The sequence below is a fragment of the Methylobacterium sp. B4 genome (assembly GCF_003201865.1).
Lineage (GTDB): Bacteria > Pseudomonadota > Alphaproteobacteria > Rhizobiales > Beijerinckiaceae > Methylobacterium.
Genome location: NZ_QJJJ01000001.1, coordinates 328,667 through 754,620 on the forward strand (window position 1 = coordinate 328,667; position 425,954 = coordinate 754,620).

Here is a 425,954-nt window from a genome sequence, read left to right on the forward strand (position 1 = left end):
GCGCCGCCCTGTCCCGTCCTTTGCGTCGGCAACTTCACCCTCGGCGGCGCCGGCAAGACGCCGGTCGCTCTCGCCCTCGCCGGCCTGCTGCGCGATCTCGGGCACCGGCCCGCCTTCCTCAGCCGCGGCTATGGCGGCCGGCTCCCCGGGCCGCTCGCCGTCGATCCCGCGCGCCACGGCGCGGCGGAGGTCGGTGACGAGCCGCTGCTGCTCGCGGCGCGCGCGACCACGATCGTTTCCCGTGACCGCCCGGCCGGCGCTCGCCTCTGTGCGGCTTCCGGCGCCAGCGTGATCGTCATGGATGACGGGCTGCAGAACCCCAGCCTGACCAAGACCCTCGCGCTCGCCGTGGTCGATGCCGGGGCGGGCGTCGGCAACGGCCTGCCCTTCCCGGCCGGCCCTTTGCGGGCGCCGCTGGCCCGGCAATGGCCGCACGTGGCCGGCCTCGTCCTCGTCGGGGACGGCGCGCCCGGCGCGGCGGTCGCGGAGGCGGCGCGGGCGCGCGGCCTGCCGGTCCACCGCGCCCGCCTCGTGCCCGAGGCCGGCGGGGCCTGGGCCGGGCGCCGGGTCGTCGCCTTCGCCGGCATCGGCCGCCCGCAGAAGTTCTTCGAGACGCTGCGGGGGCTCGGCGCGCAGGTGGTGGCCGAGCGGTCCTTCCCCGATCATCACCCGTTCCGAGAATCGGAACTGGTGGATCTGGCGGCGCTGGCCCGGCGCGAGGGCGCCGGCCTCGTCACCACGGCCAAGGATGCGGTGCGCCTGCCGCCCGGGCGGAGTGCGGAGGTAGAGGTGCTGCGGGTGGTCCTCGCCTTCGCCGACGAAGCGGGCATCCGCGCTCAACTCGCGGCGACGTTCCCGCGGGCCTGACGCTCGGCGTTAACGACAGGGACCGGTCGTGCTCCGATACCAGCGGTAGACGGCTCGGCGGCCGTCGATGCCGGTGTCGCATTGTCGGTAGCCGTGCGAGGTCAGCACGGCGCGTCCTGCCAGCAGGTACGGAATGGGCAGTAGCAGCATCAGCGGGATGCAGGCCAGGGCAAGGCCCATGAGCTGGGTGTCGCCGCGCTGCGTCCCCTTGCGCCGCAACAGCATCGCCGCGAAGGCGGCGAGCCCGATGGCGGCGGCCAGGGCCGCCGGCGCGTGGCTCGACAGTTCGATCCGCTCGGTGCCGGCGTTCAGGCCGGTGATCAGAGCGGCGAGATCGCTGACGCCGATGAAGGCCAAGCCCGCGGCTCCGGCGAGCAGGCCGATCCCGACGAGGTCGGTCGAGGCGGGGCGGCGGACGCGGCGCGCCGTCAACGGCTCGCGCGGGTTTCCTTGAGCCGCTGCATCGCCGCTTCGGGAGAGGCGTAGGCCTCCTGGCGATCCACGTCCCAATAGCGCAGGGCGTCCAGGGCGATAGGCTCGCCGGTCACCGCACAGCGCACGTAGGTGCCGGGCTTGACCACCCGCATGGTGCCGTCGCCGAACTCGACCTTGGCCTCGCCGCCGGTCGATCCCCGATCGTAGCGTCCGAGCATTGCCGTGGCCTCCCGCTGCCGTCCAATCCGTTCCGATCTGCCTTAGAAGCCGCGCGCGGCGCTGTCGACTGCCGGCGCGTCCCGTCCGGTCCCGCCCCTCGACAGGCAGGGGCACCTCGGGCCAAACCGGACCATGCCCAGTCCGCTGCCCCGAGCGCGCCCGTGACCGAACCCGATCTCGATGCCCTGTTCGCGGCAGCCCTCGCCGTGCGCGCCAGCGCCCACGCGCCCTATTCCGGCTTCGCCGTCGGTGCGGCCCTGTGCGACGAGGCGGGGCGGATCCATGCCGGCTGCAACGTGGAGAACGCCGCCTATCCCGTCGGCACCTGTGCCGAGGCGGGCGCCGTCTCCGCGATGATCGCGGGCGGGAGCCGCCGCATCCGGGCGATCCTCGTCCTGGCCGACAGCCCCGATCCGGTCACGCCCTGCGGGGCCTGCCGCCAGCGGATCCGCGAGTTCGGTGCGCCCGACACGCCGATCCTCGCCGCCGGACCCGGCGGCCTTCGCGCCCGCTACACGCTGGAGGCGTTGCTGCCGGCCTCCTTCGGACCGGAGCATCTCGCCCATGGTCGCTGACGACGCTGCGCTCGCCCAGCTGCGGGCCGAGGGCTTCGCCGGGCCTCACGCCTGCGCCCTCGTCACCGGGACCGGCCTGGGTGCCCTGGTGGAAGCGGTCGAGGAACGTCGCAGCCTCGCCTACGGGGAGATTCCCGGTTTTCCCGCCCCGGGCGTCAGCGGGCATGGCGGCCGCCTGCATCGCGGGCGGCTCGCGGGGCGGTCGGTCCTCGTCTTCGAGGGGCGGGCTCACGCCTACGAGCGGGGCGACGCGGCGGCGATGCGCGGGCCGCTCGCCGCCGCGCGGGCGATGGGTGCCGGCCGGCTCCTGCTCACCAACGCGTCCGGCTCGCTGCGTCCCTCCGTCGGTCCGGGCAGCCTCGTGATGCTGAGCGATCACATCAACCTGTCGGGGCTCAACCCGCTGATCGGCGAGGCGAGCGAGGCGCGCTTCGTGCCGTTGACGGACGCCTACGATCCCGCCCTGCGCCGCGCTCTGCGGGCGGCGGCGCAGGAGGCCGGCCTGCCCCTGGCCGAGGGCGTCTACGCCTGGTTCTCCGGGCCGAGCTTCGAGACGCCTGCCGAGGTCCGCATGGCCGGCATCCTCGGCGCCGATCTCGTCGGCATGTCGACCGTGCCCGAGACCATCCTCGCCCGCTTTCTCGGCTTTTCCGTCGCCGCCATCTCGGTGGTGACGAACCTCGCGGCGGGGATCGAGGGCGGCGATCCCCACCATGCCGAGACCAAGGCGGTCGCGGCCCGCGCGGGCACCGACCTCGCCCGACTCGCCGCCGCTTTCGTCGCCCGCCTGCCGGAACCTTGAAGGATCGCGGATGTCCGCACCCTCCGCCCTCCCCCCGCGCGAGGCCGCCCGCGTCGCCCGGCGCGCCTTGAAGCTGCTCGACCTGACGGATCTGGGCGAGAGCGCCACCGAGGCCGGCGCGCTGGCCCTCTGCGAGACCGCACGCGGGAGCGGCGTCGCCGCCGTGTGCGTCTGGCCGCGTTTCGTCCCGGCCTCGGTGCGTGCCCTCGAGGGCAGCGGCGTGCGCGTCGCCACCGTCGTCAACTTCCCATCGGGCGAGGAGGACGCGGCGCAGGTCATCCGCGAAACGCGCGACACCCTGCGCGCGGGCGCCGACGAGATCGATCTCGTCCTGCCCTACCGCGCCCTGCTGCGGGGCGATGCGGACGGAGCCCGGGCGATGGTCTCGGCTGTACGCGAGGCCTGCGGCGGCCGGCTTCTCAAGGTGATCCTGGAGACCGGCATGCTCGGGGAGGCGGATCCCATCGCCCGGGCGAGCCGGCTCGCGCTGGAGGCCGGCGCCGATTTCCTCAAGACCTCCACGGGCAAGACACCCGTTTCCGCCACGCTGCCCGCCGCGGAGATCATGCTCGACGCGATCCGCGCGGGCGGCCGTCCGGCGGGCCTCAAGGTCTCGGGGGGCCTGCGCCGGGTCGAGGACGCCGCCGCCTATCTGGCGCTCGCCGACCGGATCATGGGGCCGGACTGGGCGAGTCCGACAACCTTCCGCATCGGTGCGAGCGCGCTCCATGCCGAACTCGTGCGGGCCCTGGAGGCGGAGGCATGAGGCTCCCCCAGGAGATCATCCGCGACAAGCGCGACGGACGCGCGCTCTCGGAGACCGACATCGCCGGCTTCATCCAAGGGCTGGTGCAGGAACGCGTGACCGAGGGACAGGCGGCGGCCTTTGCCATGGCGGTGTTCTTTCGCGGGCTCAGCCTCGACGAGCGCGTGGCGCTCACACGGGCCATGACCGGTTCCGGCACGGTGCTGGCCTGGGACCTGCCCGGCCCCGTGCTCGACAAGCACTCCACCGGCGGGATCGGCGACACCGTGAGCCTGCCGCTGGCGGCGATGGTGGCGGCCTGCGGCGGCTACGTGCCGATGATCTCCGGGCGCGGGCTCGGCCATACCGGCGGCACACTCGACAAGCTCGCCAGCATCCCCGGCTACGACGTGGCGCCGGGCCTCGACCGTTTCCGCGCGGTGGTCGCCGAGGTCGGCTGCGCCATCATCGGCCAGACCGCCGAACTGGCGCCGGCCGACCGCCGCCTCTACGCGATCCGCGACGTCACCGGGACCGTGGAATCCCTCGATCTCATCACCGCCTCGATCCTCTCCAAGAAGCTCGCGGCGGGGCTGCAGGGTCTCGTCATGGACGTGAAGGTCGGTTCGGGCGCGTTCATGGCGAGCCGCGGGGAGGCGCGGGCGCTGGCCGAGAGCATCGTCACGGTGGCCAACGCGGCCGGCCTGCGCACCCGCGCCCTCGTCACCGACATGGACGCGCCGCTCGCCTCCGCCGCCGGCAACGCGGTCGAGGTGGCCTACGCGCTCGATTACCTCACCGGCCGCACCCGCGAGCCGCACTTCCACGCGGTCACGCTGGCGCTGGCCGCCGAGATGCTGACCATCGGCGGCCTCGCCGCGGATGTCGGGCAAGCGGAGGAGCGGCTGACGGAAGCGCTCGATTCGGGCCGGGCCTGCGAAGTCTTTTCGCGGATGGCGGCGGCTCTGGGCGGCCCCACCGACCTCGCCGACGCACCGGTCAGGTACCTGCCGCGGGCGGCGGTGGTGCGCCCGGTGACGGCCGGAAAGGCGGGTATCGTGGAGCGCGTCGATACACGCGCCGTCGGCCTCGCGGTGATCGGGCTCGGCGGCGGCCGCACCCGGCCGCAGGACGCGATCGATCCGAGCGTCGGCTTCACCGGTCTCGCGCGGCCGGGCGACCGGCTCGCGGCGGGCGATCCGCTCGCCCTCGTCCACGCGGCGGACGAGGCCGCGGCCGGGCGGGCCGAAGCGGCTCTGCGGGCGGCCTACCGGATCGGCACGACCTCACCGGCCGCCCGCGAGGCCGTGATGGAGCGGCTCGGCTGAACGGAAAAGGCCGGCCGTGGCGACAGCCCCGGCCGGCCTTCCGCCCCGCTTACCAGCGATGGCGGTGACCCCAATGACCGCGGTGGTGATGGCGGTGGCCCCAGCCGTGGTGATGGTGGCCCCAGTGGCGGCGGTGATGGCCCCAATGCCCGTGACGATGGTGGCGATGGCCCCAATGGCGGGGATGGTGGCGGTGGCCGAAATGATGGTGCTGCCACTGCACCGTCTCGACGGTCGCCTCCGAGGCGAGCGCTGCGGCGGGGGCCGGCGCGAGCGGCGCGGCGTTGGCGGCATCGGCACCGAACAGGCCGGCGGCCATCAGCGCGAGGCCGGCGAGCGCGGCGCGGGCGCGCCCTGTCATGGATGGCTGGGACATGTGGTGTGACCTCCAATCATCGGCCGTCGGGACCGGCCTTGGAGGTGACGCTAGGCGGCGCCGGGTGAATGGGGACTGAGCGCGATTCGTACAATCGGAAACATGCCGGCGCTATCGGCGCTCAGAGAGCGGCGGCGCCCTGCGGCTCGGGCCGCCGGTAGACCCAGACGCGGGCCGGCGGCAGGTTGAGCCAGACCCGGTTGGAGCGGCTGGCGGTGTAGCTGCCGGCCTCGCACTTGGCCGGGATCGGCGGCACCACCGCGTAGGTGAACTGCACGAAGGGGGCACCCGGACGCATCAGGTCGTGGGCACCCTGAAGCAGCTCGAGCCGCTGTTCCAGGGGTTTGGTGAACAGCGGCAGGCTCGAGATCGTCGCGGCGCTGAGGCTGCCGAGCCGGTCGCCCAGCGTGTCGCGGATGCGGTAGGCATCGCCGCAGATCACGGTGACGCCGGGGAAGCGGCGGCGCAGCAGCGTGCAGAAATCCGGGTTGAACTCGACGAGGACGAGCCGGTCCTGATCGAAGCCGCGGCGGATCAGGGCCTCGGTCACCGGGCCGGTGCCCGGTCCCAGCTCGATCACGGGACCCGCGACGTTCGGGTCGGCATAGGCCGCCATGGTCCGCGCGAGCATCCGGCCCGAGGGTGTGACGGCGCCGGTGACGAGCGGGCGCTCGAACCAGGAGCGCAGAAAGCGCGCCTCGTCCTCCAGAGGATCCTTCCGCTCGCGGATGACGCGTGTCGCGGCGACGGCTCGGGCGCTGGTACGGCGAAGCGGCGGCACGTCCGATGGTCCTCGGGTCATCATGGAGGGGACAGGCTAGACGACGAAAACCCGCATTCAGTCAAGCTGCGCCGCGCGCGTCCGTAACGAACGGCACGCGGCGCGCCGAACCGAGCCGCGGGGAGAACCGGCGTCCCGCGGTTTTGATCCCGCAGCGCGCCGCCCACATGCCGATTGCCGCCGTTGCGTGCCGTTCACGTCCGCGTCGCGCCGCTGACGAAGAAGTCGCGCACCTTGGAGAAGAACCCGGCACTCTCGGGGTGGTTCTCGTCGGAGGCCGACTGGTCGAACTCCTGCAGGAGCTCGCGCTGGCGCTTGGTCAGGTTCTGCGGCGTCTCCACCGAAACCTGGATGTAGAGGTCGCCGACCTCCCGCGAGCGCAGCACCGGCATGCCCTTGCCCTTGATGCGGAATTGCTTGGCGGTCTGGGTTCCGGCCGGGATGCGCACCTGGGTCTGCGAGCCGTCGATCACCGGAACGGTGATCTCGCCCGAGAGCGCCGCCGTCACCATCGAGATCGGCACGCGGCAGAACAGGTCCGCCCCGTCGCGCTGGAAGAAGGGGTGCGGCTTGATCGAGAGGAAGACGTAGAGGTCGCCCGCCGGGCCGCCGCGCAGGCCGCTCTCACCCTCGCCCGCGAGCCGGATGCGCAGGCCGTCGTCGACGCCCGCCGGCACGTTGATCGAGAGCGTGCGCTCGCGGTTGACCCGTCCCGCGCCGGAGCAGGCCGCGCAGGGGTCGTCCACCACCTCGCCGCGGCCATGGCAGCTCGGGCAGGTCCGCTCGATCGCGAAGAAGCCCTGCGCCGCCCGCACCCGGCCGTAGCCGCCGCAGGTCGAGCAGGTGCGCGGCTTCGAGCCGGCCTTGGCGCCGGTGCCGGAACAGACCTCGCAGGCGATGGAGGTCGGGATGCGGATCGTCTCGGTCTTGCCGGAAAAAGCTTCTTCGAGGCTGATCTCGAGGTTGTAGCGCAGGTCCGAGCCGCGCTCGCGGCCCGGGGCGCCGCCGCGCCCGCGCCCGCCGGAGCCGCCGGGCGCAGCCCGTCCGTCCCCGAAGAAGTTCTCAAAGATGTCCGACATGAAGTCGCCGAACTCGTTGCCGAATCCGGGTCCGCCCGCGCCGCCCTGGCTGAAGGCGGCGTGGCCGAAGCGGTCGTAGGCCGCGCGCTTCTGGCCGTCGGAGAGGCACTGATAAGCCTCGTTGACTTCCTTGAACTTGATCTCGGCTTCCTTGTCGCCGGGATTGCGGTCCGGATGATGGACCATGGCGAGCTTGCGGAAGGCGACCTTCAGCTCGCTTTCCGACACGGTCTTCGAGACGCCCAAGACCTCGTAATAGTCCCGCTTCGACATTCCCGGCCTCTGGAGCCTCTCGTTCGCGTCGGCTGCCGGCCCGATCGTCGGTGCCGGTCTCTCGGCCGCGCCGCGATCCGCCTCCCGACTCGAACGGGACGGGCCGGATCGACCACCGCATCCATCGGACGCCCGACAAGGTTGATCCCCGAGCCTTGCCCGAGGATCAAGCCGTCCGCATCGTCCCTTGAACGAAATATGCCGGGAGCGGCGCTGGCGCACCGCTCCCGGCTCTCACGACGACTTACGCGCGCTTCTTGCGCTCGTTCTCGTCCACTTCCTGGAAGTCGGCGTCGATGACGTCGTCCTTCTTCTCGCCCGAGGCCGCGGCACCCTCGGCGCCCGGCGCGCCCTCGGTCTGCGAGGCGGCGTACATCGCCTCGCCGAGCTTCATCGAGGCCTGCATCAAGTCGTTGGTCTTGGCCTTGATGCCCTCGGCGTCGTCGCCCTCCAGCGCCGTGCGCAGCGCGGTGATGGCGGACTCGATGGCACCCTTGTCGGCGGCCGAAACCTTGTCGCCGTACTCCGCGACCGACTTCTCGGTGGCATGGATCAGGCTCTCGCCCTGGTTCTTCACCTCGACCAGTTCGCGGCGCTTCTTGTCCGCCTCGGCATTGGCCTCGGCGTCCTTGACCATCTTCTCAATGTCGGCGTCGGACAGACCGCCCGAGGCCTGGATGCGGATCTGGTGCTCCTTGTTCGTCGCCTTGTCCTTGGCCGTGACGTTCACGATGCCGTTGGCGTCGATGTCGAAGGTCACCTCGATCTGCGGCATGCCGCGGGGTGCCGGCGGGATGCCGACGAGGTCGAACTGGCCCAGCAGCTTGTTGTCCGCCGCCATCTCGCGCTCACCCTGGAAGACCCGGATGGTGACCGCGTTCTGGTTGTCCTCGGCTGTCGAGAAGACCTGAGACTTCTTGGTCGGGATCGTGGTGTTGCGGTCGATGAGACGGGTGAACACGCCGCCCAGCGTCTCGATGCCGAGCGAGAGCGGGGTCACGTCGAGCAGCAGCACGTCCTTGACGTCGCCCTGGAGCACGCCCGCCTGGACCGCGGCGCCGATGGCGACGACCTCGTCCGGGTTGACGCCCTTGTGGGGCTCCTTGCCGAAGAAGGCCTTCACGACCTCCTGCACCTTGGGCATGCGGGTCTGGCCGCCGACGAGCACGACCTCATCGATCTCGGCAGGCGAGACGCCGGCATCCTTGAGCGCCTTGCGGCAGGGCTCGATCGTGCGCTGAACGAGGTCGTCGACCAGCGACTCGAACTTCGCCCGGCTAAGCTTCAGCGCGAGGTGCTTCGGGCCGGAGGCGTCGGCGGTGATGTAGGGCAGGTTGATTTCGGTCTGGGTCGCCGAGGACAGCTCGATCTTCGCCTTCTCGGCGGCCTCCTTGAGGCGCTGGAGGGCGAGCTTGTCCTTGGTCAGGTCGATGCCCTGCTCCTTCTTAAACTCGGCCGTGAGGTACTCGACCACGCGGTTGTCGAAGTCCTCGCCGCCGAGGAAGGTGTCGCCGTTGGTCGACTTCACCTCGAACACGCCGTCGCCGATCTCGAGGATCGACACGTCGAAGGTGCCGCCGCCGAGGTCGTAGACCGCGATGGTGCCGGCCTTCTTCTTGTCGAGGCCGTAGGCGAGCGCGGCCGCCGTCGGCTCGTTGATGATGCGCAGCACTTCGAGGCCGGCGATCTTGCCGGCATCCTTGGTGGCCTGACGCTGGGCGTCGTTGAAGTAGGCGGGCACCGTGATGACGGCCTGCGTCACCGGCTGGCCGAGATGCGACTCGGCGGTCTCCTTCATCTTCTGAAGGGTGAAGGCGGAGATCTGCGAGGGCGAGTAGCGTTTGCCGTCGGCCTCGACCCAGGCGTCGCCGTTGTCGCCCTTGGCGATCTTGTAGGGCACGAGGCCCTTGTCCTTCTGCGTCAGCGGATCGTCGTAGGTCCGGCCGATCAGACGCTTGATCGCGAAGAAGGTGCGTTCCGGATTGGTCACGGCCTGTCGCTTGGCGGGCTGGCCGACGAGGCGCTCCCCGTCGTCGGTGAAGGCGACGATGGACGGGGTGGTGCGGGCGCCTTCCGCATTCTCGATGACCCGCGGCTGCGTGCCTTCCATGACGGCCACGCAGGAATTGGTGGTGCCGAGGTCGATACCGATCACTTTACCCATGGTGGGATCCCTCTGTTGGATTTTTCAAGCAGACCGCCGAGCCCCGAAGCAGCTCGACCCATGGCGGTTGAAACGTCTGGTTTGAGAACGGGATGGTCCGAAGCGCCTGACCCTCGCGGGATGCGCTCCCAAGGCCTCGTCCCGTGTCCCGCCGCATATAAGAAGACGGCTACGCCGCCGCAAGAACGCCGGCCCGAAGGTTCGCGCAGGCCTCCCATCCCCCGGCGGGTTCACACCTTTTCTTGACGCGGCAGCCGCCGGCGGCGCGCGGGCTTGTTGCCAGGCTGCCACGTCCGCGCCACGGGTGACGTGCTACGACGATGACTGACTGCGCGCGACTGCCCGCGCCAGGGGCATCGAACCGGAATGACGAAGGCCTGATGTTTCTGCCCAACCCCGAAGGATCCCGTCAGGGCCGGCCTCGCCCGCCGCGCGCCGCGACGGGCCTGCTCGTCGCGCTCGCCTGCCTGGCGGGGATGTCCATTGCGCCGGCCCGGGCCCAGTCCTTCTTCGAGGAATTGTTCGGCATCGGCCGTGCCGCGCGGCCGCCGCAGCCGCCGCGCAACGTGCCGGTGCAGCCGCCCCAGCCCGTCGAACCCGGGACGCCGATCACGCCCCCGCCGGGCGAAGGGAGCGAGACGCGTTCGAGCGTGCCGGCCCAGCCGCGTCAGCCGGTGGTGCTGCGGGTGCCGGCCGAGGACAACGTCGCGGGACAGACCTTGCTGCTGAACGGGCTGAACGGCTCCCTCAAGATCGAGCGGAACGGCTCGGCCTACACGGCCCTCGTGAGCCTGCCCGGCACCAAGATCTCGCAGCCCACCGAGAGCTGCACGGTGAAGCTCGCCGCGGGCAAGCCGGTCTCGCTCGCCGCCGAGGGGCGTGCGCAGGGCGTCTCCCGCTTCACGGTCGCCAGCGCCGAATGCCCTCTGCGCTTCGAGATCCTCGACGGCAGCGTGCTCGCCACGCCGCTCGGCTCCGGGCCGGCCTGCACCTTCACCGCCGCCGATTGCGAGACGACCCCCTCCGGCCTCTGGGGACCGAACGCCGCCGCGCTGATGCCGCAGGCGGGCGAGTTCGACACCGCCCGCGGCGTCGCCGACAAGGCGGTACGCGACAATTACAAGGTCATGACCCAGCGGGCGCGGGGCGGCGACATCCGCCCGATCGTGCAGGAGCAGGCCGCCTTCTCCTCCGACCGGGAGCAGGCCTGCCGGACCTATGCCCGCGAGGGCGCCCACGGCTACTGCCACCTGCGCTTCACCGAGGCGCGGGCGATCGCCCTCGCCGCGCGGCTCGGCGCCAACACCGCCGCGCCGACGGCGGCCAACGCGCCGCCCCGGCCCCGCCGCAGCCGCGGGGCGGTGGAGGGCATGAACCCCGACGCGACCGGCGCGGAGCCCTTCGCCGATCAATAGGCGGAGGCGGACGACGCGAACCCGTAGGCATCGTCGCACGGGCGGAACCGGGCCTTTCGCGTGGATGTTGGCCGAGGTTCACGCGAAGCGAGCCCGGCCATGCCCGACCAGAAGATCGAAGCCTATACCGACCCGGCCGGCGGATGGGGGTCGGCCCGGTCGCTCGTCGACATCCTGACCCGCGAGGAGATCCCGGCCTCCGGTGCGGCGATGCTGATGAAGCAGAACAAGCCGGGCGGCTTCATGTGCGTGTCCTGCGCATGGTCGAAGCCCGCCAAGCCGGCCACCTTCGAATATTGCGAGAACGGCGCCAAGGCGACCGCCTGGGAGCAGACCCGCAAGCGGATCGGCCCCGATTTCTTCGAGCGCCACTCGGTCACCGAATTGCTGACCTGGCCGGACTACGACCTCGAGGAGAAGGGCCGGCTCACGCACCCGCTGCGCTACGATCCGCAGCGCGACCGCTACCTTCCCGTCGCCTGGGAGGAGGCTTTCGCGGAGATCGGCCGCGAGCTGAAGGCGCTGCGGGAGACCGACCCGACCTCGGCCGTCTTCTACTCCTCGGGCCGGGCCTCTCTTGAGACGAGCTACATGTACGCGCTGTTCGCGCGCATGTACGGCAACAACAACCTGCCCGATTCCTCCAACATGTGCCACGAATCGACCTCGAAGGCGCTGCCGCAATCGATCGGGGTTCCGGTCGGTACGACGGTGCTGGAGGATTTCGAATCGACCGACCTGATCCTGTTCTTCGGGCAGAATGTCGGCTCGAATTCGCCGCGGATGCTCCACCCACTGCAGGACGCCCGCCGCCGCGGCGTGCCCATCATCACCTTCAATCCCCTGCGGGAGCGCGGATTGGAGCGCTTCACCAACCCGCAATCGCCCGTCGAGATGCTGACCCATTCCTCGACGCAGATCTCGACCCAGTACCATCAGGTGAAGGCGGGCGGCGACATCGCGGCGATCGCGGGCATGTGCAAGGCGCTCTTCGCCGCCGACCGGCAGGCGCAAGACGAGGGCCGCCCGCGCATTCTCGACATCGACTTCATCGCCGAGCACACGCACGGCTTCGAGACGTTCGAAAAATTCTGCGACCGGCTCGACTGGCCGGCCCTGGAGACGAAATCCGGTCTCAAGCGGGAGGCCATGGAGGCGGCCGCCGCCGTCTACGCCCGGGCGCGGGCGGTGATCGGCATCTACGGCATGGGGCTGACGCAGCACCGCCGCGGCACCGAGACGGTGCAGATGTTCGTCAATCTGCTGCTCCTGCGCGGCAATATCGGCCGGCCGGGCGCCGGCATCTGCCCCGTGCGCGGCCATTCCAACGTGCAGGGCCAGCGCACGGTCGGCATCGCCGACGAGCCGTCGCTGGTGCCGCTGGACAAGCTCAAGGCGATGTACGGCTTCGAGCCGCCCCGCGAGAAGGGACTGAACACGGTCGAGACCTGCGAAGGCGTCCTCTCCGGCAAGGTGAAGGCTTTCGTCGGTCTCGGGGGCAATTTCGTGCGCGCGGTCCCCGATACGCGGCGGATGGAGGAGGCGTGGCGCGGGCTCCGGCTCACCGTCCAGGTCTCGACCAAGCTCAACCGCTCACACCTCGTGCATGGGGAGATCAGCTACATCCTGCCCTGTCTCGGCCGGATCGAGGTGGACGAGCAGGCGAGCGGGCCGCAGGCCGTGTCGATGGAGGATTCGACCTCCTGCTTCCACGGCTCGCGCGGTGTCGCCCGGCCCGTGAGCGACCATGTGCGCTCCGAGCCCTGGATCGTGGCACAGCTCGCCAAGGCGGCACTCCCGCCCAACCCGAAGGTCGATTGGGACGCCTGGGTCGGCGACTATTCCAAGGTGCGCGACGCGATCGAAGCGACGTACCCGGACAAGTTCAAGGACTTCAACGCACGCCTGTTCGAGCCCGGCGGCCTGCACAAACCGCTGCCCGCCCGCGAGCGCAAGTGGGAGACCGAGACTGGCAAGGCCAACTTCGCCGTCCCCCCGGACGGGCTCGACATGGACCCGGATATGAAGAGCGATCGCCGCGACGTGCTCGACCTGATCACTCTGCGCTCAAACGACCAGTTCAACACCACGATCTACGGCTACCACGACCGTTTCCGCGGCGTGAAGGGTACCCGGCAGGTGCTGTTCATGAACGAGAACGATATCGAGCGGCTGCATCTGGCCGACGGCGAGTCCGTCGATGTCGTGACGGAGGCCGCCGACGAGTTCGCCCGCGAGGTGAAGGGCTTGAGGATCGTCAAGTACGACATCCCCGAAGGCAATTGCGCCGGCTACTACCCGGAGCTGAACGTCCTGATCCCGCTTTGGCACCACGATGCACAGGCCAAAGTCCCGGCCGCGAAGGCGATCCCGGTGCGCATCGCCAAGGCGGCGGAACTGGCGGTCCACGATTGATCGGGATCGGTGATAAGCCTACCCCGCTGTGAGCCGGTGACCGTCTGCGTCAATTTAGAAAGAAGCGCTCGTTCTTCTGGCGCTCACTCCAATGCCCATTGGGCTTGCGGTAGGAGTAGTAGGCAGCAATTTCGAAGCCGGATTGCTGATTGTCGGCCATCTGGTGAACATGGATTTTTTCTTCGAAATCCGGTTTCAGCCTCGGACTAGGTGGCGCCGTGTCGAAGAAGACATCGATCAGAACATGCGTTCCTGTCATGTGATGGAGGTCGTACGGCACGTACTCCGCAGTCGACGCTTCACGGCGGTGCTGCTCGATAATGTTATGGATGATCTTTCTGATCAGTAAGTCGAGCTCATCCGCGCCTTTCCGCGCGGCAAGGACGCCGTTCATAAGATGAAAGTCCGTTTCGGTTCTGATTTCCCAGCCCTGGCCGAAGAGGATGAGGTTGTGGGTCGAAAGTGCGTCGAGCGTTTCCAGCAGCCGCGCCGGTGAGGTGGGACCGATATGGGCGTCGATATACAATCCTCCATGCTTTCGAAGCAGGAGGAGGCGCGCTAGATCCGATTTTGCCGACGGCAAACGAATGGACTGGAAGATCGGGACGAAGTCGGGTGGAAGCAGAGGCAAGATGTCGTCGTCGCCGAAGACAGTGCAATGTCGGTAGGCTCTCTGCCATGCCGGAGCGGCGGGAGGTGTTTCGATGTCCCGGCTTGTCCAGTACAGGATGATCATGGTCTTCTCGATGGACGGGGCTTCATATTGCGGGACTTGCTGACCAGCTTCTTGCATCATTGTCAGTGAGCACAGCAAGATGACATCCTTGGAGGATCGGGGCCGCTGTTTGCGAGACCCGTCACAGGATTTTGCCGCGCGCTGATACGGTCCGGTCAGTCGCTCTAGACTCTTCTCCCATGTCACCGTCCGTGCCAACCACGGGCAAGCTCTGCATCCTATCGGCCCGCGCCTGATGCAATATGCCCCGTAGGCCTCGTGTGAACTGGGAGACTCGACGCGCGCCCGCGCCGGTCCATATTCCGCTCTATGGACAGTTCGGACGGAGCTCACGCGCGACGGCAGGCGATTATCGATCGCCTGCTCGCCGACGCCCTGCGGCCGGCCGGCGGGGTCGTGCTGCCGAGCCACGACGCCCTGCCGGCGGATATCCGCATGACGGTCGACCGCCTGCTCGCCAAGGCGGATGCGGAGCGCCGCCGCTCGCTCACCTACGACGACCTGGAAGAGGCGTTGCCTCCTCGCGACGTGACCGCGGACGATCTTGAGGCGATCTTCTGGGTGCTGGCGGAGTACGGGATCGAGTTGGACGACGGCGAGTAGAATCCGGTCAGCCGGCGGCGCCCAGCAGCAGGCGTGCCGCTGCCGCGCGGGCCTCGTCGGTCACCGTGGCGCCGGCGAGCATCCGGGCGATCTCTTCACGGCGCGCATCCGCCGCCAGTCCGACCACCCGGGTCGTGACCCGCTCGCTCTTCTCCGCGCCCTTGGCCGCCTTGCCGCCCTTCACGCTGTCCTTGGCGATGCGGAAATGGGTCGAGGCGCGGGCGGCGACCTGCGGTGCGTGCGTGACCGCCACCACCTGGACCTGCTCCGAAAGCCGGCCGAGCCGCGCCCCGATGGCGTCGGCCACCGCCCCGCCGAGGCCGGTGTCGATTTCGTCGAAGATCAGGGTGGGGGCCGAGCCCTTGCCGGCCAGCACCACCTTGAGGGCGAGCATGAAGCGGGACAGCTCGCCGCCCGAGGCCACCTTCATCATCGGGCCGGCGCGGGTGCCGGGGTTGGTCTGCGCCCAGAACTCCACCCGCTCGGTGCCGGCGGCGTCGCGCGAGGCTTCGTCCACGGCGATCTGCGTGATGAAGCGCGCGCCTTCGAGCTTGAGCGGGGGAAGCTCGGCCTGGACCGCCGCGTCGAGCGCTTTGGCCGCCTTGCGGCGCCCCTCGCCGAGCCGCTTGGCCGCCTGGGCATAGGCCGTCTCGGACGCGTCCAGCTCCGCCTGAAGGCCGGCCAGGGCCTGCTCGCCGGCATCGAGGGCGGCGACATCCGCGTCGTAGCGGGTGCGCAGGTCGGCGAGGTCGTCGGCCGGGACCGAGTACTTTCGCGAGGCGGCTCGCAGGGCGAACAGGCGTTCCTCGACCCGCTCCAGTTCGCGCGGATCGAACTCCGCGGCGAGCACGGCCGCGTCCAGGGTGGCCCGGGCCTCGTCCAGGGCGACGAGGGCCGCGTCGAGCGCGGCGATGCTCGGATCGACCAGGGCCGGCACCGTGGCGCTGCGCCGCTCCAGCCGGCGCACGGCGGAGGACAGGTGCGGCACCATCGAGCCCGAGCCGCCGACGATGTCGAGGGCTTCGTTCAACTCCCGGGCGACCTTCTCGCCCTGCTGCATCACTGTGCGGCGCTCGGCCAGGATCGCCTCCTCTCCCGCCTGCGGATCCAGGGCGCCCAGTTCCTCCACCGCGTGGCGCAGGAAATCGGCCTCCTTCCGTGCGGCCTCGACCCGCTCACGCTGCTCGGTAAGGGCGGAGCGCGCGGCGCGCACGCGCTTGGCCGCGGCCGCGACCTGGGCAAGCGGGCCCTGGAGGCCGCCGAAGGCGTCGAGGATGGCGCGGTGCGTGGTGGGATCGGCCAGCGCGCGGTCGTCGTGCTGGCCATGGATCTCGACCAGAGCCGTGCCGATCGCCCGCATGGTCTGAACGCCGACCGGCTGATCGTTGACGAAGGCGCGGGTGCGCCCGTCGGCGAATTGCGTGCGGCGCAGGATCAGGTCCCCGTCGGTATCGATCTCCGCAGCGGCGGCGATGACGCGGGCGGGGTGGCCGGCGCCCACATCGAACACGGCGGTGACGCCGCCCTGGGCCTCGCCGTGGCGCACGAGCCCGCCGTCGCCGCGACCGCCCAGCGCAAGGGCGAAGGCGTCGAGCAGGATCGACTTTCCCGCACCGGTCTCACCGGTGAGGACGGTCAGCCCCCCGGAGAAGGTCAACTCGAGCTTGTCGATCAGAACGATGTCGCGGATCGCGAGCTGGACGAGCATGAAGCGGCGCCAGAGCCCCTCGTTGGATTTTCGCATCGCCCGAAGGGCGGCTATCGGCCCTCGGCAGATGATGATGCGCAGTCAGACACCACCTCGCGCGCCGGTTTAGCCGCAAGCTCGAGGGAGTTCATCCGGAAAGTGTGGGCTTGCGGTCAAGGATGGCACAGAGTCGCCGGTATTCGGCCGCGAAGGGGGCATCGAAGGCGCGGACCGCACGATTCTCCGTCCCGTAGCGGTCGCACTCTCGAACTTGAGACAGTGCCCTGTTCGGGTAGCGGTTGATCTGCACGCCTTCGAAGACCACGCGGTCCGCGGTCGTCTCGGAGGTCTCGGAGAAGATCAGTCCGTCCGAAAGAATCCGCCTACCGTGGCGGCAGATGACATCCTGGTGTCGTACGGCAGCGATCCTGTCGGCCCGCACCAACGTCCTGAAATGATAATGATCGTCCGATGCGTAAGGTGCGGAGCGGGTGAAGGCACGGGTCACGAGGGCACAGGACGGATCCTCGCGGCCCGAGACGCCGAAGTGGCGCCGGTTCACGTGCAGACTCGACACTGCGTCGGGCAGCGTTTCGATCAGGCCGGCCATCGTCGAGTGGCCGAGGGGTACGACGAATTCGTCGGGATCGAGATACATCACCCACGACGTTGCGAGATCCGACAGGGCGTGAACGTAGGCCATAATCTGCGCAGATGCGTCGGGCGGCGAGGGCCAGGGGACCCGTCGCAGCCGCAAGTCGCGCCGGACGAGCGCCTTGAACAGCGCGCGCGTGTCGTCGGTGCTCTCGTTGTCGTAGACGACGATTCGGTCGAACCCGATCGCGAGGTGGTGCGCGAGCCACTCGACGAGGTAGGGCCCCTCGTTTCGGACGATCGCGACGAGTGTCACGGCATTGGGATTACCGCGCAAAGCCCTATCGGCAAGCGCCCTGCGCCAGCGCAGAAAGGGCATCATGTCGGGCCCGGCGATGATCGTGATGCCTGCACAGGCTCGCTCCGCACCGTCTCACCTCGGCGAAACGGCAAAGCCCCAGCCGGTTCGAATCGGCTGGGGCGTTATCGTCATGCCGATGTCTCGGCGGAAGATGGCAAGCGTTACTCCGCCGCGGCGGTCCGTCCGATCACGCCGCGGTAGATCTTGCTGAGCCAGGAGCCCTTCTCCTCGCGCGGCTCGAGACCACCGGTCTGCAGGAGCGCGTAGGCGTCCTTGTACCAGGGGCTGTCCGGGAAGTTGTGGCCGAGCACGGCCGCGGCCGTCTGCGCCTCGGCGGTGAGGCCGAGCGCCATGTAGGCCTCGACCAGACGCTCCAGCGCCTCCTCGGCGTGGCGAGTCGTCTGATACTTGCTGACCACGTCGCGGAAGCGGTTGATCGCCGCCGGGAAGGCGCGCTTCTCAAGGTAGAACCGGCCGACCGCCATCTCCTTGCCGGCGAGCTGGTCGCGGGTGATCTGGATCTTGGCCTTGGCGTCGGCGGCGTATTCGGAGGTCGGATACTTCTGCACGAGTTCCTGGAGAGCCACGAGGGCGCGCTCGGAGCGCTCCTGATCGCGGGTCACGTCCGGGATCTGCTTATACTGCGACATCGCCATCAGGTACTGGGCGTAGGCCGCGTCCTTGCTCGCCGGGTGGCGCTGGAGGTAGCGCTTCGAGGCGTTGATCGCGTCGTCGTACTTCGCGCCCTCGTAGTTCGCGTAGGCCGTCATCAGCAGGCCTTTCCGCGACCAATCGGAATAGGTGTACTGCTTGTCGAGCTGGTCGAAGGACTTGGAGGCGGCCTCGTAATCCCGGTCCTCCATCTTCGCCAGGCCCTGGCTGTAGAGCTTGTCGGCCGGCGTGTCCGGGATGGCTTCGGGCTTGTACTTCTCGTTGAACAGGCCCGTCGGGTCGAGGGCGTCGCAGCCGCCGAGCCCCAGGCCCAGGCTGAGGAGCACGGCCACCATCGCGCCACGGGTCGGGAAAGTCAGAGGCATCGCGATCAAATCCCTGTCAGGCCCGACCGCTTCGACGGCGGCGCGGCCTACGCGCAGGTCGTACGGTTGGAGACCGATTCGGGCATGAAGACGGCAGGTGCGAACGAACCGTTCATGCCATCCGCCCGTCGTGCAGTTGAGGGCCCGATGTGGCCTGCCGGTTACAGTTCGGCGGCGAAGGCGGCGATGCCGAGACCGGCGCCGAACTCGGCCCGGGCGGTTTCGCGGCGGGTGCCCTGGCCCTCGACGATGGCGTAGTTCGCACGGTCGGCGAACAGGGCTTCGAGAATGCCGACATTCATGCGGTGGCCGCCGCAATAGGAGCGGTAGGCGCCCTGGATCGGCAGCCCGGCCAGCGCGAGATCGCCGACCGCGTCGAGGAACTTGTGGCGGACGAACTCGTCCGCGTAGCGCAGGCCTTCCGGGTTGACGACCGCGGTCTCGCCGACGGCGACCGTGTTGTCGAGGGAAGCGCCCAGCGCGAAGCCGGCTTTCCAGTAGCGCTCCACGTCCTTCATCATGCCGAAGGTGCGGGCGCCCGCGATCTCGCGGCGATAGGCGGCCGGGGTGAGGTCCATCGCCTTGCGCGAGCGGCCGATCACCGGGGATTCGAAGTCGATCTCCACGTCGAGGCGGAAGCCGCGGTCGATCGGGCGGAGTTCGGCGAAGGCGCGGCCGGCCTCGATGCGGACCGGCTGGAGCACCTTGATCCAGCGGCGCGCGGCGCCGCAGGTGGCGAGGCCGACGCTGTCGATCGCCTGGACGAAGGGACGGGCGCTGCCGTCGAGGATCGGCATTTCGGGGCCGTCGATCTCGACCAGAGCGTTGTCGACGCCGAGCCCGTAGAGGGCCGACATCAGGTGCTCGATGGTGGCGACGGCACCGGTCTCGACATCACCGATGACGGTGCAGAGTTCGGTGGCGGAGACGCAGGCGTAGTGGGCCTTGATCAGCCGGTCGTTGCCGGTCGTGGTGCCCGTTCGGAGGAACGCGATACCGTGGTTGGCTTGAGCGGGGTGGATCGTGATCTCTGCCGGGTTTCCGGAGTGAACTCCGATTCCGGTGAGGGTCACGGACGTTTTGAGCGTTGTTTGTTGGTTCGTCCGCATACCTTAGCCCTCGGCCAGGATCCTGCCCGCGCACCCCCGTCTCGGGGGCACGGTGTGGGGAAGTCCGTCCGCTGCTTGAAGCCTCTGCGAGCGCTGTCGGGTCGAGCGACCGTCCGCGCCTTCTGTCGTTCCGGAAGCGTGTATAGCTGTGGCAATCAGGGCGGCCAAATCACGGATTCTTACGATCTGTTACAGCCACGGTTTCGCCACGATTTCTGAAAAGCAATTTGAATTCAGTACGTTAACAAACAGATAAACCCGGGACCTTGCGGTCCCGGGCCTGTGGCTGAAATACCCCACTGCGTGCCGATAGGGGCTCGGTTGCCCCCATCGATCCACAGGCGATCCGCACTCAGTTCGCCTGACGGCGAAGGAAAGCGGGGATTTCGAGCTGGTCGTCTTCCATCATCCGGGGCGGCAGGGCGCGGCCCTGCGCGTCCAGGTTGCCTTGAGCCGGGCGGTATTGCGGCGCCTGGGGCGCCGGAGCACGCAGGGCCGGCTCGACGCGCGGCGCCGGGGCCGGAGCGGGAGCGCGGGCGGCCGGGGCCGGGGCGGTCTCGGCCTCCTCGCGGCGACCGCCGAAGCCGACGGTGGCCAGGCGGCGCAGCAGGGTCATGCGCTTGGAATCCTGGCTCGGCTCCGGCTGGGACTCCTCGCCGCGGCTCTTGAGGATCTGCGCCTGGGTGTGGGGCGGCAGGTCCGAGATCTGCGGCATGCGCGGCGCGCGGGCGATCTGCGGGCGCGGCGGCACATAGGGGCCGTTCGCTTGGGCGACGGGCTCCGACGCGCTCATCGGAGCCGCCGGCTCGTAGGCGGGCACGGCGGCGCGGGCGGGCGCGTGGGTCAGGACGACATCGTGGTGATGCGCCATCGGGGCGGGCTCGGCGCGCAGGGATTCGGCGCGCAGGGGCTCCGGCGCGGCGGGCTCGGCGAGAAGCGGCCGGGACGCGGGGGCGGATTGCGGCTCGGGCGCCGCGGCGCGGGCTGCGGGCTGATGAACCGGCTGGTGCGTCGAGGCGGGGCTCAGCGCGGCGGAGGCGCGGGCCCGGGCCTCGGAGCGCAGGCGCTCGGCCACCTCGGCGATGCGCTGCTCGGTCTGGGCGATCTCCGGGTTGTTCGGGGAATCGGCCGAGATCAGCGCCGGCTCGATGCCGGTGGCGACCACCGAGACGCGGATGATGCCGTCGAGGCTCTCGTCGAAGGTGGCGCCGAGGATGATGTTGGCATCCGAATCGACCTCTTCGCGAATCCGCGTCGCGGCCTCGTCGAGTTCGTACAGGGTGAGGTCCGAGCCGCCCGTGATCGAGATCAGCAGGCCGCGCGCACCCTTCATCGACACGTCGTCGAGGAGCGGGTTGGCGATGGCGGCTTCCGCGGCGCGGTTGGCGCGGTTCTCGCCGGAGGCCTCGCCCGTGCCCATCATCGCCTTGCCCATGCCGCGCATGATCGCGCGCACGTCGGCGAAGTCGAGGTTGATCAGGCCTTCCTTGACCATCAGGTCGGTGATGCAGGCCACGCCCGAGTAGAGCACCTGGTCGGCCATCGCGAAGGCGTCGGCGAAGGTGGTCTTCTCGTTGGCGACCCGGAACAGGTTCTGGTTCGGGATCACGATCAGGGTGTCGACCGCCGCCTGAAGCTCCTGGATGCCGGCTTCCGCCGTGCGCATCCGGCGCATGCCCTCGAACTGGAAGGGCTTGGTCACGACGCCGACCGTGAGGATGCCCATGTCACGCGCCGCGCGGGCGATGACGGGGGCTGCGCCCGTGCCGGTGCCGCCGCCCATGCCGGCGGTGATGAAGGCCATGTGCGCGCCCGAGAGCTGGTCGCGGATCTCGTCGATCACCTCCTCGGCCGCCGCCGAGCCGACTTCCGGGTGCGAGCCGGCGCCGAGGCCCTGCGTGACGCCGATGCCCATCTGGATGACCCGCTCGGCCTTGGAGGAGGTGAGCGCCTGGGCGTCGGTGTTGGCCACGACGAACTCGCAGCCGAGCAGGCCCGATTCGATCATGTTGTTGACGGCGTTGCCGCCCGCGCCGCCGACACCGAAGACGGTGATGCGGGGCTTGAGTTCCCGGATGTCCGGAGCCTGAAGAGAGATGGCCATGTGGTCGTGCCCTTCGTGACTTTCGATTGCCTGGTTCGACGCCGTGTTCGACGCCTGCCCTGTCTTGCTTGTCCCGCGCTGGCCTCGCTCCGGCGCGGGTCGTCCTTCAGAAGCTTTCCCGGATCCAGCGACCGACCCGGGAGAAGTATCCGTCCGTTCCCGTGCCGGCGAAGGCGCCCTGCCCCCGCGGCTCGAAATGCTCCGCATGTGCGACCTGCGGGTAGACCAGCAGGCCGACGGCGGCTGAGAAGGCGGGGCCCTTGGCCGCCTCGGGCAGGCCGCGGATACCGAGCGGGCGCCCGATCCGGACCTGTCCCTGGAGGATGCGGCGGGCCGTTTCCGGCAGGCCGACGAGCTGACTGGCGCCGCCCGTGAGCACGACTCGGCGCCCGGCCTGGGCACCGAAGCCCGCGTTGCGCAGGCGGTCGCGCACGAGTTCGAGCACCTCCTCGACCCGCGGCTTGACGATGCGCACGAGTTGCGAGCGGGGCACGTGGCCGGGGGCCTCGCCCTCGTCCTCGCCGACGCCGTGCACGGCGATCATGTCCCGCTCGTCGGAGGCCGTGGCGATGGCCGAGCCGTAGAGGGTCTTGAGCCGCTCGGCGACGGAGACGCGGGTGGAGAGGCCCCGCGCGATGTCCATGGTGACGTGGTGCCCGCCGACCGCGATCGCGTCGCAATGGACGAGGTGCCCACCCATGAACACGCCGACGCTGGTGGTGCCCCCGCCCATGTCCACGACGGCGCAACCGAGTTCCGCCTCGTCGTCCACCAGTGCGGAGAGGCCGGCCGCGTAGGGCGTGGCGATCACCGCATCGACGCCGAGATGGCAGTGCTCGACCGCCAGCATCAGGTTGCGCGCGGCGGCCGCTTCCGCGGTGACGACGTGCAGATCGACGCCCAGCGCGCTGCCGATCATACCGGAGGGATCGATCACCGCGCCCTGCCCGTCGAGCGCGTAGCCGATCGGCAGGGCGTGCAGCACGGCCCGGCCGGGACTGACGCCGTGGGCGCTCGCGGTCTCCAGCACGCGCTCCACGTCGGAGCCGGTGACGGTGCCGGAGCGGACGTTCACCCGCGCCTCAAAATGCTGCGAGGCGAGGCGCCCGCCGGAGATGTTGACGATGACCGACTGGACCTCGGCCTTGGCCATCCGCTCGGCGGCGTGGACCGCCTGACGGATCGCGCCCTCGGCCGCCTCCAGATCGACGATGGCGCCGCCCTTCAGACCCAGCGAGCGCTGGTGGCCGATGCCGATGATACGGGCGAGATGGGTGCGCCCGCGCAGGGTCGACATCGCCTCGGCCGGCTGCAACTCGGCGATGAGGCAGACGACCTTGCTGGTTCCGATATCGAGCACCGAGAGCGTCGCGCTCCGGCGGGCGGAGAGCGGCTTCAGGCGCGGCGTGAGGCCGTGATGGGTCTGCATCGGACGCTACCGGAACTCGCGGCGAAGGGCTCGGGACGGCACGGGGAGGCGGGCGGTTCGGGACGGGCTCATGTCGCCGTCCCCTTCTTCGGCTTCTTGCGGCTCTCGGCCCGGGCGGCCGCGGCCTCCTCGGTCAGGCGCACCACGACGCGGTCGGCCATGCGCAGATCGACGGCGATGATGTCCTTCTCCAGGATCCGATTCTCGCGCTCCAGGCGGACGAGCCGGGCCAGAGCCGCGGCGGGTTCGGATTCGGGCAGGCGGATGTCGACGCCGTCGAGCTTGAGCGTCCAGCGCCGGCCGGAGACGTAGGTGCCGGCCCGGATGCGCGCGCCGAGCGGCCCGGCGGCCTCGATCAGGCCGAGATATTCCTGAAGGCGCTCGTTGGCGCCGGCGCCCACCACGAGCGGCAGGTTGACGTAGCGCTCGTCGCGCAGGTCGTCGACGACCTTGCCGTCGGCGGCGATCACCTGAATCTCGCCGTTCTGCTGCCAGAGGGCGGCGGGCTCGCGCTCGACCTGATTGATGACGATCTCGTTGGGGTAGAGCTTGCGCACGGAGACGCTGGCGATCAGCTTCTCGGCGAGCAGACGCTCACGGGTGCGATCCACGTCGAGGAAGGGCACGGAGGAGCGCCAGTCGATGCCGGCGGCCTGCAGCACCTCGCGCTCGTACATCCGCGAGAGACCGGTGATGGTGACGCGCTCGACGCCGAATCCGGCGAGCCGGGCAAGGATGTCGACGGGCCGGCCGTTCTCGGCGACGAAGCCGTCGTAGCGCCCGCTCACGACGAAGCCGGCGAGAGCGATGCCGCCGGCAAGCCCGGCGATCAGCGCCGTGCCCGCGAGCCGCGGCACGCGCGCCTCGATCGGCACCGCCGGCCTGAGGCGGCGTGCCGACGAGAACCGCCTGAGGATCCTCGGGAGCCGAAGGCCCGCGAGGAGTCCGCCGCTGCCGGACGTGCCGGCGGCGTTCAGCGGTTGAGAGAAGCGTCCTCCACCATCCATCGGACGAGTTCACCGAAACTCAGGCCTGCGTGGGCCGCGATCTCCGGCACAAGGCTCGTCTGGGTCATCCCTGGCTGCGTGTTGACCTCCAGGACGACGAGGGCGCCGGTTCCCCCCGGCGTGTCGTCGTAACGAAGGTCGGCACGGCTGACGCCACGGCATCCCAGTGCTTGATGCGCCGTTAACGCCAACTCTTGGACACGCTGGTAAAGATTTAGTTTAAGATCGGCCGGAAGGACGTGGATCGACCCCCCGCCGGCGTACTTCGCATCGAAGTCGTACCACTCTCCCGAGACGGGCTTGATCTCGGTCACCCCGAGCGCCCGGTCGCCCAGCACCGCGCAGGTCAGCTCGCGGCCGGCAACGTAAGTCTCTGCAAGGACTTCCTCCCCGTAGACCCACGCGTCGGAGGCCAGGATCCGGGGCGGTTCCGAGGCCGCGTCGCGCACGATGATGACCCCCATGGAGGAGCCCTCGGCGATCGGCTTCACGACATAGGGAGGGGTTAACGGGTGTGACTTCGCCGCATCATGACGGTTAACGACCCGGCCCTCCGGGACGCTGACTCCGGCCGCGCGCATGACCGTTTTGGCACGCTCCTTGTGCATCGCGAGCGCCGAGGCCAGCACGCCGGAATGGGTGTAGGGGATCTTCAGGATCTCCAAGAGGCCCTGGATCGTGCCGTCCTCGCCGGCCGGGCCGTGGAGCGCGTTGAGCGCCGCGTCGGGCGCCAGCTCAGTCAGCACCGTCGCGATGTCGGGCCCGACATCGACGCGGGTGACGCGGTACCCCTCCCCTTCCAGCGCCCCGGCGCAGGCACTGCCGGAGCGAAGCGAGATTTCCCGCTCGGAAGACCAGCCGCCCATCAGGACGGCGACGTGCTTGGACATCGGCTAGAGCCTTTCAGGGCTGGTTGGGCGCCACGGGCGCACGATGGTGTGGGCGAGACAATCAGGCCTCCTCGCCGAGGAGCCGGCCGCCGCGCAACGCGACGCCCGCCTCGATGGTGACGCCGTGCCGCCGTAACCCGGCGAAGAAGCACGCGAAATCGGGGCGGCGGAAGGTGATGCGGCCGGGGCGATCCGGCGCGGTCGCGTCGAACAGCACCACGGACGGTTCGGAGGCCGCCTCCGCGTAGTCGAGGCAGAGCCAGAGGTCGGAGCCGTGGTTGCTGAGCGCGATCAGGCGATCGATCTCGGGCAGCGCGGCGCGCCAGGACGCCTCCTCGCTGCCGAAATCGATGCCGTCACTGATCGCGCCGAGGCTCTCGAGCCGCTCCAGGCCGGCCAGGTCGAAGCCGGGCAGCACCGTCTGCCAGAGTTCGTCGGCCGCGCGCACCGCTTCGTCACCTTCAAATTCGAGGGGTGCGCCGGGGGAATCCGTGGCGAGGAAGTAGTCTGTCACCCCGCCGTTCCGCCGCCGGTAGAGCGCCCTGAGCGTTTCGGGCAGCCTCACCCCAAGGCGGGCTTCGGCCGCGCCGATCGCGGCCTCGGCCCTTGCCATCCAATCCCCGGCCTGCCTGTCCGCCTCGAAGAAGGAGTCGACGGTCGGGCCGTCGGGATCGATGAGAAGGCGCGGTTCCGGCTGCGGGGTCGAATCTCTCAGGCTGACGAAGCGCTCGGTGAGCCGGGTATGCGCGGCCTCGCAGCGAAGCCGAAGGGCCGCGTAGGCGTCCCGAGAGAGATGGGCACCGGGTTTCGCGTCGTCCCACCCGCAATTGAGCCGGTCGCGCAGGCGCAGGATGTCGCCGCCCGTCCGAGCCCGATCGGCCTCGACGGCGATGTCATCGACGAGCCTGCCGAGATGCTCGGTCAGGGCTGTGGGGTCGGTGGAAGCCATGGGCGATGCGTCCTCCGCTCTCGACGCGGGCCAAGCGTCAGGCGGGCGTGGTCTCGCGGCCGATGCGCTTGATCTCCCAGTGCAGCTCGAAGCCCGAATGGTCGCGCACCCGGCGGCGCACCTCCTCGCCGAGCCCCTCGATGTCGGCCGCGGTGGCGCCGCCGCGGTTGATCAGGAAGTTGCAGTGCATCTCCGAGACCTGAGCCCCGCCCCGGACCAGCCCGCGACAGCCGGCGGCGTCGATGAGCTGCCACGCCTTGCCGCCCTCCGGGTTCTTGAAGGTCGAACCGCCGGTGCGCTCGCGGATCGGCTGGGCGGCCTCGCGGGCCGCGGTCACCCGCTCCATCTCCGCCTCGATCTCCTCGCGGTCACCCGGCCGGCCCTGGAAGGACGCGCCCGTGAAGATCACGTCGTCCGGCGCCGAGGAATGACGATAGCGAAAGCCCATCTCGGCATGGGTGAAGCTGCGGAGTTCGCCCTTGCGGTCGATGCCGCGGGCTTCGATCAGCACGTCGGTGGTTTCGCCGCCGTGCGCCCCGGCATTCATGCGCAGCGCGCCGCCGACGGAGCCGGGGATACCGCGGAAGAAGGCGAGTCCGTCGAGGCTGGCTTCCGCCGCCGCCTTGGCGAGGCGCATATCCGGCACGGCGGTGCCGGACCGGATGGTTTCGCCGTCGATCTCGACCGAGCCGAAGGCCTTGCCGCCGAGCCGGATCGTCACGCCGGGAATGCCGCCGTCACGCACGATCAGGTTCGAGCCGAGCCCGATCACCGTGACGGGCACCGACGGATCGAGCGCGGCGAGGAAGCTCGCCAGATCCTCCTCGTCGGCCGGGCTGAACAGCACCTGGGCGGGACCGCCGACGCGGAACCACGTGAGGTCTGACAGCGACTGGTTTGCGAGCAGACGGCCGCGGAGGCCGGGCGCGGCGGCGCGGATCTTTTCGATCAGATCGGGAAAGGCGGTCATCCAGAGTCTCCCCCTCCCCCCGCACGCGGGGAGAGGGCTTCGGCGACCTCGTCGTCGCCGAAGCGAGGCGGCAGCCGGGGGTGAGGGGGCGGATCCGGAGGAGGCTCGCGCGTCGAGGCCCCCTCACCGTCGCCCTGCGGGCTCGTCGCGCCGGCGACCCAAGTCGGGCTTGCCCGATTTGGGCAACCTAGATCGGAACTCGGGTAAACCCGAGGTCCGAGGTCGTCGCGACCCTCTCCCCGCGAGCGGGGAGAGGGAGGAAGCGCGTCAAGGATTGTGTCTAATACGCCGATGACGTTGTTCGAAACCTCCGCGTTCCAAAAACGGAGAACGCGGTAGCCACGCTCGACCAGCCATGCATCTTTCTCGGCGTCATAGTCGCTGTCCGCATGCTGACTGCCGTCGAGCTCGACGTTCAGCCTCGCCTCACGGCAGCAGAAATCCGCCACATACGGGCCGATGCTCTCCTGCCGGACGAACTTGAACCCGGCGAGACGACGGTCGCGCAGACGAAGCCAGAGACGGCGCTCGGCCTCGGTCTGGTCATGCCGAAGCCGTTTGCGAAACTGCCTCCGCTCGTCGTCCGCGGGGCGCACGCCTCATCCTTGCAACGCCGCCAGCTCTCCCGGCAACGCGTAGGCCCACTGGGTGATGGTGCCGGCGCCGAGGCAGACCACATAGTCGCCGGTCTGCGCGCGGCTGCCGACGAGGCGGGCCAGATCCTCCGGGCGCTCCAGGGCGACGGCGTCGCGGTGGCCGCGGGCCTTCAGGCCGCTGATCAGGGAGTCGCGGTCGATGCCTTCGATCGGTGCCTCGCCCGCTGCGTAGACGGGGGCGACGATCACCGTGTCGGCGTCGTTGAAACAGGTGCAGAAATCCTCGAACAGCGACTGAAGCCGGGTGTAGCGATGGGGCTGCACCACGGCGATCACGTTGCCGTCGGTCGAGGCGCGGGCCGCGCGCAGCACCGCCTGGATCTCCACCGGGTGGTGGCCGTAATCGTCGAAGATCGTCGCGCCGTTCCACTCGCCCGTGCGGGTGAAGCGGCGCTTGACGCCGCCGAAGCCTGCCAGAGCCTTGCGGATCGCGTCCGCCGGAACCCCGAGTTCGTGGGCCACCGCCAGAGCCGCGGTGGCGTTGAGGGCGTTGTGGCGGCCGGGCATCGGCAGGACGAGATCCTCGATCTCCATACGGAAGCCGGGCCGGCGGTCGCGGATCATCACCCGGAAGCGGCTCTGACCGCCCTTCAGGTCGATGTCGATGAGGCGCACGTCGGCCTGCGGGTTCTCGCCGTAGGTGATGATGCGCCGGTCCTCGATATGTCCGACCAGATCCTGGACGATCGGATGATCGATGCACATCACGGCGAACCCGTAGAACGGGATGTTGTCGATGAAGCGCCGGAAGGCGTCCTTGATCGCCTCGAACGAGCCGAAATGGTCGAGATGCTCCGGGTCGATGTTGGTGACGATGGCGACATCGGCCGGCAGCTTGAGGAAGGTGCCGTCGGATTCGTCGGCCTCCACCACCATCCATTCGCCTCCGCCCATGCGGGCATTGGTGCCGTAGGCGTTGATGATGCCGCCATTGATCACCGTGGGGTCGAGGTTGCCGGCATCGAGCAGCGTCGCGACCAGCGAGGTCGTCGTGGTCTTGCCGTGGGTGCCGGCCACCGCGACGCAGGACTTGAAGCGCATCAGCTCGGCCAGCATCTCGGCGCGGCGCACCACCGGCAGGCGGCGCTCGCGGGCCTCGATCAGCTCCGGGTTGTCGCGGCGGATTGCGGTCGAGACCACCACCAGCGCGGCCTCCGCGACGTTCTCCGCCTTGTGCCCGACGAAGGTGCGGATGCCGTTCTCGGCCAAGCGCCGGACGTTGGCGTTGTCGTTCGCGTCCGAGCCCTGCACGGTGTAGCCGAGATTGGCCATCACCTCGGCGATGCCGGACATGCCGATGCCGCCGATGCCGATGAAATGGATGGGGCCGAGCTTTTCGGGCAGCTTCATGTCACGAACCTTTTGAGCCCCGGAGCGCGCGGCATCCGGGACGAGATCAGGCGGCGGCCGCGGTCTCGGCGACGAGCGCGGCGAGGCGGTCGGCCGCGTCGAGGATGCGGGCGGTTTTGGCCGCAGCCGCCGCCTGGGTCAATTTCCGGGGCGCCTCGAACAGATCCACCAACTCGGCGGCGAGCCGATCGGGGGTGAAGGCGCTCTGCGGAATCGAGAGCGCGGCGCCGATCTGCGCCAGCGTCGCGGCGTTGGCCGCCTGATCCTGATCGAGCGCGCCGGGCAGCGGCACGAGGATGGCGGGCCGGCCGATGGCGGCGAGTTCCGAGACCGTCGAGGCGCCCGAGCGCGCCACCACGAGGTGGGCAGCGGCCATGCGGCCGGGCAGATCCTTGAAGAAGGGCGCCGCCTCGATCCCGCCGAGGCCCATGGCGAGGGTGCGGTTCTGCACCGCCGTCAGATCCTCGGGCCGGGCTTGCTGGACGAGGTGGAGCCGGGCGCGCAGATCCGCGGGCAGCTTCTCCAGCGCCGTCGGCACGACCTCGCTCATCACGCGGGCGCCCTGGCTGCCACCGAACACGAGCAGCCGCAGCGGCGCGTCCCCATCCAGTGGAGGATAGGGCGTCTCGGCCACCGCGAGTACGGCCGGGCGGATCGGGTTGCCGGTATGGACGCGGCGCGCGGTGGCCTTCTCGGGCACGCCGCGCACGGACTCGAAGCCGGTGGCGATCACCCGCGCGCCCTTGGCGAGGAAGCCGTTGGCCCGGCCCATCACCGCGTTCTGCTCGTGCAGGATGGTCGGCACCCGCAGCAGCTGCGCGGCCAGCATCGGCGGCACGGTCGGGTAGCCGCCGAAGCCGACGACCGCCGCCGGGTTCAGGCGCCGCACGGCGCGGGCGGCCTGCCCGAAGCCGCGCCCGAGCGTGACCACGGCGCCGGCCCGGCGCAGCACCGAGCGGCCCGAGGGCGTGGCCGAGGCGATGGTGACGATCTCTTCAGCGGGAAAGTCGCCCGCGATGGAATCGACCCGGGCATCGGTCGCGAGCGCCACGCGGATGCCGCGCTCCCGCAAGGCGTAGGCGAGGCTCTGGGCTGGGAAGAGGTGGCCGCCGGTGCCGCCCGCGCAGACCAGCACGAGGGGGGTGAAGACGGTCACTGCATCATTCCCGGGACGGCGGAAGGCAGCGTGCCGGGCGGGCGCTGATTCAGGGCGGTGGTGCGCGGGCGCTTGCGGGTGAGCGCCACGAGGAAGCCCATTCCGAGCGACAGCGAGATCAGCGAGGAGCCGCCGTAGGAGACGAAGGGCAGGGTCATGCCCTTGGCCGGCATGAGCTGCGTGTTCACCGCCATGTTGATGCAGGCCTGGAGGCCGAAGAGCGTCGTCAGTCCGGTGATGGCGAGCCTCGTGAAGGTGTCGTCGGTGCGGCGTGCCAGCTTCAGGCCGCGCATGACGATGTAGGCGAACAGCGCGACGAGACAGAGGCAGACCAGCACGCCGAACTCCTCGCCGGTGACGGAGAAGATGAAGTCGGTATGCGCGTCGGGCAGGTGACGCTTGGCCACACCCTCGCCGGGTCCGGTACCGAACCAGCCGCCGGAATTGAAGGATTCCCGCGACCAGAATTCCTGGAAGCTGTCGCCCGAATCGCGGTCCATGAAGCGGTTGATGCGCTCGCGCACGTGATGGAGGAAGGTGTAGGCGGCGAACACGCCCGTGAGGCCCAGCACCCCGAGGCCCGCCACCCAGAACCAGTGCAGGCCGGCGACGAAGAACAGCGCGCACCACACCATCGTGATCAGCATGGTCTGCCCGAAATCGGGCTGGAGGATCAGCGGCACGATGGTCATCGGCAGGAGCAGGATCGCCAGCAGGCCACCGGGCATGTCGCGACGCTGCGCGCCTTCCGAGAAGGCCCAGGCCGCCACCACGACGAAGGCGGGCTTCACGAATTCCGAGGGCTGGAGACCGAAGGAGCCGATCTGGATCCAGCGGTGCGCGCCCTTAATCTCCGGGCCGAACTTGCCGGCCAGGATGCAGAGCGTCACGCCGACGAGCCAGGTGACGAGAGCGAAGCGCCGGATGTGGCGCACCGACAGGAACGAGACCGCGATGATGAGCAGGATCGTCGGGGCGAGATACATCGCCTGCCGGTTCAGGAAGTAGAAGGTCGGCAGGCCGATGCGCTCGGCCACCGGCGGGCCGCCGCCCATCAGGAAGACGAGGCCGGCCACCATCAGGCAGCCGAGTCCCGCGAGCAGGCCGCGATCGACCGTCCACCACCAATCCGCCAGGGGACTGCGTTCGGCGCGCGACATCATGGCGAGGGCTCGTCTCCAGCCGGCCGGTCCCGCATCAAACACGCGGACGGTCCGCCGTGATGGTGGATCGTAAGGGTTAATGGTGTCTTGCCGCGAGCGCGGTGGTGGGCGCCGAACGCCGGATTTGCCGGTCAGCCATGCACCGGCCATGCACCGCCAAGCGCCGCCAAGCGCCGCGGCGGCTTTGCGCGGCGCTTGCGCCCGTGATACTGGCCCCTGCCAACCCGATCTCGCTGGCCGTACCCTTCCGGCCCGGCGCAACACCCGTCTCCGGAGTTGGTTTCCATGGCCCGTATCAGCGCTGACACGATCATCGAGGGCCTTACCTTCGACGACGTGCTGCTGCGCCCCGCCGCCTCCTCGGTGATGCCCACCGAAGTCGACGTCGCGACCCGCCTCACCCGCACGATCAAGCTCAACCTGCCGATCATCGCCTCGGCCATGGACACCGTGACCGAGGCGCGGATGGCCATCGCCATGGCGCAGAACGGCGGGCTCGGCGTGATCCACCGCAACCTGGAGCCGGCCGAGCAGGCCGAGCAGGTCCGCCTCGTGAAGAAGTACGAGTCGGGCATGGTGCTCAATCCCATCACCATCCACCCCGACGAGACGCTGGCCGACGCCTTCGAGGTGATGAAGAAGAACCGGATCTCCGGTATTCCGGTGGTCGAGCGCGGCCCCAACGGCTCGCGCGGCAAGCTCGTCGGCATCCTGACGAACCGCGACGTGCGCTTCGCCACCAATACCGGCCAGCCCGTGGCCGAACTCATGACCCGCGACCGGCTCATCACCGTGCGCGAGGGGGTGACGCAGGACGAGGCCAAGCGCCTGCTGCACCAGTTCCGCATCGAGAAGCTGCTCGTCGTCGACGACCACTACCGCTGCATCGGCCTGATCACGGTCAAGGACATCGAGAAGCAGGTCGCCTATCCCAACGCGGTCAAGGACGAGCAGGGCCGCCTGCGGGTCGCGGCCGCCACGACGACGGGTGATTCCGGCTTCGAGCGTGCCGAGCGCCTGATCGATGCCGGCTGCGACGTGGTTGTGGTCGATACCGCCCACGGTCATTCCCGCAAGGTGCTCGACAGCGTCGCCCGGGTGAAGCAGCTCTCCAACGCCGTGCAGATCATCGCCGGCAACGTCGCCACCGCCGAGGGCGCCCGGGCGCTCATCGATGCGGGCGCCGACGCGATCAAGGTCGGCATCGGCCCGGGCTCGATCTGCACCACCCGCATCGTCGCGGGCGTCGGCGTGCCCCAGCTCACGGCGCTGATAGAGGCCGTGGAGGCGGCTCAAGGAGCGGACGTGCCGGTGATCGCCGACGGCGGCATCAAGTTCTCGGGCGATCTCGCCAAGGCGATCGCGGCCGGCGCCTCGGTGGCGATGCTGGGCTCGCTGCTGGCCGGCACCGACGAAGCGCCGGGCGAGGTCTTCTTGTATCAAGGGCGTTCGTACAAGAGCTACCGCGGCATGGGCTCTGTGGGCGCCATGGCCCGCGGCTCCGCCGACCGCTACTTCCAAGCGGAAGTCAGCGACACCCACAAGCTCGTGCCGGAGGGCATCGAGGGGCAGGTGCCGTACAAGGGCCCGGTGGCGGCGGTGCTGCACCAGCTCGCGGGCGGCCTGCGCGCGGCGATGGGCTATGTCGGCGCGGCGACCGTGCCGGATTTCCAGGAGCGGGCGCAGTTCGTGCGCATCACCAATGCGGGCCTGCGCGAGAGCCATGTCCACGACGTGACGATCACCCGCGAGAGCCCGAACTATCCGAGCCGCTGATCCGCCGCCCGATATGTCGCCCTGGGCTCGCGCCCGGGGCGATGGTCTCGCCTTGGAAAGGGCTCGCCGACTCCGGCGGGTTCCGCGCTTCCCTCGGGATCGCCTGCGTCCGGCCGCCTCGGCCGGAGCCCGGCTTCAGAGCCAGATCAGGCTCGCCAGCAGCATCAATGCTTCGAGGGCGATCATCACGCAGATCGTGTAGCCGACGACGCGGTCCCGCACGGGAGTGAGGGCCGTCGAAGGGGAGCGAATCATGGTCGGCCTCCGGAACGGGGCGAACCTAGATCCGGGCAGCGACCTGTACTTTGCTATATTTTAAGACGCGCGCGAAAAAAGGCGCGAAAACGGAAAAAATCGAACGCCGCTGCAGCGAAATCGCGGCGAACGGTGCGCAGTCAGCCTTTCCTATGCGAGGCCGATCCGCGGATACTCTGAACGCATCGGCCGAATTCGATGGGGCAGGCTTAGAGGTCTCGCCGTCCCGATCCAAACAGACGCTCCCCGATGACCTCGACGGCGTCAGGGCTTGGTGACCGGCATGTCCGGCGCGGCGTGGGCCTGCCGGTCGATGATGGCGGCGAACTCGTCCGGGCTCAGCTCGATGAAGCGGCGCATCGCCTCCCGGAACTCGGGCTCCTTCTCGGCGGTCGGGCAGGCGAAGCCGCGCGATTGCGTCACCTGCGCCCGGATCGCGGCCTCGAAGGCCGCCATCTCCGGCCGGAGGGCGGCCAGCTTCGCCTCGACGGCGGCGCGCTCGCGATCCGTGGCCGTGACGGGGCAGGCCCGCAGCACGCCCTCGACCGCCAACCCGACGGTGTAGGAGGCCAGCCGCGCCCGCGCCGGCAGGTTCGGTGCGGCGGCAACGGACGGCGGCTCGGCACGAGCCGCCTCGCAGCGCTGCAGCGAGGCGTAGGCGGCGGCGATGTCCGGGATGTCGAAGGCCGCCTCGCCGTCCTCGAAGCGCAGGCTGAGCCTTCGCGCCGCCAGCAGGTCCGGCACGAGCGTGTCCGGCAGGGCCGCGCGCAGGATCTGCCCGTCGCCGGTCCAGGTCGTCCTCGGGCCCGCCGGCCTGCCGTCGAGCAGGAGCGGCGCCGTGAGCCGTTCGCCCGCGGAAAATTCCCAGTTCCGGTCGGCGAGGGCCAGGGCGAGGCCCGCGTGATCGCGCGAGACGATCACGAGGCTGGCGGTGTCGCCCTGTGCATCCTCTGCGGTGCGGGTCATCGAGCAGGAGCCGGCATCCGGTCCGCCGGTTCGGCGCTCGACCGCCCAGCCCTGCACGCTCTCGAAAGGCTCGCGGCGGGGTGCCGCCTCGGCCCCGAGTCCGGCGAGGAGCGCCGTCAGCGTCACCGCCGAGATCGCCGCCAGGACGGGTGAGAGGCGCACGCGACATCTCCGCGACGACGGTCGGTCTCCGCCGCCCGCGGAACTGCGAAGCGACCGGTCGGACGGGTTGAGCTTAGCCTTTCCTTGCCGGCTCAACCAGCGCGCGGAGCGAATCCCTCACAGCGCAATCGGGCACGCGCGCGTCCCGGCGGCGAGCCCGCGTCTCAGAATTTGGGCGCGGCCGGCGCGGCTGCGTTCCGGTCCGCCGACTCCCTTTCCAGGGAGGCGGCCAGCTCTTCCGGGCTCAAGGCGGTAAACTTGCGCAGGATCTCTTGGAAGGCCGACTGCTTCTCCGCGGCGGGGCACGGGGTGCCGCGCCGCTGCAACTCGCTACGCAGGGACGCGTCAAGCGGGGCCATTTCCGGCTGGAGCGCGGCCATCCTGGCATCGACCGACCGGCGCTGCTCGTCCGTGGCGGGGATCGCGCATTCCTTCAGCGCACGCTGCAGCGAGAGGCCGATCACGTAGGCGGCCAGCCGCGGCGTGGAGGGTTCGGTCGAGGGGCCGGCAGGCGCCGGGGCCGGTGCGGCCGCCTGGGGCTCGGCGGCGGGCGTCGCGTCGCAGCGCTTGAGCGCCTCGTAGCCCGCCGCGAAATCCGGAATCCTGAAGCCGGCATCCCCGTTCGCGAAGCGCAGGATCACCGTCCCGGCCGCGAGCAGATCCGGCAGGATGCTCTCGGGCAGGAGCGCGCGCGCCGTCTTCTCGTCGCCGATCCAGGCGATCTTCCCCTTGATCGGTTTCTTGCCGAGGACCAGCGCCGCCTTGATCGCCTCGTCCTTGCCGAAGGCCCAGCCCTGGTAGACCAGCACGAGGGCAAGCGAGTTGCCGTTGCGAGCGAACACGACCGCGTTGGCGGCGTTGCCGTCTTCCTTGTCCTCGTAGGCATGCGTCATCAGGCACGGGTTGCCGCCGGTCTCGCCGACGGTCCGCTCGATTTCCCAGCCCTTCACCACCGCGAAGGGCTGGCGGTCCGCGGCCGCGATCGGGGCCGAGACGAGGCCGGGGAGAAGACCGACGGCCAGAGCGGCCAGGCTCGGAAGAGCGCGCATGAACGAAGTCCGCGAGGGCCCGCGCGTGCCGGCGCGGGGTGCAGGGATCGACCGGAGGGGTCACGCTTAGCCGCTGGCGGTGCCGGATTCCAGGCGGTCGGCGGTCGTGAGCGGCCGGCTGCAACGGATCAGGTGCGGCGCTTCCGGCTTCGCGGTATGGAGGGCCGGACGATAGGGGAACACGATGCGGATACTCGTGGTCGGGGCCGGCGCGACCGGCGGCTATTTCGGAGCGCGGCTGGCGGAAGCCGGGCGGGACGTGACCTTCCTGGTGCGCCCGGCCCGCGCGGAAAAGCTCGCGGCGCAGGGCCTGCGGGTCCGCAGCCCCGTGGGCGATCTGACGATCGACGCGCCGCAGACCGTGACCGCCGACCGCCTCGCCGCGGCCGGTCCGTTCGATCTCGTGCTCCTCTCGTCCAAGGCCTACGACCTCGACGCGGCGATCGCCGACGTGGCACCGGCCGTCGGTGCGGGCACGGCGGTGCTGCCGATCCTCAACGGCATGCGCCACCTCGACATTCTGGACGCGGCCTTCGGCGCGGAACGGGTGCTCGGCGGCAGTTGCGGCATCGTCGCCACGCTGACGAAGGATGGCGAGATCCGCCAGATGACCGACCTGCACACGCTGACCTACGGCGAGCGCGACGGCTCGCGCTCCGAGCGGTTCTCCCGCATCGAGGCGCAGATGGAAGGCGTGCGCTTCCAGGCTCGCGGCAGCGACCGGATCCTGCTCGAGATGTGGGAGAAGTGGGTCTTCCTCGCGACCCTCGCTGGCTCCACTACGCTGATGCGCGCGGCCATCGGCGACATCGTCGCCGCGCCCGGCGGCCGGGCCTTCATCGAGGGGCTGCACGACGAATGCCAGAGTGTGGCGGAAGCCAACGGCAACGGCGCCCGGGAAAAGGTGATGGCCGGCGCCCGCAAGATGCTGACGACGGAAGGGTCGGCGATGACCGCCTCCATGCTGCGGGACATCGAGGGCGGTGCTCGCATCGAGGCCGACCACATCGTCGGCGACCTGATCGCGCGCGGGCAGGCCAAGGGCGTCGAGACGCCGCTGCTCGCCCGCGTGCTGACCCATCTCAAGGCCTACGAGAACCGCCGCGCCCGCGAGGCGGCCTGAGCCGCCACGCGGACCGGCGTCCGGCTCGGAGTGCCCTAGAAAGCGCGCGGTCACCGACCGTTTCGCCGCCGCCTGCGACAGCGCAGGGAGATTTGGTGAGAGACGCTCAGTAGCGGCCGGGCGGCGGCGGGGGCGGGCTACCGTATTCGAGCTGCGTCTTGGCATCGGGCCGGCGGGCCGGCGGCGGAACCGGATCGAGCCCGGGCGCGGCCGGCGCGGTGGAGCAGGCGGCGAGCGTCAGCGCGACGAGGCTCGCACCGATGAGGGGCTTCAGGGACGACATGAGGTCCTCTCTTCCTATGGTCCTTGACGGACGGGGCCATCGTGCCGTTCTGAACGGCGAAAGGGCCGGAAGCTCGGCCGCATCGTGTCGGGCCGCAGGTCCAAGCGTGGCCGCACGGCGGCAGGTTTAACGAAACGTTTCCGGAGCCCATCCTGACCCCCTCCGCCCGCCTCTCCGCCGCCATCGAGATCCTCGACGACATCCTCGCGCGCCGCCGCCCGGCCGCGGACGCGATCAAGGATTGGGGTCTCGCCCACCGCTTCGCCGGCTCCGGCGACCGGGCGGCCATCGCCAGCCTCGTCTATGACGGGCTGCGCCGCCGGGCCTCTTCCGCCTGGATCATGGGCGAGGAGACGGGCCGCGCCATCCTCATCGGCACACTGCGCCTTCAGCGCGGCCTCGCCGAGCCGAGCATCGCCTCTCTGTTCGACGGCGCCCGCTTCGCGCCCCCTCCCCTCACCGAGGCCGAGCGGGCACGCCTCCTGGAGGGCAGCCTCACCGAGGCGCCGCCAGAGGTGGCGGGCGACGCACCGGCCTTCGTGCTGCCCTCGCTCGCCGCCCTGTTCGGCGAAGATCTGCTGCCCGAATTGCGGGTGCTCGCGCGCCGTGCCCCCCTCGACATCCGCGTCAACACGCTCAAGCAGAGTCGCGCGGCGGCGGCCGAGGCGCTGGCGGACCTCTCCCCGGTGGAAACGCCGCTCTCGGCCCTAGGGCTGCGCGTTCCGCTCGGCGAAGATGGGCGCGGCCCGGCGCTCCACGTCGATCCGCTCTTTCTAGAGGGCGGGTTCGAGATTCAGGACGAGGGCTCGCAGATCGCGAGCCTGCTCGCCGGTGCGAAGCCGGGCGAGACCATCGTCGATCTCTGCGCGGGCGGGGGCGGCAAGTCGCTGGCGCTTGCCGCGATGACCGGCAACGCCGCTCGGCTCATCGCCACCGACGCTGATCCGCGCCGGCTCGCGCCGATCCACGAGCGCCTGCGCCGCTCGGGCGCCGCGGTCGAGGTGCGCACGCCCCGCACCGGCAAGGCGCGAGCCGACGTGCTGGCCGATCTCGACGGCAGCGTCGACCGGGTGCTGGTCGACGCGCCCTGCACCGGCACGGGCACCTGGCGGCGTAACCCCGACGCCAAGTGGCGCCTGAGGCCGGGCAGCCTCTCGGGCCGGATCGCCGAGCAGGCCGAGGTGCTCGACCGGGCAGCGCGGCTGCTGCGGCCGGGCGGCACCCTCGTCTACGTGACCTGCTCGCTCCTTCCCGAGGAGAACGACGCGGCGGTGGACGGCCTGCTGAAGCGTGAGCGCGCGATCCGGGCCGTGGCGACCGATCTCGCCGTCGTTCCCGGCCTCGACGAGAAGGTCCGCCGGACGGAGCGCGGCATCCAGATGAGCCCGGCGCTCACCGGCACCGACGGTTTCTATGTCGCGACCATGACACGCAAATCGGGTTGAGGGTGGGATCGGGAGGCCACGTTCCTCGTTGAACCCCGGACCCATGCCCTCGCCCCGGACTGTTTCCCGCGCGGCGTCGCGACGGGAGATGCGATGACGAGGCGGATGTCATGACGCTGCATCGGCGGGCTCTGCTCGCGGGGACGGCGGCGATGCTGAGCGGATCCGAGTCGGCGCACGCGCAGCAGCCGGCGCCCCGGCTTCCGGTGCGCCCGCAGACGGGCGAGACCGTCCAGCCCCTGCCGCAAGCGGCACCGGGCGCCGAGCTCGAGGTCATCGACCTGTGGCCGGAGCTGCCGCCGGGTGGCGGCGGCCCGTTCCGTTCCGAGTACCGCTTCGACGAAACGCTGACTGGGGTCGTGACCGGCGTCGTGCGGCCCTGCCTGCTCGTGATCCGGCCGCAGCGCCCGAACGGGGCCGGCATCGTCATCGCGGCCGGCGGCGGCTACCTGCGCATCGATATCGGCAACGAGGGCCTGCCCGTCGGCCATTGGCTGGCCCGGGCCGGCATCACCGCCTTCGTGCTGATCTACCGTCTGCCGAGCGAGGAGTGGCGCGACGGCCCGGACGCGCCCCGGCAGGACGCGCAGCGGGCCATGCGGCTCGTGCGCTGGCGGGCCGAGGAGTTCGGCCTCGATCCCGACCGGATCGGCGTGCTCGGCTTCTCCGCGGGCGGCCACCTGATGGGCGTGACCGCGACCGATGCCGAGCAGGATCTCTACGACGACCTCGACGACGCGGATGGGCTGAGCGCCCGCCCCTCCTTCGCCGGACTGATCTACCCCATCGTCACCATGCGCGCGCCCTTCGATCGCACCATGACGAGCCGCCGGGTCCTCGTCGGCGACGATCCGCCCGATGCGCGGCGGCGGGCTTACTCTGTGGAGGTCCAGGTCAACGCGCGCACCCCGCCGGTCTTCATGGTCCAGGCCTCCGACGATAGAATTGCGGTAACCGACCATCCGCTCCTGATGTACGCGGCCCTGCGGGCAGCCAAGGTGCCGACGGAGATGCACCTGTTCGAGCGCGGCGGCCACGGCTTCGGCCTCGGCGTGCCCGGCAGCCCGGCAGCGGCTTGGCCCGCCCTGTTCATGGCCTGGATGCGCGGCCACGGCCTGCTGAAGTCGTAGCGACGGGCCGCGGTCGACCCGGCGCGGGCATCCCTTCGAAGCTCAGCCCCGCTTGCCCGACGGGCGTCGCCGGGCCATCGCCGTCAGGAGCAGGGCGACACCGGCCAAGGCAGGCGCGAGGATGGGCGCCATCCTCATCAGCGCAACGTACAGCCCGCCGTAGACGAGATCGGGCTCTTCTCGATCGAGCACGATCTGTTCCGCGAAGGGTCTGTCCTGGCTCTCCGGGCGTTCGATCCACAGGGCCGGTCCGCGCTTGAGCACGAGCAGCGCGGTCGGCTCATCCGCCAGGTAGATCACTCCAGTGAAAAGACGGCTGCCTCCGACCAGGACTGACAAGACGAGCAGCCCGGCGGCAAGCCTGCGCAGCGAATCTCCAGACACTTACCGACATCTCCCTTGCGCCGGGGAGGCAGGCCGTATCGGTCGCAGCCCCGGAGCTTGGTCGGATCGCGCGGTCTCGCACCCGACGCGGCCTCCACTTTGCCAGGGTTCATCCAAATGAAAACGGCCCCCGTCTCCGGGGGCCGCTCGCGTTCTCCGATCGGGCGACCGGGATCAGAAGCAGCGCTTCTCGCGGGTCACGACCGTGCGGCCGTAGGGGCCGCGGCGCTTGGTGATGATGGTCTTGCAGCGCGGGCCGCGGATGACGCGGCGGCTGCGGTACTGCGCTTCCTGGTAGAGGCCGTCCGAGAGCGGGGCGGCGCCCGCCAGGGGAAGAGCCTGAGCCGGCGCGGCGGCGCCGAAGCCTGCGATCGTGACGGCGATTCCGAAGAGGGCAGCTCTCATGGTCGGATAATTCCTGTCCGTTTCGAGGGGCGTGCCGTGTCGCAAGGTAACGGTGAACGTCAGGTTAATGGCAGCGATCTGAGGGCCGCCGCATGTGCCCCCCGACACGCTGCGCGTTGCGCCGCTTCGAGGCCTCGTCTAACCGATACCGGATAAGGCCCGAGGCAGCATGACCATCGACACGTCCCACCACGACAAGATCCTGATCGTCGATTTCGGCTCCCAGGTGACCCAGCTCATCGCCCGCCGGGTGCGCGAGGAGGGGGTCTATTGCGAGATCGTGCCCTTCACCAAGGCCGATGCCGCCTTCGACGAGCACCGGCCCAAGGGCGTGATCCTGTCCGGCGGCCCGGAATCCGTCACCACCGATCTCTCGCCCCGCGCCCCGCAAAAGATCTTCGAGGCGGGCGTGCCGGTCTTCGGCATCTGCTACGGCCAGCAGACCATGGCGGCCCAGCTCGGCGGCGAGGTCGAGGGCGGCCACCATGCCGAGTTCGGCCGGGCCGAGGTCGAGATTCTCTCCGATTCCCCCCTCTTCAGGGGCGTCTGGCACACGGGTGAGAAGTACCCGGTCTGGATGAGCCACGGCGACCGGGTCACCAAGCTGCCGGATGGGTTCAGTACCATCGCGATGTCGCGCAACGCGCCCTTCGCGGCCGTCGCCGATGAGGCGCGAAAATACTATGCCGTGCAGTTCCACCCCGAGGTGCATCACACGCCCCACGGGGCGCTCCTGATCCGCAACTTCGTGCGCGACATCGCCGGCTGCTCCGGCGACTGGACCATGGGTACCTATCGCGAGGAGGCGATCGCCAAGATCCGCGAGCAGGTCGGCAAGGAGCGGGTGATCTGCGGCCTGTCCGGCGGCGTCGATTCCTCGGTCGCGGCGGTGCTGATCCACGAGGCGATCGGCGACCAACTCACCTGCGTCTTCGTCGATCACGGCCTGATGCGCCTCGGCGAGGGCGACGAGGTGGTCCGCCTGTTCCGCGACCACTACAACATCCCCCTCGTCCACGTTCAGGCGCAGGACCTGTTCATCGGCGCCCTCGAAGGCGTCGACGACCCGGAAGTGAAGCGCAAGACGATCGGGCGCCTGTTCATCGACGTGTTCGAGGCCGAGGCGAAGAAGATCGGCGGCGCGGCCTTCCTGGCGCAGGGCACGCTCTACCCGGATGTGATCGAGAGCGTCTCGTTCTCCGGTGGCCCCTCGGTGACCATCAAGAGCCACCACAACGTGGGCGGCCTGCCTGAGCGGATGAATATGCGGCTCGTGGAGCCGCTGCGCGAGCTGTTCAAGGACGAGGTGCGTCTCCTCGGCAAGGAACTCGGCCTGCCCGAGGCCTTCGTCGGCCGACACCCCTTCCCCGGCCCCGGCCTCGCCATTCGCTGTCCCGGTGTCATCACCCGCGAGAAGCTGGAGGCCCTGCGCAAGGCCGATGCGATCTATCTCGACGAGATCCGGCAGGCCGGGCTCTACGACACGATCTGGCAGGCCTTCGCGGTGATCCTGCCGGTGAAGACGGTCGGCGTGATGGGCGACGGGCGCACCTACGACCACGTCTGCGCCCTGCGCGCCGTCACCTCCGTCGACGGCATGACCGCCGACTTCTACCCCTTCGACATGGCCTTCCTCGGCCGCGTCGCCACGCGGATCATCAACGAGGTCAAGGGCATCAACCGGGTGACCTACGACATCACCTCGAAGCCGCCCGGCACGATTGAGTGGGAGTGAGGGACGTCGCTGCCGTGGTTGTCGGCCGTCGAGCCGTCGTGTGCGGCGTCAGACTAGCAGATGCGTCGGGACGCCGAGGACGGGACCAGCTTCGGCGAGGCGTCGATCGAGTGTGGTGACGGTCGCCCCGTGCGCCGACGCGGTCGCGAGGTGCAGGGCGTCCCCGGCGCGAAGACCGAGCGCATGCTGATCGACGAACGTCGCTGCCGTTCGGAAATGGCTGCCTTCGATCGGCAACACGCGCAAGCTCTCGGCGACCAGCCTGTTGAACATCGCGAGTGCTGCTGCGCGCTGACCCAGGTCGATCTGGCTTGTGCGGAGCTTGATCGCGAAGGCGGAGGAGATCTCGGTGAGGGTCCATTCGCTGATCGCAAGGTCCTCGGGATCTTGCTCCCCGAGCCATTGTTGCGCACGGGCCGTCGAGATTTCGTTGGACAGGCTTGCGACGATCAGCGACGTGTCGAGATAAAGCATCAGGAACGATCGCTGTCCCGCATCGAACGGACGAGATCGACGGCACTCTCGTCTTGTGGCGGCATCGTCGCCGTCAGGGTCCGGAGCATGGCCACTTCGATCCGCTTCCGAGGTCCTGCGACGGAGGTCAGACGCGCCACCGGCCGGCCGCGCCGGGTGATGTCGATTGATTCCCCGGCCTCGGCCCGATCGACCAACTCGCTCAAGCGGCCTTCGGCATCCGTCAGATCGACCGTATCCATCGGCAAGCTCCTGATCACGTCAGCGGTCGTATGATGGTTCGCACTCGAGATTTCCAGCAAACGCCGAAACAGGCAATGGCCGAAGCGTGGCATCAGCGGTGAGCCGCGATGCGACCGGATAGGGGTAATCAAACAGCGCCGACGACAGGCCCGATGGCGTGCCCGGCCGATCGGATGGGCGGTGACGCAGGAGAGAGATGGAGCCTTTGCCCACGTCGTCAGAGATCGAAGCGCTCCTGCGCAGCGCGCTGGCCGACCCCGACACCACTTGGAGCCTCGGCAGCTTCGGTGCCCTGGCCGAATTCGTGCGCGATGCCAACGAGCCGTCGCGCGCCTTGCCGGACGAGCGGATCGGGCTGGCCACGGATCGCGGTGCGCTCGCCCTCACGCTTGCTCCGGGCCTCCGGCCGGTCGCCTACGAGACGGGCTTTTCCGGCGGCTACAACCACGCCGTGGCGCTGTGCCTGCCCGAGGCCGATTGCGCCATGGCCGGGCGTACCCAGGTGACCGAACTCGGACCAGACCGGGACGCCGCGCGGGAGGAGGATCGCGCGGCGATCCTGTTCGATCTCGGGCTGGGCCTGCGGGCGGTCGATGCCTGCGTTCGGGTGAGCGATCGGGAGATCCTCGCCTGTCTGCGCGCCGGCACCGGGCGGCCACTCTTCGCGGGCGACAATCCGGTCGGCTTGAACCTCGCGGCGATGAGCCCGCACCGCGTCTTCCGAGCGCGTCTGGGGCGCATCGAAGTCTATACGCCGATCCCCCGTGCCGGTCAGGCGAGACCTGCGGGGCCGCGCACGCTCGTCCTTCCGGCGATTCTGCGTGCCGGCCGCACCCACGCGGCGACGACGCCGATCCCGGCCGGCTTCGTGCCCTGCGCGAGCCTCGACCCGCCGCATCCCGGTAAGGATCGGATGGGCCGCCGGACGGCCTTCGATCCCGCCCGCCACGCGGCCTTCCAGGCCCTGCTCGATCGCTGGGGCGATCCTGGCCTTCTGGCCGTCAAGCGGGGAAGTGTCGGAATGCTGCCGGAGGGCGTCTCGCCCCGGCACGCGCGTTCGGCTCGCCGCGCCGCCGCGTGCCAGGCCCACCTCCTTCACGAAGCCGGCCTTTCGCCTATCAGGGCTCACGAGGCCGTGCCGACTCGAGCGCTCCGCCGAAGCGTTGCCTCGGACGCGCAGCGTGAAACTGGCACCGCGACGGCCCCGGGACGAGCCTAGCTCCTCAGAACGACAGCTTCATCCCCGCCACGAAGGTCCGCGGAGGCCCGGCGAAGATCGAGCCTGTCGTGCCGGCGAGGACGGCGCGCCCGTTTTGTGCGCCGGTGGCGGGGTCGATGGTGTTGGCGAGCGGATTGGCCGAACCGATCGTGGTTGCGTCGAAGACGTTGCGCATCTCGCCGTAGAGGTCGATGCGCCGGGCGTAGCCGTTCGGAAGCAGCGCGGAATAGTGGATGTTGAGGTTCAGGATCGCGAAACCCGGCACCTTCAGGAAGTTCGCGTTGTCGAGGTAGGAGCCGTCCTGCGCCACGACCTCGGCGAAGCCGCCGAGCCCCGCTAGCGGCCCGGCCGGCACGTCGTAGCCGATCCGGGCGAGGAGCTGATGCGCGGGCACGCCGGGAATGCGGTTGCCCGCCCGGTCGAAGCGCGCGGTGAGGCTGCCGGCGCTGATCTGCTCGATGTAGTCGGTGTAGACCTGATTGTCGAAGGTGTAGGCGAGCTTGCCGCGCCAGCCCGGCGCGAAGGTCCAGTCGGCCCCGACCTCGATGCCGCGGTGCTCGGAGGCCGGCGCGTTGAAGCTGTAGCTCAAGAGGCCCGCCCCCGGCGACTGCGTGACCAGCTCGTTGCGGAAGAACTCGTAGAAGCCGGTGAGGCTGAGCTTGAGTCCCTCGAAGGGGATGAAGTCGGTACCGAGATCGAAGCCGAGATTCTCCTGCGTTTTCAGGTCGGCATTGTTGCCGGGAAGCCCGGCCGAGGTGACGAACAGGCTCGAGAAGCCGGGCGTGGAATAGCCCGTCGCGACCCGGCCGCGCAGGGCCCAGTCCGGAGTGGGCCGGTAGACCAGGGCGAGTTCCGGCGCGACGTTGAGGAAGCGGCGGTCGGTCTGTGCCAGCGTCCTGGTCGTGCCCGCGGCCGTGGTCGCGAAGGTGCGGTTGCGCCCCGTGATGCTCGTCTCTTCCGCACTGATTCCGGCGACCGCCGCCCAGTCCGGCGCCAGTTCGAGTTCGAGCCGCGCCCGGCCACCGAGATTGGCTTGCAGCGCGTCCTGCAGCCCGATCAGCGCGCCGAGCCTTGGGCCACCATAGGGGGCGCGGTTGTAGGTGGAGGCCAAGATGTCCACCGCGCTGTAGGCGAGCGCGACGGTGCCGATGGCGGGCAGGCCGAACAGCTCCCCGCGCCGGGTCAGGTCGGTCTGCACGAAGTACGAGGGCAGGCTGCCGCGGCCGGAGGTGGTGTAGAAGGGCTGGTTGTAGTTGCGCTCGTCGAAGCCGACCTGCACGCGCCACGCGGTCTGCGCATCGAAATCGTGCTCCCAGCGGCCCGCGACGATGGTGCGCCGGTCGTTGCGGCGGAAAGCGCCCTCGGCGGCGGTCACCGGCACGCGCGGTCCGAAAGCCCCGTTCGCCAGGAGCCCGAAGGTGGTGCAGCCCGGCGCCGCATCCGCCGCCGTGGCGCAGCCGCGCTGGTAGGGATTGATGCGGAACTGATCGAGCGAGGCGCGGGCCGGGATGTTGGCGGTGATCTCGTTGTTGATCACCTTTAGGGTGAAGCGGTTGTCCGGGCTCGGCGTGTAGCTCGCGAGCAGGTTGATCGTCTGCGTGTCGTAGGAGGCGTGCTCCTGGTAGCCGTTTGCGCGCACGTCGCTGGCGAAGAGGCTGATCTCGAACGGGCCGCTCACCCCGCCGACGGTGAAGTAGTGGCTGAGATAGCCGTAGCTGCCGGCATCGACGCCGACCTCGTAGCCGTCGATCTCCCGGCCGGTGCGGGTGCGGAAGGCGAGCGCGCCGCCGGTGGCGTAGTTGCCGAACAGCGCCGATTGCGGTCCGCGGAACACGTCGATGCGGGCATAGGCCCGCGGATCGACCAGATCGAAGCGGGAGGCCCCGTCGGGCTGGGTGACGGGAAAGCCGTCCTCCAGCACCACCATGTTGCGCGTTACGCCGGTCGAGCGGGCGTTGTTGCCGCGGATCGAAATCACCACGTCGCGACCGCCGTTACCCTGGCGCAGGGTGACGCCGGGGCTGTCGAGCAGCACCGTGCCGATGCTCGTCGCCGGGCGGTTCGCGATCGTGCCCTCCCGCCCGACCGCCGTGACCACCTGCCCGACCGGACGTTCGATGGCGGGAAGAGCGGCGCCGGGCGGGGCGGCGACGCCGAAGCCGGAGGCGCCGGATCCCGTTTTCGGGCGGGCGTCGCCTTCGCCGGTGACGGAGAGCTCTTCGAGGGTGACGGTCTCGCCCGCGGCCGGGACGGCAGCCAGGACCAGCGGGGGCACGGCGAGGAACCACGCGGCGCGGCGCGCACGAGTGTGGTGGGACATGGAACGGCTCGTGAGGCGTGAGATCGGAGCGCGCGGGCCGGCCGGCCCGCGAAGGCGAGGCGTCAGGCGCGCGCGGCGGCCCGCAGGGTCTGGGCGGCGAGATCGAGGCCGAGCAGGGCGAGGATCGCGAGGCCGGTCATCGGAAACAGGGCGCCGAGGCCGAGCATGAGCGCGGTCACGCCCGCGACGATCCGCCGGTCCCGCGGCCAGGGCGGCGTGCCGAGGCCTCCGGCCGGGCGGCGCTTCCACCACATCACGGCGGCGCTCAGACAGAGCAGGATCGTGCCGAGGCAGAAGGCCAGCATCACGAGCTGGTTCGCCCGTCCCCAGTGCTCGCCCTTGTGGATGCCGATGCCGAACTGGATCGCCCGCGCCACCGGGCCGAGATCGGCGAAGCGCAGGTCGAGGATCGGCTGGCCGCTGTAGCGGTCGAGGGAGATCATGCGCTGGCGGGTGACGTCGCGGGGATAGGCAGAGGCGGCGAAAACGCCCGTCTCGCCCACCGGAAGGGCTAGCTCGAAGCCCGTGGGCATGCCCATTTCCCGCAGGGTCGCGACCGCTCGGTCGATGCCGATGGACGGGGCCTTCGCCGAACCGGATCGCGGCAGCGGCGCATCCGCGAGCGCCCAGCCCGCACTTTCCAACCGCTCGCCCATCCGCAGGGTGGAGACGGGCTTGCCGGCCCAGAGCGCGCTCGGTTGCCCGAGACCGGCCCGGTTCGACCACGCGCGCAACTCCTGCCCCCACCAGACCGACCAGGGAAGGCCGGTCAGGGCGAGGAAGAGCAGGCCGGCGCCCGCGAACAGCCCGGTCGCCGCGTGCAGGTCGCGCCACCAGACCCGGCGGCGCGGGGTCTCGCGCAAGGCCATGAGGCGAGTCGTTCGCCCCCGCGGCCACCAGAGATAAGCGCCCGTGACGACGAGGATGATCGCGAGACCGGCGACAATCTCGACGAGGGCGTTCGCCGCCGTGCCGAACAGGGTGAGGCTATGCAGGCGCCGCACGATCCCCATCGGGTCACGCTCGGCGGAGACCCGGTCGAGCACGTCGCCCGTATAGGGGTTCAGGAAGACCAGCGTCCGGCGCGCGCCCTCGGTCAGGGTGACGAGGGCCGAGCCCGTGGGGCCGGCAGGCTCGGTGTAGGAGACCGGATCACCGCCGGGAACCGCCTGCATGGCGTTGAAGACGAGGCGATCCGGCTCGAGGGGAGCCCGCGCCGAGGGCGCCACGACGGCGCGATGGGCCAAGGCGTTCCGCTCGATCTCGCCCTTGAACAGGTAGATCGCCCCGGTGGCCGAGAGCAGGATCAGGAAGGGCAGGCAGATGAGGCCCGCATAGAAGTGCCAGCGCCAGACGGCGCGGTAGACCGCATCGCGCGAGGTGCGCGCGGCGGCCACGGCCGCAGGGCCGGCCGAAATCGAGAGACTCATGCAATGGAGGTCCGCGTCCGAGGGATCGGTTGATCGACTCAGACGGCGGGCGGACCTCGGGGACCGAATCCCTGGTCCGGGGGCGCGCGGGCCTGCACCGCCTCGGCGGTGCGCCAGAGCAAGGGGGTCGCGCGCGGCGGCCGAGCCGCTGGAGTGGAGACCGCGGGGACAGGCGCGTGATGGTCCAGGGCCTGGATCTGGGTGCAGCAGGCGGCGTGCGCGCAGGCGCGGCCGTCCTCGTCGGGCGCATCCGGGACGCCGTGCTCGGCGCAGATCACCCCGCCCACGACACGCGGCGGGGCCGGCGCGAAGGCGGTGAGGAAGGCCTGGAGCACGAGCGCGTAGAGCGCGATCACACCGATGATCGCGCGGCCGTGCACAGTTCGATGCGGGCGCTCGCGCAGCATGGCTTCGGCGCTTACGGGTTGAGGCGGCGCGCGGTCAATGCCCCATCCCGCGCTCGATGCAGTCGCGAGGATCACCCGGCGGCGCCCGCGAGGAAAGATCAGGCCGGCATGCCGGCGGGCTCGAACAGGAAATCGTCGACGGAAGGGATGGTCACGGCCAGGCTCGCGCCGTAGCCGGCCTTCGAGAGGCGCCAGGGCCGCTCGGAACGGGCGCGGATCGCCTCGGAGGGGCGCAGGCGGCGCAGGGATCCGTCCTCACCCATCTCCTCGATCGTCAGGAAGCCATAGACCTGAAGGCGCGAGGCGATCAGCTTGGTCTCGCGGTCGCCCGCCGGGACCCGCAGGCTGCCGGTGGCGTAGACCGCATCCATCAGGCTGCGCTGGTCGGCCCGCGCCCGGCTGCGCGGGGCCGGCACCGGCCCGAATCCGCCGTTGAGGGCACCCTGCCCCGGCACCGACGGCCGGCGGAAGGGGATGACGTTGTCCGTTCCCGGAACGCTACGCATACACAGCACCTTACGTATCGCCAAAAGCTCCCGGACCGGTGCGCTCTCAAGGCGCCGTCCCGGTCGATGCGAAGCTTTCGACGATCCCGATTAATGCCGGCTTAGCCATACCCGGCCGGAGGCGGGAAAAGGCGTCCCGAAACGGGCCGCCCTTCCGTGCGCCGGTCTGGTTCAGGCGAGAGCGACCTTGAACGCCCCTTCGGTCTTGGCGCGGATCTCGTCCTCGGTGACGCCGTCGGCAAGTTCGACCAGCGTCATGCCGCCCTCGCCCTTCTTGTCGATGGTGAAGACGCCGAGATCGGTGATGACCATGTCGACCACGGCGGTGCCGGTCAGGGGCAGGTCGCAGGATTTCAGGAGCTTGGGCGCCTCGGAGCCGTCCTTGCCCTTGGCGACGTGCTCCATCACCACGACGACCTTCTTCACGCCGGCCACGAGGTCCATCGCCCCGCCCATTCCCTTCACCATCTTGCCGGGGATCATCCAGTTGGCGAGGTCGCCGTTCTGCGCGACCTGCATCGCGCCGAGGATCGACAGGTCGATATGCCCGCCCCGGATCATTCCGAAGGAATCGGCCGAGGAGAAGTAGCTCGTGGTCGGCAGCGCGGTGATGGTCTGCTTGCCGGCGTTGATGAGGTCGGGGTCCTCCTCGCCTTCGTAGGGGAAGGGCCCCATGCCGAGCATGCCGTTCTCGGATTGCAGCTGCACCGACATGCCTTCGGGAATGTAGTTCGACACCAGCGTCGGGATGCCGATGCCGAGATTCACGTAGAAGCCGTCCTCCAGCTCCCGGGCGGCGCGCTCCGCCATCTGCTCACGGGTCCAGGCCATTGTCTCTTCCTCGTTTGGCGCATCGTCGGAGCGACGATGCGCCGTCCGCCGCAGGGGCGGCGACGCGCCGTCGCGCTCGCGGCCTCGCGGCCGGCTGTTCGGATCAGATCTGGCCGCCGCCGGCCGCCGCGGCTTCCGGCTGCTTGCGCTGGCGCACGGTACGCTGCTCGATGCGCTTCTCGCGCGCCGGCACGTGGATCATGCGGCCGATGAAGATGCCCGGGGTGTGGATGTGGTCGGCGTCGATCTCGCCCGGCTGCACGAGGTGCTCGACCTGGGCGACCGTGACCTCGGCGGCCGTGGCCATCATCGGATTGAAGTTGCGGGCCGTCTTCCGGTAGACGAGGTTGCCCTCGGTATCGCCCTTCCAGGCGTGGACGATGGCCAGATCCGCGAACAGCCCGCGCTCCATCACGTAACTCTCGCCGTCGAACTCGCGCACTTCCTTGCCCTCGGCGACCTTGGTGCCGACGCCGGTCTTGGTAAAGAAGGCCGGGATGCCCGCGCCGCCCGCGCGGATGCGCTCGGCCAGCGTCCCTTGCGGGTTGAACTCGATCTCCAGCTCGCCGCCGAGATACTGTCGGGCGAACTCCTTGTTCTCGCCGACATAGGACGAGATCATCCTGGCGACTTGGCGGGTATCGAGCAGCTTGCCGAGACCGACGCCGTCGATGCCTGCATTGTTGGAGATGACCGTCAGGCCCTTGACGCCCGAGGCCCGGATGGCATCGATCAGCTCGTCCGGGATGCCGCACAGACCGAAGCCGCCGGCCATGATCGTCATGCCGTCGCGCAGGAGTCCGGCCAGCGCCGCCGTCGGATCCGGATAGACTTTCTTCATCGAAACCGTCCCTCCCTCGTCGTCGTTCGCTCCCGGGCACGGCCGTGACTCGGCGGCGGGTTCACCTGCTCTCGACGATGCCCGGGTGTGCAACGCGGTAGGGCGTTCGTCAAACCGCGGACGCATTTGTGCGCGATGCAAAAGTCCCGCGCCGTTACAGGTGCCGGTCACTCTCGCGGTTCGACGAGGCGGAAGCCGAGGATGGGCCGGTCGTCGGCCGTTCGGTCGCGGGACAGGGAGTTCGCAACCGGCTAAGCATCGGTTCTCGGCGGAACGCCGCCCCGGTCGCCTCGTCCTCACGGAGTGAAATGTCGCTGCGCCGCACCCTTCCCGCCCTCGGCTTCGGGCTGGTCGCTGCCGGACTGGTCGCCGCCTGCCTGCCCTGGTCGGTCGAGGCGCCCGGCGTGTCCCGGTTCGTCAGCCGGGGATTGCAGCAGGGCTGGGGCGTGGCCCTCACCGCCAGGGGGCGCACGGAGATCGTTCTGCTCCCGGTCCCTCGGGTGGTGTTCGAGGATATCCGCCTGAACGAGGGCGACGAGGCCGGCCCAATCCTCGCTGCCGGTGGCAGCCTCTCGCTCCAGCTCGACCTTCCCGCCCTGATCACGGGCCGCGTGGAGGTCGACTCGCTCAGTCTCCACGGCGCCGAGGTGCACCTGCCGCAGCAAGCCGGCGATACGCGCTGGGCCGGCGCGACCGAGCGCCTGATGCACAGCATCGCCGACGAGTCGAACGAGCATCCCCGGCGCATCATCCTGGCCCGCGCGACGGTGACGGGCCGCGACCCCCGCGACGGAGCGCTCCGGAGCGCCCGCGATGTCAACCTGACGCTGTCCTGGCCGGCCTGGAGCGAGAGTCTCGCCCTGGCAGGCTCCCTGCGCTGGAACGACCAGACCGTCCAACTCACCCTCACGGACCTGCGCCCGCACGCGCTCCTGTCCGGTGAAACGAGTCCGTTCGTGGCCTCCCTTGCTTGGCCGTCCGGATCGCTTAGCGCGGAGGGCGGCGGCAGCCTGCGGGAGGGCTTCAAGGCCTCGGGCAGCGGCATCCTTCAGACCCGGTCCCTGCCGGGCACCCTGGCCCTGACTGGCGGCGATCTCGCCCTCTCCCCCTTCGTGCAGGATCTCTCGGTCGAAGGCAGCTTCGAGGCCGCCGCGGGCCAGATCCAGTTCCCGAACGTCACGGTCCGCACCGGCGGCAACATCCTGGAGGGGGCGGGCTCGGCCAGTTTCGGGCCGCGGCGCAACGCGGTGCAGGCGACGCTCGCCGCCGACAACCTCAACCTCTCGCCCCTGCTGGCCGACCTCCTGAGCCTGACCGGCCTGGACGAGGCCCCCGACGCGGCCTGGCGGCGCCGGCCTCTCGATCTGCGCCCGCTGACGGGGGGCGACCTCGATCTGCGGATCTCCGCCGGCAGCGCCCGGATTGGCCCGGTTCAGATGAGCGACCTCGCCTCGAGCGTGCTCGTGCGCGAGGACGGGATCGAGGCCTCACTCGGCCGCGCGACCGTACAGGGCGGCGTGATCAAGGGACGCGCCATCTTCTCCAGCGCCGAGGGAGACCCGACGCTGACCCGCGTGAAGGCGCAGGGCAGCTTCGACCGGCTCGACCTCGGCGCCTTGCTGACCGATCTCGGCCAGGATCGCTGGATGCTCGGTGCGAGCCAGGGCAGCCTCGCGGTGGAGGGGGCAGGCCGCGACACGGAAGGGATGATCCGCGCCCTGACCGGCCGCCTCGCCTTGGCCAGCGCCGACGGCGCGCTCAGCGGGCTCGACCTCGCCGACGTGGTGCAGCGCAGAAGCGCTCCGGCGCCGGGCTCCCTCGCCCGCCGCAACGGCCGCACCTCTTTCGAGAAGGCTGCGATCTCGGTCCTGTTCGCCGACGGCGTCGGCGAAATCGTCGAGGGCGCGCTGACCGCCCGCGGCGTCCGGGCCTCACTCAGCGGTCGGATCGGCCTGATCGACCGCCGGCTCCAGGCCCGGGCCGAGTTGCGGCCGCCGACGCCGGCTTCCGGCGACGGCACGGTGCATCCTGCCACCCTGTTCGAGATCACCGGTCCCTGGACGTCGCTCAGCGTGCGCGGCGGCGCGGACGAGGCCGCGCCGACGAATGCCGGCGACGCGTTCCAGCGCCCGGGCGCCGACCTTCCCCTCGGAATTCGCGCCTACGTCCCCGCCAACACGTCCGAGACGCCCTAGCGGAGGCCGGTCCCGCCTCAGGAATGGCCGCTGGCGGCGCCGGCCGGCTGCGCGTTACCGCCCTTGGCCTTCTCGAAGGCGCGGCGGATCAGGTCGGTCCCGACCTCCATGGCCGCGTCCAACGCCCGCTGCGAGAGGGTGCCCGCCTCCACGCTCTCCCCGGCATAGAGCGGCTGCTCCAGGGCGACCGCGTCGCCGCGGGTCACGCGCAGGCGGGCCACTTCCCGGCCCTGCGCGATCGGTGCCGCGACCGGACCCTGGTAGACGACCTTGGCCGAGACCCTGTCCGAGGCGCCGCGGGGCACCAGCATGCGCACAGGCTTCTTGGCGACGACCGGCACGGAACCCTTCTCGCCGCCGAAGACCGAGATCTCCGCCACCGGCTCGTTGGCCGCGAAAATCTGTCGGGGTTCGAAGGCGCGAAAGCCCCATTCCATCAGCTTGCGCGCTTCCGCGGCCCGGTCCCGGGCGGTCTTGAGGCCCGAGATCACCATGATCAGCCGCTGGTCGTTCTGAACCGCCGAGGCGGTCAGCGCGTAGCCCGACTCTTCGAGATATCCCGTCTTCAGGCCGTCGGCGCCGATGTCGAGGGTCAGGAGCGGGTTGCGGTTCTGCTGCTTGATCTTGTTCCAAGTGAACTCGCGCTCGGAGTAGATCTTGTAGAATTCGGGGTAGGTCTGGACGATGTGCTCGGCGAGCCGGGCCATGTCGCGGGCGGTGACCTTCTGGTCGGGCGCCGCGTAGCCGGTGGCGTTGCGGAAGGTCGAGCGCGTCAGCCCGATCTCCTTAGCCCGCTGGTTCATCATGCCGGCGAAGCCTTCCTCGCTTCCGGCCATGTTCTCCGCAATGGTGATCGCCGCGTCGTTGCCCGACTGCACGATGAGCCCGCGCAGCAAGTCGGAGAGCTTGATGCGGCTGTTCACCTGCGCGAACATCGAGGAGCCGCCGCCCCCCGCCCCGCCGCGGCGCCACGCGTCCTCGGTGACCGTGAACTCGGTGTCGAGGTTGAGCCGCCCCTCCTTGATCGCGCGGAACACGATCTCGGCCGTCATCAGCTTGGCCATGCTAGCAGGCGAGAACAGCTCGTCGGCGGCCTTCTCGAACAGCACCGAGCCGGATTCGGCGTCGATGAGGATCGCGTGGGGGGCCGCCGTCTGGAATGTCTGAGCGCCTGCGGGCGCCGGAGGAAGCGCTGCGGCCAGCGTCATCGCGAGCCCTGCCGCAACCGCGAGGGATGCCGTCCGAAACCTACGCCACTGCATTGTCGCCTCTCCGGGATCCTATCCTGCCCGCCCGCGCCAAGCGTGACCTTAGACTGTATCTAACGCGATTTCGAATGCAGACAATGCCGGTGCGCCGCGGCACGAGCGCGCTGGACGGGGCGCAAATCCCTTGTGGAAAACAGGGGCAAATACCATATCAACTTCATGGACTTCCATGATTTTTTCCAAGCCGAAGCGCCCGTTTCGCGGGGACGGGCAGATGCCCGCCGCGACCCGGCCGAGCGTGCGGGCGGCGTCTGGCGCACCCTGCCGCTCGAGGGAGCGTTCGAGGTCGTCTACGAGGACGCCCGCGGCGCCTGGACCACCCGCACCCTGGACGCGCGTGAGTTGAAGCTCGGCCCCGGCCGCACGCTGCTCGGCGGCACGGACCGCGCCCACGGCCTCTATCGCGGTCTGAGGGTCGACCGCATCCGCCGGCTGACCGAGCCGGCTTCGGGCACGCGCATCGAGACCGGGATTCTCGACTGGCTGCTCGCCCGCGCCGAGGCCCAGCGTCGAGGCCGCATCGGGCGTGGCCCGCGGCGGGCGGCCTGAGCCGACGAAGTTTTCCCCCGGGATGCAATCCCGTGGGGACAATTGGCCTTCCGTCGTCTCGCGGCGCCCGGCAACCTTCGGTATAGCCAGTTCCATGGAACTGATCTCCGAAACGCAGGCCTTGTCCGACGCCTGTTCCCGTCTCTCCGCGCAGCCGTTCGTGACCGTCGATACGGAGTTCATGCGCGAGACGACCTATTATCCGAAACTCTGCCTGATCCAGATGGCAGGGCCGGACGGATTCGCCTGCCTCGTCGATCCGCTCGCCAAGGGGCTCGACCTCAAACCCTTCTTCGACCTGATGGCGCATGAGGGCACCGTGAAGGTGTTTCACTCGGCCCGGCAGGATCTGGAGATCGTCTGGCTGCTGGGCGGCCTGCTGCCCCAGCCCTTCTTCGACACGCAGGTCGCGGCCATGGTCTGCGGCTACGGCGACTCGGTCTCCTACGAGCAGCTCGTCAACGACGTCGCCAAGGCGCGCATCGACAAGTCCTCCCGCTTCACCGATTGGTCGCGCCGCCCTCTCTCCGAGGCACAGCTCGCCTACGCGCTCTCCGACGTCACGCATCTCGTGACGATCTATCAGGTGCTCGCGGCCGAACTCGTGCGCACCGATCGCGGGCTCTGGCTCGACGAGGAGATGGCGGTCCTCACCTCGCCCGAGACCTATCAGGCCGATCCCGCCTTCGCGTGGCGCCGTCTTGCGGGCCGCATGCGCAAGCCCCGGGAGATCGCGGTGCTGATGGAGGTCGCGGGCTGGCGCGAGGCCGAGGCGCAGAGCCGCAACGTGCCCCGCGGCCGCATCCTCAAGGACGAGGCGGTGATCGACATCGCCACCTCGGCCCCGCGCAGCGTCGAGGCGCTCGGACGGCTGCGCACCATCCCCGCCGGCTTCGAGCGTTCGCGCACCGGTTCGGAGATCCTGGCGGCGGTCGAGCGCGGCTTTGCCCGCGACCTGTCGCAGATCGCCGCGCCCGAGCGCAGCCGCTCCCGGGGCGGCGGCAGCGGTGCCCTCGTCGATCTTCTCAAGGTGCTCCTCAAGGCGGTGGCCGAGGCGGAGGGCGTGGCGCCGAAGATCATCGCCACCGTGGACGATCTGGAGGCTTTGGCCGAGGACGACGCGGCGGATGTTCCGGTGCTGCAGGGCTGGCGCCGCAGCCTGTTCGGCGAACGTGCGCTCGCGCTCAAGCACGGTCGCATGGCTCTCTCGGTCGAGCGCGGCCGGGTCGTCGTACGCGACCTCCCCTGAGGCGTCCGGCCCCGGCCGCGAGGCCGCGGCGGAGCCCTCACAGGAGCGAGACAGGTCGAATAAGGGGAAAAGCGGCGCCGTAGGCCGGGAACAAGTGGCAATCTCGTTGCCTTCTCTTCCCGCTCCTGCGTATCCTGACGTCCCATGTTCGAACCGAACCAAGTCCTGAAGGTCGTGAATGGTCGCGGGACCGTGTCCGCGGAAGGGCTCGAGCCTATCAAGATCCGCTACAAGGTGGTGGTCGAGCGCCGCGACGGCGCGGTGATCGCCCATGGCAGCATCACCGGCAGCCACGCCGCCCTTCGTCCGTTCTGGCTGACCCCGGACGCGACGCTTCACCTTCAGGACGGCCGGCAGATCGAGGTCTCGCTGACCGATCTCGTGGACGACACAGCGGAGTTCGAGAGCACGGGACGGGTTGCGCCGCTCTGACGCCCGTCCGACAGGAGGGGGATCTCCTCCGACGATCCCTCCCCTGGAAACGATGGCACGCGCTTCCGCAAACGAAGTGGACGAGGCGCTTTCCTTCCGCCCGCCCTACGATTGGGACCATCTCGAGCGGTTCTTCGCCGACCATGCCAGCCCCGGCGTCGAGAGCGTCGGGCCGGGCCGCTACGCCCGCAGCTTCAGCCTCGACGGGCGGTGCGGCACCCTGTCCGTCCGGCCGGCGTCCGGCGGGTTGCGCGTACGCATCCGCGGCGCCATTGCGTCAGGCAGCCGCGAGGCGATTCTGGCGCGGTTGCGCAGGATGTTCGATCTCGACGCCGATCCGGCCGCGATCGCGGCGGGGCTCGCCCGTGATTCCCTCATCGCCGATCTTGCCGCGCGGCGACCGGGCCTGCGCATGCCGGGGACCTTCGACGGGTTCGAACTCGCGGTGCGGGCGATCCTCGGTCAGCAGGTCTCCGTCACGGCTGCGACGCGTCTCGCCGGCCGTCTCGTCGCGGCCTTCGGCACGCCGCTGACGCCGGCCGAACGGGAGGGCGAGCCGGATCTCACCCACCTCTTCCCGACGCCCGAACAGCTCTTGGAGGCGGAGGTGTCGCGGGTGCTCAACATGCCCCGCGCCCGCGGCCGGGCAGTCCAGGGTCTCGCCGCGGCCATGATGGCCACGCCCGATCTGTTCGCGCCGGCCACGGATCTCGATGCGGCGGTCGCGCGGCTGAAAGCGCTGCCGGGCATCGGCGAGTGGACGGCGCATTACGTCGCCATGCGCGCCCTGGGGCAGAGCGACGCGCTGCCGGCCGGCGATGTCGGCCTGATGCGCGCCCTCGATGACGGTAACGGGCGGCCGAATCGAGTCCAGCTTCTCGCCCGGTCGGCAGCATGGCGCCCCTGGCGAGCCTATGCCGCCATCCATCTCTGGGCCGAGGATGCGGCGCGAAGGTCGGGCTGAGGACCGGCCTCGGGCGGCGTCGTCCGCAGGCATGGCCCCGCGCGGAACCCGCCGAGGCCAAAGGAAACGCTTCCTGCCGTTAACGCCTCGTTTACCATGATCGACCACCGTCGGCCCGAGGGGAGAGAGCGATGAACCGACGAGTCGGCCGTAGTTTCGATGTCCTGAGCGAGGCGCAGCTCGTGGCCGGGCGCACCTCCGCTCGCCGGGTCGCCCCGGACGCCCTCGCCCCGGCCCCGAGCCCGCGGCCCATCACCCAGCTCCTCGACACGATCCAGCACGTCGCCGAGGCCGCGACCGGGGAGCGCAGCTTCCTGCACGTGGGCCGCGCCGCCGCGCGCAAGGGCTGATCCGCAAGGGCCGATCCGGGAGAGACGGGGCGGAAGGCGGTCAGGCGGAGGGGGCGCCCTCGCCCAGTTCGATCAGCACGATCTCCGGCGGAACCCCAAGCCGCACGCCCACCCGGCTGACGCCGAGGCCGCCGGACACGATGAGGTGGCGCCCCTCCTCGATGATGTGGCCGTAGGCGAAGCGCTGGCCGTAGCGGGAATGCAGGACCGGTGAGTAGCCCAGCAGACGGATCTGTCCGCCGTGGGTGTGGCCGGAGAGCGTGAGCGACACGCGTCGCGGCACCTCGACGAAGATGTCGGGCTCGTGCGCCATCAGCAGCACCGGCGCGTCGTCGCTCACCTGCGCCAAAGTCGCCGGAATGTCGGCCAGGCTGCGGCGGCTGCCGATCGGCAGGAACGGCTCCTGATCCGCGAGCCCTGCCAGCCAGAAGGGCCGGCCCCCGTGGACGAGTCGGACCGCATCGTTTTCCAAAACGGGAATGCCCCGGGCCTCCAGGAGACGGCGCACCTCGACCGGCCCCCTCCCCGCCCGCATCGCCGCGTGGTCGTCCCACCAATCGTGATTGCCGAGTACGGCGTAGGTGCCCAGCGGCGCGCGAAGCTCCGCCGCGAGGCGGGCGAAGTCGGGCAGCGGCACGGGCCGCCACGTGACCTTGCGGCCGGCCGGGTAGTCTCCGAGCAGGAGGATCAGATCGGGCGCGAGCGCATTGGCCGCAGCCACGATCTCCGCCACCCGGTCGAGCGGCATGTAGGGCTCACCGACATGGATGTCGGCGATCACCGCGACTCGCAGGCGCAGGCCGGGTGTCCAGCCGGGCGGCGTCAGGGCGTAGCGGGTCAGCGCGAGCCGGAACCGGGGCTCGACGACGAAGGCGTAGCCCCCTCCGACGCTGAGCGTGGTGGCGCCGAGGCCGCCCAGAACCTGCCTGCGGGTGGGGAGGATGACCATGGCCGCCAGAGCCTACGCCGCGACCGCTGCGTCAAGCCTCGTCGGTTCGACATCCCATCCCGCCGGAACGCGCTCAGTCGACCGGCTGGTCCTCGTGGACGAAGCGGGTGGCATTCCGGGCCTGCGCCTTGGCCCGCGCCGCCTTCAGGGAAACGGTGTTGACGTGGACGGCGGCGGCCAGGGCCGGCAGGGCGACGGGACGGAAATTCTCGCGATCCCCGGCCACGGTCACACGGGCGGCGCTGCCCGATTCTGCCGCGAAGGTCGAGGTTCGGCTGGGGGCGTACATGGATCCTGTCCTGTTTGCGCTTCGGAACGGTTCGATCCGGTCGCGGCGCCCGGGTTCGTACACCGAGTACACCGGGACCGCCGATCGGCCCGACATGGGCGGCGAGATCGAGAAGATGCCGCGCTTCCCTTGATCGTTCGGTTCACATGAACGGAAGCTTAAGGCGGGCTTGAAGCCTGCATTTCATGCACGCTCTGAAACCAAGCAGGCTACGGCATCAGTTTTTGCACTGCGCGATAGTGCATTGCAGTGCACCGTATCTTGTAACGCGCCTGCCCGATTTACGCCCGAATTGCCGTAACTGCGCTCCCGCCGGTTCAGGGGGGCGGCGCGAGCGCCACGCCCTCCCGCGTGATCCATCCGGCGGTCGCGTCGAGGGCGCGGGTCAGGCGCTCGAACAGGGTGTCGATCTCGTCCGGCTGGATCACGAGCGGAGGGCAGACGGCGATGCGGTCGCCGGCCAGAAAGCGGACGATCAATCCCTCGGCCTGCGCGAAGGCGACGCACCGCGCCGCAACGCCCGCCTTCGGATCGAATTGCCGCTTGCTGGCCTTGTCGGCCACGATCTCGATCCCGCCGATCAGCCCCATGCCCCGCGCCTCGCCGACCAGGGGATGGTCGGCGAGACGGGCGAGCGCCGCCTGGAAATGCGGTGCCCGCTCCGCGGCGCACTCGACGATGCGGTCGCGCCGGTAGATGTGCAGCGCACGGTTGGCGACGGCGCACGCGACCGGGTGACCGGAATAGGTGGTGCCGTGGCCGAAGCCGCCGAGCTTGGCACTCTCGTCGAGCATGGCCCGGTAGAGCGGCTCGTCGATGCTGATGCCGCCGAGCGGCAGGTAGCCGGAGGTCAGCGCCTTGGCGAAGGAGAGGGTATGGGGGCGCATGCCCAGAGACTGCCCGCCGAACCATGTTCCGAGCCGGCCGAAGCCGCAGATCACCTCGTCGGCGATCAGGCGCACGTCGTAGCGGTCGAGGACGGCCTGGATCGCGGGGAAGTAGCCGGCCGGCGGCACGATCGCGCCGCCCGCGCCCATCACCGGCTCCGCGAAGAAGGCGGCCACCGTGTCGGGATCCTCGGCGAGGATCTGCGCCTCAAGCTCCGCGGCGAGGCGCTGCGAGTAGGCCTCCTCGCTCTCGCCGGGCTCGGCCCCCCGGTAATGGTGTGGGCAGGCCGCGTGCAGGAAGCCGGCGATCGGCAGGTCCCAGTCGGTGTGGTTCGCGGGCAGGCCCGTCAGCGATGCGGTCGCGACCGTGACCCCGTGATAACCCTTCCGGCGGCCGATGATCTTCTTCTTGCGCGGGCGCCCGAGGGCGTTGTTCATGTACCAGACAAGCTTCACCTGCGCGTCGTTCGCCTCCGAGCCCGACGAAGTGAAGAAGATCTTCGAGGTCGGGACCGGCATCAGCTCCTTGAGTGTCTCGGCCAGTTCGATCGCCGGATCGTGGCTTCGCCCCGAGAACAGGTGCGCGAAGGGCAGCCGGCCCATCTGCTCGGCCGCCGCCTCGACCAGTTCCTCGTTGCCGTAGCCGAGCGCCGTGCACCAGAGTCCGGCCATCCCTTCGAGGTAGGGGCGCCCGTCCGTGTCGTAGACCCAGACGCCGTGACCGCGTTCCAGCACGAGCGGGCCCGTGTCCCGGAAGGTGGCGAGGTTGGTGTAGGGGTGGATCAGGGTCTCGACGTCGCGGGCGGCGATGTTCGACAACATGATGCGGGGCAGCCGGAGATGTGGCCGACGGGACGCGCCGGCAGCGCCGCCACACTAACGGCCGCAATCGCCGTCAGGAAGGCGTCGTCCCGACGCTCTCGATAGACGTGCCGCCACCCGCGATGCTCGATCCCGCCTCCATCGTCGCCATGCCCGCCGAGGGCCGCAGCTGCGGACCCTGCACACTCTGCTGCAAGGTCTACGAAGTGCCGGCGGTGGAAAGCCCGGCCGGGCGCTGGTGCCGGCATGTCCGCTCCGGCGGCGGCTGCGGCATCCATGCCGAGCGGCCCGACCATTGCCGGGCCTTTCATTGTCTCTGGATGACGGAGAGCTGGATCGGGCCCGAATGGCGACCGGATCGGGCGAAGATGGTGCTGAGCCTCGATCCCGTCACGCGCTTCCTGAACGTGCAGGTCGATCCGGGTCAGGCGGGGGCCTGGAAGCGCGCGCCTTATCACGACCAGTTGCGGCGCTGGGCCGCCGCCTCGTTACCGCTGCGGCGCTACGTGCTCGTCCACGTCAACACGATGACGACCGTGGTGCTGCCCGACCGGGACGTGCCGCTGGGCACCTTCGGCCCCGGCGACCGCCTTGTCACCCGAGAGCGGATAACGCCAGCAGGCCCGACGGCGGATGTCGAGAAGGTGAGCCGTCCGGCTTAGCGATCCGGGGCGTACGGCCCGGCTTCAGGTCATGCAGCGGCCGGGGACCATGCGGCGGGCCTCCGGGCCGGCCAGCGAGCTGATCGGCGTCTCGCAGCCTTCGCGGGTCAGGCGCCGCGGCTTGACCGGCAGCTCCTCCTGCGCCGAGCGGCTCGGCGCCGTCTCCGTGCGGGCCGCCGGACGGGGAGCGGCCGCGACGTGGATCGGGCTGATGGCGGTGGAGTAGGGGCGCATGCCCGGCAGCGGCGAGGCGGGCGCCTCGTAGGCGACGCGGGCGCCGGTGGGGGGCGAGGCCGCCATCGCGTCGGCCTCCTGCCGGACGACCGGCAGCAGAAGCACGGTGAGGATCGCAGCGGGGCCAGTCACACCGAGGATGAAGCCGGGCCGAAGCATCTTCGCGATCTCCGATGGGAGCTTGACAGGTTGTCGTCACAACGCTGCTTTTCGATCTCCGGTTCCTTCACTGTCCCGCTTCGGATCAAACCAGTATTCTGACCTCGATCGAAGATAATTTTTGCGCGCTGCGGTAGGATGATAAGCCGCGCCAAGCGTGGCAAAAAAGCCTCTGTGGATCGAAAAGGATTGCGCCGGGTCGATTGTCCGGAACTGTTTCAGGGCTGCATCGTTGTTCGAGCACCCGGCCACCTGGTCCTCCCCGCATTCCCCTTGTGCATCGGCCGGAACCTTTCGACGGGTCGGACAATGGTCCGGCCCGTTTTTTCTTGCGCGCCGTCTCGAATGGGCCGCCCGTGGCGGCGCCGGGGAAATTGCAGCGCCAAAGAAAAAGGCGCCGGCCTCAACGGCCGGCGCCCTCGGTTGGAAACCGCGAAGGTCGAATAGATCAGGCGCTGCGCGCCTCGCGGCGACGGGCGCTCTGCTGGAAGAACAGCGCTTGGCTGATCACCGCCGACACGTTGGCAGGTTGGAACGGCTTGGCGATGAGGAAGGCCGGCTCCGGCCGCTCGCCCGTGAGGAAGCGCTCCGGGTAAGCGGTGATGAAGATCACCGGCACCTCGAAGGTCTTCAGGAGGTCGTTGACCGCGTCGAGGCCGGACGAGCCATCGGCGAGCTGGATGTCGGCCAGGATCAGACCCGGACGCTTGCCATCGGAGGCGATCTTGACCGCCTCGCTGCGGGTGCGGGCCACGCCGATGACGTTGTGGCCGAGACCCTCTACCAGGGCCTCGAGGTCCATGGCGATCAGCGGCTCGTCCTCGATGATCAAGATCTCGGTCGCCATGTCGGCGGCCAGTTCGCGGCCCGCCTCGTCGACGAGGTCGCGCACCTTGGCCACGTCCACGTCGAGGATGACGCCGGCATCCTCTTCCGAGAAGCCTTCGAGGCAGGAAAGCAGGAAGGCTTGGCGCGGCAGCGGCGTGATCTGTCCCAGCCGAACCTCGGCGGGAAGATCGTGCTGAACCTGATCGCTATGGCCGTTGACCGAGAGAGAATTCCAGATGCGCGTGAAGACGCGGAAGAGGTCGGCCTTGACGTTGGTGCTGCGGCCGAGGGTCTCGGGCTCGTTGACCAGCGTCTCCAGCGTCGCGGCCACGTAGGCATCGCCGGCGACCTGGCTTCCCGTGAGCGCCCGCGCGTAGCGGCGCAGGTACGGCAGATGCTGCACGACCAATTGTGCTGTGGACATGAGTTCCCCTGAGCCTCTTCGCTCTTCGTTGTCGCTGCGCCCCTAACGCGGCGGCTCGACGTCCGTTCCTGGCACCTGCGGAACCGAAACCGCATGCCGGCGTTGCTGCTGCAGCCATGACTCATGTCAAGCTGCAAGACAATCGCAGCAGGTATGGCGCCAAGGGGATCTTGAAAGCATGAACGAGGACGAGCCGGCCGGCATGTCTCCTTCCGGAGACCGGCCCACTCGGGCGCGTGGCGAAAGCGGGTTGAACGACCAGAGCCAGAGGCGCATCGGCAACCATTTGCGCGCGCTCTACGATTCCGTCGTGCAGCAACCGATCCCGGACCGCTTCCGCGACCTTATCGCCCGTCTCGACGATGGGCCTACGCCGGACGATCCCGCGGAAGCCTGAGAACAAGTTCCGTGTGATGCAGGCTGAGCCGCTCCCGCGATACGGGGGCGGCTCCATTTGTATGACACACGAAGCTCCGGTCTTCAGGAGACTTCCCCCGGCGCACCGGCCGAGGGAAGTAGCGTAATCGGGACGTGCAGGCCCGCTACAGGGTCGGCGAACGACCGCGCATCAGGCCGATGACGGCGGAGATCGCGAACAGGACGATCGCGATGAAGAAGACGAGTTTGGCGGCCTCCATGGCCGTGCCGGCGATGCCGCCGAAGCCCAGCAGGGCCGCGACAAGGGCAACCACCAGGAACGTAACAGCCCAACCGAGCATTTCGAAGTTCCTTCCAAAGACTGGCGCGGCCCGTGCCGCAGCCTCTTGGGTTCAATAACGCTAAGTTTTCGGCCGAAGTTCCTTTTCGGTTCCGACTTGTCCAGCGCTTTGCTGGGCCGCCCGGTGCGCGTTTTCGCCCGGGGCGGGACCGGTCTGGAACCGACTGGCAAAACCGACCGTTCGTCACCATCTCATCTTCAACGCTCAGACTGAGATCGCGAAGGAGGCGTTCGGCGTGCCTGCACAGAGAAAGCCCGCAGCCCTCGGTACCGCCCTGGTGAAAGCCGTTCTCGCCGCCACGGAGCGGCTCGCTTCGGCGCTGTCGCCGCAGCCGGTGCTGCAACCCATCCCCGTTCGCGTGAAGACGGCTCGCCGCCGCTGAGCGGCGAAACTCGAAATTCCCATATTGGTTGAGGCCGAGCGCCGTCCGCGAGGACGGCGCTTTTTTCGTGGTGTCCTCCGTTCTCCACAGCCGTTTTAATGGCAGGCTCGATCAGCCGTTCGTCCGACGATTCGGAATGCGCCGGCTTCAGAACGACTTGCGCCGACGAGCCTCGAGCCCGCCGCCAGGCGACGGCGCGTGCATCGGTCTCTGCGTGGTTTTCACGAAGTTGCCGTGCCCGTGTGCCGCCGCCTAGCTCCGCGCCGTGTAAGACATCCGGCCCGCGCCGGATCGACGGAGCGGCGGAGATGACGTTCGGCAAACGTGCGCCCGGAACTTGGCGGGCGACCAGTATTGCGCCCAGGCGGCGGACACCGACGCTTCGGCGCATGGCGGGTATCCTTCCTGCTCGTACTCTTCGGCTTCGGCTGCACTGCCTCCGCGACGATGGTCCGCGCCTCCGAGGGAGACGTACTGACCAAGCTGTTCGGGTCGCTGTTCGGTGCCCCGCAGCCGGCACCCGCCCCGGTCGTTCGGCCGGAGCAGCCTGCCTATCCCCGGCGCTACGCCTCCCTGCCCGATCCTCGGCGCTCCGCCGAGTCCCGGCTCGTGCAGCGCACGCCCCGCATCGAGGCGCGCCGCGAGGCCGCCGGCCGCAAGAGTGCGGCGTCGTACGCCGTCTCCACGGCTTCGTTCGCGGCCGGCACCCGGACCGTCTGCGTGCGGCTATGCGACGGATACGTCTTTCCCATCGGCCGCCTGCGCGCGCGGGCCGACCTTCCAGTCCATGCTGCGGCCTGCGCGGCCGCCTGTCCGAACGCGCCGAGCGAGCTTTACACCCTGGCGCCCGGCCGGTCCGAGATGCAGGAGGCGGTCGGCCTCGGCGGCCAGCCCTATCGCCGCCTCGTGCGGGCCAACCTGTTCCGTCGCGAGCGCGTCGAAGGCTGCTCCTGCCAGCCCGCCGGGCAGGCCGGTCCCCTCATGGATCTCGGCCGGGATCGGACCCTGCGCGCGGGCGACGTGATCGCCTCGCAGGACGGCGCCGACTTGGTGACGAACCTCTCCCGCGGTGGCCCGGTGCTGGCCGATTACCGCACGGCGCCGTCCGGCCGGCATCTTCGCGAGGCCATCGAGGCGCGCGTCGGCGCCCTTCGCCGGGACGCTGCGGCGTCGGCTTACCGCCGCAGCCTGCAGGTCGCAGAGACCCGCACCCGGCGGGTCCGTGTGGCGGAAGCGCAGGTCGCGCGCCTGCGGCTGGACATCGGCACCGACCCTGCGCCCGCGGGCTTCGCCGAGGTGATGCCGCGAGCCGGCACCGGTTTCGCGCCATTGCGGATGGTCGCGCCCTCACCCTTCGGCCACTGAGCCATCGCGTTCCGGGAGTTGGCGAAACCGCCGCGCTGTCGTAGGCGGGCAAAACCGCCCCCTGCTTGAAGCGGAACAGCATGAGCGAACTCTCCGCGGGCACCCCGAACGCCGCCACCGGCCTTGAGAGCGCCCTGCCCCCGGCCGGGCGCATGGAGGCCGTGAGCCCGCTCGTGCGGCGGCGGATCTGCCCCAACGGCGGTCCCTTCACTGCGAGCGGAACCTGCAGCTACGTGGTTGGGCACGGCCGGGTCGCCGTGATCGATCCGGGGCCGGCGGATGCCGAGCATGTCGAGGCGCTTCTGGCCGCACTCGGAAGCGAGCGGGTCGAGGCCATCGTCGTGACCCACACCCACCGCGACCATTCTCCCGGAGCCCGCCTGCTCCAGGCGCGCACGGGCGCGCCGATCGTCGGTTGCGGCCCGCACCGGGCGGCCCGCAGCCTCGCCGAAAACGAGCTGCCGGTCCTCGACGCGAGCGCCGACCGCGAGCACCGGCCCGACCGGGAACTGGCCGACGGCGAGAGCCTGACGGGCGAGGGCTGGACCCTGACCGCGCTGGCTACCCCGGGCCACACCATGAACCACCTCGCCTTCGCTCTGCCCGAAGAGAACGTGCTGTTCTCCGGCGATCACGTGATGGCGTGGTCGACCTCCATCGTCGCCCCGCCGGACGGTTCGATGCGGGCCTACATGGCTTCCCTGGAGCGGCTGCGGCAGCGCGGCGAGACACTGTACTGGCCGGGTCATGGCGGCCCCGTGCGCGATCCGCGCCGCTTCGTGCGAGGACTCGCGGCCCATCGCCGCCAGCGCGAGGCGGCGATCCGCGCCCGGCTCGAAGCGGGCGACCGCGACATCGCTGCGATCGTCGGCGCGGTCTACCAGGGGCTCGCGCCGCATCTGCTCGGCGCGGCGGCGCTCTCGGTCTTCGCCCATCTGGAGGATCTGGTGGAGCGCGGGTTGGCCACCACGGACGGTCCGCCCCTGCTCGACGGCCACTTCCGCCCGGTGTGAGACGATCTCCGGCTGATTCTTTCGGCCTCCGTCCGTCGGTGCGAGGCGAAGCCGTGGCAATTCAGGGCGCCGCACGATCCAGGCAGGCCACGCCGCCGGATCGCCTCGCCGACGCGCGCGATGACGAAGGCGGGCCAAACCCGACGCGCTCGATCGGACACTTCGTGAGGCGCTACTTCAGCGCGATGGCGAGGTTGGCAACCTCGTCGAGGTAGGAGCGGATGCGATCCGCATTGTCGCCGAAGTCCCGGTCGCCGATGCGCGAGGCGGACCGCACGTCGATGCGCGCGCCGTCCGCCCGCGGATGGACTCGCACGGTGATGTCCGCCGGAAGGTTCAGGATGCGGGTATGGGCCACCGCTTCGATGCGGCCGTTCCCGATCCGCCCCCCGGGACGGATCGCTTCCACGATCTGCCACTTGCGATTCACCGCAGCCTTGCGCGCCAGTTCGAATGCTTCGTCGGCGCCGACGTCGAGGGTGAGCGGGGCGATCTGTGGATAGGCTGCCCGCTGCGCCTCCCGCGTCGCCGGGCCCGGATCGGGCGGGTAGCGGCCCTCGCGGGCGGCGAAGGCAAGGCGAGAGCGCGAGAAGGCCGGCGGGCGCTCGATATCCGTGGTCACGTCGGTCAGCGCCGGCAGGCGCACGCCCTTAAGGGCGGCGTAGGCCGGGTAGGCCAGGACGAGGCTCGCCACGAACAGGCCGCCCAGGGCGGCACCGAGACCGCCCGCCCCCTCGCGCCAGACCCGCACCATCGCGAAGACCGCAAAGCCCACGGCGAACAGGGAGAGCGCGATGCCGCTGCCGAGCACGGCCAGAGCGGGCGCGGCCTCGGCGGAGGGACTGCGCACGATCAGGACGGCCATGCCGGTGACGATCAGGGAGAACAGGGCGAGCGTCCGGGCATAGCGCCCGGCCCGCGTCATCGGTTCGTCGAGAAGCTGACGGCGCATGGCCTCGGGAAGGAAATGAAAAGCTGGACGGTCAGTCTACAGGCTGAAGCACCCCCGCGCCACTCGCGGCTCGGGCCGCGGGGGCCCGGCGCCCGGATGATGCGCTTGCACGCAGCGAAAGCGAGGGCATGCCGTCCGCTTCCAGCTCTGCTACAAGCCGGACGAAGATGTCCGAGCGTCCCGATCCGAGCACCGAGCCTGCCGATGCCCTGCGGGTATGGTTCCGATTCATCCGCCTCAACCGGCGCGTCATCGCCGCCGTGGCCGCGGAACTGCGCGAACTCGGTCTTTCGATCCCTCAGTTTGACGTGCTCTCCACCTTGAGCGAGTGGGAAGGCCTCACCCAGCAGGATCTCGCTGCCCGGCTCTACGTGACCAAGGGCAACGTCTCAGGGTTGATCGATCGACTGGTAGAGGCGGGCCTCGTGGAACGCCGCGCGATTCCGGGTGATCGCCGCTCGCACGCTCTGCATCTCACGCCAGCGGGCGCAGATCTCGCCGCACGCGGGATCGCCGCGCAGGCCACCTACGTCTCGCGCACTCTCGGACGCCTCGAAGCGCCGGACCTCCAGGTTTTGGAGGATCTCGTCCTCAAATGGCGTGAGCTGGCGCGAGTGGACGCGGCTTCCTGAGCGTGAGCCCAGCCCCGGCGCGGCACAAAGCCCCGGGCGCGGAGGAAGAAGGATAGTTCCGCCTTGCGAGAACCGGGGCGGTCGGGCGCCTGGAATGCGCCCGGTCCCGCCTCGGTCGCATTACGCTTCGCCGGTGCGCCCGGTCGATTGCCCGCCCTTGCGGCCGGCCGATGAAGCGAGTTCGCGGTCCTGGGAGAAGGAGCGCTTGTCCGCGGGAACGGAGCGGCCGCCCTTGCTGGCGATTTCACGCTGCCGTTCGATATTCATCGACGCGAAACCTCGCTTCGAAGTCGAATTACCAGATGCCATGCGCGCCTCCTCAGGCTTAGTTTGTACACACTCCTCAACCTTCAGCGCACTCGATTGTTCCTTGGCCGTATCAACCGGGAGAGGCGGGAAACTCCTGTTCGCACCATGCGTTAGCTGCGCTCAGGCCAAGATTTTACGCGAAGTTGTGAACAGGCCCCGACGGGGCGGCCACATCCGAGAGGAGCCGGATATGACCAATCGCCATATGGTAAAGGCGGCCGCCCTGGCCAAGTCCGAAGCCGGGCCCGTCGGCCTGCCCGAACCCAACCCGACGCCGCTGCCGCCGATGCCGGCGCCCGAAGACAGCCGGACGCCGGCCACGCGCGAGGAGCCGATCGACTCGCCGCATCCCCACCCCACCACCAAGCACCCGCCGCGGCCGGGTGAGATCGGGCTCAGCACGGGCCGCGAGGGGTAAGGGACGGCATTATGGTGCCGGAGTTCGCGCCGGTCGGCGGGCTGGAACGCCCGCCGCTTTGACAGGGCCGGCCGGCGCGTCTACCGGCGGGCTTTGTCCGCCCGCCGTCCCGGACGGCGCTTCGGAGTGAACCCATGACCCTCGATACCGAGGTGATGTCCCTGCGGCAGGTGCCCCTGTTCCGCGAGGTGGAGCCGTCGCGGCTCAAGCTGCTCGCCTTCACCAGCGAGCGGGTGCATTTCGAGGCGGGGCAGGACTTCTTCGTTCGCGGCGAGGCGGCGGATGCGGCCTATCTCATCCTCGAAGGGTCGGCCGCTGTCTCGATCGATGGGCCCTTCGGCCCCGTCCGCCTCGCGCTGCTGGGCGCCAACGCCCTCGTCGGTGAGATGGGTATCCTTGCCGACCAGCCGCGCTCGGCCACCGTTACCGCCGACGCGCCGACCACCGCGCTGCGGATCGACCGCGACGTCTTCCTCGAACTGCTTGCCCAGTTTCCGCAGATCGGCATCGCCGTGATGCGCGACCTCGCGCTGCGCCTCGAACAGACCAACCAGCGGCTGGCGGAGCGCGTCGGCAACGCCTGACCCGGTGAACCCGGTCGGATCAGCGGTACTTCCAGCCCCACTCGCCGTAGATGGGATAGCCCCGCCGCCACGCCTCGTAGCGCGCGCCCGGATCGTTGCGGCGATAGCCGTTGCGATAGGCGTAGGGGCTCGGCTCGACGTAGCCGGGGTTCTGCAATTGCTGGCGCAGATAGCCGTCGCCCTCGCCCGACGAGCCGCCGGTGCCGAAGGCCGAGGCCGGCGCGGCCGCAAGGGTCAGCGCGGCGGCCAGGACCGCGCCGCCGAGTATCCTGGGTGTCATGGTCTGTCTCCGTCGATGCATGACGGATCAACCCGCCGGGCCCGAGGCCGGTTGCGGCGGGTCGGCGAGGCCGGGATCCCTACGGCGTCGGGTAGGTGATGAATTCCATGAGCGAGCCGTCCGGGTCGCGGAAATAGACGCTGATCCCCGGGCCGGCCGCGCCGTTGCGCTCGATGGGCCCGAGTTCGACCGGAACGCCGTGGGCGGTCAGATGCGCCACCGCGTCCTCGATCGGGCCGGACCAGCGGAAGCAGAGGTCGCTTCCGCCCGGCATCACCGGCTCTCGGGCCCGCGGGGTGCCGATCTGGCCGGGTCCATGGACGTTGAGTTGCACGCCCCCGAAACGGAACACCACGCCCCGGCCGAACGGGATCACCTCCGCGCGCAGCACGTCCCGGTAGAAGGCGGTCGAACGCTCCCAGTCGGACACGTGGATGACGCAGTGATCGAGATGGATGGCCGGGGCGAGCGTCGCCGTCGCCGTGCCGCCCTGCTCTACGAGTTCGGTCTCGGTCTCGGGCATCCGGTCTCTCCTCCGCAATCGCAGCGTGGGCTGAGATATGGCGGTGAACGCGAGGGTCGAGCCGGCATCGCGGCGACGTTCCTGGGCGATTGCGGCCTCGAAGTCACACCGTATCCCCGCCGGGCCGGGTAGTGATGGCGCATGACGTGCCACTCGAACCCGATCCCGGGAGCGCCGACAGGAGCCGCCATGGCCGCCCGCCACACCATCCGCAGGGCGACGCTCGTCGCGCTCTGCCTCGTGCCGCTCGCCGCCTGCAAATCCTCCAAGCCCGGGCCCCTCGCGGGAGGCGAGGACGATGCGGCTTGGTACATCGGAACGATGCCGGACAAGCCGTTCGACGTGCCGCTCGTCGATCGCTCGCGCATCGATCCGAAGTACCGCCGCCAGGAAGTCGCCTATGCCGGCCCCGAGGCGCCGGGCACCATCGTCGTCGATATCGACAAGCGCCAGCTCGCCCTCGTGCAGGAGGGTGGCACCGCGCTGCAATACGGCGTCGGCGTCGGCAAGGCCGGCTTCTCGTGGAAGGGCGATGCCCGCATCGGCCGCAAGGGCGTCTGGCCCGACTGGAGCCCGACCACGACGATGGTCTCGCTCAATCCCGGTATCGAGCGATCGCGCAAGGGCGGCATCGACAACCCGCTCGGCGCCCGCGCGCTCTACCTCTACCAGGGCAACCGCGACACGATGTTCCGCATCCACGGCACCAACGAGCCCTGGAGCATCGGCGAGCAGATGTCGTCGGGCTGCGTGCGCATGCTCAACGAGGACATCGTCGATCTCTACGAGCGTGTCCCGACGGGAGCGCGGGTGATCGTGAAGCGCAGCGGGAAGTACCGCGCCTGAGACCGACCGCGGGCGCGCAAGGGCCAGTGCGGGGAACCCACCGGCCCTCGCCGCCGTTCGTCACTTGGCGGTCAAGCTTGGCCGCTGACATGTGCGTGACCGAACTCGTCAGATGACCATCACCGTTTCGAACCTGCAGCCGATCATCGCGATCCTCGCCGGGATCCTGATCCTGATCGCGCCGCGGCTGCTGAACTACATCGTCGCGGTGTACCTCATCGTCGTCGGATTGATCGGTCTCGGCGTGCTGCGCCACCTGACGTAGGGCCGAGCCCGCGCCGGCCGAGACAGTTTTGCACCCCGGCCATCCCCGTTCGCTGGATGCATGCCAAGCTCTGACAGAGCGCCCGCTTCGTCACTCCTCGCGGTGGAGCGATCCGAAGCTTATCCTTGCACTGCGACATGAGATGCGCCACGCCCGCGGGAACGGCGCTTTACGGTCGCCACATCCGTCCAGCGGAGAGCCTGATGACGAAATGGGTCTATTCCTTCGGTGACGGCAAGGCCGAGGGCGAGGCGTCGATGCGCAACCTGCTCGGCGGCAAGGGCGCGAACCTCGCCGAGATGTCCAATCTCGGTCTGCCGGTCCCCCCCGGCTTCACGATCACGACGGAAGTCTGCACCTATTACTACCAGAACGGCGAGACCTTCCCGGCGGAACTCGCCGACGAGGTGAAGGCGGCCCTTGAGAAGGTCGGCGCGCTGACCGGCCGCCGCTTCGGCGATGCCGACAAGCCGCTGCTCGTCTCGGTCCGTTCGGGCGCCCGCGCCTCCATGCCGGGCATGATGGACACGGTCCTCAACCTCGGTCTCAACGATTCCACGGTCGAGGCCCTGGCCAAGGACGCGGACGACGAGCGCTTCGCCTACGATTCCTACCGCCGGTTCATCACGATGTACTCGAACGTCGTGCTCGGCGTGGAGCACCACGCCTTCGAAGAGGCTTTGGAGCACTACAAGGAAGAGAAGAGCCTCACCCTCGACACCGAGCTGAAGGCCGACGACTGGAAGCACCTGATCGGCGTCTACAAGAAGATCGTTCGCGACGAGCACGGTTCGGACTTCCCGCAGAAGTCTGAGGACCAGCTCTGGGGCGCGATCGGCGCGGTGTTCGATTCCTGGATGATTCCGCGGGCCAAGAAGTACCGCGAGCTGAACCAGATCCCCGAGAGCTGGGGTACGGCCGTCAACGTCCAGGCCATGGTGTTCGGCAACATGGGCGACACCTCGGCCACGGGCGTGGCCTTCACCCGCAATCCCTCCACGGGCGAGAGCGCGCTCTACGGCGAGTTCCTCATCAACGCCCAGGGCGAGGACGTGGTGGCGGGCATCCGCACCCCGCAGGACATCACCGAGAAGGCCCGCATCGAGGCCAAGTCCGACAAGCCGTCGATGGAAAAGGCGATGCCCGAGAGCTTCGCCGAGCTGACGCGGATCTACGGGATCCTCGAAAAACACTACCGCGATATGCAGGATATGGAGTTCACCATCGAGCGGGGTAAGCTCTGGATGCTCCAGACCCGCAACGGCAAGCGCACTGCGAAGGCGGCCCTGCGCATCGCCGTCGAACTGGCGGGCGAGGGCCTGATCTCGAAGGAAGAGGCGATCAAGCGCATCGAGCCGGGCGCGCTCGATCAGCTCCTGCACCCGACCATCGACCCCGATGCCGAGCGCAAGGTCATCGCCACCGGCCTGCCTGCCTCGCCGGGCGCCGCCGTCGGCGAGATCGTGTTCAACTCGGAAGCCGCGGAAGCCGCCAAGAAGGCCGAGCGCCGCTGCATCCTCGTGCGCATCGAGACCTCGCCCGAAGACATCCACGGCATGCACGCCGCGGAAGGCATCCTCACCACCCGTGGCGGCATGACCAGCCACGCGGCGGTGGTCGCCCGCGGCATGGGCAAGCCCTGCGTCTCCGGCGTCGGCTCGATCCGCATCGACTACAAGGCGCAGACGCTGACCGTCGGCGGCGTGACCCTGAAGGCGGGCGACGTCATCACCATCGACGGCTCGACCGGTCAGGTGATCCAGGGCGAGGTCAAGATGCTCCAGCCGGAGCTGTCGGGCGACTTCGCTGCCCTGATGGAGTGGGCGGATGCGGTCCGCACGATGAAGGTGCGCACCAACGCCGACACCCCGGCCGACGCCCGCGCCGCCCGCAAGTTCGGCGCGGAAGGCATCGGCCTGTGCCGCACCGAGCACATGTTCTTCGAGGGCGACCGGATCGTGGCCGTGCGCGAGATGATCCTCGCCGACGACACGGAAGGCCGCCGCGCCGCGCTCGCCAAGATCCTCCCCTACCAGCGCCAGGACTTCGTGGAGCTGTTCACGATCATGTCGGGTCTGCCCGTCACGATCCGCCTGCTCGACCCGCCGCTGCACGAGTTCCTGCCGCACACGGACGAGGAGATCCAGGAGGTCCAGTCCGCCACCGGTATTCCGGAGGACAAGATCCGCAACCGCATCCGCGAACTGTCCGAGCACAACCCGATGCTCGGCTTCCGCGGCTGCCGCCTCGCCATCGCTTTCCCCGAGATCGCCGAGATGCAGGCCCGCGCGATCTTCGAGGCCGCGGTGCAGGCCGCCAAGGATACCGGCGCCCCGGTGACCTCGGAGGTGATGGTGCCGCTGGTCTTCACGCGGATGGAGTTCGACATCGTCAAGGCCCGCATCGACGCGATGGCCAAGGCGGTTGCGGAGGAGACGGGCGAGACGCTGGACTATCAGGTCGGCACCATGATCGAGCTGCCGCGCGCGGCGCTCAAGGCCGGCGAAATCGCCGAGACGGCGGAGTTCTTCTCCTTCGGCACCAACGATCTCACCCAGACCGCGCTCGGCATCTCCCGCGACGACGCCGCGACCTTCCTCGGGCCCTATACCCAGAAGGGCATCCTCTCGGTCGATCCGTTCGTGTCGATCGATCAGGAGGGCGTGGGCGAACTGGTGAAGATCGGTGTCGAGCGCGGCCGCGCGACCCGCGCCGGGCTCAAGCTCGGCATCTGCGGCGAGCATGGCGGTGATCCGGCCTCGATCGGCTTCTGCCAGGAAGTCGGCCTCGACTACGTCTCCTGCTCGCCCTTCCGCGTGCCGATCGCCCGCCTCGCCGCGGCCCAGGCGGCCCTCGGCAAGGACGCCTGAGGCGGCACGATATGACCCCGCGCGGACCGGCACTACCGGTCCGCGCCGGCTCGCCCCGCTTCGGGGGCGACAAGCGTTGCAATAATTTTGCGGATCACGGGATGAACCCGTGTTGCGGCGGCACGTTACCTGCTAGCGGACAACCGATGCGCGGGCAGCGCCGATCGGCCGGTCCGGCCAGGGCTCCCGCGGGACGTGCAGACATGTCGAATCCCGACTCGCCTTCCGCTTTTCTCGATCATCGCACCATCGTTCCCGGCCATCGCGCGATGCAGGCCGCCTATCTCTGGATCCTCGCCAGCCTCGTGACGGCTCTTGGGATCACGGGACTGGTCTACCTCGTGTCCGAGCGCAGCGAGCGCGAGGCGGGCCGGATGATCATCACGGCGCAGAACGGCACCGGCTACGTCGCCGTCGTCGTCGGCGGATTGGCCCAGCGCCACGGACGCCCGGCCCCTTAACCGTCCGGCAACCACGTTCGCGATTAAACTCGCCTCCGTCAGGCACGTTCGTCCCGCCATGTTCTAGGCTGGGCCGTCCGGCCGCTCGTGAGCGTGGAGTAACGGCGTTGCGTGCGAGACGCGTTCGAGGGCTGGGACTCGGTCCGCGCTGGATCGTCTCGGCGGTGGTGCCGTGGATGCTGGCCAGCGGCCTGCTGGTCTCCTTCACCGCGACGGCGGGCACCGACGCGAGCCTGCGCTTCGGCCGGCTCGCGCCGCACGACGTTGCCGTAACCGGCTCGCTCGCCGCCTCCACCGCCTGGAACCCGGACGTGATCGATGCGGGTTTCGTCGCGGTACCGGGCTCGAACCACGGGGCCGAGCCGGGCGAGGACGGACTTCCCTCCCTGCCGGATTCCGACGGCGCCACGCCCTCGACGCCCCGCGCCGTGGCCCTCTCCTCGGTGACGCCCGCTCCCGCCGACGCCACTCCGATCGAAGTCGCCGCGGCGAGCCTCGTGCTTCCCGGCTTCTCCGCGCGGCTCGACCGCGGCCCCTCGCCTCTCGACCCGCCGGCCTCCGCACCGGAGGCGGCCCATCGCTACGCCGACCTGATCGAGCCCGATGCGATGGACCGCGAGCAGCGCTGCCTCGCCGAGGCCGTCTACTTCGAGGCCCGCAGCGAGCCGGAAGATGGTCAGGCCGCCGTCGCCCAGGTCGTGCTGAACCGCGTCAAGAGCGGGCTCTACCCGTCGAGCGTCTGCGGCGTGGTCTATCAGAACCGCCATCGCTTCATGGGCTGCCAGTTCTCCTTCGCCTGCGAGGGCAAGTCGCTGCGCATCACCGACGGGGATTCCTGGCGCAGCGCGACCCGCGTCGCCAGCGCCGTGATCCAGGGGAAGACCTATCTCAGCGAGGTCGGCGGCGCGACGCACTACCATGCCGATTACGTGAAGCCCGGCTGGTCGCGCCGGCTCAAGCGCAAGGACATGATCGGCCGGCACATCTTCTATCAGCTCAAGCCGAACCAGACCTGAGTGACGCTAAGCAAAAGATCGTCCGAGAGTGCTGCCGGCACCGTCGTGCAGCTGGTTCGCTTCTCCTGACGGCTCGCGATGACGGAAGCGCGGAGCCTGCCGCCCCTTCACCGTCCTTGCTTGAGGTAGTTCGACCCGCCGATCACCAGAAGCTTGTCATCGTCGCGGTCCGGCGCGAACAGGCTGAGCGAATCCGCCCCGCCCGCATCGTCTGTGAGCATGATCCGGTAGCCCGAAACTGCGTAGCGCCCACTCTGCACCGGCCGGCGGCTGTGGCCCGCGACCGTGCTGCCGCCGTCGACCGCGCCGCCGGTCGAGGAAAAGCCCGTGCTGCCCTCCCGGGTGAAGCGTCCGTCCGAGGTGAGCGTCAGCGTGCGCGCCCCGCCGACCGAGCCCGTCGGGCCGCTCGATCCGAAGGTGTGGCTCCAAGTACCGGAGAAGCGGTGACCCTCGGCGAAGGGCGGTTTCCGGGCGTAGCTCTTGTCGCCGATCGTCACCCCGTCCTTCGCGCGGGCGAACGCCTCGCTGGAGCGTGTCGCGAGGCCGAACTTGCCCTCGATGTCGACCCGGTCGATGCGGTTTGCCGAAAGCCACCCGCCCTTCATCCCATAGGTGCCGCAGGTCTCCACTTCTTTTCGGCAATGGGCGGCGATGTCGCCGTCGCGGGGCAGTTCGGTGGTGTAGAGGCCGCCCTTGTCGAACAGCAGCGTCGCTTGATCGGCGATGAAATCCATCCCGCCGAAGGCGTTCGGCATCAGCCGGGTCTCGGTGCGCGAAAAGAGCCCTTCCATGCCACCGTCGCCCGCCTTCGGCTCCAGGATGAAGCCGCGATCCTCTTTCGTCGGGCGATAGGAGCGCACCAGCGCCTCGAAGGCTTCCCGCAGTGGCTTCTCGGCCTCGCGTTCGAGCTGGAGCGTGAGGAGCATGAGGTAGTGCTCGCTCGCCCCGGCCGCGATCCCGACCTGCCACGCGTTCATGCGCAGTCCCTCGCTCGAGCGGCAGCAGCGCTGCTCGATCCGGATGCGGTGTCCGTCGAGGGTCTCGCCGGACCGCGCGGTCAGCGGCTTGCCCTCGGTCGGGATCTGCTTGAAGCCGCGGACGAACTGCGCGAAGGCCGCGTCGAAGGCGCCGGAGGCGGGCTTGGGCTTGGCGACCAGCAGGATCGCCATGCCCTTGCGTCCGCGCGGGGTCGTCGGCTCGTAGACGCGCTGGAACAGCAGGCCGTCGCTCGCGTCCCGCCGGGTCCAATCCTCGAACAACACGGGCAGGTCGAAGCGGGCGCTGCCGATCCCCGTCTCGGCGGCCGGGGTCGGCCCTCCCGCCGCGATGAGAAGGACCAGCGCCGCAGAGGCCCGCACGGCGTCCGGGCGCGACCGTCCGCGCCTCACGTCACGACGCTCGGCTCCGCGCGGCCGGTGAGCCGTTCGATGTCGGCCAGTTCGCGGGCCACGGCGACCACGGGTGCCAGAACCTCAGCCACCGGCAGTTCCAGCCTGTCCCGCGCCGCCTCGTAGCGCTCGATGTAGACCCGAAGGGTCGCTCCGGCGGTGCCGGTGCCGGAGAGGCGGTAGACGATGCGCGCATCCTCCGTGAAGGTGATGCGCACGCCCTGCGCCTCCGTCACCGAGCCGTCCACGGGATCGACGTAGCGGAAATCGTCCGCCGCCTCGACGGTGAGGCCGCCGATCTTCGTGCCCGGCAGCGCGCCGATCCTGGCACGCAGGCCCTCCATCAGCCGGTTGGCGGCGCCGGCATCGATCTCCTCGTAGTCGTGGCGGGTGTAGTAGTCGCGCCCGAACTCGGCCCAGTGCGCCCGCACCAGCTCCTGGGCCGGCTTGCCGGTCGCGGCCAGGATGTTGAGCCAGAGCAGCACCGCCCAGAGCCCGTCCTTCTCGCGCACGTGGTTCGAGCCGGTGCCGGCGCTCTCCTCGCCGCACAGGGTGATGCGGCCGGCATCCAGCAGGTTTCCGAAGAACTTCCAGCCGGTGGGCGTCTCGAACGCTTCGATGCCGAGCGAGGCGGCGACGCGGTCGACCGCCCGGCTCGTCGGCATGGAGCGCGCGACGCCCGCAAGGCCACCGGCATAGCCCGGCGCCCGGTGAGCGTGGGCGGCGAGGATCGCGAGGCTGTCGCTCGGCGTGACGAACAGGTTCGGCGCCACGATCATGTTGCGGTCGCCGTCGCCGTCGGAGGCCGCGCCGAAATCCGGCGCGTCGGGCCCGTGCATCAGCTCGAACAGCTCGTGGGCGTGAACCGGGTTCGGATCCGGGTGGTGGCCGCCGAAATCGGGCTTGGGCTCGCCGTTGACGACGGTGCCGGGCGCCGCGCCCAGGGCGCCCTCCAGAATCGCCTTGGCGTAGGGGCCCGTCACCGCCGAGAGCGCGTCGAAGCGCATGCGGAAGCCCGAAGCGAACATCTCGGAGAGCGCGTCGAAGTCGAACAGCGTGCGCATCAGCTCGGCGTAGTCGGCGACCGGGTCGATCACCTCTACCGTCATGCCATCGATCTCCGAGGTGCCGACGCGGTCGAGGTCGAGGTCGGGCGCGTCGGAGATACGGTAGTCGCCGATGGCCTTCGTGCGCTCGAAGATGGCCGCCGTGACGCTTTCGGGTGCCGGCCCGCCGTTGCTGCCGTTGTATTTGATGCCGAAATCGCCCTCCGGCCCGCCGGGATTGTGGCTCGCCGAGAGGACGATGCCGCCGACCGCGCCGTGCTTGCGGATCACGCAGGAGGCGGCCGGCGTCGAGAGCAGGCCGTCGCGCCCTACCAGCACCCGTCCGAAGCCGTTGGCCGCAGCGATCTTGAGGGCGATCTGCACCACCTCGCGATTGTAGAAGCGTCCGTCCCCGCCGATCACGAGGGTCGCACCCTTGCGGTCCGGGATGCAGTCGATGATCGCCTGCACGAAGTTCTGGACGTAGTGGGGCTGCCGGAAGACGGGCACCTTCTTGCGCAGGCCCGACGTGCCGGGCTTCTGGTCCGGATAGGGACTCGTGGGGACCCGCTTCGACACCATGGTTCGCTCGATTCTTCCCAGAGAGTTGCCTTCGCACGTCGTAATGCGGCGAGGCTCCGCCGAGTAGTGCGGCAGCGCGGAAATTCGCGTCGTCCCGCTCACGCCCCGGGACCGGAGCGGATGGTCACGACGGCGGGATTTTCCTTGAGGCGGCGGGCGATGTCGTCGACGCTCGCCTGCGAGAGGCGCACGAAGGCGATGGTGACGACTTCGAGGCCTTCCCCCTCGCCCGGGCGCACCACGAACTGTCGGATGCGCGAGCTTCGCTCGCCGGTCACCTCCTGCAGGGTGTCGATCGACAGGCTGCCCGCCTTCACGGTCAGGTGGAGTTCCCGCGTCCGCATCCGATCGCGCCAGCGCTCCTCGATCGGCTTCACGCCCGCGAGGATGCCCACCACGAGTATCGTCGCGGCGATTCCCGGGACGTAGAGGCCGCCGCCGACCGCGAGTCCGATCGCCGCCACGGCCCACAGGCTCGCGGCCGTGGTCAGGCCCTTCACCACCTCGCCCCGCAGAAGGATCGTGCCCGCGCCCAGGAAGCCGATGCCGGACACGACCTGCGCCGCCACGCGAGAGGGATCGAGGGTGACGTTCTTCTGTCCCAGCACGTCGGCGAAGCCGTAGGCCGAGACGAGCATGGCGAGGCAGGCGCCGACGCAGACCAGCATGTGCGTGCGCAGCCCCGCCGCCCAGAGCAGCCGCTCCCGCTCGAAGCCGATCACGCTGCCCATGATGCCGGCCAGCACCAGCCGCGCGACCATTTCTGCGTTGCCCAGCATCGCTCCTCCTCCCGCAGGACTCGAGACGCCGAAGATTGCGCCCGCAGGAGCACCGGGCGCAACGGTCGGGTCGGTCGCCTTGACCTCGCACGCCGCGCGGGTCCAATGCGCCGCCTTCGTCCGATAAGCCGCTCATGGGCCGTCGATGCCGCCGCTTCTCGCCCTGCCCTTCCCGGCCATCGATCCGGTCGCGGTCTCGATCGGACCCGTCGAGATCAAGTGGTACGCGCTCTCCTACATCGCCGGGCTTCTCGGTGGCTGGTTCTACGCGCGCCGGCTGGTCGCCGCCGATTCCCTCTGGGGCGTGGTGAAGCGCCCGACCCAGACGGATGTCGACGACCTGATCGTCTGGGTGGCGCTCGGCGTCGTGCTCGGCGGACGGATCGGCTACGTGCTGTTCTACAATCTGCCGCTCTATCTCGATCAGCCGCTGGAGATCCTGGCGATCCGCAACGGTGGCATGTCGTTCCACGGCGGCTTCCTCGGCGCAATCCTGGCGATCCTGCTGTTTGCCAGGGCGCGGGGCCTCAACGGCTACACGATGCTGGATCTGGCGGCCGTGGTAGTGCCGATCGGCCTGTTCTTCGGCCGCATCGCCAACTTCGTGAACGGCGAATTGTGGGGCCGGCCCGCCCCGGACTTCGCTTACGCCGTCGTCTTCCCCACCGGGGGCGACGTGCCGCGCTATCCAAGCCAGCTGTTCGAGGCGGTCACCGAGGGGCTGCTGCTCTTCGTCGTCATGGCCTGGGCCGTGCGCCGCTTCGGCTTCCGCAAGCCGGGCCTGCTCGGCGGCATCTTCGTGCTGGGCTACGCGCTGGCGCGCACCTTCTGCGAGTTCTTCCGCGAGCCGGACCGGCAGCTCGGCTTTCTGTTCGGGCAGGACGTCAACGCGCTCGGCGGCGGCGTGACCATGGGCATGCTGCTCTGCGTGCCGATGGCGCTGGTCGGACTGCTCTACATCGTGCTCGCCGCCCGCGGCGTGACGCGGCCCCGATCGAACGGGCCCGAGATCCGCCCGGAAGCCGGGCAGATCTGACGGTGGAGGCCGAGCCCACGCCGCTTCTCGCACTGCTCGTGCGGGAGATCCGGGCGGGCGGGCCGATCGGCCTCGACCGCTACATGGCGCTCTGCCTCGGCCATCCGCGCCACGGCTACTACGCCACCCGCGATCCCCTCGGCCGGTCCGGCGACTTCGTCACCGCGCCGGAGATCAGCCAGATGTTCGGCGAGCTGCTCGGCGCCTGGGCCGCCACGATTTTCCCCGTCCTGTCCGCCGCCGCGCCGGATGTGCGGCCCTGCCTCGTGGAACTCGGCCCCGGCCGGGGGACGCTGATGGCCGACGCGCTCCGGGCGCTGCGCGCGGCCGGCGCCGTCTTCGACCTGCATCTCGTCGAGACGAGTCCGGTCCTGCGCGGGATCCAGGCCGAGCGGCTGTCCGGGGCCGCGCCGACCTTCCACGATTCGGTCGCAAGTCTGCCCGACGCGCCGCTCCTCGTCCTGGCCAACGAGTTCTTCGACGCCCTGCCGGCCCGCCAGTTCGTGCGCACGGGGCGCGGCTGGTGCGAGCGCCGGGTCGGACTCGCGCCCGAGGGCGAGAGCCTCATTTTCGGCCTCGATCCGGAGCCTGATCCCCGGATCGAGGCGGAGGCGCCCGAGGGCGCGGTGCTGACCCTGCCGAGCCAAGCGCTCGCAGTGACCCGCGACCTCTGCCGACGCATCGTCGCCCGGGGCGGCGCCCTGCTCGCCATCGATTACGGCCACGACCGGCCGGGCTACGGCGATACCTTCCAGGCGCTGGCGGGCCACCGTTTCGCCGATCCCCTCGCGCGCCCCGGCGAGGCCGATCTGACGGTCCACGTCGATTTCGCGGCGCTCGCCCGCGCTGCCGCGGCCGAGGGCGCGGCCCTGCACGGCCCGGTCACGCAGCGCGAGTTCCTTCTGGCGCTCGGTCTCGACCAGCGCGCCGAGCGGCTGAAGACCCGGGCGACGCCGGACCAGGCCGCGGCGATCGAGGCCGCGCGGGCCCGCCTGATCGACCCGGATCCGCGCGGTATGGGCGCCCTGTTCAAGGTACTCGGCGCGAGCCACACCGCCCTGGGGCCGTTGCCGGCCTTCCCGCCTCCCCCGTGAGAGCCCGTACAGCATGTTCATCGAAGCGCCCGAGCTCAGCTCGCACTCCTATGTCCGGCACGCCTTCTTCACCCGTCAGGGCGGCGTCTCGGAGGGGCTCTACGCCTCGCTGAACGGAGGGATCGGGTCGCGGGACGAGCCGGCCAGAATCGCCGAGAATCGGGCGCGGATGTGTGCGCAGTTCGCGCTGCCCGAGGGCAACCTCGTCAGTCTCTACCAAGTGCATTCGGCGGAGGTCGTGACCGTCGAGGCACCGTTCCCGCTGGATGAGCGCCCGAAGGCGGATGCGATGGTCACGCGCGTGCCCGGCCTCGCGCTCGGCATCGCCACGGCCGATTGCGGCCCGATCCTCTTCGCGGACCCGGAGAACCGCGTCGTCGGCGCGGCGCATGCGGGCTGGAAGGGAGCGCTCGGCGGCGTGGTCGAGGCGACGGTCGCTGCCATGGAGCGCCTCGGCGCCGGGCGCGAGAACATCGTCGCCGTTCTGGGGCCGACGATCTCTCAGGCCTCCTACGAGGTCGGCGAGGAGTTCGTGGAGCGCTTCCGCTCCGAGGTGCCGGAGGCCGAACGCTTCTTCGCCCCCGGACGGCCCGGCCACGCGCAGTTCGATCTGCCGGCCTTCATCCTGGGCCGCCTGGAGCAGGCCGGCGTCGGCGAGTCCGCCTCGCTCGGCCTGTGCACCTATGCCGATCCCGACCGGTTCTACAGCTTCCGCCGCACGACCCACCGCAACGAGCCCGACTACGGTCGTCTCATCTCGGCGATCGCTCTGACGCCCTGAGTTGTTGTGCGGCGCGGCGAGGCATGGTGCGTTGCATCATTACCACAAGCGCCCCGACGGTGCCTGCAGCTAGGCTTTTGTGCGCTGGAACACTCGAAAGCCCGGCCGTCCCGTCGTATCCCTCCGTCGTCGCGGAACGCCGTGGTTGCACCCTGCGACAATCTGTCCGGAAGCGTCGCCAAAAAAAGCTTGGCCGTAAGTGAACCTTGGCCGTTCGGCGACGTTTCTTGGTTGGAACGACGGTAGACCAAAGACCACTGCCACAAAGGGGCCGCCTTCTGGACGGTCGGCGTGGTCAAGCCGCAACAGCATCTTCCGGGATGCTGGCATAGATACGGGGCACCGTGCCGCTGCGCTTCCGAGTGAAGCCTCGGCACAGTCAAAGAGGACCAGAGTGATGAAATCCTTCCTTCGCGCCGGCACGGCCATCGCCGGCATCGCCTTCGCCGGTTCGGCGCTCGCTGCCGACCTGCCGCGCCGCGCGGCTCCCCCGCCGATCTTCACGCCGGTGCCGGTCTTCACTTGGACGGGCTTCTACGCCGGTATCAACGCTGGTTACGGCTTCGGCACCGGTGACAACAACAACGCCCCGACCGTTCTCGGCGTGAACGGCGCCTCCGGCCTCGTTGCCCCGGGCACGACCGCTGTCGTCGCCTTCGGCAACCGTCGCAACGACGAAGGCTTCGTCGGTGGTGGTCAGATCGGCTACAACTACCAGTTCACCCCGGGCTCTGGTGTCGTGATCGGTATCGAAGCCGACGCCCAGTACGTCGATTTCGGCCGTGACCGGAACCGCTTCGCCCTCGCTGGCGGCCCGCTCCTCGCCGGCACCCAGGTGTTCAACCCGAACGGCCTGTCGGGCCTCGACTTCTTCGGCACCGTCCGCGGCCGTCTCGGCTACGCCTTCGACCGCACCCTCGTGTACGGCACCGGCGGCTTCGCCTACGGCTCCGGCGGCGGTCGTGAGTTCGGCACCGGCGTGTCGAGCGACGACTTCCAGACCGGCTGGGCCGCGGGTGGCGGTATCGAGTACGCTCTCCCGACCGACTCCTTCCTGAACTTCTTCAAGTCCTCGGCCGTGACGCTGAAGGTCGAAGGTCTCTACGTGAACCTCGACCGCGGCAACGGCGGCCGTGGCGCCTTCGGTTCCACCCCCGCCGGTGGTCTGGTCTTCACGAACAGCCCGGGCGTGGTGCTGGCTTCGGGCAACGTCGCCCGTCAGCGCGAGACCGAGTTCGCCGTCGTCCGCGCCGGCCTGAACTACAAGTTCGGCTCGTACTAAGACCCCAACGCTCTCCGGCGGCTCGCAAGCGAGCCGCCGGACTGCATGAGAAGCCCGGCTCGATGCCGGGCTTTTTTCGTTTCGTGACTGCATTCGGCTACTGCGGTCATGTGCGCGAACGCGCATGCGGCGGCGGCCGTGGGCCGACAATCGTCGCTCCGCCCCCTGACAAAAGCTCGACCGGTCCCCATCTCGTAGCCGCCGCGCGGTGACGATGCCGTCGGCGCCTGAGGGAGACGGCTCCATGAACAGCGAAGAACGCGACATCATCAACGGCATCTTCCAGCGGCTCGAACAAGCATCCGGCCAGCAACGCGACGCCGATGCCGAGCGCTTCATCGCCGAGAAGCTGCGCAGCCAGCCCTACGCGCCCTACGCGATGGCGCAGCTCATCTACGTTCAGGAAGAGGCGATCAAGAGCCTCAACCAGCAGCTCGAGCAGACCCGGCAGCAGGCCCAGGCCCAGCCCTCCGGCGGCGGTGGCGGCTTCCTTTCGAGCATCTTCGGCGGCGGTCAGCGCTCCGAGCCGCAGCGTCAGGGCGGCCAGTGGGGCCAGCAGCAGCCCGGATACGGCCAGCAGCCCGGTTACGGCGGTCCGCAGCAGGGCGGATACGGCCAGCAGCCCGGCTATGGCGGCCCGCAGCAGGGCAGTCCCTGGGGTGGACAGGCGCAGCAGCCGGCCCGCGGCGGCGGCTTCCTCGCGACCGCGCTGCCGATGGCGGCGGGCGCGGCGGGCGGCATGCTGCTCGGCAGTGCCCTCTCCAACGCCTTCGCCGGCGGACATTCGCAGCTCGGCAGCGCATCGGCCGCGGGCCTGGCCGGCCCGGCCGGCGGTGAGCAGGATCTCGGCTCGGCGCTCGGCGGAGGCGACGGCGGCTTCCAGGACGCGGCCTTCGGCGGCGGCGATACCGGCGGTGATTTCGGCGGCGACCTGGGTGACGGCGGCGACGACGACTGGGCCTGATCGCTGGCAGGAACGGGCCGCTCCCGGTCGCAAGCATCGGAGCGGCCCCGCCCCTCGCGTGCGGATGGACGAAAAAGCCCGTCGCCGGTCTCCCGGCGGCGGGTTTCTCGTTTGAGGGCCTTGTCGTTTGAGGGAGCTTGTCGTTTGAGGGGGCTTGGATCTCAGATCACGTCGACGCGGGTGCCGACCGGCGTGCGCTCGTAGAGGTCGATCACGTCCTCATTCATCATGCGGATGCAGCCGGAGGAGACGTTCTGCCCGATCGTATGCGGCTCGTTGGTGCCGTGGATGCGGTAGAGCGAGGTGCCGAGATACATCGCCCGGGCGCCCAGCGGGTTCTCGGGCCCGCCCACCATATGCCGCGGCAGGTCGGGGCGCCGCCGCAGCATCTCGGCCGGCGGCGTCCAGTCCGGCCATTCCCGCTTGGCGGTGATCGTCTTCGCCCCGGTCCAGACGAAGCCCGGCCGGCCGACGCCGATGCCGTAGCGGATCGCCTGACCGCCCGGCTGGATCAGGTAGAGATACTTCGCGCCCGTATCGATCACGATCTGGCCCGGCCGCCCCGGGCCGTCATAGCCGATAACCTGCCGCGCGTAGCGGGGATCGACGGCCCGGGCGATGGCGCCCTCCTCCAGCGGTGCGCGGTTCGGCAGGGCCGCGAACCGGGTCCGCGGCTCGACGGCGACGGGTGCCCGAGCGGGCCCGAGACTGCCGTAGCCGTCCACGCCCGAGGCGCGGGGCTGGCCGGCGGCGCTGCCCGTCATCAGATATTCGATGAAGCCGCCGCCGTAGCGGCCCGGCTCCGCCTGCGCCGCCGCCACCTGGCTCGACATCGCGATCGCGATCGCCGCCGTTGCGCACCGTTTCACACGCATCCCTCGCTCCCGCCCTTGCTCGCGTGACGGGAATGGTCGCGGGATCGCGCCTGCGGACGGTGAACGAACGTGGTGAATCCTGCGAGTCAGAGGCCGGGCTCCCGCCCATCCCCGATTCATCGTCAACGGCCGGTGAAGACGCGCATCAAGCTTTCACGTCTACGCACCGGTCGCGAGGTCGGCGCGTGATGCGCGTGTTCTTGCAAAAAGCTTCAGCAATTGGAAACCGCTGCGAGAGATTGTGACGGACCTGACCGACCCCGAAGGCCTGCCCGACCGATGATGACCAAGCGCTACCGCATCGAGGAAAGCCTGGGCCTTCCCGCTCCGGCGGCGGTCGCCGCTGCGGCCGATCGGGTGGGCGCGCCCAACCCGCGTCTCGACGAGATCCTTTCGGCGATCAACGATCTGCGCCGCGTCACGGCCGCGAGCGCCGGCGAGACCGTGGAGGCCTGCCGGCGCGAACTCGGCGAGGCTTTCGCCATGCGCCACGAGCTGGAGGTGATGAAGGACGCGATCACCCGGACCAAGTCCGAGATTGCGAGCCTCCACCGCTCGGAGAGCACGGGCAAGGGGATGCGGCGCGTGGCGGGCGAGCTCGATGCCGTGGTCGAATCCACCGAGCAGGCCACCTCGACCATCCTCGGCAGCATCGAACGGATCGAGACCAACGCCAACATGATGCGCGGCCTGCGTCTGCCCAAGGCCGCCCAGGAGAACGTCGACGGCATCCTCGACAGCGTGATCAGCGCCTACGAAGCCTGCAATTTCCAGGATCTGACCGGGCAGCGCATCAACAAGATCGTCAACGTGCTCAAATTCGTCGAGGAGCACCTCGACCGCGTCATCGAGGCCTGGAGCGGCCTCGAGGGCTTCCGCGATCTGCTGGCGGTCGAAACGGCGGAGCCCACCGCGGACGACGAGAGCTCGCTCCTCAACGGTCCCAAGCTTCAGGACGATCCCGGCCACGTCGACCAGTCCGACATCGACGCGCTGTTCGACTGATCGGCCGCAGCGAAACGGCCCTTTCAACGGGAATCGTCGCGGCCTACATCGGGACCATGAGCCGCGCGACCCGATCCGCCTTCGAGGACGTCCCGCCCGACGGGTTCGACGAGGACGAAAGCGAGGCGCCCTCCCTCGACGAGGCGCCCGAGATCGACTTTGATTTCGAGCCCGGCGCGGTGCAGGCCGGCACCGAGATCATTCGCCGTTTCTGGACGACGCTGCCGACCTCGCCGGGCGTCTACCGGATGTTCGACGCCAAGGGCGACGTACTCTACGTCGGCAAGGCCAAGAACCTGAAGAACCGCGTCGGCTCCTACGCCCGCGGACAGGCCCATTCCAACCGCATCGCCCGCATGATCGCCCAGACGGCGGCGATGGAGTTCGTCACCACGGCGACGGAGACGGAGGCGCTTCTTCTGGAAGCCAACCTCATCAAGCAGCTGAAGCCCCGCTTCAACGTGCTGATGCGCGACGACAAGTCGTTCCCCTACATCCTGCTCACCGGCGACGGGCCCGCGCCGCAGCTTGTCAAGCATCGCGGCGCGCGCCGCCGCAAGGGCAATTACTACGGTCCCTTCGCCAGCGTCTGGGCGGTCAACCGCACGGTCAACGCGCTCCAGCGCGCCTTCCTACTGCGCACCTGCACGGACAGCTACTACGAGAACCGCACCCGGCCCTGCCTGCTCTTCCAGATCAAGCGCTGCTCCGGCCCCTGCACCGGCGAGATCGCGCATGAGGATTACGCCGGCCTCGCCGACAGCGCCCGCGCCTTCCTCTCGGGCAGGTCGAACGCGGTGAAGGACCGGATGCGCGAGGAGATGCAGCGCGCCTCCGAAGCCCTGGAATTCGAGCGCGCCGCGCGTTTTCGCGACCGCATCGCCGCGCTCTCGGCGATTCAGGGGACGCAAGGGGTGAACACGCAGGGCGTCGAGGAGGCGGATGTGTTCGCCCTCGATGAGCAGGCGGGCCAGTTCTGCATCGAGGTGTTCTTCTTCCGCAACTTCCAGAACTGGGGCAACCGCGCCTACTTCCCCAAGGCCGACCGGTCCATGAGCGCGGACGAGGTGCTCGCTTCGTTCATCTCGCAGTTCTACGACGACAAGCCCGCCCCCAAGCTCGTCCTCGTCAGCCACACGATCGAGGATGCCGAGCTCATGGCCGCGGCCCTGTCGAGCCGTGTCGAGCACCGGGTCGAGGTTCACCAGCCGCAGCGGGGGGAACGCAAGAACCTCGTCGAATACGCCCAGCGCAACGCCAAGGAGGCTTTGGGGCGACGGCTCGCCGACACCGCCTCCCAGGGCAAGCTGCTGACCGCGCTGGGCCAAGCCTTCGGCCTCGACAGGCCGCCGCGGCGGGTCGAGGTCTACGACAACTCGCACATCTCCGGCACGGCCGCGGTCGGCGGGATGATCGTCGCCGGCCCGACCGGCTTCATGAAGACGCATTATCGCACCTTCAACATCAAGTCGGAGGAACTGACCCCCGGCGACGATTTCGGGATGATGCGCGAGGTGCTGACCCGCCGCTTCAAGCGGCTGGCCAAGGAGGCGCCCCGCACGCCGCGCGAGGCGGAGGTCGGAGAGCCGCAAGCCGCCGCCGAGGGGCAGGCCGTGCCGGCGGCGACCGAGCCGGTTTCGGACGATCCCGACGCTTTCCCCACCTGGCCCGACCTCGTGCTGATCGACGGCGGCGCCGGCCAACTGGAGGCGGCCCGTGCCTCGCTCGCCGAGATCGGCGTGATCGACGTGCCGCTGGTCGGCATCGCCAAGGGCCGCGACCGCGATGCCGGCCGCGAGACCTTCTTCGTGCCCGGCCGCAGCCCCTTCAAGCTGCCGCCGCGCGATCCCGTGCTCTACTTCGTGCAGCGCCTGCGCGACGAGGCGCACCGTTTCGCCATCGGCACCCACCGCGCGCGGCGCAAGCGCGAGATGACGAAGAACCCGCTCGACGAGATCGCCGGCATCGGCCCCACTCGCAAACGCGCGCTCCTGCACCATTTCGGCACGGTGAAGGCCATCGAGCGGGCGGCTCTCGAGGATCTCGCCAAGGCGCCGGGCGTGAATGCGGCAACAGCCCGGGCGGTCTACGATTTCTTCCACACCAATGCCTGAGCCGAGCCCCGTGTCGAGCGAGCCCCCGGCCGATCCTTCGGCAGATCCCCCTCCCACGCGGTTGACGCCCCATGCGGCCCATGATTTCACCCCGCCGATGAACGCCGTCCTCCCCCGACGCCGGTCGCAGGCCTGGACGCTCGCGAACTGCCTGACCTACGGCCGCCTCGTCGCGGTTCCGGTCGTCGTCATCCTGCTGTTCTGGCCGGACGAGGCCGGTGCGCGCTGGACCGCCTTCGGCGTGTTCGTGGCCGCGGCCATCACCGATTACCTCGACGGCTACGTGGCGCGGGCCTGGGCGCAGAGTTCTGCACTGGGGCGGATGCTCGATCCGATCGCCGACAAGCTGCTCGTCGCCGCATGCCTGCTGATGCTCGCCGCCGACCGCACCATCGAGGGCATGTCGCTCTGGGCGGCCATCGTCATCCTCTGCCGCGAGGTGCTGGTCTCGGGGCTTCGCGAGTACCTCGCGGAGCTGAAGGTCGGCTTGCCCGTGAGCCGGATCGCCAAGTGGAAGACGACCGTGCAGCTCATCGCCCTCGGCGTCCTCGTCGCCGGCCCGGCGGGCGAGAGCCTGATTCCCGGCAGCCTCGCGGCGGGCATCGTCCTGCTGTGGCTCGCTGCCGCCCTCACGCTCTATACCGGCTGGGACTACATGAGGGCCGGGATCCGGCACGTGATCGACGATCCGCGCTAACGCATCCGTCATCGCGAGCGAATGCGAAGTGATTGAGGGCGCGGCCAGTCCGGAGAGGACGGTGCTCTGGATTGCTTCGGCTCCGCCTCGCAAGGACGGATTTGGAAGTGGATGTGAGATGAAGCTCGTTTATTTCGCCTGGGTGCGCGAGCGCGTCGGCAAGCCCGAGGAGGTCGTCACCCCGCCCGAGACGGTGGTCACGGTCACCGATCTGATCGGCTGGCTGAAGACGCGGGGCGAGGAGTACGACTACGCCTTCGAGAACGAGGGCGTGGTGCGCACGGCCATCGACCGGGTCCACGCCAAGCCCGGCACGGCGATCGCGGGCGCCCGGGAGATCGCTTTCTTCCCGCCGATGACCGGCGGCTGAGCAACCAAGTCAGCTCAGCGCCTCGCGGAACGCGTTGAGGTTGGTGCGCATCATTTCCAGATAACCCGGTGCCGGCCCGCCGGGGCCGCTCAGCGCGTCGGAGTAGATCCGCCCGCCGACCTTGGCGCCGCTCTCGCGGGCGATCTGCTGCATCAGGCGCGGATCGGCGATGCTTTCCACGAACACCGCCGGCACCTTGTCCTTGCGGATCTGGCGGATGATGCGGGCCACGTCCTTCGGCCCCGCCTCGCTGTCCGTCGAAATGCCCTGCGGCGCGAGGAAGCGCATGCCGTAGGCGTCGCTGAAATAGCCGAACGAGTCGTGTGTGGTGATGATGCGGCGGCGCGCCTCCGGGATCGCCTGCAGCGTCGCACGGATCTCCGCGTCCAGCGCGTCGAGCTTCTGCGTGTAGGCGGCGGCGTTGGCGGCGTAGAGCGCGGCGTTTCCCGGATCGGCGGCGCTGAGGCCGTCGCGGATGTTGGCGACGTAGAGCTTCACGTTCGCCACGCTCTGCCAGGCATGCGGGTCGGCATGGTCGCCGTGATCGTGCCCGTGGTCGTCGTGGTCGTGGCGCCCGGCGATGGTCCGCACGTCCTTCGAAGCGACGACGACCGGCGCCTTGGTGCCGGAGGCCTTGATCAACCGCTCGATCCAGCCCTCGAAGCCGAGGCCGTTGACGACGACGAGACCCGCCTCGGCGACCCGGCGGGCGTCGCCCGGTGCCGGGGAATAGCCGTGGGCGTCGGCGTCGGGGCCGACGAGGCTCGTCACTGTTACCCGCTCACCGCCGACCTGGCCCACGAGGTCGGCCAGGATCGAGAAGGTCGCCACCGCCTTCAGCGGCGCTTCGGCGGCGGAAGCCGGCGCGAGTCCGAGCAGGATCAGACCGACCGCCGCCAGCGCCCGCCGTGATCCCCGTGCCAATTCTTGTCCCACGCCCCGTGCCATGCCGATCGCTCCTCCGCTCGGCTCGCGTCATATTGTAACATTATCACATCGCCAAGAGGGTAGCCCGGAACATGGACAAGCTTTCATCTTCCGGACACATGCCAGAGACGTGGGTCTGCGCATCCTCGCGAGACCTCGGGACCGGCAGTCCCGATGCGGTGGAGGCTTCCCATGATCAAGCGACGGGCGAAGGGTCTACTTCTGGTGGGGCTGGTGGGCCTGGGTGCCGCTGGTCTCGGCACCGCGGCGGTGCGGGCGGGCGACCGTGCCGACCCCTTCGCGGAAGGCGGGCGGCATCGGCACGGCCGCTGGGCCGCGTTCTCGCCGGAGGATCGGGCCGCCTTCACCGATGCCCGCATCGCCGGCCTGCATGCGGGTCTGAAGCTCAATCCCGATCAGGAGAAGCTGTGGCCGCCGGTGGAGGCCGCGATCCGCGACCTGTCCAAGCAGCGGGATGCGCGGCGTGAGGCCCGGCGCGAGCGCGGCCGGATGGTGGACGACGCGCCCGGCGCCCTGCGCGCCATGGCGGATGCAGCGAGCGCCCGGGGCGACGCCCTGCGCAAACTCGCCGATGCGACCGCCCCCCTCTTCGCGACCCTCGACGAGGGGCAGAAACGCCGCGCCATGGTGCTCGCCCGGCCCCTGCGGGCGCATGGCGGACCTCATGGCGGACCTCACGGCGGCCCGCACCGTGGCTGGCATCGGCACGGCGGCGAGCGGGACTGACCGCGTCCCGCGCTTGATCCGGCGGGCCCGGAGCGGCAAACACCGCGGGCCCCGGCGTTCCCGCCGGGGTCAGCATCGACACGGTACAGCATGGCGCGCCGGCCGCTCCTGAGGGGCGACACCCTTCCCCTGCTCCGGCGGCTCTGGCGGGAATGGCTCTCCCCCCACCGGGCGACGCTGGCGGTGGTCCTCGTGCTGATCACCATCGTCGGCGCGGCGACCGGCCTCTATCCAGCCCTCATCAAGGCCGCCTTCGACGCCTTCGACAGCAAGGACACGGCCGCGCTGGCCTACGGCCCGCTCGTCGTCATCGCCGTCACCTCCGTGCGCGGCTTCGCGCTGTTCGGCCAGACCGTGCTGACGAACCGGGTCGTGACGCGGGTCGAGGCCGACATGCAGTCCGCCCTCTACGGCCACCTGATCGATGCGGATCTGGCCCAGCTCGGCCGGGAGAGCCCGGCCGCCTTCACCCAGCGCTTCACCACCGATTTCGCCTTCATCAAGGAGGCGCTGACCCGCATCTCCACGGTGCTCCTGCGCGACGTCGCCATGCTGGTCGCGCTGGTGATCGCGCTGCTCTGGATGGACCCGCTGCTGACGCTCGCCGCCGCCGTGACGGTTCCGCTGGTGGCCGGTCCGGTCAACCGCATCGGCAAGAAGCTGCGTCAAGTTTCGACCACGACGCAGGAGCAGATGGGCCTGACCGCCGGCCTCATCACCGAGAGCCTGCAGGGCGCCCGGGTCGCCAAGACCTACGCGCTGGAAGGCTACCTCAAGGGGCGGGCCGCGCAGGCTCTGGACGAGGTGCGCCGGCTCAAGATGAAGGCGGCCAATGCCCGCGGGCGGCTCGACCCGCTGATGGAAATCGGCGGCGGACTCGCGGTGGCGGGCGTGCTGGTGCTGGTGGGCCAACGGGTGATGTCGGGCGACCGTACCGTCGGCGACTTCACCGGCTACGTCGCCGCCCTCCTGCTCGCCGCACAGCCGGCCCGGGCGCTCGGCACCCTCAACGCGATCCTGCAGGAGGCCGCCGCGGCGCTGACGCGCTACTTCGCCCTGATGGACGAGCGTCCGACCATCCGCGAGGCGCCCGATGCCCGGCCTCTGACCGTGACACGGGGCGAGATCCGCTTCGAGGGCGTGCATTTCCGCTACCGGCCCGATGCGCCGGCCTTGGAGGGCATCGACCTCGTGGTGCCGGCCGGATCGCGGACGGCGCTCGTCGGCCGCTCGGGCTCGGGCAAGTCCTCGCTGCTCAACCTCGTCCCGCGCCTTCAGGACGTGACGGCGGGCCGCGTGCTCATCGACGGCACGGATGTGCGCGACGCCACCATCGCCTCCCTGCGGGCCGCCGTGGCGGTGGTCTCGCAGGAGGTCGTGCTGTTCGACGACACCATCGCGGCCAATATCGGCTTCGGCCGCCCCGGCGCCTCCCGGGCCGAGATCGAGGCGGCCGCGCAGGCGGCTGCGGCCCACGGCTTCATCAGCCAACTCGGCGAGGGCTACGACTTCCAAGTGGGCCCGAGCGGCGGCCGGCTCTCCGGCGGCGAGCGTCAGCGCATCTCGCTGGCCCGCGCCTTCCTCAAGAACGCGCCGATCCTGCTCCTCGACGAGGCGACCTCCGCACTCGATTCCGAGTCCGAGCACCTCGTGCAGGAGGCTCTGGAGCGGCTGATGCGTGGGCGTACCACCCTCGTAATCGCCCACCGCCTCTCGACCGTGCGCGAGGCCGACCGCATCGCCGTGATGGAAGCCGGCCGGGTGATCGAACTCGGCCGCCATGAGGAATTGCTGGCGACGGGCGGCATCTATGCCCGGCTGCACCGGCTTCAGCTGTCGGACGATACGCAGAGCGCCCGGCCCGACGTCGCATCGGTGTAGGTGACCGGTGCGTCGCGGGTATTTCTGCGAGCCGCTGCCACCCCTCCCCCGCTCGCGCGTAGACGCTGCGACGGCGGTGGGAGTGGCTGCGTGATCGACGAACGATTCGGAACGACAGCCGAGGGCGAAGCAGTCACCCGCTACACGCTCATCCGCGAAGCCCTGCGCGTTCGGATCATCGATTACGGCGCGATCGTCACCGCCATCGAGGTGCCGGACCGGCAAGGTCGCTCCGCCAACGTCGTGCTCGCCCTCGACACGGTGGAGGGCTACGAGACCGTGAGCCCGCATTTCGGGGCGATCGCCGGGCGCTATGCCAACCGCATCGCCCGCGGGTGCTTCACCCTGGACGGCCGGACCTACCGGCTTCCGATCAACGAGCCGCCCAACACGATGCACGGTGGACCCGCGGGCTTCGCCAAGCGCCTCTGGCAGGTCGCGGCCGCCGACGAGACGCGTCTGGCGCTCACGCGGCGCAGCCCCGACGGCGAGGAGGGCTTTCCCGGTACGCTCGACGTGGAGGTAAGCTACAGCCTGCCCGAGTCCGGCACGCTGCGCATCGATTACCGCGCCGCGACCGACCGGCCGACGGTGCTGAATCTTACCAATCACAGCTACTTCAACCTCGCCGGCGAGGGCAGCGGCGACGTGATGGACCACGAGGTGCAAATCTTCGCCGAGGGGTACGCGCCGACCGACGCGACCCAGATTCCGACCGGGACGATCGCCCCGGTCGCGGGCACGCCCCTGGATTTCCGCGAGCCTGCGCGGCTCGGCGTGCGCATCCGGCAGGGTCATCCGCAGATCGTCACGGCCAAGGGCTACGACCACGCCTTCGCGCTGGACGGGCCGGCCGGGACGCTGCGCCCGGCGGCCTCCTGCCGCTGCCCGGCCAGCGGGCGCCGGCTCGATATCGCCACGACGCAACCGGCGCTCCAGCTCTACAGCGGCAACAACCTCGACGGCACGCTGGTGGGCCCGTCGGGCCGGACCTACCGCTCCGGCGACGGCGTCTGCTTCGAGACACAAGGCTTTCCCGACGCGCCGAACCATCCGGGCTTTCCGAGCACCGTCCTTCGGCCGGGGGAGGTGTTCACCTCGACAACCACCTACCGCTTCTCGGTGGCCTGAACCGGGTCGAACGGAACCGACTCGGCATCGATCCCGGCGTGTCCTTACATCTCCGCTTGACATCCGGTCTTTTTAGTCTGAAATTTCTGTCATGACAGAAATTTCAGACCAGTCGGAAAAGCTTGCTCCCGCGGTCGAGCGCTTCATCCTGCATTGGGGCGATCTCGGCGGCCAGTGGGGCGTGAACCGCTCAGTGGCGCAGATCCACGCCCTGCTCTACCTCTCCGACAAGCCGCTCGCGGCCGAGGAGATCGCCGGCACCCTCGGCATCGCCCGGTCCAACGTCTCGACCTCGCTCAAGGAGCTGGCCGGCTGGAATCTGATCCGGCGCGTGCCGGTGATGGGCGAGCGGCGGGATTTCTTCGTCGCGGAGACCGATCTCTGGGAGATGGTCACCCGCATCGCTGCAGGCCGCAAGGAGCGGGAGATCGATCCCGCCCTCAAGGCCCTGCGCGAATGCGTGACCGAGGCCGAGGGCGACCCGCGCATCGGCGCCGTCGCCTCGCGGCGCCTCAAGGCGATGCTCGACTTCACCGAGACGCTGGACGGTTGGTACGTGCAGATGCTGCGCGTGCCCCACAACACCTTGGCCAAGCTGATCCGGCTCGGCGGACGGATCGTCCGCTACCTGCCCGTCAAGAGCGAGACCTGACCTCCCGGCCTCGGAGAACGCTCCGGGTCGGAGAGGAAGCTTGTGGAGGCATCATGCGCAACGCCGCCGAGATGGCCGCTCCGGCCCCTGTCCGTCCGAGGGCGCCCGCGGACCTGCACGACCTGCGCTTCCGCGCGCTGGTGCCGGAGGCCGATTGGGCGCAGCTCCCGCCGGCCGTGCAGCGCCGCTTCTCGAAGCGTCTGGGCAACGACGAGAGCGCCGTCTATGCCGGCCGGGTGATCGAGACGCGGCTGAGCCGGCTCGGCTGGCTGCTGGCGCAGTTGCTGCGGCTGGTCGGTGCACCGCTTCCGACGGCCCGAGTCGCCGACGTGCCGAGCGTCGTCGCCGTCACGCAGGACGGGACCGGCGGCGGTCAGATCTGGACGCGGCTCTACGCCCGCGGTTCGGGCTTCCCACAGGCGATCCACTCCGCCAAACGCTTCCGTGGCCCGACGGGGCTCGAGGAGCGGGTCGGCGGCGGCCTCGGCATGAGCCTGCGGGTGCTGGTGGAGGATCGCGCCCTCGTCTTCCGCAGCGAGCGCTACTTCATCGATCTGCCGGGCTTTCGTCTGACCCTGCCGGACTGGCTGACACCGGGCACGCTCACCGTCAGCCACGGCGCGACCGGGGCACACCGCTTCCGCTTCGTGTTGGAGATCCGGCACGTGCGATTCGGTCGCCTCGTACGCCAGGAGGCGGAGTTCGCCGACCAATTCGAGCGGCGGGAACGAGGAGGCTCCTCCCCGCTTCCTTGAGCCTCAGCCGGCGAGAAGCGCACCGCTCGGGCGATCGGCACCCCAGATCTTCTCGAGATTGTAGAAGCCGCGCACCTCGGGCCGGAAGATGTGAACGAGCACGTCGCCCGCATCGATCAAGACCCAGTCGCAGGCCGGCATCCCCTCGACGCGGGCATTGCCGAAGCCCTTGGCCTTCATCTCCTGGATAATCTTGTCGGCGATGGAGCCGACATGGCGCTGGGAGCGGCCCGAGGCGATGATCATGGTGTCGGCGAGCGAGGTCTTGCCCGCGAGATCGATCTCGACGGTCTCCTCGGCCTTCATTTCGTCGAGGCAGCCGAGGGCAAGGGCCTTCAGGGCGTCGGAGGAAGCAGGCTCGGCGGCGGAGCCGGCGGTTTCCGGGTGGAGGTGTGCGGACAGGGTTTCGGTTCCCGGCGATCGGATCGTGGCGACACCGCCACGGAACGAAATTGGCGGCTTTCTGCCCGCTTTTCAAGCGGGCGAATCGCCCTATGGAAAATGACCGAGGCCCCCGGTACCCCTGTGGCAAGCCGGCACGCGAGCCGGTTTCATCTTTGCCTTCCCATTCGCGCGACCTGCTTCCCCGTGGATAGGGCGAGGCCGGAGGCGTCATCGCCTCCGGCCGCTGTGATCCGGATTGTCCGCGGATCGGGTGGGTCAGGCGCTGATCGGTTCGACGCGCTTCCGTCAGTTCTTCTTCTTGGAATACTCGAACTTCGGAGCGTTCTTGAGCGTGTCCTTGTCCGTATCGACGTAGACGGACCACTTCCCATCCTGATTGTGAATCGCAACGCTCGACGGATCGACGACGACGTAGCTTTCGCCGAGCCCGAGGAATCCGCCCACGCCGACGATGATGCCGGTGACCGTCTTGCCGTTCTCGATTACGAGATCTTCGACTTCACCGACCGTTTCCTTCTTGTTGTTGTATACCGTCGTGCCGATGAGCTTCGACGACATGACATCGGCCGGCTTGACGGTGGCATATTTCAGCTTGATCGTCGCCGTATTGGCCATCTTCATCCCCGCATCGGTGCCGGCGGCGGGAGCAGTCGTTTCTTGCGCTAGAGCGGGTACGGTGACGCAGGTGAGCGCAAGGGCAGCGATCATCGGAAAACGCATCGTGAAACTCCTGAATTACGGTGAGATTCGATGAACGAAGCGGGCAAAAGACCCTCATTGACCCCAGAGTGACAAATCATGCTCAGGTTCCGTCTTGTGCTTGCTTCGTCGTCCGCACCGCCCCAACGGCTTGATCTGCAAGAGGTTCAGTTTTTTCTCGACCCTCCCGAAATTTCCGCGATTTGATCGGATCTGAGGAACGTTGGTCTTCGCCAGCTATTGGTGGAGCCGAACCCAGTTGCGCCGTCAGCTCAAGGAAGACCGAAACAGTGACGACTCTGATATCGAATGCGGGACGCACCACCGTCGCGGCGATGTCGTTGATCCTGATGACGGCGACCGCTCCGGCCCTCGCTCAGTCGGCCGGCAGCCGGATCGACCAGCCGACGCCCGGTACTCTCCCGTCGGGCGTGTCGACGGTGCCGGGTGGCGATGCACCGGCTGCAGACAGGGGGACCGGTCAGGTCGCCCCTCCGAACGCGATCCGGTCCACGACCGATGTGATGGAATCGCCGGCATCCGTTCAGGGCACCGACGGCGCCAACCGGACCAACCCGCTCCAGCATCTCCCCAAGGATATGCGCTGACCGGAAACGGCGACGGCCAGGAATCGTCGCCGGGTCCGAGCGGGCAGGTCGGAGCGGGCGGTGGCGGTCAGGGCATCGCCGCCATGGGCGCGCCGGCCTCGCCCGAGCGCAGTGCGGTCGAGGAGAGATCCGAGCGCGGGCCGTGCAGGAAGGTCCAGGCCGGCGGATGTCGTCCCGGGAGCGAGAGCGCGTCGCTTTCCGGAATCCGGGCGCGGGCAAAGGCCCGGGCCGCCCGTGCGCCCGGGGCGGAGAGCGTGTGTCCGGGCCGGTCGATGACCGCGACGGGCACGAGGTCGAGGATATCCTCGAAGCGGTGCCAGCGGTGGAAGCTGCCGAGGGAATCCGCTCCCATGATCCAGACGAAGCGCAGGCCCGGACGGCGCCGGACGAGCCAGCGCAGGGTGTCGACGGTATAGCGGGTGCCGATCGCCGCCTCGAAGGCGGTGACCGCGATGCGCGGGTCGGCGGCGATCGTCCGCGCCCGCACCACCCGCTCCTCCGGCGAGGCGAGGAGGCGCCGGTCCTTCAGCGGATTGCCGGGCGTGACGAGCCACCAGACGCGGTCGAGCCGCAGCCGCCGCAGGGCCGTGCGGCTGACATGAAGGTGCCCCGCATGGGCCGGGTTGAACGAGCCCCCGTAAAGGCCGATCCGCATGCCCGGAGCGGCCGGCGGCAGAGAGGTCTCGCGCAGGCTCCGTCTCCCGCTACGGACGCGTCTGGCCGCTGCCGTGGACCCGATACTTGAAGGTGGTGAGCTGCTCGACGCCGACCGGCCCGCGCGCATGCATCCGGCCGGTGGCGATGCCGATCTCGGCGCCGAAGCCGAACTCGCCGCCATCGGCGAACTGGGTCGAGGCGTTGTGGGCCACGATGGCCGAATCGACTTCGGCGAGGAAGCGTCCGGCGGCCTCGTTGTCGTCGGTGATGATCGCGTCGGTGTGGTGCGAGCCGTTGGCCTCGATATGAGCGATGGCCGCGTCGAGCCCGTCCACCACCTTCGCGGAGATGATCGCGTCGAGATACTCGGTGCGCCAGTCGGCCTCGTCGGCGGGCGTCACCCGCGCATCGGCGGCCTGGACCGCCGCGTCGCCGCGCACGGCGCAACCCGCGTCGAGCAGGGCCTCGACGAGCGGCTTGAGATGGCTCTTCGCCACGGCGGAATCGATCAGCAGCGTCTCGGCGGCGCCGCAGATGCCGGTGCGGCGCATCTTGCTGTTGACGAGAACCGTGCGGGCCATGGCGAGATCGGCGCCCGCTGCCACGTAGACGTGGCAGATGCCGTCGAGATGGGCGAAGACCGGGACCTTGGCCTCCGATTGGACGCGCTCGACGAGGCTGCGCCCGCCGCGGGGCACGATCACGTCGACGCAGCCGGAGAGGCCCGTCAGCATCAGGCCCACGGCTGCGCGGTCGCGGGTCGGCACGAGCTGGATCGCGTCCGCAGGCAGGCCGGTCCGGGACAGGCCCTCGCTCATCGCCGCGGCGATCGCCGTCGCCGTGCGGTGCGAGTCCGATCCGGCGCGCAGGATCGCCGCATTGCCGGCCTTGAGGCAGAGGGCGCCGGCATCGGCGGTGACGTTGGGGCGGCTTTCGAAGATGACGCCGACCACGCCGAGCGGCACCGAGATGCGCTCGATCAGCAGGCCGTTCGGCCGCTCGAAGGCGGCGAGCTGGCGCCCGACCGGGTCGGGCAGGGTCGCGACCTTCTCAACGGCCTCGGCGATGGCGGCGACCCGGCCCTCGTCCAGGGTAAGCCGGTCGATGATCGCCTTGGTCAGGCCGGCGGCTTGCGCCGCGGCGACATCCCGCGCGTTCTCGCGCAGGATGGCCGGGGCGCTGGCGCGGACCTGCTCGGCGATCGCGCGCAGCGCCAGATCCTTGGTCTGGGCCGGGGCGAGCGCCATGGCCCGGCCGGCGACGCGGGCGCGCCGGCCGATTCCGGCCATCAGAGTTTCGAGGTCGTCGGAATCCGCGAAATCGGACTTGAGATTCAGGACAGGCACGTTCCCGCTTCCCGTCAGGCGCCGAGGGCTGGCGCGATTGAAGGCAAATGCACTTTCCCGCCCCTTTGCACGTCGCGCGGGGGTTGAACAAGCACGGTTGTTGCATTGTTCCGTTTGGGACGATTCCCCTTCGGCCTCCGCGCGCCTTAGGGATCGATCATGGCGAGGTCGTCGCGGTGGATCATCTCGGTCCGTCCCGCCTGGATCGAGGCGGCAGCGATCTCGCGGCTGGAGCGGCCGATGATGGCGGCGGCATCCGCGCTGTCGTAGGCCACCAGACCTCGACCGAGGATGCGCCCCTCCGGCCCCCGGATCAGCACGGCGTCACCCTTGGCGAAGTTGCCCTCGATACCAGTGACACCGACCGGCAGCAGGCTGGCCCCGCCCTCCAGGGCGCGGGCGGCTCCGGCATCGACGACCAGGGTGCCGGAGGTCTCCAGCGATCCGGCGATCCAGGTCTTGCGCGCGGCGGTCGGGGTCGAGCCCGAGAGGAACCAGCTGCAGCGCCCGCCCTCGCGCACGGTCCGCAGCGGATTTTTTCCGCGGCCGTCGGCGATGACCATGTGGGTGCCGCCGCTGGCGGCGATCTTGGCCGCCTCGACCTTGGTGCGCATGCCGCCGCGGGAGAGTTCCGAGGCCGGGCCGCCGGCCATCGCCTCGATCTCCGGCGTCACCCGCTCGATCACCGGCAGGTGGCGGGCCTGCGGGTCGCTGTGGGGCGGCGCGGTGTAGAGGCCGTCGATGTCGGAGAACAGCACCAGCACGTCGGCGCTGATCATCGTGGCGACGCGGGCGGCCAGCCGGTCGTTGTCGCCGTAGCGGATCTCGGCGGTCGCCACGGTGTCGTTCTCGTTGACGACCGGGACGGCGCGCACCTCCAGAAGCTTCTGCACGGTCGCGCGGGCATTGAGGTAGCGGCGGCGCTCCTCCGTGTCCTTGGGCGTCACCAGCACCTGGCCCGCGACGATGTCGTGGTGGCCCAGCGCCTCGGTCCAGTGGCGGGCGAGGGCGATCTGCCCCACGGCCGCCGAGGCTTGGCTCTCCTCCAGGCGCAGGGCGCCGGGGGCGAGGCCGAGCACCGTCCGGCCGAGGGCGATGGCGCCGGAGGAGACCACCACCACGTCGACCCCGCGGGCATGCAGGTCGGCGATGTCCTCGGCCAGAGCCGCGAGCCAGGCGTGGCGCAGGCGTCCTCGTGCCCTGTCCACGAGGAGGGCGGAGCCGACCTTCACCACGACGCGGCGAAAGTCTTCGAGGGCAGGCGGGCGAACCACGGTCATGCGGCAGTCGGTCGGATAGTCGGGACGAGGGCTAAGCGAGACCGGTTGCTGTGCATGAAGTGACGGGGCTTGGCCAGATCCTTGCGACGCATGACCGCCTTGAACCGGCGTACGAATGCAACCTAAACGTGCTTATGTCGCGAATGGATTTAGCCCAATATAAGTTCACGCATGTTAATCGGCCGCTCCAGACCGTGCCGTCCGACCTCTTGCCTCCGCAGGGCTCGGCTCCATCCCTTCGTGCTCGAACGTCAGGGAGAAACAGGTTGACGTGGAACGCGGTGCCCGAGCGTCGCCTGCTCGTGATCGAGGACGATTACTTCTGGGCCGACGAGCTGCGCCGGGCGCTGGAGGACGCGGGCGCGACCGTGCTCGGGCCCGTCGCCTCGGTCGAGACGGCGATGGCGCTGCTGCGTTCGGAGCCCGAGCTGGATGCGGCGATCCTCGATCTCGGCCTCAGGGGCGTGCAGGCCTACGGCGTGGCCGATTGGCTCCTCGCCCGGCGTGTGCCGATCCTCGTCATCACAGGCTACGAGGCCGAAGCGCTGCCGCCCGCCTACGCCGCCCTCCTACGACTGGAGAAGCCGGTCTCCACCGCGGCGGTGCTGACGGCGGTCGAGACCCTGTTTCCGATCCCCTGAAGCGGATCGCGGACCGCCGCGTCAGTGGGGCCGCGGTCGCTCCGTCTCGCGCAGCAGGTGCTCGGCGACGACCTTCACCGGCTGGCGACGGCCGATCAGAACGGCGAAGCGCGACTGCTCGGGATCCGTTTCAACGCGTGTGCGCGCCCAGGCCACGAGAAACTTGAGGTATTCAGCGCCGAGCAGGCGCGTCGCGGCCGGATCCGCCCACCAGCGGCCGAGATCGAGCCCATCCGAGACGACGGGATAGGGAATGATCGTCTCGCCCTCGTTCAGGGCGTGCCGCAGTTCCACCAGGGTGCGGGGCATGTGGTAGTTCGAGGTCACCACCGCGATCGTGTCGAACCGGTGACGGCGCATCCAGCGCCGGGTCTCGATGGCGTTGCCGATGGTGTTGCGGGCGCGGTAGTCGAGATCGACGCAGCAGGCGATCCAGTGCTCCTGGGCCGGGTTGAGCCGGGCGATCTCGTCGCGGGTGGTGCGCTCGTTGACGCCGGAGATCAGCAGCCGCTTGCCGTGCCCGCCCGCGAGCAGGTCGATGGCGTCGCCGATGCGCTGCGAACCCCCCGTCATCGCGACGATGCCGTCGGCCCCGTCCAGGCTCGGGCGGTCCGCGCGCTCGACCTCCGCGACGAAGGCGAGGAAGCCGCCGGTCAGCACCAGCATCCCGGCCAGGGCGAGGCCGATCATCAGCCTCAGGGCCCGGGCTCCGCGCTTCGGGTTGGTCCGCGCCTCAGGCATTCGACGCGGGGCTGCCGGAGGTGGGGCGGGTTCGCGCATCGATGGGGCGGCCCAGGACCATCCCAGCGCCTCCGCGGGGGCACCGCACGAAACCGGGCCGGCCGCCTGCCGACGTGGCGCTCGCAGGAACATGGCGGAGGGGACTGGGGCTCATGACGGTCTTGTGGGGACGAAGTCTCGGTCCGCAATGGTTGACGAAAGATTAACGCGCCTCTCGCCCCGGTTTCACCGCAGGAAGCGGCGCACGGTGAAGCGCGAGACCGCAGCCGTAACGAGCGACGCGATTACGCCGATCAGCACGATGAGCGCGTAGCCCCGCCAACCGATCTGGAAGGTACCGAACAGCGCCTCGATCTCCTCGCCCGCCGGGCCCGCGCGCCACATTCGGGCGAAGAGGCCGGCCAAGGCGCAGGTGACGAGGGCGGCGCCCGCCCCGAGCGCCCCGCCCCGCAGCCCGAGGCGGAAGAAACGGCTCTGGAAGGCCTTGGCGATATAGTCGTCGTCGGCGCCCACGAAGTGCAGCACCTCCACCACCTCCCGGTTGCCGGCCATGGCGCCGCGGGTCGCGAAGACCACGGCGAGGCCGGTGGCGAGCAGGACCAGGGCGACGACGCCGATGCCGATCGCGGCCAGGGTGTTGGCCATGGTCGAGAGCCGCTGGAGCCAGAGCGCGTGATCGTCGAGGCTCGCCACGCCCGGCAGCGCCTCCGCCAGCGTCGTGCGCAGGGCCTTCAGGTCGGGCCGGGCGTCGTTCGAGAGCGTCAGCGCGATCAGCCGCGGCACCGGCAGGTCGGACAGGTCGAGGCCGCTGCCGAGCCAGGGCTCCAGCAGCCGCTCGGCCTCCGCCTTGGAGAAGACGCGCGCGCCGACGATGCCCGGAGCGGCCCGGGCGACCGCTTCCGCCTGCCGCACGTCGGCCTCGATGTCGCGCCCGGCGCTCGGGCGGATCTGCACCGTGATCTCCTGCGCCACGCTGCCCTGCCACTGGCCGGCGCTGGAGACGGCGATCTCGGCCGCGCCGGCGCAGAGCGCGGCGAGGAAGGTGAGGATGGCGATCACCGCGGCCAAGGCCTGGCTCGCAGCGGAATCGGTCGGCACCAGGGGCGCGTTGCGGCGCAGGTTGGCCGGCAGCGGCGGCTCGGACGCGGGCCGAGCAGCGGGCGGGCGGCCCTGCGCGGCGCCCTGCGTGACGCCCTGATCGCGGGAGCGCACCTCGCTCATCAGCCTTCCACCCGCAAGCGACCCTCGGCGAGCACCATGCGGCGCGCCTCGACGAGGTCCATCAGGCCGTAATCGTGTGTGGCGATCAGCACCGAGGTGCCGAGCCGGTTCAACTCCATGAACAGCCGCAGCAGGCGGCGCGCGAGGCTCGGATCGACGTTTCCGGTGGGTTCGTCGGCGAGCAGCAGTTCCGGCCGCGCGATCAGCGCTCGGGCGATGGCGGCGCGCTGCTTCTCCCCGCCCGAGAGCAGCGGCGGCAGGACGTGCATGCGCTCGCCCAGGCCGACCCAGCGCAGGAGTTCGACGACCTCCGCCCGGTAGCTCGTCTCTGCCCGCTCCTGCACGCGCAAGGGCAGCGCCACATTCTCGTAGGTGGTGAGGTGATCGAGCAGGCGGAAATCCTGGAACACCACGCCCATGCGGCGCCGCAGGCCCGTCAGCGCATTGTTGGAGATGCCACTCACCTCCTCGCCGAAGACCGAGACGAGCCCGCGGGTGGGGCGCACCGAGAGCAGAATCAGGCGCAGCAGCGTCGTCTTACCCGCCCCCGAGGGACCGGTCAGGAACTGAAAGGAGTGCGGCGCGATCTCGAAACTCACGTCGGACAGCACCTCCGGCCCGAGGCCGTAGCGCATGCCCACGCTCTCGAAACGGACGACGGGCTCCTCCGCGCCGGACAGCAGGCTGCCCGTGTTCATCCCAGCCGACAACGCCCGCTCACTCCACGCTTTCCTGCAAGGCAGGGACCGACCCTGCACCCGGCCGGCTTCACGGCCGGTTAACCCTACTCGGGGAGAACGTTTGTGTCCTTTTCGAGTGCGCGGCAACCCGCTGCGGGGACCGTACCCAACCCGGCGCCACCTCGCCATGCTGATCGTCTGTCCGGCTTGCGCCAGTGAGTACCGCATCGATGCCGAGCGCGTCGGCACCTCCGGCCGCTCCGTGCGCTGCGCGGCCTGCCGCGAAACCTGGTTCATCTCGGCCGACGACGTGGTCGCCGCGATGTTCGAGGAGATGTCGGCCGCCGAGGAGGCCGCCCCCGAGCCGCCTCCCGCGCCCCCGGAGCCGCCCCCTGCCGCGCGTGTCGACGAGCCTCGACCGCCCACCGCCCGCCCGGCCAAGCGCGGCAGGACAAAGCCGAAAGCCGGCCGCCGCCTCTCGCCCGCCCTCGCCGCGGGCCTTGCCGTCGCCGCCGTCCTGCCGCTGATGCTGCTCGGCCGGGCCAGCGTGGTGCGGGCGATGCCGCAGACGGCCGGACTCTTCGCCCAGGTCGGCCTGCCGGTGAATCTGCGCGGCATCGACCTTGCCGACATCGCCGCCTTCCAGCTCCCGGCCGAGGGCACGAATCCCGCCCGTCTCGTCGTCGAGGGCGATGTGGTCGGCGTCGCCCGCACCCGTGTCGCGGTGCCCGCCATCGAGGTCGAGGTGCGCGACGCCGCCGGACAATCGCTCTATCGCTGGAGCGTGTCGGGCCCGCGCCCCTCCCTGGAGCCGGGCGAGCGGGCGCGCTTCAAGGCGAGCCTCTCCGCCCCGCCCGATAAGGGCCGGCAGATCGAGGTGCGCTTCGCTGCCGACGGCGCCGCGGCCGCGGCCCGGGAGGACGAGAGCCGCTAGGCTCAGCCGATCCCGTCCGTTCTCGAGGTGAGCGATCTTCGCGTGACCCCGCGGACGCTACGCCCTGGCGGAGCGGGGCGCGCATGGTATGGTGCCAGAGGAAGCGCCGGGGCGGCCCCTGCCGCAGGTGAAATCTTCAAATCAAACGAGTCGCATGAGCACCGCATCCAAACGCGTCCGCGTCCTGTTCGACGAGGCGGCCATCGCCAAGCGCAACGACGAGCTGGCGGCCCAGATCGTCGCGGCGAACCCCGAGAACCTGCTCGTGGTCGCGGTGCTCAAGGGCAGCTTCATGTTCGCCGCCGACCTGCTGCGCTCGCTGCACCGGGCCGGGCTCTCGCCGCAGGTCGAGTTCGTGCACCTGTCGAGCTACCGCAACTCCACCGTCTCGTCGGGACAGGTGGAAATCCTGCGCGACGTGCAGAGCGAGGTGCGCGGGCGCGACGTGCTCCTGATCGACGACATCCTCGAATCCGGCCGCACCGTCGTCTTCGCCAAGGACCTGCTGATGGCCCGCGGCGCCAAGCGCGTTCTCACCGCCGTTCTGCTGGAGAAGCCGGGCAAGCGGGCCGTGACGATCGATGCGGATTTCGTCGGCTTCACCTGCCCGGACGTGTTCGTGGTGGGCTACGGCATGGATGCGGCCCATGCCTTCCGGCAGCTGCCCTTCGTCGGACTCGTGGACTACGAGAGCGGCGACGCGGACCTGTTCGGCGGCGCCTGAGGCCGCCCTCCGGCCCGGTGAATTCCCGGTATACCGGTGAGACTTGCGCCGAAATGACGAGACAGGGAACTCTGTCGCCGTCCGGTGCTTGACAGGCCACGCTTACGCGCGATCACTCGGGCGACGCGACCATGTCGAAGGAACGGTAGAGGAACGGCCTGTCATGGCGCGCATCCTGCTCGTGGATGACGAGGAGACGGTTCGCGGCTTCCTGAAACGGGGCCTCGAACTCGACGGCCACAGCGTCACCACCGCCATCGACGGCAGCGACGGTCTCGACCGGCTGTCGGAGGCCGGCGGCGGCTTCGACCTGATGCTGACCGATATCCGCATGCCGCTGATGGACGGCATCGCGCTCTCGCTCGCGGCCAAGCGCGACTACCCCGACCTGACCATCCTGCTGATGACGGGCTTCGCCGACCAGCGCGAACGCGCCCGCGGCCTCGACGCGATCGTCACCGACGTGCTGACGAAGCCCTTCTCGCTGGCCGACCTTCGCTCGACGGTGACGCGCGCGCTGGCCGCCTGAAACCCCTCAGTTCATCTGCCAGATGGTCCCGTTCAGCAGGCAGGCGAAGCTGACCCAGGCGGCGTAGGGCACCAGCAGCCACGCCGCCGCTCGGTCAAAGCGCCAGGAGAGGCGTATCGTCCAGAGGATCATCACCAGCATGGCGATCGCGACGATCAGCGCGAGACCGAGTTCGTGGGCGGCGAAGAAGACCGGCGTCCAGGCCGCGTTGAGGGCGAGCTGCGCGGCGAAGGCGGCGAGCGCCAGCCACCAGGCCCGGCGGGCGGGCCCCGCCAACGGCCGGGCGCCGAGCAGGCGCCAGAGCGAGAATGCGATCAGGGTGTAGAGCAGCGTCCAGGCGAGCGGAAACACCCAGTTCGGCGGGTTGAAGGCCGGCTTGCGGATGGTCGTGTACCAGTCCTCGATGTTGCTGCCGGTGGAGAGCGAGCCCACCGCCGTCACGAGGACGACCGGCAGGATCGCTGCGGCGAGGCGCGGAATCGGAGGCAGGGCGGGCCGTTCGGGGATGTCCAGGGCGCTCATGCGCTGCGCAATGCTCCGTTGCTCGTTTGCCCGCCTTGCCCGACCCGGCGGATTCGCTCAAGCCGCTCCCGACACGCAGAGCGGACGAGGTAGCCCATGAGTCGGTCCAACGCACCCGACGGCGATCCGGATGCGGTGCACCCGCAGGTCGGTTTGTCGCCCGGGGAATGGAGCCCGCGTACCCTGGCCGCGCAGGCGCTGGGGCGGATCGACCCGGTGACCCGGGCGGTGGTGCCGCCGCTCCACCTCTCCACCACCTATCTGCGCGATCCCGACAACGCCTACCGGTCCGGCTTCTCCTACGCCCGGCCCGACAACGCCACGACGCGGGAGGCGGAGGACGTGATCGCCGCCCTCGAAGGTGCCGACGCCGGTGCCCTGCTGTTCGGCTCCGGCATGGCCGCGGCGGCGGCGGTGTTCTGCGCCCTGGAACGGGGCGACCACGTGGTGGCACCCGAAGTCATGTACTGGGGCCTTCGCCGCTGGCTGCGCCAGGAGGCGCCCCGGCTCGACCTCGCCGTCGATTTCGTGGCGATGGATGACCCGGAGGCCGTGCGGGCCGCGATCCGGCCGGGCCGGACCCGGCTCGTCTGGATCGAGACGCCGGGCAATCCCCTCTGCACGGTCACCGACATCGCCCGCGTCGCCGGCATCGCCCGGGAGGCCGGCGCCCGCGTTGCGGTCGATTCGACCGCCGTCAGCCCGATCCTGACCCGGCCGCTGGAGCTCGGGGCCGACATCGTGATGCACTCGGCCACCAAGATCCTGAATGGTCATTCCGACGTGGTGGCCGGCGTCCTGGCGGGTGCCCGCAAGGACGCGTTCTGGGAGCGCCTCGTGGCGATCCGCGGGGGCTGGGGCGCGATCCTCGGGCCCTTCGAGGCCTATCTGCTGATGCGGGGCCTGCGCACGCTGCCCCTGCGCGCCGCGGCCCAGAGCTCCGGGGCGTTACGGCTCGCCACCCGGCTCGCCGCCCATCCGCTGGTGAGCGCCGTGCTCTATCCGGGCCTGCCCGACCATCCCGGCCACGCGGTGGCGGCACGCCAGATGGAGGGCGGCTTCGGCTACATGCTCTCGATCCGCGTCGCCGGAGGCGAGGCGGCGACGATCGACACCGCGGCGCGGGTGGCCCTGTGGAAGCGGGCGACCTCGCTCGGCGGCGTGGAAAGCCTCATCGAGCACCGCGCCTCGGTCGAGGGGCCGGGCACGCCCTGTCCGCCCGATCTGCTGCGCCTCTCGACCGGGATCGAGGAGCCGGACGATCTCTTCCGCGATCTCGACGCGGCCTTGCGCGAAGCGCACGGGCAGGCCGGCTGAGCACGCCACCGATTTTTCGGCGAGCGGGAGCGCATTCGGCCATGTCCGCGCGTTGTCCGGGCACCGTTCCCCGAACCGCGACGCGATCTGCCATGACGAATTATGCCATGACGAAACGGGCCTCCCTCCTTCTCGCCGTCCTGTCGCTGGGGAGCCTGAGCCTCCTCGCGGGCCAGGGCGCGGCCCGTGCCGATGACGGTCCGCCGAAGCTCGATGTCGAGGGCACCTGCAAATCCGCCGAGCGGGTGCAGCGGACGCTGAGCGAAAACGCCGACAAGAATGCCTGCCTCAATTCCGAGCGCAGTGCGGAAGCCGACCTGAAGAAGCGCTGGGGCGAGTTCCCGGCCGCGGCCAAGCGGCAATGCACGGCCCAGTTCCAAGCCGGCGGCTTCCCGTCCTACGTCGAACTGATCACCTGCCTGGAACTCGCGAGCGGCGCCGTCCCGACCCAGCCGTCGCAGGATCCCGGTTCCGATGTCGGCGGCAGGACGAACCCGGCAAAGAAGGAGGGCAGCTCCCTCACCCGCGAGCCCGCCCCGACCCAGCGCACCAACCCGATCGAGACGCTGCAGCAGAAGTGAGCGCGCTCAATGCGAGGTCGGCGCGCCGGCCTCGTCGATGGGCGCGGGAAGCCATGCGGCGGCCTCGCCGGCACCGGAGACCGCGCCGGCGGCCCGGCCCTGGTGCAGCTCGACCAGTTCCGGCGCGGGCCGGGTGTCGTCCTCGGTGAGGAAGAGGCCGCGGGCCTTCGAGCCGAGCCCGAGACGGGTGCTGCTGGTGAGCACGCTCTGGGCCGGGCTCGTCAGCAGGGCGAGGGCGACCGGCGCCATCCAGAGGCCGAGAAGGGCATCGCCGGCGAAAGCGAGCAGGACCGCGAGCGCACCGCCCGCCGCCACCGCGTCGCTCTGAAGGCGGAAGGCCTCCGCCCACGGAACGCTTCGGTCGTCACGGGCCTGGGAATCCCAGCGCACCACCCGGCCGAACAGCGTGGTGACCACGGCACCCGCCGCGAACAGCGACATGACCGGCCAGAGCAGCACCCAGATCGCCTGTTCCAGGGCGGCGCTGACGAGCAGCGAGCCGGTGCCGCCGAAGGCGGCGCGGCGCGCGGGCGAGGCCAGCACGTAGCCGAGGCTCAGGAGCTTCGGCAGGGCCATGCTGGCGACGACGAGGGCGGCCAGCGCCCAGGCCGCCGGGCCGCGGCCGTCGAGCCCGTAGCCGAGCAGGCCGAGTTCGCCCAGGCGCGCCGCCTGCCAGGTGCCGAGAGCCAGGAAGGCGATCCAGAGCGGGTAGACCCCGTAGCCCAGGATGCCGACGCCGAGATGCCAGCGGCTCGCGCCGAGCAGCCCTTTCCAGGGCAGCACGCGGATGTGCTGCAGGTTGCCCTGGCACCAGCGCCGCTCGCGGCCGAGCAGGTCGATGAGGTTGGTGGGCATCTCTTCCCAGGTGCCGCCCATCTCCGGCAGCAGGCGCACCTCCCAGCCGGCGCGGCGCAGGAGCGCGCCCTCGACGATGTCGTGGCAGAGGATCTCGCCACCGAGCGGCGGGCGCCCGGAGAGCACGGGCAGTTCGGCGTTGCCGGCGAACGCCTCGATGCGCAGGATCGCGTTGTGGCCCCAGTAAGACCCGTCCGGCCCCTGCCAGGTCTCCAGGCAGCGCAAGCTCAGCGGCGCGTAGAGGCGCACGGCGAATTGCTGGATGCGGGCGAACAGGGTGTCGCGGCCGGCCGCGTAGGAGACGGTCTGGATCAGGCCGACGCGCGGATTCTCCTCCATCAGCCGGGCGAGGCGGCGCATGGCGGCACCGGTCATCAGGCTGTCGGCGTCGAGCACGATCATGAAATCGTATTCGTGACCGTAACTGCGGCAGAACTCGGCGATGTTGCCGGCCTTGCGGCCCGTATTCTCGGTCCGGCGCCGGTAGCGGATGCGCGGCATGCCGCGGCCCTCGCGCTGGGCCCAGGCCTGGATGCGGGCGAACTCGTGCTCCTCGACCGCGCTGATCGCGCCCTCGCGGGTGTCGGAGAGGACGAAGATGTCGATGTCCGAGCCGTCGCCGCCCTCGCGCTGAAGCGAGCGGGCCATGACGCGGATGGCGGAGAACACCGCGATCGGGTCCTCGGCGTGGATCGCCACCACCGCGGCGGTGCGGCTGAGGCCCGTGGGACGGGTGGAGATCGTGGCGGCACGCCGCTCCAGGGTCGAGAGCGCCCGGTCGCCCATCAGGGCGGCGGCAAGTCCGTAGAGGTACTGCCAGGCGGTGAAGGACTGCCACGCCATCAGCACGACGAAGAGCCCGAGCACCGCGGCTCCGAGCCAGGTCTCCGGCACGCCGTAGGCCGCGAGCGCCAGGGCGGCGATGGCGGCCGCGGTGGCCAGCGTCGGCAGGGCCAGGGCGAGGCGGCGGACGAGGAAGGAAGCCGGCCGCGGCGCCGGACCCGCTCCCCTCGCGCGGGCCTGGACACCGGCCCCCGTCTCGACGGAGAGGTCCGCCTGCGGCAAGTCTGGGCTGGACATGATCGGCGTCGACACTCGCGGGAGGGGTGAACGGATGGAAGAGCCGTCGGACGCGGGCGACGAAGCGCCCGGAGAGAGGGAAGTTTCGCGTCGCGACATCGTTCGTGCCGCTCTCGCCGGTTCGGCCGGCTTGTGTGTGCCTAGCTTTCTCGACCTGAATGCCGCCCGAACAATGGCTCAAACATTGCAAACTGCTCAAGTCCCCGGCCGACCGATCACTTTCGAGGACGTGACCGAGCGGGCCGAGGGCTCGGCGCGGCAACCCTACCGCCCGCCGGCCGACGACCTGCCGCCGGAACTGGCCAGCCTGAGCTACGACGGGTTCCAGGCGATCCGCGTCCGTCCCGAGGCGACGGTGCCGCTCGGGTCGCGCTTCTCGCTCCAGCCCTTCCACCGCGGCGGCCTGCACGCACGGCGCGTCGAGATCTTCTTCCAGGCGCCGGGACAGGCGCCCCGACCCTTCGGCTACGATCCGGGATTGTTCGATCTCGGGCCGAGCCTCCAGGGCCGCACCTATCCGCCCGCGCTGGGCTATGCGGGCTTTCGCATCGCCCACGGCTTCGATGCTGCCCGGCCCGGGGAGCAGGAGGAATTCCTCGTCTTTCTGGGGGCCTCCTACTTCCGCGTCCGTGGCCGAGGGCAGATCTACGGCCTCTCCGCTCGCGGCGTGGCCGTGAACACCGGCTTGCCGCAGGGGGAGGAGTTTCCCGACTTCACGACCTTCTGGATCGAGGAGCCGCGAGGGGACGCCGCATCGATCACGATCCTGGCGCTCCTCGACGGGCCGAGCCTGACCGGCGCCTACCGCTTCAGTGTGACGCCGGGCGACCCTTCGGCGATCGTGGTCGAGGCGGCCCTGTTCCCCCGCCGGGCGATCACGGCCCTCGGGCTTGCGCCGCTCACCAGCATGTTCCTGCACGGCGAGAACGGGCCGGGCGCGCGAGGCGCCGAACCCTTCGACGATTTCCGCCCGCGGGTGCACGATTCGGACGGGCTGCTGGTGCAGACGCCGGGAGACCGGCTCTGGCGCCCCCTCGTCAACGGACGGGCAGCGCCGCAGATCTCGTCCTTCCGCGCGGCGCCCCTCGAGGGCTTCGGGCTGATGCAGCGCGAGCGGCACTTTTCGGTCTTCCTCGACGTGCAGGCCCGGCACGAGGACCGGCCCGGCCTCTGGGTCGCGCCTCGGGGAGAAGGCTTCGGCGCGGGATCGGTGCGGTTGTTCGAGATTCCCTCGCGGACCGAGGCGACCGACAACATCGTGGCCGCCTTCGTGCCGGAGGCGCCCGTCGCCCCCGGCCGGCCCCTGCGGCTCGCCTATTCCCTCATCACGGTGGGGGCCGAACCGGTGCCGGCCATCGCGCCGCCGCTCGCCCGCGTGGTCTCGACCCGGGTCGGTTCGGCCGAGCGGCTGCGGCCCACGAACCCGCCCTCCCCCCAGCGACGCCTCTACGCCATCGATTTCGAGGGGCCGGGCCTGCCCGACGATCCGCGGGCGGCCATCGAGGTCGCTCTCTCGGCGAGTGCCGGCGCTTTCGTCGAGCCCTACACGGAGCGGGTGCCGCAGACGGGGGGCTGGCGCCTCTACGCCGAGTTCCGGCCGCCCGAGCCGTGGCCGGCGGGCGACGTAGTGCTGCGCACCCGGCTCTCCCATGCCGGCCGGGTGCTCACCGAAACCTGGGACGCGGTGGCCTGACACCGCGTTCAACCGTCTGAACTGTAGGGCCGTCCGGCCGTTAACGGGGCGAACGTCGCGACCGAAAACCCGGAGTCAGGGATGCGTCCCACCCTCGCCAGCGTCCCGCTTGCCCTCGCCCTCGCGCTCGGTGGCTTCATTTTGCCCGCTGCCCCGGCGCTGGCCGAGGCGGCCCCACCCGGAGCGTCGGCCCCTCGCTTCATCGAGCGGCCCGAGGCCGGCGCCCTGCGCGGTTCAAAGGTCATCGGCGTCACCGTGGTCGGGGCGGACCACGTGCGGGTCGGCAAGATCGAGGACGTTCTTCTCGATGGCACGGGCCGCATTCACGCCGTGGTGATCGGCGTCGGCGGCTTCCTCGGCGTCGGCGAAAAATACGTCGCGGTGCCGTTCGACCAGCTCGCCTGGAACTTCGCCGATGTGCCGCTGACGAGCGGGGCGAGTTCGGTCGTCACCGTCGATGACGCGCCGAGCGAGAGGGCCTCCAAGCGGGCCGGCCCGGAGACGATGCCGGGCTCCCAGACCACGCCGGAGGTGCTCGGCGCCGTGCAGAACCAGCACAGCGACCGGGTCACGCCCGCGACCGGCTCGGTCGAGCCGAAGCGCGACACCGGGCCTGCCACGGTGCTCGTGGGCAGCGACTTGATCCACGCCGAGGTACGCCTGACCAAGGCGCAGCTCAACGACGCTCCCGCCTTCCGCTTCGACAAGGACAGCAAGTGATTGGGCCACTGACGGCCGCCGGAGTTCGCGTCCTATGAGAAACGCCGCCCTCACCTCCGGCCTCTGGCTTGCCGGGCTGACCCATGCGCTCGCTCAGGCGACCAATCCCGCTCCGCCGATCCCCGAATCCGGCCCGTCGGGCTCCAGTTCGGCGGCGGCGACCGGCGCGGCGATGGATTTCAACTGGGTCTGGGCGAGCGTGCTCGTCGCCCTCGCGGTGCTGGCGATCTGGATGATCGCGCGGCGGCGCCAGTCCGGGCCGCCGCCGCGTCGCTAGGTCGTGGCCTGACGCTCGACCGGCCTTTTCGTCATGGCGAGGTGGTGCTGTGGCAATCCAGGGCGCGACCTCCCGGGAGACGTCGCGCTCTGGATCGCTTCGCTGCCGCTCGCGATGACGGCGTGGACCGATACCGAAGCGTTCGGACGGAAGCGGTATCAGCCCTTCTTCGCGCTGGGGAAGAACAGCTGCTCGCCGCCGATCTTGTAATCGGCGATGGCGGCCTGCCCCTCCGGCGAGACTAGCCAGTCGATGAAGGCCTGCCCCTCCTTCACCTTCACGGTCGGGTGCTTGTCGGGATTCACCAGCATCACGCCGTAGGGGTTGAACAGCCGCGCATCGCCCTCCACGAGGATGGTCAGGTCGCCGCGGTTCTTGAAAGAGAGCCAGGTGCCGCGATCGGCCAGGATGTAGGCGCCGAGCGCCGAGGCGGTGTTCAGCGCCGGGCCCATGCCCTGGCCGACATCGCGGTACCAGTCGCCCCGCGCGCTCGCGAGATCGACCCCGGCCTCCTTCCAGCTCCGCAGCTCGGCGCTGTGCGTCCCGGAGCGGTCGCCCCGCGAAACGAAGGGCGCCTTGGCGGCGGCGAGCTTGCGGAAGGCTTCCTCGACGCTTCCGCCCTTGATGCCGGCGGGGTCGGCCTTCGGCCCGATCACCACGAAGTCGTTGTACATCACGTCCTGCCGCGCCTTGGCGAAGCCCTCGGCGACGAACTTTTCCTCCGCCGGCCGGTCGTGGACGAGCACCACGTCGGCATCGCCCCGGCGGGCCGCGTCGAGGGCCTGGCCGGTGCCCAGCGCCACGACCTTCACCTCGATGCCGCTCTTGGCCTTGAACAGGGGCAGGATGTGCTTGAACAGGCCCGATTGCTCGGTGGAGGTCGTCGAGGCGACGACGATCGAGGCGGGTTCGGCCCGGACAGGGCTCGAGGCCGCGCCGAGGGCGGCCAACAGGCCGAGTGTCAGGAAGCTGCGGCGAAAGAGGTCCAAGGCAGTTCTCCGGTCAGGTAGGCCCGCGCCTCGATGGTGCGGGGTGAGAAGAGGACGGTGCGGGTCGGACCGGTCTCGACGACGCGGCCGGCGGCGAGCACCACGGTCTCGTCGGCGAGCCGGGCGACCTGCCCGAGATTGTGCGAGACGAGGAGCACGGCGGTGCCCGCCCGCGCCATCTCGGCGATCAGGCTCTCGATGGTCTCCGTCGCGGCCGGGTCGAGGCTCGCCGTCGGCTCGTCGAGGAGCAGCAATTCGGGCCGCATCGCCCAGGCGCGCGCCAGCACGAGGCGTTGCTGCTCGCCGCCGGAGAAGCGCGTCGCCGCGTCGTCCGCCCGCTCCGATAGGCCGACCCGGGCCAGCGCCGCCTCGATCCGCTCGGCGCGCTCGCGGCGGGAGAGCTTGAGTGGGGCCAGACCCAGCGCGAGATTGGCCCGGGCGCTCGCCCGCACCAGGGCCGGGCGCTGGAACACGAAGGCGCGAGGGCCGGGCGCGAGGCGCACGGAGCCGGTATCCGGCCGCAGCAGGCCGTCGATCACGCGCAGGCTGACGCTCTTGCCCGCCCCGTTCGGGCCGATGAGAGCGGTGATGCCCTCCCCGGCGACGGTGAGGCTGAGACGGTCGAGGATCGGGCGCCCGTTGCGGGTCAGGCCGACATTCTCCAGCTCGACGGCGTGCGGGACACTCATCCGTAGGCCCGGACGGCATGGCCGCGCAGGATCGCGGCGGCGGCGTTCACCGCCAGCACGAGGGCCATCAGCACCGCGCCGAGCGCCAGGGCGAGGCTGAGATCGCCCTTCTGCGTCTCCAGCGAGATCGCCGTAGTCATGGTGCGGGTGTGCCCGTCGATATTGCCGCCGACCACGAGCACCGCGCCGATCTCCGAGATCGCCCGGCCGAAGGCGGCGAGCGCGGCGGTCACCAGCGAGAAGCGCGCGTCGTAGATGAGCACGCCCGCTCGCCGGGGCGCCGAGAGGCGTAAGGAGCGCAGCTGCTCGCCCAGATGCGCCTCGGCATCGGCGATGACCTGCCGGGTCAGCGCGGCCACCAGCGGCGTGGCGAGGAGCGCCTGCGCCGCCACCATGGCGGAGGGCGTGAACAGAAGGCCGAGCGCGCCGAAGGGCCCGGAGCGGGAGAGCAGGAGGTAGAGCACCAGCCCGACGATGACCGGCGGCAGGCCCATGAAGGCGTTGAGCAGCCCGACCACGACGCCGCGGCCCGGGAACCGGGCCACCGCGATCAGCGCTCCGAGAGGGATGCCGAGGAGAAGCCCGATGCCCACCGCCGTGAGGCTCACGCGCAGAGACAGCCACGCGATCGCCAGGACATCCCGGTCGAGCGTCCACAGGCGGGAAAACGTCTCCTGAAACGTCTGGCTCAAGCGGCTCGCTCGCACCGCGGGGGCTGCGCGGAATACGTCCGGATGCTACGCAGCGACGAGCGAGATCAATAGGAAAGACGTTGCATATGGCTCTCGCCGACGGTGCGCATGCCTCCCTGCCGGTCGCTCCGCCCGCGAGGCGGGAATTCGGCGTGCGTCTCGCGGTGGACGGGCGCTGCGAGGGGGCTTCCGCCTTTCCCTTCGCCGGAGCCCTCGCGCTTCTCGAGGCGCTCGCCGGAACGGGCTCGCTCCAGGGGGCGGCGCAGACGCTGGCGATGTCCTACCGCTCCGCCTGGGGCCAGGTTGCGGCCCTGGAGCAGGCGCTGGGGCAGCCGGTCGTGGTGAAGACCAAGGGGCACGGCACCAGCCTCACCCCGCTCGGCACCGCGCTGCTGGCGCTGCTCCAAGGCTCCCGCACGCGTCTGGCCCCTGCGCTCGCGGCGGAGGAGCTGGCCCTCTCGGACGGCCTGCGCCGGCTGCTGGAGCCGGCCGATGCCCGCCTGCGCCTCGCGGCGAGCCACGATCCGCTCCTCCTCGAAACCGTCGAGGGGCGGCGCGACGTCGATCTGATGGTGGCCGGCAGCCTCGATGCCCTGGCGCGGCTGCGTGAGGGCGCAGTCGATGCGGCGGGCTTCCACTACGGCTCGGACGGCACCGCGCCGCCGCCCTTCGACCGCTTGTTCCGGGATCCGAACCTCGCCGTCCTCCCGCTGTTTCGCCGCGAGCAAGGCCTGATGCTGGCCGCCGGCAACCCGCTCGGGCTCGCGGGCGTGGCCGATATCGCCGCCCGGCAGGCCCGCTTCGTCAACCGGCAGCGCGGTGCCGGCACGCGGATCTGGTTCGAGCGGCTTTGCGCCGAGGCCGGGATCGCGCTGGAGACGATCGTCGGGCACCACACGGAGGAGTTCACCCATCAAGCGGTGGCGGCGCTGATCGCCACGGGGGCGGCCGATGTCGGCATGGGCACCCGCGCGGTGGCCGAGCGCTTCGCCCTCGATTATCGGCCTCTGGGTTGGGAGACCTACTTCCTCGCCGCCCGCGCGAGCCTGGATGCGGCGCGAACGGCCGCCTTCCGCGAGGATGTCCGCAGCCGTGCGGGTGCGGCCTCGGGCTACGCGCCGCCGAACGACGGCCCGACCTGATCGAGATCCGTGGCCGGCCCGCCCAAGCCGGCCGCAGTGGGCAAGGCGGATTCTACGTCGCTTGGGACGCCGCCCCGATCTGGTCGAGCTCCGCCATCACGGCGTCCGACAGGGACAGCTCGGCCGCCCGCAGGTTCTCGTGGAGATGCTCGACCGACGAGGTGCCGGGGATCAGCAGGATATTGGGTGCGCGGCGCAGGAGCCAGGCGAGCGCCACCTGCATCGGTGTCGCCCCGAGCCGCGCGGCCACCTCGGACAACGTCGTCGATTGCAGCGGGCTGAAGCCGCCGAGCGGGAAGAACGGCACGTAGGCGATGCCGTCGGCGGCCAGTTCGTCGATGAGCGCGTCGTCGGCCCGGTGCGCAAGGTTGTACGCATTCTGCACGCAGACGATCTGGGCGATCGAGCGCCCCTCGGCGACCTGCCGGGCCGTCACGTTGCTGAGCCCGATGTGGCGCACGAGCCCCTGGCGCTGAAGCTCCGCCAGGGCTGACAGCGGTGCCTCGATCGAGCCTTCGGCGGGGCCGTGCACGTCGAACATGATGCGCAGGTTGACCACGTCGAGCGCGTCGAGGCCGAGATTGCGCAAGTTGTCGTGGACCGAGCGCGTCAGCTCTACGGTTGAGAAGGCCGGCTTCCACGAGGCGTCCGGCCCTCGCACCGCACCGATCTTGGTGACGATCATGAGGTCGTCCGGATAGGGCTGAAGCGCCTCGCGGATGAGCTCATTGGTGATGTGCGGGCCGTAGAAGTCGCTGGTGTCGATGTGGTTCACGCCCCCGGCGACCGCCGCGCGCAGCACGGCGAGGGCGCGGTCCCGGTCCTTGGGTGGGCCGAAGACGTGCGGACCGGCCAGCTGCATCGCTCCGTAGCCGAGCCGCTTCACCGGGCGGTCGCCCAGAGGGTAGGTGCCGGCCTTGCCGAGATCGTTCATGCGGTCTCTCCTGTGTGAGGCCCAGGATCTAGACGCCGCTGCACTGCGCGATAAGACGGTCCAATCGGCACGACGTGTGCGAAAGGATGGACAGTGGCGGCTGACCTCGGCGACTTGGCTGCCTTTGTCGCCGTCGCGGAGGCGGGTGGCTTCCGCGACGGGGCGCGGGCCAGCGGCATGAGTGCGTCGGGCCTGAGCGAGGCCGTCCGCCGGCTGGAGCGGAGGCTCGGCGTGCGGCTGCTCAACCGCACCACGCGCAGCGTCGTCCCGACCGAGGCCGGCCTGCGTCTCCTGGAGCGCCTGACGCCCGCCCTCGGCGAGGTCGAGGCGGCGCTCGACGTGGTCAACGGCTTCCGTGATCGTCCGGCCGGCACGCTGCGGCTCAACGTGCCTGTCAGCGCGGCCCGGCTGGTGCTGCCGATGATCGTGCCGCCATTCCTAGAGGCATACCCGGAGATCCGCCTCGACATCGTGGCCGAGGATAGCTTCGTCGACGTGCTGGCCGCGGGCTGCGATGCCGGCATCCGCTACGACGAGCGCCTCGAACAAGACATGATCGCCGTCCCGATCGGCCCACGGGAGCAGCGCTTCGCCACAGCCGCCTCGCCGGCCTATCTCGACCGCCATGGCCGCCCGAACCACCCGCGCGCGCTGCTCGACCATGCCTGCATCGGCGGCCGTTTCGCCAGCGGCGCGGTCACGGTCTGGGAGTTCGAGCGGGACGGGGAGATCGTGCGGATCGATCCGAACGGACCGCTCATCGTGCGCGTCGGCACCGCCACAGATCTCGCGATCGAGGCGGCCATCGCCGGAATCGGCATCATCACCCTGTTCGAGGATTGGCTGCAGCCGCATCTCGACAGCGGCGCCCTGGAGCCGGTGCTGCAGCCCTGGTGGCCGCGCTTCCCGGGCCCGTTCCTGTACTATCCCGGCCGCCGCTACCTTCCCGCGCCGCTGCGGGCCTTCGTCGACTTCATCGGACGGCCGCGCCGCGCAGCGTGACAGCCCCCGCGCGGCGTTCCGCCGAGGCGCGCGGAGCCGCCGCAACTCGAACCGCCCGCGCTTGCTTCGGATTGGAGGCGTTCCATTTCGCGGTGGGGCGGCCGATCACACCTGTCGCGTCAGTGCCGGAGAGGAATGGATGTTGGTCTCACGTTACGGGCAGTCTCTGGTCGCGGGCGTCGCGCTGACCCTCCTCATGAGCGTTGCGGCGGTGGCGCAGGAAACTTCGACGGCCGAACAGACCATCGACGCGATGAACACCTTGTTCGGCAAGCACGCGGGCAAGCGGGCCAACCACGCCAAGGGCGTGGTCGCCGAGGGCAGCTTCACCCCCTCCGCCGACGCGGCCAGGATCAGTAAGGCGTCCCTGTTCCAGGGGCCGGCGGTACCCGTCACCATCCGCTTCTCCGACGCGACCGGAGTCCCGACCATCGCCGACGGCGCCGCCAACGCCAACCCGCACGGCATGGCGCTGAAATTCAAGCTCAGCGACGGCTCGGAGATGGATGTCGTCGTGAATGCGCTCGCCTACTTCCCCGTTGCCACCGGCGAGGAGTTTCGCGACCTGCTGAAGGCGGTCGCCGCCAGCGGCCCGGACGCGAAGAAGCCCACGGCCCTGGAGCGCTTCGTCGCGACGCATCCTGCCGCCGCAACGGCCGGTGCGACGGCCAAGACCCCGTCGAGCCTCGCGCGGCAGACCTATAACGGCGTCAACGCCTTCATCTTCGTGGACAAGGACGGCAAGCGGCAGCCGTTCCGGTTCAAGTTCGTGCCCGCTCAAGGCGAAGAGATCCTGTCCGCCGAGGAGGCGAAGAAGCGGGACCCGAACTACCTCATGGACGAGATCGGCCCCCGCATCGCCCGGGAGCCTGCGAAGTTCCGGGTGCTGGCGCAGCTTGCCGAGGCGGGCGATCCCACCAACGACGCCACGAAGCCGTGGCCGGACAGCCGGAAGACGGTCGACCTCGGCACCCTGACCGTCAGCAGGGCCGTGCCTGACAGCGCGGAGGCCGAGAAGGCGCTGCTGTTCATGCCGAACGCGCTCACCGACGGTATCGAGGTGTCGGACGATCCTCTGATCGATGCCCGCGTCCAGGCCTACGCGGTCTCTTTCGGCCGGCGCTCGCAATAGGTGACGGGCGGCGCCGGGATCGCTCCGCCTAGCGAGCGGTACCGGCGGAGGGGGCGGTAGACCCGGCGGGCCGGGGCGTATCGGGCGCGCCGGTGCGGGCGCCGTCCTTCGTGGCAGCGGAGCCGGTCAGTCCGCCCGCGCCCACGCTGCCGGTGGCCTCGCCGGATTCGCTCTGCCCGCGGGGCGGCGATGTCGGGCTGCTCCCTTTGTCCTCGGTTGCTGCAGCGCTTCCGGCAAGGCTGGCGAGAAGGGCCGCCCCGAGGAAAACAGCGCGTCCGGATATGCCCATGATCGATCCGCTCCTGATCGCAATCGTCTCGCTGCATCACAAACGAGAGGCGGTCGGCAGCGTTCCGGGGGGAAGCCGCGGTCGGGTCGATGGCGAGCGGTCCGGCCTAGCGCCGACCGGATGCCGGATACTCGCGACGGCCGCCTACCAGAGCAGCGCGTGCGGATAGTAGGCGAGCGTGTCGCCGGGGACGATGCCGGTCGCGTCGTCGGGCAGTTCGACGAGGCCGTCGCTCTCGGTGAGCGAAGTCAGCACGCCCGCCCCGTCGCGGGGGAATTTGTGGGCCTCCAGCCGGCCGTCCTCCGAGCGGGCGAGGCTGACGCGGACGAATTCCCGCCGTCCCGCCTTCTTGCGATAAGGAAAGCCTGCCCGCACCGGCCAGGAGAGTGGCGGCTCGTAGAGCGCACCGCCGAGCTGCGCCAGCAGCGGGCGGACCACGAAGAGCAGCGTGACGTAGACCGCGACTGGGTTGCCCGGCAGGCCGACGAAGGGCGTGCCGGCCACGAGGCCCGCCGCGACCGGGCGTCCCGGCTTGATCGCCAGCCGCCAGAGCATCAGCCGCCCCTGCGCCTCCACCGCCGCCTTCACGTGGTCCTCCTCCCCCGTCGAGACGCCGCCGGAGGTGAGGATCAGGTCGTGGTCCCGCGCGGCCTCCGCGAGCCGGGCCGAGACCGCGGCGGCGTCGTCGCGCAGGATGCCGAGATCGCTCACCGTCACGCCGAGGCGGGTCAGGAGGCTCGCAAGCAGAACCCGGTTCGAATCGTGGATCGCGCCCGGTCGCAGGGGTGCGCCGGGTTCGGTCAGCTCGTCGCCGGTCGAGAACAGCGCCACCCGCAGGCGGCGGCGAACGAGGAGATCGGCGTGTCCGGTCGCGGCGGCCAGCGCCAGATCCTGCGGGCGCAGACGGCGCCCGGCGGGGATGGCGAGGCCGCCCTGACCCAGATCCTCGCCCGCGGGCCGGGCGTTGGCGCCGGGCTTCAGCCCCGGCGGCAGGTGGACGCGCTCACCGTCCCGGCGCACGTCCTCCTGCATGAACACCGTGTCGGCGCCCGGCGGCATCGGCGCGCCGGTGAAGATGCGGACCGCGCTGCCGGTCGGCACCTCACCGGCGGCGGCGCCGGCAGCGACCCGTCCGCGCACGGGCAGCACCGTCTCGGCCCCTCGCGTGAGGTCGGTGAAGCACACGGCGTAGCCGTCCACCGCCGCGTTGGCGAAGGGCGGCAGATCGTGCCGTGCGAACACGTCCCCCGCGGCGATGCGCCCGTCGGCCAGGGCGAGCGGCACGGTCTCGGTGCCGGCGAGGGGGGGGAAGCGCTCGGCGATCAGCGCCACCGCCTCCTCGACCCGCATCGCCTTGCCGCCGAAGGCGAAGCAATCGTCGGTGAGCTGCGCCATGGCTCAGGCTCCCTCCAGCCGGGCGAGCACGGTGCCGAGCGGTTCGGCGCGGTCGAGCACGAGGTCGGCGATGGCCCCGATGTCGTCGAGGCCGACGACCGGAACGCGGGCCTCCGGGAAGGCGACGTCGCTGGCGATGCCGACGATGCGCGGGTCTTCCCCGTGCAGCGGAGGACGGTCGTTGGCCGCGCGGAACACCTCGAGCTTGGGATGCGGCTCGCGCTTGTAACCCTCGACCAGGGCCAACCCGGTCGGCGTCAGCCGCCGCAGCAACTCGGACAGGGTCGCCTCGCTGCCGTCCCCGACCTCGCGGATCTGCGCCCAGCGCCGGGCGGAGGCGACGATCACCTCGCTCGCCCCCGCCTGCCGGTGGACGTGGGAATCCTTGCCCGGATGGTCGATGTCGAAGGCGTGGTGCGCGTGCTTGAGCGTCGCCACCCGCACGCCGCGTTGCACCAGCACGGGGATCAGGCGGGCGAGCAGGGTGGTCTTGCCCGCCCCGCTCCAGCCGGCGAGACCGATGACGCGCAGGCCGCTCACGCCTCGTCTCCGGCCGGTTCGAACCCGAGCTCGGTGAGCGCGGCGTCGGTCTCCGGCCGTCCGAGCAGGGAGAGGAAGGCGGCGAGTGCCGGCTTCATGCGGTCCTCCACGCGATAGGCGAAATCGTAGTGCTCCTGGGCGAGCGGCAGAAAGCCGAGGGCGTAGGCGCGAGCCACGCTCTCGATCGCCACGCCCCAATCGGCCCGACCCTGCGCCACTGCCGCCGCGACCGCGTTGTGCGAGCGGGGCTGGTTCCAGAATCCGGGCGGGCGGCCGGTGCCGATGAGGCCGTCCACGAGAAGCCGCGTGCCCGAGCCGGCGTTGCGGTTGACCATGACCGAATCCGGGTCGGCCAGGGCGGCGGCGACCGCCGCCTCCGCCGTCCTTCCTTCGAAGCGCGGATCGCCGGCGCGGAACACCACGCCCTGCAACCGGCGCCAGCCTGGGCCGAGCGCCATGCCTTCTTCGAGGAAGGGTGTGTTGTAGCCGCCGGTTTCGGGGTCGAGCAGGTGCATCGCGGCCAGATCGCACTCGCCCCGCCGCAGCGCCACGAGCCCGCCGGCCGAGCCGACCCAGACCGTGCGCGCGCGGAAGCCGCGCTCGGCCAGGAGCCCGACCACCCGGTCGAGCCCGACGCAATGGCTACCGATGATGGTCAGGTCCGGCGGCCTCACCCCGGCGCCGAGGCGCACCACCGAGACGGTCTCGCCCGCCTCCAGGCCGGCGCGGGCGGCGGGCACCGCGAAGAAGCCGTCGGCCTGGGAAAACGCGGTGACCGAGCCCGAGCCCTTCGGCAGCGGCAGGGCGACGAGCCCGTCCGGGCCGCGGGCGAGCGAGGCCATGACGAACTCGGTGCGGCCGAGTTCGGAGGTCAGGCGCTGCGGCAGGCGGGCGGTCACCGCCTCCTCTTCCCGCGGGGGCAGGCCGGCCAGCGCGCGCACCAGCGGCACCACGAAGTCGTGGAAGGTGAACATCGCCGAGGTGGGAAAGCCCGGTAGCACCACGACGGCCTTGCCCTCGGCGACCGCGAGGCAGAGCGGCTTCCCGGGCTTGAGCGCCACGCCGTGGACGAGGATGCCGGGCTCCCCCAGCCGCGACAGGATGCGGTGCGAGACGTCGCCCGCCCCCTTCGAAGTCCCGCCGGAGAGCACGACGAGGTCACTGCGTGAGAGCGCGTCGCGCAGGGCGCCTTCGAGGGCGGCCTCGTCGTCGCGCACGATGCCGAGCGGCAGCGGATCGCCGCCGTTCTCGGCGACGGAGGCGGCGACGATGGCGCCGTTGGAATCGTAGATCGCGCCGGGGCGCAGCGCCTCGCCCGGCGCCACCAGCTCGTCGCCCGTGGAGAGCACGGCGACCCTGGGCCGGCGCAGAACCTCGATGTCGGCGAGCCCGCAGGCGGCCAGCATCCCGATCTCGCGGGCGGTCACGACCGTGCCCCGGCGCAGGACGGTCTCGCCGGAGGCCATATCGGCCCCGGCATAGCCCACGAACTGGCCCGGGCGGACCGGGGCGCTTACTTCGATGGCGAGGCCTTCTTCGAAAAACTCGGTCTGCTCGACCATGATCACCGCGTCCGCCCCGCGCGGCATCACTCCGCCCGTGGCGATCGGAGTGGCGGTGCCGCCCGCCAGCGCCAGCGTGGGCGCGACGCCGCAGGCCAGGATCTCGCGGTTGAGGGCGAGCGTGCGGGGCCGGTCGGCATTGGCGCCCTCGGTGTCGGCGGCGCGCAGGGCGAAGCCGTCCACGAGCGCGCGGTCGAAGGGCGGCACGTCGATGGGCGAGGCGATGTCGCGGGCGAGCACCCGGCCGAGGGACTGGGCCAGCGGCACGGTCTCGGGCGGCAGGGCGGCGTGGGGCACGGCCGCGCGGAAGGCGGCCTGCGCCTCCTCACGGCTCACCACCGTGAGGAACTGCTCCTGCCGTGCGGCGGCGGCGAGCCGCCGGGCGAACTCCGTCTCGCGATTTCCGCTCACAGCGGCAGCACCTCGATCTCCGTGCCCTCCGGATACCCTTCCCGCTCCGGCGGCACCAGCACGGCGCCCTCCGTACCGACGAGGCGCCGCAGCGGCAGATCCGCCCCGCCCAGCGGCTCGACCCCATGCGCCCGGCGGCGCAAGTAGACGATCTCGGACAGGCCGATCCCTGAGGAAATCTTACGCAGGAGCGGCGCGCGCTGAATCGGAGGCGGGAGCGCGCCCGCCAGGGCCGCGATCAGCGGCCGGCCCAGTGCCAGATAGACCGCCAGCGCCGCGTCCGGCCGCCCCGGCAGAAGCAGGACCGGGCGCCCGTCCGCCGCGCCGATTGCCGCCGTCTCGCCGGGCCGTAGCGCCAGGCCGTGGGCATGGATGCGGCCGGCCCGGGCGAGCCCCTCCGCGCTGCGGTCGCTGCGCCCGTATCCGGTGCCGCCGAGCACGAGCACGGCGTCGGCGCTCCCGGCCCGGATCGCCGCCGCGATGGCATCCGGTTCGTCCGGCGCGGCGACCGTCTCCGTCTCGGCACCGGCTTCCCCGATGAGAGCCGCGAGCATCGGCGACAGGGCATCCCGCTCCGGCGCTCCCGTCACCACGAGGCGCAGGCGCGGCCGGCGGATCTCGATGGCGTCGATTCCCGCGCCGGCGAGCGCGAGCAGGTGCAGGGGCCCGATCCGCTCGCCGGCTTCCAAGATGGCGTCGCCCCGCGAGAAATCCTCGCCACGGCCCCGGATGCCGTCACCCGCGCCGGCCTCGGCCACGGCGCTGCGGCCTTCCAGCCCTTCGGCGGGCAACAGCGCGTCCGCAGTCTCGGGCAGAGGCGCGCCCGCCTCGATCCAGGAAGGGCTCCGAGGCAACAGCACCGGCGCGTAGGACGAGGCGCCGGCAATCGCCGCGGCTTCCACGGCGAAGCCGTCGCGCAGGGCGGTCGCAGCCGACGGGCGATCTTCGGGAGTGAGGATCGTCACGGCGGCGATCCGGCCGGCTGCGGCGGCGAGCGCGATCGTCTCCGGCGCCACCGGCCGGGCGAGGCCGCGCAGTATGTCCAGCGCATCCGAAAGAGGCGTCAGCGCCGCCGACGGCGTGCGCATCATCGGCGATCCCGCGCGCCTGGGAGGGTGGGGCGCGGCGCGAGGACGGACCGTGAGGCGCCTTGCTGTCTCATCGGATCGAGCGATGCGCCATCGCCGGGCGCGGATCAAGCGCCCGCGCGCGCCTCGCCCGTGCATGACACGGGCCTGAGACACAAACCCTCACCCGTCCGCGGGGACAGCGGCGCGAGCGCTCGCGTATGGTCCGCCGCCGTGAATGGGAGACACGCCGCCATGCCGATGCGCGGTCCGCGAATCGTGAGCCTGATCGCCGCCCTGCTGCTCGCCGCGCCCGCGACGGCGCAGATGCGCGGCCATGGCGGACCGGTCCGGGCGCTCGCCGTGACCGGGGACGGGCAGCTCGCGATTTCCGGCGGCTTCGACCAGGCGGCGATCGTCTGGGGCCTCGAGACAGGCACGGCGCTCAGCGTCCTGCGCTTTCACGACGGGGCGGTGAACGCCGTGGCCGCGCTGCCCGACGGGCGCTTCGCCACGGCGTCCGAGGACGGGCGCATCGCCCTGTGGCGGCTCGGCGGCTTCGAACCCGAGCGGGTTCTCGAAGGGCATACGGGGCCGGTCGCCGGGCTCGCGCCGGCTCCGGACGGCGCGACCCTGGCCTCCGCCGCATGGGACGGCACCGCGCGGATCTGGCCGCTGGCGGGTGGGCCGGCGCGGGTTCTCGAAGGGCACAAGGGCAACGTCAACGCGGTCGCCTTCCTGCCCGACGGGCGCCCGGTCACCGCCGGGGCCGACGCGACCGTACGGATCTGGACGCTGCAGGGCGAGCTCGCTGCGAGCGTGACGCTGCCGAGCGCGCTCTCCGCGCTGGCGGTGACGGGCGACGCCGAGATCGCCGCCGCGGGTGCGGATGCCACGGTACGGTTCCTCGCCGCCGACGGGCGCCCGCGCGCGGAGCTCGAACTCGGTCCCGCCCCGGTCATCGCCCTGGCGTTCTCGCCGGACGGCAGCCGGATCGCCGCCGCGAGTGCGGGGGGCGCCGTCGCGGTGATCGATCGCAAAACTGCGAAGCTGCTGTTCACCCTGGTCGGGCCGGGCTTGCCGGTCTGGTCGGTGGCGTGGCGTCCGGACGGGAGCGAACTCGTCACCGGCGGGGGCGACCGCCTCGTGCGGCGCTGGAACGGGGCCACGGGCGAGCCGATCGGTCCACTCGCGATGCCGAGACCGGCCGATGCGCTCGCTGCCTTCCACGGGGATCGCGGAGCGGAGGTGTTCCGCGCCTGCGTCGCCTGCCACAGCCTCACGCCGGACGACGTCCCCCGGGCCGGCCCGACGCTTGCCGGGATCTTCGGGCGGCGCATCGCCAGCGTGCCGGGCTACCGCTATTCCGATTCGCTGAAGGGCATGGACATCGTCTGGACCCCGGAGACGGTCTCCCGCCTCTTCGAGATCGGTCCCGCGCGCTACACCCCCGGCACGCGCATGCCCGAGCAGACCATCACCAGCGCCGACGATCGCGACGCGCTGATGCGCTTCCTCGTCAAGGCGACCGCGACGGCAGCGGGCGGCGCAGAGGCGGCCGGCGCGCATTGAGGCGCGCCCGGCCGGTGGTCGGGATCGTCAGCCGTGGCAGGAGCAGCCGGCGTGGTCGCAGCCGGCATGGTCCGGGTGACCCTCGGCGCACTCGTCGCAGCAGAAGGCCTTGTCGTCGCGGGTCACCGCCTTCGAGAGCGAGATCACGCATACGCAGTCCGGGCAGGCGCACTTCACCATCTCGACATCGACGCTGGCCATCGCGGTCATCCTTATCGGAGAACAATCATCCCGCGCCGAAGCAGGCCGGCGCACGAACCATCTTCCTCCGGCCCCGAACGGAGCGCAATCCTTGCGCGCAGTTCCGCAAGCGACGTGACCCGGATGCCTCGCTCGCGCGGCACTGTCCGACAGCGGTCATGCCGACAGGCGTTCCGACGCGGGGTGGGATGCGATCAGGCGCCGCTGTCCAGAAGCTGCGACACCCGCGCGGCGAGTTCGGCGGAGGCGAAGGGCTTCGTCATCACCGGCAAGTCCTCCGGGATCTGCACGGCCTCCGCATGGCCCGTCAGCAGCAGCACCGGCACGCCGGAGAAGCGCTGCCGAATCGCGGCCGCCAGCTCCACACCGGTCATGCCCGGCATGGCGAGGTCGGCCACCACCAGGTCGAAGCCGTGACCCTGCTCCATCAGGGCGAGCGCGCTGCGCCCGTCGGCAGCCTCGGTCTCGGTGTAGCCGAAATCGCTGAGGAAGGAGGCGGTGACGTGCCGGACCTCCTCGTCGTCGTCGACCACGAGGATGCGGGCCGGGCTCGTCGCCGTGGGAACGACCGGTGCGACCTCCGCCGCCGCGCCCTCGTCGGCGCCGTCGGCCCGCGGCAGGGCGAGTTCGATACGCGTGCCCCGGCCGACCTCGCTGGTGATGCGCAGGCGTCCGCCCGCTTGCTGGGCGAGGCCGAACACCATGGCCAGGCCGAGCCCCGTGCCCTGCCCCACCGCCTTGGTGGTGAAGAAGGGCTCGCAGACCCGCTCCAGGATTTCGGGCGGGATGCCCGTGCCCTCGTCGGCGACCGTCACGACCGCGTAGGTGCCGGGCGTGAGGTCGGGGTCGTCCGCGATCTCGGCGCGACGGGTGGAGATGGTGACGGTGCCGCCCTCCGGCATCGCGTCGCGGGCGTTGATGCAAAGGTTGAGGATCGCGAGTTCGAGCTGGTCGGGATCGACCAGCGCGAAGGGCATGCCGGGTTCGAGATCGCGCTCGACCCGCACGAGGCTGCCCAGGCTCGACCCGAACAGGGCACTCATTCCCTCGATCAGCGTGTTCGGATCCACCGGTCGCGCATGGGCGTCGTTGGAGCGGCTGAAGCTCAGGAGCCGCTTGGTCAGGGCCGAACCGCGCTGGGCTGCGCCGGTGGCGTTGTCCACGAGGCGCTTGACCCGCGGCTGGTCGGCGATCTTGGGGCCGACCAGTTCGAGACTGCCGAGGATCGCGGTGAGCAGGTTGTTGAAGTCGTGGGCGATGCCGCCGGCGAGCGTGCCGAGCGCCTGCATCTTGTCCGATTGGCGCAGGCGCGCCTCCAGGCTCTTCTGCTCGGTGACGTCCCGCTCGATCGTGGCGAGATGGGTGATCTCGCCCGTGCCGCCCCGGATCGGCACACGGATGACGTGCGACCAGCGCTCGGCGCCGAGCGCCCCGCGGGCGATCACGGTCGAGCCCGCCTCGCCGGCCTCGACGGCCCGGCGGTCGGCGGCCTCCGCCTCGCGCGTCTCGAGGTTGTCGGTGATCGCGGTCTCGGTGCGGCCCAGGCAGACCTCGATGTCGCCGCCGCCCAGCAGCGCCGCCTTGCGCGCGTTGAGGCGCACGAACCGGCCCGCGGCGTCCTTGAAGGAGATCGCCTCCTCGGCGTGGTCGAGCAGGCCGCGTAGCAGCGCGCGCTCGGTGGCCAGATCGCGGCCGAGGCGGTGGCGCTCGTAGGCGTTGCGCACGGTGGCGCGCAGCAGGGTCGGGTCCCAGGGCTTGGCGACGTAGCCGATGATGCCGCCGCGGTTGAGCGCGGCGATCACGGCCGAGATGTCGGCGTAGCCGGTGAGCAGGATCGCCTGCGCCTCGTGGAAGCTGCGCGCCTCGGCCAGCAGGGCATCGCCGGTCATGCCCGGCATGCGCTGATCCGAGACCACGACGGCGATGTCGGGGTCCGCGCGCAGGATGGCGAGCGCTTCCTCGGGCTTGGCCGAGGTGAGCACCCGGTACTCGTCCTCGAACAGATCCTCCAGAGCGATCAGGATGTCCGGCTCGTCATCGACGGCCAGGATCGTGCCTTTGCTCATACCGGTGCCGGTTGCCTCGGAATGCCGATGACGAAGCTCGCGCCGCCGCCCGGCGCTGTCTCCACGGTCAGCGAGCCGCTATGCGCCTGAACGACGCTGTACGCAATCGCCAAGCCGAGCCCGGTGCCGGACCCGACAGGCTTGGTGGTGAAGAACGGCTCGAAGATCTTCTCGCGCAGATCTTCGGGGATACCAGGACCGGTATCGCTGATGCGGATCAGATCGGTCTCCGCATCCGAATACGTCGCGACGGTGATCTTGCCCTCGCCTGAAATAGCGTCGGCGGCATTGCCGAGGATATTCATGACGACCTGGTTCAACAGGGCCGGCGTGCAGGAGATCTCCGTGCGGCCGCTGAAATCGCGCTCGACCGCGATTCGCGTGCCCAGCTTGTGCTGGATCAGCGCCAGCACCGTTTCGATCGCCTCCGGCACGTTGACGAGGCCGCGCTCGCCCTCGTCGAGGCGCGAGAACTTGCGCAGGTTCAGCACCAGCTCCTGGATACGGGTGAGGCCGAGGCGCATCGAGCCGACCCGGTCGCGGGCCTTGCCCAGCGCCCGCTGTCCCTCGGGCGCCTCCGGCGGCGGCAATTCGCCGAGAAGGCGCTCCACCGTGCCCTGGTGGGCCAGGATGAAGGCGAGCGGGTTGTTGATCTCGTGGGCGATGCCGGCCACGAGTTCGCCGAGCGAGGCCATCTTGGCGGCCTGGACGAGTTTGGCCTGCGCCTCCGTCAGCTTGCGGTTGGCGTCCTCGAGGTCGCGGTTGGCCTGCTCCAGCGCGTCGGCCAGGGCGGCCCGGGCCGCCGCCGCCTCGGCTTCCGCCCGGGCGCGCTCCACGGCGCGTTCGCGGTCGCCGAATTCGCCGGAGATGCGGCGGTTGTCCTCCTCCAGCAGGCGGCGGCGCACGAGGCCGCGCACCCGCATCGCCAGCAATTCGCCGTCGGCCTTCGAGACCACGTCGTCGGCGCCGGCCGCGAAGGCGGCCACCAGCAGGCTCTTGTCCGGCTTGGCGCCGGCCATGCCCACGAGCGGGAAGGCCTGCCCCCCCGCTTCCGCCGCCTTGATGCGGCGCTCGGCGATTTCGGCGCAGAGAGCGAGGCCGTCATAGGCGCTGCCGACGAGATCGAGGGTCACGCAATCGAAGCCCGAGCCCGGCTCGTCGAGGGCGGCGAGCGCCGCCGAGGGGTCGGCCGCGGCCACCACGCCGTGGCCCTCCTGGGTCAGCAGGCCGGTGAAGAAGGCGCGGTAGGTGGCGCTGCCGTCGACGATCAGGACCCGGCCGCGCCGGAAGGCGGCGCCGGAGGGCCCTTCGGCCGCCCCGCCCCGGCGCTCGCGCAGGAGGGCGCGGATGCGCAGCACGAGGAGGTCGCGGTCGGCGGATTTCTCGACATAGGCGTCGGCGCCGCTCTCGAAGCCGTGGCGTTCGCCGTCGCGGGCGCTGGTGAGCATCACCACGGGCAGCGCGCGGGTCCGCAGCGACAGGCGCATCTGCCGGGTGAACTCGTCGCCGTTCATGCCGGGCAGGTGATGGTCGGCGACGACGAGATCCGGCAGGTCGGTGTTGAGGAGGTCGAGCGCGGCTTCCGCCGTGGCGCAGCGCTGCACCGAAAAGCCCTGCGCTTCGAGCTGAAGGCGCAGTTCCAGCGCCTGGGTCTCCGAATCCTCCACCAGCAGCAGGCGATGGCCCTGCCCGACGGCCGGCGATGCGCTCGCGGTCATGACGGCTTCCTCTGTGCCAGCCGCACGAGGTGGGGCGCCACCTGTTCGAGGGGCAGCACCCGCGCGGCGGCGTTGAGGCGCACCGCCGCCGCCGGCATGCCGTAGACCACGGCGCTGCTCTCGTGCTCGGCCACGGTGGCGCCGCCGGACTTGCGCATGTCGAGCAGCCCCTGCGCCCCGTCCTCGCCCATGCCCGTGAGCAGCACGCCGATGCCCTGCGGCCCGGCGTGACGGGCGACGGAGCGGAACAGAACGGTCGCCGCCGGACGCTGGCCGCCGACGGGCGCGCCGTCGCTGACGCGCAGGAGGCCGCCCGGCCCGAGTTCGAGATGCCGGTCGCCGGGTGCCACGTAGACGTGGCCGGCCAGCATGCTCTGACCGTCGCGTGCGACGCTCACCGAGAGCGGCACCACGCCGTCGAGCCAGCTGGCGAAACCGTCCATGAAGGCCGCCCCCATGTGCTGGACGAGGAGGACGGGCAGCGGGAACTCCGCCGTCAGCCCGCCGATCACCTTGGCGAGCGCGGGCGGTCCGCCGGTCGAGGCGGCCACCGCGAGCACGCTCGGCGCCGTGTCGGGTTCGGGAGATGCCAGGGGCTCGAAGGCGGGCGCGGCCCGGCGCGCACCCCATTCCGAGCCGATCGGCCGGCGGCGGATCACCGGCACCGCGGCCATGATGCGCAGCTGCGTGCAGATCTCGCCGGCCACAGCCTCGTAGCCGTCATTCGTCGTGGCGACCGGCTTCTCGACCACGGAGAGCGCGCCGGCTCGCAAGGCGTTCATCGAGATCTTGAGTGAGGAATCCTCGACCGAATCGGCGATTACCACGATCGGCGTCGGCCGGGTCGCCATGATCCGGCGGGTGGTCTCCAGCCCGTCGATGCCGGGCAGGCGGATATCCATGGAGATGACGTCGGGGCGCAGGGTCTCGATGGCGGCCAGCGCCGCCTCGCCGCTCTCCAACGCGCCGGCCAGTTCCAGGCGGGGATCGCGGGCGATGATGTGGGTCAGGAGGATCCGCACCACGAGCGAATCCTCGACCACCAGCACGCGCACTCGCGGCGAAGGCTCCCTCCCCGCGCTCACAGCAACTGACCGATGGTGTCCAGGAGTTCGCGCTGATCGAACTTCTGCTTCGTCAGATAGGCATCAGCGCCGAGTTCGAGGCCGCGGGCCACGTCACTCTCGTCGCCCCGCGAGGTCATCAGCACGATGGGCAGGCGGGCGAAGTCCTCTTCCGCCCGCAGGGCTTCCACGAGGCCGAAGCCGGTCAGGCGCGGCATTTCCACGTCGGCCACCACAAGGTCCACCGGTTCGATACGCGCGCGCAGCCGGTCGAGCGCCTCCTGCCCGTCGACGCAGACGATCACGCGGTAGCCCGCCGCTTCCAAGATGCTCTTCTCCAGCGTGCGGGTGGTGATCGAGTCGTCCACGACGAGAATCGTCGAACGTCGTTTTTCCGGCATCGTTCCGTTGCCCGACGCCGCAGCGGAGGGTGCGGAACGAACCGCCCGGGGTCCGGCCCGGCCGAGCCGGTCGATCAGCCCGTCGGGATCGAGAACGAGCGCGGGCGTGTCCGTGCCGAGGATCACCGTTCCCGTGACGAGGGCCGGGTCGGTGCCGACGGGTGGGGCCGGCAGGACGAGGAGCGTGCGGACCTCGTCCAGGCGATCGACCGCGAGCAGGAAGCGCCCCCGGGCGCCGCGCAGGCGCACGGCGGGAATCGTCGTCCGCTCGGCCTGGCCGCGACCGAGCCCGAGAAGGTCGCTGAGGTCGGCAACCGGCAGGGTCAGCGTCTGGCCGCCCTCCCCTGCGACCTGCGCCACCGGCCGGCCGGCCACGGTCGTGAGCGCAGCGGGATCGAGCCGCAGCAGCGCCTCGGCGGCACCGCTCGGCAGGGCGTAGCGGGTGCCGCCGGCCTCGACGATCAGCACCGGGCGCCGGGCAGCGGAGAGCGGCAGGGTGAGGATCAGCGAGGTGCCGTGCGGCTGCCGGCGGGCGAGCCGCACGGCTCCGTGCAGGGAGCGGGCGACCTCCGCCACCACCGACAGGCCTATGCCGCGTCCCGAGAGGGCATCGACCGTGCCGGCCGTCGAGAAGCCCGGCTCGAAAGGCAGCGCCAGCAGCGCCTCCGCGTCGAGACGCTCGCCCGGCTCGATCAGGCCGCGGACGCGCCCCGTCTCCTCGATCGCCGTGAGGTCGGGGCCGCGTCCGTCGTCGTGGATACCGAGAACGAGGCGTCCGCCCTGCGCCTCGACGGTGAGCTGGATCGCGAGCGCGGCAGGCTTGCCGGCCCGCTGGCGCGCCTCCGGACTCTCGGCACCGTGGCTCAGCGCGTTGCGCAGCGCGTGCAGCACCGGGTCCTTGAGCGATTGCAGCATCGCCCGGTCGACGGGCAGGTCGAGGCCGCGGGTGCCGACCTCGACCTCCCGGCCCTCGGCCCGGGCCATGTCGCGCACCGCGCGGGCAAGACCGCCGAACACGGTCTCGGCGGGGACCAGGGCGAGGCGCTCGGTCTCTTCCCGCAGGCGGCGCGCCGCGGTCTCGACACCGATCTGCGCCGCCTTGTGACCCTGCACGAGATCGGAAGCCTCGCGCGACAGGGCGGTAAGGCTGCTCTCGATCTCGGACAAGGCCCGGCGCAGGGCGACGGTCTCCGGCGCCGCCTCGCCGCCTCCGGCGCCGGCGGCCCGGCGCGCCGCTTCCATGCGACGGCGGATCTCGCCCGCATGGGTGGAGAGCCTTGCAACGCGTCCGGCCATCGCGGCCTGCCCCGGCAGCGCCGCCCAGAGGCCGTGGCTGGCCCGCGACAGCGCCTCGACCGCGGCCGCGGGCACCCGCAGGACAGCCTGGGACGGTTCGGCCGCCTCCCCGGCCGGAGCCGGTGCGGGAGGAGCCGGGGGTGCGGGTTCCGAGGGCGCGGCGGGCGCCGGTGCGGCGCCGGGATCGAGACAGGCGTTCAGCGCCGCCAGCGCATCGTCCAGCATGATGGCCCGACCCGTCGCGTTCGCGGCGACGTAGGCCTCGATCCGGTCGAGGGCGAGGTGGGTCGCGGCCCGCGCCTCCCGGTCCAGGGGAAGCTGGCCGGTGCTGATGCGCTCGAACAGGGTTTCGAGATGGTGCGAGACCGCCTCGACCGGCGGCAGGTCGACGGCGCGGGCAGCGCCCTTCAGGCTGTGGGCGCGGCGGAACACGTCCTGCCAATCGACCGGGCCTTCCGCCGCGAGCGCGGCGCGGATCGCGTCGAGATGCTCCCGGTGCTCAACCTCGAAGGCGGCGAGAAGTTGCTGGCGGATATCCATGCCGCGACCCCCGCCCGTCAGGTCCGCGCGCGGCGGCGCCGGACCGGGCGCGGGCCCGACAGGCGGTTCGGGCGCGACTGTCCCACGCACACCGTTCCCACTGCGCTCGCCGCTCCTTCTCGTGTCAGAGCCGGTAGCGCTCGGCGAGCGCCATCAGCCCCTGGGCCAGTTCGGTGAGGTTGGCGGAAGCCGTCTCCACCTCGCGGGTGCCGGCGGCGGTCTGCTGGCTCGCTTGGCGGATGTTCTGCAGGGCACCCATCACCTGCTCGATGCCGAGTTGTTGCTGGTTGGTGGAGGCCACGATCTGCTGGAAGGTCTGCACCCCTTCCTCCACCCGTGCAGCCATCTCCTCGATGGTGCGAACGGTCGAATCGGTGCGGGTCTTGCCCGCGCTGGCCCGCTTCACCGCCTCCTCCGTCAGCATCACCGACGAGTTGATGCCCCGCTGGATCTCGCCGAGGATGCCGCGCACCTGCGTGGTCGCGGACTTGGCCTGATCGGCCAGGAGCTTCATCTCGGCGGCGACGATGGCGAAGCTGCGCCCGCTCTCGCCGGCCGCCGCCGCCTCGATGGCGGCGTTGAGCGCGAGCAGGTGGGTGCGCTCGGAGATGTCGTTAACGGTGACGATGATCTCGCCGATCGCCTGCGTCTTCTCGCTCAGCGCGACGATGTTGCCGGCCACCGCCTCGCCCTGCTCGCGGATCGCCTCCATGGCCTTGGCGGTGTCGGTGGCAGCGCGCAGGCCCGAGCGGGCCGTCTGCGCTGCGGCCTGGGCGGTGGCGATCACCTCGGTGGCCCGCTTCGAGATTTGCGCGCCCGAATGCGTGATCTCGTCCACCGTCGCCGCGGTCTCCTGCACGGCGGCGAACTGCTCCTCGACGCTCGCCGCCTGTTCCTGGGCGGAGGCGCGGATTTCGGCGGCGGCGGCGTTCAGGTCGGCAGTGGCGGCGCGGTTGGTGCGGGCGAGGTCGGCGAGCCCCGCCACCATCCTGTTGAGGGTGGCGCCGAGGCGTCCGATCTCGTCGTCGCCCGTGCGCTCCAGACGTCCGGTCAGATCGCCCGCGCCGATCTGCGCGACGAAGTTCATCACGTCCTCCAGCGGGCGCACCACCGCCCGGCTGATGAGCAGCGTCACCAGAATCGAGAGGAGGATCGAGGCGCCGACCGTGATCGCCACGGAGAGGCGGCTGTTGTCGTAGATGTCGCCCACGCTGCGCTGGCCCGCCGTGATCACGCCGTCGAGGGCCGTGCGGGCGTTGGAGATGCTGCGCAGGAGCCCTTCGTGCAGACGGTTGACCTCGTCGTTCTTGGCCTCGACCGCGGCCACGTCGCGGGCATCGACAGCCAGGAGCTGCGCCTCGCTCGAAGTGCGGACCTGGCGCAGGGCCTCGTTCACCTCCTCGACGACGGCACCCAGCCGCGTCCAGGCGGTCAGGCGCTCGGCGGACAGGGCGCCCGCCTTGTACTCCCTCACCTCCGCACCGATCAGGTTGAGCAGCCGCTCGATCTCGCTGACGTTCTGCCGCCAGCTCCCCAGGAAGTCCTCCTGCCGCCCCTGCGGACGGGCGGGCGCCGTGGCCGGTTGGCCCGCCTGCGGCTGGATCAGCACCGCGATCACCGCGTTGCGGCGCACGAGGCCCATGTTGCGGGCGATGTTGCCGAGATCGTCGAGCTGGCGCAGCACGCCGATGTCGCGAGAGACGATCAGGTCGGTCATGTCGCGCACGCTGCCGATCTGGCGCAGGGCGTAGGCCCCGAGCGCCGCCACGATCAGGCTCGCCGCGATGAAGCCGAGGAGGATGCGTTTTCCGATCGAGAGCGACACGGGCGGCAGGGCTCCGGCAGGGGCGGGATGAGCGGGCGAAACCCGTTGCTCAGGCGAGCGTGCGGGCGAGCAGGGCCGGCAGATCGATGAGGGAGAAACCCTCGACGATTTCGCCGGTCCGGTCCGAGCCGGGCGGTGCATAGCCCAGAAGCAGGCCGCGTCCCAGGCTTTCCGGATCGGTCGAGCGTTGGCCGATCGCGGCATCGATCCGCGCGATGCCGAGGACCCGGTCGACCACCAGCGCCGCCGGCGGTTCCTGGGCACGCAGGCGCAGCAGATGCCCTCGGGCTTCCCCGCGCTCCGACGTCCCGTCGAAACCGAGGCAGGCGGCGAGATCGAGTACGCTGACGATGGCCCCCGACAACGCCGTGATGCCGCGCAGGGCCGGCGGCGCGCCCGGGAGTTCGGTGCAGGCCGGTTCGGGGCCGACGCCCGCGACCGCGGTCAGCGGCACGCCGTAGCGCTCCGCCCCGCAGGCGCAGACGAGGTAGTCGGCCGTGGCCTTCGCCTGCTCCTGCTCGGCGGAACGGGCCGCCAGCGCCGCCGCGCGGGCGTCGAGCAGAGCGGCCGTGCGCGCCTGCGGGTCGGCGGCGGCGGTGAGGCCGATCTTCATGCGTCACTCCCGCTAGAGGCCGGCGAGCGTGCGGCGTGCCGCATCCACCAAGCGTGCCGCGCTCACCCCGTCGCCCTCCGGCAGAACCGTCTCGGGGGCCAGTCCTTGCGCGAGGCGCAGCGCGTTGTCGAGAGCGCGGGCGGCCTCCGCACGGCGTCCGCCGCGGGCAAGCAGCAGGCCGAGCTGGAAATGGGCCATGACGAAGCCGCGATCGAGGAACAGCGCCCCCCGCAGCGCTCGCTCCGCCTCCCGCTCCCGTCCGAGATCGAGGGCGAGCAGCCCCTCGTAGTAGCGCAAAGCCGGATCGGTGGCGTAGCCGCCGATCTCATCCTGCAGCCGGCGCCAGGCCCGGGCGGTTTCCCCCGCATCGGCGAGCACGCGGATCTCGGCGAGCAGATCGCCCGGCGACAGGGGCAGGTCGGTGGCGGGTGCTAGCGGCGCCGGTGCTGCCGGGGGCGGAAAGATCGTCTCGGCCGGCGTCGGCGAGAGGGGGGGCGGTGCCGCGGGCAGGAACACGGGTACGGGAACAGGGATGGTCGGCGCTGCCGGCACCGCGCCGCCCGTTGGCCGGTAGGCGACCGTGCCCGGCAGGGCGACCGGGCTCAACCACTGCGCGAAGGCGGGATTGGGCTCGGCATGGCCGAGCAGCAGCCATCCTTCCGGGGTCAGGCGCTCCGAGAGAGCCCGCACGATGCGGTTCACGTGCTCGGCGCTGAAATAGATCAGCACGTTGCGGCACAGGATCAGGTCGAAGCCGCCCGGCATCGGCTCCGATCCGTCGATCAGGCTCATAAGGTTCTGCCGCTCGAAGCGAACCATGGGGCGGAAGACCTGCCGCAACGCGTAGCCTCCCTGCGGCAGGCCCGGCCGGGCGGGGGTGCGGCGGAACCAGCGGGCGCGCTCCTCCGTGTCGAGGGTGCGCAGCGCCCAGGGGCCGTATTCCGCGGCACGTGCGGTCGCCAGCGCCGCGGCGCTGATGTCGGTGCCGAGGATCGTCACGGTCCAGTCGCCGAGCGCCTCGCCCAGAAGGTCGCGCACGAGGATGGCGATGGAATAGGGCTCGGCCCCGGTCGAGCAGCCCGCACTCCAGATCCGCAGGGTGCGGGTGGAGCGCCGCGCGGCGATCAGGTCCGACAGGATCGTCCGGCGCAGGGCCGCGAACTGCTCGGCGTAGCGGAAGAAGAAGGTTTCGCCGATGGTGATCTCGGCTTCGAGCGCGGCCCATTCCTCCCGGCCCGCGGCTCCGTTCAGAAGGCTGAGATAGGCGGTGCAGTCGGCGACTGCGCGAGCCCGCATGCGCTTGCGCAGGCGGTCGTAGAGCAGGTCGTCCTTGTCCTCGTAGTAATTGTGGCCGGTGCGCGCGATCACCCGCTGCTTCAGGGCCGGAAAGTCCGGATCGGCCAGGGCTCCTTTCGGGCGCCGGCTCCGCTCGGCGGGGCTGGTCACGGGGAGAGGCCCTAGACGGCCCGCGCCTCGTCCTGCCCGAACCGGGCCAGCCGGCTCTTGGCTTGCCGCGTCAGCGCTTCGAGCCGCACCCGCTCCTCGAGAGTCAGGATGCGATCCAGCGAGAGGAGATGCACGAGGCGTTCGCCCTGAGCGAACTCGCCGACGACGCAGCCGTTGAGGCTGCGCGCGGCTTCGACCGGCCGCAGGGAGCCCTCCTCGACCTGCACGAGGTCGAGGGCACGGTCCACGAGGAGCGCGACGCTGCCCTCGCGGGCGAGGATGAGGTGACGGTAGGGATCTTCGCTCCCCGCCTGCCGCAGCGCGAACAGGGCGGCCAGATCGACGACGGGGACCGGCTCGCCGGCGAGGTTGAGAAAGCCGGCGAGCGGGCCGCCCGCGGCCGGCGGCGCGTGCAGGCGCGGCAGCGGGAGGATCTCGCGGATCTCACCCCGCGGCAGCGCGCAGGTCGTGCCGGCGATGTCCAGGAGAAGGGTGGCCAGACGCGCCATCGCATGTCCTTCGGGCGGCGCGCCGCGGGGGCGGGCGCAGAAACACCGCTCGTCATTCGATCATGCGGTTGACGCCCGCCGAAGGCAAAGGTTGCGCACACATCGACGCGAACGGCCGGTCCGGCCGTCCCGCGCGACGGGCCGTTCAGGCGACCTTCTGGCGGGAGCGGGACTTCGGGGCCGGCTCCGGCTCGGGCGCTGCCTCTTCCGCACGACCGCCGGGACGGCCGAGGCCGATCGACTTGGCCAGCGCCGAGCGCTGCGCGGCGTAGTTCGGGGCAACCATCGGATAGTCGTTCGGCAGGCTGTAGCGCTGACGGTACGAATAGGGGTCGAGCCCGTGCGTCCCGAGATGGCGCTTCAGGGTCTTATAGGGCTTGCCGTCGATGAAGCTGATGATCGCGTCCGGCGTGACGGACTTGCGGATCTGGGCGCTGGACGGCTTCTCGACCGCTTCCTCGACGGGCATGGCCGCTGCGGTGGGACCGCTCAAACCGGTCAAGGCGGCGTGGACGTTCACGATCAGAGCCGGCAATTCGGAAGCGGGCACTGAATTGTTCGACACGTAGGACGATACGATGTCGCTCGCCAACTCTACGAAATCGTTGAACGATCTTTGATTTTCTTCTGTCATTCCGCTTGTCCGTTCCGAGGGCCCCCGCGGCGCAAGATCATACGCGTTGCACAAAGATGCAAGGCGTGAAACGTAAAAACTACGTATGCGTTGTGGGTATTGAGCGGGAAACACTCAAGTCCAACCCGTGCAGCCAAGCGTACAAGGTTAAATGCAGGGCAAGGTCGCACGGTCCAGTCGTGAAGCAGAGTGGGAACTCGCCTCTCACGCGCCACCGGGAAGCCGAATCGCCGCCGGCAGAACACGGCCTCGTGAGCGTTGCACTTCGTCCCAAGTCGCGGCCATAAACGGCACTCATCGGATGAGAGAGGTGTTGGGGGACGGGGCACCCATTCTCGACCTCCGCACGACCTCTGTTTGTCGCGGGCGCGGCGTGCTATGCGTCCTCCACCATGAAGCCCGCCCGCTCCCTCGCGCTTTGGCTCGCGACGGTGATCGTGATGATCGCCGCGACGCTGATGTCGTCCGGCGCGCAGGCGCATGAGGGTCACGCTCATGACGGGCGGATGGCCGCCGTGACGGACGTCGCCGCTCAGCCGACGCCGGATCTCGCGGCATCCCTTGGACGGCGTGTATCCGCCGATCTTTCCGACTATGCCATTTCGGCGGTGATCGACGCATCCCGTCTCGCTTGCGCCTGCCCGGCCTGTGCCTCCGGCGGTGCCTGCGGTCACGCCCCCTCCTCCTGCTGCGCGACGGGGCTCCCTCCGGCGGCCACTCCCGGCCTGCGGCCGCCGGCCCACGGCAACCGCGCTCCGGCCCGCGACGGGCCGCTCTTCTCCGGCATCGTGCCCGAGGCGCAGACCGAGCCCCCCAAACCCTTCGCCTGACGCGTGAACCCGCCCGGTGCTCCGTTTGCGCCGGGCGATCTCGATGCTCTGCGGGCGAAGGTCGTCTTCCCATGTCCAAGTCATTCTCGGCGGCGCTCCGGGCGCTGGCCGTCCGGCTCGCGCTCGCCGCCGCGGCGTTGGGCGCCGGCCCATCCCTCGCCCATGAAGGCCACGATTACGGTGGCGCCCCGACAGCCCCGCCCTCGCAGGCCGCGCCGCGGGCGGAGGCTGCCTCCTTCGCCTTCGAACTCGTCGCCGTGGCGGGGAGCAGGACGGTCCGGCTCTACCTCGATCGCTTCGCCACGAACGCCCCGGTGAACGGCGCCTCGCTCTCGGTCGAGACGCCCGACGGCCCGGTCGAGGCGGTGGCGGCGGGTGACGGCATCTACGACCTCGCGGCGCCCTGGCTCGCCCGGAGCCGCCGGCACGACCTGCTCGCCACCGTGACCGCGGAGGGCGAAACGGACGTGCTCGCCCTCGACCTGCACCTGCCGGAAGCGACCGCCGCTGGCGTTGCGTCTCCCTCTTCGGCCGAGACGCCCGCATGGCTCGCCAACATGCGCCGTCACCTCACCCATCAGGGGCCGGTGGGTGCTGCCGCCGGTGGGTTCCTGCTGGGTCTAGCCGTCATCATGCTCCTGCGCGCCCGGCGGGCCGTGCCGGCCCTTGCCGTCCTCGCCGTCACCCTGACCCTGCTCCTGGGGGGCGCCGCTCTGGCCCACGAGGGACACGGTCCGGCGGCCGAGCCGGTGCAGGGCGCAGCGCTGACGCCCGCAGCCCTCCCTGGCGCCGAGCGCGCCCGACGCTTGCCCGACGGGGCGGTGTTCGTGCCGAAATCGACCCAGCGCCTGCTGGCCCTGCGCACCGGCGTGACCGGCCTCGCCGAGCATCGCCGCACCGTCGAACTGCCCGGCCGCGTCATCGCCGATCCGAACGCCAGCGGCGTCGTGCAATCCTCCGTCGGCGGACGACTCGCCTCGCCGCCGGGCGGCTTCCCGAATCTCGGCACCCGCGTGCGGCGCGGGGACGTGCTCGCTACGGTGACGCCGCCGGTCCAGGCGGTCGATCAATCCGACATGCGCCAGACCCAAGGAGATCTCGACCAGCAGATCGCCATCCTGGTGCGCAGGGTCGGCCGCTACGAGCGGTTGGCCGCGACCGGCGCGGTCGCGCAGACGGCGCTCGACGACGCGCGGGCCGAACTCACCGGCCTCAAGGACCGGCGCGCCGCCCTGGACACGATCCGCCGGGCACCGGAGGAGCTGATCGCCCCCGTGGACGGCGTGGTCGCCGAGCGCGCGGCGGTTGCCGGCCAGATGGCGACTCCCGGCACGATGGTGTTCCGCATCGTCGATCCCGACAGGCTCTACGTCGAGGCGCTGAGCTTCGCGAGCCTGGAGCCCGGCGCCGCCGCCACGGCCCGGCTGCCCGACGGGCGCAGCCTGGCGCTCGCCTATCGCGGCGCGGGGCTGGCCGACCGCAACCAAGCGGTGCCGGTGCAGTTCGCGGTCACGGGCGGCAACGAGGGCGTGCGGCTCGGCCAGTTCGTCAGCGTGCTGGCGCCGACCGGCGAGGCGGCCGCGGGACTCGCCGTGCCTCGCTCCGGCGTCGTGCGCTCCGAGGGCGGTGCGATCGTCTACGAGCACGTCTCGGCCGAGCGCTTCGAGCCGCGCTTGGTGCGGGTCGAGCCCCTGGATGCGGATCGCGTCATCGTAGCGGGCGGCCTTTCGCCGGGCCGGCGCGTGGTGGTGCAGGGCGCCGAACTGCTCGATCAGGTGCGCTGAGGGAGCCGGCTCATGTTCGCACTCCTCGTCCGCGGCGCCCTTCTCAACCGGGTGCTGGTCTTGGCCCTCTGCCTCGCCCTCGTCCTCGCGGGTGGGCTCGCCCTCACCCGGCTGCCCGTCGACGTGCTCCCCGATCTCAACCGCCCCACCGTCACGGTGATGACGGAGGCCGAGGGTTACGCCCCGCCGGAGGTCGAGCAACTCGTCACCTACCCGATCGAGACGCGGATGAACGGCCTGCCGGGCGTGACCCGCGTGCGCTCCGTGTCGAGTGCCGGCCTGTCCATCGTCACCGTCGAGTTCGCCTGGGAGACCGACCTCTACCGCGACCGCCAGTTCGTGGCCGAGCGCCTCGCCCTGGTCCGCTCGGAACTGCCGGCGGGCGTCACTCCGCAGATGGGGCCGGTCGCCTCGATCATGGGCGGCATCCTCCTCGTCGCGGTGACGGGCGAGGCGTCGAGCCCGATGCAGCTGCGCGAGACCGCCGACTTCACCCTCCGGCCGCGCCTGCTCTCCATTCCCGGCGTCGCCCAGGTGATCCCCATCGGCGGCGAGGTGCGGCAGTTCCGGGTCAGCCCGAACCCGGCCGCGATGCGCGCGCTCGGCGTCAGCACCGAGGCGCTGACCAACGCGCTTTCCGGCTTCGGCACCAATGCCGGCGGAGGGTTCAGCGACGCCAATGCCCGCGAGATCTTGATCCGCAATATCGGCCGGACCCTGAACCTGGAGGATCTGCGCAACCTCGTGATCCCGGCGGGCCCCCAGGGCGCCACCGCGGCGGCCGACCTGCCCGGCACCGGGAATCCGGCGATCGAGGGCCGGGTCTACCTGCGCCAGATCGCGGAGGTCGATTTCGCCCCTCGGCCCAAGCGCGGCGACGGCGGCTACCGGGGTGAGCCGGCGGTGATCCTCTCGGTCGAGAAGCAGCCCGGCATCGACACCGTGCGTCTCACGCAATCCGTCGAGGCCGCGCTCAAGGAGATCGCGCCGAGTCTGCCCGCGGGCATCGATGCCCAGAAGATCCTGTTCCGTCAGGCCGACTTCATCGAGGCCTCGCTCACCAACTTGGAGCGGGTTCTGCTGGAGGCGATCGCCGTCGTGGCGCTGGTGCTGTTCGCCTTCCTGATGAACGTGCGCACCACCCTGATCTCGTTGACCGCGATTCCCGTCTCGATCCTCGCCACCGCGGTCGTGTTCTGGCTGCTCGGCTTCTCGATCAACACGATGACCTTGGGTGGACTCGCCATCGCGATCGGCGAGTTGGTCGATGATGCCGTGGTCGACGTCGAGAACATCTTTCGGAGATTGCGCGAGAACCGGGCCGAGGGCTCGCCGCGAAGCGTGTTCGATGTCGTGGTGTCGGCCTCCGCCGAGGTGCGGTCGGGCATCGTCTACGCGACGGCGATCATCGTGCTCGTCTTCGTGCCGCTCTTCGCCCTCTCCGGCATCGAGGGACGGCTCTTCGCGCCGCTGGGTCAGGCCTACATCGTGGCGATCCTGGCGAGCCTGCTCGTCTCGGTGACGCTCACGCCCGTACTCGCCTCCTACCTCCTGCCGGGCATGAAGTCGCTGGCCGAGCACGAGCCCGCCCTGGTGCGTCGGCTCAAGGCCGGCAACGCGGTGGTCCTGAAGCACGCGCTGGCCCATCCGCGGGTGCTTGTCACCGCCGTCGTCCTCGGCGTCGTCGGCGCGGGTCTGGCGGCCGCGCAATTGCCACGCGCCTTCCTGCCGTCCTTCAACGAGGGCTCGCTGACGATCAACGCGACGTTCCGGCCCGGCATCTCGCTCGCCGAGAGCAGCCGCGTCGGCGCCATCGCCGAGCGGCTTCTTCTCGACCTGCCGGAAGTCGTCACCGTCGGCCGGCGCACGGGCCGGGCGGAGCTCGACGAGCATGCCGAGGGCGTCCACTCATCCGATCTCGAAGTGCGGCTGAGGCCGGGCCGTCCCCGCGAGGCGGTGATCGCCGAGATCCGCGAGCGGCTGGCGGTCCTGCCGCTGACGGTGAATGTCGGCCAGCCGATCTCGCACCGGCTCGACCACATGCTCTCGGGCGTGCGCGCCGAGATCGCCCTGAAGCTCGTCGGCGACGACCTCGACGCCCTCCGAAATGCGGCGGAAGGCCTTCGCGAAGAAATCGCGGCCGAGGTCCCCGGCGTCGCCGACCTTCAGGTCGAGCGGCAGGTGCGCATCCCGCAGCTCGACATCCGGGTCGATTACGGTCGCGCCGCGCTCTACGGCGTCTCGCCGGCCAGCGTGGTCGAGACGATCGCGCGGCTCGCCAATGGGCGCACCCTCTCGACCATCGCCGACGGGCCGCGCCGCTTCGACGTGACCCTGCGCCTGCCGGAGGCCCGGCGCAGCCCGCAGGCGCTCGGCGACCTGCTGATCGAGACACCCTCGGGCTGGTTCCCGGCCCGCGAGATCGCCGACATCCGCGAGACCGACGGGCCGAACCAGATCCTGCGCGAGAACGGCCGTCGGCGCATCGTCGTGCAGGCGAATTCCGATGACCGCACCGACATGGGCACGATCGTTGCCGGCATCCGCCGCGTCATCGACGGGACGCGTCTACCCGAAGGCGTCAGCGCGCGGCTCGAGGGCACCTACGAGGCACAGGGCGAGGCGGCGCGCACGATCGGGCTGCTCAGCCTCGTCTCGCTCACCCTCGTCTTCGCCCTGTTGCACGGGCGCTACCGCTCGGTGCCGCTGGCGCTCATCGTGATGGGCAACGTGCCGCTCGCGCTGATCGGCAGCGTCGCCGCGCTCTGGATCGCGGGCCTGCCGCTCTCGGTCGCCTCGATGATCGGTTTCGTGACGCTCACCGGCATCGTCGCCCGCAATGGCATCCTCAAGATCAGCCACATGCTGAATCTGAGCCTCGACGAGGGGTTGCCCCTCGGGCCGGCCCTGGTGATCCGGGCGAGCCTGGAGCGGATGACCCCGGTTCTGATGACCGCGCTTTCGGCCGGCATCGCCCTGGTGCCGCTCCTCGTCGACGGCACGGCGCCGGGCAAGGAGATCCTGCACCCGGTCGCGGTGACGATCTTCGGCGGCCTGATGAGCGCGACCCTGCTCGACGCGGTGCTGACCCCGGTCCTCGTGCTGATGTTCGGCGGCCGCGCCTTCGCCCGGCTGCACGCGCCCGCGACCCCCGACGGCCTGCACGCGCCCGTGCACGAGGCTTTTTGAACCCCCTAACGGAGACGATCGATGATCCGCGCGACACGAAGCGGCCTGTTCCTAGCTCTGACCCTGCTCGCAAGCCCGGCCTTCGCCCAGCACGCCGGCCACGACCACGCACACGGCCCCAATGGTGGCCGGATCGAGGGGGCCGGCGCCTGGCACGCCGAACTCGTGACGAAGGGCGAGGCCGTCGCGGTCTATCTCAGCGACACGAACGGCAAGCCGCTGCCGGTCGACGGTTTCAAGGCCGTGGCGATCCTCAAGTCCGGGTCCAAGGCCGCACGGGTGCCCCTCGCCCCCGAGGGCGGTCGGCTCGTCGGCCGGGCAGAGGCGGCCCTCGGCGAGCAGCCCTCCGGCGCCGTGCGGATCACCGCCGCCGACGGCACCACCGCCAATGCCCGTTTCGATTGATCGCTCCGGACCAGGGATGCCGCCCATGACGACGACCCTTCGCGCACCCCTTCGCGCACCCCTTCGCGCTGCCCTTCTCGCCTGCCTGCTCGCCGTCCCGGCGCTCGCCCAGGACGCGCATCGCCACGACCATCACGGGCACGGCCGCAGCACCGTCGCGCCCGGCGACACGCCCGCGACGAAGGCGTTCCGCGATGCCGATGCGCGCATGCACCGCGAGATGGACATCCGCTATTCCAACGACGTCGATCTCGACTTCGTGCGCGGGATGATCCCCCACCATCGCGGCGCCGTCGCCATGGCGAGGGTCGCTCTCGACCATTCGAAGGACCCTGAGATCCGGAAGCTCGCCGAAGACATCATCAGGGCGCAGGACACCGAGATCGCGCAGATGGAGGCTTTCCTGAAGAGGAAGGAAGTCGCGAAGCCGAAGTGACGCCGCCTCCGATGAAATCTGTCGGATCGCCATGGCGATTCAAAGTCGAAGCGATCCGCCGGCGCATCGGCTTGCGATGACCCGCGAACCGGCGCGAAAGCTTCGACCCGTCGCGAAGGGGCGCGCTGCCGGCGCGGGGCCCGGACTGCCCATCATTCGCTCATCCGGTCGCACTGGCCGAGTCAAACGGCCGGGCTAATTGAAACGCTTCCAGACAGGAAGCGAGTTCATGAGCTTGAGCCTGACGCTCACCGTCAATGGTGAGACCCGCGCCATCGACCTCGACGATCCGCGCGTCACCCTCCTCGACCTCTTGCGCGAGCGCCTCGGCCTCACCGGCTCCAAGAAGGGCTGCGACCGGGGCCAGTGCGGCGCCTGCACGGTGCTGGTGAACGGGCGGCGGGTGAATGCCTGCCTCTCGCTCGCGATCAGCCTCGACGGGGCCGAGGTGTTGACCATCGAGGGGCTGGCACGGGGCGACGCGCTGCACCCGGTCCAGGCCGCCTTCATCGAGCATGACGGCTTCCAGTGCGGCTTTTGCACCCCCGGCCAGATCATGAGCGCCGTTGGGCTGATCCGTGAGGGCCATGCGGGCGACGATCCCGAGCGGGTGCGCGAGGGCATGAGCGGCAATCTCTGCCGCTGCGGTGCCTATATCGGCATCACCCAGGCGGTCCTCGACGCGCAGGCGCGCCTTGCCGCGTCCGAACAGGGAGAGGCCGCGTGAACCGCTTCGACTACCTGCGTCCCGGCAGCGTCGCAGAGGCCGTGGCCGCGGCCGCCGAGCCGGGCTCGGCCTATCTCGCGGCCGGCACCAACCTTCTCGACCTGATGAAGGGCGGGGTCAGCCGGCCCACCCGCCTCGTGGACGTGACGCGTCTCTCGGGACTCGACCGGATCGAGCACCGGCCCGGCGGCGGATTCCGCGTCGGCGCGCTCGTACGCAACAGCGACCTCGCCTACGACGCCGGCTTCGCCGAGGCCCATCCTTCGGTGGCCGAAGCGCTCCTGTCGGGCGCCTCGGCGCAGTTGCGCAACGCCGCGACGGTGGCCGGCAACCTGATGCAGCGCACCCGCTGCCCGTACTTCTACGACCCGGCCAGCGCCTGCAACAAGCGCGATCCCGGTGCCGGCTGCGAGGCGCGGGGCGGCGAGACGCGACTTCACGCCGTGCTCGGCTGGAGCGAGCACTGCATCGCCACCCATCCCTCGGATTTCTGTGTGCCGCTGGTCGCGCTCGATGCCGCCGTCGAGATCGAGGGCAAGGCCGGTGCCCGGACGGTGCCGCTCGAGGCCTTCCACCGCCTGCCCGGGCAGGCGCCCGAGCGCGAAACGGTACTGGAGCCGAGCGACCTCGTCGTCGCCCTGAACCTGCCCGCGGAGGCCGCCGCCTTCGCCCGCCATTCCCGGTATCTCAAGGTCCGCGACCGCACCTCCTACGCCTTCGCCGTGGTCTCGGCGTCGGCCGCCCTGCGGCTCGACGGCGGGCAAATCGCCGAGGCCCGCCTCGCGCTCGGCGGCGTCGCGCTGAAGCCCTGGCGGGCGCGGGAAGCCGAAGCCGTCTTGTCGGGCGCCGAGCCCACCGAGGCGAGGTTTCGCGAGGCGGCCGACGCGGCCCTGGCCGCGGCGCGACCGTCGGGCGACAACGCCTTCAAGATCGAACTGGCCCGCCGCCTGATCGTGCGGACCCTCAGCCTCGCCGCCGCCGGTACGCCCGCGCGCATGCCGGCGTTTCCGGCCTCCGCCTTTGCATCGGGAGATGCGCTTCATGCCTGATATCGCTTACGAGCAGGCCCGGCACGGGTCGAGCATCGGCCAGCCGCTGACGCGCCGCGACGGCCTCCTGAAGGTGACGGGGGCAGCGACCTACGCCGCCGACAATAAGCTCGAGGGGCTTCTCCACGCGGTGATCGCGGTCAGCCGCATCGCCCGCGGCCGGGTGGCGAGCCTCGACGTGGCTGCGGCCAAGGCCCATCCCGGCGTGGTCGAGGTGATGACGGGCGCCAATGCGCCGCGGCTCGCCCAGGACCCGGACGCGAAGGACAACCCCTTCATGTTCCGGCTCGACCTGCTCCAGAGCGATCGGGTCCGCTACGCGCACCAGCCCATCGCGGTGGTGATTGCCGAGACCCTGGAAGCGGCCACCGAGGGGGCCGAACTGCTTGCGCCCCGCTACGAGGTGGAGCCGCCCCGGATCGGGCTCGACGTGACCGAGCCGCACGAGCCGCCCACGGTCGGCGCGGGCGACAAGACCGGTGCCTCCCACGGCGATATCGAGGCCGGGCTGGCCGGAGCCGAGCGCCGGGTCGAGGCGGTCTACGAGACGGCGGCGCAGTACCACAACGCGCTGGAGCCCCACGCCGTCGTCGCGCGCTGGGAGGGCGAACGCCTTATCGTCGATACGCCGAGCCAGGGGCTCGCCATGGCGAAGCTGCGTCTGGCCGGGCTTTTCGGCATCGACCCGAAGAACATCCTGGTCCGCTCGCCCTTCCTCGGCGGCGGCTTCGGCTCGAAGGGCTTCCTGTCCGGGCCTCAGGTGCTCGGCGTGATGGCGGCCAAGCTCGTCGGCCGTCCGGTGAAGCTGGTGCTGCGCCGGGAGCAGATGTTCGGCCCCGTCGGCCACCGCGCCGAGACCCGCCAGACCCTGCGGCTCGGCACCGACGAGACCGGCGCGCTCACCGCTCTCGATCATCACACGCTCACGGCCACCAGCAGCTTCGACGAGTTCTACGAGCCGGCCAGCGCCCTCTCGCGCTACCTTTACGCCGCGCCCGCGCTCTCGACGGGGCACTCGGGCGTGCGGGTCGATACCGGCACCCCGCTCTTCATGCGCGCGCCCGGCGAGGCCTCGGGCAGTGTGGCGCTGGAGGGCGCCATCGACGAGATGGCGGAGGCCTGCGGCCTCGACCCGCTCGAATTCCGCCTCAAGAACTACGCCGAGGCCGAGCCGATCTCGGGCCGGCCCTTCTCCTCGAAGGCCCTGCGCGATTGCTACGCGCAGGGGGCCGCCCGGTTCGGTTGGGACAAGCGCGCCCCGACCCCCCGCTCCATGCGCGACGCGGCCGGACGGCTCGTCGGCTACGGCGTGGGCACAGCCCTTTTCCCGGCCCTGATGATGCAGGCCGAGGCCCGGGCCGAGATCCGCGCCGACGGCACCGGCACCATGGCGCTCGGCGCCCACGACATGGGTCAGGGTGCCTGGACCGCGCTGGCCCAGATCGCCGCCGATGGGCTCGGGATCGACCTCGACCGGCTCGATTTCCAGAGCGGGACCTCCGACCTTCCGAATGCCGGCATCGCCGGCGGCTCGGCCCACACGGCGACCGCCGGCTCGGCGGTTCACACGGCGGCGGCGGCGGTGCTGGCGCAACTCGCAGACCTCGCCACGAACGACGAGCGCTCGGCTCTCTACGGCGCCGGCAACGCGGGCGTGTACGGACGGGCGGGCCGGCTGGTGCGCCGGGACGACGAGGGCCGCAGCGAATCCTTCTCCGAGATCCTGACCCGGGCGGGCCGTGCCTCCGTCTCGGCGCAGAGGCAGGCCTCGGCCGATCCGGCCGCGCGCGAGGCCTACGCCATGCACGCCCACGGCGCGGTCTTCGCCGAGGTCAGCGTCGATCCCGATCTCGGGCAGATCCGCGTGACGCGCCTGGTCGGCGCCTTCGCAGCGGGGCGGATCGTCAATCCGCGCCTCGTCCAGAGCCAATATTACGGCGGGATGATCTGGGGCGTGTCCTTTGCCTTGCACGAGAACGCGGTGGTCGATCCGCGCTCGGGCCGGGTCATGAACGCCAATCTCGGCGAGTACCACGTGCCGGTGAACGCCGACGTACCTTCCATCGAGGCGATTCTCGTGGAGGAGCACGATCCGCACGTGAACCCGCTCGGCATCAAGGGCGTGGGCGAGATCGGCATCACCGGCACGGCGGGCGCGATCGCCAACGCGGTCTACCACGCGACGGGTGTCCGGGTGCGCAAGACGCCGATCACGCTCGACCGGCTTCTGGGCTGACGAGGACGGTCGGCGTCCTCTCGTCGTCGCGAGGCGGAGCCGGAGCGATCCAGCGCGCTGAGTTATCTTGAGATGTCGCGCTCCTGGATCGCTTCGCCTGACGGCTCGCGATGACGGGAAGTCCCGAGCGCCTCGTCGAGAAGGCCTAACGCCTCCGCCACCGACAGCCGCCGGATCTCCGCCCGGCCCGGATCGCCGAAGCGCCGCTCGACGTGGCGCGTCGGCGTGTTCCGTGCGGCGAGCCCGAGATGCACCAGCCCGACCGGCTTCCCGTCGCTGCCGCCGCCCGGCCCGGCGATCCCGGTGATCGAGACCGCCACGTCGGCCCGCGAGGCCGCGAGCGCGCCCTCCGCCATGGCGCGGGCGACCGGCTCGCTCACCGCGCCGTGCTCCGCGATCAGGGCCATGGGCACGCCGATGGATTCGGCCTTGGCCTCGTTGGAATAGGTGACGAAGCCGCGCTCGACCACCGCCGAGGAGCCGGGCACGGCGGTGAGCAATCCGGCCACGAGACCGCCGGTGCAGGATTCGGCGGTTGCGATTCTCTTGCCGGACGCCGCGTAGGCTCGCACCAGCGCCTCGGCGCGGGCGAGCAACGCGGCGTCGGCGATCACGAGCGGCGCTCGGCGGTCTCGGCCTCGGTCTCGAGCTCGGCGCAGACCTCCGGCAGCCGCACCGTGGCGGCGGCCTGGGCGGCGAGTCCCTCGGCGCGGCCGACGAAGCCGAGCTTCTCCGTGGTCGTCGCCTTGATGGACACCGAGGAGAGCGGCACGCCGGCCACTTCGGCGATGCGGGTGCGGATCGCCTCGCGGTGCTGGCCGATGCGCGGCGCCTCCGCCAGCACGGTCACGTCGAGATGGTCGATCTTGCCGCCGCGCGCCCGCACCAGCTCGCAGGCATGGGCCAGGAACTGATCGGAGGCCGCCCCGCGCCACTTCTCGTCGGAGGGCGGGAAGTGGGTGCCGATGTCGCCGTCGGCGATGGCACCGAGCAGCGCGTCGGTCAGCGCGTGCAGCGCCACGTCGCCATCCGAATGCGCGAGCACGCCGCGATCGGCCGGGATCTTCACGCCGCCGAGCCAGACATGGTCGCCCTCCGTGAAGGCGTGAACGTCGAAGCCGGTGCCGAGGCGGGTCACGTAGGTCGTCATGGGTTCCTCAGATATCGCGGAGGCGCTGCCGGAGGAAGCCCGGCCGGAGAAAGCCCGGTCCGCCTCGATCAGGTCTGCGGCCTGGGTGATCTTCCGGTTGCGGGCATCGCCCTCGAACACCACGACCGACAGCCCCGCCCATTCGGCCAGCGCCCCGTCATCGGTGAAGCCGTCCTGCTCCGCGTCCACGGCCCGGCGGTGAGCATCGAGCAGGGCGCCGAAGCGGAAGCTCTGCGGCGTCTGCACGGCGCGCAGGGTCTCGCGGGCCGGCGTCTCGTGGACGCGGCCGATCCCCGGGGCGATCGCCTCCACCCGCTTGATCGTATCGGTGACCGCCACGCCCGGCACCGCCGCCCCGTGGGCGTCGCCGGCCGCGACGGCACGGGCGATCAGCCCCTCGTCGACGAAGGGACGCGCGGCGTCGTGGACCAGCACGAGATCGGGCGCCCCGATGCGCGCCAGACCTTCGAGGCCGGCCCGCACCGATTGCTGGCGGGTCGCCCCGCCCGGGACCGGCTCGGCCAGCTTCACCCGCTGGGCCGGTTCGAGTTCGGCGAGACATTCGCGGTAAAAATCCTGCGCGTCGACCGCGATCACGGGCTGGATGCGGGCGATCTGCGCCGAGCCCGCCAGGGCGGCGAGCGTCCGCGTCAGCACCGCCCGGCCGCCGACGCGGCGATACTGCTTGGGCAGGTCGCCGCCGACGCGCAGGCCCTTGCCGGCCGCCACCACGACGGCGGCCACGGTTCGACTGCCCGGCTCAAGCGCGGTGTGATCGGACATGCTCGGGCCTCGGACTGCGGACACGGGAGAGGGATGGCGGGTTTCGCGCTCTTAGTGCGGTTGCCGCGCGCGAGGCAAACGGCGAGCGGCCGCCGACCCGCATCACCGGCCCGATGCGGCAAGCCTGCGCGGCTGAATGCTCGGAACGCATGGGGGATTGCGTGAAAGCAGCGCTTGCGTCCCTGCTTGTTTTGGCTACTTATTGTGCACAATGACACCTGACCATTATTTGAGCGCTCTGCGCGTTGGGGCTGATCGGGAGGCGGCGGGCCCGCCCGTCCTGCTGGCACCCCTGTCGGGTGTCACCGATCTCCACATGCGCCGCCTCGCACGGGGGCTCGGGGCGAGCGCTGTCGTCTCCGAGATGGTCGCGGCGGCCGAACTCGCGAAGGGCGACGCCGAATCGCGGGTGCGGGCGGAGGGCGCCGCGGTAAGTCCGCATGTCGTCCAACTCGCCGGCTGCGCCCCCGAGCCGATGGCCGAGGCCGCGCGCATCGCCGTGGCGAACGGGGCGGACGCCATCGACGTCAACATGGGCTGCCCGGCGAAGACCGTGACCGGAGGCGAATCCGGCTCGGCCTTGATGCGCGACCTCGATCACGCCGCCCGCCTGCTCGCCGCGGTGCGCGGGGCCGTCACCGTCCCGGTGACGGTGAAGATGCGCCTGGGCTGGGATCACGCCAGCCTCAACGCGCCCGAACTCGCGCGCCGGGCCGAAGCGCTCGGTCTGAACGGCGTCACGGTCCACGGCCGTACCCGCCAGCAATTCTACAAGGGCCGGGCCGACTGGTCGGCGATCCGGCCCGTGGTCGAGGCGGTGGGCATCCCCGTGATCGCCAACGGCGACGTCACCTCTCTGGAGGAGGCCCGCGCCTGCCTCACGCAATCGGGAGCGGCGGGCGTGATGGTCGGACGGGCGGCGGTGGGCCGGCCCTGGCTCGTCGGCGAAATCGCCGCCGGGCTTGCCGGCCGCGCCGTGGTGCCGCTCTCCCGCGCGGCCCGGGCAGAGGTCGCGGCCACGCATTACCAGGGGCTGATCGCCCTCTACGGCGCGGCGATGGGCGTGCGCCACGCCCGCAAGCATCTGGCGGCGTATGCCGACGCGGCCGGCCCGGGCGCCCTCACGCCCGAGGACCGACGGCGCCTCGTCACCACCTCCGATCCGGCGGAGGCATTGTGCCTCCTGCGGCGCGCATTCCTCGAACCGGCCAGGGCGGATGCGTCCCTCGGCGAGGCGGCCTGATGCCCTTTTCCGATGAGCCCGCCCCCGAAGCCCTGCCCCCGGCCGAGGCGGTGCTGAACTCTCTGCCGCTGCCGGTGCTCACCATCGGCCCGGACGAGCGCATCCTTCGGGTCAACCACGCCGCCGAACTCTTCTTCGACGCGTCCGCCCGGCTGATGCTGCGCGGGCGGTTGCGCGACATCATCCCGTTCTCCTCGCCGATCATCGCCCTCGTCACCGAGGTGCGGCGGCGGCGCTCCTCGGTCTCGGAATACCGGGTCGAGCTGGTCCAGCCCCGCTCCGGCCAGGAGCGCAGCGTCGACGTCTTCGCCACGCCCCTGCGCGACGAGGACGACTCGGTGGTGCTGATGCTCCAGGAGCGCACCATCGCCGACAAGATGAACCGGCAGCTGACCCATCGCGGCGCCGCCCGCTCGATGATCGCGCTCGGCGCCATGCTCGCCCACGAGATCAAGAATCCGCTCGCCGGCATCCGCGGCGCGGCGCAGCTGCTGGAGCAGGAGAGCGACGAGGAGGATCGCCTCCTCACTCGCCTCATCTGCGACGAATCTGACCGGATCGTGCGCATCGTCGAGCGCATGGAGCTGTTCGGCGACGAGCGTCCGGTCGAGCGCGGCCCCGTCAACGTCCACGGCGTGCTCGATCAGGTGAAGCGCTCGGCCCAGTCGGGTTTCGCCCGGCACATCCGCTTCATCGAGAACTACGACCCTTCCCTGCCGCCCGTGCTCGGCAACCGGGATCAGCTGATCCAGGTGATCCTGAACCTCGTGAAGAACGCGGCGGAGGCCATCGGCACGGATACGGTCGAGGGCGAGATCACCCTCTCCACCGCGTTCCGCACCGGCCTGCGCCTGCAGATTCCCGGCTCGCGCGAGCGCGTCAGCCTGCCCATCGAGGTCGCGGTGCGCGACAACGGGCCGGGCATTCCGCCCGACATGTTATCCGACCTGTTCGACCCCTTCGTCACCACCAAGGCGCAGGGGTCCGGCCTCGGACTTGCATTGGTGGCCAAGATCGTCGGCGACCATGGGGGCATCGTCGAATGCGATCCCGTTCCCCGCCGCACCGCCTTCCGGATCCTGCTGCCGATGTCGAGCGCCCGCGACGGGCGTGAATCGGTCGCGGAGCGCTGAGTCGAGAGCCATGCCCAACGGCCACATCATCGTCGCGGACGACGACGCCGCCATCCGCACCGTGCTGAACCAGGCCCTGTCCAGGGCCGGGTACGAGGTGCGCACCACCTCGAATTGCTCCACGCTCTGGCGCTGGGTCGCCCAGGGCGAGGGCGATCTCGTCATCACCGACGTGGTGATGCCCGACGAGAACGTCTTTGACCTGCTGCCCCGCATCAAGCGGGTTCGGCCGGAACTGCCGATCATCGTGATGAGCGCGCAGAACACGTTCATGACCGCGATCCGTGCCTCGGAGCGGGGCGCATACGAGTACCTGCCCAAGCCCTTCGACCTGAAGGAGCTGACCGCCATCGTCGGCCGCGCCCTGTCGCGGCCCCGCGGGGCCCCCGCCCCCGGTGCGGGCCCCGAGAACGAGGACATTCCGCTGGTGGGCCGCTCGCCCGCCATGCAGGAGATCTACCGGGCGCTCGCCCGCCTGATGCCCACCGACCTCACCGTGATGATCACGGGCGAGTCGGGCACCGGCAAGGAGCTGGTCGCCCGCGCCCTGCACGATTACGGCCGCCGCCGCACCGGCCCGTTCGTGCCCGTCAACATGGCGGCGATCCCGCGCGACCTGATCGAATCCGAGCTCTTCGGCCACGAGAAGGGCGCCTTCACCGGGGCGCTCTCGCGCTCGGCCGGGCGCTTCGAGCAGGCGGAGGGCGGCACGCTCTTCCTCGACGAGATCGGCGACATGCCGATGGAGGCGCAGACCCGCCTGCTGCGCGTGCTTCAGCAGGGCGAGTACACCACCGTCGGCGGGCGCGTGCCGATCAAGACCAACGTCCGCATCATCGCCGCGACCAACAAGGATCTGCGCGTCTCGATCCAGCAGGGCATTTTCCGCGAGGATCTGTTCTTCCGCCTCAACGTCGTGCCCCTACGCCTGCCGGCCCTGCGCGAGCGCGCCGAGGACGTGCCGGATCTGATCCGCCACTTCTTCGTGCTGGTGGAGCGCGAAGGTCTGACCCGGAAAACCCTCGACGCCGACGCCATGGAGCGGCTCAAGCGCTACCGCTGGCCCGGCAACGTGCGCGAGTTGGAAAACCTCGTGCGGCGGCTGGCTGCGCTCTACCCGCAGGAGACCATCACCGGCCCGGTCATCGAGGCGGAACTCGACACTCTGCCGCTCGCCCAGCCCAGCGCCGCCAACGGCAGCGGCGCGGCCCGCAAGAACGCGAACGGAGCGTCCGACAGCGAAACGCTGTCCGGCGCGGTCGAGCGGCACCTCGCCGACTACTTCTCGGGATATCGCGACACGCTTCCCCCGCCCGGGCTTTACCACCGCATCCTGCGCGAGATCGAAGGCCCGCTGATCGGCGCGGCTTTGGCCGCCACCCGCGGCAACCAGATCCGCGCGGCGGAGCTGTTGGGCGTCAACCGCAACACCCTGCGCAAGAAGGTGCGGGATCTCGATCTGCAGGTGTTCCGCACCTCGCGGTGAGGCCAACGGCGCCGTCGCCGGCATTGCGAGGCGAAGCCGCGACGATTCAGGGCGCGACGTCTCCGGATATGTCGCGCCCTGGATCGCTTGGCTGACGCTCGCGATGAGAAAAGCAGGCCAAGCCCAAGGCGTTCAAACGGAAAAGCCTCTGCCGAAGCGATTCGGCAGCTCGGCGCGAACCGTCACCACCGCATTCTCCCTCTGTTCTCCACGGCCGCGCTTCGTTAAAGGCGCGCCATGCTGCGCCTCCGAGAGTACCAGCGCGCCGCCCTCGACGCGCTCGACCGGCATTGGGATCAGGGCGGCGGGCCCGGTCTCGTCGTGCTGCCGACAGGCGCGGGCAAAGCGCTCGTCATCGCCGCCCTGATTCGCGAATGGCTGGACCGGGCCCCGAATGCACGTATCTGCGTGCTCACCCATGTCCGCGAACTCGTGGTGCAGAACCACGGCGAGTTGCTGGCCTACTGGCCGGGAGCACCCGCCGGCATCTTCTCCGCGGGCCTCGGGCGGCGCGAGGCCCGGGCGCAGGTCGCCTTCTGCTCGATCCAGTCGGTGCGCGACCGGGCCGAACTGTTCGGCGCGATCGATCTCATCGTCATCGACGAGGCCCATCTTGTGCCCCGCTCGGGGGAGACCGGCTACGGCCGCTTCCTTGCCGCGGCGCGGGCGGGCAACCCGGATCTCAAGGTCGCGGGCTTCACCGCCACGCCCTATCGCCTCGATTCCGGCCGCCTCGACGAGGGCGAGGGCCGCGTCTTCGAACGGATCGTCTACGAGTCCCTCGTCGGCGACCTGATCCACCAGGGCTACCTCGCACCGCTGATCTGCAAGGCGACCGCGCTCGCCCTCGACGTATCGGGTGTGCCCAAGCGCGGCGGCGACTACGTGCCTTCGGCCCTCGAAGCCGCGGTCAACCGCGAATGGATCACCCGCGCCGCGGTTGAGGAGATGATCGGCTACGGTCGGGAGCGACGGGCCTGGCTCGCCTTCTGCGCCGGGGTGAGCCACGCGGGCGCCGTGCGCGACGCGATCCGGGCGGAGGGCGTCGTCTGCGAAACCGTGACCGGCGAGATGGGCAAGCGCGAGCGCGACCGCATCGTGCGCGACTTCCGCGCAGGCAAGATCCGCTGCCTCACCTCGGTCGGCGTGCTCTCGACCGGCTTCAATGTGCCGGAGGTCGACCTGATCGCCCTGCTGCGCCCGACCCAGTCGGCGGGTCTCTACGTGCAGCAGGTCGGGCGCGCCCTGCGCCGCGCTCCGGGCAAGGCGGACGCGATCGTGCTCGACTATGCCGGGCTGGTGCGGATGCACGGGCCGGTCGATGCCGTCACCGCCCGCAGCGTCGCCCTCGGCCCGGCCATGGCGGGGATGGCGCGGGCCAAGCCCTGCCCCGGCTGCGGGGCGCTGATCGCCCTGAATGCGAGCACCTGCGAGGCTTGCTGGGTCGAACCGGAGACGGAGGAAGAGGAGGCACCCCACGCCGCGAGCGCGGAGGATGCGCTGCCGATCCTGTCCGAGGCGATCTCGGTTTGGCGGGAGGTCGTGTCCTGGCGGCTCGGGCGCGGTCCCGGCGGGTCCGGGCCGGACCGTCTCGAGGTCTCGCTGCGCTGGCTCGGTGGCGGCTGCCGCGTCGAGGTCTGCCTGGAGCATTCCGGTCATGCCCGGGAAAAGGCGGTGCTGTGGTGGCGTGCCTTCGGAGGGGCCGAGCCGGTGCCGATGAGCGTCGCCGCCGCCCTGGAACGCGCCGACGAGCTGGAGCGTCCGGAAGCACTGAAGATCGACGCGGCGGGACGCCTGAGCGAGAGCGTGACCGTGCGCTTTTCCGACGGAAGACGGTTTCGCGATCTGCGCCGCTGGGGCAGCCTCGCCGCCTGATCGCTTCCGCCCGCGGCGGTGATTCGTATTAATTTCGCCACACTGTTGTGGCCCCGCATCAGCCATGCCGCTCCTGTCGCGACGTAACCCACCCGCGCCGTCCGATGCCACTCCCGAGGACGGCGTGGCGGACGCGGCGCGCCGGTTCGAATCGCCGCCCCGCGGCCCCGGCTGGATCGGCGCGGCGGTGGTCATCGTCGCTTTGATCTCGGCGAGCATCACCTTCCTGATCCTGGCCGGCCTCATCAAGGTGACGCCGACGCCGACGGTCGGCGTCACCCTGCTCGCGGTCAACGCGGTGTTCGTGCTCGGCCTCGTCGTGGTGATCGCCTGGGAGGCACGGGTCTTCCTGCACGCGAGGCGGGCGCATGCGGCGGTGGCGCGGCTGCACACGCGCATCGTCGGCCTGTTCAGCCTGATCGCCATCCTGCCGACGATCCTGCTCGCCGTCGTCGCCTCGGTGACGATCGACCGCGGTCTCTCGCTCGGCTTCACCGACCGGGTGCGCGACGTGGTGCTCAAATCCGTGCAGGTCGCGGACGCCTACCAGGAGAACCAGTGCCAGTCGCTGGCGCGCGAGATCCGCGTGCTGAACGACGACCTCACCCGGGCGCGGCCGAACTTCGACGTGAACCGCGAGTGGTTCGAGGGCTTCCTGACCACCCGCGCCCAGGCGCTCGGCCTGCCGATCGCCAAGATCATGCGCGGGCCCAACGACGTGGTGGCGCGCGCCAACATCGACATCCTGAAGCAGACCCGCCTGCCCTCCGCGGCGGCCTTCGAGGACGCGGCGAAGTCGAGCGATCCGATCTGCCTGCTGCCCAACGAGGGCCGGGTCTTCGCCGCACTCCTGCGGATGCCGGCCTACGACGACGCCGTGCTGCTGGTGCAGCGCGAGGTGAGCCAGCTCGCGATCGATTTCCCGGGCGTGTCGCGCGCCGCGGCCGCCGAATATCTCACCTACGATTCGCTGCGCCGCTCGATCCAGGTCGCCTTCGCCTCGGTCTTCATCCTGATCGCGCTGATCACCCTGCTGTCGGCGGTCTGGTTCGGGCTCAACTTCGCCAACCGCTTCGTCGCGCCGATCCGCCGTCTCATCAACGCCGCCGACGAGGTCGCGGCGGGCAATTTCTACGCCCGCGTCCCGGCGCGGAAGTCGGACGGCGACCTCGCTCATCTCGGCGAGAGCTTCAACACCATGACGCAGGAGCTGCGCCGCCAGCACGACGGGTTGCGCGCCGCCAACGACCTGATCGACCGCCGCCGCCGCTTCACCGAAGCCGTGCTCTCGGGCGTCTCGCCGGGCGTGCTCGGCGTCGATGCCGGCGGGGTCATCACCATTGCGAACCCAAGCGCGGAGCGCACCCTTGGGCTCAGCGCCGGCGAGCTCGTCGGCATGCCGCTGACCCAGGCGGTGCCGGAGATCGCCGCACTCTTCCCCGAGGCGGAAGGGCGTCAGCGTCCGCTCCAGCAGCAGATCCAGCTGGTGCGTGGGGGCCGCGAGCGCACCATCGCCGTGCGGGTCACCAGCGAGCAGGCGAAGGGCGAGGCCCGCGGCTACGTGGTGACGCTCGACGACATCACGGATCTCGTGGCCGCCCAGCGCACTTCGGCCTGGGCCGACGTGGCCCGGCGCATCGCCCACGAGATCAAGAACCCGCTGACGCCGATTCAGCTCTCGGCCGAGCGTATTCGACGCAAATACGGAAAAGTGATCACGACCGACAAGGACGTGTTCGAGCAATGCACCGCCACGATCGTGCGGCAGGTCGATGAGATCAAGCGGATGGTGGACGAGTTCTCCTCCTTCGCCCGCATGCCCAAGCCCGCGATCACGCAGCAGGATCTGGCCGAGATCGCCCGCCAGAACCTGTTCATGCTGCGCATGGCCCACCCCGAGATCGATTTCCCCTTCGAGACCGAGGGCGCCGACGAGCGGGGCCGGGTGGTGGCGGCCTTCGACGTGCGGCTGTTCTCCCAGGCGCTGACCAACATCCTCAAGAACGCCGTCGAGGCGGTCCAGGCCGTGCCCGAAGAGGTCTTGACCGCCGCGGGCGATCAGGGGCGTGTCCGCCTGCGGCTCCTGGTCGAAGAGCCCTTCGTGGTGATCGAGGTCACCGACAACGGAAAAGGCTTTCCGGCGGAGGGGCGCCAGCGCCTTCTCGAACCCTATATGACCACCCGCGAGGGGGGGACCGGCCTCGGTCTCGCGATCGTCTCCAAGGTGCTCGAAGAGCATGGCGGGGGAATCGAGCTGAACGACAACCCGCAGGGGCGCGGCGGACAGGTCCGCCTGCGGCTGCCCCGGGAGGTCGGGGAGGCCGGGTCGAATTCCGAGCCGGGTGCCGGAGGGGAGCGGATCCGCTCCGCGGCGCCGGGCGCGCGTGACAGGACAACGATGGACAAGAACACGGAGGGCGCCATGGAAGCGCGACGCGTCGCGGAGATGCAGCCATGAGCGCCGACATCCTGATCGTCGACGACGAGGCCGACATCCGCGATCTGGTCGCGGGCATCCTGGACGACGAGGGGCATCGCACCCGAACGGCGGCGGGCTCCGACGAGGCGCTGGCGGCGATCGAATCGCGCCGGCCCCACCTCGTCTTCCTCGACATCTGGCTCCAGGGCTCGCGCCTCGACGGGTTGCAGGTGCTCGACCTGATCAAGGCCGGCCACCCCGACCTGCCGGTGGTGATGATCTCCGGCCACGGCAACATCGAGACCGCCGTGGCGGCGATCAAGTCGGGCGCTTACGACTTCATCGAGAAGCCGTTCAAGGCCGACCGGCTGATCCTCGTGGCCGAGCGGGCGCTCGAAGCCTCGCGCCTCAAGCGCGAGGTGCGTGACCTCAAGGTCCGCTCGGGGCAGGCGAGCCGGATCGTCGGCGCCTCGGTGGCCGTCAACCAGCTGCGCCAGACCATCGAGCGCGTGGCGCCGACCAATGCCCGCGTGATGATCTCGGGTGCGCCCGGCGCCGGCAAGGAGCTTTCCGCCCGCACCCTGCATGCGGCCTCGTCGCGGGCGAGCGGCCCCTTCGTCGTCATCAACGCGGCCACCATCACGCCCGACACGATGGAAGCCGAGCTGTTCGGCGTCGAGAGCGGCGAGGGCCGGGTCCGGCGCGTCGGCGCGCTGGAGGAGGCCCATGGCGGCTCCCTCTACATCGACGAAGTCGCCGACATGCCCAAGGAGACGCAGAGCCGGATTCTGCGCGTCCTCGTCGATCAGAATTTTCAGCGCGTCGGCGGCACGGCCAGAGTGCATGTCGATGTGCGCATCATCTCCTCCTCATCCCGCGACCTGACGGAGGAGATCGCTGCCGGGCGCTTCCGCGAGGATCTGTTCCACCGCCTCTCGGTGGTGCCGATCCGCATTCCCTCGCTCGCCGAGCGCCGCGAGGACGTGCCGGAGCTGATCTCGTTCTTCATGGAGCAGATCTCGGCGGCCACCGGCCTGCCCCGGCGGCGCATCGCCGAGGACGCCATGGCGGTACTCCAGTCGCACGATTGGCCCGGCAACGTCCGCCAGCTGCGCAACAACGTCGAGCGGCTGATGATCCTGACCCAGAGCGATCCGGAGCAGGAGGTGACCTCGGAGATGCTGCCGACCGAGATCGGTGCGCTGGTCCCGACGACGCCGACGGGCGCGGGCGGCGAGAAGCTGATGAGCCTGGCGCTGCGCGAGGCCCGCGAGATCTTCGAGCGGGAATATCTCATCGCGCAGATCGCCCGCTTCTCCGGCAACATCTCCCGCACGGCCGAATTCATCGGCATGGAGCGCTCGGCCCTGCACCGGAAGCTGAAGTCCCTCGGCATCGGACCTTGAACCGCACGGCCCGATCCGGAGTGGGTCGGGCGACGCAACGGGGCATCAGGTCGGCACCGAAGCGTAGGATACGGTTGCAAGGGGTGGATATTGACGCATTGCGACGCGAGGAGCCTCTTGCGTCGCGGCAAGCTTCGCCCTGTAATATGCGGGTGGGATAGCGGTCTCGAACCATCGCGCCGAAGCGATCGGCCCGCGATGCCGATGCGTGACGCCGAACATCGCGGTTATCGGTGTCAAAACAAGGATAAGAAGAAATGGCGGGCGAGCGCGCTCAGAACCTTCAGGACACGTTCCTCAATCATGTCCGCAAGAACAAGATCCCGCTGACGATCTTTCTCGTCAACGGCGTCAAGCTCCAAGGCGTCGTGACCTGGTTCGACAATTTCTGCGTCCTGCTGCGCCGGGACGGGCATTCGCAGCTCGTCTACAAGCACGCCATCTCGACGATCATGCCCGGTCATCCGGTGCAGCTCTTCGAGCCGGACGAGACGGCGCCGGAGAAGGCTTGAGAATTCCGCGATGATCGCTGCTCGGGCGGGTCGGTCCGGGCATGTCCATCGTCCGTGGCGCGCTAAGCAGGAGACTGTTCGGTTTCAGTCATTTGCGTGAGCCGACGCTGTAAAATGGCGTCATCGTTCCGACATAAGGGAGCGATGACACGGAGACGCCATGACTGAACTCCTTCCGCCCGGCGAAGCCCGCCTGCAGGCGAAGGCCGCCCCCGAGGGCGAGATTGCCGCCGCGACCCGGACGCTGGTTCTCGGCCCCTACCTCACCCGATCCGCGCAGCGTTTGGCGCCGGGACAGGCGGATTCCGCGCGATCCGACGAGGCGCGGCTCGACGAGGCCGTGGGTCTCGCAGCGGCGATCGATCTCGCTGTCGTCCATGCGATCTCGGTGCATCTGCAGCGGCCGCGTCCCTCGACTTATCTCGGCAAGGGCCGGGTCGAGGAGGTTGCCGGGATGATCAAGGCCGAGGAGATCGGCCTTGTCGTGATGGATTGCGCCCTCTCGCCGGTGCAGCAGCGCAACCTCGAGAAGGCCTGGGGCGCCAAGGTCATCGACCGCACCGGTCTGATCCTCGAAATCTTCGGGCGGCGCGCCTCGACCCGCGAGGGCACGCTCCAGGTCGAACACGCCCACCTCGCCTATCAGAAGTCCCGGCTCGTGCGCTCCTGGACCCACTTGGAGCGGCAGCGCGGCGGCTTCGGCTTTCTCGGCGGGCCCGGCGAGACGCAGATCGAGGCCGACCGACGCATGATCCAAGAGCGGATGACCCGGATCGAGCGCGATCTCGATGCGGTCACGCGCACGCGCGGCCTGCACCGCAAGAGCCGGGCGCGGGTGCCCTACCCGATCGTCGCGCTCGTCGGCTACACGAACGCGGGCAAGTCGACCCTGTTCAACGCCCTGACCAAGGCCGAGGTGCGGGCGCAGGACATGCTGTTCGCGACCCTCGACCCGACGGCGCGTGCGACCAAGCTGCCGCACGGCGAGACGGTGATCCTCTCCGACACGGTGGGCTTCATCTCCGATCTGCCCACCTCGCTGATCGCCGCCTTCCGCGCCACGCTGGAGGACGTGATCGAGGCCGATATCCTGCTCCACGTGCGCGATGTCTCGCACGGCGACACCCAGGCCCAGGCCGAGGATGTCGAGGGGGTCCTGCGCGAACTCGGGATCGGGCCGGATGCCGAGCGGATCATCGAGGTGTGGAATAAGGCCGACCTCTTGGACGAGGGCGAGCGCACCCGGCTGATCAACCTCAGCGCCGCCCATCGCGGGGCCGGGCCGGCACCGATCCTCGTCTCGGCTCTGACCGGCGAGGGGCTACCCGCCCTGACCGAGCGGATCGAGGCGCAGGTGGCCCGCGCCCGTTCCACCTTCGCGGTGACCCTGCCGCCCGAGGACGGTGCGGCCCTGAACTGGCTCTACGAGAATGCCGAAGTGCTCGACCGGCACTCCGAATCGGGCGGCGCGATCGCGCTCACGATCCGGATCGCGCCCGAGAAGGAGCCGCGCTTCCTCAATCGCTTCGAGGCCGCGCAACGGATCGGCGGCCCGCAAGGGGTCGCAATCGCCTGAGGCGCCTTCGGCGAGCCGGATGCCGGCTTTCGGGACGATGCTCGCGAACGACAAAGGGCCGGTGCCGCTTCACGCGGCACCGGCCCTTTTTCCTTGTCCGCGTGGCGCGGCGTTCAGTCCTTGGGTGCCGCGTGGGCCACCATGGCGAGGCTGTGCTGGAGGCCGCTTCGTCCGCCGCCGACGACCTCGATCCGTGACCCGGATCGCGCCCGCCGCGCTGCCCATTCCCGGATCATCTCCAGGCAGGTGTGGTCGACGTGGCGCAGGTCCTCCGCCGCAAGCCGGACCGGCCGTCCTTCCGGCGTGCGCTCGAGCGCATCGGTGAGGTGCGGCAGCTGCAGGAAGGTCGCCGACCCCGAGAGCCGCAGCTCCGGCACCGCCTGCACCGTTCCGCCCTGCACCGTCTCCGACGCGCCGCCCTCGATCTTGAGCGGGCCACGGACAAAGTGCGGGATCACCTGAAGGAGGCTGAGCGCGAGGCCCGTGAGCACGCCCGTGAGCAGGTCGGTGGCGACGACCATCACCATGGTCGCGAGCCAGATCGCCGCCGTGGCGAGTCCGTAGCGCTCGTGCAGGTGGACCGCATGGGCCGGGCTGACGAGGCGCCAGCCCGTCACCACCAGGATGCCCGCGAGAGAGGCCGTGGGCACCAGCTGAAGCACCATCGGCAGGACCAGCAGGAAGGCCAGGATCCAGCTCCCGTGCAGGATCGTCGAGGCGCGGGTCGCGGCGCCGGACTGAACGTTGGCCGAGGAGCGGACGATGACGCCGGTCATCGGCAGGCCGCCGGCCAGACCGCAGAGCACGTTGCCGATGCCCTGTGCCCCGAGTTCGCGGTTGTACTGCGTGCGCGGACCGTCGTGCATGCGGTCGACCGCCGCCGCCGAGAGCAGGCTCTCCGCGCTGGCGATGACCGCCAGCGTGATCGCCATGACGATCATCGCGGGCTCGGTCAGCCGGCTCCAATCGCCCATCGCCGGCATCGTGACGGCCGAGAAGATGTTCTCCGGCACCTCGACGCGCTTCACCGCCATGTCGCCGAAGACCGCGACGAGGGTACCCGCGACGACGCCCATCAGGGCACCCGGCAACTGCTTCAGCCGGGCCGGACGGATCTTCTCCCAGCCGATCATCGCCGCGATCGTGACGAGGCCGACGATGACGGCACCCGGACGGTTGCCTTCGGGACCCGAGACGAAGTTGAAGAAGGCGGCGGGGATGGCGACGAGGTTGTCGATGCCGCTGGCCTTGGGCAACGCGTCGGTCAGCACGTGGATCTGTGCCAGCACGATCAGGATGCCGATGCCGGCGAGCATGCCGTGGACCACCGCGGGCGAGATCGCCCGGAACCAGCCGCCGACCCGCAGCGCGCCGGCCAGGAGTTGGATGGCGCCCGCAGCGACGAGGACAGGGCCCAGCGCGTCGATGCCGTGCTCACGCACGAACTCAAAGACGATGACGGCAAGGCCCGCGGCCGGGCCGCTGACCTGAAGTGGCGAGCCAGCGAGGAAGCCGACGACGATGCCGCCGATGATTCCGGTGATGAGGCCGCGCTCGGCCGGTACACCGGAGGCCATGGCGATGCCCATGCAGAGGGGCATCGCCACGAGGAAGACGACGAAGGACGCGGGAAGGTCCCGTGCCAGGGTGGGCGGGATCAGTCGGGTGAGGGAGGCGCGCATGGCAATCTTCCCTACTCCGCGGCGACGGCGTGGGAGCCGGCGAAGGTCGGCGCGGCGACCCGCGCGGCCGAGGTCTGGGCCACGGGCACGAGTTCGGCGTCGTCGATCGCCACGAAGCGGCCGCGCTCGCCGCAATAGGCCAGCACCTGCCCGCTCTCGATCTCGAAGAACCAGCCGTGCAGGCGCAGTTCACCCTTGGCGAGGGCGGCGGCCACGCTCGGATGGGTGCGCAGGTTGTTGAGCTGGACCACGACGTTCTCAAGGGCGAGGGCGTGGTGGCGGTCCTTCGGGCTCATGCCCTCCGGATAGGCCTCGCAGACGATCTGGCTCGCCGCGTGGCTGTGGCGCAGCCAGGCGGCCACGTTGGGCATGCTGCTCAGCGCCTCGGGATTCATGAGGCCCTTCATGGCACCGCAATCCGAGTGGCCGCAGATGACGATGTCGCGTACGCCCAGCGCCACGACCGCGTATTCGATCGCCGAGGAGACGCCGCCGTTCTGCTGCGAGAAGGGCGGGACGATGTTGCCGGCGTTGCGGCAGACGAAGAGGTCGCCCGGACCCGACTGGGTGATGTGTTCCGGCGAAACGCGGGAATCCGCGCAAGCGATGATGAGTGCCTGCGGCTGCTGCCCGTCGCGGACGAGCCGCTGGTACATCTGCTGCTGGCCCGGGAAAACCCTGCCCCGAAAGTTCGAGATACCCTGGATGATATCGTCCATGCGACCCTCGCTGTCAGCCATCGCGCGCGAGCCGACGCGTCGCGACGTGTGAGATGCTTGCTGGATGTGACGGGCGCCGTTGCCGGCCGTCTGCCTTCGACGGCCCGAGGGCGGTCGGTTCGGTCGGGCGCAGGGCGCAAAAGCCCACCTTCGCCGCCGCAACGAGTGCGGCCACGTGTGAGCGGGTCCGGGTGGTCCGGTGCGCACGGCCGCCGATGGCTGGTCGTGCGCCGATGGGTCGGGGCCGGCGGCCTGGGCTCAGCCCGGCCGCCGGGCTCCGGCGCTTAGCGGGCCTGACGGCGCGGCGCGCTGCCGGCCGCCCAGTGCGGCTGCACCGTCCCGCGGCGCACGGCGGTGCGGGCCTCGTTCGGCCGCGCGCCGGCGTTCTCGCTCAGCATCGGCTGACCGAGGATCTGGCCGCTGCCGTTGCGCTGCGAAAGCCGCGAACGCGGGTCGTGATAGGGGCCGTCGACGTAGCTGCTCATGAAGCCGCCGCCCGCCGCCTGCCGGCTGCCGTCGGCCCCTTCGGCCTGAGCCGCCACCGGGAAGGCCACGGCGGCGGTCATGAAAGCGATTGCAATAATCCGGTTCATCTTTGACTTCCTCTCGTAATCCCTGGACCGCGAAGTTTTTTTGCAGGTCTTATCTCGCAAAATCATAGTAATACTCGAATCTAGGGATTGGAAGTGCGTTTTATCACTGAGATATACTTTAGATTTAATCCCGTATTTTGGCTCTCTTTGTGCGCCGTGACACCTGTCGACAAAAACTTTGACTAGAGCAGGGATGAAAATCGAACGGACAGACCTTCGGAAGTGAGCGTGGACGACGAGGGTCTCGCGAGCCGTCGCGTTCCCGGCTCGACGAGGGGCGCCGCGCGCATCATCCTCTCGCGAGGCGGGGGAAGCCGACCCGGAGGGGATCTGCGATGCGGCGATGGTCTGTGGTGCGATCGAGCGCCTCCGGCGCCCCGTAGGGCGGCGAGATGCCGGTGAAGTCGCTGATCGTGCCGGTCCGGGCGCGCGCGTTGAGTCCCTTCGGATCGCGCGCCTCGCAGAGTGCCAGCGGCGTATCGTCGTAAATCCCAAGGAAGGGGTGTCGCCCGCGATGGTCCGCGCCGCCGCGCGCTCGACCCGGAAGGGCGAGATCAACGAGACGATCACCACCAGACCGGCCTCCGCCATCAGCCGAGCGATTTCGGCGGCCCGCCGGGTGTTCTCCACCCGCTCGATGGCCGCGAAGCCGAGATCGCGGCTGAGCCCGTGACGCAGGTTGTCGCCATCGAGCACCATGCTGCTGAGGCCGCTTCGATCAGCGCGCGGTCGGCGGCGTCGGCGATCGCTGATTTTCCGATCCCGACAGCCCGGTGAGCCATGCGATCGCCGGGCGCTGCCCCATGCGCTGTCATCGCCGCTCCCGCGGCTGCAGCGTCTGCCAAGTCAGGTTCGCCTCGCCCACCTCGTCATCCCCCGGGCGATCACCGGCCGACGCATCACAACGCGCGACTGCAATCATCGCTTGTGGGTGGCCAGGCCTGAAATCGACGACGAGGGATGGGCAGGTCGGGCCGGGTACGGGTCCGGCTCCGTTCAGGCCGCCCGCTCGCTGTCGATGCCCGCCGTGAAGACCGATCCGAAGAGATCCTTCGGATCGTCCGGCATCGGTACGAGATCGAGATCCGGCCCGCTCCCGGCCAGGTCCAGCAAACAGCGCAGGGCCGAGAAATCCTCCAAGGCGAAGCCGACCGAGTCGAACAGGGTGATGTCCCCCGCCCGTTCGCGGCCCGGCGCCTCGCCGCGCAGCACGCGCCAGAGTTCGGTAACGGGGTAATCGGCGGGCATCTGCTGGATCTCGCCCTCGATGCGCGTCTGCGGCGCGTACTCGACCACGGTGCGGGCGCGAACCAGGATGTCCCGCTGCAGCTCCGTCTTGCCGGGGCAGTCTCCGCCGATCGCGTTGAGGTGCTGGCCCGATTCGACGAGATCGGCGGTCAGGATCGCGACTCGTGCCTTGTCGGCGGTGGCCGTGGTGACGATGTCGGCTCCCGCCACCGCCTCGGCGACGGTTTCGGCGCAGACCAGCCGCAGGCCCCGGCCCTCGAGATTGGCTCGTGCCTTCGCGACGGCCTGCGCATCGATGTCGAACAGCCGGACCTCGGTGATTCCGCATATCGCCTTGAAGGCGAGGGCCTGGAATTCCGCCTGTGCCCCCGTGCCGATCAGCGCCATGGAGCGGCTGCCGGGCCGGGCGAGGAATGAGGCCGCCAACGCCGAGGTCGCCGCCGTGCGCAGCGCCGTCAGCACCGTCATCTCGGAGACAAGAACGGGATAGCCCGTCGTCACGTCGGCGAGCGCTCCGAACGCGACCACCGTCTGCCGGCCGCTGCGCGGATTGCCGGGATGGCCGTTGACGAACTTGAAGGCGTAAAGCCGCCCATCGCAGACCGGCATCAATTCGATCACGCCGTGTGGGAAGTGGCTGGCGAGGCGCGGGGCAAGATCGAATTCGGGCCAGCGCAGGAAGTCCGCATGCAGGCAGGCGGCAAGCCGGCGCAGGACCGTGTCCGGACCGAGCCGGCGCAGGAGCTGCGCCATCTCGACGGTTCCGACGTAGCGCGTCATGCCGGCCTCCCAAAGCGGTTAGGTCCAGCATGGCCGAACCAAGCGGTCGGACGACAGGCCGAGAAGTGCGCGATCGGGTTATGCTGTTGCGCAGGATGCTCGGCTCGGCTGCGCGGAGTGCCAACTATGCTCGACGAGACGGATCGAAGCCTGATCGCGCTCCTGCGCACCGATGCGCGGATGCCGGTGGCCAAGCTCGCCGCGTCCCTGCGGGTGACGCGGGCGACGGCGCGGGCGCGGCTCGACCGCCTCATCGCCGCCGGAATCATCACCGGTTTCACCGTCACGATCCGGGAGAGCGAGCCCACCTGCGTGCGGGCGATCACGCTGATCGAGGTGGACGGCCGCCACGCCGAATCGGTGATCCGGCGGCTGGCGGGTCTGCCGGAGATTCGCGCGGTTCACACCACCAACGGCCGCTGGGATATCGTGGCCGAGATCGAGGCGCCGACACTCGGGGCCTTCGACGCCTTGCTGCGAAGCCTGCGCCAGATCGAGGGCATCGCCAATTCGGAGACGAGCATCCTGCTCGCGGCCCGCAAGGGCGGGGCTCAGGCGGGCGCGCCGTAGATCGCCGTGGCGCGGCCCTCGAAGGCGTCGGTGAACTTGCGGAAGGCACGATCGAACATCGAGCCCATCAGCAGGCCCAGCGTGCGGCTCTTGAACTCGTAGGTGATGAAGAAATCGACCTCGCAGCCTCCATTGGCCGCCTCGCGGAAGGACCAGCGATTCTCGAGATGCCGGAACGGCCCGTCGATATACTCGGCGGTGATCTTGCGGTTCTGCGGATCGAGCGTCACCCGCGTGGTGAACCGCTCGCGGATCGCCTTGTAGCCGACGCCCATCTCCGCGACCCGGATCGTCGTCCCGTTCGGTCCCTCGGCGTCGCGCAACACGCGCAGCGACTCGCACAGCGGAAGGAACTCGGGATAGCGCTCGATGTCGGCCACGAGATCGTACATCTGCGTGGCCGTGTGGCGGACCGTCCTCGTGATGCGGAAGGAGGGCATGTTGGCTCAGGCGTTGAGGGCGACCGGGGTTGGCCCGAGCTTGGCGAGCCGTGCCGCCTTCAGCCGCGCGAAGTCCTCGCCGGCGTGATGCGACGAGCGCGTCAGCGGCGTGGCCGAGACCAGGAGGAAGCCCTTGGCATAGGCGGTGGTCTCGTAGGCCTTGAACTCGTCCGGCGGCACGAAGCGCACGACCTCATGGTGCTTTCGGGTCGGTTGCAAGTACTGGCCGATGGTGAGGAAGTCGACCTCCGCCGAGCGCAGATCGTCCATGAGCTGAACGACCTCGTTCCGCTCCTCGCCCAGGCCGACCATGATGCCGGATTTCGTGAAGATGGTCGGGTCGAGTTCCTTCACCCGCTGGAGCAGACGCACCGAGTGGAAGTAACGGGCGCCGGGCCGAACGGTCACGTACTTGCCGGGCACGGTCTCGAGATTATGGTTGAACACGTCGGGCTTGGCCGCGACCACCACTTCGAGCGCGCCGGGTTTGCGCAGGAAGTCGGGCGTCAGGATTTCGACGGTGGTGCCGGGGCTCGCCCGGCGGATCGCGGCGATGGTGCGCGAGAAATGCTCGGCACCGCCATCCTTGAGATCGTCGCGGTCGACGGAGGTGACGACGACGTGGTGCAGCCCCAGCTTGGCCACCGCTTCCGCCACCTTCTCCGGCTCCGCCCCGTCGAGCGCCGCCGGCAGGCCCGTGCGCACGTTGCAGAACGAGCAGGCGCGGGTGCAGGTGTCCCCCATGATCATGAAGGTGGCGTGGCGCTTCTCCCAGCACTCGCCGATATTGGGGCAGCCCGCCTCCTCGCAGACGGTGACAAGGTTGTTGGCGCGGACGATGTCCTTGGTCTCGGCCCAGAGCTTCGAGCCCGGCGCCTTCACCCGGATCCAGTCGGGCTTGCGCTGGATCGCCGTATCCGGCCGATGCGCCTTCTCGGGGTGGCGCGGGCGCGCGGCCGCGGCCGCGGCCGCCGGCACCTTGGGCCGGGTGTCGTTGTTCAGGAGATCGAGGACGACGGCCATGGGGATGCGGGATGCGCCTGAGGGGAGCCGGGTTGGGCGGCCCGGCCGCGCCTCTGACTTAAGGCCTTGCGGCGTCTGCGCATAGAGAGGGGGCGACAACCCGCCCCGGCCGTAACCCGCCCGTCGAACTCTTAGCGTTCGCCCCGTCCGGGGGACGAGGCGTAGCGTGCGGGGCCGGGGATCTTCAGTTCGGGCGCGGTGTACTCGGCGGTCAGCGTCGCCGGCACGCGGCCGGTCAACGGCAGGCCGATCATGCCGGAATGGGCGGCGGCGACCTGGAGCGGCAGCAGCTTGCCGGTGGGTGCCTGCACCACCGCCGGGGGGCGGATGGCCGGCAGGTAACCCTCGCGATCGCTCTTCTCGTAGAACACGTTGCCGCCGGCCGCGACGACGTAGTGCATGTTCTTGTAGGGGAAGCTGTAGCCCGCGGTGTGGAAGTGCAGCGCCTGGCCCACGCCGTCATGGCGCTTGCCCGAGAGGAGTGCGTCGGCGACGCGCTCCAGACGGGGGCGGTCCTGTTCGCGCACGGGCTTCGTCAGCACACCGTTGGCGAACTGGCGCTTCTGCCCGACGACCTCGCAGATGCGGCCGGGATAGGCGGGGGCATCGAGGCGGTTCAACACCACCGTGCCCACGGCGAGCAGCCCGTCCTCGTCGGTGCGGTTGGATTCGAAGTACATCGCCCGGGCGAGGCACTCCTTGTCGGCGGGCGTCGGCGCCTGCACGACCTTGGCGTTCGCTGCGATGGAGCCGGTGGTCAGCTCTGCCTGGGGCCCGACCAGACCGCATCCCCCGAGGCCGGAACCGGTCAGAGCCAGTCCGAAAAGGCAGAGAAGGCGGGTGGTCCGGTCGGCTCGCATGCAGGCTCCTGAAGGCTGACGACGCTGGGTGTCTAAGCTGAACCATACGGAGCACAGGTGCAAAGGAACTGTTAAGCCTCGGCCTCGAATCCGAGCTGGTGTGTCGTTTGGCACACGCCCCGCGCGGACCCTCCCCTCCGAGCCGCATTGAACGAGAATCGAGCTTGGGCGTTGCCTTCGCTGGACCCTGCCAGCGGAGAGCCATCCATGTCGGATACGAGCGTCGAATCGCCTTCCGTCTTCGACGAGCGGATGCGCGAGGAAGCGGCCGCCGCCGGCCGCGTCGCCCTGGAGACCGCGCTCACGCGCTTCACGGTCGAGCAGCGCGACGCCTTCTGGAACGCGATCGGGCTCTACTACTCGACGCGCCGCCATCCCGGCGCCGGCGAGATAGCCGCGCCCGCCGCGACGCCCGCCATCTGACCCGTCATCCCGCGAGATCCTCGATGCGTAAATCCGCGAAAGTCGGCCTCGCCGCGCTCGCCGTCGTGCTGCTCGGAGGAGCGGCGTTCCTGCGCTTCATCGTCTATCCGGAATCGGCCGCTCTCGACCTCTCCGCGAGCAGCGGAACGAACCCGACCCTGCCGGCACCGAACCCGACGCTGATGCCGACGGTCAACATCGCCCGCGTGGTGCGCTGGAGCGACGGTGCCAAGCCGCAGGCGGCGCAGGGGCTCGCGGTGACCGCCTTCGCCAGCGGACTCGACCATCCGCGCTGGCCCACCGTCTTGCCCAATGGAGACGTTCTGGTCGCCGAGAGCCAAGCCCCGAAATCCGGCGACAAATCCACCAGCGCGACCGACTGGGTCGCCGACAAAGTGAAGAGCCTTGCGGGCGCCGGCGGCGAGAGCGCCAACCGCATCGTGCTTCTGCGCGACCGGGACGGGGACGGAATCGCCGAGGAGCGCCACGTCTTCCTGAAGGGGCTCACCTCGCCCTTCGGCATGGCCCTCGTCGGCTCGGACCTCTACGTCGCGAACGCCGACGCGCTGGTGCGGGTGCCCTTTACCGAGGGCCAGACCGAGATCACGGCCGCGCCCGAGAAGGTCGTGGACCTACCCGCCGGCATCAACCACCATTGGACGAAGAACGTCGTCGCCAGCCCCGACGGGAGCCGGCTCTTCATCACCGTCGGCTCGAACAGCAATGTCGGCGAGAACGGCCTCGACCTCGAAAAGGGCCGCGCCGCGATCTGGGAATACACCATCGCGACCAAGGGGATGCGCGAATACGCCACGGGCCTGCGCAACCCTAACGGCCTCGCCTTCGAGCCCGCGACCGGCACCCTCTGGACCGCCGTCAACGAGCGCGACGAGATCGGCAGCGATCTCGTGCCGGACTACATCACCAGCGTGCGGGAGGGCGCCTTCTACGGCTGGCCCTGGAGCTATTGGGGACAGCACGTGGACGAGCGGGTGAAGCCGCCGCGGCCCGAAATGGTGGCGAAGGCGATTGCGCCCGACTACGCCGTCGGCACGCACACGGCCTCCCTCGGCATCGCCTTTTCGATGGGCTCGAACCTGCCGGAGGCCTGGAAGAGCGGCCTGTTCGTGGCCCAGCATGGCTCCTGGAACCGGCGCCCGAAGAGTGGGTACAAGGTGATCTACGTGCCGTTCAAGGACGGCAAGCCCGCGGGCGCCCCGATCGATGCGCTGACGGGCTTCCTCAACGCCGACGAGAAGGCTCAAGGGAGGCCCGTGGGTGTCGCCATCGACAAGGGCGGTGCGCTGCTCGTCACGGACGATGTCGGCAACACGGTCTGGCGCGTGAGCGGCTCCCCTGCCTCGAATTGAACCGGTAGCCCGGCGTCTCCCGCCGGGCAGCATGCCTCAATAGAGGTCGCCGTAGCCGACACTCGGCCCGTAGCCGCCGTCGAACGGATCGGGAGAGTGCCCACGCCGCCGAACCGGCACATCGTATAAGTCATCCTCCGCCCAGGCGCGTCCCCGCGAGCGGATAGCGACGACGCCCTCGTCGGCGCCGAAGCGGCGGGCGGTCCGAGCCGGGGCGGGCCGATGCACGTCGGCGACCGGCGCCTCGCCGACGCTGCCCTCGATCACGACCCGCGTGTTGGCCATCTTCTGCTGCCTGACCAGGGCAAACAGCGTGGCGGCGTTGCGCTGGGAGAGGCGCACGCAGCCGTGCGAGGCGGCCCGGCCCAGGCGACGTGTGTGGGTGGTGCCGTGGATCGCGTGCCCCACCTGCGTGAAGAAGATCGCGTGCGGCATCGGGGCGTTGTCCCACTCGCGGGAAAAATGAGTCTTCTCCATCCGGAACGGGCGGTGGCTACCGTTCGGCGTGTCGTGGCCCGGAACTCCCGTCGAGACCGGCCACGTATGGCGGACCTGCCCATCCACCGCGACGCTCATGCGCTGCGCATCCTTGTCGACGGCGATCAGCAGGTCGGCCCGTGCCGCGGGCGCGGCGGCCGCCAGGATGGCGCCCGCGAAAAACACGTGAAGGGGCAGGCGCATGGACCGATCCTCGGTTTCGATCCCATCAACATGCTCCCGACCGGTTGCCCTTCAAGCGCTGCGGAGTGCGCAGCCGGCCCTCATCCATCGAAGGGACGGTTGCGCACGTAGCCGCGGGAGATCAGGCGGCTGTTCTCGCGCGCCCGGCGCTCGGCCTCCATCAGGTCGGACAGGGCATCGGTGATGGCGCAGCGTAGGGCGATTCCTGCATCGCCCTGCGTGCTGGTGAGATAGGCCTGGGCGATGTCCTCCACGGGGCACGAGGCCGCCCCCCGCGTCGCGGCCGAAGGCGCGGCGGCATGGCTCCGCGCGACGGGCTGCGGCGAGGGCTGAGGCTTGGGCATAGTCTCTCTCCGACTCGGTGCGAGAACGAAGATAGAACATACCGAAATGGTTAACGAGACCTTACCGCCTGCGTCCGTGCCTGTGGACAGCCCGGACGGCGGGTCTGCGGCGCGCAATCAGCGGAAGCCGGAGCCGACGAGCGGATCGAAATAGGCGTCGGTCGGGCGGCGGGAGGCGCCCGCCCCCGCGATGCCGGCGCCCGCGGGTGCGCCCCCTCCCCCGCCCGATCCGATGCTGCCGGTGACGTCGTCCAGCGGCCGGCGAAGGGCATTGCCGGTCCCACCTCCCGCCGCACCCGACCCGCCACCAGCAGACGCGGTCCCCGTGCCGGTTCCGCCGAAGCGCAATCCGCCGGCCGTGCTGCCGAGGCCCGGCCCGGCCGCACCGGAGCCGGACGCGCCACCGAAGCTCAAGCCGCCGGGATTGGCGATCGCCATCGTCGGGGTCAGCGACGCCACGGTCGACACCGTCGAGGCGGGACCGAAGGGCAGCCCGGGCGCCGTAAAGCCGGAGGGCAGCCCCGCGCCGGCACTCGTCTGCGCGTGTGCGCTTGTCCCGCCGAGGCAGAGACACACGGCAAGTAGGCCGACCGGGACCGTCCGCATCATCCGCATCGCGCTTCCTCCACTTCGGTCATTCGCGTGAAGGGCCAACGTCGCGCGCCTGACGCGGTTGCCGTCCGTCCGCGAAGTCGGCTCGGACCGGTATCCGATCACAGCGGGAAAGAAAGGCCGGGCGGCAGAAGCACCTCTTGGCTGCAGAAGCACCTTTTGGCTGAGGAGACGCCCTGCGGGCCCGTCAGATCCTCTCGCACACGATTGCTTGCATCGGTGGCCAAGCCGACGCGTTGCGTAAGGGAAGCAAGGTGTAGGATAGCGTCGCCCTGACGCTACCCGACTGCGGGTCTGCCGCCGATGCTCGTCCGTGAAGGCCACGCCCGAACCCCGAGCATCGACCGGCGGTTGACTTGGTCGTTCGCCGGGATCGCCGGGGCTTTGAACGCTGCCGGCTCCTGCGCCTTCGGCATGTTCACCTCGAACAGACCGGCAACATCTCGATGCTGGCCGATCATCTCGGTCTCGGCCGGGTGGCCCTCGCCCTTTGGGCGCTAAACCCTCGTCCGCGTTTTCATGGAAGGCGCTGTGAGCGCGACACTGCTGATCGCCGCCGGACGCTGTCAGCGGCTGCATCGCCCCCGCGCGGCGGCTGAGCGCGCCGTGACCGCGGCGTCCGCGACACCAACGGCCTCAAGCTGAGTCTGCTGCGAGTCGCTCGTTCCGATCCCTCGCGTGCAGGCGGAGGCAACCTTCGCGGATCGGCGGTGTTGGCGGGAAGCGACGGCATTGCATGCTGCCGCGCGCTGCATCGCCGACGAAGCAACCGGGAGAGATCATGTCCGTATCGCGACGCCGTGAGGAGCGGCTGCTGGATGCCGGCGAGACCGAGCTGGTGAAGCGAACGCACTATCCGGAGCTGGATGCGGAGGACGACAAGGCCTTACCGGAGCTGATCCGCTTGCTGCGTGAGCGTCGAGACCGCGCCCGCGACGTGTCCCGCCGCCAGCGGCGCGAGCTGCGCGGCAAAGCCTCTCCCTCCGGAGCGAGTCCAGCCGCCGATAACACCGGCACCCGCGAGAAGGCGGCTTTGCTGGCTGCGGCGGTGAAGCGTGTCAGCAAGGAGCACGAACGCCGGCGTGCCGCCGGTGCCCGCGAGCGCACCGTCTCCGGTGCCCGCCGCGCTCTCGCGCTCAAGCGTGCGGCCGGTGATCCGGCCGCGGGCCGTCCCACCTCCCGCAAAGCCGACGAGGGCATGAACCCCGTGCCCAACCCACGGGACGCGCCCTCCGGGGCGGTCAAACAGGAGGGCCAGGAGATCGCCATGCGCCGCGGCGGCGGTCCGCGCTGATCCAACCGTTGCGGGAAGGATGACGAAGGGGGTGACCGCCGGGCGGTCGCCCCCTTCTTGTATTGGCCGATCAGTTCGATCGCGTCAGCCGCCTATTCGGGCTCCTCGCGGAAGACGACGTAGCTAGGAGGACCGGCGCAGAGGAACAGCAACAGCAGGATGACGTAGTGGTGAACCCGCAGCATCGTCAGCGAGACGAAGACGGTGGCGAGGCCGATCACGAGCAGAACGACACGAATGAACATGATGGGTTCGAAGGCCTCGGCATCCAGAGCGCGTGACCTCTGCTATGCACGACGGCACGGACCGGGAAATGCGACCACAGCGTATCCGGGCCGCGGTATCGCCGGCATCCACCGTAAGATACCGCCGTCACGGCCCGGGACGGAACGAGCCCGGACTGCAACACAAAGAGAAAGGGCGTGCAGGACCATGGCACCGAGCCCGGTCCTGCACGCCCCTCGAATCCTTTGGGTCGCCGTTCAGGTGTGGATCACCCGTCCGTAGGCGTCCAGTACGCTCTCGTGCATCATCTCGGAGAGCGTCGGGTGCGGGAAGACCGTGTGCATCAGCTCTTCCTCGGTCGTTTCCAGCGTCATGGCGATGACGTAGCCCTGAATCAGCTCGGTCACCTCGGCACCGACCATGTGGGCGCCGAGCAACTGGCCGGTCTTGGCGTCGAAGATCGTCTTGATAAGGCCGTCCGGCTCACCCAGCGCGATCGCCTTGCCGTTGCCCGCGAAGGGGAAACGGCCGACCTTGACCTGAAACCCGAGCTCCTTCGCCTTCCCCTCGGTGAGACCGACGGAGGCGATCTGCGGGTGGCAGTAGGTGCAACCGGGAATTTTACCCTTGTCCATCGGGTGGGTGTGCAGGCCCTTGATGGTCTCGATGCAAATGACGCCCTCGTGCTCGGCCTTGTGGGCGAGCATGGGCGGGCCGGCCACGTCGCCGATCGCGTAGACGCCCGGCACGTTGGTGCGGCCGAGACCATCGGTGACGACGACGCCCCGCTCGATCTTCACGCCGACCTTGTCGAGGCCGAGATTCTCGAGGTTGCCGACGACGCCGACGGCGGAGATGAGCTTCTCGGCAGTCAGCTGCTGCGTCTTGCCCTTGTCGTCCTCGACCGTGGCGGTAACCGAGTCGGCGCCCTTCTCGACCTTGGTAACCTTGGCGCTGGTGAGGATCTTGATGCCCTGCTTCTCGAAGCGCTTGCGGGCGATGCCGGCGATCTCCGCATCCTCGACGGGGAGAATCTGCGGCAGCAGTTCGATTACCGTCACCTCGGCACCCATGGTGCGGTAGAACGAGGCGAACTCGATGCCGATGGCGCCCGAGCCCATGACCAGCAGGCTCTTGGGCATCTTTTCGGGGACCATGGCCTCGTAATAGGTCCAGATCAGCTTCTTGTCGGGCTCGATGCCGGGCAGCACACGCGGTCGCGCGCCGGTGGCGACGATGATGTGCTTGGCGGAATAGCTGCCCGCCCCCTTGGCGCCCTTCGGAGCTTCCGCGCGCTTGGTCTCCTTGACCGTAACCTTGCCGGGCTCGTTGCCCTTGGCGGCCGATTCGATCGAGGCCTCACCCCAGATCACGTCGACCTTGTTCTTCTTGAGCAGCATGCCGACGCCGCCGTTGAGCCGGCCCGACACACCGCGGGAGCGCTTGACGATCGCGGCGGCGTCGAAGCTGACCTCCTTGGCCGAAAGCCCGTAATCGGAGGCGTGCTGCATGTAGTGGTAGATCTCGGCCGAGCGCAGCAGGGCCTTGGTCGGGATGCAGCCCCAGTTCAAACAGATGCCGCCGAGATGTTCGCGATCGACCACCGCGGTCTTGAACCCGAGCTGGGCCGCGCGGATTGCGGTCACGTAGCCGCCGGGCCCCGCGCCGATGATGAGGACGTCGTAGGTTTCGGACATTCAGCTCTCCGCGCGTTCCCCTTCCCCTCGGGGCGGGGTGGTGTGGGGGCGGCACGGAAGGTTCCGCGCCGCTCTGTCCAGCCGGTTTCCGATCCGTCGGCCTATCGTGAGGAGAGGCGTCGGAAACCGGAAAACGTCACACCAGCATTCCCATCGGGTTCTCGATCAGGCTCTTGAAGGCAGCGATCAGCTCGGCGCCCAGCGCGCCGTCGAGGACGCGGTGATCGCAGGAGAGCGTTGCGGTCATGGCCTGGATCACCGCAGGGGCACCATCCTTGACGACGACCCGCTTCTCGCCGGCACCGACCGCGAGGATCGTCGATTGCGGCGGGTTGATCACGGCGGTGAAGTGCTTGATGCCGAACATGCCGAGGTTCGACACCGAGGTGACGCCGCCCTGATACTCTTCCGGCTTCAGCTTCTTGGCGCGCGCGCGGCCCGCGAAATCCTTCATCTCATTGGAGATGGCGGAGAGCGTCTTCTGATCGGCCTTGCGAATGACCGGCGTGAACAGGCCGCCGTCGATCGCCACCGCGACGCCGACCTCGGCGTGCTTGAAGCGCAGGATGCGGTCCTCCGCCCAGACGGCGTTGGCGGCGGGCACGCGGGTGAGCGCGAGGCCCATCGCCTTGATGACGAAGTCGTTCACGGACAGTTTGAACAGCGGCTTGCCATCCTTGTCCTTGCCGGCCGAGCCGTTCAGCGTCTCGCGCAGCTTCATCAGCGCATCGAGCTCGCAATCGACGGTGAGGTAGAAGTGCGGCGCGACCTGCATCGCCTCCGTGAGGCGCTTGGCGATGGTCTTGCGCATGCCGTCGAGGGGGACTTCCTCGAAGCTGCCCTTCTCGTAGAAGCCCTTGACCTGTTCGAGGCTGAGCCCGGCCGGGGCGCCGCCGGCCGCCTTCGGAGCGGCCTTCTCCGGCGCGGGCGCCGCGGCGGCCTTTGTCTCGGGCTTGGAGTCGGGCTTGGCAGAGGCGCCGGCCTTGGCGCTGCCGCTCTCGATCGCCGCCTGCACGTCGCGCTGGATGACGCGGCCGTGCGGGCCCGAGCCCTTCACGGCAGCGATGTCGACGCCTTCCTGCTTGGCGATGCGGCGGGCGAGCGGCGAGGCGAAGACGCGCCCGGCCGCCTCGGAGGGCTGCGCCGATCCGCCCGGCTTGGCACCTTCCGGCGCGGTGTCGACTCGGGCGTAGGAGGCGTGGCTGCCATCCGGCGCAGCGTTCTCGTCGGGCGTGCCCTTGGGCTCGACCGGCGCGGTCTTCGCCTCCGCGCCGCCCTTCGGCGCCTGGACGTTGGCCGGATCCTCGCCCTCCTCGGCGATCAGCGCGATCAACTCGTTGACCGGCACGTCGGCCGTGCCCTCGGAGACGAGGATCTTGGCGAGCACGCCCTCATCGACCGCCTCGACCTCCATGGTCGCCTTGTCGGTCTCGATCTCGGCGATCACGTCGCCGGATTTGATCGCGTCGCCTTCCTTCTTGAGCCACTTGGCGAGGTTGCCCTTCTCCATCGTCGGCGAGAGGGCGGGCATCAGGACGTTGATCGGCATCGTGTCGTTCCCGAGCGGCCTTAGTGAGGAAGGGTCAGTTGAGGGGATTGGCGGGGTCGAGGCCCTCGGCCTCCCACCCCGCACGGATGCGGTCGAAGGCCTCGTCCTCCGAGATCTCCATCTCGGCCGCGTAGGCGCGGGCGGCCTGGCGGGCGAGATCGAGAAGGAGACGGCCCCAGGTGGCCGGGTCGTCGAAGGCGCGCCTGAGGGCGACGCTCACGGCCCCGTCGACGATGGAGGCACGCACGATCTCGATCCCGCCCTGTTCCAGGGCGTCGGGCGGGATGTCGAGTTCTTCGAATGTGTCGCTCATTTACTTGTAGCAGACAGCCTTGGCGGCCTCGACGACTTCGGCGACGTTGGGAAGCGCCAGCTTCTCGAGATTCGCGGCGTAGGGCATCGGAACATCCTTGCCCGTCACCCGCAGCACGGGCGCGTCGAGATAGTCGAAGGCATCGACCATCAGGCGCGCCGCGATCTCGGCGCCGACACCCGATTGCGGGAAGCCCTCTTCCACGCAGACGCAGCGGCCGGTCTTCTTGACCGATTCCACCACCGTGGCGCTGTCCATCGGGCGGATGGTGCGAAGGTCGATGACTTCCGCCTCGATGCCCTGCTCGGCCAGCGCCTGGGCCGCCTTGAGAGCGTAGGTCATGCCGATGGAGAACGAGACGATGGTGACATCCTTGCCCGGGCGGTGGATGCGCGCCTTGCCGATCGGCAGGACCAGATCCTCGATCTCGGGCACCGGGAAGGACTGACCGTAGAGGATCTCGTTCTCGAGGAAGATGACGGGATTAGGATCGCGGATCGCCGCCTTGAGCAGGCCCTTGGCGTCGGACGCCGTGTAGGGCGCGATCACCTTGAGGCCCGGCACGTTGGAATACCACGCGGCGTAGTCGTGGCTGTGCTGGGCGCCGACGCGGGCGGCGGCGCCGTTGGGGCCGCGAAACACGATCGGACAGCCGAGCTGGCCGCCGGACATGTAGAGCGTCTTGGCCGCCGAGTTGATGATGTGATCGATCGCCTGCATGGCGAAGTTGAAGGTCATGAACTCGACGATGGGCTTGAGGCCCATGAAGGCCGCGCCGACGCCGATGCCGGCGAAACCGTGCTCGGTGATCGGGGTATCAACCACGCGGCGCGCGCCGAACTCCTGGAGCAGGCCCTGGGTGATCTTGTAGGCGCCCTGATACTCAGCGACCTCCTCGCCCATCACCAGGACCTTGTCGTCCCGGCGCATCTCCTCGGCCATGGCGTCGCGCAGGGCCTCGCGCACGGTCGTGGTCTTCATCGGCGAGTCGGCCGGGAATTCCTCCATCACCGGGTCCGGCGCCTTGTTGGTGATGACCGCCGGCGAGGCGGGCGCGCGCTGCGCGTCATCGTCGCTCTTGGCGGAGGCGGCCGGCCTGTCGGCCATGCCCTCGGCAGCCATGTCGGGCGTCGGTGCCGGTGCGCCGTCGGCGGCGCCGTTCGGCTTGCCCTTGCCGCCGCTGGAGGCGGCCGCCGAGACGTCCTCGCCCTCCTCGGCAATGATCGCGATCGGCGTGTTGACGGCCACGTTCTCCGTGCCGTCCGGGACGAGGATCTTGGCGAGGATGCCCTCGTCGATCGCCTCGACCTCCATCGTCGCCTTGTCGGTCTCGATCTCAGCCAGAACGTCGCCGGATTTGACCGGATCGCCCTCCTTCTTGAGCCACTTGGCGAGCTTGCCTTCCTCCATGGTCGGAGAGAGGGCGGGCATCAGAATGTCGGTCGCCATCTGCGCTGCTCTATCGATCCGGGTGCGTCGACAATCGGGCGCCTCAGGCGCGGGCTTCGAGAAGGATATCGGTCCAGAGTTCCGACGGATCCGGCTCGGGGTCGTGGGTGGCGAAATCGGCCGATTCGTTGACGATTTCGCGGATCTTGGCGTCGATGCCCTTGAGGTCGGCCTCGGGCACCGCGTGCGCCTCGAGCAGGCGCTTGCGCACCATCTCGATCGGATCGTGCTCGTCGCGCATCTTCGACACTTCGTCCTTCGACCGGTACTTGGCCGGATCGGACATCGAGTGGCCGCGATAGCGGTAGGTCTGCATCTCGAGGATGTAGGGCCCCTCGCCCGAGCGGGCGTGGTTGATGGCGCGCGCGGCGGCCTCGCGGACCGTGCGCACGTCCATGCCGTCGACCTGCTCGCCGGGAATGCCGAAGGAGAGGCCGCGCTTGGAGAAATCGGTCTGCGCCGAGGCGCGGGCGACCGAGGTGCCCATGGCGTAGCGGTTGTTCTCGATGACGTAGACGACCGGCAGCTTCCACAAAGCCGCCATGTTGAAGCTCTCGTAGACCTGGCCCTGGTTGGCCGCGCCGTCACCCATATAGGTGAAGCTGACCTTGCCGTTCTCGAGGTAGGCGTCGGCGAAGGCGAGGCCGGTGCCGAGCGAGACCTGGGCGCCGACGATGCCGTGGCCGCCGAAGAACTGCTTCTCGCGGCTGAACATGTGCATCGAGCCGCCCTTGCCGCGGCTATAGCCGCCGCGGCGGCCGGTCAGCTCGGCCATGACGCCCTTGGGGTCCATGCCGCAGGCGAGCATGTGGCCGTGGTCGCGGTAACCCGTGATGTTCTGATCGCCGTCCTCGCCGGCCATCTGCATGCCGACGACCACCGCTTCCTGGCCGATATAGAGGTGGCAGAAGCCGCCGATCAGGCCCATGCCGTAGAGCTGGCCCGCCTTCTCCTCGAAGCGGCGGATCAGCAGCATCTCGCGGTAGGCGTGAAGATCCTCGTCCCGGGTGAACTGAGGAATATTCGGGGCGGGCTGATGCTGCGGCGCATCCGTTCCCATTGCAGGTTTCCCTGCCTCGCTGCCCGCACCCATCGGCGTCCTCTCGAAAACTCTCTGTTGGGAGGGGTTCTAGGACAGCGTTTTACGGAAATCGAGGGGCGAGCTGACACCCATCAAATGCTGTTACTGCCACGTCTGCAACAAAGGCCGACCTTCAGACGTCGTGCGAATAAATCTTTAGATAGATCAATCTAGGCTGCATAAAAATTCAGGGGTCGATGATCACGAGGTCGTTGGCATGGACGCGGCCCAGCACGACGCGGGCGCGCTCCTCCAGGAGGTCGCGGTCGATCTGCTCGCTGCGCAGGAGGGAGACGCGGTGCTCCCAGGTCGCGCGCTCCGCCTTGGCGGCGTTCAGCTCCTGGGTCAGGCCGTAAGCCTCGAACTTGAGCGCGCGCTTGGCCTCGAGACCTCGGTTGCCGCTCTCCGCCTGATGCACGAAGTAGCCGACGACGAGAGCCGACACCGTCCAGAGGACAGCGGGGACGACGATGGCGCGGACGCGGCGACGAATGACCATGGCGGGGAGAAGATCACTCGATCAGGGTGAAGAAAGTGTTTCCGCGAGGCCGATCCGCCTGCCGGGACGGCCGAAAGGAAAGGGCGTGGCGGGCCATGCCTGCCCGCCACACCCCGACAAAGGTCAGACGGTCGGGAATCAGCGACCGGCGAGCTGCCGGATCGCGCTGCGGCCGGCGTAGAGCGCCTGAGCGCCGAGGCCTTCCTCGATGCGGATGAGCTGGTTGTACTTGGCCAGTCTGTCCGAGCGGGCCAGCGAGCCGGTCTTGATCTGCCCGCAATTGGTGGCGACCGCCAGGTCGGCGATGGTGGCGTCCTCGGTCTCGCCGGAACGGTGCGACATCACCGCGGTGTAGCCGGCGCGCTGGGCCATATCGACCGCCGCCAGAGTCTCGGTGAGCGATCCGATCTGGTTGACCTTCACGAGGATCGAGTTGGCGGTGCCGCTCTCAATGCCGCGGGCGAGCCGATCGACGTTGGTCACGAACAGGTCGTCGCCGACGAGTTGCACCCGGCTGCCGATCCGATCGGTCAGGAGCTTCCAGCCCTCCCAATCGTCCTCGGACATGCCGTCCTCGATCGAGAGGATGGGGTAATCCTGCGTGAGCTTGGCGAGATAATCGACCTGCTGCTCGATCGAGCGGGTCTGGCCCTCGCCCTCGTAGCGGTAGGCGCCGTCCTTGAAAAACTCAGTCGCCGCGCAGTCGAGCGCCAACACCACGTCGCTGCCCGGCTTGAACCCGGCGGCGTTGATCGATTCCATCACGAAGTCGAGCGCGGCTTCCGCCGAGGGAAGGTTCGGGGCGAAGCCGCCCTCGTCGCCGACATTCGTGTTGTGGCCGGCCTTCTTGAGGGCGCCCTTCAGAGTGTGGAAGATCTCGGCGCCCATCCGCACGGCGTCGGAGAGCGAGGTGGCGCCGACCGGCATCACCATGAATTCCTGGAAGTCGATCGGGTTGTCGGCATGGGCGCCGCCGTTGACGATGTTCATCATCGGCACCGGAAGCACCCGGCCCTGCACGCCGCCGACGTAGCGGTAGAGCGGCAGGCCGGCGGTCTCGGCGGCGGCCTTGGCCACCGCGAGGGAGACGCCGAGGATGGCGTTGGCGCCCAGCCGGGCCTTGTTCGGCGTGCCGTCGAGGGCGATCATCGCCTCGTCGACCGCGACCTGATCCTCGGCATCCATGCCGCCGATCGCGTCGAGGATCTCGTTCTGCACCGCCTCGACGGCCTTGAGCACGCCCTTGCCGTTGTAGCGGCTCTTGTCGCCGTCGCGGAGCTCGACCGCCTCGTGGGCGCCGGTCGAGGCGCCGGAGGGCACGGCGGCGCGGCCGAACGAACCGTCCTCGAGGAGGACATCGACCTCGACGGTGGGGTTGCCGCGGCTGTCGAGTATCTCGCGGGCGGCGATGTTGGTGATCGCGGTCATGGGCGCTCCTGCGGTTGCGTCGCGGCGGGGTCGTCTCGCGGATGCCGTCGAGGCCCGCGCGTCCTGCGACGCTGTCCGAGGCGGGCTTATCCGCCAAGCGTGGGGTGTCGGCAAGCACCCGGTCGGCCCGGAATCCCCGGCAGCCTTCACAAAACTTGCCGGATGCCTTGCCTTTTCACGGACTTGCGCCGCCGCTGGCCGCGAAGCCCAGATATTCGCCGACGGCGATAGGCGCGTGAATCGGCTGCCTATATAGGCCTGCCATGGACCCGATCGAACATCACGCCCAGCAGCTCGGCCGCCAGACGCCGCTGCCCGCGTCGCCCGAGGCCGCCGTCCTGGACCGCGTCCCCAATCCGCACGCCGACACGGATTACCTCGCGCGCTTCACGGCGCCGGAGTTCACCTCGCTCTGCCCGGTCACCGGCCAGCCGGACTTCGCCACGCTCGTCATCGACTACGTGCCGGATCGCTGGCTCGTGGAGTCGAAGTCGCTCAAGCTCTATCTCGGCGCCTTCCGCAACCACGGCGCCTTTCACGAAGATTGCACGGTCGGCATCGGCCGCCGGCTCGCGGCCCTGCTTGAGCCGCGCTGGCTGCGGATCGGCGGCTACTGGTATCCCCGCGGCGGCATCCCCATCGACGTGTTCTGGCAGACGGGCGAGCCGCCGAAATCCGTCTGGCTGCCGGACCAGGGCGTCGCGCCCTATCGCGGCCGGGGCTGACGGCTTCGCCGCCTTCCTCGGTGCTGCTCGGCCAGCACGCGAACGGTGCGGGCGATCAGCGTCTCCTGCGCCTCGATCGGCCCGCCATGGACGTTCGCGACGGCCTCCATCATCCGCTCCAGCTCGTCGCGCTCGGAGGCATCGCGCTTTTCCCGGAGCAGCGGCGCGAGGTGGTCGACCGCAGTCGCGGCATCTAAAGCCTGCGCGGCGGCGTGGCGCAAATAGGCCATGCGCGCGGCGTGATCGTCGTCCGGATGCCTGACCTTGCGCATTTCAGCCTCGATCGCCGCCTCCTGCTCGGGCGTCGGGGTGCCGCGGGCGAGCGCCACCAGCATCATCAGCACGCCGGCCGCATCGGCGGGATCGCGGATCGCCCGTAGAGGAGCGGCCCGGAAGACGGCTTCACTCCTCGCCCTAAGCTTGGCGCTGCGACGGTCGCCGAGATAGCGGTCCAGCTGCTCCATGCCGGTGCCGGAGATGAAGGAATAGACGCGTCCCGTCATCAAGGCTGCGACGATGGCCGCGACGACAGGCATCGCCCCCCACATTGCTGCAAGGCCGAAGGGCTGTCTCAACGCGCCCGTTAACGCAATCAGAGCGTGTATTTCATGGCCGGCAAGTCGTACCGCCCCTGAAATCACCTCGTCACGGCGCACGAAAAAGGCGGCCGGTCGCCCGGCCGCCTCTTCCAGTCCGCTGAGGCCTCGGCCTCAGTAGCCGTAATCGTAGTAGCCGTAAGCGGGGCGGCTATAGTAGCTATCGCGCGCATAGGCGTCGCGCGCGGCGCCCGCCGCAATCGCTCCAGCCGCGAGGCCGGCAATGCCGAGGCCCACCGCCGCACCGGTGCCGATGCCGCGGCGACGGCCGCCGTAATAGGCGCGCGGGCCGTAACCGCCATGGTAATGGCCGTGATGGTGGCCGTAGCCGCGGCCATAGGGGCGCGCCTCGGCGGAGGTGGTGGCCAGCGTGCCCACGGAGATCAGGGCTGCGGTGACGAGTGCGAGCTTTCGCATGGGATCCTCTCCAATCCTGTGGAATCTTGGCGAAGAAACATCGAGCTTGGCCGGATGTTCCCGCGGGCGGCGATTGCCACGGAAACGGTATCGGACGCTTCCGTTGTTCGGGTTGGAGATTGGATAATCTGAGCCGCATGAACGAGACCTGAAACCGGTCTCGCGGAGAGCCTTCAGGCCTTGGCGAGCCGGTCGAAGGCCATCAGCCGCGCCACCAGATCGGGCAGATCGGAGAGCGCCACCATGTTCGGCCCGTCGGAGGGCGCGCGGTCGGGGTCGGGATGGGTTTCGATGAAGACGCCCGCCACGCCCACCGCCACGGCGGCGCGGGCGAGTACCCCCACGAATTCCCGCTGGCCGCCGGAGGTGGCGCCCTGCCCGCCGGGCTGCTGGACCGAGTGGGTGGCATCGAACACCACCGGTGCGCCGCTCGTGACCCGCGCCATGATCGGTAGCGCGCGCATGTCGGAGACGAGGGTGTTGTAGCCGAAGGAGGCGCCGCGCTCGGTGACGATGACATCGGGATTGCCGGCCTCGGTGATCTTGGCGGCAACGTGAGCCATGTCCCAGGGCGCGAGAAACTGGCCCTTCTTGACGTTCACCACCCGTCCCGTGGCGGCGGCGGCGAGCAGCAGATCGGTCTGACGGCAGAGGAAGGCCGGGATCTGGAGGATGTCGACGGCCTCGGCCGCGCGGGCGCACTGTTCCGCCTCGTGCACGTCGGTGAGAATCGGCAGACCCAGGCTTTCGCGGATCTCGGCGAAGACCGGCAGGGCCTCGTCGAGCCCGACGCCGCGGGCGGTGCGGCCGGAGGTGCGGTTGGCCTTGTCGAACGAGGATTTGAAGACCAGCCCGATGCCGAGGCCCTGCGCCATCTCCTTCAAGGCGGCGGCGATTTCGAGGGCATGGTTGCGCCCTTCGAGCTGGCAGGGGCCGGCGATCAGTGCCAGCGGCAGGTGATTGGCGAAGGCGACGCCGCCGACACGGACGACGGAACCGGCGGGGGATACGGTCTCGGACATGGTGCCGGCTCTAACCCGGGCCCGCCTTCCGGGAAAGGGCGGTGGGGCGGCGGGAACGGTCCGATGCAAGCCGGCAGAGGTTGCCGACGCCGAATCCGTCCGGCCGATCGGCGGGATCGCAGCGCAGGACCACCTGGCCGGCCCGGCCGATTTGGGGCTCGCCGGTGAGCAGGCTGTCCTGGTGCAGGCGCAGCGCCAGGGTCTCGACGGACTCGGCCGACGCGCCGGCCAGCGTGCGGCCCGCGAGGCCGATCAGGGTGAAGAAGGCGCGTGGCGGTTCGCGCTCGGCGGAGCGGAACAGGAGGCGCCGGGGCGCGGCGCAGTCGAGGCTCATCCGCTCGGCATCCGCCGCGCGGAACACCATGATCGGCCCGCTGCGCCCGGCCAGCGCGACGCCCGTGCCGCGGATCAGCCGGACCGTCAGGCCGTCGCAGGAATCGGCCCGGGCGGACGCGCCGAGGGAGAGGGTGATGGCGAGGCCGGCGAGAAGGGCGCGCAGGATCATGCTTCCGCCATAGCATGTGCCCGCCGCTCACGCCGCCTCCCCGAGCACGGCCCGACGCTGGCGGTCGAGTTCCTCGCTGTAGCGCTTGAGCGTGTGGCTCTCCGTCAGGAGGCCGATGACACGGCGGCTCTCGGTCCCGTCGAGCACGGCCAGCGCCTCGCTCTCGGCCTCGTCGAAGGCCTCGGCCGCCTGCTTGACGCTCATGTCGGGGAGCAGGAACGCGCCCGGATAGCGGGCCACGTCGGCAAGCCGCGGCGGGGAGCCGCCATCCTCGCCGACGAGCGCGTGGGCTTCCGGCACCAGGACGATGCCGGCGTAGCGATCGTGCTCGTCCACCACGACGACGCGGGAGGGCGAGCCCAGGGGATGCGCGCGCAGGAAGGTAGGCAGCGGCGTGTCGAGCGGGACCGGCCGGATGTCCTTGCGCATCATCCGCCCCACCGTCAGGCTCCGCATCCAGCCGACATCGTGGGCCGAGCGGATGCTCTCGCCGCGCAGGTGGAAGCGCCAGGTCGCGAAGGAGTAGCCGAAGGTCTTTCGCACCGCGAGCGAGGAGGCGATCACCGAAACGAGCACCAGGGCGGTCACGGGGAAGCTGCCGGTCATCTCCAGTGCGAGGAAGGTCATGGTGAGCGGCCCGCCGACGGTGGCTGCGGCGAAGGCGCTCATGCCGACCACGGCGTAGCCGACCGGCGCGAGGCCGAAGCTCTCGAAGCCCGGCCAGACCATCGGCGCGAGTCCGGCGAACAGGCGCCCGACCAGCGCGCCGAGGAACAGCGAGGCGAAGAACAGCCCGCCGCGGAAGCCCGACCCGATCGATATCGCCGAGGCCGCCGCTTTAGCGGCCAGGAGGCCGGCAAGCGCGCCGAGCCCGGCGGCGGCCTCGGGCGCGAGATGGACGTGCAGTGCGCCGTGCCCCGCCGAGAGCACCTGAGGCGTGGTCGCCACGGCGAGCCCGCCGATGCACAGCCCGCCGAGAGTCGGGCGCAGGAGCGCCGGAAGCCGCGACGCGCGAAAACCCTGTTCCACGAGCGTGACGCCGCGCATGAGCAGCACCGCCAGCCCGGCGCAGACGAGCCCGAGAGCGAGGCATGGCAGCGTGTCGCCCGCCCCCACGGGCGCGTTCTTGGCAAGCGCCAGCGCGCCGACATCGACGAGGGCCGCCTGGGGCGCCAGCGCCCGCGCCACGAGGCTGCCGCACAACGCCGCGACCACGACGGGGGCGAGCGTCGCGATGGTGTAGGTGCCGATGATGAGTTCGAAGGCGTAGAAGGCACCGGTGAGCGGCGAGCCGAAAGCGGCTGCGATCGCGGCGGCCGAGCCGCAGCCGACCAGGGTGCGCAGGTCCGAGCGGCGCATCTCGAAGGCGATGCCGAGCCGCGAGGCGATCCCTGCGGCGACCTGCGTGTAGCCCGCCTCAAGCCCGACGGAGGCGCCGCAACCGTTCGAGACGACGTTCTGGGCCGCCACGTCGAGGGAATCGCGCACGGACATCCGTCCTCCGTGCAGAGCGTTCGCCTCGATGGGATCGACCATGCTGCGCCGGCCCCGGCGGCGCCTACGGGCCGAGACGAGGAGGATCAGGCCGAGCACTGCCCCGCCCAGTGCCGGCGCCAGGAAGGGGAGGCCCAGCAGCCCCTCGGCCGGAAGGCGCTCCAGACTGCTGAGCCGCTGCCCCGGGGGCAGCCGGTAGAGCCATTCGCGCAGCAACTGCGTGGCGCCGCTCATGGCCGCGACGGCGAGCCCTCCGATGCAGCCCGTGATCGCGGCGAGCAGGACCAACGCGACTTCGTTCGCCCGGACCCAGGCCCTGAGCCGCACCGGCACCTGAACGAGGGGAGCGGTCGCGGACGGGGCTGGAGACGGGCTCATCGCACTCGCGGGTCGGGGGACGCGTCAGATTCGGCCGGCGGACCCGGCCCCGCGGTCTATCATCCGTGGATCGGCGGCGCGATCCGTGCGGAGCTGCGTCGAAGGCGCTTGAAATGCCGCCGGCCACGGGATAAGTCCCCCCTCACGGGCCGCCGTAGCTCAGTTGGTTAGAGCACTAGATTGTGGATCTAGGGGTCCCCCGTTCGAGCCGGGGCGGTGGTACCATCACATTCGATCGATGGATCAAGGGGTTGGCCGTGGGCCAACCCCTTTTGGTTTTCGGTCAGCGCTGAAGGCGCCTCCGCGCCGCTCGTGAAGAGGCTCAGCGGCTGGGGGCGCTCGTTCCCGAGCCCGAGGCGCCGGGCGAGGCGCCGGAGCCGGCGTCCTTCGGGCCGGTGCTGTTGGTGGTGCCGGAGCGGCTCGTGCCGCCTGTCGACGGTCCGCTTCCCGCCGCGCCCGGCGAGGCGCCGGAACCGGCATCGTTCGGGCCGGTACTGTTGGCGGTACCGGAACGGCTCGTACCGGACGATCCCGATCCGCCCTCGGCCGCCAGGACGGCGGGTGCGAGAAGGAGCGAACCGGCAAGAGCGAGGGCAAGGGCCTTCATGGACTTCCTCCACTGGCCAGACATCTGGCTGCCGGAGAAACCGGCCCCCTCACGGCCTGTTCCGGAATGTCGCAGGGTGTTCGAGCTGAAAGGCGCTCACATGACGGGCTTCGGCACCGGCGCCGGCGAGCGGGTCAGGCTCTGAATCTCCCGTGCCGGCCGGCCTGCCTTCTGGGCGATCTCGCGCTCCTGCTCGGCGATGAGGTCACGGGCCGGCTCGTCGCCGTCCAGTCCGCCGAGGATCTCCATCGGGACGCGCCGGTTCGAGGCGCGGCTGCCATCCTCGTAGACGACATCGAACAGGACGAAGCCGCGCTGCTGCGGGAGAGATTTGATGCGCTTGGACATGAGCGCTGATAGACGCGGCCGGGCGGATCGAGCAACGGCGGCCGAGGCGGGCAGGGTTGCGCCCGGCGCTCGGTTCGGAAAGGCGGCGATGAACGATTGGGTCCATCTCGACACCGGCCTCGTGCCCGGTGGCGGCAAAAGTCTCGCTCTGATGCAGCGCGGCCAGGAATTCTCGATCGTCGTGGGCACCATCGAGCTGATGAACAGCACCCGCGGCACCTCGGAGGAAGCGCTGGCCTCGCTGACCTGCGCCCGCCTCGCCGGCCGACCGGCCCCCCGGGTGCTGATCGGCGGCCTCGGAATGGGCTTCACGCTCCGGGCGGCGCTGCGGGGGCTCGGACCCGACGCGCGGATCGTCGTGGCGGAACTCGTCCCCTCCGTGACGGCCTGGGCCCGGGGGCCGCTCGCGCCCGTCTTCGACGGTTGCCTGGACGATCGGCGCGTGGAGCTGCGGGAAGCCGACGTCAACCGCCTGATCCAGTCCGAAGCCGGCGGCTGGGACGCCATTCTCCTCGACGTGGACAACGGGCCCGAGGGCCTGATGCGCCGCGGAAACGACCGGCTCTACGATGAATGGGGTTTGAAGCGGGCCGAGTGGGCGCTCAAGCCCGGCGGCACGCTCGCGGTCTGGTCGGGCACGCCGGACCGGAAGTTCAAGGCGCGGCTACAGCGACGCGGCTTCGCGGTCGAAGAGATCCGCATGCCGGCCAGCGGATCGAGCGGCCCGCGACACGTGATCTGGCTGGCGACCCGGTCCGAGACGGCGGCCTCGAACTTCGCTGCGGTCTGACCGAAGTTACGAGGCTCGACAGCTCGATTTCCGAAGCGCCCTCCGCTCGGAACACGTTAACACGACGACGCTATGATGCGTGTCGCGCCCATCGATCAAAGTCGAGAACGCGCGCCATGAGCACTTTGGCGGATGTTGTCATTCCGCCACAAGAAAGGCGCGCTCTCCAATCGTGATGGAAAATATCTTCGCGTTTCGCAGCAAGTCTTTCGAAAAGAACCTTTCTCTTTCGGCCTATGGTTTATGCGCGTTAATTCGCCGATCAAAGCCCTGCACAACAATGAATGCGGGGCAGACATGGCTGAGACCTTTGCAACAACGTTCGGCGCCGGCAAGTCTTCGACGGGCGCTCTGACGACGCTGCCGCTCGTGGGGACGTCCTATATTGGAACGGGTCTTGTGAGCGGTGCGGAAACGATCACGATCACCGGCGCGATCGACCAGCCCGGCAGCACCGTCAGCGTCGATGCCAATGCTCTCGGTCTCGTCGGCGTCGGTCTGACCGGAACCTACACTGGATTTTCGTTGCCGCAGGGTGCGACGGAGCCGGTCTATTACTTCAACGTGACCGGCGGAAACCTCGTCACGCCCGTGGCAATCGCAGTCTCGAACGGCTCGGTGCCGGCTCTGAACCTCGCGTCCTCGGTCAATGCGAGCGCCGTGACGGCGCCCGACAGCCCGAGCATCGTCTGCTTCGCGACCGGCACCCAGATCCGCACGAGCCGCGGCGAGGTTGCGGTCGAGGATCTGCAGGTCGGTGACCGCGCCGTCACGGCCTCCGGCGCCCTGCGCCCGATCACCTGGATCGGACATCGTGAGATCAGCGCCGGGAGCGGCTCGCTCTCGTTCAATCAGCAGCCGGTTCGCGTCCGCGCCGGTGCCTTCGGCGACGACCTGCCGGCTCGCGACCTCTTCCTCTCGCCGGGCCACCCGGTGCTGATCGGAGCCGATGCCGACAACGAGGGCGGCGCGCTGGTGCCCGTCATGTGCCTCATCAACGGCACCACGATCACCCGCGAGCCGGTCGCCAGCGTCACCTACTGGCACATCGAACTCGACGCCCACGATATCTTGCTCGCCGAAGGCCTGCCGGCGGAGAGCTACATCGACGGCGGCGACCGTCCCTTCTTCTCGGAAGCCTCCGACCACGCCCTGCACAACCCGGATTTCGTCGTGCCGGGCTGGGACGGCCGCTGCCGCCCGGTGGCGCTGGACGGTCCGCTCGTTCAGGCCGAGCGGCTGCGGCTCGATGCCGTGTTCGCAGGTACGCTCGACACCGCCTCCGCCTGGGACGCGGCCGAGCGCGGCGACTGGATGGCCGCCTGAGGCATCAATCCCATCGGTGCCGACATCTTCGCGGAGTCGGCACCCGTTCCTATCGACCGAGCATCGGTCCGGTTTTGCCGGGCCGGTGCTCGATTTCGTCGTGGCCGGCACGCTGGCCGAAGGCGTTCACCGCTCAATCTTCTGCGCGGTGACGTTGCTGGGATCAGCGGTCCGCCTTCTCGCCCGCGACCGTCAGTTCGACGTAGCGCTTCGTCGTCGGACCGATCAGATCGCGCACGCGCCGCGCCATCGCTTCCTCCTCCTGGAGCGATTGCCGGAAGCCGCTGAGGCTTCCGCCCTGCCCCGCCGCCTCGCCGATGGTCAGCAGCGATTCGTAGGCGGCGATCTCGAAATTCTCGAAGGCGTGGTTGGCGTAGGTGTTCTTCAGGATTTCGTCCTGCGCCGGCGTATGGCCCAGAGCCATCATGTTGCCGACGAAGCCGAGAAAGCCCTCCTTGATCGTCGAGGGGCTGCTGCCGAGGGATTGCAGGGCCTCTTCGAGGCGGGTCCGCTGGCCATGCGTTTCCTCGATGTGGCGGCGCAGGGCCTCCTCCATCTCCGGGTAGCGGGTAAGCCGCTCCACTTGGCGCTCCATGATCTGAAGCGCCTGCATTTCGAGCGCGTGGGTGTTCTTGAGAGCGGTGACGTAGATTTCGCGAGTGTCGATCGCCACGGTCGGTCCCTCCAGTATGATGATGTGGAATGCGCGGAAAAGGCCCGCCCGGTCGCCGGACGGGCGAACGGTCGGTCAGCCCATCTGCTGCGTTTCGGCGCCGCTATCGGGCCGTGCCGGGCCGAGTACCGGCTCCTGGCCCATGGGCTCGTTCTGGAAGACGTTGAAGTTGCCCTTCCCGTCGAGCGAAGGACCGGCGGTCCAGCGGCCCTCGGGAGGCGTTCCGCCGTCGCGGTTGGTGGCGAAGAAGCTGTAGTTGAACTTCTGGTTCTCTTCCGATTGCGGGAAGCTGTTGGGAATCGGCAGCGCGCCCTCTATGCCCCCGAGCTCCTCGATCACCGCGAGCCACTGCTGCTGATGCATGGTGTCGCGCGCGATCAGGAAGCTCCACATGTCCTTCATGCCAGGATCGTTCGTCGCGTTCGACAGGCGCACCGCCAGGGTACGGCCGGTCGCCTCGGCGGCGACGTTGCAGTACATGTCCGCCGCGATGTTTCCGCTGGCGTAGATGTGGTTCATGTCGAACGGGACGCCGTCCGAATTGCCGGGGAAGGCAGCCATGCCCGAGGAAAGCAGGTGCTTGTGCAGCATCCCCTCGGCGATGTGGCGCGGGTTCTCGCCGCCCATGACGGCACCGACGATGGCATCGGCCGCGCCCGCTTCCTGAACCTTGGTCGGAGCGTTCTCGAGGTTCATCGCCACGGCCGTGGCGAGCATCTCGATATGGCCGATCTCCTCGGTCGCGGTGTGGAGGAGCATGTCGCGATACTTGGTGTTGGGCGCACGGTTGCCCCAGGCCTGGAAGAAGTACTGCATGCAGACGCGGATCTCGCCCTCCACACCGCCGATGGCCTGCTGCAGCATCCGAGCGTAGATGGGATCCGGGCTCTCGACCTTCACCGGGTATTGGAGCCGCTTGTCGTGATAGTACATGTATTGGTTCCTCGGCTGAGCGAGGCACAGGCCTGCCTGCAGGGCGCGGCCGAGTTCGAGGGCCGGCCTGTGTCTTCGCTGGGATTGCCTTGGAAATCAGCCGGGCAGAGGTTTGTTCAGCAAAAACTTCTACGCATTTGACGCATATCATATGTTATGCCAGTATAGCACATGGCATAACTTCAAGACGTATCAATTATACCTTGCAGCGTGAGACGCGTCGCGCCGCCGCGTCATGCGGCCCTTCGGCCTTCAGGCGGCGTTGCGCCCGAGCGTGGACACGAGTTCGCGGATTCGGGCGGAGGGTACGGGGCGGCTGAACAGGTAGCCCTGGCCTTGGTCGCAACCCTCCATGCGTAGCTGTTCGAGCTGGGCTTCCGTCTCGATTCCCTCCGCCGTCGTGGTGATGCCGAGGCTGCGGCCGAGGCCGACCACGGAGCGCACGATCAGGCGCGCGTTGCCCGTCACGTCGAGGTTGCGCACGAAGGATTGGTCGATCTTGATCTTGTCGAAGGGGAAGCTCTGCAGATAGCTCAGGCTCGAGAAGCCGGTGCCGAAATCGTCCATGGCGACCCGGACGCCGAGGCGCTTCAGGGTGTGAAGCGTCGCCAGCGTGCCGACATTGTCGGTGAGGAGGACGGATTCCGTGATCTCGAGTTCGAGCCGATGCGCCGGCAACCCGCTCGCGGTGAGGGCCTCCATGGTCGAGCGGACGACGGCGGCGTTCTTGAACTGCGCGGCCGAAACGTTGATCGCGACACCGATGTCGCTCGGCCAGGTCGCAGCCTCGGCGCAGGCCTTGCGCATCACCCAATCGCCGATCTCGCCGATGGCGCCGGTTTCCTCCGCAAGCGGAATGAACTCGGCCGGGGAGACGTAGCCGCGGGTCGGATGGCGCCAGCGCAGCAGCGCCTCGCAGCAGGCGATCCGCTGACGGTCGAGCTTGACGATCGGCTGGAAGACGAGCTCGAACTCGCCGTTGGCCACCGCGACCTTGAGGTCGCTTTCCAGCGCGCGGCGGTTGCGCAGTTCGAGGTCCATCTCCTCGTCGAAGAAGGACCAGCCGCCGCGCCCCGCCGCCTTGGCGCGGTAGAGGGCGAGGTCCGCGCTCTTGAGTAGCTTCTCGGGGGTGGTCCCGTGCTCAGGCGCGAGCGAGATGCCGATGCTGAGCCCGACGGTCACCGACTGTCCGTCGAGCAGGAAGGGCGCCTCGAAGGCGGCGATCAGGCGCTTGGCCAGGGCGATCGCGTCGTCGCGCACCTGCGAGCCGGACTGGACGATGGCGAACTCGTCGCCGCCGAGGCGCGCGACGAGATCGGTCTCGCGCAGGCAGCCGTGCAGCCGCTCAGCCGCGCCGCGCAGGAGGCAGTCGCCGACGGGGTGCCCGAGGGTGTCGTTGACCTCCTTGAAGCGGTCGAGGTCGAGGCAGAGCGTCGCGAAGCCGATGCCCTCGGCGAGGCGGGCGGAGGCCTCCTCCAGGCGCTCGCCGAAGACCATGCGGTTGGCCAGCCCCGTCAGCGCGTCGCGGCGCGCCATGGTGATGATGCGCTCCTCGGCCTCGTAGCGCTGCGTCACGTCCTCGTAGGTGGCGATCCAGCCGCCTTCGGCCGTCGCCTGCTGCTTGAGCGAAACGATGCAGTCGGTGCGGATCGGGCAGCAGAGCGACCCGCTCGCGCGCTGCTGCATCAGAGCCTCCTGCTCCAGGAGCAGGTCGACCGCGCGGTCGTCATTCGAAGTCGAGGCGACGACGTGGGCGACGTCGCGCAGGGTCATCCCCGGCCGCAGCGCGCTCGCCTCGATGCCGAGCATGTCGCAGAAGCGGCGGTTGTAGACGAGCAGCCCGCCGCGGGAATCGTAGAGGCACAGGCCCTGGAGCATGTTGCTCAGCGCCGCGTCGAGCTGCGAGTTGCTGCGCTTGAGCTGATCCTCCTGCTCCTTGAGCAGGGTCACGTCGCTGCACACGGCGACGAAGCCGCCGTCCCGGGTCGGGCTCCGGCTGATGCGCAGCCAGCGCCCGTCGGCGGCCTGGGTTTCGGCGGTCGCGGTGCCGGTGCCGGGCATGGCCAGCAGCGCGTCGGCGGTGGCCGAGCCGCGTGCCTCCGCGAGCGAGCGCTGGCCCGTCTGCGCGGGATCGAGGCCGAGCAGGGCGGCCGCCCTGGCATTGGCCAGCACGATCCGTCCCGCCGGGTCGGCGACCACGATGCCCTCGATGGAGGCCTGGACCGCGTCGGCGAGCAGGGCCTGTGCCGAGCGGCGCTGCGCGACCTCCTCCTGCATCATCGCCGCGATGTTGCCGCGCATCACCGCCATCGCGCGCAGGAGCGCGCCGAACTCGTCGTCCCCGCCCTCGGGCACCTTCACGGTCAGCTCGCCCGCCGCGATGCGACTCGCCACCGTCGAGGCGTCGGCGACCGGCCGCACGATCTGCCGCGACAGGAGCAGGGCCACGACGCCCGACAGCACGATCGCCACCAGGGTCGCGATGACGCTCAGCCGCACGTCGCGGGCCACGATCGCCCGTGCGGCCTGTCGATAGGAGAAGCCGTCGCCGGCGGTGAAATTGATGAACAGGTCGAGGTGCTGCTCGGCCACCGTCGCGTGGGCATCGAGCGCCTGCCAGACATCGACGGTCTGCCGATCGGGGCCGAATTCCCGGCGCGCCGCGAGCCACTGGGCCACCGCGTCCTTGGCGGAGGCGGCCTCCTTCGCGGCCCGCTCCGATTGCGCCCGCTCGGCCGCGACCTCGATATCCTCTTCGAAGGATTGCGTCAGCGCCTCGATCCGCGCTTCGAGAGCGCGCCGCTCGTCCGCATCGCCGGCAAGGCGTGCGCGCGCCACCGCGGCCTGCAGGGCGGCGAGATCGGCCGCCGCGGCCCGCGCGTAATTGATGGACATCAGCGAGCGGTCATAGGTCTTATCGACCAGAGCGCCCGTGGTCATGATGCCGAGCGCCGCGTATCCGCCGAGGAGCGTCGTGATGGCGCTCAGCATCAGGAAGGCGAGAAAGATTCGGCCGCGAATGGTGCGACCGCCGCGCAGGACGGCATCGATGGCTGTGCGCCACCGGAGCATTCCTGTCTTGAGGCGGGACAATGTCATCGACGCGCGTTTCCCTTCGCAGGGCGAGTGTCGCACGCAATCGTTAAGGTAATACCCATCCATGACGCTGCGTGAAAAATTCGAGGCGATCAGCCCTGCGTTGTTAAGCCGAACGCAACCTGAAAAGTGCTTTCGTCCGCCTCAAGCGCGGGGGCGCCCTTACGGGAGCGGAAACGAACATGTGCCAAGCGAGACGGACGGCCGGCGTCGCATCGCCCCGGGCGGGCACCGCCCTGTTTCTCGCGGCACTGGCCTGTTCGGGAACGGCGCTGGCCCTGTCGGGCGACGCGGCCCCGAGCCGGATCACCCAGAAGGGACGAGCTTTCGCCCCCGGCAGCATCGCGATGATCTCGGGACAGGCGATCGAGATCGTCAACGACGACGGCGAACTCGTCCACCACGCCTATCTCGACAGCCCGGACTTCAGCTTCGATACCGGTGAGCAGGCCCCCGGCAGCAAGACGATCGTGGTCTTCCCGCGCTCGGGAAGGTTCACCGTCATGTGCGGCATCCATCCGAAAATGAAGTTGCACGTCTGGGTGAAATAACAGCGTTCGGATCCAACTTAACGAACGCTTAAGCTCAAGCCTGCAAACTCGCCGCTGATCGAGGTTGGAATGGCTCGGATATTCGTGGGGGCGGCGGCAGCCCTCGTGACGATTATGGTCGGAGGGTGGGCCGTCGCGACGACCGGCGAACCCGACCGCACGGCTCAACTCGCCGAGTACCGGCGCCCGAACGCGATTCCGTTTCCCGAGGACAATCCTTACGCGGCACAAAAGGCCGAACTCGGCCGCGCCCTGTTCTTCGAACCCATCCTCTCCCGCGACGGCGACCGCACCTGCGCGACCTGCCATGTCCCCGGCCAGGATTGGACCGACTCGACGCCGCTGGCCCCGCGCAATGACGGCGGCTTCATGGATGTGCGCACGCCGACGCTGCTGAACATCGCCTGGATCGAGGACATTCTCGGCTGGGATGGCAAGTTTCGCGGCCTCGAAGCCGTTGCCCGTACCCCGCTGACGGCACCGGGCAACATGAACATGCCGCCCGAGGAGATGGTGCGCCGTCTCTCGGCCGATCCGGCCTATGTCGAAGCCTTCGCCGGTGCGTTTCCGGAGCCTGTCGCGGGCGGCAACCCGATCACGCAGGAGCGCATCGAGCAGGCGCTCGCCACGTTCCAGCGCCTGATCGTCTCCGGCGAGGCGCCGTTCGACCGCTGGGTCGAGGGCGATGCGCGCGCGGTGAGCGGCGCGGCCCGGCGCGGATTCGACCTGTTCCACGGCAAGGCCAACTGCGCCGCCTGCCATTCCGGCTGGAACTTCACGGACGGCTCCTTCCACGACATCGGCGTCGCCAAGGACGGCAACGTCGGCCGCGGCCGCTTCTTCCCGGGTTCGACGGCCCTGCGCTTCGCCTTCAAGACGCCGACCCTGCGCAATGTCGCCCGGCGCCCGCCCTACATGCACGACGGATCGCTCGCCACGCTCGCCGAGGTGGTCGAACTCTACGACCGCGGTGGCATCGATCGCCCGAGCCGCTCCCGCGACATCCGTCCGCTGCGCCTCTCCGAGCGGGAGAAGGCGGATCTGATCGCCTTTCTGGAGACGCTGAGCGACGCCGGATCCGCCGAGGCTGCCACCCTGCCGATCACCGCGACGCCTCCGCGGCCCTGAGGACGGAGCGCCCGGCCGTCAGTAGTTGATGGTCGCCCGGAGCCCGAGCACCGTGGCGTTGCGAAGGCGGCGTCCGTTCCCGTCCGACAGGCCGCCGCCGGGCCGCATCACGTACTGCACGTCCGGCTGGAGGGTGAAGCCGGACACGATCTCCGCCTGATAGGTCGCCTCGATCACGGTCTCGCTGCTGCGCAGGTGGCCCGGGCTCGTTCCAAACCGGAGGCTGTCGCGATCGAAGGCGCGCGCCTCGGGGCTGATGCGCGAGTGGATCACGCCGAGGCCGAGCGTGTCGTTGGGGCGGCCCGGGATCAGCCCCCGGCAGGCAAGGCCGGCATCCGCGTAGAATTCGATCAGGTTGCGGTCGCCCGGCACGGCGGAGACGCGCAGAAAGGCCGAGGCGCCTTCGTTCTCCGTATCCGGCTCGCGGTAGATCGTCTGGTCGAGGATCGCGTAGAGGCCGGCATTGCCACGAAAGCGCCGGGAGATCCCGCTCGCCTCCGGATCGGCGAGGAGACGCCCCCGCACGCTGTCGAGGCGCGGGCTGTCGAACCGGCCGAAATGGTACCAGCCGCCGAGAGTCGCGGTGCCGGGCAGCCGCTCCGTCCCCGGAAAGCTGGGATAAGCGTAGGCCGCTTCGCCGATCAGCAGGGCGGGATCGTTGACGCGGAAGTTCGTGCCCGTGCGGTTGCGGCGCTCCGGATCGGTCTCGTCGCCGGGCGGCGGCGTACCGGCCGGGTCACCGTTGAAGAGGCCGCCCTGGAAGGAAAGCAGCGGGGTCGGCTCGTACTTCACGCGGATGGCGGGGGTCGCCAGCGGATAGATCGGCCCGCCGCTCGGCATCACCACGGCGCCGACATTGGGCCAGCCGAATCCCGCATTGACGAACACGACGCCGGTCTGCGCGATGGCGAACTCGGTGTCGGCCGAGACCTGCCCGACCTTCACCGAGAGACGGTCGCTCAGGAAGCGCTGCTCGACCCACAGCTCGAACAGGCGTGTCGACGGCAGGGCCTCGATGCCGCTCACCGTCGTCAGGTTGTCGACGAAGCGGCTCGACATGCCGTGTCCGTGGATCACGAAGAAGTCGGTGTGGAAGCGCGCGCCGCTCCAGCCGGCGAGCTTGTCGAGATCGATGTCGAGGGAGGTATCGAGACGCCCGCCAAAGGTCGTCCCCCGCCGCAGGCCGCCGGAAACGCTGGTCAGGCCCTCACCGATATAGGTGAGGACGTAGGTGATCCCCCGTTCGGCCAGGGCCGCGCGCAGCCCGAACGGGTCGCCGTAGGGGCCGAGCGCGTCCTGGATCGAGCCCTCGTTGGTCACGGAGACCTGATCCGAGGTGCGCGACTGCGCGATCGCCGTCTGCGGGTCGCCGCCCGCGCCGGTCAGGGGCAAGGCGAGCGGCAGGGGGAACGACGCCTGCGCCCATGCCGGCACGGCGGTCAGCGTCAGGAGGCCGGTCAGCGCGAGGGCGAGCACGGCGGCGAACCGTCCGGTTCGAGGCGGCCGGCTCTGGCTCGGCCCGCGCTCGGGGCAGGGTTCGGGTCTCAACGATCGCTCGGTTACGGCTCATCGACGGTACGGCGCGCGACAGCCCTCCGGCGGCCTCCGCGCGATCGAACTCTCTTCAGCCTACCGAAGCAGCAGCGGATGACAGCTCTGCGAAGAGAACGGCTCATCTCGCGAGAAACGTCCGTCGCGCTAGCGTTTCATGCAGGCAAAGGTTGCGCAAGCAATTCCCGATCCCCCGCCCTGTCCGCGCCTGCAGCCAGCCGGCTCAGGGCCGCGCGACGCCGAGCACCTTCATCCGCGACATCAGCGTGGTCGGCCTGAGGCCGAGGAGTTCCGCCGCACCGCCCGCTCCGAACACCTTGCCGCCGCTGATGCGCAGGGCCGCTTCGATCTCGGCCCGGGCGCGCAGGCGCCGCCCCTCCTCGCTCAGCAGACGTTGATCCTCCGTCGCCGTCTCCATTGGAATGGCCGCCGGCCCGGAGGGGCGCGACTCGGGCAGGTCGAAGCGGAGGCGTCCGCGCTCTGCCAGGATCGCGGCGCGCTCGATCACGTTCTCCAACTCGCGCACGTTGCCCGGCCAATCGTAGCGCGCGAACCGGCGGGCATCGGCCTCCGTGAGGCGCAGATCCGGCCGGTTCAGGCGCCGCGCCGCACCCTTGAGGAAATGCCCTGCAATCAGCGGCACATCTTCCCGCCGCTCCCGCAGCGGGATGGAGGTCAAGGGAAAGACGTTGAGGCGGAAGTAGAGATCCTCACGAAACCGTCCGCGGCGCACCTCTTCCCTGAGGTCGCGGTTCGTCGCAGCGATCAGGCGGACATCCACGGTGCGGGTGCGCGCCTCGCCGACCCGCTCGAACTGGCGCTCCTGGAGCACCCGCAGCAGCTTACCCTGAAGATCGAGCGGGATCTCGCCGACCTCGTCGAGGAACAGCGTGCCGGCTTCGGCCAGTTCGAAGCGCCCGACCCGGTCGCGCAGGGCGCCGGTGAAGGCACCCCGGGCATGGCCGAAGAACTCGCTCTCGAACAGGTCCCGCGGGATCGCGGCGCAGTTGACGCGAATCAGCGGCCGGTCGCGGCGGCGGCTCGCCTCGTGGATCGCTCGGGCGATCAACTCCTTGCCGGTGCCGGATTCGCCGGTGACGAGAACGGTCGCGTCGGTTCCCGCCACCACGTCGATCTGGCGCAGCACCGCCTCGATCGCCGGGCTGCGGCCGATAATGCCCTGGTGGTGGCTCTCGGCCCGGATCTCCTCCTTGAGGTAGGCATTCTCCTGCTCCAGGCGCTCGCGCAGGGAATCGACCTCGGCCAAGGCCGCCTTCAACCGTGCCTCCGCCTCGCGACGCTGGCTGACGTCGCGGAACACGATCACGGCGCCCAGCAATTGGCCCCGGTCGCGGATCGGCGTGGACGTGTACTCGACGGGAAAACAGGTGCCGTCCCTGCGCCAGAACACCTCGTCCTCGACCTGACGCACGGCACCGTCGCGGAAGGCTGCATAGATCGGGCAGTCGCGGTGGGGATAAGGGCCGCCATCGGCGTGGGTGTGGTGGACGGCGGCGTGCATATCCTTGCCGACGAGGTCGGCGGAAGCCCAGCCCAGCATGCGCTCGGCCGCCGGATTGACGAAGGTGGTCAGGCCGTCGGCGTTGACGCCGTAGATCCCCTCCCCCGCCGCCCGCAGGATCAGACGATTCTCGCGCTCGATGTCGCGGAAGATGCGCTCCATGCGCTGCCATTCCGGGAGGCCGGCGCGCATGTGTTCGTCCGCCTCCCGGTCGATCCGGCGGCGCTCACGCTCGTCGAGGTCGAACAGCGTGGTGAGGATTGTCGCCGTCTCACCCGAGAGTGCGCTTCCCACGACTTCGAGCCGCAACGGCTTCTCGGCCCCGTGGCGCGGCCGGAGATCATGCGTCCACCACTGTCCCTTGGCGAGCACGCCTTGGGTGAACACGACGAGCGCCGCCCGCTGGTCCGGGAACAGCGCGCTTGCCGGTGCCGCGCACAGATCGGCACGGGTGAGACCGAGCAACCTCTCTGCGGCGGCATTCGCGTCCGCGACCCGGTCGGCCAGAGGCTCGATCACCAGCATGGGATCGCGATTATCGTCGAAGGCCGGACCGTAGGCCGAGTGCGTGGAAAGCGCGGTTTCAGGGCAGTGCACGACGACATTCCGTAGCTGAGCAACGAAAGTTCGTCATACACGAGATTTCGTCGTTCTGTATCGGCGGCAAAAACGACTGATTAATATGGATAATTTCGTTTCGGCGGTTCTGGCATAGCGATTGCCATCACCCGTCACGACGATGCCGCGGCGGCGAGCCTGCCCCGCGCGTCAGATCGGTTCCGTGTCCGGCCTCTCGAGGGGCCGGGAACGGAGCGGTCGTCCGGGCGCCGAGCCCCCAAGGCGTCCGGACGGCTCCATCCTTCCGCCAGCGGGAAGACGTACATGAAGCGCGAAGACCTCACCGAGAAGCTCCTCGACATCAAGCGCGAGAAGGGCTGGACCTGGAAGCACATCCAGGACGAGATCGGCGGCATCTCGCCGATCCTGATCACCGCCGCATGCATGGGGCAGATGAAGCTTCCCAAGGCGCAGGCGAAGAAGGCCGCCGAGCTGTTCGGCTTGTCCGAGGCCGAGGAGCGGATGCTGAACGAGGCGCCCTATCGCGGCTCGATCCCGCAGATGCCGCCGACTGATCCGCTCATCTATCGCTTCTACGAGCTGGTGATGGTCTACGGCACGACCTGGAAGGAGCTGATCCAGGAAGAGTTCGGCGACGGCATCATGTCGGCGATCGACTTCAACATGACCATGGAGCGCGAGGCCAACAACAAGGGCGACCGCGTGAAGCTCGCCATGTCGGGCAAGTTCCTGCCCTACAAGTATTACGGCAACGACGACGGCGTGCCGGAATACGGCTTCAAGGAGCCGTAGGAGCGCTGACCTTCAGCACAGCCCGGCAGGGTCGCGGTACCGGGCGCGTCGGGGACAGGCTGACGAAGATCGCGCGAACGTTCCAGGGGCGCCAAAGCTCAACCGCCTCGGTCCCACGAGGGGCCGCATGCGGACCCGCTAGTACGTCGCTCGTGCTGCCTTCCGCAAACGGACATGTGCCGCACGAGCGTGGCCCCCTTATCGTGAGAGTGGTCGGGTGCCGTCGCGGATCGCGCTGAACCGCGGCAGCGCACTCGGTAGAGCCTGCTTCGTCGTCGCACGCACGACGTCCGTTCGGCCGATGACATGGTCCATGCCGGACATGTCGATGCGGAGGCTCCTGTGGTCCAACCTAGTGGTCGGAAGCGAGACGATTTCGAATCCGGCAAAGTCGGTGCGGGGATCGGATCGACGGTCTTCGACACCAGACCCTGTGTGACCAAAATCGATCTGGCTTCGGCGGCCTTCTCCCGCATGCCCTCCCAGCTGTTCAGCTACGATTGCGAGAAAATGCTCACGTCCGGATTGCGTCTGAACCCGGCGGCATAGAACGCCCCGCTTCGGCCTGCGACCGGTGGTTGCCCGCTCAGGCTGACGATGTCGATGACGATCTCTTGGTTGGATTCTTGTGCGCAAATCCGATGATGAAACCGTCCGGCACGGACACGGAGCGACCCGTTCTCGGGTCCGGGACGTTCAAACCGGTTGCCGGGGGGCTGACGAGTACCAAGGCGACAGACGAACCGACAGCCTGGGTGAATGTCTGCCTCATGCCGACCCCTTCGACAGCCAGAATTCCGACAGGCCGTTCCAAGCGAACCGCTCCGCTGGCGCCTACCACTCCCACTCGGCGCCGACGCCGACCGCGGTGCGGCCGTCGCTGCCGGCCTCGCCGTTGAGCTTGATCCGGCGGGTCACATCGTAATTGATCGTCGCGGCGGTGTCGGCGGGCTTGGCGCCGGCCTTCACGCCGACGCTGATGCGGTCGTTGATGTAGCGCGAGGCGCCGACAGCCGGTCCGCCGCTCGCCCCGGTCGAGACGTCGAGGCTGTCGAGGCCGAGGCCCTTGCGGGCGGCTTCGAACACGTCCGGCCCCCCTGCCCCGCCGGAGAGCTGCGCCACGGCCTGGGCGAGTTGCAGCGCCTGGAACGGCGAGAGTCCGGCCGCCGCCTTCTTGAACAGGATGCGGGACAGGATTTCGTCCTGCGGCAGGCTCGGATCGGAGGAGAGCGCGAAGACGGGCTGTGCGGCTGGCCCGGTGACCGCCACGCGGGCCGTCACGTCGGCGGCCTTGGTCTCGGCGGCGAAGTCGAGATCGGGTTGGGCGAGATCGCCCGCGAAGAAAACGCGTCCGCGGGTGAAGTCGAGACGCTGACCCACGAGGCTGAACACGCCCCGGCGCATGGAGAAGTCGCCGTTCGCCCGCAGATCGCGCGAGGAACCGGTGATGTGCAATTCGCCGCCGAGCTCCGCGTCGATGCCGCGCCCGCGCACGAAGATGCGGCTCGGGGCGCTTACGATCAGGTCGAGATTTGCGTCGAAGGGCGCGGGGGCCTTCTTGCGCCGGCCGGCCGCCTCGATCAGGGCCCGACGCTCGGCGCGCTTGGCGAGGCGCTCGCGCACCTCCGGCGTCACGTTCACCCGGCGGATGCCCGGCAGCGGCTGCACCGTCGCGGGCAGACGGTCGGGCACCGAGACGTCGATGGAGACGACATCGACCCGGCCCTTGATCACCGGCGTGCGGGCGAGCGGCCCCGACAGGGAGAGGTTGAGGCTCGACACGGCCATCATCAGCGGGTTCGAGACGAGCTCGGCCCGGTCGGCGGTGATGCGCAGGCTGCCGGGAAAGCCGGAGGCCGGCTCCACGGCGACGCGCCCGTCCACGGAGAGGCGCCCGCCGTTGCGGGTCGCCGCCGTCAGCCGCTCGATGACGATCGTGTCGCCCCGACCCGTGACGCGGCCCTGGATGTCGGTGAGGCGGATGCCGTTCAGAGGGTCTGTGACGCTACCTCCTGAAAGGGTCGCCGTGCCCTCCACCTTCGGTGCCGCAATCGTTCCGGTCACGCCCGCATCGAGCGCCACGCGGCCCGCGACCCGCTGACCGCCCGTGCTCAGCATGGAGTTGGCGAGCGCCGCGTCGAGCGTCCCGCGGGCACGGAGGTTGAGCCCGCCGCCGGCCTCGACCGGGACCGAGCCCGTGATCGCCACCTGCGCGCCGCGTCCGGCCGAGACGCGCCCGTCGATGCTGGCGGAGCCGTCCTCCAGGGTGCCGCTGGCCTGCGCATCGATGGGCGGCAGGCCGGCCTTGCGGGTCTCCGGTGTGACCAGCCGGGCCACCTTCACGGCGTAACGGCCCTCGGGCCGGCTGGCGGGGCCGCGGATGTCGGCCTCGCCGTCCAGGGTGCCGGCGAGCGACAGGCTGGGGCTGGCGATCCGCGCCAGCGCCAGCGGCAGGGCGCGGATGCCGACTTTCAGGTCGAGTTTAGAGCCTGCGCGTCCCTGCACGCTGATCCGGCCGGATCCGGCAGCGACCACGAGGCTCTCGATCAGCGCCGAGCCGTCGTCCAGGGTGATCGTCGCGGGGCCGGCGAGCGCGAGGCGGTCACCGCCGCGCTGCGCCGAGAAGCGCGCGATCTCGACCCGCGTGCGCTGTGCCGGGATCAGCCGCGCCGCGCCATCGAGGGAAAAGCCGCGTGCCTGGGCGGTCAGCGCGATGTCGCTGGCGGTCGCCGTGCCGTTGGCCGTAAGGCGCACCGTGTCGATGGTCTGTCCGGCCGCGACCACCCGGTCGATGCTGGCGCGGCCATCGAGGACGGGGTGCGCCCGCAGGTCCCGTCCGGTGAGATCCGCGTCGAGCTTGGCGAGGCCGAACTCGCCGAAGCGCAGGCTCGCCCCGGTGGCGCGGATCGCCGCGTCCTGCCGGCCATTCTCGCGAGAGAGCGTCACCGTCGCGTCGAGGCGGCCGGCCATCGTGGTGAGGGCGAGGGCCGAGAGGTCGTCGAGATCGCTCGCGCGTAGCGTCAGGGCGCCCTCGCCGAGACCCGTTTCGGCGTCGATCCGGGCATGCCCGTCCAGAGCCACCGAGCCGAGGGCGAAAGCGAGCCGGTCGAGCGCGTAATCGGTCCGGGCCGGCCGGACGACATGCACCTCGGCCCGCAGCGCATTGCCGGCGACATCGCCGCTCAGGCGAACCGTCCCGTCGAGGGAGCCGCGCAGATCGTCGAAGGCGGCGTCGAGGCGCAGATCCCGAATCGGACGGCCGTCCGCGGTGGCGTTCGGCGCACGCAGGGCGGCGGTGACGGTGGGCTTGATCAGCGAGCCGGTGAGCCGCGCGTCGGCGCTGGCGGCTCCGGCCAAGCGCTCGTCGAGGGCCGCGAGGCTCTTCAGGTCGATGCGGGCGGCGACATCCGCGGTCTTGGCGTTCGCCTGACCCTGCAGGGTCGCGACCAGGCCGGCGCCCTCGAAGCGCAGGCGTTCGAAGCCGTAGCCGTCATAGGTCTGCGAGACGCGGCCGCTCAGGACCGGAGCGCGTCCGACGAGCCGGTCGGCCGCCGGTTCGCCGAGGACGAGGCCACCCCCGCGCAGGTCGAGATCGGCCGACAGCGCCTTGCGGGCCGGGTCTCCGCTCAAGGACGCCCGGGCGTCGAGGCGTCCCGCCAGTGTGCGGCCGGCAACGCCGGAGAAGGCACCGATATCGGCAAGCGCCGCCTCGAGCGTGCCGGTGAGCGTGTTCTGTCCGATCCGGCCGGCATAGGCGGCGCGGGCGGTGTCGGCATCGATCGTCAGGGTGGTGACGTCGACGACGCCGTCCGAGCCCGCGGCGGCGCGAAGGGTGAGTTTGGCGCGGCTGCCCACGGCGCGGCGCAGGGCCGGATCGGCGAGGCGTAGACCCTCCATGACCGCGTCGGCGCTGATGGCGAAACGCTGCGCCTTCGGGTCGGTCCCGGCCGGCTCGACGTTCAGCGCGGCCTCGATGCGATCGAGCGCGGATTCGCGGCTGCGCAGCCCGGCGGCCTTCAGGTTGCCCTTCACCCGCGGCGCGGCGAGCGGACCCTTCAGGCTGCCGTCGAACACGAGCGTGTCCAACTCGGAATCCGCCGCCTTCGTCACGCCGCCCTCGGTCGGCACGGCGCGGGCCTGGATCGTGAAATCCGCCAAACGGTCGGCGCTCAGAGTGCCGCTGATCCCGAGCCGCGCGGTGCGCGAGGTGAGATCGAGGCGGTCGATGCGGAAGCCCCCGGCGTCGGAGAAGGCCATGCCGCCGTCGAGCTTGGTCTCGCCGGAGAAGATCGCTGCCGCCGGTCCGGGCACGAGGCCCTCGATGCGCGAGGTCAGATCGAGGCTGAGGCGCCGGTCGCTGCCGATGCGGGAAATGCGGGCGCCGCCCCGTGCGCCGATCTCGGGGCCGGCATCGAAGTCGAGCCGCGCGTTCCACGAATCGAGCGTGCCGCGCCCGTCGAGATCGAAGTTGATCGGCGGCGTGCCGGGCAGGTTCGCCGCCTTCGAGAGCAGGCCGCCCGCCGGCTCCACGAGGCTCGCCTTCACCTCCAGCCGCTCGCCCTTCGGCACGAACAGGAGCCGGGCGATGAAGCGGCCGGCGGCGTCGAGGCGGCGGAAGTCGGCGCTGACATCGAGCCCTTCGGAGGGGTTGCCGAGCTTCGCCTTGCCCTCGGCGGCGAGCCGCGCCGGCTGGCCGGCGACGCTCTCGCCGAGCACCAGTTCGGCCAGGGTGAAGCCCTTGATCTCGACCTTCACCGGAAGCTCGGGCAGCAGGCTGCCGTCGGGCTCGGCCTCCGCCGGGGCGGGGCCGGGCACGGGCCGGCGCAGCACTTCCAGCCGGCCGATCTCAAGGCTGTCGACTTCGAGCCGGCCGGAAAGCAAGGCGAGGCGGCGCCAGGCGAGGCGCGCGCGGTCGAGCTTCAGCCAGGGGCCGTCGGAATCGCTGATGACGACATCGCGGATCGTCGCGTCCGACGACAGGGCGCCATCGACGGCGCCGATCGAGACCTGGGACGAGGGCGTGGAGAGCGCCTTCGAGAGGATGCCGCCGAGCACCGTCTTCTCGCCGTCGGCTGCCCGCGTCATGGCCGTCGGCACGAGGGCGGCGAGGACGATCAGACCGAGCAGGACAGCACTGGCCCAAGCCTTTGCGGAAAGGGACGGGCGGGCTTGGAACTGCGCGCGACGCGCAGGGATCCTCGCGAGAAATCCCATTCAGAAGGCCTGTCCGAGGCTGATGTACAGGGCGACCGGAAGCTCTCGATTGCCCCTGATCCGGTCGAGCGGGAAGGCGAGGTCGGCACGGATCGGACCGATGCCGGTGTAGTAGCGGACGCCGATGCCCGCCGCCTTGCGGATACGCTCATCGAAATCCGGCAGGGACGAGGCGAAGGCCGTGCCCGCGTCGAAGAAGGGCACGACGCCGATCGTGTCGGTGACCTTGATGCGTGCCTCCACCGAGGCGTCCAGAAGGCTTCGCCCGCCGATCGGCAGGTTGAAAGGCCCGCGGGGGCCGAGCGTGCGGAAGGCGTAGCCGCGGACCGAGCCGCCGCCGCCGGCGAAGAACCGGAAATTGTCGGGGATCTCGTCGAGCCGGGCACCCGAGACCGAGCCGAAGCCGACCCGCCCGGCCAGCACGTACTTCGCCTCGTCGTCGAGCGCGTAGTAGGTCGAGCCCTGAGCCTTGGCGACGAAGATGCCCGGATCCGAGCCGAAGAAGCCGGGATAGGGCGCGGCGGAGGCGATGAAGCGGAAGCCCTCCGTCGGATCGAGCAGGCTGTCGGTGGAATCGTAGGTGACCGAAACCGGCACGCCGATCAGGCGGTAATCGACGGTGCCCAGGGCGTCCTTCGAGCGGCCCACCTGTCCGTCGAGGCCGATCTGGGCCGAGAAGGTGTCGGAGAAGCGGTGGCGCAGGGCCACCGACGCACCGGCCGCGTCGACGAGATAGCTCTGCTGCACCTCGCGGGTGACGAAGAGGTTGGCCAGGAGATCATAGCGGCTGCCGCCGAGCGCCGGCTTGACGAAGGTCGCCGAGAGTCGGCCACCGAGTCCGGTCGTGTCGATGCCCGCGAGCTTTCGCTGGGTCGCGAACGGGTCGTAGCCGAGGCCGAGATAGTAGATGTCGGCATCGAGCCGCAGCGTCTCGCCGCCGCCCCAGAGGTTGCGGTTGGCGTAGTAGGCGCGCACGCCCGGCCCGTCGACGGTGGAGTATCGCGCCGAGACGCCGATCAGGTTGCGCTCGCGCTCGCTCACCTCGACGAAGATCGGCAGGTTGCCCTGCGCGTCGAGACTTTCTCCTTCCCGCACCCGCACGGCACCGAGGCCTTCGATGCGGGCCACCGAACGGCGGATATCCGCAACGGCCTTGGGCGAGTAGGGATCGCCCGGCTCCGCGTAGATGAAGGAGCGGATCACCGCCGGGTCGATGCCGTCGGTGGCCTTGACCGCCACCTCCCCCAGCGCGGCTTTCGGACCCGGATCGATGGTGAAGCTCACGTCCATGACGTGGGCGGCATCGTCCACCACGGGATCGCGCGTCACGGCCTTGGCGAACGGGTGGCCGAGGGCCCGGAAGCGATCGACGATCCTGGCCTCGCGGGCGAGCACCGTCGCCGAGCGGGCGGGCACGTCGTCGCCGGTGCGGGTGAAGCGCTCGGGCAGTACGTCTTCCGGGAAGGGGCGGCCGCGCGGATCGAGGGCGCGCACCGTGCGCAGGGTGTAGGCGGGACCGAGATCGACCGCGATCTTCACCGGAACGAGCGTGCGGGCACGGGCGCCCTCCGCCGCGCGGGCCGCGGCGGCAAGTGAGGTTTCCCCGGCCACGGGCACTCCGTCGACGCGGATCGCGACGGTGCCCTGATAATAGCCGTAGCCCGAAAGCACATCGGTGAGGCGGCGCAGGTCGGCCTCGGCGCGGCGCACCAGCCCCTCGCCGTCCGGTGGCGCCTCTTGGCGCAGGCGGTGGAGGGTGGAGGTGTCCTGCAGCGCCTTGAGGATATCCGAGTCGTCGGTGCCGGTAATGCGCAGGCTGTAGGGCAGAGCCTCGGCACTCGGGGCGGGCGGCTCCTCGTCGCTGCCGAACAGGCCGAACAGGTCGAAGGCCTGGGCGGGCTGCGACAGGGTCGAAAAGGTCAGGACACTCAGGAGAACGCCACCGACAGCCGGCGAACGCAACAGGCAGTTCATCCGGACAAGCATGCGATGGGTGAGGTCCTTGATCCGTCTCCGGGCAGTGCCCTCAGAAAAGCATCCAGATGTTAACTACCCGTCGACGCCGCGCAGGGCTACCCCGGCCACGCTTGTCCCATCGGCAAATCGAGACATGGTGATCCGCTGCATCAGGGCCGGTCTGCCCGCGCGGAACGCGGCACCTCAATCGTCCTCTTCGACGACGGTGATCTGGGGCGGCAGCGGCAGGCGTAACGTACAGCGCAGGCCGTCCGGTTCGAAGGCGAGTTCGGTTTCGGCCTTCAGTTCGTAGCGGAGGCTGCGTTCCAGCACCTCCATCCCGAAGCCCCGGCGTGCGGGCTCTGGCGCGAGGGTTTCGAGCCCGCTTTCCGTCCAAACGAAGGTGAGCGTCGGCGGCGCGGAATCCGTCGGGGCTGTCAGAGTCCACGCGATGCGGATGCCGCCCTGCGGCACGGTCAGAGCGCCGTGCTCGACGGCGTTCACAACGAGTTCGTGGATCGCCATGGCGAAGACTTCGGCAGCGCCGGGCCTCAGGCGAAGGCTCGGGCCGGAAATCGTGACCTGTTCGCCCTCGCGGGCGAGGTGGACCAGCAATTCGTCGGCGATGAGGGAGTGCAAGCCGACGCCCTCCCGCACGTTGCGCATGAGCGCGTTGAGCACGCGGGCGACGGCGTCGAGCCGACCGTCGAGATGGGCGGCGTAAGTCTCGACGGACTCACTCGATTCGGCGGAGCGGCGGATGATCGCCCGCAGCATTGCCAGCGTGTTGCGCACCTGATGGCGCTGCTCGGCCGGCAAGCCCTTCTCGTCGAGGAAGCGGCGCAGGCGCAGGTTTTCCGCCTCCAGCGCTTCGATGCGTGCGTCCCGCGGGTCCTGGTTCATGACGATGCCGTTTGCTGACGTAACAGGATGAACCGGCCCTCATGGTCCATCAATCGTCGTCGACTGCCGATGGTGTGCGCTCGTAGTGCAAATAGGATGGATCGAAGAGAGATGCGGCCTGAAGCGCGGCGAAATCCGGAATGGTCAATTGCCGGCCCCGCAACCGGATCAGTCCGGCCGCCCGCAACTCCTTGAGCGTGCGGTTGATATGGACGGTCGACAGGCCCATCGCGTCGCCCAGATCCGCCTGGGTGATCGGGAATTCGCAGCTCGTCTCGCTCGTGAGCCGCACGGCGCGAAGCCGCATGAACAACTCGCAGAACAGATGTCCCAAGCGCTCGGTCGCGAGACGCTGCCCGAGGCTCACCGTCCATTCCCGCTGGATTGCCGACGTGACCAGCATCTCCCACCACAGCGCTTCCTGCAGGCGCGGAAACTGCTGCGTCAAATCGCGGATCGCGGTCTCTGAGATCTCGGCGAGGACTACGGAGGTCAGCGTACCGAGCGAGTGATCCGCTTTACGCAGGACGAAGACGTGGGGATCGCACAGGTCTCCGGGAAGAAAGATCGAGATGACCTGACGGCGCCCGTCCTCGAGTTGCTTATAGCGGCAGGCCCAGCCTTCGAGGACGACGTTGACGTGGCGCGGCCGGTCGCCGTCGCGGGTCACGTCCTCGCGCGCGCCGAGCCTTCGAGTCGGCTGCGCAATCCTCTCCAGGGCCTGCCTCTCTTCAGGAGACAAGCGGATGAAGTTTTCCAGCTTACGGACGAGCGGGTTGACCACTGGGCTTCCTTAACCGAGGCGGCGCAGCCTAGCGTCCTTGGCGATGAACGAAATTCACAGAAGTTATTTTATCAAGTCGCATGCCCAGCTGCGTTTGCAAACGGTCGCAAAGGTCAAAAGACGCTGCGCCCGCATTTGAGACCAGGGGAATGGTCACTGACTGCTGAAACGATCAGGCTGAATGCGATCGATACCGTACAGTTTGCAGCCGATATCGGTGCCCGAGGCACGAAGTCGCATCATCCGCGGCCATATCGCGGCCCACACGGAGAGTTGCTGCAGAGTGGTGCTCTGGAAGAGTTTGGTGGGGGAAGTAGGACTCGAACCTACGAAGCTTACGCAGCGGATTTACAGTCCGCCCCCTTTGCCGCTCGGGACATTCCCCCAAACCGGGTCACCGCGTTTCTCTCGCGGCGGGCGAGGCCCTTATGGTGAGGCCGGGATCGGGTGTCAACCGATCCGTTTCACGAGTTTTTATCCACAGGCGGCGAGGTCGCAGATCCGGATCTGCGCCCGCTCGGCCCCGCGCCAGCGGTCGCAGGACAGCGTTCCGGCAACGTGAAAGCTGCGGCCGATTCCACCGAGCAGCGCCGCGCCGAGCGGACCCTGGGCAACGCGGAAGGCGATGCCGCCGATGGCCTGACCATCGCCGCTGACGAGGCGCGCGCGGACATGCCCGTTGCCGACCACGCCGGCATCGGCGAGGCGGTGGCGGGGCAGCGCCAGGACCGGCTCCGGCGCGCCCTGCCCGAAAGGGCCGGCCCGCTGGATCAGGCGGACCAGTTCCGCGGTCGCCCCGCCCGCACTCACCGTGCCGTCGATGAGGAGGGCATCCGCCGCGCGAGCCCGGCCGACCGGGTCGGCGAGGTCGCGCGTCAGACCATCCTCGAAGGCGGCGATCGCCCCGGGTGCGAGTGTGACGCCGGCGGCCATGGCGTGACCGCCCCCTTTGAGTGCGAGGCCCGCTTCGACGGCGGCACGCACCGCGCCGCCGAGATCCGCGCCGGCCACCGAGCGGCCGGAGCCCACGGCACTGCCGTCCGGCTTGACGGCGAAAGCGAAGGCCGGCCGGCCGAAGCGCTCCTTGAGACGGGCGGCGATGAGGCCGACGATGCCGGGATGCCACTCGGGTGAGGCCGCGACCAGAACCGGACGCTCGGGATCGCGGGCGAGGCGGCCGTCCATCTCGGCTTCGGCCTCCGCGACGGCCAGCGCCTCGATCGCCTGCCGTTCGCGGTTGAGCCGGTCGAGTTCCTCCGCGATCCGGCGCGCCTCCGCGGCGTCGGCCGTGGTCAGAAGCCGGGCTCCGAGACCGGAATCGCCGATGCGTCCGCCCGCATTGATGCGCGGTCCGAGCAGAAAGCCGAGATGCCACGCCTCCGGGGGCTCGGCGAGACCGGCGGCATCGAGCAAGGCGGCAAGGCCGGGGCGTCCGCGGCCGCGCATCACCGCCAGGCCCTGGACGACGAAGGCGCGGTTGAGCCCGACGAGCGGCACCACGTCGGCGACGGTGGCGAGCGCCACGAGGTCGAGGAAGTCGGTCAGGCGCGGTTCGTTGCGCGCAGCGAAGGCCCCCTCCCCCCGGAGTCGCCGCGCCAGGGCGACGAGGGTCATGAAGACGACGCCCGCCGCGCAGAGATGGCCGAGGCCGGAGAGGTCGTCGAGCCGGTTCGGGTTGACCAGAGCGCGCGTGGTCGGAAGCTCCTCCGGGGCACCGTGATGGTCGAGGACGATCACGTCGAGGCCCAGAGTCGCGGCGGCGGCCAGGGGCTCGTGGCCGGCGGTGCCGCAATCGACGCAGACGAGCAGTCCGGCGCCCTCTTCGCGCAACGCCGTCACCGCGCCGACATTGGGGCCGTAGCCCTCCGTGATCCGGTCGGGGATGTGGATGCGCACGGGCACGTCGAGCGCCCGGAGGTACGAGGCGAGCAGGGCGGCGCTGGAGGCTCCGTCCACGTCGTAATCGCCGAAGATCGCGACCGCCTCCCGCGCCCGTACGGCCCGGGCGAGACGGTCGACCGCCGCCTCCATGTCCACGAGGATGGCGGGATCGGGCATCAGGTCGCGCAGGCGGGGGTTGAGATAGGCTTCGGCCTCCGTCGGCCGCACCCCGCGCCCGACCAGCACGCGGGCGAGCAGGTCGGGCAGGCCGTAGCCCTGCGTCATCGTCGCCGCCAGCGCCTGCTGGCCGGGATCGCCGCAGCGCTCGCGCCAGGGCCGCCCGAGCGCCGAGGCGGCGACGTCGAGGAATGGCCGGGGCAGGCCGGGAGAAAGGTCGAGGGGCATGGCAGCGGACACCGGGCGAGCATAGCCGCTTCCGCTCGCGCTGACTGCGCCCCGCAAACGACAGCGGGGCGGACGATTGCTCGCCCGCCCCGCCTCACGATCCGAGGATCGGCCGATCAGAGGTTCTTGAGGATCGAGTCCACGACCTTCTTGGCGTCGCCGAACAGCATCATCGTGTTGTCGCGGAAGAACACCTCGTTCTCGACGCCCGCGTAGCCCGAGCCCATGCCGCGCTTGATGAAGAGGACCGTCTTGGCCTTCTCCACGTCGAGGATGGGCATGCCGTAGATCGGCGAGGCCTTATCGGTCTTGGCGGCCGGGTTGGTGACGTCGTTGGCGCCGATCACGAACGCCACGTCGGCCTGCGGGAACTCACCGTTGATGTCCTCCAGCTCGAACACTTCGTCGTAAGGCACGTTGGCTTCGGCCAGGAGCACGTTCATGTGCCCCGGCATACGGCCTGCCACGGGGTGGATGGCGTACTTCACGTCGACGCCCTCCTTCTTGAGCATATCGACCATCTCGCGCAGCGAGTGCTGGGCCTGTGCGACCGCCATGCCGTAGCCCGGCACGATGATGACCTTCTCGGCATTCTTCATGATGTAGGCCGCGTCGTCGGCCGAGCCCTGCTTGACCGGGCGCGTCTCGACCTGACCGTTGCCGGCCGCCGCGGTATCCCCGCCGAAGCCGCCAAGGATGACCGAGATGAACGACCGGTTCATCGCCTTGCACATGATGTAGGACAGGATCGCACCCGAGGAGCCGACCAGCGAGCCCGTGATGATGAGCGCGAGGTTGCCCAGGGTGAAGCCGATGCCGGCCGCAGCCCAACCCGAGTAGGAGTTCAGCATCGAGACGACGACGGGCATGTCGGCGCCGCCGATCGGGATGATGAGCAGCCCGCCGAGCGTGAAGGACAGCAGCACGATCAGCCAGAAGATCAGCTTGCTCTCGTTGCCGATGAAGATCGCGATCAGCACCACGAGGGCGACGCCCAGCGCGATGTTGATGGCGTGCCGCTGCGGCAGCATGATCGGCTTGCCGGACATCCGACCGTCGAGCTTGGCGAAGGCGATGACCGATCCGGTGAAGGTGACCGCGCCGATCGCCGCGCCCAGCGCCATCTCGAACAGCGATTCCTTATGGATATGGCCGTTCTCGAGGATGCCGACCGCCTGGGGGGCGTAGAGCGTCGCCGCCGCACCCGCAACGGCGGCGAGGCCGACGAGGGAGTGGAAGGCCGCGACGAGCTGCGGCATGGCCGTCATCGGCACGCGCTTGGCGATCACGGCACCGGCGCCACCGCCGATTCCGAGGCCGAGCAGCACCAGAATCCAGGCGCCGATACCCGCCGGCGGATGGCCGATCAGGGTGGTGAGCACGGCGAGCGCCATGCCGATCATGCCGTACAGGTTGCCCTGTCGCGACGTGGTGGGGTGCGAGAGCCCCCGCAGCGCCATGATGAACAGGACGCCGGCGACGATGTAGAGAAGGGATGAGACGTTTTCCGACATCGCCTCAGGCCTTCTTCTTGTACATGCCGAGCATGCGCTGCGTGACGAGGAAGCCGCCGAAGATGTTCACGGAGGCGAGGACGATACCGATGAAGCCGAAGAAGCGGGCCCAGCCGGTGCCCTTTTCGATGAGCGGCACACCGGCCGCCAGGAGCGCGCCGACGATGATGACCGACGAGATCGCGTTGGTCACCGACATCAGCGGCGTGTGCAGGGCCGGGGTCACCGACCAGACCACGTAGTAGCCGACGAAGATCGCAAGCACGAAGATCGCGAGCTGGAACACCGTGGGATCGACGACGCCGTGAGTGGCGGCGGCGATGCCGTGACCGAGCGAGTCGGCGATCGACTGCGCCTGGACGGCGTTCTGGTGGGCGATCTCGGCCGCGGTGCGCGCGGCCGATGCAGCGGCCTGGGCCTGCTCAGCAGGCGAGACGGGCGGAAGGGGGGTTGCCATGGTTAGATCCTCCGCGACCGATCAGGCTTTGGGCTGAAAGTTGGGGTGGACCACCTGACCGTCGCGGGTGAGGTTGGTGGCCTTGACGAGATCGTCGTCCCACTTCACCGCCAGCGTCTTCGCTTCCTTGTCGATCAGGGTCTCGACGAAGGCATAGAGGTTGCGGGCGTAGAGGCTCGACGCCGTGGCCGCGAGGCGGCCCGGCACGTTGACGTGGCCGACGATCTTCACGCCGTTGCCCACGGTGACGATCTCACCGGCCTTGGCGCCGGCGACGTTCCCGCCGCGCTCGACCGCGAGGTCGACGAGCACCGAACCCGGCTTCATCGAAGCGACCATCTCCTCGGAGACGAGCTTCGGCGCAGGCCGGCCCGGAATCAGGGCCGTCGTGATGACGATGTCCTGCTTGGCGATGTGGCCCTTGACCAGCTCGGCCTGCTTCTTCTGGTACTCGGCCGACATCTCCTTGGCGTAGCCGCCCGAGGTCTCGGCCTGCTTGAACTCGTCGTCCTCGACGGCGACGAACTTGGCGCCGAGCGATTCGACCTGTTCCTTGGTCGCGGGCCGCACGTCGGTGGCGGTCACCACGGCGCCCATGCGGCGGGCGGTGGCGATGGCCTGGAGGCCGGCGACGCCGACGCCCATGATGAAGATGCGCGCGGCCGGCACGGTGCCGGCGGCGGTCATCATCATCGGCAAGGAGCGGCCGTACTCGGCAGCGCCGTCCACCACGGCGCGATAGCCGGCGAGGTTGGCCTGCGAGGAGAGCACATCCATCACCTGCGCGCGGGTGATGCGGGGCATCAGCTCCATGGCGAAGGTATCGACGCCCGCCTCGGCCGCAGACTTCAACTCGTCCTCATGGCCGTAGGGGTCCATGATCGCGACGACCGTGGCACCCTTCTGGATCTTGGCGAGCTCGTCCGCGTTGGGACGCCGGACCTTGAGGATGAGGTCGGCACCGGAGAGAGCCTCCTCGGCACTCCCCGCGATCTTGGCGCCGGCCGCTTCGTACTCGCCATCGGGAACACCGGCCTTGGTGCCAGCACCCGACTGCACGACCACGTCGCAGCCTAAGCCTATGAACTTCTTGACCGTTTCTGGGACGGCCGCGACCCGCGGTTCTATCGGGTCCGTCTCCGTCAAGACGGCAATACGCATCAGTTGCTCCCGTTCTTACAGCCGCCTTTCGGCGTGCCGGTATCCGAGCTTGCTGGGAAGTTCAGATCTGGAAAAGGCCGGCCCCGAGGGAGCCGGCCTGCAAGACTCGATCCGTCAGCCTAGCGCGAGGATCAGTAGAAGTGCGGCGAAGACGAAGGCCTGGGCCTTCCAGCCGATGGCCGGGACGAAGGCCCCGACGGCCGCGGCCACCCAGGACACGAGAACGGCGATGATAGCGGTGATCCAGGCCTCGCGCAGACCGCCGATGGCGAGAGCCAAGACCCAGCACAGAACCGTGACCGTGCCGATCTCCACGAAGCGCACGAAGCCGCGATAGGTCTGCTCGTGGGTCTTCTCGTCCATCGCCGGGCTGTAACTGATGCCGGTGAGGGTCTTCGTGTCCGCCATTGCGCGCCCGTTCCCTGGTATCGTTTTGCTTGTCACGCGCGGATTTAGCGCAAGGCACCTTCGCTCGCAATCAGCTTGACGGTCGGGCCGGCGGGTCTTGAGCCGGCTTTTGTCAGGCCGGAGCGGGCAGGCCAGCCTCCACGAGCGTCGTTTCCTGTCGCTGCGCGAGCGTTTCCAGGGAGAAACGCTCGATCTCGGCCTCGAACAGGCGATGGTAGTTCAGCTCCGAGCGCAGATGCAGGAAGACGGCCCCGAGCCCGACGGCCGCCCGGTCCATGAACACGAATTCCTGTGGAATCGTGACCGGTCCCCGCTCCTTGAGGGCCTGATGCACGGAGAAGGCTTCACGACGCCCGTAAGCCCCGGGTTCGATTCCGTCGGCGACGGTGCGGGTGCGGTCCTCCAGCAGAGGGCCGTAGATGAAGCGGGCCCAGATGTTGAGGATGTCGACGGTTTCCCGGTCGAGCTTCTTGAAGCCCCAGACTTCATAGGCATGCACCACGCGGTCGCGGTCGCCCTCGAGAAGTCCGCGGTAGAGATCGACCACGCCGCCGACGAAGCGCGGGTGGAAGATGCGCACGCATCCGTAATCGAGCAGGTTGATGCCCTGCGCCTCGCCGCCCTCGGAGAAGACGGTGTAGTTGCCCAGATGCGGATCGCCGTGGATGACTGCGGCGCGGCTGAACGGATGCCACCACGCCCTGAACATGGCCTGGGCGATCCGGTTGCGAATCTCGATCGGGGCGTCGGCAAAGTTCAGGATCTTCTCGCCGTCGAGCCAGCCGAGGGTGAGAAGTCGCTTCGTCGAGAGATCGGGATGCACCGTCGGCACCCGCACCGAGTCGATGTCCCTGAGCACGCTACCGTAGAGAGCCGCGTGCTTGGCCTCGCGGACATAGTCGAGCTCCTCGCGCACCCGCGCACCGATCTCCTTGGCGATCTCCGAGGTGTCGAGCCAGGAATTCATCCGGCGGTGAAGGGCGAAGACGACCTGAAGCTGCTTGAGATCCGCCTCGACGGCCGACTGCATGTCGGGATACTGGAGCTTGCAGGCGAGCTTCGCGCCGTCGCGCGACTCGGCCCGGTGGACCTGCCCCAGCGAGGCGGCGGCTGCGGGCTTGAGGTCGAAGCCGCCGAAACGGTCCTGCCAATCGGCACCGAGCTCAGCCATCATCCGGCGCTTGACGAAGGCCGCGCCCATCGGGGGAGCGTCTGCCTGAAGTTTTTGCAGTTCTGCCGCATATTCCGGCGGAAGAAGATCGGGAACGGTGGCGAGCAGCTGCGCCACCTTCATGATCGGACCTTTCAGGCCGCCGAGCGCCTGGGCCAGGGCCGCCGCGTTGGTCGGCGCCCCGTCCTTGCCGCCGAACAGGCGCGCCGCCGCCATGCGCGCGGCCACTCCTCCGACATTGGCTCCGACGCTGGCGTAGCGGCTGGCGCGGGCGGTGAAGCGGTTGGCTTCGCGGTCGGTCTCGGCCATGGCCCCGGATCGATTCCTGCTGTGACGCGACCGGAGATAGGTGGCCGTGCACCCCGCGCCCAGGGCGCTGGGACGGCGCGCCGCGGACGGCGTTACGTCGTCGGCCCGTTGTCGCGGATCCAGCGGGTGAAGCCGGCCCAGTCGATCTCGCCAGCGGCGAGGCGGCGAATCATCACCATGGTCTCCACTTCTTCGGAAATGAAGTCGATTTCATTCGAGCCGAGATAAGGTGATGTGCGCCGGCTGCGCGGGGCGCGTGTCGCCGTCGATGAAGGGATGGTTCTTGGGAATCGAATGCGTGGACGACCACTGGATCCGCTAGATTAGGTTCACCGTTGCCGGCCCGATCGATCGGGCGACCGAGTAACCTGGGTTGGCATGAATGGCTCGGACGAGGTCACTCGTCGGCCAGATGACTTCGCTCAATTCGCCAGCTCAGCCAGAGCGTTTCGGTAGGCCTACCTGCCCCGCTCAGCGATCTACATCCCATCCACGGAGGTGTCGGATCGTAAGACGATAGGCACACCGTGCCGTCCGCCTACTCAATCCCGTGAAGTCAATCGCCCTGTTCGAGCTCGAGCCGTCCGTGCATGCCTTCAGTAGCACGAGGCCAGTCTGCTTGCCGACATGATGGGCCTTAAGCTTCACAGGGGCACCCCGTACTCGTTTTACTTGACGTGCAACGCGTACGGGTGCCGAGCCGAGACATTGTAGGCTAGGCGGTCTCCATCGCCTCAAGCTCCGCGATCATCCCCTCGATCATGCCCAGCCCGATCTGCCAGAAGCCCGGGTCGCTCGCATCGAGGCCGAAGGGCTTGAGCAACTCGCCGTAGGGCTTCGAGCCGCCGGCCGAGAGCAGGGCGAAGTAGCGCTCGACGAAGCCGGGTTCGGCCCGTGCATAGACGCCGTAGAGCGAGTTCACGAGGCAGTCGCCGAAGGCGTAGGCGTAGACGTAGAACGGAGAGTGGATGAAGTGCGGGATGTAGGCCCAGAACGGCTCGTAGCCCGCGTCGAGCGTGATCGCCGGTCCGAGGCTCTCGGCCTGCACCGACATCCAGAGTTCGTTGATCTGCTCGGCCGTCAGCTCGCCCTTGGCGCGGGCGAGGTGGACCTTCCGCTCGAACGAGTAGAACGCGATCTGGCGCACGACCGTGTTGATCATGTCCTCGACCTTGGCCGCGAGCATGGCCCGGCGCTGGGTCGGGTCGGTGGTCCCTCCCAGCAGCCGGCGAAAGGTCAGCATCTCGCCGAACACGCTCGCCGTTTCCGCCAGCGTCAGCGGGGTCGGCGCCATCAGCGCACCGTTGGGGGCGGCGAGCACTTGGTGCACGCCGTGTCCCAGTTCGTGCGCGAGCGTCATCACGTCCCGCGGCTTACCCTGGTAGTTCACCAGCACGTAGGGGTGGGCGGAGGGCACGGTCGGGTGCGCGAAGGCGCCGGGCGCCTTGCCGGGCCGGGTCGGCGCGTCGATCCAGCCGCCGTCGAAGAATCTTTTGGCGATGCCGGCCATGTCCGGTGAGAAGGTGGCGTAGGCGTCGAGCACCGTGTCGCGGGCCTGCGCCCAGGGGATCGTGCGCTGCTCGACCTTCGGCAACGGCGCGTTGCGGTCCCAGTAGGGCAACGCATCGACGCCGAACCACTTGGCCTTCAGCCGGTAGTAGCGGTGCGACAGGCGCGGATAGGCCTCCCGCACGGCATCGACCAGGGCGGCGACCACCTCCGGCTCGACGCGGTTCGAGAGATGGCGCGCATCGGCCACATCCCGGAAGCCGCGCCAGCGGTCCGAGATCTCCTTGTCCTTGGCCAGCGTGTTGGTGATCAGCGTGAAGACGCGCAGATTTGCCCGCAGCGTCTCGCCGAGCGCCAGCGCCGCCTCCTTGCGCACGGCCCCGTCCGGGTCCTGAAGCTTGTTGAGGGTGGGCTCCAGCGTCAGGCGCTCGCCCTGGACCGAAAATCGCAGAGCAGCGATGGTCTCGTTGAAGAGCCGGTCCCAGGCGGCGTTCGAGGTCACCGACTTTTCGAGGAACAGCTTCTCGGTGCGGTCGTCGAGCTGGTAGGGCTTCTCGCGCCGCAGATCCTCGATCCAAGGCCGGTAATGGGCGAGCGGGCCCTCCGCCATCGCCGCGTCGAGCACCGCGTCCTCGATCCGGTTCAGTTCGAGGCCGAAGAAGAGCAGATCGCCGGAGGCCGCGGTCAGCCGCTCGCGGGTGTCACCGTAGAATTTGGCGCGGGTCTCGTCGGTGGTGTCGCCGGAATAAACGAGCCCGGCATAGGACATCAGCCGGCCCATCAGGTCCTCGATCTGCTCGAAGGCCCGCACCGCCTCGCCGAGGCGGGCGGACGCATCTGGGCCGGCGGCGATCTCGGCGATCCGGCCGGCATAGCGTTCGGCGAAGGCTCTGCTCTCCGACACCGACCGGGCGAGATCATCCTGGAAAGCCGGCGAATCGATGCCCGGGTAGAGGTCCGTGAGGTCCCATTCCGGCAGCGGGCCGAGATCGGCTGCCTGAACCGCATTGCGCACGGCCGCAAGCTCTTCGGTCCCCCTCGGCCATTCCGCGGAGAGGGCGGGGACAGCGGCTCGGCTCGACATGGGTGGTGATTCCTCGGCGCGTCCGGCCGCGGGATCGAGGCGGGACAGCCCCTCGCGACCGGGTGCAGATATTGAGCGCCGCGCCGCTACGATCAACCGAGCACGGCAATCCCGACGGCGACTTTGCCCGCAGCGCGAGCACAATCGCCCTGTGCAAGCCCGCGAAAGGCGAATCTCGCCGCGTCGTTAAGCGCCGCTTTACGCTCTTGGGCGACCCTGTGGCTCGAAACGAAACAGCCGACGCCCTGCCCCCCCACCTCGCCGACGAGGCCGGGTCGGCCCGCGGTCGGCACGAGCGGACAGCGAGGCGCCCCGCATGTCGACCACCGTCCTGATCATCGACGACGATCCCGTGCAGCGTCGCCTCGCCGAGGCGATGGTGCGCCGCCTCGGCTTCGAGGCGCGGGTCGCGGAGAACGGTCAGGACGGGCTCAACCTGCTGCGGGCCGGCGAGCCGGTCGACGTCGTGCTGCTCGATCTCGTGATGCCCGGCGGTCTCGATGGCCTCTCGGTGCTGGCCGAGATGCGCAAGGGCGGCCTCGACACGCCGGTGATCGTGCAGACCTCGAACGGCTCCATCGATGCCGTCGTCAACGCCATGCGGGCGGGTGCAGTCGATTTCGTGGTGAAGCCGGCGGGTGCCGAGCGCCTCCAGGTCTCGATCAAGAACGCCCTGCGGGTCGATCAGCTCGAGGAGGAGGTGCGCCGCATGCGCCGCCGGGCCTCCGGTGCGCTGGGCTTCAAGGATCTCGCCTCGAAGAGCCCGGACATGGACCGGGTGATCCGTCTCGCCGAGCGGGCGGCGAAATCGAACATCCCCGTCCTCATCGAGGGCGAGTCGGGCGTCGGCAAGGAGGTGCTGGCCCGCGCGATCCAGGGTTCGGGCGACCGCCGCGGCAAGGCCTTCGTCACGGTCAATTGCGGCGCGATCCCCGACAACCTCGTGGAATCGACCCTGTTCGGGCACGAGAAGGGCGCCTTCACCGGGGCCACGGAGCGCCATGTCGGCAAGTTCGTCGAGGCGTCCGGCGGCACGCTGTTCCTCGACGAGATCGGCGAACTGCCGCTCGATGCGCAGGTGAAGCTGCTGCGCGCGCTGCAGGAGGGCGAGGTCGATCCCGTGGGCGGCAAGCGCTCGGTGCGGGTCGACATCCGGCTCGTTTCCGCGACCAACCGCTCGCTGCTCGACCTCGTGAAGCAGGGCAAATTCCGAGAAGACCTCTATTACCGCCTCAACGTCTTCCCGATGACGCTGCCGCCCCTGCGGGCACGCCGCGAGGACATCCCGGATCTCGTGCGCTCGTTCTGCGCCCGGTTCGCGGCCGAGGAGGGCAAGCGGCTGCGGGGCATCGCCCCGGAGGCGATGGCGCTGCTGACGCGGTACGCCTGGCCCGGCAATGTCCGCCAACTCGAGAACGCCCTGTTCCGGGCCGTGGTGCTGGCCGACGGGGACGAACTGACTGTCGCGGAATTTCCGCAGATCGCGGCGCAGGTCGATGGCTTCGATGTGCGCATCCCTCCGGCCCCCACGCAATCCTCCCTCCCGGCGGGCGGCCTGGAACCGGTGCGCGAGATCGTCCGGGTCGAGGTGCGCGATCCCCACGCCATGTCGCTCGTCGTCGAGGAGACGGGCGAGATGAAGACGATGGAGGGCATCGAGGCGGAGGTGATCCGCTTCGCCCTGCAATTCTACCGCGGCCGAATGTCCGAAGTGTCCCGCCGCCTCGGAATCGGCCGATCCACCCTCTATCGCAAGCTCAAGGAACTCGGCCTCGACGAGGACGAGCGCTCCGAAGACGCCGCCTGAGCGTCGGTCGGCCGTGGAACGGTCGCCGGTCGGGCGCGGTTCGTCCAAGGGCTTAGCTTGACCGTTCGGCTCGGCCGTGTGGTTGCGCACGGTCGTGCTTGGGTCGATGATCTTTAAGCAGTGTCGCGGCAGTCTCGGCCGTATCCAGGGAGTTGCCGCCATGCCCGTCGCATCGCGATCCGGAACGAGCGCCGTGCGCACCCTGTCGGTCGCGCTGGCCGCGCTCCTCGTCTTCAGCCAAGTCCCGTCCCTTCGGGCGCAGGTAGCAGCGGGCGCCGAGCCGGTCATCCGCAAGGCGGCGGTCGATTCGGCCGCCGGGTCGGCGATCCCGTCGGACGCAGCACCGGAGACGGCCCAGGAGCCTGCGCCTGCCGCCGAGGCCCCGGCACCGTCGGAGACGCCGGCTCCCGTCGCGGACGGGCCGCCCGCCCCTGTCGCGCCGACCGAGCCCCTGCCTGCGGCCGTCTACGCACGGCTCAAGGATTCGGCACCCCTCCTGCAGCGGTTGCCCGGCAAGGATCGGGAGGCGATGCAGGCCTTCTACGCCTTGGGGAACTTCAAGCCGGTCTGGATCGAGAACGGCGCCCTCACCCCTGCTGCCAAGGCGGCGATCGAGCGTCTGCGCGCCGCGGGCGAGGACGGGCTCGACCCGAACGCCTATCCGGTGCCGGCGATCGGCAAGCTCAGCCGTCCGGACACGGATGCGGAGATCGCCGAGGCCGATCTCAAGCTCTCCGCGGCGATCGCCCTCTATGCCCGCGACGCGCGGGGTGGACGCGTGAACCTCGCTGCGATCTCCAAGCTCATCACCCCGACCCTCGACCTGCCGCCCGCCGACGCCGTGCTGACCCGCGTCGCCGTGGCGGGCGCAGGAGCCGGCGACGCGTTGCAATTCTACAATCCGCGCCAGCCGGGCTACCTTGCCCTCAAGAAGCGCCTTGCCGGCCTGCGGGCGGGCCGGACGCAGGGGGCGCCGAGCGTCAAGCTGCCGGACGGACCGGTGCTCAAGCTCGGTATGAGCGATCCGCGCGTGCCGCTGCTGCGCAGCCGCTTCGGCTTGGAGAGTGCCTCCGCCGGCACCCTCGACGCCGCGCCGGGCACGCCGGATGTCTACGACCGCGCGGTGGCCGACGCCGTCAAGGGCTTCCAACGCAGCCGCGGCCTTCCCGCCAACGGCACGCTGACCCAGGCCACCGTCACGGCCCTGGCCAATCCGAGCCTGCCGAAGGCGAGCGCCAACGAGGCCGACCTCCTCGTCAACATGGAGCGCTGGCGCTGGCTGCCGTCCGAACTCGGGCCGGACTACGTCTTCGTGAACATCCCCGAGTTCAAGCTGAAGGTGTTTCGCGAGGGGCGCCTGCGCGACGAGACCCGGGTGATCGTCGGCAAGCCGACGAGCCCCACTCCGACCTTCTCGGGGATGATGGAATACGCGGTCGTCAACCCGTCCTGGTACGTGCCGCCGTCGATCCTCAAACAGATGCTCGCCTCGGGCAAGACCGCCGGCTTCGAGGTGGTGCGCCGCGGAAACGTGATCTCCCTGCGCCAACCGCCGGGCGAGCGGAACGCCCTGGGCTTCATCAAGTTCATGTTCCCCAACCAGCACGCGGTCTACCTGCACGACACGCCCAACCGCTCGCTGTTCTCGGCCTCGACCCGCGCCTTCAGCCACGGCTGCGTGCGCGTCGACGACCCCTTCCGCTTCGCCGACGCGGTGCTTCCGAACTGGACGCAGGAGCGCCTGAAGAAGCTGATCGGCAAGGGCGAGCGCACTCTCCGCCTGCCGGAGAAGCTGCCGGTGCATCTGGCCTACTTCACCGCGGAGGTGGACGATCTCGGTTCCTACCGCACCCTGCCCGACCTCTACGGCTATGACGGGCCGATGAAGGTGGCGCTCGGCCTCGCCTCGCGCTCGGACGCGGTGGCGCGGGCTCCCGCGGCCACCAAGCGCGCCGCAGCGGAGGCGGCCGGAACCCGGTCCGCGACGCGCGAGGCGTCCCGGCCCGCCTCACGCCCGACAGCGACCCGCGAAGCCGTGCGCAGCGAGCGTCGCGCCGCCCCCCGTCGCTCGCCCGACATGTTCGGTGACCCCTGGGGCGCCGACGCCTACGGCGCGCAGCCGCGCAGCTTCTGGTAGGTGAGAGCGGCCGCGCCACGGCGCGGACATGAGGCCTGGAATGTCGATCCACGCGGGACAGCGTGCGGCGGCACTCTTGCGAGGCACGTTTTTGCCACGGTTGGCCCTTAGCCGTCGTTGGAGACGGCAAGCAGCACGGGCCCGACGACCCGCCTTTCCCGGTCCTCGAAACCCGCGCCACCGCGACATCGCCGATGTCGAGCCGTCCCGCGAGGGCTGAGGCTATGCTGCGCACGATCCGGGATTGCCTGCCCCCGAACCGTCCCGCACGTTCGCCGCGCCTGAAGCGCCTGTCCTCCGCCCTCGGCGCCGTGGCGGCCCTGTTGCTGGCCGGCACCGTCGAGACCCAGGATGCGGCGGCCAACGGCGACACCCGCAGCCTGTCGCTGGCGCACGAGCATACCGGCGAGACCCTGACGGTCACGTTCAAGCGCGACGGGCGCTTCGACCGCGCCGCCCTCGACCAGCTCAATTGGCTCCTGCGCGACTGGCGCGAGAACGAGTCCATCAAGATGGACCCGCGCCTGTTCGATGTCGTCTGGGAGGCGCAGCGCTCCATCGGTTCGAGCGCGCCGCTGCGCATCGTTTCCGGCTATCGCAGCCCGAAGACCAACGGGATGCTGCGCCGCCGCTCCTCGGGCGTGGCCGAGACCAGCCAGCACATGCTCGGCAAGGCGATGGACTTCTTCATCACCGACGCTTCGATCGATCAGATCCGCGCCGCCGGCATGCGGCTTCAGCGTGGCGGCGTCGGCTGGTATCCGCGCTCGGGCTCGCCGTTCGTGCATCTCGATGTCGGCTCGGTGCGCTCCTGGCCGCGCATGACCCAGGACCAGCTCGCCCGCCTCTTCCCGGACGGAAAGACCGTCCACCTGCCCGCCGACGGCAAGCCGCTGGCCCGCTACGAGGAGGCCCGCGCCGAGATCCTGGCCCGGGGCGGCACGGTACTCGGCTACACGGCGCTCGCCAGTGCCGAGGAAATCGAGGACGGTCCGGGCCTCAAGGGATTCTTCGCCTCGCTGTTCGGCGGCGGCGCGACCGATGCGCCGCCGGCCGCGCTCGCCAACGCGCCCGCTCCGTCGAAGGCGCGGGCCAAGCCCAGCATCGCGGTGGCGAGCGCCGACCCGACCGACGGTACCGGGACCGCGCAGGCCATGGCCTACGCCGCGCCGAACGCGACCGAGACCCTACGCGCGACGAGCCTGCGCCGGGACGGCGCCTCGGCCAAGGAATTGCTGACCGGCGAGACCGAGCAGGCGGTCGTCGCGCCGCTGCCGCCGCGCCGGCCTTCGGAATTCGCAATCGTCGCAACCGCCCTGACCATCCCGCTTCCGCCGCAGCGACCGGTTCAGCTCGCCTCCCTCACCGGCGAGGGCCTCGGACGCATGATCACCGTGGCGCAGGCGGGCACCGAGCCGCCCTCCCCGACCGTCGAAACGGTCACGCAGGTGCGGCTCGTGCCGGCAGATGCCGACCCGCGCGAGCAGCTGCGCGGCCTGTTCTTCGCCTCGATGCAGGGCGCCTCGGAGCCGGCGGCTCCGACAATCCCCGTCCGCGTGGCGCTCGCCCGCCCGCGTCCCGACGAAGCGCTGCCAGCGGAGGCGCTGCGCCTCCCCTCCTCCGACACGGTCGCGGGCCGCTTCTCGATGCGGTCGCGGGTGGAGACGCCGCCCGCCGGGCGCTTCACGGGCGCGGCGGCCCAGGGGCAGCCCCGCCTGTATTGACGGCAGCCGGCCTGCGGCGGCGATGGTCGACCGTTCAGTCCATGACGGCCAGGCTCCGGAGCCTGGAACGACGCTTACCCGCTGACACGCGCGGGTGTGCGGGAGGCCGTCGGTCGCGCTCACCTTCGCCGAGTTCGTCGCCGCCGCAGCGATGGCGGCGGCCGGCGCCGCGATTATCGCGACCACCGGCTCGAATGGATGCTCGAGTCCGGCGGCATCGCGGTGGTGCTGGCAGGCCTACTGGACGGCAATATCCGCTTTCCGTCGCCGGAAGCGTGATCATGCGTCCGTTTTCGCGACGCGCGGCCGAGGCAAGGCCGGGCACCGTCTTCTCGCAAAGGCCCTACGCCGGGTCGCCTCGGCCGTCGCCTCGCTGCGGCATCGCGAGGCGGAGCCGAAGCGACCCAGAGCGCGACCTGTCCGGAAGGTGCGGAGCCTTGGATTGCCACGGCTTCGCCTCGCAAGGACGAAGGAAGAGACCGAAGCTATCAGCCGAAAGCCGGTTGAGTCCTACGCCATGCCGAGGGCCTGGAGGTAGAGTTCGAGGATCGCCTCCTCCTCCTGGCGCTCGTCGTGGTCGCGCTTGCGCAGGGAGATGATCTTGCGCAGCACCTTCACGTCGAAGCCGTTGGCCTTGGCCTCGGCATAGACGTCCTTGATGTCGCCCGCGATGCCGGCCTTCTCCTCTTCGAGGCGCTCGATGCGCTCGATGATGCTCTTGAGCTGGTCGGCGGCGACCGAGGACGGGTCGACGGCGGGGGCAGGCGAGGCGGCCATGGCGGCGCTCCTTCACGCGAGGGAAGGCGTGGGCCCGATGGCTCACGCCGGATGTCCCGGGATTACGCGATCAACCTTACCCGCTCGTTGATGCGCGACCGGGCCATTCGTGCCTCAGTGGCCGGCCTTCTGCGCGTCCGAGAAGCGGGCCCGCTGCTCCGGGCTGGTCTCCTGCTGGTGCTGCCGCTTCCACTCCTCGTAGGGCATGCCGTAGACGTGCTCGCGGCTCTGATCCTTGCTCAGATCGAGGCCGCGCTCGTCCGCCGCGTCCTTGAGCCAGTTGGATAGGCAGTTCCGGCAGAAGCCGGCCAGATTCATCAGGTCGATGTTCTGAACGTCGGTACGATTGCGCAGGTGCGAGACGAGGCGGCGGAAGACGGCCGCCTCCAGCTCGGTCTGCGTGGCGGGATCGATGCCGGACATGGGAGGCTCCTTGGAGAGGGTCTTCGCCTTGAGATGGGGCTGAGGTCGTCCCGCGCGGACCGCCCGTCAAGCGGCCGGGCGCAGCATCGGCCGCAGGAGGCGGGCGAAGCGCTGCGCCCATTCCTCCTGTCCCTCGGGTCCGCCGATCAGATCCTGCCGAATCTCGACCAGCGCGTTCGGCAATCCGCGGGCGGTGGCGTGGCGGTCGATCGTGTCGCCGGGCAGGCCGCCGCCATAGGGCTGGTTATCGCCGACGCAGAGCCCCGCCGGATCGGCCTCGAGCGCCTCGATCACCGGCCGGCTCAGACGCTCGTCACCGTCATAGAGGATGCCGACCTGCCAGGGCCGGGCGACGGTGCGCCAGAACGGCGTGAAGCTGTGCATGGTCAGGAACATCGGGCTCGCCCCCGCCGCCTCGGCACGGGCGACCGCCTCGTCCACTGCCCGGTCGAAGGGCACGTAGAAGCGGCGGATGCGCTCGGCGATGCCGGCCGCGTCGATGCGGGCGTTGCCCGGAACGATCGCACCGTCGGAGAGCCGCATCACCAGGGTCGGATCGAGGCGGCCCCGGTTCGGATCGATGATGAGACGCGAGAACCGCGTCAGCACCGCCGGCACGCCGAGCAGGTGCGCCAGCCGGCGCGTCACCGCCGCGGCGCCGATGTCGTAGGCGATGTGACGGGAGAATTCCGCTTCCGGAACGCCGAGGCGATGCAGATTCTCCGGCACCGCGTTCGAGGCGTGCTCGCAGACGAGCAGCAGACCGCGGGAAGAATCGCCTTCGATGCACTCGACGGGATGTTCGGAAAGATTTCGGGTCTCGGGTTCGATCGACAGCATGGCGACTATTTGGGCCGGCGCGGCGAGATCGGAAGGGTGCAGCGTCTCAATGCAAGGCGGACATGCGGGAGAAGGCGGCGCGGGTCAAAAAGAATGCCTGGGATCGCGAAAGTTTTGTGAAACGGCGGAGGCTTGCCGACACGGCGAGGCTCGGGCAAGCACAGGCTCAAACAAGAACCGTGCGAGGACGCTCATGACCGCGACGCCCGTGTCCGCCCCTGCCCCGACCGATCCGGCGAACGCGGAGCGTCGTGCCCTCCTCTCGTCGATCCTCGACGAGGCGATCGCCGCCACCCATCCGCGCAAGTGCCTCGTGGGGCACCTCCCGGCGCCGACGCCGGGGCGGCTCATCATCCTCGGCGCGGGCAAGGCGGGCGGCAGCATGGCCGCGGTGGCGAGCCGCTTCTACCGCCAGGAGCACGGCGTGCCGGAGGACCGCATCGTCGGCCTCGCGGTCGCCCGCCACGGCTACGGTGAGGAAGCGCCCGGCATCCGCATGGTCGAGGCGGGCCATCCCGTCCCCGACGCGGCCGGCATCGAGGCCACCCGCAAGGCGCTCGCCATCGCCGAGAGCGCCGGCCCCGAGGACGAGGTGCTGGTGCTGCTCTCCGGCGGCGGCTCGGCGAACTGGATCGCCCCGGCCGGGGCGCTGAGGCTTCCCGAGAAGCAGGCGATCACTAAGGCGCTGCTGCGCTCGGGTGCGCCGATCAACGAAATCAACGCGGTGCGCAAGCACCTCTCGCGCATCAAGGGCGGCCGGCTCGCGGTGGCCGCCCGCAACGCCAAGTCGATCCTGACGCTCGCGATCTCCGACGTGCCGCACGACGACCCGTCCGTGATCGCCTCCGGCCCGACCGTGCCCGATCCCTCGACCCTTGCCGACGCTCGGGCGATCTGCGAGCGCCGCGGCATCAACCTGCCCGAATCCGCGCTGGCGCTCTTGAACGATCCGGCCAACGAGACCCCGAAGGCGGGCGACCCGGCCTTCGCCCGGGCCGAGTACCGCATCATCGCCCGACCGATCGATGCGCTCGAAGCGGCGGCCGAGGCCGCGCGGCGGGCCGGCTACGAGCCGGTAATGCTGGGGGCCGACCTCGAAGGCGAGGCCCGGGAGGTCGCGGCCGAGCACGCCCGGCTGGCGCTCGAGGCGCGGCAGGCGGGGCGGCGCGTGGCGCTCATCTCCGGAGGCGAACTCACCGTCACCATCCGCGGCGAGGGCGACGGCGGTCCCAATCAGGAATATGCCTTGGCGCTTGCCATCGCGCTCGACGGAGCCGAGGGGATCGCCGGCATCGCCGCCGACACCGACGGCACCGATGGCGGTCGCGGCGCCGCCACCGATCCGGCGGGCGGCCTCGTCGATGCCACGACGCTGGTGCGCGCCCGCGCCGCGGGGCTCGACCCGAAAGCGATGCTGCTCGACAACGATTCGACGCGATTCTTCGCCACGATCGGCGATCTCGTTCAGCCCGGCCCCACTCGGACCAATGTCAACGACTGCCGCGTCATCCTCGTCGATTGAGTTTTTTCGGATGCGCGCGCTGCGCAGGGCCGCCATCCGGCTCTGCCTCGCGGCGCCTACGCTCTTCCCCCTGCCCGCCCTCGCCGATCTGCGCCTGTGCAATCAGACCGCCAGCAAGGTCGGCGTGACCCTGGGTTACCGGGACGCACAGGGCTGGGTGACCGAGGGTTGGTGGGATCTCAAACCGCGCAATTGCGAAACCCTGCTGAAGGGCTCGCTCGCGGCGCAATTCTACTATCTCTACGCCGTCGACTACACGCGCGGCGGCGAGTGGAGCGGGCGGGCGATGATGTGCACCCGCGACACCGCTTTCACCATCCGGGGCGTCGAGGATTGCCTGGCCCGCGGCTTCGACCGCAACGGCTTCATCGAGGTCGATACCGGGCAGCAGCGGAACTGGACGATTCAGCTTTCCGATCCCGGCCAGCCCCTGGCGGGCGGGCCCTAAACCATTGCGGGCAGCGATTCCGGACGGGCGGCCGGATCAGCTGTCCGGCACCCACGCGCAGGCCGTTAACCCCTCCCGCATATGCTTCGGCGCGGGTGCTTCCACCGTGATCGCCTCGCGTTTGGGATAGAGCGGCAGGCTCAAGGTCCGCGCGTGGAGTTGCAATCCAGGCCCGTCGCGCCCGGCGCCGCCGTAGATCGCGTCGCCCCGGATCGGCCAGCCCATCGCCGCGCAGTGGACGCGCAGCTGATGCGTGCGGCCCGTGACCGGGTTGAGTTCGAGCCACGCCATGTCCTGCCCCCGGCCGAGCACGCGGTAGAGCGTCAGCGAGGGCGACCCGGCCGGATCGGTCTTCATCCACCAGCTGCGCGGATCGTCGGAGCGGCGCGCGAGCGGCAGGTCGATGCGTCCCTCGTCCTCGACCGGACCGCCCTCCACCAATGCCCAATAGCGCTTGTCGACCTTGCCGTCGGCGAACAGGCGGTTCAGACGGGCGAGCGCTTTGGCGTGGCGGCCGAGCACGAGGCAACCCGAGGTGTCGCGGTCGAGCCGGTGCGCAGCCTCCGGGCGGCGCGGCAGGCCGAAGCGCAGGGAATCGAGATGGTCGGTGAGCGTCGGGCCGCCCTTCGGCCCCGGATGCACTGGCAGACCCGCCGGCTTGTCGATGACGAGCATCAGGGCATCGCGGTAGAGAAGGGAAAGACCTATCTCCGCTTGGGGGCGGCTCGGTGCTGTGTCTGGCGGGCTCATGCTCCCGGGCTAGAGCGCCGGGTCGCCCCGAGCAAGGTTCAGGCAGGTTCGAACAAGGGTCGAGGATGAGCGACGACGAGAAGCCCGGCTGGTTCGGACGCCTGTTCGGACGAAAGGGCGCCCCCGAAACCAGGCCGGCCGAGGAGGCCGTGACGCCGCCGCCGACCTCGCCGGCCTCGGAATCCGAGGGTCTGCCGGACTTCACCACCGCGGCGGACGACGTCGCCCACGTGCCGCCGCCCGTCAGCGAGCCCGCGCCCGAGGATCCGGACAAGAACCGCATCCCCGACGAGGTGGAGGGCGCCGACCTCCAGCCGGAGCCGCAGCCGCCCTCGGGCGAGGCGCCGCAGCCGGAGGAGGACGAGGCCGCTTCGCCGAGCCGAACCGTGGATGAGGCGACTGCCCCCATCGAAGACGAGGCCGCTCCCACCGATGCGGGCGAGAAGCGGAATTGGTGGTCGCGCCTGACCGGGGGCGAGGCGGAGGAAACGCCGCCCCTGTCGGAGGCGCAGCCGCCGGCCGAGACCGACATCCAGCCGGTCGATTCCGCGGCCGCGCTGGCGAGCGACGCCGTGTCCGGCGCCGTCGTCGGCACGGAGAAGCGGGGCTGGTGGTCGCGGCTCACCGACGGGATGCGGCGCACTTCCTCGGCGCTGTCGGACCGGGTGACGGGCCTTTTCACCAAGCGCAAGCTCGACGCCACGACGCTGGAGGACTTGGAGGACGCGCTGATCCAGGCCGATTTCGGTATGGAGACCGCGATGCGCATGTCGGAGGCGGTCGGCAAGGGCCGCTACGAGAAGGGCATCTCCCCCGACGAGGTGCGTGCCATCCTCGCGACCGAGATCGAGCGGGCGCTGGAGCCCGTGGCCCTGCCGATCAGCATCGATTCGGCCAAGAAGCCCTACGTCATCCTGACGGTCGGTGTGAACGGCGCCGGCAAGACCACCACGATCGGCAAGCTCGCCCTGAAGTTCAGGGCCGAGGGGCGCAGCGTGATGCTGGCCGCCGGCGACACCTTCCGGGCCGCCGCGATCGAGCAGCTCCGGGTCTGGGGGGAGCGCACCAACACCCCCGTCATCAGCCGCGCCCAGGGCTCGGACGCGGCGGGCCTCGCCTTCGACGCGTTGAAGGAGGCACGGGAGGCCGGCACCGACGTGCTCCTGATCGACACCGCCGGCCGGCTTCAGAACAAGGCCGGGCTGATGGCGGAGCTGGAAAAGATCGTCCGCGTCATCCGCAAGCTCGACCCTGAGGCACCGCACGCCACCCTGCTGGTGCTCGACGCGACCGTGGGTCAGAACGCGCTCAGCCAGGTCGAGCTGTTCTCGCAGGCCGCACCGGTCTCGGGCCTCGTGATGACGAAGCTCGACGGAACGGCGCGGGGCGGTATTCTGGTGGCACTCGCCGCCAAGTTCGGCCTGCCCGTTCACTTCATCGGCGTGGGCGAGGGCGTCGAGGATCTGGAGCCCTTCGCCGCGCGGGACTTCGCCCGGGCGATCACCGGCCTTCCCAAGGCGTAAGCGGTGGCCCACCGCACCTCCGCAGCTGCGAGTCATCCATGAAGGTCGAGAGCGTTCCGCCCAAACGGCACCTGCCGCCCCTGCTCAAGCTGGCGCTGGAGATGGGGCCCCTCGCCGTCTTCTTCTTCGGCAACGCCTATTCGGAGCGCCTCGGCGTCGCGCCGGATGACAAGCTGTTCGTGGCGACCGGCGCCTTCATCGCCGCCACGACGGTCGCGCTCGCCGTCCACTTCGCCCTGTTGCGGCGGCTCCCGATCATGCCGCTCGTCTCCGGCGTGGTCGTGCTGGTGTTCGGCGGCCTGACGCTGGCGCTTCAGGACAAGACCTTCATCATGATGAAGCCGACCATCGTGAACACGCTGTTCGGCCTCGTCCTCCTCGGTGGGCTGCTCTTCAACCGCTCGCTGCTCTCGGTCGTGCTCGACAGCATGTTCGCGCTGACCGAGGAGGGCTGGCGCAAGCTCACCTTCCGCTGGGGCCTGTTCTTCCTCGCGCTCGCCGTCCTCAACGAGGTGGTCTGGCGGACCCAGACCGAGGATTTCTGGGTGAACTTCAAGGTGTTCGGCATTATGCCGCTCACCATCGCCTTCGCCCTGGCACAGACCCCCCTGCTGCTGCGCCACGAGCGCAAGGACGAGGCCGGAGCCGAGGCCGGCTGATCCTTCAGCCGATCCGGCGCGGCATCCGGAACGGCAGCATCAGCCGCACCAGCGGGTTGCGGAAGCGGTCGAGCGACAGGCTCTCGTGGACCGGCCGCACGGCCTCGCCGTCCAACGTCGAGGCCAGCAGCGACCGGGCGTAGAACGGCGTGTCCTCGAAGGTGCGGGTCACGCTCGCCCGCCCGTCGTCGCTGCGGGTCGCGCGGGGCATCCGCCAGAGACCGGTCGGCGGCAGGGACGCCTCGAGCGGCGGGCGCATCTCGCGGCGCGCGCCGTCCGCGCCGAAGCGGAGCGTGAGGTTCTGGCCGCTGCCGTCCCGGCGTCGCACGTCGTAGAGGATCGCCGACCCGGCCTTCAACGGCGCGCGGCACCAAGTCCAGTCCGTGAACGAATCCTCCAGCGCGCCATCGCCGTCGTTGGTGTCGTGGTAGCCGCTGCCCCGCCACGCCAGATCGGGGGCGGTGAACGCCGCCTCGACCTCGCAATCCGGCGCCATCGGCCACCAGCGGTGCAGGCCCGGCGCGTCGAGAGTGAAGGGCTGGGCCGTGAGCGCCCGCGGGCGCACCCGCACCGTCCCGCGCACCGCGTGGGGGATCGGCGCCGAGCGCTCGTCGAGGCGGATCGTCAGCACGCTGCCGTCCCATTCGAGCGAGGACGGCCCCAGGCTGAAGCTCGCCGCGTCGCGGGCGAGGGAGCGCGCGGTGCGCTCGGTCATGGCGAAGCGGTTGGCGCGCTCGCCGTAGAGCACGACGTTGATGGCGCAGTGGGCGAAGGGGTCGCGCGCCGCGTCCCAGGCGTAGTAGGGCGAGAACACGCTGCCGATGAAGGCGATGATCGTCAGGCCATGCCGGCCGTCCTCGCTCACCGCATCGACATACCACCAGACATAGCCGCCCCGGGCGACCGTGCCGTCGAAGCGAGGTCCGCGCGTAGTGCCGCCGCCGCAAGCCGGCCCGACTGCGCCGCCATCGGCACTCCCGGCCCCGGATGTACGCTCCCCCCCGCGAGGTAGAGTCCCGGCACCCGCGTGCGCGCCCCCTGCCGCTTGAAGGTCGCCGTCCAGCCGTGCGACGCCCGCCCGTAGAGCGCTCCCCCCGTCCCCGGAAACAGGGCCGCGAAGCCGTTCGGCGTCGTCACCACCGCCGGCCCCGTCGGCTCCAGCGTGAGCCCGCAGGTCGAGAGCTTGCGGATCAGGTTCGTTTCGCATGCGGCGATCTCCCTGGAATCGAAGCGGCGCTCCCCGCCATCGGCCGGGGCGTTGACGAGCAGGAGCAGGCGCTCCGCCCCGTCGGGGCTGCCTCCGTCCGCGGCGCGATCCTGCGCGCAGACGTAGACGGTCGGGTCCGGCGGGAGGCGCCGGCCGCGCAGAATCGCGTCGAACTCCGCCCGGTAATCCGCCGAGAAGAACACCGTGTGGTGCGCGAGATCGAAGCCGCGCGCCCGCGCCGTGAGGCACAGCGTCAGGGCCGAGAGCGAGCGCTCCCGGGCCGGCACCCGGTCACCCGCTCCGGCGACATCGGTGCCAAGGAGACCCGCCCCGAGGGCGGCGACGTCGGCGTTGGCGATGACCGCATCGGCAGGCAGGCGCTCGCCGTCCGCCAGTTCCACCCCCGCGACGCGGCCCCGCTCGGTCACGATCCGCGCGACGTTCGCGCCCAGGCGCAGGCGGGCGCCGCGCCGTTCCGCGAGCCCGGCCACCGCTTGCGCAAGCCGGCTCAAGCCGCCCTCGACGGTCCAGACGCCCGCCTGCTCCACATGGGCGACAAGCATCAGCGTGGCCGGCGCCTCGAAGGGCGAGGCCCCGCAATAGGTCGCGTAGCGACCGAACAGCTGCCGCAGCCGCGGATCGCGAAAATACTCGCCGAGTGCCGACCACAGGGTGGCGAAGGGCTGGATCCGCCACAGGCTGCCGATGCCGGACAGCCCGACCCGCTGGGCCAGATCGACCGGGCTCGGCCGGTCGGCGCGGATGAACGGTCCCTCCAGCGTGCGGTAGACCTCCGCCGCGCGGGCACAGAAGCGGCGGTAGCCCTCGGCCTCGCGGGCACCGGCGAAGGCGCCGACGGCATCCGCCGACGCGGCCACGTCGGCGAACAGGTCGAGCCGGTCGCGGGCGTTCCAGGCGTGCCGGGCGAGCAGGGAGGCCGGCCGCAGGGTCACGTCCGAATCGAATGCCGCGCCGGCTTCCGCGAAAAGTTCGTCGAAGACCCAGCGCATGGTGAAGACCGTCGGGCCCGCCTCGACGGGGATGCCGCCGACGGGCAGCGCGCGCATCTTGCCCCCCAACGTGGCGGCGCGTTCCAGCACGGTCACGTCGAGCCCGGTCGCGGCAAGGCTGGCCGCCGCCGAGAGCCCGCCGATGCCGGCGCCGATCACGATGACGCGCTTCTCCGCCACGTCCGTCACGCTCCCTTGCGTATCGGCGTTGATCCCGACGCCCAACAGTGTCAATCATAACTGACACATGAGCAAGACAAGATGATCTAACACCGGGAGAGTGCCATGGATGTCGGCAGGCGGATTGAAACGGTTCTCGACGCGGCGGTCGCGCATGCGGAGGCACCGGGTGCGCCGCCGCTCCTGGCCGAGGCGATCCGCTACGCGGTCTTCCCCGGCGGCCACCGTATCCGCCCGCGGCTCTGCCTCGCCGTAGCTCTGGCCTGCGGCGACGACGACCCGGCCGCGTCCGACGCGGCGGCGGCGGCGATCGAGTTGCTACACTGTGCCTCCCTCGTTCACGACGACCTGCCCTGCTTCGACGACGCGCCGATGCGGCGGCAGAAGCCCTCGGTCCACGCCGCCTTCGGCGTACCGCTCGCCGTACTGACCGGCGATGCGCTGATCGTCGCCGCCTTCGAGACGCTGGCGCGCGGCGCCGTCCGCTCCCCCGCGCGGCTCGCCGCCCTGGTCGGGCTGGTCGCCCGCGCCGTCGGCTCGCCCACGGGCATCGTCGCGGGGCAGGCCTGGGAATCGGAGCCCTTCGTCGATCTCGTCGAGTATCAGCAGGCCAAGACCGGTGCGCTGTTCGCGGCGGCCACCATCGCGGGCGCCGCCGCCGCCGGCGCCGCGCCGCTTCCGTGGCGGCTGCTCGGCGAATGCCTCGGCGAGGCCTACCAAGTGGCCGACGACTTGCGCGACGTGGCCTGCCGCCAGGAGGAGATCGGCAAGCCGGCCGGGCGCGACGCCACCCTCGGGCGGCCGAACGCGGCGGCCCTTCTCGGCAGGCAGGGCGCCCTGGACCGGCTGAAGCGGCTCGGCCGCGAGGCGGTCGAAGTGATTCCCGATTGCCCGGGACAAGCCGGCTTGCGCGCCGAGATCGAAGCGCAGACCCGCCTGTTCCTGCCCGCCTCGCTGCGCGAACTCGCCTGAGGCGCCCGGTGCCCGCCGCGATGTCGCAGTCCGGGTCGGCGCCGTGGCGGCGCCCGGGCTGGCGCGAGCGCTGGCTCGCTTTCCGCAACGGCACGGTCGCCAACCCCGCCTTCCAGCGCTGGGCGGCCGGGTTCCCCTTCACCCGCCGCATCGCCCGGCGCAACACCCGGGCGCTGTTCGATCTCTGCGCCGGCTTCGTCTACGCGCAGGTGCTGTTCGCCTGCGTCCGGCTCGACCTCTTCGGCCTGCTACGAAGCGGCCCGCTGCCGCCCGACGCGATCGCCCGCCGGCTCGACCTGCCTCCGGACCGTACCCTTACCCTGTTGAAGGCTGCCGCCTCGCTCGACCTGATCGCCCGGCTGCCGGATGGGCGCTTCGCCCTGGCCGATCTCGGCGCGGCCCTCGTCGGCAACCCGTCGATCGCGGCGATGGTCGAGCACCACGCGATGCTCTACGCCGATCTCGCCGACCCGGTCGCCCTGCTACGGGCGCCGGCCGGCGCGACCCGGCTGGCGCGATACTGGCCCTACGCCGCGACGGACGGGGCCGAGCAGGTCGGTCCCGATTCGGTGGCGGCTTATAGCGGCCTGATGGCCGCCTCGCAGGCCCTGATCGCCGGAGACGTGCTCGACGCCCTACCGCTCGCCGACCGCACCTGCCTGATGGATATCGGCGGAGGCGAAGGCGTCTTCCTGGCACAGGCCGGCCGCCGCCATCCGGCCCTGACCTTGCGCCTTCTCGATCTGCCGCCCGTAGCCGAGCGGGCCGAGACCCGGCTGGGGGCCGAGGGGCTGAGCACGCGGGCGACCTGCTTCGGCCGGAGCTTCGCCGACACGCCGTGGCCGCGCGGCGCCGACGCGATCACGCTGGTGCGAGTGGTGCACGATCACGACGATGCGGTCGCCCTGATGCTGCTGCGGGCCGCCCACGAGGCGCTGCCGCCCGGGGGGCTGGTGGCGATCGCCGAGCCCTTCGCCGGCACGCCCGGCGCCGAGCCCGTCGGCGACGCGTATTTCGGCTTCTACCTGCTGGCCATGGGCAGCGGGCGGCCGCGCACGGCGTTGGAGCTGTCCGCCATGCTGGAAGCGGCCGGTTTCGTCGAGATTCGGGAGAGACGGACGCGACGGCCGCTTCTCGCACGCCTTCTCACGGCAAAGCGAGCGATCTGACGTAAAGATCACTTGACGCAGAAAAGTGTCTATCTAGGATGACATTCATCGGCTCCGCATTCGGTCGGAGTCGGGAACAGCGAGGGGGGCAGGGACATGAAGGCTTTGGCCGTCGTCCTTGAACAGCCGGAGCGATTGGCGCTGAACCGCCTCACGCTCTCCCCTGCCGCCGCGGGCGACGCGACCGTCGCCGTCTCTTGGAGCGGAATCAGCACCGGGACCGAGCGCCTGCTCTGGTCCGGTCGGATGCCGCCCTTTCCCGGTATGGGCTACCCGCTGGTGCCGGGCTACGAGTCGGTCGGCACCGTGGTCGAGGCCGGCCCGGAGACCGGCCTGCGCATCGGCCAATCCGTCTTCGTCCCCGGCGCCCGCTGCTTTGGCGAGGTGCGCGGATTGTTCGGCGGCGCGGCCTCCCATCTCGTCGCCCCGGCCTCCCGCCTCGTTCCCGTCGATGCCGCGCTGGGCGATCGCGCCTGCCTCATCGCGCTGGCGGCCACCGCCTACCATGCCCTTTCCGGCGTCGTGCCGGGAAGCCGCAGCCTGATCGTCGGGCACGGCGTTCTCGGGCGGCTTCTGGCCCGCCTGACGGTTCTGGCCGGCGGCGAGCCGGTGGTTTGGGAGCGCGAGCCGCTCCGGGCCGGGGGCGATTTCGGCTATTCCGTTCTGGCGCCCGACGCCGACCCGGCGCGCGATTACGCCACCATCACCGATGTCAGCGGCGATGCCGGCCTCCTCGATACATTGATCGGCCGCCTCGCGCCCGGCGGCGAGATCGTGCTCGCCGGATTTTACGAGGCTCCGCTGGCCTTCGCCTTCCCGCCCGCCTTCCTGCGCGAGGCCCGCATCCGGGTCTCGGCCGAATGGCGGCCGGGCGACCTCGCAGCGGTCACGGCCCTCGTCGAGGCCGGACGTCTCTCGCTCGATGGGCTCATCACCCACCGCGCGCCCGCGCTGGACGCGCAACAGGCCTACCGCACGGCCTTCGCCGACCCGGCCTGCCTCAAGATGATCCTCGATTGGAGGACCTGCTCGTGAACCTACAGCTCAACAAATCGGCGCTCAGCGCCGCCGCGAAGCTGCGGGAGGAGGCCGCGATCGAGCCTGATGCGGTCGCCACCGGTGACGTGAAGCGCGAGACGCAGATCATCGCGATCTACGGCAAGGGCGGAATCGGCAAGTCGTTCACTCTGGCCAACCTCAGCTACATGATGGCCCAACAGGGCAAGAAGGTGCTGCTGATCGGCTGCGACCCGAAGAGCGACACCACCTCGCTCCTCTTCGGCGGCCGAGCCTGCCCGACCATCATCGAGACCTCGACCAAGAAGAAGCTCGCGGGCGAGCCGGTCGCCATCGGCGACGTCTGCTTCAAGCGCGACGGCGTCTACGCGATGGAGCTCGGCGGACCCGAAGTCGGGCGCGGCTGCGGCGGACGAGGCATCATCCACGGCTTCGAGCTGCTCGAAAAGCTCGGCTTCCACGAATGGGGTTTCGACTTCGTCCTGCTCGACTTCCTCGGCGACGTGGTCTGCGGCGGCTTCGGCCTGCCGATCGCCCGGGACATGTGCCAGAAGGTCATCGTCGTCGGCTCGAACGATCTGCAATCGCTCTACGTCGCCAACAACGTCTGCTCGGCGGTCGAATACTTCCGCAAGATGGGCGGCAATGTCGGCGTCGGTGGCTTGGTCATCAACAAGGATGACGGGACCGGCGAGGCGCAGGCCTTCGCGCAGGCGGCCGGCATCCCGGTCCTCGCCTCGATCCCGGCCGACGACGACATCCGCCGCAAGAGCGCGAATTACGAGATCATCGGCCGGCCGGACGGGCGCTGGGGATCGCTCTTTTCCGACCTCGCGCAGAACGTGGCCGAGGCGGCGCCCCACCGGCCGACGCCGCTCACGCAGGACGGGCTGCTCGGCCTCTTCTCCAGCGCGGCGACCGGGCGCGACGTGGTGCTGGAGCCCGCCACGCTCGAAGACATGTGCGGGCGGGTCTCGCTCGCCAAGCCGTCCCTCGAAATCGTCTACGACGAGGTTTGAGGCATGGCCGTCGCGCTCGACATCGCCGACCTTCGCGCCCGCCGCCCGGCGGAGCCGGTCAATCTCGCCGCGATCCAGGGGGACGGCCTGGGCTGCCACGCCGGACGGGACGCGATGCGGGCGGCCGCCGAAGCCGCCGGGATGTCGCGCACGCTGGAGCAGCTGAAGCAGGATTATCCGACCGGCCCCCACGACCAGCCGCAGAGCATGTGCCCGGCCTTCGGTTCCCTGCGCGTCGGCCTGCGCATGCGGCGCACGATGACGATCCTGTCGGGCTCCGCCTGTTGCGTCTACGGGCTCACCTTCACCTCGCATTTCTACGGCGCGCGCCGCAGCGTCGGCTACGTCCCGTTCAATTCCGAGACCCTGGTCACGGGCAAGCTGTTCGAGGACATCCGCGAGGCCGTCCACGCCTCCGCCCGACCCGAGGCCTACGACGCCATCGTCGTCATCAATCTCTGTGTTCCGACCGCCTCCGGCGTGCCGCTGCGGCTGCTGCCGAAGGAGATCGATGGAGTTCGCGTCATCGGGATCGACGTGCCGGGCTTCGGCGTGCCGACCCATGCCGAGGCCAAGGACGTGCTGGCCGGCGCCATGCTGGCCTTCGCCCGTCGCGAGGCCGAGCACGGCCCGGTCCAGGCCCCCCGGGGCGGGCGCTCGGAGCGGCCGGCCGTGGCCCTGCTCGGCGAGATGTTTCCGGCCGATCCGGTGGTGATCGGCGGCCTGCTCGAACCGCTCGGCCTCGCCGCCGGCCCCGTGGTGCCGACGCGCGAATGGCGCGAACTCTACGGCGCGCTCGACGCCGCGGCCGTGGCGGCGATCCACCCGTTCTACACCGCGAGCGTGCGCGAGTTCGAAGCGGCCGGGCGGCCGGTGGTGGGCTCCGCCCCCGTCGGCCACGACGGCACCGCCGATTGGCTCGCGGCGATCGGCAACGCCTGCGACGTGAAGCGGGAGACGGTCGCGGCGGCCCAGAACCGGCTGCTGCCGGCGATCCGCGGCGCCCTGGCCGCCGCGCCGATCCGCGGACGCATCACGCTCTCCGGCTACGAGGGTTCGGAGCTTCTGGTCGCGCGCCTGCTCGTCGAGAGCGGCGCCGAGGTGGCCTATGTCGGCACCGCTTGTCCGCGCACGCCCTGGTCGGAGTCCGATCGGGTCTGGCTGGAGGAGCGGGGCGTTCCGATCCGCTACCGCGCCTCGCTCGAGGACGACCTGGCCGCCTTCCACGAATACCGGCCGGATCTCGCCATCGGCACCACGCCGGTGGTGCAGCGGGCCAAGGAGGCGGGGACGCCGGCCCTGTACTTCACCAACCTCATCTCGGCCCGGCCCCTGATGGGCGCGGCCGGAGCGGGCTCGCTCGCCCGGATCGTCAACGCCGCGCTCGCCAACCGCCCACGCTTCGATGCGATGCGCGCCTTCTTCGAGGGCGTCGGCACCGGCCACGCCTCCGGGATCTGGCAGGAGGTGCCGCGTGCGAAGGCCGCGCCGAAGGTGCAGGCTCCCGAGAAACCGATCGGGGAGATGGCGTGATGCTCGTCCTCGATCACGATCGCGCCGGCGGCTACTGGGGCGCAGTCTACGTCTTCACGGCGATCAAGGGGCTGCAGGTCGTCATCGACGGCCCCGTGGGCTGCGAGAACCTGCCGGTCACCTCGGTCCTGCACTACACCGACGCGTTGCCGCCCCACGAACTGCCCATCGTGGTCACGGGGCTGGCAGAGGAGGAACTCGGCCGCCACGGCACCGAAGGCGCGATGAAGCGAGCGCACGGCACGCTCGATCCGGGCCAGCCGAGCGTCGTGGTGACGGGATCCATCGCCGAGATGATCGGTGGCGGCGTCACGCCCGAGGGCACGGGGCTCCAGCGCTTCCTGCCGCGCACCATCGACGAGGACCAGTGGCAATCCGCCGACCGGGCGATGAGCTGGCTCTGGCAGGAATACGGCGCCCGGCGCTTCGCCAAGAAGGGCATTCCGGCCCGCCCCGAGCGCAAGCCGGGCGAGCGTCCCCGGGTCAACATCGTCGGCCCGGCCTACGGCACCTTCAACATGGCCTCGGATCTGGCCGAGATCCGCCGTCTCGTCGAGGGCATCGGGGCCGAGGTGAACCTCACCTTCCCGCTCGGCGCGCATCTGGCCGACGTGCCCAAGCTCGTCAACGCGGACGCGAATATCTGCCTCTACCGCGAGTTCGGGCGCCTGCTCTGCGAGAGCCTGGAGCGGCCCTATCTCCAGGCGCCGATCGGCCTACTCTCGACCACCAAGTTCCTCCGCTCGCTCGGCGAGATCCTCGGCCTCGATCCCGAGCCCTTCATCGAGCGCGAGCGCCACACCACGATCAAGCCGGTCTGGGATCTGTGGCGCTCGGTGACGCAGGACTTCTTCGCGACCGCCAGCTTCGGCATCGTCGCGACCGAGACCTACGCCCGCGGCGTGCGCCACTTCCTCGAAGAGGAGATGGGCCTGCCCTGCCACTTCGCCTTCGCGCGGACCGCCGGCCAGAAGCCCGACAACGCGGCGGTGCGCGAGGCGATCCGGACGAACCCGCCGCTCGTCCTGTTCGGATCCTTCAACGAGCGCATGTACCTCGCCGAGACCGGCGGCCGCGCGGCCTACGTGCCGGCCTCGTTCCCCGGGGCGATCATCCGGCGGCACACCGGCACGCCCTTCATGGGCTATGCGGGCGCGACCTACCTCGTCCAAGAAGTCTGCAACGCCCTGTTCGACATGCTCTTCCACATCCTGCCGCTCGCCCGCGACATGGATGCGGTGGAAGCCACCCCCGCCCGAACGCATCGCGAACTGCCCTGGGACGAGGCCGCTCGCGCCCGCCTCGACAGCCTCGTCGAAGCGCATCCGGTCCTGACCCGCATCTCCGCCGCCAAGCGCCTGCGCGATGCCGCCGAGCGCGCGGCGCGCCGGGACACCGCGTCCCGCGTCGCCGCCGCCCATGTCGAGCGGGCGCAGGCCGATCTCAGCCTGGGAGCCGCGGCATGAGCGCGGCCCTCCATTCCCTTCACCCCTCGGTGCCTCGTGGCCCCGGACAGCCTGCGGAGAGAGCCGTCATGAGAGTTGCCCTGCAACGATCGATGCCCGCGTCGTCGCGCCTGCACAGCGAGGCGCTTCAGTTCAGGATCATCCTGGCCGCGACCTACCCGTTCTTCCTGGCCGCCGCCCTGGCGCAGCGTCTGCTGCCGGCGGGGAGCGCGCCCCGGCGCGGCCTGCCGCCCGTGCGCCGCTCGGTCTTCGGCGAGGCCAAGGCGATGGCAGTGTCGGCGATCCCCTTCGCCTTCATGGGATAACGACCGGTTTCGCAGCGTCCCATCCCAGTGGACGGCCACCGCCGTTCGGGACGAAGCGGCAACGTCTCAAGAACTTCCGTGCGGTGCCACGGGGGACCCTGCGCCGTGATGTCATCGAGTCACGGCGCCACCCGCCGCGCCAGCTGCGCGGCCTAACAGCGGAGGTTCGATCGATGGCCAACGGAGTGACAACCGAGAGACCGAGCAGCCTGTCCGGGCTGACGGAACCCGAAGCCAAGGAATTTCACGCGATCTTCCTGACGAGCTTCATCATTTTCACGGCAATCGCCGTGGTCGCCCACATCCTCGTCTGGCTGTGGCGGCCCTGGCTCCCCGGCGAGAAGGGCTACGCCCTGCTCGACGGCGTGACGAACGCGGCCACCGGCCTCGTCTCGATGATCGGCTGAGGAGACGCGCGATGCACAAGATCTGGCTTCTCTTCGATCCGCGGCGGACCCTCGTCGCGCTCTTCACCTTCCTGTTCGTCCTGGCGCTGCTGATTCACTTCATCCTGCTCAGCACCGACCGGTTCAACTGGCTGGAAGGCCCGAAGGACGCGCGTGCCGCCGCCGCCCACAGCCTCGTCCTCCCGACGATGCCGGGCTGACCGGCTCGAATCCGGTCTTGCCGCGGGCGGGCGCCCATGCCCGCCCCGGCCCTCTTCCTCCTCCTCGCGGGAGCCTCCGCCATGGCGATGCTGAGCTTCGAGCGTAAATACCGGGTCCGCGGCGGCACCCTCATCGGCGGAGATCTGTTCGATTTCTGGGTGGGTCCGTTCTACGTCGGCTTCTTCGGTGTCACGACGATCTTCTTCTCGGTGCTGGGCACCGCACTGATCCTCTACGGCGCCGCGATCGGCCCGACCTGGAACATCTGGCAGATCAACATCGCGCCCCCCGACCTCAAATACGGCTTGGCGCTCGCGCCCCTGAAGGAAGGGGGCCTGTGGCAGATCATCACCTTCTGCGCCGTCGGGGCCTTCTCGTCGTGGGCGCTGCGCGAGGTCGAGATCTGCCGCAAGCTCGGCATCGGCTACCACGTGCCCTTCGCCTTCTCGGTGGCGATCTTCGCCTACGTCTCGCTGGTGGTGATCCGGCCGTTCCTGATGGGCGCCTGGGGCTACGGCTTTCCCTACGGCATCCTCAGCCACCTCGATTGGGTGTCGAACACCGGCTATCAATACCTGCACTTCCACTACAATCCAGCGCACATGCTCGCCGTGAGCTTCTTCTTCACGACGACCTTCGCGCTGGCGCTCCACGGCTCGCTGATCCTGGCCGCGACCAATCCGGCCAAGGGCGAGACGGTGAAGACACCCGAGCACGAGGATACCTATTTCCGCGACACGATCGGATACTCGATCGGCACGCTGGGCATTCACCGGCTCGGTCTGTTCCTCGCCCTCTCGGCGGGTTTCTGGAGCGCGGTCTGCATCGTCATCTCGGGACCGTTCTGGACGCAAGGCTGGCCGGAATGGTGGGGCTGGTGGCTCAACCTGCCGGTGTGGCGCTGACACGGAGCATCGGCCGACGGCAGCGCCGGCCGGATTGACGCGGATACTCGATCTCCGGGCGCGAGGCCCTGCGCAGGACGGCGCGAGCGACCTCGGGCAACCGCAGGTCCATGGAGGGAGACGCCGTGGCCTATTATCAGAACATCTTCACCCAGGTGCAGGTGCGCCCGGTCGAGCCGGAACGCGGCATCCCCGTCGCGGTCGACAACCGCATCGGCCGGCCCTTCAACAGCTACCTGTTCGGCCTCATCGGCAACAGCCAGGTCGGGCCGATCTACGGCGGTTATCTCGGGGCTCTGTCCTTCGCCTGCGGCCTGATCGCCTTCGAGATCATCGGCCTCAACATGTGGGCCAGCGTGAACTGGGATCCGATCCAGTTCGTGCGCCAGCTGCCCTGGCTGGCGCTTGAGCCCCCCCTGCCGAAATACGGCCTCAAGGTGCTTCCGCCCCTCAACGAGGGCGGCTGGTGGCTGATCGCGGGATTCTTCCTCACCGCCTCGATCCTGCTGTGGTGGGTGCGCATGTATCGCCGCGCCCGGGCGCTCGGCCTCGGCACCCACGTGCCCTGGGCCTTCGCCTCGGCGATCTGGCTCTACCTCGTCCTCGGCTTCATCCGCCCCCTGCTGATGGGTTCGTGGAGCGAGGCGGTGCCCTTCGGCCTCTTCCCGCATCTCGATTGGACCGCGGCCTTCTCGCTGCGCTACGGCAACCTGTTCTACAACCCGTTCCACATGCTCTCGATCGTCTTCCTCTACGGGTCGACGCTGCTGTTCGCGATGCATGGCGGCACCATCCTCGCCACCAGCCGCTACGGCGCCGAGCGTGAGATCGACCAGATCGTGGATCGCGGCACCGCCACCGAGCGCGCCGCCCTGTTCTGGCGCTGGACCATGGGCTTCAACGCCACGATGGAATCGGTCCACCGCTGGGCGTGGTGGTTCGCGGTGCTGACGACGCTGACCGGCGGGATCGGAATCCTGCTCACAGGCACGGTCGTCGACAACTGGTACCTCTGGGCGGTCAAGCACGGCGTGGCGCCGGCCTATCCGCAGATCTACGGACCGATCACCGATCCGCTGGCCGTGCCGGGCGCAACACCGGGGGGAACGCCATGAAGACGCTGCTCGTCGTCGCGGGCGCGGTCGTCGCCCTGTTCCTCACCATCGCCCAGTTCGGCACGGCGGGCTGGACCAAACCGCCGATCCTCGCCCAGCAGCACGGTTTCCGCGGCACGGGCATGGATCAGATCCAGACCAAGTCGGGCGCGGCGGCCCTGAAGGCTGCCAACGTGCCGCCCGCGCCGGCCGAGCCGGTCGAGGCCGGGACCGAGAAGGCCGGTGCGGTCTACGAGAACGTGCAAGTCCTCAAGGACGTGAGCGTCGAGGAATTCAACCGCCTCATGGTCTCGATGACGGAGTGGGTCAGTCCGGAACAGGGCTGCACCTACTGCCACAACACCGAGAACATGGCCGACGACAGCCTCTACCAGAAGAAGGTTGCTCGCCGGATGATCCAGATGGTGCAGCACATCAACACCGCCTGGAAGGACAACCATGTCGGCGAGGCGGGCGTGAACTGCTACACCTGCCACCGCGGCCAGCCGGTGCCCAAGCACGTCTGGTTCCAGAATCCGGGGCCGAACTACAAGACCGGCTTCATCGCCCGCAACAACGGGCAGAACATGGCCTCGCCCGCGGTCGGTCTCGCCTCGCTGCCCTACGACACGCTGACCGAGTTCTTCGGCAAGAAGGACGCCGACGAAAACCTGATCCGCGTGAACGCGACCACGGCCCTGCCCGAGAGCAAGGGCAAGCCGATCCAGGCGGCGGAGAAGACCTACGGCCTGATGATTCACATGTCGTCGTCGCTCGGCGTGAACTGCACCTACTGCCACAACACCCGGGCGATCTCGAACTGGTCGCAGAGCACGCCGCAGCGGACCCTGGCTTGGCACGCCATCCGGATGGTGCGTGACCTCAACGGCGACTACATCGAGCCGCTGACCACGACCTTCCCGGCCAACCGGCTCGGCCCCACCGGGGATGCGCCCAAGCTGAACTGCACCACCTGCCACAACGGGCAGAGCAAACCGCTGGCGGGCGCCCACGTCGTCGAGAGCTACCCGGAACTCACACGGGTGACCTCGGAACTGGCCTCGCCTGCCGCTCCGCCACCGGATGCGCCCGCCCCGGAAACACCGCCGCCGCAATAGGCCGGGCGCCTTCCCGCCACACCACTTTTGCAGAAGGCCGCCGGGTCCCGCGACCCGGCGGCCTTTTCCGTTGACGGGCGATGGCGGAGACCGCGGGACTGAACTCTCTGCCCAAATCGAGCCTGCCGTCAGATTTTTATGGCGCTCAGGAAAATATCGAGAGGCTCACAGGGTTTCCCCGCATGGCCAGGCGGGCTCGATCCGAGCATCGCGAAGCACGATGCCGGCTTAGGATTCATATCGCCGGGCACCGGCGCTGCGATGATCAGGTTTGCAGATGTCATGACAGTCCGATGACGGGATCAGACCCCCGTCGACGCAGCGCGTGTGCTTAGACTCTGCCGCGTTTGCCGTTATGGAGAGGCGCGAAGAGCGGGCGGATGCACGACGGGGGAGACGCGAGGGTGAGCGACGGGCGTGACAGGAACGAAATCGCCGCCGCACTGGGGCAGTGCAGGTCGGCTTTCCTCGGCGTCGCTCTGATGAGCGGCCTCGTGAACGTCCTCTACCTCACCGGCTCGTTCTTCATGCTCGAGGTCTACGACCGGGTGATCCCCAGCCGCTCCGTGCCGACCCTGATCGGCCTCTGCGCGCTCGCCCTTGTGCTCTACGCCTTCCAGGGCGTGCTGGAGACGATCCGCGCCCGCATCCTCGCCCGGATCGGTGCCGCGCTGGACGAGGCCTTGAGCGGGCGCGTCTTCGATCTCGTCGTGCGTGCGCCGCTGAAGGGAACGAGCCAGGGCGACGGCCTCCTGCCCCTGCGCGATCTCGACCAGATCCGCGCCTTCCTGGCCGGCACCGGCCCTTCCGCCTTCTTCGACCTGCCCTGGATGCCGGTCTATCTCGCGATCTGCTTCCTGTTCCATCCGCTCATCGGCGTCGCGGCCCTCCTCGGCCTTGCCGTGCTCGGCGCGCTCACCTTCCTCTTCGATACCGCCAGCAAGGGACCGACCCAGGCCGCCACCGGCCACGGCATGCGCCGCAACGGGCTCGCCGAGGCCGGCCGCCGCAACGCCGAGGTGCTCACGGCCATGGGCATGCAGCAGCGCCTCGCCGCCCGCTGGGCGCTGGCCAACCACGACTACCGGGCGGCCCACCAGACCGTCTCCGATGTCGGCGGCGGCTACGGCGCGGGCTCCAAGGTCTTCCGCATGGCGCTGCAATCGGGCGTGCTGGCGCTCGGCGCCTGGCTCGTGATCCACAACGAGGCGACCGCCGGCGTCATCATCGCCAGCTCCATCCTCGTCTCGCGGGCGCTGGCCCCGGCGGAGATGACCATCGCCAACTGGAAGGGCTTCGTGGCCGCGCGCCAGAGCTGGCACCGCCTCTCGGGCCTGCTGGCGCGGATGCCGCCGGAGGCGCAGCCGCACGCCCTACCGGCTCCGCGCGACTCGATCACCGTGGAGGGGACGAGCATCGCTCCGCCCGGTACGCCGCGCCTCGTGGTGCAGGACGTCAGCTTCGGCCTCAGGGCCGGACAGGGGCTCGGCATCATCGGGCCCTCGGCCTCGGGCAAGTCCTCGCTGGTGCGGGCGCTCGTCGGCGTCTGGCCGCCCGTGCGCGGAAAAGTCCGCTTCGACGGGGCGGCGCTCGACCAATGGTCGAGCACGGATCTCGGCGCGCATATCGGCTTCCTGCCGCAGGAGGTCGAACTCTTCGCCGGCACGGTGGCCGAGAACATCGCCCGCTTCGAGCCGGGCGCCCCCTCCGAGGCGGTCATCGCCGCCGCCCGCGCGGCCGGCGTGCACGAGTTGGTCCTGCGCCTGCCGGAAGGCTACGACACCCGCATCGGCGAGGGCGGCAGCGGGCTCTCGGCGGGCCAGCGCCAGCGCATCGGCCTCGCCCGCGCCCTCTACCGCGAGCCCTTCCTCGTGGTGCTCGACGAGCCCAACGCCAACCTCGACAGCGAGGGCGAGAACGCGCTGACCGAGGCCATCGCCGGCGTGCGTCGCCGCGGCGGCATCTGCGTAGTCGTCGCCCACCGGCCGAGCGCCTTGGCCGCCCTCGACCTGATCCTGATGATGGCCGACGGGCGCGCCCAGGCCTTCGGGCCCAAGGACGAGATCCTCAAGCGCGTGCTGCGCCCGGCGCCCGCTCCGGTCCCGGTGCCGGCACAGACGACGGCCGGAACGGCCCTGCAGGAGAGCGCGTGATGTCCTCGAGCCTCGCGCCCCTGTCCGTCCTCGAACCCGCCCTGCCGCGGCCCGCCGCCCACGGCTCGATCCGGCGCCACCTCGCCCTGGCCATCGGCCTCTCGGCCGCTCTGGTCGTCGGCGTCGGCGGCTGGGCCACCTTCACCGACATCGCGGCCGCCGTGATCGCTCCGGGCCAGCTCGTGGTCGAGACCGACGTGAAGAAGGTGCAACACCCCACCGGCGGCGTCGTCGGCCAGCTCCTCGCCCGCGAGGGTCAGCGGGTCGCGGCCGGCGACGTGCTGATCCGCCTCGACGAGACCCAGACCCGGGCCAACCTCGACATCGTGCTCAAGGCCCTGGACGAGCTCTCCGCACGCCGCGCCCGCGATGAGGCCGAGCGCGATGGGCTGAAGATCGTCACCTTCCCGCCCGAGCTCGTCGCGCGCATCGATGACGACCCGACCGTCGCTCGGCTGATCGACGGCGAATCGCGCCTGTTCGCCGCCCGCGTCGCCAGCCGCGAGGGCCAGAAGGCGCAGCTGCGCGAACGGGTCGAGCAGCTTCGCCAGGAGATCGCCGGCCTCTCCGAGCAGGCGGAGGCCAAGAACCGCGAGATCAGCCTGATCGGGCACGAGCTGAAGGGCGTGCGCGACCTCTACGCCAAGAACCTCGTGCCGCTCTCCCGCGTCACCGCCCTGGAGCGCGACGCCGCCCGGCTGGAGGGCGAGCGCGGCCAGCTCGTCGCCTCCACCGCCTCGGCGCGGGGCAAGATCGCCGAGACCGAGCTGCAGATCATCCAGATCGACGGCGAGATGCGCAGCGAGGTCGGCAAGGATCTGGCGGAGATCCGGGCCAAGTGGTCGGAGCTGCGCGAGAAGCGCGTGGCGGCCGAGGATCAGCTCAAGCGGGTCGAGCTGCGCGCGCCGCAGGACGGCTTCGTGCACCAGATGAGCGTGCACACGGTGGGCGGCCTCGTGACCCCGAGCGAGCCGGCGATGCTGATCGTGCCCGCGGCCGACCAGTTGCTGGTCGAGGTGCGGGTGCAGCCCCAAGACATCGACAACGTCCGGGTCGGCCAGAAGGCGATCCTGCGTTTTCCGGCCTTCAACACCCGTACGACGCCGGAGATCGACGGGGAGGTGGTGCGGGTCTCGGCCGACGTGACCCAGGACGCCAAGACCGGCATGGCCTACTACACCGCGCGCATCCGCATCCGGGACGACGAGAAGAATCACTTGAAGGGCCTGCGCCTCGTGCCGGGCATGCCGGTGGAGGCCTACACCCAGATCGGCGAGCGCTCGGTGCTGTCCTATCTCACCAAGCCCCTGACCGATCAGATCGCCAAGGCCTGGAAGGAGCGCTGATCCCGCGCGGCTTCTTGCCTCGGACGGGGGTTGTCTGATAAGGCGACCGCCTCCCCGCGATGTCATTGACGTCATCGCCGGAGTGCCCTCGCGGCGCTCCGTCCCTTCGAGACACCTTGAACAGCAGGCGGCCGGTCTCGACTCCGTGCCGATGTGAGACCGATGAAGATTCGCAACTCCCTCAAGTCCCTGCGCGCCCGTCACCGCGACAACCAGCTCGTCCGCCGCAAGGGCCGCGTCTACGTCATCAACAAGACCCAGAAGCGCTTCAAGGCCCGCCAGGGCTGAGACCTGAACGAGCGCCGCGCCCGCGCGGCACCGCGGCGCGTTGACGAGGGCCGGGTTCGGGGTGGAAGCTCCGGCCCATGGACGCTCGTCGACACCGCCTTCTGACCGCCCTGTGGCTCGGCCTCGCGTTCGCCGGGGCCGCGGACGTCGCGCCGGCTCTGGCCGCCGGCAAGGAACGGACGGAGAAGGAGCGCAAGCCGCATCCGCCCGTCAGCCTCGACGAACTCTACACCCGTCTCAAGGGAGCGGGCGACGAGGCCGAGGCCAAGGCCATCGCTACTCTGATCGAGCGGCGTCTCGGCCGCTCCGGCAGCGCGACCGCCGACCTTCTCTCCGATCGTGCCCGGCAGGCGATGAGCGGGAACGAACTTCCGCTCGCCGTCGAGCTGATGGATCGCGCGGTCGCCCTGGAGCCGAACTGGTCAGAGGGCTGGAGCCGGCGTGCCACCCTGTTCTGGCGGCTCTCCGACACATCGAGCGCCATCGCCGACCTGCAGCGGGCCCTGGTGCTGGAGCCGCGCCATTTCGAGGCCTGGGCCGCTCTGGGTAAGCTCTACCTCGCGCAGGACGACAAGGGCCGCGCTCTCGATGCCTTCCGCCGGGCCGAGGCGCTCTACCCGCAATGGGACGTGCTCCAGAAGGCGATCGAGCGCCTGACGCCCGAGGTCGACGGCCGCGACCTCTGAGGTCGCCGCCCATGTCCCTCCTCGCCGACCTCCTGAAATTCTCCGTGAGCTTTCTCGCGGCTGCCGCAGGACTCGCAGCGTTGGCGCTTGTCGGCGCGGCGGTCGCGACGCGGCTGATCGCGTGGCGCGTCGAGGCGCGCTATCCAGGGGCCGATCGCAGCGTGGCGGTCGAGGGCGGCCGAATCGCCTATCTCGAGGACGGGCCGGGAGAGGGCGCGCGGGGGACGGTCGTCCTGCTCCACGGCGCGGGCGGCAATGCCTACGATCCGATGGAGGGGTTCGGGCGGCATCTCGCCCGCGCGGGCTTTCGCGTCATCGCCTTCGACCGGCCGGGCTACGGCAACAGCGACAGGCTCGCCGGCGCGCAAGCCGCCACGCCGGCTTTCCAGGGCCGGGCGTTGGGTCAGGCCCTGGAGCGGATCGGCGCCGGTCGAGTGATCCTTGCGGGCCATTCCTGGTCCGGCGCGCTCGCCCTGCGGATGGCGCTGGACCGTCCGGAGCAGGTCGCGGGCCTCGTGCTGATCGCACCGGTGGCGATGCCGCTCCCGCCCATGCCGCTGCCCTGGTGGGTGCGGTTCGCGCTCCATCCCCCCGTCACGTGGCTGCTGACCCGGACCGTCGCGGTGCCCATCGGGCTCAGCGTCTTCCCGAATGTCGAGAAGCGCGTGTTCCGGCCCGAACCCCCGGTGGAGAACTATGCGGAGGCGAGCCGCGCACCGCTGATCCTGCGGCCGGGGCCGGCGCTCGCCAACATCCAGGATCTGGCCGGGTTGCCGGCGGCGCTGACGCAGCAGGCGCCGGATTACGGGACGCTCCGATTGCCGAGCGTGATCGTTGCGGGCGATGCCGACCCCATCGTCGTCACGAAACTGCAGGCCGATCCGCTCAGCCGGGCACTTCCCGAGGCCCGGCGCGTCGTGCTGTTGGGGCGGGGCCACATGCTGACCTACACCGCCCCGGACGCCCTCGTCCGCGAGATCGAGGGATTGTCTGAGACGGCGAGAGCGGGAACGCCCTCGCCGTAAAGCCCGACCTCAGGCCCGCTCGGCGTGCTCGCGGGTGATGAAGGCGATGCGCACCATGTTGGTGGCGCCCGGAATGCCGAAGGGCACGCCGGCCACGACGATGATCCGGTCGCCGATCTCGGCGAAGCGCTCGCGCACGGCGAATTTCCCGGCGCGGAAGGCCATGTCGTCCACGTCGCTCGCATCCTTGGTGACGATCGGATGCGCACCCCAGACCATGGTCAGCCGCCGCGCCGTCTCGCGCTTCGGCGTGAGGGCGATGACGCTGGCATTGGGCCGCGCGCGGGCGAGGCGCTGCACCGTCGAGCCGGAATGGGTCCAGGCCATGATCGAGCGGAGCCCGAGGGCGTCGACGATCTGGTGGGCCGCCGCCGCGATGGCATCGGAGGCGGTCGGCTCCGGCTCGGAGCGCTGCGCCATCAGGATCGACCAGTAAAGCGCGTCGCGTTCCACCTGCTCGGCGATGCGGTTCATCGTGGCGATGGCCTCGGTCGGGAACTGGCCGGCAGCGCTCTCGGCCGAGAGCATCACCGCGTCCGCGCCCTCGTAGACGGCGGTGGCCACGTCCGAGACCTCGGCGCGGGTCGGGACCGGCGCGGTGATCATCGATTCGAGCATCTGCGTCGCGACGACGACGGGCTTGCCGAGCCGGCGTGCGCTGCGGGTGATCCGCTTCTGCACGCCCGGCACCTGCTCCAGAGGCATCTCGACGCCGAGATCGCCGCGCGCGACCATGATGCCGTCCGAGATCTCGATGATCTCGTCGAGGCGCGAGAGCGCCTGCGGCTTCTCGATCTTGGCCATGACCAGGGCGCGGCCGGCGGCGACCTTCTTGACCTCGGCCACGTCCTCGGGCCGCTGGACGAAGGAGACGGCGATCCAGTCGGCCCCGGCCGCGAGGCCGGCCTCCAGGTCGCCGCGGTCCTTCTCGGTCATGGCCGGCAGCGGTAGAACCGTATGGGGCAGGGACACGCCCTTGCGATTCGAGATGCGGCCGCCGACCTCGACGCGGGTGACCGCCCGGCCCTCGCTCACCTCCGTCACGACGAGGCGCAACTTGCCGTCGTCGATCAGGATGCCGTGGTCGGGCTCGAGAGCGATCAGGATCTCGGGATGGGGCAGGTAGACGCGATCCGCATTGCCCGGGGTCGGGTCCGAATCGAGCACGAAGGTCTGGCCGTTCTGCAGGATCGCCTGATCGCCCTCGAAGGTGCCGAGCCGCAGTTTCGGCCCTTGGAGATCGACGAGGATACCGATGGGACGCTTGGCTTCCCGCTCGATGGTGCGGATCACCTCGATGCGCTCGGGAAGCTTCTCGCGGGCCAGATGGCTCATGTTGATGCGGAACACGTCCGCACCGGCGTGGAACAGCTTCTCGATCATCTCCGGCGTGTCGGATGCCGGGCCGAGGGTGGCGACGATCTTGGTGCGGCGCGAGCGCTTCAATTCAGCCTCCATCACACCCGCTGGACCCGCATTTCGCGAAGGGTCGCGGGCGGGAACGGCCCGGCAGATGAGCGGCGCGATCGGGCGCGCCGTTGGCCGGACGGGGGCTTGAGGGCCACAAGCATTCCCCACACCGGGAGGTCAAGGCCGAAGCAGCGGCGCATTTCAACGCCCATCGAGAAACGGGAACTTTTCCTTTCACCCCCGGTTTTCTGCTGTTCAACTTTCCTTGATCTGAGCGTTTAAACGTTCGCCAACGCAACTCAGACGTTATCCGAGCCGCGTGTTGCTGGAAAGTCATAGGCAGCTTGGCCTTACCGCTGGTAGCTTCGTCTTCGAAATCAGCGTTACCCGAAGGCGACCCCCATCGTGATCAGAGCTCTCCTCCTGGGCAGCACCGCGGCGCTCCTGAGCACCGCCGCGCTCGCCGCCGATCTGCCCCGCCGCGAGGCCCCGCCGATCGCCTTCGCGCCCGTCCCGGTCTTCACCTGGACCGGCTTCTACGCCGGCCTGCACACGGGCTACGCGTTCACCGACAACCCGAACATCCAGACCCGCGGCAACGATCCCTTCACCGCCAGCAACGTGACGCTCGCCCGTCGCCCCGCCTCCCTCAAGAGCGAGGTCGATGGCTTCTCCCGCATCGGCGGCGGCTTCGGCTACAATCATCAGTTCACGCCGGGCGGCGGCTTCGTGGCCGGTCTGGCCTTCGACGCCACTTGGCTCGACCTCGACAAGCGCACGGGCTTCTACGGCGCGCCGAACCCCACCGTCGGCAACGCCAGCGTCTACACGCAGAACCTCGACTTCCTCGGCACCGTCAACGGCAAGCTCGGCTACGCCTTCGACCGGTTCTTCGTCTACGGCACCGGCGGTCTCGCCTTCGGCCACGTCAGCTACGGCGCGGACTTCTTCAACCCGGGCGCCACCGTTCTGCAGTACACCGGCGGCGGTCGCAAGATCTTCGAAACCGGCTACAACTACGGCGGTGGCATCGAGTACGCGATCCCGGTCGACAGCTTCCTGAACTACTTCTCGGTCGGTCGCTGGCTCGGCATCAAGTCCGACGTGACGATCAAGGCGGAGTACATCCGCTACGATCTCGGCAGCCGCAACGTGCTGGTCAACCAGACCGGCCCGACCCCGCCCGGCTCCTACACCTCGCGCTTCTCCACCGAGGGCAGCCTGATCCGCGCCGGCTTCAACTACAAGTTCAGCGGAATCTGAGCCTCAGACATCGACTGTAAACGATCAGCGGGCGCCTCCTTGGGGCGCCCGCTTTCGTTTGAACGCACACATACGTCGAGGACAGCATTCGGCTCTCGTCGGTCCGGCGCCGACAGGATCACCTCGCTCTGAAGACGAACGAACGGTGCCATCGCCCGCGCGACTTTGGGCCGACGTCATGGGGAGAAGGGTCGGAGGTTCGAACAAAACCCCGATCACACCGCGCGCAGGGCCTGCCCGTCATGGCCCGCGACGGTGATCTCGCGAATCTCTCCCGCCGGCACCGGCTGCGAAAATCGGACCGGCGTGAACGCCTCGGTCCGTCCGGTCTCGCCCCGCTCGGTCAGGACGCGGCGGCGTGTGCCGACCTCGCCGTCGAGATGGCACGCGAGGGCCGCCGCACCGGCTTCTCGCAGGCGCGCGGCGCGCGTGCGAATCACGTCGCCGGGTACCATCGGCATCCGCGCGGCCGGCGTGCCGGGCCGCGGCGAGTAGGGGAAGACGTGGAGATGCGTCAGCCCGCACTCCGCCACGAGATCGAGGGAGCGGGCGAACTGCGCCTCCGTCTCCGTGGGAAAGCCGGCGATCAGGTCGGCACCGAAGACGAGGCCGGGGCGCAGGGCCCGCAGGGTCTGACAGATGCGGATCGCGTCGGCGCGGGCATGGCGGCGCTTCATCCGCTTGAGGATCAGGTCGTCGCCCGCCTGGAGCGAGAGGTGGACATGCGGCATCAGCCGCGGCTCCTCGGCAAAGGCCGCGATCAGCTGCGCATCCGCCTCCACCGAATCGATCGAGGAGAGGCGCAGGCGCGCCAGATCCGGCACCGCCGCCAGGATGGCGCGCACGAGCCGGCCCAGGGTGAGGTCGGGATCGAGGTCGCGGCCGTAGGCGGTCAGATCGACGCCGGTCAGCACCACCTCGCGTCCGCCATTTTCGACGATGCGGCGCACCTGCGCCACCACATCGGGCATGGCAACCGAGCGGGAGTTGCCGCGCCCGAAAGGGATGACGCAGAAGGTGCAGCGGTGGTCGCAGCCGTTCTGAACCGGCACGAAAGCGCGGGTATGCCCATTCATCGCGGCGATGCGGGTCGGCTCGGCCGCGCGCACCGCCATGATGTCCTCGGGCTCCGTCGTCGCGCCCGTCCGCCAAGTCTCCGGCCGCAGCTTGGCCGCGTTCCCGACGAGGCGGGCCACCTCCGGCATCGCGGCGTAGGCCGCGCGCTCCACCTCGGCGCCGCAGCCCGTCACCACGATCTCGATTCCCGAGCGCTCGCGGGCGAGCCGGCGGATCGCCTTGCGCGCCTGCCGCCCGGCCTCCGCCGTCACCGCGCAGGTGTTGACGACGACGAGGTCGCGCGCGCCGTCCGCGGCTCGCGCGTGGCCGCGCAGAACCTCCGACTCGACGGTGTTGAGGCGACAGCCGAAGGTGAGCGTCTCGACGCTCAACGCACGATCCCGGAAAAGATCTCGGCGGCGAAGCTGCCCTCCCCTTCGAGGTAGACGGGACCGGTCATCAGCACGTGGTCGTCGGCCCGCCACTCGATGGAAAGTTCGCCGCCGGGCAGCGCCACCCGGGCCGCCCGGCCGATCAGACGCAGGCGCGCGGCGGCGACCACCGTGGCGCAGGCCGCCGTGCCGCAGGCCAGCGTCAGGCCCGCGCCCCGCTCCCAGACCCGCAGCTTGATGGTGTCGCGGCTCGTCACCTGGGCGATGGAGATGTTGGCCCGCTCCGGGAAGATTGGGTGCGCTTCGAGCAGCGGCCCGATCCGGCCGAGGTCGTAGGCGTCGGGATCGCGCTCCGTGAAGAAGATCGCGTGCGGGTTGCCCATGCTGACGGCGGCGGGCGAGTGCAGGATCGGATCGTCGATCGGCCCGACCTGCAGCTCGATGCGGCGGGTATCCGGGAAGGGCTCGGCCAGAGGGATCTCGTCCCAGCGCAGGCGCGGCTGGCCCATATCGACGGTGAAGGAGCGGTCGGTCACCCGCCTCACGCCGACGAGCCCCGCCTTCGTCTCCAGCGTCAGCTGCCCATTCTCGGAGGGGCGCGCCATGGCCGGATCGTCGAACAGCGCGTAGGCGACGCAGCGGGTGCCGTTGCCGCAGGCGCCCGCCTCCGAGCCATCGGTGTTGTAGATGCGCATGAAGGCATCCGTGCCCGGGCTGACCGAATCGTGCACGACCATGAGCTGGTCGAACCGCGAATGCGGATCCGCCGCGATGGCGCGGGCTTCCACGGGAGAGACGCGCAGGTCCGTGCCGCGCAGGTCGAGCACGACGATGGCATTTCCGGCGCCGTGCATCTTCAGGAAACGGCGATTGGCGAGAGGGCTCATCGGGCCTCTGACGACTTCTAATGCGGCTTGTCGGGGATTGTGCGGCGTATATGGCAAAAGCCGCGGCAGCGCGCGAGTCCGGCTCGGATGACCGTTTCGTCGCGGCGCGTCCGCTCTCGCGCGGCGCAGCCATCGGCCCTACCTTCAGGGGGTCGGCCACTCGGAGCCTCATGCCTTGACCCGTCTGCCCTCCCTCGCCGCGGGCCTCCTGGCTCTCGCCCCACTTCTCCCGATCGCCGCCACCGGCCAGGGCGCACCGCCACCCACCAACGCCCCCTCCCCCGCCGAAACGAACCCTCTGCCGACGACGACGGTGCCGGACACCTCGAGGTCGGGTCCCGATCCAGCCGCACCCGCGCCACAGCAGGTGCCGATTCCCCGCCCGGCCCAGTCCGGTGCGGCCCCCTCGCTGACGCCGCCGCCCTCGACGCTGCCGACGCTCGTCCCCAATCCGGGCGAAGCCAACGACGTGGACGAGGTCACCCTGCCGGCAAAACCCGTGGCGATTCTGGCGGGCGAGACGAAGTGGGAGGAGGCGCGGGCCAATCTCCGGGCCTCCTACAAGACCATCGGCGAGACCCTGGCCAAGCTCGGCCTGAAGCCGGCGGGCCGGCCGATCGCGCTCTTCACCAAGACCGAGGATGACGGCTTCCAGTACGAGGCCATGATCCCGATCGAAGCCGCTCCCGCGCAGGCGGGCGAGACGAACGGGGTGAAGTTCGGTTCGAGCCCCAGCGGCAAGGCCCTTCGCTTCAAGCACAGCGGCACCTACGAGGAGATCGACGGCACCTACGAGACCCTGATCGCCTATCTCGACGCCAAGGAGATCGCCGTGCAGGACCGCTTCCTGGAGGAATACGTCACCGATCTCGGCGAGGGGACCGACGACAAGCTCGACATCAACATCTACGCCCTGCCGAAGTAGCGGCGCCGAGGTCGCGCCCGGGAACCGTCGAATCCCCTGGCGGATTCGGTTTCCATGTCTCTGTTTCCGGACCACCCCTCACCTGCGACGCGCCGGACCCGCCGCGTCGAGGAGCCCGCCGGCTCCGAGTTGCTGCGCGAGAAGGCGCTGGAGATCCACCGCAGGCTCTGCGGCGTCTACGGATGCCCGATCCCGTACTTCCACAATCTCGACCCGCTCTCGGAGCTGATCTCCTCCCTGCTTTCCCACCGCACGCGCAACGCTGATTCGGGCCGCGCCTTCAAGGCTCTGCGGGCGCGCTGGCCGGATTGGACGGCGGTGGAGGAGGCTCCGGTCGAGGAGGTCGAGGCGATCATCCACGGCGTCACATGGCCGGAGTTGAAGGCGCCGCGCATCAAGACGGTGCTCGCCGCCATCCGTGAAAGGGTGGGCGCTCTCGACCTCGACTTCCTGCGGGATCTCGGCGTCGACGAGGCGCGGTCATGGCTCCAGGGCATTCCCGGCATCGGCCCGAAGACGAGTGCGGCGGTCCTCTCCTTCTCCACCCTGCGCATGCCGGCCCTGCCGGTGGACAGCCACCACCACCGCGTCGCCCAGCGCACCGGACTGATCGGGCCCAAGATCGATGTCGGCCCGAGCCACGTGTTGCTGCGGGCGCAACTGCCGGGCGATTGGTCGGCGCAGGCGCTCTACGACAATCACGAGGTGCTGATGCTGCACGGGCAGCAGGTCTGCTTCCACCGCTCGCCGGCCTGCGGGCGCTGCGCGCTGCTCGACATCTGCCCCACGGGTCAGGCCCGCATGGCGAAGGCGTGATCGATCCGGAATCGCGAGAGAATTCAGGTCCAGTAGAGAACCCGTGCCTGCGGCAGACGCGCCGCGACCCGCTCCGTGAGAAAGGCCCGCATCTCCTTCATCAGCTCGCTCGGAAAGACGTACTTCACCGAGCCGAACTTCGTGAACTTGCGCGTGCGCTCCGCCTCGCGCATCGGCAGGTCGGAGCCCGGATACCAGCCTTCCAGAACCGTCTTCGAGCCCGGCGTGAAGCGGTGCGTGATCAGTTCTACCGTCAGATCCGGCTTCGGTCCCTCGGCCAGCGCGTCGGCCGCACCGCGCAGGAGCGCGTCGTAGGCCTCTCGCCAGCCTTCGACGGGCAGGATCGGCGCGATCGTCAGGCCGACGGGATAGCCGGCCTGGGCGACCGCCCCCATCGCGGCGAGCCGCTCGGCCAGCGGCGCGGTACCGCCCTCGTACCGGGCGGCGGATGCGGCGTTGACCGAGAAGCGAATGCGGGTGCGGCCGCAATGCGGCAGGTCGAGCAACGGGCTGACGGCGGCGAACTTCGTGGTGAAGCGCAGCTGCACCGGCGCGTCCCAGGCGCCGAAATGGCGGATCGCCGCCGAGAGCGAGCCGGTGAGATGCTCGATCCCGAGCGGGTCGGTGTAGCAAGACGCCTCGAAGGTGGTGCCCTCTGCCGCCCGCGCTTCGGAGGCACTGGTGACCCCGCCCTGGCCAAGATACCCGCCGAGATTGCCGAGGATCGCATCGAGATTGGCGTAGACGCGGGTGACCGGCGGCCCCGAGAGCGAACCGGCGAGGTAGCAGTACTGGCAATGGGCCGGGCAGCCCTCGGCGAGGTCGAAGCGCCAATCGGCGCTGGGCGGGATCGGCTGGAGCTTCAGCTTGGTCGGCGGCGCGGTCACCACGGCGAGCGTCGCCTTCGCCTCGACATAGGCCCGGCGCGGATCCTCGTTGCGCAACCCGGTGAGCCGGTTGCTTTTCAGGCGCTCGACCGGCAATCCGAGCGCTTCCACCCGCTCGATGATCTGCCGGCCATGGGCATGGTCGAGCGCGGCCGGTGTCACGAGCACCCGGCGCGGACGCCATAGGCGTGCGGGCCGCGAACGGTGGATGCGGCGGGACTCTACCTCTGCGAGGGGAACGACGTTCATGCCGCACCAACCCCGGCAGGCGCGGCGAAGGTCCGGCGGCGCGACATTCGGAACCGCTTCACCGCTCACGCGCTGGTTTTCCGCCTCAACCTGCGGAGCGATCGATGTCGGAGATGGATGCCAAGCGCGCGGCGATCGCCGATCGGCTCGTAGCCCTAGAGAGGCTCGATCCTCAGGATCACGCAGCACTCGAGAAGCACGTTGAGGCTGCCGTCGACGGGTTCGATCCCGGCATGCACGAGCCGTCCGATCCGGAGCGGGCAGAGCTTCACCGGCTGCTGCGGGATTATCGCGCCCTGCGCGAGCTGCGCGCCGACCGCAACAACGTTCGCTTGGCCGAAAAGGGCGAGGTTTTCGCACCCGAGGACGACGCCTGATGCAACTGCCGTCCGATCCGATCGGCACCCCTCGTCAATGCGAGGCGGGGCCGTGGCGATCCAGAGCAAGACTTATCTGGAGACGTCGCGACCTGGATCGCTTCGCTCAAGCTCACGCCGAGGTTCTGACCCTATCGGGCGAGAGCCGCCCGACGAACGCTTGGCAATGCCTGCTCTGGACGGCAAGCGTTCGGCGATGACGAAGACCCTACTCGCTTATTCCGGAGCCGCCGTGGCGGAAATCGCCGGCTGCTTTGCCTTATGGGCTTGGCTTCGACTCGAGCGGTCGGCCTGGTGGCTCGCGCCCGGGCTGCTTTCGCTGGCTCTCTTCGCCTACCTGCTGACGCTCGTCGAGAGCCAAGCCGCCGGCCGGACCTACGCGGCTTATGGCGGCATCTACATCGCCGCCTCGATCTTCTGGCTCTGGGGAATCGAGGGTCATCGGCCCGATCGCTGGGATCTGGCCGGCGGGGCGATTTGCCTCGTCGGCACAGCCGTGATCCTGTTCGGTCCCCGGAGCGGCTGAGCCGCACCGGGCACGGGGTGCCTCAGCCCTCGCGGATCAGGATCAGGGTGGCGAGCGGGGGCAGGGTCAACCGCAGCGAGTACGGCTGCCCATGGCTCGGTTCGGTCTCGGCCTGCACGCCGCCCATGTTGCCGACGTTGGAGCCGCCGTAGCGCGCGGCATCCGAATTGATCGCCTCGCGATAGTAGCCCCCCGCCGGCACGCCGACGCGGTAGCCCTCGCGGGGCACCGGCGTGAAGTTCGAGACGACGATGGCGACTTCGCCCTCCGCCTTGCCCTTGCGAGCCCAGGCGATGACCGAGTTGTCGGAATCGTCGGCCACCAGCCACTGGAAACCGCCCGGTTCGACGTCGCGGGCGTAGAGCGCCGGCGTCGAGGTGTAAACGTGGTTGAGGTCGCGGATGAGGTCCTTCACGCCGCCATGCAGGGAGTCGTCGAGCAGGTGCCAGTCGAGCGACTGGTTGTGGTTCCACTCGCGCTCCTGACCGAACTCGCCGCCCATGAAGAGCAGCTTCTTGCCGGGATGCCCCCACATGAAACCGAAATAAGCGCGCAGGTTGGCGAATTTCTGCCAGCGGTCGCCCGGCATCTTGCCGAGCAGCGAACCCTTTCCGTGGACCACCTCGTCGTGAGAGAGCGGCAGCACGAAGTTTTCCGAGAAAGCGTAGAGCAGGCCGAAGGTCAGGTTGTGGTGGTGATAGCGCCGATGGATCGGATCCTCGGACATGTATTTCAGGGTGTCGTGCATCCACCCCATGTTCCACTTGAAGCCGAAGCCGAGGCCGCCCGTATAGGTCGGGTGCGAGACACCGGGCCATGAGGTGGATTCCTCGGCCACCGTAATTGTGCCGGGGGCGTGGCTGTAGGTCGCCTCGTTCGTCTTGCGCATGAAGTTGATGGCGTCGAGATTCTCGTTGCCACCGTACTGGTTCGGGATCCACTCGCCGGCGCGCCGCGAATAGTCGAGGTAGAGCATCGAGGCCACCGCATCCACGCGCAGGCCGTCGAGATGGTAGTGCTCCAGCCAGAACCGGGCATTGGCCGTAAGGAAGGCCGACACTTCCGTGCGGCCGAAATTGTAGATGTAAGTGCCCCAATCCTGGTGGAAGCCCTGGCGCGGGTCCGCATGCTCGTAGAGATGCGTGCCGTCGAACAGGCCCAGGCCGTGCGCGTCGAGGGGGAAGTGGCCGGGCACCCAGTCGAGCAGGATGCCGATGCCCGCCTCGTGCGCGGCGTTGACGAAGGCGACGAAGTCGTCGGGCGTGCCGAAGCGGCTGGTCGGCGCGAACAGCGAGACCGGCTGGTAGCCCCAGGAGCCGTCGAACGGGTACTCGGTGATCGGCAGAAGCTCGATATGGGTGAAGCCGAGTTCCTTGACGTAGGGGATCAGCCGCTCGGACAGCTCCTTGTAGGTCAGGTAGCGGTTGCCCTCGTCCGGTACCCGCGCCCACGAGCCGAGATGCACCTCGTAGACCGACATGGCGGCGTGGCGCGGGTCCTTCTCGCCGCGCGTTTCCATCCAGGCATTGTCGTGCCAGTGCGGCTCGTTGAGGCCCTGGAGCACGGAGGCCGTCTGCGGCGGGTGCTGGCCGCGGAAGGCGACCGGATCGGCCTTCAGCGGCAGCAGCGCTCCGTCGGGGCCACGGATCTCGAACTTGTAGTTCTGGCCGGCGTGCAAGCCCGGCACGAACAGCTCCCAGACGCCGCCGTTCAGCCAGAGCCGCATCGGGTGGCGCCGGCCGTCCCAATCGTTGAAGTCGCCGACCACGCTGACGCGGCGGGCGTTCGGCGCCCAGACCGCGAAGCGGAAGCCGGCAATGCCGTCGAGCTCGCCGGGATGGGCGCCGAGCACGCGGTAGACGAGGTTGCTGCCGACCTGGCGCAGGCCCTCGATCTCACTCTGCTCCAGGGAGGGTCCGAAGCCGTAGGGATCGTTGCGCCGGGCGCTGGTGCCGTCCCAGAACTCGACCTCGATCTCGTAGAGCGGGCGGCCGTCGCTCTTCACGCTCGCGACGTAGAACCCGTCCGGATGAAGGCGCTCGAACGGAATGCTCTGCCCGGCCGTGATCAGCCGGGCGCCCTTGGCCTCGGGCAGGACCGCTCGGATCTCCCAGGAGCCGGGCTCGACTTGGTGCGGGCCGAGCACGGAAAACGCATCGCCGTGGTCGGCCGCCATCACGGCCGCGATCGTATCGGGTTGAAGGTGCGTGTCGCGCGGCTGCGAGGCGGGGCGTCCCACGCGGGGCGCGCCCTGGTCTCCGCCGAGCCCATCCGCCGGCCGGGGCGCGCGGGGCGCCTCGGTCGAGCCTGACCTGTTCGGGACGTTTGCGGCCGCCTGCCCCTCGTTTCGAGCCGCGGCCTTCTCGTCCAGAGCCGTCATCCAGTCACCTCTCTTGAAACACGTCGGGCCGGCGCGGGATACGGATCGGCCCGAGCGCGTGCCTTTCAGGCCGAAGCGCGGTCGCGCTTGGCCTCGTCCAGTATGTTGAGAACACCCCGTGCCGGAATTTCGATCCAGTCGGGACGGTTATTGACCTCGTAATCGACCTCGTAGAGCGCCTTGGCGAGCAGGCTCAGACGAAGCAGGCCGCGCTGCGTTTCGGCATCCTCCACCGCGGCGGGGCTGCCGGCCACGGTCTGTCCGTAGCCGTCGAGGAAGGCTGCATCGATCATGCCACGCCACGCGATGGCGGCGTTGCGGGCACGCTCCTCGCTGTCGGCGAAGCGGGCCGCGATCTCGCGCACCACGGTCTCGGCGCCGTAGGCGAAGGAGCGCAGCATGCCCGCCACGTCCCGCAGCGGCGTCGCCTTGGCACGGCGCTGCTCGACCGGTCGCGAGGGCTCGCCCTCGAAGTCCACGATGACCAGATCGCCCTCGGAGGCGAGCACCTGACCGAGATGGTAGTCGCCGTGGATGCGGGTCTTGCGGGCACCGCGCAGGGGGCCGGCGGCAAGTTCGTCGATCAACGCCTCGACCTCGCCACGGCGGGTGGCCAGCGCCTCGCTCGCCGAGCCCGGCGACCAGGCGGTGATGGCGTCGAGCCCCTTGAAGGCCCGCGCGGCCTGATGGCGGGCATCCTCCGCGAGCGCCGCGAGATCCGCCTCGCCGAACGGCTCGACCGCGAAGGCGGGATCGTCGGTGTCGATGGCGAAGGCCCGGTGCAGCTCGGCCGTGCGCTGGCCGAGAAGGACCGCCCAGCGCAGATGCGCGTGGAAGGCTTCGTCCGGCTGCGGCGCCTCGCTCTCGGGGGCGAGCACAACCGTCTCGAAGTCGCGGCGCAGGCCTTCCAGCATCAGCGTCCAGGCGTCGCCCTGGTTGAGGACGAAGCGCTGGAGCAGGGCGAGCGCCGTGCGGGTGCCGTCCTCGGACACGTGCTCCACCACGCCGAGCAGGGCCGGGGTGTTGGGGAAGTGCGCGTCTTCCGTGAGGAAGCGGCCGATCTCGATCTCCGGATGCGTGCCGGGCTGGAGGCGCCGCAGCAGCTTGAGCATCATCCGCGCGCCGATGGCAATCGAGGTGTTGCTCTGCTCGGCCGAGAGACGGCGCACGTCGGCGGCCTCGAAGGGCACCTCGGGATCGTAGGCGCTCGTCGTCGAGAAGACGATGCTGCCGCGCTCGGACGGGATCGTCACGCCGTCGCGCATGGCCTCGATCAGGGCGATCGCGAAGGGCGCGGCGGCGGCGGCCTCGTAGAGCAAGCCGGTGCGGGGACCACGACGCACGCGGGCGACCGCGTGGTCCATCAGCGCTTCGTCCTCGCGGCCCTCGTCGACCGCGAGCGGCACGAAGTAGTCCTGGCGCTCGCCGTTGGCGAGCGTCACCGCCACCCGCGGCAGCAGGAACTTGCCCTCGCCGGAAGCGTCCTTGACGATGGCGCTGTCATCGACCTGCACGGCCTTGATGCGCGAGCCTTTGGCGCCGAACCAGCGGCGTGAGCCGATGAAGGGCGGGGCCACCGTGCGCTCGAAGGCGGTGCGCTCGCGGCCCTTGATCAGCGTCTCGACGCCGCCGGTGAGCACCAGGGTGAACAGCTCGGGCGTGGCCGGCTGCGGGCCGATCTCGCCGGAATTCGCGACTGAGAGCGAGAACCAGTAGAAGCCGTAGGACGGCAGGGTCAGCAGGTAGGGCAGCTCGCCGATGGCCGGGAAGGCACTGCCGCCGGTCAGCTCGATCGGGATCGCGCCGCGCAGGTCGGAGAGGTCGAGCTGCACCGCCTGCGGCGCGCGCGAGAGGTTGGCGACGCAGAGAATGCGCTCGTTCTCATGCTCGCGCAGCCATGCCAGCACCTTACGGTTGGTGGGGTAGAGGAACTGGATTGCACCGCGCCCGAGCGCGACTGAGTTGTTGCGGATCGCGATCATGCGCCGCGTCCAGTTCAGCAGGCTGGTCTGCGCCTGGGTCTGCGCCTCGACGTTGATGGCGTCGTAGCCGTAGATCGGGTCCTGGATCGCGGGCAGGAACAGCTTCTGCGGATTGGCTCGCGAGAAGCCGCCGTTGCGGTCGGGCGACCACTGCATGGGCGTGCGCACGCCGTCGCGGTCGCCGAGATAGATGTTGTCGCCCATGCCGATCTCGTCGCCGTAATAGAGCACCGGCGTGCCGGGCATCGACAGGACGAGGGACTTCATCAGCTCGATCTTGCGCCGGTCGTTCTCCAGGAGCGGCGCGAGGCGGCGGCGGATGCCGAGATTGATGCGGGCGCGCCGCTCGGCGGCGTAGAACGACCAGAGGTAGTCACGCTCTTCCGCCGTGACCATTTCGAGCGTCAGCTCGTCGTGGTTGCGCAGGAAGATCGCCCACTGGCAGCCCTCCGGAATCTCCGGCGTCTGGCGCATGATGTCGGTGATCGGATGCCGATCCTCCCGGGCGATCGCCATGTACATGCGCGGCATCAGCGGGAAGTGGAACGCCATGTGGCATTCGTCGCCCTCGCCGAAATACTGCGCCGTCTCCTCCGGCCACTGGTTGGCTTCCGCCAGCAGCATCCGGTCGGGATACTCGGCGTCGAGCGCGGCGCGGATCGCCTTGATGACGTCGTGCGTCTCGGACAGGTTCTCGCAGTTCGTGCCGTCGCGCTCGATCAGGTAGGGGATCGCGTCGAGGCGCAGGCCGTCCACGCCCATGTCGAGCCAGTAGCGCATCACCTCGATCACGGCCTCGAGCACGGCCGGGTTGTCGAAGTTGAGATCGGGCTGGTGCGAGTAGAAGCGGTGCCAGAAATACTGTTTGGCGACCGGATCCCAGGTCCAGTTCGAGACCTCGGTGTCGAGAAAGATGATGCGCGTATCGGAGTACTTGTCGTCCGTGTCGGACCAGACGTAAAAATCGCGTTCCGGGCTCCCGGCCGGCGCCTCGCGGGCGCGCTGGAACCAGGGATGCTGATCCGAGGTGTGGTTGATGACCAGCTCGGTGATGACGCGCAGGCCGCGCTCGTGGGCGGCCTGCACGAAATGCCGGAAATCCTCCATCGTCCCGTACGACGGATTGATGTCGCGGTAATCGGCGATGTCGTAGCCGTCGTCGCGCAAGGGCGAGGGATAGAACGGCATGATCCAGAGCGCCGTGACGCCGAGATCGCGAACGTAGTCGAGTTTTTGGGTCAGGCCCTCGAAATCGCCGATCCCGTCATTCGTCGAATCGAAGAACGACTTGACGTGAATCTGGTAGATGATGGCGTCACGGTACCACTGCGGATCGCTGCGATCGATCATCCCGTCGCTGCCTCACGTCACTTTCGAGAGCGGAACCGGGCCGTGCGGCGCCGGGCTGCGGGCTTCCTCGGCCCGCTTCTTGGCGAGAACACGACGGTGACCGCCGTTTCCCGCCCGATCTAGAGCCGCCCGCGCCGAAAGTGGAGGACACTTCGGCGCGAGGCAGCCAGAGGTCATAGATTTCGTTAGGCACTCCGCCGCGGACGGATCCGCCAGAGGATGGCCGAGCGGTCGGCCGGATCGAGCGCGATCCGGTGGCTCTTGCCGTAGAGCTCGAACTTGTAGCCCAGCAGCAGATCCTCGACCTCGACCGCGCCGTCGTCCGGCAGGCCGAGCAGCCAGAGCGGAACCTCGTAGGTGCATTCCTGACGGTTCTTCGGGTCGAGGTTGACCATGACGAACACGCAGTTGTCGCGCTCCGGCGTCACCTTCGCATAGGCGATGATGCTGTCGTTCGAGGCCCCCGTGAAGTGGATGTTCCGGAAGTCCCACAGGGCCGGGTTGTCCCGCCGGGCCTGATTGAGCTTGATGATGTGCTCGCGGATGTTGCCGGGGCGGTCGTAATCCCAGGCCTTCAGCTCGTACTTCTCCGAGTTGAGATACTCCTCCTTGCCCGGATAGGGCGCGGCCTCACACAGCTCGAAGCCGTTATAGATGCCGTAGATCGAGGAGAGCGTCGCCGCCAGCGTCGCGCGCACGACGAAGCCCGCCCGTCCGCTGGTCTGGAGATAGTAGGGGTTGATGTCCGGCGTGTTGGCAAAGAAGTTCGGACGATAATACTCGCCCATCTCGCCGGCCAGTTCGAGAGCGTACTCGGTCAGCTCCTGCTTCGTGTTGCGCCACGTGAAGTAGGTGTAGCTCTGCTGATAGCCAGCCTTGGCGAGCTTCTTCATCATCTTCGGCCGGGTGAAAGCCTCCGCGAGGAAGATTGCGTCCGGGTACTGGGCGTTCACTTCCGCCAGCATCCATTCCCAGAACGGGATCGGCTTGGTGTGCGGGTTGTCGACCCGGAAGATGCGGGCGCCGTGCGCGCACCAGCCGAGCACGATGTCGCGCAGCTCGATCCAAAGCGAGGGCAGCGCTCCGGCGTAGAAGTGGACGTTGGAGATGTCCTCGTACTTCTTCGGCGGGTTCTCGGCGAATTTCAGCGTGCCGTCGGGGCGCCACTCGAACCATTCGGGATGGTTCTTGATCCAGGGATGGTCCGGCGAGCACTGGATCGCGAAGTCGATCGCGACCTCCATGCCGTGGGCGTGCGAGGCCGCCACGAGCTGGCGGAAATCCTCCAGCGTGCCGAGTTCGGGATGCACGGCCTCGTGGCCGCCCTCCTCCGAGCCCACCGCATAGACCGAACCCACATCTCCGGGCTCGGCCTTCAGGGTGTTGTTCTTGCCCTTGCGGTTGGTCTTCCCGATCGGGTGGATCGGCGTAAAGTAGAGCACGTCGAAGCCGAGTTCGCGGATCTCGGGCAGACGGCGGATCACGTCCGCAAAGGTGCCGTGCCGGTTCGGATCGCCCGATTGCGAGCGCGGGAAGATCTCGTACCAAGCGGAGAAGCGCGCCGCGAGGCGGTCGGCGATGACCGGGATGTTCACCGGATAGCGCGTGGCGTTCACGCGCTCGGCGTTGCGCCGGATCAGCGCGGTCGATTCCGGCGTCAGGATCTTCTCGAGGATGGCGGGCGAGCCCTCCGGCTCGGCGGCCAGCGAACGGATCAGCGCGTCGAGACGCTGCTTTTCCGCCCCGCTCGCCAGATCCTCGGCGATCTGGATCAGTTCGACGCCCTCAATGGTCTCGAGGCGGATATCGACGCCCGCATCGCGCTTCTTCAGCGTGTCGCGCATCCAGGAAGAGAAGCCGTCCCGCCACGCCTCGATGGTGAACTCGTAGCGGGCGTTCCGCTCCAGCGGGAAATGGCCGGCCCAGCGATCGTTGTCGACGAACACCATCGGGTCGCGCCGCCACGCCTCCTCGCCGACCACGCGGGAGAGGATCGCCGCGTTGATGATCTCGTGGCCGTCGGAGAAGATGTCGGCTTCGACGCGCACCTGCTCGCCGACGACGCGCTTTACCGCCGAGCGACCACCGTCGATCTCCGGCGTCACCGCCTCGATGACGACGCGTCCCTTGCCGTCCGGGACGGTCGAGGGCGGCGGAGCCGCGACCTTCGCGCGCTCGGCGACGAGGATGCGCAATTCGCCCGGCCGCAGGTCGATGCTGGCGCCGGGATGGAAGGCGATGGGCTCGGCCTCCGGCGTGCGATCCACGAAGGCGGCGAGCTGGCCGCCGGTGCGCTCGATCAGGTGGCCGGCATCCACGGGCGCGGGGCTCTCGCCGGGATTGAACAGAACCAGCGTCGCCGAATGCGCCGAGGCCGGGTGGCCGGTGTCGGTGCGGAACAGGGCGGTGAAGGGCGCGTCCGGCGCCGACAGGCGCATCTGCGCGCCCTCGACATTGGCCGCCGGGATTTCGGCCTTCAGTGCGTTGATCGCTTTCACGTAGCCCGCGATGTCGATGCCGGTATCGTGCTCGCGCGACGCCGGGTCGGTCTCGACCACGTGCAGCGCGCGGCGGTAGCCCCACTCGTAGCCGATCGGCATCAGCACGCCGGCCGAGAAGAAGGCGGCGAGCGCGTAGCGCGTCTTCAGCCGCTCGGCGACCGCCGCCGCGTCGCCTGTCATCTCGGCGGCGAGGCGGGCCATGTCGTGATTCTCGGGGAAGGCGATGGAGGGCGCCACGATCCGGAGGCGCTCGTACTGCTCCAGGGCCCAGGGCGCCTTGAGGTTCCACCATGCGAAGGAGTTGAACAGGTAGTCGAACCCTGCGCCCGCGGTGGCCTGCGCCTCTTCGAAGGTGCAGCCCAGCGTCTCGGCCGCGAACAGCGTCTCGGGCTCGCGCTGCTTGGCCGCCTGGATCAGGGCGCGCCAGACATCCGGCGGCACCTTGTAAGCGGCGTCGCAGCGGAAGCCGCGCACGCCGAGACCCTGAAGCTTTGCGATGTAGCCGTCGAAGATCCGCGTCAGCTCGGTCCGGGCATGCTCGGAATGGTAGTCGAGTTCGATCAGGTCGCCCCAGACCGTGCGCTTCGTGGGATCGTCCGGATCGATCGCCGCGGGGCTGACCGGCTTGCCCTCGCTGTCGCGCACGAACAGGTCCGGCCGCTCATGGAAGAGCCGCGCGTTGTCGGCGGTGTGGTTGATGACGAGATCGCTCATCACCGCGATGCCGTGCGAGTCCGCCGCCCGGCAGAAGCGGGCGATCTGCTCGTCGTCCGGCGTGCCGTCACCGTCGCGGAAACGCTCGTCCAGCCGGTCGAGATCGGCCACGGCGTAGAGGCTGCGCGAACCGCCGGTCTGATGGAACGGGTTCAGGTAGACCCAATCGAAACCGAGTTCCGCGATGCGCGGCAGCTCCGCCGTCCAGGCCGAGACCGTTCCGACAAGCAGCGGAAACAGGTTGTAGATGCGCGGCCCCTCCGCGCGGGGGGCGAAGGCGGCGGGCAGCACCACCGTCCCCGCTTCGGTCCGCGTCGCGGGCGTCGTCGCGGTGCTCGGTGCGTTCATGGCTCGCCTTCCGTCTTTTTGCATCAGGTCTCGCACGTTCCGATGGGCCGGACTGCCTCAGGCGGTCCGCCGCAGCACCAGATAGGGCAGCTCCGCAAAGAGCCGACCGAGATCGAGCCGATCATCCGCCGCATCGACCGCGCCGCCTCCGATCACGTCCTCCCAGTGGCTGCCCGCCGGCACGGACAGGACGGTTCCGGCGAACGCCTCGCCCGTCCAACCCGATTCGGGCGTCAGCCGTGCGACGAGCCGGGGCACGGCGACGAGCAGATCACCCTCGCCGGAGGTTGCCGCCGAGCGGGTGAAGGCCACGACATGGGCCGCGCGCTCGCCCTCGGCCGCGAGCGGACGGTAATCGGCATCGGCGTAGAAGGCCGGGCGGGCGGCCCGGTCCGCGAGGAGCCGGACCAGCGTCGCCTGCTTGACCCGGCCGTCTCGCCAGGCGCCCATCAGCCCGGCCGGTGCCTCGCCGGCTTCCAGCGCCCGGCTCCGCTCCTCGTAATCGACCGGCCGGCGGTTGTCGGGATCGACGAAGGAGAAGTCCCAGAACTCGGTGCCCTGGTAGGTGTCCGGGATGCCGGGCAGCGTGCATTTCAGCACCGTCCGCCCGAGCCCGGCGATCATGCCGAGATAGGCGAGCCGCCGCACCAGGGGCCTCAGCCGGGCGAGGCAGTCGGAGCCGGGCGCCACGAGCTCGGCGAAGAGCGCGTGGACCGCACCCTCGTAGGCCTCGTCGACGTTGACCCAGCTCGAGCGGCGCTTGCCCTCGCGCAGAGCCTTCTCGGAATAGGCGTCGAGCCGCTTGCGGAAATCCTCGACCGCCTCCGGATCGTCGCTGTCCAGAAGCTCCAGAGGCCACGCCCCGAGGATGGCCTGGAGGAACATCCACTGGTCGTTCGGATCGGGCGCGGCTTCGCCCTCGACCTTGCCGAGATACGGCTCGGACGCGCGCCGCCACGTATCCCAGGCCCGAGCCCATTCCTCCGGCAGTTCCGAGAGGGCGAGTTGGCGCGAGCGGGCATCCTCGCCGCGCTTGGTGTCGTGGGTCGCCGTGGTGATCATGGCGTTCGGCCAGTCGCGGGCGCGGGCGGCCTGGAGCGCGTGGAAATGCTCCAGGTCGATGCCGTACTCACCCGGATCGCCGCCGACCTCGTTGAGCGCCAGCAATTCCACGAAGCGGTAGAACAGCGTGTCTTCCAGGCTCTTGGCCATGACCGGGCCGGTGAGCTGCTGGAAGCGGCGGCGGTAGCGCAGCACCACCTGCGGGTCGGGCTGTCCCGCACCGCCGACATCGATCCGTCCGAGGAGAGCGTCCGCGGCGAAATCGTGCACCGAGCGGTCCGGCAGAGCGCTCCAGCGCTTGGCCTTGCGCACGGCGCCCTCGATCAGCCGCACATCCTCCAGCTCGATCTCGGTCTCGTCGAGATCACCCGGCAGGTAGGAGCGGTAGACGGGGAAGCGCGCCACGATCTCGATCAGCGCGCGGCGGATCGCGTTGGTGGAGAAGTCCCGCGTACGCCGGTCGGAATCGGCGATCTGCTTGAGGTCCCCGGTCATCACCTCCAACTCGGAGGCGAAGCTGATCTCGAGAATCTCGGCCTTGGCCGCCCGGAACTGGAAGCCGTAATTCTCGTCCGCATCGGTGGCCCAGCGGTAGAATTTCTCGATGCGCGGCCTCAGGGCGCGATCGACCAGAATGCCGTCGAGCTGGTTGAGCACGTCGTAGCCGGTGGTGCCGGCGACTGGCCAGTCGCGCAGCTTCTCGCCGGGCTCCAGGATCTTCTCGACCACGATGTAGAAGCCGGGACCGACCGCGGCCTGGAGGGCGCGGGCGTAGTTCAGCGGGTCTGCCAACCCATCGATATGGTCGATGCGCAGACCGTCGATCCGGCCCTCGCCGATGAGGCGGAACAGCAGGTCGTGGGACTTCGTGAAGACGTCCGACAACTCGACCCGCAGGCCGGCCAGCGAGTTCACGTCGAAGAAGCGGCGGTAATTGATGTCGCTCGAAGCGATGCGCCAATGGGCGAGCCGGTAGGATTGCTGCTCCAGCAACCGGTGCAGCGGGCCGAAGGAATCGGGATAGTCGCGGTTGCCGTTGAGCAGGTGCAGCGCCCGGTAGATCGAGGCTGCGATCTGGGGCGAGGCGCGCACCGCACCGGCGAGTTGCCGCTTCAGGGCCTCGGCGGCCTCCGGCAGGGCCCGGCGGCGCTCAGGATTCGTCTCCTCGCCCATCATGCGCAGGCGCTCGGTGATCGAGAGAACCTCCGCAGACATGTCGTCGCCAACCTCGCCGAGGGCAGCCAGCGCCCGGTTGAGGATGGTCGGGTATTGCAGCGGGCAGACGGGAAACTGATGCTCGTAGTGCCAGACGCTGAAGGCGCCGGACGCCTCGTCGAAGCGCAATTCCAGCGTGCCCTTCTCCAGCGCCTCGCCGTAGCGCTCGCCGAGGAAGGGGATGACCAGCTTGCCGTTGGCGCCCAGACGCTCCCAATCGATGTCGAAGGCGTTGGCGGCCGGTGACAGCCCCCCCCATTCGAGCACCGAGAGCCACCAGGGATTGTCCGCCCCGCCGACGCCCATGTGGTTGGGCACGATGTCGAGAAGCAGCTTCAGGCCGTGCGTGTGGAGCGCATCCGTGAAGCTGCGAAACCCCTCCTCGCCGCCGATCTCCGGGTTGATCTGCGAGTGATCGACGATGTCGTAGCCGTGGGTCGAGCCCGGCCGCGCCCGCTGCAAGGGTGAGGCGTAGACGTGGCTGATGCCGAGCTTCTGCAGGTAGGGGACGATCTTTTCGGCATCCGCGAAGGTGAAGCCCTCGTGGAACTGCAGGCGGTAGGTCGCCCTTGGCGGAGCCGAGGCGAGGCGAGCGGCACCGGAGCGCGGCCCACGCTCCTCGGCCGAAAGGGCGGCGGCAAGTTTGGCGAGCGGCCCGCCCGGGGCGGCGATGGCTTCGAGGTTGCGGTCGAGCTTGCGCCGCCAGTTCGGATAGCCCTCGGTCGAGCCCGGGACGTTGGCTTGGCTGAGTTCGCCGACCACGTCCTCGTATTGCACGGCGGTGAGGATCGAGGGCGCGCGGGCGAGATAGCGCGCGGCTGCCTCCAACGGCGCGTGTTCCGGCGGTTCGGCACTCGGGAGAAGCTGCTGGCTCGCCAGCGCCTCAGAGAGGCGCCAGCGCTCGGCGACGCGCTCCGTGCGCTCGGCCTCGGCCCGCTCGGCGTCGTAGAGCCCGAGCGACTGGCGCGTGTCGGTGTCGACGCCCCGCCACCAGCCGACGAAGGTCGGCAGGTCGTGGGTCGTGATCGCGGTCAGCGCATCCTTCGGATAGGCCTCCGGCGCCTTGAAGGCGCCGCCCGGCTCGCGCTCGAAGGCGAGGATGCGGTAGCTCAGGATGCCCGAGGCCATCAACGCGTCGGAGAAGCCCTCCGGCGCTGTCCCGAGATCCTCGGCGATGACGAGGCACTTGGCGCGGTGGCTCTCCAGGCGCAGCACCGCGAGCATCGGCTCGAGTGGCATTGCCACGTAGGCGCCCTCCCGGGCCGAGCGCCCGAGCGGAATCAGGAAGAGTCGCGCGAGCTGGAAGGCGTGATCGATGCGGATCGCGCCCGCGTGGCGCATGTTCGCCCTCACCAGCGCCCGGAAGGCCTTGAGGCCGTCGCGCTCCATCTCCAGCGGGTCGAAGGCGGGCAGGCCCCAATCCTGGCCCCTGGGCGCGAGCAGGTCCGGCGGCGCGCCGATCGAGACGCCGTTGGCAAAGCGCTCGGGATGCGACCAGATCTCGGAGCCGCCCCGGTCGGCGCCCACCGCGAGGTCGCGGTAGAGCCCGAGCCGCATGCCGGACTTCAGCGCGAGTTCCGACGAAGTCTTGAGCTGGCTGTCGGCGAGGTATTGCAGGAAGATGTGGTAGTCGATGCGCTCAGCATGCGCTTCGGCGAAGGCGCCCACGGCCTCGGTACCGGCCCGGCGAAGCTCCTCGGGCCAATCCCCCAGCCAGTGCGCGCCCTGCGCACGGAAATGCTCGGACAGCGCATCGAAGGTCGCGTGCGAGCGAAGGTTCTCGCCGCCCTCCTCCCGGAAGGCCTCGAAGCCGGCGTCCCTCCCGGCGCGCGCCGGCGACTCCGCCCAGAAGGCTTCGAGGATCGGGGAGAGAACCTCCCAGACGCCGGCATGATCGACCAGCGAGGTGTCGCGCAGCGCTTCGATGCGGCTGCGGTGGCTCTCCAGCAGTTCCGCCGCACGGCTGCCGGCAAAGCCCGGGAGCGCCCCCGGCTCGATGTAGAGCGTTTCGAGGAAGAGCCGCGAGGACGGGGAATAGGGCGAGATCTTCGCCCGATCCGAAGGAAACAGGGCGTGGGCCGGGCTGAGGCCCAGGAACGACGCGCCGCGGAGCGCGGCATCGCGGGCAGCGCGGCCGGCATCGGCATAGGTGCCGATGCCGAGGTTGCTCGGCGAGCGCAGGCCGTAGAGCTGCGCGGCCAGACCCCAGTCGCGGGCGCCGTCCTCGGCATAGGCCCGCGGGCGCCAGCAGCGCTGCGGCGCGGCAACGATCCAAGCCTGGGCTTTCCGCTCGCCGACGCTCACCGTGAGCTGATGGTAACCGGGCGTCAGCGGCGGCAGGTCGAAGCCGGCGCCTTCCTCCGAGAGCGTGAGCGTCGCCCGCCCCTCGCGGGAGCGCTCGTGCTCATCGACGAGCCGCCACGCCACCGCGCCCGCCGACGCGTCCGTCCGCAGCGGCACATGCAGGCCGCGCCGCGCCTCCGCCGCGATCAGCGGCGGGATCAGGTTGCCGCGGACCGCCTCGACCGCCGCGAGGCTCCTGTCGATCGCCGCGTCGTCGCCGGCGGCGAAGCCGAGGGCTTCGAGCATCAGGCGGCGCGTTTCCAGGGGCGTGTCGACCCTCTGCCCGAAGGCGTCGGTGAAGCCGTCCGCGATGCCGACGAGATGGGCGAGACGTTCGAGGGCAGTCACGTCGGTGGAACTCACGTCTGCGGAACTCTGGTCTGGAAAGCTCACGTGCCGCCCCCGATCAGGAAGACACCGGTCCAGGTGGGAAGATGCATGGCCTGTCGCGAGGCGCCGTTCGACCAGATCACCTGGCCCTCCGCGGCGCTCGCCTCGAAGTCCTCGTTGCCGACATTGGCGACGAAGCGGAGCCAGCCGCCCTCGTAGCGCCAAGTGCAGTCCACGACGCCGGGCGCGGGGATCTCGGCCTTCGCGCCGAGGTAGCGGGTCTTGGTCAGCGGCACCACGCTCTGCCGGCGGATCTGCAGCAGGTTGCGGGTGTCGGCCCAAACGGCGCGGTGCGGCTCGGTCTCGGCCTCGTCCCAGTCGATCTTCGAATCCTCGAAGGTCTTGGCCTCGGTGGGATCGGGGATCACCGAGGTGTCATCCGCGAAGGCGGCGAAGCTCTTGAACTCGCGGCGGCGTCCCTCGCGCACGGCCTTGTTCAGCTCCTCGTCCGGCGCAAAATCGACGAAGAACAGGAACGGCGCCGAGGCCGACCATTCCTCACCCATCCACAGCATCGGAATCTGCGGCGCCAGCAGCAGCCCGGCGCGGGCGAGGGCCAGTTTTTTAGGGTCGGCGAGATGGCTCAGGCGCTCGCCGAGGGCGCGATTGCCGACCTGATCGTGGTTCTGCAGGAAGGTGACGAAGGCCGAGGGCGGGAGGTGTGCCGAGGGCTCGCCGCGGGGATGATTGTCGAGAGTCGGAAAAGGCTCGCCCTGATAGGCGAAGCCCTCGGCGAGGCAGCGGGCCAGATGCTCGACCGGCTTGTCGGCGAAGCTCTCGTAGTAGCCGGCATCCTCGCCCGTCAGCAGCACGTGCCAGCAATGGTGCAGGTCGTCGGCCCATTGCGCGCTGTGCAGGATCGGCTGCCCCTTGTCGTCCCGCTCCAGCCAGCGGGCTTGGTTCGCCTCGTTCTCGAGGATCAGGTGGACGTGCCGGTCCGGGAAGGTCGTGCGGATCGTCTCTCCGAGTTCGGCCAGGAAGTGCTTCTCGGAATCATCGAGGATGGCGTGCACCGCGTCGAAGCGGATGCCGTCGAAATGATATTCCTTCAGCCAATAGAGCGCGTTCTCGATGAAGTAGTCGCGCACGACCGGGCCGGATTCACGCCCATCGAAGTTGATCCCCGCGCCCCAGGGCGTCTGATGGCGCTCGGTGAAGAAGGTCTTGGCGTAGGCGTGGAGGTAATTCCCGGCCGGGCCGAAGTGATTGTAGACGCAATCGATCAGTACCATCAGGCCCTTGGCGTGGGCGCTGTCGATCAGGCGCTTGAGATCGTCGGGTCGGCCATAGGCTGCGTCGGGTGCGTAGGGCAGCACGCCGTCGTAGCCCCAGTTGCGCGTGCCCTTGAAGTCGGCCAGCGGCAGCAGCTCGATGGCCGTGACGCCCAGGTCGACCAGATCGTCGAGACGCTTCTCTAGAGCCGCGTAGGTCCCCTCCGGCGTCGCCGTGCCGACATGCAGCTCGTAGACGATGGCCTCCTGCCAGGGCCGGCCGGTCCAGGCGCCGTCCGACCACGCGTAGGCGTTGGGATCGATCACCTCGGAGGGCTCGGACACGTCGTCCGGCTGGAAGCGGGAGGCGGGGTCCGGAACCACCAGACCGCCATCGATACGGAAGCCGTAGCGCGCGCCGGCCCGCACGCCCGGCAGCGTCGTGCGGCGCCAGCCCTCGCCGACATCGGGGATCGGGTGGTCGGTCCCGTCCACGACGAGGGAAACGTCCTTGGCGGTGGGTGCCCAGAGGGCAAACCGCACACCGTCCTCGGCAAACTCGCTGCCGAACCGCATCGCATGGGCGCGCCGCATCAGGCCACCGATCTCCACTGGAAAACGAACGTCGTTCGGGCTGGCGGGCGTCTCTCGTGTCTCACAAGGCGCCCGTGCGCCCGCTTGTTCCCGGAGGCGGCAGTTATGGCGTCGCCGGCCCGCGGCAACCGCCCGACGCGACGGAATCGCTGCACTGCAATCAAATTGGCCCGAACGGACGAAGGGCCCCCTGCCGGCTGGCAGGAGGCCCTTCCTTGATCGTGCTGCTGGTTCGGTCTGTGCCGAGGGGTCAGGCCTCGATGGTCGGCCCACCGCCCTCGGAACGGCGCTTGGCCATGAAGGCGTCGAACTGCTCGCGGTCCTTGGCCCGCTTCAGCTCCTCGACGAAGTCGGCAAATGCCCGGCTTTCCTCCTGCAGGGCACGGCGGCGTGCCTCCAGGCGCTCAAGCTCGGCACGGCGATACTCTTCGAATGCCCAGTTGCCGCTGGTCGCACCCGTGCCGGTCCGGGCCGTGGCGGCCTCGAAGGCGCGGGCGAAGCGGGACGAACCGTTGCCGCCCGCGAAGCTGAAGCTGCCGCTCTTGGCGAACTCCTTCATCTGGCCGAGCGCGGGGTAGCCCGCGATCTTCCAGGCGACATAGGCGACGGCGATCGGCCACCAGTAGACGAAACCGACGACGATCGCTCCGATTTCGAGCGAGCGCTTGGGAAAAGGACCGCTGCGGTGGGACGCGCCGCAGGACCAGGGAGAGGTAGAGGACGTGTTCACGGCTTGGGGCTCCGGGGTGTGCATGTGAACAACATTCACATGCGGACCCGCCTTGACGGTTTCAAGGGCTCAAGTCTCGCCCTTCGCGCGAATTCCGGCGCCGTGGACGAGGGCGAGCACGCCCGCGCGCAGAAGCTCGTACTTGTCGGGCCCCGATTTGGGCAGTTGGCCAGCCGCCGCCAGCGTCGCGATGCCGTGCGAGAGTGCCCAGACCTCCAGCGCCAGGAAGCGTGGGTCGACGCCGTCGAAACCATCGGGGAAGGTCGCGCGCAGGGCCTCGACCAGAAGGTCGAAGGGGTTTGGCCGGTCCGGCACGGGGCCGGCGGAGAGCCCGCGCACCTCGAAGATCGCCGCGTAGTAGCCCGGTTCCTCTTCGGCGAAGGCGAGATAGGCTTCACCCATGCGGGTGAACCGTTCCAAGGGTGTGCCGCGCCCGGTCAGCGCCCGGGCCAGCCGGTCGGCGAGATCGGCAAAGCCGCGGCCGGCCACCTCTTCCAGCAAGGCCTCGCGGCCACGGAAGTGGCGGTAGAGAGCAGCGGGAGTCACGCCGACGAGGCGGGCCGCATCGACCAGAGTGAAGCCGCCGATGCCCCGCTCGGCGATGAAGCGGCGCGCGGCCTCGATCAGCGCTTCCTTCAGGTTGCCGTGGTGGTAGCCACGCCGGTCGCCCGGTCCCTCGCGCCAGGGTCGCACCCGAAACTCCTCAGACGTTTCCATGCCGCAAGGCCGCTGCCCTGTCGTTCAGGGCAACGCACGGCACCGGAGGCACGCTTCGTCGCGGCGCCCCATCACGGCCTTTTCCCGCAGCTAGGTCTACGAGTCGACCATCAATTCGAGATTCTTTCGCTTGACGGGGCCCTACGATTTGAATGTTATAATGTTACAAATCGTAGGATTCTCGATGCCGCAATCCGATCTCCGCCTTTCCGTCACCGTGCTGTCCGGCTTCCTCGGAGCGGGCAAGACGACCCTGCTCAACCATGTCCTGAACAATCGCGAGGGTCGGCGCGTCGCGGTGATCGTCAACGACATGAGCGAGGTGAACATCGACGCCGACCTCGTCCGGGACGGCGGCGCGAACCTCTCGCGCACCGACGAGCGGCTCGTGGAGATGACGAACGGCTGCATCTGCTGCACCCTGCGCGACGATCTTCTCGCCGAGGTGCGCCGCCTCGCCGCCGAGGGCCGCTTCGACTACCTGCTGATCGAGGGTACCGGGATCGCCGAGCCGTTGCCGGTGGCGAGCACCTTCTCCTTCCGCGACGAGGCCGGCCACGCGCTCTGCGATGTGGCGCGGCTCGACACTATGGTGACCGTGGTCGATGCGGTGAACCTGCTGAGGGATTACGGCTCGAACGACTTCCTGCGCCAGCGCGGCGAGACCGCCGGAGCGGACGACAGCCGCACGCTCGTGGATCTCCTCGTGGAGCAGATCGAGTTCGCCGATGTGGTGGTGATCAACAAGGCGGGCGATGTCACGGCGGATCGGCTCGATCTCGTGCGCGCCGTGGTGCGCGGGCTCAACGCGGATGCGCGTATCATCGAGGCCGTCCGCGGACGGGTGCCGCCGGACGCGATCCTCGATACCGGCCTGTTCGACGAGGAGAAGGCGCAGGAGCACCCGCTCTGGTTCAAGGAACTCTACGGCGCACACGCCCACGTCCCCGAAACGGAGGAGTACGGAATCGGCTCCTTCGTTTACCGGGCGCGGCGCCCCTTCGACCCCGCCCGCTTTCAGGCCTTCGCGAACACGACCTGGCCGGGGCTGATCCGGGCCAAGGGCCATTTCTGGCTCGCGACCCGGCCCGAATGGGTCGGCGCCTTCTCGCTCGCCGGCGCGGTGGCGCATATCGGCGCGATGGGCTTCTGGTGGGCGGCCGTGCCGCGCAAGCGCTGGCCGGAGGAGGCAGTCTTCCGCGAGCGCCTCGACACGGTCTGGAGCGAGGTCTGGGGCGACCGGCGTCAAGAGCTCGTCTTCATCGGCCGGGGCATGGACCGGGAGGCGATCACCGCCGGACTCGATGCCTGCCTCGTCGGGTCGGCCGATGCGAGGCGCTTCGACCCGGAAGCCTATCGCCACCTGCCCGACCCCTTCCCGGCCTGGCGCCGGGCGGCGGCCTGACCGGCACCGATCCCCCGATGGGATTCGTCAGCCTCAAGGATTGGCGGGCCCGCTCCGCCGGACTCGCCCGTGCGGCGGCGCGGGCGAAGGCCTTGATCGGCCCGGCCCTCGGGCTCACCGAGGCGGACGCGCTGTCGGTCAACGAGATCGCCTGCTCCGATCCCGGTTGCCCGGATGTGGAGACGATCGTGCTGGTGATGCGGGCGGGGGAGCCGACGCGGGCTTTGCGCCTAGCCCGCCCGCTCGATGCCGTGGACGCGGCCGCCGCCCGCGTCCTGGCCGTGGAGGAGGCGCGGCTCCGCGGCGTTCCGGAGCCGGCTTTCATCATTTCGTCTTGAACGGCGTGGGAGTAGGCCAGACCTTCATCGCGTTCACGCCCCGGCCGAGCACGGACATGAGTATCAAGCTGAGACCGCTGGAGCGCGAGGATCTCCTCTTCGTGCACCAGCTCAACAACAATGACAGCATCATGCGCTACTGGTTCGAGGAGGCCTACGAGTCCTTCGCCGAACTGGCGCAGCTCTACGAGCGCAACATCCACAACCAGACCGAGCGGCGTTTCATCATCGCCAACGAACGCGGCGAGCCCGCCGGCATGGTCGAGTTGGTGGAGATCAACCATCTCCACCGCCGCTGCGAGTTCCAGATCGCGATCCACCCCGACTGCCAGGGAAAGGGCTACGCCAAGCGTGCGACCCGCATCGCCATCGACTACGCTTTCAAGGTGCTCAACATCCACAAGCTCTATCTGCACGTGGACAAGGATAACAAGCGCGCCGCCGGCATCTACGAGAGCTGCGGCTTCCGGCCTGAGGGTATCCTGAAGGACGAGTTCTTCGTGAACGGGCGCTACCGGGATGCGGTGCGCATGTGCCTATTCCAGCCCCACTACCTCGCCGAGCGCGGCGCGGGCGACGTCGCCGAGCCGGTGCTCAAGACCTGATCGAAGGTCCGGACATGAAAACGGGCCCCGAAGGGCCCGCGATCATGCCGAGACACGGACGATCCTAGCGGTAAGGGTTGCCGTAGCGTGCCACGTAGGAGGTCGGGTCGATCGCATCGAAGGCCGAGAGGTCGACGTTGCGGATCGCCGAGGAACGGGCGCCGATGAACGGGCCGTTGGTGATCGGATCGGGCAGGACGCCGGTGCCGTAGCGGTCGTTGCGGCCGTAAGGCGGGTTGAGCTGTGTCGACGCGGCGATGAAGGCCGGGTTGGTCGCCGGGTTCGAGACCGATCCGTTGCCCGGCTCGACCACGTTGCCGGCATCGAGCCAGGAGCGCGGGCGAATGCGGATCGGCAGCGGCTGGCTCACGCGCACGTAGCCGGGGTTGCCGTAGGGGCCCTGCGCCTCCGCACTGGTGCCAAAGCCGATCGCGGTGAGGGTCATGGCGCCCAGAAGGGCAAGCTTGGTCGAGCGCATGGCGTACCTTGTCGAGTGAGAGGCGACTGTACGGGCCGTTCGTTAAGAATCCCGCTTGTTGCAGAGTAGACGTTCTGGCGTGGCTGTTGTTCCCGCAATATGGCAGCGCTTGGCTAATTTCGCCGCGATTTCGCCGCATTGTGCGGCGGCGCACCGGCTACGGCGATCGAGCCCGTCCGGTCGCCCGGCCCCGTGCCTGCCACCGCCTCCGGCTGGCAGGCGCTCGCGCCCGTGGCCATGTCGGCACCGAGATTCGCTGCGACCTGTCCCGCAAGGGCGATCCGGTCGATGGCGCAGGCCACGGCCTTGGGCTCGGGGGCCTGTCCGAGGATGCCGCAGAGCCAGCCGTCGACGCTGACGGCTTTCAGGTCGAGGCTGCGGAAACCGGTGCAGCTTCGCCGGCCCTCCCCCGCCAGGGTCGCCTCGACGGTCTCGAAGCTGCCGAGGCGCGTCGCGACGACGCCGCGCTCGCCCGTGCGGGTCACGGACAGGCCGCGCCCGTCCGCAGCTCGGCGCACCAGGGTGACGAAGAGACTTGGGGCCGCCTCCGTCCGCGCGCCGGCATCCGTGGCGGTCACGAGGAGATAGGGGGCCTCGATCGTGTCGAAGGCCCCCTGGCTCACGCTGTCCTCGCGCTGGCCGAGGCCGGCATTCCAGCGGGTGGGTTCGGCCCGGGGCGCGAGTTCGGCGGCCTCCGCCCGGAGCGTCAGGAGCGGCTCCGTCGCCGCGACGGCCCGGCGCGCGCCCTCCTGCGCCCGCGGCGGTTCGCGCCAGGCTTGAGGCGGCTCCGGAGCGGCGGCCCGATCCCGGGCGACGAGGGACAGGCCGGCGATCAGTGCCGCGCAAGCGGCGAGCTTGCCCGCGAGCCGCGCCCGGCGGAACGGGCGAGGCCGGGACAGGGCATGGCGGTCCTCGTCCCTCTCGTGGTCCTCGTCGTGCGAGTGATCCGGGGCGTCGTCCTGTCGGGGGAGCATGCGCAGGCCTTTGTCGGGTCCGCGGGGCCGGGGAGCCCTCGCCGTCGCGCCATCCCTGCCCGATGCGCTCCCACCGACCGGTTGCGGACGGGCGCCCCGTCCTCCGAATTCTCGGCCGATGGTGAATCGTCGGTTGCCGCCCGTGACCCGGCGACAGCCGGCGCCCCTTGACAGGCGCGCGCGCCGGGCATCTTGCTCGCGGCGCCTGAAGAGCCCACCTCGACGACGAATCGGGGCGGGCTCTTCAGCCTATGGGATCTTCCCGAAGATAGGGCCCGCGCGGTGCGTCCGCCGGCCACGGGAAGAGGCGGGCCGGTTGCAATTCGCCCGCGCAGCGGAGTTTGGTGAGATGGGTTACAAGGTCGCCGTCGTCGGAGCCACGGGCAATGTGGGCCGCGAGATGCTCGACATTCTGGCCGAGCGCGCCTTTCCGGCCGACGAGGTCGTTGCGCTCGCCTCGCGCCGCAGCCAGGGGCAGGAAGTCTCTTTCGGCGACAAGATTCTCAAGGTCAAAGTCCTCGACACCTACGACTTCTCCGACACCGACATCTGCCTGATGTCGGCGGGTGGCGACGCGTCGAAGGAGTGGAGCCCGCGCATCGGCCAGCAGGGTTGCGTCGTGATTGATAACTCGTCGGCCTTCCGCTACGACGCCGACGTGCCGCTGATCGTGCCCGAGGTGAACGCCGATGCGGTGGTGGGTTTCACCAAGCGCAACATCATCGCCAACCCGAACTGCTCGACCGCGCAGCTCGTCGTGGCGCTGAAGCCGCTCCACGAGGCGGCCACCATCAAGCGCGTCGTGGTCTCGACCTACCAATCCGTCTCCGGCGCGGGCAAGGATGCCATGGACGAGCTGTTCAGCCAAACGCGCGCAGTATTCACCGCAGGTGAAGTGGTTACAAAAAAATTCACCAAGCGCATCGCCTTCAACGTCATCCCGCACATCGATGTGTTCATGGAGGACGGCTACACGAAGGAAGAGTGGAAGATGGTCGCCGAGACCAAGAAGATGCTCGATCCCAAGATCAAGCTCACGGCGACCGCGGTGCGGGTGCCGGTCTTCATCGGCCATGCCGAGGCGGTGAACGTCGAGTTCGAGCGCCCGCTCTCCCCCGAGCAGGCCACGGAGATCCTGCGCGCCGCGCCCGGCGTGCTGGTGATCGATAAGCGCGAGAACGGCGGCTACATGACCCCGCACGAGGCGGCGGGCGAGGACGCCACCTACATCTCCCGCATGCGCGAGGACGCCACGGTCGAGAACGGCCTGAACTTCTGGTGCGTCTCGGACAACCTTCGCAAGGGCGCGGCCCTCAACGCGGTGCAGATCGCCGAGGTGCTGGTGAACCGCAAGCTGCTGAACAAGGCCAAGCGGGCGGCCTGATCCTCAAGCCCTCCATTGATGACGTCGCGAAGCGCCGCCCCTCGGGGCGGCGTTGTCGTTTGGGTGACCAGGAGCGCTGGGAACGAAGCGAGGCAATTATAAGATAAAAATCTTAAAAAAGGGGCTCTAGTCGTAATGTGCATATCTTCCTGTGTTGGGGCAGGAGGATCAAGGCATAAACCGGCGCGGGAGTCGCCGCACCGAGGTCGCGGCCATACGGGGGTTTGTTGGCAGGGGCGGCGCTTGATCTCGGGGCGGTCCGGCTCGAACGGACCCTGCGACGCAAATCTTCGGAGGATCGGCCGCGGGCGCCCGCGGGCCAGCCAGATGGCGGGCAATGGGTTCCGTCGGGCGGCGGCGTCCAGGGTGTCAGCGAGCGATCCAACGACACCGACGGCGATGTCGCTCACCGCGAGCAGACGGTTTTGGACGACGGGACGCGCGTCCTCTCGCTACGCATTCGGGCCGGTCGGCGCGACTACGACGCGCAGGACATCGTCACGGCGCCGGACGGCCAAAGCCGGATCTTCGAGACCTCGGGGCTGACGCAGACGATCCGTGACGGCGAGACCGGGGCGGTGCTCGGGCGCAGCACTGTCACGGCTGCCGGCGCGGAGCCGGAGGCCTTCGCGCAACCGGCGTTCCTACCTGCGGCGCCGGTTGCGATTGCCACGGTCGAACTCGCCCTCGCCCTTTATGCCGTTCGGTCTGGACAAAACGACCCGTACAGCAGGACCGTGCTTGGTCTGTCGGCTCAAGAGTTCTTGCCGAACCCGCAGGGTATCACCGCTCCCGCGATCTGGATCGGGCCCATCAGTCAGTCAGCCCTCGGTGCCGCCTGCCAACGCAACGGTCAGGTCGAGGCCATACCAACCAAATTGCACGCCAAGTTCGTGCCAGTGGTTTGTACAGAACCGCGCAATCCTATGCGAACAGAGTTCATTTCGAAATCGATCAGCATGTCAAAGCATTAGGCGATCCAAATTTCAAATCTGAAATTTCGTTCGCTGCTGGGCCACGGTTAGCAACATATGGGGAGCCGGGGTCGGTTCGGTTGGATTTGCTGAAGAGAAGCGTCCCTCAGACGACCTGCATCTACGATTACAAGACAGGCAACGCTAAGCTCACTCTGGAGCGTGCCCGTACCCCTGCAACCATGGCGAATAAGCATTTCCCTGGTACGATTCGGACTATTGTAACGCAGGTGAAGCCGCGCTAATGACGACCGCTCGACAGGTCCGAATGCTTGTTCGCTCACTTCTGGAGCGAAATCCTGATCTTAGGCTTGTCAACAGTCACGCGCTCCGGCTGATGCCGGCCCATCAGGTCGCAAGGGAAATCTGGATTGATTGGACTTCGTCTGCTCTCACTTCACCCCATAATGGACCTTAAGCCCTCTCTTCCTTCCGCATGTTAAGGCATCCACACATACTGGCTTCTGTTTGGAATATATCTATCGGTCGGTTGCCATTTATGGGCAGGGAAGAAATTGGCGTTGAGACGACTCGGAGATGACGGAGGATTTTCTGACAAAGACTGAAAGTTAGTCAGACTTCTCCGAAGCATTGATATGTGGCACGCCTGTCGCCCTCTGACCGAAGCAGCTATGGAATACACTTGGGGAATAGATTTTTCGAAAATCTTTTTATGATATTGCGCCGGGAAATCTCAATCTGGCGCTCTGCTGGTGGCAGCAGGTCGAAGCGTTGCCTGAATTGCATTATATTCATCAAGATAAGTTCTGGCGAAGGTGGAGGCTGCGCATCCTCTCCTTGCGCAAGCCGCTGATGGACGACGACCGTGTGGCACTTGCCGCGATCCTGCATCGGTGGGAGCGTGAGAACGTGGCCGGCACCACGGCCGAGGCGAATTGGGAGCCGGTCCCTCTTCCGCTGGAGGAGATGGGCTGAGCGGTCGCATCGTCGATGCGGCGGAGTCGGTCAGCCCTCTCGCGCCACCGCTTCCAGCGCCCCCACATCCCCGCCGCCGATCAGCGTCAGATGCGCGCTGATGCGCTCCACGGGCCAGTCCCACCACGCGATCCGCCGGAGCCGGGCCGCGTCGTCCTCCGAGAAGCGGCGGCGTATCACCCGGGCCGGATTGCCGGCCACGATGGCGTAGGGCGGCACGTCGACGCTGACCACCGCATGCGCGGCCACCACGGCCCCATCGCCGACCGTGACGCCCGGCAGGATCGTGCTGCGGAAGCCGAGCCAGACATCGTTGCCGATGATCATGTCGCCCCGGTTCGGAAAGTCCAACTCGCCCTCGAACCGACCGGTCCAGTCGCCGCCGAAGATCGGGAAGGGATAGGTCGAGAGGCCGTCGAGCCGATGGTTGCCGCCGTTCATCAGGAAGCGCGTGCCCGCGGCGATGGCGCAGAACTTCCCGATGATCAGCCGGTCGCCGATGAAGGGGAAGTGGTAGAGAATCGCATCGAGAAAGGCCCGCGGGCCGGCCGGATCGTCGTAGTAGCTGTAGGCGCCGACCTCGACGTTCTCCGGCAGGTCGAGATTGCGGATGAAGGTGACCCGCTCCTGCCCCGGCATCGGGTGCAGCGCGTCGGGATCGGGTCCGATGGCGTTTTTCGGCATGGCTCTCTTCCTCGCAGGCTTGCCGCCTCGCGTCGTTCGATCAGCACCGGGCACCCCGTTTGCAGCCACCCGTGGCGGGTTTGGGACGCAGGATGGCGCGCGGAAGCGCTTGAATTCGCCGCGCGCCGGGGTTAAGTCACGGCTCAACATTTCTGGTGCAGTCGATAGGCTGCTTGCGGGAGTGGGCCCCCCGGGGTCCGCTCTTTTTTATTTCCGCAAGCGCTTCCTGAACCGGATTTGCCAAGCTTAACCCCCGATCGAGACTTTCGGAAAACGACAGCATGGCGGAGCCCACCGAGAAGCGTCTTGTCAGCGAGACCGGCGTCGCCGCGCGCGTCGCCCAGATCGTCGAGGGACCGATCGAGGGACTCGGCTTCCGCCTTGTGCGGGTGAAGATCTCGAACACGAACGGCTGCACTCTGCAGATCATGGCCGAACGGCCCGACGGCACGATGGGCGTCGACGAGTGCGAGGCGGTCAGCCGCGCGATCTCGCCCATTCTCGATCTCGAGGACCCGGTCGGCGGCGCCTACTACCTCGAAGTCTCCTCGCCCGGCATCGACCGCCCTCTGGTGCGGGTCTCCGATTTCGAGCGTTGGGCCGGCTACGAGGCCAAGGTGGAGCTTGCCGTGCCGATGGACGGGCGCAAGCGCTTCCGCGGCATCCTGGGCGTGCCGAGCCCGGACGGCGCCACGGTGCCGATCGACCTGCCCGACGTGAAGCCCGGCCTGCCGAGCCGCATCGACGTGCCGCTGCGCGATCTCGGCGAGGCGCATCTCGTGCTCACCGACGAGCTGATCCGCGAATCGCTGCGCCGGGGTTCCGCCCCGCCGCAGGACGGCGACGGCGTGGACGAGGAAGACGGCGATGAGGCGGAGGACGAGGCACCTCAGATCCGCTTCATCCCTCAACCGAAGCGGCCCAAGCCCAAGGGGGCCGGCAAGGCGGACAAGCCGGTGAAGGCGAAGAAGCCCAAGCCCGGCGGCGGCATCGTCACCAAGGCCGCCCGCCTCAAGAACCGCGACACCCTGCACTGACCCCGGCGAAATCTCCCGAATGGCCGCATCGGCTTTTTCGGAGAGAGGCCAGGACACCCGGACACGAACCCGCTTCCGCAGCGGAAGGCACGACCGAAAGAAGGATCAGAACCATGGCCGTCGTCAGCGCCAACCGGCTCGAACTCCTGCAGATCGCCGACGCGGTGGCCCGCGAGAAGGTGATCGACCGCCAGATCGTCATCGAGGCGATGGAAGAGGCGATCGCCAAGGCCGCCCGCTCCCGCTACGGCGCCGAGACCGACGTCCACGCCGAGATCGACCCCAAGAGCGGGGCGCTGCGCCTGTCGCGCCACCTGCTGGTGGTCGATCAGGTCGAGAACGACGCCCGCGAGATCACGCTGGCCCAGGCCCAGCGCTACAATCCCGGCGCGCTGGTCGGCGACGTGATCTCCGACACCCTGCCGCCCTTCGATTTCGGCCGCGTCGCCGCCCAGTCGGCCAAGCAGGTCATCGTGCAGAAGGTGCGCGACGCCGAGCGCGCCCGCCAGTACGAGGAGTACAAGGACCGCATCGGCGAAATCCTCAACGGCGTGGTCAAGCGCGTCGAGTACGGCAACGTCATCGTCGATCTCGGCCGCGGCGAGGGCATCGTGCGGCGCGACGAGATGATCCCGCGCGAGACCTTCCGTCCCGGCGACCGTATCCGCTCCTATCTGTTCGACGTGCGCTCCGAGGTGCGTGGGCCGCAGATCTTCCTCAGCCGCTCGCACCCGCAATTCATGGCCAAGCTGTTCGGCCAGGAAGTGCCCGAAATCTACGACGGCATCGTCGAGGTGAAGGCGGTCGCTCGCGACCCGGGCTCCCGCGCCAAGATCGCGGTGATCTCCCGCGATTCCTCGATCGACCCGGTCGGCGCCTGCGTCGGCATGCGCGGCTCCCGCGTTCAGGCGGTGGTCGGCGAGCTGCAGGGCGAGAAGATCGACATCATCCCGTGGTCGGAGGATCAGGCCACCTTCATCGTCAACGCGCTGCAGCCGGCCGAGGTCGTCAAGGTGGTGCTCGACGAGGAGGCCGACCGCATCGAGGTCGTGGTTCCCGACGACCAGCTCTCGCTCGCCATCGGCCGCCGCGGACAGAACGTACGGCTGGCCTCGCAGCTCACCGGGTGGGATATCGACATCCTGACCGAGGCCGAGGAATCCGAGCGTCGCCAGAAGGAATTCGCCGAGCGCACCCAGTCCTTCATGGAAGCGCTCGACGTGGACGAGACCGTCGGCCAGCTGCTCGCGGCGGAAGGTTTCCGCAACGTGGAAGAGATCGCCTACGTCGACGTGGCCGAGCTCTCCGGCATCCAGGGCCTCGACGAGGAGACCGGTGCCGAGATCCAGGCCCGCGCCCAGGACTACCTCGCCCGCATCGAGCAGGAGCAGGACGACCGCCGCCGCGAACTCGGCGTCGAGGACGAGCTGCGCGAGATCGACGGCATCACCACCGCCATGATGGTGGCTCTGGGCGAGAACGAGGTGAAGTCGGTCGAGGATCTCGCCGGCTGCGCCACCGACGACCTCGTCGGCTACACGGAAGGCCGCGGCCCCGAGGCCGTGCGCCACGCGGGCTATCTCGACGGCTTCGAGCTGTCGCGGGCCGAGGCCGAGGCCCTGATCATGGCCGCCCGCCTGAAGGCCGGCTGGATCGACTCCCTGCCCGAGACGGAGAGCGAGGGCGAGGCTGACGGAGAGACGGAGGGCGAGCCCGCCGAGGATGGTGCGGAAGGCGAGGCCACCGAGCAGGCTGCAGCCGAGCCGCAGCAGGCCTGAGCCCGTCACCGGAAGCGACGAGGCAGGATATGATCGCGCAGGGCGAGACGGCCGAGGACGGCCCGATTCTCGACCGTGGCCCCGGCCGCGGACGGGAGCCCGTGCGCACCTGCATCGTCACCCGCAAGGCGCAGTCGCCGGCCGCGATGATCCGCTTCGTGCTGGGTCCCGACGGCACGGTCGTGCCGGACCTGCGCGCCCGGCTGCCGGGCCGCGGCGCCTGGGTCACCGCTACCCGCGAGGCGGTCGAGGCGGCGGTGAAGCGACGCGCCTTCAACCGCGCCTTCAAGTCCGGCGACGCGACGATGCCGCCCGATCTCGTCGCTCAGGTCGCCGACGGTCTGCGCACGGAGCTGCGCCAGTCGCTGGCGCTTGCCAACAAGGCCGGCTGCGTCGTGACGGGCTTCGGCAAGGTCGAGTCGGCCGTTCTCGGCGCGGAGGGCGTCAAGGCCCTCCTTCACGCCAGCGATGCCAGCCCCGACGGCCGTCGCAAGCTCGGCGCCGCCTTGCGGCGGCGCTACGGCGATGCCATATCTGTTATTCCCGTGATCGATGACCTGTCCAACGCCGAATTGGACATGGCCTTGGGGCGGGATCATGTGATACACGCTGCCCTCATCGCGGGAGCCGGCACAACCGGCTATCTCGCGCGTTGGCGTCGGTTCCGCACCTTCGAGGGTATGGCGTCGGCGTCCGAGGAGGACGCCCCGCTCGATGCTGGCGCGACCGCCTTCGATTTGCACGACGACGACATGAAATGATCATCGGCCGGGCATGCCCGCCGCCGGCCGACGGGACGATGGAAGCCCTCAGGGTTCAGACTGAATGAGCGATACGAACAATCCGGGTGACAAGACGCAGACCAGAGCTCCCTCGAAGCCGTTGACGCTGAAGCGCCCGGTCGAGCAGGGGACGGTCCGTCAGAGCTTCTCCCACGGGCGGTCGAAGTCCGTCGTGGTCGAGACGGTGAAGCGGCGCACGATCGGCGCCGCCCCCGGAGCGGTCGCGCCACGCGAGCCCGTCGCCGCGCCGCCGCCGCGCCCCGCTTCGGTGGCGCCCGCCCCGTCCGCGGCGACGCGTCCGGCCGGCCGCAGCGCCTCCGGCGTCGTGCTTCGCACCTTGAGCGAGCAGGAGCGGGATGCCCGCGCCAGCGCTCTCGCCGATGCGCAGCGCCGCGAGGCCGAGGCCCGTGCCCGCGCCGAGGCCGAGGTGAAGGCCCGCCGCGACCGCGAGGAGGCCGAGCGCCGCGAGCGCGAGGCCGCCGAGGCGCGCCGCCGCGAGGAGGAGGACCGTCGCCGTCAGGAGGACGAACTCCGCCGCAAGGCCGCCGAGGATTCGCGCCGTCGCGCCGCGGAAGAGGAGGCCGCCCGCGCCGCCTCGAACGTGGCTGCCGATGCCCCGGACGCGCAGGCCGCTTCTCCGACGGCGGCGGCAGATCCGGCAACTCCGGCTGCACCCCAGGCTCCGCGCCCGGCCGCGGCCGCGACCCGGCCGATGCAGCAGCGGCCGGCCGGCGCCGCGCCGCAGCGTCCCGCTACGGCGCCGTCCCGTCCGGGAGCGCCCGCCGGCCGGACCGGTGCGCCGACGGCCCGCCCGACGGTTGCCGCACGGCCGATCGCGCCTCAGGCGCCGGCCGAGCCGCGCCGAACGCTGACCGCGGACGTGAAGAAGCCCCGCGACCTCAACTTCATGGCTCGTCCGGCTCCGGCCCCCGAGCCTGAGAAGGCCCCGACCCCGACCACGGCCGCCCGTCCCGCCGGGGCGACGGCCACGGCGCGTCCAGCCGGTCGTGCCGCCGGCGCGGCGATGGAGGACGAGTCGGACACCAAGCGGGTGATCCGCCGTCCCGGCATGCCGCTCAAGATCATCACGCCGCCCAAGACGCCGAAATCGCCGGGCGGCGACCGTAACCGTGGCCGGCTGACCATCGCCAACGCCACGTCCGGCGAGGACGAGCGCACGCGCTCCGTCGCTTCGTTCCGGCGCCGCCAGCAGCGCATGAGCGGCCATCGGCACGAAGAGCCCAAGGAGAAGATCGCCCGCGACGTGATTATTCCCGAGACCATCACGATCCAGGAACTCGCCAACCGCATGTCGGAGCGGGCCGTGGACGTCATCCGTCTGCTGATGAAGCAGGGCCAGATCCACAAGATCACCGACGTGATCGATTCGGACACCGCCCAGCTCATCGCCGAGGAGCTCGGCCACACGGTCCGCCGCGTCGCCGAGTCGGATGTCGAGGAGGGTCTCACCTCCGACGAGCCGGATCTGGAGGAGGATCTGGAGCCGCGTCCCCCGGTCGTGACGATCATGGGTCACGTCGATCACGGCAAGACCTCGCTGCTCGACGCGATCCGTCAGGCGAACGTGGTCGAGGGCGAGGCCGGCGGCATCACCCAGCATATCGGCGCCTACCAGGTCTCGGCGCCGTCGGGTGATCTCATCACCTTCATCGACACCCCCGGCCACGCGGCCTTCACCTCCATGCGCGCCCGCGGCGCTAAGGTGACGGACATCGTCGTGATCGTGGTGGCGGCCGATGACGGCGTCATGCCGCAGACCATCGAGGCGATTCAGCACGCCAAGGCGGCCGGCGTTCCGATGATCATCGCGATCAACAAGATCGACAAGCCGGATGCCAACCCGCAGCGGGTCCGCACGGAACTGCTGCAGCACGACATCCAGGTCGAGTCGATGGGCGGCGAGACGCTCGAATTCGAGGTTTCGGCCAAGACCGGCGATGGCATTCCGGAGCTTCTGGAAGGTCTTCAGCTGCAGTCCGAGATCATGAACCTGCGCGCCAACGAGAAGCGCGACGGCGAGGGCACAGTGATCGAGGCCCAGCTCGACCGCGGCCGCGGCCCCGTGGCCACGATCCTCGTGCAGCGCGGCACGCTGTTCACCGGCGACATCGTCGTGGCCGGCGCCGAGTGGGGCCGCATCCGCGCCCTCATCGACGACACCGGCAAGCACGTGCCCTACGCGGGTCCGTCGGTTCCGGTCGAGGTCCTCGGCTTCAACGGCACCCCGGATGCCGGAGACCGCGTGATCGTGGTGCCCAACGAGGCCCGTGCCCGCGAGGTCACCGAGTACCGCGCCCGGATCAAGCGCGACCGCCTGACCGCCCGTACGGGCGGCGCCAACCGCTCGCTCATCGACATGATGCGCGAGGCCAAGGAGGGTGCCGGCCGCAAGGAGCTGCCCGTCGTCATCAAGGGCGACGTGCAGGGCTCGGTCGAGGCGATCGTCGGCGCGCTCACGGCTCTCGGGACCGACGAGGTCGGTGTCCGCGTCCTGCTCTCGGGCGTGGGCGGCATCACCGAGTCGGACATCACGCTCGCCAATGCCTCGAAGGCGGTGGTGATCGGCTTCAACGTCCGCGCCCACAAGGAAGCGCGCAACGCGGCCGAGCGCGACGGCACCGAGATCCGCTACTACAGCATCATCTACGACCTCGTGGACGACATCAAAGCCACGCTGTCGGGGATGCTGCCGCCGACGCTCCGCGAGGAGCGGCTGGGCGAGGCGCAGATCCTGCAGATCTTCGACGTGTCGAAGGTCGGCAAGATCGCCGGTTGCCGGGTCATGGAGGGTGTGGTCCAGCGCGGCGCCCATGTCCGCCTGCTGCGCAACGACGTGGTGATCCACGAGGGCAAGCTGTCCCAGCTGAAGCGCCTCAAGGACGACGCCAAGGAAGTCACCGCCGGCTACGAGTGCGGCATGTCCTTCCAGAACTACCAGGACATGCGCGTGGGCGATTTCATCGAGTGCTTCAACGTCGAGGAAATCAAGCGCACGCTCTGAGCGGACCTCCCCTACCGCTCTTCCTCAAGTGGGGCCGCGGCGAAAGCTGCGGCCCCCTTTGTTTCTTAGACGAGCCCCGCGGCTCAGCGACGTGATTAGCCGATGGCCCAGAAGCAGACTCCCACCGGTCCCTCGCAGCGCCAGCAGCGCGTGGCCGAACTCGTGCGCCACGCCCTGGCCGAAGTGCTCCAGCGCGGTGACATCCAGGACCCGGTGCTCGGCTCGCACGTCGTCACCGTGCCGGAGGTGCGCATGTCGCCGGACCTCAAACTCGCGACCGCTTACGTCATGCCGCTCGGTGGGCAGGACGAAGCCCCGGTGATCGCGGCGCTGGAGCGGCACAGGAAGGTTCTGCGCCAGGAGGTTGCCCGGCGGGTGAACCTGAAATACGCCCCGGAACTGCGATTCCGCCGCGACGAAACCTTCGACGAGGCGGCCCGCATCGACCGGCTCCTGCGCAGCGAGAAGGTCCAGCGGGATCTCGAAAGCGCACCGCGCGGGGACGACGAGGCCGAACCGGATTCGCCCTCGCGCGATTGATCCCCATCAGGGCGCAGCCGCCGTGCCGCCCTCTCACCCCATGGGCCGCGTGATGGCCCCCTGACGGGCAGAGTCCCTCAAAAACCCGTCGATCGAGGACAGGATGCAGGACGAGATTTCTTCCGAGCGCGCCGTCGAGGCGCCGCAGGGACCGCACGGTGATGCGCGACGCGAGAACGCGCCGCGCAGCGGCCGCCGTCCCCCGCGCGGGCGGCCGCGTCACGACCGCCCGAAGAAGAACGACGTGAGCGGCTGGGTCGTGCTCGACAAGGGCGTCGGCATCACCTCGACACAGGCCGTCGCGGTGGTGAAGCGCCTCTTCAACGCCAAGAAGGCGGGCCATGCCGGCACGCTCGACCCACTGGCCTCCGGCATCCTGCCGATCGCGCTGGGTGAGGCCACCAAGACCGTTCCCTTCGTGATGGACGGTCGCAAGGCCTACCGGTTCGAGGTGAGTTGGGGCGTCGAGACCGACACCGACGATGCCGAGGGGCGCCCGGTCGCCACGAGCGATACCCGCCCGACCCGCGAGGCGGTCGAGGCCGCCCTCCCCTCCTTCGTCGGGGAGATCGAGCAGGTGCCGCCGCGCTTCTCCGCCATCAAGATCCAGGGTGAGCGCGCCTACGACCTCGCCCGCGACGGCGAGGTGGTGGAACTCGTCGCCCGCGCCGTGCGCATCGATCACCTCTCGGTCATCGAGCATAGCGGCGACCGCACGGTGATCGCTGCCGAGTGCGGCAAGGGCACCTATGTCCGCGCGCTCGCCCGAGACCTCGGGCGCATGCTCAGCTGCTACGGCCACGTCTCGGCCCTGCGGCGCACCCGCGTCGGTCCTTTCGAGGAGGCGGGCGCCTGCAGCATCGCGAATCTCGAGGAAAGCACGGAGTCGCACCTTCACCCGGTCGAGACCGCGCTGGACGAGGTTCCTTCGGTCGCCGTCAGCCGCGACATGGGCCTGCGCCTGATGCGCGGCCAACCCGTGATCCTGCGCGGCCACGACGCGCCGATGGAGGGCAAGGCCTACGCGACCTGCGGCGGGGTGCTCGTCGCCGTCGGCGACGTCGAGCGCGGCGAGCTGGTGCCACACCGCGTCTTCCATCTCGGCGGAACCGCTCAGCCGCGCAACTGATCGTATATCACAGATGATCTGCGTACAGGATCGTCTTTGGCAACAATAGCCGGCTTGATTTAACCCTCGATCAAGCTGCTTCTTCCTAGAAGCCCGCCATCCTCGACGGATCGGCGGGCTTCTTCATGCGTGTTTCCCTCGGACTCAAGCTGACGATCGTCGTGGGGTTGCTTGGCCTCATCGGCGCCGGCATCTCGGTCTTTGCCCTGCGGCAGGCCGCCGAGGAGCAGGTCCGCGCCGCGGTGACCGAGTCGTTTTGGAATGCCGGACTGCAGGCGCGGGGCCTCGCCCAGGCGATCGAGCACGCCGTGGTCCAGGCGGGTGCCGTCTACACCGCGGCGGATACGGCGGAGGCGCGGGAGCGCCTGGTGACCCTGCAGGCGGCGTTGGCCGAGGTGGAGGCCGGACGCGGGCCGTTCCTCGCGGCGATGGAGAGGCACCTTTCGCCCGAGCGCCGCCGCAAGATCGACCTCGGCGTCAAGGAGTTCATGGCCTACCAGACCGAAACGGCCGAACTCGGCCTGACGGTGTCACCCCGCGCCGCCCTGATCCAGGCCGGCGACGAGGCGACGGTGAAGAATCGCGAGCGCATGGTCGCGGAGATCGGTGCGCTCGGGCGCGACGTGCTGGCGCGGCTCGACGGGCAGCGGGAGGCGGCGGCCGAGGCACAGCGGATCGCTTTCCTGACCCTGGTCGGCGCACCGGCCGCAGCCCTGGTTCTGGCGCTGCTTGCCGCCCTCTGGATCATCCGCACCCAGGTCCAGCGCCCGCTGCATCGCCTGAAGATCACGATGCAGGCGCTCACCGACGACCGCCTCGACGCGACGGTGCCGTTCACGCATCGGCGCGACGAGATCGGGGAGATGGCCGGCGCCATCGCGCATTTCCGGGGTGCCCTGATCGAGAAGCGCAATCTCGATGGGGCCGCGCGGGAACGTCTCGCCGAGGACGGCGCCCGCGGGGCGCGCCTCGCCGCGGCCACCCGGGCCTTCGAGGAGGAGACCCAGCGCGTGGTCGCGAATCTCGCCGGTTCGGCCGAGGCCATGCGCTCGGCCGCCGACCGGCTTCGCGCGACCGCGACCGATACGACTCTACGGGCCGAGCAGGTGGCGGGCGCATCGGATCAGTCGGCGCAGGTGGTGGATAGCATCGCGGGTGCCGCGGAGGAACTGTCGGGCTCCGCAAGGGCCATTGGCGAGCGCGTCCGGCACGCGAGCCGGATCACCGAGACCGCCCTCGCCGACGCGCAAGGCCTGGAGAGCACGGTCGGAACCCTGTCCCGGGCGGCCGAGGAGGTCGGCGCCGTGGTGACGCTGATCCGCACGGTCGCCGGCCAGACCAACCTTCTGGCGCTCAACGCGACCATCGAAGCGGCCCGCGCGGGCGAAGCGGGCCGTGGCTTCGCGGTGGTGGCGGGGGAGGTGAAGGCGCTCGCCGGCCAGACCGCGGCGGCCACCGACCGGATCGCGGCGCAGGTGGCGGCGATCCAGCTTGCCGCGGACGGTACGACCGGCGCCATCGGCGGGATCGGCCAGACCATCGCGCAGCTCAGCCTGATCGCCGCCGAAGTGGCGACGGCGGCCGAGCAGCAGGGTCAGGCCAGCCACGAGATCGCCCGCTCTATCGCCGGCGCGGCGGCGGATGCCCGCACGGTTTCGGAAAGCATCACCGGCGTCCGAGCCGCGGCGGTCTCGAACGAGGCGCGCTCGGACGAGGTCCGCTCCGGCGCCGAGCGCGTCGGCGAGGGTAGCGCGATACTTCAGGCCGCCATCGGCACCTTCCTGGAGCGGGTGCACGCGGCATGAGCCGCTGTGGGCGACGCATTCGGATGGGTCGGACCCGCCTCGTAATGACGGACCCGTGGCGATCAGCCGGAAACGGTCTGCGGAGATGATCCGGGCGCCGGCAGCGCCGTCTCGATGAGGCGCGCCCACAGCGAGGCGCCGTAGGGGATCGCCGCGTCGTTGAAGTCGTATTCTGGGTGATGCAGGCCGGCCGAGTCGCCGTTGCCCATGAAGATGTAGGCGCCGGGCCGGTGGGCGAGCATGTAGGCGAAATCCTCCGCCGCCATCATCGGCGCGACGTCACGCTCGACTTGCGCCTCGCCGACGACCTGTGCGGCGACATCGGCCATGAACCTCGTCTCGGCCGGGTGGTTCTCGGTGGCCGGGTATCCGCTGGCGAGATCGACATCGGCCCGCGCGCCGAAGGCGGCGGCGACGTTCTCGGCGATGGCTTTCAGGCGCGTGCGCAGGAGGTCGCGCACGGCAGGCGCGAGGGCACGCATGGTGCCGCGCAGTCCGGCCGTCTGCGGCAGGACGTTGAAGGCCTCGCCCGCATCCACGGCGCAGACCGAGACCACGCCCGATTCGAGCGGATCGAGGGAGCGCGCGACGATGGATTGCAGGGCCACCACGATGTGGCTGGCGACGAGCACCGTATCGACCGACGCCTGGGGCATGGCCGCATGCCCACCCCTGCCCTCGATCAAAATCGTGAAGCGATCGGTCGAGGCCATGATCGGACCGGGACGGATCGCGAAGGTGCCGAGTTCCTGGCCCGGGACGTTGTGCAGCCCGTAGACCGCCTCGACGCCGAAGCGCTCCATCATCCCGTCCTGCACCATCGCCTCGCCGCCGCCGCCGCCTTCCTCGGCCGGCTGGAAGATCAGTACCGCGCTCCCATCGAAATCGCGGGTCTCGGCGAGGTAGCGGGCGGCGCCGAGCAGCATGGCGGTGTGGCCGTCATGACCGCAAGCGTGCATCCGCCCGGGCGCCTGCGAGCGGTAGGGAAGGTCGCGGACCTCCTGGATCGGCAGGGCGTCCATGTCGGCCCGCAGGCCGATGGCGCGGTTGGAGCCGTGCGAGCGGCCCCGGATCACGCCGACGACCCCGGTGCGGCCGATGCCGGTGGCGACCTCGTCGCAGCCGAACGCCCGCAGCTTCTCCGCCACGAAGGCGGCGGTGCGGTGCACGTCGTATTGCAGCTCGGGATGCGCGTGGAGATCGTGCCGCCAAGCGGTGACCTCGTCGGCGAATGCGGCGATGCGGTCGATGACGGGCATGGACCCAACCTTTCCGGATCAGACGAGATCCGATCGCGCCGCGACGCCGATCCCGGCCTCGCTCGGGGACCGGTCCCAGCAAGCAGAAGGCCAACGGCGGGTCAACGGCCAAGCTTCGATCGCCGCACAGCCGTCGCGGCGTCAGTCTCGACCGGGAACCGCTCCGGCCAGATCGTCGAGGATCGGGCAGTCCGGGCGCTCGTCCCCGCAGCAGCGTTCGGCCAAGTGTTCGAGGGTGCGGGCCATCGCCTCCAGCTCGGCGATGCGGCGACGCAGGTCCCCCACGTGGCCGAGTGCCACGCTCTTCACCGCGGCGCTCGCGCGGGAGCGATCCTGCCACAGGCCGAGCAGTTCGGCGATCTCCCGCATGGAGAAGCCGAGATCGCGGGCGCGGCGCACGAAGCGGAGCGCGTGGAGATCGGCCTCGCCGTAGAGGCGGTACCCCGACGCCGTCCGCTCCGCCGGACCGAGCAGGCCGGTCTCCTCGTAGTAGCGGATCATCTTGGCCGAGACGCCCGTGGCCCGGGCGGCCTCGCCGATGGTGGCAGCTCGGGCGGTAGGCTCGTTCATGCGCTGCCCCCCGCCCGGCGAAGGCGCAGGGCGTTGCCGACGACGAAGACGCTCGAGAGCGCCATCGCCCCCGCCCCCAGCACCGGCGAGAGCAGCGGCCCGCCGAACAGGGCGAGCCCGCCCGCCGCGACGGGGATCAGGGCCGCGTTGTAGGCAAAGGCCCAGAACAGATTCTGGCGGATGTTGGCGAGCGTGGCCCGCGACAACTCCACCGCCTCGACCAGACCGCTCAGCGCGCCCGACATCAGCACCACGTCGGCGCTCTCGACCGCGATGTCGGTGCCCGTGCCGATAGCGATGCCGATATCGGCCTCGGCCAGGGCGGGCGCGTCGTTGATGCCGTCCCCGACGAAGGCGACCGGACCGTGGGCCGCGCGCAGTCGGCGCAGGGCCGCCACCTTGTCCTCGGGCAGGATCTCGGCCTCGACCTCGGTGATCCCGAGGGTGCGGGCGACCGCCTCGGCGGTGGCGCGCGCGTCCCCCGTCAGCATGGCGACCGTGAGACCGCGGGCGCGCAGGGCATCCAGCGCCGCCCTCGCCTCCGGTTTGACCGGATCGGCCACCGCGATGAGTGCGGCGAGCCGGCCGTCGAGAGCAACCAAGATCGGGCTTTTGCCCTCGGATGCGAGGCGGGCCGCCTCGCCTTCGAGGGAGGCGGTCGCGATGCCGAGCCGCTCCATGTAGCGCCGGTTGCCGAGCGCGACCGTCTGTCCGCCGACTCGCGCCGCGACGCCGTGACCGGGCAGCGCCTCGAAGGCGTCCGCCTCGGGAACGCGTCCGGCCTCCCGCGCCGCCTCGGTGACGGCGCGCGCCACCGGATGCTCGGAGCGGGCCTCGACCGCACCGGCCAGCGCCAGCATCGTCTCTCGCGAGACGCCGGGCGCGGTGACCAGATCGGTCAGGCGCGGCCGGCCCTCGGTGAGGGTTCCGGTCTTGTCGAGGGCGATGACCCGGGCGTCCCGCAGTCCCTGGAGTGCCGCGCCCTGGCGGAACAGCACGCCGCGCTCCGCCGCCCGGCCTGTGCCGACCATGATCGAGACCGGCGTCGCGAGCCCCATGGCGCAGGGGCAGGCGATGATGAGGACGGTGATCGCCGCGACCAGGGCGTGGCCGAGGCTCGGCGCCGGCCCGAAGGCGAGCCAAGCCAGGAAGGTCACCGCAGCCACCGCCATGACGGCCGGCACGAACCACAGCGTCACCCGATCGACCAGCGCCTGGATCGGCAGCTTGCCGCCCTGCGCCTCCTCGACCATGCGTACGATCCGCGCGAGCGCGGTGTCGGCCCCGGTGCGCTCGACGGTCAGGTCGAAGCTGCCGGTGGTGTTGAGCGTGCCGCCGATGACGGGCGCGCCCAGAGCCTTCTCCACCGGTACGGGTTCCCCGGTGATCATACTCTCGTCGACGAAGGAGGCACCCGCGCTCACGGTGCCGTCCGCGGGGATGCGCTCGCCCGGCCGCACCCGCACCCGGTCGCCGAGCCGCAGTTCCGCGACCGGCACCTCGCGCTCGCCCGCCTCCGAGACGAGCCGGGCGGTCCTGGGCGAGAGGTCGATGAGCCTGGCGATCGCGGCACCGGCCCGACCTCGGGCGCGCGCCTCCAGCAGGCGCCCGAGCAGGATCAGGGTGACGATGAGGACGCTCGCCTCGAAGTAGAGATGCGCCGCGCCCGTAGGCAGCAGCGAGGCGGCGGCGGTGGAGACCAGGGAGTAGAGGTAGGCGGCTCCCGCGCCCAGCGCCACGAGCGCGTTCATGTCGGGATGGAGGCGCAGCAGGTTCGGGATACCGATGCGGAAGAAGCGGCGGCCCGGCCCCGCCAGCACGAGCGTGGCCAGGACCGCCTGCAGCCACGCCAGCGCGCTCCCGCCGATCCGGTGCGTCACCGCCTCGTGGAAGCCCGGCACCATGTGCCCGCCCATGTCGAGGACGACGACGGGGGCGGAGAGCAGCGCGGCCACGATGAGGTCTCGGCGCAGGGCCGCAGCCTCCCGCTCCTGCCGGTCCGTCGGCCTCGCCTCGGAGCTTGAATCGAGCGGGTGCGCCTCGTAGCCCGCCGCCCGCACCGCCGCCTCGACGGCGCTCCAGGAGACGGCGCCGGCCGGATGGCGCAGCTCGGCCCGGCCCGTGGCGAAGTTGACGCTGGCCGACAAGACTCCGGGCAAGGCAGCGAGCGCCCGCTCGACGCGACCGACGCAGGAGGCGCAGCTCATGCCCTCGACCGCGACGACGGTGATTGCCTCGGGCACCTCGTAGCCCGCCTCGCGGATCGCCTTCACGGCTTGAGCCGGCGGCGTTCCCTCCGGCAATACGAGGCTCGCGCGGCCGGTGGCGAGGTTGACTGCAACGTCCGTCGCGCCGGGCAAGGCGGCGAGCGCCCGCTCGACGCGGCCGCTACAGGAAGCGCAGCTCATGCCTTCGACGGGCAGAATCAGCCGGATCCCGGCGGGCTCCGAGGCGGCCGGCGGTGGCAGGATGAGATGGTCCGCGAAAGGTTTCATGCCGCCTCAGATGGAGCTTCCCATCATGGGAAGGTCAAGGCCCGGTCGAAGGTGGCTACGCGCGGACCTCTTCCGGCACCACGTGTGCGCAGCAGAGACGGGTCGCGATGTGGGCCTGCCTCACAGCGGAGTTGCCGTTCCTGGCGATCCTCTCGGCTCGCGTTGTTGGAAAGTCGGCCTTGTTGTCGCAACCGACGCGGGAGGGCACTGTTCGCCTTCGCGCAGACAGCTGTAACGGTCACTCCACCACGCTGGGCAGCTCGACCGCCGGTCTTTGGGCCGAGTCGAGGCGATGCTCGGGCAGGCTCACCCGCACGGTCGTGCCTCGGCCCGGCTCGCTCTCGATGATGAGCTTGCCCCGGTGCCGGTTGAGCGTGTGCTTGACGATGGCGAGCCCGAGCCCGGTTCCGCCCTGCTGGCGGCTCGATGCCGTATCGACCCGGTAGAAGCGCTCGGTGAGCCGGGGAATATGCTCCGCGGCGATGCCCGGCCCCTCGTCGCGGACCTGCAGCTCGATGCGGACCGGGCGCCCGTCCGGCGATTCGACGCGGTGGAGCGAGAGCGCGACCACGCCGCCGCTGGCGCCGTATTTCAGCGCGTTCTCGACCAGATTCTCGATGACGCGCAGGAGTTCGTCCCGGTCGCCGAGCACCGGCAGCGGCATGTCCGGCCGCTCGACCGTGATCTCGACGCCGCGCTCGCGGGCAAGAGGAGCGTGCATGTCGACCATCTGCCGGGCGAGCCGGCCGAGATCGAGCGCCTTGGTCGGGGCGACATGCTCGTGCAGCTCGATGCGCGAGAGCGAGAGCAAGTCGTCGATGAGTCGCGTCATGCGCTGGGCCTGGGTACGCATGATCCCGAGGAACCGCTCGCGCGCGCCCGCATCCTCGCGGGCGGGCCCCTGAAGCGTCTCGATGAAGCCGAGCAGGGCGGCCAGCGGCGTGCGCAGCTCGTGGCTCGCATTGGCGACGAAATCGACCCGCATCGTCTCAAGGCGCCGAGCCTCGGTCAGGTCGCGCAGGAACAGCACCACGTTGGCCTCGCCGCCGCCGGGATGGTCCGGCATCGGCAGGGCGCCGATCTGCACCTCGAAGGCGCGCTCGGTCGGCACGCGGGTGGCGTACTCGGTCCTCACGGGATTGCCGCTGCGCAGCACCTCCTCGATGCCGTCGAGCACGTCGGGGGCACGCAGCGAGAACGAGAGCGGATGGCGCAGCTTGAGCCCCGGCAGGAGCCGCCGGGCCGCCGGGTTGGCCTCGATCACCACCACGCGCCGGTCGACCAAGATGACCGGATCGGGGATGTTGGCGAGCAGGGCCTCGGCGACGGCGTAGCGCTGGGGCGTCTCCGTCTCCCGCGGCTGCAGGTTCGGCGCGCGCCCGCTGCGCCCCAGGAGGCTGCCGACGAGCAGGGCCAGGGCAGCGGAGATCATCAGCGCCATGTCGACGGTCCCGCCGACTGCTTCCGCGAAGACGATCACGGCGACCGCCACCGTCGCGCCGAGCCACGCGGGACGGGCCGGATTCATCGGCATGGGTCTACCGGCCCGTCACGGATCGTTCGCCGCCTGGTGGCGCCGCAGCCGCATCAGCCCCTCGTAGAAGCCCAGCATCACCAGTGCGAGGGCGAAGGGAACGACGTAATAGCAGACCCGGAACAGGAGCAGCGAGCCCAGGACCGATTCACGCGGCAGGTAGGACAGGGCGATGAGGATCGTCGCCTCGAACACGCCGATGCCGCCGGGGGCGTTGGAGGCGATGCCGAGCATCGCGGCCAGCACGTAGATCGCCAGGAAGGTGGTGAAGCCGAGGTTCATCCCCTCCGGCATCAGCATGTAGAGGACCGCCGCCGCCGCGCAGACGTCGCCGATGCCGACGACCATCTGGCTGAAGGAGACCGTGGCGCCGGGCAGTTCGAGCTGCCAGTGGCGGACCTTGATGTAGCGCCGCTTCACCGAGACCCAGGCGAGGTAGCCCAGCACGAGGCCGAGGGCGCCGAAGCCGAGGATCTGGTTCAGGCGTACGCTCGAATTGACGCCGATGCTCTTGAAGGTGAGGCTCGCCAGCTGCCCGGCCTCGATTATGAGGCTGAAGCCGAGCACCACGCCCATGCCGAGCCAGAAAGTGAAGCCGGCAATAACGGTCAGCGCGGCGATCTTGGCTGCCGAGAGCCCGCGCTTCGAGTAGATCCAGTAGCGGATCGTGGCCGCGGTGATGAGCGGGAAGCCCAAGGTGAAGCTCACCGCGTAGCTGGTGAACGAAGCGAGCGCGGTGATGCGGTAGGGCACCTTCATCCGCAGCTGGCGCAGGGCCAGGGCGTCGTAGCAGGTCAGGAACAGGTAGCTGATGGCGACGAAGCCGAAGGCTTCGGCGAGCTGGCCGGTCGTGGCGGTGGTGAACGCCTTCTGCAGCTCGGCCCAGGTGATCTCTTCCGAGAGCTTCCACAGCACGAAGAGGGAGGCGACGACGAGGACGACGCTGGCCGCCGTGCCGATCCAGGCATAGCGCCCGCGCCTTGAGCCGCCCGCCGGCCCGGAGGCACCCTCGCGGTCCGCCTCGGCCGGCTCGGCCTCGGCGACCGTCCTGTGCTTCCCGGCAAAAGTCATGTGAGAACGGCGTCCGCCTCCGCTGGTCGCCCGCCTGAGCCTTCGGCGCGGGCCGCCCCGAGCGGCGTCCGGGACGATCCGCTGACGGGCATTTAGGGACTTCGCCCGCCGAAGGCCAGCGAGGTCGGGCGGCCGCAGCCCAGCCCTGCACCGGGATTGCGGCCGAAATCACGGTAGCTTGACCTCAGGCGATGCCCGAGAGTCGCGCCGCGGCCTCGCCCAGGCCGGCGCGGATTCGCTCCGTCACGCTCGGCGAGGTGCAGACATAGGTCGGGCTCGGATGCGGAATCGGCACGACCGGAAGGTCGGGGCGCAGAGCGGCGAGCGGCGCGGCGGCGTCCTGCGCGAAGCGCCCGGCCGGAACGACCACCCTGAGATGGGGCAGCAGGGCGAGCAGCGGCGCGATAAAGGGCGCGGCCGCCGCGGCCTCCGAGCGGCGGGGCGCACGGTTGAGGGCGCCGGGGGCATGGATCACCCAGGGAACCGCGTTCCAGATCAGCGTGTCGCGCCGCGCGATGCCGGCCTCCCTCAGGAAGCGGAACAGTTTGGCGGCGGTACCGGTGGGGTTGTCCCGCGAGACGAAGCCGGTCCGGCCGATCGACGGGCCGGGCGTTTCCAGCAGCAGGAGAAGCCGCGCCTCCACGCCGCCGTCGAGGGGGTCGGGATCGGGCACCGCGGCGCCGCGCTCGGCGGCGATGCGTTGCGCGAGGAGACGCAGGGGCCGGATGTGGGGCGCCTCGGCCATCGCCCGGCGTGCCGCGACGGCGGCGGGGTCGCGCAGGCTCTTCGGCGCGTCAGGCGAAGCCGGCATCGCGGAGATCCGGCGGCAGCCGGCCCTGCAGGCGGAAGCGCTCCACCCCGTCCTCCGCCGACAAGCGGGCGCGCAGGCCGTCCGGGCCGCCGAACTGAAAGCCGAGTTGCGACGCGTAAGCGGCGCAGGCCCCGGCCTTGCGGTGCTCGGCCGGCCCGTCGAGGCGCACGACCTGCTCGGGCAGGTGCTCGAACAGCGCCCGCAGGGGCTCCTTCGGCTCGGCGGCGCGAACGGTGTAGGGAAAATCGCGCCACCACAGCATCGGCAGCGGCGGCTGCGCCCCGCGCAGCGCCCGCACGACTTGGATGTGATCGACATGGCCGCCCACGCCCTGCGGCGCGAGGATCAGGTCGGGGCGGGTATCGGTCAGCAGACGCTCGAAGGCGTCGGCGAGATTGGCGCCGATGCGGTCGTCGGGGCGGAGTTCCGCGAAGAGTTCGGGCGCCGAGGCGTAGCCGCGGTGGGGTGCCTCGCGGAACGGCAGGTGGACCGGCTCCTCGATGCCGAGCGCGCCCGCCGCCGCCCGATCCTCGCCGCGGCGCAGGGCCATGTAGTCGACCTCGGGCGCCAAGCCCTTGTCGGTCTGGCAGGCCAGCGCGAAGCCGCGGGGGTTCGGGACGGAGGCGGTGAAGACGGTCGCCATCACGACCTGCCAGCCCCGCTCGGCGAGCCGGGCCAGCGTGCCGCCGGCCGAGAAGGCGGCGTCGTCGAGATGGGGCGAGACGGCGAGCGCGGTCCGCGTCACAGCAGGTGCGGCTCCTTGCGGAAGCGGCAGTCCGGATCGAGGGGCAGCGTGTCGGGGAAGTCCGTATGCGGCCGCCCGCGGGCGACCTCAGCGTAGACATCCATGATCTGGCAGCCCACCGCGGTCCAGGAATAGACGCGGCGGCACTCTTCGAGCCCGTCACGGGCGAGGCGGCGGCGCAGGTCGTCGTCATCGACCATCCGGCCCAGGGCCTTGGCGAGCGCCGGCACGTCGCCGGGCTGGACGAGCAGCCCGTTCTCGCCATCGCGCAGACAGTCCGACACGCCGACGGAGTGGGTCGAGACGACCGCGAGGCCGGAGGCCATGGCCTCCAGAATCGTGTTCGAGAACCCCTCGGCATAGGTCGGCGAGACGAAGACGTCCGCCGCGCGATAGAGCTCCGGCACGGTGTCGTAATCGGCGTAGCCGGTGAAGCGGACCTGGGCCGAGGTGAAGCCGATGGCATCGGCCCGCTCGCGGGCGGCCTCCACGTCCGGACCGATGCCGGAGATTACGGCGTCGAAGGGCATTCCGGCCTCCCACATCCGTTCCAGGGCGTCGAGGAAGTCGAGCACGCCTTTCCGGCGGTCGACGCGGCCGTGATAGAGCAGCCGCACCGGCTCCTCGTCCTCACGCTCGGCTTCGAAGCGGGCGCCGGGGGTGAAGCGGGCCGTGTCGACCGCGCCGGGGACGATGGTGAAACGGGCCGGATCGGAGCCGAGCCGGTCGCAGACCTCGCCGACGAAGGAGGGGCCGCCGATCAGAAGGGCATTGGCGTGGGCCAGCACTTCGACCATCGCCACCCGGTGCGTCTCGCAGCAGGAGCCGACCCAGTGGCCATCGCCGCCCTGGATCGAGACCACCGTCGGCACGCCGAGCCGCTTGCCCGCCACCAGCACTGCCCAGCCGGTGGGATAGCCGTACTGGGCATGCAGCACGTCGAAGGGTTTTTTGGCGTGCTCGGCCTCGATGGTCGCGATCATCTCGTCGATGTCGCGCTCGAAGTCACCGCTCTCCTGCTCGCCACGCTGTTCCAGGCCGATGACCCGCACGCCAGGCACCGGCGGAGGCGGGCCGCCGCCATAGACGCGGGTGCCGAACTCGTCGCCGCGATACTGCGAGATCATCGTCACGTCGTGACCGGCGCCCGCCACCTCGCGCAGCAGGTTCTGCGCGTAGACGCTCATGCCGGAGATCGCCGGGAAGTAGCGGCGGCTGACGAAGCAGATTCTCATGGGTTCAGCAGTCCCGGAACGGCGGCCTCGCGCGGCGTGGTCTCCGGCCTCGGCAGGCCGGGGCCGGGACGGCGGCAGGTGCGCAGATATTCGAGCGCCTGGGCCACCATCACGTCGGCGCGGTGCGAGTCCCGCGACAGCTCCACGCAGGCGAGTTTCCTGAAATCGATCGCGTCGAGGGCGTCGAGCACGGCGGGCACGTCCATGTCGCCCTCGCCGAAGGGCAGGTGGATATGCTCGCCCCGCTTCATGTCCTCGATCGCCACGGTACCGATGCGGGGCGCGAACTCACGCACGGCGTCGGCCGGGTCGCGCTCCTGCGTCACGAGGCAATGGCCGGTATCGAGGGCGAGCGACAGGCCGGGCAGATCGAGGGCAGCAAAGTCGTCGAGGGTCTCGATCAGCATGCCGGGCTCAGGCTCCAAAGCGGCGACCACACCCTTCTCGGCGGCGAACTCGGCCACTTCGCGCAGGCCCTCGACGAGCCAGCCCCGCGCCTCGTCGCGGTTCACACCGGGCTTCGGGACGCCGGCCCAGAACGAGACCGCCTCGGAATCGAGGATCTTGCCGATCTCGATGGCGCGCTTGAGAAAGCCGACGCGCCGGGCGCGTCCCGCGGCATCGGCGGTGACCAGGGTCGGCTCGTGCTTGGCAGTCGGGTCGAGCAGGAAGCGGGCGCCGGTCTCGATCACCGAGCCGAGTTCGAGCCGGGCCAGGATGCTGGCGATGCGGTCGGCCTCGATCACCCAGTTCTCGGCGAAGGGGTCGAGATGGTGGATGTCGAGGGTGAGCGCCACCCCGTCATAGCCCGCATCCTTGATGAGGCGGATCGCGTCCTCGATGCGGTGATGGGCGGTGCCGTTGGTGTTGTAGGCAAAGCGCAGGCTCATGCCGTCCTCCGCTCGGCCCGGCGGCCCTGGCGCTCGTAGCGGAAGGGCGCGTGGTGCGATTCCGGCTCGCGATAGAGCGGGTAATGCGAGCCGACGATCTCTTCCGCCAAAGCCACGTCGAACAGGGGCTGTCCGCCGAAGCGCTCGATCGCCTCGGGCGTCAGGCGCACGGGAAGCAATGTGTCGGTGGCCGTGCCGAAGCGGATCAGCGGATGGTCGCGCTCGATCAGCTTGCGCGTGTTGCGCTCGCCGATCCGGTAGTAGCTCATGGTCTCGACCTCGAGCCCCGGCACGATCGCCTTGACGACGCCGATTCCGCCGTCGGGGGGAGAGCAATCGACGTAGAGCACGTCGAGGCCCGCTTCCTCCAGCCGCTCGCGGGCGGTGCGTCCGCGGGCATGGCCGTCGGGTGCCGGCGTGGTCGGCAGCTCCGAAAACGCCTTGGTGCCGCGCTCCGAATAGACCCTTTCGCTCAACACTGCGCGCAGCTCGGCCGAGGAGAGGTCGATCCAGGCGAGCATGGCTTGGAGCGCACGGCTCTCCTCCAGGTCGAGGCTCGGCAGCGCCTTCTGGATGAAGGCCTCGACATAGCCGGGCGGCGCCACCGTGTCAGCGAGGGTCAGCGGGCCGTGCCCGAAGGTCTTTCGGACACGCGCGGCCTGGAACTCCAGAAGCGCCTTCCGGAGCGCCCGCTCGCGGTCCGGGTCGCAGGCCTCGCCGCAGGCCGAGAGGGCGATCGGTGCCGGCGTGCGGGCGGGGTCCTCGTCGTAGCCCACGACGTAGAGGTTGGTCAGGCCGAACTGATCGGTGGCGAACTTCGGCAGCGCCCGGATGCCGAGGCTTTCCAGCCGGTCGAGCATGCCGCGTGTTTCAGGGCCGATCCCGTCGAGGTCGAGCATGACGCCTTGGTCGAGGGCCCGGAACAGCAGGCCGTTGCCGTCGCGCTGGAGCAGTTCGAGCAGGCCGTGGCCGAGCGCGAAGGCCACGTCCGGCCCGGCGCCGAGGCCGTTGGTGATGAGGTTGGTGAAGGGCTGGTAGCCCTGGCGCAGCTCGAAATAGTCGGTCGCGGCGATGTCGAGCGGCATCCAGACGGATTCGCCGGTGCGGGCGCGGATCGATTTCGTCCAATCGAGCGGCGTGTCGCGGCCGACGGGCGAGCCGGCGGGCAGGCAGAGCGTCAGCGGATCGGCGACGGAGGTCGCGCCGTAGACCCGCACGAGGTCGGCGTAAGACACGGCCGCCTGGTTCTCGCCCTTGCGCGGCAGCAGGGCGACCGACGGCATCAGGTTCTCGGCGATCTCGGCCACCGCACCGATCAGCGCCTCGTCGTCGGTCGCGCCATAGCCGATGCCCGAGGGCATGGCGCCGACGTAGAAGGGATCATCGAGGAACAGGGCAACGAACCAGACCGGAATGCCCGTGCGGTCGAGGCCGGCGAGGTTGAAGCCGACGACGCGGCCCTCCGGAAGCACGTCGAAATAGGCCGTCACCGCATCCGGCAGCCGCTCCGGCAGGCCCTCGATGCGCCGCTTGCCACCTCGGCGATAGGGGCGCGGCGCCGCGAGGCTCGGGTGATGGGCGCGGTCGTCCCGGTCGAGGGCGTCGGTCGCTGTCATTCTCGTTCCATCCGCAGCGGCGGACCGGCTCACGTCCAAACCTCGACCGCATCCTGAGGCTCCGCTTCGCGGCGCATCTCAGGATAAGGACCTTGATTGGATGAGCCGGTCTCCTCCCAATGATGATCAGGCCGCGTCGCGGCCGGCCGGAAGCCCCGCCGCCGCGTAGGCGCGGGCGATCAGGCGCATGGTGTGCAGGTCGCGCTCCGCGTCCCAGGCGGCCCGCTCATCCCTCTCGAGAAGCGCGCGGCCGAAGGCACGCACCTGTTCGAGGAAGGGCGAGGCCTCTCGATCGAAAGCGATCTCTTCCGCGCGGCCGTCTGCGCCGTCGGTGAAGGTGACATGACCGCCCGCGGTCTGGCCCATCGTGTTCGTCGCGCTCAGCATGCCGTGGGTACCGACGACTTCCAGCCGGCGGCGCGGCAGCGCATCGGGGCAGTTATAGGCGACGTTGAGCTGCGCCAGCGCGCCCGATTCCGTCCGGCCGATCAGCAGGGCGCCGTCATCGACGGCGTAATCCTGCGCCCGGGCCTGGGTCATCGCGGCGATGTCGACGATGGGTTCGCCGAGCAGGAAATCGACGAGATCGATGCCGTGGGGGGCAAGATCCATGAGGGCGCCGCCGCCGGCCTGGGCCGGGTCGATGCGCCAATTGTCCTGCCCCTCGAACGAGGTCCATGTGCGGTCGAGCCAGCAGGCGTAGACGATGCGTACCGCCGTCACCGTCCCGAGCCGGCCCTCGCCGATGAGCCTCCGCATGGCGCGGTGGCCGGGATGGTGCCGCTGGTCGAAGGCGGTGCCGTAGAAGGCGCCCGAACGGTGCACAGCCGTGGCCATCGCCTCGGCGTCGGCAAGCGAGGCCGCCATCGGCTTTTCGCAGAGCACGGCCTTGCCGGCGGCGCAGAGCGCCTCGACGGCACCGCGATGCAGGTGGTTCGGCGTGGCGACGTAGACCGCCTCGACCTCGGGATCGGCGAGCAATCCGGCGAGATCGGCATAGGCCCGCGCGCCCTCGGCTTCCGCCGCCACGCGCGATCCGGCGCCCGGATCGGCCACGGCCACGAGGCGGTGCCCGGCGTCGCGGATGGCGGGTGCCATGTAGTCGCGGGCGACCCAGCCGTAGCCGACGATGCCCCAGCCGACGCGTCCGCTCATCACCAGCGCTCCGGCAGATCGACGTATTCGCGGCGGCGCACCCGTTCCGCCTCCGGCGCGTCCGGTCCGCCGACCCAGTCGATGGCGGGCGGCCCGTCGGAGTGCAGCGGGTAGGTCACCTGCCGCCCGTATTCCGCCTCGTATCGCTCGGAGGGCCAGCGGATCGCGTAGCCGCCCTCCTGCGGTGCGTAGAGCGGATTGAGATGCAGCGCCGCATCCGCCGGCGGCAGGGTGATGCCGTCGACGATAGCCCTCGGCGCCGGGCGCATGCCGGGCCCTGCCACAACGGAGAAGGCCTCGCAGGTCTTGAGGTCGCGCGGCTCGCGTGGCTGCGGTGCCCGCGCCTCCACCAGCGCCCGGGTCAGCTCGGCATCGTCGTAGACGAGACCGTCGGGAAACAATTCCTCGATCTCGGCGGAGGAGATGGCGCGGCCGGACGAGAAGCCGGGCTGGCCGCTGTTGTGGATGTGGCTGATGGCGAGCCACCCCTCCTCGCCGGCGGTGTGGCGCAGGCAGGAGAGCACGCCCGCCTTGTCGTCGAGGAAGTAGAAGGCGTCGTTGCAGATCACGAGATCGACCGGCGATTCCGGGATCGGCCAGTGCGGCGAGGTGGCGTCGAAGCAGACGAGCTGCGCCTTCTCGCCCACCACCCAGTGCCGGGCGACCCAGAGCTTGGCGAAGACCACGTCGGCACCCGCGACCTTCACGCCGCGTCGCTTGAGCTCGCGCAGGTAATGGCCGATGCCGCAGGCGAGTTCAAAAGCGCAGACCGGGCCGTTCCAATGCGCCTCCAAGAGGCTGAGGCCGGCAAGGAAGGTCGGATCGGTCCAGCGATTGACGAAATAATCGCCGACCCGGCCCCAGCCGAGCCATTCCACCGCCTGCCGCAGGGAGGCGCTGGCACGCTCCCGCACCAGCCGATGCAAGGCTTCGGGATCGGCGGGCGGGCCGGTCCACCAATCGTCCTGATCGGCGAGCAGAAGCACCAGGGCATCCTCCACGCGGTCGGCGTCGAGATGATCGAGCGCTGCCGCGACAAGGCTCTCCCGACCCGTGCGCAGAAAGGGGATGCCGTCGATCACGGGCCAACGCGCACCGGTCTCGACGTCACGCAGGCCATGCGCGCCGTCGGCCTTGAGCGGGTGGCCGGTCTCCGGCGAGAGGAGATCGAAGGGGATCATGATCCTGGATTCTGCCGGACGGCGCGGGATGTCACGGGATGCGCATATCGGTCAGAACGCGATCCTGGAAAGCCTTCACCGGCCCGGCATGGACCAGTTCCATGTCATCGAGCACGGTCTCCATCGTCAGCGAGGCCGCCCGCAAGTGCTGCGCGATCTGCAGGACCCGATCGATGGAATCGGCGGCGTGGAAGGCGCGGCCCTCGGCGGTCGCATCGTCGGGCAGGACGAGGCGGGCGGCGCGGACCGTTTCGCGCAGCGGCGGCTCCAAGTCGTCCAGCGCCCAATCCGAGCAACGGGCCACGATCGGCCATAGATGGTCGCCGAGCAGCATCTCCCCGGTGAAGCCCGCATCGGGCATCGCCGCGTTATGGAAATGATGCGCCATCGCCGCGAGGAAGACCGTCGTCGGATCGGCCCGATAGAAGGGGCTCAGCAACACGCCGTAGACCGCCACGACGAGGCAGTGCTCGGCGTGGTTCTCCGGCGGCTCCAACAGGATGCGCGGCTTGCCGGGGCAGGTCACCCCAGCCCGGGGCTGCTGCGCCAGCGCCGCGACGAAGCCGGGCACCGGCCCGGCCGGCAGGACGGCCGGTTGGCGCAGGCAAGCCTGCAAGCGCTCCCGCAATCCGGCATCGAGCGGCTCGGCCACGGCTTCGAGCCCCGCCACCAGCACCGAGGCGGTCTGCGCCTCGTCGAGTCCGGCGGCGTTCAGGAAGGCGGCATCGAGGTCGCAGAGGCGGGACGCGGCCAGGGCCTTGGCGGTGATGTCGAGGGCGACCGTCTCCGGCGAGCCCCCCCCAGTCAGCGCCGACCAGCCCTGCGCGAACAGGCGCTGGGCGATCGATCCCTCGCGGCCCGACGAGCGGACGCGCTTGAGGTCGCCGAGTTCGACCAGCAGCTCCCGCAACGCGATCGGAGCGGCCGGTTCGGTGGCCGAGTGGCCCGCCATGGGTTCAGCGCCTCACTGCACGCCCAGCCAGTCGAACAGCATCCGCTGCTGCTTGCCGAAATCGTGCTCCGGCCCGTGGCCGTTCTTCACCATCGGCGCCTTGAAGAAGGTCGAGAGCTGCTCCTGCACGCCGCCGTCGCCGCGGCTCTTGGCCAGATCCAGCACGCGGGCAATCTCGATCACGAGGGGCGCGGCCAGGATCGAGTCCTTGCAGAGGAAGTTCACCTTGATCTGCATGCGCTGACCCATGAAGCCGGTGACGTCGATGTTGTCCCAGGCTTCCTTGTCGTCGCCGCGCGGGCGGTAATAGTGGATGTGCACGAGGTGATCCTCGACCGGGTAGCCCAGGATCGAGTCGAGCACCGTGCCCTTGGTGTTGAGCTTCGACTGAAGCGAGTTCGGGTCGTTGAGGGCCAAACCGTCGCGGTTGCCGAGGATATTGGTCGAGAACCAGCCGTCCACGTGAAGCTGGCGGGCCTTGAGGGCGGGGGCGAGCACCGTCTTCATCATGGTCTGGCCGGTCTTGCCGTCCTTGCCGGCGACCGGGACGTTCAGCTCGCGGGCCAGATCCATCAGGGCCGGCACGTCGGCGGCGATGGAGGGCGTGAAGTTGGCGTAGGGCACGCCGCTCTTGATGGCGGCGTAGGCGTAGAGCATGGCCGGCGAGATCGACTCGTCGCTGGCGTCCAACCCCTTCTCGAAGGCTTCCGCCGAGTTCAGGACCGGGTCGGCCAAGTCGGGCCAGCGCTCGGTCGAGGCGAGATTGATGACGACGACGTCGTCGAGGTTGCTCTCCTTGCGGAAGCGGTTGAGGTCGTTGGCGATGACCGAGACGGTCTCGCGATGATCCTTGGCGACGATGCGGTTGGCGCCGTCGATGTTCTTGCAGAACTTGGCCGAACCCACCGCCGGCCAGGGCGTGATGCCCTTCAGCGCCTGAGCGCCGTTCTCGATGTCCTCGCGGGTGAGGACGCCGTGACCGGTCGCGGCGGAGGCGAGATCGTCGCCGTTCAGATCCCAACCGCCGAACACGAGATCCTTGTAATCGGCCATCCCGGAAACCGGCACGCCAGCAAGCGGCAGACCATCCAGACGGTTCGAACCCGACTTGATCGTTTCGATGCCGGCGATGGCTGTCGTCGCGACCGCCCCGCCCATGCCAACGAACGCCACTCCGACGCGTCGACCGGTCTGAATGCCCATGGGAACTCGATCTTTCTGCTGTGGCGGCGCTGACGCCTTAGGATGAGCCCTAACTGGCCGCCGCGCGGCCCATGACAACTATGACCGACCTGCCGCGTTCCCGCGTCCGGGCTGCCATCTTTGCCGCAGGCGAGCCTGCGCGGCGAAGGCGCGTATTAGTTAAAACATCGTAAACACAGTGCCTTAACGCTGCATTAACGGGATCACGTTTGGATCACGGGGTGGTCCCATTGTGGTCACACCCGGCGGCGAAACCTCCGCCGGTCAAACGAAGCCCGGCCCCTAAGAACGCCGAGGCACCAACAAGGAAGACCGATGGGGGTTTACCCGGAGCCGGCGCTCTGCGCCGACGACGTGAGCCGACTCGTGCCTTGCGGGTCGGATATCCGCAATGATTCCGTTTCGCGGTGGCCGCGTGCGAGCGCTTCGCGCCGTCCGGTTGCCACGATCCTCGCGCCTCTCGCCCGCGGCCTCGCCGCCGTGACCGCAACCGTGACCCTGCTGGTCGCCGCGCCGCAGACCGCTTCGTCCTACGAGGGCGGCGCGAGCGCCGCTTCGGCGATCCCGTCGATGGTGCGCGCCGACCTGCGCCCGGCCGGGGCCGAGGCGGAATGGGGCGGCACCGCCCTGCTCGGCCAGGACGACATGCTGACCGCAGCGCTCGACCGCATGCAGGCCTCTTTCGCCAATCCGCGCCAGGGCGGCGAGGACGAGATCCTGCGCTTCGGCGAGATGAGCGTGCGGCGCTCGCTCGTGGACACGATCCTTCGGGCCTCCGAGGTCACCGGCGTCGATCCCGTCTACATGATGGCGCTGGCCGACAAGGAGTCGAGCTTCGACACCGGCGTGAAGTCCTCCGCCTCCTCGGCCCAGGGCCTGTTCCAGTTCGTCACCGGCACCTGGCTGGAGATGATCCGCCAGTACGGCGCCAAGCACGGCCTCGCCGACGAGGCCGCGGCGGTGAAGGGCCACGGCGCCGGCATCACCATCGCCGACGCGGCCCTGCGCAAGCGGGTGCTCGACCTGCGCAACGATCCCTTCGTCTCCGGCCTGATGGCGGGCGAGTTGATCAAGCGCGACCGCAGCCGGATCGAGGCGCGGATCGGCCGCGAACTGAAGACGACCGAACTCTATCTGGCGCACTTCCTGGGCACGGCGAGCGCGGGCAAGTTCCTCTCGCTCAGCGCCGAGGATCCGGACAAGGTCGCCAAGGCGGCCTTCGGCCGGGCTGCGCGGGCCAATCGCAACATCTTCACCGCGAAGGACGGCGGAAAGCGCCGCAGCCTGACCGTGGCCGAGGTTCACGAGAAGCTCGACGGCATGATCGATCGCCGCCTCAGCCAGTATCAGGCCATCGCCGACCTCGCCGCGCAGCAGCAGGCCGACGAGCCGGCGGAGCCGATCCTCGATGCCCGCCTGCGGGTGAACGAGGCGGTGGTGCCGCCGCTCGCGATCCGCTGGGTTCAGTAAGAGGCGATCTTCAGCCCCACAACTCGGGCGGCGGCGGATAGACCGTGCTGCCCTCGTAGCGCAGGGCCGGCTCCCGGTCGCGGGCCAGCAGGAGCGGCCCGTCGAGATCGACATAGGCCGCATGGTGCGCAAGCAGCATCGCCGGCGCCATGGCGAGCGACGATCCGACCATACAGCCGACCATGATCTCGAAGCCGCGCGCCCGCGCCTCGTGGGCCAGCTTCAGCGCTTCCGTCAGGCCGCCGGCCTTGTCGAGCTTGATGTTGATGGCGTCGTAGCGCGCGGCCAGGGCATCAAGGCCGGCGCGGTCGTGCAGGCTCTCGTCGGCGCAAATCGGGATCGTGCGCTCGAACTCGGCCAGAAGATCGTCCTCGCCCGCCGGAAGCGGCTGCTCGATCAGGCCCACGCCCGCGGCGGCGCAGGCCATGAGGTTGTCGCGGATCGTCTCCGCGCGCCACGCCTCGTTGGCATCGACGATCAGGCGGGAATCCGGCGCTCCGCGGCGCACGGCGGCGATACGCTCGGGATCGCCCTCACCGCCGAGCTTCACCTTGAGGAGTGGCCGGTGCGCCGCCGCGCGGGCGGCGGTTTCCATGGATTCGGGATCGCCGAGGCTCAGCGTGTAGGCCGTCGTCACCGGTCCCGGCGCGGGGAGACCGGCGAGTTCATGAATCGGCTTGCCCGTGCGCTTGGCCTCGAGATCCCACAGGGCGCAGTCGAGCGCGTTGCGCGCGGCGCCGGGCTTCATCCGCCCGGCGAGATCGAAGCGCCCTCCACCCTCCGCGATCCACGCCGCCTGGGCTTCGAGGGCAGCGGCGACGCTCTCCACACTCTCGCCGTAGCGGGCGTAGGGCACGCACTCACCCCAGCCCCGATGCTCGCCGTCCTCGACGGTGGCGACGACGACGGCCGCCTCGGTGCGGCTGCCGCGGGAGATAGTGAAGGCTCCGGCGATGGGAAAGCGCTCGACGGCGACGGTGAGGCGGCGCGGCATCGGTGAACCCTCTCCCTCAGGCCGGGAATTCGGCGCTGAGCCGATCCACGATCCCCTCAACGCCGAAGCGCACGGGATCGGTGGCGGGCAGCCCGTGCGCGCTCTCGGTTTCGGCCAGGACGGCACGGGCCTCAGCCTCCGACAGGGCGTGGGTGTTCACGGCGATGCCGACCGGGCGGATGCCGGGATTGGTGAGCGAGCCGCAGCGGATGGTCAGGTCGATGACCTCCTGGATCGTCGGCAGGCTCGCCTCGACGCCGCGCATGCGGGTGCGGGTCGGCTCGTGGCAAACGACGAAGGCATCGGCTTGCGCCCCGTGCAGCAGGCCGAGGCTGACGCCGGCAAAAGACGGGTGGAACAGCGAGCCCTGCCCCTCGATCAGGTCCCAATGGTTCGGCTCGGCGGCGGGCGCGACCCACTCGACGGCGCCGGAGATGAAATCGGCCACCACCGCGTCGATGGCCACGCCGCGCCCGGAGATGAACACGCCGGTCTGGCCGGTGGCGCGGAAATCCGCGTCGAAGCCGCGCTCGCGCATCCCGCGCTCCAGGGCCAGCGCGGTGTACTTCTTGCCGACCGAGCAGTCGGTGCCGACGGTGAGCAGGCGCCGGCCGGGCCGCTTGGTGCCCTTGCCGGTCGGAAACGTCTCGGTCGTGTGACGCACGTCGTGCAGGGCGCGGCCGTTGCGCTCCGCGGCTCCGGCGATCGCCGGAATCGAGCCGAGCCGCACGTGCAGGCCGCTCGCGACGTCGAGCCCGGCCTCGAGCGCCGCGACGATCTCCGCAACCCAGTGGTCGGGCAGCACGCCGCCGGCATTGACCACGCCGACCACGAGGGTCCTACAGCCCTTCGCGACGGCCTCTTCGAGGGTCAGGTCGGGGATGCCGAGATCGGCGGCACAGCCTTCCATCCGGAGCTGGCCGACGCACCATTCGGGGCGCCAGTCATTGATGCCGTAGGCGGTCTTGGCAGCGAGCCGGTCCGGCACGTCGCCGAGAAACATCAGGTAGGGCGTGGCGATCTGCATGGGCGATGGTCCCGTCCGGAGCGAAGCTCCGCCTGAGAACGCGTCTATGCGTGATCCGTGCCCGATGCGCGAGGCGGCGCGCCGCATTCCTGCAACGCTTCGTCAGACCTCTTGCCGAGGTGTCCGCGGAACGCGAGCCTCGACGCACGCCGCGCCGGTTCTACCATCGCTCGGCGCGGCGCCTTCAAGCCGTTGTGTTGCCTACGGCTCGACCCGCCGCACCGCACCCTTGGCGGCGCTGGTCGCGAGCATGGCGTAGGCGCGGAGCGCCGTGCTGACCTTGCGCTTGCGGGGCGCGGCCGGGCGCCAGCCTTCCGCATCGCGGGCGGCGCGGCGCTCGGCGAGGACGGCCTCGTCCACGGCGAGGTGGATGCGCCGGTTCGGGATATCGATCTCGATCCGGTCGCCCTGCTCGACGAGGCCGATCAGACCACCCTCGGCGGCTTCGGGCGAGACGTGGCCGATGGAAAGACCCGAGGATCCGCCGGAGAAGCGGCCGTCGGTGACCAGCGCGCAGGCTTTGCCGAGGCCCTTCGATTTCAGGTAGCTCGTGGGATAGAGCATCTCCTGCATGCCGGGGCCGCCGCGGGGGCCCTCGTAGCGGATCAGCACCACCTCGCCGGCCTTCACCCGCCCGTTGAGGATGGCATCCACCGACGCGTCCTGGCACTCGAAGACGTGGGCGGTGCCGGTGAAGGTGAGGATCGAGGCATCGACGCCCGCCGTCTTCACGATGCAGCCGTCCTCGGCGAGGTTGCCGTAGAGCACGGCCAGTCCGCCGTCCTTCGAGTAGGCGTGCTCGGCGTCGCGGATCACGCCCGCCGCGCGGTCGAGGTCGAGTTCGTCCCAGCGCGAGGCTTGGCTGAAGGCGACCTGGGTCGGCACGCCACCGGGCGCGGCACGGAAGAACGTTTGGACGGATTCGCTCTGCGTCTTCGTGACGTCCCAGCGGTCGAGCGCGGCGCCGAGCGTACCCGAGCCGACATTGCCGACGGTCCGGTCGATCAGACCGGCGCGGTCGAGTTCGCCCAGGATGCCCATGATGCCGCCGGCCCGGTGCACGTCCTCCATGTGGACGTTCGCGACCGCCGGGGCGACCTTGCACAGAACCGGCACACGGCGCGAAAGCCGGTCGATGTCGGCCATGGTGAAGGGCACTTCGCCCTCGTGCGCGGCGGCGAGCAGGTGCAGCACCGTGTTGGTCGAGCCGCCCATGGCGATGTCGAGCGTCATCGCGTTCTCGAAGGCGGCCATCGTCGCGATGGAGCGCGGCAGCACGCTGGCGTCGTCCTGCTCGTAGTGGCGGCGGGCCAGATCGACGATCAGATGACCGGCCTCGACGAAGAGACGCTTGCGGTCGGCATGGGTCGCGAGCGTCGAGCCGTTGCCGGGCAGGGAGAGGCCGAGCGCCTCGGTCAGGCAGTTCATGGAATTGGCGGTGAACATGCCCGAGCACGAGCCGCAGGTCGGACAGGCGGAACGCTCGATGACGGCCACGTCCTCGTCGGAGACCCGGTCGTCGGCTGCGGCCACCATCGCGTCGACGAGGTCGAACTTGCGGGTGACGCCGTTCATCACGACCTTGCCCGCCTCCATCGGCCCGCCGGAGACGAAGACCGCGGGGATGTTGAGGCGGAGCGCCGCCATCAGCATGCCGGGTGTGATCTTGTCGCAATTCGAGATGCAGACCATGGCGTCGGCGCAGTGCGCGTTGACCATGTACTCGACGGAATCGGCGATCAGTTCGCGGGACGGGAGCGAGTAGAGCATCCCGTCATGGCCCATGGCGATGCCGTCATCGACCGCGATGGTGTTGAATTCCTTGGCCACACCGCCGGCCTGCTCGATCTCGCGAGCCACGAGCTGTCCCAGATCCTTCAGGTGGACGTGGCCGGGCACGAACTGCGTGAACGAGTTCACCACCGCGATGATCGGCTTGCCGAAATCGGAGTCCTTCATGCCGGTGGCGCGCCACAGGCCGCGGGCGCCGGCCATGTTGCGGCCGTGTGTGGTGGTGCGGGAGCGATAGGCAGGCATTTCTTTTCGGGTCTTTTCGACTTCAGAACCTGAACAGCGGCATCGATTCCTCCCCGTCATTGCGAGGCGAAGCCGAAGCAATCCAGCGCTCCGCACTCTCCGGAAAGGTCGCGCCGCTGGATTGCTTCGCCGCCGCTCGCAAGGACGAGGACGCGTGTCAGACCATGGCGGTGTGCTGCGCGTGCAGCCGCACGGAGGCCGCCGAGAGCTTGTTGAGCGCCGAGAGATACGCCTTGGCCGAGGCCACCAGCGTGTCCGGGTCGGCGCCGCGCGCCGTCACCGAGCGCTCGCCGGCCTTGAGCCGAACGGAAACCTCCGCCTGCGCATCGGTGCCCTCGGTCACGGCGTGGACCTGATAGAGTTCGAGCACCGCGTCGTGTGGCACGATGGCATGGATGGCGTTGAACACCGCGTCCACGGGACCGTTGCCGTCCGCCTCCTCGGTGAAGGTGCGGCCGTCCATCTCGATCTTCATCGTCGCGCGCTGCGGCCCCCGCGTGCCGGCGATCACCGAGAGCGACAGGAGCTTGATGCGGTCGTGGGCGGTGGCGAGGTTCTGATCGACCAGCGCCTCGATATCCTCGTCGTAGACGTGCTTCTTCCGGTCGGCCAGATCCTTGAAGCGCTCGAACACGTCCTGGAACTGGTTGTCGGACAACGAGATGCCGAGTTCGGCCAGCTTCGACTTGAACGCGGCCCGGCCCGAATGCTTGCCCATCACCAGCGAGGTCTTGGCCAGCCCGACGGAGGCCGGAGTCATGATCTCGTAGGTCTCGGAATGCTTGAGCATGCCGTCCTGATGGATGCCGCTCTCGTGGGCGAAGGCGTTCCGGCCGACGATGGCCTTGTTGTACTGGACGGGGAAGTTCGCGGCGTGGCTGACGAGCTTCGAGGCGCGGGTCAGCATCGTCGTGTCGATGCCGGTGTCGTAGGGCATCACGTCGGCGCGCGTGCGGATCGCCATCACGATTTCTTCGAGCGCGGCGTTGCCGGCCCGCTCGCCGATACCGTTGACCGTGCACTCGATCTGCCGGGCGCCGCCCTCAAGGCCGGCGAGCGAGTTCGCCACCGCCAGCCCGAGGTCGTTGTGGCAGTGGACCGACAAGATCGCCATGTCGGCGTTCGGTACGCGCTCGCGTACGGCGCGGAACATCGCGCCGTATTCCTGCGGCGTGGCGTAGCCCACCGTGTCGGGCAGGTTGATGGTGGTGGCGCCCGAGCGGATCGCCGCCTCCACGCAGCGGCAGAGATAGTCGATATCGGTGCGGGTCGCGTCCATGGCCGACCATTCCACGTCCTCGACGAGGTTGCGGGCCTGGGCCACAGTCTTGAGGATGATCTCGATCACCTCGTCCTGCGTCTTGCGCATCTGGTGGGCGAGATGGATCGCCGAGGTCGAGACGAAGGTGTGGATCCGCCCGCGCTGGGCGTGACGCACCGCCTCGCCCGCGCGAGCGATGTCGGCGGGAATGGCGCGGGCGAGCCCCGCCACCGTCGCGCGCTTGGTGCGCCGGGCGATCTCGGAGACGGCCTCGAAATCGCCGTTGGAGGCGATGGGAAAGCCCGCCTCGATGATGTCCACGCCCATCCCGTCGAGCAGTTCGGCCACCGCCAGCTTCTCGTCGAGGGTCATGGTGGCGCCGGGGCATTGCTCGCCGTCGCGCAGCGTCGTGTCGAAGATGACGACGCGGTCCTTCGCGCTCTGAGTGATGTTCGCCATGGGTCTTCGTTCCTCGCAGCCGGCGCGCTCGACTCCTCGGGAGCGGCGCCGGAAAAACCTGTCTTCCGGTGGACGAGCGGCATCCCCTGAGAGCCCAGGCGGATGCGCCCGGACGGCCCTCAGGGGCGGCTAAGAAGCAGGCCTACGAGAATGAGCGCGCAGGACGAGGCGGCCGCGAAAGCGGCACCGTCGTTCGTCTGCACGGAGCGGCCAGGGGCCACGCTCGATTCTCCTCAGAGGCTGACTCGCCGGCGGACCACCATCGGACCATCGCGCGACCAGGGTGGCGGTATGTACCGATTGCCGGGGATCGTGACAAGCACATGCCTGTCCCGCGCCCCTACGGCGATTGACCGGTGCAGCCGCCGGAGGCACAACCCGCCGGCCAAGCTTGGCTGCAACGAACCTCCTCGCGCAACCGGAGAGACAAGTCGTGCCCGCGCCGCTTCCCCGTGCCGTCTCCCTCGTCCTCCTCGGCTGCGCCCTGAGCGCCTGCCAGTCGAGCGCACCGCCCCCGGTCGCGCCCATCGCCGCCGCCCCCGCGATCGCCGCCCTGCCGACGGGCAGCGGCTGCGGCCCGACCATCGCCCGCACGCAGGCCATCGTCGACGGCGACGTGAAGACCGGCGATCTCTCCGCCGCGGTCGGCACGCGCTTCGGCGCCGATCTCGACAAGGCGGCCCAGGCCTGCGCCGCCGGTCGCGAGGGTGAGGCGATGAGCCTGCTGGCAGCGGCCAAGACGCGCTACGGCTACCGTTGAGGGTGAGGCCGGGCGCCGCCCGGCGGTCTCAATCCGGAAAGATGCTCGCGAGATAGGCCTGGACGAAGCTCGGCATCCGGGCGGCGTCGATGTCGGTCCGCGAGCGGGCGACGACGCTGTGGGCGAGTTCCGGCTCGTCCTCGCGGGCGCGATGCGCCTCGATGCGCGCCTTCAACGCCTCCGCGTCGAGATCGAAGCGAACGGGACGCAGGAAGGCGAGTTGTCCGTCGCCGCGCAGGAGCACCCATTCCTCCTCCGCCCCTTCGGGCAGGGTGAGACCGGTCTCCTCCAAGAACTCCCGCGCCGCGCTGCCGGCGAGATCGACCGTGCCGTCCTCGCGCAGATCGCCCCGATCCGGCGTTCCGCAGGGAAAGTAGATCTGTCCGGCATTGGCGGTGTGCGCCCCCATGACACCGAGGATCACGGCGCCGTCGGCGCTGTGCGGGACGATGGCCGCAAAGGCGTTCGCCACCAGCGCGTCGGGCACGCCCGCATCGCGGAAAGCGATGAAACGCGAGTAGGGCGCCTCGAACAGGGCCGCCTCGCATGTGCTGTCCGCGATGGTGCAGCCGCTGGCAAGGAAGACCGTGCCGTCGAACAGGCCCGGCGTCTTCGCGAGGCGCCGCTCCCAGTTCCGATCGATCGCCGCAGCATTGTCCCGAGCCCAGGCCCAGTCGTAGGCGACGCGCCGGGCCGAGATCCGCGACAGCGTCACGAGGGAGAAGCCCGGCGCGACCTCGCCCGACATCTCAATCGACATGCAGGGTCCCCTCGCTCACCACGACCGCATGCCCCCCGATCTCGACGGAGCGCAGGCTGCCCTCCGCAATGACGAGCTGGAGGTCGATGGTGCTCGGGCGGCCCATGGCGACGCCTTGGCGGATCAGCACGTCGTGCGTCCCCTCGCCGAGGGGCTCGAACTGCATCAGCACGCCTGCGAAGGCCGCCGCGGCGCTGCCCGTGGCGGGATCCTCCGCCACGCCGAGATGGGGCGCGAACATCCGCGCTTGATAGCGATGGCCGATCCCTTCCGGGTCGAGCGCGTAGAGGTAGAGCGCATCGGTCGAGCCGTCGGGGAACAGGCGCTCGAAACGGCCGGAATCGAGCCGCGCCCGGTCGAGGGCATCGTGGGAGGCCAGCGGCACGAAGGTGAAGGAGGGGCCGGCGCCGTGGCGGCTCGGGAGGTGGCGGTTGAAGCCGATCTCGGACGACCTGAGACCGAGGGCTTCGGCGATCGCGTCCCGCGCCGCGGCCTCGCCAAGATAGCGCGGCAGCACCGGTAGCTTGAAACGGGCGCGTCCGCTTGCTCCGTCCGCGGCGCCCTCGACGGCGCAGGAGACGATGCCGATCTCCTCCTCCAGCCCGAAGGCGGCGGCGTCGGCCAGCGCGGCGGCCTGCCGCTCGGCGCGGTCGCGCAGGGCGAGCAACACCGCCGTCCCGACCGTCGGGTGGCCGGCGAAGGGCAGTTCCCGCGCGGGCGTGAAGATGCGCAGCCGCGCCCGGTGGCGCGCCTCCTCCGGCGGCAGCACGAAGACGGTCTCCGAGAGGTTGAACTCGCGGGCGATGGCCTGCATCGCGGCTCCGTCCAACCCTTCGGAATCGATCACCACCGCGAGCGGGTTTCCGGCGAGCGGCGTGTCCGTGAAGACATCGAGGGTGACGAAGTGGCGTTGCGGCATGGAGCCTCCGGAATCACTCGGGCGGGCGGATCAGACGACCTCGACCGGGAAGGCCGAACTCGGGGTGACGAACTCGTCCTGCGCCGCGACGGTCAGCAGCTCCGCCGAGCCGGCCTCCGCCGTGCGGCGCAGCAGCCCGTGGATGGAGGCGGCGGCCATGCCCAGCGCCAACGCGGCCGAGCCCGTGCGCAGGTAGTGCACGAGATAGAGCGCGGCGACGGCGTCTCCCGCCCCCGAGACCGCCTTCAGGTCGAGCCGCGGCGTGCGCACCCGCCAGAACACGCCGCCCTCCCCCGCCATCATGTCGATGGCGTCGGCCGGAGTCTCGGCGGTGATCAGCGAGGTGACGAGCACGACCCGCGGGCCCATGGCCTGGACCGCACCCACCGCCGCCTTGGCCGCCTCCAGCGTGTCGCTGGGCTGCCCCGAGATCAGGTCGAGCTCGAACTGGTTGGGGGTGAGGATGTCGGCCGCCGGCACGGCCTGTTCCCGCATGAAGTCGGCGATGCCGGGGCGCACGTAGACACCGGAATAGGTGTCGCCGATGACCGGGTCGCAGCAGAACAAAGCCGCACGGTTCGCGGCCCGCACGGCGGCGACCGTGCGCAGGATCGCCGTGCCGATATCGGCCGAGCCCATATAGCCGGAGAGCACCGCGTCGCAGTCCTTGAGCGCGCCGCGCTCGGCCACGCCCTGCACCACCTCCTCGACCGCCGGCCCGTCGAAGACGCGCCCGCGCCACTGGCCGTAGCCGGTGTGGTTGGAGAACTGCACGGTATGCACGGGCCAGACCTCGACGCCGAGCCGCTGCATGGGAAAGACGGCGGAGGAATTTCCCACATGGCCGTAAGCGACATGCGACTGGATCGACAGGACCTTCATGACGCTCCGGTGTCCGCGTGCGGCCCTGGTGGTAGCTCAAGTGGCCGCAGGGCGCATCCCGCCGGCTTGCCGGAGCGTTGCGGCTCGGCCAGATGAAGCGTCACCGCGGCCGGAGCGAGCATGGATTTCGAGACGATCAAGCAATCCGTCGTGGCGTTCATCGAGGCGCACCGGGCCTGGGCGCCGCTGGTGACGGGGGTCATCGCCTTCTGCGAGTCGCTGGCGGTTCTCTCGCTGCTCGTCCCCGCGACCTTCATCCTGCTCGCGATCGGTGCGCTGATCGGCTCCAGCGACCTGCCGCTCTGGCCCATGGTGATCGGCGCCGGCATCGGGGCGGGCCTCGGGGACTGGGTCTCCTACGAGGTCGGCCGCTACTTCAAGGAGGACGTGAAACGGATCTGGCCCATGAGCCGCCACCCGGAGATGACCCTGAAGGCCGAGGGCTTCATCCGGCGCTGGGGCTCGGGCGCGGTGGCGATCGGGCGCTTCATCGGCCCGGCGCGGGCCGTGGTGCCGCTGGTGGCCGGGAGCTTCGGCGTCAACCGCCTCCCGTTCCAGATCGCCAACTGGCTCTCCGCCTTCGTCTGGGCCTTCGTCATGCTCGCACCCGGAGCGGGGTTGTTCGCGTGGTTCAAGCACTGAGATGCGCCGCTTTCCGCCCGAACGGATCGTCTGCCTGACGGAGGAGACCGTCGAGACGCTCTACCTGCTGGGCGAAGACCGGCGCATCGTCGGCGTCTCGGGCTACGCCGTGCGCCCGCCGCAGGTGCGCCGCGAGAAGCCGCGGGTCTCCGCCTTCACCAGCGCGGACCTTCCGAAGATTCTCGCCCTCGAACCGGACCTCGTCCTCGCCTTCTCCGATCTTCAGGCGGAGATCGCCGCCAGCCTCGGCCGGGCGGGGGTGGCGGTCCATCTGTTCAACCAGCGCGACGTGGCGGGCTGCCTCGCGATGATCCGCACGCTCGGCGCCCTGGTCGGCGCCGGCGAGCGGGCCGAGGCGCTGGCCCGCTCCTACGAGGCGCGCCTCAGCGCCGCCGCGGCGGCGCGGACGGAGGGTCCGCGGCTCAAGGTGTATTTCGAGGAATGGGACGAGCCGATGATCTCCGGCATCGGCTGGGTCTCCGACCTGATCGGCCATGCCGGCGGGCAGGACGTGTTTTCGGATCTGAGCCGAGAGCCGGCGGCGAAGGATCGGATCGTCACCGCGCAGCAGGTGATCGCGGCGGCGCCCGACGTGATCCTCGCCTCCTGGTGCGGCAAGCGCGTCAACGTCGATCGCATCCGCGGGCGGCCCGGCTGGGCGGCGATCCCTGCGGTGGCCGACGGGCGCATCCACGAGATCAAGTCGCCGCTGATCCTGCAGCCGGGTCCGGCGGCGCTGACGGATGGGTTCGAAGCGATCCGCGCCGCGCTCGCCGTGCGGCAAAGCGGCCGGTGACACCGGCGCCGTACCCCTGGCAGGATGGGCGAGCCTGATTCGGTCGCATCTGCCAGCCAACGCGCAAGCCATCGCCCCCGCATGTCCATAGCCTTCGCCACCATCGTCCTGCCGCCGGATCGCCGCCAGTCGCCGACCGCGCTCAACATCCAGCGGGGGGTGCGGCGCCTGCTGGCCGAGATGGGCTGCGTGAGCCTGCCGGAATTCTCGCTCGCGAACGGGCGGCGGGCCGACGTGATCGCCCTGTGCGGCGCGGGCCGGCTCACCATCGTCGAGATCAAGTCGAGCGTGGCCGACTTCCGCGCCGACCGGAAATGGCCGGATTACCGCGACTATTGCGACCGCTTCTTCTTCGCGATCCCCGAGACCGTGCCGGAATCGCTGATCCCGGACGAATGCGGCCTCATCGTCGCCGATTCCTATGGCGCCGCGATCCTGCGCGAGCCGCCGGATCACCCCTTGAGCCCGGCGCGGCGCAAGGCCGTGACCCTACGCTTCGCCCATTCCGCCGCCGGCATCCTGCACGCGCTCGCCGATCCCGGCGCCATCCGCGAAGGCGCGCTCTGACGGACCCGGTCCCTGGCGCACCGCGCCGAGCACGAAGACCCTGAGGGCGGAGGACAGGTTGCGCCCGCCGCGCGCGGAATCGACGGCGCCGACGAGCGCCTGAACCGATTGTCCGCGCGCCCGCGCGATCTCCTGAAGGGCCGTCCAGAACTCCGCTTCGAGCGAGACGCTGGTGCGATGGCCCGCGATCATCACCGAGCGTTTGGCGACGCCCGGTATCGGCGGTCGCGTCATTCCGTGTCGGGTTCGGTGAGCCGGTGGCCTTCGTGGCGGGTCTGCTCGAGGGTCTTGCGCGTCTCGGCCAGCGTTTTCGCCTTCTTCGGCCGCCCGAACAGCACCCGGTTCTGGGCGGCCTTGGCCTCCTTGGCCGCCTTCTCGCGATCCTTGCGCACCTGACGCAGATTGATGATCTCGGCCACCATTGTCGCCTCCGGTCCACCCGGCGCGCACGCTCCGCGCCGGGGGACGAATGTTGCGCTTATTCCGCGCTCGGCGCCAGCATGGTTTCGGGCCGAACGACGCGCTCGAACTCCTCTTCCGTGACGTAGCCGAGACGCAGGGCCTCCTCCTTCAGGGTGGTGCCGTTCTTGTGCGCCGTCTTGGCGATTTCGGCGGCCCTGTCGTAGCCGATGGAGGGGGCGAGCGCGGTCACCAGCATGAGCGAGCGGCTCATGAGGTCGCTGATCCGGTCGGTGTTGGCCTTGATGCCGACGACGCAATTGTCGGTGAAGCTGACGGACGCGTCGGCGAGCAGACGCACCGATTGCAGCACCGCGTTGGCGATCACCGGCTTGAACACGTTGAGTTCGAAATGACCCTGGCTGCCGGCGAAGCTCACCGTGGTGCCGTTGCCGATCACCTGGGCACAGACCATGGTCAGCGCCTCGCACTGGGTCGGGTTGACCTTGCCCGGCATGATCGAGGAGCCGGGCTCGTTCTCCGGCAGCGACAGCTCGCCGAGGCCCGAGCGCGGGCCCGAGCCCAGCAGGCGGATGTCGTTGGCGATCTTGAACAGGCCCGAGGCCAGGGCCGTGAGCGCCCCCTGGAGGAAGACGAGGGCGTCGTGGCTGGCCAGCGCCTCGAACTTGTTCTCGGCGGAGGTGAAGGGAAGTCCGGTCAGCTCGGCCACCTTCGCGGCGAACCGCTCGGCGAATTCGGGATGCGCGTTGAGCCCCGTGCCGACGGCGGTGCCGCCCTGGGCCAGAGCGAGGACGCCGGGGAGCGTGGCCGCGACACGGGCGCCGCCGAGCGCCACCTGCGCGGCGTAGCCGGAGAATTCCTGGCCGAGGGAGACCGGGGTCGCATCCTGCAGGTGGGTGCGGCCGATCTTGACGATGGAGTCGAACGCCTTGGTCTTGGCGTCCAGCGCAGCGTGCAGGTGGGAAAGTGCCGGCAGCAGCCGCTCCTGCACCTCGCGGGCGACCGCGATGTGCATGGCGGTGGGGAAGGTGTCGTTCGAGGATTGGCCGCGGTTGCAATGGTCGTTCGGGTGGACCGGCGACTTGCCGCCGCGCTTGCCCCCGAGCCGCTCGTTGGCGAGGCTGGCGATGACCTCGTTGGCGTTCATGTTGGATTGCGTGCCCGAGCCGGTCTGCCAGACCACGAGGGGAAACTCGTCGTCGTGCTTGCCGGCGACGACCTCGGCGGCCGATTCGGCGATCGCGTCGGCGATTCTGGGCTCGAGCCCGCCGAGATCCTTGTTCACAAGGGCGGCGGCCTGTTTGACGATGCCCAGCGCGTGCACGAGCGGCGCCGGCTGGCGCTCGGTGCCGATCTTGAAGTTCTGGATCGAGCGCTGCGTCTGCGCGCCCCAATAGCGGTGGGCAGGCACCTCGATCGGACCGAAGGTGTCGGACTCCGTGCGGGTTTCCACGGCGGGTGTCTGTTGCGGCGACATCGTGGCCTCTTCGTTGGCTCGGATGCGGCCCTACTTAACGAAGCATGGTGACAAGCGCGATGCCGGCCCGAAACGGCAGATGACGCATTGCGGCATCCGTTACCGCCGAGTTTCATCGCAAGGTTTTTCCCCGTCGATGCTGGATCTGCCGTCCCTACCGGCCCGCAGCGCGGATACCGGGCCGTTCCGACCCAAGGTTCCGCCGCCGCTCACCCGGCCCCTCGGCCTGTTCGCCTTCCTGAAGGCCGTCCGAGAGAACCCGATCGCCACCTGGATGGACGCGCATTTCGAGGAATTCGTCGTCGCCGGGGAGACGGCGATGGGGCGCGTCACCGTCGTGAGCGACCCCGCCCTCGTGCGCTACCTGCTGGTCGAGAACGCCGCCAACTACCGCAAGGACGACCTCCAGAAGCGGGTACTCGCGCCGGGTCTGGGCAACGGCCTGCTCACGGCGGAGGGCGACGAGTGGCGCCTGCAGCGCCGAACGCTGGCTCCGATCTTCTCCGCCCGTCACGTCGCCGGCTTCGTGGCACAGATGGATGCGGCGGGCGCGCGCCTCGGCCGCCGGCTGACCCGCCGCGACGGCGCCACCGTCGACATCGCCCTGGAGATGACCCGCGCGACCCTCGACGTGCTGGAGCGGACGATCTTCACGCAGGGCCTGCCCGGCGATCCTGACGCGCTCGGGCGGGCCATCACCCGGCTCCTCGAATCGGTCGGGCCGATCGATCCGCTCGACGTGTTCGGCTTCCCGGCCTTCGTGCCGCGGCTCGGCCGCCTGCGGGCGCGGCCGGCCCTGCGCTTCTTCGCCGAGGTTGTCGACACCCTGCTCGACCAGCGCAAGGAGGCCCTGGCCCGGGGCGAAGCGCCCCACGACCTGATGACCCTGCTGCTCGCGGCCCAGGACCCGGAGACCGGCAAGGGACTCTCCGACATCGAGGTGAAGGCCAACATCGTCACCTTCATCGCGGCCGGCCACGAGACCACCGCCAATGCGCTGACCTGGGCGCTCTACTGCCTCTCGCAGGATGGGGCTGCCCGCGAACGCGTCGAGGCGGAGGTCGATGATGCCGCCGGCCCCGATGGTGCCCTACAGCTCGACCGATTGCCGTTCACGAAGGCGGTGATGGAAGAGACCATGCGGCTCTTCCCGCCGGTGCCGTTCCTGAGCCGGCAGGCCCTGCGCGAGGACCGGATCGGCCGCGTGAAGATCCCGCGCAACTCCACCGTCATCATCGCCCCCTGGGTGATGCAGCGGCACCGCAAGCTCTGGGCTGAGCCCGACGCCTTCATCCCCGAGCGGTTCGTCGGTGCGCGCCGCGACACGATCGAGCGCTACGCCTACCTGCCCTTCGGGGCGGGGCCGCGGGTCTGCATCGGCCAGAGCTTTTCGGTGCAGGAGGCGACGCTGGTGCTCGCACACGTCGCGCGGGCGGTGCAGCTCACCCTGCCGGAGGGCCACCCGCCGGTGACGCCGCTCCACCGGGTGACGCTGCGCCCGAAGGAAGGTCTCCGGATGGTGGCGAGGCGTCGGGGCTGACGCGCCGCATCCGATCGGGGAGGTGAGTCGACGCGATCGGCACGAGGCCTGCGCAAGCGATCCAAGCTGCCGCCCTTTCCGGACGGGTCGCGTCCTGGATCGCTTCGGCTTCGCCTCGCGACGACGGTGATGCTTTGATCGAGAAGCGCGGCGTCAGTTCTTCTTGCGGAAGGCGTCGAGGCTCACGACCTCGGCGGTGCCGTCGCGCTCGACCTTCTCGGCAGCCTCGGGCTGTGCCTCCGTGCCGTCCTCGGATTTGTCGTCCGGCTTCGCCTTGCCCGCGGCGGGCAGGGCCGGCACGATCTTCGGCCCGTTCGGCAGCGTGGCGATGCCGGTGCCCTTCGGCTTGATCTCGGCGGGCTCCGAGGCCGCACCGCGCGGGCCGACCTTCGTCGGCGTGCTCGGCTGCGATTCGTCGACGGCCTCCGCCTCCTCGCCCTCGTTCAGATCGAACTTGAGACCGAACTGGACCGACGGGTCGAAGAAGCCGGACAGGGCATCGAACGGAATCAGAAGCCGCTCGGGCACGCCGGAGAAGGACAGGCCCACCTCGAAGCTGTGCTCGGTCACGCCGAGATCCCAGAACTGGTGCTGCAGGACGATCGTCATGTCCTGCGGGTATTTTTCGCGAAGGCGCTGCGACATGCGCACGCCCGGCGCCTCGGTGCGGAACGAGATGTAGAAGTGATGCTCGCCCGACAGGCCTTCCCGGGCCGCGTCGGTCAGCACCTTGCGCACGACGCCGCGCAGGGCGTCCTGAACCAGGAGATCGTAACGGATCAGATCTTCGGCCATCGGCGCTCGCTTCACCGGTCACGGCCGGATGGCGGCTGCGCCGGGTCGTGGAAATTGAGTGGAGGTTTCTGTTGCCAGGTACCTCCGAACCCCGCCTATGCGGTGCTACCCGCTAGGACTTTAGGTCGGTTTTTGGCACCGCTTACGCGGCGACAGCCACCGGAGCAAAGTTGTCGTTGGCAACTATTGCAAAGGCCCGATAACGGCGGAACCATGCCGAGCGAAAGCTCACCCTTTACGCCCTCGTCGATCCTATTTCGCCCCCGCCGGAACCCAACATCGCGGCCGTGCGGCCATCGGTCCTGGGTTCGGGTGGAGGCGCCGGGTACCGCCCCCGGGTCCGATAGGTTTATTTCGAAGAACGTTTATCGCCATAGCCGGCCTTGCGACCGGCAAAGCGAATATAGAGAGGCCGACGGCGGTTTTGAAGAGCGATCAGCGCTCAGACCCGCTCCGCGTTGCGAGCGTGGCCGATATGCCGCCCGCCCGCCTCGGCGCGCGCCCGCCCGCATCCTCGGTTTCGCCCCTGCGACGCGCCCTGTCCTGGCTCGGACAGGTGCTGCTCCTCGTCGCGGTGCCGCTCCTGATCCTGCTCGTGGCGAGCGGTCTCGCCATCCTGTTCGTGCGGGTCGGCGGCGATCTGCGCCTCGGCATCGACCCGCTCCTGAGCACGGAGCGGCGCCCGCGCCTGCCGCTCGCCGAGATCGCCGGCCGGAGCGTCGCGGTGGACGCGATTCGGCAGCTGCTGATGGCGCTGCTCGTGATCGCGGGGGCCGTATGGATGTCCGGCCGCGGTTGGCGCCGGCGGCTCGGTCTCGCTCCTCCCGCTCAGCCACGGACGCCGATGCGGCGGCTTTGGCTGCTCCTGCCACTCTGGCCCCTAATCCACATCGCCTGGGTGACGACCACGGCGGCGGCCCTGCACATGAATTTCGGACAGGGGGTCCGCCTCTCGCCCTTCCTGAGCCCGACGATGCTGGCGCTGTGGCTGGCCTTCGTCGTGGTGCTCGCCCCGGTCGCCGAGGAGATGCTGCTGCGCGGCGAGACTTTCGCTCGGGCCAGCGCCTTCCTCGGCCCGGCGGGCACGATCGCGGCCACGGCGCTGCTGTTCTGCCTCGCCCACGTCTCGCTCGAATCGGGCAAGACGAGCGCGCTGGCCCGGCCGCTCACGCTCCTGCCGCTGGCGCTGACTCTCGGTTGGCTGCGCTGGCGCACCGGCCGGCTCTGGCCCTGCATCCTGCTGCACGGCTGGAGCAATTTCTGCCTGATCGCCTATCAGCTCGGGCCACGGCTGCTCTGACGGCCTGAGGCAAGCGTAACCAAACTCTCCGGAAAGCCGGGACGGCGCCGAAGCGCGACTCGACATCGGCGCGGGGGAGCGCCAGACCTTGAGGCGTCATGCGCGCCTATCACGAACTGCTCGACCGCATCCTGACCGAGGGCGTCCGCAAGGAGGACCGCACCGGCACAGGCACGCTCTCGGTCTTCGGCCACCAGATGCGCTTCGACCTGTCGCAGGGCTTTCCCCTCGTCACGACGAAGCAGCTGCATCTGCGCTCGATCGTCCACGAGTTACTGTGGTTCCTGAAGGGCGACACCAACATCGCTTATTTGAAGGAGAACGGCGTCACGATCTGGGATGAGTGGGCGGACGCGAAAGGCGATTTGGGCCCCGTCTACGGCAAGCAGTGGCGCTCCTGGGAGAAGCCCGGCGGCGGCACCGTGGACCAAATCGCCTGGGTCCTGGGCGAGATTGCCCGAAACCCGGATTCGCGCCGCCTCGTGGTCTCGGCCTGGAACCCGGCCGACCTCGAACGGATGGCGCTCGCACCCTGCCACTGCCTGTTCCAGTTCTACGTGGCGGACGGGCGGCTCTCCTGCCAGCTCTACCAGCGCTCGGCCGACGCCTTCCTCGGCGTGCCCTTCAACATCGCGAGCTACGCCCTGCTGACGGCGATGATGGCTCAGGTGACGGGCCACGCCCCGGGCGACTTCGTCCACACCTTCGGCGATGCCCATCTCTACGCCAACCATCTCGATCAGGCCCGGCTCCAGCTCTCCCGCGCACCGCGCGCCCTGCCGCGCCTCCGGCTGAACCCCGAAATCCGTTCGCTCTTCGACTTCCGCTTCGAGGACATCGCCATCGAGGGCTACGAGCCGCATCCCGCCATCAAGGCGCCGGTGGCCATCTGATGACGCGCCCCGCCATCGCCCTGATCGCCGCCATCGCCCGCAACGGCGTCATCGGCCGCGACAACGCCCTGATCTGGCGCTTGTCGAGCGACCTGAAGCGCTTCAAGGCGCTCACCATGGGCAAGCCTATTCTGATGGGCCGTAAGACCTGGGACTCGATCGGCCGGCCGCTGCCGGGCCGCCGCAGCCTAGTGCTCACCCGCGACCGCAGCCTCACCATCCCCGGCGCGACGGTCGTCAATGACTGGGGCGGCGCACTCGAAGCCGCGGGCGGGGAGGAACTGATGGTGGTGGGCGGCGCGGAGATCTACGCCCTGGCCCTGCCCCATGCCGACCGTCTGCACCTAACCGAGGTCGAGGCGGAGCCGCCAGGCGATGCGTATCTTCCGCCCTTCGACCGGGTGGATTTCCGTGAGACGCTTCGCGAGGCGCACGGGCCCGGCGAGCGCGACGAGTTCGCCTTCCAGTTTGTGGATTTCGAACGCGTGGGCGGCCGTTGATGGTGTGAAGGCCGGTGCGCGGCGCATTGGCCGCAGGGGTTGCGTTCGGCATCACGCCTTTCAGACCGTTGCGGTTGACGCGAGGCAGGCCCACCTGCCAGCCTTGACAGGACCGCACGGGGCCACTCAGGTGCGCAGCGTCCATGCGGCACCGCAAACGCGTTCTGGCGGTTGGCAAAACCGGCTTCACCCGCCCTGCGGCGGGTCGAGGGGATCGGGTTTCAGATCAGGGTCTTCCGCATCCGCGGAGATCGGCTTCAGCAGGAGATCACGTCGAGAATGCCTTGGAGCAATCAGAGCGGCGGCGGAGGTGGCCCCTGGGGCCGTCCCGGCGGCGGCAATGGCGGCGGTCCCTGGGGTGGCGGGGGCGGCGGCAAGACGCCCCCCGATCTCGAAGATCTGCTCCGGCGCGGACAGGATCGCCTCCGCGGCGTCATGCCGGGCGGCGGCTTCGGCGGCGGCAAGGGAATCCTGGTCGCGGCGGGCCTCGTGCTCGGCGCGTGGCTGCTGACCGGCTTCTACATCGTGAAGCCCAACGAGGTCGGCATCAACACGATCTTCGGGCGCTACACCGGCCAGTCCGGCGAGGGCCTGCGCTACAACTTCCCCTACCCGATCGGCAGCGTGCAGAAGCCGAATGTCGGCGTCGTGAACTCGATTCCGATCGGCTACGTCACCGGCGGCGGCTCCGCCCGCCAACGCGACGTGGCGGAAGAGAGCCTGATGCTCACCGCCGACGAGAACATCGTCGATCTCGACTTCGAGGTGCAGTGGCGCGTCAACCCGCTCAAGGCGGAGGACTACGTCTTCAACCTCGCCAACCCGGACGGCACCATCAAGGCGATCGCCGAGAGCGCCATGCGCGAGGTGATCGGCCGGCGCAACATCCAGGCGATCCTGACCAACGAGCAGTCGAGCATCGCGCAGGAGGTCAAGGAGATCGTCCAGGCGGCGCTCGACGAGTACGGCGCGGGCGTGCGCATCGAGGTGGTGCAGCTCACCAGCGTCAACCCGCCCCCGGAAGTGCGGCCGGCCTTCATCGACGTGAACGCCGCGCAGCAATACGCCCAGCAGGTGCGCAACGAGGCCGAGACCTACCTCAGCCGCGTGGTGCCGGAAGCCCGGGGTAATGCGAGCAAGGTCGTGCAGGGCGCCGAGGCCTACGCCTCCCAGGCCACCGCCGAGGCGACCGGTCAGGCCGCGCGCTTCAAGCAGGTCTACGAATCGTACAAGGCCGCGCCCGAGATCAGCCGCGAGCGCATGTTCCTCGAAACCATGGAGAAGGTGCTCGGCTCCGTGCACAAGACCATCATCGACCAGAGCGGCGGCGTCTCCGGCGCCAACGCAGCGGGTGTCCTGCCCGTCCTGCCGCTGACCGATGGCGGCCGGAACCAGACGACCGGAGGACAGGGCCGATGAACAATCCCGCCCTTCGCACCGGCCTCGTCGTCATCGCGGCGGCGATCGCGGTCGGCCTCTACGCCTCGGTCTTCACCGTCGGCCAGATGCAGCAGGCCCTCGTGCTCCAGCTCGGCCGCGTGCGCGACGTGCTGAACCCCGTCGGCCAGAACAAGCCGGGCCTCTACTTCAAGGTCCCGTTCGCCGACAGCATCGTGCTGTTCGACAAGCGGGTGCTCGACCTCGACCTGCCGGTACAGACCCTGCTGACCGCGGACCGGCAGAACCTCGAAGTGGACGCCTTCGCACGCTATCGCATCATCGATCCGCTGAAGTTCTATCAGTCGGTGGGCACCATCGCGCTCGCCAACCAGCGTCTGGCGAGCTTCACGAACTCGTCGCTGCGCAACGTGCTGGCCCGCTCCAGCCGTGACGCGATCGTCCGGACCGACCGCGCCAACCTGATGAACGCGATCCAGGAGGACGTGAACAAGCAGGCCAAAGCGCTCGGCATCGAGATCGTCGATCTGCGCATGACCCGCGTCGATCTTCCCGCCAAGAACAGCCAAGCGGTCTACGACCGCATGACCTCGGAGCGGAAGAAGGAAGCCACCGACATCCGCGCCAACGGCGAGCAGGCCGCGACGCTGATCCGGGCCAAGGCCGACCGCGACGTGACCGTCATCCTGGCGGAAGCGACGCAGAAGGCGGACGAGCTGCGCGGTCAGGGCGAGGCGGACCGCAACCGCATCCTGGCGGAAGCCTTCGGAGCGGATGCTGGCTTCTTCTCCTTCTACCGTTCGCTGCAGGCCTACGAGCATGCGCTGAAGGGCCAAGACACGCGGCTCGTCGTGAGCCCGAACTCCGACTTCTTCCGCTACTTCGGAGACCCGCAGGGCCGCAGCCCGAACACGCGCAGCGGCGCCGAGCCGACCGCCGGCGGTGCGGCGACGACCGGCGCGGTGCGCTGACGACCGAGCGGCCTCTGACAAGCGACCGGCCGGCGCCCTTGATCGGGGCGCCGGCCGACGAATTTATAGGCATGCCTGACAAAGCCGTCCGGAACCTGAGGAAACATCCATGAGAGTCGCCGCGAATGCCGCCCGGGGCCGACAGCCGTCGCTCGCCCGGCGCGCCTCATCGGCCCTGGCCGCCGCGGTGCTGGGCCTCGCCGTCACGGCGACCGCCCTGCCCTTCCCGGCCTTCGCCCGCGGCCCCGAATCGCTCGCCGACCTCGCCGAGAAGGTGACGGACGCGGTGGTGAACATCTCGGCCTCCACCACCGTCGAGGCCAACAGCCGCAGCGGCCGGAGCCTGCCGCAGCTGCCCCAGGGCACGCCTTTCGAGGATCTGTTCGAGGAATTCTTCAAGCGCCGCGGCCAGGGTAGCCCGCGCAGCGAGGAGGACAGCCCGCGCGCACCCTCCCGCAAGTCGAATTCGCTCGGCTCCGGCTTCATCATCGACGCCGCGGGCGTGGTGGTGACGAACAACCACGTCATCGGCGATGCCAACGACATCCAGGTCATCCTGGCCGACGGCACCAAGCTGAAGGCCGAGATCATCGGCAAGGATCCGAAGATCGACCTCGCCCTGCTCCGGGTGAAGCCGACGGCCGAGCGACCGCTCAAGGCGGTGCCCTTCGGCGATTCCGACAAGATGCGCCCGGGCGATTGGGTGATGGCGATCGGCAACCCGTTCGGGCTCGGCGGCTCGGTCTCCGCCGGCATCGTCTCGGCCCGGGGCCGCAACATCGAGTCCGGTCCCTACGACAACTACATCCAGACCGATGCGGCCATCAACAAGGGCAATTCCGGCGGTCCGCTGTTCAACATGGACGGCGAGGTGATCGGCATCAACACCGCGATCCTGTCGCCGTCGGGCGGCTCGGTCGGCATCGGCTTCGCGGTGCCCTCCGGGACGGCGAGCCCGGTCATCGACCAGATCCGCGAGTTCGGCGAGGTCCGCCGCGGCTGGCTCGGGGTGCGCATCCAGAACGTCGACGACGCCACCGCCGAGGCGCTCGGCCTCAAGGGCGGGGCCAAGGGCGCGCTGGTGGCCGGCGTGGACGAGAAGGGCCCGGCCAAGACCGCCGGTCTCGAAGTCGGCGACGTCATCACCAAGTTCAACGGCGTGCCGGTGAAGTCCTCCAGCGAGTTGCCGCGCATCGTCGCCGCGACGCCGGTCGGCAAGACCGTGGACATCCAAGTGGTGCGCAAGGGCGAGGAGCAGACGAAGTCGGTCGTGCTCGGACGCCTGGAGGACGGCGAGAAGACGCAGGTCGCCAACGTCAAGCAGCCTGAGCCGGAAGCGGTCAACCGGCAGATCCTCGGCCTGAACCTCTCGGGTCTGACCGAGGAGGCGCGCCGCCGCTACGGCATCAAGGAGAGCGTGAAGACCGGCGTCGTCGTCACGAAGGTCGATCCTAATTCGACCGCCGCCGACAAGCGCATCCAGCCCGGCGAGGTCATCGTCGAGGTGGGTCAGGAAACGGTGGCGAATCCGGCCGACGTGACCAAGCGGGTCGACGCCCTGAAGAAGGAGGGCCGCAAGTCGGTGCTTCTGCTCGTCGCGAGCGCCAGCGGCGACGTGCGCTTCGTTGCGATTGGGCTGGAGTAAGGATCGCTCGTCGATCGAGGAGATCGGCGGCGCGACGCTGCGATCGTCGCGCCGCCTGCCGCTTTCACGAACGGCAACGGCCGGGCCGCGGTCTAGGCCGCGAATTCGGCCGCCGAGAAGCCCTGAAGGTAGAGCAGCGCGGTGAGATCACCGTGGTCGATGCGCACTCGGGCGGCCTGTGCCACCTTCGGCTTGGCCCGGAAGGCGACGCCGAGACCGGCCTCGGCCAGCATCGGCAGGTCGTTGGCGCCGTCGCCGACGGCGAGGGTGTCCGCCGGCGACAACGAGAGCCGCTCGCGCAGTTCCAGCACGGTCGCCCGCTTCGCCTCTGCGCCGACGATCGGCTCCTCTACCGCGCCCGTCAGGTGCCCGTCCGCCACGGAGAGGCGGTTCGCGCGGGTCTCGTCGAAACCGAGCGTCGCGCCGATCGGGCCGGTGAACAGCGTGAAGCCGCCGGAGACGAGGCAGGTGACGGCGCCGTGCGCCCGCATCGTCGCCACGAGCGTCCGTCCGCCGGGCGTGAGCCGGATCGCATCGCGGATCAGCCCGTCGATGATGTCGACGGACAACCCCTTCAGCAGGCTGACGCGCTCGCACAGGGCCGGCTCGAAGGCGATCTCGCCGCGCATGGCCCGCTCGGTGATCTCGGCGACCTGCGGCTTGAGGCCGACCATGTCGGCCAGTTCATCGATGCATTCCTGCTCGATCATGGTCGAGTCCATGTCGGCCAGGAACAGGCGCTTGCGGCGGTGCTGATCGTGGGCGAGCACGGCCACGTCGATCGGCTCGCCGGCCAGCGCTGCGCGTAGCGCTTCGGTGAACCCCGGCGCCGCCTCGGCCTCACCCGGCACCAGCAGTTCGGCAGCCACCTCCCCATGCAGGATTCGGGGCAGATGGTCGGTGCGCAGCACCCGGCGCGCCTCGGCGAGCACCGCGTCGGTGATGGCGGGCCGGGCGGGGTTTGCTATCAGCGTGGCGACGAGGGTCATGGAGAGAAAGCGCCGTGCAGGGTCCGGACGGGATGGATGCGGAGCGTCCGGCCGCAATTCTCATTGCAGGGCCCACCGCCTCGGGCAAGTCGGCCCTGGCCCTGCGGATCGCCCGCGCGTTTCAGGGCACGGTGATCAACACCGACTCCATGCAGGTCTACGCGGATCTGCGCGTCCTCTCGGCCCGTCCGGCCCCGGAGGAGGAGGCGCTGGCGCCCCACCGGCTCTACGGCAGCGTGGACGGGGCGGTGAATTTTTCCGTCGGCCATTTCCAGCGGGCTGTCGCCGCGCTTATGGCGGAGGACGGTGCACCGGGCCTGCCGATCTTCGTCGGCGGCACGGGCCTGTATTTCCGCTCGCTCGAGGACGGCATCTCGGATCTGCCGGAGGTGCCCGCGGCGATCCGGGACCGGATCCGCACGGAAGCGGCAGGGCAGCCGACCGAAGCCCTCCATGCCCTGCTCGCCCGGCGCGATCCCGTGAGCGCGGAGCGCCTGCGCCCGTCGGATCGCATGCGGGTCATGCGCGCACTGGAGATCGTCGAGGCCACGGGCCGCTCGATCCTCTCCTTTCAGGAGGCGCGGCGACCCGGCCCGCTGGCCGGCCGGCCGCTCCTGAGGATCTTTCTCGACGCCGACCGGGACGAGCTGCGCCGACGCATCGATGCGCGCTTCCTCGCAATGATGGAGGCCGGCGCCCTCGACGAGGTCGCCGCCTTGCGGGAGCGGCGCCTCGACCCGCTCCTTCCGGTGATGCGCGCCCACGGCGTGCCGGGGTTGATCGCCCATCTCGAAGGGACGCTCTCCCGCGAGGAGGCGATCCGGCGCGGGCAGGCCGACACGCGCCGCTACGCCAAACGCCAGTTCACGTGGTTCCGCCACCAGATGGGGGCGGACTGGCTCTGGACCGATGCGGAGGTGGGCTGGGCGCGGGCCGAAGCGCGCTTCAGCGCTCCAGCCGGGCGATGAGCGAGGAGGTGTCCCAGCGCTTGCCGCCCATCGCCTCGACCTCGGCGTAGAACTGATCGACCAGTGCCGTCACCGGCAGGCGAGCGCCGTTGCGGCGCGATTCGGCGAGCAGGATACCGAGATCCTTGCGCATCCACTCCACCGCGAAGCCGAAATCGAACGTGTCGGCATTCATGGTGCGGCCGCGATTCTCCATCTGCCAGGAGCCGGCCGCGCCCTTCGAGATCACCTCGAGCACCGATTCGACGTCGAGCCCGGCGCGCTTGGCGAAGTGGATCGCCTCGGAAAGACCCTGGACCAGCCCCGCGATGGCGATCTGGTTGACCATCTTGGTGAGCTGGCCCGAGCCCGAGGGCCCGAGCAGGCGGCAGGACTTGGCGTAGGCCGCGATGACGGGCTCGACCCGGGCATAGGTCGCCTCGTCGCCGCCGCACATCACGGTGAGCACGCCGTTCTCGGCCCCCGCCTGACCACCGGAGACCGGGGCATCGATGAAATGCAGGCCGGCCGCATCGGCCTCCGCCGAGAGTTCGCGGGCCACTTCCGCCGAGGCGGTGGTGTGATCGACGAAGACCGCCCCCTTCTCCATGCCGGCAAAAGCGCCCTCCGCCCCCAGGACGACCGAGCGGAGATCGTCGTCGTTGCCGACGCAGGCGAACACGATCTCACAGCCGGCCGCTGCCTCCCGCGGGGTCGAAGCGGCCCGCCCGCCATTGGCGGCGACCCAGGCATCGGCCTTGGCACGGGTGCGGTTGTAGACCGTCACGGTGTGGCCCTTGCGCGCAAGGTGCCCGGCCATGGGCGAGCCCATCACTCCGAGGCCGAGGAAGGCGACGTTGGCCATGGGTTTCATCTCCGGTGTTCGATGCGGTCTGCTGGCGACCTGCTCTAGCCTCGACCCGTCTGCATGCAAAATCCCGTCGTGGGGAGACGCCATTGCCGGCCGCTGCACCGTGATCTAGGGTCCGCCCGCCGATGCAGGACCGTGCCCAAAATCCCTATTCCGGTCTTGCCGACCACGCCTTCTGGGATCGCTCGGTCGGCTCGCTCCCCCTGTTCGCCCTCGATCCCATGGCCGGCCCGCCGCTGCCGCCGGAAGCGAAGCTGACCCGGCAGACCCGGATCGCCACGGCGGGCAGCTGCTTTGCCCAGCACATCGCCGACCGGCTGCAGGCGAGCGGCCATCACTACTTCGTCACCGAGGACGCGCCGGAGGGCATCAGGCCAGAGGCGGCGCGGATGCGAGGCTACCGCCTGTTCTCGGCCCGCTACGGCAACGTCTACACCGCCCGCCAGCTGCGTCAGCTCATCGAGCGGGCCTATGGCCGCTTCGTTCCCGCAGACACCGCTTGGGAACGGCGGGACGGTCGCTTCGCCGACCCGTTCCGGCCCCGCATCGAGCCCGAGGGTTTTGCCAGCCCGGAAGCCGTCGAGGAGGAGCGCCAGCGCCACCTCGCCGGCGTGCGCCGTCTCTTCGAGGAACTCGACGTCTTCGTCTTCACCCTCGGCCTCACCGAGGGCTGGCAGGCCGCCGCAGACGGTGCGGCCTTTCCGCTCTGTCCCGGCGTGGCCGCGGGCCGCTTCGATCCGGACGCCTATCGCTTCGCCAACCAGCCCGTCGAGGAGGTGATCGCCGATCTCAACGCCTTCGCCGACGCCCTGAAGGCGGTGAACGGCCGGGCCCGCCTGATCCTCACGGTCTCCCCGGTGCCCCTGGTCGCGACCTACGAGCCGCGCCACGTCCTGCAATCGACGGTGCACAGCAAGGCCGTCCTGCGGGTCGCCGCACAACGCCTCGCCGACACCCGCGAGGACACGCTGTATTTTCCCTCCTTCGAGATCGTCACCTCGCCCGAGGGCGCCGCCCGCTATCTTGAGAGCGATCTCCGGTCCGTCAGCAAGGACGGTGTCGACCATGTCATGCGTGTGTTCTTCCGCCACCTCACCGAAGGCGGGGACAGCGACGCCCTCCCCGCTTCCAGCCGCAGCCTGCACGAGGCGCGGCAGGAATTCGCCCGGCAGGCGGCCGTGGTCTGCGACGAGGAATTGCTTGCCGCGGGAGGGACGCGGCCGTGGCTAGGCGCATCGTCGTCGTCGGCAATAACTGCCAAGTCGCCGTCCTGGGGGGATGCCTGGGCTTTCTTGCGCCGGAGGCTCAGGTCGCGGCGGTAGAGCCGGCGACCTTCGCACAGTTCGACGCGAGCCCGCAGCGCCTGCTGGAGGCGGTGGCGGAGGCGGACCTGACCGTCGGCATGCCGTTCGAGCGCGGCGCGCTCGGCGACTTGGTTCCGGCCCGGATCGCACAGGCCGCCCGGACCTACGTGCCGATCCCGACCATCGTCTTCCCCGCCTTCCATCCCGACATCGTCTATATTGGCCACAAGGGCGGCCTGTTCGGCTCACCGATGGGCGACTACCACTCGGCGCTGATCGTTTACGGCTTCGCCCGCGGCTTCTCGGTGGACGAGATCGTCTCCCTGTTCCGCGCCGACGTCTTCGCCCGGCTCGGCTATCTCGACGGCTGGTTCGCGGCACGGGACTCGCTGCTTGCGATGAGCCGGACGCATGGCTTCGATCTCGACCGGCTGTTCGCCGGCTGGATGCGCCGCGGCTGCTTCATGCACACGATCAACCACCCCAAGCTCTTTGTCCTGGGTGATCTCGCCCGCGAGGCGCTCACTCGGGCCGGCATTCCAGCGCGGGCAGCGACTTGTGAGGATTACCTGCCCGATCCGCTGAGCGGCAGCATCTGGCCGGTCTATCCCGAGATCGCCGCGCGGATCGGTGTGACCGGCAGCACCACCTTCAAGCCGCCACTGGGCGGCCTGAACTTCCTCGTGGATGCCGGGCGCTGCATCGATCTGCGGGCAATGGTGGAAAGCTCGCTCGCGATCTACGCGCACACGCCGAAGATCGCGCAGCACTGCGAGCGCGTCGGCGGCTGGCTCGACAACGGGGAGATCCGCGACGCGCTGCAGCCGCTCGCGCGCTGAGTTGGCCTTCAGCCGCCGGTCACGCTCATGTGCCGCGGTACGGCGGCCGGGCGGGCCCGCTCGATGACGAAGTCGTGGCCCTTGGGCTTGCGGGAGATCGCCTCCACCACCGCCTGCGTCACCAGCGCGTCGTCCGGCGAGGCGCGCAGGGCCGCACGCAGATCCGCCGCATCCTCCTGGCCGAGGCACATGTAGAGCTTGCCCGTGCAGGTGAGGCGCACCCGGTTGCAGCTCTCGCAGAAATTATGCGTCAGCGGCGTGATGAAGCCGAGCCGTCCGCCCGTCTCCTCGATGCGGACGTAGCGGGCCGGACCGCCGGTCCGGTCGGGCAGCGGGGTCAGCGTGAAGCGTTGCTCAAGGCGTTCGCGGGCGACCGAGAGCGGCAGGAACTGGTCGGTGCGGTCCCCCTCGATCTCGCCGAGCGGCATCACCTCGATCAGCGTCATGTCCATGCCGAGGCCGTGCGCCCAGGCGATCATGTCGGCGATCTCGTCCTCGTTGACGCCCTTGAGCGCCACCGCGTTGATCTTCACCTTGATCCCGGCCGCGCGCGCCGCTTCGATGCCGGCGAGGACTACCGACAGGTCGCCGCGCCGGGTGATCTCGCGAAACTTCTGCGGGTCGAGCGTATCGAGGGAGACGTTGATCCGACGCACGCCGAGATCGGCGAGTTCCGGAGCGAAGCGGGCCAGCTGCGAGCCGTTCGTCGTCAGCGTCAGCTCGTCCAGCGCACCGCTCTTGAGGTGGCGGGAGAGCCGGCGGAACAGGTGCATGATGTCGCGCCGGACCAGCGGCTCACCGCCGGTGATGCGCAGCTTGCGCACGCCGCGATCGATGAACACGCCGCAGAGCCGGTCCAGCTCTTCGAGAGACAGCAGGTCGCGCTTGGGGAGGAACTGCATGTCCTCCGCCATGCAATAGGCACAGCGGAAGTCGCAGCGATCCGTCACCGAGATGCGCAGATAGGTGATCGCCCGCTGGAAGGGGTCGATCAGCGGCGCCGGGCGGGTGACCGCGGGCACGTCGTCGGCAGGACCCCACATGCGTGCCTCTGGACTCGACTCGTTCCGGCGATCGACGGTTTTGTCGGCTGACAGATCCAACATCGGCATCCATATGAGGGCAGAGGCATTTTCCGGCAAGCGCGCGGACGCAATGCCGGCATGAGAGCTTGGGACGGATGATGATGAGCGAGCGCTGGCCCACCGAGATCCGACTCTCCGGCGACAAGCGCACGCTGACCGTCGCCTTCGACGGGGGCGGCCGCTTCGAACTGCCTGCCGAATACCTGCGCGTTTCGAGCCCGTCGGCCGAGGTTCAGGGCCATTCGCCGGCCGAGCGCAAGATTCTCGGCGGCAAGCGAGAGGTGGCGATCCTGTCGGTTGAGCCGGTTGGCAACTATGCCGTGAAGCTGTTCTTCGACGACATGCACGATACCGGCATTTTCGGCTGGGACTACCTCTTCGACCTCGGCCGCGAGTACCGGAACCGTTGGTCGACCTATCTGCGGGAATTGGACGAGCGCGGCCTCAGCCGCGACCGGACCGCCAGCGCCCCGGCCGGCGGCGCCCACAAGGCGGGGCATGAGCACGGCGGGGGTGGCTGCGGGAGCGGAAGCTGCGGCTGCCACTGACGCACCAGCCAGTTCGTGTGATTTTTAAGACAAGCGGGCCGCAGTTTCTTTACCGTCACCGTGGACGCGCCGCGTTCCAGAGCGGCGTCGCCCGGGCGTGACTGTCCATGCCCTATCGGCATCGACCGCCATGCCAGACGGCATTGGCGGCGACGCGGAACGGAGGGGCCTTAGCTCGGCTGCTCCTCCACCTCGTCGAGATCCTCGTCGGGGATTGCATCGGGCTTCTTCGGCGGCGGAGCGTCGCCGGACGGCGATTGCGGCGTATCGCCCACCGGCATCGGGTCGAGATCCGGCTTCGGGCTTTCGGTCTGCGTCATCGGGCGTTTCCCTCGTAGAAGTATCGATTGCGAGATGTCTCAAGGAGCGCCGGACGTGCTCCACTCCTTCTTCACTTCCTCCGCACTGCGATCGAGGCGGACCTGTTCGCCCTCGACGGAGGCCACGAAGTCGAGCGGAATGTAATGGTGCAGGCCACCCGCGTCGGCGTCGCTCTTGGTGAGCTTGATCTCGCCTTTGCCGACATGATCGACCGTCCCGACATGGCCTCCGTCGGAGCCGACGACGGTGGCGTGTTCGCGGATCTGGCTGACATCGACCATGGGCGTCCTCCTCATTGAGCCGGGCCAACCGATGCCGGGCGTGGAGGTTCCTCACGGGCAAATGACGGACGGGCGCGCGAATCGGGTCGGCGCGGAGCGGGGCCGAGGTTGAACCTTCCGCCTCCGGCATCGTTGCCGAGCGGAATCAACAGGAGGTACGCGTGTCAGCCACGGACTATCAGCACCGCATCGGCCAGGACGTGAACACCGTCGATCAGGTCAGCAGCGTCGTCCTGCTCGGCCTCGCCCTCGCCGGAGCCGCCGCCGTCATCATCCTCGAACTGCTCCTGGTCGCCTGAGGGTCGGGCACCGCCGATCGCGCACGAAAAAGGCCGGCATCGCTGCCGGCCTTTTCTTCGTTCCGCTCGACGGAGGGATCAGCGCTGGACGACGACGCGGGCGCCGACTTTGACGCGGCTGTAGAGGTCGGTCACGTCCTCGTTGGTCATGCGGATGCAGCCCGAGGAGACGGCGGTCCCGATCGTCTCCGGCTCGTTCGAGCCGTGGATGCGGTAGATCGTGTTGCCGAGATACATGGCGCGGGCGCCGAGCGGATTCTCGATGCCGCCCTTCATGTAGCGCGGCAGGTCGGGCCGGCGGCGCAGCATCTCCGACGGGGGACGCCAATCCGGCCATTCGCGCTTCATCGTGACGGTCTGCGTGCCGCCCCAGGTGAAGCCGGGCCGGCCGACGCCGACGCCGTAGCGCAGGGCCTCGCCACCGGGCTGCACAAGGTAGAGCCGGCGCTCGACCGTCGAGACGATGATCGTGCCGGGGGCGTGGGGCCCGCTATAGGGCACGACCTCGCGGGCGATGGCGGTCGCTTGCGGCACGGCCGCGCCGGGCACGTCCGCCGGCAGGGCGGCGGAGGGGGCGACGGATTGCGGGCGGACCCGCACGGTCAGAACGTCGGTGAGCGGCTGCCGGGTGAGCGGGTCGATCTCATAGGCGGCGGCAGGGCTTGCGAGCGCGACCGTCGCGCAGGCAAGCCCGCCCAGGGCAATGACGAAACGGCGCATCAGGGCCTCTCGGGGGGGCGGGCAAAAAACGGGAACGCGGTGGAAGAACCGCCGCACGATGCCGTGCGGACCCTCGCCAACGCGTAAACGTTGGGGGTGTAAAGCCAAGCTTGATTTGCGTTGCACCACCGCTTCGACCGGCCTCGTGACCGGGTGGCAACACTGTGGCAGCTTAGCCGTAACCGGCCGGAATACGAAGCCCCGACGACGCGGCCGGGGAACCGAATCCGATGATCCCTTTCTGCATCCGCCCTTATGCTTCCAGAGACCTCGAGACGATCCTGAACCTGTTTCAGCGCTCGATCCGGGAAATTGCGTCGGCCGACTACGCTCCGGCCCAGATCGAGGCCTGGTCGCGGATCGACCGGGCAGTCTGGGCCGAACCTCCGGCTGCGCTACGCCGCTGGGTGGCCTGGGCCGATGGGCAAGCCGTGGGCTTCGCGGATCTCGGCCCCGGCGGGCATCTGGACAAGCTCTACGTCGATCCCGCTCATCAGCGCCGAGGTGTCGCGCAGGCCCTGCTCGTGACAGCGGAAGCCGAGGCTATCGCCCAGGGCGTCGAGGGCCTGGATACGGAAGCGAGCCTGACGGCCCGGCCGTTCTTCGAGGCAGCCGGCTTTCGCGTCGTCGCGCAGGAGAGCGTGATCCGCAACGGGCAGGCCTTGCGCCGCTTCCGCATGCGAAAGGACGGACTCGGGACGATGCCGAGTCCGTCCTGACCGGATCGCGCTGCGCGCTCAGGCGGCGTCGAGGCCGAGATCGATGATCGCCGAGCTATGGGTGATCCAGCCGACCGAGATCAGGTCGACGCCCGAGGCGGCGACCGCGCCCACCGTGTCGCGGTTGATGCGACCGGAGGCTTCCGTCACGGCGCGCCCGTCGACCATCGCCACGGCCTGACGCAGCGTCTCGGGCCTCATGTTGTCGAGGAGCACCGCGTCGGCGCCGACCGAGAGCGCCTGTTCGAGCTGGGCCAGGGTGTCGACCTCGACCTCGATCTTCACGAGATGGCCGGTCCTGGCCCGCGCCCGCTCGATGGCCGGGACGATGCCGCCCGCGACCGCGACGTGGTTGTCCTTGATGAGCACCGCGTCGTCGAGTCCGAAGCGGTGATTCGAGCCGCCGCCCGCCCGCACGGCGTGCTTTTCCAGGGCCCGCAGGCCCGGCGTGGTCTTGCGGGTGCAGACGATGCGCGCCTTGCCGTGGGGCCGTGCCGCCTCGACCAGGGAGGCGGTGGCGGTGGCGACACCGCTCAGGCGGCAAAGCAGGTTGAGTGCCACGCGCTCGGCGGTGAGCACGGCGCGGGCCGGACCCGACAGGCGGATGACCACATCGCCGGGGACGACCCGGCTGCCGTCGCCGCGCTCGACCGAGACGGACAGGCTCGGGTCGATCAGGTCGAAGGCGATGGCCGCGGCATCGGTGCCGGCGATCACGCCGTCCTGGCGCGAGGCGATGACCGCTTCCATGCGCTCGCCCGCGGGCACGATGGCATCGGTCGTGATGTCGCCCGCCCGGCCGAGGTCTTCCAGCAGGGCGGCCCGCACCACCGGCTCGACCAGGAGCCGCGGCAGCGGCAGCAGGACGTCGTCAGGCATCGGTGAGTTCCTGAGGCGTGCGCGCGGCACCCGCCGCGGCAAAGGTCGTCGCAGCGAGCGTCGTCACGGCGTGGCGGGGCGCGATCTGGCCCGGATAGTCGCTGCGCCAGTGGGCGCCGCGGCTCTCGCGCCGGTCGAGGGCGGCGCGGGCGATCATCAGCCCGGTGAGGGCCGCGTCACAGCCGCGCTCCGACAATTCGGAGAGGCGGGCGACGGCGGCGGCGAGGCCCGCCTCGTCCCGCACCACGCCGACGAAGCGCTCCATCACGGCCCGCACCTCGCTCAGGCTTCCGGCATCCGCCGGAGCGATCGTCGGCAAACGGGCCGGACAGCCGGCTTCAGCAAATGCGGGCGCGTCGGCGATGGAGGCGGCGATGCGCGGCGCGAAGGCCAGCGCTTCGAGAAGCGAGTTGCTGGCCAGCCGGTTCGCCCCGTGCAGGCCGGTCGAAGCAACCTCGCCGCAAGCCCACAGGCCGGGCACGGTGCTGCGCCCGTCCGCATCCACGAGGATGCCGCCCATGTGGTAGTGCACCGCCGGCCGGACCGGGATGGGCTGGACGGCGGGATCGATTCCGGATTCTGCGCAGAGCGCCGCCACGGTGGGAAAGCGCGTCGGCATCCGGGCGCCGAGTTCGCCGCGTGTGTCGAGATAGACGCTGCGCCCCCGGGTCAACGCCTGGAAGATACCGCGAGCGACCACGTCCCGGGGGGCAAGATCGCCGCCCTCGACGCCGGCCATGACAGGCTCGCCGCGCTCGTCGATCAGGACCGCCCCCTCCCCGCGCAGGGCCTCCGTCGCCAGCGGCATCGGATCGCGCCCGGCGGCGATGGCCGTCGGGTGGAACTGCACGAACTCGATGTCGCGCAGGGCTGCTCCCGCTCGAGCGGCGGCGAGCAGGCCGCGGCCGAGCGCGCCGCGCGGGTTGGTAGTCGAGGCGTAGAGCGCGCCGAGGCCGCCGGTGGCGAGCACCACGGCACGGGCCGGCAGGCGGAAGGCCGAGCCGTCGCGTTCGAGCACGACACCGCAGACGCGGCCGTCGCCGGCCCGCATGAGGCCGTGCAGGCCGGCCACGAGGATCTCGATGGAGGGCGTGGCGCGTACGGCCCTCACCAGGGCGTCGAGCACCGTGCGGCCGGTGGAATCGCCCCGCGCGCGGACGATGCGGCGGCGGCAATGCGCGGCTTCCAGCCCCAGCGCCAGGGCGCCGTCGGCATCGCGGTCGAAGCCGGTGCCGAGCCCGACGAGCCAGTCGATCAGGCCCGGCCCGGCCTCGGCCACGCGCAGGGCCACGTCCGGCTCGGTCAGGCCGGCGCCGGCCGCCTCCGTGTCGGCGGCGTGCAGGCGTGGCGCGTCGTCGGAGCCGACGGCGGCGGCGATGCCCCCTTGAGCCCAGCCGGTGGCGGTGCCGGCCCCGAGGGGCGCGGCCGTCACCAGCGTGACGGGACGGGGCGCGAGCCGCAGGGCGGTGGCGAGGCCGGCGACGCCGGCGCCGACCACGACCACCCGGTCGGCCGGGCTGCGGGCGAAGTGGGTCATCAGGCGGCGACCGGCCGGGGGGCCACGGTCCGGGTCGGCTTCACCGCGAGCATCCGCTCGACGGCCTGACGCGCCCGGTCCGCGAGCGCCGGCTCGACGGTGACCTCGTGCGTCATCGTCTCCAGGGCGTGGCGGATATTGGCAAGGGTGATCCGCTTCATGTGCGGGCACAGGTTGCAGGGCTTGATGAACTCGATGTCGGGATTGGCGACGGCGATGTTGTCGGCCATGGAGCACTCGGTCACGAGCACGACCTGGGCGGGCCGCTTCTCGGTCACGTAGTTCATCATCATCGCGGTCGAGCCGGAGAAGTCCGAAGCCTCGACCACTTCCGGCGGGCATTCCGGATGGGCGATCACGGTGATGCCGGGATAGCTGTCGCGGACGTCGGCGATGTCGGCCGGCGTGAAGCGCTCGTGCACCTCGCAATGCCCGGCCCAGGTCAGCATCTCGACCTCGGGCACCTGTTGCTGGACGTTGCGGGCCAAGAACTCGTCCGGGATCATCAGCACCCGCGGCACGCCGAGGGCACGGACCACGTCGGCCGCGTTGCCGGACGTGCAGCACACGTCCGACTCCGCCTTCACTGCGGCGGAAGTGTTGACGTAGGTCACCACCGGCACGCCCGGATACTTGGCCTTGAGCGCCCGCACGTCGGCGGCGGTGATCGAATCGGCCAGCGAGCAGCCGGCGCCCAGGTCGGGGATCAGCACCGTCTTGCCGGGATTCAGCAGTTTGGCGGTCTCCGCCATGAAGTGGACGCCCGCCAGCACGATCACGTCGGCGTCGACCGACGCGGCCTCACGAGCCAGCGCGAGGCTGTCGCCGACGATGTCGGCCACCGTGTGGAAGATTTCGGGGGCCTGATAGTTGTGGGCCAGAACCACCGCGTTGCGCTCGCGTTTCAGGCGCAGGATGGCTTCCACGTCGGGGGCCAGCGCCGGCCACTCGATGGCGGGCACATGGCGGCTGACGCGGGCATAGAGGTCGGGCAGCGGAAGTGCCGGGCCGGCCGTCTCACGAAGCGCGGTTCCTGCCTGGGACATCGCGGTCTCCTTTATGCTCAAAGTGAGCATTGTGCCGCCTAACTTAGGGGTCGGCCCCCGCCTTGTCCAGATATGCTGAGACTGAGCATAACGATTTTGCGACGCACAGATTTATTGCAGGTGCGAAGCGGATCGGATCGGCGGTTCCAATCCGATCGGTATGCGGGGACCGATAAGGCTAACATTTGATTGCTTTGCAGTGACTTAAAATGCAGAGAGCACCCATTTCAATGCAATCTTAACAGATGTGAGGTCACTATCGGCAGGAACATCGGCGGGGACTGTGCCGCGGCGGCGACACAGCCACTGGCTGTGTTTTGGAGCCTCGGCCAGTCCGCCCAGAACGCGGCGATCGATAAGAACTGCTGAGAAACGCCGGAGTCGATTTCAGATCATGCTGCCTCTCATGCTCCGCCGCAGCGCCGGCACGTCCTCCACCATCCGCACGGCCAAATCCGACGAGGAGCGGCTGCTGGAGGCTGCGGCCCGACTCGCTGGACAGGCCGAAGGCGAAGGCTCCGGCGCCTCGGGTGACGCCCGCGCGCGGCTTGAGGGTGAACATCGGAAAGCCTTGCAGACCGAGCGGACCAACCTCGCCGCGATCGCGAGAGAAGCCTCCGAAGGCGCGATCAATATCGGCTGGACGACCTACGACGTCGGCGAGGTGGCGCAATCGACGCAGACCATCGCCAGCGCCATCGAGGAGATGGTCGCCTCCATCGCCGAAGTGGCGGAGACCTCGGCAACCGCCGGCATCAGTGCCGCCGCCGCCCGCGAGGCCATGACGGCCTGCATGTCGGACGTCGGCAATGCCCGTTCCGCCATGGACGCCATCCGCGACCGCACCCACCAGATCGACGAGCGCCTTCAACTGCTCCAAAAAGCCATCGCCGAAATCGGCACCATGGCCGGCACCATCGCCACGATCTCGAGCCAGACCAACCTGCTGGCGCTCAACGCCACCATCGAGGCGGCCCGCGCCGGCGAGGCGGGACGCGGCTTCTCGGTGGTGGCCGCCGAGGTGAAGTCGCTCTCGGGGCAGACGGCACGCTCGACCGAGCAGATCCGCACATGGCTCAACACGCTCCAGGGCGAGATGAGCCAGATCGCCCGCGCCGTCGAGGAGAGCCGGAATGCGGTGGCGGGTGGCAGCACGGTGGTCGACAGCCTCGGCAGCCGCGTCGAGCACGCGGCCGAGCGCATCGCGCAGACGAGCGAGATGAACGCAGCCCTGTCCGCGACGATCTCGCAGCAGCGCAGTGCCACCGCCGAGATCTCCGGCAGCGTCCAGAGCATCGCCGGCAAGGCGTCCAAGACCCGAACCGAGATCGACAACATCACCAAGCGCCTGGTGAAGGCCGAGACGCTGGCGCAGTCCGCCCTGGCCGATGCCCGCGACCTCGACATCTACGAACTGGTGCGCCTGCCCGCCGATCTCGGCCTGTGGAAGCGGGGACTCGCCACGATCCTGCTCGGGGCCGCTCCCGCTCAGCCGGCCGCCGCCATCCTGCGCGACCGCTCCGCCCGTCGCGTCGCCGAGACGCTGCGCTCCGATCCCGTGCGGCAACACGATGCGGAGGCGTTCCTGAAGGCCGAGGCGACCGCTCACACCGAAGCGGAGCGCATGGTCCAGGCGATCGCCCAGGGCAATTGGGATGTCGGCACGCCGGCCTATCAGGCGGCGAACGCGGCGATGAAGGAGATGATGAAGGCGGCCGCCCGCATCGTCGAGGCCAGCTGAAGCTTCACTTCCTGCAGCCAGGAACCGACCGACATGAAAAGGGGCCGCGGATCGCGCGGCCCCGAACGTTTTTCAGGCGGCCTCGTCCTCGTCGGGGATCGGGTCCGCCGTCCAGGCGGTCGCGAAGGCCGCGAGATGACGGGCATCGCTGAAGGCGAGCACGGTCACTTCGCGCTCCGCCGGTGCGCCGCCGGGATAGGGTGCCAACAGCACCGTCTCCTGAGACAGGCGCGCATCGGGGGCATTGGCATCGAGCCATGCCTGCGCCTCGGGCGTCAGCGTCGCCGAATCGGCGAGCGCCCGCGAATCGGAACGCAGAACGATGATCGTCGTGCCGAGCCCGGGATTGGCGTTCTGAATCTGCTTGATGATGTCGATCATCCGCCCACCTTATCCGGCTCCGCGAAGTCGTTGAGCTGAACCGTCGCCTGGGTGTCGGTGAAGTTCGGGATATCCCCGAAGATCTCCGCGCCGTCCTCCGCCGCCGCGGCCTTGAAGGCCTCGGCCGAGGCGAAGCGCAGGAGCGCCATCACCTGGAAGGGCGGTTCGCCGCCGTCCGGCGTGCCGATGCCGTTGACGATCGTGTAGTCGTGCAGGCCCTTCGCGGTCCAGCGCTCGCTGACCAGCGGCATGTGCTTGCCGAGGTAGTAGTCCATATCGAAGCGGGTGCCGGCGCCGCTCGGATACATCACGGTGACGAGGATCATGGCGTCTCCTTCCACCGGCTCTCAACACGGGCCGGCGGATCGGGAACATGTCGCGACGCGCCCACGGATCAAGCGGAAGTGGGCCGCCCGCGCGAAGATGCTTCGCCCGGGAGCCCGATCAGTGCAGCTTCACCCGCGGCTCGGTGCGGCGCGTGAGCGCCCGGGCCAGAACGTCGAGACTGGTCTTCCACCAGCCGTTCACCGCCGTCTCGTGCATCTTGTAGAGCGAGCGGTACATCAGCCGGGCGAAGAGCCCGGCGATGAACATGTTCTTCCCCTGGATGAAGCCCATCAGGTTGCCGACGGCGGTGTACTCGCCGAGGGAGACCAGCGAGCCGAAATCGCGGTACTTGAACGGCTTCAACGGCCGGCCGGCGAGCCGGTTGGGGATCTGCCCGTAGAGATGCGAGGCCTGCTGGTGGGCGGCCTGGGCGCGCGGCGGGATCGGCGTATCGGAGCCCTGCTCGACGAGATAGGCGCAATCGCCCATGGCGAAGATGTCCGGGTCCCGCGTCGTCTGCAGCGTCGGCGTGACGACGAGCTGATTGTTGCGGGTGCTCTCAAGGCCGCCGAGATCGTGCAGGAAGGCCGGCCCCTTCACGCCCGCGGCCCAGACCACGAGTTCGGACGGGATGAAGCCGCCATCGGCGAGCTGGACGCCGTCGGCACGCACCTCCGTCACCCGCGCCTGCAGCCGCACCTCGACGCCGATCTTGGCGAGGTGCCCCATCACCTCCGCCGACAGGCGCTGCGGCACTGCCGGCAGGATGCGGTCGGCCGCCTCGACCAGGGTGATCTTGAGATCCTTGGCCGGATCGATCCGGTCGAGGCCGGTGCGGGCGACCTCGCGAGTGGTGCGGTGGAGTTCCGCCGCGAGCTCCGTGCCGGTCGCGCCCGCGCCGATCACCGTGACGTGGAGTTGCCCGGGACGGACCGGTCCCTCCTGGGTGTGGGCGCGCAGCATGCCGTTGACGAGACGTTGGTGGAAGCGCACCGCCTGATCCTGCGTATCGAGCGCGATCGCGTGCTCCTTCACGCCGGGCGTGCCGAAATCGTTGGTGGTGGAGCCCACCGCCATGATCAGCGTGTCGTAGGGGACGGTGCGCACGGGCGTCACTTCGCGCCCCTCGCTGTCCCGGCTCGCGGCAAGCTGGATCACGCGCTTCTCGCGGTCCAGCCCGGTCATCTCGCCGATGCGGTAGCGGAAGTGGTTGGCGTGGGCATGGTGCAGGTAATCGACAGCGTGGTGGCCGATATCGAGCGAGCCGGCAGCCACCTCGTGCAGCAACGGCTTCCAGATATGGGTGCGGGCCCGGTCGACGAGCGTGACGTGCGCCTTGCCGCGCCTGCCGTACTTGTTGCCGAGCTTGGTCACCAGCTCCAGGCCGGCGGCCCCACCCCCCACCACGACGATCTTGTGCTGATCCGTGATCGTTTCGCTCGGAACCATCCTCGCCCCACCTCGGTAGCCGGCCGCCTCGAATGGCGGCGCTTCCATTTTGGAATGATCTTACATCAGCAACCGTGCAAGGCCTCAGACGTTCGCCGCGCAGGTGGGGTGCAAGTTTCACAAGACAGAAGCGGATATCCGTCAAAATTTTCTTGAGCGCCGCGAAACGCGGGCTTCAAGCCGCCGGTGCGCCGGGTTGCCGGAGGGGATGGGCGCGGGCGACCGCGTCCAGGGCCAGAACCGCCTCGGCGACCCGCCGGACGGTCGGATAGGGATCGGTCTCGATGCCGAAGATGCCGGTGCCGACCCAGAGGCTGACGAGACAGAGGTCGGCATGGCTCACCGCGTCACCCTGGCAGAAGCGTCCGGTTCCCTCCTCCGTGGAGAGACGGGTCTCCAGCGTCTTCAGACCGCTGGTGAAGGCGTTGCGCAGGAACTCCAGCATCCGCTCACGCGGGAGGCCGTAATTCTCCATCAGGAACGTGCGCACCCGAGGGACGTAGAGGGGGTGGGTGTCGCAGGCCACGACTTGCGCCAGCGAACGGGCGCGAGCCCGCGCCCGCGGCTCGGCGGGAAGCAGTTTCTCGCCGGCCTGCGTTTCCTCCAGGTAGTCGAGGATGGCGAGCGACTGCGTCAGCGGAGGTCCGTCGCCGTCGAACAGGGCGGGCACGGCGCCTTGCGGGTTGATCGCCAGGAAGTCGGGCTTGAACTGGTCGCCGGCATCGAGGTCGAGGAAGATCTCCTCGTAGGCGATGCCCTTGAGGTTCATCGCGATGCGCACGCGGAAGGCCGCCGCCGAGCGCCAATTGCCGTACATCTTCATGGGATCGCCCTCTTTCCTGCGGCGGCTCAGAACGCCTTGAGCGTCAACTCGGTGTGCTCGACCTGGGGCGGAGTCTCGAACGTGTCCGCGACCATCGCGCGATAGGTCTTCCAGGCCTCCGAGCCGGTGAAGTCGCGGGTATGCGCTTCCAGCGTGTCCCACTCGATCAGCAGGCGGTAGCGCTGCGGCTTCTCGATCGACCGTCGCACCGCGAAGCTGCGGCATCCGGCGGCGGCGCGGAAGATCTCGGCGGCCCGGGCGATGTTGGCCTCGAACGTCGCCTCGGAGCCGGCCTTCACGTCGATCTGCGCGATTTCCAGAATCATCCTCGCTCCCCGCATCGCCCGCCGACCCTGTCGAGCGGGTTATCTTGGGAAGCGGCTATAACCATCCTCTCGCAATCGCAAGGCGACGGATCGCGAGAGGACGACCGGGGTCAGACCGTATAAATCGGATCGCTTCCCGAGGCCTTGGTCAGCTTGATGCCGTGCTCGCAATCCGATTTGTTGACGTAGCTCTCGCTGCTCCTTGAAATTTCCTCACCATTCTTGGCGTAATAAACCCAGTACCACTGGCCCTTATTGTCTTTCTTCTGCTTGTAGCACGGATAGGTCTGTGCCGACATTGCTTCCTCCCTGCATTGACGCGCGGCTTGGATCGACCTGGAACGGTCTCGCCGCACAATATGCAACTTGAGGATTATTAAATTCTGAGTCTATCCACCTCAGGTAAACATCTTGTGAGGGCGAACGACAAAACAGGCCCCTCCCTTTCGGGAGGGGCCAGCTCATCGTCGGGATCGATCCGTCCTTACGCCGCGAGCGAGCGCAGCACGTAGGGAAGGATGCCGCCGTTGCGGAAGTATTCCAGCTCGTCGAGGGTATCGATGCGGCAGGTCAGCGGAACCTCATGCTTCGAGCCGTCCGCGGAGGTGATCTCGGCGGTGAGCGTCTGGCGCGGCTTCAGCTCGCCCGCCAGCCCCTTGATCGTCACGGTCTCGTCGCCCTTGAGGCCGAGCGACTGCCACGAGGTTTCACCCTGGAAGACGAGCGGGACCACGCCCATGCCGACGAGGTTCGAGCGGTGGATGCGCTCGAAGCTCTCGGCGACCACGGCGCGCACGCCGAGGAGCTTGGTACCCTTGGCCGCCCAGTCGCGGGACGAACCGGTGCCGTATTCCTTGCCGGCGAACACGACCAGCGGCGTGCCCTCCTCCGCGTACTTTTGCGCGGCGTCGTAGATGTACATCCGCTCGCCGTCCGGCTGATGCAGCGTGAGGCCGCCCTCGACGACGTTGCCCGCCTCGTCCCGCACCATCTGGTTCTTGATGCGGATGTTGGCGAAGGTGCCCCGCATCATCACCTCGTGGTTGCCGCGGCGCGTGCCGTACTGGTTGAAGTCCTGCACCCGCACCTGATGCTCCTGCAGGTACTCACCGGCGGGCGAGGCCGCGCGGATGTTGCCGGCGGGCGAGATGTGGTCGGTCGTGATCGAGTCGAGGAACAGGCCGAGGATGCGCGCGCCCTCGATGTCGGTGATCGGATCGGGGGTCTTGGTCATGCCCTCGAAATAGGGCGGGTTCTGCACGTAGGTGGAGCCCGAGTCCCAGGCGAAGGTCTCGGCCTCGGTGACCTCGACCGCCTTCCAGTTCTCGTCGCCGCCGAACACGTCGGCGTAGCGGCTCTTGAACAGGGCGGAGGTGATGTTCTCCTCGATGAAGCGGTTCACCTCCTCCGAGGACGGCCAGATGTCGGCGAGGTAGACGGGCTTGCCGTCCGAGCCCTGGCCGAGCGGCTCCCGGGTGATGTCGATCTGCATCGAGCCGGCGAGCGCGTAGGCCACCACGAGCGGCGGCGAGGCGAGGTAGTTCGCCCGCACGTCCGGGTTCACGCGGCCCTCGAAGTTGCGGTTGCCCGAGAGCACCGCCGCGGCAACGATGTCGTTGTCGTTGATCGCCTTGGAGATCGCGGGCGGCAGCGGGCCCGAATTGCCGATGCAGGTGGTGCAGCCGAAGCCGACGAGGTTGAAGCCCAGCGCGTCGAGGCTCTCCTGCAGGCCGGACTTGTCGAGATATTCGCCGACGACCTGGCTGCCGGGAGCGAGCGAGGTCTTCACCCACGGCTTCGAGCGCAGGCCCTTGGCGACCGCGTTGCGGGCCAGCAGGCCGGCACCGATCATCACGCTCGGGTTCGAGGTGTTGGTGCAGGAGGTGATCGCCGCGATCACCACGTCGCCGTGGCCGATGTCGAAGTTCGTGCCCTCGACGGCGTAGCGGCTGGCGATGTCGGCAGCGCGCTTGAACTCCTTTTCCATGGAGTCGGCGAAGCCCGGCTTGGCGGCGTCGAGCAGCACCCGGTCCTGCGGGCGCTTCGGGCCGGCGAGCGAGGGCCGCACGGTGCCCATGTCGAGTTCGAGCGTGTCGGTGAAGACCGGGTCGGGTGTCTGCGCGTCGCGCCACATGCCCTGCGCCTTGGCATAGGCCTCGACCAGCTCGATCCGGTCGTCGGCACGGCCGGTGACCTTGAGGAAATCGATGGTCTTCTGGTCGACGGGGAAGAAGCCGCAGGTCGCGCCGTATTCGGGCGCCATGTTGGAGATCGTGGCGCGGTCGGCCACCGCCATGTCGTCGAGGCCGGGGCCGTAGAACTCCACGAACTTGCCGACCACGCCCTTCTTGCGCAGCATCTGCGTCACGGTGAGCACGAGGTCGGTGGCGGTGGTGCCCTCCGGCAGCTTGCCGGACAGACGGAAGCCGACGACCTCGGGGATCAGCATCGACAGCGGCTGGCCGAGCATGGCCGCCTCGGCCTCGATGCCGCCCACGCCCCAGCCGAGCACGGCCAGACCGTTGACCATGGTGGTGTGCGAATCGGTGCCGACGAGCGAGTCGGGATAGGCGACCGGGAAGGGATCGCCGTCACCGGTCCGAGTCCAGACCGTCTGCGATAGATATTCCAGGTTGACCTGATGGCAGATGCCGGTGCCCGGCGGCACCACGGAGAAGTTGCGGAAGGCCGACTGTCCCCACTTCAGGAAGGTGTAGCGCTCGCCGTTGCGGGCGTATTCGAGAGCGACGTTGTCGCCGAGCGCCTTCGGGGTGCCGAACTCGTCCACGATCACCGAGTGGTCGATGACGAGATCGACCGGCACCAGCGGGTTGATCTTTTGGGGGTCACCGCCGAGAGCGACCATGGCGTCGCGCATGGCGGCGAGGTCCACCACGGCGGGCACACCCGTAAAATCCTGCATCAGCACGCGCGAGGGGCGGAAGGCGATCTCAGTCTCGACCTTGCCCTGGTTGCCGAGCCACGCGACCGTGGCCTCGATGTCGGTGCGCTTGACCGAGCGGTCGTCCTCGAAGCGGAGAAGGTTCTCGAGGATCACCTTCATGGAGAAGGGGAGAGCGGCGGCGTCGGCCAAGCCGTTCTTCTGCGCTTCGGGAATCGAGTAGTAGGTGTAGGTCTTGCCCCCTGCCTCAAGGGTCTGGCGGGCTTTGAAACTGTCGAGCGATGCCACGGCGAGTCGAGTCCTGAGCTGGCGTTTGTCGAACACGGAGCAGGCACAACCTGCGCCACGAGAGGTGTTCGGCCGGATGCGCTCCAAGGAGCGCGCGCCGCCCCGGGGGCGCCCGGGTAGCGAGTGCTCTCGACGGAGCCCCAGCACCGAGGCTTTCGCGAGAAACACTCAGGATGGTGCGCGAGGGGCGGTTTGGACGCCCTGAATGATCGCGCGGCGCAGCCTGAGCCGGTCTATAGAACGTTTCGAAATAGGCCGCTACTGGCCCGATGACACAGGCGCGTGCCTGACAGTGCGAGACGCCTGCCGGCGCCGTCACGCCTCTGGGCCGCGACGGTAACAGCGCCGCAGGGCCGCCCGGAACGCGGCGATCTGCTCGGGGCTCAGACGGGCGAGCCGAGCCTCCAACTGCTCGCGGCCGGCGAGCGCGGCCGGGTCGCGGGCGGCCTCGTCCTCGCTGAGCCGGGATGCCTCCCGACGACCGGTCCTGTTCTGCACGACCAAGCCCTCCCGCCGCGCGCCGCCGGCCGGCGTCGAGAGATCAATGCGCACGCGGTGCGCGCGGTTCGCACCGGGTGCGGGGATGGTCTATAGCCCCGGCGCGGGACCACCTCCCCGTCGCCTCCCGCGACGCGCGGGGCCGCCCGCCAGCCCATCGCGCTCCGGAACGAAGGCGAACCGTGCGGACATCTCCCCCGTCGAAGGCCGAGCCGTGCGTCTGATCGTCGAGAATCTCGCCTGCCGCCGCGCGGGACGCCGGATCTTCACCGGACTCTCCTTCGCCCTCGAACCGGGGGAAGGCCTCATGGTCACGGGGCGCAACGGCGCCGGCAAGTCGAGCCTGCTCGCGATGCTCGCCGGACGTCTCAAGCCCGATGCCGGCGCGATCCGCGCCGAGGGCATCGGCGAGGCGACGCTGGCCGAATGCCTTCACGTAGTCGGACATCGCGACGGCCTGAAATCCGCACTGACGGCGGCGGAAAACCTCGAATTCGCCCGCGATCTTCTCGGCGACCCGGCCGAGGAGCCGGGAGCGGCCCTCGCAGCCATGGGATTGCCGCACGTGGCGCGCCTGCCGGTCGGCTATCTCTCGGCCGGGCAGCGGCGCCGGGTGGCGCTGGCGCGCCTTCTGGTCTGCCGCCGGCCCCTTTGGCTCCTCGACGAGCCGACCGCCGCCCTCGACCTCGCCTCGCAGGGGGTGCTCGCCGCGATGATGGGCCGTCACAGGGCCGAAGGCGGCCTCGTCGTGGCGGCGACGCATCAGGCCCTCGGTCTAGAGGATGCCCGCGAACTGCGCATCGGCCCGGCCGCCCCCGAAACCGCCCCGGTGGAGGACTGGGCATGATTCGCGCCTTCTCGGCCCTGCTCGCCCGCGACCTGAAGCTCGCCGCCCGGGTCGGCGGATCGGGCGCGCTCTCGCTCGTCTTCTTCCTGATGATCGTGGTGCTGGTACCGTTCGCGCTGGGGCCCGACCTGAACCTGCTGTCGCGGATCGGCCCGGCCATCCTCTGGCTCGCGGCCGTGCTCGCGACGCTGATCGGCCTCGACCGTCTGTTTCAATCCGATGAAGAAGACGGCTCGCTCGATCTGATGACCGGGGCCGCGGTGCCGCTGGAGGCGGTGGTGCTCGCCAAGGTGCTGGCCTCCTGGCTCACCACGGGCCTACCGCTCGCGCTCGCCTCGCCGCTGTTCGGGCTGCTGGTGGCGCTCTCGCCCAAGGCGATGGCCGCGACGGCACTGACGCTCGCGCTGGGCACGCCGGCCCTGGCCTTCATCGGGGCCGTGGGCGCGGCGCTCACCGCCACGATCCGGCGGGGCGGGCTCATCCTGGCGATCATCGTGCTGCCGCTGATGATCCCGACCCTGATCTTCGGCGTCTCCGCGGCCGAGGCCGCTCTGGGCGGAACGGTGCCGCTCGCCACGCCGCTGACGGTGCTGGCCGCACTGAGCCTGATCGCGGCGGTGGTCGGCACGCTCGCCGCCGCCGCCGCCCTGCGCTGGTCGGAATGAGGCGACCCCGGTTGCCTCAGTTGCAGCCGATGCAGATACCGGTGTCGATCTTGTCGTTCTTCTTCTCCATCGACGTCTCCCGGTCGGGGTTGTCGGCGTCGCGGCGCGCCCCCCCTGCCCCGGCGGGCGGCATGGTGCGGCCGACCGGGGAAGTGTTGGGCGCGTAGATGGTGGAATGGGCGCCGCCGCCGGTGCCCGTCTGAGCGGGCGACTCGGCCGACGCCGATGCGGTGAGCGCGGCCGTCAGGGCGGCAGCGGAGAAGATGCGTGCGATCATCGTCGAACTCCCTTGCCGTGCCAACGCGCTAGGGTGCCGTCGGTTCGCCGTCGCCCGCCCTCGATGTCGCGGTTCGACTCGTCGTAAAGCCCCACGAGGCGCCCCGCGAGGTCGACGCCTTCGTCACAGCCTGAGAGAGGGTCAGTTCGGCCAGCGGATGGTCGCTTCACGCAGGCCGATGATCCGCGCCTCGTCGAGGCCGAAACGGGGGGAGGCATCGAAGACCTCGCCGGAAATGCTGACATCGCAGGCATCCCCCAACGCGCCGCTCTGGCAGCGGGCGAGCGCAAGCGTGCGGCTGTGAGCATCCGCCTCGGCGACGTGGATCAGAAGCCGTCCCACGCTCGGCACATCGGAAGCGCCGGTCTCGGTCCTGATTCCGACGCAGGTCAATTCCTCGGGCGTCGCGAACACGAGGTGGCAGTGGTCGAGGACGACGCGCCGGCCGATGTGGTGCCGCGCCCGCTCGATGAATCCGGCCGCATCCGCGCGGTCATCGACGGCCAGCGACGCGAAGGGGGCAAGAGCGACGGACAGCGCCACCATGCAAACAACCCGCATCATCGTCGGCTCTCGGTCGAAAACGTCGCCGACGGCCTAGCAAGCGTCGGGCCAGGGGGACGCGCACGATGAAGCGACTTCAGCGGGTCTGGCCGGTCTCCTGGGCATGGGTGTTCTGGTTGGCGGTCGGTCCTGTGCGATTGAACGCGAACACGATCACCGCCGCCAGCAGGATCAGGACGATGGGAAGGGCGAACATCCAGCGATGCATGAGGGTCATCCGAGCGCGAGACACGGGAATTTCGGAACTCGGGCTCCCGCCGATTGGCTCCGGCGCATGGGCCATGACGCCGACCTTAGTCCCGCGGCCTCTCGTCCTATGCGCTGAATGCATGCCTCCAGTGAGAGCTTATCGGATTGCCTTGTGCAGTGCAGCGTGAGAGAAGGAGTCATGCAGGGCGCGACGGCGTCGCACCTTGTTGCCCTTCTTGGGCGTTTCCTCCCTAGACTTCGGGCCGCCCCTCGGGGCGGCCTTTTTTCTGTCCTTCATCCTCGAACGACCGTTGCTTTGTTCTTCTGTCCTGCCGCTTCGTGGAAGAGTATTCCGCGCGCAGCCCAGTGCGGTGCAGCAAGATTCCTCCCTCCCGAGCCGCCCCTCGCTCGCGTGGCCGCGCGGGCACAACTTCATCGTTTTGTAGCGAGCCCAGATTGACCGCCGCGAGGCCCGTCGCCTAGCGTGGCCGTCGACGGTTCCCGAGAGGGATCAAAAGGGAATGCGGTGATGGGCCCTTGCCCCGATCCCGCAGCTGCCCCCGCAACTGTGAGCGGAGAGCCCTCCATCACCACGTCACTGGGGGCGTTTCGGCCTGGGAAGACGATGGTGGGTGACGACCCGCGAGCCAGGAGACCTGCCGTCAGCCGTGGTCACACGCGGAACATGCCGGGCGGGGTGCATCGGCAGGTGTCGGGATGTCGGAGGCCGGGAGGCTCCCGGCGCCTCGGCCTCGTTCGCGGTGACGTGCCACCGTTGCCGTTCGAGGCTCTGCCAGTTCCATGTCGTCGATCGGATGCCGCCACCGCGGCCGTTCCCTCTTGCCCGCCCTCCTCACCCTGCCCCTCGCGCTCGCCGATTCGGCGCGGGCTCAAGGATTACCGCTCGAACCACCGCTGGCCCGTCTCGACGAGATCGCGGTGCAGGGCGGCACCGCCTCCGGCCTGCCGCCGAACGCCCCCGCCGATGCGGTCGGCGCGGAAACCTCCGCCGCCCTCCGGACACCGAGCCTGACGCGCGCCTCGCCGGTCGGGCTGAACCTGCGCACGCCCTCGCGCTCGGCGAGCCGCCTCGGCCTCACGCCGCTGGAGACGCCCGCGAGCCTCGACATCATCTCCGGCGAGACCGCGCGTCTGCGCGGCCAGACCAGCGTGCTGGAGGCGGTCTCGCAGAACGGCACCGGCATCACGGCCTACGGCTCGCCCGGTTTCGGGCTCGGCGCCTTCACCAGCCGAGGCTTTGCCGGACAGAACTCGATCCAGACGCTGTTCGACGGCACCCGCCTCTATGTCGGCGCCAACACCTTCACCTTCCCGTTCGACACCTGGAACGTCGAGCGCATCGAGGTGCTGCGCGGACCGGCCTCGGTCCTCTACGGGGACGGCGCCATCGGCGGCGTCGTCAACGTGGTCTCGAAGAAGCCGCTCTTCACGCCGCTCAACGTCGCCCGGGTCGGCTTCGGCGAGGACGGCGTCGCCCGCGCGGCGATCGACACGACCGGCCCCGTCGGCGAGTCGCTCGCCTATCGCCTCAACGTCAGCGGCAACAGGGCCGGAGGATGGCTCACGCCGGAGGGCGATTTCCGCAATCTCGCGGTCTCGGGTGCGCTGACGCTGCAGGCGAGGCCGGACCTTGCGGTCACGCTGAGCCACGATCTCGGCTACCAGGAGCCGACCCGGTACTGGGGCACGCCGCTCGTGAACGGGCGGGTGCCCGACCTGATCCGCTTCAACAACTACAACGTCCGCGATTCGCAGATCGCCTTCACCGACAACTGGACGCAGTTTCGGACGGAGTGGACGCCCACGGGCGACCTGACCGTGCGCAACACGGCCTACCGACTCCAGAGTCGGCGCCACTGGCGGGATGTCGAGCAGTACCGCTTCAATCCGGCTACCGGCCTCGTCGATCGCTCCGACTATCTCGAGATCTACCACCAGCAGGAGCAGATCGGGAACCGCTTCGACGCCACGGTCCGGGGCAGCCTCTTCGGCCTCGCCCATCAATTCTCGGCCGGCTTCGACGTCAACCACATCAACTTCCGGCACACCAACAACTTCTTCTTCGAGAAATCCGACAGCGTGCCCCTGACGGGCTACGATCCAGGCCTCTTCCCCGCCGAGGGCCGCGCCACCCCCGCCTACGCCACGCGCACGAGCCAAGCCTCGGTCTTCGCCGAGGACCGGCTGTTCCTGACCGAGCGGCTGTCGCTACTCACTGGCGTGCGCTTCGATGCCCCGCGCCTCTACCGAGAGGATCTGCGCACCGGCGCCAGCTTCGAACGCTCGTTCCGCGCCCTCGGCTACCGCTTCGCGCTGCTCTACGAGCCGACGCCGGACACCTCGCTCTACGCCTCCTACGCGACCGCCACGGACCCGGTGAACAGCCTGATCACCCTGTCGCAATCGCTGGCGGGCTTCGAACTCTCGACGGGCCGTCAGGTCGAGATCGGCGCCAAGGGGCTGGCTTTCGGCGGCGCCGTCGAATGGACGCTGGCGGGCTACCGCATCGTCAAGGACAATTTGATCTCCGCGGTGCCGGGACAGCCGACGGTTTCGACCCAGGTCGGCCAGCAATCCTCGCTCGGCGCAGAGGCCGCCCTGTCCTGGCTTCCCGCCCCCGGCTGGCGCATCGACGCCAACCTCGCCCTGCTGCACGCGCAGTACGACGACTTCTCCCAGAACGTCGGCGGGGTCGCCGTCTCCTATGCCGGCAACCAGCCGGTCAACGTGCCCGAGCAGGTGGCCAATCTCTGGGTGAACTGGGCGTTCGCCCGCGACTGGGAGGGGCGCATCGGCCTGCAGCATGTCGGCGAGGTGTTCAGCGATTTCGGCAACACCGCCCGGCGGCCCGCCTACACCCTGGTCAATCTCGGCCTCGACCATCAGGTGACGGCCGCCTCCCGCCTGTCGCTGCGCGTCTTCAACCTGTTCGACAAGACCTACGCGATCGACGGCAGCGCCGTGAACGGCGTCGGCACCGCCTGGCTCCTGGGACGCCCGCGCTCGTTCGAGGTCGCCTACACCGTGGCGTGGTGATCCTCCGCCGCCGATCGACGCCGTTTCGGTATCGATCGGCAGCCGGACCCGGCGCAGCCGGTGAATGGGCCGGCGAATGGGCCGGCTCGTCGCTGTGACGCAGAGCGGGCGGGAAACAACGGGCCCATTGCGGCATTTGCTCGGATGAAGATCGACGGTCACGGCACGCAGCCGATCCGCCGCTCCCTCGATTCGAGACCGATCCCATGAGCCGTCCCCTGAGCCGAACCCTCGTCACCCTCATCGCCCTGGGCTGCCTCGGCTCAGGCGCGGCCAGCGCCCAAGGCCGGCCTCCGGGCCTGCCCAGCGGACCGTTTCCGCCGGGAACGATCATCCAGCAGCAGAACAACATCACCGGCGGCGGCGTCGATTACCTGATCGCGCCCGGTCCCACCGGTGCCGACACCATCAGCAGCAATTCGGCCGCCGCCGGAAACGCCAACCAGCCCGAGCGCGCCATCCCTCAGGGAAGCGGCGGTGGCGGCGGCGGTGGCGGCAGCTCCCGATAGGGGCTCGAGCGGGCTTGGCCGGCCTGCAACGCGCCGGCCGGCCCGCTCGCGGCGATCGTTCTGAGAAACAACTTAAGATCTCAGGCGTCCGCAACGAGAGGGCGCGGACCGTGTTACGCTCTGCGGTACGATCAGCATCGGCCTTCGGCAGCAAGGCACGGTCACGGAGCGCGGGATGGAACGGGCGGCGGCACTCTGCATCCTGATGGCGCTCACACTGCCGGGTCCGGCGCAGGCGGCGGCCCGGCTGAAGATGGACGACAAAGCCTCGGTCTGGCCGCGGGCGGGGGCGAGCGAGAAGTTCGATTTCACGAACCGGGTCGGCAAATCGATGAGCACGCTCGCGCCCGGCCTCGACAGCGGCTACTTCATGCGCTGCTTGGAGGAGATCGCCAATATCGGCGACACCAAGAACCTCACGCTCAGCGACATGGTCCGAACCTGCGTCTCGCTCCACGCCGGGCGCACCGGGGGCGAGGGCAGCGAGTAGCGGTCCAACTTCTTCCTACGAGAACAGCACTTTCGCCAGGGTACGGTTCAGCTCTCCCGAGGGTGCGAACCTGATAAGATATCGCCTAACGAAAGTCCTTCGGGAAAGAGGCCGCAAACCAACTCCCGACCTGCCAGCAGCCGTACATCAGGAGGCAGATAATCAGGCCGCCGACCGCGAGCCTGAGCCAGAAGCCATCGTCCCCTCGATTGGGTTGCTCCGGCCGCCCCATGCCCATCACCGTCCCTGAAGTGAGTGTCGCTCGACGATACGCACCGGCCCCCGCCCGCCGCGGGCATCGACCATCCACCCCGTCTCGGAAAGTCCCCGCCCAAGCTCACGTCGTCGGCAGCGACCGCAAACCAGGCCCGTGCCTGACGGATGCTGAGGGGACGTGGCGGTCGTGCGGCGGGCAGATCCGCACTGAGAATGCCGCCCGGATTCTGGAACCGGGACGGTACGGGGGATGCTCGTTCCGCATGGTTTATTTGAGCATTGGCGAACGTTTCAGAGCGATGCTCTAAAACGACGGCTTATTGCCAAGGCATTTGCAGCGCTTCGATTTCAGAATCCGGCAGCGACCGCTGCAGCACTCTCGCGCGCTTCGTCCAGTCCACCCATTGCCACGGCATTCAATATTCATATCGCGCGTCGTCATGATTTGTCCTGGCCTGCTCATCGCCGCCGACGCGGTATAGATACTTATTCCCAATATGAGCGCCGGAACAGCGGCTTAAATTGCAACGCTTCGCATGGCGTATCCTCCATTATCATTGATCGATGGGTCGTCGACCGCCTGACGCGGTGAGCGAACGCTACCACACAATGTTTTCTACTATAATATACAACTTCAACTTGGATCAAAGATCCGTTCTCGCAGTGGCGGATGTTTGAGGCGGCCTGAACGCCGGTCGAAGGATGAAGGCCGATGCCCCTGGGACCAGCAAACCGGCTCGCGCCCAGCGCAGGCTTCCGAGCATCCTGAGGAGGATCTCAATTCGCCGCACGATTCGGATCGGCAGCCAGACCGATATCCGAGCCCTCGGCTGGCCCCCTGCCCGCCTGGGCGAGGGTGCGCTCCAGCATCTGTCCATAAATCGGGCGGCCGCCGAGCCACTGGGCTACGAGGCTGGCCGTGAGGCAGGCTGTCAACATGGGCAGGACGAGCGCGTAGGCGCTCGTGAGTTCAAGCACCAAGACCACCCCCACGGCCGGGGCGTGGACGGTTGCGCTGAAGAGCGCGGCCATCGCCACGATCCCGAAGGAGACCGGCGTTACCCCGAGGCCGGACAGGGCTTCGGGGAACGCCATGTGCGCGAGCAGGCCGAAGGCCAAACCGATGCAGGTTGCGAGCGACAGAATCGGCGCAAAAATCCCACCCGGCGTCCCGACGGAATAACTGACAACCGAGCTGAAAAAACGGGCGGCTGCCAGGATCAACAGCACGCTCGCACTCGGGGTCAGGACGGCGATCTGTGAAATGACCTGCTCCCCGCCCGTCACGGTGCGCGGCGCCAGGATCAGCAGGGCGCCCACGAGCAGTCCGACCAGGGCAGGCCAGGCATAGGGCGCGCGCTTCTGCCAAGCGGCGGCAAGGTCCAGCATTGCCAGGATGCATCTGTTGAAGAGCACCCCTACCGCACCCAGGATGATGCCCAGCACGGCGAAGGCCGGCAACGAAGCCAGCGCCGCCGCACCGGCGGAGAGCGGCAAGTCCGGCCGCGCACCTGAGATGATCTGGGTCACCGCCGTTCCGGTGATCGCCGCAGCGAACACCCCCATGTAGTTTCGGAACGTGTACGGGAACTGCTTGCGCGTTTCCTCGATGACGAAGAGCACGGCCGACATTGGAGCATTGAAGGCACAGGCGAGACCTGCCCCCGCGCCGGCCGCCAGCAAGGCCTGCCGATCGGTGTGCCTGACCCGGAACATCTCGGAGGCGGCAAGCGCCGCCGAGCCGCCCATGTGAATGGTCGGCCCCTCGCGGCCGAGAACCAGGCCTGAGCCGATTGCCGCGATGCCGGCGATGAACTTCACCGGCAACACGCGCTCCCAGCGCACATGTCGGATGCCGGCGATGGCCCCCTCGATCTCCGGGACCCCGCTCCCGCTGGCTTCAGGGGCGAAGCGCCGGGTGATGAACACGGCAAAGACCGTGGCCGCCATGGTGATGGCGGCGCTCGCCGCGAGCAACCGCCAACCCGCGATGTGGCCGGCGAGCCATGTCGGCCAATCGATGATCGTGTCGATGGCGAGGTGAAAGAGGCCGCCGAACACGCCCGTGAGGGCACCGACGATCAGGGCCACGGCGACGAAGTGTGCCTGTTGCAGGGGCGTCGCGGGTCGATCTGCCGGCTCCATCCTCGCCCCTTCCTCTCGCTGATCGCCGGTAAACCCGGGCGTTACGCGGTCCGTCCCCGGAACGGATGTCTCGGTGACACTCGCCGGAGCCCCACCCAAGCGGATACGCAGGTGCCCGGACCAGCGCTCAGGCGGGCTGACCCTGCCTCGCCTTCCCCGGTCTCACGCGCTCCCGCAAGGTCTGGACCGTGACGTAGAGCATCGGCACGATGAAGATGCCGATCGAACTTGCCGCGATCATTCCCCCGAAGACCGCTGTACCGACGTCGCGCCGGCTGATCTGGGCCGCGCCGGTCGCGATCACGAGAGGGACAAGGCCGAGGATGAAGGCGATGGAGGTCATCATCACGGCGCGGAACCGCTGCTCGGCGCCGCGGATCGCGGCCTCCCGGATCGGCACGCCCGCCTCCCGCTGATCCTTCGCGAACTCGACGATGAGGATACCGTTCTTGGCCGCAAGGGCGATCAGCACCACGAGCCCGATTTCGCTGTAGAGATCGAGCGAAAGGCCGGCGAGCTTGACGGCAAGGTAGGAGCCGAAGGCGCCGACCACGACGGACAGCAGGACCGGAATGGGAATCGTCCAGCTCTCGTAGAGGGCGATCAGGAACAGATAGGCGAACAGGAAGGCGAGGCCGAGGACGATCCAGGTTTGCCCGGACGCCTGTTGCTCCTGATAGGCGGTCCCGGTCCACTCGTAGCTGTAGCCTTCCGGCAGGGTCCGGTCCGAGATCTGCGCCATCGCGGCCATCGCGGCACCGGAGGAGATGCCGGGCGCCGGGCTGCCGTTCACGCTCACGGCCCGGAAGTTGTTGTAGCGGGTGAGCACCTGCGGTCCGAGCACGATGCGCACGCTCGCGACCGAACGTAGGGGTACCATCTGGCCCGAGGCGCCGCGGACATAGATGTTCCAGAGGTCGCGGATATCGCCCCGGCTCTCCGCCTCGCCCTCCACATTCACCTGCCAGGTGCGGCCGTAGAGGTTGAAATTGTTGACGTAGACCCCGCCGAGCGTCGCCTGGAGCGAACTGAAGACGTCGCTCATCGCCAGCCCGAGCACCTGTGCCTTCGTGCGGTCGATGTCGAGGAAGATGGACGGGTTCGACGCCGTGAAGGTGGAGAAGACGCGGGCAAGCTGCGGATCTTGGTTCGCCGCCGCGGCGAGCCCACGCACGACCGCATCGATCGCAGCCGGGTCCTGGCCCTCTCGCGCTTCGAGCACGTATTCGAAGCCGCCGCTCGTCGAGAGCCCGACGATGGGAGGAAGGTTGAAGGGCCGCACCGTCGCCTGCGCGATCGTCGCGGCCGCCGCGTCAGCGCGCCCGATCAGGGCCTGGGCCGATTCCGCCGCGCTCCGGCGGTCGGCGAAGGGTTTGAGCTGCGCCACCAGGAACGCGGAATTCGGCTCGGCCGCTCCGTCCAGAAGCGAGAAGCCGACGATCGCGAGCACCTGATTGACGCCGGGCATGTCCTTCAGGAGCCGCTCGACCTCCGCCGCGACCGCACTCGTGCGGGCCACCGACGCGCCGTCGGGCAGTTGGACCGAGACGAAGAAGGCGCCCTGATCCTCCTCCGGGAGGAAGCCGGACGGCGTGATCCGCGCGAGGCCGAAGATGCCACCCGCGAACAGAAGAACCAGCACGAGCGAGAGAGCGGACACGCGGACGAGGCGGCGGACGCCCGCTGCATAGCGGTCCCGCACCCAGTCGATTCCGCCGAGCACCCGGCCCATGATGCCCCGCCGCGCGCGCGTCGGACGCAGGAACACCCCGCAGAGCGCGGGGGAAAGGGTCAGCGCGTTGATCGCCGAGATCAGCATCGCGGCGCTGATCGTGACGGCAAATTGGCGAAACAGCGTTCCCGACACGCCCGGGATGAAGGCGATCGGAACAAAGACGGACAGGAGGACGAGCGTGATGGCGATGATGGGAGCCGTGATCTGCGTCATGGCGAGCTTGGTCGCCTCGGCCGGCGACAGTTCCGGATGCTCCTCCATCACCCGCTCGACATTCTCGACGACCACGATGGCGTCGTCGACCACGATGCCGATGGCGAGCACCATCGCCAGGAGCGACACGGTGTTGGCCGAGTATCCGAGCACGTAGAGCACCGCGAAGGTGCCGATGAGGCTCACCGGCACGGCGATGGCGGGGATCACCGTCGCCCGCAGATTCCCGAGGAACAGGAACACGACGAGGACGACGAGGACGAAGGCCTCGGCCAGCGTCCGCAGCACCTCGAAGATGGTATCCTTCACGAAGGTCGTCGAATCGTGCACGACGGTGTATCGCAGTCCGGCTGGGAAGCGCGCCGAAAGCTTTTCCAGGGTCGCCTTCACGGCGGTCGCGGTCCGCACCGCGTTGGCGCCGGGCACGAGATAGATGGCGACGGGGACGCCGGGTCGGCCGTCGAGCCGGGATTCGCTGTCGAAGCTCTGCGCGCTGAGTTCCACCCTGGCAACATCGCGGATGCGCACCACGGAGCCGTCGGAATTCGTCCGCAAGACGATCGCGCCGAATTGTGCAGGCGTCGACAATCGACCCTGCGTCTGCACGTTCATCTGAATCTGCTGCTCGCTCGTGATCGGCGGCGCGCCGATGCGGCCGACCGGCGCCTGAACGCTTTGCGCCCGGATGGCATCCACCACGTCCGAGGGCGCGAGGTTCAGGCTCGTCAGGCGATCCGTGTCGAACCAGATGCGCATCGAGTAGTTCATCCGCGCGAACAGATTGGCCTGACCCACGCCGGCCGTGCGCGAAATCTCGTCGAGCACGTTGATGATGGCGTAGTTCGTGATGAAGAGCGGGTCCTGCGCGCCCGTCTCGCTGTAGAGGACGGCGAACAGCAGGATCGCGGAAGACTTCTTCTGCACCTTGAGCCCCTGCTGCTGCACCTCGGACGGGAGCTGCGACAAGGCCGACTGGACGCGATTGTTGACGCTGACCGTGTTGATATCCGGATCGGAGCCGAGGTCGAAACTCACCGCCAGGCTGTAGCTGCCGTCATTGGCACTCGTGGACTTCATGTAGATTATGCGGTCGACGCCGATGACCTGGGCCTCGAGCGGCTGGGCGACGCTCGCCTCGACGACCTCGGCGGAGGCCCCCGGATACATCCCCGACACGCTCACCTGCGGCGGCACGATGTCCGGAAACTGCGCGACCGGGATCCGGAGCAGCGCCAGCCCCCCCGCGATCGTGATGATCAGCGCGATGACGATCGCGAGCCGGGGGCGGTCCACGAAGATGGATGAGATCATGACGCGCCTCGGGCTCGGTCGCCTGGGACAAACGAAGTTCGATCCGGGACGAGGGGCCGCGGAGCGAGAGACGGGACGGGACGAAAGGGAAGGAAAGGAGGGCGGCGTCCCATCCTGCGCTAGCGTCGGCGGCTCGGGCTGCCGCTCGCGTCCGGGCCGGCGCCGCTGGCGGCTCCGGTTGGAGCGTGTCCAGCCGGCGGCGAAACGGACGCAGCCGGGGCTGTGCGGCCGGCTGGCCCCGCGCCGTCCTCGTTCACGGCCGAATTCCGCATCATCCTCTGCAGAAGGGCGTCGGCGGGTTTGGGCAGGACCGTCTCGCCGGCGCGGACCCGCTGCAAGCCTTCGGCGATGAACTGCTCTCCGACCTTGAGGCCGCTCGTGACAGCCGCGAGCGTCGTGCTCGATTGGCCGAGCTCAATCCGACGCTCCTCGGCCCGATTCCCCGGCCCGATCACGTAGACGTAGCTGCCCCGCTGATCGGCCAGGACGGCGGCACGGGGAATCGCGACCACCTCGACCGGCTCGACGCCTTCGAGGAACACGGTCACGAACTCGCCATCGGTGAGTTCGCGGAGGGTGGTGGCGGTGCGGCTGTGAGCGAAAATCGGAGGGTTCGGCAGCACGCCGCGAAGCAGGATCGTGTCCGTATTCGTCGCGATGGTGTTGTTGACGAAATCGAGCGTCCCGGTGTGATCGTAGAAGCGGCCGTCCGGGAGTTGCACCCGGATCAGGACAGCGCCGAAGCCGCCCGCCGGCCCATAGCGCGCTTTCAGATTGATCGATTCACGGACCGGCACCGGAAACGTCACGAACATCGGGTCCTGGCTGATGATCGTCGTCAGCACGCCGGAGCTCGGCCCGGCCACGTTGCCGATCGTCAGGGACGTGCGCCCGATCTGACCCGCAATCGGCGCGCGGATCTCCGTGTAGCCGAGATTGATCTGCGCCGTGTCGAGCTGGGCTTGTGCGGCTAGGAGCTGCGCTTCCAAGGCACGCTCGTTCGCAAGCGCCGCGTCGTAGGTCGATTGCTGCCCGGCCGGGCCGCCGAGCAGGATTCGGGCACGCTGCGTCGTGAGACGCGCGTTTCCCAATTGCGCCTCAACCTGCGCAATCTGCGCCTTCTGAGCGGCCACGGCCGCCTGGAACGGGCCCTGCTCGAGACGATAGAGGAGCGTTCCCTCCTCGACATCCGTGCCTTCGACGAAGAGCCGCTTCTCGATGAACGCCGTCACCCGGGCGACGATGTCGACACGCTGCTTCGCCTCGATGCGGCCGATGAACTGCTCCGTCTGGGTGATCGGCTGCTTGCGCGCGGCGATGACGCCGACGACAGGGGGGCCCGTCGGCTCGGCCTGCGCGAACGCCGCCGGGATCGCGGGCAGGCACGATGCGTAGAGCGTTGCAGCGGCCACCCAGGCTCGTGACTTGACTGTGCCGGACATCGTCATGTCCACCTGCAACTGTTGCGTGACGACGCCCCGAAGAATGGGCGAGCGTTTCGTGTGATCGCTGCCCTGGCGTGGCCAGAGAACCGCGTCGGGTGCTCCGGCGCCTGCAACGAGGTCCGGCGTGCCGCTGCCCGAGTCCCGCGGTCTGGGATCGCCCCGCCAATGCCGGCGCTCCCTCAAGTCACCAGAGCGACCTCGCCCTCCAGCCCGTAGGTCGCGCAGCGAGCCGAAGGAGTCGGTCGGCGCCCCGCTCGAAGCGCCGATCAGGTCGATTTCAGCAGCCATCGAAGTGGGAGAGCGATGAGCGTCAGGCTCACGACGCTCATCGTCCAGAGCAAAACGAACCAGCCGATCCGACGGAACGTGCCGGTCATCTTCACCCCGCGGATGCGTGCGGCGTCGTGCACGAAGCCAGGCTTCACCGTCGGCTGATGAAGGCCCATCAATGATACCCGGATTCCGGTGTGACCTTGCCGCGGAACAGCCAGTAGACGTAGGCCGTGTAGCCGAGCACCATCGGGATCAGGACCGCCGCGCCGGCGAGGAGAAAGGCTTGGCTGCTCGGATGCGTGGCCGCGGCCCAGATCGAGATGTCTGGAGGCACGATCATCGGCCAAAGGCTGATGCCGAGCCCGATGTAGGAGAGCAGGAAGAAGCCGAGCGCGCAGAGGAAGGGCATGACCTCCTCCCGCCGCTCCAGCGAGCGCCGGAAGCGCAGCGCCAACAGCCCGACGAGCACGGGCACCGGCGCACCGACGACGATGCCGGGGAACGAGAGCCAGCGCTCGCGGAAGGGGGCGCTGAGGACCAGCATCGTGAGCGAGATGATGGCGATCAGGAGCAAGGTCGCGAAGCCCAGAGGGCGAGCAAGGCGGTAAGCGCGGATCTGCAACGCTCCCCCCGTCTTCCAGATGAGCCAGCAGGCCCCCAGGAGCGCGTAGCCGAGCACCAACGCCACGCCGGTCAGCAGAGAGAAGGGCGTGAGCCAGTCCCACCAGCCGCCGGCATAGGCCCGCCCTTCGACGCGGATTCCCTGGACGAGGGCGCCGAGCGCGATGCCCTGGCAGAAGGCTGCCGCGTAGCTGCCCCAAGAGAAAGCCCGGTCCCACCAGAGCTGACCCCGCGCCGTGACCATGCGGAAGCGCATCTCGAAGGCGACACCGCGGAAGACGAGGGCGAGCAGCATCAGGATCAGCGGCATGTAGAGCGCCGGCAGGATCGTCACGTAGGCCAGCGGGAAGACCGCGAAGAGCCCGCCGCCGCCGAGGATCAGCCAAGTCTCGTTGCCGTCCCACACGGGGGCGACGGAGTTCACCATCACGTCCCGATCGGCCTTGGCGGACATGGCCGGGAACAGGATGCCGATGCCGAGATCGAACCCGTCCATCGCAACGTAGAGGAACACGGCGGTGGCGATCAGGACGGCCCATATCAGCGTGAGGTCGAGAGACATCCAAACCCCTTCCTTCACTCAGCGGGCTGGGCATTCGGGCCGGCGGCAAGCGCCGGTGCCGGGGTGATGCCGGCGGTGCGCACCGGCTGGCCGGAGGGCAGACCCACCTCGTGGGGTCGCGGTGGCTGATTGAAGAGGTGCAGAAGGAACCAGATGCCGGCCCCGAACACGACGAAGTAGACCACGGCGAAGGCGGCGAGCGAGGCCGCGACGGCGGGAGCGGCAATGGGTGAGACGCTGTCGGCGGTGCGCAGCAGCCCGTACACCGTGAAGGGCTGCCGGCCGGATTCCGTCACCACCCAGCCGGCCGTGACGGCGACGAGGCCGGACGGGCCCATCACAACCGCGCAGCGCTGCAGCCCTCGCGACGTGTAGAGCCGTCCCTTCCAGCGCAGATAGAGCGAGGTCACGCCCAAAGCGATCATCAGGAAGCCGAGCCCGACCATGACCCGGAAGGCCCAGAACACCAGGGGCAGGTTCGTCGGCCAAGTGTCGCGCGGCAGCGCCTTCAGTCCGCGCACCTCGGCGTTCAGATCGTGGGCGAGATACAGGCTCGCGAGCCCCGGTATGCCGATCGCCCAACGCGTCGTCTCGGCCTGCGCGTCCGGCCAGCCGAACAGGATCGAGGGCGCGCGCCGCTCGCTGTCGAAATGGCCCTCCATCGCCGCGACCTTGGCCGGCTGGTAGTGGTAGGTGTTGGTGCCGTGCAGGTCGCCGAGGACGAGCTGTACGGGAGCGCCGATCGCTGCCATCCACATCGCCATCGAGAACATCAGGCGCGCGCGCGGGTTCGACCGGTCGCGCAGGAGATGCCAAGCCCCCACCGCGCCGACGATCATCGCCGTGGTCAGGTAGGCGGCGGTGACGGTGTGGGCGAAACGGAAGGGGAAGGACGGGTTGAAGACCACGGCCCACCAATCCTGGGGCGCGAAGTGGCCGTTGGCGTCGAGCACGTAGCCCGCCGGCGTCTGCATCCAGGAATTGGCCGACAGGATCCAGAAGGCCGAGGTCAACGTGCCCAGCGCGACGAGGCAGGTGGCCAGGAAGTGGAGGCGCGAACCCACGCGCTCCAGGCCGAACAGCATGACCCCGAGAAAGCCTGCCTCGAGGAAAAAGGCCGTCAACACCTCGTAGCCCAGAAGAGGGCCGAGAACCGGCGCCGTCTTGTCGGAGAAGACCGACCAATTGGTACCGAACTGGTAGCTCATGACGAGCCCCGAGACGACGCCCATGGCGAACGCAATAGCGAAGATCTTGAGCCAGTACCGGTAAGAATCGAGATAGACGGCGCGCCCGGTGGCGAGCCAAAATGCTTCGAGCACCGCAAGAAAGCTGGCCAGCCCGATGGTGAAGGCCGGGAACAGGAAATGCCAAACGACCGTAAAGGCGAATTGGCTTCGAGCGAGATCGAGGGCGCTCGGGAGGTAGTCGGCCAACATTCCTGACACTCGATTCACGAGAGTGACGAAGTACGGCTCACGTTCGAACCCGAACGAGCGGCTCATGGCGGGCCAAGGTGCGCACACGCATCTTCCACGGTCCCACACCTATCGAAGTCGCTACGGTGACGAGCGTCGGCGGAAGACCTCAGCGACGACGAGGCCCGGATCGGCCGCCTCACTTGCAATCACCGAAACTTGGAAATGTCGTCCCGTAGAATAGATGGCCCTACACAACATTCCGTCAGCTCAGATGAAGGCGGGAATTTTTCCTGCCCTCCGCTGAATTATCGATTCGAAATTTCTAAATACGCGTGCGCAACACCTTCACGCAAAAAGAGGCTTCGTTGGCATCAATGCCCAACTCGTCCGCCTTCTCGGCTGGCGTCGCCCGTCATGAGCACCTCAGAACGAAAGCCCATCACGCCAGACAGCACATTGATATAGATCAGATGGGAGCAACGAGATGTGAGCTGTTATCGGTTCATCGCATGCTCGACGGCGTACCACCGCTGGTGAGCCCACAAGGGGTCGCTCCCCGTTCGGTCTCGATGTTCGATCCCGGCATGTCGTGGCGCGGATCGAGCGTGCAGTGTTCGCACTCTCTTGTCTAAGTCCCAAGGACATCCCCGTTTGAGGTTAATCCCCAAAACCTTCAGATGACGCATATGGTTGTAGGTTTTTGCAAACAGCTTGAGCTTGTTTTGGGTATCACCTGCGAGCAGAGAGATAGGATCTGTCGCCGCCCTTCAGCGAACAGCTCGTCACGGCAGGACCAGCCTTCCACGAGGAGGCAAGCAACTTCCGGATGCCTGCCGTTTCTCTTCGATGAGAGTAGATGTGCACTTCAGCGTGCAGATCAGGTTTTCTAAGGCCCAGGAAGACAGGCCCACGCCCTTGGCCCGTCAATCTCCGCTACGACTTTGCGGCTTCGCGCGAATTCGCTCGGTCCCGGAGACGCCACGGAGAAACGCTAGGCGCGACGCAACGCAGCCTCGTACGGTGCTGCTGATGGATGGAGACGGAGCAACGAGCGACTTCATCTTGGCCGATCCAGCACAGTAAGCTGGCCCCAGCGATACGCGCGGAGATCGTGCCATGGCCCCTCCCGTTCTCGGCCTCTACCAGGCTGCCGGCTTCATGCTCGGCTGCATGGCGATCCACAGTCTGCGCGCTCACGCAGAGCGGTTGACTCCGGTGCTGATTGGCGTGGCGATACTCCTGGCCAGCATCCTGGTCGTCGACTGGCTCTCGACCATTCCCAACACCTTCGACCCTGATGGCCCTGAGGTGCGAGCAATTACTGGGTTCGAGTGAGGCGCCCGCCCTAACGCACGCTGCGTCGACGAATTCGCGAAGTGCCTCCTCCGGTGCCGCCATGGCCCGCCCCGCCCCCGGGACGAGCCAGAGTCGGCTGCCGATACCTGCCGATTTCGCAAAATTGCTTTCGACTTCACAGCCGCCGTAAAAGACTTGTTTTTAATGCTGTTCTGCGATCCTGAGCCTGAAATTCTGATGCCACGGGCACAATCATGATCACCGAATCAGAGCCATCCGAGGAAGCTCATAGGTTAGACAGCGGTGAAGCGGCATATATTCTGAAAGACGAGCACACGACGATTGGCTGTCTCATCAGCGCCGTGATCGGCGAGAGAATGACGTTGACGACACCGGACGCGGAACGTGTCCCCTCGGTCTTCGTACTTTATGCCCCCCACCTGAAACAGACGGTCGTTTGTTGGACCGTTTGGCGAAGCGCCGAGACGATCACGGCAGCGTTCCATTCTCCGGTCGGCTGACACATCGATAATCAATCCCCGCGCCTGAAGAAGGTGGAGCAAAGCTCCGACGGCGTTCGAGTCTCGCCGCAGAGATGGATCGCGACTACCGAGGGAAGTAAGGCGGGCTCTACGCAGTCTCCATCTCGTGGTTAACGCGACTGTTACCGCAAATTTCAGAGGATCGATTGATCCGTGTCACCACCAAATACAAAGCGCCAAGACGATCGCCCAAACTGTTGCGCTCTCTCATCGGCATCGAGCTCGCGACACCACGAGACACATCAGACCCCGTCACTTGCAAGAAACTGGCGAGAGCGAGGATGGCGGAGCGTATCGCGATGGCGTCAATATGGGCGGCCGTCGGTGAAGCTTCCCGCTCTGAGAGCCCGTTGAGATCCCCCGCCGCCCGTCCCCATCTGGCTCGTGTGCAAGCGCGTACTCCGGTTGGAGGGGCGGCGTGGAGCGCAGATGTGGACGGACCGACATCGGACGCGTCACGAGACGCGCCTGCCGGCTTGCGCTTGGACGTCCTCGACGGCGCCTTCACCGCCGAGCGCTGCCGGGACTGCCGCCACCTCCACGGCATGCGCCATCGCGTCGTCGGGAACGCCTGACCAGCATGACTTTGTCGTGCTGGAACGGCGCTTGCTCGCGCAACGTACCTAAGGCTGGCTCTGCCACTGAAGCGGCTTGCTGCGCGATCGCGCAAGCGGCCTCGACCTGGCAACTGAACGCCTCGCATACGGCGCCCGCCTCGCGGCCGCCAACGCCCTCAACAATCCAGCCGGATTTGGAAACCTCAGACAGGCTTTTAGTAGCTTCAGCCGGATTCTCATTTTTTTAGGCTTGGGCCGGAACCGCTTTCCCTCGTAGTGGGGCCTGAGCTCCTCGGGGATACAATCAAAATAGCTGTAGGGTGCGCCAAGCTCCGGACGCTTGACATATCGGACAGTCACGCGAAGCAAGCCACTGTCGAACAGATCCCAGAACGCGGTGTCAGCGAGAGCACCACTTGTTCCTACTGAAGCGGTTGCTTAAGCTGCGGCGATCGCAGGATAACTGGTGCCGCAAGAGGGATTCGAACCCCCGACCCCCTCATTACGAATGAGGTGCTCTACCAGCTGAGCTATTGCGGCGTCGCATCCGGCCGGACGTGGCGCGGCCTGACGGAACGAGCCGGGTCTTAGACGGACGCCCTCGCCTTGGCAAGCCTTGGACGGCCCATCAGACCACCCACCGCGTTGCGGTGCCGCCGGGCTTGTGCGTAAGACCTCGCCGATGAACGATCTGCCTCACCTCGATGTCCCCGAGCCGCGGGAGCCCGGCTTGCGGACCCGGCCGCCCCTCGTGCTCGCATCGGCCTCGCCGCGCCGTCTTGCGCTGCTGCAGCAGGTCGGAATCGAGCCCGACGCGCTGTTGCCGGCCGATATCGACGAGACACCGCGCAAGTCCGAATCACCCCGCGATCTCGCGCGCCGATTGGCCCGCGAGAAGCTGGAGGCGGCCCAGGTCGCGGCGCGGCGCCGGGACGAACTGCGCGAGGCGTATCTCGTCTCCGCTGATACGGTCGTGGCGGTCGGGCGCCGCGTGCTGCCCAAGGCTGAACTGCTCGACGAGGCGGCCGACTGCCTGCGACTGCTCTCAGGGCGGGCGCACCGGGTCTACACGGCGGTCTGCATCCTCTCCCCGAAGGACCGTCGCCGGGAACGCATGGTCGAGACCCGCATCCGCTTCAAGCGCCTCTCCAACCGCGAGATCGAAGGCTACCTGTCCTCCGGCGAGTGGCGGGGCAAGGCCGGCGGCTACGCGATCCAGGGGTTGGCGGCGGCCTTCGCGGTGAAGCTCGTCGGCTCCCATAGCGCGGTGGTCGGGCTACCGCTCTACGAGACCATGAGCCTTCTCGAAGGCGAAGGCTTTCCCGTGCGCGGAGCCTGGGGAGCCGCCTCGTGAGTGCGGCGTCCAAGCGGCCGCCACCCTGCCCGATCTGCGGCAAGCCGGCCGAGCCCGCGACGAAGCCATTCTGCTCGCCCCGCTGCGCCGACATCGACCTCGGTCGCTGGCTCGGCGAGCGCTACGTCATTCCCGGACCGGAGGACGAGGAGATCCCCTTTCCTTCCGGCCGGGAGGAGGACGAGCGCTTCCCTTGAGGGTCGAAACGGTGCCCGGCAAAAAAGCGTCGCCCCGCCCCAACAGGAGGCTGGACAGGCTCCGGGGCCTTCACTATACCCCCGCCTGCCGCTGACGCAGAGCGAAGCGGCCGATGCCCAGGTAGCTCAGTTGGTAGAGCATGCGACTGAAAATCGCAGTGTCGGCGGTTCGACTCCGTCCCTGGGCACCATCGTTTACGTAAATCCCTGAAACTCCTCTTGATCTCGGCCAGAGTCCCCACGGGTTTCTCTTTGCTGGGGTTTCGTGTGGGGATTTTCAAGGAAGACGATGGGCTCCTTTGGAGCCGCAATGTCAGCTTTTTCCACTCGTTCTCCACGGCCACGGTTCACCTTCCGTGCGCCACTCACGCATCCTCAAAAGAATATTGCGGTTCGCGAACGCGGTTCGGTAGGGTCCGCCCGTAGCTTGTTGCCCGGCACATTTCAGCGGGCGCGATTTGACGGACCCGATTTCATTATGACCCGCGTTTACGAGACACGTGGCCGCTGCCTTGAGGCAGCCGCGAAGCACATCAACATCGGCCCCACGAAGTTCGAGGCGCTTGTCGCTGACGGACGCATGCCGCAACCGCGCTTGATCGACAAGCGCGTGGTCTGGGACGTGTACGAGCTTGACGCCGCTTTCGAACGCCTGCCGCGACGTGGCGAGCGGCCGTCGTCGCCGCCGAGCGTGTTCGACGATCCGTGGAACAACGTTGCGGTCTGATGGGACGCCCGGCTCTCGATCCGGCCATCAAGGCCGCCCGCTATGAAGCGGCTCGCATTGAAGCTCGACGCCTGAACAACGGCAAGCTGCTGCCTCGGCGCGTGTATGCGACCCCCATGCCTACAGGGAAGGTCTACATTCGCTACGAGCCCGCAACCGGACCGAAGGTGATGCTGCGGTCGCCGATCGGATCGGCGGAGTTCTACGACGAGCTATCCGCCCTCATGCGCGGCACCGCTCGTCCGCCCGTTCGTCGCGCTGCTTCGCCCCCTCGCTCGGCTGTATCGCAGCCGGGTACGTGGCAGGCTTTGTGCGAGGAGTTCTTCGAGAGCAGTGCCTTCAGGAAGTACGCCGCGCGTTGCCGCCGTGTCCGGCGTAGGGTTCTGGAGCGGACGTGGAGTGAGCCAATCCACGGGCAGGAGCCAAACGGTCTTCGCTTCGGCGCAATGCCGGTCGAGCGTTTCCGCTTCAAGGCGATCTCGATCCTCAAGGAACGCTTCGCCCGGATCGCGACGGTGCCCGACGAGATGTACCCCGCCGACCGAAGAAAGGATCGCTGCATCCCGACCGCGCCGGAGGCGGGCAACTCGGTCGTCCGCTACATCCGTGCCGTCTTCGAATGGGCGAAGGAGCAGCACCCCGATGCCGTCGATGGGCGGAATTGGGCACGCGAAGTTCGGCTCTACCCCTCCTCGCGTAGCGGCTTCAAGGTGTGGAAGGCAGAGCAGTGCGCAGCCTACGAAGCGCGTCATCCTCGCGGTACGCTGGCGCGTCTGGTGTACGATCTCGCCAAGTTCAGCGGGCAGCGCGTATCGGATGTCGCCCGGCTCGGACCGCACATGCTGGATCACGATTATAAGGGTCGGTAGCGGCTCAGCTTCATCCAGTCCAAGAACCGCAACACCGACCCGGTACGGGCGTTCGTGTCAGTTACGCCCGCTCTTAGAGCAGCCATGGAGGCGGCAGGAGCGAGCGGGGTGCTGGGCGAGAAGACGTTCATCTCCACCCCACGCGGAACCCCGTACAGTGGGCAGTCGCTCGGCAACTACTTCCGCAAGCGTTGCGAGGAGGCCGGGCTGGCCGGGTTCTCCATGCACGGCTTGCGCAAGACGGGCGTGGTCACCTTCCTCGAAGCAGGTTGCTCCTGGCAGGAGATCATGGCGATCACCGGCCATCGTAGCATCAAGGAGATCGAGCGTTACGGCCGCGAATTCCTCCGAGGAAGCGCGGCGGCCAGCGCGTTTGATCGGCTCCTGGCGCGCACCAGTGACGGGAACGACACGGACGGGCAAGTTCGGCAGGCCGCGTGAAGTTCGAGCGGCGGTCAGCCTCGTCAGGCCCACCGCCGCCCGAGCAGATCGGCCACGTAGAGATCGCGCTCGATTGATGCATCGATCTCGTAGACCTGTGCGGCGACATCGGCAGGCAGCAGTTTGGCTGCTTCGGCGAGCCGCGCTCGGATGCGGCCCACCGTTTCAGATGAGACGCGTGCTGTAGCACCGTCGCGCCGGGTGTAGTCGCGAAGCAGGTCTTCGCCGCGCCCGCACCAGCGGGTAGAGAACGATTGCGCGCTGTCGGTGAGCCCGAGAGCGCGGATACGCTCGAAAGTTGCAATAAGTTGATGTCCGTACATGGGTGAAGCTCCTCTGTGCCGCCGGGAATAATGCCGGGATAAATACATCCGTGATACAGTACACGGAGTGATGAATCCCATGATTGACAAAGAAATACTCACCGGAACGCAGCGTCTTCTCGACTGTTATTTATCTCCGCTCGAATTCGGACCTTGGACGCTTGAGAACGTCTCCATCTCGGCGCACGACATCTCCGCCTATGGCGCACCGTCTGATGCCCGAGCAGTGCGGCTGCTGATCGAGGAGCCCGACCAAGGCTGGACCGTAGCGGCAGAGGCGATCTACCGTAGCCGTAAAGTCTGGCGGCTGCGTGTTTCGAGTTACTACGACGACTGTGGCGGCCACGGCGGCACGGGGGGCGTCAAGCACGCGTATCTCAACTGGCTGCGTTCGCTGTGACCGCTCTCGAAAGCGATCTCGCGGAACTTCGGCAACGCGCCCTGGCGACCTTCCTCGTTCTCCGTCGAAGCCCGCGCTCCGTGCTGCGCTTCATCACCACGATCGTTTGGCCTGCTGTGGTCACGCTCGGCGACTTGGAGGAAGTCGGACAGCATGCGTGCGCTGCTGCTGAGCGACATCATGCCGAGCGCCGCGAAGCACTGATGCGCGACGGCACGATCAGCCGCAACGCCCGAGGCGGCCAGACGAGATGGGCAGGCGTCCTCGAACTCGATCTCCTGCACCCGCAGGCCACCTGCTCGGAGATGAAGGCCGAACTGCTCGCGCAATGGGGCATCGACGTGGCGACACTCCGTCCGCATCAGCGCGTGTTGGTGCTGCACGAGCATGCCATCGCCGATTGCCGAGGGCATCGCTCACCTGAGGCTCTCGCTCGCGGCCTGCGCGAGATGTGGCCGGGTCCCCGGCGCGTTCACGTTGCCAAGCTCTGGGAAACCGGCACAGTCGCCCACAATCTGGAGAGGTTGGCCGGGTACGCGACGAAGCGCATCCACCGATACAGCACCGCCTGGGGCGGCAAGCGGACCTCCTATCACTGCGACTACGAGGCCGGATGGCGCAACTTCATCGAAGGCATCTACGGCGCGCTATGCAACCACAGGCTGCTAACGTCGAACATTACTACACAAGCGGTAGCGGTTCTGGGTCAGGATGAAGCTCACACCAGCGCCGACAGAATGTACCATCCGAGGGCCACTCCCGAAGGAGAAACCGCGAAAGCGGCAACTCCGCAGTTGAGTATATCGGACAACACTCCCGAACAATTGAAGCACCTGACACAGACAAACCTATGCACGGAGACAGACACAACTATGCGGGCATACGAGATCATCAACGGCTACGTTGATCCCGAGACGATCAAGACAGATGACTTCCTTCAAACGGCGCTTGCCCGAGAAAGTCCGGGCCTCACCCCGGCTGAGCGCGGCATCATGTACGGCATCGACACCGACGCCGAAACGCTTCGGATCGAGCAGCAACGCCTTGACCTTGCGAAGACCCTTGCAGAGATCGACAAGCTCCGGGCCACCGCCGATCGCGAGCGAGCCGCCGCCGCCGCCGCCGCCGCCGCCGAACGACCTACAGCTTCCAATGAAGCTCCACCAACTCAACCTCGCAGTTCGGGTGGGAACGGCGGATCGCCTGGATCACAAGCGCCTCGACGCGTTGCAGAACACGGAAGGAGCCGCTCGACGACGTGTAAGGTCCGCTCGAACCAGAGCGCCGGTAGCGATATCGCGTTTGTGCCAGCACATGCATCAGTTGCCCCTCCAGCCCGGCGAGCTTGACGCCGCCAGCGATCCCTGTCTCTATTTCTCAGGAATTGAGTACAGGTTTCAAGCGTATCCCTATGATTTACCGCAAGAAAGAAGCCGCAGAGTTAACGCGCGCCGTCGCATATTTCAGGACCTCATCGGCCTCGAACGTAGGCTCGGACAAGGACAGTGAGCGCCGCCAGCGAGAGGCCGTCATCGGCTACGCGCGGCAGGCCGGTATTGAGATCGTCGCTGAGTTCTACGACGCTTCCGTTTCTGGAGCGGACCCTATCGATGCTCGACCCGGCTTCGCTGAAATGCTTAAGCGGATCGAGAGCAACGGTGTCCGCACGATCGTTGTTGAGACGGCGAACCGCTTCGCGCGCGACCTTATGGTTCAGGAGGTCGGCTACTCGAAGTTGCGTGAGCGCGGGATCAGCTTGATCGCGGCGGACAGCCCAAACGCCTTCCTTGAGGACACACCTACCGCCAATCTCGTAAGGCAGATTTTGGGAGCGATCTCGGAGTTCGACAAGGCGATCACAGTCGCCAAGCTTCGGGGAGCCCGCGACCGACAACGGGCCACCGGCCGGAAGGTCGAGGGCAGGAAGGGCCTTGTCGAGCGCGAAGGCGGGCAGGCCCTGGCAGCGGAAGCGCGACGGCTGCATCGCGTATCGCCGAAAACCGGGAAGCGGCGTTCTCTACGCGAGATCGCGCTGATCCTCGCCGAACAGGGGCATGTCAGCAGCAGCGGTCTGCCCTTTGCTCCGAGCGTCGTTCAGCGTTTGCTGAGCACGCGTGCTTCGGCCACGCTCTCCAGCGTTCCGCCCCCCTGAACCGGGCGACGCTCAGCGGCGTTGAAGGGACCGCCCTAGAGGTTTAGCGTCGAAGTCCATTGCAGCATGAGAGCAGGCTGGTAGCTCATCGGGAGCACCTCCTTCATGGCAAACTCGGCGTCCTGTGCGCATTGAGAGAGACCAGACGGGTAAGCGCATCGTCTATCGCTATGTCTTCCGGCCACCCGTACGCAGCGGCTACGGCGCGATCGAGTTCAGCGTGGGCGTCGTCCAACCAACGGGGACGTTCGTTGTAGAGGTTGGTCAGGGTGCGCTTCTTCAAGATGGTCGCGGCGTTCAGATCGGAAGGGATCACCCGATCAGGAAACCCCGGCCGGACTTCCGGTTCTGCACGCGTATGGTCCGGCGGGTTGAGCCAAGCGGACCGTAAGACATTCAGCTTCTGCGCCGCCGCACTGATCCGTCGCGCGTTCGGCTCGGCCGCGTAGTCTTTGGCTGCCACGCTCGGCGTCAGGTTCGCCGGGAACGGGAACGTCTCGAATGTCGAGGTCGGCGTGTAGCGCGGATCGTTACCGACGCCGAGCCAAGAGCACAGCCGGAGTGACCATGCCTCGTGGAAGCGCGAATGCAGTATGCCGAACGAAGTCTCGTCGTCGCGGGCGATGGCGATGAGTTGATGGTCAGGGCAGACAGACCCGTCTACGAAGGCGAACAGGCGGTAGCGCGATACGGTAGGAGTGACGACGTAGCGTGGCATCTTCGAGAGCGACGCGACCATGGCAGGTCGAGCCTCCACGTGCTTCCACCAGTTTCGTGCATATACCTCGCGGCGGTTCTTGACGCGCTCGGGCTTTACGAGCGCCAAGACGTGCGCGAACGGCTTCTCGTAAAAGGCTGCCTCGTTGTCGCTGCCCATCGCGTTGAAGTCGATAATCCACATGTCCCTCGGACGGCGGGCAACGTCGAGACCATTGATCCAGGGCCGCAATACGTCGGAGTTTGGCCGCCCGTTGACGTTCAGTGGCGCGGTGAGCCACGCCCTGGCGATATCACCCGGTACGTCGAAAGCCCCGCCCTTCGTGTTTCCCATGAAGGCGACGCCTCGATTTTCAGCGAGCCTCCTCACACCGGTTAGGTCCGCGCCAACACCGGTCAAGTCTGGATTGATGCGCTCGACCGGCCGACCGTTTAACTCCACCGCCTCGCCTGTCCGGGTCTCGCCGAAGCAGACGAGCGAAACCCGTACCGCAGCGCCATCAACAATCCACGGCTCGTCCGACCATGCCGAGAAGATCGGGACATCGGAAGCGATCCGCTCCAGCACACGTCTGTTCGCGCCGCCACGAATTGAATTGGTCGTGACGAGCCCGGCACGGTGCGCTTCGCCCCGCCCGATCTGCGCGCGTGCCTTTTCGAACCAATAGGCCACGAGATCAGCTTCGGCGGGCACGCGTCCCCGGTATGTGTGGAACAGCGTCTCGACTGTTGCGTCGCCGAGGTTACGCCGCAGCATCTTACCGCCGAGAAAGGGCGGGTTGCCAACGATGAACTCGGCGCGCGGCCAAGCCGTTTCCGCTGGTCGGACTGCTGCCTCGCCAGCCATATCGGCCGAGGCGTCAATCAGCGCGTCTCGGCACTCAATTCCATCTAGGCGGCGCAGGATCGGCTCCGGGCGACTATAGATGCCATTACGGACCGCCCATTGGATGTCGCCGATCCACACCGTTGTGCGCGCCAACTCCGCTGCCAGCGGGTTGATCTCCAACCCGCGCAGGATTTCTGGTCCAACCATCGGCATGCGCGGCGGCAAGCCGAGCACCTCGCACTGTTGGTTCGCCGCGTGCTCAAGGTCTTTGACCGCATGCAGCGCGAGATAGAGGAAGTTGCCCGACCCGCAGGCAGGATCGAGGATTTTCAGCGTCCGCAGCCGCTCCAAAAAGACCGAGCGGCACTCCTCCGCTCGTTGCCACTCCTTCGCTTTCGGCCCCTTCGTCCTGGCCTTGTCGGTCAACCGCTCGATCTCGGCCCTCACCATCTCCCATTCGGCGCGCAACGGACGCACGACGACGGGCTCAACGACCCGCATGATCTTTTCAGCGTCGGTGTAGTGCGCACCGATCTGCGCACGCTTGTCAGGATCGAGGAACCGCTCGAATAGGGTGCCGAAGATGGACGGGTCGATGTGCGCCCAATTTTGCCGTCCAGCTTCGATCAGCAGCTTAACGTCATCTTCCTCCAGCGGCAGCGCGGGCTGTTCATCGAATAGGCCGCCGTTGATGTGCGGCAGGCGCTCCACTCCGAAACGACCGCCCTTCTGCAAGACAGTGAAGAGGCTGTCGAACAAATCCTTCGTTTCGTGCGGACGCCCAGCAACCTCTTCAAGCACACGGCGGAAGTAGCCGGACGGCAGCAAACGCACGTCCTCGGCGAAGAACAGGAAGGCGAGACGGTTGACGAAGTGGGCCACCGCCTCGGGCGGATGACCGCGCTCGCGAAGGCGCAGTGTGATGGTGGAGAAGCGGTCGGCAGCCTTCTTTGTCAGGTCTGCCCGCGAGCCGCCCTTCCGCAGCTTGGTCGGCTCGTGGAAGGCTGCGCGCAGAATGTCGAGCTTCGACGGTTCACGCAGATCGTCAAGGCTGATGTCGTAGGAGACGGGTACGGTGTTGGTCCAAGCCGTGACGACGCGGAACTGATCGGTGTCACAGGCGATGTGCAGCGGCGGGCTCTCCAACGCGAGCGCGTATCGGGCGAGTTGGTCGAGCGCATCCCCGAGGTTGCGTCTACGCTTTTTGTACTCCCACGCAAAATGCTCACGCTTCCACACGTCGGCGAAACCGAGACCACCACCGGACTTCTGGAGGCCCTTCTCGAAGGTGAAACGCTCGCCGCGGGGATCGGCTTCTACCGGCGTCGGATGATCGAGCAGGCGACAGAGATCGTTGAAGTGCGACTGTGCGGCGGCCCGCTCGGACAACGCCACGGGCTTCCAACGCTCGATGAATTGCTGCGGTGTCACGAACGAGCATCCCCCAAGCCCGACCGCACGACCGGCCGCTTGTTGCGGATGAGTTACAACCCAACTTGACAAACGTAAGGTAAAAATCGGGCGCTGAAGTGAGCAGCGTGCCCTGTCGGAAACGGCGTACACCTTGACCCCGGCGCACCAATTCGCGTTACATGTCCGGCGGCTGGATTTCCCGTGGGGAGTCGGCGTGATACGCAGCGAGCTTCAGCGGGAGGTTTCCGTCCCCACGTTTTTCGCAAACGATTGATAACGCTAGAGTTTCGATCCCGTCCCTGGGCACCATCGGATTTCTGAAGCCGCACCAACGGCTCGATCCCCCCAGTCAGATACGCGCAGTCGACAGCCGGCTGCGCTGTTTCAGCAGCCAATCGTTGCGCTCGGCCTGCGAGACTACTCTTCCGACTGGAGGATGAACGGGTAGACCGATCTTTACGGATCGAACGCGCGCCGGACATCGGTAGCGCTCACCGTCCCGCAGTTCGGCGTAAGAAGCGCCTACCACTCGAAGAACGAGTCGAGTCGCGGCATCAGGCAGATCAACGTTCCTGCCGCGCCGAACACGCCCGCCATCATCACCATCGCCGCCACGGACCCACCTCCGACCCACTCTGTCGAGTCACAACTCGAAAGTGACCCTCTCAGTTCAGGTGAATCCGCAGGCGCGTGGCATCGAATCGGCCCGGAGGATGGGCACGTGATCGCGATGGAGCAGTCGGACTTACCTCACCACTTCAAAAAGCGGTCAGCGCTCGGCCTTGCGGCGAGGGTGAGAACGATGGCGCCGACGGCGCCGGCGAACATGATGGCGGTTGCGAGTAACACGGCGGTAATCTCCACGACGCAGTCCGGCGATGTCCTGAAGACCAACGAGCCGAAAAGGTGGCGTGTGCCGTGCGGCAGATTGGCGTGCCGGAGGCACCGCCCTACGCGTGGACGATCTGGCGCACCGACTGCCTCAGCTGTCCCGGCCGATGCCGAGACCTCTCAGGAGGTCGCCGATCGGATCAATCCCGGCGGCCCGCTGCGGCTGGGGCGCCGCAGGCTGGTTCTGCGCCGGGACCTCGACCGTCGGAGCCCGCGCCGTCACGTCGGGACGGCTCCGGCTCGCGACCTTGGCGGCCCGATGGCGCCGGACGGCCTGAACCCGCTGGGCCGGCTCGGACGACGCGAAGGCGCTGCTCGCCGTCAGAAGTGCGGCCGTCTCAGGCGGCAGAAGGGTGAAGGAGGCCGGCCTCGGCGATCCGAGGCCGTCGTCTTCTCCCTCAGGGGAGGCCGCCGTCGCGATCACGGCCGGATCGACCCGGCGCGGCGGATCGGACCAGCCCTTACTGTCGGTCCCCTCGACGCCACTTGCGATGACCAGATTCGTCTTCGGCTGCGAGCCGGCCGAATCCTGCCGTTGCAAGAGCGGAGAGGTCGCGACGAGACCTAAAACCATGACGGCGGTGGTCGCGAAGACGGATCTGTAGTGTTCCATACTCGCAGAACGTACCGCCAAGGTTCCGGTTCCGCGGCTCCGAGCGGGCGAATACCTGCCGCAAACGCGCTCGGCCGCCACCGCCGCCGAGCCTCCGCGCGGTCGGGCATGGAGGGATGCGGAGACCATCCCGGCTCGAACGAAGCGCACTCGCAACGATCCGACCTACGGCCCCACGCCGGACACGTCGTGAGGCGGCGACGCCCCGTGCCCCTGCCGCCCGCGCTTGACGCCCCCTCGTGGCAGCGTGCTAGAGACCCAATCCGGCAGGGCGGATCGGCCGACCGCTCTCTTTTGCCGTCAACCACTTAGCGGCATCACGGCGTCATCCGCCGCCCATCGGTCCGGCCCTTATCTCCCTTGCGCCCGGTGACCGTTTGAGGACGCTCCTCGATCTCCTGCGGGTGATGCGCCAGCGCGACAGGCGGCGCCTCGCCTTGCTCGGCCTCGGCCTCGGGATCGCCGCGCTCCTCGAAGTCGTGGGCGTCGCCTCGGTTCTGCCCTTCCTCACCCTGGTCGGTGATCCGGGGGCGGCGGCGCGTGTGCCTTATCTCACGGGGCTGCGCGACGCCCTGGGGCTTACCGACGACCGCGCCTTCCTGCTCGCCACGGGGTTCGCCGCGCTCGCTGCGATCCTGCTCACGAGCCTGGTGAATGCCGGCTTCACCTTCGCCCAGCTCCTGTTCGCCCACCTGACCGGCTACGGCTTCGCCCGACGCCTGCTCGCGCGATACGTCGACCGCGAGCGCTTGTTCTTCGCGCACGCCAACAGCGCGGAGCTGGCCAAGAACGTTCTGAGCGAGACCGACCGGCTCGTCGCCGGGGTGCTGACCCCGGCCATGGTGATCGCCTCCCGCGGCGCCTCGGCGCTCGCCGTGGTGATCTTCCTCATCGCCTACCAGCCCCGCCTCGCCCTGATCCTCGGGGGCGGCTTCGGGGGGCTCTACGTCGCGATCTACCTCGTGATGCGGGCGAGGCTCTCCCGCCTCGGCGGCCGGGCTGTGGCAGGCAACGAGGGGCGTTACCGCGTGGTGCAGGAAACCTTCGGCGCGCTGACCGAACTCAAGCTCTACGGCCGGGCGGAAACCTTCGCCGCGCGCTTCGACGCGCCGGCCCGCTCCTACGCCCACGCCCTGGCCGCCAGCCTTCTGACCGGACAGCTGCCGCGCTTCGTCATCGAGTCGCTCGCCTTCGGCGGCGTGATCGCCGTGGTGCTGTACGCGCTCACGCAGGGCATCGACACCGCCGGCATGCTGCCCCTGCTCGGCCTGTTCGCCTTCGCCGGCTACCGAATGCTGCCGGCCTTCCAGAACATCTTCACCTCCGTCTCGCAGCTGCGCTTCCACCTGCCCGGCGTGCGTCTGATCGTGGATGCCCTGGAGGGCGAGCGCCCGCGCCGGTCGCGCACGGCCGCGCGGCTGCCCTTTGCCGAGACGATCCGCCTGGAGGCCGTGAGCTTCGACTACGAGGCGGGCCGCTCCACGCTGCGGGGCATCGACCTGACGATCCCGGCCCACACCACCGTCGGGCTCGTCGGACGCACGGGATCGGGCAAGTCCACCCTGGTCGGCCTGATCCTCGGCATCCTCACGCCGAGTTCGGGCCGCGTCCTGATCGACGGCACGCCGCTCGATGCCGGCAACCTGCCGGCTTGGCAGAACCGGATCGGCTACGTGCCGCAGGACGTGTTCCTGGTCGACGGCAGCGTGGCGCAGAACATCGCGCTGGGCATCGAGCCCGAGACCCTCGACCGCGCGGCCCTGGAACGCGCCGCCAGGCTTGCGGGTGCGCACGACTTCATCGCCGTCCTGCCCGACGGCTACGAGACGGGCGTGGGCGAGCGGGGCGCGCGCCTGAGCGGCGGCCAACGCCAGCGCATCGGCATCGCGCGGGCGCTCTACCACGACCCGGACGTGATCGTGTTCGACGAGGCGACCAGCGCCCTCGACGGCGAGACCGAGGCCGCGGTGATGGGCGCGCTCGGGGCGCTCGGCGGCACGCGCACGATCATCATGATCGCCCACCGCCTCACTTCGCTGCGCCGGGCCGATACGGTCCACGTCCTCAAGGACGGACGGATCGTCGCCTCCGGCCCACCCGCCGACGTGATTTCCGAGCCGATCGACGCGCCTCCATTCGTGGCCGCCGCGCGCTAGCGTGACCGTTCGCCCCCGGCTATCGAACCCGGGAGGACAGGGAGGCAGGCGGCAGCATGGCGACCGACGACACGATCGAGATCCGGGGGGCCGGCGGCAGCCGCGCCCGCATCGCCCTGCACGGGGCCGAGCCGGTCTCCTGGCAGGTCGGGGGCCGGGAATATCTCTGGAGCGGCGATCCCGAGCACTGGAACCGGCATGCGCCCTGGCTCTTCCCGGTGGTCGGGGCCTCGACCGGCGGAGCCGTGCAGGTGGCCGGGCAAAGCTATCCGATGGCGCAGCACGGCTTCGCCCGGGATCTGCCCTTCGATGTGGTCGCCCGCGCCGAGGATACGGTCAGCCTGCGGCTGACGGACGGCTCGGCGACCCGACCGCACTACCCCTTCCCATTCCGGCTCGAGATCGACGCCCGCATCTCCACGGACGGGCTCGCCTTCGAGATCCGGGTCATCAATCCGGGGCGGGAGCCCCTGCCCTACGCGCTCGGCTTCCACCCCGCCTTCCCCTGGCCCTTCGCCGACGGCGAGCGCCGCGCTGGGGGCGGCTACGCGGTCGTGTTCGAGGCGGCGGAGCGGCCCTTCGTGCCGGAGGTCGGGCCGGGCGGATTGCTGGTGCACAGCGAGCGGGCGCTCGCCCTCGACGGCACGCGCCTCGAGCTCGATCCCGAGATCTTCACCGAGGCCCTGGTCTTCCTGAATGCCCGGAGCCGGGAGATGCGCTTCTCCGCACCGGGCGGCCGGGCCATCGCCCTTCGGATGCAGGATTTTCCGCACCTTGCCGTCTGGACCAAACCGACGGCGCCGTTCCTGTCCCTCGAAGCTTGGACCGGCCATGCCGACTGGGCCGGTTTCGAGGGTGAGTTGGCCGAGCGGGATTCGCAGCGCCTGCTCGCACCGGGCGCGACCGCCCGGCACGGAATCGAGCTGACGATCGAAGCGTGAGTTGCCTCACGAAATGCCCGGCGTCGGGCGTTTCGTGGCAGACACTCAATCGACGGCGATGATGACGTCGGAGCTCTTGATCACCGCATAGGCCTCGCCGCCGACCTTAAGTCCGAGTGCGTCCACCGACTCGTTGGTGATGGCGGAGGTCACCGTCTGCCCGCTGGCGATCTCGATCTTCACATGCGCCGTGGTCGCGCCCTTCTCGACCGAGACGATCTTGCCCTTGAGAATGTTGCGCGCGCTGAGCTTCATGGTGGAGGTTCCTGCTGTGTGAGGGCACCCCTCTGCCTCAGCCGTGAGAGGCCGGCAAGCGGCGGCGGACCCTTTGCGCCTCAAAGCTCGGCGAGGTCGTCCGGCGGTATCCCGTCTGTCTCGGGCATCTCATCCGAGACCTGACGGCGGCAGCCCCACTCGGCCAGCACGGCGTTCATGTCGTCGAGGACGAAGTGGCGGGCGCTGTCGCGGTCGTAGCCCTCCTCCAGGAGGTCGTCGTAATCGGTGAAGGCGTGGCGGGCCAACGCCGTGAGCGCGAGCCATGCCGCGGTTTCCGGGGCTGCACCGCGCAGGCCGGAGCTGCGCAGGGCGCGGTCGAGCGCCGCCTCCGCCTCGAAGTCCGGCAGGCGGGGCGCGAGGCGGGCGAGTGCATCGGCGACGGCGGCGCTGCGGTCGCCCTTCGGCGCGGGAGCGGTGGAGCGCCCTGGGCTTTCCCGTCCTGTCATGCGTCACTCTCCGACAGAGCCGTCACACACGAAAAAAGGGCGGAGCCTCGCGGCCCCGCCCCCAAAGATTCGTTCGTAGCGAAACGCCTTAGCGCTTCGAGAACTGGAAGCTGCGGCGGGCCTTCTTGCGGCCGTACTTCTTGCGCTCCACGACGCGCGGGTCGCGGGTCAGGAAGCCTTCGCGCTTGAGCGGCGAGCGCAGCTCCGGCTCGTAGTAGGTCAGGGCCTTGGACAGGCCGTGGCGCACGGCGCCGGCCTGACCGGAGAGACCGCCGCCCTTCACGGTGACGTTGATGTCGTACTGGTCGACGCGGCCGACGATCTCCAGCGGCTGGCGCAGGATCATGCGCAGCACCGGGCGGGCGAAGTAGGTCTCGACCGGGCGGCCGTTGACCACGACGGTGCCGTTGCCGGGCTTGATCCAGACGCGGGCGACCGCATCCTTGCGCTTGCCGGTGGCGTAGGCGCGGCCCTGCGCGTCCAGCTTCTGGACGTGGACGGGCGCCTCGTTCTCGGGGTTGCTCGTCTGGGTGTTCGCCCGATTGAGATCGGCGAGGGACTGAAGGGTCGCCATGATCAAGCGCTCACGTTCTTACGGTTGAGGGAGCCGACGTCGAGCGCCTGCGGCTGCTGGGCCTCGTGGGGATGCGCGGCACCCTTGTAGACGCGCAGGTGGCCGAGGATCTGGCGGAAGAGCGGGCCGCGCGGCAGCATGCGCTCCACGGCCTTCTCGACCACGCGCTCGGGGAACCGGCCCTCGAGGATGAACTTGGCCGAGCGCTCCTTGATGCCGCCCGGGTAGCCCGTGTGGTGGTAGTAGACCTTCTGGTCGTACTTGCGGCCGGTGAACTTCACCTTGTCCGCATTGATGACGATGACGTGGTCGCCGCAATCGACGTGGGGCGTGTAGGCGGCCTTGTGCTTGCCGCGCAGGCGCATCGCCACGATCGAAGCGAGACGGCCCACGACGAGGCCCTCGGCGTCGATCACGACCCACTTCTTGTCGACGTCGGCGGGCTTCAGCGAAGTGGTCTTCATGGCCGATTCCCGTGCCGGTGACGTTTGAAACAAGGCGCCGCCGCGTCGGGTGAGGACGCAGCGGCGTGTGGGGAGGGTCACTAAGGGGGATTCGCCGGGCCGTCAAGGCACGACATCCGTGCTGCGTCGAGAAAACTGCAATGAAACTAAGGCGTTTGGCCTTACGGTATCTGGATACCGCACGATGTTCATCTCATCGAGCCGAAGGAGGGCCGTCGTGGGCGGGACCTGCCGCGGAAAAGAAAAACCCGCCGCGGCCTGAACCGGGCGGGCGAAGTTGGAGATTCGTCCGGATCACCCGAACATTAAAACAGACGAACGATCCTGCCGGTTAATCCGCCCGTCTCGAAAAAATTCGAGATTTTTTTCAGATGGGCTCGGCCCGCTATCGCTGGCAGCGGTCAGACCGCACCGGCATGAGGTGCGGGCGCCTCGGTCGAGATCGCATCGACGGTGCGCTCTGCAGGTTCGGGACCGCCGTCGGCCCGGTCGATGCGAATTTCCATACCGGTCGGTTCCATCGCGCCGAAGGGCGTCGAGAATGCGATCTCGGCCGCGTCCCGCCCGACGCCGATCCGCACGAGCCCGTCAAGATGGGCTTGGCGGGTCGCATCGAACAACCACCAACGCCCGTCCAGATAGGCCTCGAACACGGCGTGGAAGTCGCGCGGCACGAGGCCGTAGGCGTAGCAGCTGACGAAGCGCGCTGGGATGCCGAGCGCCCGGCAGAAGGCGGTGCCGAGATGCGCGAAGTCGCGGCAGACGCCGGCCCGCATCAGCAGGGTCTCGTCGGCGGTGGTCTCGCTGTCGCTGGCGCCGCGGCGATAGGCGATGTGATCGTGGATCCAGTTGCAGATCGCGCCGACCCGCTCGTGCCCCTTCGGAAGGTGGCCGAACTCGGCCTGGGCGAAGGGCGTGAGCCGGTCGGAGGAGACGAAACGGCTTGGCAACAGGAAGGGCAGGATGTCGAGGGGCAGCTCCGAGACCGGCATCTCGCGGATCGTGCCCGGATCGGCCCGGGTCACGCTCAGCGCGACCTCGGCATCGTATTGCAGCGAGAATGGCCCCGGCTGCACGGTGACGCCGAGATAGCGGTTCTTGAGATCGGGATTGTCGTAGATCCGGCGCTCCGGATCGGGCGTCAGCGTCAGGGTCTCGCTGAGGACGTCGAGGCTGCGCAGGCGCGCCACCTCGACGTTGAAGATGAAGGTGGTCGGGCTCATCACCTCGTAAGCGAGGTTGCAGCCGAGCTTGAACCGCACGGGGAGGTCTCCGGGTCTTCGCGGGGGATCGCGGCCACGCACCAGCGAGGCGTTTGGCCGCAAACGCGCGGAAGACCCGCGGGCTCCGGTCTCAAGCTGCCTGTTTTTTGCGCTGCAACAGCAGCACGGTGAGTGAGCGGACGCCCTGCGCCCCGTGGATCAGCACGCCCTCGATATCGGCCGTGGCCGACGGCCCGGTGTGGAACACAGCGTAGGCCGCGTGCGCGAAGTCGGGCCGCTTGTAGGCGGCCTGGATGTTCACGACGATGTCGGCGGGATCGAGCAGCACGATCAGGTGCTGGGCGAGGTAGGCCACGGAGTTCACGATCAGGTCGCCTTCCGTGAACAGCACCGAGCCGGTCTCGGCCACGCCGAAGCGGGCGCGCACCACGGCCACGTCCACGTCGGCCAAGTCTCCGGGCTTGCGAACGGCCCCGAGATCGCGGTTTCCGACGAATTCCGGCACGGCCGAGGCGATCACCTGCGCCCCGTCGAGGCGCGAGCGCACGGTCGCGAACGGGTCGGCACCGCCGGCCTGCTCGACCCGCCCGCCCATCTTGCCCAGCCGCTCGGCGAACTCGGCCACGAGGTCGCCGCCGACGAGGGGCGCGAAGGTCGGCACATCCGGCAGCGGGAACTCGCCGGCCGGACGGTTGGTCCGCAAGCGCCCGAGAATGGCGTCGCGGGCGCTCACGCGTCGCTCCCCTTCTTCATGCGGTTCTGCCGGTACCACGCGTGGAAACTCTGGTGCGGCGCGTGGGGCATCTCTCGCTTCTTCCCCCAGGTGTTGGCCGGGTTGTAGACGGCGAAGCGCGGCAGCACGCGCAGGGCCGAGTCGGCGGTCTGGATCGCGGCGCGGTAGGCGGCCGGGCGGCTGAGAACGGCGCCCGCCGCCTTCATCATGCCCTGCTTGAGCAGCGGAATCTGGTGCTCCTCGGCCAGCACCTTGCGCCAGGCGAAGATCTGCTCGTGGATGTTGATCTTCACCGGGCAGACGTTGGTGCAGGAGCCGTTCATGGTCGAGGAGAACGGCAGGGTCGAGTATTTCCGCTTGTTGAAGGTCGGGTCGATGATGAGCCCGATCGGCCCTGAATAGGTGGCGCCGTAGGATAGCCCGCCGGAGCGCCGGTAGACCGGGCAGGTGTTCATGCAGGCGCCGCAGCGGATGCATTTGAGCGAGGTCCAGAACTCCTCCATCCCCAACCGCTCGGAGCGGCCGTTATCGACCAGCACCATGTGCATCTCGGTGCCGGGCCGCGGCCCGCGGAAATGGGAGGTGTACTGGGTGATCGGCGAACCGAGCGCCGAGCGCGAGAGCAGGCGGATGAACACGCCGAGATGCTCGACGCGCGGGATCAGCTTCTCGATGCCGATGGAGTGGATCTGCAGCGGCGGCACGTTGCCGGAGAGGTCGGCATTGCCCTCGTTGGTGCAGGTCACGACCGTGCCGGTCTCGGCGATGGCGAAGTTGCAGCCGGTCAGGCCCGCATCCGCCTTGAGGATCAGCGGACGCGTGGTCTCGCGCTGGCTCTCGGCGAGGTAGTGGGCATCGTCGTTGTCGGGGTCGGTGCCGAGCGTCCGGGCGAACACCTCGGCCACGTCGATGCGGGTCTTGTGGACCGCCGGCATCACCACGTGGCTCGGCTCCTCATCGTCGAGCTGCTGGATGCGCTCGCCGAGATCGGTCTCGATGATCTCGATGTCGTGGGCCGCCATGAAGTGACGGAAGCCGCACTCCTCGGTCAGCATCGACTTCGACTTCACCAGCGACTTGGCGCCGTGCTTCTGGAGGATATCGAGCACGATGCGGTTGTGGGCCGCTCCGTCCTCGGCCCAGTGAACCTGGACGCCGTTGGCCCGCGCCGCCGCCTCGAACTGTTCGAGGTAGCGGTCGAGATGGGTCAGCGTGTGCGTCTTGATCTGCGAAGCGAGCTCGCGAAGCTCCTCCCATTCCGGGATGCCGTGGGCGGCGACATCGCGCTTGCGACGTACGTCCCAGAGGCGCTCGTCATGGGCCTTCTGATGGAGCGGGGCGGCGAGGAAGCGCTCGGCGGCCTCCGCCTGATCGATCGGCCGGTTGCCGCGCACCTTGGCGCCGCGGGGCTGCGGCTCGCGCGGGGCGTCGGCACGGATCGGCTTCGAGGCGGCCTCCGCGTGCTGGAGCCGCTCGCCGCCGGGGCCGCGCTCGCTCTCGTCGGAGGGCGCCCGCACCTCGCGGTGGAGCATGTCCCCGGTCTGGCGCGGGGTCAGGTCGTCGGCGCTCATGCGGCGGCTCCGTTCAGCACCTGGGCGATGTGGATGTATTTCAGCGGCACGCCGAGGCGCTCGGCGCAGCCCTTCTGGTGCATCAGGCAGGAGGAATCCGCCGAGACCACATATTCGGCGCCGGCGCGGGCCTGATCCGTCACCTTGTCGTAGCCCATCTTGGCCGAGACCGCGGGCTCGAACACCGAGAAGGTGCCGCCGAAGCCGCAGCACTCGTCGGGCCGGGTCAGATCGACGACCTCCAGCCCCCTCACCTTCTTCAGCAGATTCAGCGGCTTGGAGAAGAACGGCCGGTTCAGTTCGGTCGGGCGCGCATGCCCGATGCCGCGCAGGGCGTTGCAGTTCGAATGGTAGGCGACCTTGTGCGGGAACGCCGCCCAGGGCAGCTCCTCGATCTTGAGCACGTCGTGCAGGAACTCGACCAGCTCGAAGGTCCTGGCCCGCACGTGCTTGACCTCATCGGTCTGCGGGATGGCGGTGAGGTGCTCGCGCACCTGATGCACGCAGGAGCCGGACGGGGCGACGATGTAGTCGAACCCGGAAAAGTTCTTGACGAACAGCGCCTCGGTCGCGGCGGCCTCCTGATGGCAACCGGTATTGGTCATCGGCTGGCCGCAGCAGGTCTGATCGTAGGGATACTCGACGGTGAGGCCGAAGCGCTCCAGCAACTCCAGCGTGGCGATGCCGACCTCCGGTTCGAAGGCATCGACGTAGCAGGGGACGAAAAGCCCGATCCGCATGGCGCTCTTTGAATTGCGGTTTCAGCCGAGTGCGCGGCTGGTCCACCTTGGAACGGTTTCAAGCCGGCCCTGGCTGCATACGCCTCCGATCCTGGGTTTCCAAGCGCAGGTCCCGTGCCGGGGTCAGTTCGTCACGGGGGCAGCCCGGCCGGCGGCGCGGATGCGCCCCAGCACGCTGGCATAGTTCTCCGGCGTGAGGATGCCGACCAGCTTGTCGCGGATCACCCCGTCGGGACCGACGATGTAGGTTTCTGGCACGCCGTAGACGCCGAGATCGATGCCCGCCCGGCCGGTCGGGTCGGCGCCGACCGCCGCGAAGGGGACGCCGTTGCGCTCCAGCCAGCGCCGGCCGGCATCGCCGGGGTCCTTGTAGTCGATCCCCACGAGGCGGACGTCGCGCTCCTGGGCCAGCCGCATCAGCATCGGATGCTCGATCTGACAGGGGGCGCACCACGAGGCGAAGACGTTGACCACCGTCACCTGCCCCTTCAGGTCGGCGCTCGACAGGCCGGGCACCGATCGGCCATCGACCGCCAGCCCCTGCACCGGTCCGAGGGCGAAGGCCGGGACGGGCTTGCCGATCAGCGCCGAGGGCAGGGCCTGCGGATCGGCGCCCGAGCGCAGCCGCACGAAGAACGTCACCGCGAGCACCGCGAAGATGACGACCGGAAGGAGCGCGAGCAGCGAGAGGCGGCGGCGATCCGGGCCTTCGGGGGCGGCCGTCCCGGGAGGCTGTGCGCTCATGGCCGCCCTAACCGATCGTCCTGGAGCTCGGCCAGCAGCCGGCGCTGAGCCCGCCCGTCGCGCCAGCCGTTGAGAATCAGCGCGCCGAGCACCAGGGCGGCGAATCCGTAAGAGCCGGCGATGAAGGACGCGTAGTGTCCGAATTCCATGATCGTTCCGATCCTCCGCCTTTAGATCGCCTGGCCCATGGGGAGCGGCGCGGCTCCCCGGGTCACGGGTGCGATCTCCTGCGCACCCGCATCGAGCCGCTCGGCCTGCCGGATCAGCAGCGTGCGCACCCGGCGGCGGGTGATCTCGGTGCGCATGGCCTGGAGATGCAGGGTGACCCCGAGCAGGGTCATGGCCAGCACCATTTCGAGGAGTGGGTAGAGCATCGAAGAATCGATCGACGAGCCGCCCATGCGCAGGATCGAGGCGGGCTGGTGCAGCGTAGACCACCAGTTCACCGAGAACTTGATGATGGGCAGGTTCACCGCGCCGACGAGCGTCAGGATCGAGACCGCCCGGGCGGCCCTGCTCGGGTCCTCGATCGTCCGCCATAGGGCGATGATGCCGCAATAGATCAGGAACAGCACGAGCATCGAGGTCAGCCGCGCGTCCCAGACCCAGTAGGTGCCCCACATCGGCTTGCCCCAGAGCGAGCCGGTGACGAGGCAGATCAGGGTGAAGGCCGCCCCGATCGGCGCGGCGGCGCGCTGCGACACGTCGGCGAGCGGATGGCGCCAGACCAGGGTGCCGATCGCCGACAGCGTCATCGCCCCGTAGAAGCCCATGCCGAGGATCGCGGCGGGGACGTGGACGTACATGATCCGCACGGTGTCGCCCTGCTGGTAATCGGGCGGCACGACGAAGAAGGTCAGGTAGAGCCCCACGGCGACCAGCACGGCCGAGGTCGCGGCGAGCCAGGGCAGGGCCGCGCCCGACCAGCGCAGGAAGTGGCCCGGATGGGCGAGGCGGTTCCAGAGAGCGGTCCACATGGGGCGTCTCCATATCGCTTAGTGCGCTGCAGCAGCAATGTGCGTCATGGTCCCGGCACCGCCCTGGCGATCGGGCTGGCGCATTGCGAAACATTTGTGCAGCGCAGCGCCGGAACGGTCCGAACTCTCGCTTCTTAATGGCCTATCCGGCTCAATTCTATTGGTCGGACCGTACGACCAAAGTCATGGGCCATCACATGCTGATCAGGACCGGTTACGATATCGCGTTCGAAACCACGGCCCCGACAGCGATGTCGCTGCTTCTCAGCGTGCATCCCTCGCGCCGGAACGACCTGCGCAGCCCCGAGGCAATCCGCTTCGATCCACCGATCCCGCAGCGCCAGACCGTCGACCCGTTCGGCAACGTCTGCACGCGCATCGTCGCGCCGCCCGGACGGATCACGATCTCGTCGGACCTTCTGATCGCGGATTCGGGCCTGCCCGACGCGGTGGCGCCGCAGGCCTCCCAGGCGGCGGTCGATGCGCTGCCCGACGAGGTGATGACCTACCTCATGGCGAGCCGCTACTGCGACACGGACAAGCTCACCGCGACCGCGTGGCAGCTCTTCGGCCAGACGCCCGAGGGCTGGGCGCGGGTTCAGGCGATCGTGGATTACGTGCATCGGCACATCCGCTTCGACTACATGCAGGCGGATGCCACCCGCAGCGCGCATGACGGCTTCGTCCAACGGGTCGGGGTGTGCCGCGACTTCGCGCATCTGGCCATCGCCCTCTGCCGTTGCATGAACATCCCGGCGCGCTACTGCACGGGCTATCTCGGCGATATCGGCGTTCCGGCAGTGCCCGACCCGATGGATTTCTCCGCTTGGCTCGAGGTCTATCTCGGCGGACGCTGGTACACGTTCGACGCGCGCCACAACACGCCGCGGATCGGCCGGATCGTGATGGCCCGGGGCCGAGACGCTACCGATTGCGCGATCTCGACGAGCTTCGGCGCGGCGCGGCTGATGCGGTTCGAGGTCCACACCGACGAAGTGACGGAGACCGCGCCGGCCGGTCTGATGCGCGCGGCCTGAAAAATCGCCCGGTTGTCGGCTCAGTCCGTCAGGCGGTCGGCCACCGCCTCGGCGAGCGAGAGCGACGCGGTCAGCCCGGGGCTCTCGATACCGAAGAGCTGCACGAGCCCCGGCAGGCCGTGCTCCCCCGGGCCGTCGATGCGGAAATCCGCCGCCGGCTCTCCGGGTCCGGTCAGCTTTGGGCGGATGCCGGCATAATCCGGCGTCAGGCGCCCCTCCGGCAGGCCGGGCCAGTAGCGCCGGATCGCCGCCTCGAACAACGGCGCCCGGGCCGGATCGACGCCGTAATCGGCCGCCTCCACCCATTCCACGTCGGGGCCGAAGCGCATCCGCCCGGCGAGATCCAGGGTGAGGTGGATGCCCAATCCGCCCTCGACCGGGGCAGGGTAGATCAGCCGCGAGAAGGCCGGGCGCCCGGTGCAGCCGAAATAGCTGCCCTTGGCGAGCACCTGGCGGGGGACCGCTTCCGGCGCGAGCCCGGCGAAGCGGCGGGCGAGGGCCTGCGCACCCAGCCCCGCGGCGTTGACGAGGGCGTCGACCCGTACCGTGTCGGGCGTCTCGCCGCCGAAGCGGACCTGCCATCTGCCCTCACGCGGCTCGGCCGCCTCGATCGGCGTGCGCAGGGCCAGCACGCCGCCGGCCGCCTCGATGTCGCCGAGGAGCGCCAGCATCAGGGCATGACTGTCGACGATACCGGTGGCGGGCGAGTGGAGCGCGGCGACGCAGGCGAGGTCCGGCTCCAGACGTCTCGCCTCGTCCCCCTCCATCCAGGCCAGCCCCTCGACACCGTTGGCGAGGCCTCGGGACAGGATCGTTTCGAGGGCGGCGCGCTCATCCTCACAGGTGGCGACGATGAGCTTGCCGCAGAGGCGGTACGGCACGCCGTGGCCGTCGCAGAACGCGACGAGGCGGCGGCGCCCCTCGACGCAGTGGCGGGCACGGGCCGAACCCGGCGGGTAGTACATCCCGCCATGAATGACCTCGGAGCTGCGGGCCGAAACGCCGGTGCCGATGCCCTCGGCCGCCTCGGCGACGATCACCGAGGCTCCGCGCAGGGCCAGCGCCCGCGCGACCGCGAGCCCGACCACTCCCGCTCCGACCACGAGCGCTTCCATGCCTCACCATGGGTGGCGGATGAACGATCCGTCCTTCTTGCGGAGGTCAGCTCTTGCTGTCGAGCGGGCGCCCGAGCAGACGAGCGAACTCGGCCTCGATCTCCTCCACCGAGAAGGGGTTCTGTCCCTGCGGAGCCGCCTCGGGGGTGTCCGGCGTGGTGGGCTCGGGCCGGGCCGGGTCCGGCCGCGGCGCAGGCTCCGGCCGGGCCGCCGCAGGCTTCTCCGCGGGCGGAAGAGGCGCGGGTGGAAGAGGCGCGGGCGGAAAAGGCGCGGGCTTGGACGGCGGGACGGATGCCGGAACGGGCACCGGCTCGGGCTGCACCGGGTCGATCGCGACCGGGAGGGTGGCCGGTTGCGCCGGTGCGGCGGCCCGCGGCGGCGGTTGGGGGACCGGCGGCGCGGCCATCGCTTGCGCGATCGGATCGGGACGAGCCGCAGCGGGCGCTTGCGTCGGAGGTGGCGCTTCGACCGAGGGAGCTTCGACCGGCGGAGTTTCGACCGGCGAGGGCGAGACCGGGGTTGCAGCCGCGGCCGGCGGCGGCGTCACCGCCGAGGATGGGCGCTTCAGCGCGACCTGAAGCTGGCGCGCCATGTCGGACAGGACGGCGGGATCGACCGATCGCGGGCCGCGGGCGGTCATGACCGACGGCGTTTCCGCGGGCGGCGCGGCGGCGCTGACGGCCACCTCCTCCGGCCTCGCGGCGCGCTCGGAGGCGGGTTCGGGCCGAGGCGTGACGAGGGGCGGCAGCGTGCGCCGCATCAGCCGGCTCACCGGCGACGGGGCTCGCGGCTTGGTCTCGGCCTCGGGCTCCTCGGGTTCGAACAGGCCGGAATCCAGGGGCGGCGCCCGCTCGGCATGGGGCTGCAGGCCGAGCCCGGGCGCGGGCACGATCTCGGGCATGGAGAAGGTCGGCGGCTTCGGGCTGTCGAGGAAGGGGTCGATGCGCGGCGGCTCGGGCGCCGCGTCGCCCGCGCTCCCCTCCTCGGCGCGCGTGCCGCCCTCGGGGGCGTAGCGGGCACCCGCACCGCGCTGGATATGGCGCTCGACCACCACGTCGTTGGGTCCGCCGACCAGCAGCAGGTGCTCCACGTTGTCCCGTCGCAGCAGGATCAGTTGCCGCTGCCGGTCGAGCTCGTAGATGTCGACGATGCCGAGCCGGGGCTGGCGCCCCCGCTGGCCCGGCCGCGCAGCGATGGTCAGCCCGCGCCCCGAGAGCCGCACGAACAGCAATGCCGCGATCAGGAACAGCGCCAGGATGATCAGGAAGATCACCAGGAACTGAAGGGCGACCGAGCCCTCGGAACTGAAGAACGCTTGCAAGACCGGCGTCTTTCTGTGTCGGGGCTGCGATGGCGTTCCGCGAAGCTTCCGGCCGGGACCGGTGCCGACGGGAGACGCCATCCCGACCCTACGCAATACTGGGTTCGATTATCGCCGTCGTCCGAGCCCCCCGCAACAAAGGCTTACGCTTCGTTAACAACTCGCTGAGCCGGTCCGCACGCTTTGTGTCGCCGGGCTCGCCGCGGCTTGCGGATGCCCGGCAGGAATTGCCCGGTTAACGGCTCCTTAACCATGCGAACGGCAAATTCTGCCGGGTCCGGCCCGCAGCCTCCCTTCGCCCCTCGCGCCGGCCGCCCGAGGCACCATGTCGCTCACCGACCTGCCCCTGCTCGGCATGCTGCGCACCCGGATGCACTGGCACCAAGCCCGCCAGGGGCTGCTCGCCGAGAACGTGGCCAACGCCGACATGCCGGGCTTTCGCCCCCGTGACCTCGCCGAACCGGTGGGCGCCGGCGGCGCGCTCGCGGCCCCGCTCGGCGCCTCCGTCGGCGGCGACGGCCTCGCCCGCACCGATGCCGGCCATATCGGGCTCTCCGCCCAGTCCGGCCCGAACGCCGACCCGCGCCGCTTCAAGGGCTTCGAGGTCCGCCCCTCGGGCAACGGCGTGAACCTCGAGGAGGAGATGATGAAAGCGGGCGACAACCAGTCCGACTATCAGCTCGTCGCCTCGCTCTACCAGAAGAGCCTCGACGCGCTGAAGATCGCCGTCGGCAAGCGCTGAAGCCGCTGAACGGAGACCACCATGGATTTCCTCAAGAGCCTCGGCATCGCCGCCTCCGGCCTCAAGGCCCAGTCCGGCCGGATGCGCATCATCGCCGAGAACATCGCCAACGCCGATTCCGCCGCGCCGACGGCCGGCGGCGATCCCTACCGGCGCAAGGTCCCGAGCTTCACGAGCCGGTTCGACCGGGAACTCGGGGCGAATCTCGTCGAGGCGGGCCGGGTCCGCCGCGATCCCACGCCGTTCCGCACGAAATACGATCCCGGCAACCCGGCGGCCGATGCCCGCGGCGAGGTGCGTATGCCCAACGTCAACGGGCTGATCGAGAACATGGACATGCGCGAGGCCCAGCGCTCCTACGAGGCCAACCTCAACATGGTCACCGCGACGCGGCGGATGATCTCCCGCACCCTCGAAATCCTGAAGGCGTGAGCCGATGACGACCTCCGCCTTCGCCGCCGGCGCCTACGCCGCCGCCCAGAGCGTCGCCCGCCCCGGCGCCGCCAAGCCCGTCCAGGGCATGGCCTCGGCGGGTGCCGGCTTCACCGGCTTCCTGCAGCAGAGCCTCGATTCCGTGGCCCAGTCCGGGGCCCAGGCCGACCGCGCGGCGCTTTCGGCCGCCACCGGCAAGGCCAACGTCGTGGACGTGGTGACCGCCGTGGCCGAGAGCGAGACCGCCCTCCAGACCCTCGTCGCCGTGCGCGACCGCGTGATCTCCGCCTACGAGGAGATCATGCGCATGCCGATCTGATTCTTCCCGCTTCGCTCCCGACCGGGGCGCCTGATCATCAGCCCGACCCTCCTCCACCCGCGTTCGATCGCATCGGTCGCCTCGTGCTCCGTCATGGCGAGTACACGCGAAGCGATCCAGCCACGCGACTTTTTCCGGATCGGGCGGCGTGCCGGACTGCCTCGGCTCCGCCTCGCAACGACGATCGACGAAAGCCCCCAGAGCCATGACCGGCCTCGCCATCCTCGACCTCTCCCGCGACGGCATCTTCGTCTTCCTGAAGGTCGCCGGTCCCCTGATGATCGTGGCCCTCGTGGTCGGCCTGATCGTCTCGCTGTTCCAGGCGCTGACGCAGATCCAGGAGCAGACGCTGATCTACGTGCCCAAGATCGTCGCGGTCTTCGGGGTGATGCTGCTGATGCTGCCCTTCATGGGCGATGCCATGGCCGCCTACATGGCCCGGATCGCCGCGCGCATCGCGGCGGGGGGATGACGAGCGGGAGGCAGCGCGCGGCGCGGCGAGCCTGTAGGATGGGCCGGCATGAACACGCCGCTCGACCTGCTGCTGCCCGGCTTCGCGGCGGCCTTCATCCTCACCTTCGCCCGGGTCGGCACGCTGATCATGCTGATGCCGGGGCTGGGCGAGCAGATGATCTCGGGCCGGCTGCGGCTCAGCCTCGCCCTCCTCGTCACCCTGGTGCTGTTTCCCACCGTCCGGCCGCTCCTGCCCACCGGCAACGCCGCGCTGGCGGCGCCCGTCCTGATCGGTCTCCTGTTTGGGGAGATCCTGATCGGCCTGATGATCGGGCTGTCGGTGCGCATGGTGGTCGCCGCGCTGCAGACGGCGGGCGTGGTGATCTCGCAGCAGCTCGGCCTGTCTTTCGCCATGACCGTCGATCCGACCATGGGTGGGCAGCAGGCGGCGCTCGGCAACTTCCTGTCGCTGCTGGGCATCACCCTGGTGCTCGCAACCGACCTGCATCACCTCGCCCTGGAGGCGATCGGGCGCAGCTACATGGTGCTGCCGCCCAACGGCGTGCCCGGCATGGCGGACGCGGCCAAGCTGGCGCTCGACGCCTTCTCCCGCGGCTTCGCCCTGGCGGTGCGGATCTCCGGACCGTTCATCGTCTTCGGCATCCTGTTCAATCTCGGGCTCGGCGTGCTGTCCCGGCTGATGCCGCAGCTACAGGTGTTCTTCCTCGCCGTGCCCGCCTCGGTGCTGATCGGCATGATGCTGCTCGTCGCCGTGCTCGGCCTCGTGATGGGGCTGTTCCTGGACGATCTCGGCCGCTATCTCGGCGCCTTCCTCGGGCGCTGACCGGAGAGACGGGAGCCTGAGCCCTTGGCCGACGAGAGCGACGACGAGGACAAGACAGAAGACCCGACCCCGCGGCGCATCGAGCAGGCGATCGAGCGCGGCGACGTGCCGAACTCTCCCGAGATCAACACCTTCTTCATTCTGGCCGCCTTCACCCTGGCCCTGCTGCTCGCGGCGCGCCCCGCCGCCGAGGGGCTGACCCGCGACATGCGCGGCTTCCTCGAACATGCGGGTGGGCTGCCCTCCGACCCTGCCAGCTATCTCGGCGTCGCCTTCCGCGCCGCCCTGGTCAGTCTCAAGGCGCTCGCGGTGCCGTTGGGCATGGCGATGCTCGCGGCGCTCGCCGCCGGCCTGATCCAGCACCGGCCGATCTTCACCGCCGAGAGCCTGATGCCGAAATTCGCGCGCATCTCGCCGATGGCCGGCGCCAAGCGCCTGCTGGGCGTCGATGCCTGGGTCAATTTCGGCAAGGGCCTCGTGAAGATCGCGCTCGTCGGCATCGTCGCGGGCGCGATCCTGTGGAGCGAGCACGACCAGGCCGAATCCTTCGCGCAGCTCGAACCCGGTGCCGCCCTCGACGGCACGCTGACCCTGGCGCTCAAGATGATGGGCGGCATGCTCGCGGCCTACGCGGTGATCGCGCTCGGCGACGCGCTCTACCAGCGCCATCGCTGGCACACGCGCCTGCGCATGACCAAGGAGGAGATGAAGCAGGAGCACAAGGAGAGCGAGGGCAGCCCCGAAGTGAAGGGCCGGATGAAGCAGTTGCGCCAGGCCCGCGTGAAGAAGCGGATGATGGCCGCCGTGCCCACCGCCACCGTGGTCGTGACGAACCCGACCCACTTCGCCGTGGCCCTGCGCTACGAGGCCGGCATGGCCGCCCCGGTCTGCGTTGCCAAGGGCGTCGATTCGCTGGCCCTGCGTATCCGCGCGCTCGCCGCCGAGCACGATGTGCCGGTGATGGAGAATCCGCCGCTCGCCCGGGCGCTGCACGCGACCGTCGAGGTCGACGAGGAGATTCCCGCCGAGCACTATCGCGCAGTTGCGGAGGTCATCGGATTCGTGCTTCGCCTGCGCCGCCGGGCGGCCTGAGAACCGGAGCGGGCTCGATGAGGGACGGCGAAGTCCCTCAGGCGCCACGGTTTATGCACCATTGTCCGGCAATGCTCCGGTCAATGCTCCGAAGTCGGCGTGACGGTCATGACGCGCACGGAAGCGGCGTGTGAGGGGATGGGTAGGGCCTGATGGCTGAGGTCAGCGGACCAGGGGTGCCGGCGTCCGGTTCGATCGATCGTTCGGAGCGGCCGGGCCGGGTGGGCCTTCTGCTGATGCTGGCGGGGCTCCTCGTCGGCGCGGCGGTGGGTCTTTCGTTCGTCGCCAACGAGCAGGCGCAGCCGCTCATTCTCGCCCTGCTGGCGCTGCTCGCCATGGCGGGCGTGTTCTTCCTGTTCGCGCTGGCGATCGGCGCGCTCCAGCTCGCCGGCCCCGCCTCCCGCGACGACATCACCCGCGCCATCGTCGACGCCGCCCCTGCGGGCAAGCTCGTCGTCGAGGACAACGGGCGGATGATCTACGCCAACGAGGCCTATATGCGCCTGGCCGGAGGCGACAGCTTCTCGAACCTGCGCTCCATCGAGCGCATCTTCGTGGGCGCGCCCGAAGTCTCCGAGGCCGTCTATCGCCTGGCTCAAGCCGCGCGGGACGAGCGCGCCTACACCGAGGAAATCCGGATGTCGCCGCCGCCCGGCGGCGCGGCCGATCGCGACTTCGCCTGGTACCGGATCGCCGTGCGGCCGATCCAGCGCCACCGCGGCTCCGCCGCGCTCTGGACGGTGAGCGACATCACCCACGAGCGCGAGCGCCAGGAGAACGTCTTCCAGGAACTCCAGCACGCGATCGACTATCTCGACCACGCGCCGGCGGGCTTCCTCTCGATCGATGCGGCCGGGTCGATCGTCTACATGAACGCGACCCTGGCCTCCTGGCTCGGCTACGATCTCGCCACCGTCGGCTCGGGCGGGCTCAAGCTCCTCGAGATCGCGCCGGGCGCCGACGTGCTCACCGCCGCGCCGGGCCTTCCCGGCGAGGTACGCACCGACCGCTTCGACATCGACCTGCGCCGCCGCAACGGCCAGCCGCTGCCGACTCGCCTCTACCACCGGGTCGCCTACGGGCAGGACGGGGCGCCCGGCCCCTCGCGCACCTTCGTGCTCAACCGCTCCGCCGGCTCGGATGCGGACGAGCCGCAGCGCGCGGCGGAGGTGCGGCTCGCCCGCTTCCTCAACAACAGCCCGATCGCCATCGCCACGCTCGACCGCGACGGAAGGGTGATTCGCGCCAACGCCTCCTTCGTGCGGCTGTTCGCGGGCATGCCGCGCCAGCCCGCGGCGGAAGCCGGTCGCGAGGCGCCCGATCCGATGATGCGCGACGCCGTGCTGGAGCGCGACCGCGGTGCCATCGAGGGGGCGCTCGCGCGGGCGGCCAACGGCTTCGGCGGCCTCGACCCGATCGAGGTCGAGCTGTCGGGCCCCGGCGACCGCTCGGCCCGCGTCTGGATGAGCCCGGCCGACGCGGACGGGACGCAGAGCCCGGACGCGGAGGGCGAGACCGGCGGCGACGGCGAGCGGGTGATCCTCTACGCCCTCGACACCACGGCCCAGCGCCAGCTGGAACAGCAGATCGCCCAGACCCAGAAGATGGACACGGTGGGCCAGCTCGCGGGCGGCATCGCCCACGACTTCAACAACGTGCTCCAGGCGATCATCGGCTACTCGGACCTGCTGCTGGCGAGCCACCGGCCGACCGACCACGCCTTCCAAGACATCATGCAGATCAAGCAGAACGCCAACCGGGCCGCGAGCTTGGTGCGCCAGCTGCTGGCCTTCTCCCGCCGCCAGACCCTGCGGCCGGAGGTGATGGATGTCGGCGAGGCGCTCTCGGACCTGACGCTCCTCCTCAAGCGCCTGCTCGGCGAGCGGGTGCAGCTCGATTTCCGCCACGGCCGCGAGATCTGGCCGATCAAGGCCGACGTGAACCAGTTCGAGCAGGTGATCGTGAACCTCGCGGTCAACGCCCGCGACGCCATGCCGGGCGGCGGCAGCCTGACGATCCGCACCACCAATTGCGCCGTCGATGCTGAGCGCCCGGTCGGCATCCCGGCGGGCGACCACGTCATGATCGAGGTGACGGACACCGGTGAGGGCATCCCGCCGGAGGTGCGCCAGAAGATCTTCGAGCCCTTCTTCACGACGAAAGAGATCGGCAAGGGCACCGGCCTCGGGCTCTCGACGGTGTTCGGCATCGTCAACCAGTCGGGCGGCGCCATCGACGTGCAGTCGACGGTCGGCGAAGGCACCACGTTCCGCATCTACCTGCCGCGCCACGTGCCCGGCATCGAGAGCCTGCCCGAGTCGCTGCCGCCCGCGCTTCCGACCTCTTCAGCGAAGCCGGCGGCCGCGGGATCGGAGACGGACGAACGCACGGCCTCCAGGGAGGGCGAGGCAGCCTCGGCCGGCACCGGGTCGGAGTCGGCTCGCCCGGCCCGCGCGCCGGAACCGCCGAAGCCTGCCGCCGACCATACCGGCCAGGGCACCGTGCTCCTGGTGGAGGACGAGGACCCGGTGCGCGCGGTCAATTCGCGGGCCCTGTCCGCCCGCGGCTACACGGTGCTGGAGGCCGCCTCCGGCGTCGAGGCCCTGCGCCTGATCGAGGAACATGCCGAGGGCATCGACGTGGTGGTCTCCGACGTGGTCATGCCGGAGATGGACGGCCCGACCCTGCTGCGCGAGCTGCGCAAGCACTACCCCGACCTGAAAGTAATCTTCGTCTCGGGCTACGCCGAGGATGCGTTCCGCAAGAACCTGCCCGACGGCGAGGCATTCAACTTTCTGCCCAAGCCCTTCAGCCTCAAGCAACTCGTCGAGACCGTGAAGCAGACGATGGCCGGCTGATCGCTCGCCGTTTCGATCGAGCGGTGCAGGCTTTCGAGAATGTGATCGGCCCTGGCGCGCAGGCGGTGCGATCTGCGGTGACGGATAGGAAAAGTTACTGTAAGTTAACTTCTTTCGCCGTGGTCGAGCCTGACGAGTGATAGACGGCGCGACTCTAGAAGGAGACGGGCGGGTGCACGGTCACGATCTCGACGACCGCACGATCGTGACGGATGTGGAATTCGCCCTCGCCGACGCGGAACGGCGCCACGAGGTCGGAAGGGCCCTCGGTCGCGTCGTGAAGGACGACGAACTGGTGCCGTCCGCATTGAGGGGACGGGCAGGAAGCCCGCTACGTCGCGCCTTCGAACAGCGCCAGCGGGCCTTCAGCGAATGGCGAACCGCCCGCGGCGTGCCGTAGCGTCACTCCCGTCACCGAGGCCGCACCTCACCGCTTCACCGCGTCGTCCTTGGCCTCAATCGGTGGCTGCACCGCGTCTTCGCGCTGCGGCGCTTGCAGACCGCGGCGGACTTCGAACAATGTCATCTGCAGGAGGGTGCGCTGGCGAAAGGTCCCCAGCGAGCCCAAACGTGCTTCCGCTTGGCAGAGAAGCCGCTCGATAACCCGCAATTCTTCGAGACCGTTCGGCATCAGGATCGCCTTTGGTGCGCGCGATAGAACCATGAGACGCGTCGCACGGCTAGACCGACCTTCAGTTACAAAGGTGCGGTCTTGTGTCATAGACACACCGGGCTGAACAAGGATCAAAATTTTCGGTCCACTTTTCCCCTTCTGCGACGGCCGATTCGAAGTTTTTTCGTCGCCTTGCCGACCGAAATTTGAATTCAATTCTTTACGAAACGCGCGCGGGGACCTCCCCCCGGCCAAACGTCGGAACGATATCGAACATACCCCGACCCGACATCGCTTTTCTACGCTCTGAGCCGTCGCGGGGAGTGGCGCAGAAACATATGCCTTCCAGCAGACCGTCAGGTCGGCCCGGCTCGCATCGAGCCGGAGGCGTGGGGAAAGTAACCGCTCCCCATTTCCGCGGTCCGGCTTGCATGATGAGAACAAAACAGGTACGAAATGCATCGGCTCCGGCGGATTGAGCGCCGCGCCCCTCCCATGCATAAGGATGCCGAGCGATGGCCCAGCCCGCGCTGAAGATGGTGGAATCCTCGACAATGGCAGCAGCGGACAAGGACAAGTCGAAGGCGATCGAGGCTGCGCTGACGCAGATCGAGCGAGCCTTCGGCAAGGGCTCGATCATGCGCCTTGGCAAGAACGACAAGGTGCAGGAGGTCGAAACCGTCTCGACGGGATCGCTCGGTCTCGACATCGCGCTGGGCGTCGGCGGCCTGCCGCGCGGCCGCGTGGTCGAGATCTACGGCCCCGAATCATCGGGCAAGACGACGCTGGCGCTCCACACCATCGCCGAAGCCCAGAAGAAGGGCGGCGTCTGCGCCTTCGTGGATGCGGAGCACGCCCTCGACCCGGTCTACGCGCGCAAGCTCGGCGTCAACCTTGATGACCTGCTGATCTCGCAGCCCGATACCGGCGAGCAGGCCCTCGAGATCACCGACACGCTGGTGCGCTCCGGCGCCATCGACGTGCTCGTGGTCGACTCGGTCGCCGCGCTGACCCCGCGCGCCGAGATCGAGGGCGAGATGGGCGAGAGCCAGCCGGGCCTTCAGGCCCGCCTGATGAGCCAGGCCCTGCGCAAGCTGACCGGTTCGATCTCGCGCTCGAACTGCATGGTGATCTTCATCAACCAGATCCGGATGAAGATCGGCGTGATGTACGGTAGCCCCGAGACGACCACGGGCGGCAACGCCCTGAAGTTCTACGCCTCGGTGCGCCTCGACATCCGCCGCGTCTCGACCCTGAAGGACCGCGACGAGGCCATCGGCAATCAGGTCCGCGTCAAGGTCGTCAAGAACAAGGTCGCGCCGCCCTTCAAGCAGGTCGAGTTCGACATCATGTTCGGCGAGGGCGTCTCGAAGGTGGGCGAGTTGGTCGATCTCGGCGTGAAGGCCGGCATCGTCGAGAAGGCGGGTGCGTGGTTCTCCTACGACAGCCAGCGCCTCGGCCAGGGCCGCGAGAACGCCAAAGGCTTCCTGCGCGACAATCCCGATATCGCCAACAAGATCGAGGCGTCGATCCGGCAGAATTCGGGCCTGGTCGCCGACCGGATCCTGGAGAACGCCAAGCCGACCGCCGACGACCTCGACGAGGGCGAGGCCTAATCCGCCCCGCTCCGTTGCGGAACGAAAAAGCCCGCCGCGAGGAATCGCGGCGGGCTTTCTTCTGACACGACGGCGAGAGGTCAGGCCGCTGCGTGTCTCGCATCGAATTCGGCCGCGAAGCGGGCACCGGGCCGATCGGTGCAGCGGTCGACCCAGGCGTCGATCACCGGCTCGCCGGGCTTGCCGAACCACGCATAGGGCGAGTGCAGCAGGAGGTCGGCGGCGGTGAAGCGATCACCGAGCAGGAAGGGCCTGTCCGTCAGCGCCTCGGCGAGCCGCGCCTTGATGTCGGCGCTGGTGCGGAAGGTGCGCGCGATGGCGGGGTGGTCGAGCCCGATCGCCTCGAGGGTCAGGACCGGCTCGACCACGCCGGCATACCACGCGAACCAGCTTAGATAGGCGCCGCGCTGCCTGTGGCCGGGGGCAATGCCCAACCCCGCCTCCGGAAACAGCTCGGCGAGGTACGGGATGATCGCACTCGACTCTCGCACCAGGACGCCGTCGTGGTCGAGGAGCGGCACCTTGCCCTCCGGGTGGGGATTGCGTGCATCGCGCGCGCCAGACCCGTCCATCCGCGGGATCGTGACGGTCTCGATCCTCACCGCATCCAGAGCATCGAGTTCCTTGAGCAGTGCGACGATGCGGGTGGAGCGGCTTCGCGGTACGTGGAACAGGGTGATCATCGGCGGCCTCCAGCTGGCAGGTTGACGAGAGACGGTGTAGCCGAGCTCACCTGCCAGTTTCCGTCAGTTGGGTGATGGCGCGTACCGATCGACTGTTCCGGCTCCTGCACGCGATGCGCATCCTGCCCGCGCCGGTCACCGCGGCGCGGCTCGCGGAGGAAACCGGGGTGTCCCTGCGCTCCCTTTATCGCGACATCGACAGCCTGCGCGCGGCCGGCGCCCGCATCGAGGGCGAGCGGGGCTACGGCTACCGGCTGATCGAGGACATTGCCCTGCCGCCGCAGACCTTCGACCGGATCGAGATCGAGGCGCTGGTGCTCGGCCTCGCCGAGGTCCGCCACATGGGCGATCCGGCCCTGGCCGAGGCGGCGGCCTCGGCTCTGGCGAAGGTCGCGGCGACGCTGCCCGACCGGACCGAGCAGCATCTCCTCCACGCCGTCTCGCAGGTCCGCCGCTTCGAATCGCGTTTCCCCAGGATTCCCGACATGGAAACGATCCGGGCCGGGTGCTGGCGCGAGGAAGCCCTGGCGCTGCGCTACGCGGACAAGGACGGCGCGGTCACCGAGCGACAGATCCTGCCGCTCTCCATCGTCTATCTCGACAGCAAGATGACGCTGCTGGCGTGGTGCTGTCTGCGCGAGGCGTTCCGCATGTTCCGGCTGGACCGCATCGAGGCGGTGCGGATGGCGGGAACGAGCTTCCGGCCGCGGCGGGTGACGCTTCTGCGGGGCTATCTCGCCGAACTCCGCGGCGCCTTTGGGCCGAGCGCCGAGCCGACGTGACTTGCACAGCTTCGGCCCGTATGAGGGCGCGAGACTTTCCGCCGTGCTGTCCTCAGCCGGTTCCCCGACGCGACTTGATTTCCGAGCCTATCCGATGAGCGGCGTCAACGAGATCCGATCGACCTTCCTGGACTACTTCCGGGATGCCGGGCACGCGGTGGTGCCCTCGTCCTCGCTCGTGCCCAAGAACGACCCGACGCTGATGTTCACGAACGCCGGCATGGTGCAGTTCAAGAACGTCTTCACCGGCGTCGAGAAGCGCCCCTACGTCAGGGCGACCTCGTCGCAGAAATGCGTGCGCGCGGGCGGCAAGCACAACGATCTCGACAATGTCGGCTACACGGCCCGGCATCACACCTTCTTCGAGATGCTCGGCAACTTCTCCTTCGGCGACTACTTCAAGGCCGATGCGATCGAACTCGCCTGGCGGCTGATCACCAAGGAGTTCGGACTATCGCCCGAGCGCCTGCTCGTGACGGTCTACGCGGACGACGAGGAGGCCGCGGGCCTCTGGCGCAAGATCGCGGGTTTCTCGGACGAGAAGATCATCCGGATCGGGACCTCGGACAACTTCTGGCAGATGGGCGATACCGGCCCCTGCGGGCCGTGCTCGGAGATCTTCATCGACCAGGGCCCGGCACTGGCCGGCGGCCCGCCCGGCTCTCCGGACGAGGATGGCGACCGCTTCCTGGAGTTCTGGAACCTCGTCTTCATGCAGTACGAGCAGATCGAGCCGGGCTCCCGCAATCCCCTGCCGCGGCCCTCGATCGATACCGGCATGGGCCTGGAGCGGATGGCCGCCATCCTCCAGGGCGTCCATTCGAACTACGACACCGACCTGTTCCGCGCGCTGATCGATGCGGTGGCCCATGCGGTGTCGCGCGCGCCGGAGCCCGCCACGCGGGCCTCCTACCGCGTCATCGCCGACCACCTGCGCTCGACCTCGTTCCTGATCGCCGACGGCGTGCTGCCCTCCAACGAGGGCCGCGGCTACGTGCTGCGCCGGATCATGCGCCGCGCCATGCGCCACCTCGAACTGCTCGGCGCCCGCGAGCCGGTGATGTACCGCCTCGTGCCCACGCTGGTGCGCGAGATGGGGCAGGCCTTCCCTGAACTCACCCGCAGCGAGGCGCTGATCTCGGAAACGTTGCGCCTGGAGGAAGGCCGCTTCCGCAAGACGCTGGAACGCGGCCTCGCGATCCTCGATACCGAGACCGCTGGCCTCGGCGCCGGCCAGAACCTGTCGGGCGAGACCGCCTTCACCCTCTACGACACCTACGGCTTCCCCCTGGATCTCACCCAGGACGCGCTGAAGGCCCGCGGCATCGGCGTCGACACGGAGGCCTTCGCCGCGGCGATGCAGCGGCAGAAGCAGGCTGCCCGCGCCGCTTGGCAGGGCTCGGGCGAGGCCGCCACCGAGACGGTCTGGTTCGGCATCAAGGAGCGCACCGGCGCCACCGAGTTCCTGGGCTACGAGACCGAGAGTGCGGAGGCCGTGGTCGCTGCCCTCCTGCGCGAGGGCGCCGAGGTCGAGGCGTTGAAGGCCGGCGAGAGCGGCCTCGTCGTCGTCAACCAGACGCCGTTCTACGGCGAATCCGGCGGTCAGGTCGGCGATACCGGCACGATGGCCGCACCCGGTCTCAAGGCCCGGGTGACCGGAACCGAGAAGAAGCTCGGCGACCTGTTCGTGCACCACGTCACGATCGAGGAGGGCTCGCTCCCCGTCGTAGCGGCCGTGGAGATGCGGGTCGATCACGCGCGCCGCGCCGCGATCCGCGCCAACCACTCGGCGACCCACCTTCTGCACGAGGCCCTTCGGCAGGTGCTGGGCGAACACGTGGCGCAGAAGGGTTCGCTCGTCGCGCCCGAGCGCCTGCGCTTCGACATCAGTCACCCCAAGCCCATCGAGGCGGCGGAACTCGCGCGCGTCGAGGAGATCGCCAACGCGGTTCTGCTGCAGAATGCGCCGGTGGTGACCAAGCTGATGGCGGTGGACGAGGCGATCGAGTCGGGCGCGCGCGCGCTGTTCGGCGAGAAGTACGGCGACGAGGTGCGCGTCGTCTCCATGGGGCGGCCCGTGGACGAGGAGGGCCAGGAGGTCGAGGGGCGCCTGCCGAACTTCTCGATCGAGCTGTGCGGCGGCACGCACGTGGCGCAACTGGGCGAGATCGGCCAGATCACGGTGCTCGGCGAGAGCGCCGTCGGCGCGGGCGTGCGCCGGATCGAGGCGATGACCGGCAACAATGCCCGGCGCCACCGCGCGGCCGAGAGCCGGACGCTGAACCAGCTCGCCGGCCTGCTCAAGGCGCCGGTCACCGACGTACCCGAGCGTTTGTCCGCGCTGATCGAGGAGCGTCGCCGCCTCGAGAAGGAACTGACGGACGCGCGCAAGAAGATCGCCATGGGCGGCGGATCGGCCGGCGGGGGCGAGGAGGCCCGCGAGGTCAACGGCGTCCGGCTGATGGCCCGCGTGGTCGAGGGCGTCGAGATGCGCGACCTCAAGGGCCTGGCCGACGAGGGCAAGAGCCGGCTCGGATCGGGGATCGTCGCCATCGTCGGCGTCGCTCCCGACGGCAAGGCCGGGTTGGTGGTCGGCGTGACCGAGGATCTGACGGAGCGCTACGACGCGGTCGGCCTCGTGCGGGCCGGAGCCGGCCATCTCGGCGGCAAGGGCGGCGGCGGGCGGCGGGACATGGCCCAGGCCGGCGGCCCGAACGGCGCCGGCGCGGATGCCGCCCTCTCGGCCATCGCCGAGGCGCTCGCCGCGGCGTGACGGAAAAACATCCGCCGCACGGTTGTCGGGAGAAATCGCTCGCGGCTCACGGAACGGTGAGGCGGATCGCGGCTTGGTTGGCCGCGATCTCCTCTCCTGCCCGGCCCGCCGCCGAGCCGTCCCCATCCGGGTCCTGCACGCAGAGTGTTTGGGCGCGGGTGCCGGACGCCAACCGCCCGTGACGCGATGAAACTCTTCCGCTGCCAATCCTGCGACAACGTTCTCTATTTCGAGAACCGTACCTGCGAGCGCTGCGGGCACCGGCTCGCCTACCTGCCGCAGCTCGGGCAGATCTCGGCCCTGGAGCCGGCGGGCGACAACAACGCCTGGACGCCGCTGGCGGCGCCCGGCACCTCCAGCTTCCTCTGCACCAACGCCGCGCACGACACCTGCAACTGGCTGGTGCCGCCGGGCTCCACCGACGCCTTCTGCCTCGCCTGCCGCCATAACGGCACCGTGCCGGATGTGAGCGACCCGGTGAATCTGGAGCGCTGGCGCGAGATGGAATACGCCAAGCACCGGCTGTTCTACACCTTGCTGCGCTGGAACCTGCCGCTCACGACCCGCGCCGAGGATCCCGAGCACGGCCTGATCTTCAATTTCCTGGCCGATCCGCCGAACGCCGACGCGCCCAAGGTGATGACCGGGCACGAGAACGGCATCATCACCATCGCCCTCGTCGAGGCCGACCCGGCTGAGCGCGAGAAGCGCCGCACCTCCATGGGCGAGCCCTACCGGACGCTGCTCGGGCATTTCCGCCACGAGGTCGGGCACCATTACTGGGACATCCTCGTGCGCGACGCGGGCAAGCTGGAGCCCTGCCGGGCGGTGTTCGGCGACGATTCGCAGGATTACGGCGCGGCGCTCCAGCGCCACTACGACCAGGGCCCGCCGCCGAACTGGCAGGAGACCTTCGTCTCGGCCTACGCCACCACACACCCCTGGGAGGATTTCGCCGAGACCTGGGCGCATTACCTCCACATCGTCGACACGCTGGAGATGGCGAGCGCCTTTGGGATGCAGGTGAAGCCCAAGGCCGATATCGAGGGCGAACTCGCGGCGCATGTCGATTTCGACCCCTACCGGGCCGAAAACATCGAGCGGATCATCGATGCGTGGCTGCCCTTCGTCTTCGCCATGAACAGCGTCAGCCGGGCCATGGGCGAGGGTGACCTCTATCCCTTCGTACTGGCCCCGGCGGTGGTGACGAAGCTCGGCTTCATCCACGACCTCGTGCACGGCCGGGTCTGAGGCCGCCTCCGGGGGACGTGCCTCAGGCGCGGCCGGCGTCGGAGGAGAGCATCGCGGGGTCGATGCCGATGGCCTTGAGGACCTGATCGTACTTGCTGCCGAGGCCGGGATCGAAGATCAGCTCCGGATCGGCCGGGCAGTTGAGCCAGCCGTTGGCGAGGATCTCGCTCTCGAGCTGGCCTGCCTGCCAGCCGGCATAGCCCAGCGCCAGCACCGCGTTCGAGGGCCCGCGCCCGTCGGCAATGGCCCGCAGGATTTCCACCGTCGCCGTGAGGCAGACGCCCTCGTCGATCTGCAGGGTCGACTGATCGATATGGAAGTCGGCGGTGTGCAGGACGAAGCCGCGCTTGGCATCGACCGGCCCGCCCATCAACACCGGCATGTGGCCGACCCGTTCGCGCAGGCGGATCGCATCCGCCTCGCTGGCGATGTCGAGCTGGATCAGCAGATCCGGCATGCTCAGGTCGGCGACCGGCTTGTTGACGATAATGCCCATCGCCCCGTCCGCCGAATGGGCGCAGAGATAGATGACCGAGCGCGCGAAGCGCTCATCGCCGATTCCCGGCATGGCCAGGAGGAACTGGCCGTCGAGATAGGCCGTGTCGGTGAGCGGAGGTTCGGGCGTCTGCATGGCCCCATGCTAATCCGGCAGCGGGCATTGATCCATAAGCCAAAGGCGCGCGCGGACCCGCCGTCGCTCGACAGGAAGCTTGGGCGGGTCTAACGGTTTGGCGCCATTGCGAGGAGACCCTACGGATGACGATACAGGTTGGCGATCACCTGCCCCAGGTCACCTTCCGGGTGAACGGGCCGGACGGTCCGCAGGCGCGGACGACGGATGACGTGTTCAAGGGCCGGCGTGTCGTGCTGATCGGCGTGCCCGGCGCCTTCACGCCCGCCTGCCACCGCAACCACCTGCCGGGTTATGTCGGCAAGCGCGACGAGATCCTGGCCCGCGGCGTCGACGCGATCGCCGTGACCTCGGTCAACGACATCTTCGTGCTCAACGCGTGGCAGCAGCAGAGCGGCGCCGAGGGCATCGAGTTCCTGGCGGACGGCAATGCCGAGTTCGCCAAGGCGATCGGCCTGGAGATGGACGGCTCCGGCTTCGGCCTCGGCCCGCGCTCCCAGCGCTACGCCATGCTCGTGGACGACGGCGTCGTGCGCCTGCTCAACGTCGAGGACTCGCCCTCCAAGGCGGAGGTCTCCGGCGCCGAGGCCCTGCTCAAGGTCCTCTGAGCGATCGAGACGCCCTCCCCCCGCCACCGGGGGAGGGCTCGGCCGTCCGGTTCTAGCCTTCCCAGCCGTAGTCGCGCGCGCTCTCGGCCGTGCGGTGGAAGGCGAGCCGCCGGTCGTATTCCAGCGGGTTCTTGGGCTGGACGAGCGCGCCGGGCGGCACGTTCAGCCAGTCCACGAGCCGGGTCAGCATGAAGCGCATGGCGGCACCGCGCGCGAGCACCGGCAGGGCGGCGATCTCGGCGGGCTCCAGCCGGCGCACCGCGTCGTAGCCCGCGATCATCGCGCCCGCCTTGTCGCGGTGGAAGCGACCGTCGGCATCGAAGCACCACGCGTTGAGGCTGATCGCCAGATCGTAGGCGAAGGCGTCGGTGCAGGCGAAGTAGAAGTCGATCAGGCCCGACACCGCGTCGCCGATAAAGAACACGTTGTCAGTGAAGAGGTCGGCGTGGATCACGCCGCGCGGCAGGCCCTGCGGCCAGGAGGCTTCGAGTCGGTCGAGATCGGCGCGGGTACGGGCCGCAAGGCCGGGCGCCACCGTATTGGCCTGGGCCTCGGCCTGCGCGAAGAGCGGACGCCAAGCCGCCACCGAGAGATTGTTCTCCCGGGTCATCGGGAAGTCGCGGCCCGCCTCGTGAAGGCCGGCCAGCGCCGCGCCGAGCGCCCGGCAATGCTCCGCGTTCGGACGGCTGAGGGAGACGCCTTCCAGGAAGGTCACGATCGCCGCCGGCCGGCCGCAGAGGCGCCCGAGCGCCGTGCCGGAGCGGTTGCGCACCGGCTGCGGGCAGGCGAGCCCGGCGCGGGCCAGATGCCCCATCAAATTGATGAAGAACGGCAGGTCCGCCTCGTTCACCCGCTTCTCGTACAGGGTGAGGATGAAGTTGCCGGCACCCGTGTGCAGGAAGAAGTTCGAGTTCTCGACCCCCTCCGCGATGCCCTTGCAGGAGAGCAACTCGCCGAGTTCGTACTCGCGGAGAAAGGCGCGCAGCGCCTCGTCGGAAACGTCAGTGTAGACCGCCACGGGTGCTGCTGCCGGTTCGCGCAAAGGAAAGGGGCGCCGAGGGCGCCCCTGATGGTCGTTCGGCCGGTTCCGTCCGGCGGATGAGGCCGCGCTACTCGGCGGCCTCGCTGCGCAGTTCGCGCGGGAGCGGGAAGGACATGTCCTCGATCGTGACCGAGACCTGATCCACCGTGACGTCGAAGCGGGCGGCGAAGGCGTCGATGATCTCCTCCACCAGCACCTCCGGCGCGGAGGCGCCGGCGGTGAGGCCGAGGCGGCGCACGTCCTTGAAGGCGTCCCAGTCGATCTCTTCCGCCCGCAGGACGAGGCGGGTGATCGGGCAGCCGGCCCGCTCGGCCACCTCGCGCAGGCGCTGCGAGTTCGAGGAGTTCGAGGAACCGACCACGATCAGCGCGTCGACCCGCGGCGCCACTTCCTTCACCGCTTCCTGGCGGTTGGTGGTGGCGTAGCAGATATCGTCCTTGTGAGGGCCATGGATGCCGGTGAACTTGGCTTTCAACGCCTCGACGATGTGCTTGGTGTCGTCGATCGATAGCGTGGTCTGCGTCACCCAGGCCAGCGCCTGATCGGCCGGCGGGTTCAGCGCGTCGATCTGGTCGATGTCCTCGACCAGCGTGATCGAGCCCTTGGGCAGCTGGCCCATGGTGCCGACGACCTCCGGATGGCCGGAATGGCCGACGAGCAGCACGTGGCGCCCACGCTTGTGATGGATCTCGGCCTCGCGGTGGACCTTGGTCACCAGCGGGCAGGTCGCGTCGATCGTGGTCAGCCCGCGCGAGACGGCGTTCTGCGGCACGGTCTTGGCGACGCCGTGGGCGGAGAAGATGACGGGGGCGCCGCTATCGGGCACCTCGTCCAGCTCGCGCACGAAGACGGCGCCCTTCCGCTTCAGCGTCTCGACCACGTATTTGTTGTGGACGATCTCGTGGCGGACATAGACCGGCGCGCCGTAGATCGCGAGGGCGCGCTCCACCACGTCGATGGCACGGACGACGCCCGCGCAGAATCCGCGTGGGGCGCACAGCAGGATCTCCAGGGGCGGCTTCTCCCCCGTCACGGCCGGCTGCGGGACCCGGTTCGGGTCGGCGGTGAGGTTGATGGTGTCGGCGCTCATGATCCGGCGGATGTGGAGAGGGATGGCCGGGTCTGTCAACAGCGGCCAGCCCGAAAGCCGCAACAGGCTTGCGGCCTGTCCATCTCCTTTACATAGCACATTCGGGCCGCAGCGTGACCCCCGGTCACCATTCTCCCACGATGGGATGAGACCCGGCCCCGGCCGGGTCATGTGACGAACGACACGCGAATCGGCCTCGCGATGGCGGGAGCGGCGGGCTAAGGGGAGGCCGTTCCGCTTCAGGACCAGCGAGGCAACGGGCTTTCATGGCGAGTGCCACGGACCACGCCAGCTTTCTGCCGCCGGTGCTGACCTTCTTGTCGGCGGCGGTGATCGGCGTGCCGCTCGTACGGCTGCTCGGGCAGAGCGCGGTGCTCGGCTACCTCGTGGCGGGGGTGGTGATCGGCCCGGCCGGCTTCTCCCTGATCGCCGAGCCGGAGACCGCGGCGAGCGTCGCCGAAATCGGCGTGGTTCTGCTCCTCTTCATCGTCGGGCTCGAACTCGAGATCTCGCGCCTCGTCTCGATGCGGCGGGACATCTTCGGCCTCGGCGCCGCGCAGCTGGCCCTGTGCTCGCTGGTCATCGCGGGCGCGGCCTTCGCCTATGGCCTGACGCCGGCCGCGGCGGGCGTCGTCGGCATCGCCATCGCGCTCTCGGCCACGGCGGTCGCGCTCCAGCTCCTGGAGGAGCGCGGCGATCTCGGCTCGCCCTATGGCGGGCGCTCCTTCGCGGTGCTGCTGTTCCAGGACATCTCGGTGGTGGCGATCCTGGCGCTGCTGCCGCTGCTCGCCTCGGCCGGCGCCACCCCGAAGGACGGCTGGCTCGACGAGGGCTTGCGCTCCACCGCCCGCGCGGCGGTCGCGGTGGCCGGCGTCGTGATCGTCGGGCGCTACGGCCTCAATCCGTTCTTCCGCCTGCTGGCCGCCGCCGGCGGGCGCGAAGTGATGACCGCGGCCGCGCTCCTCGTGGTGCTCGGCACGGCCATGGTGATGGAGAAGGCCGGCCTCTCCATGGCGATGGGCGCCTTCCTGGCCGGCGTGATGCTCGCCGAATCGAATTTCCGGCACCAGCTGGAGGCCGATATCGAGCCGTTCCGCGGCATGCTGCTCGGCCTGTTCTTCATGAGCGTGGGCATGTCGATCGATGGCGGCCTGCTCACGAACCACTGGCTTGCGCTGATCGCCACCACGGTTGCCGCGATCGCGGTCAAGATCGTGCTGGTGGCCTTGCTGTTCCGCCTGTTCGGCTCACCCTGGCTCGATGCCCTGCGCGGCGCGGCCGTGCTGGCGCCGGCCGGCGAGTTCGCCTTCGTGATCCTGCCCGCCGCGGGCGACCTGCGCATTTTCGGCCCGGAGGTGACCCGCTTCTGCGTGGCGCTCGCCGCGCTGACCATGCTGGTCGGGCCGGTCGCGGCCAAGGGACTCGACGCCCTGATCGCCCGGCGCTCGCCGGGGGCCGAACCGCCCAGCGATGTCGGGGAATCGACCGAATCGGGCGAGGCCCGGGTTCTGGTGGTCGGCTTCGGCCGCTTCGGGCAGATCCTGGCGCAGGTGCTGCTGGCCGAGGGCATCAACATCACCGTGATCGATAAGGACGTCGAGCAGATCCGCAACGCGACGAGCTTCGGCTTCCGGATCTACTACGGTGACGGGACCCGGCTCGACGTGCTGCGCGCCTCCGGCCTCGCCAAGGCGGAGCTGATCTGCGTCTGCATCGACGACGCGCAGGCCGCGCTCAAGATCGTTGACATCGTGCACGAGGAATTCCCGAACGTGCGCACCTATGTGCGGGCCTACGACCGCACCCATGCGCTCGAGCTGATGAACCGGGACGTGGACTTCCAGCTTCGCGAGACCGTCGAATCCGCACTCGCCTTCGGCCGCACCACCCTGGAAGGGCTCGGGCTCCCGGCGGAGGCCGCCGCGCGCCGGGCCGAGGACGTGCGCAAACGCGACGTCGCCCGGCTCGTGCTGCAGCAGGCGGGCGCGATGCCGGACGGCTCGGGCTGGCTGCGCGGCACGCCGGAGGTGCGGCCCGAGCCGCTCACCGCGCCCAAGAGCCCGTCGCGTGCGCTCAGCGCCGAGACCCGCGGTCTGATCGCGGCGCAGCCCCACGAATCCGCCGCCCGCGCCCTCGAGCACGAGGATGCCGAGCCGGATGCCTGAGGCGGCCTCCGCCGGGGCGGCCGGCACGGGAGCGGGAGACGACGCGGCGCGCTTCGTCACGGGATCGATCCTGCGCCATGTGGTGGTGATGAGCGCCACCGGCTCCGTCGGGCTCCTGGCGATCTTCGCCGTCGATCTCCTGTCCCTGTTCTACGTCTCGAAGCTCGGCGACCCCTCGCTCACCGCCGCCGTCGGCTTCGCCTCGATCGTCCAGTTCTTCGCCATCGCCATCAATATCGGTTTGATGATCGCGGCGGGCGCCCTCGTCTCGCGGGCCATCGGCGCGGGGGACCGCGCGGGCGGACGCCGGATCGCGACCTCCGTCACGGTGCACGGGCTGATCGCTTCGGGGCTTCTGGCCGCGCTGCTGCTCGCCTTGCTCGATCCGCTGCTGCGGGCGATCGGCGCGGACGGGCACACCCTGGAGGTGGCCAAGCGCTACCTCTGGATCAGCCTGCCCACCAACCTGCTGCTCGGCCCCGGCATGCTGTTCACCGGCCTGCTGCGCGCCGTCGGCGCGGCGCGGGAGGCGATGTACGTGACGCTTGGGGGTGCCGTCATCACCGTCTTCGTCGATCCGCTGCTGATCTTCGGGTTCGGCCTCGGCGTGGACGGGGCGGCGCTCGCGGTCTGCGTCGCGCGGGTCGCCTTCATCGCCGTCGGCTGGGCCGGGGTGCGGCGCTACCGGTTGCTGCAGGCCCCGAGCCTGTCGGCGATCCTCGAAGACCTGCCGCTCGTGGCGCGCATCGCCCTGCCCGCCGTGCTCACCAACCTCGCGCCCTCCGTGGCGAGCGCCTTCGTGGCCTACGCGCTCTCCCGCTTCGGCCCCCCGGCCATCGCGGGCAACGTGGTGATCGAGCGCCTCGCCCCGGTGGCCTTCTGCGGCCTGTTCGCGATGTCGGGCTCGATCGGGCCGATCCTCGGCCAGAACTGGGGCGCGGGGCGGTTCGACCGGATGCGCGGCGTGCTGCGCGGCGGCGCGCTGCTGACCGCCCTCTACGTCGCCGCCGTCTGGCTGATCCTCGTGCTCGCCCGCGCGCCGCTGGCCCGCGCCTTCGAACTTCAGGGGGTGGCTGCCGAGCTGTTCGGCTTCTTCTGCCTCGCCAGCGGGGCGATCTGGTTCTTCAACGGGCTGCTGTTCCTCTCGAACGCCGCGTTCAACAATCTCGGCTTCCCCTTCGTCTCGACCTTGCTGAACTGGGGCCGGGCGACGCTCGGCACCATTCCCCCCGCCCTCGCGGGCGCGGCTTGGTACGGGCCGGAGGGCGTGATCGCGGGCACGGGTCTCGGATCCATTACCTTCGGCGTCGCCGGCCTCGTCTTCGCCTTCCGCACCGTGGGACGCCTGGAGGGCGGCACCCCGCCGCTGACCGCGGCGAAACCCGAACGCCCGCCCGCCGAGGAGCCCGTACAGGCAGCCCCGTCGAGCGGTCTGTCGCTCTGAAAGCCCAGCTTCGCCTCGCGCGGCGGCGCGAGACCGGCTATCCCTAAGGAAATCGACGCGAAATCGGGCTTTCGGCTGGTCAGCCCCGGCCGGATGCGACACATTCGCGTCGCGAGGCCGTTCCGGCGAGCCTCCGGGTGCGGGCAGCGGCGGGACGGGCCGGTGGGCGGCGCCCGGGACGAGAGCGGGCCCATGTCATGCGAACGATGCCATGACGGAGCCCCGGAGCGTCCGGCATCCGGTCCTTTGCTGCTCCCGTGAGGCGCCCGGCCATGTTCAACATGTTCGACATCCTGCAGAGTCAGGGCGACGCGAGCGTGCGGGCGCTCGGGCAGCAATTCGGCCTGACGCCCGAGCAGACGCGCCGCGCCATGGAAGCCCTGCTGCCGGCGCTGACCATGGGAATGCAGCGCAACGCCGCGACAGACCCGATGGGGCTGGGGCGCCTGTTCGGCCTCGGCGCAGGCGGCATGGCGCAGCCCCCCGTTGGGCCGGATTTCCTGACGAGCCTGTTCGGCTCGCCGATGCTGTCGCAGGCGGTGATCCAGCAGGCCGCGGCGACGAGCGGCGTCGGCGCCCAAGCCCTGCGGCAGATGCTACCGATCATGGCGGGGATGATCGTGGCCGGCATCGTCCACCTGCTGTTGAATGCGCCTACCCCTGCCCCGGCCGCCCAGCCGGCACCCTCGCCCTATCCCGTCGGCACGCTCTGGACGGATTGGCTGAACGGGCTCACCGCCGCGGCGATCCCGCCGGCGCCCCCTGCCCCCGAGCGTCGGCCGGAACCACGCGCCGTCGGCCGAAAGCCGGAGACCGGCGCGGTGTCGGATGCGAGCAAAGCCTCGATGGATGCGATCCAGCAGATGCTCCAGACGGGGGCCGAGGTGCAGGAGCAGAACGTCAAGGCGATGAAGGAGGTGTTCGACGCCTTCTGGAGCCAGAGCGGTCAAGCCGCGGCTCAGTCCCCGGGCGAGGCCGCGACACCGCCGGCACCGACCGCGCAGCGGCCTGCTCCGAAGCGCAGGCCCGGCGCCAAGGAATAGAGGAACGGCTCTCGCGGCGAGGTCGGCCCGGCGGACGGGAAATCGGCGTGGCGTCCGCGGACGCATTGTCCGAGGGCGAGGAAGCGCGGCTCGCTACGCCGGGAAGAGCAGTGGGAGCTTGGCGAAGAAATCGGTCAGCGCGCTGCCGAAGATGCTCATCGCCGCCAAGGTCGCGATGGCCATGAACGCGGTCACCAACCCGAATTCAAGTGCGGTCGCACCGCCATCATTCCGAAGGAACCGCCGAAGGTTTCGCGCGGAGAGGCGGGGCGCGTGACGCCGAACTGAGGTGAGCGGACGCACGGCGCATCGTTCCGGCAAGGTTGCAACTCGCCGAGACTGCCGGTTCGAACTTGCGACGGGCTTAACATCGTCCCGAAAATTGGCTCGCAGCATCGCGAATGTGGGGGAAGCTGCTTCACGGCAGTCGCCCTCAGGAAGGGTAGCCTCCGAGATAGGTGAGGCAAGCCGGCGATGGAGGGCGTGGTCGTGTCCCTTGGCGTGGTGTAGCTTGCAGAGGGCCACCACGATCATCGGCCAGGGCCGGATCGGTCAGGCTGCCAGTGTGGGCAGGCCGACGAGGGGATCATCGCCGGTTGGGGCGATGCTTTCCAGGGTCATGTAGCGGG

397 protein-coding genes, 4 tRNA genes, 1 other RNA gene, 1 pseudogene and 1 riboswitch (1 of these 404 cut by a window edge) are annotated in these 425,954 nt (G+C 69.4%); of the genes and pseudogenes, 184 read left to right on the plus strand and 219 right to left on the minus strand.

The window, feature by feature from the left end:
• Window positions 1-867, plus strand: partial view of a tetraacyldisaccharide 4'-kinase gene (lpxK, locus tag BY998_RS01635; protein WP_110349869.1) — the 3' portion only. Its footprint begins 117 nt before the window's first position; 867 of the gene's 984 nt are visible here — the last part of the coding sequence; its start codon lies beyond the left edge, outside the window; its stop codon occupies window positions 865-867.
• 9 nt (window positions 868-876) lie between these two features.
• Here the strand turns inward: lpxK and BY998_RS01640 are convergent, their stop codons facing one another.
• The gene (locus BY998_RS01640) at window positions 877-1,299 is read right to left on the minus strand and encodes a hypothetical protein (RefSeq protein WP_110349870.1); all 423 of its coding nucleotides are present in this window, start codon (window positions 1,297-1,299) and stop codon (window positions 877-879) included.
• Window positions 1,296-1,520 (minus strand): DUF2093 domain-containing protein, encoded by a 225-nt coding sequence (locus BY998_RS01645; protein WP_110349871.1) that lies wholly within the window; start codon window positions 1,518-1,520, stop codon window positions 1,296-1,298. The genes BY998_RS01640 and BY998_RS01645 overlap by 4 nt, the downstream gene beginning before the upstream one ends.
• Window positions 1,521-1,682: 162 nt before the next feature.
• Between BY998_RS01645 and BY998_RS01650 the strand changes: the two genes are divergently transcribed.
• From BY998_RS01650 to deoA, 4 genes are read left to right on the plus strand one after another with little or no spacing between them, the layout of a single operon-like run.
• Window positions 1,683-2,096 (plus strand): cytidine deaminase, encoded by a 414-nt coding sequence (locus tag BY998_RS01650; protein WP_110349872.1) that lies wholly within the window; start codon window positions 1,683-1,685, stop codon window positions 2,094-2,096.
• Entirely contained in the window at window positions 2,086-2,898 is an 813-nt protein-coding gene (locus tag BY998_RS01655) for a purine-nucleoside phosphorylase (protein ID WP_110349873.1), read from the plus strand. The genes BY998_RS01650 and BY998_RS01655 overlap by 11 nt, the downstream gene beginning before the upstream one ends.
• 10 nt (window positions 2,899-2,908) lie before the next feature.
• Window positions 2,909-3,664, plus strand: a complete 756-nt coding sequence (gene deoC, locus BY998_RS01660) for a deoxyribose-phosphate aldolase (RefSeq protein ID WP_110349874.1) — start codon at window positions 2,909-2,911, stop codon at window positions 3,662-3,664.
• Window positions 3,661-4,971, plus strand: coding sequence for a thymidine phosphorylase (gene deoA / locus BY998_RS01665; RefSeq protein ID WP_110349875.1), 1,311 nt, complete (start codon window positions 3,661-3,663; stop codon window positions 4,969-4,971). The genes deoC and deoA overlap by 4 nt, the downstream gene beginning before the upstream one ends.
• 49 nt (window positions 4,972-5,020) lie before the next feature.
• Here deoA and BY998_RS01670 read toward each other — a convergent pair whose 3' ends face one another.
• The 4 genes from BY998_RS01670 to dnaK all read right to left on the minus strand — a co-directional run bounded on the left by BY998_RS01670 (window position 5,021) and on the right by dnaK (window position 9,644).
• The gene (locus BY998_RS01670) at window positions 5,021-5,347 is read right to left on the minus strand and encodes a hypothetical protein (RefSeq protein ID WP_110349876.1); all 327 of its coding nucleotides are present in this window, start codon (window positions 5,345-5,347) and stop codon (window positions 5,021-5,023) included.
• Window positions 5,348-5,468: 121 nt separating this feature from the next.
• On the minus strand, window positions 5,469-6,128 hold the full coding sequence (locus tag BY998_RS01675; RefSeq protein ID WP_110349877.1) for a methyltransferase domain-containing protein: 660 nt from the start codon (window positions 6,126-6,128) through the stop codon (window positions 5,469-5,471).
• A gap of 194 nt (window positions 6,129-6,322) precedes the next feature.
• Window positions 6,323-7,480 carry a molecular chaperone DnaJ gene (dnaJ, locus tag BY998_RS01680; protein ID WP_110349878.1) on the minus strand — a complete coding sequence of 386 codons (1,158 nt, stop codon included), beginning with the start codon at window positions 7,478-7,480 and terminating at the stop codon, window positions 6,323-6,325.
• 244 nt (window positions 7,481-7,724) lie between these two features.
• Window positions 7,725-9,644, minus strand: a complete 1,920-nt coding sequence (gene dnaK / locus BY998_RS01685) for a molecular chaperone DnaK (RefSeq protein WP_110349879.1) — start codon at window positions 9,642-9,644, stop codon at window positions 7,725-7,727.
• Between the two features lie 380 nt (window positions 9,645-10,024).
• Here dnaK and BY998_RS01690 point away from each other — a divergent pair, with 380 nt between their 5' ends.
• Together BY998_RS01690 and BY998_RS01695 are read left to right on the plus strand one after the other, a co-directional pair.
• Window positions 10,025-11,059 (plus strand): hypothetical protein, encoded by a 1,035-nt coding sequence (locus BY998_RS01690; protein WP_245421439.1) that lies wholly within the window; start codon window positions 10,025-10,027, stop codon window positions 11,057-11,059.
• 99 nt (window positions 11,060-11,158) lie between these two features.
• On the plus strand, window positions 11,159-13,474 hold the full coding sequence (locus BY998_RS01695) for an FdhF/YdeP family oxidoreductase (RefSeq protein WP_110349881.1): 2,316 nt from the start codon (window positions 11,159-11,161) through the stop codon (window positions 13,472-13,474).
• A gap of 49 nt (window positions 13,475-13,523) precedes the next feature.
• Here BY998_RS01695 and BY998_RS01700 read toward each other — a convergent pair whose 3' ends face one another.
• Window positions 13,524-14,288 (minus strand): glycosyltransferase, encoded by a 765-nt coding sequence (locus BY998_RS01700; RefSeq protein WP_146221740.1) that lies wholly within the window; start codon window positions 14,286-14,288, stop codon window positions 13,524-13,526.
• Window positions 14,289-14,519: 231 nt separating this feature from the next.
• Here BY998_RS01700 and BY998_RS25145 point away from each other — a divergent pair, with 231 nt between their 5' ends.
• A complete protein-coding gene (locus tag BY998_RS25145; RefSeq protein WP_110349883.1) occupies window positions 14,520-14,813 on the plus strand; it encodes an RNA polymerase sigma factor region1.1 domain-containing protein in 294 nt (97 codons plus the stop codon).
• 7 nt (window positions 14,814-14,820) lie between these two features.
• Here the strand turns inward: BY998_RS25145 and recN are convergent, their stop codons facing one another.
• The 14 genes from recN to BY998_RS01775 all read right to left on the minus strand — a co-directional run bounded on the left by recN (window position 14,821) and on the right by BY998_RS01775 (window position 31,275).
• Window positions 14,821-16,521: a DNA repair protein RecN gene (gene recN, locus BY998_RS01710; protein WP_110350242.1), complete on the minus strand. Its 1,701-nt coding sequence runs from the start codon at window positions 16,519-16,521 to the stop codon at window positions 14,821-14,823.
• A gap of 127 nt (window positions 16,522-16,648) precedes the next feature.
• Window positions 16,649-17,476 carry a glycosyltransferase family 2 protein gene (locus tag BY998_RS01715; protein WP_110349884.1) on the minus strand — a complete coding sequence of 276 codons (828 nt, stop codon included), beginning with the start codon at window positions 17,474-17,476 and terminating at the stop codon, window positions 16,649-16,651.
• Window positions 17,477-17,616: 140 nt separating this feature from the next.
• Complete coding sequence (locus BY998_RS01720) at window positions 17,617-18,492, minus strand: outer membrane protein assembly factor BamD (RefSeq protein WP_110350243.1); 876 nt, start codon at window positions 18,490-18,492, stop codon at window positions 17,617-17,619.
• A 161-nt stretch (window positions 18,493-18,653) separates the two neighbouring features.
• The gene (lpxC, locus tag BY998_RS01725; protein ID WP_110349885.1) at window positions 18,654-19,601 is read right to left on the minus strand and encodes a UDP-3-O-acyl-N-acetylglucosamine deacetylase; all 948 of its coding nucleotides are present in this window, start codon (window positions 19,599-19,601) and stop codon (window positions 18,654-18,656) included.
• Window positions 19,602-19,953: 352 nt separating this feature from the next.
• Window positions 19,954-21,705 carry a cell division protein FtsZ gene (gene ftsZ, locus BY998_RS01730; protein WP_110349886.1) on the minus strand — a complete coding sequence of 584 codons (1,752 nt, stop codon included), beginning with the start codon at window positions 21,703-21,705 and terminating at the stop codon, window positions 19,954-19,956.
• Between the two features lie 106 nt (window positions 21,706-21,811).
• A complete protein-coding gene (gene ftsA / locus BY998_RS01735) occupies window positions 21,812-23,134 on the minus strand; it encodes a cell division protein FtsA (RefSeq protein ID WP_110349887.1) in 1,323 nt (440 codons plus the stop codon).
• A gap of 68 nt (window positions 23,135-23,202) precedes the next feature.
• The gene (locus tag BY998_RS01740) at window positions 23,203-24,141 is read right to left on the minus strand and encodes a cell division protein FtsQ/DivIB (RefSeq protein ID WP_110349888.1); all 939 of its coding nucleotides are present in this window, start codon (window positions 24,139-24,141) and stop codon (window positions 23,203-23,205) included.
• Window positions 24,108-25,031: a D-alanine--D-alanine ligase gene (locus BY998_RS01745; RefSeq protein ID WP_110349889.1), complete on the minus strand. Its 924-nt coding sequence runs from the start codon at window positions 25,029-25,031 to the stop codon at window positions 24,108-24,110. The genes BY998_RS01740 and BY998_RS01745 overlap by 34 nt, the downstream gene beginning before the upstream one ends.
• Window positions 25,032-25,092: 61 nt before the next feature.
• A complete protein-coding gene (locus tag BY998_RS01750; RefSeq protein WP_110349890.1) occupies window positions 25,093-25,980 on the minus strand; it encodes an SMI1/KNR4 family protein in 888 nt (295 codons plus the stop codon).
• A gap of 37 nt (window positions 25,981-26,017) precedes the next feature.
• Window positions 26,018-26,950 (minus strand): UDP-N-acetylmuramate dehydrogenase, encoded by a 933-nt coding sequence (murB, locus tag BY998_RS01755; RefSeq protein WP_110349891.1) that lies wholly within the window; start codon window positions 26,948-26,950, stop codon window positions 26,018-26,020.
• Entirely contained in the window at window positions 26,947-27,546 is a 600-nt protein-coding gene (locus BY998_RS01760; RefSeq protein ID WP_110349892.1) for a DUF559 domain-containing protein, read from the minus strand. Before BY998_RS01760 ends, murB begins: the two co-directional genes overlap by 4 nt.
• Before the next feature lie 3 nt (window positions 27,547-27,549).
• The gene (murC, locus tag BY998_RS01765) at window positions 27,550-28,956 is read right to left on the minus strand and encodes a UDP-N-acetylmuramate--L-alanine ligase (RefSeq protein ID WP_110349893.1); all 1,407 of its coding nucleotides are present in this window, start codon (window positions 28,954-28,956) and stop codon (window positions 27,550-27,552) included.
• Between the two features lie 46 nt (window positions 28,957-29,002).
• Window positions 29,003-30,112 carry an undecaprenyldiphospho-muramoylpentapeptide beta-N-acetylglucosaminyltransferase gene (gene murG / locus BY998_RS01770; RefSeq protein ID WP_110349894.1) on the minus strand — a complete coding sequence of 370 codons (1,110 nt, stop codon included), beginning with the start codon at window positions 30,110-30,112 and terminating at the stop codon, window positions 29,003-29,005.
• Window positions 30,109-31,275, minus strand: a complete 1,167-nt coding sequence (locus BY998_RS01775; protein WP_110349895.1) for a putative peptidoglycan glycosyltransferase FtsW — start codon at window positions 31,273-31,275, stop codon at window positions 30,109-30,111. The genes murG and BY998_RS01775 overlap by 4 nt, the downstream gene beginning before the upstream one ends.
• Window positions 31,276-31,560: 285 nt before the next feature.
• Here BY998_RS01775 and guaB point away from each other — a divergent pair, with 285 nt between their 5' ends.
• Complete coding sequence (gene guaB / locus BY998_RS01780) at window positions 31,561-33,051, plus strand: IMP dehydrogenase (RefSeq protein ID WP_110349896.1); 1,491 nt, start codon at window positions 31,561-31,563, stop codon at window positions 33,049-33,051.
• A 519-nt stretch (window positions 33,052-33,570) separates the two neighbouring features.
• On the opposite strand, the gene BY998_RS01785 is transcribed toward guaB, so the two are convergent.
• The gene (locus tag BY998_RS01785) at window positions 33,571-34,434 is read right to left on the minus strand and encodes a hypothetical protein (RefSeq protein ID WP_245421441.1); all 864 of its coding nucleotides are present in this window, start codon (window positions 34,432-34,434) and stop codon (window positions 33,571-33,573) included.
• 164 nt (window positions 34,435-34,598) lie between these two features.
• The gene (locus BY998_RS01790) at window positions 34,599-35,483 is read right to left on the minus strand and encodes a hypothetical protein (protein WP_110349897.1); all 885 of its coding nucleotides are present in this window, start codon (window positions 35,481-35,483) and stop codon (window positions 34,599-34,601) included.
• A gap of 184 nt (window positions 35,484-35,667) precedes the next feature.
• Here BY998_RS01790 and panE point away from each other — a divergent pair, with 184 nt between their 5' ends.
• Window positions 35,668-36,606: a 2-dehydropantoate 2-reductase gene (panE, locus tag BY998_RS01795; RefSeq protein ID WP_110349898.1), complete on the plus strand. Its 939-nt coding sequence runs from the start codon at window positions 35,668-35,670 to the stop codon at window positions 36,604-36,606.
• Between the two features lie 106 nt (window positions 36,607-36,712).
• Here panE and BY998_RS24200 read toward each other — a convergent pair whose 3' ends face one another.
• A complete protein-coding gene (locus BY998_RS24200; RefSeq protein ID WP_181425403.1) occupies window positions 36,713-36,889 on the minus strand; it encodes a hypothetical protein in 177 nt (58 codons plus the stop codon).
• A 152-nt stretch (window positions 36,890-37,041) separates the two neighbouring features.
• Between BY998_RS24200 and BY998_RS01800 the strand changes: the two genes are divergently transcribed.
• A complete protein-coding gene (locus BY998_RS01800; protein WP_110349899.1) occupies window positions 37,042-38,334 on the plus strand; it encodes an RsmB/NOP family class I SAM-dependent RNA methyltransferase in 1,293 nt (430 codons plus the stop codon).
• 110 nt (window positions 38,335-38,444) lie between these two features.
• Window positions 38,445-39,464: an alpha/beta hydrolase gene (locus tag BY998_RS01805; RefSeq protein ID WP_110349900.1), complete on the plus strand. Its 1,020-nt coding sequence runs from the start codon at window positions 38,445-38,447 to the stop codon at window positions 39,462-39,464.
• A gap of 42 nt (window positions 39,465-39,506) precedes the next feature.
• On the opposite strand, the gene BY998_RS01810 is transcribed toward BY998_RS01805, so the two are convergent.
• Window positions 39,507-39,848: a hypothetical protein gene (locus BY998_RS01810; protein WP_146221741.1), complete on the minus strand. Its 342-nt coding sequence runs from the start codon at window positions 39,846-39,848 to the stop codon at window positions 39,507-39,509.
• A gap of 174 nt (window positions 39,849-40,022) precedes the next feature.
• Window positions 40,023-40,253: a hypothetical protein gene (locus tag BY998_RS01815; protein ID WP_110349902.1), complete on the minus strand. Its 231-nt coding sequence runs from the start codon at window positions 40,251-40,253 to the stop codon at window positions 40,023-40,025.
• Between the two features lie 169 nt (window positions 40,254-40,422).
• Between BY998_RS01815 and guaA the strand changes: the two genes are divergently transcribed.
• Window positions 40,423-41,988 (plus strand): glutamine-hydrolyzing GMP synthase, encoded by a 1,566-nt coding sequence (gene guaA / locus BY998_RS01820; RefSeq protein ID WP_110349903.1) that lies wholly within the window; start codon window positions 40,423-40,425, stop codon window positions 41,986-41,988.
• A gap of 48 nt (window positions 41,989-42,036) precedes the next feature.
• Here guaA and BY998_RS01825 read toward each other — a convergent pair whose 3' ends face one another.
• Together BY998_RS01825 and BY998_RS01830 are read right to left on the minus strand one after the other, a co-directional pair.
• Window positions 42,037-42,462, minus strand: coding sequence for a type II toxin-antitoxin system VapC family toxin (locus tag BY998_RS01825; RefSeq protein ID WP_110349904.1), 426 nt, complete (start codon window positions 42,460-42,462; stop codon window positions 42,037-42,039).
• On the minus strand, window positions 42,462-42,704 hold the full coding sequence (locus tag BY998_RS01830; RefSeq protein ID WP_110349905.1) for a type II toxin-antitoxin system prevent-host-death family antitoxin: 243 nt from the start codon (window positions 42,702-42,704) through the stop codon (window positions 42,462-42,464). Before BY998_RS01830 ends, BY998_RS01825 begins: the two co-directional genes overlap by 1 nt.
• Window positions 42,705-42,901: 197 nt before the next feature.
• Between BY998_RS01830 and BY998_RS01835 the strand changes: the two genes are divergently transcribed.
• Entirely contained in the window at window positions 42,902-43,924 is a 1,023-nt protein-coding gene (locus tag BY998_RS01835) for a hypothetical protein (RefSeq protein ID WP_245421442.1), read from the plus strand.
• Between the two features lie 4 nt (window positions 43,925-43,928).
• On the opposite strand, the gene BY998_RS01840 is transcribed toward BY998_RS01835, so the two are convergent.
• The 6 genes from BY998_RS01840 to BY998_RS01865 all read right to left on the minus strand — a co-directional run bounded on the left by BY998_RS01840 (window position 43,929) and on the right by BY998_RS01865 (window position 50,259).
• Window positions 43,929-46,244 (minus strand): TonB-dependent receptor, encoded by a 2,316-nt coding sequence (locus BY998_RS01840; RefSeq protein WP_110349906.1) that lies wholly within the window; start codon window positions 46,242-46,244, stop codon window positions 43,929-43,931.
• A gap of 62 nt (window positions 46,245-46,306) precedes the next feature.
• Window positions 46,307-47,674, minus strand: a complete 1,368-nt coding sequence (locus BY998_RS01845) for a PepSY domain-containing protein (protein WP_110349907.1) — start codon at window positions 47,672-47,674, stop codon at window positions 46,307-46,309.
• Window positions 47,675-47,712: 38 nt separating this feature from the next.
• Complete coding sequence (locus tag BY998_RS01850) at window positions 47,713-48,030, minus strand: hypothetical protein (RefSeq protein ID WP_245421443.1); 318 nt, start codon at window positions 48,028-48,030, stop codon at window positions 47,713-47,715.
• Window positions 48,031-48,179: 149 nt separating this feature from the next.
• Window positions 48,180-48,587: a hypothetical protein gene (locus BY998_RS01855; RefSeq protein ID WP_110349908.1), complete on the minus strand. Its 408-nt coding sequence runs from the start codon at window positions 48,585-48,587 to the stop codon at window positions 48,180-48,182.
• A 171-nt stretch (window positions 48,588-48,758) separates the two neighbouring features.
• The gene (locus BY998_RS01860; protein WP_110349909.1) at window positions 48,759-49,418 is read right to left on the minus strand and encodes a 3-oxoacid CoA-transferase subunit B; all 660 of its coding nucleotides are present in this window, start codon (window positions 49,416-49,418) and stop codon (window positions 48,759-48,761) included.
• A 103-nt stretch (window positions 49,419-49,521) separates the two neighbouring features.
• Entirely contained in the window at window positions 49,522-50,259 is a 738-nt protein-coding gene (locus BY998_RS01865; protein ID WP_110349910.1) for a CoA transferase subunit A, read from the minus strand.
• Between the two features lie 308 nt (window positions 50,260-50,567).
• Between BY998_RS01865 and BY998_RS01870 the strand changes: the two genes are divergently transcribed.
• On the plus strand, window positions 50,568-52,454 hold the full coding sequence (locus BY998_RS01870) for an AsmA family protein (protein ID WP_110349911.1): 1,887 nt from the start codon (window positions 50,568-50,570) through the stop codon (window positions 52,452-52,454).
• A 17-nt stretch (window positions 52,455-52,471) separates the two neighbouring features.
• Here BY998_RS01870 and BY998_RS01875 read toward each other — a convergent pair whose 3' ends face one another.
• Complete coding sequence (locus BY998_RS01875) at window positions 52,472-53,662, minus strand: D-alanyl-D-alanine carboxypeptidase family protein (protein WP_110349912.1); 1,191 nt, start codon at window positions 53,660-53,662, stop codon at window positions 52,472-52,474.
• 219 nt (window positions 53,663-53,881) lie between these two features.
• On the opposite strand from BY998_RS01875, the gene BY998_RS01880 reads away from it, so the two are divergent.
• From BY998_RS01880 to BY998_RS01900, 5 genes are all read left to right on the plus strand, one after another.
• Entirely contained in the window at window positions 53,882-54,271 is a 390-nt protein-coding gene (locus BY998_RS01880) for a hypothetical protein (protein ID WP_181425405.1), read from the plus strand.
• A 94-nt stretch (window positions 54,272-54,365) separates the two neighbouring features.
• Window positions 54,366-55,520 (plus strand): ribonuclease D, encoded by a 1,155-nt coding sequence (gene rnd, locus BY998_RS01885; RefSeq protein WP_110349913.1) that lies wholly within the window; start codon window positions 54,366-54,368, stop codon window positions 55,518-55,520.
• 144 nt (window positions 55,521-55,664) lie between these two features.
• Entirely contained in the window at window positions 55,665-55,952 is a 288-nt protein-coding gene (locus BY998_RS01890; RefSeq protein ID WP_110349914.1) for a hypothetical protein, read from the plus strand.
• 52 nt (window positions 55,953-56,004) lie between these two features.
• The gene (locus BY998_RS01895; protein WP_110349915.1) at window positions 56,005-56,916 is read left to right on the plus strand and encodes a DNA-3-methyladenine glycosylase; all 912 of its coding nucleotides are present in this window, start codon (window positions 56,005-56,007) and stop codon (window positions 56,914-56,916) included.
• Window positions 56,917-57,047: 131 nt separating this feature from the next.
• Complete coding sequence (locus tag BY998_RS01900) at window positions 57,048-57,266, plus strand: hypothetical protein (RefSeq protein ID WP_110349916.1); 219 nt, start codon at window positions 57,048-57,050, stop codon at window positions 57,264-57,266.
• Window positions 57,267-57,306: 40 nt separating this feature from the next.
• Here BY998_RS01900 and BY998_RS01905 read toward each other — a convergent pair whose 3' ends face one another.
• The 3 genes from BY998_RS01905 to BY998_RS01915 all read right to left on the minus strand — a co-directional run bounded on the left by BY998_RS01905 (window position 57,307) and on the right by BY998_RS01915 (window position 60,213).
• Window positions 57,307-58,215 (minus strand): metallophosphoesterase, encoded by a 909-nt coding sequence (locus tag BY998_RS01905; RefSeq protein WP_110349917.1) that lies wholly within the window; start codon window positions 58,213-58,215, stop codon window positions 57,307-57,309.
• A 73-nt stretch (window positions 58,216-58,288) separates the two neighbouring features.
• On the minus strand, window positions 58,289-58,504 hold the full coding sequence (locus BY998_RS01910) for a hypothetical protein (RefSeq protein WP_110349918.1): 216 nt from the start codon (window positions 58,502-58,504) through the stop codon (window positions 58,289-58,291).
• Between the two features lie 317 nt (window positions 58,505-58,821).
• Window positions 58,822-60,213, minus strand: a complete 1,392-nt coding sequence (locus BY998_RS01915) for an aminotransferase (protein ID WP_110349919.1) — start codon at window positions 60,211-60,213, stop codon at window positions 58,822-58,824.
• A 122-nt stretch (window positions 60,214-60,335) separates the two neighbouring features.
• Here BY998_RS01915 and BY998_RS01920 point away from each other — a divergent pair, with 122 nt between their 5' ends.
• On the plus strand, window positions 60,336-60,875 hold the full coding sequence (locus BY998_RS01920) for a hypothetical protein (RefSeq protein WP_110349920.1): 540 nt from the start codon (window positions 60,336-60,338) through the stop codon (window positions 60,873-60,875).
• Between the two features lie 24 nt (window positions 60,876-60,899).
• On the opposite strand, the gene BY998_RS01925 is transcribed toward BY998_RS01920, so the two are convergent.
• Window positions 60,900-61,268, minus strand: a complete 369-nt coding sequence (locus BY998_RS01925) for a hypothetical protein (RefSeq protein WP_110349921.1) — start codon at window positions 61,266-61,268, stop codon at window positions 60,900-60,902.
• Window positions 61,269-61,716: 448 nt separating this feature from the next.
• Entirely contained in the window at window positions 61,717-62,520 is an 804-nt protein-coding gene (locus BY998_RS01930) for a response regulator (RefSeq protein ID WP_110349922.1), read from the minus strand.
• Between the two features lie 178 nt (window positions 62,521-62,698).
• Between BY998_RS01930 and BY998_RS01935 the strand changes: the two genes are divergently transcribed.
• Complete coding sequence (locus BY998_RS01935; RefSeq protein ID WP_110349923.1) at window positions 62,699-62,917, plus strand: NepR family anti-sigma factor; 219 nt, start codon at window positions 62,699-62,701, stop codon at window positions 62,915-62,917.
• A 145-nt stretch (window positions 62,918-63,062) separates the two neighbouring features.
• Here the strand turns inward: BY998_RS01935 and BY998_RS01940 are convergent, their stop codons facing one another.
• On the minus strand, window positions 63,063-63,239 hold the full coding sequence (locus BY998_RS01940; protein WP_110349924.1) for a DUF1328 domain-containing protein: 177 nt from the start codon (window positions 63,237-63,239) through the stop codon (window positions 63,063-63,065).
• A gap of 235 nt (window positions 63,240-63,474) precedes the next feature.
• On the opposite strand from BY998_RS01940, the gene BY998_RS24205 reads away from it, so the two are divergent.
• The 3 genes from BY998_RS24205 (at window position 63,475) to BY998_RS01950 (ending at window position 65,999) form a co-directional block, all read left to right on the plus strand.
• The gene (locus BY998_RS24205) at window positions 63,475-63,621 is read left to right on the plus strand and encodes a hypothetical protein (protein ID WP_181425406.1); all 147 of its coding nucleotides are present in this window, start codon (window positions 63,475-63,477) and stop codon (window positions 63,619-63,621) included.
• Window positions 63,622-64,068: 447 nt separating this feature from the next.
• Window positions 64,069-64,986, plus strand: coding sequence for a DUF2865 domain-containing protein (locus BY998_RS01945; protein WP_110350247.1), 918 nt, complete (start codon window positions 64,069-64,071; stop codon window positions 64,984-64,986).
• Window positions 64,987-65,066: 80 nt separating this feature from the next.
• Window positions 65,067-65,999, plus strand: a complete 933-nt coding sequence (locus BY998_RS01950; RefSeq protein WP_110349925.1) for an MBL fold metallo-hydrolase — start codon at window positions 65,067-65,069, stop codon at window positions 65,997-65,999.
• Window positions 66,000-66,171: 172 nt separating this feature from the next.
• Here BY998_RS01950 and BY998_RS01955 read toward each other — a convergent pair whose 3' ends face one another.
• Window positions 66,172-66,951, minus strand: a complete 780-nt coding sequence (locus BY998_RS01955) for a DUF1499 domain-containing protein (protein WP_110349926.1) — start codon at window positions 66,949-66,951, stop codon at window positions 66,172-66,174.
• Window positions 66,952-67,118: 167 nt separating this feature from the next.
• Here BY998_RS01955 and BY998_RS01960 point away from each other — a divergent pair, with 167 nt between their 5' ends.
• Window positions 67,119-67,583 (plus strand): MarR family transcriptional regulator, encoded by a 465-nt coding sequence (locus tag BY998_RS01960; protein WP_110349927.1) that lies wholly within the window; start codon window positions 67,119-67,121, stop codon window positions 67,581-67,583.
• 120 nt (window positions 67,584-67,703) lie between these two features.
• Here BY998_RS01960 and BY998_RS01965 read toward each other — a convergent pair whose 3' ends face one another.
• Window positions 67,704-67,850, minus strand: coding sequence for a KGG domain-containing protein (locus BY998_RS01965; protein ID WP_003599456.1), 147 nt, complete (start codon window positions 67,848-67,850; stop codon window positions 67,704-67,706).
• Between the two features lie 232 nt (window positions 67,851-68,082).
• Between BY998_RS01965 and BY998_RS01970 the strand changes: the two genes are divergently transcribed.
• Both BY998_RS01970 and BY998_RS01975 read left to right on the plus strand, forming a co-directional pair.
• Window positions 68,083-68,310: a hypothetical protein gene (locus BY998_RS01970; RefSeq protein WP_110349928.1), complete on the plus strand. Its 228-nt coding sequence runs from the start codon at window positions 68,083-68,085 to the stop codon at window positions 68,308-68,310.
• A 134-nt stretch (window positions 68,311-68,444) separates the two neighbouring features.
• Window positions 68,445-68,894, plus strand: coding sequence for a Crp/Fnr family transcriptional regulator (locus BY998_RS01975; RefSeq protein WP_110349929.1), 450 nt, complete (start codon window positions 68,445-68,447; stop codon window positions 68,892-68,894).
• 19 nt (window positions 68,895-68,913) lie between these two features.
• On the opposite strand, the gene BY998_RS01980 is transcribed toward BY998_RS01975, so the two are convergent.
• Window positions 68,914-69,174, minus strand: coding sequence for a hypothetical protein (locus tag BY998_RS01980; protein WP_110349930.1), 261 nt, complete (start codon window positions 69,172-69,174; stop codon window positions 68,914-68,916).
• A gap of 79 nt (window positions 69,175-69,253) precedes the next feature.
• Entirely contained in the window at window positions 69,254-69,697 is a 444-nt protein-coding gene (locus BY998_RS01985; protein WP_110349931.1) for a VOC family protein, read from the minus strand.
• Window positions 69,698-69,886: 189 nt separating this feature from the next.
• On the opposite strand from BY998_RS01985, the gene BY998_RS01990 reads away from it, so the two are divergent.
• The 5 genes from BY998_RS01990 (at window position 69,887) to BY998_RS02010 (ending at window position 75,155) form a co-directional block, all read left to right on the plus strand.
• Window positions 69,887-70,543, plus strand: a complete 657-nt coding sequence (locus tag BY998_RS01990) for a L,D-transpeptidase (protein WP_110349932.1) — start codon at window positions 69,887-69,889, stop codon at window positions 70,541-70,543.
• A gap of 112 nt (window positions 70,544-70,655) precedes the next feature.
• Complete coding sequence (locus BY998_RS01995) at window positions 70,656-70,808, plus strand: DUF3096 domain-containing protein (RefSeq protein WP_110349933.1); 153 nt, start codon at window positions 70,656-70,658, stop codon at window positions 70,806-70,808.
• 203 nt (window positions 70,809-71,011) lie between these two features.
• Window positions 71,012-73,678: a pyruvate, phosphate dikinase gene (gene ppdK / locus BY998_RS02000; protein WP_110349934.1), complete on the plus strand. Its 2,667-nt coding sequence runs from the start codon at window positions 71,012-71,014 to the stop codon at window positions 73,676-73,678.
• A 203-nt stretch (window positions 73,679-73,881) separates the two neighbouring features.
• Window positions 73,882-74,139, plus strand: coding sequence for a hypothetical protein (locus BY998_RS02005; protein WP_110349935.1), 258 nt, complete (start codon window positions 73,882-73,884; stop codon window positions 74,137-74,139).
• A 107-nt stretch (window positions 74,140-74,246) separates the two neighbouring features.
• Entirely contained in the window at window positions 74,247-75,155 is a 909-nt protein-coding gene (locus tag BY998_RS02010; RefSeq protein ID WP_110349936.1) for a cell wall hydrolase, read from the plus strand.
• 107 nt (window positions 75,156-75,262) lie between these two features.
• On the opposite strand, the gene BY998_RS02015 is transcribed toward BY998_RS02010, so the two are convergent.
• The 3 genes from BY998_RS02015 to BY998_RS02025 form a co-directional block, all read right to left on the minus strand.
• Window positions 75,263-76,543 carry a hypothetical protein gene (locus BY998_RS02015; RefSeq protein WP_245421444.1) on the minus strand — a complete coding sequence of 427 codons (1,281 nt, stop codon included), beginning with the start codon at window positions 76,541-76,543 and terminating at the stop codon, window positions 75,263-75,265.
• Window positions 76,540-78,171: an alpha-D-glucose phosphate-specific phosphoglucomutase gene (locus BY998_RS02020; RefSeq protein ID WP_110349938.1), complete on the minus strand. Its 1,632-nt coding sequence runs from the start codon at window positions 78,169-78,171 to the stop codon at window positions 76,540-76,542. Before BY998_RS02020 ends, BY998_RS02015 begins: the two co-directional genes overlap by 4 nt.
• A 98-nt stretch (window positions 78,172-78,269) precedes the next feature.
• The gene (locus BY998_RS02025; RefSeq protein WP_110349939.1) at window positions 78,270-78,950 is read right to left on the minus strand and encodes an MgtC/SapB family protein; all 681 of its coding nucleotides are present in this window, start codon (window positions 78,948-78,950) and stop codon (window positions 78,270-78,272) included.
• 145 nt (window positions 78,951-79,095) lie between these two features.
• On the opposite strand from BY998_RS02025, the gene lgt reads away from it, so the two are divergent.
• The 5 genes from lgt to BY998_RS02050 all read left to right on the plus strand — a co-directional run bounded on the left by lgt (window position 79,096) and on the right by BY998_RS02050 (window position 84,107).
• A complete protein-coding gene (gene lgt, locus BY998_RS02030) occupies window positions 79,096-79,986 on the plus strand; it encodes a prolipoprotein diacylglyceryl transferase (RefSeq protein WP_110349940.1) in 891 nt (296 codons plus the stop codon).
• Between the two features lie 2 nt (window positions 79,987-79,988).
• Complete coding sequence (locus BY998_RS02035) at window positions 79,989-81,080, plus strand: SAM-dependent methyltransferase (protein ID WP_110349941.1); 1,092 nt, start codon at window positions 79,989-79,991, stop codon at window positions 81,078-81,080.
• 13 nt (window positions 81,081-81,093) lie between these two features.
• Entirely contained in the window at window positions 81,094-81,861 is a 768-nt protein-coding gene (pgeF, locus tag BY998_RS02040) for a peptidoglycan editing factor PgeF (protein WP_110349942.1), read from the plus strand.
• 397 nt (window positions 81,862-82,258) lie between these two features.
• The gene (locus BY998_RS02045) at window positions 82,259-83,143 is read left to right on the plus strand and encodes an outer membrane beta-barrel protein (protein ID WP_110349943.1); all 885 of its coding nucleotides are present in this window, start codon (window positions 82,259-82,261) and stop codon (window positions 83,141-83,143) included.
• Between the two features lie 244 nt (window positions 83,144-83,387).
• Entirely contained in the window at window positions 83,388-84,107 is a 720-nt protein-coding gene (locus tag BY998_RS02050; RefSeq protein ID WP_110349944.1) for a DUF2076 domain-containing protein, read from the plus strand.
• A 161-nt stretch (window positions 84,108-84,268) separates the two neighbouring features.
• Here BY998_RS02050 and BY998_RS02055 read toward each other — a convergent pair whose 3' ends face one another.
• A complete protein-coding gene (locus BY998_RS02055; RefSeq protein WP_110349945.1) occupies window positions 84,269-84,982 on the minus strand; it encodes a L,D-transpeptidase in 714 nt (237 codons plus the stop codon).
• A gap of 279 nt (window positions 84,983-85,261) precedes the next feature.
• Here BY998_RS02055 and BY998_RS02060 point away from each other — a divergent pair, with 279 nt between their 5' ends.
• The 4 genes from BY998_RS02060 (at window position 85,262) to BY998_RS02075 (ending at window position 89,168) form a co-directional block, all read left to right on the plus strand.
• Window positions 85,262-85,987: a protein phosphatase CheZ gene (locus BY998_RS02060; RefSeq protein WP_110349946.1), complete on the plus strand. Its 726-nt coding sequence runs from the start codon at window positions 85,262-85,264 to the stop codon at window positions 85,985-85,987.
• A gap of 56 nt (window positions 85,988-86,043) precedes the next feature.
• On the plus strand, window positions 86,044-88,101 hold the full coding sequence (gene uvrC / locus BY998_RS02065; RefSeq protein WP_110349947.1) for an excinuclease ABC subunit UvrC: 2,058 nt from the start codon (window positions 86,044-86,046) through the stop codon (window positions 88,099-88,101).
• Between the two features lie 97 nt (window positions 88,102-88,198).
• On the plus strand, window positions 88,199-88,798 hold the full coding sequence (gene pgsA / locus BY998_RS02070; RefSeq protein ID WP_110350248.1) for a CDP-diacylglycerol--glycerol-3-phosphate 3-phosphatidyltransferase: 600 nt from the start codon (window positions 88,199-88,201) through the stop codon (window positions 88,796-88,798).
• Between the two features lie 118 nt (window positions 88,799-88,916).
• On the plus strand, window positions 88,917-89,168 hold the full coding sequence (locus BY998_RS02075; protein WP_110349948.1) for a MoaD/ThiS family protein: 252 nt from the start codon (window positions 88,917-88,919) through the stop codon (window positions 89,166-89,168).
• 9 nt (window positions 89,169-89,177) lie between these two features.
• On the opposite strand, the gene BY998_RS02080 is transcribed toward BY998_RS02075, so the two are convergent.
• Window positions 89,178-90,116: a metal ABC transporter substrate-binding protein gene (locus BY998_RS02080; protein ID WP_110349949.1), complete on the minus strand. Its 939-nt coding sequence runs from the start codon at window positions 90,114-90,116 to the stop codon at window positions 89,178-89,180.
• 171 nt (window positions 90,117-90,287) lie between these two features.
• Between BY998_RS02080 and BY998_RS02085 the strand changes: the two genes are divergently transcribed.
• The 5 genes from BY998_RS02085 (at window position 90,288) to BY998_RS02105 (ending at window position 95,261) form a co-directional block, all read left to right on the plus strand.
• A complete protein-coding gene (locus tag BY998_RS02085) occupies window positions 90,288-90,842 on the plus strand; it encodes a Spy/CpxP family protein refolding chaperone (protein WP_110349950.1) in 555 nt (184 codons plus the stop codon).
• A 90-nt stretch (window positions 90,843-90,932) separates the two neighbouring features.
• A complete protein-coding gene (locus BY998_RS02090) occupies window positions 90,933-92,723 on the plus strand; it encodes an ABC transporter ATP-binding protein (RefSeq protein ID WP_110349951.1) in 1,791 nt (596 codons plus the stop codon).
• Window positions 92,724-92,813: 90 nt separating this feature from the next.
• The gene (locus BY998_RS02095; protein ID WP_110349952.1) at window positions 92,814-93,854 is read left to right on the plus strand and encodes an aldose epimerase family protein; all 1,041 of its coding nucleotides are present in this window, start codon (window positions 92,814-92,816) and stop codon (window positions 93,852-93,854) included.
• A gap of 91 nt (window positions 93,855-93,945) precedes the next feature.
• A complete protein-coding gene (locus BY998_RS02100; RefSeq protein ID WP_110349953.1) occupies window positions 93,946-94,506 on the plus strand; it encodes a MarR family transcriptional regulator in 561 nt (186 codons plus the stop codon).
• 53 nt (window positions 94,507-94,559) lie between these two features.
• Window positions 94,560-95,261, plus strand: coding sequence for a DUF4166 domain-containing protein (locus BY998_RS02105; protein ID WP_110349954.1), 702 nt, complete (start codon window positions 94,560-94,562; stop codon window positions 95,259-95,261).
• 3 nt (window positions 95,262-95,264) lie between these two features.
• On the opposite strand, the gene rsfS is transcribed toward BY998_RS02105, so the two are convergent.
• Window positions 95,265-95,567 (minus strand): ribosome silencing factor, encoded by a 303-nt coding sequence (rsfS, locus tag BY998_RS02110; RefSeq protein WP_348629183.1) that lies wholly within the window; start codon window positions 95,565-95,567, stop codon window positions 95,265-95,267.
• Window positions 95,568-95,951: 384 nt separating this feature from the next.
• Window positions 95,952-96,386 (minus strand): PRC-barrel domain-containing protein, encoded by a 435-nt coding sequence (locus BY998_RS02115; protein ID WP_110349956.1) that lies wholly within the window; start codon window positions 96,384-96,386, stop codon window positions 95,952-95,954.
• Between the two features lie 314 nt (window positions 96,387-96,700).
• Here BY998_RS02115 and BY998_RS02120 point away from each other — a divergent pair, with 314 nt between their 5' ends.
• Window positions 96,701-96,973 (plus strand): hypothetical protein, encoded by a 273-nt coding sequence (locus BY998_RS02120; protein WP_245421445.1) that lies wholly within the window; start codon window positions 96,701-96,703, stop codon window positions 96,971-96,973.
• Between the two features lie 67 nt (window positions 96,974-97,040).
• Here BY998_RS02120 and BY998_RS02125 read toward each other — a convergent pair whose 3' ends face one another.
• The 3 genes from BY998_RS02125 to proB form a co-directional block, all read right to left on the minus strand.
• Complete coding sequence (locus tag BY998_RS02125; protein WP_110349957.1) at window positions 97,041-97,757, minus strand: nicotinate-nucleotide adenylyltransferase; 717 nt, start codon at window positions 97,755-97,757, stop codon at window positions 97,041-97,043.
• Window positions 97,678-98,976: a glutamate-5-semialdehyde dehydrogenase gene (locus tag BY998_RS02130; protein ID WP_110349958.1), complete on the minus strand. Its 1,299-nt coding sequence runs from the start codon at window positions 98,974-98,976 to the stop codon at window positions 97,678-97,680. Before BY998_RS02130 ends, BY998_RS02125 begins: the two co-directional genes overlap by 80 nt.
• A gap of 146 nt (window positions 98,977-99,122) precedes the next feature.
• Window positions 99,123-100,256 (minus strand): glutamate 5-kinase, encoded by a 1,134-nt coding sequence (gene proB / locus BY998_RS02135; RefSeq protein WP_110349959.1) that lies wholly within the window; start codon window positions 100,254-100,256, stop codon window positions 99,123-99,125.
• Between the two features lie 266 nt (window positions 100,257-100,522).
• Here proB and BY998_RS02140 point away from each other — a divergent pair, with 266 nt between their 5' ends.
• Window positions 100,523-100,897 (plus strand): response regulator, encoded by a 375-nt coding sequence (locus BY998_RS02140; RefSeq protein ID WP_110349960.1) that lies wholly within the window; start codon window positions 100,523-100,525, stop codon window positions 100,895-100,897.
• A 21-nt stretch (window positions 100,898-100,918) separates the two neighbouring features.
• Here BY998_RS02140 and BY998_RS02145 read toward each other — a convergent pair whose 3' ends face one another.
• The 3 genes from BY998_RS02145 to ftsE all read right to left on the minus strand — a co-directional run bounded on the left by BY998_RS02145 (window position 100,919) and on the right by ftsE (window position 103,557).
• A complete protein-coding gene (locus BY998_RS02145; protein ID WP_110349961.1) occupies window positions 100,919-101,638 on the minus strand; it encodes a YdcF family protein in 720 nt (239 codons plus the stop codon).
• A 225-nt stretch (window positions 101,639-101,863) separates the two neighbouring features.
• The gene (locus BY998_RS02150) at window positions 101,864-102,859 is read right to left on the minus strand and encodes an ABC transporter permease (RefSeq protein ID WP_245421447.1); all 996 of its coding nucleotides are present in this window, start codon (window positions 102,857-102,859) and stop codon (window positions 101,864-101,866) included.
• The gene (ftsE, locus tag BY998_RS02155; protein WP_110349962.1) at window positions 102,859-103,557 is read right to left on the minus strand and encodes a cell division ATP-binding protein FtsE; all 699 of its coding nucleotides are present in this window, start codon (window positions 103,555-103,557) and stop codon (window positions 102,859-102,861) included. The genes BY998_RS02150 and ftsE overlap by 1 nt, the downstream gene beginning before the upstream one ends.
• Window positions 103,558-103,726: 169 nt before the next feature.
• Between ftsE and BY998_RS02160 the strand changes: the two genes are divergently transcribed.
• The 3 genes from BY998_RS02160 to BY998_RS02170 all read left to right on the plus strand — a co-directional run bounded on the left by BY998_RS02160 (window position 103,727) and on the right by BY998_RS02170 (window position 105,726).
• Complete coding sequence (locus tag BY998_RS02160) at window positions 103,727-104,473, plus strand: zinc-ribbon domain-containing protein (RefSeq protein ID WP_110349963.1); 747 nt, start codon at window positions 103,727-103,729, stop codon at window positions 104,471-104,473.
• Between the two features lie 154 nt (window positions 104,474-104,627).
• Complete coding sequence (gene hpt / locus BY998_RS02165) at window positions 104,628-105,197, plus strand: hypoxanthine phosphoribosyltransferase (RefSeq protein ID WP_110349964.1); 570 nt, start codon at window positions 104,628-104,630, stop codon at window positions 105,195-105,197.
• A gap of 163 nt (window positions 105,198-105,360) precedes the next feature.
• Complete coding sequence (locus BY998_RS02170) at window positions 105,361-105,726, plus strand: response regulator (protein WP_110349965.1); 366 nt, start codon at window positions 105,361-105,363, stop codon at window positions 105,724-105,726.
• 6 nt (window positions 105,727-105,732) lie between these two features.
• On the opposite strand, the gene BY998_RS02175 is transcribed toward BY998_RS02170, so the two are convergent.
• Complete coding sequence (locus BY998_RS02175) at window positions 105,733-106,248, minus strand: TspO/MBR family protein (protein WP_110349966.1); 516 nt, start codon at window positions 106,246-106,248, stop codon at window positions 105,733-105,735.
• 96 nt (window positions 106,249-106,344) lie between these two features.
• Here BY998_RS02175 and BY998_RS02180 point away from each other — a divergent pair, with 96 nt between their 5' ends.
• Window positions 106,345-107,565: an aminotransferase class I/II-fold pyridoxal phosphate-dependent enzyme gene (locus BY998_RS02180; protein ID WP_110349967.1), complete on the plus strand. Its 1,221-nt coding sequence runs from the start codon at window positions 106,345-106,347 to the stop codon at window positions 107,563-107,565.
• Window positions 107,566-107,672: 107 nt separating this feature from the next.
• A complete protein-coding gene (locus tag BY998_RS02185) occupies window positions 107,673-108,146 on the plus strand; it encodes a hypothetical protein (protein ID WP_110350251.1) in 474 nt (157 codons plus the stop codon).
• Window positions 108,147-108,152: 6 nt separating this feature from the next.
• Here the strand turns inward: BY998_RS02185 and mdoH are convergent, their stop codons facing one another.
• Window positions 108,153-110,081 (minus strand): glucans biosynthesis glucosyltransferase MdoH, encoded by a 1,929-nt coding sequence (mdoH, locus tag BY998_RS02190; RefSeq protein WP_110349968.1) that lies wholly within the window; start codon window positions 110,079-110,081, stop codon window positions 108,153-108,155.
• A gap of 34 nt (window positions 110,082-110,115) precedes the next feature.
• On the opposite strand from mdoH, the gene BY998_RS02195 reads away from it, so the two are divergent.
• From BY998_RS02195 to BY998_RS02205, 3 genes are all read left to right on the plus strand, one after another.
• Window positions 110,116-111,774 (plus strand): glucan biosynthesis protein G, encoded by a 1,659-nt coding sequence (locus tag BY998_RS02195; protein ID WP_110349969.1) that lies wholly within the window; start codon window positions 110,116-110,118, stop codon window positions 111,772-111,774.
• Window positions 111,775-111,855: 81 nt separating this feature from the next.
• Entirely contained in the window at window positions 111,856-112,494 is a 639-nt protein-coding gene (locus BY998_RS02200) for a PRC-barrel domain-containing protein (protein ID WP_110349970.1), read from the plus strand.
• Between the two features lie 34 nt (window positions 112,495-112,528).
• A complete protein-coding gene (locus BY998_RS02205; protein WP_110349971.1) occupies window positions 112,529-112,771 on the plus strand; it encodes a hypothetical protein in 243 nt (80 codons plus the stop codon).
• 158 nt (window positions 112,772-112,929) lie between these two features.
• Here the strand turns inward: BY998_RS02205 and BY998_RS02210 are convergent, their stop codons facing one another.
• Genes BY998_RS02210 through BY998_RS02220 form a run of 3 tightly spaced genes read right to left on the minus strand, consistent with a single transcriptional unit; the run spans window position 112,930 to window position 115,141 of the window.
• Entirely contained in the window at window positions 112,930-113,760 is an 831-nt protein-coding gene (locus BY998_RS02210) for an extracellular solute-binding protein (RefSeq protein WP_110349972.1), read from the minus strand.
• Window positions 113,733-114,449, minus strand: coding sequence for a phosphate ABC transporter ATP-binding protein (locus tag BY998_RS02215; protein WP_110349973.1), 717 nt, complete (start codon window positions 114,447-114,449; stop codon window positions 113,733-113,735). The genes BY998_RS02210 and BY998_RS02215 overlap by 28 nt, the downstream gene beginning before the upstream one ends.
• Window positions 114,446-115,141, minus strand: coding sequence for an ABC transporter permease (locus BY998_RS02220; RefSeq protein ID WP_110349974.1), 696 nt, complete (start codon window positions 115,139-115,141; stop codon window positions 114,446-114,448). The genes BY998_RS02215 and BY998_RS02220 overlap by 4 nt, the downstream gene beginning before the upstream one ends.
• A gap of 86 nt (window positions 115,142-115,227) precedes the next feature.
• On the opposite strand from BY998_RS02220, the gene BY998_RS02225 reads away from it, so the two are divergent.
• Window positions 115,228-116,283: a substrate-binding domain-containing protein gene (locus BY998_RS02225; protein ID WP_110349975.1), complete on the plus strand. Its 1,056-nt coding sequence runs from the start codon at window positions 115,228-115,230 to the stop codon at window positions 116,281-116,283.
• A 52-nt stretch (window positions 116,284-116,335) separates the two neighbouring features.
• Here BY998_RS02225 and BY998_RS02230 read toward each other — a convergent pair whose 3' ends face one another.
• Window positions 116,336-117,217, minus strand: coding sequence for an aldo/keto reductase family oxidoreductase (locus BY998_RS02230; protein WP_110349976.1), 882 nt, complete (start codon window positions 117,215-117,217; stop codon window positions 116,336-116,338).
• Window positions 117,218-117,310: 93 nt separating this feature from the next.
• Here BY998_RS02230 and BY998_RS02235 point away from each other — a divergent pair, with 93 nt between their 5' ends.
• Both BY998_RS02235 and BY998_RS02240 read left to right on the plus strand, forming a co-directional pair.
• Window positions 117,311-118,219, plus strand: a complete 909-nt coding sequence (locus BY998_RS02235; RefSeq protein ID WP_110349977.1) for a LysR family transcriptional regulator — start codon at window positions 117,311-117,313, stop codon at window positions 118,217-118,219.
• A 139-nt stretch (window positions 118,220-118,358) separates the two neighbouring features.
• Window positions 118,359-119,351, plus strand: coding sequence for a catalase family peroxidase (locus BY998_RS02240; RefSeq protein WP_110349978.1), 993 nt, complete (start codon window positions 118,359-118,361; stop codon window positions 119,349-119,351).
• Between the two features lie 433 nt (window positions 119,352-119,784).
• Here BY998_RS02240 and glp read toward each other — a convergent pair whose 3' ends face one another.
• From glp to BY998_RS02265, 4 genes are read right to left on the minus strand one after another with little or no spacing between them, the layout of a single operon-like run.
• Window positions 119,785-121,035, minus strand: a complete 1,251-nt coding sequence (gene glp / locus BY998_RS02250; protein WP_110349980.1) for a gephyrin-like molybdotransferase Glp — start codon at window positions 121,033-121,035, stop codon at window positions 119,785-119,787.
• A 3-nt stretch (window positions 121,036-121,038) separates the two neighbouring features.
• On the minus strand, window positions 121,039-121,575 hold the full coding sequence (gene mobB / locus BY998_RS02255; protein WP_110349981.1) for a molybdopterin-guanine dinucleotide biosynthesis protein B: 537 nt from the start codon (window positions 121,573-121,575) through the stop codon (window positions 121,039-121,041).
• Window positions 121,572-123,548: a molybdopterin biosynthesis protein gene (locus BY998_RS02260; RefSeq protein WP_110349982.1), complete on the minus strand. Its 1,977-nt coding sequence runs from the start codon at window positions 123,546-123,548 to the stop codon at window positions 121,572-121,574. The genes mobB and BY998_RS02260 overlap by 4 nt, the downstream gene beginning before the upstream one ends.
• Entirely contained in the window at window positions 123,545-124,636 is a 1,092-nt protein-coding gene (locus BY998_RS02265; RefSeq protein WP_110350252.1) for a molybdopterin-binding protein, read from the minus strand. Before BY998_RS02265 ends, BY998_RS02260 begins: the two co-directional genes overlap by 4 nt.
• A 234-nt stretch (window positions 124,637-124,870) precedes the next feature.
• Here BY998_RS02265 and BY998_RS02270 point away from each other — a divergent pair, with 234 nt between their 5' ends.
• Complete coding sequence (locus BY998_RS02270) at window positions 124,871-126,187, plus strand: c-type cytochrome (RefSeq protein ID WP_110349983.1); 1,317 nt, start codon at window positions 124,871-124,873, stop codon at window positions 126,185-126,187.
• Between the two features lie 27 nt (window positions 126,188-126,214).
• Here the strand turns inward: BY998_RS02270 and BY998_RS02275 are convergent, their stop codons facing one another.
• The 10 genes from BY998_RS02275 to BY998_RS02320 all read right to left on the minus strand — a co-directional run bounded on the left by BY998_RS02275 (window position 126,215) and on the right by BY998_RS02320 (window position 138,500).
• Window positions 126,215-126,388, minus strand: coding sequence for a metallothionein (locus BY998_RS02275; RefSeq protein WP_110350253.1), 174 nt, complete (start codon window positions 126,386-126,388; stop codon window positions 126,215-126,217).
• A 194-nt stretch (window positions 126,389-126,582) separates the two neighbouring features.
• On the minus strand, window positions 126,583-128,454 hold the full coding sequence (locus BY998_RS02280) for a response regulator (protein WP_110349984.1): 1,872 nt from the start codon (window positions 128,452-128,454) through the stop codon (window positions 126,583-126,585).
• Complete coding sequence (locus BY998_RS02285) at window positions 128,451-130,172, minus strand: response regulator (RefSeq protein ID WP_110349985.1); 1,722 nt, start codon at window positions 130,170-130,172, stop codon at window positions 128,451-128,453. The genes BY998_RS02280 and BY998_RS02285 overlap by 4 nt, the downstream gene beginning before the upstream one ends.
• A complete protein-coding gene (cheB, locus tag BY998_RS02290) occupies window positions 130,169-131,227 on the minus strand; it encodes a chemotaxis-specific protein-glutamate methyltransferase CheB (RefSeq protein ID WP_110349986.1) in 1,059 nt (352 codons plus the stop codon). The genes BY998_RS02285 and cheB overlap by 4 nt, the downstream gene beginning before the upstream one ends.
• 26 nt (window positions 131,228-131,253) lie before the next feature.
• Window positions 131,254-133,473, minus strand: coding sequence for a response regulator (locus tag BY998_RS02295; RefSeq protein WP_110349987.1), 2,220 nt, complete (start codon window positions 133,471-133,473; stop codon window positions 131,254-131,256).
• A 124-nt stretch (window positions 133,474-133,597) separates the two neighbouring features.
• Window positions 133,598-135,298, minus strand: a complete 1,701-nt coding sequence (locus tag BY998_RS02300; RefSeq protein ID WP_245421448.1) for a methyl-accepting chemotaxis protein — start codon at window positions 135,296-135,298, stop codon at window positions 133,598-133,600.
• 49 nt (window positions 135,299-135,347) lie between these two features.
• Entirely contained in the window at window positions 135,348-135,911 is a 564-nt protein-coding gene (locus BY998_RS02305) for a chemotaxis protein CheW (RefSeq protein WP_110349989.1), read from the minus strand.
• Window positions 135,912-135,923: 12 nt separating this feature from the next.
• Window positions 135,924-137,357 (minus strand): CheR family methyltransferase, encoded by a 1,434-nt coding sequence (locus tag BY998_RS02310; protein WP_110349990.1) that lies wholly within the window; start codon window positions 137,355-137,357, stop codon window positions 135,924-135,926.
• An 11-nt stretch (window positions 137,358-137,368) separates the two neighbouring features.
• A complete protein-coding gene (locus tag BY998_RS02315) occupies window positions 137,369-137,866 on the minus strand; it encodes a chemotaxis protein CheW (protein ID WP_110349991.1) in 498 nt (165 codons plus the stop codon).
• 145 nt (window positions 137,867-138,011) lie between these two features.
• Window positions 138,012-138,500 (minus strand): MucR family transcriptional regulator, encoded by a 489-nt coding sequence (locus BY998_RS02320; protein WP_110349992.1) that lies wholly within the window; start codon window positions 138,498-138,500, stop codon window positions 138,012-138,014.
• 392 nt (window positions 138,501-138,892) lie between these two features.
• On the opposite strand from BY998_RS02320, the gene BY998_RS02325 reads away from it, so the two are divergent.
• The 8 genes from BY998_RS02325 to BY998_RS02360 all read left to right on the plus strand — a co-directional run bounded on the left by BY998_RS02325 (window position 138,893) and on the right by BY998_RS02360 (window position 149,156).
• On the plus strand, window positions 138,893-139,330 hold the full coding sequence (locus tag BY998_RS02325) for a hypothetical protein (RefSeq protein ID WP_110349993.1): 438 nt from the start codon (window positions 138,893-138,895) through the stop codon (window positions 139,328-139,330).
• 71 nt (window positions 139,331-139,401) lie between these two features.
• The gene (locus tag BY998_RS02330; protein ID WP_110349994.1) at window positions 139,402-141,114 is read left to right on the plus strand and encodes an efflux RND transporter periplasmic adaptor subunit; all 1,713 of its coding nucleotides are present in this window, start codon (window positions 139,402-139,404) and stop codon (window positions 141,112-141,114) included.
• Window positions 141,115-141,126: 12 nt separating this feature from the next.
• Window positions 141,127-144,303, plus strand: a complete 3,177-nt coding sequence (locus BY998_RS02335; RefSeq protein WP_110349995.1) for an efflux RND transporter permease subunit — start codon at window positions 141,127-141,129, stop codon at window positions 144,301-144,303.
• Window positions 144,304-144,324: 21 nt separating this feature from the next.
• Complete coding sequence (locus BY998_RS02340) at window positions 144,325-144,708, plus strand: hypothetical protein (RefSeq protein ID WP_110349996.1); 384 nt, start codon at window positions 144,325-144,327, stop codon at window positions 144,706-144,708.
• Window positions 144,709-144,733: 25 nt separating this feature from the next.
• Window positions 144,734-145,144 carry a DUF305 domain-containing protein gene (locus BY998_RS02345; protein ID WP_110349997.1) on the plus strand — a complete coding sequence of 137 codons (411 nt, stop codon included), beginning with the start codon at window positions 144,734-144,736 and terminating at the stop codon, window positions 145,142-145,144.
• A 229-nt stretch (window positions 145,145-145,373) separates the two neighbouring features.
• Complete coding sequence (locus BY998_RS02350; RefSeq protein ID WP_110349998.1) at window positions 145,374-145,871, plus strand: (2Fe-2S)-binding protein; 498 nt, start codon at window positions 145,374-145,376, stop codon at window positions 145,869-145,871.
• Window positions 145,868-146,920, plus strand: a complete 1,053-nt coding sequence (locus BY998_RS02355; RefSeq protein ID WP_110349999.1) for a xanthine dehydrogenase family protein subunit M — start codon at window positions 145,868-145,870, stop codon at window positions 146,918-146,920. Before BY998_RS02350 ends, BY998_RS02355 begins: the two co-directional genes overlap by 4 nt.
• Window positions 146,913-149,156: a xanthine dehydrogenase family protein molybdopterin-binding subunit gene (locus tag BY998_RS02360; RefSeq protein WP_110350000.1), complete on the plus strand. Its 2,244-nt coding sequence runs from the start codon at window positions 146,913-146,915 to the stop codon at window positions 149,154-149,156. The genes BY998_RS02355 and BY998_RS02360 overlap by 8 nt, the downstream gene beginning before the upstream one ends.
• Window positions 149,157-149,218: 62 nt before the next feature.
• On the opposite strand, the gene BY998_RS02365 is transcribed toward BY998_RS02360, so the two are convergent.
• Together BY998_RS02365 and BY998_RS02370 are read right to left on the minus strand one after the other, a co-directional pair.
• Window positions 149,219-149,770 (minus strand): CinA family protein, encoded by a 552-nt coding sequence (locus BY998_RS02365; RefSeq protein WP_110350001.1) that lies wholly within the window; start codon window positions 149,768-149,770, stop codon window positions 149,219-149,221.
• Window positions 149,767-151,089: a bifunctional 2-C-methyl-D-erythritol 4-phosphate cytidylyltransferase/2-C-methyl-D-erythritol 2,4-cyclodiphosphate synthase gene (locus tag BY998_RS02370; RefSeq protein WP_110350002.1), complete on the minus strand. Its 1,323-nt coding sequence runs from the start codon at window positions 151,087-151,089 to the stop codon at window positions 149,767-149,769. The genes BY998_RS02365 and BY998_RS02370 overlap by 4 nt, the downstream gene beginning before the upstream one ends.
• A 211-nt stretch (window positions 151,090-151,300) precedes the next feature.
• Between BY998_RS02370 and dusB the strand changes: the two genes are divergently transcribed.
• From dusB to hflX, 8 genes are all read left to right on the plus strand, one after another.
• Window positions 151,301-152,332 carry a tRNA dihydrouridine synthase DusB gene (gene dusB / locus BY998_RS02375; RefSeq protein ID WP_110350003.1) on the plus strand — a complete coding sequence of 344 codons (1,032 nt, stop codon included), beginning with the start codon at window positions 151,301-151,303 and terminating at the stop codon, window positions 152,330-152,332.
• Entirely contained in the window at window positions 152,332-153,465 is a 1,134-nt protein-coding gene (locus BY998_RS02380) for an ATP-binding protein (protein WP_110350004.1), read from the plus strand. The genes dusB and BY998_RS02380 overlap by 1 nt, the downstream gene beginning before the upstream one ends.
• A 10-nt stretch (window positions 153,466-153,475) precedes the next feature.
• A complete protein-coding gene (gene ntrC, locus BY998_RS02385) occupies window positions 153,476-154,951 on the plus strand; it encodes a nitrogen regulation protein NR(I) (RefSeq protein ID WP_110350005.1) in 1,476 nt (491 codons plus the stop codon).
• Window positions 154,952-155,188: 237 nt separating this feature from the next.
• Window positions 155,189-156,826 carry a DEAD/DEAH box helicase gene (locus BY998_RS02390; protein WP_110350006.1) on the plus strand — a complete coding sequence of 546 codons (1,638 nt, stop codon included), beginning with the start codon at window positions 155,189-155,191 and terminating at the stop codon, window positions 156,824-156,826.
• 64 nt (window positions 156,827-156,890) lie between these two features.
• Window positions 156,891-159,284, plus strand: a complete 2,394-nt coding sequence (locus BY998_RS02395; RefSeq protein ID WP_110350007.1) for a PAS domain-containing sensor histidine kinase — start codon at window positions 156,891-156,893, stop codon at window positions 159,282-159,284.
• Window positions 159,281-160,651: a sigma-54 dependent transcriptional regulator gene (locus BY998_RS02400; protein ID WP_110350008.1), complete on the plus strand. Its 1,371-nt coding sequence runs from the start codon at window positions 159,281-159,283 to the stop codon at window positions 160,649-160,651. The genes BY998_RS02395 and BY998_RS02400 overlap by 4 nt, the downstream gene beginning before the upstream one ends.
• A gap of 257 nt (window positions 160,652-160,908) precedes the next feature.
• On the plus strand, window positions 160,909-161,163 hold the full coding sequence (hfq, locus tag BY998_RS02405) for an RNA chaperone Hfq (RefSeq protein WP_003600267.1): 255 nt from the start codon (window positions 160,909-160,911) through the stop codon (window positions 161,161-161,163).
• A gap of 160 nt (window positions 161,164-161,323) precedes the next feature.
• Window positions 161,324-162,739, plus strand: a complete 1,416-nt coding sequence (gene hflX / locus BY998_RS02410) for a GTPase HflX (protein ID WP_110350009.1) — start codon at window positions 161,324-161,326, stop codon at window positions 162,737-162,739.
• Window positions 162,740-162,852: 113 nt separating this feature from the next.
• Here hflX and BY998_RS02415 read toward each other — a convergent pair whose 3' ends face one another.
• The 6 genes and pseudogenes from BY998_RS02415 to BY998_RS02435 all read right to left on the minus strand — a co-directional run bounded on the left by BY998_RS02415 (window position 162,853) and on the right by BY998_RS02435 (window position 167,761).
• On the minus strand, window positions 162,853-164,421 hold the full coding sequence (locus tag BY998_RS02415; RefSeq protein WP_110350010.1) for a SulP family inorganic anion transporter: 1,569 nt from the start codon (window positions 164,419-164,421) through the stop codon (window positions 162,853-162,855).
• Between the two features lie 11 nt (window positions 164,422-164,432).
• Window positions 164,433-165,140, minus strand: a complete 708-nt coding sequence (locus tag BY998_RS02420) for a carbonic anhydrase (protein ID WP_110350011.1) — start codon at window positions 165,138-165,140, stop codon at window positions 164,433-164,435.
• 284 nt (window positions 165,141-165,424) lie between these two features.
• Window positions 165,425-165,733 carry a hypothetical protein gene (locus BY998_RS02425; RefSeq protein WP_110350012.1) on the minus strand — a complete coding sequence of 103 codons (309 nt, stop codon included), beginning with the start codon at window positions 165,731-165,733 and terminating at the stop codon, window positions 165,425-165,427.
• Between the two features lie 289 nt (window positions 165,734-166,022).
• Entirely contained in the window at window positions 166,023-166,223 is a 201-nt protein-coding gene (locus BY998_RS25150) for an adenylyl-sulfate kinase (RefSeq protein ID WP_348629193.1), read from the minus strand.
• Between the two features lie 47 nt (window positions 166,224-166,270).
• Window positions 166,271-166,432, minus strand: a pseudogene (locus BY998_RS25155) (adenylyl-sulfate kinase); the annotation flags it as partial.
• Window positions 166,433-166,729: 297 nt separating this feature from the next.
• Window positions 166,730-167,761: an ornithine cyclodeaminase gene (locus tag BY998_RS02435; protein ID WP_110350013.1), complete on the minus strand. Its 1,032-nt coding sequence runs from the start codon at window positions 167,759-167,761 to the stop codon at window positions 166,730-166,732.
• 126 nt (window positions 167,762-167,887) lie between these two features.
• Here BY998_RS02435 and BY998_RS02440 point away from each other — a divergent pair, with 126 nt between their 5' ends.
• On the plus strand, window positions 167,888-168,331 hold the full coding sequence (locus BY998_RS02440) for an Lrp/AsnC family transcriptional regulator (protein WP_110350014.1): 444 nt from the start codon (window positions 167,888-167,890) through the stop codon (window positions 168,329-168,331).
• Here the strand turns inward: BY998_RS02440 and BY998_RS02445 are convergent.
• The 3 genes from BY998_RS02445 to BY998_RS02455 form a co-directional block, all read right to left on the minus strand.
• Entirely contained in the window at window positions 168,313-168,771 is a 459-nt protein-coding gene (locus BY998_RS02445; RefSeq protein ID WP_110350015.1) for a type II toxin-antitoxin system RatA family toxin, read from the minus strand. The two genes, BY998_RS02440 and BY998_RS02445, sit on opposite strands and share 19 nt — an antisense overlap.
• Before the next feature lie 6 nt (window positions 168,772-168,777).
• On the minus strand, window positions 168,778-169,794 hold the full coding sequence (gene lipA, locus BY998_RS02450) for a lipoyl synthase (RefSeq protein WP_110350016.1): 1,017 nt from the start codon (window positions 169,792-169,794) through the stop codon (window positions 168,778-168,780).
• A gap of 131 nt (window positions 169,795-169,925) precedes the next feature.
• Window positions 169,926-170,654: a cell wall hydrolase gene (locus tag BY998_RS02455; protein WP_110350017.1), complete on the minus strand. Its 729-nt coding sequence runs from the start codon at window positions 170,652-170,654 to the stop codon at window positions 169,926-169,928.
• Window positions 170,655-170,861: 207 nt separating this feature from the next.
• Here BY998_RS02455 and BY998_RS02460 point away from each other — a divergent pair, with 207 nt between their 5' ends.
• Together BY998_RS02460 and BY998_RS02465 are read left to right on the plus strand one after the other, a co-directional pair.
• Window positions 170,862-171,077 carry a hypothetical protein gene (locus BY998_RS02460; RefSeq protein ID WP_110350018.1) on the plus strand — a complete coding sequence of 72 codons (216 nt, stop codon included), beginning with the start codon at window positions 170,862-170,864 and terminating at the stop codon, window positions 171,075-171,077.
• A 23-nt stretch (window positions 171,078-171,100) separates the two neighbouring features.
• Window positions 171,101-172,447 (plus strand): sorbosone dehydrogenase family protein, encoded by a 1,347-nt coding sequence (locus BY998_RS02465; protein ID WP_110350019.1) that lies wholly within the window; start codon window positions 171,101-171,103, stop codon window positions 172,445-172,447.
• Window positions 172,448-172,483: 36 nt separating this feature from the next.
• Here the strand turns inward: BY998_RS02465 and BY998_RS02470 are convergent, their stop codons facing one another.
• The 3 genes from BY998_RS02470 to BY998_RS02480 form a co-directional block, all read right to left on the minus strand.
• Complete coding sequence (locus BY998_RS02470; RefSeq protein WP_110350020.1) at window positions 172,484-173,128, minus strand: L,D-transpeptidase; 645 nt, start codon at window positions 173,126-173,128, stop codon at window positions 172,484-172,486.
• An 80-nt stretch (window positions 173,129-173,208) separates the two neighbouring features.
• Complete coding sequence (locus tag BY998_RS02475) at window positions 173,209-173,472, minus strand: hypothetical protein (protein WP_110350021.1); 264 nt, start codon at window positions 173,470-173,472, stop codon at window positions 173,209-173,211.
• A gap of 117 nt (window positions 173,473-173,589) precedes the next feature.
• Window positions 173,590-174,081: a 1,3-beta-glucanase gene (locus BY998_RS02480; RefSeq protein ID WP_245421449.1), complete on the minus strand. Its 492-nt coding sequence runs from the start codon at window positions 174,079-174,081 to the stop codon at window positions 173,590-173,592.
• Window positions 174,082-174,865: 784 nt separating this feature from the next.
• Here BY998_RS02480 and BY998_RS02490 point away from each other — a divergent pair.
• Window positions 174,866-175,378, plus strand: coding sequence for a hypothetical protein (locus BY998_RS02490; protein ID WP_110350254.1), 513 nt, complete (start codon window positions 174,866-174,868; stop codon window positions 175,376-175,378).
• Between the two features lie 92 nt (window positions 175,379-175,470).
• On the opposite strand, the gene BY998_RS24210 is transcribed toward BY998_RS02490, so the two are convergent.
• The 8 genes from BY998_RS24210 to eno all read right to left on the minus strand — a co-directional run bounded on the left by BY998_RS24210 (window position 175,471) and on the right by eno (window position 183,619).
• Complete coding sequence (locus BY998_RS24210; RefSeq protein WP_181425407.1) at window positions 175,471-175,623, minus strand: hypothetical protein; 153 nt, start codon at window positions 175,621-175,623, stop codon at window positions 175,471-175,473.
• A 237-nt stretch (window positions 175,624-175,860) separates the two neighbouring features.
• Window positions 175,861-177,300, minus strand: coding sequence for a dihydrolipoyl dehydrogenase (lpdA, locus tag BY998_RS02495; protein ID WP_110350023.1), 1,440 nt, complete (start codon window positions 177,298-177,300; stop codon window positions 175,861-175,863).
• A gap of 136 nt (window positions 177,301-177,436) precedes the next feature.
• Window positions 177,437-178,849 carry a pyruvate dehydrogenase complex dihydrolipoamide acetyltransferase gene (locus tag BY998_RS02500; protein ID WP_110350024.1) on the minus strand — a complete coding sequence of 471 codons (1,413 nt, stop codon included), beginning with the start codon at window positions 178,847-178,849 and terminating at the stop codon, window positions 177,437-177,439.
• 34 nt (window positions 178,850-178,883) lie between these two features.
• Complete coding sequence (locus BY998_RS02505) at window positions 178,884-179,162, minus strand: DUF5076 domain-containing protein (protein ID WP_110350025.1); 279 nt, start codon at window positions 179,160-179,162, stop codon at window positions 178,884-178,886.
• The gene (locus BY998_RS02510; protein ID WP_110350026.1) at window positions 179,163-180,611 is read right to left on the minus strand and encodes a pyruvate dehydrogenase complex E1 component subunit beta; all 1,449 of its coding nucleotides are present in this window, start codon (window positions 180,609-180,611) and stop codon (window positions 179,163-179,165) included.
• Between the two features lie 43 nt (window positions 180,612-180,654).
• The gene (gene pdhA / locus BY998_RS02515) at window positions 180,655-181,704 is read right to left on the minus strand and encodes a pyruvate dehydrogenase (acetyl-transferring) E1 component subunit alpha (RefSeq protein ID WP_110350027.1); all 1,050 of its coding nucleotides are present in this window, start codon (window positions 181,702-181,704) and stop codon (window positions 180,655-180,657) included.
• 175 nt (window positions 181,705-181,879) lie between these two features.
• A complete protein-coding gene (locus tag BY998_RS02520) occupies window positions 181,880-182,191 on the minus strand; it encodes a septum formation initiator family protein (protein WP_110350028.1) in 312 nt (103 codons plus the stop codon).
• A 138-nt stretch (window positions 182,192-182,329) separates the two neighbouring features.
• On the minus strand, window positions 182,330-183,619 hold the full coding sequence (eno, locus tag BY998_RS02525; protein ID WP_110350029.1) for a phosphopyruvate hydratase: 1,290 nt from the start codon (window positions 183,617-183,619) through the stop codon (window positions 182,330-182,332).
• A 263-nt stretch (window positions 183,620-183,882) separates the two neighbouring features.
• On the opposite strand from eno, the gene queF reads away from it, so the two are divergent.
• On the plus strand, window positions 183,883-184,344 hold the full coding sequence (queF, locus tag BY998_RS02530; protein ID WP_110350030.1) for a preQ(1) synthase: 462 nt from the start codon (window positions 183,883-183,885) through the stop codon (window positions 184,342-184,344).
• Here queF and BY998_RS02535 read toward each other — a convergent pair.
• The 5 genes from BY998_RS02535 to BY998_RS02555 all read right to left on the minus strand — a co-directional run bounded on the left by BY998_RS02535 (window position 184,326) and on the right by BY998_RS02555 (window position 188,756).
• Window positions 184,326-185,000 (minus strand): hypothetical protein, encoded by a 675-nt coding sequence (locus BY998_RS02535; RefSeq protein WP_245421451.1) that lies wholly within the window; start codon window positions 184,998-185,000, stop codon window positions 184,326-184,328. The genes queF and BY998_RS02535 overlap by 19 nt on opposite strands.
• A gap of 54 nt (window positions 185,001-185,054) precedes the next feature.
• Window positions 185,055-185,357: a hypothetical protein gene (locus BY998_RS02540; RefSeq protein WP_110350032.1), complete on the minus strand. Its 303-nt coding sequence runs from the start codon at window positions 185,355-185,357 to the stop codon at window positions 185,055-185,057.
• 173 nt (window positions 185,358-185,530) lie between these two features.
• Window positions 185,531-186,379, minus strand: a complete 849-nt coding sequence (gene kdsA, locus BY998_RS02545) for a 3-deoxy-8-phosphooctulonate synthase (protein WP_110350033.1) — start codon at window positions 186,377-186,379, stop codon at window positions 185,531-185,533.
• A gap of 10 nt (window positions 186,380-186,389) precedes the next feature.
• A complete protein-coding gene (locus tag BY998_RS02550; RefSeq protein WP_110350034.1) occupies window positions 186,390-186,884 on the minus strand; it encodes a hypothetical protein in 495 nt (164 codons plus the stop codon).
• Window positions 186,885-186,911: 27 nt separating this feature from the next.
• Window positions 186,912-188,756: a chloride channel protein gene (locus BY998_RS02555; protein WP_110350035.1), complete on the minus strand. Its 1,845-nt coding sequence runs from the start codon at window positions 188,754-188,756 to the stop codon at window positions 186,912-186,914.
• A gap of 148 nt (window positions 188,757-188,904) precedes the next feature.
• Between BY998_RS02555 and BY998_RS02560 the strand changes: the two genes are divergently transcribed.
• Window positions 188,905-188,981, plus strand: a tRNA-His gene (locus tag BY998_RS02560).
• A 97-nt stretch (window positions 188,982-189,078) separates the two neighbouring features.
• Here the strand turns inward: BY998_RS02560 and BY998_RS02565 are convergent.
• Complete coding sequence (locus tag BY998_RS02565) at window positions 189,079-189,363, minus strand: hypothetical protein (protein ID WP_110350036.1); 285 nt, start codon at window positions 189,361-189,363, stop codon at window positions 189,079-189,081.
• A gap of 96 nt (window positions 189,364-189,459) precedes the next feature.
• Window positions 189,460-189,711: a hypothetical protein gene (locus BY998_RS02570; protein WP_110350037.1), complete on the minus strand. Its 252-nt coding sequence runs from the start codon at window positions 189,709-189,711 to the stop codon at window positions 189,460-189,462.
• 88 nt (window positions 189,712-189,799) lie between these two features.
• On the opposite strand from BY998_RS02570, the gene BY998_RS02575 reads away from it, so the two are divergent.
• Together BY998_RS02575 and BY998_RS02580 are read left to right on the plus strand one after the other, a co-directional pair.
• Window positions 189,800-190,501, plus strand: a complete 702-nt coding sequence (locus tag BY998_RS02575; RefSeq protein WP_110350038.1) for a hypothetical protein — start codon at window positions 189,800-189,802, stop codon at window positions 190,499-190,501.
• 132 nt (window positions 190,502-190,633) lie between these two features.
• Window positions 190,634-191,827: a Hint domain-containing protein gene (locus BY998_RS02580; protein WP_245421452.1), complete on the plus strand. Its 1,194-nt coding sequence runs from the start codon at window positions 190,634-190,636 to the stop codon at window positions 191,825-191,827.
• Window positions 191,828-191,990: 163 nt separating this feature from the next.
• Here BY998_RS02580 and BY998_RS02585 read toward each other — a convergent pair whose 3' ends face one another.
• The 3 genes from BY998_RS02585 to BY998_RS02595 form a co-directional block, all read right to left on the minus strand.
• A complete protein-coding gene (locus tag BY998_RS02585) occupies window positions 191,991-192,500 on the minus strand; it encodes a ferritin-like domain-containing protein (protein ID WP_110350040.1) in 510 nt (169 codons plus the stop codon).
• A 75-nt stretch (window positions 192,501-192,575) separates the two neighbouring features.
• The gene (locus tag BY998_RS02590; RefSeq protein ID WP_110350041.1) at window positions 192,576-193,433 is read right to left on the minus strand and encodes a manganese catalase family protein; all 858 of its coding nucleotides are present in this window, start codon (window positions 193,431-193,433) and stop codon (window positions 192,576-192,578) included.
• A 252-nt stretch (window positions 193,434-193,685) separates the two neighbouring features.
• On the minus strand, window positions 193,686-196,505 hold the full coding sequence (locus BY998_RS02595; RefSeq protein ID WP_245421453.1) for an EAL domain-containing protein: 2,820 nt from the start codon (window positions 196,503-196,505) through the stop codon (window positions 193,686-193,688).
• 206 nt (window positions 196,506-196,711) lie between these two features.
• Between BY998_RS02595 and BY998_RS02600 the strand changes: the two genes are divergently transcribed.
• Window positions 196,712-197,080, plus strand: a complete 369-nt coding sequence (locus BY998_RS02600; RefSeq protein ID WP_110350043.1) for a hypothetical protein — start codon at window positions 196,712-196,714, stop codon at window positions 197,078-197,080.
• A 69-nt stretch (window positions 197,081-197,149) separates the two neighbouring features.
• Window positions 197,150-198,208 carry a cytochrome c peroxidase gene (locus tag BY998_RS02605; RefSeq protein ID WP_110350044.1) on the plus strand — a complete coding sequence of 353 codons (1,059 nt, stop codon included), beginning with the start codon at window positions 197,150-197,152 and terminating at the stop codon, window positions 198,206-198,208.
• 18 nt (window positions 198,209-198,226) lie between these two features.
• On the opposite strand, the gene BY998_RS02610 is transcribed toward BY998_RS02605, so the two are convergent.
• Window positions 198,227-199,684: a carbohydrate porin gene (locus tag BY998_RS02610; RefSeq protein ID WP_181425417.1), complete on the minus strand. Its 1,458-nt coding sequence runs from the start codon at window positions 199,682-199,684 to the stop codon at window positions 198,227-198,229.
• A 298-nt stretch (window positions 199,685-199,982) separates the two neighbouring features.
• Complete coding sequence (locus tag BY998_RS02615; protein WP_110350046.1) at window positions 199,983-201,806, minus strand: sigma 54-interacting transcriptional regulator; 1,824 nt, start codon at window positions 201,804-201,806, stop codon at window positions 199,983-199,985.
• A 357-nt stretch (window positions 201,807-202,163) separates the two neighbouring features.
• Between BY998_RS02615 and cynS the strand changes: the two genes are divergently transcribed.
• The gene (gene cynS / locus BY998_RS02620) at window positions 202,164-202,652 is read left to right on the plus strand and encodes a cyanase (RefSeq protein WP_110350047.1); all 489 of its coding nucleotides are present in this window, start codon (window positions 202,164-202,166) and stop codon (window positions 202,650-202,652) included.
• Between the two features lie 834 nt (window positions 202,653-203,486).
• On the opposite strand, the gene BY998_RS02625 is transcribed toward cynS, so the two are convergent.
• From BY998_RS02625 to BY998_RS02685, 12 genes are all read right to left on the minus strand, one after another.
• Window positions 203,487-207,866 carry a translocation/assembly module TamB domain-containing protein gene (locus BY998_RS02625; RefSeq protein WP_110350048.1) on the minus strand — a complete coding sequence of 1,460 codons (4,380 nt, stop codon included), beginning with the start codon at window positions 207,864-207,866 and terminating at the stop codon, window positions 203,487-203,489.
• The gene (locus BY998_RS02630) at window positions 207,867-209,852 is read right to left on the minus strand and encodes an autotransporter assembly complex family protein (protein WP_110350049.1); all 1,986 of its coding nucleotides are present in this window, start codon (window positions 209,850-209,852) and stop codon (window positions 207,867-207,869) included.
• A gap of 174 nt (window positions 209,853-210,026) precedes the next feature.
• Entirely contained in the window at window positions 210,027-210,725 is a 699-nt protein-coding gene (locus tag BY998_RS02635; RefSeq protein ID WP_110350050.1) for a sensor histidine kinase, read from the minus strand.
• 49 nt (window positions 210,726-210,774) lie between these two features.
• Window positions 210,775-211,509 carry a Crp/Fnr family transcriptional regulator gene (locus BY998_RS02640; protein WP_110350051.1) on the minus strand — a complete coding sequence of 245 codons (735 nt, stop codon included), beginning with the start codon at window positions 211,507-211,509 and terminating at the stop codon, window positions 210,775-210,777.
• A gap of 302 nt (window positions 211,510-211,811) precedes the next feature.
• Window positions 211,812-211,895: transfer RNA gene (locus BY998_RS02645), tRNA-Tyr, on the minus strand.
• Window positions 211,896-211,983: 88 nt separating this feature from the next.
• The gene (gene recJ / locus BY998_RS02650) at window positions 211,984-213,795 is read right to left on the minus strand and encodes a single-stranded-DNA-specific exonuclease RecJ (RefSeq protein ID WP_110350052.1); all 1,812 of its coding nucleotides are present in this window, start codon (window positions 213,793-213,795) and stop codon (window positions 211,984-211,986) included.
• Between the two features lie 116 nt (window positions 213,796-213,911).
• Window positions 213,912-215,309 carry an NAD(P)(+) transhydrogenase (Re/Si-specific) subunit beta gene (locus BY998_RS02655; RefSeq protein WP_110350053.1) on the minus strand — a complete coding sequence of 466 codons (1,398 nt, stop codon included), beginning with the start codon at window positions 215,307-215,309 and terminating at the stop codon, window positions 213,912-213,914.
• 4 nt (window positions 215,310-215,313) lie between these two features.
• Window positions 215,314-215,766 carry a proton-translocating transhydrogenase family protein gene (locus BY998_RS02660; RefSeq protein ID WP_110350054.1) on the minus strand — a complete coding sequence of 151 codons (453 nt, stop codon included), beginning with the start codon at window positions 215,764-215,766 and terminating at the stop codon, window positions 215,314-215,316.
• A 21-nt stretch (window positions 215,767-215,787) separates the two neighbouring features.
• A complete protein-coding gene (locus tag BY998_RS02665) occupies window positions 215,788-216,927 on the minus strand; it encodes a Re/Si-specific NAD(P)(+) transhydrogenase subunit alpha (protein WP_110350055.1) in 1,140 nt (379 codons plus the stop codon).
• A gap of 114 nt (window positions 216,928-217,041) precedes the next feature.
• The gene (locus BY998_RS02670) at window positions 217,042-217,335 is read right to left on the minus strand and encodes an aa3-type cytochrome c oxidase subunit IV (RefSeq protein WP_110350056.1); all 294 of its coding nucleotides are present in this window, start codon (window positions 217,333-217,335) and stop codon (window positions 217,042-217,044) included.
• 112 nt (window positions 217,336-217,447) lie between these two features.
• Window positions 217,448-218,815 carry an AarF/ABC1/UbiB kinase family protein gene (locus BY998_RS02675; protein WP_110350057.1) on the minus strand — a complete coding sequence of 456 codons (1,368 nt, stop codon included), beginning with the start codon at window positions 218,813-218,815 and terminating at the stop codon, window positions 217,448-217,450.
• Window positions 218,816-219,530: 715 nt separating this feature from the next.
• The gene (locus tag BY998_RS02685) at window positions 219,531-221,408 is read right to left on the minus strand and encodes a M3 family oligoendopeptidase (protein ID WP_110350058.1); all 1,878 of its coding nucleotides are present in this window, start codon (window positions 221,406-221,408) and stop codon (window positions 219,531-219,533) included.
• Window positions 221,409-221,724: 316 nt separating this feature from the next.
• Here BY998_RS02685 and BY998_RS02690 point away from each other — a divergent pair, with 316 nt between their 5' ends.
• The 4 genes from BY998_RS02690 to BY998_RS02705 all read left to right on the plus strand — a co-directional run bounded on the left by BY998_RS02690 (window position 221,725) and on the right by BY998_RS02705 (window position 227,355).
• Complete coding sequence (locus BY998_RS02690) at window positions 221,725-223,215, plus strand: sigma-54 dependent transcriptional regulator (RefSeq protein ID WP_110350059.1); 1,491 nt, start codon at window positions 221,725-221,727, stop codon at window positions 223,213-223,215.
• Window positions 223,216-223,375: 160 nt separating this feature from the next.
• The gene (locus tag BY998_RS02695) at window positions 223,376-225,352 is read left to right on the plus strand and encodes a L,D-transpeptidase family protein (RefSeq protein ID WP_110350060.1); all 1,977 of its coding nucleotides are present in this window, start codon (window positions 223,376-223,378) and stop codon (window positions 225,350-225,352) included.
• A gap of 224 nt (window positions 225,353-225,576) precedes the next feature.
• On the plus strand, window positions 225,577-227,076 hold the full coding sequence (locus tag BY998_RS02700; protein WP_110350061.1) for a DUF882 domain-containing protein: 1,500 nt from the start codon (window positions 225,577-225,579) through the stop codon (window positions 227,074-227,076).
• Between the two features lie 96 nt (window positions 227,077-227,172).
• On the plus strand, window positions 227,173-227,355 hold the full coding sequence (locus BY998_RS02705; RefSeq protein WP_245421454.1) for a hypothetical protein: 183 nt from the start codon (window positions 227,173-227,175) through the stop codon (window positions 227,353-227,355).
• A 231-nt stretch (window positions 227,356-227,586) separates the two neighbouring features.
• On the opposite strand, the gene BY998_RS02710 is transcribed toward BY998_RS02705, so the two are convergent.
• The 3 genes from BY998_RS02710 to BY998_RS02720 form a co-directional block, all read right to left on the minus strand.
• Window positions 227,587-227,853, minus strand: coding sequence for a DUF2312 domain-containing protein (locus tag BY998_RS02710; RefSeq protein ID WP_003601858.1), 267 nt, complete (start codon window positions 227,851-227,853; stop codon window positions 227,587-227,589).
• A gap of 114 nt (window positions 227,854-227,967) precedes the next feature.
• A complete protein-coding gene (locus tag BY998_RS02715; RefSeq protein WP_110350062.1) occupies window positions 227,968-228,276 on the minus strand; it encodes a DUF1244 domain-containing protein in 309 nt (102 codons plus the stop codon).
• A gap of 66 nt (window positions 228,277-228,342) precedes the next feature.
• Complete coding sequence (locus BY998_RS02720) at window positions 228,343-229,116, minus strand: N-formylglutamate amidohydrolase (RefSeq protein ID WP_110350063.1); 774 nt, start codon at window positions 229,114-229,116, stop codon at window positions 228,343-228,345.
• 193 nt (window positions 229,117-229,309) lie between these two features.
• Here BY998_RS02720 and BY998_RS02725 point away from each other — a divergent pair, with 193 nt between their 5' ends.
• The gene (locus tag BY998_RS02725) at window positions 229,310-230,638 is read left to right on the plus strand and encodes a glycerate kinase (protein ID WP_245421455.1); all 1,329 of its coding nucleotides are present in this window, start codon (window positions 229,310-229,312) and stop codon (window positions 230,636-230,638) included.
• Window positions 230,604-231,086, plus strand: a complete 483-nt coding sequence (locus BY998_RS02730; protein WP_110350064.1) for a DUF1036 domain-containing protein — start codon at window positions 230,604-230,606, stop codon at window positions 231,084-231,086. The genes BY998_RS02725 and BY998_RS02730 overlap by 35 nt, the downstream gene beginning before the upstream one ends.
• Before the next feature lie 36 nt (window positions 231,087-231,122).
• On the opposite strand, the gene BY998_RS02735 is transcribed toward BY998_RS02730, so the two are convergent.
• Entirely contained in the window at window positions 231,123-231,836 is a 714-nt protein-coding gene (locus tag BY998_RS02735) for an RNA pseudouridine synthase (RefSeq protein WP_110350065.1), read from the minus strand.
• A 65-nt stretch (window positions 231,837-231,901) separates the two neighbouring features.
• On the opposite strand from BY998_RS02735, the gene ftsY reads away from it, so the two are divergent.
• Window positions 231,902-233,359 carry a signal recognition particle-docking protein FtsY gene (gene ftsY / locus BY998_RS02740; RefSeq protein ID WP_110350066.1) on the plus strand — a complete coding sequence of 486 codons (1,458 nt, stop codon included), beginning with the start codon at window positions 231,902-231,904 and terminating at the stop codon, window positions 233,357-233,359.
• Window positions 233,360-233,397: 38 nt separating this feature from the next.
• Window positions 233,398-234,018: a septation protein A gene (locus BY998_RS02745; protein ID WP_110350067.1), complete on the plus strand. Its 621-nt coding sequence runs from the start codon at window positions 233,398-233,400 to the stop codon at window positions 234,016-234,018.
• Between the two features lie 4 nt (window positions 234,019-234,022).
• Here BY998_RS02745 and BY998_RS02750 read toward each other — a convergent pair whose 3' ends face one another.
• Both BY998_RS02750 and crtD read right to left on the minus strand, forming a co-directional pair.
• Complete coding sequence (locus BY998_RS02750) at window positions 234,023-234,883, minus strand: carotenoid 1,2-hydratase (RefSeq protein WP_110350068.1); 861 nt, start codon at window positions 234,881-234,883, stop codon at window positions 234,023-234,025.
• A complete protein-coding gene (crtD, locus tag BY998_RS02755) occupies window positions 234,880-236,415 on the minus strand; it encodes a 1-hydroxycarotenoid 3,4-desaturase CrtD (protein ID WP_110350256.1) in 1,536 nt (511 codons plus the stop codon). The genes BY998_RS02750 and crtD overlap by 4 nt, the downstream gene beginning before the upstream one ends.
• Window positions 236,416-236,520: 105 nt before the next feature.
• Here crtD and BY998_RS02760 point away from each other — a divergent pair, with 105 nt between their 5' ends.
• The 17 genes from BY998_RS02760 (at window position 236,521) to BY998_RS02840 (ending at window position 253,119) form a co-directional block, all read left to right on the plus strand.
• The gene (locus BY998_RS02760; RefSeq protein WP_110350069.1) at window positions 236,521-237,387 is read left to right on the plus strand and encodes a polyprenyl synthetase family protein; all 867 of its coding nucleotides are present in this window, start codon (window positions 236,521-236,523) and stop codon (window positions 237,385-237,387) included.
• A 20-nt stretch (window positions 237,388-237,407) separates the two neighbouring features.
• Window positions 237,408-238,556, plus strand: coding sequence for a methyltransferase (locus BY998_RS02765; RefSeq protein WP_110350070.1), 1,149 nt, complete (start codon window positions 237,408-237,410; stop codon window positions 238,554-238,556).
• Window positions 238,557-238,652: 96 nt separating this feature from the next.
• Complete coding sequence (bchC, locus tag BY998_RS02770; protein WP_110350071.1) at window positions 238,653-239,591, plus strand: chlorophyll synthesis pathway protein BchC; 939 nt, start codon at window positions 238,653-238,655, stop codon at window positions 239,589-239,591.
• Window positions 239,588-240,592, plus strand: a complete 1,005-nt coding sequence (locus BY998_RS02775; RefSeq protein WP_110350257.1) for a chlorophyllide a reductase iron protein subunit X — start codon at window positions 239,588-239,590, stop codon at window positions 240,590-240,592. The genes bchC and BY998_RS02775 overlap by 4 nt, the downstream gene beginning before the upstream one ends.
• Before the next feature lie 3 nt (window positions 240,593-240,595).
• On the plus strand, window positions 240,596-242,125 hold the full coding sequence (gene bchY / locus BY998_RS02780) for a chlorophyllide a reductase subunit Y (RefSeq protein WP_110350072.1): 1,530 nt from the start codon (window positions 240,596-240,598) through the stop codon (window positions 242,123-242,125).
• Window positions 242,125-243,591: a chlorophyllide a reductase subunit Z gene (gene bchZ / locus BY998_RS02785; RefSeq protein WP_110350073.1), complete on the plus strand. Its 1,467-nt coding sequence runs from the start codon at window positions 242,125-242,127 to the stop codon at window positions 243,589-243,591. Before bchY ends, bchZ begins: the two co-directional genes overlap by 1 nt.
• Before the next feature lie 68 nt (window positions 243,592-243,659).
• Window positions 243,660-243,896 (plus strand): hypothetical protein, encoded by a 237-nt coding sequence (locus BY998_RS02790; protein WP_110350074.1) that lies wholly within the window; start codon window positions 243,660-243,662, stop codon window positions 243,894-243,896.
• Window positions 243,897-244,069: 173 nt separating this feature from the next.
• Window positions 244,070-244,303 carry a light-harvesting antenna LH1, beta subunit gene (pufB, locus tag BY998_RS02795; RefSeq protein ID WP_110350075.1) on the plus strand — a complete coding sequence of 78 codons (234 nt, stop codon included), beginning with the start codon at window positions 244,070-244,072 and terminating at the stop codon, window positions 244,301-244,303.
• 11 nt (window positions 244,304-244,314) lie between these two features.
• Entirely contained in the window at window positions 244,315-244,503 is a 189-nt protein-coding gene (gene pufA, locus BY998_RS02800) for a light-harvesting antenna LH1, alpha subunit (RefSeq protein WP_110350076.1), read from the plus strand.
• 81 nt (window positions 244,504-244,584) lie between these two features.
• Window positions 244,585-245,409 (plus strand): photosynthetic reaction center subunit L, encoded by an 825-nt coding sequence (gene pufL / locus BY998_RS02805; RefSeq protein ID WP_110350258.1) that lies wholly within the window; start codon window positions 244,585-244,587, stop codon window positions 245,407-245,409.
• Window positions 245,410-245,534: 125 nt separating this feature from the next.
• Entirely contained in the window at window positions 245,535-246,524 is a 990-nt protein-coding gene (gene pufM, locus BY998_RS02810; RefSeq protein ID WP_110350259.1) for a photosynthetic reaction center subunit M, read from the plus strand.
• Window positions 246,521-247,621 carry a photosynthetic reaction center cytochrome PufC gene (gene pufC / locus BY998_RS02815; protein WP_110350077.1) on the plus strand — a complete coding sequence of 367 codons (1,101 nt, stop codon included), beginning with the start codon at window positions 246,521-246,523 and terminating at the stop codon, window positions 247,619-247,621. Before pufM ends, pufC begins: the two co-directional genes overlap by 4 nt.
• A 380-nt stretch (window positions 247,622-248,001) precedes the next feature.
• Entirely contained in the window at window positions 248,002-249,774 is a 1,773-nt protein-coding gene (locus BY998_RS02820; RefSeq protein ID WP_110350078.1) for a type I secretion system permease/ATPase, read from the plus strand.
• On the plus strand, window positions 249,774-251,120 hold the full coding sequence (locus tag BY998_RS02825; RefSeq protein ID WP_110350079.1) for an HlyD family type I secretion periplasmic adaptor subunit: 1,347 nt from the start codon (window positions 249,774-249,776) through the stop codon (window positions 251,118-251,120). The genes BY998_RS02820 and BY998_RS02825 overlap by 1 nt, the downstream gene beginning before the upstream one ends.
• A 162-nt stretch (window positions 251,121-251,282) precedes the next feature.
• Window positions 251,283-251,408: a type B 50S ribosomal protein L36 gene (ykgO, locus tag BY998_RS02830; RefSeq protein ID WP_017486015.1), complete on the plus strand. Its 126-nt coding sequence runs from the start codon at window positions 251,283-251,285 to the stop codon at window positions 251,406-251,408.
• A 77-nt stretch (window positions 251,409-251,485) separates the two neighbouring features.
• On the plus strand, window positions 251,486-252,094 hold the full coding sequence (locus tag BY998_RS02835) for a tetratricopeptide repeat protein (RefSeq protein WP_110350080.1): 609 nt from the start codon (window positions 251,486-251,488) through the stop codon (window positions 252,092-252,094).
• Between the two features lie 11 nt (window positions 252,095-252,105).
• Window positions 252,106-253,119 (plus strand): alpha/beta hydrolase, encoded by a 1,014-nt coding sequence (locus BY998_RS02840; RefSeq protein WP_110350081.1) that lies wholly within the window; start codon window positions 252,106-252,108, stop codon window positions 253,117-253,119.
• A gap of 9 nt (window positions 253,120-253,128) precedes the next feature.
• On the opposite strand, the gene pyk is transcribed toward BY998_RS02840, so the two are convergent.
• The gene (pyk, locus tag BY998_RS02845; protein ID WP_110350260.1) at window positions 253,129-254,565 is read right to left on the minus strand and encodes a pyruvate kinase; all 1,437 of its coding nucleotides are present in this window, start codon (window positions 254,563-254,565) and stop codon (window positions 253,129-253,131) included.
• 369 nt (window positions 254,566-254,934) lie between these two features.
• Here pyk and BY998_RS02850 point away from each other — a divergent pair, with 369 nt between their 5' ends.
• Window positions 254,935-255,792, plus strand: coding sequence for a porin family protein (locus BY998_RS02850; RefSeq protein WP_110350082.1), 858 nt, complete (start codon window positions 254,935-254,937; stop codon window positions 255,790-255,792).
• A gap of 215 nt (window positions 255,793-256,007) precedes the next feature.
• On the opposite strand, the gene mtaB is transcribed toward BY998_RS02850, so the two are convergent.
• Both mtaB and dapF read right to left on the minus strand, forming a co-directional pair.
• The gene (mtaB, locus tag BY998_RS02855) at window positions 256,008-257,240 is read right to left on the minus strand and encodes a tRNA (N(6)-L-threonylcarbamoyladenosine(37)-C(2))-methylthiotransferase MtaB (protein WP_110350083.1); all 1,233 of its coding nucleotides are present in this window, start codon (window positions 257,238-257,240) and stop codon (window positions 256,008-256,010) included.
• A complete protein-coding gene (gene dapF / locus BY998_RS02860) occupies window positions 257,237-258,127 on the minus strand; it encodes a diaminopimelate epimerase (RefSeq protein ID WP_110350084.1) in 891 nt (296 codons plus the stop codon). Before dapF ends, mtaB begins: the two co-directional genes overlap by 4 nt.
• A 175-nt stretch (window positions 258,128-258,302) precedes the next feature.
• Between dapF and BY998_RS02865 the strand changes: the two genes are divergently transcribed.
• Both BY998_RS02865 and BY998_RS02870 read left to right on the plus strand, forming a co-directional pair.
• A complete protein-coding gene (locus tag BY998_RS02865) occupies window positions 258,303-259,052 on the plus strand; it encodes a GyrI-like domain-containing protein (protein ID WP_110350085.1) in 750 nt (249 codons plus the stop codon).
• A gap of 54 nt (window positions 259,053-259,106) precedes the next feature.
• Window positions 259,107-259,868, plus strand: a complete 762-nt coding sequence (locus BY998_RS02870; protein WP_110350086.1) for a Fe-S cluster assembly protein HesB — start codon at window positions 259,107-259,109, stop codon at window positions 259,866-259,868.
• 23 nt (window positions 259,869-259,891) lie between these two features.
• On the opposite strand, the gene BY998_RS02875 is transcribed toward BY998_RS02870, so the two are convergent.
• A complete protein-coding gene (locus BY998_RS02875) occupies window positions 259,892-261,004 on the minus strand; it encodes a spore photoproduct lyase family protein (RefSeq protein ID WP_110350087.1) in 1,113 nt (370 codons plus the stop codon).
• Between the two features lie 104 nt (window positions 261,005-261,108).
• Here BY998_RS02875 and BY998_RS02880 point away from each other — a divergent pair, with 104 nt between their 5' ends.
• The gene (locus tag BY998_RS02880) at window positions 261,109-261,381 is read left to right on the plus strand and encodes a hypothetical protein (protein WP_110350088.1); all 273 of its coding nucleotides are present in this window, start codon (window positions 261,109-261,111) and stop codon (window positions 261,379-261,381) included.
• Window positions 261,382-261,577: 196 nt separating this feature from the next.
• On the plus strand, window positions 261,578-261,907 hold the full coding sequence (locus BY998_RS02885; protein ID WP_110350261.1) for a YnfA family protein: 330 nt from the start codon (window positions 261,578-261,580) through the stop codon (window positions 261,905-261,907).
• A gap of 22 nt (window positions 261,908-261,929) precedes the next feature.
• Here the strand turns inward: BY998_RS02885 and glgB are convergent, their stop codons facing one another.
• The 7 genes from glgB to BY998_RS02920 all read right to left on the minus strand — a co-directional run bounded on the left by glgB (window position 261,930) and on the right by BY998_RS02920 (window position 279,420).
• Window positions 261,930-264,287, minus strand: coding sequence for a 1,4-alpha-glucan branching protein GlgB (gene glgB / locus BY998_RS02890; RefSeq protein ID WP_110350089.1), 2,358 nt, complete (start codon window positions 264,285-264,287; stop codon window positions 261,930-261,932).
• Window positions 264,288-264,352: 65 nt separating this feature from the next.
• Window positions 264,353-267,619, minus strand: a complete 3,267-nt coding sequence (treS, locus tag BY998_RS02895; protein WP_110350090.1) for a maltose alpha-D-glucosyltransferase — start codon at window positions 267,617-267,619, stop codon at window positions 264,353-264,355.
• A 185-nt stretch (window positions 267,620-267,804) separates the two neighbouring features.
• Entirely contained in the window at window positions 267,805-271,182 is a 3,378-nt protein-coding gene (locus BY998_RS02900) for a maltotransferase domain-containing protein (RefSeq protein WP_110350091.1), read from the minus strand.
• A gap of 57 nt (window positions 271,183-271,239) precedes the next feature.
• Window positions 271,240-276,165, minus strand: a complete 4,926-nt coding sequence (locus tag BY998_RS02905) for a malto-oligosyltrehalose synthase (protein ID WP_245421456.1) — start codon at window positions 276,163-276,165, stop codon at window positions 271,240-271,242.
• 26 nt (window positions 276,166-276,191) lie between these two features.
• Window positions 276,192-277,997: a malto-oligosyltrehalose trehalohydrolase gene (gene treZ / locus BY998_RS02910; protein ID WP_110350262.1), complete on the minus strand. Its 1,806-nt coding sequence runs from the start codon at window positions 277,995-277,997 to the stop codon at window positions 276,192-276,194.
• A 250-nt stretch (window positions 277,998-278,247) separates the two neighbouring features.
• Entirely contained in the window at window positions 278,248-278,727 is a 480-nt protein-coding gene (locus BY998_RS02915; RefSeq protein ID WP_110350263.1) for a DUF2852 domain-containing protein, read from the minus strand.
• 69 nt (window positions 278,728-278,796) lie between these two features.
• Entirely contained in the window at window positions 278,797-279,420 is a 624-nt protein-coding gene (locus BY998_RS02920; protein ID WP_110350093.1) for a TetR/AcrR family transcriptional regulator, read from the minus strand.
• A 208-nt stretch (window positions 279,421-279,628) separates the two neighbouring features.
• Between BY998_RS02920 and zigA the strand changes: the two genes are divergently transcribed.
• Genes zigA through speG form a run of 3 tightly spaced genes read left to right on the plus strand, consistent with a single transcriptional unit; the run spans window position 279,629 to window position 281,792 of the window.
• Window positions 279,629-280,849: a zinc metallochaperone GTPase ZigA gene (zigA, locus tag BY998_RS02925; RefSeq protein WP_110350094.1), complete on the plus strand. Its 1,221-nt coding sequence runs from the start codon at window positions 279,629-279,631 to the stop codon at window positions 280,847-280,849.
• A gap of 17 nt (window positions 280,850-280,866) precedes the next feature.
• Entirely contained in the window at window positions 280,867-281,187 is a 321-nt protein-coding gene (locus tag BY998_RS02930) for a hypothetical protein (protein WP_110350095.1), read from the plus strand.
• A gap of 56 nt (window positions 281,188-281,243) precedes the next feature.
• Window positions 281,244-281,792, plus strand: a complete 549-nt coding sequence (gene speG, locus BY998_RS02935) for a spermidine N1-acetyltransferase (RefSeq protein ID WP_110350096.1) — start codon at window positions 281,244-281,246, stop codon at window positions 281,790-281,792.
• A gap of 64 nt (window positions 281,793-281,856) precedes the next feature.
• Here speG and BY998_RS02940 read toward each other — a convergent pair whose 3' ends face one another.
• Window positions 281,857-282,270, minus strand: coding sequence for a hypothetical protein (locus BY998_RS02940; protein WP_110350097.1), 414 nt, complete (start codon window positions 282,268-282,270; stop codon window positions 281,857-281,859).
• 113 nt (window positions 282,271-282,383) lie between these two features.
• Window positions 282,384-283,244 carry a hypothetical protein gene (locus BY998_RS02945; protein ID WP_110350098.1) on the minus strand — a complete coding sequence of 287 codons (861 nt, stop codon included), beginning with the start codon at window positions 283,242-283,244 and terminating at the stop codon, window positions 282,384-282,386.
• Between the two features lie 349 nt (window positions 283,245-283,593).
• On the opposite strand from BY998_RS02945, the gene BY998_RS02950 reads away from it, so the two are divergent.
• From BY998_RS02950 to BY998_RS24980, 3 genes are all read left to right on the plus strand, one after another.
• The gene (locus BY998_RS02950) at window positions 283,594-284,628 is read left to right on the plus strand and encodes an aspartate-semialdehyde dehydrogenase (RefSeq protein WP_110350099.1); all 1,035 of its coding nucleotides are present in this window, start codon (window positions 283,594-283,596) and stop codon (window positions 284,626-284,628) included.
• 227 nt (window positions 284,629-284,855) lie between these two features.
• Complete coding sequence (locus BY998_RS02955) at window positions 284,856-285,602, plus strand: hypothetical protein (RefSeq protein ID WP_146221742.1); 747 nt, start codon at window positions 284,856-284,858, stop codon at window positions 285,600-285,602.
• A gap of 813 nt (window positions 285,603-286,415) precedes the next feature.
• Window positions 286,416-286,538: a hypothetical protein gene (locus BY998_RS24980; RefSeq protein ID WP_280952875.1), complete on the plus strand. Its 123-nt coding sequence runs from the start codon at window positions 286,416-286,418 to the stop codon at window positions 286,536-286,538.
• Between the two features lie 30 nt (window positions 286,539-286,568).
• Here BY998_RS24980 and BY998_RS02960 read toward each other — a convergent pair whose 3' ends face one another.
• Window positions 286,569-287,222: a CatB-related O-acetyltransferase gene (locus BY998_RS02960; RefSeq protein WP_110350101.1), complete on the minus strand. Its 654-nt coding sequence runs from the start codon at window positions 287,220-287,222 to the stop codon at window positions 286,569-286,571.
• Window positions 287,223-287,503: 281 nt separating this feature from the next.
• Here BY998_RS02960 and rimP point away from each other — a divergent pair, with 281 nt between their 5' ends.
• From rimP to BY998_RS02995, 7 genes are all read left to right on the plus strand, one after another.
• Window positions 287,504-288,259, plus strand: coding sequence for a ribosome maturation factor RimP (gene rimP, locus BY998_RS02965; RefSeq protein WP_110350102.1), 756 nt, complete (start codon window positions 287,504-287,506; stop codon window positions 288,257-288,259).
• A 113-nt stretch (window positions 288,260-288,372) separates the two neighbouring features.
• Complete coding sequence (gene nusA / locus BY998_RS02970; RefSeq protein ID WP_110350103.1) at window positions 288,373-290,037, plus strand: transcription termination factor NusA; 1,665 nt, start codon at window positions 288,373-288,375, stop codon at window positions 290,035-290,037.
• 29 nt (window positions 290,038-290,066) lie between these two features.
• Window positions 290,067-290,798 (plus strand): RNA-binding protein, encoded by a 732-nt coding sequence (locus BY998_RS02975; RefSeq protein ID WP_110350104.1) that lies wholly within the window; start codon window positions 290,067-290,069, stop codon window positions 290,796-290,798.
• Between the two features lie 64 nt (window positions 290,799-290,862).
• Window positions 290,863-293,841, plus strand: coding sequence for a translation initiation factor IF-2 (gene infB / locus BY998_RS02980; RefSeq protein ID WP_110350105.1), 2,979 nt, complete (start codon window positions 290,863-290,865; stop codon window positions 293,839-293,841).
• Between the two features lie 102 nt (window positions 293,842-293,943).
• Window positions 293,944-294,381, plus strand: coding sequence for a 30S ribosome-binding factor RbfA (rbfA, locus tag BY998_RS02985; RefSeq protein ID WP_110350106.1), 438 nt, complete (start codon window positions 293,944-293,946; stop codon window positions 294,379-294,381).
• Window positions 294,382-294,484: 103 nt separating this feature from the next.
• A complete protein-coding gene (gene truB / locus BY998_RS02990; protein WP_110350107.1) occupies window positions 294,485-295,510 on the plus strand; it encodes a tRNA pseudouridine(55) synthase TruB in 1,026 nt (341 codons plus the stop codon).
• Window positions 295,511-295,635: 125 nt separating this feature from the next.
• Complete coding sequence (locus tag BY998_RS02995; protein ID WP_110350108.1) at window positions 295,636-297,315, plus strand: HAMP domain-containing methyl-accepting chemotaxis protein; 1,680 nt, start codon at window positions 295,636-295,638, stop codon at window positions 297,313-297,315.
• Between the two features lie 62 nt (window positions 297,316-297,377).
• Here the strand turns inward: BY998_RS02995 and BY998_RS03000 are convergent, their stop codons facing one another.
• The 14 genes from BY998_RS03000 to BY998_RS03065 form a co-directional block, all read right to left on the minus strand.
• The gene (locus BY998_RS03000; protein WP_110350109.1) at window positions 297,378-298,574 is read right to left on the minus strand and encodes a M20 aminoacylase family protein; all 1,197 of its coding nucleotides are present in this window, start codon (window positions 298,572-298,574) and stop codon (window positions 297,378-297,380) included.
• A gap of 141 nt (window positions 298,575-298,715) precedes the next feature.
• Window positions 298,716-299,144, minus strand: coding sequence for a Cu(I)-responsive transcriptional regulator (gene cueR, locus BY998_RS03005; RefSeq protein ID WP_110350110.1), 429 nt, complete (start codon window positions 299,142-299,144; stop codon window positions 298,716-298,718).
• Window positions 299,141-301,639, minus strand: coding sequence for a heavy metal translocating P-type ATPase (locus BY998_RS03010; protein WP_110350111.1), 2,499 nt, complete (start codon window positions 301,637-301,639; stop codon window positions 299,141-299,143). The genes cueR and BY998_RS03010 overlap by 4 nt, the downstream gene beginning before the upstream one ends.
• Window positions 301,640-301,877: 238 nt before the next feature.
• Entirely contained in the window at window positions 301,878-303,173 is a 1,296-nt protein-coding gene (locus tag BY998_RS03015) for an ATP-binding protein (RefSeq protein ID WP_110350112.1), read from the minus strand.
• Between the two features lie 15 nt (window positions 303,174-303,188).
• On the minus strand, window positions 303,189-304,244 hold the full coding sequence (locus BY998_RS03020; RefSeq protein WP_110350113.1) for a lysylphosphatidylglycerol synthase domain-containing protein: 1,056 nt from the start codon (window positions 304,242-304,244) through the stop codon (window positions 303,189-303,191).
• A 184-nt stretch (window positions 304,245-304,428) separates the two neighbouring features.
• On the minus strand, window positions 304,429-305,055 hold the full coding sequence (locus tag BY998_RS03025) for a uracil-DNA glycosylase (RefSeq protein ID WP_110350114.1): 627 nt from the start codon (window positions 305,053-305,055) through the stop codon (window positions 304,429-304,431).
• Window positions 305,039-305,800, minus strand: a complete 762-nt coding sequence (locus BY998_RS03030; protein WP_110350115.1) for a PIG-L family deacetylase — start codon at window positions 305,798-305,800, stop codon at window positions 305,039-305,041. Before BY998_RS03030 ends, BY998_RS03025 begins: the two co-directional genes overlap by 17 nt.
• Window positions 305,797-307,035, minus strand: coding sequence for a glycosyltransferase family 4 protein (locus BY998_RS03035; RefSeq protein ID WP_110350116.1), 1,239 nt, complete (start codon window positions 307,033-307,035; stop codon window positions 305,797-305,799). Before BY998_RS03035 ends, BY998_RS03030 begins: the two co-directional genes overlap by 4 nt.
• Window positions 307,032-307,925 (minus strand): sugar phosphate isomerase/epimerase family protein, encoded by an 894-nt coding sequence (locus BY998_RS03040; RefSeq protein ID WP_110350117.1) that lies wholly within the window; start codon window positions 307,923-307,925, stop codon window positions 307,032-307,034. Before BY998_RS03040 ends, BY998_RS03035 begins: the two co-directional genes overlap by 4 nt.
• Window positions 307,922-309,541 carry a YcaO-like family protein gene (locus BY998_RS03045; protein ID WP_110350118.1) on the minus strand — a complete coding sequence of 540 codons (1,620 nt, stop codon included), beginning with the start codon at window positions 309,539-309,541 and terminating at the stop codon, window positions 307,922-307,924. Before BY998_RS03045 ends, BY998_RS03040 begins: the two co-directional genes overlap by 4 nt.
• 126 nt (window positions 309,542-309,667) lie before the next feature.
• Entirely contained in the window at window positions 309,668-310,696 is a 1,029-nt protein-coding gene (locus tag BY998_RS03050) for a Gfo/Idh/MocA family oxidoreductase (RefSeq protein WP_110350119.1), read from the minus strand.
• Window positions 310,696-311,877 carry a methyltransferase domain-containing protein gene (locus tag BY998_RS03055; RefSeq protein ID WP_110350120.1) on the minus strand — a complete coding sequence of 394 codons (1,182 nt, stop codon included), beginning with the start codon at window positions 311,875-311,877 and terminating at the stop codon, window positions 310,696-310,698. Before BY998_RS03055 ends, BY998_RS03050 begins: the two co-directional genes overlap by 1 nt.
• Window positions 311,878-311,908: 31 nt before the next feature.
• Window positions 311,909-312,829 carry a hypothetical protein gene (locus BY998_RS03060; RefSeq protein ID WP_110350121.1) on the minus strand — a complete coding sequence of 307 codons (921 nt, stop codon included), beginning with the start codon at window positions 312,827-312,829 and terminating at the stop codon, window positions 311,909-311,911.
• A 12-nt stretch (window positions 312,830-312,841) separates the two neighbouring features.
• Window positions 312,842-314,032, minus strand: a complete 1,191-nt coding sequence (locus BY998_RS03065) for an inositol-3-phosphate synthase (protein WP_110350122.1) — start codon at window positions 314,030-314,032, stop codon at window positions 312,842-312,844.
• A 315-nt stretch (window positions 314,033-314,347) separates the two neighbouring features.
• Here BY998_RS03065 and BY998_RS03070 point away from each other — a divergent pair, with 315 nt between their 5' ends.
• Window positions 314,348-315,502: a transglycosylase SLT domain-containing protein gene (locus BY998_RS03070; protein ID WP_110350123.1), complete on the plus strand. Its 1,155-nt coding sequence runs from the start codon at window positions 314,348-314,350 to the stop codon at window positions 315,500-315,502.
• A gap of 10 nt (window positions 315,503-315,512) precedes the next feature.
• On the opposite strand, the gene dgcA is transcribed toward BY998_RS03070, so the two are convergent.
• The 4 genes from dgcA to BY998_RS03090 all read right to left on the minus strand — a co-directional run bounded on the left by dgcA (window position 315,513) and on the right by BY998_RS03090 (window position 321,280).
• A complete protein-coding gene (gene dgcA / locus BY998_RS03075; protein WP_110350124.1) occupies window positions 315,513-316,496 on the minus strand; it encodes an N-acetyl-D-Glu racemase DgcA in 984 nt (327 codons plus the stop codon).
• A 16-nt stretch (window positions 316,497-316,512) separates the two neighbouring features.
• The gene (gene dgcN, locus BY998_RS03080) at window positions 316,513-317,523 is read right to left on the minus strand and encodes an N-acetyltransferase DgcN (RefSeq protein ID WP_110350125.1); all 1,011 of its coding nucleotides are present in this window, start codon (window positions 317,521-317,523) and stop codon (window positions 316,513-316,515) included.
• A 201-nt stretch (window positions 317,524-317,724) separates the two neighbouring features.
• Entirely contained in the window at window positions 317,725-319,560 is a 1,836-nt protein-coding gene (ilvD, locus tag BY998_RS03085; protein WP_110350126.1) for a dihydroxy-acid dehydratase, read from the minus strand.
• A 157-nt stretch (window positions 319,561-319,717) separates the two neighbouring features.
• Entirely contained in the window at window positions 319,718-321,280 is a 1,563-nt protein-coding gene (locus BY998_RS03090; protein WP_110350127.1) for a 2-isopropylmalate synthase, read from the minus strand.
• A 433-nt stretch (window positions 321,281-321,713) separates the two neighbouring features.
• Here BY998_RS03090 and BY998_RS03095 point away from each other — a divergent pair, with 433 nt between their 5' ends.
• Entirely contained in the window at window positions 321,714-322,040 is a 327-nt protein-coding gene (locus BY998_RS03095) for a hypothetical protein (protein ID WP_110350128.1), read from the plus strand.
• Between the two features lie 28 nt (window positions 322,041-322,068).
• On the opposite strand, the gene BY998_RS03100 is transcribed toward BY998_RS03095, so the two are convergent.
• The 3 genes from BY998_RS03100 to pdxY are packed head-to-tail and all read right to left on the minus strand — an operon-like array spanning window position 322,069 to window position 324,601.
• On the minus strand, window positions 322,069-322,800 hold the full coding sequence (locus BY998_RS03100) for an NUDIX hydrolase (protein ID WP_110350129.1): 732 nt from the start codon (window positions 322,798-322,800) through the stop codon (window positions 322,069-322,071).
• On the minus strand, window positions 322,790-323,719 hold the full coding sequence (locus tag BY998_RS03105; RefSeq protein WP_110350130.1) for a PhzF family phenazine biosynthesis protein: 930 nt from the start codon (window positions 323,717-323,719) through the stop codon (window positions 322,790-322,792). Before BY998_RS03105 ends, BY998_RS03100 begins: the two co-directional genes overlap by 11 nt.
• A 30-nt stretch (window positions 323,720-323,749) precedes the next feature.
• Window positions 323,750-324,601 (minus strand): pyridoxal kinase PdxY, encoded by an 852-nt coding sequence (gene pdxY / locus BY998_RS03110; protein WP_110350131.1) that lies wholly within the window; start codon window positions 324,599-324,601, stop codon window positions 323,750-323,752.
• Between the two features lie 120 nt (window positions 324,602-324,721).
• Here pdxY and BY998_RS03115 point away from each other — a divergent pair, with 120 nt between their 5' ends.
• From BY998_RS03115 to BY998_RS03125, 3 genes are all read left to right on the plus strand, one after another.
• Window positions 324,722-325,243, plus strand: a complete 522-nt coding sequence (locus tag BY998_RS03115) for a DedA family protein (RefSeq protein WP_110350132.1) — start codon at window positions 324,722-324,724, stop codon at window positions 325,241-325,243.
• A 1-nt stretch (window position 325,244) separates the two neighbouring features.
• Window positions 325,245-326,039, plus strand: coding sequence for a cobalamin-binding protein (locus tag BY998_RS03120; protein WP_110350133.1), 795 nt, complete (start codon window positions 325,245-325,247; stop codon window positions 326,037-326,039).
• 81 nt (window positions 326,040-326,120) lie between these two features.
• Window positions 326,121-326,606 carry an MmcB family DNA repair protein gene (locus BY998_RS03125; protein WP_110350134.1) on the plus strand — a complete coding sequence of 162 codons (486 nt, stop codon included), beginning with the start codon at window positions 326,121-326,123 and terminating at the stop codon, window positions 326,604-326,606.
• Here BY998_RS03125 and BY998_RS03130 read toward each other — a convergent pair.
• Genes BY998_RS03130 through fumC form a run of 3 tightly spaced genes read right to left on the minus strand, consistent with a single transcriptional unit; the run spans window position 326,529 to window position 328,503 of the window.
• A complete protein-coding gene (locus BY998_RS03130; protein WP_110350135.1) occupies window positions 326,529-326,840 on the minus strand; it encodes a ribbon-helix-helix domain-containing protein in 312 nt (103 codons plus the stop codon). The genes BY998_RS03125 and BY998_RS03130 overlap by 78 nt on opposite strands.
• Window positions 326,837-327,025, minus strand: a complete 189-nt coding sequence (locus tag BY998_RS03135; protein ID WP_110350264.1) for a DUF4169 family protein — start codon at window positions 327,023-327,025, stop codon at window positions 326,837-326,839. Before BY998_RS03135 ends, BY998_RS03130 begins: the two co-directional genes overlap by 4 nt.
• Before the next feature lie 59 nt (window positions 327,026-327,084).
• Entirely contained in the window at window positions 327,085-328,503 is a 1,419-nt protein-coding gene (gene fumC, locus BY998_RS03140; RefSeq protein ID WP_110350136.1) for a class II fumarate hydratase, read from the minus strand.
• A gap of 136 nt (window positions 328,504-328,639) precedes the next feature.
• On the opposite strand from fumC, the gene BY998_RS03145 reads away from it, so the two are divergent.
• Window positions 328,640-330,043: a cytochrome P450 gene (locus tag BY998_RS03145; RefSeq protein WP_110350137.1), complete on the plus strand. Its 1,404-nt coding sequence runs from the start codon at window positions 328,640-328,642 to the stop codon at window positions 330,041-330,043.
• A 153-nt stretch (window positions 330,044-330,196) separates the two neighbouring features.
• On the opposite strand, the gene BY998_RS03150 is transcribed toward BY998_RS03145, so the two are convergent.
• A complete protein-coding gene (locus BY998_RS03150; protein WP_110350138.1) occupies window positions 330,197-330,838 on the minus strand; it encodes an SspB family protein in 642 nt (213 codons plus the stop codon).
• A 57-nt stretch (window positions 330,839-330,895) separates the two neighbouring features.
• Window positions 330,896-331,271, minus strand: a transfer-messenger RNA (tmRNA) gene (gene ssrA, locus BY998_RS03155).
• 42 nt (window positions 331,272-331,313) lie between these two features.
• On the opposite strand from ssrA, the gene BY998_RS03160 reads away from it, so the two are divergent.
• The 6 genes from BY998_RS03160 to BY998_RS03185 all read left to right on the plus strand — a co-directional run bounded on the left by BY998_RS03160 (window position 331,314) and on the right by BY998_RS03185 (window position 337,545).
• Window positions 331,314-332,138: a CPBP family intramembrane glutamic endopeptidase gene (locus tag BY998_RS03160; RefSeq protein WP_110350265.1), complete on the plus strand. Its 825-nt coding sequence runs from the start codon at window positions 331,314-331,316 to the stop codon at window positions 332,136-332,138.
• 98 nt (window positions 332,139-332,236) lie between these two features.
• Window positions 332,237-333,031 (plus strand): thymidylate synthase, encoded by a 795-nt coding sequence (locus BY998_RS03165; protein WP_110350139.1) that lies wholly within the window; start codon window positions 332,237-332,239, stop codon window positions 333,029-333,031.
• A complete protein-coding gene (locus BY998_RS03170) occupies window positions 333,031-333,531 on the plus strand; it encodes a dihydrofolate reductase (RefSeq protein ID WP_110350140.1) in 501 nt (166 codons plus the stop codon). The genes BY998_RS03165 and BY998_RS03170 overlap by 1 nt, the downstream gene beginning before the upstream one ends.
• A 279-nt stretch (window positions 333,532-333,810) precedes the next feature.
• Window positions 333,811-334,950: an FtsH protease activity modulator HflK gene (hflK, locus tag BY998_RS03175; protein WP_110350141.1), complete on the plus strand. Its 1,140-nt coding sequence runs from the start codon at window positions 333,811-333,813 to the stop codon at window positions 334,948-334,950.
• Window positions 334,947-335,900 carry a protease modulator HflC gene (locus BY998_RS03180; protein WP_110350142.1) on the plus strand — a complete coding sequence of 318 codons (954 nt, stop codon included), beginning with the start codon at window positions 334,947-334,949 and terminating at the stop codon, window positions 335,898-335,900. Before hflK ends, BY998_RS03180 begins: the two co-directional genes overlap by 4 nt.
• Before the next feature lie 109 nt (window positions 335,901-336,009).
• On the plus strand, window positions 336,010-337,545 hold the full coding sequence (locus tag BY998_RS03185; protein WP_110350143.1) for a Do family serine endopeptidase: 1,536 nt from the start codon (window positions 336,010-336,012) through the stop codon (window positions 337,543-337,545).
• Between the two features lie 92 nt (window positions 337,546-337,637).
• Here BY998_RS03185 and serB read toward each other — a convergent pair whose 3' ends face one another.
• Window positions 337,638-338,534 carry a phosphoserine phosphatase SerB gene (gene serB / locus BY998_RS03190; protein ID WP_110350144.1) on the minus strand — a complete coding sequence of 299 codons (897 nt, stop codon included), beginning with the start codon at window positions 338,532-338,534 and terminating at the stop codon, window positions 337,638-337,640.
• A 32-nt stretch (window positions 338,535-338,566) separates the two neighbouring features.
• Between serB and miaA the strand changes: the two genes are divergently transcribed.
• On the plus strand, window positions 338,567-339,502 hold the full coding sequence (gene miaA / locus BY998_RS03195; RefSeq protein ID WP_181425419.1) for a tRNA (adenosine(37)-N6)-dimethylallyltransferase MiaA: 936 nt from the start codon (window positions 338,567-338,569) through the stop codon (window positions 339,500-339,502).
• On the opposite strand, the gene BY998_RS03200 is transcribed toward miaA, so the two are convergent.
• A complete protein-coding gene (locus BY998_RS03200) occupies window positions 339,480-340,346 on the minus strand; it encodes an NAD(P)-dependent oxidoreductase (RefSeq protein ID WP_110350146.1) in 867 nt (288 codons plus the stop codon). The two genes, miaA and BY998_RS03200, sit on opposite strands and share 23 nt — an antisense overlap.
• 131 nt (window positions 340,347-340,477) lie before the next feature.
• Here BY998_RS03200 and BY998_RS03205 point away from each other — a divergent pair, with 131 nt between their 5' ends.
• Window positions 340,478-341,674, plus strand: a complete 1,197-nt coding sequence (locus tag BY998_RS03205) for a GSCFA domain-containing protein (protein WP_110350266.1) — start codon at window positions 340,478-340,480, stop codon at window positions 341,672-341,674.
• Window positions 341,575-342,495, plus strand: a complete 921-nt coding sequence (locus BY998_RS03210; RefSeq protein ID WP_110350147.1) for a WcbI family polysaccharide biosynthesis putative acetyltransferase — start codon at window positions 341,575-341,577, stop codon at window positions 342,493-342,495. The genes BY998_RS03205 and BY998_RS03210 overlap by 100 nt, the downstream gene beginning before the upstream one ends.
• Before the next feature lie 8 nt (window positions 342,496-342,503).
• Here the strand turns inward: BY998_RS03210 and moaA are convergent, their stop codons facing one another.
• Window positions 342,504-343,538 (minus strand): GTP 3',8-cyclase MoaA, encoded by a 1,035-nt coding sequence (gene moaA / locus BY998_RS03215; protein WP_110350148.1) that lies wholly within the window; start codon window positions 343,536-343,538, stop codon window positions 342,504-342,506.
• A gap of 143 nt (window positions 343,539-343,681) precedes the next feature.
• Here moaA and BY998_RS03220 point away from each other — a divergent pair, with 143 nt between their 5' ends.
• Entirely contained in the window at window positions 343,682-344,128 is a 447-nt protein-coding gene (locus BY998_RS03220) for a DUF971 domain-containing protein (protein ID WP_110350267.1), read from the plus strand.
• 170 nt (window positions 344,129-344,298) lie between these two features.
• Here the strand turns inward: BY998_RS03220 and BY998_RS24215 are convergent, their stop codons facing one another.
• Both BY998_RS24215 and BY998_RS03225 read right to left on the minus strand, forming a co-directional pair.
• Window positions 344,299-344,448: a hypothetical protein gene (locus tag BY998_RS24215; RefSeq protein WP_181425408.1), complete on the minus strand. Its 150-nt coding sequence runs from the start codon at window positions 344,446-344,448 to the stop codon at window positions 344,299-344,301.
• 39 nt (window positions 344,449-344,487) lie between these two features.
• Window positions 344,488-344,730 carry a DUF2171 domain-containing protein gene (locus BY998_RS03225; protein WP_110350149.1) on the minus strand — a complete coding sequence of 81 codons (243 nt, stop codon included), beginning with the start codon at window positions 344,728-344,730 and terminating at the stop codon, window positions 344,488-344,490.
• A gap of 161 nt (window positions 344,731-344,891) precedes the next feature.
• On the opposite strand from BY998_RS03225, the gene BY998_RS24220 reads away from it, so the two are divergent.
• Window positions 344,892-345,029: a hypothetical protein gene (locus tag BY998_RS24220; protein WP_181425409.1), complete on the plus strand. Its 138-nt coding sequence runs from the start codon at window positions 344,892-344,894 to the stop codon at window positions 345,027-345,029.
• A 78-nt stretch (window positions 345,030-345,107) separates the two neighbouring features.
• On the opposite strand, the gene BY998_RS03230 is transcribed toward BY998_RS24220, so the two are convergent.
• A complete protein-coding gene (locus tag BY998_RS03230) occupies window positions 345,108-345,749 on the minus strand; it encodes a L,D-transpeptidase (RefSeq protein WP_110350150.1) in 642 nt (213 codons plus the stop codon).
• A 230-nt stretch (window positions 345,750-345,979) separates the two neighbouring features.
• On the opposite strand from BY998_RS03230, the gene BY998_RS03235 reads away from it, so the two are divergent.
• On the plus strand, window positions 345,980-346,468 hold the full coding sequence (locus BY998_RS03235; protein ID WP_110350151.1) for a GNAT family N-acetyltransferase: 489 nt from the start codon (window positions 345,980-345,982) through the stop codon (window positions 346,466-346,468).
• A gap of 18 nt (window positions 346,469-346,486) precedes the next feature.
• Here BY998_RS03235 and nadC read toward each other — a convergent pair whose 3' ends face one another.
• The 3 genes from nadC to nadA are packed head-to-tail and all read right to left on the minus strand — an operon-like array spanning window position 346,487 to window position 349,930.
• Complete coding sequence (gene nadC / locus BY998_RS03240) at window positions 346,487-347,347, minus strand: carboxylating nicotinate-nucleotide diphosphorylase (RefSeq protein WP_110350152.1); 861 nt, start codon at window positions 347,345-347,347, stop codon at window positions 346,487-346,489.
• Window positions 347,340-348,884: an L-aspartate oxidase gene (locus BY998_RS03245; protein ID WP_110350153.1), complete on the minus strand. Its 1,545-nt coding sequence runs from the start codon at window positions 348,882-348,884 to the stop codon at window positions 347,340-347,342. The genes nadC and BY998_RS03245 overlap by 8 nt, the downstream gene beginning before the upstream one ends.
• Window positions 348,884-349,930, minus strand: a complete 1,047-nt coding sequence (nadA, locus tag BY998_RS03250) for a quinolinate synthase NadA (protein ID WP_110350154.1) — start codon at window positions 349,928-349,930, stop codon at window positions 348,884-348,886. Before nadA ends, BY998_RS03245 begins: the two co-directional genes overlap by 1 nt.
• A gap of 394 nt (window positions 349,931-350,324) precedes the next feature.
• Here nadA and BY998_RS03255 point away from each other — a divergent pair, with 394 nt between their 5' ends.
• A complete protein-coding gene (locus BY998_RS03255) occupies window positions 350,325-351,671 on the plus strand; it encodes a methyl-accepting chemotaxis protein (RefSeq protein ID WP_110350155.1) in 1,347 nt (448 codons plus the stop codon).
• Between the two features lie 72 nt (window positions 351,672-351,743).
• On the opposite strand, the gene BY998_RS03260 is transcribed toward BY998_RS03255, so the two are convergent.
• The 8 genes from BY998_RS03260 to BY998_RS03295 all read right to left on the minus strand — a co-directional run bounded on the left by BY998_RS03260 (window position 351,744) and on the right by BY998_RS03295 (window position 358,665).
• The gene (locus tag BY998_RS03260; RefSeq protein ID WP_110350156.1) at window positions 351,744-352,052 is read right to left on the minus strand and encodes a hypothetical protein; all 309 of its coding nucleotides are present in this window, start codon (window positions 352,050-352,052) and stop codon (window positions 351,744-351,746) included.
• On the minus strand, window positions 352,049-352,378 hold the full coding sequence (locus BY998_RS03265; protein WP_110350157.1) for an EthD family reductase: 330 nt from the start codon (window positions 352,376-352,378) through the stop codon (window positions 352,049-352,051). The genes BY998_RS03260 and BY998_RS03265 overlap by 4 nt, the downstream gene beginning before the upstream one ends.
• 118 nt (window positions 352,379-352,496) lie before the next feature.
• On the minus strand, window positions 352,497-353,828 hold the full coding sequence (locus tag BY998_RS03270) for an NAD(P)/FAD-dependent oxidoreductase (protein WP_110350158.1): 1,332 nt from the start codon (window positions 353,826-353,828) through the stop codon (window positions 352,497-352,499).
• A gap of 175 nt (window positions 353,829-354,003) precedes the next feature.
• Window positions 354,004-354,651 carry a maleylacetoacetate isomerase gene (gene maiA / locus BY998_RS03275; protein WP_110350159.1) on the minus strand — a complete coding sequence of 216 codons (648 nt, stop codon included), beginning with the start codon at window positions 354,649-354,651 and terminating at the stop codon, window positions 354,004-354,006.
• A gap of 26 nt (window positions 354,652-354,677) precedes the next feature.
• Window positions 354,678-354,977 carry an antibiotic biosynthesis monooxygenase family protein gene (locus BY998_RS03280; RefSeq protein ID WP_110350160.1) on the minus strand — a complete coding sequence of 100 codons (300 nt, stop codon included), beginning with the start codon at window positions 354,975-354,977 and terminating at the stop codon, window positions 354,678-354,680.
• Window positions 354,978-355,087: 110 nt separating this feature from the next.
• Window positions 355,088-355,276, minus strand: a complete 189-nt coding sequence (locus BY998_RS03285) for a DUF1508 domain-containing protein (protein WP_110350161.1) — start codon at window positions 355,274-355,276, stop codon at window positions 355,088-355,090.
• 185 nt (window positions 355,277-355,461) lie between these two features.
• Entirely contained in the window at window positions 355,462-358,167 is a 2,706-nt protein-coding gene (gene acnA, locus BY998_RS03290) for an aconitate hydratase AcnA (protein ID WP_110350162.1), read from the minus strand.
• Between the two features lie 315 nt (window positions 358,168-358,482).
• Window positions 358,483-358,665: a hypothetical protein gene (locus BY998_RS03295; RefSeq protein ID WP_110350268.1), complete on the minus strand. Its 183-nt coding sequence runs from the start codon at window positions 358,663-358,665 to the stop codon at window positions 358,483-358,485.
• A 214-nt stretch (window positions 358,666-358,879) separates the two neighbouring features.
• On the opposite strand from BY998_RS03295, the gene ccmA reads away from it, so the two are divergent.
• Together ccmA and ccmB are read left to right on the plus strand one after the other, a co-directional pair.
• Window positions 358,880-359,512 (plus strand): heme ABC exporter ATP-binding protein CcmA, encoded by a 633-nt coding sequence (gene ccmA, locus BY998_RS03300; protein WP_110350163.1) that lies wholly within the window; start codon window positions 358,880-358,882, stop codon window positions 359,510-359,512.
• On the plus strand, window positions 359,509-360,177 hold the full coding sequence (ccmB, locus tag BY998_RS03305; RefSeq protein ID WP_110350164.1) for a heme exporter protein CcmB: 669 nt from the start codon (window positions 359,509-359,511) through the stop codon (window positions 360,175-360,177). Before ccmA ends, ccmB begins: the two co-directional genes overlap by 4 nt.
• A gap of 16 nt (window positions 360,178-360,193) precedes the next feature.
• Here ccmB and BY998_RS03310 read toward each other — a convergent pair whose 3' ends face one another.
• The 3 genes from BY998_RS03310 to BY998_RS24985 all read right to left on the minus strand — a co-directional run bounded on the left by BY998_RS03310 (window position 360,194) and on the right by BY998_RS24985 (window position 361,226).
• Window positions 360,194-360,454, minus strand: a complete 261-nt coding sequence (locus BY998_RS03310; RefSeq protein ID WP_110350165.1) for a hypothetical protein — start codon at window positions 360,452-360,454, stop codon at window positions 360,194-360,196.
• 141 nt (window positions 360,455-360,595) lie between these two features.
• Window positions 360,596-361,000: a hypothetical protein gene (locus BY998_RS03315; protein WP_110350166.1), complete on the minus strand. Its 405-nt coding sequence runs from the start codon at window positions 360,998-361,000 to the stop codon at window positions 360,596-360,598.
• 94 nt (window positions 361,001-361,094) lie between these two features.
• A complete protein-coding gene (locus BY998_RS24985) occupies window positions 361,095-361,226 on the minus strand; it encodes a hypothetical protein (RefSeq protein ID WP_280952876.1) in 132 nt (43 codons plus the stop codon).
• A gap of 459 nt (window positions 361,227-361,685) precedes the next feature.
• Window positions 361,686-361,886, plus strand: a riboswitch (cobalamin riboswitch).
• A gap of 122 nt (window positions 361,887-362,008) precedes the next feature.
• On the opposite strand from BY998_RS24985, the gene BY998_RS03320 reads away from it, so the two are divergent.
• The 3 genes from BY998_RS03320 to BY998_RS03330 all read left to right on the plus strand — a co-directional run bounded on the left by BY998_RS03320 (window position 362,009) and on the right by BY998_RS03330 (window position 365,263).
• The gene (locus BY998_RS03320; protein WP_110350167.1) at window positions 362,009-364,264 is read left to right on the plus strand and encodes a TonB-dependent siderophore receptor; all 2,256 of its coding nucleotides are present in this window, start codon (window positions 362,009-362,011) and stop codon (window positions 364,262-364,264) included.
• A gap of 206 nt (window positions 364,265-364,470) precedes the next feature.
• Complete coding sequence (locus BY998_RS03325; protein ID WP_110350168.1) at window positions 364,471-364,773, plus strand: hypothetical protein; 303 nt, start codon at window positions 364,471-364,473, stop codon at window positions 364,771-364,773.
• Between the two features lie 175 nt (window positions 364,774-364,948).
• Entirely contained in the window at window positions 364,949-365,263 is a 315-nt protein-coding gene (locus BY998_RS03330) for a hypothetical protein (protein WP_245421459.1), read from the plus strand.
• Between the two features lie 993 nt (window positions 365,264-366,256).
• Here BY998_RS03330 and clcA read toward each other — a convergent pair.
• The 6 genes from clcA to BY998_RS03365 form a co-directional block, all read right to left on the minus strand.
• Window positions 366,257-367,624 carry a H(+)/Cl(-) exchange transporter ClcA gene (gene clcA / locus BY998_RS03340; protein WP_110350169.1) on the minus strand — a complete coding sequence of 456 codons (1,368 nt, stop codon included), beginning with the start codon at window positions 367,622-367,624 and terminating at the stop codon, window positions 366,257-366,259.
• 127 nt (window positions 367,625-367,751) lie between these two features.
• Window positions 367,752-370,883 (minus strand): multidrug efflux RND transporter permease subunit, encoded by a 3,132-nt coding sequence (locus BY998_RS03345; protein ID WP_110350170.1) that lies wholly within the window; start codon window positions 370,881-370,883, stop codon window positions 367,752-367,754.
• Window positions 370,884-371,002: 119 nt separating this feature from the next.
• Window positions 371,003-372,331, minus strand: coding sequence for an efflux RND transporter periplasmic adaptor subunit (locus BY998_RS03350; protein WP_110350270.1), 1,329 nt, complete (start codon window positions 372,329-372,331; stop codon window positions 371,003-371,005).
• A 263-nt stretch (window positions 372,332-372,594) separates the two neighbouring features.
• Entirely contained in the window at window positions 372,595-372,738 is a 144-nt protein-coding gene (locus tag BY998_RS03355) for a DUF2474 family protein (RefSeq protein WP_245421460.1), read from the minus strand.
• A 35-nt stretch (window positions 372,739-372,773) separates the two neighbouring features.
• Window positions 372,774-373,784, minus strand: coding sequence for a cytochrome d ubiquinol oxidase subunit II (gene cydB, locus BY998_RS03360; protein WP_110350172.1), 1,011 nt, complete (start codon window positions 373,782-373,784; stop codon window positions 372,774-372,776).
• 14 nt (window positions 373,785-373,798) lie between these two features.
• Entirely contained in the window at window positions 373,799-375,223 is a 1,425-nt protein-coding gene (locus tag BY998_RS03365) for a cytochrome ubiquinol oxidase subunit I (RefSeq protein WP_110350173.1), read from the minus strand.
• A gap of 1,098 nt (window positions 375,224-376,321) precedes the next feature.
• Between BY998_RS03365 and BY998_RS03370 the strand changes: the two genes are divergently transcribed.
• Window positions 376,322-376,540, plus strand: coding sequence for a hypothetical protein (locus tag BY998_RS03370; RefSeq protein ID WP_110350174.1), 219 nt, complete (start codon window positions 376,322-376,324; stop codon window positions 376,538-376,540).
• A 1,524-nt stretch (window positions 376,541-378,064) separates the two neighbouring features.
• On the opposite strand, the gene BY998_RS03375 is transcribed toward BY998_RS03370, so the two are convergent.
• Window positions 378,065-378,140, minus strand: a tRNA-Thr gene (locus BY998_RS03375).
• A 142-nt stretch (window positions 378,141-378,282) separates the two neighbouring features.
• Between BY998_RS03375 and BY998_RS03380 the strand changes: the two genes are divergently transcribed.
• The 6 genes from BY998_RS03380 (at window position 378,283) to BY998_RS03405 (ending at window position 381,188) form a co-directional block, all read left to right on the plus strand.
• Window positions 378,283-378,954, plus strand: a complete 672-nt coding sequence (locus BY998_RS03380; protein ID WP_110350175.1) for a Maf-like protein — start codon at window positions 378,283-378,285, stop codon at window positions 378,952-378,954.
• Window positions 378,936-379,151, plus strand: a complete 216-nt coding sequence (gene yacG, locus BY998_RS03385; protein ID WP_110350176.1) for a DNA gyrase inhibitor YacG — start codon at window positions 378,936-378,938, stop codon at window positions 379,149-379,151. Before BY998_RS03380 ends, yacG begins: the two co-directional genes overlap by 19 nt.
• Before the next feature lie 115 nt (window positions 379,152-379,266).
• Window positions 379,267-379,342 (plus strand) — tRNA-Phe (locus tag BY998_RS03390).
• A gap of 287 nt (window positions 379,343-379,629) precedes the next feature.
• Window positions 379,630-379,878 carry a hypothetical protein gene (locus BY998_RS03395; protein WP_110350177.1) on the plus strand — a complete coding sequence of 83 codons (249 nt, stop codon included), beginning with the start codon at window positions 379,630-379,632 and terminating at the stop codon, window positions 379,876-379,878.
• Window positions 379,878-380,747 carry a hypothetical protein gene (locus BY998_RS23870; RefSeq protein WP_146221743.1) on the plus strand — a complete coding sequence of 290 codons (870 nt, stop codon included), beginning with the start codon at window positions 379,878-379,880 and terminating at the stop codon, window positions 380,745-380,747. Before BY998_RS03395 ends, BY998_RS23870 begins: the two co-directional genes overlap by 1 nt.
• Before the next feature lie 84 nt (window positions 380,748-380,831).
• The gene (locus BY998_RS03405; RefSeq protein WP_110350179.1) at window positions 380,832-381,188 is read left to right on the plus strand and encodes a tyrosine-type recombinase/integrase; all 357 of its coding nucleotides are present in this window, start codon (window positions 380,832-380,834) and stop codon (window positions 381,186-381,188) included.
• Between the two features lie 23 nt (window positions 381,189-381,211).
• On the opposite strand, the gene BY998_RS23875 is transcribed toward BY998_RS03405, so the two are convergent.
• Complete coding sequence (locus BY998_RS23875; RefSeq protein ID WP_146221744.1) at window positions 381,212-381,511, minus strand: hypothetical protein; 300 nt, start codon at window positions 381,509-381,511, stop codon at window positions 381,212-381,214.
• Window positions 381,512-381,590: 79 nt separating this feature from the next.
• Here BY998_RS23875 and BY998_RS23880 point away from each other — a divergent pair, with 79 nt between their 5' ends.
• The 3 genes from BY998_RS23880 to BY998_RS03415 all read left to right on the plus strand — a co-directional run bounded on the left by BY998_RS23880 (window position 381,591) and on the right by BY998_RS03415 (window position 384,063).
• On the plus strand, window positions 381,591-381,911 hold the full coding sequence (locus BY998_RS23880) for a hypothetical protein (protein WP_146221745.1): 321 nt from the start codon (window positions 381,591-381,593) through the stop codon (window positions 381,909-381,911).
• Window positions 381,912-381,991: 80 nt separating this feature from the next.
• Entirely contained in the window at window positions 381,992-383,260 is a 1,269-nt protein-coding gene (locus BY998_RS23885) for a hypothetical protein (RefSeq protein ID WP_146221746.1), read from the plus strand.
• Between the two features lie 62 nt (window positions 383,261-383,322).
• Entirely contained in the window at window positions 383,323-384,063 is a 741-nt protein-coding gene (locus BY998_RS03415; protein ID WP_110350181.1) for a recombinase family protein, read from the plus strand.
• 103 nt (window positions 384,064-384,166) lie between these two features.
• Here BY998_RS03415 and BY998_RS03420 read toward each other — a convergent pair whose 3' ends face one another.
• Window positions 384,167-387,040 carry a DNA methyltransferase gene (locus BY998_RS03420; protein WP_110350182.1) on the minus strand — a complete coding sequence of 958 codons (2,874 nt, stop codon included), beginning with the start codon at window positions 387,038-387,040 and terminating at the stop codon, window positions 384,167-384,169.
• Window positions 387,041-388,004: 964 nt separating this feature from the next.
• On the minus strand, window positions 388,005-388,526 hold the full coding sequence (locus tag BY998_RS03425) for a hypothetical protein (RefSeq protein ID WP_110350183.1): 522 nt from the start codon (window positions 388,524-388,526) through the stop codon (window positions 388,005-388,007).
• A 377-nt stretch (window positions 388,527-388,903) separates the two neighbouring features.
• Between BY998_RS03425 and BY998_RS03430 the strand changes: the two genes are divergently transcribed.
• Together BY998_RS03430 and BY998_RS03435 are read left to right on the plus strand one after the other, a co-directional pair.
• The gene (locus tag BY998_RS03430) at window positions 388,904-390,682 is read left to right on the plus strand and encodes an ABC transporter ATP-binding protein (protein WP_110350184.1); all 1,779 of its coding nucleotides are present in this window, start codon (window positions 388,904-388,906) and stop codon (window positions 390,680-390,682) included.
• Window positions 390,683-390,738: 56 nt separating this feature from the next.
• On the plus strand, window positions 390,739-391,623 hold the full coding sequence (locus BY998_RS03435) for an aldose 1-epimerase family protein (protein ID WP_110350185.1): 885 nt from the start codon (window positions 390,739-390,741) through the stop codon (window positions 391,621-391,623).
• Window positions 391,624-391,668: 45 nt separating this feature from the next.
• On the opposite strand, the gene BY998_RS03440 is transcribed toward BY998_RS03435, so the two are convergent.
• From BY998_RS03440 to BY998_RS03490, 11 genes are all read right to left on the minus strand, one after another.
• Window positions 391,669-391,878 (minus strand): TOBE domain-containing protein, encoded by a 210-nt coding sequence (locus BY998_RS03440; RefSeq protein ID WP_110350186.1) that lies wholly within the window; start codon window positions 391,876-391,878, stop codon window positions 391,669-391,671.
• A gap of 80 nt (window positions 391,879-391,958) precedes the next feature.
• The gene (locus BY998_RS03445) at window positions 391,959-392,345 is read right to left on the minus strand and encodes a DUF2293 domain-containing protein (protein WP_110350187.1); all 387 of its coding nucleotides are present in this window, start codon (window positions 392,343-392,345) and stop codon (window positions 391,959-391,961) included.
• Between the two features lie 88 nt (window positions 392,346-392,433).
• Window positions 392,434-392,919, minus strand: coding sequence for a 30S ribosomal protein S9 (gene rpsI / locus BY998_RS03450; RefSeq protein WP_110350188.1), 486 nt, complete (start codon window positions 392,917-392,919; stop codon window positions 392,434-392,436).
• A 2-nt stretch (window positions 392,920-392,921) separates the two neighbouring features.
• Entirely contained in the window at window positions 392,922-393,383 is a 462-nt protein-coding gene (gene rplM / locus BY998_RS03455) for a 50S ribosomal protein L13 (protein ID WP_110350189.1), read from the minus strand.
• 401 nt (window positions 393,384-393,784) lie between these two features.
• Window positions 393,785-394,645: a transglutaminase family protein gene (locus BY998_RS03460; RefSeq protein ID WP_110350190.1), complete on the minus strand. Its 861-nt coding sequence runs from the start codon at window positions 394,643-394,645 to the stop codon at window positions 393,785-393,787.
• A 91-nt stretch (window positions 394,646-394,736) separates the two neighbouring features.
• Entirely contained in the window at window positions 394,737-395,339 is a 603-nt protein-coding gene (locus BY998_RS03465; protein WP_110350191.1) for an LUD domain-containing protein, read from the minus strand.
• Complete coding sequence (locus tag BY998_RS03470) at window positions 395,336-396,910, minus strand: lactate utilization protein B (protein ID WP_110350192.1); 1,575 nt, start codon at window positions 396,908-396,910, stop codon at window positions 395,336-395,338. Before BY998_RS03470 ends, BY998_RS03465 begins: the two co-directional genes overlap by 4 nt.
• Entirely contained in the window at window positions 396,907-397,650 is a 744-nt protein-coding gene (locus BY998_RS03475; RefSeq protein WP_110350193.1) for a (Fe-S)-binding protein, read from the minus strand. The genes BY998_RS03470 and BY998_RS03475 overlap by 4 nt, the downstream gene beginning before the upstream one ends.
• Before the next feature lie 123 nt (window positions 397,651-397,773).
• Entirely contained in the window at window positions 397,774-398,394 is a 621-nt protein-coding gene (locus BY998_RS03480) for a DsbE family thiol:disulfide interchange protein (protein ID WP_110350194.1), read from the minus strand.
• On the minus strand, window positions 398,391-398,543 hold the full coding sequence (gene ccmD / locus BY998_RS03485) for a heme exporter protein CcmD (RefSeq protein WP_110350195.1): 153 nt from the start codon (window positions 398,541-398,543) through the stop codon (window positions 398,391-398,393). Before ccmD ends, BY998_RS03480 begins: the two co-directional genes overlap by 4 nt.
• 21 nt (window positions 398,544-398,564) lie before the next feature.
• A complete protein-coding gene (locus BY998_RS03490) occupies window positions 398,565-399,371 on the minus strand; it encodes a heme ABC transporter permease (RefSeq protein ID WP_110350196.1) in 807 nt (268 codons plus the stop codon).
• 197 nt (window positions 399,372-399,568) lie between these two features.
• On the opposite strand from BY998_RS03490, the gene BY998_RS03495 reads away from it, so the two are divergent.
• The gene (locus tag BY998_RS03495; RefSeq protein ID WP_110350271.1) at window positions 399,569-400,408 is read left to right on the plus strand and encodes a transglutaminase family protein; all 840 of its coding nucleotides are present in this window, start codon (window positions 399,569-399,571) and stop codon (window positions 400,406-400,408) included.
• A gap of 20 nt (window positions 400,409-400,428) precedes the next feature.
• On the opposite strand, the gene BY998_RS03500 is transcribed toward BY998_RS03495, so the two are convergent.
• Complete coding sequence (locus BY998_RS03500) at window positions 400,429-401,523, minus strand: NAD(P)/FAD-dependent oxidoreductase (protein WP_110350197.1); 1,095 nt, start codon at window positions 401,521-401,523, stop codon at window positions 400,429-400,431.
• Window positions 401,524-401,569: 46 nt separating this feature from the next.
• Window positions 401,570-402,844, minus strand: a complete 1,275-nt coding sequence (locus BY998_RS03505; RefSeq protein ID WP_110350198.1) for a hypothetical protein — start codon at window positions 402,842-402,844, stop codon at window positions 401,570-401,572.
• A gap of 325 nt (window positions 402,845-403,169) precedes the next feature.
• On the opposite strand from BY998_RS03505, the gene flgB reads away from it, so the two are divergent.
• The 8 genes from flgB (at window position 403,170) to BY998_RS03545 (ending at window position 409,984) form a co-directional block, all read left to right on the plus strand.
• A complete protein-coding gene (gene flgB, locus BY998_RS03510; RefSeq protein WP_110350199.1) occupies window positions 403,170-403,586 on the plus strand; it encodes a flagellar basal body rod protein FlgB in 417 nt (138 codons plus the stop codon).
• A 21-nt stretch (window positions 403,587-403,607) separates the two neighbouring features.
• Window positions 403,608-404,018, plus strand: a complete 411-nt coding sequence (flgC, locus tag BY998_RS03515; protein ID WP_110350200.1) for a flagellar basal body rod protein FlgC — start codon at window positions 403,608-403,610, stop codon at window positions 404,016-404,018.
• A gap of 4 nt (window positions 404,019-404,022) precedes the next feature.
• Window positions 404,023-404,337, plus strand: coding sequence for a flagellar hook-basal body complex protein FliE (gene fliE, locus BY998_RS03520; protein ID WP_110350201.1), 315 nt, complete (start codon window positions 404,023-404,025; stop codon window positions 404,335-404,337).
• A 205-nt stretch (window positions 404,338-404,542) separates the two neighbouring features.
• A complete protein-coding gene (gene fliQ, locus BY998_RS03525; protein WP_110350202.1) occupies window positions 404,543-404,809 on the plus strand; it encodes a flagellar biosynthesis protein FliQ in 267 nt (88 codons plus the stop codon).
• 48 nt (window positions 404,810-404,857) lie between these two features.
• The gene (fliR, locus tag BY998_RS03530; RefSeq protein ID WP_110350203.1) at window positions 404,858-405,634 is read left to right on the plus strand and encodes a flagellar biosynthetic protein FliR; all 777 of its coding nucleotides are present in this window, start codon (window positions 404,858-404,860) and stop codon (window positions 405,632-405,634) included.
• A 24-nt stretch (window positions 405,635-405,658) separates the two neighbouring features.
• Window positions 405,659-406,726 (plus strand): flagellar biosynthesis protein FlhB, encoded by a 1,068-nt coding sequence (gene flhB / locus BY998_RS03535; RefSeq protein ID WP_110350204.1) that lies wholly within the window; start codon window positions 405,659-405,661, stop codon window positions 406,724-406,726.
• Between the two features lie 152 nt (window positions 406,727-406,878).
• Window positions 406,879-409,584 carry a response regulator gene (locus BY998_RS03540; RefSeq protein ID WP_110350205.1) on the plus strand — a complete coding sequence of 902 codons (2,706 nt, stop codon included), beginning with the start codon at window positions 406,879-406,881 and terminating at the stop codon, window positions 409,582-409,584.
• 172 nt (window positions 409,585-409,756) lie between these two features.
• The gene (locus BY998_RS03545) at window positions 409,757-409,984 is read left to right on the plus strand and encodes a hypothetical protein (protein ID WP_110350206.1); all 228 of its coding nucleotides are present in this window, start codon (window positions 409,757-409,759) and stop codon (window positions 409,982-409,984) included.
• A gap of 27 nt (window positions 409,985-410,011) precedes the next feature.
• On the opposite strand, the gene BY998_RS03550 is transcribed toward BY998_RS03545, so the two are convergent.
• Complete coding sequence (locus tag BY998_RS03550; protein WP_181425410.1) at window positions 410,012-410,248, minus strand: hypothetical protein; 237 nt, start codon at window positions 410,246-410,248, stop codon at window positions 410,012-410,014.
• A gap of 464 nt (window positions 410,249-410,712) precedes the next feature.
• On the opposite strand from BY998_RS03550, the gene recA reads away from it, so the two are divergent.
• Window positions 410,713-411,813: a recombinase RecA gene (recA, locus tag BY998_RS03555; RefSeq protein ID WP_110350208.1), complete on the plus strand. Its 1,101-nt coding sequence runs from the start codon at window positions 410,713-410,715 to the stop codon at window positions 411,811-411,813.
• An 80-nt stretch (window positions 411,814-411,893) separates the two neighbouring features.
• On the opposite strand, the gene BY998_RS03560 is transcribed toward recA, so the two are convergent.
• Window positions 411,894-412,496, minus strand: coding sequence for a glutathione S-transferase N-terminal domain-containing protein (locus BY998_RS03560; protein ID WP_110350209.1), 603 nt, complete (start codon window positions 412,494-412,496; stop codon window positions 411,894-411,896).
• Between the two features lie 74 nt (window positions 412,497-412,570).
• On the opposite strand from BY998_RS03560, the gene BY998_RS03565 reads away from it, so the two are divergent.
• From BY998_RS03565 to BY998_RS03575, 3 genes are all read left to right on the plus strand, one after another.
• Complete coding sequence (locus BY998_RS03565; protein WP_110350210.1) at window positions 412,571-413,278, plus strand: YafY family protein; 708 nt, start codon at window positions 412,571-412,573, stop codon at window positions 413,276-413,278.
• A gap of 94 nt (window positions 413,279-413,372) precedes the next feature.
• A complete protein-coding gene (gene alaS / locus BY998_RS03570) occupies window positions 413,373-416,051 on the plus strand; it encodes an alanine--tRNA ligase (RefSeq protein WP_110350211.1) in 2,679 nt (892 codons plus the stop codon).
• 186 nt (window positions 416,052-416,237) lie between these two features.
• On the plus strand, window positions 416,238-417,302 hold the full coding sequence (locus BY998_RS03575; RefSeq protein ID WP_110350212.1) for a putative zinc-binding peptidase: 1,065 nt from the start codon (window positions 416,238-416,240) through the stop codon (window positions 417,300-417,302).
• A 22-nt stretch (window positions 417,303-417,324) separates the two neighbouring features.
• Here BY998_RS03575 and BY998_RS03580 read toward each other — a convergent pair whose 3' ends face one another.
• The gene (locus tag BY998_RS03580; RefSeq protein ID WP_110350213.1) at window positions 417,325-417,933 is read right to left on the minus strand and encodes a YqgE/AlgH family protein; all 609 of its coding nucleotides are present in this window, start codon (window positions 417,931-417,933) and stop codon (window positions 417,325-417,327) included.
• A 125-nt stretch (window positions 417,934-418,058) separates the two neighbouring features.
• Here BY998_RS03580 and BY998_RS03585 point away from each other — a divergent pair, with 125 nt between their 5' ends.
• Window positions 418,059-418,541, plus strand: a complete 483-nt coding sequence (locus tag BY998_RS03585) for a peroxiredoxin (RefSeq protein WP_110350214.1) — start codon at window positions 418,059-418,061, stop codon at window positions 418,539-418,541.
• 52 nt (window positions 418,542-418,593) lie between these two features.
• Here the strand turns inward: BY998_RS03585 and thrB are convergent, their stop codons facing one another.
• Together thrB and ispH are read right to left on the minus strand one after the other, a co-directional pair.
• The gene (gene thrB, locus BY998_RS03590; RefSeq protein WP_110350215.1) at window positions 418,594-419,559 is read right to left on the minus strand and encodes a homoserine kinase; all 966 of its coding nucleotides are present in this window, start codon (window positions 419,557-419,559) and stop codon (window positions 418,594-418,596) included.
• A 91-nt stretch (window positions 419,560-419,650) separates the two neighbouring features.
• Entirely contained in the window at window positions 419,651-420,673 is a 1,023-nt protein-coding gene (gene ispH, locus BY998_RS03595) for a 4-hydroxy-3-methylbut-2-enyl diphosphate reductase (RefSeq protein WP_110350216.1), read from the minus strand.
• 266 nt (window positions 420,674-420,939) lie between these two features.
• Here ispH and BY998_RS03600 point away from each other — a divergent pair, with 266 nt between their 5' ends.
• From BY998_RS03600 to BY998_RS03610, 3 genes are all read left to right on the plus strand, one after another.
• Window positions 420,940-422,838 carry a monovalent cation:proton antiporter-2 (CPA2) family protein gene (locus BY998_RS03600; RefSeq protein ID WP_110350217.1) on the plus strand — a complete coding sequence of 633 codons (1,899 nt, stop codon included), beginning with the start codon at window positions 420,940-420,942 and terminating at the stop codon, window positions 422,836-422,838.
• Window positions 422,831-424,282 carry an MATE family efflux transporter gene (locus BY998_RS03605; protein WP_110350272.1) on the plus strand — a complete coding sequence of 484 codons (1,452 nt, stop codon included), beginning with the start codon at window positions 422,831-422,833 and terminating at the stop codon, window positions 424,280-424,282. Before BY998_RS03600 ends, BY998_RS03605 begins: the two co-directional genes overlap by 8 nt.
• Window positions 424,283-424,554: 272 nt before the next feature.
• The gene (locus BY998_RS03610; RefSeq protein ID WP_110350218.1) at window positions 424,555-425,325 is read left to right on the plus strand and encodes a DUF937 domain-containing protein; all 771 of its coding nucleotides are present in this window, start codon (window positions 424,555-424,557) and stop codon (window positions 425,323-425,325) included.
• A 93-nt stretch (window positions 425,326-425,418) separates the two neighbouring features.
• On the opposite strand, the gene BY998_RS24990 is transcribed toward BY998_RS03610, so the two are convergent.
• Window positions 425,419-425,859: a Flp family type IVb pilin gene (locus BY998_RS24990; protein WP_348629192.1), complete on the minus strand. Its 441-nt coding sequence runs from the start codon at window positions 425,857-425,859 to the stop codon at window positions 425,419-425,421.
• Window positions 425,860-425,954 lie beyond the last annotated feature (95 nt).

What these genes read in the sequence shown, in the direction of transcription:
- deoC (WP_110349874.1), top strand. Translation starts at nt 2,909, where the DNA reads ATGTCCGCACCCTCCGCCCTCCCCCCGCGCGAGGCCGCCCGCGTCGCC.
- BY998_RS03070 (WP_110350123.1), top strand. Translation starts at nt 314,348, where the DNA reads ATGGGGGTTTACCCGGAGCCGGCGCTCTGCGCCGACGACGTGAGCCGA.
- BY998_RS03550 (WP_181425410.1), bottom strand. Translation starts at nt 410,248, where the DNA reads ATGGTTCTATCGCGCGCACCAAAGGCGATCCTGATGCCGAACGGTCTC.
- BY998_RS03600 (WP_110350217.1), top strand. Translation starts at nt 420,940, where the DNA reads ATGGCGAGTGCCACGGACCACGCCAGCTTTCTGCCGCCGGTGCTGACC.
- zigA (WP_110350094.1), top strand. Translation starts at nt 279,629, where the DNA reads ATGCCGCAATCCGATCTCCGCCTTTCCGTCACCGTGCTGTCCGGCTTC.
- BY998_RS02765 (WP_110350070.1), top strand. Translation starts at nt 237,408, where the DNA reads ATGTCGCAGTCCGGGTCGGCGCCGTGGCGGCGCCCGGGCTGGCGCGAG.
- cynS (WP_110350047.1), top strand. Translation starts at nt 202,164, where the DNA reads ATGAAGCGCGAAGACCTCACCGAGAAGCTCCTCGACATCAAGCGCGAG.
- BY998_RS03425 (WP_110350183.1), bottom strand. Translation starts at nt 388,526, where the DNA reads ATGGAACACTACAGATCCGTCTTCGCGACCACCGCCGTCATGGTTTTA.
- BY998_RS03170 (WP_110350140.1), top strand. Translation starts at nt 333,031, where the DNA reads ATGACGCGCCCCGCCATCGCCCTGATCGCCGCCATCGCCCGCAACGGC.
- BY998_RS01995 (WP_110349933.1), top strand. Translation starts at nt 70,656, where the DNA reads ATGACCATCACCGTTTCGAACCTGCAGCCGATCATCGCGATCCTCGCC.
- BY998_RS02230 (WP_110349976.1), bottom strand. Translation starts at nt 117,217, where the DNA reads ATGAACGATCTCGGCAAGGCCGGCACCTACCCTCTGGGCGACCGCCCG.
- dgcA (WP_110350124.1), bottom strand. Translation starts at nt 316,496, where the DNA reads ATGCCGCGCCGCCTCACCGTCGCCGTCGAGCGCTTTCCCATCGCCGGA.
- BY998_RS02445 (WP_110350015.1), bottom strand. Translation starts at nt 168,771, where the DNA reads ATGCCCTCCTTCCGCATCACGAGGACGGTCCGCCACACGGCCACGCAG.
- ftsY (WP_110350066.1), top strand. Translation starts at nt 231,902, where the DNA reads ATGAGCGACGACGAGAAGCCCGGCTGGTTCGGACGCCTGTTCGGACGA.
- BY998_RS01910 (WP_110349918.1), bottom strand. Translation starts at nt 58,504, where the DNA reads ATGTACGCCCCCAGCCGAACCTCGACCTTCGCGGCAGAATCGGGCAGC.
- BY998_RS03310 (WP_110350165.1), bottom strand. Translation starts at nt 360,454, where the DNA reads ATGATCGCACGCATCTTCTCCGCTGCCGCCCTGACGGCCGCGCTCACC.
- BY998_RS03000 (WP_110350109.1), bottom strand. Translation starts at nt 298,574, where the DNA reads ATGCCCGTCATCGACCGCATCGCCGCATTCGCCGACGAGGTCACCGCT.
- BY998_RS02995 (WP_110350108.1), top strand. Translation starts at nt 295,636, where the DNA reads ATGCGTGTTTCCCTCGGACTCAAGCTGACGATCGTCGTGGGGTTGCTT.
- BY998_RS02635 (WP_110350050.1), bottom strand. Translation starts at nt 210,725, where the DNA reads ATGAACCAGGACCCGCGGGACGCACGCATCGAAGCGCTGGAGGCGGAA.
- glp (WP_110349980.1), bottom strand. Translation starts at nt 121,035, where the DNA reads ATGGCGCAGCTCACCGACGATTGCTTCGCCTTCGGCGGCAAGGCGATG.
- maiA (WP_110350159.1), bottom strand. Translation starts at nt 354,651, where the DNA reads ATGAAGATGTACGGCAATTGGCGCTCGGCGGCGGCCTTCCGCGTGCGC.
- BY998_RS03020 (WP_110350113.1), bottom strand. Translation starts at nt 304,244, where the DNA reads ATGACTTTTGCCGGGAAGCACAGGACGGTCGCCGAGGCCGAGCCGGCC.
- BY998_RS02470 (WP_110350020.1), bottom strand. Translation starts at nt 173,128, where the DNA reads ATGCGCCTGCCCCTTCACGTGTTTTTCGCGGGCGCCATCCTGGCGGCC.
- BY998_RS03330 (WP_245421459.1), top strand. Translation starts at nt 364,949, where the DNA reads ATGGAACGGGCGGCGGCACTCTGCATCCTGATGGCGCTCACACTGCCG.
- BY998_RS02305 (WP_110349989.1), bottom strand. Translation starts at nt 135,911, where the DNA reads ATGAAGATCGGCCTCACCGCCGCCGCCGACCCGCAGGCGCGCACGGCC.
- recA (WP_110350208.1), top strand. Translation starts at nt 410,713, where the DNA reads ATGGCCCAGCCCGCGCTGAAGATGGTGGAATCCTCGACAATGGCAGCA.
- BY998_RS03100 (WP_110350129.1), bottom strand. Translation starts at nt 322,800, where the DNA reads ATGTCGATTGAGATGTCGGGCGAGGTCGCGCCGGGCTTCTCCCTCGTG.
- BY998_RS02045 (WP_110349943.1), top strand. Translation starts at nt 82,259, where the DNA reads ATGAAATCCTTCCTTCGCGCCGGCACGGCCATCGCCGGCATCGCCTTC.
- clcA (WP_110350169.1), bottom strand. Translation starts at nt 367,624, where the DNA reads ATGGAGCCGGCAGATCGACCCGCGACGCCCCTGCAACAGGCACACTTC.
- BY998_RS01880 (WP_181425405.1), top strand. Translation starts at nt 53,882, where the DNA reads ATGGACTTCCATGATTTTTTCCAAGCCGAAGCGCCCGTTTCGCGGGGA.
- BY998_RS02315 (WP_110349991.1), bottom strand. Translation starts at nt 137,866, where the DNA reads ATGGCGCGTCTGGCCACCCTTCTCCTGGACATCGCCGGCACGACCTGC.
- BY998_RS02575 (WP_110350038.1), top strand. Translation starts at nt 189,800, where the DNA reads ATGAACGATTGGGTCCATCTCGACACCGGCCTCGTGCCCGGTGGCGGC.
- BY998_RS02400 (WP_110350008.1), top strand. Translation starts at nt 159,281, where the DNA reads ATGAGCGCCGACATCCTGATCGTCGACGACGAGGCCGACATCCGCGAT.
- BY998_RS03225 (WP_110350149.1), bottom strand. Translation starts at nt 344,730, where the DNA reads ATGGTCGATGTCAGCCAGATCCGCGAACACGCCACCGTCGTCGGCTCC.
- BY998_RS02480 (WP_245421449.1), bottom strand. Translation starts at nt 174,081, where the DNA reads ATGATGCGGACGGTCCCGGTCGGCCTACTTGCCGTGTGTCTCTGCCTC.
- rsfS (WP_348629183.1), bottom strand. Translation starts at nt 95,567, where the DNA reads ATGAAGGCCGAGGAGACCGTCGAGATCGATCTCGCGGGCAAGACCTCG.
- BY998_RS03025 (WP_110350114.1), bottom strand. Translation starts at nt 305,055, where the DNA reads ATGCCGGCTTCGCCTGACGCGCCGAAGAGCCTGCGCGACCCCGCCGCC.
- BY998_RS03015 (WP_110350112.1), bottom strand. Translation starts at nt 303,173, where the DNA reads ATGCCGATGAATCCGGCCCGTCCCGCGTGGCTCGGCGCGACGGTGGCG.
- BY998_RS01840 (WP_110349906.1), bottom strand. Translation starts at nt 46,244, where the DNA reads ATGTCCCACCACACTCGTGCGCGCCGCGCCGCGTGGTTCCTCGCCGTG.
- BY998_RS02720 (WP_110350063.1), bottom strand. Translation starts at nt 229,116, where the DNA reads ATGCTGTCGATCGAACCCGAGACCCGAAATCTTTCCGAACATCCCGTC.
- BY998_RS02675 (WP_110350057.1), bottom strand. Translation starts at nt 218,815, where the DNA reads ATGGCCGAGACCGACCGCGAAGCCAACCGCTTCACCGCCCGCGCCAGC.
- BY998_RS02715 (WP_110350062.1), bottom strand. Translation starts at nt 228,276, where the DNA reads ATGTCCGGCATCGATCCCGCCACGCAGACCGAGCTGGAGGCGGCCGTC.
- BY998_RS01975 (WP_110349929.1), top strand. Translation starts at nt 68,445, where the DNA reads ATGACCCTCGATACCGAGGTGATGTCCCTGCGGCAGGTGCCCCTGTTC.
- BY998_RS03115 (WP_110350132.1), top strand. Translation starts at nt 324,722, where the DNA reads ATGGATTTCGAGACGATCAAGCAATCCGTCGTGGCGTTCATCGAGGCG.
- BY998_RS02760 (WP_110350069.1), top strand. Translation starts at nt 236,521, where the DNA reads ATGGATGTCGGCAGGCGGATTGAAACGGTTCTCGACGCGGCGGTCGCG.
- BY998_RS01825 (WP_110349904.1), bottom strand. Translation starts at nt 42,462, where the DNA reads ATGCTTTATCTCGACACGTCGCTGATCGTCGCAAGCCTGTCCAACGAA.
- BY998_RS01985 (WP_110349931.1), bottom strand. Translation starts at nt 69,697, where the DNA reads ATGCCCGAGACCGAGACCGAACTCGTAGAGCAGGGCGGCACGGCGACG.
- ntrC (WP_110350005.1), top strand. Translation starts at nt 153,476, where the DNA reads ATGCCCAACGGCCACATCATCGTCGCGGACGACGACGCCGCCATCCGC.
- BY998_RS03605 (WP_110350272.1), top strand. Translation starts at nt 422,831, where the DNA reads ATGCCTGAGGCGGCCTCCGCCGGGGCGGCCGGCACGGGAGCGGGAGAC.
- mdoH (WP_110349968.1), bottom strand. Translation starts at nt 110,081, where the DNA reads ATGTCCAGCCCAGACTTGCCGCAGGCGGACCTCTCCGTCGAGACGGGG.
- BY998_RS03050 (WP_110350119.1), bottom strand. Translation starts at nt 310,696, where the DNA reads ATGAGCGGACGCGTCGGCTGGGGCATCGTCGGCTACGGCTGGGTCGCC.
- BY998_RS02455 (WP_110350017.1), bottom strand. Translation starts at nt 170,654, where the DNA reads ATGCGAGCCGACCGGACCACCCGCCTTCTCTGCCTTTTCGGACTGGCT.
- flgB (WP_110350199.1), top strand. Translation starts at nt 403,170, where the DNA reads ATGTCGCTCACCGACCTGCCCCTGCTCGGCATGCTGCGCACCCGGATG.
- BY998_RS03045 (WP_110350118.1), bottom strand. Translation starts at nt 309,541, where the DNA reads ATGACAGCGACCGACGCCCTCGACCGGGACGACCGCGCCCATCACCCG.
- BY998_RS01965 (WP_003599456.1), bottom strand. Translation starts at nt 67,850, where the DNA reads ATGAATATCGAACGGCAGCGTGAAATCGCCAGCAAGGGCGGCCGCTCC.
- BY998_RS01960 (WP_110349927.1), top strand. Translation starts at nt 67,119, where the DNA reads ATGTCCGAGCGTCCCGATCCGAGCACCGAGCCTGCCGATGCCCTGCGG.
- BY998_RS02320 (WP_110349992.1), bottom strand. Translation starts at nt 138,500, where the DNA reads ATGACAGAAGAAAATCAAAGATCGTTCAACGATTTCGTAGAGTTGGCG.
- BY998_RS02345 (WP_110349997.1), top strand. Translation starts at nt 144,734, where the DNA reads ATGACGACGACCCTTCGCGCACCCCTTCGCGCACCCCTTCGCGCTGCC.
- BY998_RS03475 (WP_110350193.1), bottom strand. Translation starts at nt 397,650, where the DNA reads ATGCGGATCGGGCTTTTCGTCCCCTGCTACGTCGATGCCTTCGAACCG.
- BY998_RS02460 (WP_110350018.1), top strand. Translation starts at nt 170,862, where the DNA reads ATGTCGGATACGAGCGTCGAATCGCCTTCCGTCTTCGACGAGCGGATG.
- BY998_RS02185 (WP_110350251.1), top strand. Translation starts at nt 107,673, where the DNA reads ATGACGAAACGGGCCTCCCTCCTTCTCGCCGTCCTGTCGCTGGGGAGC.
- BY998_RS01720 (WP_110350243.1), bottom strand. Translation starts at nt 18,492, where the DNA reads ATGCCTCTGACTTTCCCGACCCGTGGCGCGATGGTGGCCGTGCTCCTC.
- BY998_RS02900 (WP_110350091.1), bottom strand. Translation starts at nt 271,182, where the DNA reads ATGAACGCACCGAGCACCGCGACGACGCCCGCGACGCGGACCGAAGCG.
- BY998_RS01860 (WP_110349909.1), bottom strand. Translation starts at nt 49,418, where the DNA reads ATGGCCTGGACCCGTGAGCAGATGGCGGAGCGCGCCGCCCGGGAGCTG.
- BY998_RS02510 (WP_110350026.1), bottom strand. Translation starts at nt 180,611, where the DNA reads ATGGCGACCGACATTCTGATGCCCGCCCTCTCTCCGACCATGGAGGAA.
- BY998_RS25145 (WP_110349883.1), top strand. Translation starts at nt 14,520, where the DNA reads ATGGACAGTTCGGACGGAGCTCACGCGCGACGGCAGGCGATTATCGAT.
- BY998_RS02550 (WP_110350034.1), bottom strand. Translation starts at nt 186,884, where the DNA reads ATGATCCTGCGCGCCCTTCTCGCCGGCCTCGCCATCACCCTCTCCCTC.
- BY998_RS02570 (WP_110350037.1), bottom strand. Translation starts at nt 189,711, where the DNA reads ATGTCCAAGCGCATCAAATCTCTCCCGCAGCAGCGCGGCTTCGTCCTG.
- BY998_RS02420 (WP_110350011.1), bottom strand. Translation starts at nt 165,140, where the DNA reads ATGGACGATATCATCCAGGGTATCTCGAACTTTCGGGGCAGGGTTTTC.
- BY998_RS01855 (WP_110349908.1), bottom strand. Translation starts at nt 48,587, where the DNA reads ATGCGTAGCGTTCCGGGAACGGACAACGTCATCCCCTTCCGCCGGCCG.
- BY998_RS02670 (WP_110350056.1), bottom strand. Translation starts at nt 217,335, where the DNA reads ATGGCGGACACGAAGACCCTCACCGGCATCAGTTACAGCCCGGCGATG.
- rplM (WP_110350189.1), bottom strand. Translation starts at nt 393,383, where the DNA reads ATGAAGACCACTTCGCTGAAGCCCGCCGACGTCGACAAGAAGTGGGTC.
- alaS (WP_110350211.1), top strand. Translation starts at nt 413,373, where the DNA reads ATGAGCGGCGTCAACGAGATCCGATCGACCTTCCTGGACTACTTCCGG.
- BY998_RS02285 (WP_110349985.1), bottom strand. Translation starts at nt 130,172, where the DNA reads ATGACCGCGAGCGCATCGCCGGCCGTCGGGCAGGGCCATCGCCTGCTG.
- bchC (WP_110350071.1), top strand. Translation starts at nt 238,653, where the DNA reads ATGAAGGCTTTGGCCGTCGTCCTTGAACAGCCGGAGCGATTGGCGCTG.
- ispH (WP_110350216.1), bottom strand. Translation starts at nt 420,673, where the DNA reads ATGAGCGCCGACACCATCAACCTCACCGCCGACCCGAACCGGGTCCCG.
- ykgO (WP_017486015.1), top strand. Translation starts at nt 251,283, where the DNA reads ATGAAGATTCGCAACTCCCTCAAGTCCCTGCGCGCCCGTCACCGCGAC.
- truB (WP_110350107.1), top strand. Translation starts at nt 294,485, where the DNA reads ATGCAGGACGAGATTTCTTCCGAGCGCGCCGTCGAGGCGCCGCAGGGA.
- hfq (WP_003600267.1), top strand. Translation starts at nt 160,909, where the DNA reads ATGGCGGGCGAGCGCGCTCAGAACCTTCAGGACACGTTCCTCAATCAT.
- BY998_RS23875 (WP_146221744.1), bottom strand. Translation starts at nt 381,511, where the DNA reads ATGTACGGACATCAACTTATTGCAACTTTCGAGCGTATCCGCGCTCTC.
- speG (WP_110350096.1), top strand. Translation starts at nt 281,244, where the DNA reads ATGAGTATCAAGCTGAGACCGCTGGAGCGCGAGGATCTCCTCTTCGTG.
- BY998_RS01645 (WP_110349871.1), bottom strand. Translation starts at nt 1,520, where the DNA reads ATGCTCGGACGCTACGATCGGGGATCGACCGGCGGCGAGGCCAAGGTC.
- BY998_RS02055 (WP_110349945.1), bottom strand. Translation starts at nt 84,982, where the DNA reads ATGCGTGTGAAACGGTGCGCAACGGCGGCGATCGCGATCGCGATGTCG.
- BY998_RS02280 (WP_110349984.1), bottom strand. Translation starts at nt 128,454, where the DNA reads ATGAGCAAAGGCACGATCCTGGCCGTCGATGACGAGCCGGACATCCTG.
- BY998_RS02665 (WP_110350055.1), bottom strand. Translation starts at nt 216,927, where the DNA reads ATGCGTATTGCCGTCTTGACGGAGACGGACCCGATAGAACCGCGGGTC.
- BY998_RS03435 (WP_110350185.1), top strand. Translation starts at nt 390,739, where the DNA reads ATGGCGACCGACGACACGATCGAGATCCGGGGGGCCGGCGGCAGCCGC.
- guaB (WP_110349896.1), top strand. Translation starts at nt 31,561, where the DNA reads ATGGCCCGTATCAGCGCTGACACGATCATCGAGGGCCTTACCTTCGAC.
- BY998_RS03265 (WP_110350157.1), bottom strand. Translation starts at nt 352,378, where the DNA reads ATGATCCTCGTCACCGTGATGTATCCGAGCGGCGCCGGCACCCGCTTC.
- pdhA (WP_110350027.1), bottom strand. Translation starts at nt 181,704, where the DNA reads ATGGGTGCGGGCAGCGAGGCAGGGAAACCTGCAATGGGAACGGATGCG.
- BY998_RS02100 (WP_110349953.1), top strand. Translation starts at nt 93,946, where the DNA reads ATGACAGAAATTTCAGACCAGTCGGAAAAGCTTGCTCCCGCGGTCGAG.
- BY998_RS01970 (WP_110349928.1), top strand. Translation starts at nt 68,083, where the DNA reads ATGACCAATCGCCATATGGTAAAGGCGGCCGCCCTGGCCAAGTCCGAA.
- BY998_RS03010 (WP_110350111.1), bottom strand. Translation starts at nt 301,639, where the DNA reads ATGAAACCTTTCGCGGACCATCTCATCCTGCCACCGCCGGCCGCCTCG.
- BY998_RS02595 (WP_245421453.1), bottom strand. Translation starts at nt 196,505, where the DNA reads ATGCTCCGGTGGCGCACAGCCATCGATGCCGTCCTGCGCGGCGGTCGC.
- BY998_RS02685 (WP_110350058.1), bottom strand. Translation starts at nt 221,408, where the DNA reads ATGTCGAGCCGAGCCGCTGTCCCCGCCCTCTCCGCGGAATGGCCGAGG.
- BY998_RS01980 (WP_110349930.1), bottom strand. Translation starts at nt 69,174, where the DNA reads ATGACACCCAGGATACTCGGCGGCGCGGTCCTGGCCGCCGCGCTGACC.
- BY998_RS03145 (WP_110350137.1), top strand. Translation starts at nt 328,640, where the DNA reads ATGCTGGATCTGCCGTCCCTACCGGCCCGCAGCGCGGATACCGGGCCG.
- recN (WP_110350242.1), bottom strand. Translation starts at nt 16,521, where the DNA reads ATGCTCGTCCAGCTCGCGATCCGCGACATCGTTCTGATCGACAAGCTC.
- BY998_RS02340 (WP_110349996.1), top strand. Translation starts at nt 144,325, where the DNA reads ATGATCCGCGCGACACGAAGCGGCCTGTTCCTAGCTCTGACCCTGCTC.
- BY998_RS03345 (WP_110350170.1), bottom strand. Translation starts at nt 370,883, where the DNA reads ATGATCTCATCCATCTTCGTGGACCGCCCCCGGCTCGCGATCGTCATC.
- ilvD (WP_110350126.1), bottom strand. Translation starts at nt 319,560, where the DNA reads ATGCCTGCCTATCGCTCCCGCACCACCACACACGGCCGCAACATGGCC.
- BY998_RS03055 (WP_110350120.1), bottom strand. Translation starts at nt 311,877, where the DNA reads ATGATCCCCTTCGATCTCCTCTCGCCGGAGACCGGCCACCCGCTCAAG.
- BY998_RS02790 (WP_110350074.1), top strand. Translation starts at nt 243,660, where the DNA reads ATGAGAGTTGCCCTGCAACGATCGATGCCCGCGTCGTCGCGCCTGCAC.
- ftsA (WP_110349887.1), bottom strand. Translation starts at nt 23,134, where the DNA reads ATGCAGACCCATCACGGCCTCACGCCGCGCCTGAAGCCGCTCTCCGCC.
- eno (WP_110350029.1), bottom strand. Translation starts at nt 183,619, where the DNA reads ATGACCGCGATCACCAACATCGCCGCCCGCGAGATACTCGACAGCCGC.
- BY998_RS03470 (WP_110350192.1), bottom strand. Translation starts at nt 396,910, where the DNA reads ATGAGCGCCGACGACCTGACCCCGCGCCAGACCGGGGACATGCTCCAC.
- BY998_RS01895 (WP_110349915.1), top strand. Translation starts at nt 56,005, where the DNA reads ATGGCACGCGCTTCCGCAAACGAAGTGGACGAGGCGCTTTCCTTCCGC.
- BY998_RS02160 (WP_110349963.1), top strand. Translation starts at nt 103,727, where the DNA reads ATGCTGATCGTCTGTCCGGCTTGCGCCAGTGAGTACCGCATCGATGCC.
- ccmB (WP_110350164.1), top strand. Translation starts at nt 359,509, where the DNA reads ATGATTCGCGCCTTCTCGGCCCTGCTCGCCCGCGACCTGAAGCTCGCC.
- BY998_RS01830 (WP_110349905.1), bottom strand. Translation starts at nt 42,704, where the DNA reads ATGGATACGGTCGATCTGACGGATGCCGAAGGCCGCTTGAGCGAGTTG.
- treZ (WP_110350262.1), bottom strand. Translation starts at nt 277,997, where the DNA reads ATGCGGCGCGCCCATGCGATGCGGTTCGGCAGCGAGTTTGCCGAGGAC.
- BY998_RS01925 (WP_110349921.1), bottom strand. Translation starts at nt 61,268, where the DNA reads ATGCTTCGGCCCGGCTTCATCCTCGGTGTGACTGGCCCCGCTGCGATC.
- BY998_RS02540 (WP_110350032.1), bottom strand. Translation starts at nt 185,357, where the DNA reads ATGCGAAAGCTCGCACTCGTCACCGCAGCCCTGATCTCCGTGGGCACG.
- BY998_RS02835 (WP_110350080.1), top strand. Translation starts at nt 251,486, where the DNA reads ATGGACGCTCGTCGACACCGCCTTCTGACCGCCCTGTGGCTCGGCCTC.
- BY998_RS03260 (WP_110350156.1), bottom strand. Translation starts at nt 352,052, where the DNA reads ATGATCGACATCATCAAGCAGATTCAGAACGCCAATCCCGGGCTCGGC.
- kdsA (WP_110350033.1), bottom strand. Translation starts at nt 186,379, where the DNA reads ATGTCCGAGACCGTATCCCCCGCCGGTTCCGTCGTCCGTGTCGGCGGC.
- BY998_RS02725 (WP_245421455.1), top strand. Translation starts at nt 229,310, where the DNA reads ATGACCGCGACGCCCGTGTCCGCCCCTGCCCCGACCGATCCGGCGAAC.
- BY998_RS01915 (WP_110349919.1), bottom strand. Translation starts at nt 60,213, where the DNA reads ATGTTGTCGAACATCGCCGCCCGCGACGTCGAGACCCTGATCCACCCC.
- BY998_RS02565 (WP_110350036.1), bottom strand. Translation starts at nt 189,363, where the DNA reads ATGAAGGCCCTTGCCCTCGCTCTTGCCGGTTCGCTCCTTCTCGCACCC.
- BY998_RS03280 (WP_110350160.1), bottom strand. Translation starts at nt 354,977, where the DNA reads ATGATTCTGGAAATCGCGCAGATCGACGTGAAGGCCGGCTCCGAGGCG.
- BY998_RS03255 (WP_110350155.1), top strand. Translation starts at nt 350,325, where the DNA reads ATGCTGCCTCTCATGCTCCGCCGCAGCGCCGGCACGTCCTCCACCATC.
- recJ (WP_110350052.1), bottom strand. Translation starts at nt 213,795, where the DNA reads ATGCCCCTCGACCTTTCTCCCGGCCTGCCCCGGCCATTCCTCGACGTC.
- BY998_RS03220 (WP_110350267.1), top strand. Translation starts at nt 343,682, where the DNA reads ATGAGCGAGCGCTGGCCCACCGAGATCCGACTCTCCGGCGACAAGCGC.
- fumC (WP_110350136.1), bottom strand. Translation starts at nt 328,503, where the DNA reads ATGTCGCCGCAACAGACACCCGCCGTGGAAACCCGCACGGAGTCCGAC.
- guaA (WP_110349903.1), top strand. Translation starts at nt 40,423, where the DNA reads ATGACCATCGACACGTCCCACCACGACAAGATCCTGATCGTCGATTTC.
- BY998_RS01955 (WP_110349926.1), bottom strand. Translation starts at nt 66,951, where the DNA reads ATGCGCCGTCAGCTTCTCGACGAACCGATGACGCGGGCCGGGCGCTAT.
- BY998_RS03395 (WP_110350177.1), top strand. Translation starts at nt 379,630, where the DNA reads ATGACCCGCGTTTACGAGACACGTGGCCGCTGCCTTGAGGCAGCCGCG.
- BY998_RS03320 (WP_110350167.1), top strand. Translation starts at nt 362,009, where the DNA reads ATGTCGTCGATCGGATGCCGCCACCGCGGCCGTTCCCTCTTGCCCGCC.
- BY998_RS03560 (WP_110350209.1), bottom strand. Translation starts at nt 412,496, where the DNA reads ATGATCACCCTGTTCCACGTACCGCGAAGCCGCTCCACCCGCATCGTC.
- BY998_RS02700 (WP_110350061.1), top strand. Translation starts at nt 225,577, where the DNA reads ATGCTGCGCACGATCCGGGATTGCCTGCCCCCGAACCGTCCCGCACGT.
- BY998_RS02295 (WP_110349987.1), bottom strand. Translation starts at nt 133,473, where the DNA reads ATGGATATCCGCCAGCAACTTCTCGCCGCCTTCGAGGTTGAGCACCGG.
- BY998_RS01740 (WP_110349888.1), bottom strand. Translation starts at nt 24,141, where the DNA reads ATGGATGGTGGAGGACGCTTCTCTCAACCGCTGAACGCCGCCGGCACG.
- BY998_RS01790 (WP_110349897.1), bottom strand. Translation starts at nt 35,483, where the DNA reads ATGCGCGCTCTTCCGAGCCTGGCCGCTCTGGCCGTCGGTCTTCTCCCC.
- BY998_RS03160 (WP_110350265.1), top strand. Translation starts at nt 331,314, where the DNA reads ATGCCGCCCGCCCGCCTCGGCGCGCGCCCGCCCGCATCCTCGGTTTCG.
- BY998_RS01900 (WP_110349916.1), top strand. Translation starts at nt 57,048, where the DNA reads ATGAACCGACGAGTCGGCCGTAGTTTCGATGTCCTGAGCGAGGCGCAG.
- BY998_RS02215 (WP_110349973.1), bottom strand. Translation starts at nt 114,449, where the DNA reads ATGAGTGTCCCGCACGCCGTCGAGCTGGAGAATGTCGGCCTGACCCGC.
- lpdA (WP_110350023.1), bottom strand. Translation starts at nt 177,300, where the DNA reads ATGTCCGAAACCTACGACGTCCTCATCATCGGCGCGGGGCCCGGCGGC.
- pufA (WP_110350076.1), top strand. Translation starts at nt 244,315, where the DNA reads ATGCACAAGATCTGGCTTCTCTTCGATCCGCGGCGGACCCTCGTCGCG.
- uvrC (WP_110349947.1), top strand. Translation starts at nt 86,044, where the DNA reads ATGAGCCGCGCGACCCGATCCGCCTTCGAGGACGTCCCGCCCGACGGG.
- miaA (WP_181425419.1), top strand. Translation starts at nt 338,567, where the DNA reads ATGGATGCGGAGCGTCCGGCCGCAATTCTCATTGCAGGGCCCACCGCC.
- BY998_RS01945 (WP_110350247.1), top strand. Translation starts at nt 64,069, where the DNA reads ATGGTCCGCGCCTCCGAGGGAGACGTACTGACCAAGCTGTTCGGGTCG.
- BY998_RS03325 (WP_110350168.1), top strand. Translation starts at nt 364,471, where the DNA reads ATGAGCCGTCCCCTGAGCCGAACCCTCGTCACCCTCATCGCCCTGGGC.
- BY998_RS03315 (WP_110350166.1), bottom strand. Translation starts at nt 361,000, where the DNA reads ATGGTGGCGCTGTCCGTCGCTCTTGCCCCCTTCGCGTCGCTGGCCGTC.
- BY998_RS02520 (WP_110350028.1), bottom strand. Translation starts at nt 182,191, where the DNA reads ATGGTCATTCGTCGCCGCGTCCGCGCCATCGTCGTCCCCGCTGTCCTC.
- BY998_RS02885 (WP_110350261.1), top strand. Translation starts at nt 261,578, where the DNA reads ATGACGAAGACCCTACTCGCTTATTCCGGAGCCGCCGTGGCGGAAATC.
- BY998_RS03185 (WP_110350143.1), top strand. Translation starts at nt 336,010, where the DNA reads ATGAGAGTCGCCGCGAATGCCGCCCGGGGCCGACAGCCGTCGCTCGCC.
- BY998_RS01920 (WP_110349920.1), top strand. Translation starts at nt 60,336, where the DNA reads ATGCTCGATCCCGCCTCCATCGTCGCCATGCCCGCCGAGGGCCGCAGC.
- flgC (WP_110350200.1), top strand. Translation starts at nt 403,608, where the DNA reads ATGGATTTCCTCAAGAGCCTCGGCATCGCCGCCTCCGGCCTCAAGGCC.
- BY998_RS02270 (WP_110349983.1), top strand. Translation starts at nt 124,871, where the DNA reads ATGCCGATGCGCGGTCCGCGAATCGTGAGCCTGATCGCCGCCCTGCTG.
- rbfA (WP_110350106.1), top strand. Translation starts at nt 293,944, where the DNA reads ATGGCCCAGAAGCAGACTCCCACCGGTCCCTCGCAGCGCCAGCAGCGC.
- BY998_RS03130 (WP_110350135.1), bottom strand. Translation starts at nt 326,840, where the DNA reads ATGACGCGACCGCCGATACCGGGCGTCGCCAAACGCTCGGTGATGATC.
- rimP (WP_110350102.1), top strand. Translation starts at nt 287,504, where the DNA reads ATGGCGGAGCCCACCGAGAAGCGTCTTGTCAGCGAGACCGGCGTCGCC.
- BY998_RS03580 (WP_110350213.1), bottom strand. Translation starts at nt 417,933, where the DNA reads ATGCAGACGCCCGAACCTCCGCTCACCGACACGGCCTATCTCGACGGC.
- BY998_RS02695 (WP_110350060.1), top strand. Translation starts at nt 223,376, where the DNA reads ATGCCCGTCGCATCGCGATCCGGAACGAGCGCCGTGCGCACCCTGTCG.
- BY998_RS03235 (WP_110350151.1), top strand. Translation starts at nt 345,980, where the DNA reads ATGATCCCTTTCTGCATCCGCCCTTATGCTTCCAGAGACCTCGAGACG.
- BY998_RS23880 (WP_146221745.1), top strand. Translation starts at nt 381,591, where the DNA reads ATGATTGACAAAGAAATACTCACCGGAACGCAGCGTCTTCTCGACTGT.
- BY998_RS02050 (WP_110349944.1), top strand. Translation starts at nt 83,388, where the DNA reads ATGAACAGCGAAGAACGCGACATCATCAACGGCATCTTCCAGCGGCTC.
- BY998_RS02590 (WP_110350041.1), bottom strand. Translation starts at nt 193,433, where the DNA reads ATGTACTATCACGACAAGCGGCTCCAATACCCGGTGAAGGTCGAGAGC.
- lgt (WP_110349940.1), top strand. Translation starts at nt 79,096, where the DNA reads ATGCCGCCGCTTCTCGCCCTGCCCTTCCCGGCCATCGATCCGGTCGCG.
- BY998_RS02085 (WP_110349950.1), top strand. Translation starts at nt 90,288, where the DNA reads ATGATCAAGCGACGGGCGAAGGGTCTACTTCTGGTGGGGCTGGTGGGC.
- BY998_RS02940 (WP_110350097.1), bottom strand. Translation starts at nt 282,270, where the DNA reads ATGCGCTCGACCAAGCTTGCCCTTCTGGGCGCCATGACCCTCACCGCG.
- fliQ (WP_110350202.1), top strand. Translation starts at nt 404,543, where the DNA reads ATGACCGGCCTCGCCATCCTCGACCTCTCCCGCGACGGCATCTTCGTC.
- BY998_RS02870 (WP_110350086.1), top strand. Translation starts at nt 259,107, where the DNA reads ATGTCTCTGTTTCCGGACCACCCCTCACCTGCGACGCGCCGGACCCGC.
- lpxC (WP_110349885.1), bottom strand. Translation starts at nt 19,601, where the DNA reads ATGCGGACGAACCAACAAACAACGCTCAAAACGTCCGTGACCCTCACC.
- BY998_RS03105 (WP_110350130.1), bottom strand. Translation starts at nt 323,719, where the DNA reads ATGCCGCAACGCCACTTCGTCACCCTCGATGTCTTCACGGACACGCCG.
- BY998_RS02415 (WP_110350010.1), bottom strand. Translation starts at nt 164,421, where the DNA reads ATGCGCGCCTCCCTCACCCGACTGATCCCGCCCACCCTGGCACGGGAC.
- cueR (WP_110350110.1), bottom strand. Translation starts at nt 299,144, where the DNA reads ATGAACGAGCCTACCGCCCGAGCTGCCACCATCGGCGAGGCCGCCCGG.
- BY998_RS03200 (WP_110350146.1), bottom strand. Translation starts at nt 340,346, where the DNA reads ATGGCCAACGTCGCCTTCCTCGGCCTCGGAGTGATGGGCTCGCCCATG.
- infB (WP_110350105.1), top strand. Translation starts at nt 290,863, where the DNA reads ATGAGCGATACGAACAATCCGGGTGACAAGACGCAGACCAGAGCTCCC.
- BY998_RS01690 (WP_245421439.1), top strand. Translation starts at nt 10,025, where the DNA reads ATGTTTCTGCCCAACCCCGAAGGATCCCGTCAGGGCCGGCCTCGCCCG.
- BY998_RS03480 (WP_110350194.1), bottom strand. Translation starts at nt 398,394, where the DNA reads ATGAGCGCACAGCCTCCCGGGACGGCCGCCCCCGAAGGCCCGGATCGC.
- dusB (WP_110350003.1), top strand. Translation starts at nt 151,301, where the DNA reads ATGACACCTGACCATTATTTGAGCGCTCTGCGCGTTGGGGCTGATCGG.
- BY998_RS03150 (WP_110350138.1), bottom strand. Translation starts at nt 330,838, where the DNA reads ATGGCCGAAGATCTGATCCGTTACGATCTCCTGGTTCAGGACGCCCTG.
- BY998_RS01875 (WP_110349912.1), bottom strand. Translation starts at nt 53,662, where the DNA reads ATGACGCTGGCCGCAGCGCTTCCTCCGGCGCCCGCAGGCGCTCAGACA.
- BY998_RS02960 (WP_110350101.1), bottom strand. Translation starts at nt 287,222, where the DNA reads ATGCCGAAAAACGCCATCGGACCCGATCCCGACGCGCTGCACCCGATG.
- BY998_RS03565 (WP_110350210.1), top strand. Translation starts at nt 412,571, where the DNA reads ATGGCGCGTACCGATCGACTGTTCCGGCTCCTGCACGCGATGCGCATC.
- BY998_RS01905 (WP_110349917.1), bottom strand. Translation starts at nt 58,215, where the DNA reads ATGGTCATCCTCCCCACCCGCAGGCAGGTTCTGGGCGGCCTCGGCGCC.
- moaA (WP_110350148.1), bottom strand. Translation starts at nt 343,538, where the DNA reads ATGTGGGGTCCTGCCGACGACGTGCCCGCGGTCACCCGCCCGGCGCCG.
- rnd (WP_110349913.1), top strand. Translation starts at nt 54,366, where the DNA reads ATGGAACTGATCTCCGAAACGCAGGCCTTGTCCGACGCCTGTTCCCGT.
- queF (WP_110350030.1), top strand. Translation starts at nt 183,883, where the DNA reads ATGGACCCGATCGAACATCACGCCCAGCAGCTCGGCCGCCAGACGCCG.
- murB (WP_110349891.1), bottom strand. Translation starts at nt 26,950, where the DNA reads ATGACCGCCTTTCCCGATCTGATCGAAAAGATCCGCGCCGCCGCGCCC.
- BY998_RS03040 (WP_110350117.1), bottom strand. Translation starts at nt 307,925, where the DNA reads ATGAGCCTGCGCTTTGCCTACAACACCAACGGCACCGCCCATCACCGC.
- BY998_RS03090 (WP_110350127.1), bottom strand. Translation starts at nt 321,280, where the DNA reads ATGGCGAACATCACTCAGAGCGCGAAGGACCGCGTCGTCATCTTCGAC.
- BY998_RS02180 (WP_110349967.1), top strand. Translation starts at nt 106,345, where the DNA reads ATGAGTCGGTCCAACGCACCCGACGGCGATCCGGATGCGGTGCACCCG.
- BY998_RS03065 (WP_110350122.1), bottom strand. Translation starts at nt 314,032, where the DNA reads ATGGGCATTCAGACCGGTCGACGCGTCGGAGTGGCGTTCGTTGGCATG.
- BY998_RS02655 (WP_110350053.1), bottom strand. Translation starts at nt 215,309, where the DNA reads ATGTCGGAAAACGTCTCATCCCTTCTCTACATCGTCGCCGGCGTCCTG.
- BY998_RS02825 (WP_110350079.1), top strand. Translation starts at nt 249,774, where the DNA reads ATGTCCTCGAGCCTCGCGCCCCTGTCCGTCCTCGAACCCGCCCTGCCG.
- BY998_RS03285 (WP_110350161.1), bottom strand. Translation starts at nt 355,276, where the DNA reads ATGTCGGCACAGACCTATCCGTGCTACAAGCAGAAGAAAGACAATAAG.
- BY998_RS02475 (WP_110350021.1), bottom strand. Translation starts at nt 173,472, where the DNA reads ATGCCCAAGCCTCAGCCCTCGCCGCAGCCCGTCGCGCGGAGCCATGCC.
- pufL (WP_110350258.1), top strand. Translation starts at nt 244,585, where the DNA reads ATGGCGATGCTGAGCTTCGAGCGTAAATACCGGGTCCGCGGCGGCACC.
- BY998_RS03245 (WP_110350153.1), bottom strand. Translation starts at nt 348,884, where the DNA reads ATGACCCACTTCGCCCGCAGCCCGGCCGACCGGGTGGTCGTGGTCGGC.
- BY998_RS01940 (WP_110349924.1), bottom strand. Translation starts at nt 63,239, where the DNA reads ATGCTCGGTTGGGCTGTTACGTTCCTGGTGGTTGCCCTTGTCGCGGCC.
- BY998_RS02240 (WP_110349978.1), top strand. Translation starts at nt 118,359, where the DNA reads ATGTTGGTCTCACGTTACGGGCAGTCTCTGGTCGCGGGCGTCGCGCTG.
- BY998_RS02075 (WP_110349948.1), top strand. Translation starts at nt 88,917, where the DNA reads ATGAAGCTCGTTTATTTCGCCTGGGTGCGCGAGCGCGTCGGCAAGCCC.
- BY998_RS02875 (WP_110350087.1), bottom strand. Translation starts at nt 261,004, where the DNA reads ATGAACGTCGTTCCCCTCGCAGAGGTAGAGTCCCGCCGCATCCACCGT.
- BY998_RS24210 (WP_181425407.1), bottom strand. Translation starts at nt 175,623, where the DNA reads ATGTTCATTCGTGTCGTTCTGCTCGTGATCGGCCTCGCCACCGTCTTC.
- BY998_RS02615 (WP_110350046.1), bottom strand. Translation starts at nt 201,806, where the DNA reads ATGCTGGTGATCGAGCCTCTGGCCGACCGGGTCGCGGACGCGAATGCC.
- BY998_RS02330 (WP_110349994.1), top strand. Translation starts at nt 139,402, where the DNA reads ATGTCCAAGTCATTCTCGGCGGCGCTCCGGGCGCTGGCCGTCCGGCTC.
- BY998_RS02930 (WP_110350095.1), top strand. Translation starts at nt 280,867, where the DNA reads ATGGGATTCGTCAGCCTCAAGGATTGGCGGGCCCGCTCCGCCGGACTC.
- ppdK (WP_110349934.1), top strand. Translation starts at nt 71,012, where the DNA reads ATGACGAAATGGGTCTATTCCTTCGGTGACGGCAAGGCCGAGGGCGAG.
- BY998_RS03610 (WP_110350218.1), top strand. Translation starts at nt 424,555, where the DNA reads ATGTTCAACATGTTCGACATCCTGCAGAGTCAGGGCGACGCGAGCGTG.
- BY998_RS02350 (WP_110349998.1), top strand. Translation starts at nt 145,374, where the DNA reads ATGAGCTTGAGCCTGACGCTCACCGTCAATGGTGAGACCCGCGCCATC.
- cydB (WP_110350172.1), bottom strand. Translation starts at nt 373,784, where the DNA reads ATGTCTCTCGACCTCACGCTGATATGGGCCGTCCTGATCGCCACCGCC.
- BY998_RS02170 (WP_110349965.1), top strand. Translation starts at nt 105,361, where the DNA reads ATGGCGCGCATCCTGCTCGTGGATGACGAGGAGACGGTTCGCGGCTTC.
- BY998_RS01890 (WP_110349914.1), top strand. Translation starts at nt 55,665, where the DNA reads ATGTTCGAACCGAACCAAGTCCTGAAGGTCGTGAATGGTCGCGGGACC.
- BY998_RS03575 (WP_110350212.1), top strand. Translation starts at nt 416,238, where the DNA reads ATGAAACTCTTCCGCTGCCAATCCTGCGACAACGTTCTCTATTTCGAG.
- BY998_RS03380 (WP_110350175.1), top strand. Translation starts at nt 378,283, where the DNA reads ATGAACGATCTGCCTCACCTCGATGTCCCCGAGCCGCGGGAGCCCGGC.
- BY998_RS02945 (WP_110350098.1), bottom strand. Translation starts at nt 283,244, where the DNA reads ATGCTCCCCCGACAGGACGACGCCCCGGATCACTCGCACGACGAGGAC.
- BY998_RS02125 (WP_110349957.1), bottom strand. Translation starts at nt 97,757, where the DNA reads ATGCGCGCGGGCCGGTCGGCGTCGAGCAGCTCACCACCTTCAAGTATC.
- dnaK (WP_110349879.1), bottom strand. Translation starts at nt 9,644, where the DNA reads ATGGGTAAAGTGATCGGTATCGACCTCGGCACCACCAATTCCTGCGTG.
- BY998_RS03370 (WP_110350174.1), top strand. Translation starts at nt 376,322, where the DNA reads ATGGCCCCTCCCGTTCTCGGCCTCTACCAGGCTGCCGGCTTCATGCTC.
- BY998_RS02390 (WP_110350006.1), top strand. Translation starts at nt 155,189, where the DNA reads ATGCTGCGCCTCCGAGAGTACCAGCGCGCCGCCCTCGACGCGCTCGAC.
- BY998_RS02325 (WP_110349993.1), top strand. Translation starts at nt 138,893, where the DNA reads ATGAAGCCCGCCCGCTCCCTCGCGCTTTGGCTCGCGACGGTGATCGTG.
- BY998_RS02625 (WP_110350048.1), bottom strand. Translation starts at nt 207,866, where the DNA reads ATGGGATTTCTCGCGAGGATCCCTGCGCGTCGCGCGCAGTTCCAAGCC.
- ftsE (WP_110349962.1), bottom strand. Translation starts at nt 103,557, where the DNA reads ATGAACACGGGCAGCCTGCTGTCCGGCGCGGAGGAGCCCGTCGTCCGT.
- BY998_RS02205 (WP_110349971.1), top strand. Translation starts at nt 112,529, where the DNA reads ATGAGAAACGCCGCCCTCACCTCCGGCCTCTGGCTTGCCGGGCTGACC.
- BY998_RS03180 (WP_110350142.1), top strand. Translation starts at nt 334,947, where the DNA reads ATGAACAATCCCGCCCTTCGCACCGGCCTCGTCGTCATCGCGGCGGCG.
- pdxY (WP_110350131.1), bottom strand. Translation starts at nt 324,601, where the DNA reads ATGAAGGTCCTGTCGATCCAGTCGCATGTCGCTTACGGCCATGTGGGA.
- BY998_RS03495 (WP_110350271.1), top strand. Translation starts at nt 399,569, where the DNA reads ATGCTGATCAGGACCGGTTACGATATCGCGTTCGAAACCACGGCCCCG.
- BY998_RS01865 (WP_110349910.1), bottom strand. Translation starts at nt 50,259, where the DNA reads ATGAAGAAAGTCTATCCGGATCCGACGGCGGCGCTGGCCGGACTCCTG.
- pgsA (WP_110350248.1), top strand. Translation starts at nt 88,199, where the DNA reads ATGAACGCCGTCCTCCCCCGACGCCGGTCGCAGGCCTGGACGCTCGCG.
- BY998_RS02200 (WP_110349970.1), top strand. Translation starts at nt 111,856, where the DNA reads ATGCGTCCCACCCTCGCCAGCGTCCCGCTTGCCCTCGCCCTCGCGCTC.
- BY998_RS01950 (WP_110349925.1), top strand. Translation starts at nt 65,067, where the DNA reads ATGAGCGAACTCTCCGCGGGCACCCCGAACGCCGCCACCGGCCTTGAG.
- BY998_RS03125 (WP_110350134.1), top strand. Translation starts at nt 326,121, where the DNA reads ATGTCCATAGCCTTCGCCACCATCGTCCTGCCGCCGGATCGCCGCCAG.
- pufB (WP_110350075.1), top strand. Translation starts at nt 244,070, where the DNA reads ATGGCCAACGGAGTGACAACCGAGAGACCGAGCAGCCTGTCCGGGCTG.
- BY998_RS02025 (WP_110349939.1), bottom strand. Translation starts at nt 78,950, where the DNA reads ATGCTGGGCAACGCAGAAATGGTCGCGCGGCTGGTGCTGGCCGGCATC.
- BY998_RS02425 (WP_110350012.1), bottom strand. Translation starts at nt 165,733, where the DNA reads ATGAACCGGATTATTGCAATCGCTTTCATGACCGCCGCCGTGGCCTTC.
- BY998_RS01870 (WP_110349911.1), top strand. Translation starts at nt 50,568, where the DNA reads ATGTCGCTGCGCCGCACCCTTCCCGCCCTCGGCTTCGGGCTGGTCGCT.
- hflX (WP_110350009.1), top strand. Translation starts at nt 161,324, where the DNA reads ATGACTGAACTCCTTCCGCCCGGCGAAGCCCGCCTGCAGGCGAAGGCC.
- BY998_RS23870 (WP_146221743.1), top strand. Translation starts at nt 379,878, where the DNA reads ATGGGACGCCCGGCTCTCGATCCGGCCATCAAGGCCGCCCGCTATGAA.
- BY998_RS01805 (WP_110349900.1), top strand. Translation starts at nt 38,445, where the DNA reads ATGACGCTGCATCGGCGGGCTCTGCTCGCGGGGACGGCGGCGATGCTG.
- BY998_RS02730 (WP_110350064.1), top strand. Translation starts at nt 230,604, where the DNA reads ATGTCAACGACTGCCGCGTCATCCTCGTCGATTGAGTTTTTTCGGATG.
- BY998_RS24990 (WP_348629192.1), bottom strand. Translation starts at nt 425,859, where the DNA reads ATGATCGTGGTGGCCCTCTGCAAGCTACACCACGCCAAGGGACACGAC.
- murC (WP_110349893.1), bottom strand. Translation starts at nt 28,956, where the DNA reads ATGAAGCTGCCCGAAAAGCTCGGCCCCATCCATTTCATCGGCATCGGC.
- BY998_RS02225 (WP_110349975.1), top strand. Translation starts at nt 115,228, where the DNA reads ATGGCTCTCGCCGACGGTGCGCATGCCTCCCTGCCGGTCGCTCCGCCC.
- BY998_RS01935 (WP_110349923.1), top strand. Translation starts at nt 62,699, where the DNA reads ATGAACGAGGACGAGCCGGCCGGCATGTCTCCTTCCGGAGACCGGCCC.
- pufC (WP_110350077.1), top strand. Translation starts at nt 246,521, where the DNA reads ATGAAGACGCTGCTCGTCGTCGCGGGCGCGGTCGTCGCCCTGTTCCTC.
- dgcN (WP_110350125.1), bottom strand. Translation starts at nt 317,523, where the DNA reads ATGCAGATCGCCACGCCCTACCTGATGTTTCTCGGCGACGTGCCGGAC.
- BY998_RS01745 (WP_110349889.1), bottom strand. Translation starts at nt 25,031, where the DNA reads ATGTCCAAGCACGTCGCCGTCCTGATGGGCGGCTGGTCTTCCGAGCGG.
- BY998_RS03405 (WP_110350179.1), top strand. Translation starts at nt 380,832, where the DNA reads ATGGAGGCGGCAGGAGCGAGCGGGGTGCTGGGCGAGAAGACGTTCATC.
- BY998_RS02335 (WP_110349995.1), top strand. Translation starts at nt 141,127, where the DNA reads ATGTTCGCACTCCTCGTCCGCGGCGCCCTTCTCAACCGGGTGCTGGTC.
- BY998_RS02630 (WP_110350049.1), bottom strand. Translation starts at nt 209,852, where the DNA reads ATGCTTGTCCGGATGAACTGCCTGTTGCGTTCGCCGGCTGTCGGTGGC.
- ccmD (WP_110350195.1), bottom strand. Translation starts at nt 398,543, where the DNA reads ATGGAATTCGGACACTACGCGTCCTTCATCGCCGGCTCTTACGGATTC.
- BY998_RS02880 (WP_110350088.1), top strand. Translation starts at nt 261,109, where the DNA reads ATGTCGGAGATGGATGCCAAGCGCGCGGCGATCGCCGATCGGCTCGTA.
- BY998_RS02060 (WP_110349946.1), top strand. Translation starts at nt 85,262, where the DNA reads ATGATGACCAAGCGCTACCGCATCGAGGAAAGCCTGGGCCTTCCCGCT.
- BY998_RS02500 (WP_110350024.1), bottom strand. Translation starts at nt 178,849, where the DNA reads ATGCCGATCAACGTCCTGATGCCCGCCCTCTCGCCGACGATGGAGAAG.
- proB (WP_110349959.1), bottom strand. Translation starts at nt 100,256, where the DNA reads ATGACCGTGGTTCGCCCGCCTGCCCTCGAAGACTTTCGCCGCGTCGTG.
- BY998_RS02150 (WP_245421447.1), bottom strand. Translation starts at nt 102,859, where the DNA reads ATGAGCGAGGTGCGCTCCCGCGATCAGGGCGTCACGCAGGGCGCCGCG.
- BY998_RS03230 (WP_110350150.1), bottom strand. Translation starts at nt 345,749, where the DNA reads ATGCGCCGTTTCGTCATTGCCCTGGGCGGGCTTGCCTGCGCGACGGTC.
- ftsZ (WP_110349886.1), bottom strand. Translation starts at nt 21,705, where the DNA reads ATGGCCATCTCTCTTCAGGCTCCGGACATCCGGGAACTCAAGCCCCGC.
- BY998_RS02195 (WP_110349969.1), top strand. Translation starts at nt 110,116, where the DNA reads ATGGAAGAGCCGTCGGACGCGGGCGACGAAGCGCCCGGAGAGAGGGAA.
- BY998_RS02690 (WP_110350059.1), top strand. Translation starts at nt 221,725, where the DNA reads ATGTCGACCACCGTCCTGATCATCGACGACGATCCCGTGCAGCGTCGC.
- BY998_RS02975 (WP_110350104.1), top strand. Translation starts at nt 290,067, where the DNA reads ATGATCGCGCAGGGCGAGACGGCCGAGGACGGCCCGATTCTCGACCGT.
- BY998_RS03205 (WP_110350266.1), top strand. Translation starts at nt 340,478, where the DNA reads ATGCAGGACCGTGCCCAAAATCCCTATTCCGGTCTTGCCGACCACGCC.
- nadC (WP_110350152.1), bottom strand. Translation starts at nt 347,347, where the DNA reads ATGCCTGACGACGTCCTGCTGCCGCTGCCGCGGCTCCTGGTCGAGCCG.
- bchY (WP_110350072.1), top strand. Translation starts at nt 240,596, where the DNA reads ATGGCCGTCGCGCTCGACATCGCCGACCTTCGCGCCCGCCGCCCGGCG.
- BY998_RS02090 (WP_110349951.1), top strand. Translation starts at nt 90,933, where the DNA reads ATGGCGCGCCGGCCGCTCCTGAGGGGCGACACCCTTCCCCTGCTCCGG.
- BY998_RS02360 (WP_110350000.1), top strand. Translation starts at nt 146,913, where the DNA reads ATGCCTGATATCGCTTACGAGCAGGCCCGGCACGGGTCGAGCATCGGC.
- BY998_RS01775 (WP_110349895.1), bottom strand. Translation starts at nt 31,275, where the DNA reads ATGATGTCGCGCGCCGAACGCAGTCCCCTGGCGGATTGGTGGTGGACG.
- BY998_RS01655 (WP_110349873.1), top strand. Translation starts at nt 2,086, where the DNA reads ATGGTCGCTGACGACGCTGCGCTCGCCCAGCTGCGGGCCGAGGGCTTC.
- treS (WP_110350090.1), bottom strand. Translation starts at nt 267,619, where the DNA reads ATGATCGATCGCAGCGATCCGCAGTGGTACCGTGACGCCATCATCTAC.
- BY998_RS02175 (WP_110349966.1), bottom strand. Translation starts at nt 106,248, where the DNA reads ATGAGCGCCCTGGACATCCCCGAACGGCCCGCCCTGCCTCCGATTCCG.
- BY998_RS03540 (WP_110350205.1), top strand. Translation starts at nt 406,879, where the DNA reads ATGGCTGAGGTCAGCGGACCAGGGGTGCCGGCGTCCGGTTCGATCGAT.
- nusA (WP_110350103.1), top strand. Translation starts at nt 288,373, where the DNA reads ATGGCCGTCGTCAGCGCCAACCGGCTCGAACTCCTGCAGATCGCCGAC.
- BY998_RS02275 (WP_110350253.1), bottom strand. Translation starts at nt 126,388, where the DNA reads ATGGCCAGCGTCGATGTCGAGATGGTGAAGTGCGCCTGCCCGGACTGC.
- BY998_RS03500 (WP_110350197.1), bottom strand. Translation starts at nt 401,523, where the DNA reads ATGGAAGCGCTCGTGGTCGGAGCGGGAGTGGTCGGGCTCGCGGTCGCG.
- BY998_RS02555 (WP_110350035.1), bottom strand. Translation starts at nt 188,756, where the DNA reads ATGAGCCCGTCTCCAGCCCCGTCCGCGACCGCTCCCCTCGTTCAGGTG.
- BY998_RS02105 (WP_110349954.1), top strand. Translation starts at nt 94,560, where the DNA reads ATGCGCAACGCCGCCGAGATGGCCGCTCCGGCCCCTGTCCGTCCGAGG.
- hflK (WP_110350141.1), top strand. Translation starts at nt 333,811, where the DNA reads ATGCCTTGGAGCAATCAGAGCGGCGGCGGAGGTGGCCCCTGGGGCCGT.
- BY998_RS03350 (WP_110350270.1), bottom strand. Translation starts at nt 372,331, where the DNA reads ATGACGATGTCCGGCACAGTCAAGTCACGAGCCTGGGTGGCCGCTGCA.
- BY998_RS02840 (WP_110350081.1), top strand. Translation starts at nt 252,106, where the DNA reads ATGTCCCTCCTCGCCGACCTCCTGAAATTCTCCGTGAGCTTTCTCGCG.
- BY998_RS03490 (WP_110350196.1), bottom strand. Translation starts at nt 399,371, where the DNA reads ATGTGGACCGCTCTCTGGAACCGCCTCGCCCATCCGGGCCACTTCCTG.
- deoA (WP_110349875.1), top strand. Translation starts at nt 3,661, where the DNA reads ATGAGGCTCCCCCAGGAGATCATCCGCGACAAGCGCGACGGACGCGCG.
- BY998_RS24980 (WP_280952875.1), top strand. Translation starts at nt 286,416, where the DNA reads ATGGACGACGACCGTGTGGCACTTGCCGCGATCCTGCATCGGTGGGAG.
- BY998_RS02580 (WP_245421452.1), top strand. Translation starts at nt 190,634, where the DNA reads ATGTTGTCATTCCGCCACAAGAAAGGCGCGCTCTCCAATCGTGATGGA.
- BY998_RS02080 (WP_110349949.1), bottom strand. Translation starts at nt 90,116, where the DNA reads ATGGCACGGGGCGTGGGACAAGAATTGGCACGGGGATCACGGCGGGCG.
- BY998_RS24985 (WP_280952876.1), bottom strand. Translation starts at nt 361,226, where the DNA reads ATGCATCGCTGGATGTTCGCCCTTCCCATCGTCCTGATCCTGCTGGCG.
- BY998_RS01750 (WP_110349890.1), bottom strand. Translation starts at nt 25,980, where the DNA reads ATGGCTTCCACCGACCCCACAGCCCTGACCGAGCATCTCGGCAGGCTC.
- BY998_RS03120 (WP_110350133.1), top strand. Translation starts at nt 325,245, where the DNA reads ATGCGCCGCTTTCCGCCCGAACGGATCGTCTGCCTGACGGAGGAGACC.
- BY998_RS02265 (WP_110350252.1), bottom strand. Translation starts at nt 124,636, where the DNA reads ATGCGCACGCCGTCGGCGGCGCTGACGCCTCTTTCGGATGCGCTGGAC.
- BY998_RS02380 (WP_110350004.1), top strand. Translation starts at nt 152,332, where the DNA reads ATGCCCTTTTCCGATGAGCCCGCCCCCGAAGCCCTGCCCCCGGCCGAG.
- BY998_RS03270 (WP_110350158.1), bottom strand. Translation starts at nt 353,828, where the DNA reads ATGGTTCCGAGCGAAACGATCACGGATCAGCACAAGATCGTCGTGGTG.
- BY998_RS02745 (WP_110350067.1), top strand. Translation starts at nt 233,398, where the DNA reads ATGAAGGTCGAGAGCGTTCCGCCCAAACGGCACCTGCCGCCCCTGCTC.
- BY998_RS24200 (WP_181425403.1), bottom strand. Translation starts at nt 36,889, where the DNA reads ATGTCGTCCCTGAAGCCCCTCATCGGTGCGAGCCTCGTCGCGCTGACG.
- BY998_RS03415 (WP_110350181.1), top strand. Translation starts at nt 383,323, where the DNA reads ATGATTTACCGCAAGAAAGAAGCCGCAGAGTTAACGCGCGCCGTCGCA.
- BY998_RS01930 (WP_110349922.1), bottom strand. Translation starts at nt 62,520, where the DNA reads ATGTCCACAGCACAATTGGTCGTGCAGCATCTGCCGTACCTGCGCCGC.
- BY998_RS02120 (WP_245421445.1), top strand. Translation starts at nt 96,701, where the DNA reads ATGTCGTTGATCCTGATGACGGCGACCGCTCCGGCCCTCGCTCAGTCG.
- BY998_RS01815 (WP_110349902.1), bottom strand. Translation starts at nt 40,253, where the DNA reads ATGAGAGCTGCCCTCTTCGGAATCGCCGTCACGATCGCAGGCTTCGGC.
- BY998_RS02605 (WP_110350044.1), top strand. Translation starts at nt 197,150, where the DNA reads ATGGCTCGGATATTCGTGGGGGCGGCGGCAGCCCTCGTGACGATTATG.
- BY998_RS03165 (WP_110350139.1), top strand. Translation starts at nt 332,237, where the DNA reads ATGCGCGCCTATCACGAACTGCTCGACCGCATCCTGACCGAGGGCGTC.
- BY998_RS03440 (WP_110350186.1), bottom strand. Translation starts at nt 391,878, where the DNA reads ATGAAGCTCAGCGCGCGCAACATTCTCAAGGGCAAGATCGTCTCGGTC.
- BY998_RS01670 (WP_110349876.1), bottom strand. Translation starts at nt 5,347, where the DNA reads ATGTCCCAGCCATCCATGACAGGGCGCGCCCGCGCCGCGCTCGCCGGC.
- pgeF (WP_110349942.1), top strand. Translation starts at nt 81,094, where the DNA reads ATGTTCATCGAAGCGCCCGAGCTCAGCTCGCACTCCTATGTCCGGCAC.
- BY998_RS02950 (WP_110350099.1), top strand. Translation starts at nt 283,594, where the DNA reads ATGGGTTACAAGGTCGCCGTCGTCGGAGCCACGGGCAATGTGGGCCGC.
- BY998_RS02020 (WP_110349938.1), bottom strand. Translation starts at nt 78,171, where the DNA reads ATGGTGTCGAAGCGGGTCCCCACGAGTCCCTATCCGGACCAGAAGCCC.
- BY998_RS02490 (WP_110350254.1), top strand. Translation starts at nt 174,866, where the DNA reads ATGTCCGTATCGCGACGCCGTGAGGAGCGGCTGCTGGATGCCGGCGAG.
- BY998_RS02115 (WP_110349956.1), bottom strand. Translation starts at nt 96,386, where the DNA reads ATGCGTTTTCCGATGATCGCTGCCCTTGCGCTCACCTGCGTCACCGTA.
- BY998_RS02370 (WP_110350002.1), bottom strand. Translation starts at nt 151,089, where the DNA reads ATGTCCGATCACACCGCGCTTGAGCCGGGCAGTCGAACCGTGGCCGCC.
- BY998_RS03060 (WP_110350121.1), bottom strand. Translation starts at nt 312,829, where the DNA reads ATGGCGGGCCACTCGGCCACCGAACCGGCCGCTCCGATCGCGTTGCGG.
- panE (WP_110349898.1), top strand. Translation starts at nt 35,668, where the DNA reads ATGCGGATACTCGTGGTCGGGGCCGGCGCGACCGGCGGCTATTTCGGA.
- BY998_RS02440 (WP_110350014.1), top strand. Translation starts at nt 167,888, where the DNA reads ATGCTCGACGAGACGGATCGAAGCCTGATCGCGCTCCTGCGCACCGAT.
- rpsI (WP_110350188.1), bottom strand. Translation starts at nt 392,919, where the DNA reads ATGGCGACCCTTCAGTCCCTCGCCGATCTCAATCGGGCGAACACCCAG.
- serB (WP_110350144.1), bottom strand. Translation starts at nt 338,534, where the DNA reads ATGACCCTCGTCGCCACGCTGATAGCAAACCCCGCCCGGCCCGCCATC.
- BY998_RS02395 (WP_110350007.1), top strand. Translation starts at nt 156,891, where the DNA reads ATGCCGCTCCTGTCGCGACGTAACCCACCCGCGCCGTCCGATGCCACT.
- BY998_RS03365 (WP_110350173.1), bottom strand. Translation starts at nt 375,223, where the DNA reads ATGTTGGCCGACTACCTCCCGAGCGCCCTCGATCTCGCTCGAAGCCAA.
- BY998_RS01835 (WP_245421442.1), top strand. Translation starts at nt 42,902, where the DNA reads ATGGAGCCTTTGCCCACGTCGTCAGAGATCGAAGCGCTCCTGCGCAGC.
- BY998_RS01695 (WP_110349881.1), top strand. Translation starts at nt 11,159, where the DNA reads ATGCCCGACCAGAAGATCGAAGCCTATACCGACCCGGCCGGCGGATGG.
- BY998_RS01990 (WP_110349932.1), top strand. Translation starts at nt 69,887, where the DNA reads ATGGCCGCCCGCCACACCATCCGCAGGGCGACGCTCGTCGCGCTCTGC.
- nadA (WP_110350154.1), bottom strand. Translation starts at nt 349,930, where the DNA reads ATGTCCCAGGCAGGAACCGCGCTTCGTGAGACGGCCGGCCCGGCACTT.
- dapF (WP_110350084.1), bottom strand. Translation starts at nt 258,127, where the DNA reads ATGAGCCCTCTCGCCAATCGCCGTTTCCTGAAGATGCACGGCGCCGGA.
- lipA (WP_110350016.1), bottom strand. Translation starts at nt 169,794, where the DNA reads ATGGCCGTCGTCCTCGATCTCCTGAACAACGACACCCGGCCCAAGGTG.
- BY998_RS02600 (WP_110350043.1), top strand. Translation starts at nt 196,712, where the DNA reads ATGTGCCAAGCGAGACGGACGGCCGGCGTCGCATCGCCCCGGGCGGGC.
- BY998_RS02505 (WP_110350025.1), bottom strand. Translation starts at nt 179,162, where the DNA reads ATGAGCGACACATTCGAAGAACTCGACATCCCGCCCGACGCCCTGGAA.
- hpt (WP_110349964.1), top strand. Translation starts at nt 104,628, where the DNA reads ATGAGCACCGCATCCAAACGCGTCCGCGTCCTGTTCGACGAGGCGGCC.
- BY998_RS03585 (WP_110350214.1), top strand. Translation starts at nt 418,059, where the DNA reads ATGACGATACAGGTTGGCGATCACCTGCCCCAGGTCACCTTCCGGGTG.
- BY998_RS03035 (WP_110350116.1), bottom strand. Translation starts at nt 307,035, where the DNA reads ATGAGAATCTGCTTCGTCAGCCGCCGCTACTTCCCGGCGATCTCCGGC.
- BY998_RS01845 (WP_110349907.1), bottom strand. Translation starts at nt 47,674, where the DNA reads ATGAGTCTCTCGATTTCGGCCGGCCCTGCGGCCGTGGCCGCCGCGCGC.
- BY998_RS02660 (WP_110350054.1), bottom strand. Translation starts at nt 215,766, where the DNA reads ATGGCAACCCCCCTTCCGCCCGTCTCGCCTGCTGAGCAGGCCCAGGCC.
- bchZ (WP_110350073.1), top strand. Translation starts at nt 242,125, where the DNA reads ATGCTCGTCCTCGATCACGATCGCGCCGGCGGCTACTGGGGCGCAGTC.
- BY998_RS24215 (WP_181425408.1), bottom strand. Translation starts at nt 344,448, where the DNA reads ATGACGCAGACCGAAAGCCCGAAGCCGGATCTCGACCCGATGCCGGTG.
- glgB (WP_110350089.1), bottom strand. Translation starts at nt 264,287, where the DNA reads ATGACGGCTCTGGACGAGAAGGCCGCGGCTCGAAACGAGGGGCAGGCG.
- BY998_RS03445 (WP_110350187.1), bottom strand. Translation starts at nt 392,345, where the DNA reads ATGACAGGACGGGAAAGCCCAGGGCGCTCCACCGCTCCCGCGCCGAAG.
- BY998_RS02005 (WP_110349935.1), top strand. Translation starts at nt 73,882, where the DNA reads ATGTCGAATCCCGACTCGCCTTCCGCTTTTCTCGATCATCGCACCATC.
- fliE (WP_110350201.1), top strand. Translation starts at nt 404,023, where the DNA reads ATGACGACCTCCGCCTTCGCCGCCGGCGCCTACGCCGCCGCCCAGAGC.
- BY998_RS02435 (WP_110350013.1), bottom strand. Translation starts at nt 167,761, where the DNA reads ATGACGCGCTACGTCGGAACCGTCGAGATGGCGCAGCTCCTGCGCCGG.
- BY998_RS02735 (WP_110350065.1), bottom strand. Translation starts at nt 231,836, where the DNA reads ATGAGCCCGCCAGACACAGCACCGAGCCGCCCCCAAGCGGAGATAGGT.
- dnaJ (WP_110349878.1), bottom strand. Translation starts at nt 7,480, where the DNA reads ATGTCGAAGCGGGACTATTACGAGGTCTTGGGCGTCTCGAAGACCGTG.
- BY998_RS02710 (WP_003601858.1), bottom strand. Translation starts at nt 227,853, where the DNA reads ATGGCCGCCTCGCCTGCCCCCGCCGTCGACCCGTCCTCGGTCGCCGCC.
- BY998_RS02465 (WP_110350019.1), top strand. Translation starts at nt 171,101, where the DNA reads ATGCGTAAATCCGCGAAAGTCGGCCTCGCCGCGCTCGCCGTCGTGCTG.
- BY998_RS01715 (WP_110349884.1), bottom strand. Translation starts at nt 17,476, where the DNA reads ATGATGCCCTTTCTGCGCTGGCGCAGGGCGCTTGCCGATAGGGCTTTG.
- BY998_RS02820 (WP_110350078.1), top strand. Translation starts at nt 248,002, where the DNA reads ATGCACGACGGGGGAGACGCGAGGGTGAGCGACGGGCGTGACAGGAAC.
- BY998_RS02145 (WP_110349961.1), bottom strand. Translation starts at nt 101,638, where the DNA reads ATGCCTGAGGCGCGGACCAACCCGAAGCGCGGAGCCCGGGCCCTGAGG.
- fliR (WP_110350203.1), top strand. Translation starts at nt 404,858, where the DNA reads ATGAACACGCCGCTCGACCTGCTGCTGCCCGGCTTCGCGGCGGCCTTC.